Source organism: Christensenella sp. KGMB01412 (assembly GCF_055522415.1).
Genome location: NZ_JBVFVW010000001.1, coordinates 230685 through 684392, shown reverse-complemented (window position 1 = coordinate 684392; position 453708 = coordinate 230685). Strand labels below are relative to the sequence as shown.

Genomic DNA, 453708 nt, shown 5'->3' with positions numbered 1-453708 from the left:
ATCTCTTTACAATATTTCTACTATTTAGTTTTCAATGTGCTTTGTACATTAAAAATTTTATATTCCTCAGTAGCTCAGCGGTAGAGCATTCGGCTGTTAACCGAAGGGTCGTTGGTTCAAACCCAACCTGGGGAGCCATTATGAGGAAAAGACCTCATAAACAATTTCCGGTGGCGATAGCTAGAGGGATCCACCTGTTCCCATTCCGAACACAGAAGTTAAGCCTCTAAACGCCCAAAGTACTTGGCTGGTGACGGCCCGGGAGGATAGGTAGCTGCCGGATTCTATTTTAAAAAACCTGCAATGAAAATTGCAGGTTTTTTGTATTAATGATATAAGATTGCATCTGTATACGTGATTCCACTTATTATGAGGCTAATTGAGCCGGATTTATGTATTGGTTATGGAGGCTTGCTTTTGCTTGAGCAAACGATAATTTGGGTTTAATGATACTATGTGGCATTGAAGTTTGCAGATGAGATATTAGGGATGGTTGTTCATACCGTGAAAAGTATTCGCAGCATAAAAAAGGTTTCGCAATAACTACGAAACCTTTTTCAATGTTAACAACTGGCATTACTATTTTTCATGTTGCTTTTTATATTTGTATCTTAGGAGAACTACCGTTGTTGTGCCAGCTGCCAGGCATAATGCAATCCACAAGCCAAGGCTGCTGTTGTCGCCCGTTTGGGGGCGGCTTGTTGTGAGGGCATCGGGAGACAGCGGTGTATTTGTGACGGTTTGCTCCACGCTGATATGCTGGCCCTTTGCATCATACACAACAGAAAACAGGTGTTTTTCTTCATCCAGTATATATCCATCAGGCGCCTTCGTTTCTACAAAATAATATTCGCCCGGCAACAAACCGGTGACAACGGCCTTACCGGATTTATCTGTAGTAATATGATCTAATATCAAATTACCATTACTGCTGTACACACTGAACACCGCTTCCGCCAGCGGGGCGCCCTGCAGGTCGGTTTTGCTGATCTCCAGATTCCCTTTATACTGGTGGTTGATAAACTTCTGTAAGTCCAGTGTCGGAAATGCGCCTGCATAGCTATCCGTAATAGAGAAGAAGATAGGGCGTTCGTCCAAAACCAGTCCGTCAAGAGTTTTTGTTTCCACGAGCTTGTAGCTTCCTGGCGAGAGTCCGCCAAGGCCAATCCAGCCGGATGAATCGGTCGTGAGCTCGGCTATGAGGGATGGGGTATCGCCCATTTTGTAAAGCTCAAATACAACGCCTTCAAGCGGTTGCCCGGTATCGGATTCCTTTACCATACGAAAGCTGCCTTGATAGTCGATAAACGATCCAACCTTTATCACGTCGGGATTGGTGGTTACATCAAACTCCATTGGCGTGGTGTTGAGGATATACTCGTCTGCACGCCTGGTTTCTACAAACCGGTAATGACCGACAGAGAGTCCCTTCACCAATATTTGTCCGGCGCTGTCTGTCGTAAGGTTTTCACGAACGGTCTGCCATCCATCTGCAACCTGCTGCTCGATGGCAAATATCGCGCCCGAAACAGGCCAGCCAATTTCATTTTCCTTGACAAATTCCACCTGGGTAAGCCCGTTGGTAAAGGTAAAAATATTGTTATCCGGCGATAATGAGATCGGTACGCCGGAGGAGAGCACTGTAGTAAGCGTATATCCAGGCGGCACAGCTACTTCCTGGATGGTATAATCGCCTGAAACCAGATTTTCGTAGGTAATGATTCCCTGAGCGTCTGATGTGGTTATACCGCCGACAGGATCGCCGTTTTTGTCATAGAGCTGGAATTGAGCGCCGGCAAGGGGATTACCATCCATATCTACCTTTTGAATCGTAAGCTTCTGGAAAGCGCCGCGCAAGGTACCGCCACCCCTGTTTACATCTACGCCAAGCGGGGTAGTCACCGATCCTGAGTGAGATCCGCCGTTATTACCTGTGATCGTAGCAGTGTTCGTGATTTGCTGCGTTGCGCTGCCGTTTGAGGGATCGACATAAATAGCCGCCTTGTAGCTCATATAGTATGCGCGGTTGATTGTTGCATATTGCCCTTTCAGGGTAACGGTCAATGTCCATGTGCCGTTGACATTGGTGTAAGCGGCGTCATAATCCGTACCCTGTACGAGTGTAACGCCAAGGTCAGGCGTAAGCTTTCCGGATTGATCCACCTGCATGCCGTTGATTGTAAGCGAGCTCATCAGTATGGACTGGTTGGACGACGGCACGTCTACGACCTTGGTATCCGTGAGCGTAGACTGGCTTGGATTAATGGTAACATTCCAGTACGCATAGCCGTCGGCGCCCTGATAACCGTTTTTATAAGCAAGAGATCCTCCATTATTTACTGCGACTTTACTGGTAAGGGTTTCTTTTGGCGTAAAATCGTTGTAAAAATCCGCTTCGTTCGTATATTCTTTTTTGACTACAGTTCCTTCGACCGTAGTATCAAACTGAACAAGGAACAAAGGAGGAAGCTCGCTCGATGCAACAGGGACGCCCTTCACTGCGTCCGGCGCTGCATCAGGCAGGCGTACGGTTAACGTTTTGTCAGTACCGGACGGATTGGCCGGTTCCGATATCATAAAATAGCCATATTCCTCTGGTGTTAGTTCTCTTAGCTGCGTGTATCCGCCATCCGGGGCAACCGAATAGAAATAGATACGTGTAGAGCCGGGGACAAATACCTGATCGTCGGGGATTGGATCATCGATGCGGGCATTTTGCAGGCCTGTTTTTGCATAATTGGTATAGATGCTCCACGTGATTTGTTTGGTAACCGCATTATAGCTTCCGCTTTTACCACCGTTTTGCTGTGTTTGCTTATTAAGCGAAACCTGGGCTTCGGAAGTATAAATTCCAAGGCCGTCTTCAAAGAACGCCGTGTTTTTATATGTGGTCAGCGATGGATCCTGGCCCGTATATTTCAAAGGCGTTTTGAAGGTGATGGTAAAGCTGTGATCCGTTGGGAAAAGGGAAGCGTCAAGCTCCAGCTTAAAACCGGCTGGCAAATTGGTATAAGAATATTTATCGTTCCCGAGCAGCGTATTGCCATTGCCGTCGGAACCATTGTCCGCAACGGAACAGTCTGTAACCTGGCCATCGATAATGTAATTTGCCATATCGGTGAGGAGGCCTTTCGTAATCGTCTTGTGATCGTTGTTGAGTACGACCTGCCACGTTATCGTCTTGCCATTGACCGGTGAGGAATAGTCAACGTCCTTCACAGTTTTAATTGCTCCCTGCTGGCGCAATGTGAAAGTGGGCGTTGACGTAATCGGCGTCGAACCGCCCGGAGGCGTTCCCTGAGCGGCATTTGCGATCATCTGGTCAGTATTCACAATATTACCCGGGGCTTGCTCTGCTTTGGTTTCATATACAATATTGTATGCACCTGTGAGCTCGTTGGTAAATGTAATTTCGAATCTGTTTCCAGGATCGACATTTTCCGTAAGCGAATATTCACTGCTCGCAAGCGGCTGGTTACTCTGTACAGGATTCCCGTTCCCGTCGAATGTAACAGGATATATTTTCAATGTAGCCGGATCGAAAGACATGGGTACCGTGTTTCCAATATTGTTGTAAATATCGGCGATCATAGTACCCGCGGGGATCGTGTTACCCGCATAATTGTACTGGATCATCCATTTTACAGTTTGCGTTTGGGGAGAATATCCTGTTGACATTTTTTTGAGGTAGCTGTCGTAATTTGCCCTGAGAGTCGCCTGTGCGGACAGGGGAGTTGTATTTCCAGACCAGTCCAGCGTAGCATTGTTTTCAAAAAGTTTATTTTCACCGAGCGGTGCAACAACACTTTTATCGATTGGCGTAGTATAACGGATGCAGTATGCAGTTTTGATAGGCGCGTCAAAGGTAACCGTATCGTTTTTCGTGGTTGTATCACTCACTGTATAGCCTGAGGTGAGCGGTGCGCCATAAGACGTAATATTTCCATATACGTCAAGGTTAACGGGCAGGACCTCTACCGTCGTTGCAGAATAGATCAGTCCGGGGGGAAGCGTATCTGCAACCTTTGCATTGTCCAAAGAGTCCATATTTTTATTGATGATAACATCCCATGTTATGGAATCAGGGTTGCGCGTTTTATCAAATGAGCCTTTTTTTTCGATGGCGCTTCCAACAAGAGGCTTTAACGTCACGCTGGAAGATACGTTTGTTTCGCTTGGGATGCTGATATCGGTATCGCCAGGCTCTGTGACATTCAGGCTGTTGAAGGCTCCGTTAAAATTAATTTGACCTGTTACATCGCGCAACGTACTAATCGCGTCTGTAAAAGTGATGGTAACAGTGCCATCGGTATTGACCGAAAAATTGGCATATGTTTTGCCGCTTACAGGATCAATCATTGGCTGGTTGTAAAGGCCTGTTTTAATCTTTACGTTATCTGGCAGTTCTATCGTATAGTAATCGCCCGCTTTTATTTTGGGCGTCACATCGTTTGGAATTGCCAGGTCAAAATTAAATTTGATCTGTGAATTAATATTTGCTGTCCCGTCGGGCATGGGATTTCCTTGGGCATCGGTATAGCTCAGGTGCATTCCGGATATGATCGTAGCGGGCGTCGTTGTGAAATAATTTTTGATGTCGGTTCCTATTGGGGCCGCCATTGGAACGATAACAGGATAATCCTCCTGCGAGGCACTTTCCTCATTTGAAGTGTCGGCGATCAAAACAGGGACGGGAGCAAAATTTTCACCGCCAATGCTAATCTCAAATGGAGTACTCAATGCGATCTGATCCATATTAAAAGCGGCGTCAAAGGAGAAGGTTCCAACAACAGCAGTATTCTCGGCATGGGCAAAATAATCTCCAGCCGTTATCCTGACAGTACCATTCTGTAATATATCCGCGTTCCCTAAGCTAACGCCAGTCTGTGATTGCTGTATTGGAACCGTTTTGACGATGGGGCTGAGGGTATCCGGCAAGTGAAAACTATAATAATCACCGGATATGAGCTGTGTTGCTATTTCCGCAGGAATGGTTACGTCAAAAGTAAACCGCACGATTGAATCGGGCGATATATTTTCGCCTTCCAAAACAGTTTTCAGGTCTGCGGACAAAAATGAAACTTTCAGATCAGAAAGAACTGTATGAGTTGCAGGGTTGCTGTATGCTTCTATGCCCTGTGAAGCTAATTGCTCAAAAACAGTTTTTATATCCCGTGGCTGGCCGGAAGGCACTGTGCCGTTCGTTTCAGTTGGCGCTGGGGATTGTGATGCTTCCGGAGTTTCAGCCGCTCCGGCAGGATTGTTTTCCCCGTTGTTATCAGATGGTAAAATGGCATCGCCGATTGGAGTGGGACTGTCATTTGCGCCGCTCGAAGCACTTGCCGACGGTTCCGGCAAAACTTCGCCGGCAGCCGGTGTTTCCTGTCTTGGGGCATTCTCCATATTTTCGGCCAGGGCCAGCATTGGAACCGCAAAAAGTTGGAGCGTAAAAGCCATACACAAAACAAATATCAACCATTTATTGATATGCTTTTTGTGAAAATTATTTTGTTTCATCGTTTGTCCTCCCCGGTATTCGAACATAAAATACCTGTCGTTCTCAATATTATTGATTATATATAAACGAGCACTGAAGCATAAAACAATGTAAAGGCAAAATGCGCACAGAATCAGGATAGGGAAAATCGTAAATAATCTGCTTTATTTTCTGGCGAAGTACGAACGTTACGATCAAAAGTAAGCATTAATTTGCAAAAAACTCTTTTTTGGCAGGCAAATGTGGTATAATTACTTTGGAGGTTAGAGTATGGAATGTAAGCATTGCGGCTCGCAGATGTATGAGCGTAAATCGAAACAGGCATCAAATTCCACAAGGGTATATATTTGTCCAAAGTGTAATGCAGTCATATATGTCTGGCCTGATGGAGATGTAAAAGAGGAAAAGAAAGAAAATAAGTATTGATAGGAAGATATCCTGGAAAGCCGTTTAAAAAAGACGGCTTTTGTTATTTCAAAACCAATTTAGCTGATTGACAAAGCGGTAAATAAGATTTACAATTCATACATACTATTGGTATGTATTCGAAAGGGAATCAAAATGGCACGAAACAAATATCCGGAAGAAACCGTGCAGAAAATATTGGAAATTGCAGGCCGGTTGTTTCTTGAAAAAGGTTACGACCAAACATCCATTCAGGACATCGTAAGCGAGCTTGGAATGTCAAAGGGCGCGGTCTATCACCATTTTCAGAGCAAGGAAGAAATATTCAACCGGATATGCAGCGATTTTTATGACGATAACGAATGGTTTGAGCGCGTAAAGAAGGATAAAAGCCTGAACGGGCTGCAAAAACTCCAACGGGTGTTTTTTGATTCTCTTGGGAATAAGACAAAGCTGAAAATGGACAGGGCATTGCTGTTGCCAATGCTTGAAAATCCGCGTATTGTTGTCGCGCAGCTGCGTGAATCCTTATTTGAAACAGGGCCGATTGTCGCGCGGTTGATCGAAGAGGGAAACAAGGATGGTTCTATGGAGGTATCAAAACCTGCGGAAGCGGCTGAATTGCTCATGCTGCTTACGAATATATGGGCAAATCCGGCGCTGTTTAGCTGGAGCAGGGAAGAATTTATGAGCCGCGTGTCTTTCATAAAGGAGCTTACGGATAAGATAGGGCTGCCGGTGATAGATGAAGAAGTAGCCGTGGTTTGTGGGCATTATTATGATGCTGTTGTCCAAGGGAAAGACATAGAATAAACAGCATTTTTTTGCAAAAATACATACCGACGGTAGGTATGTAAAATATTTTCCAGAGGAAGGACAGAAAAGTTAAGATGGGATATAAATTGTTTAACAGGGATTTTACAATCATGATAGTGGGGCAGATAATGTCCTTATTTGGGAACGCGGTCATGCGCTTTGCGCTTTCGCTGTATGTACTGGATCAAACGGGCTCGTCGTCTGTTTTTGGGATGATACTTGCAATTTCAATGATACCAATGGTCGTGGGAGCGCCTTTTGGAGGCATTTTGGCAGACCGCGTAAGCCGCAAGTGGATTATGGTGGCGCTGGATTATATTACAGCCCTTACGATCGGAATCTTTGGAATTTTGATTCAGGCGGGAGGCATAACTGTGGTTGCGGTGCTGATGTTCGTACTAATGATTATACAATCATTTTACCAGCCTGCCGTACAAGCCAGCGTTCCATTGCTCGCACAGGGAGAAAATCTTGTCCGGGCCAATGGCATGGTCATTCAGGTCAATGCGCTTGCAAATCTGTTAGGGCCTATCATCGGAGGATTTTTATATGGTTTCTTCGGCTTGTGGCCAATCCTTATTGTTGGGTTTGGATGCTTTTTTGCATCGGCGACGATGGAATTATTTTTGCACATCCCTTTTGTACGGCGCGAAAGGAAGCAGGGAATTTTTAAAATGATCAAAAGCGACGCAGGTAGCGCAATGCGTTTTTTGCTGCACGAAAATCCGTCCATGCTCAAATTGTTACTGCTTACAGCGGCGCTCAACCTGTTTATGGCGGCAATGTTTACCGTAGGGCTGCCATATCTCGTCAGGATATTTCTGGGGCTTAGCAGCCAACTTTACGGTTTTGTGGAAGGGGCAATGGCCGTTGGATCCATCATGGGAGGCCTTCTTGCAGGCGCTGTGACGAAGAAGGTTCGATTCAGCGGTTCCAGTAAGTTTCTATTTGGCGCTACGCTGTGCCTGGCGCCGTTGGGGCTTGCGGTTATGGGGAATGGCACGCCGTTTGCTTCCTATGGCGTGATTCTTGTGACGGTGGTGGTTTGTCTGTGTTGCACAACACTTTTTACGGTGATCGCGCAGACATTTATTCAAAAAGTAACACCCAATGAGATGCTTGGAAAAGTAATGGCATTCGTGACAATGTTTTGTACCTGCGCTTATCCGCTTGGGCAGGCAATGTATGGATTCCTCTTTGGAATCGATGGACTTAACCCGGCGGTGGTCGTGGGGGTGGCGGGCATCGCAAGCCTGCTGATTGCGTTTGCCGCAAGGAGGACGCTAAAACGCTTTTCTGAAAAACAGCCGGTCATGCCGAAAGCAAAGGAGATTATGGATAGCTGAATATCGCTTGGTTGACATGGATTGTGAAATCTCTTACAATGAAATCAGGAGAGCAAAAGCATATGTATCAGGTGATTATCGTGGATAACGATCCGATGGTGTCCTACATCAATCGGGAATATGTGGAACGCGACGGACGCTTTCGTGTCGTCGGTGAATTCCAGTGCGGGCGTGACGCGCTTGATTTTCTGGCGGAAAAAGGAGCGGACCTCATGATCCTCGATATTTGCCTGCCTGAATATAATGGAATCGAGCTTTTGAAAGATATCCTAAGGAATAGAATACAGGTGGACGTTATTATGGTCACTGCTGCAAAAAAAACCGATGCGCTCGTTTCTTCGCTGCATCTTGGCGCAGTTGATTATCTGGTGAAGCCCTTTTCCTATAACCGGTTTCAGCAGGCTCTGGATAAATATATCGACTATAAGCAAACCGTAAGCGGCCTTCGTACGGTGGATCAGGAGACGATCGATCATTTGTTCCACGCCAAGGACGCGTCGCTGTCCTATTCGCAGGGCGGCGCTAAGAATGAAACGGAAAAGAAAATTATGGAGTGCTTTCGTGAGAAAGCGGGGCATGATTTCACAGTGAAGGAGTTTGCGCAGCGCCTGGGGCTTTCTACAGTAACGGTAAGACGTTACCTGAAACGGCTCACGGACGCGGGGCGCGTGATTGGCGATATCGACTATAATACCGGCGGACATCCCTGCATGGTGTACCGTCTGCCTTGAATTTTGGAAGGTTTTTATGAAAAACAGACTACCTGCTTATTATGAAAAAGGGGACCTGCTGAGCGATATCAGTAAAGCGCGCAGTGTGCTTGACGTAGTGATCGAAGGATCATATGATGGAATTTATATTACGGACGGAAATGCAAATACCATCATGGTGAACAAATCCTATGAGATATTGTCGGGGCTCAAACGCGAGCAGGTGCTGGGAAAAAACATGAGGGATCTTGTGAAGGACGATTTGATTAACCAGTCTGGAACGCTTGAGGCAATCAGGACGCGGGAGCCTGTGACGCTCGAGCAGGAATTCCAGACAGGAAAACGCGCAGTCATCACCAGCACGCCCACGCTTGACGAGAATAATGAAGTGATTATGGTAATCACCAACGTGCGCGATATTACAGAACTGCACGAGCTGAAAATGAAGCTGCGGGAAAATGAAGAACTGTCGGAGAAGAATGTATCTGAGCTGGAAGCAATAAGAAGGCAGCTGATCGGCGACGGCGAGCTTGTAGTTCGCGATAGGGCGATGCTGAATGTCCTTCAAATGATAGACCGGGTGCGTAAGCTCGACACTACGGTTTTGCTGACAGGTGAGACCGGAGTTGGGAAAGATAAGATTGCATCCTATATATTCCGTGGCAGCAACCGTTCGGCAGAGCGATTTATTAAAGTGAATTGCGGCGCAATTCCTTCCACGCTGATTGAAAGCGAGCTTTTTGGTTACGAAAGGGGCGCTTTTACCGGAGCAAACAAGGAAGGAAAAATGGGACTCTTTGAGGTGGCGGACAAAGGCACGATATTCCTTGACGAGGTGGGAGAGCTGCCTCCTGATATGCAGGTTAAGCTGCTGCGTGTGCTGCAGGAGCAGGAAATCGAACGGATTGGTTCCAATAAACCAATCAAAGTGGATGTGCGTGTGATTGCCGCTACAAACAGGAATCTATTGGAAATGATGCGTGAAAAAACCTTCCGGGCAGACCTGTTTTACCGCCTGAACGTTTTTCCCGTTACAATTCCGCCGTTGCGGGAACGAAAAGACGATATTATTCCGCTTGCAGAGCAGTTTCTTACCGATTTGAACCATAAATACGGAATGGAGAAAAGGCTTACCGACGCGGCAAAGGATGTGCTGCTGGAGTACCGGTGGCCAGGGAATGTCAGGGAACTGAAAAACGTAGTGGAACGCTCTATGATTATGAGCAATACAAATGAAGTCACCCTGGGGAACCTGTTTTTACATGTTGCATCCGCGGAGGGACAGCTTTTGCAAAGTGGGGAAGGAATCGATTTAAAGGCGCTCGTAGAGCGCATGGAGCTTGATTATATTAATCACGCATACGAGCAGTGGGGAAACGTCCGCAACGCCGCAAAAAGTCTTGGAATGGATGCAGCTACCTTTGTTCGCAAACGAAAAAAGTATCGTGATAAGCTTGGGGTGTTGCAAAAATGAAACACGTTGCAAAAATGAAACGAAATAGAAAAGTTTAAATTTTACCCTATTTCAAGAAGTAAATGAAAAAATTGTTAAAAAAGAGACAATCGCTGTTGTAATATTGCAACAAATCCAATTAAAATTGGTATTACAATTTTTATTGTGGTGGAATATCGATGTAAACTATGGTTTAATTTTTACAAAATAGCATTCTTATTTTGAGATTACACAGAAAAAGTGATTAAATTTCAAAAAAGAGTGCTTTTTTTTGAAAAATATGCTATATTTTTATATGGATGGCACGTTATTTGCATATATAAAATTGAAGGTATATAAAGGGGAGATCACTGTTTCGCGGTTAGAAAGCAGTGATTGGGAAAAACAAGCTCATAATTAGAAAGGAAAAGTATTATGGCACTTATGACTGGCGAAGAATACATTGAAAGTATTCGCAAAATCAAAATGGAAGTTTATATGTTTGGGGAGAAAATCGAGAATCCTGTGGATGATCCGATCCTTCGTCCTTCGCTCAATTCCGTTCGTATGACGTATGATCTGGCGCAAATGCCTGAGTACGAAGACCTCATGACGGTAACGCTTGAGGATGGACGTAAAATCAACCGCTTCACAAACATTCATCGTAATACAGACGATTTGATCAAAAAAGTAAAGATGCAGAGGCTCTTGGGACAGCAGACGGCTGCATGCTTCCAGCGCTGTGTTGGTATGGATGCGTTCAATGCCGTTTACAGCACGACTTATGAAACAGACAAGGCCTGTGGAACGAATTACCATGAAAACTTTGTTAAATTTATGAAATACTGCCAGGATAACGATCTGACGATCGACGGCGCGATGACTGATCCGAAGGGCGACCGCTCTTTGGCTCCCCATGCACAGCCTGATCCGGATATGTACCTGCGCGTGGTGGAAAGGCGTCCGGACGGAATTGTCGTGCGCGGCGCAAAAGCGCACCAGACAGGTATGCTTAACTCTCATGAGGTAATCGTAATGCCCACGGTTGCAATGAGACCGGAGGACAAGGATTATGCGGTGTCTTTTGCGGTTCCGCTTGACGCACCGGGCCTCTTCATGATCATCGGCCGCCAGTCCTGCGATACGCGCAAACTGGAAGGCACGGAGCTTGATGTAGGAAATGCTGAATTTGGTGGAGTGGAAGCGCTTACGATCTTTGACGACGTATTTGTTCCAAACGACCGCATCTTCCTCAATGGGGAAACAGAATTCGCAGGAATGCTGGTTGAGCGTTTTGCAGGATATCACCGCCAGAGCTATGGCGGCTGCAAGGTCGGCGTGGGCGACGTGCTGATTGGCGCGGCTGCGGTTGCGGCTGATTACAACGGAGCAGCAAAAGCTTCGCACATTAAAGACAAGCTGATTGAGATGACGCACCTCAATGAAACGCTGTATGCGTGCGGTATTGCCTGCTCGGCGGAAGGGCACCAGACGGAATCCGGCAATTATATCATCGACCTGCTGCTGGCAAACGTCTGCAAACAGAACGTAACGCGTTTTCCGTATGAAATCGTACGGCTTGCTGAAGATATTGCGGGCGGTATCATGGTTACGGCTCCGTCTGAAAAAGACTTCCGTGATCCGAAGCTCGGTAAATATGTTGAGAAATACCTGAAGGGTGTGGAGAGCGTTTCTACAGAGAACCGTCTGAGAATCCTGCGCCTGATTGAAAATCTTGCACTTGGCACGGCTGCCGTCGGCTACCGTACAGAGTCCATGCACGGTGCGGGAAGTCCGCAGGCACAGCGTATCATGATCGCGCGTCAGGGCAACCTGGGAATGAAGAAGGAACTCGCAAAGAAGATCGCGCACATCGAAGAGTAAGAAAAATAAAATCAGCCGCCGCAGGCGCACACAGTGCGTACCGGCGGCTGGATGCTTTACGGAAGAGAGTGGAAAGGGGCAGTTATGCACGAAGAATTGCAGGAAAGGATCGAACAGGTCCTGCGCGATAAGGTGCGGCCCGCAATGGGTGAGCACCAGGGCGATATTGAGGTAGTCGATATCAAAGACGGCGTGCTTAAGGTGCGTTTTCTGGGCAAGTGCAGCAACTGTCCTTCCGCTTCTTTCACATTGGAGTCTTTGGTAGGCAGTACAATTAAGGAAGAGATACCCGAAGTGAAGGATGTCGTGCTGGTGACGGGCGTCAGCGATGAAACCTGGAATATGGCGCGCAGCATCCTTGACAGAAAACGGGCGGAACGTAATACCAATGAGAATCGGAATTAAATATTGCGGCGGCTGCAATCCGCGTTACGACCGTACAGGGATTGTGCAAAAGCTGAAAAAGGATTTCCCGCAAAGCGAGATTGTGATTGCGGGTGCCGATACGCCTGTTGATTATGCGGTGATTATCTGCGGATGTCACAGCGCATGCGCGTTGCATGATAATCTGGAAGGGCGTTACGGTAAAATGATAATGGCCGAAAAAAATGATTATGCAAATCTCCGGGAGGCGCTCAGGCAAATACCGGAACAATAAAATTTTGATTGTGACAGGGGAGGAAACCAATGGATTGGAAACAAATATACAAATCGCGGCTTACAACTGCCAAGGAAGCGGTAAAGAAGATTAAATCAGGGGACACGGTGGTCATCGCGCATGCGACGGGAGAGCCGGTTCATGTGACGGACGCTATGGTTGCGAATGCGGATGCTTATGAAAATGTGGAAATCATCCACATGGTGTCTATGGGAAAATCATTATATTGCGCGCCGGAGATGGAAAAGCATTTCCGCCACAACGCATTTTTCCTGGGCGGGACGACGCGTGCAGCATGCGCAGAAGGCCGTGCGGACATCACGCCGGTTTATTTTTCCAAGGAGCCGGAGCTTTTACGTACAAACTGCAAGCCGGATGTTGCGCTTGTGACGGTGACGCCGCCGGACGAGCACGGATTTGTAAGCCTTGGAATTTCTGTGGACTATACGATGGAAGCGGTAAAACAAGCAGAAACCGTTATTGCCCAGGTCAATAAATATATGCCCCGCACGCATGGCGATTCGTTTGTCCATGTTGATGAAATCAGTGATTTTGTAGAATTTGACGAACCGATCCTCGAACTCCCCAATCCAAAGATTACGGAAGTGGAAGAAGCGATTGGACGGAACTGCGCGTCGCTTATCAAAGACGGCGACTGCCTGCAGCTTGGAATCGGCGCCATACCGGATGCGGTGCTGTTGTTCCTGAAGGACAAGAAAGACCTCGGAATTCACAGCGAAATGATTTCAGACGGCGTGGTAGAGCTTGTGGAAGCGGGCGTTATCACAAATAAGAAAAAGACGCTGCATCCGGGCAAGAGTATCCTCACATTTGCAATGGGCACGCGCCGCCTGTATGATTATCTTGACGATAACCCGGCAGTTGGCGTTTATCCGGTTGACTATGTAAACGATCCGATCGTGATCGCCCAAAACGACAATATGGTTTCTATTAATTCGTGTGTCCAGGTTGACCTTATGGGGCAGGTGGTTTCTACCTCTGTGGGCCATAAGCAAATCAGCGGCGTGGGCGGCCAGGTAGATTTTGTCCGCGGCGCATCCATGAGCAAAGGCGGCAGAAGCATTATGGCGATGCCTTCAACGGCGGCAAAGGGAAAGGTATCCAAAATTGTCAGCGTCATTGATGAAGGTGCTGCGGTTACGACCTCAAGGTATGACGTGCAGTACGTTATCACAGAGTATGGTATTGCAGACCTGCGCGGCATCACGCTCAGGGAGCGCGCGATCCGCCTGATCAGGATTGCACATCCTGATTTCAGGCCGCAGCTTATTGAGTTTTTCGAGAATAAATTTAAATGTAAATATAGCGAAGAGGACTAAGGAGAGGTATTATGAAACAACTTGCAATTAAACCGGTTATCCATGCGTTTGACACATGCAAAGAATTCTGTGAAGCGTTTGAGATTGGAGAGGGCGACCTTATCATTACAAACGAATATATTTTCAATCCGCTGTTTACGGACCTTGGAATCAAAGCGGACGTAATGTATCAGGAGAAATATGGCACGGGCGAGCCGTCCGACGAAATGGCGGAAGCGATGTATGCGGACATGAAAGCAGACTATAAGCGCATCATTGCCATCGGCGGCGGAACGATTATCGACATCTCCAAGATTTTTGCACTTAAAAATGTCAGCCCGATTCTGGATCTCTACGACGGAAAGGCTGAAATCATCAAAGATAAAGAGCTGGTACTCGTGCCCACAACCTGTGGGACGGGCAGCGAAGTGACGAATCTTTCTATTTTAGAACTCAAGAGCCGTCATACGAAGCTGGGTTTGGGCCTTGACGAAATGTATGCGGACAGCGCCGTTATGGTGCCGGAGCTTTTAAAGGGGCTGCCTTTCAAGTTCTTTGCGACAAGCTCGATCGACGCACTGATCCATGCTCTGGAATCCAGCCTTTCGCCTGAAGCGACTCCTTATACGGAGATGTTTGGTTACGAAGCGATCAAAATTATCCTCAACGGATATAAAGAGATCGCAAAGAACGGCGAGGATGCACGTATTCCGCTCCTGAAAGATTTCCTGATTGCGAGCAACTACGCAGGGATTGCGTTTGGCAACGCAGGCTGCGCGGCAGTTCACGCAATGAGCTATCCGCTGGGAGGCACCTACCACGTTCCTCATGGCGAAGCAAACTATTGCCTGCTGATCGGCGTATTCAAGGCATATATGGAACTCGATCCGAACGGTAAAATTAAAAAACTCAACAAATTTATCGCGGATATCCTCGGATGCGGGGAAGAAGTTGTATATGCAGAACTGGAAAAGCTTCTCAACAAAATTCTGCAGTGCAGGCCGCTGCATGAATACGGCGTAACAAAGGAAGACCTTGACGTATTTACGGATACGGTCATGACAAAGCAGGGCCGTCTGATGGCGCGTAACTATGCTACGCTTGACAGGGACAAAGTATACGAGATATACAGCAAGCTTTTCTAAATAAAATACGGGTTTCGCCTGCAGGGCTCCTGCAGGCGGAGGCCTGTTTTGAAACAAAGGAAGGCATACCTCCCCAAAAGACGATTTTTGCGGAGCATGCCGCCTGTATTTGACAAAATTTTAACAAAGAAAAACGCTATATATGACTGTTTGCACCGTGGTGTGCGGTCAGGGAATAACAATCGAGGTTTGATAAAATGTATCGGATGACGGTATTGAAGAGAGGATTCAGAGGGCTGAACAGCAATGCGACTGACATGATCAGGGACAATCGCTTCCAGATTGAGATGCTTTCCTTTAACGAAATGATCTCCTCGCAATATTTTGAGAGACACCCGGCAGATTTGCTTTTGGTAGACCTGTGCACGAACCCCGAAACAGGAGTTGAGCTGATACGCGAATTGCGTTTAAACAGCGTGCGTACGGAAGTGATCGCCTATGTTGCGAGAAACGACTGCGATACGCTTCGTGCAGTGATGCGCCTTGGCGTAGTGGATTGCCTTGTCGATCCGTTTGACACGAGCCGTTTTGAGCAGGCGATTGCGCGGTTTCTCCATCGCGTACAGCTTGTTGAGCAGCGGGGAACGCTGACGCAGGAAAAGGTGGACTGGCTCCTGAAGGGAGCCGAATGTGAGGTTCCGGAACTGCCGAAGGGGTTGCAGAAAAAGACGCTTAACTCTATCAGGGCGGTGTTCAACAGCCAGCCGGATGCTTGTTTTTCCTGTGACGATATTGTTGGGACAGTTAATTTGTCCCGCATTACGGTGCAGCGTTATTTGTCCTATTTGCGCCAGAATAACGAGTTGATCGAGAATACAAATTATCAGACCGGAGGACGTCCGTGCTCGATTTACCGCTACAATCCCGGATTGTTATTTGCATAACGTTTTGGTCAGGATAAACAGCTTGCTGGAAGTAGTTTTATAGTCAGGTGGCGGGCTTTGTTGATTCGTTATGCGCGAGGGCGTAAGGTTTTACAGATGCAAAAAGGTCATGGAACATTTGCTCCATGACCTTTTCTAATGCCTGTTTTATTTATCTGCGAAAACTTCCCTCAGAAGCTGTGGTGTCTGTTTGCATTCACACTCCATGCAGGAACGTTCCAGATAATCGAGAAGCTGCGGGCGGAAGTCCGGATGCGCGCAAACTTCGATAATCTTACGCGCACGGATTCTTGGCGGAAGTCCGCGCAGGTCTGCATAACCATATTCCGTAACAAGGAAATGGATATCGTGTTCTGTATGGTCTACATGCGTTACAAATGGAACAATGCACGAAAGCGTACCATTTTTTGCAGTAGAGGGTGTCATGAAGATGGAAAGGCCCGCGTTTTGCGCAAAGTCGCCGCTGCCGCCAATCCCGTTCATGATTCGCGTACCATTGATGTGCGATGAATTCGTGTTGCCGTAAATATCAACCTCAATCGCCGTATTCATAGCGATAATGCCAAGGCGGCGAATAACCTCCGGATGATTGCTGATCTCCTGGGGACGCAGCATGATCTTATCTTTATATTTCTCAAAATTTTTGTCGTAATGCTCCTGAAAATCCGGGGAGATTGTGAGCGACGTACCGGAAGCAAAAGCAATTTTCCCCGCGTCGATCAGGTCAAATACCGCATCCTGCAAAACCTCGGAGTAAACGTTGAGATTTGTAAAGGATGATTTTTTAAGCCCTGCAAGAACCGCGTTTGCCACGCCGCCCACGCCGGACTGCAACGGAGGAAGCGGTACGGGCAGGCGTCCTGCTTCCGTTTCCTTTGTGATCAGCTCAACAATATTATCCGCGATTTTTTGTGAAATATCATCAACCGGTTGGACCGCGCGACCTTTATCGGGAATGTCGGTCATAACGATTGCCGCGATTTTATCGAAATCACAGGGATAATATTCCGTACCGATGCGGTCGGCCGCACGTACGATAGGGATCGGCTTGCTGTTGGGAACACGTTCAACGGTGTATACGTCATGAATGCCTTTTAAAGATAACGGCTGTGTGGTATTTACTTCAAGAATAACCTTCTTTGCACAGTCAATATAAGTATTTGCCGCGCCGATTGAGGTCGAGGGAATGATATGCCCGTCCTCGTCTATACCGGAAACTTCGACGATTGCAAAATCGATGTCGCCGAAAAATCCATTTTTGGCCCAAACGGCAAGCTGGCTTAAGTGCATATCAAAATATTCGATCTCGCCGGCGTTAATCGCATTGCGCACGGTGGAATTGGTCTGGTAGGGAAGACGTTTTTTCATAGCGCCCGCGCGCGTAAGAGCACCGTCGATCTGATCTCCAACGGAAGCTCCGGTCATAATCGTAAGATCAAGTTTTTCGCCCGTTTCTTCCGCGCGTTTCGCAATCGCAAGCGGAACCGCCTTTGCATGGCCTGCCGGTGTAAACCCGCTCAGCCCAATCGTAGCACCCGGATAAATAAGCTTTGCGGCTTCATCTGCCGTCATTACCTTGGATAAATATTTTTCACATTTGATTCTTTCGTTCATAACGATAGTACCCTCCAATTTGCGCCGGAGTTCTTTTCATATCTAAAAACGACGCATTCTATAACAATTATATATTATACACTGTGGCAAACAACTTTGCATCAATTATTAGCCGATTTTTCCTGTTAACTAACTAAGGAACCGGAAAGGAAGGAAACACTCGTTTTTTTAGTTACAAAAGGTAGTGACTTGTCCTGTGAAAAATTTTGAAAAGCAACCTCTGGAAATTTTAACTTTTGACTGTTTGTTCCGGGGGTATATTAGTTAAAGACTGCAGAAGACGAAATCATTTCAAAGCTGCTTCAAACTTCGGTCTGAATAAAAGGCTATTATCATAATACACACAGAGAGGATGCTATTACAATGAATAAGAAAGCAATTATTTCCATATTTGTTTCCGTTTTATTGGTATTGAGTATTTTCAATTTTGCTTATGCAAATGAAGTAATGCCAAATCCAGCAAATGCAATGGAAGAGGAATCAATTTACTCTGAAATGGATACAGAGGCAGCAGAAGAAACGGAAACACCAGAGCCGGCTGCTTCACCTGCCCCCATACTTGAAGAAACGGGGCAACCTTATCAGGAGGAGCAGGCAGCACCGTTAGAAACGCCTCAGTCATTGGAAACTGATGAGGGATTAGAACAACCGGTCCTGGCGGCAAACTCGATCACACCGTTCGTTGCCAGCGACGATACAACGCTGCGCAATGAAATTGCCAGCGCCGCTCCCGGAGGGGTAGTAGAGATTTCAAATAATATTACGATTACGGGGACGCCGTTGACAGTCGACAAAAACCTGACGTTTCGTTCTGCCGGAGGCACGGTGCAGCTATTGGTTGCGGGGAACATACGCCATATTAATGCGTCGGCAGGCGTCATCCTGACCTTTGAAGGGGTGGAACTGGTTGGCAATGCCTCTGCAGATGGTGGAGGTATCAATGCGTTGGGCATGATTACACTCAATGGCGCGTCGATCAAAAATTGCCAGGCCGCGCAGGGCGGTGGTATCAATGCCGCAGGCGCAGCAACTATTAATAATTCGACATTGACTGGAAATAAGGCAACAGCGGGCAATGGCGGCGGAGCTTATGCCAGTGGCGCTGTTTTAATATCAGGAAGTACGATTAGCCAAAATACTGCGACAGGCGACGGCGGCGGGATTTATTCGGCAGGCAATTTTACATTTTCAAGTGGAACGGTTAGTGGAAACAGCGCGGAAAGAGGCGGCGGGATTTATACTCCTGCGCCCAACGCCTTCCTGAACGGAGGAACGATCAGTAATAATACGGCCGTCGATGGCGCCGGATTTTATGGGCAAACCGTTTATATGTTGCGTGGGACGGTCACCGGGAATCGCGCGACGGAAACCGGGGGCGGCCTGTTCGCGGTAAATATAACGGTGGAAAATGGACAGGTCAGCGGGAATAAGGCCGGTGATAATGGCGGCGGTATTCATACAGAACAGGATTTTGAAATCAACGGTGGTTTGATCGAAAATAACACAGCAGTGAACGGCGGTGGCGTTTATGTATCCGGCGAAGCCCAACTGAACAGTGGCGTGATTTCGGGTAACAATGCAACAACCGGAGGCGGAGCCTATGTGACCGGCAGTACACAATACATCGGCACGGAAATCAAGGGAAATACGGCGGCTAACAATGGCGGCGGACTCTACCAGAGAGGCAATATTGTCATATCCGGTGGAAGTCTGGCAGATAACGTTGCAACGTCCGGCCATGGTGGAGGTATTTATTCAGCAAGTAATTTTACGCTCCAGGATGGAACAGTCAGCGGCAATCAAGCCGGAATAAACGGCGGCGGTGTGTATATGATTGCGCCAAACACATTCCTGAGAGGAGGGACTATCTCGGGTAATACAGCGCAGCAAGACGGCGGCGGTGTGTATGGATCGGTTATATATATGCTGGAAGGCACGATTGACGGCAACCATGCGATGGAAGATGGCGGCGGTGTGTTTGCTGTCAACATCACTATGGAAAACGGACAGATCAATGGAAATGTTGCAGACGGCAGCGGCGGCGGAATTTATGCAGATAATTGGATTGAAATCAATAATGGAACGATCAGCGGCAACAGGGCCGAAAATGGAGGCGGAATAAGTACAATAGGAGACATTGACTTCAACCAGGGCTCTATTACAGGCAACACGGCCTTGCAGGACGGCGGCGGGATCTACGGGACGCTGGCAAATATTTTCGTTCAACCTGGCGCTGTGTTTGCGGATAACAGCGCATCACGCGGATATCTGATTAAGGAGGAGGACAAAGCCCTGTATGCTTCAAATGTCCACACGACGTATATTACGCAGCCGTTTACATACGCATATAACAATTTTGATATCAATTATACCGGTATCGAAATCGAGTATGTGGTGACCTTTGATTCACAGGGGGGCAGCGGGGTAGAGCCCGTTTTGGTTTCTGACGGATCAACGGTGGCAAAACCTGAGGATCCTGTAAGAAACGGCTATACCTTCACGGGTTGGTTCAGGGATGCGGCGGCAACGCAGCCGTGGGATTTTGCAACTGCAATCAACAGCAATATAACGCTGTATGCGGGTTGGCAGGAAACGCCTGTGCCGATCGTGACCTATACGGTAACGTTTGATTCGCGCGGGGGCAGCGCGGTTACAGCGATAACCAATATTTCGGCCGGGAGCCTGATCAGTGCTCCTGCAGATCCCACATACGAAGGATATACGTTTACGGGATGGTTTACCGATGCGGCAACAACGCAGAAATGGGATTTTGCATCGGATGCGGTAAATGGAAATATGACGCTGTATGCGGGATGGAAGGCAAACGACGTGGTAGTTGCCGTTCCAAAAACAGGAGATACGGCCGATCCGTGGTTTTATGTATGGATTGCCGTTGCGGGAGCTTCTATCCTTGCGGGCTTGCTGGTGAAAGTGAAATATCAGCAGAAGAGAAAATAATCTGAATATCGTCTCAGGACAGCGGATGACCGGAGCGTCTCAATGGCGCAGGTCATCCGTTTTTTAGATTAAGCAAAATGATCGGCAACCACGGTGTTTTTAAAGATAAAAACATACGTTAACGGAAAAAACACAAATCCGATTTTTTTAGTTACAAAAGATTGCGTTTTCCCTGAAAATTACTATAATAGTACAAGAAAACTTGTATGCTTTTATATTGGGGTTAAAGGCATTGTAAAAGTGAATTTGTATATAATTTTTAGGCGGATTATATATAATTTTATAATTTTCAGGAGGGTTTAGAAAATGGCTACAATAGCGGAAATATTCGAGAAGGCGCATGTTGCGCAGGCCGAATATGAGAAGAACGCCGACCAGGCAAAGGTAGACGCGGCTGTAAAAGCAATCGGCAAGGTTGTTTATGACCGTGCGGAAGAACTTGCAAAAATGGCGGTTGAGGAATCCGGCATGGGCGTTTACGAAGACAAAGTGGCGAAGTGCAAAGGAAAATCCAAATGTATCTGGAACAGCATGAAGGGCAAAAAGTCCTACGGCATCATTGATGAAAACAAAGAGACCGGAATTATTAAGGTAGCAAAGCCAAAGGGAGTCGTAGGGGCGATCACTCCGGTGACGAACCCTGTTGTTACGCCCATGTGCAACGCGATGTTTGCATTGAAGGGTAAAAACGCGATTGTAATCGCGCCGCATCCGCGCACAAGCAACCTGAACAAATATGTGGTGGATTTGTTCCGCGCAGAGCTGAAAAAACTCGGATTGCCCGAAGACCTTGTCCAGACGATTGAGCATCCGACGCTCGATATGACACAGGAAGTTATGAAGACTGCTGACGTTGTTGTTGCAACTGGCGGCGGCGGGATGGTGAAATCCGCTTATTCGAGCGGCAAGCCGGCCCTTGGCGTTGGCCCTGGAAATGTGCAGGTGATTGTTGACCGCGGCGTGGATTATGACGAAGCCGCATCCATGATTATTGCGGGCCGTAAGTTTGATAATGGAATCATCTGCTCTGGTGAACAGAGTATTATTGCTCCCAAAGATGATTTTGACAAGGTAATCGCTGCCTTTGAGAAAAATGGAGCTTACTATATTGACGATCCGGCAACGGTAGAAAAATTTGCAAAGACCATTTTCCCGGACGGCGTAATCAATAAAGACGTGGTAGGCCAGAGTGTGCAGAAGATCGCGTCCCTTGCAGGCGTAGACGTACCGGAAGGCACAAAGGTTGTCGTTCTGAAGGCGCGCGGCATCGGCAAAGCAGACCTGCTGTGTAAGGAAAAAATGTGCCCGTTCATGATTGCGATTCCATACGATACGTTTGATGAAGCAATGAATATCGCATATGAAAACCTTTGCTATGAGGGAAAAGGACATACCTGCGCGATCCATTCAAACGATATGGAGCACGTACGCATGGTCGGCGAATTCATGCCGGTAAGCCGTATCGTAGTGAACCAGCCTTCCTCCACAACGGCGGGCGGCGCGCTCACAAACGGATTTTCACCGACGACAACGCTTGGCTGCGGCAGTTGGGGAAATAACAGTATTTCTGAAAACCTCAACTATACGCATCTGATTAACGTTTCGCAGATCGGTCTTTACGATAAAGACAAAAAGATTCCGACAGACGAAGAAATCTGGGCGTAATGCAAAAATTGCCTGTATGCGAAGCCTTTGGGCTTCGCGGCAGGCTGATTTGATATAATTGGTAACTTAAATGCAGATTGGCATTGAACAAAAGCAGACGCAGTCACAGGTATTGGGGCAGCAACTGCAGCAGGCATTGTTTCTGCTGAAGATGAATGCGCTGGAGCTCAATGATTACCTGGGCGGGATGGTGGTTGAAAATCCTGTTTTGGAAATGACAGAGCCGGAAAACCTGTTTGGAAACGCGGGAGCTTTCCGTGTGCGTATGGGTACGGATGTGTCACAGGCCGGACAATCCGGCGGTATGCGCAGCAATGAAGGATTTTTCGAGATCGCGGACAGTGAAGGCCTCAAGGATGAGTTGTTGCAACAACTTGATATACGGGGGCTTGAACCAAAGGAGCTTCTGGCCGCAAAGACCATCATTGACAGCCTTGACGACAGAAGCTATTTTACGGAGCCACTGAGTGAAATTGAGCGCTTATGCGATGCTTCTGCAGAGCAAGTGCAAAAAGCACTTGAGGCGGTTCAGTCGCTTGATCCGGCGGGAGTCGGAGCAAGATCATTGCAGGAAAGCCTGAGATTGCAGCTTGAGCGCAGGCAGGTTCAGGATCCGTGTGTGTACAAAATTCTGGACGGGTTTCTGGAGGAACTTGCGCATGCAAAGTATGCGGCGATTGCAGCAAAGCTTCATATCTCGGTGCGGCGCGTCAAAGAATACGCGCAGCTTATAAAAAGTCTTTGGCCGGGCGTGAGCAACGACGCAAAGAGAGAAGAAATACAATATGTGTATCCGGAAATTACGATTGTGCGAAACGGGGACGACCTCGAGGTGCAGCTTGACGAAAGAAGGCTGCCAAAGCTTACGATCAATCCGGAGTACCGAAAAGCAGCGGAACAGGATAAAGCTGCGAAGGATTATTTAAAGGAACAATACATAAAAGCGAACAGGATTGTCAGTTCGCTGGAGTTGTGGAAAACGATGCTGCGACGTGTCGCAGAAAAGATCGTAACAGTCCAAAAGCCTTTCTTCCTTGAGGGAAAGCCGCTTGCGCCAATGCGCCTTGCGGACCTCGCCGAAGAGCTTGGCGTAAATGTTTCGACCGTGAGCAGGGCGGTGGCAGGGAAGTACCTGATTTGTGACAGGGGCGTGTTTTCACTGAAACACTTTTTTGTGCGAAGCCTGCCGACGTCACAGGAAAAGCCTGTGAGCAGCGATTATGTGCACGAAGCAATCAGGGAATTGCTTGAAAAGGATTCCTCCCTTTCAGACAGCGCAATGACAAGGCTGCTGAATGAACGGGGAATCAACATTGCACGCAGGACAGTCGCCAAGTACAGGATGAAAATGGGCATTGCTCCCGTTTATCGCAGAAAACAGAAAGTTTGAAATAGTAAGTAGCGTCCAAAGACGCTTGCTATAACATACGTTGTAAAACGAACGCTATTTTTAGGAGAGAGATATGGATTTCACATTAAGCAAAGAACATCAGATGCTGCAAACACTGTTTCGTGATTTTGCAGAACAAGAAGTGAAGCCGCTCGCTGAGGAACTGGATGAAGAAGAACGCTTCCCGGTTGAGACGGTAGAAAAGATGAAAAAGTACGGCTTTTTGGGCATACCCTTCCCCAAGGAGTATGGCGGACAGGGCTGTGATACGCTTGCGTATGTATTGTGCGTTGAGGAGCTTTCCAAGGTGTGCGGTACAACAGGAGTTATCGTTTCGGCGCATACGTCCCTCGGTTCAGATCCGATCAAAAAGTTTGGTACGGACGAGCAAAAACAGAAATACCTCGTTCCGCTTGCAAAGGGCGAACATATCGGTGCGTTTGGCCTGACGGAAGCAGGCGCGGGTACGGATGCTTCCGGGCAGCAGACAAAGGCTGTTCTCGAAGGCGACCACTATGTGCTCAATGGAAATAAGATTTTTATTACCAATGCGGGCTATGCCGATACGTATATCATTTTCGCAATGACCGATAAATCCAAGGGAAACCACGGGATTTCGGCGTTCATTGTCGAGAAGGATTTCCCGGGATTTTCCGTTGGAAAAAAAGAGCGCAAAATGGGTATCCGCGGCAGCGCCACGGCAGAGCTGATTATGGAAAACTGTATTGTTCCCAAAGAAAACCTTCTTGGGAAAGAGGGACAGGGCTTCAAAGTGGCAATGGCTACGCTTGACGGCGGAAGAATCGGCATCGCAGCGCAGGCGCTCGGCATTGCGGAAGGCGCTTTCAATGAAGCTGTTGCCTATGTAAAGGAAAGAAAGCAGTTTGGAAGACCGCTTTCCAAATTCCAGAATACGCAGTTTGTGCTTGCAGATCTCAAAGCGAGAATTGACGCGGCGCAGCTGCTCGTATACCGCGCGGCAGTCGCAAAGGATACAAAAGACCGTTTCTCCGTAGAATCGGCAGTTGCAAAGTTGTATGCTGCGGAAACCGCAATGGAAGTAACGACAAAATGCGTCCAGCTTCTGGGCGGATATGGTTATACAAGGGAATACCCGGTGGAGCGCATGATGCGCGACGCGAAGATCACAGAGATCTACGAGGGTACCAGCGAAGTTCAGCGTATGGTTATTTCCGGCGCTGCGCTGAAGTAAACGGGAGGTAATTACAGTGAATATAGTAGTTTGCATCAAACAGGTTCCGGATACAAATGAAGTTAAGCTGGACCCGGTCACAGGAACATTAATCCGTGAAGGGGTTCCGAGCATCATCAATCCGGACGATAAAGCAGGTCTTGAAGCAGCACTCAGGCTGAAAGATTCTATGGGCGCGAAGGTCAGCGTCATTTCGATGGGGCCGCCCCAGGCAGACCTTGCGCTTCGCGAGGCGCTCGCAATGGGCGCGGACGAAGCGATCCTTGTGACAGACAGGGCGTTTGGTGGTGCGGATACATGGGCGACTTCGTCTACGCTTGCATCGGCGATCAGAAAGCTGCCTTTTGACCTGATCATCACAGGCCGTCAGGCAATCGATGGAGATACGGCGCAGGTTGGCCCGCAGATTGCGGAGCACCTGAAGCTTCCCAACATCAGCTATGCGGAAGAAATCCAGGTAGAAGGCGACAACATCATTGTGAAGCGCCAGTACGAAGACCGTTATCATATGCTCAAGGCAAAAATGCCTTGCCTGATTACGGCGCTTGCAGAGCTGAACGATCCGCGGTACATGACGCCGATGGGAGTTTTTGACGCATATCGCGAGAAAGAAGTGGTGAAGTGGACCTTAGAGGACCTCGATGTGGACAGAAGCAACATCGGCCTGAAGGGTTCGCCCACACACGTGTTCAAATCCTTCACAAAACCTTTAAAGGCAGCGGGAACGGTCGTGAATACGGACGTGCAGGAATCGGTTGAATTTTTGATGGAAAAGCTCCGTGAAAAATTCATTATTTGACGGAAAGTGGTGAAAAGATGAATATACAGGATTATAAAGGCGTATTCGTATTCGCACAACAAGAAGATAATAAACTGACAGGCGTATCCATGGAGCTTGTCAGTAAGGCAAAAGAGCTTGCAGAGGCGCTCGATACGGAAGTAACGGCAGTGGTGCTTGGCTACGAGATCGGGGATATGGCCAATAAGCTTGGACGCTATGGCGCAGACAATGTGATTTTGGCGGACGCGCCGGAGCTTAAGGTTTATATGACGGAGCCTTATGCGCACGTGTTGACGTCGATCATTCAGGAGAAAAAGCCTGAGATCGTGCTGTATGGCGCAACTGCAATCGGAAGAGACCTTGCGCCGAGGGTTTCGGCCCGTGTGCATACAGGCCTTACAGCAGATTGCACAGGCCTCGAGGTCGATCCGGAAACAAAGAATCTTCGCATGACTCGTCCTGCGTTTGGCGGAAACATTATGGCGACGATCATCTGTCCGGATTACCGTCCGCAGATGGCGACGGTGCGTCCGGGTGTGATGCAGCGTATTTCTCCAATCGAGTCCCATGCAAAAGTTGAGAATTATAAGGTGGAGCTTCCAAAGGAAAGCATCAATGTCGAGATCATGGATATTGTCAAAAAGGTCAGCGACAAGATGGATATCCAGGATGCGAAAATCCTTGTATCCGGCGGACGCGGAATGGGCTGCCCGGAGAATTTCAAGCTTCTTGAGGATTTGGCGGAAGCGTTTGGCGGTACGGTGAGCTCGTCACGTGCGTGCGTTGACGCAGGCTGGGTGCCTAAGGACAGACAAGTCGGTCAGACTGGAAAAACGGTTCGCCCGGACCTCTATATCGCATGCGGCATTTCCGGCGCGATTCAGCATCTGGCGGGAATGGAGGACTCCGACGTGATCATTGCGATCAACAAGGATGAAACCGCTCCGATTTTCGAAGTTGCAGACTTTGGCGTTGTGGGAGATGTGATGAAGATATTGCCGGCGTTTACCGAGCAGGTCAAAAAAGCGATCGCTGAAAGAAGCGAAGCGTAACAAAGCAGCAGGCAAAAGGGATACCATTTTGGTATTCCTTTTTTGTTGCGTTCTATTTACCGGGATTTTTCGTATTGCGGTTTCAGGATAAAAGTCTTATAATAAAGCCACAGATAATTTTTTGCTGACAGTTTACATTTCGACATAATCGTTCCTGACATGAATTGAAAATTGAAAATCGTTTCTAAGGTTACATAAGTCGCTTGGCGTGACGCATCACATGCGCGCGGTATAGATAAGAATCGACAGGAGGAGACCGATGAAAAATTTGAAGCTTTTTATCAACAACGAGTGGGTGGATGCGCAGGATAATAAGACCTTTCTTTCCTATAATCCTGCGACGGGAGAGCCTGTTGCGCAGCTTGCGCAGGGATCAAAGACCGATGTAGATAAGGCGATTGCCGCTGCAAAGGCGGCTTTTGACAGCGGCGTTTGGTCTGAAATGGATCCGGAGGAACGCGGCGGCTTTTTGGCGCGCGCCGCACAGATCATGCAGCGCAGGGCGGAGGAGCTTGCGGTGTGCGAAACGCAGGATACAGGCAAGCCGATCAGGGAATCGCGCGATGTTGATATTCCATACGCAATTCGCGCAATGGAGTATTTTTCAAAGGTTATGACAACTTTCAAAGGGGATATTGTCAACATTCCGGGCAATTTTGCGTTTGATTATGTGACATATGAGCCGATGGGCGTTGTGGGAACGATTTCTCCGTGGAATTTTCCGCTTCATTTGTTTACGCGGGCGGTATGTCCTGCGCTTGCCGCCGGAAATACGGTTGTGGCTAAAGCGTCGTCCCTCACGCCGGTTACCTCGCAGCTCATGGGAGAAATTTTTCTGGAAGCGGGTTTCCCGGCAGGCGTTGTAAATATTATATCCGGCCCCGGGGCCGTTGTTGGAGAGGCAATCATGGCAAACGAGAATGTCAGCATGGTTTCCTTTACAGGATCGGAAGAGGTGGGAAGAAGCCTTTTGGAACAGACCTCGCGTTCCAGGGTTATTAAAAAACTCATTTTGGAACTGGGAGGAAAAGGACCGCTGATCGCGCACAAGGATTGTGACATCAGTGGCGCGGTAAACTCAACAATCCAGGGATTTTGCCTCAATCAGGGCGAGGTATGCTGCGCTTCTACGCGGCTGATCGTCCATGAAGATATTTACGACGAATTTATGGAGCTTATGGTAAACCGTTTGGAATCTTTGAAACCGGGCGATATCATGGATCCGTCCACTCAGATTGGCTCGCTGATCAACAAACACCAGTATGATATTGTTGACGGTTACGTGCAGGAGGCGGCAAAAAACGGCGCGACAATATTGTGCGGCGGCAAACGGTATATGGAAGGCAACTGTGCAAAGGGTTACTATTATCTGCCGACAGTGCTTACGGATGTGAAACCGGATATGGCTTGCGTGCAGGAAGAGATATTTGGGCCGGTTTTGTGCGTTTTCAAGTATAAAGATACAGACGAAGCGGTCAGGCTTGCCAACGATACGCTGTTCGGGCTGGGCGCGGCAGTGTGGAGTGAGGACGTCAGGACGCTTTACCATATAAGCAGGAGGCTTAATGCGGGTACCGTATGGCAAAACTGTAATGTCATGTCAAAGCTCGAGGCGCCGTACGGCGGAAATAAAAACAGTGGAATCGGAAGGGAAAACGGAACGCATGGCATCCTTGAATACATGAAAACCAAAAATAATATTCTCTATGTGGGAGAGGAATACGATAATTTCTTCGGATTTCAGGATTGACCGGATAACCAAAAGGCAGAGTGGCGTTATGAAAGCGTTGATGAAGGTTGCAAAAGGCAAAGGAAATCTGGAGATTTGTGATATTCTCAGGCCGAAAATCAAAAATGAAGACGACGTACTGATTGAGGTAACGGCGGCGGGCGTATGCGGAACTGATATCCACATCTGGCGTGATGAATTTCCGTATTATCCGCCGGTGGTTATGGGACATGAATTTGCTGGGATTGTGCGGAAGACGGGAAAAAGCGTTACGCGTTTTTCTACGGGCGACCTCGTGGTGGGAGAACCCCATACGCACTTTTGCGGAAAATGCGAAATGTGCCGTGCGGGGAAGATACAGCTATGTGCGCACAAACGGTCGCCGGGATGGGGGATCGACGGGGCATTTACGGATTATCTTGTGATGCCGGAGCTTTTTCTGCACCATGTACCGGAGGGAGTGGACAGCGTAACGGCAGCACTTTGCGAACCGCTCGCGATTGTGACGACCGGAGTTTTGGAGCATGGAAAGATTGGGCCGCAGGATACTGTTGCCATCGTGGGGGCGGGACCGATTGGGTTGCTGTCCGCCGTGGCCGCAAAATCAGGCGGTGCCGCAAAGGTTGTCGTATTGGGGACGGATGCGGACGAGGCCGTGCGGTTTCCTGCTGCAAGAAAGCTGGGCGCGGACCAGGTGATTAACGTGCAAAGGGAGAATGCAAAAAAGCTGGTCGACAGCCTGACAAGCGGCCGGGGTGTGGATGTAGTGGTTGAGGCCAGCGGCGCCGCGGAGGGGATCAATACGGCGGCTGATATTGTAAAACAGTGTGGGAAAATAACTGTAGTAGGGATGCCGGGAGAAGAAAAGCTAAGCATCAAATGGCTCGAGATGATCCATAAGGTGCTGGATGTTAATTTCAATTTCAGCTCCAGCGTTTCGTCATGGGAGCGCGCGCTTTCTATCATGAAAACGACTCCGTACGATCTTTCAGCGGTGATCACGCACAAAGTCAATATCAGTAACTGGGAACAGGCATTCGACGATATCGCCATTGGGAACGCAATTAAAGTGATGTTTATTCCGCGTCAGGACACATATGATATCGGATGACAGTGGGATGATTTATGAGCAAAATGGAAGAGCCGGCAGTAAAGCCGGCTTTTCTATCTGTATTTTTACATAAGAGACAAATTCCTGCAAAAATGTAAATTTATTATTGCAATTTGGTAAGAAACAGATCAAATTGTTGTAAAATAGAATTGAAAGAAAAATTGAATGGAAAAAGCAGCGATAGAAATTTATTGCAGAGAAAAAGCAGGGAGAAGGACGATGGAAAAATTGGAATGACCATTTTACCAATTTTACCACGAAAAAAGTGTTAGAAACGAGACGTTTTTGTCAGGTGTTTTTAAAACGTGTGAAATAAGCGACAATAGGAGAATTAAAAATTATTGCGATTTTCGCTGATTATATAGATAAGTATTTACAAACGTATTATTATTTGTTAAAATATACACAAAGTATAGCTTTTCATGATGGGCTGGTATGTGCGCCCGCCAAAAAGCAGAAAGAAAATGAGGAAAACGTCATAACCGGAACAATGGTTTTGCGGAAAATTAAATAGAGGATTGAAAAGGACAATTATGCTTGAAAGCAGCATGGAGTTTCATAATAAAGTATAAAATGTCTATTTTTGTGGAAAAAGAAATTACGGTTTGCAAGAAATGGATTTTAAAATTTCATTTTTATAATTGATGAGGGATCAGTTAGGCTTAATCATTTTTGAGGGGGAACGGTTTTATGAGCAGGAAAGTAACGGTAATTGGCGCTGGGAGCGTTGGGGCGACGATCACGTACACATTGGCGGTCACAGGGCTTGCTTCTGAGGTTGTGGTAATCGACATCAATACGGAAAAAGCGCTTGGCGAAGCGATGGATGTGCGGCAGGGAACGCCCTTTTGCGCACCGATTAAGATATATGCCGGCACGTATGAGGACGCGGCGGGTTCGGATATCGTAATTATTACGTCCGGGCTTCCGAGAAAAGCAGGGCAATCAAGGATTGATCTTGCGCAGACGAACGTCGATATCATCAAAGAAATTGCACCGGAAATCGTTAAGCATGCGCCGGATGCGGTCTATATTCTGGTAAGCAATCCTGTAGACGTGCTGACCTATACCTTCTGCAAGGTTTCAGGAATCCCGGAAAGCAGGGTGATTGGTTCGGGAACACTGCTTGATACGGCAAGGCTGCGCAGCCGCCTTGCGGAATATCTGGCGATCAGCCAGAAGAGCGTGCACGCCTATGTATTGGGCGAGCATGGGGACAGCTCATTTGTACCGTGGTCCGCAGCGCGCGTTGGCAGTGCAAACATCCTGCGTCATTATGGGGAATTCAACATTGAAGGAGCGGTTAAGGCGGAGCTTAACACAGAAGAAATTGAGCAATACATCAGGACGTCGGGCGGAAAGATCATCGCACGCAAGGGAGCGACCTTCTATGCAATCGCGATTTCCGTATGCCATATGGTAGACTGTGTTTTTGGAAGTACAAGCAGGGTGATGACGGTATCTTCCATGCTGCATGGCGAATATGGAATCGATGACGTGTGCCTGAGCATTCCGTTTGTACTTGGCTCAAAGGGAATCTGCGGGACGGTACTGCCGACGCTCACCGACGATGAGGTCGCAAAGCTAAAGCACAGTGCCGATGTGCTAAAAGATGTTATTAAACAGGTAAAACTATAAATCTGTTATAAAAAATAGTGGGAGGCAGTTGAAATGGAATATCGTATTGAACGTGACTCAATGGGAGAAATGAAGGTTCCGGCTGACAGATACTGGGCGGCACAAACACAGAGAAGTCTGCAGAACTTCGAGATTGGTGACGAGGTAATGCCTCGCGAAATCACGCACGCTTTTGGAATCCTGAAAAAAGCGGCGGCGATTGCAAACTGCAATCTTGGGAAACTCGATGAAGAAAAACGCTCTGCGATCGAACAGGCCTGCGATGAAGTAATTGCCGGTAAACTGAACGGGCATTTTCCGCTCGTGGTATGGCAGACCGGAAGCGGGACACAGTCCAATATGAATGCGAATGAAGTAATCGCGAACCGCGGGAACGAAATCGCCGGAAATAAGCTGCTGCATCCCAATGACCATGTCAATATGTCGCAAAGCTCCAACGACACCTTCCCAACGGCAATGCACATTGCGGCGGTGCTTGGAATAGAAGATAGGCTGATGCCTGAAATGGACCGTATGATTGAGACGCTCAAGCGTCTGGAAAAGGAAAATGAAGGGATCGTGAAGAGCGGGCGGACGCATTTGCAGGACGCTACGCCCATTGCTTTTTCGCAGGAAATCAGCGGATGGCGCAATATGATCGAAAAGACAAAGAAAATGCTTGAAGCTGCGCTTCCGGGATTAAAGGAGCTGGCGCTTGGCGGAACGGCGGTTGGTACCGGCCTCAACGCGCCAAAAGGCTTTGCGGAAGAAATTGCAAAGCAGGTCGGCAACCTGACGGGCAAGGAATTTGTGACTGCTGAGAATAAATTCCATGCGCTTACCTCAAAGGACGATCTTGTGTTCGCGCACGGCGCTTTGAAGGCGCTTGCCGCAAACATGATGAAGATTGCAAACGATGTGAGATGGCTGGCCAGCGGCCCGCGTTGCGGATTGGGAGAAATCTTTATTCCGGAAAACGAGCCGGGCAGCTCGATTATGCCGGGCAAGGTAAATCCTACCCAGTGTGAATCGATGACAATGATTGCCGTACAGGTTATGGCAAATGACGTGGCGGTAGGCATGGCTGCTTCTCAGGGGAATTTTGAACTGAATGTATTCATGCCGGTGTGTATCTATAACTTCCTGCAGTCGGTAAGGCTTCTGACGGACGGCCTCAAATCCTTTAACGACAACTGCGTGACAGGGATTAAGGCAGACAGGGAGAAAATGAGTCACAACCTGCACAACTCGCTTATGCTGGTGACGGCGCTCAATCCGTACATTGGCTATGACAATGCCGCGAAAACGGCGAAAAAAGCGCATAAGGATAATATTTCCTTAAAAGAAGCGTGCGTAGAACTTGGATTCCTTACGCCGGAGAAATTCGACGAGGTATTCCATCCGGAGGAAATGATCTGAATCTGGTAAAGCGACACAACCCATTTGCCGGACGGCGGAAAGCAGCCGCGGTCCATTTGAAGGAATACAGGGGAAAGGGGCGCCGCCCCTTTCCCAAAAAATAAGGGGAGTGCTAGAAGAAGGGAGGTTCCAATAGTTTCTATTGGAAATCAGTATGGTTTTTAGTTATTATCCGGGATGTACTTTAAAAACAAAGGCAAAACAACTGGATGAATATGGAAGAAAGTCTGCAGAAGCGCTGGGCATCAGCCTGGAGGAATTGCCGGAATGGCAGTGTTGCGGCGCGGTTTATCCGATGGCAAAGGATGAGATTGCCACAAAGCTTTCGGCGGTTAGGGCGCTTGACAGTGCAAAGGGGCTCGGAAACGAGCTTATTACGCTGTGCAGCGCATGCCATCATGTCTTAAAGCGTGTCAATAACGACATGGCGACAGATGATGATATTCGCATGAAGGTGAATAATTATCTCAAACTGGAAGAGGATTACGCGGGGGAAACTCCGGTCATCCATTATCTTGAAATGCTGCGTGATAAAGTAGGCTTTGATGAATTGAAAAAAAAGGTGGTAAATCCGCTGAAGGGCAGGAAGATAGGCGCATATTACGGTTGCCTGCTGCTGCGTCCCAGCGATGAGCTGCAGTTTGATAATCCGGAAAATCCTACGATCATAGAGGATTTTATCAGGGCGATTGGCGCAGAGCCTGTTATCTACCCATACCGCAACGAATGCTGCGGAGGATATGTGGTAATCGAGGATAAGGAAGCGCCAAAAAAAATGTGTGAGAATATTATTTCTTCCGCAGAAGGAAAAGGAGCGGAAGCGGTTGTAACCGCCTGTCCGCTTTGCAGGTACAACCTTGACGCAAACAGCGCAAAGCATGATTTGCAGGTATATTACTTTACAGAGCTTTTGGCTGAGGCGCTTGGAGTGAAGGAAGGAGGCGCATCGCAGTGAATGAAGCACAAAAAGACCAACTTGAAACTGTAGTCAGGATCAGCGGCGTCGATCCGAAAAAGTGTATGGTATGCGGGAAATGTTCGGGAACATGTCCGGCTTATGATGAAATGGAATATCACCCGCACCAGTTTGTCGCGATGGTTCGCAAAGGCCAGATAGACAAGCTTGCAAAGTCCGAATCAATCTGGAGATGCCTTTCCTGCTTTGCATGCGTCGAGCGGTGTCCGCGCAGCGTGGAACCGGCCAAGCTCATTGAGGCGGTGCGTCTTATGGTGATCCGCGAGCAGGGTGCAAACCATTTGAAAGTGACGAAGATTCCGGAGATACTGGATGATGAAATGCCACAGCAGGCGATCACCAGTGCATTGCGGAAGTATAATAAGTAGGTATTAGCATTTTAACCTGTTGCAGGAATTGGGCCAAGCTGTAAAAATGTGCGTTCGATGAGACCGCCGGGAACAAGCCGGCGTATAAGGATGGGGCTACGTGTCATTCAACAAACGTACAAGGCGTGGAAAGCGTTGTTTTTCCGCGAAAGGAGCATGGCGACTGCCACAGGCGAGAGGAGAAGTGATTTTCTTGCAGAGAATAGGAGTTTTTGTCTGTTGGTGTGGAAGCAACATTGCGGCGACAGTTGACGTGGAAGCGGTAGCGGAAGCGCTGAAAAATGAGCCGGGTGTCGTATACACTGCAGATTATCAGTATATGTGTTCGGAGGGCGGACAATCGAGAATCAAGGAGGCGGTCAAAGAACATGGCCTTACCGGGATTGTCGTTTGTTCCTGTTCCCCCAGAATGCACGAAGCAACGTTCCGTAAAACGGCCGTTGCCGCGGGGATCAACCCATACATGGTTGAGATCGCGAACATCCGCGAGCAGTGCTCGTGGATTCATAAGGATAAGGTAGAAGGAACAGAAAAGGCGATCATACTTGCCAAAGCCGCGGTAGCAAAGCTGAACCTGAACGCACCGCTTACGGCTGGCGAAAGTCCGGTTGTAAAGCGCGCGCTTGTGATCGGCGGAGGGATCGCCGGCATACAGACAGCGCTTGATATTGCGGACGCCGGATATGAGGTGGACATCGTTGAGAAGTCGCCTACCATAGGCGGTAAAATGGCGCAGCTCGATAAAACGTTTCCGACGCTGGACTGTGCGGCCTGCATTTTGACGCCCAAAATGGTGGATGCAGCATCGCATGAGAAAATCAACCTGTATACGTACAGCGAGGTGGAAAAAGTATCCGGATTCGTTGGCAATTTCACGGTTGATATCAGGAAAAAAGCGCGTAATGTAAACAGCGACCTTTGTACAGGCTGCGGCGCGTGTACGGAAAAGTGCCCGTCGCGCAAAGCAAAGAGCGAATTCAATATGGGACTTTCAAACCGCGGTGCAATCTATATTCCTTTTGCACAGGCGATTCCGAACGTTCCGGTCATCGACCATGACGCATGTATCCATTTCAAAACCGGAAAATGCGGGTTGTGCGAAAAGGTATGTACGGCAAAGGCGATTGATTTTGAACAGCAGGATGAGATTGTAACGAGGCAGTATGGCGCGATTATCGCTGCGACAGGCTTTAATCCGATCAAACTGGATAAGTTTGACGAATACCAGTATTCACAATGCCCGGATGTGGTAACGTCGCTTGAATTTGAGCGGCTGACCAATGCGGCAGGACCGACAAAAGGCGTTCTTTTGCGCCCGTCGGACGGGGAACATCCCAAGACGATCGTATTTGTGCAGTGCGTTGGTTCACGTGACACTTCCGGCTGCGGAAAACAGTATTGCTCGAAAATTTGCTGTATGTATACTGCAAAGCATGCCATGCTGGTGCGTGAAAAATATCCGGATACGGACGTTCATGTATTTTATATCGACGTGCGTACGCCCGGCAAGAACTTTGACGAGTTCCAGCGCCGCGCGGTAGAGCAGTACGATGTGGATTACATCAAGGGTATGGTTGGTAAAATTGCGGAAGAAAATGGCAAGCTAAAGGTGCAGGGATCGGACCTCATCAATGGGGAGCAGATTTTGATCGACGCGGATCTCGTGGTGCTTGCAACGGCAATCGAGCCGGACGACAGCGCACGAAGCCTTGCATCGATGCTGACGGCAAGTATGGATACGAACGACTTCTTTACGGAGGCGCATCCCAAGCTTCGGCCTGTGGAAAGTCCGACGGCGGGCGTATTCCTGTCAGGAGTGTGCCAGGGGCCCAAGGACATCCCGGAGACAGTCGCCCAGGCAGGCGCTGCCGCAGCCAAGGTGATCGGTTTGCTTGCAAAGGATAAACTGACCTGCAATCCATGTGTCGCGGGCAGCGATGAGCTGCTGTGCAATGGCTGCAGCGCCTGCAAGAACGTTTGTCCGTACGGGGCGATCGATTATGTGGAAAAAGAAATCAACGACCACGGAGTGCGCGAAGTGCGCAGGGTTGCATGTGTGAACGAGGCGGTCTGCCAGGGCTGCGGCGCGTGCACGGTTACCTGTCCTTCTGGCGCAATGGATTTGAAGGGCTTTACCAATAAACAGATTATGGCGGAGGTGGATGCGATATGCAAGAACTGAACGAAGAAAAGAAGAGCGAATTTAAACCGCTTATCGTAGCGTTCTGCTGTAACTGGTGCAGTTATGCAGGGGCGGACCTTGCGGGGACGAGCCGGCTTTCCTATCCGGCAAACGTTAAAATCATACGGGTTCCTTGCTCCTGCCGTGTAAATCCGATGTTTATTTTGCGGGCGTTCCAGCGTGGGGCGGACGGCGTGATCATCAACGGATGCCATCCGGGCGACTGCCATTACTCTACGGGAAACTACTACGCAAGAAGAAGAATGACGCTTCTGTTCAGTATGCTCGATTATCTGGGGATCGAAAAGGGCCGCACAAGAGTGGAATGGGTTTCCGCTGCCGAAGGCCAGAGATTCTCTAAGGTCATGAACGAATTCGTCCAGACCATCCATGAATTGGGTGAGAACAAGAGACTGGAGGATTTGAGATGCAAGCAATAGAGAAACAAATCAGGGAAAGGGCGAAGGCGCTTCTTGCCGATGGAATTGTTGACCGTGTGATCGGCTGGAAAAAAGGCGAGTACTTTTACGATAATACGCCGGCAGTTTTTGGCCCGGATGATATTGACGAGCTTATATACAACAGCTTTTGCGGTGCGAACCTCAGCAAATACCTGATTGCGGAAAGCAAAAAGGAAGGCAAGGTACTTGCGCTGTTAAAGCCGTGTGATACCTACAGCTTCAACCAGCTTTTGAAAGAGCACCGGATTAACCGTGAAAACGTATATGTGCTGGGAATTCCATGCCACGGCATGGCGGACATAGATAAGCTGCATGCAAAGGGAATCAAAGGGATCGAAGGCATCGAGCCAAACCGTAACATCAAAGGAGTCGAAGAGGCTGAGGATGACGCAAGCGAGCTCGAGCTTAAGGTTAAGACAATTTATGGCGATAAGACGTGTGCGCTTGGCGAGGTTTTACTTGAAAAATGCTGCGCATGCAAGGGTACGGAGCACGTCATTTTTGACGAGGTGATCGAGGACAGGCACCCAGTTCCACAGAGCTCGTTTGACCGCTTTGGCATGGTGAAAAAACTGGAGGCAATGACGCCGGACGAGAGGTTTAACTTCTGGCGCGCAGAGCTATCCAAGTGTATTCGCTGCAATGCCTGCCGGAACGTATGCCCGGCCTGCTCGTGCCTCAAATGTGTGTTTGATAATGACAATTCCGGCATCAGCAGCAAAGCGAATGTAGATACGTTTGAAGAAAACATGTTCCATATTATCCGCGCGTTCCATGTGGCGGGGCGTTGTACGGATTGCGGCGAATGCAGCCGCGTTTGTCCGCAGGGTATTCCGCTGCATCTGCTGAACCGTAAATTCATCAAGGATATCGATGAATTTTATGGAGAATACCAGGCCGGTAAGGACGATAATTCCCCGTGGCCTCTTGTGGAATACACAGAAGGCGACGTGGAGCCGGACGTTGTAAGCAAAGGAGGAGAAAAGTGATGCAAAAGTTGCCTATGAGCCGAATCGGCGAGCTTTTTTCCGCAATGAACGGGAACAGGGAATTATATGTGCCGGTTACGAAGGCCGGTAAGGTGAATTTCGATAAGTGGAGCGAAGCTGCGAATGTGAATCTGAGCGCGCTGCATACTGTAAAATCGCCAAAGGATATGTTTTTCCCGCAGAGCGAGGATCTCGTGGCCTTTAAAATGGAAGGCAAGAATATCGATGTACTGCCGCCGGAAGAGCCGGATACGCCCTTTGTGGTATTTGGCGTTCGCCCGTGCGACGCAAGAAGCATGGAAATACTTGACCTTGTGTTTTTAAGCGATCCGGTAGATACCTATTATGAAGCGCGCCGCAAAAATGGCGTGGTGGTATCACTGGCGTGTAACGAGCCGGAGGAAACGTGCTTTTGCGGCGCGTTTGGCATCGATGCGACGAAGCCGGCCGGGGACGTCGCAACATGGATCGTAAACGATAATCTTTACTGGAAGCCCCTTACCGAAAAGGGCGAAGAGTTGACAGTGCAGCTTTCCGGGTTACTGGAAGCAGCGGATGAAACGGAAATTGAAGACGCGACCAGGGCGGTAAAGGAAATCTTAAACAAGCTGCCTCTTCGTGATTTAAGCCTCGAAGGTTTTGGCGAAGACAACATGAACGAATTATTTGATTCGCCGCAGTGGGCGGAGCTTTCACGTGCGTGTATCGGTTGCGGCACTTGCACATTTGTGTGCCCGACCTGCCAGTGCTATGACATCCGCGATTTCAATACGAACGACGGCGTACAGCGTTACCGTTGCTGGGATTCGTGTATGTATTCCGACTTTACGAGAATGGCGCACGGCAACCCGCGTAAAACGCAGGTGGAGCGTTTCCGCCAGCGGTTTATGCACAAGCTGGTATATTTTCCCGCGAATAACGACGGGGTATATTCCTGCGTGGGATGCGGAAGGTGCGTAGCAAAATGCCCGATCTCCATGAATATCGTAAAGGTAATAAAAGCTTTGGGAGTGAATGAAGATGAGCGATAAGATCGATATGAGCAGAAAGGATTCGTTGATCCCAATGGTTGGGGTTATTACGGATATCAGAAAGGATACGCCCGATGTAAAGACGTTTCGTGCCAATGCACCGGGCGGCGGCGTATGCTTTGAGCATATGCCGGGCCAGTGCGCGATGCTTTCGATTCCCGGCGTGGGTGAGGCGATGTTTTCCATTACCTCTTCGCCGACCAATACGGAGTTTATGGAATTCAGCATCAAAAAATGTGGTTGCCTGACAGATTGGCTGCACCAGATGGATGTAGGCCAGCAGATTGCGATCCGCGGGCCTTATGGAAACGCTTTTCCGGTGGAAACCGAGCTGAAAGGCAAGGATTTGTTATTCATTGCAGGCGGTATCGGCCTTGCGCCGCTGCGCTCGGTGATCAATTACGTGCTTCATTACAGGGAAAATTATGGAAAGGTTGATATCCTTTACGGATCGCGTTCCATGGACGACCTTGTGGACTTTAATGAAATTAAAACAGAGTGGTCGAATGCGCAAAACGTGGATGTACATCTTACGATTGACCGCGAGCAGGATGGCTGGGACGGACACGTCGGTTTCGTTCCTGATTATGTCAAGGAGTTGCAGTTCAGTACCGATAAGACGGTACTGGTGTGCGGCCCGCCGATCATGATCAAGTTTACGCTTGCGGCGCTTGAAACGCTTGGTTTTGATAAAACACAGGTATATACGACAATGGAGCTTCGGATGAAGTGTGGAGTCGGCAAGTGCGGGCGCTGCAACATTGGTTCGAAGTATGTTTGTAAAGACGGTCCGGTTTTCCGCTGCGATGAGCTTGAAGAATTACCGGACGAATATTGATTGAGAGGAGAGACAGATAAATGGAAGAAATGGTAAATGTCTTTCTGATGGGAAAAAAATATAGTGTCCCGTCAGGCCTTACCATCATGGGGGCAATGGAATATGCGGGATACCAGCTGGTGCGCGGCTGCGGCTGTCGAAACGGATTTTGTGGGGCCTGCGCGACGATTTACAGGATCAAGGGAGATAATACGCTCAAGTTTTGCCTTGCATGCCAGACGACGGTAGAGGACAATATGTATGTAGCGATGCTGCCGTTTTTCCCAATCGTCAAACCAGTTTACGATATGGAAAAAACCAAGCCTACAGAGCAGATTATGATGCAGCTTTATCCTGAAATTTACAGCTGTATTGGCTGCAACGCCTGCACAAAGGCCTGCACTCAGGAGCTTAAGGTAATGCAGTATATTGCACACGCACAGCGTGGCGAATATGAGAAATGCGCGGAAAAATCTTTTGACTGCGTGATGTGCGGCGTGTGCTCGGCACGTTGCCCGGCAGAAATTTCCCATCCGCAGGTCGCTCTTCTCGCACGCCGGTTGACCGGAAAATATATCGCGCCCGAATCAAAGCACCTGACACAGCGCGTACACGATATCGAGAACGGCGATTTTACAAAGCTTCTCGAGGATGTTGCGGGAAAACCGATCGAAGAATTAAAAGAGCTCTATAACCATAGAGAGATCGAAGAATAAGGAGGCGGGAATTATGTTTACACCAGAAATGCTTGAATCCATCAAAAAGGTGGAGGCGACAAGGGCAGACAGAATCGGCGTAGAACCCAAAAGAATGACCGCCGAAGAAAAAGAAACGCTTTTGAGCAAGTTTCATCCAGACTATAAAACAGATAGCTTCGAAGCGCTCAAAATAGGCCCAAACAAGGGCGATAAGGTGCCGATTGAGCTTGCTGCGCTTTTGCAGGCCAACAGCAGGGTAAAGGGGCTTGACCTAGACCTTGAAAATGTGGCATATGATGTTGACGTACTCATCATTGGCGGCGGCGGCGCAGGCGCTTCTGCGGCGATTGAAGCGCATAACGCAGGGGCAAATGTTATGATCGTAACGAAGCTTCGCATGGGCGACGCCAACACAATGATGGCTGAGGGCGGCATACAGGCAGCCGATAAAGCGAACGATTCCCCGGCGATCCATTATCTGGATGCACTGGGCGGAGGCCATTACGCAAATAAACCTGAGCTTTTGAAAAAGCTGGTGTCCGAAGGGCCCGGCGCAGTAAAATGGCTCAACGAGTTTGGTGTGATGTTTGATAAAGCGCCGGACGGAACGATGATCACAACGCATGGCGGCGGTACGTCGCGCAAAAGGATGCACGCAGCAAGAGATTATTCTGGCGCAGAGATTATGCGCGTGTTGCGTGACGAAGTCATGAACCGTGAAATTCCGATTGTTGACTTTACAGCGGCGATTGAGCTGATTTTGGACGAAAATGGTAAAGCTGCTGGCGCAGTGCTGCAAAATATGGAAACGTGCGAATATCTGGTAGCGCGTGCAAAGACAGTTATCATTGCAACCGGTGGGGCAGGACGCCTGCATTATCAGGGGTTCCCGACCTCCAACCATTACGGCGCTACGGCAGACGGACTCATTCTTGCATATCGTGCAGGTGCACCGCTTTTGTATGCGGATACCCTGCAGTATCATCCTACGGGCGTTGCGTTCCCGGAGCAGATATTCGGCGCGCTTGTGACGGAAAAGGTGCGCTCTATGGGAGCAATGCTCATCAACTCCGAAGGGGAGGCTTTCATGCACCCGCTCGAAACGCGCGATGTGGCGGCGGCTTCGGTTATCCGCGAATGCAACGAACGCCATAAGGGTGTGGAGACTCCGGAAGGTTATGGCGTATGGCTTGATACTCCAATGATCGATATCATCCACGGCGAGGGAATGCTGGAAAAAAGACTTCCTGCGATGCTGCGGATGTATATGAAATATGACATCGATATGAGAAAAGTACCGATCCTGATTTATCCGACTCTTCATTATCAGAACGGCGGAATCGATATCAGCGTCGACGGCATGAGCCGTGTTGAAAACCTGTTTGTAGCGGGAGAGGCTGTTGGAGGAATCCACGGGCGGAACCGGCTGATGGGTAATTCATTGCTCGATGTAATCGTATTCGGCAGGAATGCAGGGCAGAATGCGGCTGCGAAGGCTTCCTCAGTGAAGGTTGGAAAGCTGACGCTCGATCATGTGGATAAATACGCAAAGGAAATGGAACAGGCGGGTATCAAGAGTGATAAAGTATCGCCGCTGCTGCTCCCCACATATACGCACGGCAGGGAAAAACGCCAGGCGGAATAAAGACGGGGCAGCGGAATCAGCAAGTTTATTTTGAAATACTGCAAAAGGTGTTATAGACAGCATACGTTCAGCCGTTTTGGCGGGGCGTATGCTGTTGTTTTTCAGGATGTGTGTATGACAGCAAAAAGAGTGCGTCAAAGTACGGAGCAGGACAGGAAAATCAAAAATACAAATTAAAAACAACACATGCAGCGTGCTTCTATGATATAATAAATATAATACAGGATAGTACAGGTTGGGTATCAAAGTGTTGCACGCAGTCGCAAAAGTTTTTCAGGGGATGTTGGATAAAATCGAAAATAGCAAGGTTTCCCGCGCGATACGCAAGGGGCTCATTACTGCTATCCCGATTCTTATGATCGGATCCATCGCGCTTATTTTATTGAGTTTGCCAATCGAGGCTTTTCAAAGCTTTCTTATTTCTTTTGGCGGTGGAATTTTACATCAGATTTTGAGCCTTGTCCACAGTGCGGCATTTGATTTTCTTGCGATAGTTTTTCTGATTACAATCAGCTATAGCTACGCGCAGATTTGCAGCAATAAAATGTCTATGCGGATTGGCGTTCCTGTGGTTGCATTGTGCTGTTTTATGATTATGTCTGGCGCGGGTACGGATAGTTTTTCCATGTCTAACTTTGGCGTCAACGGCCTTTTTATTGCAATTCTGACGGCTATTTTTTCCAGTATGCTTTTTATCAGGCTTGCATCCGTACCGAAACTGGCGCTGCATATCTATGCCGATGGCACCGATCATGATTTTAATACGGCCTTTTCCATGATATTACCCGGCGCGATCGTGCTGCTCGTTTTTGCCACTGTAAACTATGTCCTGATCAACGTTTTGGGAGTAAACAATTTATCTGATTTTCTGGCGGATCGAATGATTACCCTGTTTATGGGACTTGGAAAAGGGTTGCTTTCCGGTATTTTATTTGTTTTCTTCCTTGGCACATTTTGGTTTTTCGGTATCCACGGCGGAAATGTTATGGATCAGGTTTCCCAGCAATATTTTGCGGGAAATGTGGATATTAATATTGCAAACATTGCCGCTGGTTTACCACCCACGGAAATATTGAGCAAAACGTTTTTTGACGTATTTGTATTTATGGGAGGCTGCGGAACGATCCTCTGCCTCGTAATTGCCATTTTTTTATTTTCACGCAGGAGAAGCGTAAAGGATATTGCAAAAATGGGCGTCGGCCCTACCATATTCAACATCAACGAATTTGTAATTTTTGGTCTTCCGGTTGTTCTCAATCCCGTGTTTTTCATTCCGTTTGTTTTAACGCCGATTGTGATTACCGTGATTTCTTATTTCGCCGTCTATCTTGGAATCGTACCTTATGTGACGCAAACGGTAGAGTGGACAACCCCAGCCATACTGAGCGGCTTCGTGGCGACAGGCTCCGTTGCGGGCAGCCTCCTGCAAATCGTAAATATTGTGGTAGGCGTTTTGATTTACCGCCCGTTTATCAGGATATATGAGAAAAAGCAGCTTGTCAGTATGAAGAACGATATTTTAAAATTAACAAAAATCCTGAGCGAAGCGGAAAAGGAAAATGAGCAGCCCGGGCTATTGAACCGGAACGATCATTTGGGTTCAGTCGCGAAAATGCTGGCGACAGACCTTCGTCATGCAATCAAAGGCCATAAGCTGGTACTGTATTATCAGCCGCAGGTGAGGGGAACGGGCGAATGCTTCGGGGCGGAAGCGTTGCTCCGCTGGGAACATGAAATCGGAGGCTTTGTCGCTCCTCCGCTGATCATCGAGCTTGCACGGGAAGCGGGATTCCTGGGAGAGTTAGAGCAGGAAGTGCTTGATATGGCCTGTGCAGGACTTTTCAATTTCAATGAAAAGCTGGGAAAGGATTTTGAACTGTCGTTTAATATCACTCCGGAGTCACTCAGAGAGAAAAACTTTTTTGAACAGCTACAGAGGATTGTAAACAAAAATGCAGCCAATCCGCATAACCTGTGGATTGAAGTGACGGAGCAGGCTTTGCTCGCAGATACGCCGGAGATGGAAAAGACGATGGAACTGCTCCGCCAGACTGGCTATAAACTTTCCCTTGACGATTTTGGTATGGGGCATACGTCTCTGCTGTATTTGCAGAATAACCAGTTTGACCAGGTAAAACTGGATGGTTCCATCGTCCGGGATATGCTGCAAAATGAACGCTCGTGCGATATTATTTCTTCTATTCTCTTCCTGAGCAAATCACTCCACTTTTCAGTTCTGGCCGAATATGTAGAGGTGCCGGAGCAACGTGAAAAGCTTATGGAGCTTGGCTGCAATGAGTTTCAGGGATATCTGTACAGCAAACCGGTTCCTGAAAATGAATTTGTAAAGCTGGTTATGAAGTGGAGAAAGCTGGATAATAGCGAAGAGCTTTGAGCAGGACCGGCCAAAACGTAACCATTGTCAAAATCCGCATCTGAAAAGAAAAGCGGATTTTTTATGCACATAGTAAAAGGATACATATTTTCATGAAAAAAGCAAAGTTTTGGTATACTTTGCCAGAAGAATGAGGTAAGATATTAGTGAAAAACAATTCATAAAAGTGTCTTTTTAAATATACAGGAAATACAGATCAACAGGAGGTTTTTTGTATGCTTTCAAAAAAGGAAATGTATCGTTATGCCGGTGACCTTTCGCAGTTGTTTTATGCCAGGCAGTACCGTCTTGTCGGAGGACGTGCGGATGGAATGCGTGCTGTTGACGTAAATAATGGCGCGGGACTTGAATTTACCGTATATGTGGACAGGGCAATGGATATCGGAAGGTTTTCGATCCATGGCGATAACTGTGCTTATCTTTCCAAAGCAGGGATGGCTGCGCCAGCCTATTATGACGACAAAATGGGTGGATGGCTCAAGACGTTCAACGGCGGGCTTCTAACTACGTGTGGGCTTACCCAGGTAGGGCAGCCCTGCGTGGATGACGGCGAAGAGCTCGGGCTGCATGGAGATATCAGCGCGGCTCCTGCGGAAGACTTTTGCTGCGAGGTGGATATGGACGCTGAAATACCTGAAATTATTCTTCGTGGCAAAATGCGTACTGCTAAAATATTTGGAAAAAGTATTTGCATGACGCGTGAGATTCGTGTGAAATATGGCGATAACAAAGTATATCTTACTGACAAAGTGGAAAATCTTGCGGCAACCCGCCAGCCATATATGGTGCTTTATCATATGAATATGGGGTATCCGCTTCTTGATGCGGGCGTAAAGTTCGAGACGAGCGGCGAATATACAGGCCCGTATGCCGAATATCCGGAGGAGAATATTAAGAACCGTCTGATTTATCCGGACGTATCCGATTCGGGAGCGGAAGAGGTATACTATTATAAAAATAAGGCTGAAAAGGACGGAATGGGTTATGCCGGCATCTACAACGAGAAGCTGAAAAAAGGCATTCGCATCTGGACCAGGCCTGAGCAGCTTGATCGTTTTGCAAACTGGAAAAATCCGTATGCGGGAGATTATGTGATGGGTGTCGAGCCGAGTAACTGTTTTGTTGGCGGACGGGAAAAAGAACGCGAAACAGGACTGAAATACATTGAACCCTATGAAGTAAAAATGCAGGAACTAATCATAGAAGCTATCTAAGAAATAAAGCAATCAAAAGGCCGTGCATTTTGTACGGCCTTTTTTGTTGCCCTAAAATATCCGGCGACGGAAATACATTTTTTTGGTTTTATTGCACATCGACCAATATTAAAATATTGTAAATGCAATAAATATATATATTACTGGGGAAGGAAGGTTATAAATAATTAAGCAGTCAGACGATATGCCTCCTGAAATACTGGAAAGGGATTCGGCTGTAAACGATCTGCCACGAAAGGAAATGATAATATGAAACAGAGAAGAAAGATTGTTTTGACCACAATATTGACGGTTATCATGGTCTTGGCATTTGCCTCGGTTGCGATGGCAGCGGGGACAGCCGATACCGATACGTCGAATGCGTCCATTCAGTTTACGGCAGGCAATCTTGAATTGAAGGCTGTTCCGGCGTTGGACTTTGGACAACATGCAATCGATAATGCAACGGTTGATTTTGGAATGACCACAGATACGGCTACGCTTCAGGTTGCCGATGCGCGCGGGAGCGGGGCTGGGTGGAAGGTAACGGCACAACTTGGTGCATTTTCAGTTGCAAATGGAACAACGCCTATTGGAAGCGCGACGATCACGCTTACAAACGGTGCTCCTGCAGGCGTAGGAACCACAGATACAGCACCGGTTGTCTCAACACCGATCACGCTTGCGGCAAACGGCGCTTCAACGCAAGTAGTATCCGCTGCGCTTAACAGCGGACGTGGAACCTGGAATATGGTATGGCAGAAGGCGAATGCGTCGATCAATATACCGGTAGCTTCCCAGCAAATCGGCGAGCACACGGCGACATTAACATGGACGCTGGAAGATAGCCCGTAATCAGGTAAAGAAAGGCAGCGCGTATCCGGCATATATCCGGATGCGCAGGCAGAGAAAGACAAAATGAAAACAAAGGGCGAAAAAACTTTTTTTGCTGTCATGCTGATTTTATGTATGCTGATCCCCATGGCTACAGGCTATGCAGTGGATGCGACGGAAGGAGTCGGATTTTCAGTTCGTGCAGTTCTCCCGGAAAATCAGGTCAATTCGCAGGTTTCTTATTTTGACCTGCATATGGCTCCTGAACGAAAACAGGATCTTACAGTGGAGATTTATAATAAAGAAGCAAAGGAAATCAAAGCAAAGATTTCTGTGGTCAGTGCATCCACAAATGGCAATGGTATCATAGATTATAAAACTCCGGGAATCAAAGATAAGACATTAAAAATTCCGTTTTCTGAGATTGCAAAGGTGCAGGAGGAGATCGTTATGGTTCCTGCGGAGAAAACGGCGCATACGGTGATATCAGTCACAATGCCAAAGGAAGAATATGACGGTGTGGTACTTGGCGGCATTGTTGTAACGCAGATTAAAGACGAAGAAGAAGCAAAAAAAGACGAAATGCAGGCAGCGCAGGGTGTGACGATCAGAAATGAGTACAGTTATGTGCTGGGCGTAAAGCTGACGGAAACAGACAGCGAGGTATTGCCGGAGTTTGAACCGGTAATTGCGCAGCCGGAGCTGATTCAATACCGCGTAGGCGTGGTACATTACATAAGAAACAAAGAGGCTGCAATCGCAAAGAATGTCACACTGGGGATTAAAATCTATTCTGAGCGTGAAAATAAGATCATATTAACAGAGCCGGAGAAACGAATCGATATGGCTCCAAATTCTGTGATACCGTATGGAGTACTTTGGGGAAGGGACATTGCTCCCGGAAACTATATCAGCTATGTCAGTATGGAACAGGACGGCAGGACTTGGAACTTTGAGATGCCATTTGAGGTGACCGCGCAGCAATCGCTGGAAATCAGCCAAAACTCACTGGAAGAAAAACAGGGAATCCCATGGTGGGCGGTTTTACTGATCATATTAGTTATCATATTGATCATAATTATATTGATTTTACTTTTGATTGTCAAAAGAAAAAAAGGGAAAGAAACACTGACATCCGTGAATGATACATGTATGGGCAGGAGGAAGTAATACAAAAACAGGACAGAAGTGGAATTGCTTTTGCCCTGTATTGATATGGAGGCGAGGGCGTGAGGGGTACAAACCACAAAAAAAAGCACAAAGTATGGAATATTGCCGCCATGGTTTTGATTGCAGCGCTCGTTGTACTCACAGTACCTTCACCACAAGGACAAAACACCTACGCCCTTGCACAGCAAGAGGAGAATAGTGCAGAGACGGAGGCGTCCGCTGAAACGCCGGTACAGGGAGAACAAGACGGCGAAGGAACGGAGACGCAAATTCCTGAAGAAGATGCGGGAGAAGAAAAAGAGACGCCTGATGATGTGCAGTCCCCGGCAGAAAATGACACGCCTGTACTTCCTGAGGCATCGCAGATTCCGTTGCCCCCTTCCTCTGCTTCCACAATTCCGCAAGAAGGGGAGGAAGTATTGTTAGAGCAAACGGAAGAGCTTCTGGCGGAAGCTTTTTCAATCGTAACGGATGGTCTGGATACAAACGAAGCAATGGTGGATAACTTTGCAGACCTGAAAACCGTACTTGAAAACGATACCCTATACGCGGGAATCGACACAATATATCTCAATGGGACGATTACTTATGTTGCCGGAGGCATATTGATCGGAAGTAACCGCAAAAACGTGACAATCGTCGGGCATCCAAAGAGTGAGGATGGCGTGCGCAATCAAATAAACGATATTGCCGGCGGGATCGGAAACGTAATCAGGCCGCGTGTGGCTGGTACGAGCATAACGCTAAAAGACGCTGTAATCAACGGCAAAAATTACTACGGGCCGGTTATGGCGGAGGACGCGTATCCTTCCACGATCACATATGACAATGTAACATACAAAGGGCCGCAGATCGTCTTCAATCGGCGGGGATTGGTGCGTTTCCTGAATTCTGACGTTACGATTATGGCAACAGGCGGCGACGAGCCACAGGAAGTTGGGGAGATCGCCCAGCTTGAGATCGGTGGAGTGACGACGATCAAAAAGACGGATGGTACAAACTCAATGTTTTGGTTTGCTGGCAATAACGGTACAAACCAGTATATCAGGGTTTTGCCGGGAGCGGACGCCACGGTTCTCAACACGACAAGCGGCGGCAATAACGACTTCATCTATGTGGAGGGAGCCGGAAATACAACAAACCAGAAGCCGACGCTCACAGTGGGTGTGGGAGCATCGTTTTCGGTCACTACACGCGACGGCCTCCAACGGAGCGGCCATAAGTTAGAGGGAATTGTGGTCGAGGAAAACGGCAGGCTGAATGTGGTTCATACAGGCAGCAACAATGCGCCGACGATCAGGCTAAACACCTTGCTCCAGGTCGGAACCGGCGCAACGCTTAACGTACAAAGGGCGGCGAACAGCAATACGGAAGGCCTGGTTAAGTTTGCGTCTGCGGGCGGAAAGGTACAGATCAATCATCCAAACCGCATCCTGCTTTACAATCCATATGGCGGCCTGATCAAATTTACGACTTCAGGAACGATCACGGCAACCGTGGATGCAATCAATAACTGGACGGCAAATACAGGGGCATCGGACAGTATTGACAATATGCCCAATTATATATGGAATAAAAATGACAGTACTACAATGAATATGAGTGCAACCGCCTCGGGAACAGCTATCACCTCCGCTTCTATTTCCAATACAAGCGCAGATGATCCAAATACGGATGTGTTCAGCAACTCCACCTTTAATACCTATACGTCTTATATGATTGCGATGGGGAGTTATTATCTGGATATTGATGCCGTATATCAAAACAGCAGGCAGATTACGGGAAAGACGGAAGGCAGCGCAAATGTGAAAATTACATATAATGGCGATGCAGGAACGGCAAGGGAGCTTTTGGCAGATGCCAACGCGGATGGAAATTATGTTGCAGACGTGCCGGATTCAAACCTTATACTTGATGAAACGGTTCTTGCCCTCAGCCACTATGATTTTCTGAAAGCGCGGCACAAAACAACGGTGCTTGAAAATCCGGGAACTCTAAGCTTTTTGAATGTCCCTTCAAAGCTTGCCTTTGCAGATTCGGCAATATCAGCAGTACCTCAGCTTATCGGAAGGCAGGATCCGGGATGGGCACTGTCCGTATCCGATACACGTGGTGCCGGAAACGAATGGAGCGTGCAGGCAAGCATCGCACAACCGCTCACTGGAACCAGTAACGGACAAACATATACACTTCCCGGAGCGCTTGTATATATAGAAGGGGCTACCAGCAAGATGCTTGGAAAAGAGCCGCTGCAGGTCTACAGCGGGACAACGGGCAGTTCCAGCCAGACGGATATTACATGGGCGGCAAAAGAGGGAATACTGGTTTCACTTGATGGCGGGGAAGGATGTCCCAATGTGGAATACAACGCCACGATCGAGTGGACTCTGTTGGATGCGCCATAATAAAAGAGGTATCAGGCGGCGGTAAAATATCGGCGCTTTTTCTATGTACCCATGATTAAAAAGAAATGGAATGTGGTATCTATATTACAGCAATATCGAGACAGGGGCAAGCAATGTGAATTTTTACAGTTATGAATATTTTACGAGTCATGTAAAGCTAACGAACCAGTTTGAGTTGATCTTTATTCTGATATTGCTTGCCGTTGCCATTTTTTTGGTTGTGCAGATCATACGAAAAAAAATATCGGTACAGTATAAAGAGCTTGCGCTATTACTCTTTATATTGTTTTCGTTGATGGCGGGAGTTAAGGTGAGCGACGCGATTACTGCAAAAAATCAGCAGACGCGTTATCAAAGCAATATCAATTCGATTGATACGCTTTCAGGGAAACTGAAGGTGCCTCAGGATCAGATTTTTATCAGCACACCGGATATTACGGACCAAACCGTGTATAAGGTGCGCAACGATTATTATACCTTGTATTGGTCGGACGATAAGCAGTCTTTTATTGCTGTGAAGCTGGACGCGCTCGTAATCGATCCAATCAATATCATCAACGAGTAAGGGGGGAATGGCAGGTGCTTTCTTATGTTGATATTGCAATTAAGCTGACGATTGGTTTTATCTGCCTGATTATTATCATCAATCTGTCGGGAAAAGGACAGCTTGCGCCACTTTCGGCAATGGATCAGGTTGGCAACTATGTACTTGGCGGTATCATCGGCGGCGTGATTTACAATCCGGATATTACAGTACTGCAATTTGTAATCGTTCTGTTGATATGGGGACTTCTGATTTTTGTCACGCGGTTTATCAAAAACCATAATGCTGAAGCAAAAAGGATGATTGACGGGGAGCCGATCCAGATTATGCGCAATGGTGAGCTGCTGACGGATAATTTTAAGCGGATCAATCTCACAGCGCATGATTTTTCAACCCTGCTGCGTATGCAAAATGTGCATAAAATAAGCGAATTGAGCGACGCGCAATTTGAGCCAAACGGGCATTTGACGCTTGTGAAAAAAGGCGAAAAGCTTTTGTCGCTGATGATCATTGAGGATGGTCAGGTTAATCAAAATAATCTGGAGAATATTGGGAAGGATGAACAATGGCTCGAACAACAGCTGCGTGAAAAGGGAGTGGAGGATATTTCAAAGGTATTCTGTGCGGAGCTTTCCGGCGATCATCTGAATATTTATCTTTATTGAGCGGCTTGCAAGGAGCGGGCGATCTGATATACTGTTAGTATGGAAATACATGGAAATTTAAATGGAATCAGGGATTCTATAAAGGAAGAACTGAACGAATTATATGACTATAAGATGCAGACGCAGGAATTTGCGTCCGTTTCTTTGATTGAGGAAATGGCGCGGCTAACGGATATTCTTGGAAAAGAAATTTCCGTGTTCCTGTCGCGCGGCGGAAAAGTACTCGATGTTTCGGTTGGCGACGATAAAAGCGTAAAGATGCCTTACATGCGTATGCGGCGAGGCTTTGAGGGCGTTTCAGGCGTGCGGTCGTTGCATACGCATCCAAACGGGAGCCCGATGCTCTCAGAGGTGGATATTGGTACGCTTATTTCTACGCGGTTCGATGCGATGGCGGCAATTTCTGTCCGCAACGGAAAAGCGGCGATGATGTGCGTCGGCTTTTTGGGGGATGCACTTGACCAGGTAAAAATTGCAGGCCCGTTTCGTGCGGGGCGGATACCGCAGCAGGCGCTGATGCAGGAAATTGCCTTTGCGACGGAACGTGTGAGCAGGCTTGTCCGTATGCACGATACGCAGGGAGAGGCAGAGCGCGTGCTGCTGGTAGGTTTAAACGCGCCGGAAGAGAGCATGGAAGAGCTGCGGCGTCTGGCGCAAACCGCCGATGCGGAGGTAGTTGGCGTTGTAACGCAAAGCAGGGAGCGAGACCGGGCATACTATATCGGAAAGGGGAAAGCGCAGGAGCTTTCGTTGCAGCTTGCGGCGGCAGATGCCGACGCCGTTATTTTTAACGACGAGCTGACGCCCCTTGAAACGAAAAATCTTGAGGAGCTGCTGGGAGTGAAGGTGATTGACCGGACAATGCTGATCCTCGATATTTTTGCAAAGCGTGCGCGTACGCGGGAAGGTCGGCTTCAGGTAGAGCTTGCGCAGTTGCAGTATACATTGCCAAGGCTGCAAGGGGAAGGAACGGCGCTTTCGCGTCTGGGCGGCGGCATCGGCACGCGCGGCCCGGGTGAAAAAAAGATCGAAGTAGACCGCCGCAGGATTCGCCGAAGGATATTTGAGCTAACACAGGATATTGAAAAAGTAAAACAGCAACGTGACCTGCGCCGCAGCGCACGGCGTGAAAATGAAGTAAAGGAAGTTGCGCTTGTTGGGTATACCAACGCAGGAAAATCGAGCCTGCTGAATGCCCTTACGGATGCGGGCGTGCTTGCGGAGGACAAGCTTTTTGCAACGCTTGATCCGGTGACAAGGAAGGTAATGCTTCCTGACGTGGGAGAGACTGTCTTTACGGACACGGTAGGGTTTATTGAAAAGCTTCCGCACGACCTGGTGAGCGCTTTTCGCTCGACGCTTGAGGAAGTCACGCATGCAGACCTGCTTTTGTGCGTAACGGATGCGGCGAATCCAAATGCACAGAAACAGATGGACGTGGTTGATGGGCTGCTTGAATCGCTCGGCGCTGCTGAAAAGCCTAAAATAACAGTGATGAACAAGGCAGACCTGCTGGCGGTGGTTCCGCCGGATGAAGCTGACACCATATATATATCAACGCGCAGCGGTTATGGGATGGAAGCGCTCCTTGCGAAGGCGGCGGAAAAGCTCGCGCCGCAGATGATGTCTTACGAGGGAAGAATCGGGTACGACAAGGGTGATCTTCTGGCTCTGGTTAACCGTCACGGAAAAGAAATAGAGCTTGAATACCTTCCGGAAGGGATCGAAATAAAAGCAAAACTTCCGGTCGAAACGATCAAAAAACTGAAATCTTAAAAAAGCGCCTGCACTGCAATGCAGGCGTTTTTTGGCGCTGTTTTGCAAAGGAGAGGCAACGCTCTGCTCCTTGCGGAAAAAGTGTTTTTTTGATATGATATATCATAAGATAGTTTTGCTATTATCAGGTGGATGATTAAAAATTATGCAGCTTGAAAGAGGAAATGAGGGCAGGCATGTATCGGGAAGAACTGGCACATAAAAAAGTGGGCGCTGTAGCCGGAATTTTTATTACCGTCGGGATTGTACTTGCAATTCTGGCGGTGATGTTCATCATGTCCTTTCTGAGCTTTTGGACGGGAATTGGCTGGATCCAGTTTCTTGCGCTTATTATCGTGGCGCTTGGAGCATTTTTCTTCGTAAGGTATTTTTTGACGGATTATATCTATTTGGTGGAGGATGGAGAAATCCTTTTCGGAAGAAGGATTGGAAGGCGCGAAAAGGCGCTGTCTACCATACCGCTTCGCAATATCAAAAAAGCGGGAAGCTTTGAAGATATGGCGCAGGGGCTTTCGGGCCGGAAAAAGTATAAGTATACCTATAAGAAGAAAAAAGATGCGTTTGTAGTCGATTGCGGCGATATCGCAATTATTTTCTCGCCGACGGATGAGCTGGTGAAGAAAATCGGCAAGGGAGGACGTACGAGGTGAATACGCCTGTCGCGGATATGCTTACGCGTGTAGCGCAGGCTTCAAAATCCCGCTTTTGTATGCCGGGCCACAAAGGCAAGGGCGGTTTTTTGCCGATTGAGGTAAGCCGGCTGGATATAACAGAGCTTCCTGATGCGGATAACCTGTATGCGCCGCAGGGCGTGATCAGAGAGGCACAGGAGCTTCACGCGAAGCACATTGGCGCGCGGGAAAGCTATTTTCTGGTGAATGGGAGCTCGTGTGGCGTGCATGCAGCGGTATTATCCGTCCTCGAACCGAAGGATACGGTGATTGTTGCGCGGGATATCCACCTGAGCGCTGTAAACGCATTTTGCATGGCGGGGGTTCAGCCTGTATTTGTATGCCCGGAGACGGAGGCGGCAGGTGTGCCGGGCGTTGTAACGGCAAAGGAAATTGCGCGGGCGGTGGAAAATCATCCCCACGCAAAGGCAGTTTACCTGACTTATCCAAATTATTATGGCCTGTGTGCAGATATCAATGAGATATGTGCGATAGCCCACAAGGCGGGGATGAAGGTGATTTGCGATGCGGCCCATGCCGCGGCGTTTGATTTCTCGGAACTGCTGCCGGTTTCGCCGGCACAGGCAGGATGCGATATTTGGGTAACAAGCCTGCATAAAACACTGTGTGCGATGAACCAATGCGCGGTGCTTAACATCGGGGCAAATGCAGCGATACAGCCGGAGGTCGTGCGTTCAAGGCTCAATATGCTTCAAACCACAAGTCCTTCCTATTTGTTGCTTGCCTCGTGTGATTATTCGCTTGCAATGATGCGCGAGGAGGGGGAAGTCCGCTTGAGGGCGGCGGTAAACCTTGTGGAGGACAATATGCGCCGTATCGAAGCGATCGGCGGCTACCGGTGTGTTTTACAGGATATCCCAAAAGGCTCGGGCGCATTTGACAGAGATATTTTAAAACTGGTAATCGACGTGACGGATCGTGGGATCAGCGGTTTTGGGGCGGCAAAAGAGCTGCACAAATGCGGTATCGACGTGGAAACAGCGGATGTCTCAAATATTGTGCTGATCTGCACGATAGCAGATGGGATTGAGGATTTTGAAAACCTCAGGGACGCGCTGAAGCAAATCAGGGGCGCTAACTACCATATTGCAAATACGTTCGCGCAGGAGGAAATTAATGAGGTATACCGCACGCAGTTGGAACGATCGATGCGGGATGCTTTTTTTGCTGAAAGACGTATTGTAGCCGTGGAAGACAGCGTAGGCTGCATTGCGGTGGCGAGCGCGGGCGCGTATCCCCCGGGAGTTCCCGTCATTATGCCCGGGCAGAGGATTACGAAACAGATGATAGATTATCTGAGGCATTTACAGGGCAGCGGATATGGACTTTTTGGAATGCAGGACGGCGGGATTGAGATCGCCTGTTTATAAATACAGTTGAGGAAAGGACCAAAGGAAGTGAAGGGATTATTCATTACGTTCGAGGGTGTGGATGGCTGTGGCAAAAGCACTCAAATGCGTTTTTTATCAGAATATTTGATGGAAAACGGGATTACGCCCGTTTTGACAAGGGAGCCGGGAGGCACTGTAGTTTCAGAGAAGATCAGGGATTTGGTGCTCGATATCGAAAATACAGAGATGGGAGACCGGACGGAGGCGCTTCTTTACGCTGCGGCGCGTGCGCAGCACGTTGAGCAGGTGATCTCGCCCGCTGTTGAGCGGGGTGAAGTTGTTCTGTGCGACAGGTTTATTGATTCGTCGCTTGCCTATCAGGGCGTGGGACGCGGGCTTGGCGTGGAAGCCGTCATGAATATAAACCAGTTTGCAATGGGCAGTATGATGCCGGATAAGACCTTTTTCCTGGATTTCCCGCCGCATCTGGCGTTTGAACGCATGAGCAAAAAACGTGTGCACGACCGGCTGGAAACGCAGGAGGAAGAGTTTTATATCCTGCTTTATAACGGCTTTGTAAAGCTTTCTGAGATGTATCCGGAGCGGATTGTTCGTATCGATGCGTCCGGTGACAAATATACGACGCAGGATATTGTGCGTGCAAAAATGACTGAAATTCTAAAAGCGGGCGGCGTTTGGAATGAATGAAATTTTTGAGAACGCTGTAAAAACTGGCAATATTGCAGGTGCATACCTGATTTCAGGCGTATCGCCGGAAACGACAAGACGACAGATTGATGAATTTTTACTGCACGTTTTTTGCGATCAGGGAACTGCCTGCGGAAAATGTCCGGGTTGCTTGAAATACCTGCACAAAAGCCATGTAGATATTGTGACGGTGGAAGCGGCAAAAAGCACGATCAAAATCGACGATGTGCGGGAAATACCATCCCTTGTGTCGAAAAAACCTTATGAAGGCGGGTATAAGGCGGTAGTGATCGCACAGGCTGACGTAATGACGCCTCAGGCACAGAACGCTCTTTTAAAGGTGATTGAAGAACCGCCGGAAAATACTGTGTTTGTTATGGGGGCGCAGAACACCAAAAATATATTGCCTACCATACTTTCGCGGTGTATAATTTTAAAGACGTCTCTTTCCCGCGAACAGGCAGAGCAAGAGCTGTGCAGGGAACAAAAAATTCCTACGTTGCGCGCGCGTGTGCTGAGCAATGCGGCAAAGGGAGACTACCATCTGGCTGTTTCCTATCTGCAGGACGGCTTTTTTGAAATCAGGGACGATATGATCCTTGCTTTAAACCGGCTTTGGACTTCAAAAAATATGGCGACGAGCGCTACGCTGGCGTTGTTTTTGAAGCATGATGCAAAAATTGATTTGTGTCTTACGGTGGCGTTACAGTATATTGCGGATGTGTTGCTTTACAAACATACAGGCGAAGAGAGCGGATTGGTAAACGAGGATAAACTGCGGGAAATCAAAGAACACGCCAAGCTGCGGGATTATGTTCTCTGCAATACGCAGATACAATTATTTGAGTGCATGGTAAAGCGTGCGCAATGCGCCGGGTTAAACACAAAGTTGGCGCTGGAAAGTATGCTTTTTCATATATTGGAGGTTATTTTATGAATTCAATCATTGGGGTGAGGTTTTCGGAGATCGGAAAGATTTACTATTTTGATCCCGGCGATCTTGCAATACAATTAAACGATAAGGTTATTGTGGAAACAGCGCGCGGAGTCGAATTCGGCGAGGTTGTGCTCGCTCCACGGCAGGTTGAGGATAAGCAAATCGTAAAACCGCTGAAAAAGGTAATACGCAAGGCGGAGACGAAGGATTTCAAAAAAGTGGAATCCAACAAAAAGAAAGAAAAAGAAGCGTTTGGCGTTTGTGTGGAACGGATCGCCAAGCATAAAATGGATATGAAGCTGATCGATGTAGAGTATACGTTCGACAGCGGAAAAATTATTTTTTATTTTACAGCGGAGGGAAGGGTTGATTTCCGTGAACTGGTGAAGGACCTTGCATCCGTATTCAAAACGAGGATCGAGCTGCGGCAGATCGGCGTGCGCGACGAGGCAAAGAAGATTGGCGGCCTTGGGCCGTGCGGGAGACCTTGCTGTTGCAGCGCGTTTTTGGGGGATTTCCAGCCGGTGTCAATCAAGATGGCCAAGGAACAAAGTTTATCGCTTTCTCCAACCAAGATCAGCGGTTTGTGCGGAAGGCTGATGTGCTGTTTGAATTATGAGCATGAGCATTACCACGATATGCGCCGCAGGCTTCCAAGACATGGAAGTATTGTAAAAACACCGGACGGGGAAGCTGAGGTAATTGATACCAACGCATTGACTGAGATGGTAAAGGTCAGGATTACTTTAAAAGACGGGACCTTCGACATCGAGGAATATGACCTTAAGGAAATCACGGTAAAAAGCCGTAAAAAAGAGGCTCCTGTGAAGGAAGAAGAAATAATCGTGGACGACGAAATAAAATCCTTGTTAGATAACTAAAAAAAGGTTGCATTTTCGTCAATGAATGGTAGAATATAACTGTATTAAGTATGGAGGTGAACGAACATGGCATACAAAATTTCAGACGCTTGCATTTCTTGTGGTGCTTGTGCTGCAGATTGCCCTGTAGATGCAATTTCTGATGGCGGCGATCAGTATGTAATCGACGCTGATACGTGCATCGACTGCGGTTCCTGTGCATCAACGTGCCCCGTAGAAGCAATTTCTGAGGGTTAATCAGCAAGAAGTGTAAATTAACATGGTTTTTTAAAAGAAATCTGCATATGCAGGTTTCTTTTTTTTACCGTTATTTGTCATGTGGATATGGTATAATAAAGAACATATGGAACGGATAGACGATCTGCAATTAAAAGGGCTTAAAATTATACAGGATACGGATCTGTTTTGCTTTGGAACGGATGCGGTACTGCTGGCCGACTTTGTGAAACTGAAAAAGAACAGCAGGGTTGCGGACCTTGGAACGGGAATGGGAATCCTGCCGCTCTTACTTTTCGGGCGCAGGCAGGATATCACCGTAAAAGGGCTCGAGCTGCAAAAAGTATTGTATGACCTTGCGTGCCGGAGCGTAGAGCTCAATGGGCTTGAAGCAAATATAGAAATGATAAACGGCGATATTTGCAGTGCTGCAAAGCTTCTTGGGACGGGGTTTGATATTGTGGTGTCAAATCCTCCGTATGAAAAGAAAACGGCGGGAGTCGGGAGCGAATGCGAATCCCACCGTATTGCACGGTTTGAGGTTGCAGTTACGCTGCGCGGGCTGTGTGCAGCTGCGGGAAGCCTATTGCAGACCGGCGGACGGTTTTATATGATCCACCGCGCTTCGCGTCTTGCGGAGATTTTCGAAGAGCTGAAGGGATGCCGGTTGCAGCCAAAGGAGGTACGCTTTATTCACAGCTATGTGACAAGCGAGCCGGCGCGCGTTCTGCTTTCAGCAATGAAGGATGGAGGGGAAGGGCTGCGTATACTTCCGCCGCTCATCGTACACGAACGTGACGGCAGCGAGACGGAAGAAGTCCGGCGTATTTATTGCAGGGACGGGCAGCAGACGGGAGACGGAAATGGAACAGGGTAAGCTTTTTTTGGTAGCAACGCCAATCGGCAATTTAAAGGATATTACGCTGCGCGCGCTTGAAACGCTCCGTGAGGCCGATGTAATTGCGGCTGAGGATACAAGGCATACAATAAAACTGCTCAATCATTATGAAATCAAAGGAAAGCTCATGAGCTTTCATGAATACAGCAGGGAATCGCGTTTTGAAGAGCTGCTTGAAATTCTGCACGATGGAAAAAAAGTGGCGCTCGTATCGGATGCTGGCACACCGGTGATTTCTGATCCGGGATTTGCGCTTGTGGCGCGGTGCGTACAGGAGGGGATATGCGTGGAAAGCATTCCTGGTGCGTGTGCTGCAGTGACAGCAGTTACACTGTGTGCAATGGATTGTTCCCATTTTATTTTCTGGGGATTTTTAAGCCAGAAGCAGAACGCGCGCAGGAAGGAATTGGAGCGTATTGTGCAAATGCAAATGCCCTGCGTTGTATATGAAAGCCCGAACCGGATTGTGAAAATGCTGGAGGATGTCTGCACTGTGTGCGGAGAAGATACTCCTGTCTGCATTTGCAGGGAGCTGACGAAGCTTCATGAAGAAGTCCTGCGCGGCACGGCAAAGCAGGCGTTTGAGAGCTTTGCAGGGAGGGACGCAGTGAAAGGGGAGTTTGCAGTCGTTTTTTATCCGCAGGAGAAAACGCAGATAATGGACGAAGCGGAAATCGCGGCGGCGCTTAAACTGTATCTGGAAAAAGGCATGACAAAAAAATCGGCAGTGAGCCAGGTGGCGGAGCAGGCTGGTATCCCAAAGAACCGGGTTTATCAAATAATGCTACAGCTCGGGGAATGAAGAATTTCAATCTGGAATAGACAGGTATTGTTAAAAAAACCGTTATATAGCCATTTTCAAAGGTTGAATTTTGGCTCTGGATGTAGTAAAATAAGGAATCGAGTCAGTAAAAGCACAAAGAGGTAACATATGAAAATTATTAGTTCAGCAGTATTTTGCGATTTACCAAAAAACGAATTACAGGACAAGACAGCAATCATGGTAGACGCGCTACGTGCGTCGGCAACGATTATTACCGCAATCTCCAACGGGTGCGACAGGATCGTTCCCACAGGAGAGGCGAATGAAGCGGCAGCCATCAAAAAGATTTCCGAAGGAAATGTTCTTTTGTGTGGTGAAATGGCAGCAAAGAAGGTCAGCGGATTTGATCTGGGGAACTCCCCGCTTGAATATACGCAGGATATTGTGGAAGAGCGGATTATTATTTTTTCAACGACAAACGGTACGGTTGCGATCAAAACGCTTGCGCCGGCAGAAGATGTATTGATTGGCACGTTTATCAATGCAGAAGCGGTCGCAAAGAAGGCGATTTCGCTTGAGCGCGACGTTGTGATGGTTGGAGCAGGAACAAAAGGGAAATTTTCGACGGACGATATGATGGCGATTGGCTGTATTATAGACCGGATGCTTAAAATCGACGATGAGATTGAGCTTGACGATATGGGCAGGGTGGCATTGAAGCTGTACCATGACGCAAACCACGACATCTTAGGGGCGCTTGAGGGCAGCACGCATTTTGAATATCTGAGGCAGCTAAAGCTCTATGATGACTTGGAATATTGCACGCGTGAGGATATGTTTGACGTGGTGCCGGTCTATCAGGAAGGCGTTATTATCAAAGGATAGCCTGACAGGCAAAATGAAAACATTAAGACGCAGCGTTTGCTGTGTCTTTTCTTTTTTGATGGGGACGGTTCGTGCTATTGAAAAAACAGGTGCAAAACGGTATAATAAAAGTTATGCCAGATAAAAAGGAGCCTTGAAAAGATGAGCGAAAAATTCTATATTACAACACCAATCTACTACCCGAGTGATAAGCTTCACATTGGGCATGCTTACTGTACAACTGCGGCAGACAGCATTGCGAGATTTAAACGCCTGACAGGATACGACGTAATGTTTCTCACAGGGACGGACGAGCACGGACAGAAGATTGAAAAGGTTGCTATGGAAAAGGGCATGGAGCCTAAGGAGTATGTGGACGGAGTTGTGGCGCAGATCAAAGATTTGTGGAAACTGATGGACATCACAAACGATGATTTCATCCGCACCACAGATAAACGGCACGAGGAATGCGTACAAAAGATTTTTCAAAAGCTTTATGATCAGGGCGATATCTATAAAAGTGAATATGAAAGCTGGTATTGCACGCCGTGCGAAGCCTTCTGGACAGAGCGTCAGCTTGTGGACGGAAAGTGCCCGGACTGCGGACGCGAGGTGCATAAGGTAAAAGAAGAAAGCTACTTTTTCCGTGCGTCAAAATATGCCGACAGGCTTATCCAGTATATTGAAGACCATCCTGAATTTATCCAGCCGGAATCGCGCAAAAATGAAATGCTCAATAATTTTCTGCTTCCAGGTCTGGAAGATTTGTGCGTGTCGCGTTCATCCTTTAAATGGGGCATCCCTGTTCCATTTGACAAAGACCATGTGATGTATGTGTGGATCGACGCGCTTTCCAACTATATTTCAGCACTGGGATATCTATCAGATGACGACAGCAAATTCAGGCGTTATTGGCCTGCGGACCTGCATCTTGTCGGCAAAGAAATCATCAGGTTCCATACGATCACATGGCCGACGATCCTGATGGCATTAGGACTGCCATTGCCGAAGCGTGTATATGGCCATGGCTGGCTGACGTTGCAGGGCGGAAAAATGAGTAAAAGCCGTGGAAACGTCGTTGATCCGGTTGTGCTTGTCGGGCGTTATGGAGTTGATGCGATCCGCTATTTCCTGATGCGGGAAGCGCCGCTCGGAAGCGACCTGATGTTTTCAAACGAGTTATTGCTGAGCCGGATCAATGCGGATTTGGCAAACGATCTTGGCAACCTTTTGTCGCGGACAGTAGCAATGATCGGAAAATATTTTGACGGTGAAATTCCGGCGATGGGAGAGAAAAAACCTGAGGATAAAGAGCTGATTACCTTTGCGGAAAAGCTTCCGGCACATATGGATGCACTGATGAACGACTGGAAGGTCTCTGAGGCTTTGACGGAGATATGGCAGTATATCGGCATGCTTAATAAGTATATTGATGTGACGATGCCCTGGGCGCTTGCAAAGGATGAGGCGCAAAAAGAACGGCTTGGCAGTGTGATGTACCACCTTGCGGAAGGGCTGCGCTTTGTGAGTGTGCTGATTGAAGCTGTGATGCCGGAAACTGCGGTCAAAATCAGGACACAGCTCGGGATCGGTGGCCGCAGGGAGTTATGCAGCTGGGAAAGCATCGGTTCTTATGGAAAACTTGGTGAAGGAATCAGAGTCAGCAAGGGAGAAGCGATTTTCCCGCGCATTGATATTCCAAAAGAGCTCGACGCACTTGACCAGTTGATGAAAGCAGCGCAGGAACAGGCTGCCCAAAAGAGTGAAGAAAAGACAGAGCAAATAACAATCGACGATTTTAAAAAGGTACAGCTTAAAACTGCAAAGGTCACGGCCTGTGAGAATCTGGAAGGCTCGGATAAATTGCTGAAGCTGACAGTAAAATGCGGAGGCGAAACGCGCACGATTGTTTCCGGCATCAGGGAAAGCTTTACAGCGGAAGAAATGATAGGTAAAACGGTTATCATCGTAGCGAACCTGAAGCCCGCCAAATTGCGCGGCACGCTCTCTGAGGGCATGATACTGGCGGTAGGGGATAATCCGGATATTGCGCTTGTAACAGCCGATGCAAAGGATGGGATGATCGTTGGATAACCAAATGATGCTTTTTGACACGCACGCGCATTTATTGGACGAGCGTTTCGACGAAGATCGGGAGGAGCTCATCGGACGCTTGCCACTCGAGGGGGTGGAATATGTCGTGGAGGCTTCCTCAGATCTTGCGGACAGCATTCGCGCCGCGGCGCTTGCAAAAGAGCATAGGATGATCTACAGCGCGGTAGGCGTTCATCCCCATAGTGCGGGTGAATGGGACCAAAAGACTGCAGTTGCTCTGCGCTCGCTTGCAAAGGAAGAGAAAGTTGTGGCGATTGGTGAAATAGGACTCGATTACCATTACGATTTTTCTCCCCGCGAAACGCAAAAAAAAGCGTTCGAGCAACAGGTAGAGCTGGCACTTGAGGTGAATCTTCCCATTGTGGTGCACAGCAGGGAAGCGACTGCCGATACGTTGGAAATCCTGCGTAAATTTCCGCAGGTGCGAGGGGAACTGCATTGTTTTTCAGGCAGTGCTGAAACTGCGCGGGAGCTTGTGAAAATGGGCTTTTATATTGCCTTTGGCGGAGCACTCACCTTTAAGAATGCGAGAAAGACGTTGGAGGCTGCGCAGGCTGTGCCGATGGAACGGTTGCTGATTGAGACGGACTGCCCGTATATGACGCCGGTGCCTCTCCGCGGCAAACGGAACGAGCCCGCATATGTGCGCTATGTTGCACAGCGGCTCGCAGAAGTAAAGAATGTTGATGAGGCGGAAATTGCACGTGTTACCATGAAGAATGCAAAACGGTTTTTCGATATCGAATCCGGTTTAGAATAATAACAGCAAGGAAAATAAATTGTATGCCTGCGGGCATACGGGAAACGCAGGAAAGACGGTTTGAATACTTTTACTTACAAAATAGGAAACGATACTTATATCAACCTGACCAACAAATGCACGAATGATTGCGAATTTTGTGTCAGGAGAAACGGAAAAGGCGTTGCGGGTTACGACCTGTGGCTCGAAAGGGAGCCAAGCGCGGCTGAAATTATAGATGAATTGGAAAAAGATCCGACTGACGTTGTGTTTTGCGGGTTTGGGGAACCAACGATAAAGATAGACGAGCTTAAGGAGATTGCAGCCTATGTAAAGCGTTACGGCGGACATACGCGCATCAATACAAACGGGCATGCAAGCGCATTCCACGGTCGTGATATTGCGGCGGAACTTCAGGGAATCATTGACGAGGTGTCGATCAGCCTTAACGAAGCGGACGCGAAGAAATATGAAGCCGTAGTCCACAGCCGGTACGGCGAAGACGGATTTCGTTATATGCTCGACTTTGCGCGGGACTGCGTGAAATATGGAATCAAGGTGACGCTTTCTGTTGTAGACGTGATCAGCAAAGAAGATATTGAGACGTGCAGGAAGATAGCAGAGGATATTGGAGCGCACTTCCGGGTACGTACTTATATTTCCTGACAGATAGAATAAAAAAACGTATTGCCAAAGCAATACGGTTTTTTTAGTTTAATGTTTTTCCAGTCCGCAAATCAAATCGATCCTGTCAAGTTCTTCCTGTGTCAGCGGTGAACGGTTTACGATTTGAAGGTTGTCGGTAAGTTGTTCCGGTCTGGATGCCCCGACCAGTACGCTTGTGATGTCAGAATCCTTAAGCACCCAGCCGAGTGCGAGCTGTGCAAGCGACTCATTTCGCTGCGCAGCCAGATCGTTTAAGGCGTTGATTTGCGCAAGCCTGTCACGCGTAAGGTCATCTTCATGCAAAAAGCGTCCGTCTGTCTTGATGCGGCTGTCCTGCGGGATACCGCCAAGGTAACGGTTGGTGAGCATACCCTGCGCAAGCGGGCTGAAGGCAATAATCCCTTTTCCATGCCGTTTTGCAGCATTTTTCAAGCCGTTTTTTTCAATCGTCCGGTCAAAGATGGAATATCTGTTCTGATTGATGATGAAAGGGCAGCGCAGGCTGCTGAGGATTTCGGAAGCCTCCTCCATATGAGGCCCGTCATAATTTGAGATGCCTGCATATAAGGCCTTGCCGCTCTTTACAGCCTGGTCGAGCGCTAGCATCGTTTCTTCAAGCGGCGTTTCCGGATCCATGCGGTGATGGTAAAATATATCGACGTATTCAAGCCCCATACGCTTGAGGCCTTGATCGAGACTGGAAAGCAGGTATTTACGGCTGCCCCAGTTTCCATAAGGCCCTTCCCACATATCGTAACCGGCCTTGGTACTGATTATGAGCTCGTCGCGGTAACGTGATAATTCGTTTCTCAGGATACGGCCACAGTTCACTTCCGCGCTGCCGGGCGGAGGACCGTAATTGTTGGCAAGATCAAAATGCGTGATGCCGCCGTCAAAGGCAGTAAAGCACATGGCTTTCATATTTTCATAATTGCCATTGGCGCCGAAGTTATGCCAGAAGCCAAGCGAAATTTCAGGAAGCTTCAGCCCGCTGCTTCCGCAGCGGTTATAATTCATGGTTTTGTAACGTTCCGGAGATGCGGAATATTTGTACATACGGAAGGGCCTCCTTGTATTATAATCATTATTGCTATTATAGCACCGAATAACCATCCATGACGAAAAATCTGGAAAAAGGAGGGATACAATCGGTTTTATTATGAAAAAAAGGAAGGCGAAGCCTTCCTTTGTACTGCGCAGATTGAAAATCTAATGGAGCTTGATCTCTATACGGTGTGTCACGAGCCAACCCAGCAGTGCAAAAATCGCGGCAAGAATGAGCCATACACAAGCCGAATAGAGCAAACTGGCGGACATCCATGTATATAGAGCGAGAAAAGCCTGCTGCATGGGCCAAAATGCGGCGCCGGGTTCTGCCAAGACCGTATTGGCGATCAACAGGATCAGCAGGATAGGAACAAGCACAGATACAAGCGTTTTTGCAAGCTTGCCCATTTTGTAATAGCCGCTGCTGATAAAATATCCCAGTGTGGTAAGGAACAGAAAAAGAGCAAACCCGAATATAAATTCATCAAATAAAGAGCTGTGAATGAGCGCCATTTCCGCAGGCAGGGATGAATAGGTTATTGCATCTACAGCAGCACAAAATATGGAGGTAAGCGCACACAGCGCCAGTGAAGAAATCAAAAAGCTCACATAATGTGTGCGGCGGGAGACGCCGTTTGCAAGGGCAAAACGAAGGTTCTCAGAGAAGCTGGCAAGACCAAAAACCAACATAAAAATACTGGCGTAGGCGATTGAGGTCGTACTGAAGGTAACGCCGGAAGTAAGCGAGACCGTGATGGTTGCACAAGCGGTCAGTACGGTAACAATCAGATAAAAAAGTAAAAAGGCAAACCGGTTCGTCATAAGCTGCCATTGAATCATTTGTTTGATTTTCATTCGTGTTTCCTCGCTTTCTACGCGTTTGTCAGGTGTATAAACAGCTGCTGCAGGTCAAGGGGCGTTACCGTTAGCCCTGTGGGGATTTCATCTTTTTCTCCAAGCACAAACGCTATCTTAAGCCCGCCTAACTGCTGCACGCCTAAAATATTTTTGCCCGCACACCAACTGTCCACATCTTCCGATTTTCCGGATATGGTATAGCCCATACTGTGCATTTCTTCAGTGGGACGTTCCAATAAAAGCCGTCCTTCTTTTATGATTACAACATGCTCGATAAGCGAAGCAACTTCTTCGATCAGATGCGTTGAAAGCACAATCGTACATGGATAATCGCTGTAGCGGGCAATCAATTCTTCATAAAAAAGCTGCCTGTGATTTGCGTCAAGGCCCAAAACCGGTTCGTCGAACAGCAGATAGTCGGCGCCGGATGCGAGAGTCAGAATGAGCTTTAGAATAGACTGGTAGCCAGTTGAAAGTTGCCCGACCTTTTGCTTCATTGCCAGGCCAAACTTTTTACTCAGGGAATCGGCGTAATCCATATCAAACTTTGGATAAAAAAGACTCGTCCAGTAAAAAAGCTTGCTTAAGCGGACGGAAGGTTCATAGAGCATATTTTCGCTCATGTAAAAAATTTTTCCGAGCGCCACATCATTTTCAAAGCAGGGCCGGCCGTCTACAAGAACGGTTCCTGCAGTAGGGAAGATACGGTTTGTGATCAGGTTCAAAAGCGTGGATTTGCCTGCGCCGTTCCGTCCTAAAAGTCCATAAATATGCTTTTCCTGGAAAGTAAGGTTCATATGTTCGAGCGCAGTAATATTTTTAAACTGTTTGGTTACATTTTTTATTTCTATCATGACTGGTCTCCTTTCGTGATCATGCGAATGATGTCCTGCTCCTTGATATCCAGTTTTTTTGCTTCTGCCAAAAGTTTTACAATATAGTCCTCATAAAATGACTGCCTGTGCTTTTCACGTATTTTTTTGACAGCCCCTGCCTTTACAAACATGCCGACTCCGCGTTTTTTGTAAAGGATATCCTGGCTGGCAAGGATATTGACGCCTTTCAGGACTGTAGCGGGATTGATTTTGTATACGGTAGAGATTTCCGTAGTGGAAGGTATCTGCGTCTCCTCCGCGAATGCACCGGAAAGGATTGAATCCTCAATTTGGCTGGCGATCTGGATATAGATTGGGATATCGATATCAAAATCAATTTGCATAATGGAACTCCTTTTAAAAACTTAAGTGGTTAACTACTTATGTAACTAACTATAGAACGAGATGGAAAATTTGTCAATGTTTTTTTAAAAAGAACAAAAACAGGAGTGTATCTACACTCCTGCCAAAAATTGTAAAATAATTACTAAAGGATCATTACCAGCGTGCCCAGTGTGATTAAAATGCCACCCGCGATGGTTTTGGCAGTGACTGCTTCCTTGAGGATGATAAAGGCGAGCACCATACTGATTACAACGCTGAATTTATCAACGGGAACAACCTTTGAAGCGTCGCCGAGCTGGAGCGCTTTGAAATAGAACAACCATGAAAGGCCGGTGGCAATACCGGAAAGAATAAGGAAAATCCAGGATTTTACAGTAATATTTGGGATTTCAAACTGGGTTCCGGTCATAAAGACGATACCCCACGCCATGATCAGCACGACAACCGTGCGGATTGCCGTTGCAAGGTTTGAATTCATGTCCTGTATGCCGATTTTTGCAAGTATGGCGGTAGCGGCCGCAAATACAGCCGATAACAGCGCAAATACAACCCACATCCTTTTTCCTCCCCGAAGCGTTTTCATAAAGCCTCACTCCTTTGATGACAGGAAACGAAAAAGGCCGCAGAACCTGCGGCCAAATGATGTAAAGTTAAAGTTCCTTTTGCAGCATCAGGATTTCTTCACCGTTGAGTATCTCACTTTGCATACTGTCGCTGGCGACAAACCCAAGCTGCTCGCGATAAATCTTGAGTGCACGGTAATTGGCAGGGTCGACATTGACCTCGACGATTTTGATACCAAAGGTCCGCATATCCGCAAATGCAATATTCAACAGGGAAATTCCAAGGTTGGGATATGTCTGCGGATCAATGATATTGATGCTGTGAAGGAATACCTTGTCCGGATTGTCAAAATTCCGCATGAAATAAACAGCACCAAGGATTTCGTCGTATTCCACGGCAACATAAACACGTGCGTGACGAAGCATCGCAATGAGGTCAAAAACGTCAAGCGCGCCGCCTTCATAGGATGAATTTTCAATCTGGATCAGTTGTTCCACCAAATCAAAATCACGTTCTTTTATATGAAAATATTCAATAGCCATAATAAGTCCTCCAATATTTAGAAATACAGTAAACTTGTAATTCCAAAAAAATTATACCTAAAAATACTGGTTATTGCAAGTAAAAGCACTAAAATAGGACGGCGTCAAATGAGGGGAGGAAAGGAAAACAGCTTTGCTGCGTCCTGCATAACACGTCCGGAATATTGCGCGGCGCGCGCTTCCTTGGGTGTAAGCTTATTGTCCTCATCCTGCAAGAGCAGTCTCTCTGAAAAGCTGAACGCATCGTCCGTGCCAATGATGATATGGTCGAGAAAAGAAATTGATAGCGCGTGCATTGCATTGAATATATGCGATGTTGTTTCGATATCGCTGACGCTTGCAAGACAGCTGCCTCCCGGATGATTGTGGGCGACCATCACTTTTTCCGTGCCGGTACGAATCACAACTTCCGTGATATGCCGGATATAAACCGGCGCTTCTGTTGTGGTACCGCGGCTTAGCCGTTCGGTGTGCCTGACACGGAAATGCGCGTCAAGGCAAATAACATAAAATTCCTCCTGCAACTTTCCGCGAAACAAATGTTTGACATATTCGATTGCCGATTCAATCGATGTGATTTTTGTCCCTTCAGCGAGATCGTTGAGCCAGTACTTTCGCGACAACTCAGATTGCAATTTAATCAATGCGGCGGCGCTTTCGCCTATACCTTCCACAAGGGCAAGGTCTGCCGCGTTGGCATCGAAAACATGCTTCAGGCTACCAAATTTATGCAGCAGCCTATGTGCCAGCTCATTGGTATCCCTGCGTGGAATTGCATAAAACAAAAGAAGCTCAAGCGCTTCGTGTTCTTCAAAGGAATCAAGCCCGTCGCGCAGGAACCGTTTTTTGAGCCGCTGCCTGTGTCCGTCGTGTATTGAAATAATAGTCACCTTTACTTTCCGCAAACATTTACAGTTAATTAATTCGCCATATGCTGCAAGGAATCCTTTTCCTGCCAAAATGCTAAAAAAACAATGTATTTCAAGCTGAAATCTGATATAATAAGAACGATTTGTTCTGGAAAAATAAAGGAGAAAAGAAAATGTTGGATTTTTCGCTTGCCCCGCGTAAAGATGAAATGATTGACGCGCTGTGCAGGATATTAAAAATTGAAAGCGTAAAAAGCCCGGCGCAGGGAAATATGCCATACGGCAAGGGCGTATTCGACGCGTTGATTAAAACATTGGGGATTGCGGAAAAGCTTGACTTTGACAGTGTGAATTTTTATTCGCATTTGGGATATGTGGAATACGGCGACGGAGACGAGATGTTTGCGATTGTAACGCATCTTGACGTCGTACCTGCAGGAGATGGATGGACAGTCCCGCCCTTTGACGGCACGGTTAAGGATGGCAGAATTTACGGCAGGGGAGCGATTGATGATAAGGGGCCTGCGATTGCGGCGCTGTTTGCACTATCGGCAATCAAAGAAAACTGTATCAGTCTCAATAAGCGCGTGCGCCTTATTTTTGGTTGCGATGAAGAGAGCGGCTGGTCTGATATGGATTTTTATAAGAAAAACGGGGGAGAAATCCCGACAATGGCGATATCGCCCGACGCAGAATTTCCAATTATCAATGCGGAAAAGGGATTGTTGCATCTTGTCGCAAAAAAGAAAGCATACCCGATCGACGAGCAAAGCGGCGGTTTGATCGTGCGTTCTCTCTCGGCGGGAGAGCGTGTGAACGTCGTTCCGGCTGTATGCACCTGTGAAATTTCTGGAAACGCACAGGCGGTTATACAGATGATGGATATTTTTAACGAGGATTCTCCGGTCAAGGTTACTGCGGAAGAAATAAACGCTGGAGTCAGACTTACCGCGCATGGTTTTTCCGCGCATGGCTCGAAACCGGATGCGGGAAAAAATGCGTTGACGTATATGATGCAGTTCCTCAATATGCTGCCTTTGCGCAAAAATGCTATTAGTGATGCGATTTATGAATTGGCTGAGCAAATTGGCCTGCAAACGGACGGAACAAATCTGGGGATTGCGGCGCAGGACGAGTCCGGAGCACTGACGCTTAACCTTGGATATTTTAAAACGACGGAGGAAGGAGTGGAAGCGGGAATTGATATCCGCTATCCAATCCATAGCGATAAGGAAACGATCCTGTCAAAAATAAACGGCAGATTTAAAGAGCTTACCATTCGAGAGGAATTTTCCCGCGCGCCTCATTTTGTGCCGGAGGATTCCCCGCTGGTGCAGGGCCTGAAACAGGCGTATGAAGAAGTAACGGGAGATAAGGCCTATTGTATGACAATGGGCGGTGCAACTTTTGCGCGCGCATTTCCAAACTCGGTTGCGTTTGGGGCGTTGTTTCCGGGGCAGGAGGGAACGGAGCATCAGCCGGATGAATATATTGAAATCGATTCACTGGTCAAAGTAGCGGATATTATTGCAAACGCCATATTGGTGTTGTGTAAATAGGAAGAGAACAAAGGAGTTTGGAATGAAGAACTTAACGAGCGACGATTTAAGGCAAATGTATTTGGATTTTTTTAAAAGCAAGGGACATACGGTAATCAGGAGCGCATCCCTGATACCTGAAAACGATCCTACCGTGCTTTTTACGACTGCGGGTATGCACCCGTTGGTTCCTTATCTGCTGGGGGAAAAGCATCCGGCGGGAACGCGTCTGGTGGACGTACAAAAGTGTGTGCGTACCGGCGATATCGATGAAGTGGGCGACGAATCACATTGCACATTTTTTGAAATGCTCGGGAACTGGTCGCTTGGCGATTACTTTAAGAAGGAAGCAATCTCGTGGAGTTATGAATTTTTAACCGATGAAAAGTGGCTGGGAATCGATAAAGACAAGCTTTATTTTACCTGTTTTGCAGGCGACGAGCACGCACCGCGTGATATGATGGCTTTTGAGACCTGGCGTTCTATGGGCGTAGATGAAGATCACATTTTTTTCCTTCCCAAGGAGAATAACTGGTGGGGGCCGGCAGGGATTACCGGGCCGTGCGGGCCGGATACCGAGATGTTTATCGATACCGGAAAACCGGCTTGCGGGCCGGATTGCAGCCCTGCCTGCGATTGTGGGAAGTATCTTGAAATATGGAACGACGTATTCATGGAATACAACAAACAGGCGGATGGCTCTTTCTTGCCGCTGGAGCATAAAAACGTAGATACAGGAATGGGCCTTGACCGCACGATTGCGATTTTGCAGGGTAAAAGCTCCGTATATGAGACGGACGTATTTGCGCCGATCATTGCAAAGATTGAAGAGCTGTCCGGCAAAAAATATGAGGGTGCGGACGATGAAACGAAAAAAGCGTTCCGTATCGTAGCGGATCACATACGCTGTTCGACCTTCATGATTGGCGATGAAAAGGGTATTACTCCTTCCAATGTGGACCAGGGTTATGTTTTGCGCCGTTTATTACGCCGTGCGATTCGGTTTGCGGGCAAGCTGGGGATTGCGGAAGGGAACCTTTCAAAAATCTCAAAGGTTGTGATCGATAAATATGCGCACGCATATGATGAGCTTCATACGAATGAAAAGAAGATATTGGCAGAGATCGAAAAGGAAGAAGAACGTTTCCAGAAAACAATTTCACAGGGCCTGAAGGAATTTGAAAAGACTGTGGAAAAGATGCAGGGAGATATCATCGATGGGAAAAGTGCATTCCGTCTTTATGATACCTTCGGATTTCCGATTGAATTTACATTGGAGCTTGCGGAAGAACGTGGGCTGAAGGTTGATAAAGAGGGGTTTGATAAGGCTTTTGAGCATCATCAGGAGCTTTCGCACGCAGGAGCGGAGCAACGCTTTAAAGGCGGCCTTGCAGATACAAGCGAGCAGACGGCGAGGCTGCACACGGCGACGCATTTGCTGAATGCCGCACTCAGGAAGTACCTCGGAGAGGACATCACGCAAAAAGGTTCCAATATCACCGCGGAGCGCTTGCGGTTTGACTTTAATTTTGACCGTAAGGTTGAGCGTGATGAGCTTGACCAGTTAGAAGAATATGTAAATGAGGCGATTGCGGCAGGGCTTGACGTCGTGGAAGAAGAAATGAGCGTAGACGAAGCCAAAAAGCAGGGAGCAATGGGCGTATTTGATTCTAAGTACGGCGAGATCGTGAAGGTATATACGATTCCCGGATACTCCAAAGAAATTTGCGGTGGACCTCATGCAAAGAATACTGCGGAGCTTGGTCATTTTAAGATCAAAAAAGAGCAGAGCAGCAGTGCGGGTGTGCGCAGGATAAAGGCAGTGCTTGAAAACGACTGACAATAAAAGTAAAAAAGCTCCGGGGTTTTAAATCCCGGAGCTTTTTTGATTTGGTTTCATCAGCGGCCCTGAAAGCGGGAAAGCAGGGGAAGGAAATCTGAAATCACATGATCCACATAAGTGAGGTCGCCAAATGCACCCGGCGTTTTTTCGATTGCATATACTGTGCTCACCCCGGCCCTCTTTGCCGATTCCGCGCCATGGGGAGAATCTTCCACTACAATACAATTTTCCGCGGGGACGCCAATATTTTGAGCGGCCTTGATGTAAAGGTCGGGCTCAGGTTTGCCACGCATCGTACCATCGATGTATGTAATTTTATCTACGTCGAACCAATTTGCCAGATGAAATTCGCGGATGTAAAAATCCAGATTCGAACGTTCGGATGCTGTCGCGATGTTTCTGGGAATATCCTTTTCTTTCAGGAAATCAAGAAATTCGTTCAGGCCATCCACAAAGCAGAAGCTTTTGGGATCTTCCAGGCAAAGCTGCCGATAAATACTTTCCTTTTCTTCAGAAAGCTCAAAAATTTTTTCGGCTGGTAGTTCGTTGCCAAGAAAATGCTTGATAATGGCTTCATTGCTGCGGCCGTGCGGGTTATACTCCAGAAGCGTTTCCAGCGAAACGTCGCCTCGGCCGTATTTGGGCAGAAATATTTGCCACGCTTTGTCGTGTTTGTCAGAGTCAAAAAACATGGTGCCATTGAAGTCAAATAAAATTGCTTGCATCGTTGTTCCTCCAAATCTATTTACAAAAATATAATACCGGTGTATTGGCAAGAAAAAACGCGCCCGCCGGATAAGGCCGCGCGTTCTCATTACCGTTATTGAACCGAATGTATCTTATCAAGAGGCCAGATCACGGACATCGCATGACCGACAATCTGGTCTGTCGCAATCGGGCCGATATAATCCGTACGGCTGTCAAGCGAATGGGCGCGGTTGTCTCCCATGACAAAAACAGTATCCTCGGGAACGGTAACCGCCTCCATATCCATATATGGTTCAGTGCTGTTGATGTAAGACTCAGTAAGCGGCTGGCCATTGACATAAACAGTGCTGTCTTTTATCTCAATGGTATCCCCGGGCAGGCCAATCACACGTTTAACATAGGTACCTTCCATATTGGGGTAGTGCACGATGATAATATCGCCGCGTTCGGGAAGGCCAAAATATCTGCTGACCTTCTCAACGGCAAGCTTCTCATCGTTTTGCAGCGTAGGAACCATCGAGTCGCCGTCCACCATTATGATCTCAAACAGGAAGGAACGCACAAGCAGCGCGATTATGATTGCGGCTATGATTGAAAATATCCACCCCCATACAATACGCGATTTTGTGACAAGCTTCTCTTCCTTAATACGTTTCTTCTTTCGTTTGCGCCCAAACTCGTCATAGGTTATAAGGTCGTCATCCAGAGGTTCGATTTCATCGTCCTTTTCTTCACGCAGGGAACGCTGAACACGATAGGGGCGTTCGAGACTTCCGTCCGGCCTGGGATCGTTATTGGAATACGCCTCGTCAAACGGAATGGTATCCTCATAAAAAGTCTGCTCGGCATCGTATTCTTCCACGCCGTCATCATAAAAATCATCGCGGGGGGCTTCGTGAAACCGTTCGGTAATCAGCTCAGGCTCTTCACCAATCTGCATATCCTCAAGGTATGGATTACGCATATGGCGGGGGCGGGATAAATCTTCCGAAGGGTTCTTTACAGGCTCCTGAATATTTTCGTTTTCGTAAGGGTTTACGAGCCTGCGTCCGTAATGCTTTTTGTTCTCCTGCTGTCCGGAGTTCCGGGCGTTTTCATTTTCTATTCCAATCCGCCGCGGTCCTCTATATCTATTGTTGTTTTCTTCCATTCGTAATAACCTTTTTCATTCGTTTCATAAATGTCCCGTAATCGAGCATAACAATATGCCCGCATGTGAGACACTTTATCTTGATATCAGCTCCGGTACGCAGGATTTGCCACTCGTAGCCACCGCAGGGATGTTTTTTTTGCATAACGACAACATCGTTACATTCAAATTTCTGTGCCATTTTGCTACCGCCCCGGTAAGCCGAAAAATATCATCATAATGTTTTTATTATACTATATCCATGATAAAAATCCTAGCAGAAAATGAAGTGCTTGCATATCAATTTGAATGGGGCTATAATTATGATTGGACTTTTAACGGAGCGATTATTTCGGGAGGTGAAAAACACGTGGACGCAGACCCTAAACGAACGAGTGTAGGATTGATAAACGGCGGTGTGCGTGAGGTGTTTTCTATCTGCTGCGCCGCCTGCTTAATGGGAGTAGGTGATTTTAATGATAAGGATTTTCAGCTCCGCTGAGAATAATGTATTCAAAGAAATAGACAGAATAGAGCCGGGTGCGTGGGTTCATTTACTTGATCCTACGGAGGAGGAACTTGTTTTTGTGAGGGATACCCTGCACATTGAAGATGAGTTTATTCGTGCCGCGCTCGATGAAGAGGAAACAGTCCGTATCGATGCGGAGGAAGACCAGACGCTCGTTTTGGTGGATATCCCGATTGTCAGCGCGGAGAGAAGTTCCTTTATGTATACGACGCTGCCAATGGGAATCATCATAACGGCGGATAACATTATAACGGTGTGCCTCGAGGAAACATCTATTCTTGAGGATTTCTGGAACAAAAATGTTCGCGGTGGTTTTGATACCTGCAAAAAAACACGTTTTTTACTTCAGATTTTATATAAGAATGCAGGAAAATATCTGCAATATCTGCGTCAAATCGATAAAGCATCCACACAGGTGGAAAACGCACTGCATAAATCGATGAAAAACAGTGAGCTGATCCAGATGCTCAAGCTTGAAAAGTCATTGGTATATTTTTCGACCTCCCTCAAGTCAAACGAGGTGGTGCTGGAAAAAATGCTTAAGTCGAAAGTAATACAGAATTATCCGGATGATCTGGACCTGCTGGAGGACGTTATTATAGAAAATAAGCAGGCGATTGAAATGGGAACAATCTACCGGGACATTCTTTCTGGGACAATGGATGCGTTTGCAAGCGTGATATCAAATAATCTGAATATTGTCATGAAGGTTTTAACTTCCCTTACAATTATTCTGGCCATACCGACGGTATTTGCCAGCCTGTGGGGTATGAACGTAGGCGGGATTCCGTTTGCAGATAATCCAATCGGCTTTATGTGGGTTACCGTGATTGCCCTTGGAAGCACGGGCATTGCGGTTTGGTTTCTCTGGAAAAAGAAAATGTTTTAGCTGTGTTTTCAGAGGCTTAAAGTATTGATATAATATTGGCTGCGGCAATTACAAATTGCCGCTTTTCTGTTTTAATACCTTTTCTACAGTCAGGAAAATGTAATCCACTTGCTTCTCGTTTTTTTATGAGATATCATGAAAAAATCAAAACGAATCGATTTTGTACCGATTCATTCATTTTACAGAATGCAGATCAATATACGTTGCCATTTGTTAATATGCTGAATATCATTTTCCTTCTTTAGGATTTTTGTTGCAGAAAAAAACGCTGCCTGACCGTTATTGTTGAAGGGCAAAATAGTTTGCTTGAAAAAATAACTTGCAGATGTTACAATAAATTGAATAATAAAACTATAAGGAAGTATCCTGATAATATGTTAGAAAAAATTGTAATAAACGGCGGAATACCGCTTAAAGGCACCATAGAAGTTACGGGGGCCAAGAATGCGGCGGTAGCGATTTTGCCTGCGACGATTTTGGCGCGTGGAATATGCGTGATAGAGAACCTTCCAAGGATTGCCGATGTGCTGATCATCAAACGCATTCTGGCTGAAATCGGCGCGGAAGTGGAATTTGACGAGAACGGTACCATGACGGTGGATACCACCAATATTAATACAAGTAAAGTAACGATGAACCTCGTAAAAAGGATGCGTGCATCTTATTATATGCTGGGGGCGCTGCTTTCACGCTTCGGCGACGCAGAAATCAGCCTGCCGGGCGGCTGCACGATTGGTGAACGGCCCATAGACCTTCACATCAAAGGTATGGAAGCGCTTGGCGCTAATGTCAAGACGGAATACGGCAGGGTTGTAGCGACTGCGCCGGAAGGCCTGAAGGGCTGCGATATCTATATGGACAAGGTTTCGGTGGGCGCTACGATCAATATTATGCTTGCATCGGTATGCGCCAATGGGCAGACATCCATTATCAATGCGGCAAAAGAACCGCACGTTGTAGATGTAGCGAACTTTCTTGTGTGTATGGGTGCGAAAATCAAGGGGGCGGGCACGGATGTCATCCGTATCATTGGCGTGGAAAAGCTGCATGGCTGTAATTATTCGATCATTCCGGATCAGATTGAAACAGGGACGTTCATGATTGCCGCCGCTGCGACGCGTGGCGATGTGACGATCAAAAATGTAATCCCAACCCACATGGAAGCGCTTACTGCCAAAATGCAGGAAATGGGAGTTGAAATTCATGAGGGTGCGGATTTTATACGCGTTACCTGTGATAAACGTCCGAGATCGGTCAAGATCAATACGATGCCATATCCAGGATTTCCAACGGACCTTCAGCAGCCGGCGACGGTGCTTCTTTCCACGGCGGAGGGTACCAGTATGATTACAGAAACGATTTTTGAATCTCGTTTTAAGCATATCAAGGAAATTCGGCGTATGGGCGCGCAGATCACGACGGAAGACCGCGTGGCGGTTGTCGAAGGCGTTGACAGGCTAACGGGCGCGCCGGTAAGCGCAACAGACCTTAGGGCGGGCGCAGCGCTCATTGTCGCGGGATTGATGGCGGACGGAACGACTGAAATCCAAAATGTAAAGTATATTGATCGCGGTTATGATCACATTGAGGATAAACTGAAAAAGCTGGGAGCCGATATCCGGCGTGAAGAAGTGGTATACACTGAGGATGAAGATATTTTTTAAGGGAAGAAGCAGCAGGGCTGCGGCAGGGGAAGATGCCGCAGCTTTTTTATTGAATTACGTTGTATGTCCTTGCTAACGTATAAAGCAAGTGGAAGTTGTTATTTGCTTAAGTATATGGGATATAAAAGATCGTGATTCTATTTGTTAGAAAAAGTTTATTAAATAATGCAAAGAATATGCTATAATATCATGTAATATCTAATTGATTACCACAGGGAGGTATGAATTTGTGGAAATAGACCCATTGGTGTGGCAGCTTTTATTGCAGGTAGTTTTGATTGCAATCAATGCTTTTTTTGCCTCTACCGAAATTGCAGTCATTTCGCTGAATGCGAATAAGGTTCGTAAGCAGGCCGAAGAAGGGGACAAGAAAGCAAAGCAAATGCTCAAAATGGTAGAAATTCCGGCTGGCTTCTTATCAACAATCCAGATTGGGATTACGCTCGCCGGCTTTTTGGGTAGCGCCTTTGCGGCAGATAATTTCGCAAGCCGCCTTGTAGACTGGATGGTAAACGTGCAGGGAGTGACGTCGATCTCGCCCGATACGCTCAATACCATTGCCGTCATCATCATAACGCTGATCTTATCGTATTTTACGCTTGTATTTGGAGAACTCGTTCCAAAACGTATTGCAATGCAAAAACCCGATAGGGTTGCGCGCAAGTCGGCAGGTGTGATCACTGCGCTTTCTATTGTGATGAAGCCGATCGTCTGGTTGCTTTCCGTTTCCACAAACGGTATCCTGCGGCTTTTGCGGATGAATCCCAATGAAGAGGAGGAGGCCGTGACCGAGGAGGAGATTCGGCTGATGGTTGACGTCGGAGAAGAACGCGGCACCATCGAAGCAGCGGAACGGGAGATGATTGAGAACATTTTTGAGTTCAACAATACGACTGCGAAAGATGTAATGATGCACCGCACGAACGTGACGGCAATCTGGAAGGAAGATACGCCGGAGGAAATCCTGAAGGTAATCAGGGAAAGCGGGCTTTCGCGGTTTCCGGTATATGACGAGGATATTGACGATGTGGTTGGCGTGCTTAGTACGCGGGCATATTTGCTCAACGAAAAGAGCGCGCATCCAAAGCCGCTGATGGATATTATATATCCGGCCTATTGCGTTCCGGAATCAGTCCATACGGATGTGCTTTTCAGAGAAATGCAGCGGCAGAAAATTCATATTGCTATCGTGGTGGACGAGTACGGCGGAATGAGCGGTATCGTTACAATGGAGGATCTTCTCGAGGAGATCGTAGGAAATATTTACGACGAATTTGATCCGCAGGACGAACAGGAGATTATCGCGGTCAAAGATAACCTGTGGCGTATCTCAGGCTCGGCGGAAATCAGAAATATCGCGGAGGTGTTAGAAATAGAACTTCCGGAGGACGAGGATTTCGATACGCTTGGCGGCCTTGTGTTCAGCAGGTTGAATACGATCCCGGAAGACGGAAGCCATCCGAGTGTGGATGCCTTTGGGCTCCATATCCATGTTGAGAAGATCGAAGACCGGCGCGTCGAATGGGCGCTTGTATCCAAGCTCGATCAAATGAGCGGGAGCGAAGGGAAAGAGGAAAAGAAATAGAATAAAAATGCAGCCTTATGGCTGCATTTTTTATGAAAAAAGGAATGGAATCTTCCTTTTGATATTCAGAAAAATTCTACATAATTATCACACAGCAATCACAAACAGGGATTAAGATAAAACCATAGATTTTTTCTTCATAAATTCCTTCTCAGTGTTAGTACAAAAAACCTTTCCTCCTTCACAGGGAAAGGTTTTTTACTTTGGACATAGCTGCTCTGAAAGCGCGTCTGCAAGCATACGAAGTCCTTGTGTTACTGCCTTGCGCTGCGCGGTAGTCATGCTCTGGTAAGCCTTTATTTCAGCCTGCTCCAGTTTTGTGAGTACATCATCAGCATATGCTTTTCCTTCTTCAGTTAAAAACACGAGCTTATTACGCCTGTCGCCCGGATTTTCTTTACGGAATAAAAATCCCTGTTTTTCGAGCTTGTGAAGAATAAAAGAAATGGTTTGCTTAGGCAGGAGGAGCTTGCGGCACAGGCTCTGTTGCGTACAACCATCCTTGGCACTGGCAATTTCATAAAGCGACAATATCATATTTTCCGAAGTGCCGTGACTTTGCGCCCAGCTGGAATAAGCATAATTGATTTTGAACCAGTTTTCGTAATAAAGATCGATTTCCTTTCTGATTTCTTCATTTTGTTTCATAAGAATACTCCAATCGATTTATTTTATGAAAATGGCGATATTTCCTGAACAGAAACGCCACAATGACGACAAGTGCAAGCTGGGCTGCAGGCATCGCGAGCCATATTCCCGTCACGTCAAACAGCAGGGGAAGCGTAAACAGGAAAAGCGGCGTAAGGACAAGCGGATCGATATAGATAATAATTGCAGAAAACCGCGTATTCTGTGTTGCGTAGAAAAATGAGGAAGCAAGCCTTGTAATGCCAACCAGTGGAAAGGCGAAGGATGAAATAACGAGCGCCTGAGAGACAAGCGCCGCAGTTTCGCTGGAAGCGCCAAAGATTGCAGGGATTCCTGTACGGCATAGGATTCCTACGCAAAGAAGCGCACCACTCAAAATCAGTACCATGGCAAAGGCCCGTTTCAGGATGGAATCTACATGCTGCTGTTGTTTTGCACCGTTAAAATAACTGACAAGGGGCTGTATTCCTTCGCCAACGCCATATAAAAGCTGCTGCACTGAGGTCACAAAATACATCAGTACAGAATACGCCGCAACCACAACGCCGCCGCCATAAGCAAGACACTGCCAGTTTGCGAGAATAATAACGATCGAGGGCGCGAAGGAAATACCAAAGGGTGAAAATCCGATTTTAAGGAGTTTCCCAATGGTACGGATGTCAGGGCGCATCGTTTTGTATGAAAGACGGTTTTCCTTTTTGGAAAGCAGCATAATAAGGCTGACGGCAGCGACGATTGCCTGTGCAATTACGGTTGCGAGTGCTGCTCCGAACATTCCCCAGCCAAAGCCCATGATAAACAGGGCATCGAGCACAATATTGGTTCCAAGGCCGCTGATCATAGCGATCATGGCGGAAATCGTCTTTCCCTTGTTGCGCAGGAGAGGAACAATCCCCGTCCCTAAAATCTGGCAGGCGCTGCCTGCGGCAACAATCTGAGTATATTCGGCTGCCGCCTGTAATAACTCGCCCTCAGCTCCGAGGAAGCTTAAGATTGGGACATAGAATAATGAGAGGATTACCGTCATTGCGATGCTGAAGAAAATCAGCACAAAAAAGGTGTTCCCGTAAGCCCGGCGGGATTCCTCAAGACGGCCTTCGCCGAGACGTGTAGACATCACGACCGAGCCTCCCGCGCCAATTCCGGTGCCCGCAGCAAGAAGAAAAGCCGCGATAGGCCAGGAAAGATTGATTGCGGCAAGACCGGTATCGCCGATTGCATGGCCAACGAAAAATCCGTCTATGATCGCATAGAAACCCATAAGAAGCATGGTTAGCATGGATGGGATAACGTACCTGAAAAATTGTTTTTCGCTTGGTTGCGTTTGCATGGTTCACCTCATTCTATAAAATAGAGTAAATTAAAATTAGTACGATATTGGACATTTTACAGAATGGAAAACGATATGTCAAGCATTCGTCGAAATTTATTTTAAAACCATGCTGTCTGTAGTAAATGTGCCACTTCCGTAAGCTCGTCCGGTTGGTAACCGGAGTAACCAACCACTATGGCAGGAAAAACAGGTGATGCGTAGGAGTTATGATAGTAGGATGAAAGCCCGTAAACCCGTACTCCTTTTTTTTGTGCTGAAGAGACCAGTAACTGCTCGTCCATTCCGTTTTCTACCGTAAGCAAGAGATGAAGGCCGGAATCCTGGCCGCTGATTTTAATAAGTGATTTTGGTATGTTTTTTGTCAGGTGTGAAATAAAAGTATCGCGGCAGAACTTATAGCGGCCGCGCATGCGGCTCAGATGCCGTTCAAAATAACCGCGGCTGAGGAATTTATTCAGCGTTTCCTGTTCAAAGCTTGGTATGGTACAGGAGTAAAAGTATAATTCCTGATGGAAACGCCGTACAAGATGCGGAGGTAAAACCATATAGCTGATACGCAGGGAAGGGGCAAGCGTTTTTGCAAAGGTATTCATATAGATGACACGCTCATTTGTGTCAAGGCTTTGCAGCGCGGGTATTGGCCTTCCGGAAAAACGAAATTCGCTGTCATAATCGTCTTCAATGATGTAGCGTTTTTCTCCTTTGCCTGCCCAGTCCAGAAGGGATTGCCGGCGGCCAATGGGAGTAACGATGCCAAGAGGAAAATGGTGCGAGGGCGTTACATGAAGAACATTGACGGAGCAGGAAGAGAGCACGTCGATATCTATACCGTTGTGATCCAGGGGTATAAATACTGTCTTGAGGCCGTTTGCATTCAGGATACGGGCTGTTTTTGGGTACCCCGGGTTTTCCACTGCATACGTACTGTCGCGGCCCAGAAGCTGCGTAATGAGACCAAGGAGATACTCTGAACCCGCGCCCAAAACGATTTGGGACGGCTGGGCGTCAATTCCGCGAAAGTCGTGGAGATACCGTACGATTTCCTGGCGAAGTGATAAATTGCCCTGCGGAACGGCGGCACGCAGCAGCTCCTGGCTGTTTTCGTTGAGGCATTCACGCATCAGCTTTGCCCAAACCGAGAAGGGGAAGTGCTGTGTATCCACAGAATTGGTCCTGAGATCAAATTGAATGGACGGCGGCGTATGGGGAGGTTCAAAGCTTTCATGCGGAACAGACGGAGAAGAATTTATATGGTAACCGGAAAATTCGTTGACGAAATAACCGCGCTTGGGCAGAGAATAGATATAACCCTCAGCGCTAAGCTGTGCATACGCATTTTCGATTGTACTTTGGCTGATTTTCAAGTGCACGGAAAATTTACGCTTGGATGGGAGCCGTTGCCCTTTTATAAGGTTTCCGCATTCTATTTCACTGCGGATATAGCGGTATAATTGTTCGTAAACGGGTATTTTATCATGATGTTTTAAAATAGGCGTTAACATGGAAACCTCCAATCTGGCATGCTAAAAAAGAATAAAACTGGCGATTGAATACAGATCAGTTGTGGTTATAATCATAGTCGTAAACAATAACAATGTCAAGAAAGGAACTTGAAAAATGGCAGAGGAACGATATGAACTGAACAAGAATTTAGCACAGATGCTCAAAGGCGGCGTTATTATGGATGTAACGACGCCGCAGCAGGCAAAAATTGCGGAGGATGCGGGCGCGTGTGCAGTCATGGCCCTGGAACGCATACCTGCCGATATTCGCGCGGCAGGGGGCGTTTCCCGCATGAGCGATCCGGGTATGATCCGCGGGATACAGAAAGCTGTAAGCATTCCGGTCATGGCGAAGGTGAGGATAGGTCATTTCGCGGAAGCACAGATACTTCAGGCAATCCAGATCGATTATATCGATGAAAGCGAAGTGCTTTCTCCAGCGGATGATGTTTACCACATTGACAAAACACAATTTAAGGTACCGTTCGTATGCGGCGCAAAGGATCTGTCGGAGGCGCTTCGCAGAATTGCGGAAGGCGCCTCCATGATCCGAACAAAAGGCGAACCCGGAACGGGAGATATTGTTCAGGCGGTGCGGCATATGCGTATGCTGACAAGTGAAATGAGAAGAATTTCATCACTTGCGGAGGACGAATTATTTGAATCGGCAAAAAAATTGGGCGTACCATATGAGCTGTTGCGCTATGTGCATGGGAACGGAAAACTGCCGGTTGTAAATTTTGCGGCGGGCGGAATCGCAACTCCGGCTGACGCGGCATTGATGATGCAGCTTGGCGCGGAAGGCGTTTTTGTTGGCTCAGGTATCTTTAAGTCGGGAAATCCGGAAAAACGCGCCGCTGCAATCGTCGCGGCAGTAACGAATTATCACGATGCGGATATGCTCGCGCGGCTTTCCGAGGATCTTGGAGAAGCGATGGTTGGAATCAACGAACAGGAGATTGAGATCCTGATGGCGGAACGGGGAAAATAAGATGAACATAGGAGTATTGGCTCTTCAAGGCGCTTTTGCCGAGCACATTGGCATTTTGGAGAATGAGGGAATCACATGCTTTGAAATACGAAAAAAGAGCGACATACCGGGACAAAAAATGGATGGGCTGATTTTGCCGGGCGGGGAGAGTACTGTGATGAGAAAGCTTCTGGTAAGACTGGATTTGCTGGAACCGCTTCAGGAGATGATTCGAAACGGCCTGCCGGTGCTGGGGACGTGTGCGGGGCTGATTCTTCTTGCAAAAAGGATTACGGGCGGTGATCAGCCATGCTTTGCCTGCATGGATACGACAGTCAGGCGTAACGCATATGGCAGGCAGCTTGGCAGTTTTGAGGTGATAGAGGAATTTGTGGGGATTGGGCTGATCCCAATGACGTTTATCCGCGGACCATATATTGAATCGGCAGGGAAAAATGTGGATATTCTTGCAAGAGTAGATGAGAAGATTGTAGCGGCCAGGCAGGGAAATATGCTGGTAACCGCATTTCATCCGGAGCTGACTGATAACCGCAGCGTACATCGATATTTTTTGGATATTGTGCGAAACAATTACAGGGAGGCTCCGGCAGGAAGAAGCGCGTGAAAAGCGTCAACTAAAAAAGCAGGCATGGCGCCTGCTTTTTACGATCAATTTTATTTTCCGATAATTGGCGAGGGCGTTGAGTTATAAACAGTCGTGCCGGGATCGATTGAATGTGTAAGCCAGACATTACCGCCGATCACACAGTTTTCGCCAATCACCGTATCGCCGCCCAGAATGGTTGCTCCGGAATAAATAACGACGTTGTCCCTGATATCAGGATGACGTTTTACCCCTTTCACAGGATGACCTTTTTCGTCCAGTTCAAAGCTCTTTGCGCCAAGCGTTACGCCCTGATATATTTTCACATGTTTGCCAATGGTACAGGTTTCTCCAATAACAACGCCTGTGCCATGGTCAATAAAGAAATATTCGCCGATCGTTGCGCCGGGATGGATATCAATTCCGGTTTTGCTGTGGGCCTGTTCCGTCATAATACGAGGTAAGAGAGGTATATGCCGTCTCTGAAGCGCGTGGGCGAGCCTGTAAATGCTGACGGCCTCAAAGCCGGGATAAGCAAGGAGTATCTCTTCATTGGAAATTGCAGCCGGATCGCCGCAGTACGCCGCCTCGATATCGGTATTCAGCAAGCGGGCAATTTCAGGCAGCTGGTCCATAAAGTGCAGGGTAATGCGCCGCGCGTTTTTCCTGCATTTATCGCAATCCAGACGTTCGCGTTTTTGAAGGTGGCACTGGTTTACCATAACCTCCGCTACAATACAGTCAAGAAGGATTGCCGCTTCTTTCAGGCGGGAAGTAACATTTTTATGCAGGTCCGCCTCCTTTACAACTGCCGTATCATAAATATTTGGAAACATGGCGCTGCGGATCAAATTTATAAATGCGGCGACTTTTTGTTTCATTCCAAAGCCACTGATTGTATCGCCGTTGATATTATGCGCGTTGATGCCAATGATTTTATCTGCGATCTCAGGCGCGGTTTTTTTGGTCCATTCTTCCAGCATGATCGTCCTCCAAACGCTGCATTTTTATAAATAGCTCCAGATGCTTTTCGCGTAATGTGCGAGGTTGCCCGGACAAAAAGAGATTACTATTTTATAAAAAAGTGTACTTATATTATATAGTTATTGTATAATAGATGTCAAAGAAACTTTTATAGCGGAGTCATTGAAGAATAGGGGGGCATATCTTTCTGGAATTCTTTATTGACAGAGCATGCAGCGTGCGTGATTGTGGTATTTGTCATGGCAGGGCTGCAGAAAGGGGAATGCAAGTATGCCTATTAATATCAACAGCAAATTGCCGGCAGCAAAAGTATTGGCGCAGGAGGGCATATTTACGATGCCCTTTGAGCGTGCCGAGGAGCAGGATATCCGTCCGCTCCGAATTGCGATTCTCAACATCATGCCCACCAAGGAACAAACGGAGACACAGCTGATGCGGCTGCTGGCGAATTCGCCGTTGCAGGTGGAGATCGTTTTGCTGCACCCGGCGACTCATGTATCCAAAAATACGCCGATTGAACATCTGAATACGTTTTATAATACATTTGACGATGTAAAAAACCAGAAGTTTGACGGGCTGATTATTACAGGCGCGCCTGTGGAACAAATACCCTTCGAGCAGGTGACCTACTGGAAGGAGCTCGAGGAGATTATGGACTGGAGCCTGCAAAACGTTTATTCAACACTCCATATTTGCTGGGCGGCGCAGGCTGGGCTTTATTATCATTATGGGATTCCAAAGTACCCTTTGGAGCAAAAGCTTTCCGGCATATACCTTCATAAACGTACGGATGACAATAGTCCGTTGATGCGCGGGTTTGACGATGTTTTCTGGGCGCCGCACTCGCGGCACAGCTATATCAAAAAAGCGGATGTGGAAAAGAAAAGTCAGCTTCATATTCTGTGCGAGTTTGGCGAAGAGGGCCTTTATATGGTCAGTGCGAAACGCGGACGGCAGATATTTGTTACAGGTCATCCGGAATATGACGCAAATACGCTGAAAACAGAATATATAAGGGATCTTACAAAAGGGATGGAAGTGCCGATGCCTGTCAACTACTTTACGGATAACGATCCCAAAAAGCCGCCGCTCGTTCGTTGGCGCGGACATGCAAACCTGTTGTTTAATAACTGGCTCAATTATTATGTATATCAGGAAACGCCGTATGACTTACAGGCGATTAAAAATGAGGAGTGATTGGTATGAAACTTGCGAAAAAATTGACAGACCTGATCGGCGATACACCGCTGCTTCAGCTTAACAACATCAACCCTGCAATCTGGGCAAAGCTCGAATATTTTAATCCGCAGGGGAGCGTGAAAGACAGGGCGGCCTATTATATGATCAAAGACGGAATCGACCGCGGCCTTATTAAGGACGATACGGTAATTGTGGAATCGACAAGTGGAAATACGGGAATTGCGCTTGCCTATATCTGTACCTGCCTTGGTTTGCGTCTGGTGCTTACCATGCCGGAATCCATGAGTATCGAGCGCAGGAACCTTCTTGCAGCTCTTGGCGCGGAACTGGTGCTTACGCCGGCTGCAAAAGGAATGCGCGGCGCGATCGAGCAGGCGAAAGAAATTTGCGCCAAAGAAAACGGATATATGCCAAACCAGTTTGAAAGCCCGGCGAACGTGCAGGCCCACAAAGAAACAACCGCGCCTGAAATCCTGCGCGATCTGGTAGACGATGTGGATATTTTTGTCGCGGGCGTGGGAACGGGAGGAACGATCACAGGCTGCGGAGAAGTATTTAAGGAACGGCTTTCGGATGTGCAGATTGTGGCGGTTGAGCCCGCCGAGAGCCCGGTGCTGTCCGGAGGAAAAGCGGCTCCGCACAAAATACAGGGAATTGGTGCGGGCTTCGTACCAAAGATTTTAAACAGGGACGTGATTGACGAAGTGATGCAGATCAGCGCGGAAGAGGCGTATGAAATGGCCCGCACACTGGCGCACAAGGAAGGCGTATTGTGCGGTGTGTCGTCGGGAGCGGCGCTTGCTGCGGCTGTTAAGCTTGCAGAGAGGCCGGAAAACGCAGGTAAGAAAGTTGTCGTAGTACTGCCGGATACCGGAGAACGGTATTTGTCTACGGATCTATTCAGTAACAATCAATAATTGAAAAGGATAAGGGGTGTTTATTATGTTAAAGAATATACCATCTATTATTTCTCCTGAGCTGATGTATGCGCTCATGAATATGGGGCATGGAGACGAAATTTGTTTTGGAGACGCTAATTTTCCGGCGGATTCCATGGGGCAGAGAGTGATCCGTGCGGATGGGCACAAAATTACAGAGCTTCTGGAAGCGGTGCTCGAGCTGATGCCGCTGGATATTTTTGTGGATCAACCGGCAGTTCTTATGGACGCGCCTGCCGGAGATGAGCCGGGCGTATGGAAAAAGTATGATGAAATTATCAGGAATAAGGACTTTTCAGGCGGTTACAAGAACGGATTTGAAAAGATGGAGAGGTTTGCCTTTTATGACCGTGCACGCGAATGCTATGCAGTAGTCGCGACCGGGGAAAGCGAAGGCTATGCAAACATAATTTTAAAGAAAGGCGTTATTTTGTAACAGCGGTAAAGAGGGCATAAGAATGGAATTTACGTTTCAAATTCCCACTAAAATCATAGTGGGCGAAGATTGTGTGAAAAAAAATGCGTCGCTTCTTTCCTCATTTGGAAAACGTGCTGTGATCGTAAAATCGGGTTCCGCAGGTAAAAATGGCGCGCTCAGTGATCTGTGTGCGGCTCTTGAGCAGGAGGACGTTTGTTACCATGTATGTGAAAATGTGCCGCCGAATCCTTCGCCGGAAGATGTCGCAAAGTTATTGGGTTATGCGCCGAATTTTGATTTTATAGTCACTGTGGGCGGCGGAAGCGCGATGGACGCGGCTAAAGGCGTTGCGGTGCTTGCAACGAACGATATGCCGGCGGAAGGACTCTACGAAAAATCTTATCAAAACGCGCCGCTGCCAGTGATTGCCATACCAACGACATGCGGTACGGGCAGCGAAGTGACCGCTGTTTCTGTATTGACCGTCGGGGAGACAAAAAAATCGTTTGCGAAGCCGGAGCTTTTTCCCGCAGTTGCATTACTTGACGCAAAGTATCTTAAAACGCTGCCGGACCACGTGATGATCGACACGGCGCTTGACGCATTGGCGCATTGCGTAGAAGGATACCTGATCTTTGAATCGTGGGCGACGCAGATGCTCGCGGAGGAGGCGTTCCGTAATTTTGCTCAGTATAAGGAAGCGCTCAAAGCCTGTAAGTTTACGCCGGAACAGCTTCAATTAATGCTTTATACTTCCACCTTGGGAGGAATTGTGATCAGCATGGCGGGAACGTCCGCCGTACATACAATCGGTTATCCGCTTACCGTGCAAAAAGACATTCCACATGGACGTGCGTGCGCCCTGACGCTGGGCAGGTACGTTGAATTTGTATACGATGCAAATAAGGAAAAGGTCGATAAACTTTGCAGCCTGCTGCAGGTGGACGGCGTACAGGGATTCATTGGCATGATCGATGAAATTTTAGGGGAAAAACCACGTGTAACGAAGGAAGAACTGGAACGTTTCACAGAAATTTCTGCGGCTGACGCGATCCGGAAAAAGAATGCAAAACCGGTTACAAAGGCTGACATCATGAAAATTTATCTTGCATCGCTGCTTGGATAGGAGGAAGGCATGAATAAATCACTGGGAGAGGTATTCCGTTCTGCCTGGAATACGACAAGTCATAATTTCAAAACGCTTTTTACGGGGCTTCTTGCCTATACGGTGCCAACCTTGCTTCTTTCGATTTGCTCTTCGGCAATTTCGCAAAATCCGCGTATGGTATCATTGGGAGGGACGATTTCAATTTTATCGATCCTCTACATGGTATTTGCTTCACCGCTGTTTATGGCTTATATGGTCAGCATACTGCGTTCTTATCACCTGACGGGCGTTCCAGCGACCTTTGCAAACGCCTGGGGAGCGGCAAAGGCAAACTATGTCAGATACCTGACGACGCTACTGGCGGGGATTGTAATTACGTTTGCCGCAGTGATCATCATCATGCTTATTTATATGCTGGTAGCGGCAGGGACGATCGTTTCCTCGATCGGAATGTTTTCAGGTGTGAACAGTATAACCGACGTTATGGCTGTGATCGCCGTGATCCTTCCGGCGATTATCGTGCTTGTCGTATTACTGATGCTCTACATGTTCTGCATCAGCTTCGTACAGTTTATTCCGGGAATGGAGGCGACCAGCGGGTTTGGCGCTGTGTTTAAATCTTTCCGCTATATTTTCCGCGGCAATTTCTGGAAGAGTCTCGGACACGTCTTACTGATTGGCATTATTGTTTCAGTCATTGAAATGGCTGTCATGCTTCCGTGGCTGATACCGTATTTCTCAATGCTTTTTGCAATACCTTATGGGATTTCAACAGACATGCTTACTACAGCAAGCTCGACTCTCATGTTTTGGACGCCGCTTGCAACAGCAGTCAGCACGGTGATTGGGATTTTACTGCAAACGTTTACCACACCGTATATGTTTGAGGTATACCTGAATGCAAAGAGTGTGAGTGATGGAAAGGATTCGCAGGGCGTTATGAATACGGCGCCGTTTAATCCTTATACCAACCCGGCGGGGAACGGCGGGCAGACATGGCAGCAGCCACAGCAGCAAACGCAGCAAATACCTCCGGCCGCTGCTCCCACAACACCGCCGGAAGCGCAACAGCAGCAGAACGAAAACAACGGGAACGATCAGAACAATCAATAAAGAATATAAATGAAAAACCGTTCATCCAACTATGGGTGAACGGTTTTTCTATAAGTAAGGAATCGAATTAGAATTCTACATCTCTGCCATAGTACGCGCAATCGAGGATTTTCCTCATGGATGCAACGTCTGTTTCACGCGGATTGCTTCCCGTACACGGATCGGCAACCGCATTTTCTGCGATGAAATCCGCGACCTTGAGGTAGTTCTCCTCAGTTACGCCGTTTTCGCAATAACTTTGTTTGATGCCAAGCTTTTTATTAAGCTCCTTTATTGCGTCAACCAGCGAATTAACCAACTGCTTTGTCGTTGCGCCGGGAAGTCCCAGGGCACGTGCGATCTCCGCAAGCTGTTCGCTGCTTGTCTTTTCGTTGTATTCAATTACATAGGGCAACAAAATCGCGTTGCAACGGCCGTGAGGGATGTCAAACTGTGCGCCCGTTTTATGCGCCAGCGAATGGGCAATCCCCAGCAGGGCATTTGAGAACGCCATACCTGCCATACACTGCGCTACGTGCATTGCGCCTCTTGCTTCCACATTGCCTTCAACGGAAGCAACGAGGTTTTCATAGATCATTTGGATTGCCTTTAATGCAAGCGCGTCAGAGAAGGGGCTGCGCAGGGCTGCCACATATGCTTCAATCGCGTGTGTAAGGGCGTCCATTCCTGTATCTGCGGTTAGGGACTTTGGCATTGTCAGAGGAATATTATTGTCGAGTATCGCAATGTCCGGTGTGATTTCAAAATCTGCCAGCGGATACTTGATCAGCGTATTGTAATCTGTAATGACTGAAAAAGCGGTTACCTCGGTGGCTGTGCCGGATGTAGACGGGATAGCCACGAAAATTGCTTTCTGGCGTAATTTTGGCATAGTAAACGGATCCTTGATATCGTCAAAGGTCTTTTCCGGATATTCATAGAACACCCACATTGCCTTTGCCGCATCAATCGGCGAACCACCGCCGATTGCGACGATTACGTCCGGTTCAAAGTCGCGCATTGCCTGGGCGCCGCGGTAAACGGTCTCAACAGAAGGATCGGGCTCGACTCCTTCAAAAAGCTTCGTTTCAAGTCCGGCTTCATGAAGAACATTTTCCAGCTTTTCAAGGAAACCGAATTTCTGCATGGAGGAACCGCCGGTCACGATGATCGCGCGTTTATAACCTTTCAGGCAGGAAAGCTCATTGATTGCGTCAGGACCAAAATACAGGTCGCGGGGTAAAGTAAATCTTGCCATAATAAAAACTTCCTTTCATAATTTTTCTTACACTTTATTGATAACCAATTAAGTGATTCAGTACTCTTTATACTGCTCATTTTCACACATTGTTAAATATATATCAAACTATATTTTCTAAATCAAAAATGATATAACGACAAAAATTATTATTAATATGGTAATTTATAATGCCTGATAAAACGCCTGAAATGGGAATAAATAGAAAGCTATCACAAAACAGTGTGATTGTGCTAATATAGTAATGGTTAAATACAAGATAGGAAAAGCGTATGTGGAAATTAGCAAGGTATTTAAAAAACTACAAAAAAGAAGTCGTTTTGGGGCCGATCTTTAAGTTGATTGAAGCGATCCTCGAGTTGATTGCCCCCCTTATTATGGCGAATATCATTGATCTGGGAATCAAAAATGCCGACAGAGATTATATCTTCCGTATGGGGGGATTAATGATTCTTATTGCTGCGGTAGGCCTTTGCTGTGCGCTTGTTTGCCAGTATTTTGCCGCAAAAGCATCCCAGGGATTTGGAACCGACCTGCGCAATCAAATGTTTGCGCATATTGGGAGGCTTAGCCATGCGGAAATTGATGACATTGGTACGCCATCGCTGATCACGCGTATCACAAACGACGTAAACCAGCTCCAGGTGGCAGTGGCGATGCTCATACGCCTTGTGATCCGTGCACCGTTTCTGGTGATTGGCGCTACCGTAATGGCAATGATTATAGATTTGAAAATGTCGGTCATTTTTCTTGTCGCGGCTGTGGGAATTGCGGTTGTGCTTTACCTTATCATGACAAAATCAGTGCCGTTCTACCGTGCGATCCAAAAGATGCTGGACAGGATTTCGCTTGTGACGAGGGAGAATCTTTCAGGCGTGCGCGTCATCCGCGCATTTTCCAAACAGGAAAAAGAACAGGAGCGGTTTCAGGAAGCTACAGGAGAGTTGCAGGATGCGGCAATCCGCGTTGGGAAAATATCCGCGCTTTTGAATCCTCTTACCTATTTGATCGTGAACCTTGCGATTATTGCCATCATTTGGTTTGGCGGAAATGCCGTTAATATGGACGCTTTAGAGCAAGGGCAAATCGTGGCCCTGGTGCAGTATATGACGCAGATATTGCTTGCGCTTATCGTCGTCGCAAATCTTGTGGTTATTTTTACAAAAGCCTCGGCTTCGGCTGTCAGGGTTAATGAGGTATTGGAACAGCAGCCGGGCATTGAGGATAAAGGGAATGAGAATATCAAAGCGGACGGCTCAACAAGTACGCCAAAAATAGAGTTTGATAACGTTTCTTTTTCCTATGGAAGCGGAGACGATGCGCTGACGGACGTCTCGGTCAGGATCATGCGGGGGCAGACAATCGGTGTGATCGGAGGTACTGGTTCCGGAAAATCGACCTTTGTCAACCTGATTCCCAGGTTTTACGACGTGGAAAAGGGAAGGGTGCTTTTTGACGGGATCGATGTGAGAGAATATCGTTTTTCGGATTTGCGCGGACAGATTGGTATGGTTCCTCAAAAAGCGGTGCTTTTTACGGGCACTGTGCGCGAAAATATGCTTTGGCGTGATGAAAATGCGACGGATCAGGAAATTTGGGATGCGCTGCGGGTGGCGCAGGCAGATGAATTTGTGGGCCGGATGCCCCAAAAGCTGGATACCCAAATTTTACAGGGGGGTAAAAATCTATCAGGGGGCCAAAAGCAAAGGCTTACCATAGCACGCGCGCTTGTTGGCGGGCCTGATGTGCTGATTCTGGATGACAGCGCGTCCGCGCTTGATTTTGCCACGGACGCTGCGCTCAGACGGGCAATCAGGGAATACAGCAGGGATATCACGGTAATTATGGTTTCCCAGCGGGCGACGACGTTAAAAAATGCAGATAAGATCATTGTCTTTGACGACGGCAGGGTAATGGGTGTGGGAACGCATGACGAACTGTTTGAAACCAATGAAATATATCGCGAGATATGCCTTTCCCAGCTCAGCGAAAGCGAGGTGAAGGGCAATGCTTAAAAACAAGGATGTGATCAAAAGGCTCGTTGGTTTTCTGGCACGTTATAAAGGATATCTGGCGATTGCTTTGGTCAGTGCCGCTCTCAGCGTTGCGATGTCTTTATGGACACCCGTTTTAATCGGTAACGCGGTGGATTTGATTGTTGGGCCGGGCAACGTTGCCTTCGCAAAGATCGTCCCGATTTTATTGACTATTGGCGTTGCAATCGGTCTTTCGGCGCTTTTCCAATGGATTATGACAAGATGCACCAACCATGTGACATATCATGCAGTGCGCGATTTGCGTGTCGCGGTATTTGAGCGGCTGAAAAATATCCCGTTAAAGTACATCGACGGACATTCCCATGGAGACCTGATCAGCAGGGTTGTAAACGACATCGACCAGATTTCCGATGGACTGTTGCAGGGATTTGCACAGCTTTTTACCGGGGTTGTGACCATTGTGGGTACGCTACTCTTTATGTTGTCTATTAATATGACGATCACGCTTGTGGTGGTATTGATTACGCCTTTATCGCTTTTTGTTGCTGCCTTTATCGCAAAAAAATCATTCCATCTGTTTCGCGAGCAGGCTACGGTACGAGGGGAGCTCAGCGGATATATCGAGGAAATGGTCGGAAACCAGAAGATTGTAAAAGCCTTTGGCTATGAGCAGAGAGCGCAGGATGCTTTCGAAGAGATCAACGGCAGGTTATATACAAGTGGAGTTAAATCGCAGTTTGCCTCATCGCTTACCAATCCAAGTACGCGTTTTGTGAATGCGATTGTTTATGCAGTGGTTGGAATTGTCGGAGCGGTTTCCGCGGTGAACGGCGGTATTTCAATCGGACAACTATCCAGTTTTTTAATTTATGCAAATCAGTATACCAAGCCCTTTAACGAGATATCCGGCGTCGTAACAGAGCTGCAAACCGCCCTCGCTTCGGCGCGCAGGGTGTTTGAGGTGTTGGACGAGCCGCTTGAAGCGCCGGACAGTCCGGATGCTGTAGTCGTAGAGACAAGCAATGGAAACGTAAGCATGGAAAATGTGTCCTTCTCCTATGTTCCGGACAGGAAGCTGATCGAAGGACTTACCGTGCATACAAGGTCAGGCGAACGTGTGGCAATCGTAGGACCAACAGGAAGCGGAAAAACTACGATCATCAATTTGTTGATGCGTTTTTACGATGTAGACAGCGGCACAATCAGTATTGACGGTAGGCAGATCAAAGCGATGACGCGCAATTCCATGCGTGCGCTTTATGGCATGGTATTGCAGGAAACGTGGCTGTTTGCGGGCAGTGTGCGCGATAATATTGCTTACGGCAAACCGGATGCTACGGAGGAAGAGATCATAGATGCCGCAAAAGCGGCGCATGCGCATAGTTTTATTAAACGCCTGCCGGATGGTTATGACACGATTATTTCGGAAGACGGCGGAAACATATCCCAGGGGCAAAAGCAGCTTTTGTGCATTGCACGGGTGATGCTGGTTCAGCCGCCGATGCTGATTCTTGACGAAGCGACAAGCAGCATTGACACGCGCACGGAAATGCAAATACAGCGGGCCTTTGAAAAGCTGATGAAAGGGCGCACCAGCTTTGTTGTGGCACACAGGCTTTCCACCATACGCGAGGCGGATTGTATCCTTGTAATGAATGAGGGGAGCATCGTAGAGCAGGGAACACATCGTGAATTGATCGAAAAAGGCGGCTTTTATGCCGGACTTTACAACAGCCAGTTTGAACAGGCTGAATAAGAAAGCAAATAAAAAAGCTGTCCTGGAAACAAGACAGCTTTTTCCATATCAGTAGATATTGCCGCCGCCGTATTGCTCGATAAATTCTTCGTAGGTTCCCTGCTTGTCAAGCAAGCCGTCCGGGGTAAAGCGGATAATGCGGTTTGCAACCGTATCGATAAACTCGTGGTCATGCGATGCAAACAACACCGCGCCCTTAAAATCAACAAGACCGTTATTTACCGCTGTGATCGACTCAAGGTCCAGATGGTTGGTAGGCTGGTCCAGAACAAGGACATTCGAACCAAACATCATCATACGCGAAAGCATGCAACGGACTTTTTCGCCGCCGGAAAGCACGTTTACCTTTTTGAAAACATCCTCGCCGGAGAAAAGCATACGTCCGCAAAAACCACGCAGGTATGTTTCTGTCGTATCCTTTGAATATTGACGAAGCCAATCGAGAATATTCAGGTCGCACTCGTCAAAGAACGACGAATTATCTTTGGGGAAGTAAGACTGGGACGTTGTACCGCCCCATTTAAACGTTCCTTCGTCCGGCTCCATCTCTCCCATCAATATCTGGAAAAGCGTGGTCGCAGCGATTTCAGTATCTCCAAGGAAAGCAATCTTGTCTTCACGGCCCATCACAAAGCTTACATTGCTCAGTACCTTTTCGCCGTCAATCGTTTTGGAAAGGTTTTCAACGGTCAATACTTCCTTTCCGATCTCGCGGTCAGGCGTAAAACCGACAAACGGATACCGGCGCGAAGAGGCGGGCATTTCCTCAAACTCCAGCTTATCCAAAAGCTTTTTACGCGAGGTTGCCTGCCGTGACTTCGATTTGTTTGCGGAAAAGCGCTGGATAAACGCCTGCAATTCCTTTGCCTTTTCTTCATTCTTTTTGTTCTGGTCGCGCATCATCTTCTGTATCAGCTGGCTTGATTCGTACCAGAATTCGTAGTTGCCCACATACATTTTGATTTTGCTGTAATCGATGTCCACCATGTGCGTACATACTGTGTTGAGGAAGTGGCGGTCATGCGATACGATGATGAGGGTTCCTTCATAATCCATCAGGAAATCTTCCAGCCAGTGCACGCTTGCAACATCCAGATGGTTGGTCGGCTCGTCAAGCAGGATTATGTCCGGCTTGCCAAACAGCGCCTGTGCGAGCAATACCTTGATTTTTTCATTGTCCGGCAGGGAAGACATGGTTTGATAAAGGATGTCTTCAGAAAGCCCAAGCCCCTGTATCAGTTTGGATGCGTCGGATTCTGCTTCCCAGCCGTTGAGCTCCGCAAATTCGCCTTCCAGCTCGCCGGCACGAATGCCGTCCTCATCCGAAAAATCCGGTTTTGCATACAGCGCATCCTTTTCTTTTGTGATTTCCGCAAGACGCGGGTTGCCCATCATAATTGTTTCTAATACCGTATACTCATCAAATGCAAAGTGATCCTGCTTCAGTACGGACATACGAGTGTTTTCCTGAATGTGTACGTCTCCTGTGGTTGATTCCAGATCGCCGGACAGGATACGCAGGAAAGTCGATTTGCCCGCACCGTTTGCACCGATGATGCCATAACAGTTTCCGGGCGTGAATTTAAGGTTCACCCCCGAAAAAAGATTTGTTCCGCTAAAATTAAGACTCAAATTCGTTACTGTAATCATTTTTTACTCCATTTACTGTTTTTTACCCAAGTTTGTTCATTATACCATAAAACGGGGATTTGTGGTAAAATAGTCATATTATTTTAACAGGGGAAACGAATGAATCTGAAGGAAACAATTTCTTTATGGAATAAGCTCGAAGATACGGAAAAGCCGATCATGCTTTATGGAATGGGAAACGGCGCGGATAAAATTCTTGATGAGCTGGGACGCCGCAATATTTCAGCCGCAGGGGTGTTTGCAAGCGATGAATTTTGCAGGGGGCAGCAATTTCGCGGATTTCAGGTCGTAAACTATGCGCAGGCAAAGGAGCGGTTTGCGGAGATGGTTGTTCTGGTTGCGTTTGGAACGCAGCTTCCAGAGGTAATATCGCGTGTCAAACGTATTGCAGAAGAGCAGGAATTGTACGTTCCGGATGTGCCGGTGGTCGGCGGACGCGTGTTCGACAGCGATTTTCTGGATGAAAATATAAAACGATTTGAAGAAGCGTACGGGATGCTGGGAGATGATTTTTCACGAAGAACCTTCTGCGATATGGTTGATTACAAAATAAGCGGCAAGCCGGAGTATTTGTTTGATTGTGAATGCAGCGTTGATTCTGTGTACAGTGAGGTTTTGTCCTTAACTGAGCATGAGGCGTATGTGGACGTAGGCGCATACACAGGCGACACCGTAAGGGAATTTATCGGGTATGCAGGGGGATACGATTACATTTATGCGATTGAACCCGACCAAAAAAACTTTGCGAAGCTGCTGAAAAATACGCAGGCGTATGACCGCATAGACTGCTTTCATCTGGCCGCGCATGAAAAGCAGGGGAATCTTGGGTTTTCGCAGCGGGCAGGCCGCAATTCTGCTTGCTGCGGGGATTGCGGCGGGCAGGTAGAGGCAAACAGCCTGGACAGCTTGCTATCCGGGCAAAGGATCACTTATATTAAGCTGGACGTGGAAGGGCAGGAACTAGCGGTTCTAAAGGGAGCAGGTCAAATCATCCGGCAGCAAAAACCAAAGCTTCTTGTTTCCGCGTATCACAGAAACGAGGACCTTTTCGAGATTCCGCAGTTGCTGAAACGGCTGCGGGAGGATTACAGGGTTTATTTGCGTCATTACCCTTATATACCCGCGTGGGACACCAATTATTATTTTGTATGAAATAAAAAGACCGGAAAAATCCGGTCTTTTTATATAGCAGTTTTTATCATTAAAAAGCGATGGCGTTACTCTGTCCTGAGCGCTTCAATCGGGTGCATCTTCGCGGCCTTATTCGCCGGATTGATTCCGAAGATAATGCCAATCGCCATGGAAAACAGAACCGCGAGCAGTGCGACGTCGCCGGACATCACATAAGAAGTGCCGAGCGCCGCAGACAGAATTGCGAGCAGTCCCCACGAAGCGGCAAGGCCAATCAGCCCGCCAATCGTGCTCACAACCAGCGATTCAATCAGGAATTGAAGCAGGATGCGCTTTCTGCCCGCACCAATGGCTTTGCGAATACCAATCTCCCTCGTGCGTTCGGCAACAGACACGAGCATGATGTTCATGATGCCGATTCCGCCGACGAGAAGGGAAATACCTGCGATTCCGCCAAACATGAGCGACATCGTATCGGTGATGGAATCCATTGACTCGAGAATCGAGGATTGATTCATAACGGAAAACGCATCTTCATCCTTGAAACGTTGCATCAGGGCGGTGGTTACATCCGCTTCCGCCTGATCCACAAGCTCGCTGCTGCCCGCGGTGATCGTAAAGGAAGTTACGCCCGACACATAAAACATACGTTGCGCCGTTGTGTAGGGAATGATAATGTTGCTGTTCTCCGAACCGATGATCGACTCTCCCGCGTCCGCAAGCACACCAACGACAAGAAAGCTGCGCCCATCTACAGATATTGTCTCCCCGACAATATCTGTCCTGCCAAACAAGTCGTCCGCAATATCTGTTCCAACGACGGCTACTGCGGAATTGTTATCCACATCCGGCGATTTTATGAATCGACCGTATTGTACGGAGAGGTCGTTGATGTCCGCGTAAGAAGAAGTTGTCCCCACAACAGATGCGGTTGTTGAGGTGTCGCCTGCTTTTAGCGTTGCGCTTTGCGTCAGGGAAGGCGCGGCAAGGGATATGCTGTCATATTCCTCCGGTAGGGCGGCGACGTCGCTTAGTGTCATCGGCTGGTAACGCGTGTTGGTGATGGAAACAGACAATTTATCTGCGCCAAGCGTTTGAAGCGTATCGGTCACCGAGCTTGTGGTACTGCTCACGATTGATACCAGTACCACAACGGCCATAATTCCGATAATGATACCCAGCATCGTGAGGAAAGAGCGCATTTTGCTGGCCCATACGGATGAAAATGCCATGCGGAAGGATTCTAACAACATACGTCATGATCCTCCATTACTTTGCCGTCTAAGATGCGAATGCGCCGCTGCGCCTGCCGTGCGATTGCATCATCATGCGTAATCAGTACGATGGTATTTCCATTTGCATGCAGCTTCGAAAAAAGCTGCAGTATTTCCACACCGGTTTTGTGGTCCAGGTTTCCCGTCGGTTCATCCGCCAGGATGAGGGAAGGAGAAGTAACAAGCGCACGGGCGATTGCAACCCGCTGCTGTTGCCCGCCGGAAAGCTCCGTTGGCTTGTGGTAAATACGTTCTGAAAGGCCCATGCGGTCCAGTGCCTCTATTGCACGCCTTCTGGCCTCTTTTCGTGGTACTCCCTGGTAAAGTAGCGGAAGCTCGACGTTTTCAAGGGCGTTGTTTTTGGTCAACAGGTTAAAGTTCTGGAAAACAAATCCTATCTTAAAGTTGCGAATACGCGTCAGTTCGTCCTCCGTATAGTCGTCGATTGGCTGACCGTCCAGAATATATTCTCCGTCGTCCGCAACGTCAAGACAGCCGATGATGTTCATCAAAGTAGATTTTCCACTGCCTGATGGACCGATGATTGCTACAAATTCACCGTCGTTTATAGTAAGCGATGCCTTATCCAGGGCGTACAGCTCTTCATTTCCTATTGTATATATTTTTGAAACGTCTTTCATTTGAATCATACTGTCGTCTCCTTTCAGTTGCCGGGAGCGCTACCCGGGCCACCACCGTTGCCGCCGCTCGGCGGTTCTCCCATTGCGCTGCCCATATCCGAGCTGCCCCCGGGCATACCGCCGCCCATGCCTCCCTGGAACATGGTATTCACTGAAGATTCGGTGGAGGATGTGTCTGTATAAACGACCTGCTCTCCTTCCGAGAGGCCGGATGTAATTTCGACATTGGTACCGTCGGAAAGTCCCGTTTCTACAGTGCGGCGTTCTCCGAGGAGGCCTTCTTCACTGGTGCCGCCCGCGATGTAAACAAACTGTCCCTCTGCGGATTCCTGCAGTGCGTCAAGAGGAATCAGAAGCACGTTTTCGCTGGTAGCAATCGAAATCGTGGCAGTTGCGTTCATCCCGGCTTTGATTCCGGAAGCTCCCGTATCTGCCAGCGTGATAGTGACGGGGTAAGTAGTAACGCCGGATTGCGCCGTTCCCGCATCTGATATTTTGGTCACAGTACCCTCAAAAACCTGATCTGGAAGAGCATCCAGTACAACGGTTGCCGTCTGGCCATCCTCAATGCTCAGTATATCGAGTTCGTCGATATCGACGGAAAGCGTGTCTGCGGTTCCTGTCGATATCGTAAAGGCTGTTGAGGTGAGGGAATCATCACTGTCACTGGTGGAAGAGGACGTTGCAGCCGATGTTGCGGCAACCGACGAGGAAGAGCCTGAGCTGGAGGCCGACATTCCTGAGCTGCCGGTGTTACCGCCCGGCATAGATCCAGAACCGGATGTTTCCGTGCCAGAAGCAGCAGACGGAGCCTCGACGGAATTTTCTGTCTGGGTACCTTCTGCCGTAGCAGGGAATACCGCGTCAAATGTCAGTGTGTTTCCTTCCGATTCACCGCTGACCACAATATTTTGCACCTGCGCGCCGGAAACGTTTACCTGCGCGTCGTTCTCAAAGTGGTAGCCGGAGGTTGCCGTCAATGTTACGGTTGCCGTATAGGCTGTGCCGGATGAAAACTTTGGCTCAGAAGGCGTCCATGTGATTTTTCCGGTGTAGCCAACGCCCGGCATAATCGTCGTCTGCGGCGTATTTTGCTCAACCGGATTGTTGATAAAGATTTCTACGACGCCACTGATCGGCATTACAGACGTTACCTGTGTATCCGCGAGAAGCATAATACTATCGCTGCTATCTTCTGCTGCAGCCGAAAGAAGCGAAACATCATTCGTTTCATCCTGATCGGTCGAAAGGAGCGACGAGGTTTTCATCGCCTGTGCGCCGGTTGCGGCCGACTGTGAAGATGAACCGGAAGAGGAGGAATCGGTTGAAGTACTGCCGGAAATAGAGACCGCGCTTATGCTGCCGTCAATATCTGCAACAATGCTGTTTGTCGCGGAGTATTTGACCAACAGGCGAAGCAATTCTTCATATTGAACCCGTTCCGCCAGAAGGGATTCATATTCCGCAGATGCGGCGGCTTCCTGCAGCGTGATCAACGTATCGCCACTGCTGACGCTTTCATTCAGGGAAACGTCAACGCTGCTCACCACGCCGCTGCCTCCGAGGATTTCGAGTGGAGTGTTGATTTCAAGCGTTCCGCTGCCAAGTACCGTGCCGTCCTCGGACGAGATGCTGACGGTATCGCCAAGAGAAGGACCGTTATCGGTCAATGTGACCGTGCACGAAGAGCTGGAAAGCACAGAAACGGTTCCGGTTACTGTGCTGCCGTCAGACAGTGTAACTGTTACGCTGTCCCCATAGGAGACACCTTCTGTTGTGGCAGGGGTAAAGGTCGTCTTCATTTTCCCGTCGATTGAGAGCACGAGGAGCGATCCGTTTTGGGTAATGACGTCATAGGTGCTTGTGTTTTCAGATGCGTAAATTTGTTTGACGCGCCCGCTGACGGAAGAGGTAATATATTTCGATTCCGTATCGTCTTTTGTGCTGCTGATTTCAGAGTCGATGGAGGAAAGCTTTTCCTGCGCGCTTAAAACAGCACTTTGCAGGGAGGCTGGTTCAAGCGTTGCTAACGTATCGCCGGCCTTTACAGTGTCTCCGGCCTCAACCAATACAGAATCCACTGTGACACCCGCAGGAATTTTGACGTCGGTTGTAGTGCTTGATTCCAAATTGCCGGAGCCTACAACGGTGGTTTCGATCGTACCTGTAGATACGGTAGCGGTTTTCGTCAAAGCGCCCGCTGCCTGTGTGTTTCCACGCATAAATTGCGGCAGTAAAAAAACGGCAAGCAATACGACTGCTGCCGTAACCGCACTTATAATAATCCATTTTTTCTTTTTTGATTTTTGCCTTTTTTTGTTCATGAGTTCCTCCTGGATATTTGTTTGTCAATCAAAAAATAAATCTGGAGTCAGTGTAAGCCTTACGTGTGAAGTATACATGAACGCAGCGTGAAAGACAGCTTAAGCTTTTACAAAGAGGAGGCATTGTTTCATTGACTTTTTCTGCCGGTTATGCTATCATTTTTGAGTCGGTAATTTGAGCCGAAGTGGTGGAACTGGCAGACGCGCTGGACTCAAAATCCTGTGGTAGTGATACCGTGTGGGTTCGATTCCCACCTTCGGCACCACGTCGCGGCAAGTTCCGCGATTCCAAAGCCCTCGCAAAAGCGAGGGCTTTTTCATGCTCCGCTGCCGCTCCTTTTCCCCACGCGACCGCTTCGCTGGGCTCGCACGGGGCCCCGTTTTTAGCTGCATCTATTTTGTATCAGCGGCACCAAAAAGAAAAGTTCATGCGGCAGCATAGGCTTTTCTTTTTTTCTATCGTACGGGAATCGAACCCACCTTGGGTTCCTGCGATGCAAGCCCGCAAGGGCGCGACGAGCTTTCCCACCTTCGGTACCAATAGAAACATCCATCTGAAGATGGATGTTTTTCTTTTGTCAAATGCAATATGATTATTTCCTGAAAAAAGCAAGATTGTGATTTACGCATCGTGGAAGGCCTAGTATAATGGAAAGAAAAACGCGAGGTGCAGTACAGTGCTAAAAGATTTTTATAAGGAGCTCGACGAGCTCTATGTGCAGGGCGATCAGGAAAAGGTAGAACGCTTTTTGCTTCAAAATGCAAGCGCCACCTGTCCATGCTGCGGCAAATTCAATGAGACTTATCTTGCCTGCATGAGTGAGCTTGGGGCTTTTTATCGCGGAGCAAGTAAATATGAAGCGTCGATTGAAGCGTTTATGGCGGCTGAAAATATGATCATCACATATCTGGGAGAAAACACGCCGGAGTATGCCACAAATACAAATAATATGGCTGGCACTTACCGGCTCAAAGGCGACTATGAAAAGGCACTGAAGCTTTTTATGAAGGCAAAAACCATCTATGAGGGTACGATTGGAAAACAGAATTACGAGTATGCAAGCGTTCTGAATAACGTTTCATTGCTGTTCCAGTCCACAAAAGAATACGATAAAGCAATCGACTATTTACAGCAGGCGATTGAAGCGATGAAAGAGATTCCGGACGCCGTGGAAGAACTTGCCACAGGTTATTCCAACCTTGCGACACTGCTGCTGCAAAAGGGCGAACCGGATGAAGCGCGTTCTGCCATTGATGAATCGCTGCGTTTGATGCCCGAAGACAGTTTCCACTATCCGGCTGTGCTCAATACGATAGCGGCCCTTGAATACAGCGCAGGAAATTATAACGAGGCATTGAAATACTATCTGCAAACACTGGAGAAGGTGCAGGCGTTTTTCCAGAAAAATGTGGAATACGCCATTACCTGCGAAAATATCAAAAAGGTTTATGAAACGATTGGCGAATATGAAAAAGCGATGCCGTATATGCGCGAAGCGCATGACGTATATCTAAAGATATATGGAGAAGGACATGAGGTTGTACGACGTGCTGCTGAAGAGATGAACGCGCTTGGAAAAAAGACGGGGCAGAAAGAAAAATGAAGGGGCTTGAGCTTGCACAGAAGTATTATGAGACATATGGCGCAGAGATGATCCGCCAAAAATTTTCTGCATATGAAAACCGGATTGCCTGCGGACTCGTGGGAGAGGGTTCGGAGTGCTTCGGTTTTGATGACGAATATTCGCGGGATCACGATTGGGGGCCTTCTTTTTGTATGTGGCTCACGGATGAAGATTACGAGGAGACAGGCCTTGCGCTGGAGCGGGAATACCGTGCGCTCCCACAGTGCTTTGGGGGATTCGCAGGCAGGGTTGAAGAAAAATACGCAGAACATCGAATCGGTGCGCTGCGTACTTCTGTATTCTATTTTAACTATACGGGGTTAAAGAAGGCGCCGGAAACGATTGCAGAATGGCGAAGGATACCCGAGGAATTTTTAGCGGTTGCGACAAACGGACGTATTTTCAGGGATGACCTTGGGGAGTTTTCAAAACGCAGGGAGCTTTTACTTGATTATTATCCTGAGGATATCAGGCTGAAAAAAATTGCGGCGCGCGCCGCGGTGATGGCACAGTCAGGGCAGTATAATTATGCGCGCTGTATAAAACGCGGGGAAGCGGTTGCCGCGCAATGCGCGCTTTCAGAATTTATCAAAGCAGCATGTTCCATGGTCTATTTGCTGAATAAAAAATATGTTCCATACTATAAATGGGCCCATCGGGGGATGAGGGAGTTATCCATACTGAATTGCGTGTACGGCCTATTGTCAGAGTTGTGCGAAGAAGGGAAAAGCGCAACACAAAAAACAAATATTGTTGAGAATATATGCCGGGATGTCGCGGAAGAACTCCGAAAGCAGGGGCTATCGGACAGCAATGACGACTTTTTACTTGCGCAGGGGGAAAGCGTGCTTTGCCGAATTAAAGACGATATGCTCAGCAAGCTGCATATCATGGCGGAATAGGAGATACAATGGAGAAAAAAGCAGTGATCGAAAAAATTATTTCGATTGAATGGACTATGTTTGACGCGGTTGAGAATATTTCAGGAAGGGCTTCCTGTCAGGATGATTACGATACCTTCCGCATTATGCGGAAAAGCCAACTGGAAGCGTGGAATGCCGAAACACTGGAAAGTTACCTGAACGATCTTAAAACCGCGCAGGAAAACGGCAGGAATCTTCTGAGTGAAAAATACGCGTTTATGATGGAATATACGTCTCCTGATGAATTTGAACAAATCAGGGATCGGCTTCCAGACATAACGGAGGATAAAAAGAGATTGATTGAAGCGATCGTACCTGAGCATGTAAAGTGGCTGGAACAGCTCGCGCCGGAATATCCCATGCTCGTAGGCGGGGGCAGGCCCATCCACTCCAGTGAGGACGAAAAATATGATACCTCGTTCGAGACATACCTGCGCGGAGAGCTTTCTACTTACTCCATCGAGACGCTCAAAAAGTACCGGCGGTTTCAGGAACACCTGTTAGAGCAGGGAAAGAACATGAATCTGGATATTTTGAAAAATATGGCGAGGGAATATGGCTACGCTTCACTGGAACAGGCGGAAGAGCGAATGAGCAGGAATTGATGAAAGCGTGGAATCCGTGGCATGGATGCCATAAAATAAGTCCGGGATGTAAAAATTGCTATATGCACCGCAGGGATGAATCCATAGGGAAAGATCCCGATACTGTATATCGTACGACAATGTTTGACCTGCCCCTGAAAAAGAAAAGGGACGGCAATTTTCGTTTGCAGCAAAAGGGCGATGTATTCACCTGCGGCACTTCGGATTTTTTTCTGGAGGAGGCCGATGAATGGAGAACGGAAGCCTGGAGCATGATCAGGCAGAGACAGGATTTGAGCTTTTTGATCATTACTAAGCGCATTCACAGGTTTTATGAAAAGCTCCCGCCTGATTGGGGCGAGGGCTATCCTAACGTAAAAATAGGTTGTACTGTAGAGAATCAGGAACAGGCAAATTACCGTATTCCCATTTTTCTAAAAACGCCAATCCGTCACAAGATTATTATCTGCGAACCGATCCTGGAAAGAATAGATTTGACGCCGTTTTTGAGCGGGCAAATTGAGATGGTGGTTGCGGGAGGCGAATCCGGTTATTATGCGAGGATCTGTGAATTTGACTGGATTTTGGAGATAGAACGTGAATGCAGAAAGCGCAATATATCCTTTTGGTTTAAGCAGACGGGCACGCATTTCAAAAAAGACGGAAAAAGGTATGTCATTCGCAAACGGTTTCAGCACTCACAGGCGCGCAAGGCGGGAATCAATTACTCTGCAACAAAATAGTTTTGTTCCACTTAAATTATGATTAAAATATTCACGAAATGTTTATAATTAAAATTAGAGTTTATTCATAAAGATTATCAAAACTCAAAAGATATCATTTGAAAAGAGGAATAGGGATGCCAAAACAGTCTGTTACGCCGCTTGCATATTTAATGGATATGCTTTATATCCAGGGGACACAACTTGCAAAAATGGTACATGTTGACAGGACGATCATCAGCCGTTGGAAAAACGGACGTGCTGAATTGAACATGAAATCGGCATATTTTGAGGATGTTGTGGAGGCAATTCTTGATATCAATGAGGAGCAGGGAATCCAAACGCTGGAACGTTTTTTTTCATCAATCAACCATTCAAAGGTGGAAGAACGCGAGACACTGAAAAAGGGAGTATCGGCATGGCTTGTTTCCAAAGATTTTAAGAAAAAGTATGTCGAGGAAGACAACGGAAATTGTCTTTATAGCGCGGCCTATAAAATATATAAAGGGCCGTCCGGAAAGAAAGACGCGCTTCAGCATATTTTAAGTATCGCAAATTCTCTTCCGCCGGGTGATATCCTGTGGGGCTATGATGCCGATTCACACATTTTTTATACGAAATCCAAAGAGGCGCCTATGTCTCAGCGGCAGTTTATTAACGCTGCAAAGCGGGGCGACGAGATTATTACAATGTTGTATATGAACCGGCCTGCCGAGCAAATTGAAAATATGTTCGAGTATTGGCTGCCGGTTTTTCTGTCGCCGAAGTCTCAGGCATATTACACGTATGATACGGATATTCCTTTTTACGAATATGTTTATGGAATTAAGGGAAAATATGTTATGATCGGCGCAAATCATGATAATGTGAGAGCTAATTTATATAGCGCGGTTTATGACGATCCAATGACAGTAACGCAGTTTGACCATTTTTTGGAACAGCATCTCCAAAAATTCGAACCGCTGATGAGCCATATGCAGGATAAAGACCTGTGTGAAGATTTTAAAAAAGATGAAATAGCGGAATATCTTAAAAAAGACATGAACCAGTATGTTATTGTGGATTCTTCGCCATTTTTGACTTACAGTAAGGAAACGATTGAACAGGTTATTTTCAACTACGAGCTAAACTCGTCGGAAGAACGTAAAATCATGCGGTTTTACAAAAATTGTATGGCCAGCAATAAGCGTTTTTTAACAGAAAAAAGTATGACGCGCGTCATATTCAGTATGGACCATATTCAGGAACTGATCACAACCGATACGGTTGACGCGCCTGTATTCGCTTCTCTTCTTGGAAGACCGATACGGATTGACAGCAAATGTATCGCGCGGGACTTAAGGGCGTTTTTTCTTGCAGTCAAAGAAAATCCTAACGTGGAGATCGCGGTGCGCCCGTTTGGGAATACTTCCTTTATACCAAATCTGAATCTATGGACAAAGGAAAATACGGTTGCTTATTTCTATCCGTCGGACGACGCGAGCGTACGTGTGATGACAAATGAATTTTCCAGTGTCAATGCGTTCTATTCTATGGTGGATAAATATTGGAACCAGCTGCCGTACGAATGTAAGCAGAGAGACTGGGTATACGATCAGGTCAAACGGCTGGTAGAAAAAGTATAGTGCGTGCAATGTTATGTTTAAAAACCTGCTGCATTTGTCCGTGGGGCTCATAAGCTGCATGACAAAAATTAGTTGCAGTCGGTAGAAGATTAACAAAAAATAAAAAGCTGCGAATTTGTTCGCAGCTTTTTTGTAATCAACAAGGGGGTTCATGCTTTGCCGTCGCATCCGCAAACGAGGATACGGGCCTTCACAGCTTCCACCACATATTCGCGGCCGACCTTGCCGTACTTTTTGGGATCAAATACATCAGGCGTATCCCTGATAACCTGCTTTACGCCATTGCTGTAGGCAATGCGAAGCTCGGTAGCGAAGTTTACCTTGCAGATGCCGGCCTTCACGCATTCGATGATATCCTTGTCAAGCAAACCGGACGCGCCGTGCAGGACGAGCGGAATATCTACTACTTTTTCAATCGCCTTCAGGCGATCTACATCAAGGACGGGCGTTCCGGAGTAAATTCCATGCGCTGTTCCGATTGCCACGGCAAGGGAAGCGATGCCTGTGCGCTCTGCAAATTCCTTTGCCTCCATTGGATCCGTATATCCGCCGCTTCCGCCGTCAAGATCGTCTTCTTTTCCACCGACTTTGCCAAGCTCTGCTTCCACGGGGATATTTTTGAGCTTTGCCTGTTCGACAACGCTTTTGGTAAGCGCAATATTTTCTTCAAAGCCTTCGTGGGAACCGTCAATCATGACGGAAGTATAGCCCGCTTCAAGCGCACCTACGGCAAGATCGTAGCTGTCTCCGTGATCCAGATGAATTACAACCGGCACAGCGGCTTTTGCCGCAAGCGTAGCGACGATAGCGCGATACATATCAAGGCTTGCATAGCGTACGGTTGAGGGAGTAGTCTGCAAAATAACGGGAGCATGCAGCTCCTCGGCGGCAGCAACGATTGCCTGGCCCATTTCCATATTTTCAACATTAAACGCGCCTACGGCGTAACCGTTTTTTTGGGCGTCGAGCATTAATTCCTTTGATGTTACCAGTGGCATATTGTTCCTCTTTCCCGAAATAATGTATTCCGTAACTTAATTTGTCGTTGGGTTGGACTGGATCATATCGCGTACGGTCTCGATGGAGATATTTCCCTCCATAGGACCAAATGCGCTTGTATTAAGCGCCGCAGCAGCGGAAGCAACCTTTGCGCACTCAAGCAACGGCTTTCCTTCGAGCAGCGAGCATATAAATCCAGCGTCAAATGAATCTCCGGCGCCGGTCGGATCAACCGGCGAGATTTTATAAACGCCGAAATCAAATGGCGCTTCATCGCGTGAATATACGGTGCAGCCGCGTGATCCGCGTTTTAATGCAAGAATTTCCAGTTTTTCGTTTTCAAACATTTTTTTGACTGCCAGATCAAGATCTTGCTCCTGAGCTATAATCTGGAGCTCTTCTTCGCCGGGGAACAGGACAGAACAGTTATCTATGATCGGCTTAAGCACCGCGGAAGCTGCCCGGCTGCGCAGCATTTCAGGACGGATATTTGGATCAAGCGATAATTTTGCCCCGTTTTTCAGGAAAAGATCTACAGTTTTCAGCACCTCTTTGGTAAAATTCTCGTCATAGCTCACAGCGGTTCCCATCAAATGGAAATACTTTGGAGCCCCGCCCGGGATAGCCGAAGGCGCTTTCGTTTTTATAACGGGAGACAAATGATAAATAAACTGGCGTCCTCCGTCGCTGAAATTCGTGTTGAAGGCAACGGCGGTTGCCAATTCATCATCAACTCCAATCAGGTCGCAATTCACGTCGTGTGAACGCAATCTGTCTATAATGCACCTTCCAAAATCATCAGGGCCGACTTTGCTGATAATGCCGGTCGAGTGCCCAAGCCTTGCCGCCGTATCAATAAAGATTGCAGGCGCGCCGCTGGGATAAGGGCCCAAAAATTCAGCGGGATCATAAAAGTTCTGGTCAATTTCAGGACGCATGATCTCTACGAGAACCTCGCCCATTGTCCAAATTTCAGCCATTTGTAGTGTTCCTCCGTAAAATTTTTTTATTATTTGCAGAAAATAGTAATCTTCCGCAATCATAGATACATTTCAGATACAAGTGTATCATATAATACATTATGACAAAATAAAATGTCATAAACAATACAATTTAACAATAAATAAAATTGCGAAAAAAGTCAATGTTTGATGGAAAATTAGAGATTGTGAAAACAAATGTTAAATTTTTCTTAAAAAGGGGAGAGCAACCATATTTTTTGGGGGAAATGCAGTAAAATTAAATTGATCATATGCCGGGTATGTGATATCGTTAAACGCGTGTGAAAAATAGCTGTTTTACAAAAAATGGTTGGTTTTATCTTATGGACATCAGAAATTTTTACAAGGAAGGGCGGAGAGCTTCTTAAGTTGCATGAAACAAAAAAGCCTTATTATATGAAGAAATTATCGATTATTATACCAATTTATTTTAATGAAGAAAATCTGGACGCCATGTATGCGGAACTGAAAGAAAAAGTACTGGATCAACTGGCGCAGCGGGATTACGAGTATGAAATTATCATGGTGGACGACGGCTCTGGAGACGGATCTTATACCCTGATGGAAAAATTTGCCAGAGATAATCCACATATTATACTTGTTAAGTTATCCCGTAACTTTGGGGAGCACGCGGCGCTTCTGGCGGGGCTTAATGTGTGCAGCGGTGATTGTGCCGTCAAAAAGTCGGCAGATGCACAGGAGCCTGCGGAGCTGATTCTGGCAATGCTTGAAAAATACGGGGAAGGCGACGACGTTGTGCTTGCGGTAAGGCAGGACAGGAACGAGCCTGCTCTGCAGAAATTTTTATCGAAACGGTATGCCTGCATGATGCGCAAGGTTGCCCTGCATAATATGCCGGACGGAGGCTTTGACAGCTTTCTCATTGACCGGAAGGTGATCGATGTCCTTGTGTCTATGGACGAACTCAATACCTCGCTCATGGGCCAAATTTTGTGGAGTGGTTTTAAGACAGGGCAGGTTCCATATACACGGCTTGAACGGACGGCAGGCAAATCAATGTGGAGTTTTTCCAAAAAAACAAAACTTGCGGTGGATTCTTTGCTGGGCTTTTCTTCCTTTCCGATCAAGTTGGTTTGGATTACAGGAAGCATCTCATTCGCCGTATCGCTTGTGTGGCTTGTATGCTATCTGGTTTACAATGCGGTAACCGCCCAGCAGCCGGGGCAGTTTGCCATTATCATGCTTGTGCTCTTTTTATTGTTTGGAATTCTGATGATTACAGCCGGAATTCTCGGAGGTTACATTTGGCGCGCTTTTGAAGCGGCGAGAAAACGGCCTGTATTTATCATAGAAAAGGTTCGGAAAAATGACGAAAATAAAGACTGATAAAAGGTCGGTATGGGAGTTTGTGAAGCAGGAGCACATCCTGCTGATTCTTGTAATATTTATTTGTTATTATATATGGAGCCTTTTGTTGCCGCCGAATGTTGCGCCGGATGAAGGAATGCGGTATCAAATCCCCGCTTTTATTTATCAAAACGGTTACTTGCCCCATGGGGCAGATCCGGCGGTCAGAGATCCGCTGTGGGGAATATCGTATGGCTTTGCGCCGTATCTTGCGCAGATCATTGGCGCGGGTTTTATGAAGATTACGAGCGCTTTTACGATAGATGGATTTGCGCTTCTAATGGCGGCCAGAATGGTAAATGTATTAAGCGCGACAACTACGGTTTGGTTTGCGATTAAGATTTCGCAAAGAATATTCCGCGGCGTACACCGCTGGGTATTTGTAATACTGATTGCCGCGCTGCCGCAATTTATTTTTCTTGGGAGCTATGTGAATAACGATTGCTTCGCTATTTTTGCAAGCTCGATCATTTTTTATGCGTGGATTATTGGGCTGCAGGAAAACTGGCCGGTAAAAAGCTGTGTGATGCTTGGTATTGGAATGGGCCTGTGCGCGATGTCTTACTATAATGCCTACGCATGGCTTCTTACGAGTGTTATTTTGTTTTTCTTTTCAGCGCTCATCATCGACAGGGAGCATTGGCGGAACCGGAAATTTCGTATTAAAATATACGTGATTGCGGGCATCTTTGTTGCGATTGCCGCGTGGTGGTTTATCCGCAGTTATATTATTTACGACGGTGATTTTCTGGGGCTGAATATAACAGAACATTATAAAGAGCTGTATGCGGTCGACGATCTCAAGCCATCCAACGTACAGACGGTTCAACAACAGGGAATTTCTGTTCCTAGTATGCTGATCAGCATGAAATGGCTTCTGTTGACCTTTTGCAGCGCAATCGGCTGTTTTGGATCGATGGATATGTGGATTCCATATTGGATTTACGTTGTTTATGGAATTATTTTCGTTTTGGGATTTATTGGAATGCTCATGCGCTTCGTTGCGTTTGTCAGGAGTAAAGGAGAAAGAGATAAAGCTAAGAAATGGCTGCTTGGTATTTGTATGCTGCTGACAATGGCAATACCGGTTGCGCTGAGCATATACTATTCTTACACAAGCGATTTTCAGCCGCAGGGCAGATATGTCCTGTCTATGCTGCTACCATTTATGGCGTTCGTAACACTTGGACTGAAAACATTGAGCGAAAAAATAATACGAAAACAAAAAGCGCAAAGAAATGCAGCGGTTTGTTTTTGTGTGGGAATGATACTGATTACAGCATATGTGTTTGTTGGGACATACCTGCCTGCATATATATGATCAAAAGGAGTAAACATGATTGATTTTAATATTCCGCCATGCGGACCGAAAAGCATGAAATATATACAGAAGGCTATTGCAAACCACCAGATTTGCGGAGACGGCGAGTTTACGCAAAAGTGCAGTCAATGGCTGAAATTAAATTGTTCCATTTCAAACGCTTTCCTGACCACGTCATGCACGCATGCACTGGAAATGGCGGCGCTGCTCTGCAATATTGAACCGGGTGATGAAATTATCATGCCGTCCTATACTTTCGTATCCACGGCGGATGCGTTTGTCATGCGCGGCGCAAAGATCGTATTCGTGGATATACGGCCGGATACAATGAATATCGATGAAAATTTGATTGAGGACGCAATTACTGAGAAAACAAAGGCGATCGTTCCCGTTCATTATGCGGGCGTTTCGTGTGAAATGGATCAGATACTCGAAATTGCGAAAAAGTATGACCTGAAAGTAATTGAGGACGCAGCGCAGGGAATAAAATCCTTTTATCATGGAAAGGCGCTTGGTACACTGGGCCATTTTGGCTGCTTCAGTTTTCATGAGACAAAAAATTACAGCATGGGCGAAGGCGGGGCGCTCCTGTTCCACGGAGCCAGGTATACGGAACGCGCTGAAATCATTCGGGAAAAGGGAACGAACCGCAGTAAATTTTTTCGTGGACAGATCGATAAATACACATGGGTAGACTGCGGATCGTCTTACCTGCCAAGCGATCTGAACGCTGCGTATCTTTTGGGCCAGCTTAAAATTGCAGATCAGATTTTTGACGACAGGATGGCAAGCTGGGAACGTTACTACAGCGGGCTTTCAGACCTAAAGGAACAGGGCTTGCTAGAGCTTCCGGTTGTGCCGGAAGGGTGCGGCCATAACGCCCATATGTTCTATATTAAAGCAAGGAATCTCGAAGAGCGTACGGATATCGCTTCGTTTTTGAAAAGCCGCTATATTGAAACGGCGTTCCACTATATTCCGCTGCACACTTCTCCGGCAGGAAAGCGGTTTGGCAGGTTCCATGGTGAGGATCGCTATACAACGGCGGAAAGCGAACGGCTGCTCAGGTTACCGATGTACTACCAATTATCACGCAACGATATCGATTATGTAGTCTCAACGATTCACGAGTATTTCAGGCATAAAGAGGAAGCGCAGTGAAAAAAATTGTAATTATCGGAGCGGGGGAATTCCAGAACCCGCTGATCGAGAAGGCAAAGAAGCTTGGTTATGAAACGCATGTCTTCGCATGGAAATGCGGGGATATAGGAGAGCGCACAGCGGATTATTTTTATCCTGTGAGTATTACGGAGAAGGAAGTGATACTGCGGGAATGTGAACAGATCAAGCCGGATGCGGTTGTGTCGATCGCTTCAGATCTCGCCACCCTTACCGTAGGGTATATTGCGCAGCGCCTTGGACTGCCGCATAACAGCGAAGCCTGCATCCAGTGCTCCACCGATAAATTTAAGATGCGTAAGGCATTTCGCGCAGCAGGAATTTTAACGCCGGAGTTTGCACAGGTCAGCGGGCAACAGGGCGCTTTGAAATTGGAGGGGATGTCTTATCCGCTTATTGTTAAGCCTACAGACCGTTCCGGCAGCAGGGGAATCACAAAGGTGTGGGAAGAAAGCGAGGCTGCCGAAGCGGTGAAGCGTGCGATTGATTGTTCCTTTGCAAAGGCCGCGATTGTAGAAGAGTTTATTGAAGGCGATGAATACAGTTGTGAATGTATTTCACAGGATGGCGTACACCACCTTCTGGCACTGACGAAGAAATATACCACCAATGCCCCCCATTTTATTGAAACCGGGCACATTGAGCCTTCCGGTATTGAAGACAGTATGTTGCAAAAAATAAAAGAGACGGTTTTTGCGAGTTTGGATGCCCTTGGTGTCACAGTGGGAGCCAGCCATACAGAATTCCGGATATCACCCAAAAATGAACCGGTCATCATTGAAATTGGAGCGCGTATGGGCGGGGATTGTATCGGATCGCATTTAGTGCCGCTCTCAACAGGATACGATTTTACAAAAATGGTAGTTGAAGCCGCAGCAGGAATACCAATTTCCTTAGAACGCCATGCGCACTATAAAACGGCTGCGATACGTTTTTTACTTGAACCGGACGACATCCGGAACATGCAGTCGTTCGAAAGGGATTTTCCTGAAATTGTTGTGGAAAAAAGCCCTCTGCATGAGGAAAATTTGAACAAGGCGGCGGATAGCTCTACACGCGCAGGTTATTACATCATGGCCGGCAATGACCGTGAGGCAATGGAAAACATGTTGAAAAGCGACAGGAATTAGCAAAGCGCTTCCAATATAGGGAGCGTTTTTTATTTTATATTTTCGGCACAATTTGTATTATTTCGCCGGAAAGGTTGTTCTGGTAAAAGAACAGGTTTATAATCCGTATGTATGAAATTTTTTGCAGGATGGAAAGGACGGTTATGAAATACTTATTTCAGGCAGGAATCGTGTTTGGCGTTTGTCTGTTGGGCGAATTGCTTTCTAAAGTGATTCCAATTCCAACGAGCGTATTAAGCATGGTGTTATTGTTTGTTTTATTGCTTTTGAAATGGATCAAACCAAGGCATATCGAGCATTTTGGTAATTTTTTACTGAAAAACATGGCCTTTTTCTTTATACCGGCAGGAGTAGCAATCATGGAGCAGTTTGACCTGTTAAAAAATTACCTCGTCCCGTTTCTCCTGATTTGTTTTATTACGACGATTATTACGTTTCTGGTAACGGTCTATACGGTCAAGGGCGTTATGGCGATACAAAAAAAGGTTAAGGAGAAATATAAACATGAATGATTTTGTAGCTTCTCCATTTTTTGGCGTCGTGCTGTGTATTGGAACCTATGCGGTTGGGTGGTGGATTAACCAAAAAACCAAATCGCCGGTTGCCAACCCGCTTTTGATCTCTATGGCGCTTGTGATTGTCGTCTTGACGGTATTTCATATTCCGCTTGAGGATTTTAACCGGGGTGGAGATTTTATCGGCTTCTTTTTGATTCCTGCAACTGCAGCCCTTGCGCTTTCGATTTACCGGCAGCTATGGCTGCTGAAGCGTAATTTTCTGCCGATTATTATTGGGGCGGCGGTTGGCTCGCTTGCCTCTATGGGCAGTGTGTACGGCCTTTGCAGACTGTTTGGCGTAGATCAGGTGATGGTGAGCTCGCTTATTCCCAAATCAGTGACTACGCCGATTGCAATGGATGTTTCGATCAGGCTTGGGGGAGAACCGTCGATCACTGTAGCGGCTGTCATTATTACCGGCATCATCGGGGCTATTCTCGCTCCGGTCATGATCAAGCTCTTTCGTGTCAAAAATCCAATAGCGGCAGGCGTTGCCATTGGTACAAGCAGCCATGCCCTTGGAACGGCAAAGGCGATTGAGATTGGCGAGGTTGAGGGCGCGATGAGCGGACTTGCGATTGGAATTTCAGGAATCCTTACGGTATTGTTTGCACTCATTATTTCCTGAAATGGCCGATGGGGAATATGCAGGCTCCGGTTTGATTTTAGGCTGATATCATGGTAAAATGAATGACCGGATAAAATTGGTAAACAAACCGCTTGTCGCCGGTTTCAGGAGAAGGACGTATGGCGCAAGGCGCCGCGTTACAGGAGGACTTTATGGCAGAAAAATTGTTGGCTATCGATGGAAACAGTCTTGTTTTCAGAGCGTATTGGGCACTGCCCACAACCATGCAGGACAAGGACGGCAGGCCGACCAATGCTGTGTATGGCTTTTTTATAATGTTGTTTCGCGTGGTAGAGGAATATCAGCCAACACATATTGCCGTTGCGTTTGACCGGAAGGAAAAAACATTCCGGCATGAAAAATATGCTGAATATAAAGCAGGCAGGCGGAAAACGCCGGAAGAGCTTTTAGACCAGATACCAATGCTTCAGGATGCGCTTAGCGAGGTGGGGATACATTATGCCGAGCAGGCGGGATATGAAGCTGATGATATCATTGGCGCGCTTTCCAAAGAAGCTGAAAGCGCAAATATGGAAACATATATTTTTACAGCGGATAAGGACCAGCTGCAGCTCATTGACGGTCATGTAAATGTTGTGCTGACCAAAAAGGGCGTGAGCGAAACAAAGCTGATGACAAGGGAAACGCTGTTTGAAGAAATGGGCATTACGCCTGCACAAATCACTGATTTGAAGGCGCTCATGGGGGACGCTTCCGATAATATACCGGGGATTGCCGGGATTGGGGAAAAAACAGCGTTGAAGCTGTTGCACGATTATCCGACAATCGAGGAGCTGTATGAGCATATTGACGATTTGCCGAAAAATAAGCTTCACGAAAAGCTTGTGAACGGGAAAGAATCAGCCTTCCTTTCAAAGGATCTGGCGACAATCGAGGTGGATATGCCGCTTAAGGAAGATGTCGCTTCCTTTTCCTTTGCAGGCTTTGATATGGACGGGTTGCGCTCCATGAGCGAGAAATACCGTTTCAATTCCTTCCTGAAACGTTTTGATTTAAAAAAGGAAGAAGAAAAAACGGTTGTACAAAAAACAGTCGCTCCCACAGAGCTTGGGTTTCTTGACGATATTTTTGAGTTTGCGTTGCTTGTAGACGCAGGTGCAGGCGTGCGTCTTGCGGTAGATGGAGAAACGGAATACCTGATTCCTCTAAAGCTGACATTGCTTGACGAGGGATATGACTTAAACGACGTTTTAAAGGCACTCAAACCTTATATGCAGGATAAGAAGGTAATCGCGCATGATGTAAAAAAGCTGATGCACGAATGGGGCGGTGATTTTTTCAACGAGTTTTATGATGTGATGCTTGGCGCCTGGGTACTGTATCCGGCTCATGCAAAGTATGATATGGCAAGCATCATGAAACGTGCAGACTTGCAGGAAAACGCAGCGGACCTGTTCGTACTGTCCCAGCGTCAGCGTGATGAAATTGAGCGCAATGAGCTCGAAGAAGTGATGTACCACATCGAGGAACCGCTTTTGAGGGTGCTTTACGGCATGGAGCAGGAAGGAGTCCGGGTAAACGACGACGAGCTGAAAAGGCTTGGAGAGGAATATAATCAAAAAATCGAGGAGCTCTCTTCTAAAATTTACGGGCTTGCAGGAGAAGAATTTAATATCAGCTCCACCAAGCAGCTTGCCGAAATATTATTTGAAAAACTTAAATTGCCGGTTGTAAAAAAGACGAAGACTGGCTATTCTACAGACGTGGAAGTGCTGGAAAAGCTGGAACAAAAACATGAAATCATTCCGTATATTATGGAGTACAGATCGCTCACCAAGCTAAAGGGCACATATGTGGACGGACTTCGTGCGCTTATCCGCAACGGGATGATCCATACCACGTTTTTACAGACGGCGACTGCCACGGGCAGGCTGTCAAGCGTGGAACCAAACCTGCAGAATATCCCAATCAAGTCGGCAATGGCAAACGACATCCGCAGCGTGTTTGTAGCGCCGGAAGGATATCAGATTGTCTCTGCGGATTACTCGCAGATCGAACTGCGGATTTTGGCTGCCATAGCGGATGATAAACACCTCAGGGACGCGTTTTTAAAAGGACAGGATATTCACGCCAGGACTGCGGCAGAGGTTCTTGGAAAGGATATTGAAGATATTACGCCGGCTGAACGCGCCAGCGCCAAGGCAGTCAATTTCGGTATTGTTTATGGAATCAGCGATTACGGACTGGCGCGCAATCTTGGAATCAGCAGAAAACAGGCGGCGGATTATATTGCCAGATATTTTGAAGAATTCGGCGGCGTTCGAAAATATATGGATGAAATCATTGCACAGGCGCACGAGGACGGCTTTGTTCGTACGATTTGCGGGCGCATCCGCTATATTCCGGAGCTATCCTCAGGTAACTACAATATTCGTTCGTTTGGCGAACGGGCCGCGCTCAATACGCCGATACAGGGGAGCGCTGCGGATATAATCAAAATTGCAATGAACCGGGTGGCGGAGCAGCTTAAAGAGAAGCAGTATGACGCAAAGTTTATTTTGCAGGTGCACGATGAACTGATACTTTATGCAAAGGACGAGCAGTGTGGCGAGATAAAGGAAATGCTGCGCGAATGTATGGAAAACGCCGTAAAGCTTAGTGTACCGCTGCGTGTGAACGTGGCGCAGGGAAAGACGTGGGCGCAGGCAAAATGAAACGGATGATTGGACTGATGGGAAACAGCGGTGCGGGAAAGAGTACCGTTGCATCTTTTTTAATGGAGCTGGGCGCGGATGTAATCGACGCGGATAAAATATCACATGATATCTGTGAACCGGGAAACGCGGGTTATGACGCGGTCAGAAAAGGCTTTGGAGAACAGTTTTTTGGCGCTGACGGGAAGCTTGACAGGCGGAAGCTGGGAGCGTATGTATTTGCCAATCCGCAGGAATTAAAAAGGTTGGAGCAAATACTTCATCCCTTGGTTCTGGAGGAAATGGATAAAAGGGTTGCGGCTTCTGCAAGCGGCACAATAGTAGTGGATTGTGCTCTTTTGATTGATGCGGGGCTCGAATCGTGGGTGGACGAAATCTGGCTTGTAACAGCAGCACACGAAAATAAGAAGGAACGTATTAAAATGCGTGACGGAATTGATGAAGAACACGCAAAAAACAGGCTTGGAAGTCAGAGAAAGCAGGATGAGCTTCTGGGGTATGCGGATGTCGTGATCCATAATGACGCAAGCCTTTCGGAACTGAAAAAACAGGTGGGAGAAAGTTTCTATGGGACGAACAACGAGCCGCAGGAATAGCGGAAAGAAAAAAGTTATTATTATCATTGTCTGCGTCATTATCGTGGCAGTGGTTGGCATTGTAGGTTTCACGCAATTATCGGAGTCATGGGAGAAATCAAAATATCCGCTCGAATATCAGGATTTGATCGAAAAATATGCCGCACAGTATGATCTTGATCCCTATTTTATTGCGGCAGTGATCAATACGGAAAGCGGTTTTGACGCTTCAGCGGTTTCATCTGCGGGAGCACAGGGACTAATGCAGATCATGCCTGAAACAGCGGAATGGATTGCAGGAAAATTGGGTGACAAAGAACTTGATCCAAAAAATCTTACAGATCCGGAAACCAACATTGAGATGGGGTGCTGGTATCTGCAGTTTTTAAAGGAACGGTTCGATAACAACCTGCCGGTAATGATGGCGGCGTATAATGCCGGTCACAACAAGGTAAGGTCATGGCTCGACGATCCACAATATTCCGATGGGGAAAATTTGACAAACATTCCCTATCCGGAAACAGAGAATTATGTTAAAAAGGTAACGAAAGCATATGAAGAATATCAAAAACTATATCAGCTTGGGTAAAAAATTTGTCTGTATTTTACTTGCCGGAGCGGCCCTGCTTCTTTTGGGAGCATGTGGCGGCGATCAGGCCACACAGAGCGGGGATGTGACTGTAAAAAGCAGCGCCGATGCTTCTGCAGATGCAACGCAAACGGCGCAGGGCGACCTGCAAAAGCAGGGCGGGGATTTATTTATTGCGATGCCGGAAGGAATTACCTCTCTTGATCCGCTTGCAGCAACAAACGAGGATCTGATCAACCTTCTGACTCTTATTTACGATCCGGCGATCAGGATTGATGGGAGTGGAAAACCGCAGGCCTCTGTAATAGAATCATGGGAAGTGGACGAAAGCGGCTCGGTTTATACCTTTCACATCCGGCAGAACGTAGTTTTTGTTTCCGGTGATGAAACAATTCCGCTTACGGCTGACGATGTAATTTATAGTGCTCAAAAGGTTGGGGAGCTGACGGGAACCCAATTCCCGGTGACAGATGGAACAACGCCGGAACCCCAGCCCACTGATGTGCCTGAGGAGGGAGACAACGGAGAAAGCGGCGATACGCCTTCTGCAAGTCCAAGTCCAAGCAGTTCGGCGTCTGCAAGTGCAAGCCCGAGCTCCAGCGAAAGCGGATCTGCGGATCCCAGCGCCTCGGCTACAATCGATATTCCGCAAACAAATCGATATACACAGTATAATTCACTGGTAAGCGGATTTGAAAAAATTGACGATCATACGATAAAGCTTACAATGACAAAGCCGGGGATGGAGGCGCTTTATTTTATGGCGTTTCCCGTACAGTGTGAAGGACAAAACAATGTGGGGAGCGGCCCCTATAAAATAAGCAGTTTTGATGCGGAAACAGAAATGGAACTGAACGTTAATGAGAGCTGGTGGGGGACAAAACCGAATATTACGAGAATTGTTGCAAAGGCCACAACTGGTAATTCGGCAAAGCTGGATGCTGTTTCAACCAGTATCCTTGATTTTGTTACGACAGATGTATTGTATTCCGGTAAGTATAAGCTTGCAAATAAAACGCAGGTAATCGACTATATGACAAATTATTATGATTGCATCGTTCCCAACCTTGGCAATTCCAAGCTGGAGGACACAAATGTGCGTCAGGCCATATCCTATGCGATTGACAGGCGGGAAATAATTTCGACGGTTCTTTTGAATCATGCGGTGCCTGCCAATCTGCCGATTTCGCCTGATTTTTATGCTTATGATACGAAATATACGCAGGACGACGATCTGAAAACGGCACGGCAATTATTGCAGGAGGCTGGTTACCGGACGGACGAGGTGCAGGAGGGCAGCGAATTAAACCTTACTTTGATTGTGCCGAACGACAGGGATATGTCTTACCGGATGGAAGCCGCCAAAATGATCAGGAAACAGCTTGGCAGGGTAGGTATTGTTGCGACAATCGAGGAGCTTGAAGCGGTGGATTATTATTCCAGGTTGCAAAACAGGGATTTTGAGCTTGCATTCTGTAGTTTTTACCTTGACGATAATCCGTCTCTCGGCTTTTTATTCAATAGTGATGGCAGCGCCAACTACGGCGGCGTAAACAATCAGGAGATTACCGACGCGATCAATACAGCGGAAAATGCCTTTACGGAGGACGCGGTAGAAAGTGCATACAGCGAGCTGCAGCGTATCCTTGTAGAACGCGTCCCGCAGATAGGGCTCTATTTCAGAATGAATTCCGCTGTTTGCAATGAAACGCTTACAAACATAAACGGTATGCACCAAAATGATGTTTTTTATCACATCAACGAATGGTATTACGAAAAGGCATACTGACGAAAACAGAATAAAAACGGCCGTTTTGGTTTATTAATATCATGTCCAATTTTTACCGGACACGAGAAGGCGGGGGCTGGTAAAAGATATTAGCTGGAAAGGATGCTTTTATGGATGCGGACAAAAACGGCACGATGATGCAATATTTTGAATGGTACATGCCGTCCGGCATTTTGTGGAAACAGGCTGCCCAAAATGCAAAACAGCTGGCGGATGATGGGATTACGGCAGTATGGCTCCCACCGGCTTATAAGGGCAGCGATGGGAAAAACGATGTTGGGTATGCAGTATACGATCTCTATGATCTGGGAGAATTTGACCAGAGGGGCTCGATTGCAACCAAATATGGCACGAAAGAAGAATATTTACAGGCGATAGACGCTTTGCATAATGCTGGAATTCAAGTATATGCAGATATTGTGCTTGACCACAAAATGGGTGCGGATGAGCTGGAAATGGTCTCAGCACGGGAATTTGCACAGGAAAACCGGTGTGAACAGATAAGCGGGGAAGAAGAAATTGCCGCGTGGACAAAATTTACGTTTCCCGGAAGAAACGAAAAATATTCGGATTTTAAATGGAACAGTACACATTTTGCGGCGATTGACTGGGATGAAAAAAACCAGCGAAGTGCGATTTTTCAATTTAACGGAAAACGGTGGGAAGATCAGGTAGACAAAGAGTTTGGCAATTTTGATTACCTGATGGGAGCCTGTATCGACCTGTGCCATGAGGAAGTTGTTGACGAGTTGAAGCGGTGGGGCCTCTGGTATTTGCGTGAAGTGCCTGTAGATGGCTTTCGGATCGACGCGGTCAAGCATATGCGTTTTACTTTCTACAGTGATTGGCTGGACACGTTGCGCAGGGAAGCGCGTGAGGAACTTTTTGCAGTTGGCGAATACTGGAATGGCGATGTAAATGCGCTCAACAATTATATTGATACGACTAAGGGAGCATTATCGCTTTTTGATGTACCGCTCCATTTTCGATTTGTAGATGCGTCAAACGCAGGCAGCGCATTTGATATGCGGACGATTTTTGATCGAACGCTTGTACGGGAAAATCCTCTTAAAGCGGTTACTTTTATCGATAATCATGATACGCAACCGGGACAGTCGTTGGAATCGTGGGTGCAGAGATGGTTTAAACCGCTGGCCTATGCAATGATACTGTTGCGCCAGGAGGGTTATCCGTGCGTTTTTTATGGAGATTATTATGGAATTCCACATAACAACATAGCGCCTATGAAGGATACGCTTTTACCGCTCATCAAGGCGCGGGAGCTTTGCGCCTATGGCGGCCAAATTGACTATTTCGATCATCCAAACATCGTCGGATGGACTCGCATGGGCGATGATGCACATCCTGACTCCGGACTTGCAGTGCTCCTCACCAATGGTGATGGCGGTGTAAAGGTAATGCACGTCGGAGAGAAGTTTGCGGGAAATAGATTTTACGATATATTGGATGCAGGTAAAGAAGATGTTACAATCGGCGGCGACGGAAACGGCGAATTTTCTGTAGACGGCGGATCGGTCTCCGTATGGATAAAGCGGCAATAAACAAATAAAGCGCGGAAGCTCCAAGTTTCCGCGCTTTATTAAACTTCAATTTTATTTTCCTGATGCTTTCATGATAGCGAGAATATGCTCGTCATCTGAAAGTGAATTCACATCTGTTTTGCTATTGTTAAAGTAAAGGACCGTATATCCATTCATCCCGCTGCCGGTTGTATCCGCGCCGCCTGTGGGCATACCAAAAAGGGAAGCCGCATAAACACGTTCTCCAATGGTGACAAGCACAGGGCGGTGCTCCCAGGTATCAGCGCCGCCAAAGGCTTGCAGATACGCCTCGTGATCTGCGGCGGTGGGCGTCACAACCTGCGCGCTGTTCACACCGCCTGTACGCACAAGATTAAAGGTGAGGCCGCTGTTATAGTCCTGAACGGAAAATTCCGTGCCAACGGGAAGAAGTGGGTTGATTTCCTCCCAGGAAGAAAGCTCACCATGCGCGGTAACCTTGCCTGAATAACTTGGGCCGGCTACTTTTTTAATCTGAGGGTTTAGCGGTGCGCGTACGACATTTGTAGAAAAAAGGGCTGCAAATGTATCGTCGCCAACCTGCCCGTCGGGATCGATGCCGTTTTGCTGTTGGAATTTACGCACGGCTTCAACCGTGAGGTCGCTGAATTTACCGGTAGGCCGGTAATTGAGGTAACCAAGGTCGCGCAGGCGCGTCTGTACGACTGTGACGCGGTCGCCCATATCCTTCTGTTTGATTGTGGAATCTTCTGCGGATGCGCTCAGGATGGGAACCATGAGCAGCAGGCACAAAAGTATGATACTTACAATTCGTTTCATATCGCTTATTTTACAAAAAAAACAGAAAAAATGCAAATCGGTTTTCAATTTCCAAGGTTTCCAGTATAATAATAACATGGGAAAAATAACGGATATCAAAGAGGGCGTAAAAAATAAAGAGCGGTTGAATATTTTTGTAGACGGAGTGTTTTCGTTTGCCGTTTATATTGATACTGCGCTGATCCATCACCTGAAAATCGGCATAGAGCTCAGCGACGCTCAGATGGAAGAAATCAGGCGGCAGGACAGCGAGAAATATGCGGTTGCCATTGCAATGGATCAGTTGTCGCACAAAATGCGTACAGAGAAAGAACTGAGGGATAAGCTTCGTTCAAAGGAAATACCGGAAGGCAGCGTTGAAAGTGCGATTGAAAAGCTCAAGGAGCTGGGGTACATCGACGATACAAATTATGCGCAGCTGTTCGCGCAGGAGCTTTTGCAAAAATACGGGAGCCGGATGGCGATACAAAAGATGATGCTAAAGGGTGTTCCGCGGGAGCTGGCTGAGGAGACGGTGAAAGGAACTGCGCAGGATGATGATGTGATTGCAGGTTATGTAGCGCGCTTGAGGCAGAAATACAGAAATGAGGAGCCCTATAAAGCGAAGCAAAAAATGATTCGGGCGTTGATGGGCAAGGGCTTTGAGTATGATGACATCAGAAGAGCGATTGGTGGAGAAGAAGAATGAAAAAAGAGATTTTGGAATTATTGTTCCATGCAGGCGATTTTATGTCTGGAGAACAGATCAGCGACGCGCTGGGCGTTTCAAGGGCGGCAGTTTGGAAACATATCAAGGCGATCAAGGAAGAGGGCGGCAGTATCGAAGCGCAGACCAACAAGGGATATCGGCTTACCGCATTGCCGGATGTGCTGAAAAAGGAATATATCGATTTATGGACCAAAGAAGATCACGAAAGGATTCATTATCTGCAGGAAGTTGATTCTACAAACGAATACGCAAAAAAAATGGCGCGTAACGGCGCGCCGGATGAAAGCGTCTATATTGCGGAATTACAAACCAAAGGAAAAGGCCGGTTAAACCGTGGCTGGACTGCGGGGATAGGGGAAGCGATCCAGATGAGCGTTTTGCTCAGGCCGGGTTTTGAACCGGCAAAGGCTCCCGCGATTACCTTTGCAGCGGCTTTGGGCGTTATTTCAGCTATCAGGCAGGTCTGTGGGTTGGAGGCAAAAATAAAATGGCCCAACGACGTCGTATTCGGCGGAAAGAAACTGTGTGGAATTCTGACGGAAATGTCCTCGGATATGGACCAGGTTGAATATATTGTATGCGGTATGGGGCTGAATGTGAACCAGGAACGTTTTCCGCCGGAAATTGCAGACAAGGCTGTGTCGTTGCGTATGATTACCGGAAGGCGCATCGACCGTGTCAGATTATGTGCCGCGATGATCGACAGTGTAACCAGCTATTTCAGAAAGTATATTTTGCATGGGATTGATTCGATTTTTGATGAATATTGCAGTAATAGTGTTATAATAGGAAAAGAGATCAGGATCGTAGGCGGAGCAGAAACAATGACAGGCTTATGTGAAGGATTTTCAAAACAGGGTGCGCTTATTGTGCGGACTGCGGAAGGAATCAGGGAATTTTTAGCTGGAGAGGTTTCGGTTCGTGGAATGGAACAATATATTGAATCATAAATTTTTTATTGGGAGTATTTATGTATAGCGGAAGTATAACTGACATCAAGGGGCTATTGGTAGGCCATGCGCAGGATACGGCAGGAATGACCGGTATCAGCGTTGTTCTTGTGCCTGAAGGCGCTGTATGCGGCGTGGACGTTCGCGGCAGCGCGCCGGGTACGAGGGAAACGGATTTTATGGCGCAGGCGAAGACAGTACAGCAATGCCAGGCAGTATTGCTCGCAGGCGGAAGCGCTTTTGGTTTGGCGGCTGCCGACGGGGTTATGATCTATTGTGAGCAGCAGCAAATGGGGGTGCGTACAGCGGATGCGGTCGTACCGATTGTTCCTGCCGCTGTTATTTATGATCTGGGATTCGGCAGGAGCGATATCCGCCCAAACGCCGGGATGGGATATGCAGCCTGCATTAACGCAAGCACCACTGTTCCGCAAGGCAGCATCGGCGTTGGAATTGGTGCAACCGTAGGCAAACTGTTCGGGATGCAAAATGCACAAAAGGGCGGCGTAGGAACGGCAAGCATAAAGCTTGCAAACGAAATCGTGGTCGGTGCGCTGGTGGCGGTTAATGCGTTTGGCGATGTTGTGGAGGACGGAAGGATACTTGCCGGCACCCAGAAAAAAGGAGTACACATCGGAACTGCAAAATATATACTGGAGAATGGCGCGCATACGCAAACAATGCTGGGACAGAATACGACGATTGGAATCGTAGCTACAAACGCAATGCTTACAAAGGATGAAGCGGCAAAGCTTGCCCAGGTGGCACACGACGGCCTTGCAAAATCGATAGAGCCGGTTCATACAACCGTTGATGGAGATACGATGTTTGGGTTATCGTATGGAAATAAAAAGGCAAATATGGATGTTTTGATCACCGCGGCGGTAGAAGCGACGCGCAGGGCTGTAATCAATGCGGTCACTGCAAAGGCATAGAAATATGATTTTGGGAATTGGAACGGACAGCCTGCGGATAGAACGTATGAAAAAGGCGATGGTCAAGGAAGCTTTTTTGAAAAAGGTATTTACCGATAAAGAACGGAAATATCTTGAAGAAAAAGGAATCCCGGAGCAAAGCGCGGCTGGGATGTTTTGCGCGAAGGAAGCGGTTTTAAAGGCAATGGAGCTTGGAATCACGGATGTCTCGTTAAGGGACATTGAAGTGCTGCACAAAGAAAGCGGCGCTCCGTACGTAAAACTGTACGGAACACTTTTGGGGCGTGGAAAGCTGCATGTCAGCATTACACATACAGAGGACACGGCAAGTGCATTTGCCGTGCTGGAACAGGAGGACGAAAGATGAGAACAGCGTTAACACCTGCACAGATGGGTGCCGTAGACAGGTTTATGATGGACAGGATGAAAATACCTGGCCTTATATTGATGGAAAATGCCGCGCATGGCGTTTTTGAAGCCATACGCGAAGAAATACAGCCGTGTTCCGTACAGGTGTTTTGCGGTACCGGAAACAACGGAGGGGACGGATTTGCTGTCGCGCGTATCCTGATCGCAAATGGATACGACGTTCAGGTGATCGTTTTAGGGGATACGAAAAAGCTGCCGGCGGACGCGGCGACGAATTATTCGTTCTTTGAAGAGAATGGGGAGTATTGCCGTGTAATTCAGTCTGAAACCGATTTTGAGGAACTTGCACAGGCTGAGGTATATGTGGACGCACTGTTTGGAACAGGACTCACGCGTGACGTGAGCGGGATTTACGCAACGGCAATCGGACATATCAACGCACAGGATTCGCTTGTGGTAAGCGTAGATATTCCCTCAGGCATTCATGCGGAAAGCGGCGCGGTAATGGGCGTTGCTGTGGAAGCGGATATCACTGTAACCTTTCAATATCCCAAAATTGGACATTTCCTCTTTCCGGGCAGAGAATACGCAGGGGAATTGCAGGTCGTCAGGATTGGCGTAGATGAAGGCTGCGACGTTCCATTGCAGTCAAACGTATGCGTATATGAAAGCGACGACGAGGATATGTGTCTCGGTCAGCGTGATCTCAATACCAATAAAGGAAGCTATGGAAGGTTGCTGCTGGTTGCGGGAAGTTATGGCATGGCCGGTGCGGCAGTGCTGTCGGCAAGGGCTGCATCCCGCGCGGGAGCAGGTCTTGTGACGCTTGCTTCGTGTAAAGAAGTGGTGGATGTTTTACAGCAAAACGTTCCGGAAGCGACTTGCGTACCGCTCCCGGGAAAAAATGGCTCCATATCCGGTGAAGCCGCCGGTGAACTTGAACGCCTTTTAGAAGGGAAAACAGCAGTGGCAATGGGGCCGGGGCTTGGCTCAGGCGACAGTGTTGCAGTGGTGATTGGAGCGTTAATCACGAATTATGATATTACAAAGGTAATCGACGCAGATGCAATCAATGCTCTGGCTGGTCATATGGAGTTTTTGGATCATATGAAGGGCGAGGCAATTCTGACGCCGCATCCCAAGGAGTTTTCCAGGCTGTCCGGACTGGAACTGCAGGAGATTCTGCAAAATCCGCTTAAAGCGGCTGTTGATTTCGCGGTGGAATATGAGGTGACGCTTGTACTCAAAGGAAGCACAACGATAATCGCCGATCAATTCGGAAATGCGACGCTGGTATGTGTTGGTACGCCGGGAATGGCAAAAGGCGGTAGTGGGGACGTACTCACTGGCATTATTGCAGGATTTGCAGCGCAGGGTAAGGATCCGTACGAAGCGGCGCTTGCAGGCGTTTATATTGCCGGAATGGCAGGGGAACGGGCGGCGGAGCTGGAGGGCGAATATTCCATGACTCCAATGGATGCGGTCAATTCAATCGGTTATGCCATCGACCAGATAACTGTGGATTATATTACGGCTGACACCGTAAAAAAGCGCGAAAAATCTGTGAAACCATCTGATTTGCAGGAAGCTCTCCCAAAGGAAGAGAAACTGGAGAAAAGGAAGGAACAGGAAGAGGAACCAGCAGAGGAAATGCCGATAGAAGAACCGGAACTGCCCGAGCCGGAGGTGGAAGAGCCGCCGGAAGAGGAATTTTCAGAAGAGGTCGTAACAGAGGAAACAAAGGTTGTCAGGGAGCCTGTAAGGGAAAAAATTCCGGATTTCCTTGAAAAATATGCGGATGATCCGCAAGAACCGGTTTTCGAAGAACGCCCAACGCGGGTGCAGCAAAGGAAAGCAAAAGAAAGAAAGCCCCTTTTCCCACGCAGGGCAAAGGAGATAGTTGAGGAGCACAGTGTGGAGGAACCGGAGGCAACCCCGGAGGCTTTGCGGCGGGAGGTCATGAAAGAGCTCCCCAAGACGGACGGTGATAAACCGACGCGGCGCAGAATTGGTTAAGGAGGAATGAGAAATGGCAGAATGGAAAAAAATTGAGGCGGATCAGTTCAATGAGAGCCCGTTTCGCATGATTGGCAAAGAATGGATGCTTGTAACGGCGGAGAAAGACGGAAAAGTAAACGCCATGACCGCTTCGTGGGGTGGCATGGGCGTGATGTGGGGCAAAAATGTTGCGTTTGTCGTAATACGTCCGACAAGATATACAAAAGAGTTTATCGACGCCTCAGAAACTTTTTCACTTGCTTTTTTACCTGAGAAATACCGCAAACAGCTCAGCTATTTTGGAACTGTTTCAGGGCGTGACGAGGATAAAATCCAAAAAGTTCAGTTCAGCGTATCACATGAAGGGGCAACACCGTATTTTGACGAAGCAGACACGGTGATGATCTGTAAAAAGCTGTATGCGCAGAAATATGATCCCGCTTGCTTCATCGAGCAGGGGATTGATGAAAAATGGTATCCTGAAAAGGATTACCATACGCTCTATATCTGTGAAATTGAAACGATATTAAAAAAATAAACGAATTTACATAAGAAGGCCGGATTGTTCCGGCTTTTTTTGTTTCAAAGCTCGTCCTGTATCACAACACGATTTTTACCATTGGCTTTTCCAAGATAAAGCCTTTTATCCACACGCTTGATCAGATTTGAGAAATCTTCGCCATCGGTGCGCTCGCAAACACCAAAAGTAATTGTAACATGGAAAGGTTTTCCTTCGTAAATAAAGGTGAATCGATCAACGCCTTCACACAACTCAGATACTTTCAGGCATGCCTCGTCAAAGGACAGGGAGTGAAACAAAAACAAAAATTCTTCTCCACCCCAACGGCAAATATAGGAAAAGCCAATACAACAATTTTTCATGATGGAGGCGACTGTCTTCAAAACGTAATCTCCACAATGATGCCCATAAGTATCATTGATGATCTTAAAATCGTCAATATCACCCATTGCAAGAATAATGGTTTGATGTTTATAGTCGCCCAATTTATCAAGGAAACAATGGCGGCTCAAAAGCCCGGTGAGTTGGTCATAATTGGCAAGCGAGCTTAGGCTTTCGTTTTCATCCTCCAGCTTTTTCTTTGTAACGGAAGCGGATACGTTGGATGCAAATGCGGCAAATAGAATAATGATAAAGCTTGCGCAGATGTTGTAGACATTCAGCCCTGTCAGGACGGATTGGCTCAATGGGGGATAAATTCCACTACTGCTAAAATAGACCTTCAACAGGAGAAAAAGCAGCAACTCGCCGCAGGAAAATAAATAGGGAATCCATTTGTGGTCAAAGGGGCAAAAGTACACCAAGGACGATATTGCTATCAGATACAATTCAATTCCGGTATTACTTCCAAGCAATAGATAAGTGACTGAAACAAAAATACATACTTCAAGATGGACAAGAGATACCGCGACACGATAAAAACCATGCTTTACGATCTGGCTCATTGCGATATAAAAACATACGCTTATGATATTATAAATACAAAGCTCCCAAAAAGAGAGAAAGGCAAAAATAACGATAAATGAGAGATGAGCGGCCAGTGCAAGCAGAATAATCTGAAAATATGTTTTTCGAGCGTAGGTTTCTTCAGTATGGATTTGCGAAGTTCGAAAAATTTTCATTGCTTTTATCTGCCTTTTTATTTTTCCTGTAATGTATGTATATTATAGAAGATAACGATTAGAAAAGCCAGAAAAATCGCTCTATAAAGTCACGTTTTATTAAAAAACAAGTGTATAGTCATACCTTGCGGCCGTAACGAGCACACAATGATACAAATGAGACTCAACACAATTCTCAGAAGGTGGGATATACGAATTTTTCCGGGAAAAAAATGTAGTTTTCAGAGTTAGAAAATTCATCATTTATCAGGGATCAAGCCACGGCCGGTCCAAACAAAAAAGTCCCATGCTTTGCATGGAACTTTTTTGTTGGTGCGGTAGATGGGACTTGAACCCATACGTCATAGACACACGCCCCTCAAACGTGCCTGTCTGCCGATTCCAGCACTACCGCGCGACAAATGATATTATATTATATCAGATTCATGAAGTCAAGAAATTTGATGCAAACTTATCTGCCTTTTTTCTTTTTTTTCTGTCTGTTCCGCTCAACGCGCGAACCGACATGGGGAATACGCGCGCCGGAGGACGGTGTTTCCATGCGGCTTTCTTCCGTATGCAGGGAAGAAGGCGGCGTTTGCTCCTGGCCTGGAGCAATCGTTCGCTCATCTTGTTGCGGCACATATTTACTGATGTCGCCATATGGACGGTTTTGCATATCCCGCGACAGGCCGGGATTTTTTTGTTCGTTTTCAAGACGGCTGGAAACGTCGGACGTTTCCCCCGCAGCAGAGACAGGGGATGTGGATTCGGCAGCCTGATCTTTTTCTTCTGGGCGGCTTATATTCAGATTGCGCAGTGCCTTCTGCTTACGGCTCTTTAAAAGAATGATCAGAATAATGATGATGGCGACGATAACCATGATGCCAACCACATATAAAAAGAAATAAGGATCATTGTTGTAAGCGTTTTGAAGCTTTGCGCCAATGCTGCTAAAAAAGTTTTCTTCCGTTGGTGCAGGTTGGGACGCAGGCACTACGCTTGCTGTAGCCGTGGCGGTTACGGTCGGAAGGGCAGACGCCGTAGCAGTAGGCTCTGGCGTCGTTGCGGTTGCAGGAACGGCGTCTGAGAACTGCAGAGTATTCATAATGCCGGATACAGCTGTGCCATATGTATTTCCTGCATCATTTTTGTAGATGGCGGTAACTGTATACAGTTGATTATTGCTGATGATAAAGTAAATCTTTGTTGTAAGCGTATCGTCTCCGGTTAACCCTCCCTGTAAAGTCAGGGCCTGTTTACCATTTAATGATTCAGTCGAATAATTACTGAAGGAATAATCCGCGCCATATTCTGCTTTTTTTGTAGAGACAATCTGATCGAGCTGTCCCTGTGTGAGCTGAGAAATATCGGTGATTTCCGGAACAGGCGCTGAATCATTGGAAGGCGAAGCAAATTCTTCCGAAGCGGAAGTATCGCTTGCCACGTATGTTGAAAGCGGCTCGGCAATCATCTTAATCGAGTAAGCAAACGCATTGTCTGGCGTATAATAACAGATGCTGAATTGAACGTCCTTGTTATCAGGATTAACGGCATTGAGTAATTCTTCACCCATATTAGAACCGGCAGGCGTGTAATAATAAAGTCCGGCCTCCTCTGGAATATCAACAACGAAATAATTTGCGCCGTCGGTATAAGGAGCGGCAAAGGCAGTAAAGGGAAGAACAAATAATATGATTGAGATAATAGCAATCGTAAGTTTTTTCAAAACAAAACCTCCGTGTGATTTCCTTAAGGTCAAGATACGGTACTTAATTTTGTCCCATTATAAACTATTTTCACCTTATTTTCAATGAAGAGCAGCTTTTGTTATCATAAAAAATCCTTTCCATCATTTTACGGAAAGGATTTGTGGCAGGATTCAGATATGGTGCTTTTTTTGTTTTCGCATCAATTTTTCGCGCTTCAGGAACTTTTCATCGAAATCATTTGTCTGTTTCACAATTACGTTACTCAGTACAAGCAGACATATAAGATTGGGAATCGCCATCAGTCCATTAGCAGTGTCCGAAAAATCCCACACAATTTCAAGCGTGGTTATCGCGCCGATAAAAATAACAGCTGCAAAAATACAGCGGTAAACAACACGCGCTTTAGGGGAACGCGCCAGGTATTCAAGGCTCTTTTCACCGTAATAGCTCCAGCCCAGAATGGTTGAAAACGCAAACAGGATAAGGCCAACCGTTACGACATATCCGCCTACCGGGCCAAGCGTGTTCGTAAAAGCGGTAATCGTTAGGGAAGCCCCGGTAACAAGTTCGCCATTTGCATCCAGCGTGCCAAGCGCACCGGAACAGGCGATCGCAAGCCCGGTCAGCGTACATACGATGATCGTATCAAAAAAGGTTCCGGTCATGTTGATGTATCCCTGACGGCTTGGATGATCCGTTTTGGCCGCAGCAGCGGCAATGGGCGCGCTGCCCAGTCCGGCTTCGTTGGAAAAGACTCCGCGCGCAACGCCAAAACGCATGGCTGTTGCAAACGAAAAACCTGCAACGCCTCCCAGAATGGAATTTGGCGAAAATGCACTTTCCATAATCTGCGAAAGACCTGCGGACATATTGCCTGCGTTTATAATAATAATGATAAGGCAGCCAACTCCATAAAAAACTGCCATGACAGGAACAATTTTAGAAGATACTTTTCCAATCGACTGGATACCACCCAAAAGAACAATCCCTACGAGTACTGCAATCACAAGCCCGGTGATCCAGGTGGGAATCGAAAATGTGTTTTTTACTGCGTCGGCAATGGAATTGATCTGTGTCAGGTTTCCAATTCCAAAAGAAGCGATCACAGCAAAAACAGCAAAAGCTCCTGCAAGAATTGTACCAAGCCATTTGATTGTAAAACCGTTTTTGATGGAAAACATTGGCCCGCCGGACATTTCGCCGTTTTGGTTCTTCTCGCGGTAAAAAACGGCAAGGACGGATTCGCCGTATTTGGTAGCAAGGCCAAAAAGGGCGGAAATCCACATCCAGAACAAAGCGCCCGGGCCGCCGAGCGTCATAGCGGTCGCTACGCCGACGATGTTGCCGGTGCCGATTGTAGCTGCCAGGGCTGTCATAAGGGACTGGAACGGGGAAATATCTCCCGCGTCGGCATTGTCTCCTTTTCCAAGGCTGTGTCTTGAAAAAACCTGCCTTAGCGCATAGCCTAAATTACGTATCGGTTTGAACCGCAGGCGGATCATCAAAAAAATACCGGTTCCCACAAGGAGAACAAGCATGACCGGTCCCCACACGAAATCGTTGACTTTGCTTATTATGTCTGCGAAAGTCATAACTAAAAACTCCTGTTTGTTTATTTAAGGGATAAAGTTCGTTATTCATATTATACAAAAAGTGTTTCACTGTCAAATAAGCGGTGGTTGACAGAGCCTTTTAAAAGGAATATAATCATATTAAAAGTGAATAAATCTTCGGGGCAGGGTGTAAATCCCTACCGGCAGTATAGCCTGCGAACTCTTGAAAAAGAGCCGATACGGTGTGATTCCGTAGCCGACAGTTATAGTCTGGATGAGAGAAGAATAATATGGTCACATATGATTTCCGGGGATTATTTATTCACGGAAATTTTTTTGTGGAGGTATTACTTATGAATTCACTCGTAGAAAAACCCAAATTTACAACGCGCAACATTACCTCAATCGCGGTAATGGCGGCACTCTCAATCGTACTTGTGTATCTGGTCAGGATACCGATGTTCCTTCCTTTTCTGGAATACGATCCGGCAGACATTCCGATTTTTATTACGGCGTTTGCATTTGGGCCGGGCGTAGGTTTTATTTTAACGGTCATCGTATCGGTTTTACAGGGGCTTACAGTAAGCGCGTCTTCCGGTGTGATCGGAATATTGATGCACATCGTGGCGACGGGATCGTTTGTGCTGGTTGCAGGTAATATCTACAAACGCAATAAAACGAGAAAAAATGCGGTTGTCGCCCTTGCGGTAGGCGTGGCAGTATGGACGGTGATGATGGTCGTGTGGAATATTATTATTACGCCGATTTTTATGGGCGTTCCGCGCGAACAGGTACTGACCTTGATTGTACCGGCGATCCTGCCGTTCAACCTGATCAAAGCGGGTATCAACGCAGCCATCACGTTTGCATTGTATAAATCGGTTGGAAAGCTTTTCCGGATTCCGGAAACACCGCCAAAAAAGCAGTGCACTGCTGAAGAGTAACACAGGCAGCAGAGAAGATTACTGATGCGACTTGCATAATTGCCGTTTTTTCGCTAAAATATAACAGGCGATATATTTTATCAAAATTTGATTTTAGCGAACGTTGCCCAAAAGCAAAAGGAAACCGGACGTTTATGCAGGAATATTTCAGTGACAGTGAGCAAAATACAAAAGAAATTGCAAAAAAGCTGGCTTTCCATCTGGGTAAGGGCAGCTTTCTTGCCGTTTATGGAGATCTTGGCGTGGGCAAGACAGCATTTGTGAAAGGGCTTGCGGAAGGGCTCGGCGTATCAGAAAATATTGTAAGCCCTACATTTACAATTCTGAGGGCGTATGAAAGCGGGAAGCTGCCGCTCTATCACCTTGACGTGTACCGCATTGCAGACGAGGACGAATTATTCGAGATTGGCTTTGACGATTATGCTGAAGGGGATGGCATATGCGTATGTGAATGGGCGAATCTCATCCCGGACGCGCTCCCTGAAAAGCGGCTGGATATCACCATTGAACGGATCAGCGATCATGAGCGAAGAATCGTGGTTGAAGAGGTAGCGGCATGAGGGTTTTAGGAATCGATACAACGGGAAATACGCTTTCTACAGCTGTAAGCGAGGATGGTATATTGCTTTCCGAAGTGTATATCAATACGGGAAAAAAGCATTCAAGAACATTGATGACGGCTGTGAATAATGTGCTTGCCGATGCGGAATGCGAAGTAAATGATATAGACGTTTTTGCTGTTGCGGCAGGGCCCGGTTCATTCACGGGAATACGGATTGGCGTAGCTGCCTGCGCGGCAATGGCTCATGCCGCTGGAAAACCTGCGGTTGCGGTCAATACGCTTGAAGCGCTGATTAAAAACGCAGGACGTTTTGGCAGTATTGTATGCGCGGTGATGGACGCCCGCAGGGGCGAGGTATATACGCTTGCAAAACAGGGGGACAAGGTAGTTGTGCCGGAATGTGCGGTTTCGCTGCATAAGCTTTTGACGGAGCTTTTGCCGGATGAGCGTGTTGTATTTGCAGGCGACGCCGCCTTGAACTTTGACGAGATAATTCGCAGGGAGCATCCGGACAGCGTTTTTTTACCGCCGCAGTTTATTATGCAGCGCGCTTCTTCTGTATGCGAGATTGCTTATGAGGAAAGCTTGAAGGGAAACCTGCTTTTTTATGATGGACTAAAGCCCCATTACCTGAGAGAAAGTCAGGCGGAACGGTTAAGGAAGGAAAGAAATTGAGAGAACTGAAGGACATTGTCATTCGGCGCGCGCAAAGGGAAGACCTGGAAGACATCCATTATTGTGAGAACAGCAGCTTTGATTTGCCATGGTCTTACGCGATGCTGTACGACGATATTATTGAAAATGACAACACGGTTTACCTTGTCGTGGAAAAGGACGGCAGGATCATTGGTTATGGTGGAATGTGGATCATTTTTGACGAGGCGCATATCACAAACGTATGTATTTTGCCTGAGTATCGCGGAGCAGGTTATGGATACCGGCTGATGCAGGAATTGATCGAGGTATCCAAGGAGTTTGGGGCGGATGCTATGTCGCTCGAGGTGCGCGTCTCAAATAAAACGGCTATGAAGCTTTATAAAAAATGTGGTTTTTCTGTTCACGGTATCCGTAAGCGCTATTATTCCAACAATGGCGAGGACGCGTATGTAATGTGGACAGAGCGTGGGCCGGGGCTTGAAACCAGCGTAGGCCAGTAATTATAAGTATATCATGCGGAGACGCAAATAATAAATGACTGGAAGAGGAACAGGAGGAAGAAAATAGATGCAGAAAATCAAAATGCCCGTCCCCCTCGTGGAAATGGACGGAGACGAGATGACCAGAATTATATGGGATATGATCAAGCAGGATCTGATCCTTCCCTATATTGACCTGAATACAGAATACTATGATCTTGGACTTAAATACCGCGACGAAACGAACGATCAGGTAACCTATGATGCGGCGAATGCAATCAAGAAATATGGCGTGGGTGTGAAATGTGCAACAATTACGCCCAACGCACAGCGTGTTGAGGAATATGGATTGAAGGAAATGTACAAGAGTCCAAACGGGACGATCCGTGCGATTCTTGACGGAACAGTTTTCCGCGCGCCAATCGTAGTCGATGGTATTTCGCCTTCGGTAAAAACCTGGAAAAAACCAATCACTATTGCGCGTCATGCGTACGGGGACGTATACCGTAATACGGAATACCGCGTGCCTGCAAATACAAAATTTGAGATGATCTTTACAACGGATGGAAAAGAAACGCGTTTACCCGTTTTCGAATATGAAGGCGGCGGGGTAGCGCAGGGCATGTATAATACCGACAAATCAATCAGCAGTTTCGCACGCAGTTGTTTCAACTATGCGATCGATACCAGACAGGACTTGTGGTTTGCAACAAAGGATACGATATCAAAAATCTATGACCACACGTTTAAAGATATCTTTCAGGAAATATTTGATGAGGAATACAAAGAAAAGTTCGATGAACTGGGAATTGAATACTTCTATACGCTGATTGACGATGCGGTAGCCCGTGTGATCCGTTCTGAAGGCGGATATATCTGGGCATGTAAGAATTACGATGGCGATGTCATGAGCGATATGGTGGCGACTGCGTTTGGAAGCCTCGCAATGATGACGTCCGTGCTCGTTTCACCTGATGGAAATTATGAATACGAAGCTGCGCACGGCACTGTGACAAGGCATTATTACAAGCACCTTGACGGCGAAGAAACATCTACAAATTCAATGGCTACAATTTTCGCATGGTCCGGAGCGCTCAGAAAACGCGGCGAGATGGATCAAAACGATGCGCTTGTAAAATTTGCAGATGCGCTTGATAAAGCATCGATCCGTACGATTGAGGAAGGCGTTATGACAAAAGACCTTGCGCTTTTGTGGGAAAAGGGAAACAAAAAGGTTGTCAATACCCATGGTTTTATCAAAGAAGTTGCAACGCGACTTGATCAAGAGCTAAAGGAGATCATGTAATATGGCGTTATACGAACAATGGAAGCAGTTGGCGCAAATGGCGCAAACGCCTCAGCAACAGCAGGCATTCTGGGATGATTACTTTGCCGCCGAAGCAGACGTCTATGAAAAAATCCTGGATGATACCAGCATAATCTATGAAGGTACGGAAAAAGAAGTTGCCGGGCAATTCGAAATGGATCCGGTTGTATTTTGCGGTTTTATTGACGGGATCAACACCAGCCTGAAAAAAGAAATCGATATCGACAGTCTGGAGGAAGATACGCCAATCAAGCTGGATATCGATTTTGAAAAATTGTTTTTTAATATGAACGACGCCAAAGCAAAATGGCTGTATACGCTTCCTCAGTGGGATAAGGTTTTGACGAAAGACAAGCGTGATGAAATCACGCGCGAATGGCGCGCTTCCAAACAGGCCGTAAGTGAGAAAACGGTAGGAAGAAATGATCCTTGTCCGTGCGGCAGTGGGAAAAAGTATAAGAAATGCTGTGGAAAAGATAAATAGACCTTGTTTTTACAAGCAGATGTGGCAGCTGCAGCAAAGGCCGGCTTTCGAATGAAGGCCGGCCTTTTTTATATGATGAAACCATGTAAAACGAAATACAATAAAATTGCCTTCTGTGTAATGAAGGAGTATAATTATAGCATTATTGATAAGGGAAGATATTTGCGGGATTGGTTTGTTTATGGTAGCTGCAAAATCAGGAAACAGGTTTGAATTGTTCAAAAGGAATTTTTCACAGCAAAAATTGTTGTCGTGTGTTTATATGTTTGATTGTTGTATGTATTTTTTTTGCGGCCTTCCCAAAAGCGGTATATGCGAATAAAAACGAATACAATACAGTGCGGGTTGGGTATCCGATGCAGACGGGCCTGACCGAAATCGACGAAAATGGAAACTATTCAGGATACACCTACGAATATCTGCAGGAAATGGCGCAATATAACGGTTGGAATTTTGAATTTGTTACTGTGGAAGGCACACTGGATGAACAACTTACAAAATTGCTGGATATGCTTGGAAAAGGCGAGATTGACATCATGGGTGGAATTGTATATAGCGACGAGCTTGCGCAGGTGTATGATTATCCTGGCTACAGCTACGGAACGGCATATTCCACACTTAATGTTTTGCAGGAAAACACCAAAATTAATGAAGCAAATTACCAATCGATAAAAGATTTAAAAATTGCGCTCCTGTCAAAAGCGAAAAACAACAATGCAGCGCTCGAGCAATTCTGTGAAATGAATGGTATTTCACCACAGATTACTTATTGCGATGACGAGCAAAGCATGATGGAAATGCTTTCTAATGGTACTGTGGACGCCGTGCCGGGAGTAGACATGAGCCCGATGAACGGGACGCGTGCAATCGCAAAATATTCTCCCAAGCCTTATTACTTCATAACGACCAAAGGAAACTCACAGCTTGTCAATGAAATCAGTTCAGCTATTTTAAGGGTGAATGAAGCAGATCCATATTTTTCTACAACGTTGTATGAAAAGTATTTTGAAACAAAAAACGATACGTTGATATTCTCTGATGAAGAACAAGCATATATCGATCAGGCCGGTGTAATCTATGTCGGAGTTCCATTGGGGCGTGCGCCCATTCAGTATATGGAAGAGAATACGGGTGAGCTAAAGGGAATTTCAAAAAATATATTCGATCATATTGCGGAAAGCACTGGACTCAAATTCGAGTTTGTCCCAGTTGGCAGCTATGATGAATTGCAGCAGATGATGCAGGAAAAGAAAATAGATGTGATTGCGGGCGCAAACTATGATTACAATGCTGCGGAAGAGCAGGAACTGTCGCTTACACGTCCTTATCTTACTTCACAGATTATTATGGCGGTAAATAAAAACGTTGATTCCGATCATATCAAAGGCAAGAAGCTTGCTCTACCGGATGGTGTTGTCTATGAAGGAAAGTATGCAAGCGAAGTACAACGCTACCGGTCGCCGGAGGATTGCCTGAAGGCTGTCGCAAAAGGCGATGCAGACTATACATATGGTAACGGTCATATTTTTCAATATTACGCCAACCAATCGCAGTACGGAAACCTGTACCTTGTGCCGCAGTCTGATTTGGCAGAGAAGGTCTGTATTGGAGTGCTCAAGCCTGCGGATGTCAGTTTATTAACGATTATCAATAAAGCGGTACGCAATATTCCTGATGAGACGATGAACGAAATCATGAACAAGAATACCGTTATGCAGCCGGAAAAGATTACTCTGACGGCTTTTCTGGATTCCAATCCAAGGGAAGCGGTTTTGTCTGTCAGTATCTTTGCCGCAGTTATAATCGTTATTTTGATTGTATATTTCAATCGGCGGATGAAGCTTTCCAGAAAACTTATGATCGAAAACGAGCGGTATCTGCAGCTTGCGGAATTATCCAACGAGTATATTTTTGAGTATGACTACGCCAAAGATGTATTGAAGCTGTCTGAAAAATGTGCAAAATATTTTAACGTGGATCGGGTAACGGAGCATTACAGCAAAGCCATGGAGCATTTGCCTAAGGCGCAGGAAATGATGTGTGCGTTCGAAAATGAAAATAAAAATGAAATGGTCGAGGATATGGAAATGATGCTCCCTGACGGCAGGAAGCGGTGGATACGCGTTACAGCAAAAGTGATTTCTGACTTCAATGGAAAGCATGTGCTCACAGTTGGAAAAATATCGGATATCCAGAAGGAATGGGAAGAAAAGAAAGACCTTTTATTGAAGGCACAAAACGATAGCCTGACCAATATATATAATGGAGCGACCTGCAAAAAGCTGATCAATGAGCATTTGCAGCATTCGTCTGAAGAAACGCCGGGCGCGCTTTTTGTTATGGATATTGACAATTTCAAGAGAATTAATGATAAATATGGGCATTATACCGGAGATAAGGTATTGATCAATGTTGCGGATATTATCCAGAGGGTATTTCGTAAGGATGATATTGTCGGCCGCCTGGGCGGGGATGAGTTCCTTGCGTTCATGAAAAATGTCCGTAACAGGGATATGGTTGTAAACAAATGCGAAGCTTTACGCAGGGAAATAAAAAAAGATATTGTTTTGGGGCAGGGAGAAGCCGCAACGCTAAGCATGGGGGTTGCTTTTGCCCAAAAAGGGCAGGATTATATGATGCTTTATGAAAAGGCCGATACAGCTCTCTATGTTGTAAAAGAACATGGCCGCAATGGCTTTGAAATCGTCTGATTTGTTTTGCTGCAAGATAGCGCCGGGCTTCATAAAGCTACGGTGCTTTTTTTGCTTCCAGGGAATAAAAATGTTTGCGTGACCGTGGAAACGTCAATAAACATAGAAAGCATTATCGTATGAATTTTCATGAAATGCTATACTTTTAATGACAAAAAATATATAATGAAGGTGTAAATAAATCTATGGAGAAAAGCTTATGAAACGAGGAAATGGGATACTGTTACACATATCGTCCTTGCCGTCTCCATATGGTATTGGTACGCTTGGGAAAGCGGCGTATGATTTTGTAGACGCCCTGAAAGCCGCCAAACAATCCTATTGGCAGGTATTGCCATGTACTCCAACCGGCTATGCCGATAGTCCCTATCAGGGAACGAGCGCATTCGCCTACAACCCTTATTTCATTGATTTTGATATGCTGGCGGAGGATGGCCTCCTTCAAAAAAGTGATTATGACGGTCTCTCCTTTGGTGACGATGAATCCTGTGTTGATTACGACGCTCTTTTTCGTTTAAAGATCGATATTTTAAAAAAAGCCTGTAAAAAAGGGATTGAGAAATATACGCAGGAATTTTCGGCATTTCGAATTGAAAATTCAGGTTGGCTGTTTGATTATGCGATGTTTACCGTACTGAAAAAACACTTTCACTATCTTCCTTATCAACAATGGGATGAATGTGTGATCGAGCGGGATCCTGCCACAATCATGGAATTGACGCAAACTTATGAAAAAGAAATTGAATGCGTCGAATTTATGCAGTTTTTATATGAGCGGCAGTGGTTTGCACTCAAAGAATATACAAATGCAAACGGAATACAGCTGATTGGCGATATTCCGATTTATTTGTCCGGAGACTCCGCGGAAGCGTGGGCGCATCCAGAGCTTTTTGTAAAGGATGGCAGCGTGGCAGGCACGCCGCCGGATTATTTTTGTGATACTGGCCAGCTATGGGGAAATCCGCTTTACGACTGGGATTATATGCGCGAGCATGGCTACGAATGGTGGGTGCGGCGTATGGCGCGCAGCCTTACCCTGTATGATGTACTGCGTATTGATCATTTCAGGGGCTTTGAAGCATATTTCAAAATTCCAAAGGGTGGTACGCCCAAGGATGGGGAATGGGTAAAAGGGCCTGCGGGCGCGCTTTTTGATGCGATCAAAACTGCGCTTCCCATGCCGCCGATCATTGCTGAAGACCTGGGACAGATTGACGACAACGTCAAAGGCTTCCTTGATTACTGTGGTTTCCCGGGGCTGAAAGTACTTCAATTTGCGTTTGACGAACAGGACAGCACTTATTTGCCGCACAATTATCCGCGCAACAGTGTTGTTTATACTGGCACTCATGATAATGATACGACAAAAAGCTGGTTTTTACATCAGGATGAGGAAACCAAAGAATATCTTTTCTCCTATATTGGGAAAAGTACGGAAAACGACATTGTGGAAAAACTGATTCGGCTTGCGATGATGAGCGTTTCAGACATAGCGATTATTCCAATGCAGGACGTTTTGAATCTGGGCGGTGAGGCGCGCATGAATTATCCGTCAGTGGCGCTGGGGAACTGGAAATGGAGGCTTAAGAAGGGACAATTTTCACAAGAGCATATTAAATGGATGAGAAAGCTGACGGAAACGTATGGAAGGACAGAGGTTGAAAATCAATGCTGAAATCGAAAAAGGCACTTGGGGTTTTCCTGATCATTACGCTTATCTTAATTTTGGGCATACAGGTATCCTGCTTTGCGCAAAGTTCAGACGCGCAGTCAGGAGATGAAATTATTGGTGATACGCGGCAGATGCTGGAAGCAATCAGCCTCGGAGAGCAGGACAAAATTGCAGAAATGGTGACCGAAGACGTGAAATCAGGACTTAGCGCTGAGGTGGTCACACAGATGAGGGACTACCTTAAGGGAACCGTGCAGGATATTGCGGTCTCTGATGTTGCGTTTTCGACGCTGAATGCACAGGACGGAACGCCGCTTGAAACGAGAAGCGCAGACGTTGTGGTTACGACAGACCAGGATGAGTATCACATCAATGTAACGCAGATCAATCAGGACGGAAATTGGCAGTTTCACGTGTTTAACCTGATTAATTCAAGTGATTATGCCGCGGTTACGCAGGTAGAGAACGATCAGTCAAGGATGATGCAGGGCGTGATGGTTGCGGTGACGGTCATATTCTATGCTGTGATTGCGTGGGCGATTGTTGCCTGTATCCGTGCAAAAATCAAGATGAAATGGCTGTGGATTATTCTCATCATCCTGCTGTGCATCTGTATTACGGTTGCGTCGAATGGAGCGGGCGTTGTTCGGGCAACGGTATCCTTTAATATTTATATCGCGTCATTTTCAAGCGCTTATTACTTTATGAACGGTGGATATCAGCTTAATTTCATCCTTCCGGTTGGAGCGGTACTGTTCCTTGCACTGAAAAGAAAGCTTGAAAAAAACTATCGTGAAAAGCTTGCGGCAGAGCAGCATACGATGTCTGAGGCAGCGGCGTTCGGACGTGAAGAGGAAGAGAATGGACAAACAAAATAGTAATAAGCCCAACAGGGATTATAATAATTTTTAGTAATGAAAAACGGAGGGTAAAAGTATGAAAATTGATTTTAACCATATGTTGCAGGCAAGCATAGGAGAGCATGGTATCTCAGGACAGGAAATTGAAGTCATGGCAGCCAGGGTGCCGCAGGTACATAAAAATATGTGCGACAAAAAGGATGCGATGGCGTGGAGGAATCTCCCATATAACCAAAGCTCGGTTGTGGAGGAAATCAACAAAGAAGCAAAACGGATCAACGATCACTTTGAAAATTTTGTGGTGTTGGGAATTGGCGGAAGCGCGCTTGGATCAAAAGCCCTTTTTACGGGCGTGAAGCATCTGAAATATAACGAGCTTTCCCGTGAAAAACGCGGCGGCGTAAGGTTTTATGTCGTTGATAACGTAGATCCGGACGGAATCAATGCCCTGTTTGACGTTATTGATGTGAAGAAAACATGCTTCCATGTAATCACAAAGAGCGGAAACACAGTGGAAACAATGTCGCAGTTTATGATCGTTCTGGATAAGCTGCAAAAGGAGATGGGCGATCATTTTAAAGACAACATCGTCCTCACGACGGACAAGGAATCCGGCATTCTGAAAAAGATATCCAATCAATATGGCTTTAAAACATTTACCGTGCCGGACGGCGTTGGCGGGCGTTTTTCCGTATTGTGTCCGGTAGGTCTCCTCTCCGCCGCCGTGCTCAATATCGATATCAACGAGTTGTTTGCAGGGGCAAAGGAAATGGATGCGGCATGCACCAAAGAAAGCCTTTGGGAAAATCCGGCTTATATGTACGCTCTGCTTTATTGTACGGCAATGAATAAAGGAGTCAATATCTCTGTTATGATGCCATATGCAGACGGTCTGCTGAACATGGCTGAATGGTACGCCCAGCTTTGGGCAGAATCTCTTGGAAAACGCTATGGAAACGATGGAAGCATTGTAAATAAGGGGCAAACACCTGTTCGCGCGCTTGGCGTAACAGATCAGCACTCCCAGATACAGCTCTATGCGGAAGGCCCGTTTGATAAAATTATTTCTTTTATCGATGTGGAGAATTTCCATACGCAGCTCAAAATTCCGCAAGCGCCAATCGACATGCTGGACGCGGCATATCTGCAGGGGCAAACGGTTAATAAGCTGATTGCGTCTGAAATGCGCGCTACGGAATATGCGGTTACGCAGGCAGGCAAGATGAACATGCGTATTACATTGCCGGAAATGAACGCAAAGGAGATTGGCGCATTATTCTTCTTCCTTGAGATGGCGACGGCTGCGGCGGGAGAATTCCTCGACATCAACGCATTTGACCAGCCGGGCGTTGAAGCAGGAAAAATTGCGACCTTCGCATTGATGGGCAGGGAAGGCTATGAGGAGAAGGCGGCGGAGCTCAGCAAGGCTTCGGGAAAGGATGATCAATTCATCTACACGGTATAAAACGACTGAATCAGGATATTGAAAAGAGGCGATGATCAAGTGAAAGAAAAATTCTTGAAATATTTGCCGGAAAATGATATTTATTTATTTAATATTGGTCAGGCGCAGAAAGCGTATGAGTTTTTTGGATGTCACTATATCCATGAGCTTAAAATGCACCGGTTCTGCGTGTGGGCGCCAAATGCCAGGAACATTAGCCTCGTGGGAGATTTCAACAGCTGGAATGCTGCTGAAACCCCCATGGAGCTGTATAAAAACGGCGTATGGGTATGCTTTGTTCCCGGTCTTAAGGATGGGGAAAATTATAAGTATATGGTTCATGGCTATGACGGCAGCACTGTTTTGAAGGCGGATCCGTTCGCATTTCACAGCGAAGTGAGACCGCAGACAGCGTCTAAAGTGTGGGACCTTGGCGGCTATGAATGGCATGATGATAAATATGTCCAGCGCAGGATCAAAAAAAATGTGCTGGAAAATCCGGTTTCGATCTATGAGCTGCATATCGGTTCATGGCGCACAAAGGAAGGCTACCGCTTTCCGAGCTTTCGGGAGGTGGCGGACGAGCTTGCAGACTATGTAAACGATATGGGCTATACGCATATCGAGCTTATGCCGGTTGCAGAGCATCCGTTTGACGGATCGTGGGGCTATCAGGTAACTGGTTTTTATGCGGTTACATCACGATATGGTACCCCGCAGGATTTTATGTATTTTGTGGATAAGATGCACTCGCGCGGTATTGGCGTCATCATAGACTGGGTACCCGGGCATTTCCCAAAGGACGCACAGGGCCTTGCGAAATTTGACGGTACGCATCTTTATGAGCATGAGAATGTACTCCAGCGGGAACATCCGCAATGGGGAACGTTGATTTTTAATTACGGTCGTCCGGAAGTGGTCAGCTTTCTGGTTTCAAATGCAGTGTTCTTTATGGACCAGTTTCATATAGACGGGCTGCGCGTGGATGCCGTTACATCGATTCTCTATCTTGACTATGCCCGCGACGGGTATTTTGTACCCAATGAGGAAGGCGGCAATATTGATAACCACGCGGTTGAGATGCTCAGGCGGGTAAATAGCGTAGTCCTTACGAAATACGCGGGGACTATGACCATCGCAGAAGAAAGCACCGCTTATCCGATGATCACAAAACCGCCATATGACGGCGGTCTGGGATTTACTTTTAAATGGAATATGGGATTTATGCACGATACGCTTGCGTATATGAGTATGGATCACTATTTCCGCCAGTTTGACCACAATAAAATGACTTTCTCCATGTTTTATGCCTTTCGCGAAAATTATATTCTGGCTTATTCTCATGACGAAGTTGTTCATGGGAAGAAATCAATGGTCGACAAAATGTTTGGCGATTATTGGCAGAAGTTTGCATCGCTGAGGGCACTGTATTCCTTTATGTTTGCACACCCGGGCAAAAAACTGATGTTCATGGGAGATGAATTTGCACAGTTTATTGAATGGGATTATAAGAAACAGCTCGATTGGTTTTTACTGGAATACGAGTCGCATGCAGGGATGCAGAAATTTGTAAAAGAATTGAATGAAGTCTATACGGGAAACCCGGCCCTTTACAGGATCGACGACAGCTGGGAGGGGTTTACATGGCTCAACGTGGACGATGCGGAGCGCAGCACGTTTGCCTTTATGCGAAGCGCAGGGGAAGAACGCATAATCTGCGTCGTAAACTTTACGCCGGTGGTAAGGGAAAATTATTGGGTTGCGATCCCGCAGGAAGGAAAGCTGGAACTGCTTCTTAACAGCGACGAAAAGAAATACGGGGGCTCGGGCGTCGGGCCTGAGCAAATAATTAAAACACAAAAAAGGGGTATTAATAAGATGGATTATAGCGCAGCAATGACGCTGCCGCCGCTTGGAGCGGTTTATTATAAATTCACCTTAAAAAAGTAAGGGGATGACGAAAAATGTTTAAGAAAAGAAAATGTGTGGCAATGCTGCTCGCCGGCGGGCAGGGAAGCAGGCTTGGAGTACTCACAAAGCATCGCGCAAAACCTGCGGTGACATATGGGGGAAAATACCGCATTATTGATTTTCCACTTTCTAATTGCGTGCATTCCGGCATTGATACGGTTGGTGTGCTGACGCAGTACGAACCGTTGGAATTAAACGCATATATCGGTACGGGAGCGCCTTGGGATCTTGACGGAATTACCGGCGGGGCGTTCGTGTTGCCGCCATATGTGAAAGGAGAACGTGGCGAATGGTATACCGGTACCGCAAATGCGATCTACCAGAATATCTACTTTATCGAGCAGTATAACCCGGATTATATTCTGGTGCTTTCCGGCGACCATATTTATAAAATGGATTACAGCCAAATGATCAGTGCGCATGAAGCGAATAAAGCGGACGCGACGATTGCCGTAATTGAGGTTCCAATGGAGGAAGCCTCGCGTTTTGGTATCATGAATGCGGATGAAACGTTGAGGATCAATGAATTTGAGGAGAAACCCAAAAAACCAAAAAGCAACATGGCCTCTATGGGCGTGTATGTGTTCAGTTGGCAAAAAATACGTGAATACCTGGTTGCGGACTCCAAGGATGAGAAATCGAGCAATGATTTTGGAAAGAACATCATTCCCAAAATGCTGGATAACGGCGAACGGTTATTTGCATATCCCTATAAAGGCTACTGGAAGGATGTTGGTACCATCAATTCCCTTTGGGATGCAAATATGGAGCTTTTGCACGATAGCCCCGGTCTTAACCTCTACGACGACGCGTGGCGTATTTTCTCGCGAAATCCAAATAAGCCGCCGCACTTTGTGGATCAAAACGCAAAAATTAAAAATTGCCTGATTTCAGAGGGCTGCTATATCTATGGCGAGGTAGAGAACAGTATCCTTTCCGCAGGAGTCACGATTGAAAAGGATGCGTTTGTAAAAGACAGCATTATTATGCAGGATACTATGATCAAAAAGGGCGGCAGGGTGCTTAAAAGCATTGTGGACGAAGAAGCGGTCATTGAAGAGAATGCAGTTGTCGGCGGTGAGAAAGAGATCACGGTAATCGGCAGCAAGGCAGTGATCAAAAGCGGCGCGCAGGTTGGTGAGGGCGATAGCGTTCCTGCCAAGCGAACCATAAAAGCTGCGAAGGGAGGGGTCTGATCATGTTAAGGGATACGTTTGGTTTGATCTATGCAGGCGAACAGAATATAAACCTGAGGGAGCTCGTTTATTTAAGGACTGTAGGCGCTCTTCCGGTGGGCGGCAGGTACCGCGCAATCGATTTCATTCTTTCCAATATGGTTAATTCCGGGATACGGAATGTTGGAGTAATTGCACAGCGCTCGTACCATTCCCTGATGGACCATCTTGGTTCAGGGAAGGAATGGGATCTTTCCAGGAAAGAGGACGGATTGTTTATCCTTCCTCCGTTTTCAAGCGCGGACAACATGGGGACGTACCGTGGACTCATCGATGCGATCAAAGGAGTAATGGGATATATTACCCGCTCCAAGCAAAAGTATGTCATCTTGTCGGGCTCCTACACAATTTATAACCGCGTTTTTGACGACATGATCCAATACCATATCGATACAGGCGCAGATATCACGATGCTTTACAACCAGGAGGAAGCTGAATTTTTCCAGGGAGAGCGTTTTAAAGACGTACGTATTCATGTCAATGACGCCGGAAGGGTAATCGATCTTGAAATCAATGCGTCTACGAGTGATTCTTCAAAGGTTGGAATGGATACCTATGTTATGAGGAAAGACCTTCTGGAATATCTTGTTGAGGATTGCATGTCGCGCGGCAAGTACAATTTTGTCAGCGATTTACTCATGAACAACCTGGAACGCATTAAAATCATGGGTTACGAGCACAAAGGATATGTCGGCAGGCTGCATTCGGTCGCCTCGTACTACAAGCTGAATATGGATTTCCTCAATACAGATATACAGAAGAATCTTTTTTACAACGGAAATCAGGTTTACACCAAAATAAAAGACGAGGTTCCGGCAAAATATCTAAAGACAGCCAGCGTGAAAAATTCCCTGATCGCAAATGGCTGCATCATCGAAGGCGAAGTGGAAAACAGCATTTTATTCCGTGGAGTTTATGTAGGGAAGGGAACGAAGATCAAAAACAGTATTATTATGCAGAACAGTGAAATATACAACAATTCTGATCTGGAATACGTGATCCTCGATAAATCGGTCAATATCCGTCAGGGACGCAGGCTGATCGGGGATGAGGGATTCCCTGTAATCATTCGTAAGGGGGCAATCGTATGAAAAAGCACAGGGTTTTGATTGTCGGTGCAGAGGCCGCTCCCTTCGCAAAGACGGGCGGGCTTGCAGACGTTATTGGCGCCTTGTCCAAGACGCTCGTAGCGCAAGGCGTTGACGCGCGCGTTATGATGCCGGGGCATAGTGTGATCAAGGAGAAATATGCGGACCGTTTGCGGGTACTTGCGACGATGAACATCCAGATGGGCTGGCGTACGCTGTATCTGGGCATCGAGACGATGGACCTTGACGGCGTAACCTACTATTTCATCGACAACGAGTATTACTTTGGTTATTGTATCTACAAAGGCGGTCAGGACGAAATCGAACAATACGCATATTTTTGCCGTGCGGTTCTGGAGGCAATTCCGTTTCTTGATTTTGAACCGGAGATTATTCACGTCAACGACTGGCATACGGCGATGATTCCGTTCCTCCTGAAAACACAGTATCAGGACAGGCCGCAGGGAAAGGCTAAAACAGTTCTCACAATTCACAATCTCCAGTATCAGGGACAGACTTCTTTTGATTTTGCAAAAGACGTCCTGAGCGTAGATGAGCGTTATTTTACTTCGGAGTATATTGAGGCCTATGGCAGCGCGAATATGATGAAAGCCGGACTTGTGTTTGCGGACAAGATTACAACGGTAAGCCCAACCTATGCGCGTGAAATTTTGGATCCATATTATGGCCGCGGCATGGAAGGAATTTTGAATGCGCGTAAAGACGATCTTTATGGGATTGTGAATGGAATCGATACGGTTGAATTTGATCCGGAGACAGACAAAAACCTGAAATGCAACTATACGCCGGACGATCTTGCGGGAAAATATGTAGATAAGACGGAACTGTTTGGGGAGCTCGATATTTCTATCGCGCCAAGCGCGCCGCTGATTGGAATGGTCACGCGTATGACCGAGCAAAAGGGACTTGACCTTGTTCGCGCCGTACTGGAAGAACTGCTATATGAAAACGTGGCCTTTGTGCTGTTGGGGAGCGGAGACGAGCAATATGAGAGTTTCTTCAAATATATCGCCGGCAGGTATCCGCAAAAGACAGCGGTTTGCCTTGGATACAGCGATCCGCTTGCGCACCGGATTTATGCGGGATGTGATTTTTTCCTGATGCCTTCTATGTTTGAACCGTGCGGTATTTCGCAGATGATTTCGCAGCGGTATGGAACGCTGCCGATTGTGCGGGAAACAGGCGGGCTTGTCGATACGGTGAAGCCGTATAATATCTATACGCAGGAGGGGGACGGATTTTCGTTTACAAATTATAATGCGCACGATATGCTTAATGTGATCCGTTTTGCTCTGAACGTTTATCAGGACAAGGCGGCTCTTGCAAGCCTGATCCAGACTGCAATGGCGATTGACAACAGCTTTGATAAATCAGCGAAGGAATATAGAAAAATATACGATATGCTGGTTGCAAAATGAACCGGCAGCATTGACGAATGATAAAATAAAGGATAAAATAGCAATCACTTATTACTGAAATGAAAGGCGCGATCAATTTAACTATGCAGAAAAAGTCTAAGTTATTGAAAAAGGCTGCTTCCATTGATGAGCTTCCGATTGAAGAAAATCCGTTTTTTCTGGATGCCGCGGAGGACGACGGGCAGGAGGACGAAGAGCCGATACAGGAAATTGCACAGGAGCTTGACGGACAACTGGAATCTGAGGATACGGTTGAGCCGGTGCATATAGACGACTTCGTAATTCCGATGGCGCACGGGCAGGAAGCACGCGAACAGCCCGGAGAAGCATCTGAATACTGCGGAAGCCTGCTTGAAGAAGCAGAGCCTCCCGCTGAAGAAGAAATTTTCGCCGTTCTGGAAAACCAGATCGATGATGAAAAGGAATAATATGATGAAGCGGAAAACGGTACGTTCGATATGAAAAAGTGACAAAAACTGTTATACATTGTATTGCTGTAACAGTTTTTTTCATATGGGCGGGCAAGTGTAAAATTATTATGAACCCGCGTGCATGGCAGGCGGATATGCTATAATAAGAATAATTGATTTCATAAGGAGGTATTTATGGGATACGATCTTTCGAAAGAAGAAATAAAGGAAAAAATCCTGGGGAAGCTTAAGCGTAATTTTGGTAAAACGCTGGAAGAAGCAACACAGGATCAGATATATAAATCCTGCGCGCTCAGTATTCGCGATGTAATCGTGGAGAAATGGACGGACGCAAACAAACAAATGCTCAACCAGGGACTGAAACGGCTGTATTATTTGTCTGCTGAATTTCTGATGGGGCGGGCGCTTGTCAACAATATGATCAACCTGCATCTGTTAAAGGATTACCAGGAAGTACTCACAGACCTTGGGCTGAATCTTGAAAATATTGAGGAGCAGGAGCGCGACGCAGGACTTGGAAACGGTGGGCTCGGACGTTTGGCGGCCTGTTTTCTGGACTCTTTATCCACACTTGACTTCCCTGTAACGGGGTGCAGTATCCGATATGAATTCGGCCTTTTTAAACAACGTATTCTGGATGGGGAGCAGGTGGAAGTGGATGATAACTGGCTGGAAGCCGGAAACGTTTGGGAAATCGCGCGCCCGGAGGAACAGGTAGAGGTTAAATACGGCGGCGAGCTGGAGGAGGTCTGGACAGAGCGCGGGCTGAAAATCAATCACAAAAATTATTACAGCGTGCTTGCGATTCCTTATGACTATCCGGTAATGGGGTACATGAGCGAAATGCCCGCAACGCTGCGCCTTTGGAGCGCAAGAGCCAAAACAGAGCTTGATATGCACTATTTCAACCGCGGCGATTATTCCAAAGCAATGCAGGAGCGGGAGCTTGCAGAGGTTATTTCCAAGGTTTTATATCCGGAGGATAACCACGAGCAGGGCAGGCAACTGCGCTTAAAGCAGTTCTACTTCTTTACCTCCGCGACAATGCAGCATATCGTTCGTAAGCATAAGGCGAATTATGGAGACCTGCATACGCTGCCAAACTATTTTACAGTGCAGATCAATGACACGCATCCGACGCTTGCGATTCCTGAGCTGATGCGTATCCTGATGGATGAAGAAGGAATGGGCTGGGATGAAGCTTTTGATATTTGCAGCCGCATATTTAATTACACAAACCATACGATCATGGCGGAGGCGCTTGAGCGTTGGGAAGAGGATATGTTTAAGGCGCTTCTTCCGCGAATCTATGAGATCATTAAAGTAATCAACGATAAATTCTGTGACAGCCTGTGGAAAATCTATCCCGGTGAATGGGACAAAATCAGCAAAATGGCGATTATTTCCTATCATGAAATCAGGATGGCTAATTTGTGTATTGCAGTCTGCAATAAAGTAAACGGCGTTTCAAAGCTCCATGGAGAAATTATCAAGTCGCGTACCTTCCGGGATTTCTATATCGTATTTCCGGATAAGTTTTTGGGGATTACAAACGGGATTACTCCCAGAAGGTGGCTTGCCAAAGCAAATCAACCGCTTACAAAGCTGCTTTGCGATCATATTGGCGACGGTTTTCTCAAAGACTATAAAGAGATGGATCGGATTGAGGATTTGCTCGATAATCAAAAATTCCTTGATGATTTTATGGAGGTCAAGCACCAGAATAAAATTCACCTGCGCGATCATCTGAAAAAGACACAGGGAATCGAGATCAATGAAAATACGATTTTTGACGTACATGCGAAACGTTTGCATGAATATAAGCGGCAGCTTTTGAAAGTACTGCACATCCTGCATTTGTATAACCTGAAAAAGGAAAATCCGCAGGTGCATATCGAGCCGTGCACATTTTTATTTGCCGCAAAAGCATCGCCGGGTTATGTGCGCGCCAAAAATATCATCCGCCTGATTTTGGCGGTTGCGGATCTTGTAAACAACGATCCTGACACCAAAGATATCCTGAGAGTTGTATTCATTGAGAATTACAGCGTATCAGAGGCGGAGATTTTGATACCGGCGACAGATATCAGCGAGCAGATTTCCACAGCGGGGCTTGAAGCGTCAGGTACCGGAAATATGAAGTTCATGATGAACGGTGCGGTAACGCTTGGAACGATGGACGGGGCCAACGTCGAGATTTACGAAGCTGTGGGCGACGACAACATTTTTATTTTCGGCGCCACAGAACAGGAAATCAGCCGTATGGAACGTTTTGGAACCTACAAGCCGGGTTTATATTATGAGCAGAATACAGACCTGCGTCTTGCGCTCAACAGGCTTATCGACGGATCGCTGCACGTTGCGAACGACAGGCAGTTTTCTGATCTGTACCATTCGCTTTTGTTTGGTGAGATGCAGCGTGCGGACCAGTATTACCTGTTGTACGATTTTGCTTCCTATGCGCAGGCGTACGAGCAGATCGTAAGCGCATATGTAGACAAAGAACGCTGGAAGCGGATGGCAGCTATGAATACTGCAAAATCCGGGCGTTTTTCTTCGGACCGTACGATCAATGAGTATAATGAGCTCATTTGGCATTTGAGGAAAATGAGCGAACGAAAATAAAATGGTTTAGGGTGGAACAATGCAAACGATTGATTTTTCAAAACAAATCATGCACGACTCGGCAAAGGAGCAATACCGTGCGCCTTCCGGAGCGGTTCCGGCAGGCACAAAGGTTGTGCTGCGTCTTGCGCTGCGCGATGTTTTTTTCAAAAAAATATATCTGGTCGCCGTTGCCGGCGGCGTTGAAGAAAATATTGAGATGTATGAGGAAAATGGCTTTTGGTGTGCGGAATATACCACGCCAATGGAGCCGCAGGTTATTTGGTACTGGTTTTGTATCAGTCTTGATGAAAAAACAAATATTTACTATGGCGCTCGCATAGGGAGTACGAGCGGCGCGGGGGACGTATACTGGAATCCGCCGTCTCCTTTTCAGTTGACGGTCTATGATGAAGCATTCACAACACCAACGTGGATGAAAGAAGCCGTTATGTATCAAATTTTTCCGGATCGGTTTGCGAGAAGCGACGATGCAACCTTTGACAAGGGAGCCGCGTATCACCGTGAGCTGGGCAGGGAAGTATATGTCCACAAGAAGTGGGACGAGCCGGTAGTCTATGAGGCGCTCGAGGGAAGGGAATTTTATGAGCCGTGCGATTACTACGGCGGAACGCTTCTTGGCATTGTAGATTCCCTTGATTACTTAAGGGATATGGGAGTTACTGTTTTATACCTGAATCCCATTGTTGAAGCGGATTCCAATCATCGTTACAATACAGGCGATTATTTGAAAGTTGATCCCATGCTTGGAACGAACGAAGATTTTGAGCTGCTTGCAAAGGAAGCTGGATACCGCGGTATCAGGTTAATGCTTGACGGCGTTTATTCTCATACGGGCGACGACAGCGTGTATTTTAATAAATATGGCAGGTATGATTCCGTTGGCGCGTATCAAAGTAAGGAATCTCCTTACTATAACTGGTACCAGTTTGCAAATTATCCTGACGAATATAAAAGCTGGTGGGGCTTTCAAACGCTCCCGGAGGTAAATGAAACGGAAGCAGACTGGATCGACTTTGTGATTGAAGGCGAAAAAAGTGTGCTTGCGACATGGATCCTTCGAGGGGCCAACGGCTTTCGGCTCGATGTTGCGGATGAGCTGCCAGATGAAACGATCGAACAAATGCGCAGGAAGCTGAAGCATCTATCCCAGGACAACGCCTTGCTGGGGGAGGTATGGGAGGATGCGACCACAAAGCAAAGCTATGGAAAAAACAGGACCTACGCGCTTGGACGCGGACTTGACAGTGTGATGAACTATCCGTTTGCGCAGGCGGTTACTGATTTTTTGACGGGAAAGTCGAATGCGGAAGCATTGAAACGGTTTTTCGTCGGACAAAACCAGAATTATCCAAAGGATATGTATTATTCGTTGATGAATCTGCTTTCCAGTCATGATGTTGCACGCATCAGGACTGTGCTTGGAACGAAAATAGACGCGCACTCTCTTTCGCGTGAGCAGCAGGCGCATTTTGTTGTTTCGGAAGAACAGGATAAAGCGGGCGCACAGCTGCAAAGGCTCGCGGTGGGAATACAGTTTAGTATTCCTGGAATGCCCTGTATTTATTATGGGGATGAAACCGGCATGCACGGCTTGCTTGATCCGTTTAACCGCGCGCCGTTTGTGAAAAACGATGAACAGATGCAGGAATATTATCGAAAGCTTTCGCGGCTGAGGCGGGAAAGCGACGCGCTTAAAACGGGTAATTGCGTATTCTATGCACAGGGAGAGGATATGCTTGGAATTCTGCGTTTTTGTATTGACGGAAAGGATGCGTTTGGAAACCTGAAAAAGGATGGAATGTACCTGACGCTTGTCAACCGCTCAGAACAAAAGCACCAGGCGGTGATCGATCTGTTTGCGGGGGAAGAGCTGATGCCCGCAAAGGCGGTCAATGCACTCAAAGAGCTTGAATTTGTACGCGCTTCCTGTATTTTAACCGGGGAGGATTATTCCGTCGCGGAAGGGCTTGTTCAGGCAGAGCTGCCGCCCAAAAGCATAAAAATCTTGGAGATAGAGTGGATATGAAGTATAAGACAGTATTATTTGATTTTGATGGAACGCTCATGGATACCAGTATTGGAATCCTGCAATGTGCTACAAAGACACTGACAGACCTGGGTGTGGCGATACCGCCAGAAAATATATTTCGTAAATTTATTGGTCCGCCGTTGAAATTGTCTTTTGTTGATGTGTGCGGAATGTCGGACGAGGATGCCGAAAGGGCGGTGACGCTGTACCGGCAGAAATATGCCGAAGGGGGAATGTTTGAAGCGAAGGTCTATCCGGGAATGGTCGATTTGCTGAAAAAACTGGATAATGCCGGAGTGAAATGCGCGGTAGCTTCTGTTAAGATGGAGAAAATTGTACGCACGACAATGCTCAATTTTGAACTCACTGATTATTTTGACGCGATTTGCGGAGCGTCTGAGGATATGAACATCAAGAGTAAGGAAGCGATTGTGAAGGAGGCGCTTAAACGCACCAATTCTTTACCGGAGGAAAGCATCCTGATCGGAGACAGCGATTATGACGCAAATGGGGCAAAGCTTGCCGGTATGGATTTTTGTGCGGTTTTATGGGGATTTGGCTTTAATAAGATGGAGGACGTCGCAAACTATACTTGCCGGTATATAGCGGAAGATGTTCCTGCGCTTGAACGTTTTTTGCTTAAGTAACCGCGGGTAAAAAGCAACATGGAATGCGCGTTACGCAACTTACCCAAATTGCGTTGACGTGCATTTTTTATACCTTTATACTTAAATCAGGAAAAAGAAATCTTGAAATCTTGCGGTCTGCGCTGCATACAGGCAAAAGATTGGCGGGAAGGGAATGTATGATGAAGGTTACCTTGGATATCGATCCGAAATATGAGCAGGATGAAATCATCATCCGTTGTGCGGAAATGTCGGACGAGCTTTTAAAACTCGTGGCGCTTGCCGGCACGTCTCAGAAAAAGGTGATGGGAAATCTGGAGAAACAAACCTTTGTTTTGGAGCCGGAGGAAATCTATTATTTTGAAAGCGTGGACGATAGAGTGTATATCTACACCAAAACAGAGGTGTATGATTGTCCGTTGAAGCTGTATGAAATTGAGGAGAAATTCGGCAACGGCAGTTTTTTGCGCGTCAATAAATCTACGATCATCAATCTTTCTAAAGTGAGAGTATTGAATCCGATCCTGAACGGAAAGATAGAAGTGGAACTTGAAAATGGAGAAAAGCAAATCATATCGCGGCAATATGCGCCGGCGCTAAAAGAAAAATTAGGGATTCGGAGGTAATAAAATGAAGGCGAAGCAACTGGCCGCAATGGCTTTTACAGTATTTGCAATAGCATTTCTGATTGCACTTTTTATTTCAAGCTGCATCGTGGTTATAATCGGTAGCGATGCGCTGCCGCTTGTCGAACTTAGAAACGATCTGATTTTCGCGGTGTTCATTGCCTGCGTGCAGCTTATATGGGCGGAATCCGACAAAAACAATAAAACGTATATCATTCGTACGATTGTGCACTTTATCATTTTGATTACGGGTTGCACACTGCTGATGTTATGGTTTGGATGGCTTCCTCCGGGCAACTATATTTTTACTTACTATATAGGTTTCATTGCAGCCTATATTGTAATCTGGCTTATATTCTGGAGAATCAATAAAAGGAAATGGTCGGAAATGAACAGGAAACTAAAGGAATATCAAAAAGACAAATTAAATTAGCCGAAGCGGTACGCAAAAATTGCATATCAAAAAAGAGACCTTTTAAGGTCTCTTTTTTGTTGATTGCTTTTCTTTAGAACTGCATTAGGTTCAGACCGATCTCATCACTGTATTTTCTATCGATTACACCATCAAGTACGGTAATAAAAATCTCGCCTGTTGCGCTGATTTCCGCTTCATTCAAATGGCCCGCATAAACGTTGCCTTTTTCATCGCCAAATACAGCATGAATATGCAGGTAAACTTCACCATTCATTTGCGAAACGTTTCCGGTAAGCGAGGCCAGCTCCAGATTACCCTCATAATCATGAGGAATATATTCCTTACCGGGAAGATTGTACACACCGAGGGTAGCAGTGCGGCAAGCGCCAAGCCCTGAAATAGTGCCGGCCTTTACAGCCGTTACTCTCGTGCAAATGTCCTTGATACATTCCATAATTTTGTCGCCCTTTTCAAGCCGGAGGGCAATCGTTTCTCCAAATACTCTGTGTTTCATAGTGATAATGTTATCCTTTCAAATTTATTGTCTGTTATTGAGCCAGTCGGGTAATGGCGTTCCGGCCTGCCTGTAGGCTTCCCTGAACAGCTCGATCTGGCTGTCGATGCGCGGCGCCCCGGGAACAACAGGCAGTTTTTTGTATACGCCTTTGCCTACCTGGTGCCGTGCCTTTACGTTGTCACGAAGTTGTAATTCCATCAATGCACGAATTTCCTGTTTGAGGTCATCGTCCATGATTGGGGCGGCGACCTCCACACGGCGTTCCGTGTTTCGGGACATGAAGTCGGCCGAGGAAATATAGACCTTTTGCCGATCCGGCGTGCCAAAGATATAAACGCGTGAATGCTCCAGATAACGGCCAACAATACTGGAAATCTTAATATTGCGCGTCCTTCCCGTTTCTTCTACATTCAGGCAGCAAATGCCGCGGATCAGCATGCGGATTTTTACTCCTGCATCCGATGCCTCAATCAGCTTATGTATAATATCGATATCGTTGAGGGAATTGAGCTTAAAAATAAGCTCGGCGGGCGCGCCTGCCCTGGCGAGTAACATTTCCCTGTCTATGCCGCGTAAAACAGCAGGTTTCAAAGTCAGCGGTGAAACCATCAGGATATCGGAATTTTCCACCAGGCTCCCCATACAGAGATTTTTGAAAACATCCTGCGCGTTGATCGCAATATCCTCGTTTGCTGTTATGAGCGAAAGGTCTGTATATAGCTTTGATGTGTTTTCATTGTAGTTTCCGGTGCCAATCTGCGTGATGAACTGGACATCGGAATCATCTTTTTTCATGGTAATCAACAGCAGCTTGGAATGGACCTTATAATCCTCGATCCCATAGATCAGGGATGCGCCTGCGTCCTGCAGACGCTTGGACCAATCGATGTTGTTTTCTTCGTCAAACCGTGCGCGAAGCTCTACAACCGTGATGACCTCCTTGCCGTTTTCCGCAGCGCGGATCAGCGCGTCAATCACTTTGGAATTGCGCGCAACACGGTATAAAGTAATTTTAATGGAAATAACGTCCGGGCGATCGGCTGCCTCCTCGAGGAGACGCACAAAGGTACGCATATCCTGATAAGGGTATGAGAGCAGCAGATCCTTTTTTTGTATTTGAGGTATGATAGGCGCAGAAGCGTCTATTTTTCCAGTTGGTTGCGGCTTTAGCGGCGGATAGAACAAAGGACTGAATTTTTCATCCGTCAATGCGTCGCGCAAATCGGACACGAAGGAAAGCACGGTCGGCATTTCATTGAAAAAAACTTCATCGCTTGTCAGGTTCAGGTGCTTCATTAAGCGTTTTGTGATATCGTCGCTCTGATTACGCGTAATGTCAAGACGTACAGGTTCAAGCTTTTTACGCTTTTTAACGATGATCTCCATGATATCGCGATAGGACATATCATAGTCAAAGAAAGCCTCATCCGCATCAATATCCGCATTGCGCGTGATAGAGAAAATACTGCGCGCCTCTACCTTATGCTTGGGGAAAACCCGTGCGGCGAAATGATAGATCAGGTCTTCAATCAGCGTGAATTTGATGTATTTACTGGGCAGCAAAAGCAGGCGTTCAAAATAACCGCTTGCAGGAATAATGCCAAGCTGTGTATTTCCGTTTTTGGATTTCAGGAGCACAGCGATATATACCGTGTTGTTTTGTAAAAATGGGAACGGGTGGTGTTTATCGAGGATATGTGGAGAAAGCAAGGGAAGAACATTGCGCTCAAAATAACGCTGCATAAAGCGTTCTTCATATTTTGTCAAATGCTTGCCCGGTTTATAAAAAATCCCATAATCTTCCAACTCGTTTAAAATTTCAAGCAGCGCGCGGTTTTTGCGCGGCGTAAGCCTGCGGATTTCTTTGTTGATCGCGCGCAGCTGTTCCGTGGTGGTCATGCCGGACCGCGGATCGATCTCATCCTTCTTGAGAAGGAGCCTGTCGTGAAGGCTGCCAACGCGCACCATCAAAAATTCAGAGAGATTGCTGTGATAAATCGACACAAAATTAAGCCGCTCGAATAGAGGAGTGGAAGGATCTTCAGCTTCCTCCAATACGCGCTCGTTAAATTTCAACCAGCTTAAATCCCTGTTAATCAGATGTTTGTACTTATTTTCACCCATAGATACCTCAACACGTTTACGATAGTTTATATTCATTATAATACGAAATCGATTAGAAAAACATAGAATGCACGAAAATTTTACATTGCGTGGCGATCATCTTGATAATAAGGCGTATTGAGGATATAATATTACAATGAGACAATAATGAAATGGAGAGACCATGAGCTTTTTTGCCAATATTACGACGGTACAGGTTATAGGACTCATTTTGCTTGCGGCAGCCGCTGTTTTCAGCTTTTCTTCAAAAGCGGTTGCCGTGCATTTTCAGTATAAACATGCTGACCTTGTTTGTAAATTCATTGGCTTTGGAGTAGCAATAGCGGGGTTTCTTGTGTTTTTTATTTGATAATTTTCTGGAGGAAGAACGATGCAAAAAGAGCTGAGCACCACCTACGATCCAAAACAAACCGAGGAGAAGCTTTATCAAAAGTGGATTGATAAAGGCTATTTTCATGCGGAGGTCGATAAAAAGAAAAAACCGTTTACAATCGTAATTCCGCCGCCAAATATTACCGGACAGCTGCATATGGGACACGCCCTTGACAATATGCTTCAGGATGCAATCATCCGTACCAAGAGGATGCAGGGGTATTCCGCGCTTTGGATGCCGGGAACCGATCACGCCAGTATCGCTACAGAAGTCAAAATTGTAGATGCCCTGCGCGAAGAGGGGACGTCCAAGGAAGAACTGGGACGGGAAAAGTTTTTGGAGCGTGCGTGGGAATGGAAGGCAAAATATGGCGGGAGGATCGTAGAGCAGCTTAAAAAGCTCGGATCGTCGCTTGACTGGGACCGGGAACGTTTTACGATGGATGAAGGATGTAACCGGGCGGTTCGGGAGGTGTTCGTACGCCTTTATGAAAAGGGCCTGATTTATCAGGGAAACCGTATCATCAACTGGTGTCCGGATTGCATGACTGCGCTTTCGGATGCGGAAGTGGAATACGAGGAGCAGGCCTCACACCTCTGGCATATGCGTTACCGCGCCGAGGATGGCGGAGAAGGAATCGTAGTGGCTACGACGCGCCCGGAAACGATGCTTGGCGATACGGCAGTGGCTGTAAATCCAAAGGACAGCAGATATAAAGACCTTGTAGGCAAAAATGTTATATTGCCGCTTCTTGACAAACCGATCCCGGTAATCGCGGATGAATATGTCGACATGGAATTCGGTACAGGAGCGGTAAAAATTACGCCTGCCCATGATCCGAACGACTATGAAGTAGGTGAGCGCCATAGTCTTCCGATGGTTCGCGTGATGAACGACGACGGTACGATGGCTGAAAACGCCGGCAAATACGCCGGGCTTGACAGGGACGAAGCGCGCAGGCAGATCGTAGCGGATTTACAGGCTTGCGGCGCAATGGTCAAAATAGAAGACTATACGCATAATGTAGGGCATTGCTACCGTTGCCATACGGTAATTGAGCCGATCATTTCCAGGCAGTGGTTTGTTAAAATGAAGGAGCTTGCGCAGCCGGCAATCGAAGCAGTGGAAAGCGGGAAGGTAAAATTTGTACCTGAGCGCTTTTCAAAAATCTATTTCAACTGGCTGTATAACATCAGGGACTGGTGTATTTCCCGCCAGCTTTGGTGGGGGCACCGGATTCCCGCATATACCTGCAAAAACTGCGGAAAGTTAATCGTCGCGCTGGACGAGCCTTCCAAATGCCCGGATTGCGGTAATGAGGAGTTTGTACAGGATGAGGATGTGCTCGATACCTGGTTCTCATCAGGCCTGTGGCCTTTTTCGACGTTGGGATGGCCGGATAAAACGCCCGAGCTAAGCTATTTTTATCCTACGGATGTTTTGGTAACAGGGTACGATATCATTTTCTTCTGGGTGGCCAGGATGATCATCTTTGGCATTGAGATTATGGGAGATGTGCCGTTCCATACGGTAGATATTCACGGTATTGTGCGGGACAGCGAGGGCCGCAAGATGTCCAAGTCTTTAAATAACGGCATCGATCCCCTTGAGGTAATCGATAAGTACGGTGCGGACGCGCTGCGTTTTTCACTTGCGGTGGGCAATAGCCCCGGAAACGATATGCGTTTCTATTGGGAGAAGGTGGAGGCTGCGCGTAATTTTGCCAACAAAATATGGAACGCCTCACGCTTTGTAATGATGAATATCAAAGGAGACGTAAAACCGATCGACGAAAGCAGGCTTGATATTGCAGACGAATGGATTTTGCTGAAGCTCAACGATGCGATCAGGGAATGTACCGAAAACATTGAGAAATACGATCTTGGACTTGCGGCGCAGAAAATCTACGACTTTACGTGGAGCGAGCTGTGCGACTGGTATATCGAGATGGCAAAACCGCGGTTATACGGAGAGGATGAAGCGGTCAGGGAAGCTACGATCAGCGTGCTTGTGTATGTGCTGAAAAATACGCTGAAGCTCCTGCATCCGTTTATGCCCTTTATAACGGAGGACATTTACACGAGCCTGCCGGATGCGGACGAAACCATTATGCTTGGTCCATGGCCGGAAATAAGGTATGAGAGCGGAAGCGCTCAGGCCGAGATGATGAACGGCGTGATGGACCTGATTCGTTCGATTCGTAATGTGCGCGCGGAAATGAATGTGCCGCCGAGCGTTAAGGTAAAGCTTACTGTGCTCACAAAGCACGAGGCTGCAATCGAAGCATGTGCGGAATACCTGAAAAAGCTTGCTTATGCAAGCGACGTTGAAGTGGTAGAGGACAAGGCGCAGATCCCGGAAAACAGCGTTTCCGCCGTGTGCGCTGTTGGAGAGGCGTTTATGCCGCTCGCGGAGCTGATTGACGTTGCAAAGGAAATTGAGCGGCTGAAAAAGGAAGAGGAAAAAAATAACAAGGAAATCGGCAGGGCCGAAGGAAAGCTGAATAATAAAGGCTTTACAGACAAAGCTCCCGCCAAGGTTGTCGAGGAAGAACGTGCAAAGCTGGAAACGTATCTTGAGATGCGTACGAAGCTTAAGGAGAGGATTTCCTTCCTGGAGGGACTGAAAGGCTAATGCAATACGTGCATCTGGCAGGGACAAACGCAAAGGGTTCGACGGCGCAATATATTGCGGACATTATTTCCGTAAACCACTCGTGCGGATTGTTTACCTCGCCACACATTATTTCCCCACGGGAGCGGATGAAGATCAATGGGGAAGAGATCGGTCAAACAGAATACGAGACCTATATGGAACGCGTAAGAGGTGATGGGAATATGCACCTCTTTTGCGTTTGGACGCATGCGGCTCTTGCGTGGTTCCGGGATAAGGGCACTCATTATGCCGTGATGGAAACCGGGCTTGGTGGAAGATGCGATCCCACCAATATTGTCCCTTCGAAAATGCAGGTCATTACGCCAATCAGTTACGATCACATGGCAATTTTGGGGAATACGCTTACTGCCATCGCGCGGGAGAAGTGCGGTATCATCAAGGACGATTCGATTGTAATTTCACATCCACAGGAGGAAGAAGCCCTGCGTGTGATTCGGCAGACCTGCAGGGCAAAAAATGCAAGGCTCGTTTTGTTGAATGAAAAAGAGATTAAAATCAGGCAAAGCGGGACAGCAGGGCAACGTTTTGATTTTTCCTATGAAGGAAAACATTACAGGGACCTGCACATCTATGCCGTATCTCCCATGCAGGTGGATAATGCCTGCGTCGCGCTCATTGCCGCAGCGGAGCTGGGAATGGGGGAGCAGGCTATCCGCGAGGGCCTTTCGCATACGGTGATTCCCGCGCGTGTACAGGTCAGCGGAAATGTCATTATTGACGGCGCGCATAATCCTGCCGCGCTTGCCGAGCTGAAGAAAACCGTTCAAAAGTATTATGGTAACACAGACATAACGGTACTGACTGCAATTATGCGTGATAAGGATGTATTTGGCGCTGTATCTGAAATTGAACAATTTGCAGACAGGGTAATTTGTACCTGTGCAAGTAAAAAGCGGGGAATGCCCGCAAAAGAGCTGGCGGATTATTTTGCGAATGCTGCGTCGATAGAAAATCCGGATTTTGCTTTTGAAGAAGGCCGTTGCGTTGCGGACAAAAAAAAAGGCATACTTGTCGTATGCGGCTCTTTTTATCTGGCTTCCTTTGCCCTGAGGTTACTCGCCGAGGCGTAAGATAACATCCTTATAGATCGGAATTGCGTTCCTGGGCCAGTGGTCGACGATGCTTTGCGCTTCCGTTTTTGAATATACGATGCTATTGATTTCAAATATCGTGCGGTCGTGCTCGAGAACCTTTAAAATCACACGAAATTCATTATCGGATAATTTGATGAATTCGCCAATTAACTGTGATTCCATTTCAAGTGTGGTTTTGTTTTTTTGTAAATATTCGTCAATCGTATCGCGAAACGACAAGCGAAGGTCGTTCTGCAAAACCTCCAGCATGTTTGCACCGTTTTCCGTTATACCATATACGATTGTCTGGGACGTAGGCTTGGAATAGATATGCCCGTTTTGTTCCAGTTCGAACATACATTCCTTGAGGTCAAAATAGCCCATGAAAGAAAGCTCGCTCATAATGCGTACCATTTGAAGCTCGGAAAGCTCCAGGTTACCATTTTTGAGCAAGTACAAAAGAAGCAGTTTATTATGCGCCATACTTTGTTTTGGTTTTACTTCCACGACAATTTACCTCTTTTATAATTATACCATATACACGTATTTTTAGAAAGAAACACTTGAATTTTAAACAGAAATCTGTATAATTGTAAAGGCAGTATAGTTATCATTGCAGGACGGCAAATGATAAGGTATATAAATATGGGACTGTAGCTCAGATGGTTAGAGTATCTCGTTGACATCGAGGGGGTCGCTGGTTCGAGTCCAGTCAGTCCCACCAACATAGGAAGGTCAAAGCCAAGGGGTGGTTTTGGCCTTTTTTAATAGCAAAAAATCCTTTCTTTATTATATTAATCATGAGATAAAAAATTTGTCTTGATATTATTTTAAGATTTGAATGATTGAAAAAAATATTACGCTGAGATATACTTATTAAGCTGACATTATTGATGTATGTGCAACTGCAGGAAACGGAGTAAATATGTTTGAATTAATGGATGATATATCAGAGCTCGTATATGTTGCCGATCCGGAAAATTTTGATTTATTATATATAAATAATACAGGCCGGGAAAATTTTGGCCTGAAGGAGGATTTTGCGGGAATTAAATGCTATCAGGCATTGCAGGGCAGGACGGAGCCGTGCCCGTTTTGCACCAATTCAAAACTGAGCGCGGGTGAAATTTATACATGGGAATTTACAAATCCTCTTACCAAAAATCATTATCTTTTAAAGGATCGGTTGATTGACTGGGATGGAAAAATGGTCAGACTGGAGGTTGCGTTTGATATTACGGAAAAAGAGAACGAAAAGCTTGAACTGACCAATGCTCTGGGTGCTGAAAAAATGATCATGGAATGTGTACGCTATCTCTATCGTGAAGACGAGCTGGATAAGGCAATTCCGCGGGCGCTTAAGACATTGGGAGAATACCTTGCGGCAGACCGTGCATATATTTTTGAGATCAAGGATAGCACGATGTATAATACGTATGAATGGTGTTCGGTCGGCATAGAGCCGCAGATTCAAAATTTGCAGGGTATCGATATTTTACTGATTGATCGCTGGAAGCCTTATTTTAACCGTCATGAATGCGTGATTATTGAAAATCTGGAAAAGATCAGGAATGAATCGCCGGGAGAGTATGAAGTGCTTAATATGCAGGGCATTAAGAGCCTTGTTGCGGCTCCTCTTGAAATCGGCGGCAAACTGAGCGGGTATATTGGCGTAGACAATCCTCCTGTCGACAAGATTAAAAATATATCGTCGCTGTTGCAGACGCTTCGTTATTTCCTGATGATGACTATCAGCAGAATCAACGATCAAAAAATGCTTGTAAAGCTCAGTTACTACGACACGCTGACGCAGCTTCATAACCGTAACCGGTACGTGAAGGATATTGATCGGCTTTCAAAGGGAGATCAGCCAGTGGGCGTAGTGTATCTCGATATCAATGGATTAAAAGATATCAACGATCAGTACGGGCATGAATTTGGTGATGGAATTTTAGCTGAATGCGCCCAAAAGGCGAGAACAATTTTTGGACGGGAGCATTGCTATCGGATTGGTGGCGATGAATTTGTAATCATCAGGGAAGGCCTTACGGAAGAACAGTTTAAAGCGCGGACCATGGAACTGAAGCATGAATTTGAACGCGATCCGCGTTGCAGGGCCGCAATAGGTTATCAATGGACGGCGGAACCTGAGGACATCCAGCAGATCATTTCAACTGCGGACGCGCAAATGTATGAAGATAAAAAGCGTTTTTATCATCAAAACAGGGCTTCTAAACGCTATCGTCATAAAAATGACGACATATTGGACTTGGCAACGCCAGACAAGCTCAAGGAGGAGCTGGATGGAAATAAGTTCCTAGTTTACCTCCAGCCAAAGGTATCCACCGCAGACAGGTCTGTGATCGGTGCGGAAGCCCTGGTACGGTATCGTGGAAAGAAAAATGTTACTTTACCACCGGGACAATTTTTACCGCTGCTCGAGGATACAAGGCTGATCAGCGGAGTTGATTATTTCGTCTGTGACTTCGTCTGCGGCAAGCTGAAGGAATGGATTGATCAGGGAAATGATCCGTATCCTGTGTCTGTTAATTTTTCCAGGTATACGCTTGCGGAGCCGGGGTTTATTGAACGCCTTCTTCGCACCACTGAAAAATATGACCTGCCTAAACGTTATCTTGGCATTGAGATTACAGAAACGGTGGAGCTTTTGGATGAAGTGGATACAAAGGAGCTCATCAAAAAATTGCGTCAAGCAGGATTTAACGTGTATATTGATGATTTTGGTACGCATTACGCAAACCTGTCGCTTCTTTCCGGAATTGATTTCGATGTCCTTAAAATTGATAAAAGTCTTGTAGACGATATTGCGAATAACATTAAGACGCGTTCGTTGGTTGGATCGCTTGCAGAATTATGTAAAAAGATGAAGATCAATACGATTGCAGAGGGAATAGAGACGGAAGAACAGTTTAAACTGATCAAAGAGCTTGGCGTAAACGAAGCCCAGGGGTTTCTGTTCAGCAAACCCATACCGCTCGAGGACTTTGAAAAGATGTATTTAAAACTGTTTCAGGATAAATAAAAAAGCGCCATTGGCGCTTTTTTATTTAGTTTGAATTCAAATCCCGTATTTCCTGCATGCGTATTGTCTGATCGATTGGTATATTTTCAGGCATACCGATATAATATCCCTGCAGATAGTCGATGCCATAGGATATCAGCGTTTTCATTTCTGCGTAGGTCTCCACGCCTTCGGCAATTATTTTGATGTTTTTCTGTTTCAAATAGGTGCTCAGGTTTTCAAAAAGCAGCTGTCTGTTTGGATCCGCGTCAATATCATGTATAATCGACATATCAATTTTAACATAATCCGGATTGATCAGAAGAAGTATCGAATCGCTGCTATAGCCTGTACCATAGTCATCAAGCGCAATCTGCGAATTCCATTTTTTGAATAGCTCCAGCTTTCTGGCGGTAAAGTTTTCATCGAGCCGTTCGGTTTCCATGATCTCAAAGACCACGTCGTCCAAAACCGAATGGAACTTTCGTTCGAATGCGCTGAGCGCATCTCCGCTCAGCATTTGGCTGGGAAGCGTGTTGATAAACAACTTGCGCTTATGGACCTTATCAGGAAAGTTTAAATATGATTTAAGCGCTTTGAACATCGTTAAATTCTCAATCTGGTACAAATGGGACTGTGCCTGCGCAATCCGTAAAACATCAGCAGGCGAGCGCAGGGTAGGAGACTGGGGCCGCATCAGGGCCTCGTATGCAAAAATCTCTCCCGTACGTGCGTCTACGATAGGCTGGAAGGCATATGTAACAAGCTCGTTTTCAATCAACCGGTTCAGTTCTTCTTTACTGTGCAGCAGGAAAGAATCACGGCTGTACAGGCTCTTATCAAATTCGGCAATCTTGCCCTTTTCCGTATTTTTGACGGTGTACATTGCAAAATCGGCGTATTTAATCAATTCAGAATAATCCGTAGCGTCTGAAGGGAACCATGAGATACCAGCGGATGCACGTATTTTGATGCTGCCGGAATCCGGAAGATATAACGTGGCGGTATCCATTTTATTTTTGATCGGTTCAATGATTTGCCTGATTTCGTCTTTGGAATGGCATCCGTAAATAAACACGTAAAATTCATCGCCGGACATTCTGGCAACAATCGTATTTTTATTGGATGTAAACTGTTTCAGGATGTTTGCAGCTTTCTTAATATATTCATCACCGTAATCGTGTCCGTAGGTATCGTTGATATATTTGAGGTTATCGAGATCCCACATCATAAAAGCTGCGGTTTTTAGCTGCTCAGGCTTTTTAAATAAATCGTGGATAAGGGATTGGAAAGCGCGTCTGTTCAGCAGGTTGGTCAGAAGGTCGTAATCGCGTTCATATTCCAGCTTGCGTTTTTCAAGCATTTCCTGCGTAATATCTGTCAGTACGCCCATGCTGCGTGTTGTTTCGTTGCCCACTAACTTCAATCGAAGCCATACGCTATTACCGTTTTGACCAATAAGCCGGTAAACAGATTCATTTTCCTGTACATGGGGCTCCTTGAAAGAAGAAAATGTTTTTATCAGTTTTTGAAATTCATCACCGCTCATATGCGTGCGTTCTTCGAGTCCAAACTGGGAAAAGAAACGACCTGTTATAATTACCTGATCTGTAACCGCATTATATTCGTAAGCGCCGATTGCTATATTGGCAGCCTGTATGATCTGCGACAATTTGGATGCAGATTCTTCAATGTCGTTACTGAGAATTTCGACCGCATCAGCAAGACGGTCAATTTCCGCAATGTGCGTTTTTGCAAATTTGAGCGGCAACTCCGCACTGCTGCTCTGCAGGGTGTGAGCCAGCGATACGATAGGTTTCGTCAGCCTGCGCCCTGCAATCATAGCCGCGACCATACCAAACAAAATGGAAATCAAAGAAGAAATAATTGCCATCATCGTCACCTGGTATGAAGAGTCCAGCAAATATTTACTTTCAATCGCACCTAAAAGAACCCACTGATCTCCTTCAAACAATGTGTTGGAATTATACAAATGAATGGGCTGCATGCTTGTGTAAACAGTATCCGTAATCTTGCTGTTTTTCTGGAGCTGGTAAATATTTTCGTAAGAGTTGTCCTCAGCTAGCGGGGTAGTATCGGAAGTTCCAACCATCAGTTTTGCCATAGGGCCGCTGGTTGTGAGATTTTGAATATCCAATGATCCATTTTCAGAAATGCCAAGCAAATAAAATCCATTTTTATTAATATCTATTTCGTTATAGGGGAGGAGAGTGGAAATATAATCGGTAGAAACTCCCGTTCCCAGAACCCCAATAATGGTTCCATCCGACAGGCGCAAAGGAATGGTATAGGTAATAATAGGGCGCGCGGTATCAGCAGATACATCAAAAGGAGGAGACCAGTAAGCTAAGTCGCTGCTTCCCACCTCAGGATAATCTTGCGCCGCATTAAAAGGATTATAGTAAAAAGCAGAAGTAGAATCGGCAGGATCCAATGTAAATTTGGAATCCCAAGTACTGTCCAAAGAAATATTCAGCTTCTTTGTAATCGAAGCGGGAGCATTTTCTATCAGCAGGTCTGAATTATCCGCAGAATTCGTCGTAGGATCCGAATCCCTCAGGTAAAGGCCATATTTTACATTGTCATCGCGGTTGCCGTTCATAATAAGGAAAGCATCCGTTACAGAATTATCACGAAGCAATGAAATAATTTGTTCGGAAACAGAATCCAAAATTTGAATAGAGGCTTTATCGTCGATATCCTGTGCTGAAATATTATTGTCCGCCAAAAAGCTTTCGATCTGGTTCACAATAATGTCTTCATGGGGCTCAAGCGCCGACCAGTGCTGTATCATTTCGTTTTCCAGATCGTTTTTGCGGCTGATCGTACGCTCAGTCAGGATATCAAAAGAGTTGTCGTTTAAGTGGCGAATTGTTCCGCTGAATAAAAGAATACAGGCAAATAGGACGGTCTGAATCACCATGATGATCAAAATCGGCCCCATAAACTTTTTAATGATCGATTGCTCTTTTATTTTCACGGACATTCGCCGATCCCTCTATTATTTCTGTGTTTCTTCTAATTGTTTTTTCAGATCGGCCACCCATGCTGAAAAGTTTTCGTCATTGTCATATACCGCCACAGCTTCGCTTCGGCTTGTTCCTTCCGCCATAGCGGTAAGAACGGCTTCACGGTCAGCCGCAGCTTTATCGGAAAGGGAATACTCCAGAATGTTTCTTGCGTCAAATCCGTTTTTGAATGCTTTATTTGTATAGAGCTGGTCATTTTGTACCTGACCAATAGAAACGAGCACGGATTCCTCCAATGACGTTGATATGTCGGCTGAATTTTCAAAGGTCTTCTCAACAAGGGCAGTATCATTCGCCTCGTTTTTAACGGGGAGATAACCGGAGGTAACTGAAAAATCGATATTGCGCTGCGTATCGGTAAACCATTTTAAAAATTCTGCCGCCGCGTATTCTGTCTTTTCATCCGACTTCGTAACGACCATTCCCGCACCTTGCTGAATGCTGTAACGCTCCGCCCCTTCAAAGCAGGGGTTCTCAAGTACAACGCCTTCGATAGGATAACTTTCCGTATCGTTGATCGTCACTTCGCTTGGAAAATAGGTTGCACCCGTTGTGGAGCATACCAAGGCAATCAGATCGCCGGTTTTCGCATCATCGGAACGGAATTTGCCAAATGCGCCGAAATAACCGTTTATATAAGGTATATAATAATTATCCCATAACTTCCGGAGCGCGTTCTCGTCAAGGTTAAAGGTTACTTTTCCGTCGCTTGAGACATCAAAAAGTGTGATGCCCTGCTGCTTCATTCCGCTGATTAAATAATTCGCCATTACATCGCGGCCAAAAAAGGTTTTCCCATCATCCGCTTCTGGAGTAAGACTGTCGGTCCATTCGTAATACTTCCGGGCGGTTTCGGTAATCCCTTCGATGGTTGAAATATCTTCGTAGGTTGCGCCCGTCGCCTCCGCAAATTTGTCCCAATCGGTTTTATTGAGCATCATTACTTCCGTTGATTTTGCGGTTGGGAATATCTTCAGGGAATTTGACTGGTCAAAACGACCTTCTTCTATATATGAGGGAACATACTGCTCAAGCTCTTCCTGCGTGAAGTATGGATCGAGGTCTGCTACGACGCCAAGCTGGTCAAGTTCATATGCCGTATCGGCATAAGCGGCAAAGATGTCCGGGATATCGTCTGCGCCTACTTTTTTATTGGCTGCGTCGGATACCTTTGTAAGCAGGTCGCTCACGCTGCCCTGGTTAAAAGCTTCAACTACGATACCTTTTTCCTGGCCGATTGTTTCGTTGAATTCAGAAACCATATCATCAAAAGCAATCTTTTGCGGACCGTTATAATAATGCCAAACTTCTAAAGATACTGGATTTGACGAGTCTAGTTTCACGGCAGACTTATCCGTAGAACAGCCTGTTACGAGCATTACACAAACCGTAAGAAAGGCTGTAGCAATCCAAAGGACACGAGATTTTTTCATTTTGTTCCCCCAATAATATGAAATAGTAATACCTATCTTATCATATATTTCAATGTATGTGAAGCGTTTAGGCGAGAAGGGGAATATTTAAAAATTGAAATTAGGGTTTACAAAAATATATTCTTTATGATATGATATTAGACGAACAAAAGAGATTCAGTTTCCTGGGGTGTGCGTAACGCTTTGTGTTTTAAACCCACATTCTAAATTCGGGAATCAGATGTCTTTACAGCGGTGTGCAGGTCCGTTACGTGCGGAAAGCCTAAAGCTGTGAGCGGGATACCCACCTGCCGTGAGGCGGGTTTTAGAATCAAGGCGTACGGCACTTTGGGGCATATTTATAGAGATAGCGGAATTGTGTAATGGTAGCACAAACGACTCTGACTCGTTTAGTTAAGGTTCGAGCCCTTATTCCGCTGCCAGATTGGGATAAAGCTTGCTTTGTCCCTTTTTTATTATCTCATCGTTTTGAATGCCGCAGTGCATGTAATTCCAAGTGAGTTTATCGATTGAAAGCCATATACACATCCCATCCCAAAAAATCTTCTTAAAATTGGGCGTTAAGCTTCTCGTTTGCGTTTACTAATAGAAAACAGATAAATATTGAAAACAGGAGGATATCTCTATGAACAAACCGTATGAAATCGAATCGGTGCACGGAAGGGAAATCATTGATTCCAGAGGAAATCCTACGGTAGAAGCCGAGGTGATGCTCGCGTGCGGTGCAACAGGTACTGCCAGCGTGCCGTCGGGTGCATCCACAGGAATGTATGAGGCGCATGAATTGCGTGATGAAGATATGGATCGGTTTGGCGGAAAGGGTGTCCTTACTGCGGTTAAAAATATCGATGAAAAGATTTCCACTGCAATCCGTGGTATGGACGCGTCAAAGCAAATACTGCTTGACCAAACGCTGAACGAACTTGACGGAACGCCAAATAAGGCGGGCCTTGGCGCGAATGCAATTCTTGCAGTTTCGCTTGCAAATGCGCGGGCGGCTGCAAACGCGCAGCAGGTGCCGTTGTATCATTATCTTGGCGGAACGATGGCGCGCGTTTTACCCGTGCCGATGATGAATATCTTAAATGGCGGAAAACATGCGTCAAACAATATCGATGTACAGGAATTTATGATCGTGCCCCTAGGGGCGCCAAGCTTTCACGAGGCTCTTCGGTGGGGAGTTGAGGTCTATCATGCGCTCGGCTCGATTTTGAAGGGAAAGGGACTTTCTACCGCCGTGGGCGACGAAGGAGGCTTTGCACCTGATCTTGCCAGTGACGAGGAAGCCATTGAAACCATATTGGAAGCGATTCAGGCGGCAGGATATAAGACTGACGATATTGGTATCGCACTGGATGCCGCAAGCAGCGAATGGTATGCAGACGGTCAATATACGATGCTCAAAAAGCAACAACAGTTGAAGGAAGAAGAGCTGATCGCCCACTGGAAAAAATTGAGCGATAAATATCCGATTCTGTCGATTGAGGACGGTCTTTCAGACCGCGACTGGGAAGGATGGACGGAGATGACAAAACAAGTGCCCGTCCAGCTTGTGGGGGACGATCTGTTTGTCACCAATACCGAGCGGCTGCAAAAAGGAATTGAGACAGGCGCGGGTAATTCGATACTGATTAAAGTAAATCAGATTGGTACGCTTACGGAGACCTTCGAGGCGGTATATATGGCGGTAAATGCAGGATATACGGCAATTATTTCCCATCGTTCAGGCGAGACGGAAGATACGAGTATTGCAGATATTGCTGTGGCTACAGGCGCCGGGCAAATCAAAACAGGCGCTCCCAGTCGTACAGATCGCGTTGCAAAATACAACCGACTGCTTCGCATTGAAGAGGCCCTTGGAACAGCCGCCGTATATGCAGGGCGCGATGCTTTCAGGAAAAGAAAAAGTTTATAAACCATATCATTTAACAATCGTTTCAAAAAAGAACGCATACTGCGTTCTTTTTTTTCGGGAACTGGAGCAATAAAATCTTTTAGGCCTAATATTGCTAAAAGAGTATATTTTTGATAGAATGTAAAAGTTAAGTTTTAAGAATCTCAAGGAGGCACTCACAAATGTCTGCACTGATGGAAATAACGATCGGGGATTTATTGGAAAAGCAAGCGGCGCAGTATCCGGATCATGATGCTGTTATCTCGCCTTATTTGGATGTTCGCTATACTTATAAGGAATTCAACGAGCTGACAGATCGGGTTGCGCGCGGATTCATGGGAATGGGGATTCAGAAGGGCGATAAAGTCTCGATTTGGGCGAGCAATTATCCGCAATGGATCATCACTCAGTTTGCAACTGCTAAAATGGGGGCCGTTATGGTTACGGTCAACACAAATTATAAACAATTTGAGCTCGAATATTTGCTCAAGCAGAGCGACACGACAACGCTCATTATGATGGGCGGGGTTAAAGATAATTATTACGTCGACCATATCAACGGCCTTTGTCCGGAGCTTAAGGACAGTAAGCCCGGCGAACTCGTTTCAGAGAAGCTTCCATTCCTGAAAAATGTTATTTTTCTGGACGAGGAAAGGCATCCGGGTATGTTTTTGTGGGACGATATTTTTTCCTTTGCAGACCGCGTATCGCAGGACGAGCTTGAAGCAAGGAAGAAGGAACTCGACATCCACGATGTCATTAATATGCAGTATACGTCCGGAACAACCGGGTTCCCAAAGGGCGTTATGCTGACGCACTATAATTTGGTTAATAACGGCATGGCAATCGGGGATTGTATGAAGTTTACGCACAATGATATTTTGTGTATTCCGGTTCCGTTGTTCCATTGCTTTGGCTGCGTGCTTGGCGTAATGGCGTCTTATACCCATGCGGCAACAATGGTGCTGATCGACCACTTCAATCCGGTTAAGGTTATGAACGCGATTCAAATGGAAAAATGTACCGCAGTACACGGCGTGCCGACAATGTTTATTTCCATGCTGGATCATCCGGATTTTGATAAATATGATTTTTCTTCGCTCAGGACGGGCATTATGGCGGGTTCACCTTGCCCGATCGAATTTATGAAGCGCGCAATGAGCGACATGAATATGAGTGAAATTACGATTACTTATGGTCAGACGGAAGCTTCTCCCGCGATGACGATGACGACTACGGACGATCCGCTCGAGGTTCGCGTAGCGACCGTTGGAAAACAGATTCCGGGTGTGGAAGTCAAAATTGTGGATCCTGAAACAGGGGAAGACGCGCCGTTTGACGTACAGGGAGAGATCGTTGGCCGCGGTTATAATATCATGAAGGGCTATTACAAAATGCCTGAGGCAACGGCGCAGGCTGTCGATGAGGAAGGTTGGCTGCATACGGGCGATCTTGGTACAATGGATCAGAACGGCTATTTTAAAATAACAGGCCGTCTAAAGGATATGATCATTCGTGGCGGAGAGAATATTTATCCGCGCGAGATTGAGGAATTCCTGTATACAAATGAAAAAGTGCGCGATGTACAGGTAATCGGCGTGCCGGATAAGCGTTATGGCGAGGAAGTGCTTGCCTGCATTATTTTAAAGGAAGGCCAGAAAGCGACAGAGGAAGAAATGATCGAATTCGTCAAAAATGGTCTTTCGAGGTTTAAAGCGCCACGCTACGTGCGTTTTGTGGACAGCTTCCCGATGACGGCAAGCGGAAAGATACAGAAATATAAGATGCGCGAATGGGCGATCGAGGAACTGGACCTTAAAGATGCGGCTAAAATAGAAACCGCCTGAATAAAACTGGGGAAATGATGATATGAGTATGCCGGATAAAATAGCGATCCATAATTTATTTGGAGTAGAGGGACTGGATGTCGCGTGGTATGGAATTTTGATTGCGTGCGGCATTGTCCTTGGCGTTCTTGTTGCCATATACGAAGCAAAACGCAGGGGATATACTTCGGAGCTGCTGATCGATTTTATGATTTTGGCATTGCCACTGTCTATTGTTGGGGCGCGTATTTATTATGTGGCTTTTGAATGGGAATATTATTCGCAGCACCTCGATGAGATCGTTGCGGTCTGGAATGGTGGAATTGCGATTTATGGTGCGTTGATCGGCGGTATTATTGCGGCGGTCATTATTGCAAAATGGCGAAAATTTCCGCTCGGGAGGCTGCTTGATATATGTGCGCCGGGCCTGATTCTCGGTCAGGCGATCGGTCGGTGGGGAAATTTTGTCAATCAGGAGGCTTATGGCCTTGTGATCAACGATCCAAATTTGCAGTTTTTCCCATATGGCGTATTTGCACAGGCAGACGGGCAATGGCACCTTGCAACTTTTTTCTATGAAAGCATGTGGGACCTTGGCGTTTTGGCACTGCTGCTATGGTATTCGCGAAAGGCAAAGCACGATGGAAATGTATTTGCAATGTATTTGATCGGATATGGTATCGGAAGATTTTGGATCGAAGGGATCAGGATACAAACGCTCGAGCTCATGCCCGGCGTTCCCGTTTCCCAGTTCCTGTCTGCGGTTCTGGTTGCGATTGGCGTAATCTACCTGATTGTGATGCGTAAGCGTAATAAGCCAAATGCGCTTTATGAGGGACGGTACTGCAAAACAGAAAAAACAGAGCCTGAAGAGGCTTGATTTAGTGATAAAAAAAGCGGAAGATGATTCCGCTTTTCATTTTTTATACACAGCACCGGATGCCCTTGCGCGAGAAGGGATTTCGGATCATGAAGCAGGTCACAGCATTCGCGTGACTAAATATTTTAAACAAAATAAAATAGGTAGGTGTTATTCTTGAGAAATCTGACAATGCTGACCGATCTGTATCAGCTTACAATGATGTATGGGTACTACAAGGCCGGCAAACACGACGACACAGCGGTATATGATCTGTTTTTCAGACGGCAGGGGGATGAAACGAATTATGCAGTCTGTGCGGGACTGGAGCAGGTGATTGATTTGATCAACAATCTCCGGTTCGAAGAAGACGATATCAAATATCTTCGCTCCCTTGGCCTTTTTGACGAGGAATTCATGGATTACCTGCGGGAGCTTCGTTTTACCGGGGAAATTTATGCCATTCCGGAAGGAACAGTCGTTTTTCCAATGGAGCCGCTCGTAAGGGTTAGCGCGCCAATCAGCCAGGCACAGCTTATCGAAACGGCTTTGCTTAATATGGTGAATCACCAGACGCTGATTGCAACAAAGGCGAGCAGGGTTGTTTATGCCGCGCAAGGCGATGCGGTTCTGGAGTTTGGACTGCGCAGGGCACAGGGGCCTGATGCGGGAATTTACGGCGCACGGGCGGCTCTGATCGGTGGTTGCACGTCAACTTCAAATGTCCTGACAGCGCAGATGTTCGGCGCTACGGCTGCTGGAACGCATGCACATAGCTGGGTTATGAGCTTCCCGGACGAGCTGACGGCGTTCCGGGCCTATGCACAAACATTTCCATCTGGCTGTATGCTTCTCGTGGACACCTATGATACGCTGAAAAGCGGCATTCCCAATGCGATCACCGTATTTAAAGAGCTGCGGGAAAAGGGTTATGAGCCTGTGGGAATCAGGCTGGATTCCGGCGACCTGGCGTACCTTTCCAAGCGTGCGCGTAAAATGCTGGATGATGCAGGTTTTCAAAATGCAAGGATATTTGCATCGAGCGACCTTGACGAATATACGATTGCCGATTTGAAACAGCAGGGCGCTAAAATTGATGTATGGGGCGTTGGAACAAGGTTAATCACGGGCCATGACCATCCTGCGCTTGGAGGAGTATATAAGCTGAGCGCAAATATTGTGGATGGCGAAATGATTCCAAAGCTTAAAATCAGTGAAAATGTCTGGAAAATCACAAATCCGGGTATCAAGAAAATAAAACGAATTTACAGCAAAGCTGACGGCATGGCGATTGCGGACCTTATCATGCTGGAATCCGAGGAGATCGATGCAAATCTGCCCCTTACGATATTCGATCCGATTGAAACATGGAAGAAGATGACAATCGTTGATTATGAGCTGCGCGACCTGCTGGTTCCTGTTTTTGTGGATGGCAAGCAGGTTTATGAATCTCCCTGTCTGAAGGATATCCAGGAATATGCACGTAAGGATATGGCGACCTTCTGGGATGAATTCAGGCGCATCAAGCGTCCGCATCTTTATAAGGTGGATCTGTCGGATGGCCTTTACAACCTGAAAAAGAAGCTTCTGAACGAGAAAAAATAGAAGAATCAACAGCGTTTGGATTGGAAATCAAAATAGAATATGTTATAGTAGGTAAAACGGCATTCGTTTTCATATTAAGGAAAGAAATACGGGTGCCGTTTTGTTTTTAACGGATTTATCCATTGAAGATAAGATATGCGTTTTATCTTGAATATCTATTCATTTTTAGTGTATAATAAGTAAAATAAATGTTTTGGATGAGAGGTGCCCATGCTGAAATTCGGCCTTTATACAAATGCAGATAAGGATCCGGACCTGCTTGCGACCAAAGAAGTGATACGTATCTTTGAAGAAGAGGGCTGTGAAATTTGTTACGACGATGAAACCGCCGGGCTTCTTGACATTTCTGAATATACGGACGCTTCCGAAGCAGATGTGCTTTTCATATTGGGCGGAGACGGCACAATTCTTCGTGCGGCGCGAAAATATGTTTCCTTTGGTACGGCGCTTGTAGGAATCAATATCGGTCATTTGGGTTTTATGAGCGAGATCAATCTGCCTGATGTGAGAATGATGATCCGCTGCATCAAGGCGGGGGATTACGTATTTGACGAGCGAATGATGATGCAGGCAAAAATCACAGGGAAGGACCGTTCCTTTATTGCGCTCAACGATTTTATCATCACAAAGGAAAACCGAACCCGCATGGTGCGCGTAGACCTGTATGTGAACGGAAATCTTGCGGAGCTTTATAATGGAGACGGCCTCGTGATAGCAAGCCCTACAGGTTCTACGGCATATTCCCTGTCGGCGGGCGGCCCGATTATTGCGCCAAACGTGAATTGTTTCTTGATTACGCCGCTTTGCTCCCATTCGCTTTATGCACGCAGTATTGTAACGCGGTATAGCGATACGATCATGGTAAAGCCCCATGAGGGGGAGTCGGACGTCACGCTTTCGGCAGATGGGCAGGAAACGTATTTCCTGACGGATCAGGATGAGGTCACGATTCAAAAGTCGCAGTTGAAAGCGCGTTTTTTGCGAATCACAAACGATCACTTTTTCCCGCAGCTCAAGGACAAACTTGCGCAGTGGAGCATCACAAAAAAATAGGAGCAAATTCATGAAATCCAAAAGACAAAATAAAATTTTAGATCTCATTGAAAACAATGAAGTGGAAACACAGGAGGAGCTTGTAACGCTTTTGAACAAGGCTGATTACAGGGTGACGCAGGCGACGATCTCGCGTGATATCAAGGAGTTGCACCTCATTAAGGTACAGTCCTCCTCCGGAGCGTATAAATATGCAGTCAATAAAAAGAATAAAGCGAACGATATGGATATCATGATGCGTATTTTCAAGGATACTGTTATGTCGGTGGACAGCGCGGGAAACCTTGTAGTGATCAAGACGCTTTCAGGCAGCGCGAATGCTGCGGCAGAAGTGGTGGACAGTCTCCATTACAGCGGCGTGATGGGAACCCTTGCCGGCGATAATACGATTTTTGTAGCGACCGTATCAGAGCAGGCGGCGGAAGAAATAGCAGAACGTTTTATTAAAATGGTTAATAAGTAGGAGAAAGCAGTAAAGCATGATACACAGCCTGACAGTGAGAAACATCGCGCTGATCGATGAACTGAATATTGAATTTTCAGGTGGGCTTAATGTCCTTTCCGGCGAAACAGGCGCGGGAAAGTCTATTGTTGTGGATTCCATGAATTTGTTGCTTGGGGAACGCGCAGACCGCGAATTGATCCGTTCCGGGCAGGAAAGGGCGCATGTAGAAGCTGTGCTTTCTATCGAACCGGCTGCTTTTGAACGTTTTTTTGAAGAAAACGGTCTGGAACCGGACGAAGAATTGATTCTGTCGCGCGATCTGTCATCCAGCGGGAAAAATATATGCCGTATCAACGGCACGGTCGTGACTTTGGCGACGCTGAAAGAGCTGACCGATCAAATCATAGACCTTCACGGACAGCACGAGCATCAGTCCTTGCTTTACGCGAAAAACCATCTTGCTTTTGTTGATAATTATTCCAAAAAACAGACGGAGCCGATAAAAGCAAAAATTGCGGATTTATACGCACAGTTAAAGGGCTTTGAGGCACAACTGAAAGCCACTGGCGGGGATGAAAAAGAGCGGATGCGCACGATTGACCTTTTATCATTCCAGATTGGAGAGATTACCAAAGCTGAACTGAGCGAGGGGGAACGCGACGCATTAAAGGAAGAACGCGAAAAGCTGAGTAATGCACAGTCTATCGTACAGACGCTCAATATGGGATATATGCAATTATACCTTGGCGGGGAAGACGGCGGCAGCGCGCTTTCCCTCGTGCAAAGCGCGATTACCGGCTTAGAGCAGATAGCCTCCTATGACGGGCAGTATCAAAAGACGCTTGAACGGCTGCGCGAAGCGGCTTATGAGATGGAAGAATGCGCCCATGACATGAGAAGCTATTCAGAAAATGTTTTATTTGACGAGCAGAGGCAGACAGAGATAGAAGAGCGGATCGAGCAGATCAATACGCTTATGCGGAAATATGGGGGTACGGAAGAAGAAGTTCTTGCGTACTGCGCGGATGCACAGGAACAGCTTGAACGGCTGCAAAATGCGGAGCAGCTCGCGGCAAAGCTGACTGTGGACATAAAATTGATTCAGGAAAAGCTGTATGCCGAATATATCAAATTATCCGCGGAACGGAAAAAGGCGGCGCAAAAGCTGTCAAAAAATATACTTGCCGAGTTGAATGATCTTGGCATGGAGAACGCGAAATTCGAAGCGCGTTTTGCGGAACTTCCCGCTCTGGAGAATACCGTTTTTTCAGGCGGCGGGATCGATGAAATGGAGTTTTATATTTCAACCAACATGGGAGAACCCTTAAAGCCGCTTTCGAAAACTGCTTCGGGTGGTGAAATATCGCGCATTATGCTTGCGTTTAAAAATATATCTGCGGGTATTGATGATATATCGACCTTGATTTTTGATGAGATCGATACCGGAATCAGCGGAAAAATGGCGCTTGTTGTTTCAGAGAAAATGGCGTCAATCGCGAGGTCGCGTCAGGTGATTTGCGTTACCCATCTTCCCCAGATTGCGGCAATGGCAGATACGAACTTTTTGATTTCAAAGAGTTCAAAGGGGAACACGACGAATACTATGGTAAGAAAGCTCAATAGAGATGAAACCGTGCAGGAAGTTGCGCGTCTCTCAGGGGGTGTCGAGACGGAAAGCTCCAGGAAATATGCGGCGGAATTGATTGAGAATGCCGAGCAATTAAAAAATGCGTTTTAAACGGGCGGAGGATTGCGTTGACAAGATTCAGGCGCACATTAATAGTTGAGCAAAGTAATGAATATGTCAATCAGGTCCGGGATATACTACAGGATGTTTCGGATTCGTTTTATGGTACGACAAGCGGAGAAGAAGCCTTTGAACTCTATGACAGATATCATCCTGATCTGGTTCTTGTCGAGGCGATTTTACCAGGATACGACGGTTTTGCGCTGATGGAGCACATGCTTGCCGATAAGGATGTTGTAAAACTGGTTCTTACCTCCCTGAGTCAGGAGCTGATCATCAAAAAGGCGTTTGAGCTTGAAGCCAATTATATCTTTGTAAAACCATATGTAAAAAAGATATTTGTCGATCGACTGCTTGATGCGGCGGATTTGCATACGTACAACAGGTCGCTTAGCCTTCTGGATGGCGACCAGCTTTTGAGTGCGCGGATTTCAGTGGTACTGAAACGCCTTGGAGTTCCCGCCAATATTCAGGGCTATAAGCTTTTGAAGGGTGCGCTTTTGCTTGTATGCCGAAATCAGCAGAGTATTCGTCCGCTCAATAAAAACATATACCGTCCGCTGGCGCTGAAATATGGTTCCACTGAAAAATGTGTGGAACGCAATATCAGGCATGCGATTGAAACGGCTGCGGACAGGGGTGATCCGGATGCTTTTATCGAATACTTCGGCTATACGATCAGCGCAGAAAAGGGTAAGCCGACCAACGGAGAGTTTATTGCCGCATTGGCGGAAAAAATATTATTACAGTTTGAATCTGGAAAGGAAACAGAATGAGAGAGAGACTTACGATAGCAAAGAATTATATTGAATCCAAAACGGATTTTAAGCCGGAAGTTGTTATTGTTTTAGGTTCGGGGCTTGGCGATTATGGCGATACGGTCGATGAAGTCGTCGCAGAGTTCTGTTACGCAGATATCCCGGGCTTTCCGGTATCAACCGCACCGGGGCACGCCGGGAAGCTGACCTTCGGATGTAAAGAAGGGAAGAAGATTGCTCTTTTATCCGGACGTTTTCATTGCTATGAGGGCTATACCGCGTCAGAAACAGTCGTACCGCTGCGCACGCTTTTAATGCTTGGCGCAAAATATGTATTGCTGACCAACGCGGCCGGAGGCGTCAATCTGGATTTTTCCGCAGGAGATTTGATGGTTATCACAGACCATATCAATTTTTCTGCGAACAACGCGCTTACAGGACCAAATATCGACGAGCTTGGGCCGCGTTTTCCTGATATGTCCTTTGCTTATTCCGGAGAGCTGAACGATCTGCTTGACGAGGTGGCAGCGGAGGAAAAGATCGACTTGCAGCATGGCGTATATGGATACATGGTAGGGCCGTCTTACGAAACACCGGCAGAAATCCGTGCGCTCAGGGTGCTTGGCGCTGACGCGGTTGGAATGTCTACGGTGCATGAGGTAGTGGCTGCATCCCACGCCGACGTAAAAACCGTTGCAATTTCCTGTATCAGTAACCTTGCGGCAGGCGTTGCAAAGCATGCGCTTACAATGGAAGAGGTCATGGAGGCGGGCAAAATGGTCGCATCGAAAATGCGCGCTCTCGTTGATGGTTTCCTGAGAAAATTAGGTAGCGCAAAACTTTGATTATCATCGTAGAATATGTTAGAATTTACTAATACGTCTTTCATGGCGATGTGGTTGCGGTTTCTCAAATGGATGTGAAAGCAACCGTTGTGTGGAACTGCTATGCAGCATACATTCTAATGTGCGTACCGTGCACTGGCATTTGTTTATATGCTGTAAATTATGAAAATATGAGGTTTGTCAGATGATTTTTAGCAATTTTGCAAATCCAAACTATTGGATGGCGCTTTTGTATAGTATTCCGGCAGTGTTGCTGGCGCTTTCTATTCACGAGTATGCGCATGCGTACGCCGCTTATAAGTGCGGCGATTCAACTGCGCGCAACCTTGGAAGGATGACGCTTGATCCGGTGAAACATCTTGATCCGGTCGGGCTTATTTGCCTTCTGTTGTTCCGATTTGGCTGGGCGAAACCCGTGCCGATCAATTCACGTAATTTTAAGCATCCAAAGAGGGATAACATCATTGTATCGCTTTCGGGTATTATTGCTAACTTTATCACCTCGTTTATTGTCGCGGCGATTCTCTTTATCAGTATGGCGCTTGGATTTATCAACGAGATATACATTCATATTATGGTGCCGATCATGGTTCTAAGCATTACGCTTGGTATTTTCAACCTGATCCCCATTCCGCCGCTTGACGGGTTTCAGTTCCTGAGCAGCTTCCTGCCGTATAAAGCGACAAAGGTATTGAATGTGCTTTACCGCTATGGGTTTATTATCCTTTTGATTTTGATTATAACTGGCTTTACAGGCTGGCTTCTGGGAAGCTTCACGATCTGGCTGATCAATGTCTATGATTCTTTCTTCAGCCTGTTTGTACCTCAAATGAAAGGAATGCTTCTGGGTTCGTATGTGTTCGCATATTCCGCTTTTTAAGCTTGCCCGGTTTGAAGGGCCGCTGGATTTGCTGCTGCACCTTGTCAGCAAGGCGAAGATAGACCTGCAGGACATTTTTGTTTCGGAGATTACGGAGCAATATCTTTCCTATATGGAAGAAATCAAAGAGCTTGATATGGATCGCGCCAGTGAATTTTTGAATATGGCGGCAACGCTGCTATACATCAAATCACGTTCGCTTCTGCCTGCGCGGCGCGAAGAAACGGAAGATGAGAATTTTGTTGATCCAGAAACAGAGCTCATAGAACGCCTGCGCGCATACAAACTTTACAAGGAAGCAAGTGAAAGGCTTGCCCGGATGGAAAGCGGTGCAAGCGGCGTTTATTATAAGCTGCCGGAAGAGATTATCGACGCCGATCAGGAGATCGTTATTGAAGGTACAGATACGGACGCACTCTATCTTGCTTTCCTGTCGGTTCTGAAAAACAGGAAAAAAGAACCGGTTCAATACCGTAATGTTGAAATCAGGCAGGATATGTTCAGCATCAGGGTACAGAAGAAAAAAATTCTGGAGCGTCTGCAACGTGAAAAAAAGATATCCTTTTTTTCCCTGTTTGAGGAAAAGGCCACTCATATGGAGATAGCGGTTACCTTTATCGCCCTTCTTGAGTTATGGCACATCAGCAAGCTGATGATCAACCAGAAGGCAGCTTTTGGGGATATTATTCTGGAGCAGCAAAACGGAGGGATGGCAGATTGAACAAAAACGAAATATGCGGAGCGGTAATGGCTACGCTTTTTGTGGCGGGCGACGCAGTTGAAACTTCTGTATTTGCACAGCTTTTTGATATGGATGACGATGAACTTGACGTGATCCTGCAGGAAATCATCGAAGAAAAGAAAAACAGGGAGGAAGGGCTTCTCTTAACGCGAATTGGAGACAAGCTGCAATTATGCACAAATCCGGTGTATGGAGGCTATATTAAAGACCTGCTTGCTCCGGATGAGCATACGTCTCTTTCTACCTCTGTTTTGGAAACGCTCAGCATTATAGCCTATAAGCAGCCGGTCACGCGGGCGGAGATTGATGAAATAAGGGGCGTACGCTCAAATTATGCAATCTCTACATTGAGGGAAAAAGGGCTTATCGAAGTGATCGGACGAAAGGATGTGCTTGGCAGGCCGTCGCTTTTCGCAACGACGGATGAATTTTTAAGACACTTTGGAATTGCATCGCTTGAGGAGTTGCCGAAAATTGATTTTGAAGCGTTGGAGGAATCCTCACAGGCCGATGAAGACAGCTTTTAAATACCATAGGAGTGCCGAAACAAATTGGGTTCGCGCTCCTGTTTTTGTATGATAGTATCGGGTTAACATAAGATAAATAAGGAGAACGGATGAGATTACAAAAGTTTTTAGCGAACGCGGGGATTGCTTCCAGGAGAAAAGCGGAAGAACTGATTGCCGCGGGCAGGGTAGAAGTCAACGGACAAACTGTCAGGGAAATGGGATTTCTTGTCGATCCGGAAAAAGACGAAGTAAAGTATATGAACCGCGTTGTAAGGCCGGAAAAGAATAAAATCTATCTGATGCTGAATAAACCGGCAGGATGCGTTTCTACCTGTCATGATGAAAATGGCAGGAAAACTGTGATGCAATATGTAAAGGATGTGAAGGAACGCCTCTATCCGGTTGGACGGCTTGACTTTACGACCGAAGGCCTGCTTTTGATGACCAATGACGGATCGCTTACGAATGCCCTTACACACCCAAAGCATAACGTACAAAAAAAGTACCTTGCCGTCATTGATGCGGAAATTACGGAAGAAGAGCTTGAAAAACTATCCAAAGGAGTGGTTCTGGACGACGGCTATAAAACGGCGCCGTGCGTCATGAAACTTTTGAGCAGCTCCGGATTGAGGAGCGAAGTCCTTTGCGTTATTACGGAAGGGAAAAACAGGCAGGTGCGGCGGATGTTTGCGGCGATTGAAAAAAACGTATGCTATCTGAAGCGCGTCGCGGTAGGAGATATCAAGCTTGGGAACCTGAAAAAGGGTTCCTACCGGATGCTGACAAAAGAAGAAGTTGCGTACTTGAAAAAATTTGTCCTTTGATCATTTTTTTGCAGGGATACGAAGGGGAAATGTTGAATTGTTAAAATAGAGGGTAGTTTTTTGTTCAAACAAATACATTATTAATATGGAGGTAACGTAATGGGCAAACTGGAAGAGCTCAGAGAAAAGAATTTGGATGCTCTTGCCGGCGGCGGGCAACAGAAGGTTCAGGCTCAGCATGAAGCGGGTAAGAAAACAGCCCGCGAAAGAGTGGAGCGATTGCTCGATGCGGGCAGTTTCATCGAGATTGAAAAATTTGTAAAGCGAACCTTCTCCACTCCCGGTTTTGAGGCCGCAAGCGCGACGGGCGAGGGCGTGGTATGCGGTTATGGGACGATAGACGAAAGACCTGTTTTTCTATATGCACAGGATTACACAGTCCTTTCGGGTTCGTTATCTGCTGCACATGCCGCAAAAATCCTGAAGGTTATGGATATGGCGGCAAAGAATGGCGTTCCTGTTATTGGCGTTTTAGATTCCGGCGGAGCGAGAATATCGGAAGGAATTGCTGCGGTGGAAAGTACAGCCGCTATATTAAACAAACTGACGGAGCTTTCGGGCGTCATTCCAACGATTACAGTTGTTGCAGGCCCTTGCATTGGAACGGCGGCATATATTGCTGCGCTTTCTGATTTTACGCTTATGGTGGAGGAAATTTCCGCGGTTGCTCTGCACGGTCCGCAGATTTACGGTTCTGCGCTTGGCAAAAACATTCAGGCGACGCAAGAATTTGGAGCACGCAATCATAATGAAAATACAGGCATTTCGCAGTTCTTATGTGCAAACGAAGAGGAATGTGCTGATACGGTTAAAACACTTCTGTCCTTCCTTCCATCCAATAATCTTGACGAAGCGCCTTATGGGCTTGATACGGACGATTTAAACCGTCAACTTCCTTTTACAGGGGAAGAAGGCTACGATGCAAAAGCTGTTATTTCAGCGGTTGCCGATCATGGAATCATTCTGGAAAGCGGCGCACACTTTGCGCCCGGCGTAATCACAGCATTTGGCAGACTGGGGGGGAATGTCTGCGGCTTTGTGGCGAATGCGGATCAGGAGATGACCTGCAATGCAGCCAAAAAAGCGGCGCGGTTCATAGGATTGCTGGATGCGTTTAATATTCCGGTCATAACGCTCGCAAACTGTAACGGCTCGGGCGTAAATATTGAATGGGAACAAAAGGCATTGATTCCGAATGCGGCGCGCCTCATTGGCGCATATGCACAGGCGGGTATTCCGAAGCTGACAGTCGTAACGGGAAAAGCAGTCGGCGACGGTTTCGCGATGATGTGTCCGAAGGCCCTTGGCGCCGATATGGTGTATGCGTGGCCAAACGCTGAGATTTCATCCATGCCTGCGGAAGCGGGCGCCCTTATCCTATATGAAGATGAAATCAGCAAGGCGCAGGACGGCGTTGCTGCAAAGCAGCAAATGAAGGAACGGTATATTGAAGAGTATGCAAATCCATGGCAGGCGGCGGAGCAGGGCGTAGTAGACGATGTGATCGAACCGGCCCATACGCGGCAGATCCTTGTGTCGGCCCTGGAAATGACAATCTCAAAGCGTGAAAACAAGCTGCCGAAAAAGCACGGCGTGCTTCCGCTGTAAGAGAGGTGGGGCTTTATGAACAGTGGTCTTGATTTATCACAGGAACTGGCGATCGGCGGGCAGTCTATCGCGCTCGGACTATTGGTTGTCTTTGTATGTCTGGCTCTTATTATTGCCGTTATAACGGTTCTTTCTATTGTTTTGAAGGATCGGAAAAAGCCTGCGGAAGAATCCGGAGTCGAAAAGGCGGTTTCGGAACCATTGCCACAGTCGCCCGTCCTGCAGGTGCAGGATGACGAACTGCTTGCAGTGCTTACGGCAGCAGTCGCAGCGGCAATGGAGAGCGAACAGGCGTCAACACCATTTGTGATCAGATCCTATAGGAGAACAAATGGCCCTTCTGCATGGAATAAAGCAGGCAGAGACTCACAGATCACAAACTGGTAAAATTTTCGGAGGTAATCAAATATGCGTAGATTTGTAATTAATGTAAATGGAAATACTTATAATGTGGATGTGGAAGAAGTAACAGCTTCGCAGGCAACTCCACAGGAAACGCCAACACCCGCACCAGCGGCTCCGGCTGCCCCTGTTCAACAGGCGGCGCCAACACCCGCACCGGCACCTGCAGCAGCAGCGCCTGCCGCCGCTCCGGCGGGAGGCACACAGGTAAGCGCTCCAATGCCCGGTACAATCCTAAGCGTTAATGTAACAGTCGGCCAGAAGGTTGCGGAAGGCGACGTGCTTATGATTCTGGAAGCAATGAAAATGGAGAACGAGATTATGGCGCCCCATGCGGGAACCGTGACGGCAGTATCTGTAGCAAAAGGAGCAAGTGTAGAAACAGGAAGCCTTCTTGTGGTAATTGGTTAAATATGACTTATTCTCATAAAGGAGGTTGATTGATTTTGGGTAATTTTGGCGAAACACTGGTCAATTTTGTACAGACTACAGGTTTTTTTAATGGTACGAATTGGCAGCAGTGGGTTATGATAGGTATAGCGTGCGTACTGCTATACCTCGCGATCGTAAAGAAATTCGAGCCGCTTTTGCTGCTTCCGATTGCGTTTGGTATGCTGCTCACAAATCTGCCGATGGCGGAAATGTACCACACAGCACTTTTTGAGGGCGGCCATGTAGACTGGCAAAACTTCCAGTCAACGGCTGGTTTGCTCGACTACTTATACCTGGGGGTAAAGCTTGGAATCTATCCGCCGCTTATTTTCCTTGGCGTTGGAGCGATGACGGATTTTGGTCCGCTGATCGCAAATCCCAAAAGCTTACTGATGGGTGCGGCAGCGCAGCTTGGCATTTTTTTGGCGCTGATTCTTGCGTTGCTCGTTGGCTTTGCGCCGAACATTGCGGCTTCGATCGGTATTATTGGAGGTGCGGACGGACCAACGGCGATTTATGTCACGTCCAAGCTTGCACCAGAATATTTAGGCCCGATTGCGGTCGCGGCCTATACGTACATGGCTTTGGTTCCGGTTATACAACCGCCGATCATGAAGCTGTGTACGACAAAAGAAGAACGCTCGATCAAGATGGAGCAGCTTCGTCACGTATCGAAAAAGGAAAAAATCATTTTCCCGATTGCCGTAACGATTTTTGTATCGCTTTTGGTTCCGGCCGCAGCCCCGCTTGTGGGTATGCTCATGTTGGGTAACCTGATGCGGGAATCCGGAGTGGTAGACAGGCTTTCCAACACCGCGCAGAATGAACTGATGAATATCGTAACGATATTCCTCGGCGTATCCGTTGGCGCAACAACGCAGGGCGCCACGTTCCTGTCGCCGGATACTCTCCTGATTATCGCCCTGGGCGTTATTGCCTTTGGCTTTGGTACGTTTGGAGGCGTGATGCTTGGAAAACTGATGTGTAAATTATCAGGCGGAAAGATCAACCCGCTCATTGGATCTGCGGGCGTATCGGCGGTGCCGATGGCCGCACGTGTATCGCAAAAGGTCGGACAGGCTGAAAATCCATCCAACTTCCTGTTGATGCACGCGATGGGCCCAAATGTTGCCGGGGTTATTGGCAGTGCGGTAGCGGCAGGTGTGCTGCTTTCGATGTTCGCCTAATGAAGGAGGAATAGTATGGCAAAAGTAAATATTATGGATACCATCATGAGGGACGCGCACCAGTCGCAGGCTGCGACGCGTATGACGACGGAAGAAATGCTTCCGATTGCTCCTCTGATGGACAGTATAGGATACTGGTCGATTGAATGCTGGGGCGGCGCTACCTTTGACGCGTGCCTGCGCTTCTTAAACGAGGATCCGTGGGAACGGCTGCGCAAATTAAGAAAAGCAATGCCAAACACCAAGCTTCAGATGCTCCTGCGCGGGCAAAACCTGCTTGGATATAAGCATTACGCGGATGATGTAGTCGACTTTTTCGTGAAAAAGGCATGTGAAAACGGGATTGACGTGATTCGTATTTTTGACGCGCTCAACGATACAAGAAACCTGAGACAGTCGATCGAAAGCACAAACCGTTATGGCGGATGGCCTGAGGTTGCGCTTTCGTATACTACAAGCCCGGTGCATACGTTCGATTATTTTATCGAGCTGGCGCAGGAACTTGAAGGAATGGGCGCTAAATCGATCTGCATCAAAGATATGGCAAACCTGCTGCTTCCGTATGAGGCGTATAACCTTGTCAGCGCATTAAAAAAACATATCAAGGTTCCTATTCACCTGCACACGCATAACACAAGCGGTGTTGGCGATATGACATATCTGAAGGCAATCGAAGCAGGTGTGGATATCGTGGATACAGCATTGTCTCCGCTTGGAAACGGAACGTCGCAGCCTGCGACTGAGTCGCTTGTGGCGACGCTCGCCGGTACAGAATATGATACAGGGCTCGATCTTGGCAAGCTGACAGAAGCGGCGAAGTATTTTACAAAAGTTGCGGATCGTCTTAAAGCAGACGGATTCCTTGATCCCAAAGTATTGGGGATCGATATTAATACGCTCCTTTATCAGGTTCCGGGCGGTATGCTTTCCAACCTGATCAGCCAGCTGAAGCAATCCGGCGCAGAGGATAAACTTATGGATGTTTTGGCCGAGGTTCCGCGTGTTCGCGAAGACTTTGGTTATCCGCCTCTCGTTACGCCTTCCAGCCAGATCGTAGGTACGCAGGCGGTGCTCAATGTCCTTGCGGGTGAGAGATACAAGATGGTCACCAAGGAATCCAAGGCAATGCTGCGCGGGGAATATGGAAGGTTGCCCGCTCCGGTCAATGAAGAAGTACGTAAAAAGTGTATTGGAGACGACGAGGTTATCACAGTACGCCCGGCAGACCTTCTTCCGCCTGAAATGGAAAAATACAGGGAAGAAGTCAAGGGATGGATGGAGCAGGAGGAAGATATCGTAACCTATGCGATGTTCCCGCAGGTCGCCCCCAAATTCTTTGAATTCCGGCGTGCACACCAATACAAACTGGATTCGGAAATGCTTGATAAAGAGAACATGATACATCCGGTTTAAAACGAATAAAAATAATCACTAAAAATAAAAACGTATGAAAATGGCTTTATAAAGCGGTTTTCATACGTTTTTTCATTTATTCTTAAAAGAAATGAAAAAAATGGAAAGAAGATTTTACAAAAAATGACCTAATATTCCAAGACCATGCAAAATTACTTTACTATACTTTTATTAACGATTAAACTATCTATTAAACCAATCGTTAATCTTTCAATTAAGCTTTCAAAATAAAATTTAAATACCTGAATGTAAAACAAGATATTGCGGGGCGTGTTATGCGGTACCAAAAGATTAACAGCCAGAAAATGAAAGAGATAAACATCGAAAATGTTTTAAGCATCGTGCGTAAGTATGGTGTTATTTCCCGCAAGGATCTGGTAAAAAAAACGGAACTCACAACCGGAACGATTACAAACCTGATTACGGAGCTGCTTGAAAGAGGGCTGATTCAGGAAATCGGCAGTGGGGAATCGGCTGGGGGAAGAAAGCCAATTTTACTGCAGCTTAATCCAAATGCCGGTTATGCGATCGGCGTTGAGCTCAATACATCGCAAATCATATGTGTTATGAGCGATTTCCAGGGGAACGTTATCGATAAAATATATATGGACGCAGAAGTCCAGCGAGGTAAGGATTTTACAATCGACAAAATGGTGCTCATCATTGAGAGCATGATTTTAAAACATAATATCAAAAAACAAGACGTAATCGGAATTGGCCTTGCCGTTCCGGGCCCCTGTAACCATATCCAGGGAACAATGGTAAACCCGCCAAATCTTCCCGGATGGATCAATGTACCGATCAGGGATATCATTGCGGGCCGGACCGGAATTAAGACCTTCTTTGAAAAAGAGACGCCAGCAGCCGCGCTCGGTGAATACTGGTTTGGTAAAAGTAACGGTTATAAACGAATCTTCCAGACAAACGTGTATGGTGTTGGTATCGGCGGTGGAATGGTAATCGAAGGGAAAATCTTCCATGGCTATAATAATGGAAGTATGGAGATCGGACATACGACAGTTCAAATTGGCGGGCAGCCTTGTTCCTGCGGTGGCGCCGGATGCCTGGAGGCTCAGGCAGATGGAGCGGCGGCGGTACGATACGTGCGCGAAGCGCTTGCAAAGAATGAAAAAAGCATACTCAGCCTCGATCAGGAAATTACGTTCCAGGATGTTTCAAGCAGTGCAAAAAAAGGTGATGAAGTATGTGTGCAGGCCATTGATAAATGCGCTTATTACTTAAGCGTAGCGCTTGGAAATATTATTGGGCTATTGAGCCCGAACGTCATTTTTTTTGGCGGTGATTTTATGGAGAGCAGTGATCTTTTGTTCTATAAAACTGTCAAATACATCAATCAAAAGCCTTATCCGACTCATGTGAAGGATGTAAAGAAACTTCGCTCCTCATTTGGAACAGACGCAGGGGCGATTGGTGGGATAGCAGCAGTGTTTACAGGTATGACATCAATAGAGTAACAAACAATTTGCAGGGGGAAATTGGGTAATGAATTCAAGGCAAAGAATACAGGCTGTACTAAACGGCCAGACTCCGGATAAACTGCCGATCGATTTTGGCGGCATGCGTTCCACCGGTATCCAGGCAATCGCGTATGCGGAATTATTAAAATATTTAGGATTTAAAGACGAGAAGGTTCTTGTTTATGATATTTTTCAACAACTTGCGGAACCAAGCGAAAAGATCGTCGATTATATGGGGGGCGATGTGCTCCAGGTGCACAAACGGTGCCCGGCATTCGGAATCTCCATTGAGGAATATAAAGAATCCAAACTAATGAGCGGGGCTACAGGATATTTTCCCAAAGATTTTAATCCCGTTACAAATGAAAATGGTGACATTGACATACTTACCCTGGATGGAAAAGGCGTCATAGCACGTATGCCCAAAGGCGGATTGTATTTCGACCTGATTGACAGGAAATATGAGAATGCACATACCATTGAGGAGATAGACGCACTGCCCACAGAAGGCCTTGAAGATGCGGATATCGATTATATGGAAAACAGTGCAAAAAAGCTTTATGAGACGACGGATAAAGCGCTTTTGATGGAATTTGGCGGAAATGTTTTTGAAGCTGGCCAATCTGATTTTGGATATGAGAATTTTTATGTAAACATAGCGATAGAGCAGGATTTGATGCACCACTATTTTGAACGGATCACGGACAGGTATATCGAGGATCTCAAAAAATTGATGCCGCGTGTTCATCAGTATATCGACATCATACAATTTGGCGACGACCTCGGAACGCAGATCGCTCCGCAGATTTCTCCTGAAATGTACGTGGAAATGATCAAACCATACCATAAAAAGCTGTATCAGTTTATCCAAAAAAATTATCCTGATGTCAAGGTCTTCCTGCATAGCTGCGGAGCAATTTACAACCTGATTCCGGAGTTGATCGATGCGGGCGTACAGATATTGAATCCCGTGCAGATATCGGCCGAGGGGATGAGTCCGGAGAAGCTGAAAAAAGAATATGGGAAAGACCTCGTATTCTGGGGAGGCGGTTCCAATATGCAAAACACGGTTCCGAATTCCGACGTCGATACGATCCGGCAGGAGGTCAAACACCTGATTGACATTTTTGCAAAAGACGGGGGATATGTATTCAATCAGGTTCATAATATTCAAGCGGATGTTCCACCAGAAAAAGTGGTCGCGATTTACGAAGCGGCGAAGGAAAACAGAGAGTAATTCTATGAATTCAAAAGAGCTTGTATTAAAAACGTTGGAAGGCCGGAATACAAACGGACGTGCGCCGCGGCAGCTATGGACGCTGCCTTATGCAGAGCAACACTTTCCGGAGCAGCTTAAAAATATTACTTCAACGTTTCAAAACGATATCGTAGAAGTGCCGCCTGAAGCAAAACAGTATCGCACTAAACCGCAGATTACAGGGGATTTTTATGAGCTGGGAGAGTATATAGACGAATGGGGCTGCCAGTTCACAAATCTCCAAAAAGGGATTGTCGGCGAGGTAAAAAAGCCGATCATCGTAGATGAAGAATGGGGAGATGCGAAAGACGTGCACATCCCTGAGGAGCTGCTCACGATTGATACGGAAAAAATCAACGAATATTGTGCAGGCACGGACCAGTTTGTATTGGCAAGCGATATTGCGAGACCGTTTGAAAGACTGCAGTTTTTACGGGGAACCGAAAACCTGTTTATGGATTTTGCCTATCATCCGCTTGAATTGTATAGATTTTCGTTCGGCGGAAAAAAGCAAAAAAAAGAGCCCTTCACGGGCGAAAATAGCCTTAAAACGACTGGAACGAAAATCTATGCTTTTATCGAAAAAATGCACGATTTTTATAAACGTCTTCTCGAAGTATGGGCCGGGACAGACGTAGATGGATTGTTTTTCATGGACGACTGGGGTACGCAGCTCAACCTGCTTATTTCCCCGGACACATGGAAAGCTCTATTCATGCCGATGTATCGCGATTATTCCGACATCGCGAAGAAATATGGTAAAAAGATATTCTTCCATTCAGATGGAAATATAGAGAAAATCATCCCTTACCTGATCGATATCGGCATTGATGCAGTCAATTCGCAGGTGTTTTGTATGGGGCCTGAAAACCTTGCGCAGTATCAGGGAAAAATAACCTTTTGGGGTGAAGTTGACCGCCAGAACATCCTTCCTTACGGAAGCAAAGACGATGTGAAAGGGGCGGTAAAAAGACTATATGATGCGTTCTGGAAAAATGGCGGTGCAATCGCACAATGCGAATTTGGCATCGGTGCAGATCCCAATAATGTTTACACTGTATTTGAAACATGGGATCAACTGACTGGTAATTAAGTTTCCTCAAAATAAATTGGGGAGATATTAACTCACATAATAAGAGGAGGATTAAAATGAAAAAAGCACTATTACTCGTTCTTGCTGTCGTACTGACAGTATCCTTGGTCGCTTGCAGCACGCCTGCTGCTACGCCCAGTGCCGATGCGTCTACAGCACCGTCCGCGGATGCTTCCGTAAGCGCTGAAGCTTCTTCCGATGCAAATGCGTCAACTCCGGCTGCTTCCGGCAGCAAAAAAGTCGCAGGCGTCGTATTCCAGGAAGACCAGTTCATGAAACTACTGCAGCTTGGCTACAAAGACGCGGCTGAAAAAGCAGGATATGAATTCTTCCCGGGCAACACAAACAACGATGCTGCAAAGGAAGTTGAAATGCTTAATACTTACATTGACCAGGGTTACGCAGGCGTTGCAATCGCACCAATCAGTGAGACAGCATCTGTAGAGCCGCTGAAAAAGGCTGCGGCTGCCGGTCTTGCTGTTGGGCTTTCTAATTCGCCGCTCGATGGACAGGATTGGATGACGGCTTGCTATTCTTCCGACAACTATCAGCTTGGACAAATGACAGGCGAAGCTTGCGCGAAGTACATTGAAGAGAATATGGACGGAAAAGCCAAGATCGGTATCCTTCAGTTCAAATCGTTGCTTCCTGAGCAGTCCGGCGCAAGAAGCCAGGGCTTTATCGACGAAGTAACCAAGCTCCCGGGCGTAGAGATCGTATCTGACCAGGATGCCTGGCTGCAGGATAAGGCAATCACGGTTGCTGGCGATATGCTGACTGCAAACCCGGATATCAACCTTCTGTGGGGTGCGAATGAAGGCGGAACGATCGGCGCTACGATGGCAGTTAAGAATGCCGGCCTCGCAGGCAAAGTTGTAACCTTTGGTACGGATGCAAGCGAACAGACTGCTGCTATGCTGCAGGATGAAGCAAACATTCTCCAGGCGCTCACTGGACAGGATCCTTACACGATCGGTCAGAAGACAATGGAATCTGTTCTTATGACGGTTGAAGGAAAAGACAATCCGGATAAGGGCAAACTGGTTATCGTTCCCGGTCAGCTCCTGACGCGTGAAAAACCGGATGAAGTCACAGCTTTTGTTGCTGACTTGAAAACAAAAATGGGTGGCTGATCCGGCTGGCTGAAATGATTGGTTTCTGCGGGGGTTCCAAATGCCCCCGCAGAAATGTTATTTGAATTTTGAAGGGAAGTAACAGGTATGAGTATACTGAAAGTAGATCATGTTTCCAAAAGCTTTCCGGGGACTTTGGCGCTTGATGACGTCAGCGTGGAATTTCAGAGCGGGAAGGTAAACGCCCTGATTGGTAAAAATGGTTCCGGGAAATCTACATTGGTCAAGATTATTAATGGTGTTCAGCCTCCTACCAAGGGAGAAATTTATCTCGACGATCAAAAATTGGAGTTTGCAGATCCAAAGGATGCTTTTGATAAGGGAATTTCGACTGTTTATCAAGAACTTAGTCTTGTAATGGGAATGACAGTTGCGGAAAATATTTTTCTGGGAAGATTTCCAATGAAAGGCAAATTTATCGACTGGAAGAAAACCTACCAGATGACAGAGGATTTGCTCAAGGGCATGGGCATCGAAATTGATCCGAAAGAAATGATTTATAATCTGAGTATGTGGCAGTGCCAGATGATTGAAATTGCAAAAGCAATGAGCACAAATCCAAAAGTGATTTTGCTTGATGAGCCAACATCCTCTCTCGCATTGGCAGAGACGGAAATCCTGTTTAATTTGATTCGTGAATTAAAGAAAAAAGACGTTATTATTATCTATATTTCCCACAGGCTCCAGGAATTATGGGAAATTGCGGACACCTGCACGGTGCTGCGCGATGGTATTCTTACCGGGAAAACCGATATGAAGGATGCTTCGCATAAAGATATTTTAGATATGATGTTTGGTGACATTGAAGTACAAAACCGCCCAGACGACCTGACCTATTCCAACGAGGTTGTTTTAGAGGTTAAGGGGTTGTCACGTGGAAAGAAATTACAGGATGTTAATTTTAAGCTGCATAAGGGAGAAATCCTCGGAATTGCAGGAATGCTTGGTTCCGGTCGTACAGAATTAATGCGTTCGATTTTTGGAATTGATCCCTATACAAGCGGTGAAATCCTTGTAAACGGCGAACAGGTAAAACATATAGATCCGGTAAAAATGAAAGAATTGGGTTTCGGGCTTACGCCTGAAGACAGGAAAAATGAAGGCCTGATCCAGATTATGTCCGTTAAAAACAACCTGTGTGTGGCAAGCCTTAAGCGAATGTCGAAAGGCGCTTTTATCGATACGGCGGTCGAGCGCAGGCTTGTCGACGAGCAGATTGATCATCTGCAGATTAAAGTTCCCTCGGAAGATATGCCGGTTTCATCGCTCTCAGGCGGTAACCAGCAGAAAGTAGTCGTTGGAAACTGGCTTAATACACAGCCAAAAATCATGATGTTTGACGAACCTTCCCGTGGTATCGACGTCAATGCAAAGCAACAGATATTCAAGATTATCTGGGATCTTTCCCGGCAGGGAATATCAAGCATTGTCGTTTCTTCTGAATTGGAGGAATTGCTTGAGGTTTGCCACCGCATTTTGATCATGCGCTATGGAAAAATCACCGGGGAAGTATCGCCGGAAGATTTAAAGATCGATGGATTATATACGTTATGTATGGGGGGGACTATCTGATGAAACAAAATACAATGTCAGTCAAGAAATTCACCAAAAAGTATATGATGGAAATTATTCTGATTTGCATGATTATACTTTTGGCAATCTTTGCAGAAGGATTTTTCTCTGTAAATAATCTGCTAAGCATTTTTAGGAACATGGCCATTGTCGGCGTTATCGCATTTGGCATGACAATGGTGATCATCGGCGGTGAAATCGACCTTTCGGTCGGCTCGTCTATCGCGCTTTCCGCCGTATTGACGGCACTGATATCAAATAACCTGGCGGCCGGCGGCATGTCGCCCGACCTTGCGCTGGTGCTCAGCATTATCATCGCGCTTGTAATCGGTATTGGGATTGGTGCATTCAACGGTTTTATCCGTACGAAATTCAACATTCCGACCTTTATTATCACGCTTGCAATGCTTAACGTGCTCTATGGTATTGCGGCAGTCATCTCCAATGGTTTTCCGGTTACGATCACAACGTCATGGTACAGCTTCATCGGCGCGGGGCAGCTGTTTGCCGGTAACGGTTTCTCAGGAATCCCAGTTCCGGCAATCTGGCTCATTGCGGTGTTTGTGATCGTATTCATTGTCATGAACCGTACAAGGTTCGGACGCGAAGTATACGCGGTTGGCGGAAACCCGGAGGCGGCAAGATTATCGGGTATCAATGTTAAAAAAGTCAAGATCATCATCATGATCGCCGTACAGCTGCTGGCTGCATTTGCAGGAGTTATCCTTTCCTCGCAGGTTATGGCAGGATCGTCACAGTTTGGTAAAGGCTATGAGATGGACGTTATCTCAGCCGTTATTATCGGCGGCGCGTCGCTCAACGGCGGTATTGGTAAAACATGGGGAACCTTTATTGGTATCATCTTCCTGGGCGTAATCTTAAACGGTATGACGCTGCTCGGCGTGGACGACTTCGTAAAATACATTGTTCGTGGTTCGCTGATCCTTGTTGCAGTGCTGATCAACACGATTCAGCTGCAGCGCAGTGATGATGAAGCATAAAAAGCATTATTCTTTCCTCAAAGACAATATATAATCAAAAAACACAGGTGCGAATTATGTATCTGTGTTTTTTGATGCCTTCCTATGTTATAATAGTAAAAAACGCTAACGGAGATAATGATGAGACTTTTAATCACCAATGACGACGGTATTTATGCAACCGGGATTATATCGCTTGCAAAGAGGTGCTATGACGCTGGACATGAGGTTACGGTAATTGCACCGGACCGCGAACGCAGCGCCTGTGCACATTCAATGACAATGGATTTCCCGCTCAGCCTGAAGGCGGTTGAAATCGGCGACTATGAAGGAATGAGTGCATATTCACTCAATGGAACGCCTGCCGACTGTGTAAAAATCGCTGTTTCACATGTGCTTAACGAGAAGCCTGACGTTGTCCTTTCAGGCATCAACAACGGTTCGAACCTCGGTTCGGATATCGTATATTCCGGAACGGTCAATGCAGCGCTTGAAGCCTGCATGCTGGGCTGCCCTGCAATAGCCGTTTCGCAGGCATTTGGGATAGAGCGGATAGAATTTGCAGAAAAAAGAGCGCTGCGCTTTTGGGATTCCGCTGGCCTTGCCGTTCAATTTTTAGATCAGACAGACGTTTCAAAATTGAACGGGTTTATTTACAATATTAATTTTCCTTCTGCCCCTGTAAATGAAATAAAAGGAATCAAAATGTGCGTACAGGGAATATGCGATTATGACGAAGCCTTTGAAAAACGCATTGATCCATTTGGCAGGGAATATTATTGGGTAAGCGGAGCGCTTCAGCATAATTCCTTTAATGACGAGCAGCAGACTGACGTGAAATGGCTGCGGGAAAACTACGTTACAGTAACGCCGTTGCGGTGGAACCAGACGGAAAATGAAGTTTTGGAGCGCGAAAAATGCAAGATCGATTCAATGAAATTGCATTCCTGATGAACCAGTGTTATAATATAACAGGTGAAATGAATGTGGCGGCGTAAAGAAGCCCGGTTGGGCTACAAGATTGAAATCTCGCGCCAGACACTTGTTCGGAGGAAGCTATGATTAGCAACGTAATTGACAGGATCAATCATGAATATGCAAAAATGTCGAAGGGACAGAAACTGATAGCGGATTATATTCTGAAGGAATATGACAAAGCGGCATTTATGACAGCGGCCACGCTTAGTAAGCTCGTTGGCGTAAGCGAATCAACTGTAGTCCGGTTTGCTTACGCACTTGGTTACGACGGATATCCGAAGCTTCAGAAAGACCTGCAAGAGGTAATACAAACAAAGTTGACGACTGCGCAGCGCCTTAATATGATGGAAGGCCTTACATCAGATGAAGTTGTAAACGCCTCCTTTAAAACAGATATCAACAATTTGCGTGTAACGCGTGAGCACATCGATACGGAGAATCTGGAAAGAATTGTAGACAGCATTGACGGCGCGCGTAAGATATATATTCTTGGAACGCGTTCCAGTGGGCCTCTTGCTGAATTTTTACGCTATTATATGAATTATATGAATGAAAATATTAAACTGATCCGTTTTGACGGCAGCGATATTTTCAGCCAGATACTTACTGCGGACGAGCATGACGTAGCGATTGCGATTAGCTTTCCACGATACTCTATGAGAACGATAGAAGGAATGTCCTATCTTAAAAATTGTGGCTGCAAGGTAATTGCGATTACTGACAACGAAGCATCCCCACCGGCCCAGATTGCGGATTACAGCCTTACTGCAAAAAGTTACATGAATTCCTTTGTGGATTCCTTTGTTGCACCGCTCGCTGTGATCAATCTGCTCATTATTATGCTGGGGTTAAGGAAAAAGGATATTCTCTTCGCAAACTTCAACAGGCTGGAAGAGCTTTGGCAGACAAATGATGTTTATGCCACAAGGGAGCTTGATTCGCAGATCACAGACGAGGATATTTATGAATGATTTGATTATTATCGGCGCGGGCCCGGCGGGAATGTTGGCGGCTTATGCTGCGGCGTCGCGCGGTATTGATACGCTTCTTCTTGAGAAGAATGAGAAAATTGGTAAAAAGCTGTTTATTACAGGAAAGGGACGCTGCAATATTACAAATGATTGTGATATCAGCGACTTTTTTTCGCAAATTGTGAAGAACGGCAAATTTTTGATGAGTGCATTTTATACATTTACCAATGCCGACCTGATTGCGCTTCTCAAAAAAAACGGGCTGGAAACGAAGGTAGAGCGCGGAGGACGCGTATTCCCGGTCAGCGACCGGTCAAACGATGTAATTCGAACGCTTGAACGCATTATGAAAAATGCCGGAGCAGGACTCAGGCTAAACAGCATGGTTAAAAAAGCGACGAAAAAGGGCGGTGTTTTTCATGTTGAGCTCGACAATGGGGAAGTGCTTGCTTGCAAAGCGCTTATGATTGCAACCGGTGGAAAATCGTATCCCTTAACAGGATCGACAGGCGATGGTTATCGCTTTGCGCAGGAATTTGGGCACACGATCGTCGCGCCCCGACCGGCGCTCATCCCGCTGGAAGATATGCACCACATCTGTCCGAAGATGCAGGGCCTTACACTTAAGAATATTGGATTCTCGCTGTATCAGGATCAGAAAAAGCTATATGAAGAACAGGGCGAGCTATTGTTCACTCATTTTGGGCTGTCAGGCCCGGTCGTTCTCTCCGCGAGCAGCTTTATCAACCATACGAAGCAGCCCTTAGCCCTGCGCGCTGAAATCGACCTGAAGCCTGCGCTTGGCATGGACAAGCTTGATGCAAGGCTTGTGCGCGAGTTTGACGCGAACAAGAATAAACAACTCAAAAACGTAATGGATACGCTCATGCCGCAAAAGCTGATCTATCCTTTTCTGCGGGAAAACCATCTGGATGCGGAAAAGCCGGTAAACAGCGTTACAAAGCAGGAACGCGCATTGCTTTGCCATGCGCTTAAGCATTTTTCGATTTCTATTGCAGATACGCGCCCGATTGAAGAAGCGATCGTTACTTCCGGTGGAATAAAGGTAAAGGAAATCAATCCTTCTACGATGGAGAGCAAACTGGTTGAAAATCTTTATTTTGCAGGCGAAGTGGTGGATGTGGACGGATTAACCGGCGGCTTTAATTTGCAAATTGCATTTTCCACCGGATTTCTGGCTGGGACAAGCGTATTTAATTGACATTCCTACTAAATAAAGATACAATAATATTTGGTTATATTTGTTTTTATTACAAAAATCACCAATTAAAATTGATATGAAAGAATTTAAAAGAACAGGAGGTGAATTTGCTAAGTGGGTAATGTGCTTATTCCTATTTTGGTAGGCGTAGGCGGATTGATTGTTGGACTTATCATTGGTTATGTTTATAGACGTAATATTGCAGAGTCAAAAATTGGCCGCGCCGAAGATTCCGTAAAGAAGCTGATTGACGAAGCGCAGAAGCGCGCTGAGGTTATCAGGAAGGAAACGGTACTCGAAGCACAGGAAGAAGTTCATAAACTGCGTAGCGAATTTGACAAGGAATCAAGGGAAAGACGAAATGAAATAACGAAGATTGAAAAAAGACTGGTACAGAGAGAAGAACTGCTGGATAAGAAATTAGACAGTATTGATCAGAAAGAAGAACAGGTTAACAGGAAAAACAAAGAAATCACAAAAGCCAAGGAAAATCTGGATGCGATCCATGCAAAACAGCTCGAACAGCTTGAGCATATATCGGGTATGACGATTGACGAGGCAAAAGGATTGCTGCTTGAAAAGGTGGAGCATGAAGCGCGTCATGATATGGCCGTGATGCTGCGCGATATCGAGCAAAAAGCGAAAGATGAAGCTGATAAAAAAGCGAGAAATATTCTGTCGCTCGCAATACAAAAATGTGCAGCAGACCATGTTGCGGAAAGCACGGTTTCTGTTGTTAACCTGCCTAACGATGAAATGAAGGGCAGGATTATCGGCAGGGAAGGCCGTAACATAAGAACTCTGGAAACAGCTACGGGCATAGACCTCATTATTGACGATACGCCTGAAGCGGTCATCCTTTCCGGATTTGATCCGGTTAGGCGTGAAGTTGCCAGAATTGCGCTTGAAAAGTTGATTGTTGACGGACGGATTCATCCTGCACGCATTGAAGAAATGGTCAATAAAGCGCAAAAAGAAGTGGATAATCAAATCAAAGAAGCAGGCGAACAGGCTGTATTTGATGTGGGAATCCATTCGTTGCATCCTGAGCTTGTGAGGCTTTTGGGCAGGCTGAAATACCGTACCAGTTATGGTCAGAATGTGCTGAAACATTCAATCGAAGTAGCGCATCTGGCCTCCCTTATGGCAGCGGAAATCGGTGCAAATGCAAAATTTGCAAAACGCGCCGGATTGCTGCATGATATTGGTAAGGCGGTCGACCATGAAATCGAAGGACCGCATATTCAGATCGGCGCTGATCTGGCAAAGAAATATAAGGAAAATGCAGATATTATCAATGCGATTGCCGCGCATCATGGCGATGTAGAGCCCAAAACGGTGGAAGCTGTTTTGGTTCAGGCTGCGGATGCGATTTCGGCTGCGAGACCAGGCGCACGAAGAGAATCTTTGGAAAATTACATAAAACGTCTTGAAAACCTTGAAGGAATTGCAAATTCATTTGCAGGCGTCGATAAATCGTTTGCAATACAGGCTGGCAGAGAGGTAAGAATCATTGTGAAGCCTGATGAGATTGACGACGCGGGAACGACCTTGCTTGCGAGAGATATCGCAAAGAAGATCGAGTCTGAACTTGATTATCCCGGACAGATCAAAGTAAATGTGATCAGGGAAACAAGAACGACTGATTTTGCTAAATAAACGAAGAAGCGGTTTCAAACCGCTTCTTTTTTTTGTACTGTTTATTCTTTGTAAGCAGGGACAGACATATCTATTTTATCAGTATTATAAGCGTCATACGGTAAGAACTTCTATTCCGCATTGCTTCAATTCCATAAGTACTTCATCATTTATGCCGCTGTCTACAATCAACCTGTCAATTTCCTTGGTACTGCAAATCCGGCTGAACATGGATATGCCTATTTTACTGGAATCCATTACGATTGTGATTTCCGCAGCCATTTCCATCATGGCACGTTTGATTTCTGCTTCATATGGGCTCACTGTGAAAAAGCCGTCTTCAAAGAGCAAGCCGGATGCACCGATAAAAACCTTATCCACCCTGAATTGGCGGATGGCCCCGGTGGCAACGGGCCCAATGAGGGCATTTGTATCAGCGTTCAGCTCTCCACCGGTCAGTATGATTTTATTGTTTCCCACACCTGCCAGTTCTGAGGAAACAAGCGGTGAGTTTGTGACTACTACAAGCTCATTTTTTCCTTTCAACTGCTGTGCAATTTTATAGGTCGTGCTTCCGGCATCGATCATGATTGCTTCACTGTCATATACAAGAGAAGCGGCGGCAAGTGCGATCCGTTCCTTTTCCTCTTTGTTTTGTTCATCGCGGATATTGATCGCAACCTCTTTGTAAGCCCTGTCTGCCAAAATCGCGCCGCCGTGCGTTTTTTGGATCAAGCCGCTTTTTTCCATCGCGTTCAGGTCGCGGCGGATAGTCGCTTCGCCAATGTCAAAGCGCCGGGATAATTCCGATATGGTAACTCTCTTTTCCTTTTGAATAATGCTTTGTATCAGCTTACGCCGTTCTTCCATAAAATAGGGATTGTTTTGATCCATTCTGTTTTGCCTGCCTTTTGTTTGATATACATTTTATATAGTACCGTTATATCACAGATAGAAGAAAGAAGCAAATATAAAACGACATATAATTACACATATTAACATTATATACATTGACGATTGTGTAAAATAATGTTAATATGTGTACATGACAGGGAGAAAGGAAACATTGAAATGAAAGCAGTGGTTTATTATGCGGCAAATGATATCAGGGTGGAGGAGCGCCCGGCTCCGCAGCTTAATGATAACAATATGATAGCAAAAGTAAAATGTTGTGCATTGTGCGGTACAGACCTGAAAATATGGACGGCAGGGAATCCGCGCTGCCATCCTCCGAGGATACTCGGGCATGAAATGATTGCCGGGATCGAGCAGGTTGGTAAAAATGTAAAAGGGTTTTCACCAGGGGAAAAGATCACCTTTGCCACAACGATTGCATGTAACGACTGTGCGTATTGTGCAGCCGGATTACAAAATGTATGTCCAAACAGCAAACCGATCAGCTATGATTTTGACGGTGGCCTTGCAGAATATATTGAAGTGCCCGCAGAAGCTATTGCAGGCGGAAATGTGATCAAACTCGCTGAGGATATTGGCGAGGAAGCAGCATTGTGCGAGCCTTTAAGCTGCGCGATCAATTCACAGGAGATCGTCGGGGTAAAGGAGGGCGATTTTGTCCTGGTGACCGGCGGGGGACCGCTTGGCGCAATGCAGGCATTGCTTGCAAAAGCAAACGGTGCAAAGCGCGTCGCGCTTGTGGGAAGCAGTGCTGCAAGATTGAAGCTGCTGGATGGCCTTGAAGGTGTGGAGCTGATCGACGGATCAACCACAGATGTCGAAAAATGGATATTTGGCGAGACAAACGGACTGGGGGCCGATGTCGTTATCGTATGCGCGCCTGTAAAAAGCGCGATGGAAAACGCTTTGAATTATGCAAGGAAGGGCGGCGGAATCAGCTATTTTGCAAGCCTGCCTTCCGGAAAATCCGAACTCAACCTGGATAGCCGCCTGATCCACTATAAGGAATTACGCATCTGCGGCGCATCGGATTCCAGGCCGGAGCACGTACAAAAAGCGGCAGAGCTGATTGGCAGCGGAAAAATCGACTTAAAGCAGGTTATCTCGCATCGTCTTGACCTTGAAGAGATCATTACGGGACTAACGCTGATGAAGGATCGACAGTGCCTGAAGGTAGTATTGTATCCGGGAGGCATAACGAAATGAAACTGGAACAAAAAAATGCGGTTGTGACCGGCGCAGGCAGCGGTCTTGGGCTTGCCGTTGCAGAACGGTTCGCTCAGGAAGGCGCGGATGTTGCTATCCTTGACCTGAATATAGGGAAAGGGACACAGGAAGCAGAACGAATCGCCAAGGCAACAGGCCGTAAGGTTGTGGCGTATCAGGTGGACGTCGCGAACAAGGTTTCCGTCCAGAAAGCATTCGAAGCCGTAGAACGGGATTTTGGAGCAATTCATATTTTCCTGAATAGCGCCGGGATTTCTAAGATTGTGCCTTTTCTGGAATGCAGCGAGCAGCTTTGGGATCAAACGCTTGACATCAACCTGAAAGGAGCCTTTCTATGCTGCCAGGCAGCAGTCCGCTCCATGGTGAACCATCAGGTGGGAGGCTCTGTCATCAATATGTCCTCGCAGTCAGGGCGAGCAGGCACAAGCCAATATCAGGCTTACTGCGCGAGTAAGTTTGGCATTGTCGGGCTCACACAATCCATTGCGCAGGAATTTGCAAGGCAGGGCATCCGCGCAAATACGATATGCCCGGGTGTTGTATTTACGCCATTATGGGATCAACAGCTGGGAGATTATGCGCGCAAGCGGAACCTGCAGCCGGAAGAGGTAAAACCATATTTCGAAAATTCGATTCCAGCCGGAAGGCTCTGTACAGTGGAGGACGTTGCAAATGCGGCTGTATTCCTGGCTGAGGACGCATCCGCTTATATGACGGGGCAATCGCTCATGCTGTGCGGCGGAGCGCATATGCTGTAAAGTAAGCAGAAGCGCTTTTTCCATTATGGAGAGAGCGCTCTTTTTTTGCCTGAACTGCTTACAGAAATGACAATTTTTGGTATACTAAAGGTAAGAATTTCATTTGAAACCGGCGGTACGAAAATGAACGATAAGGAATTTCAGCTCATGATGAGCGCAGCAAAACAATATTATCAACTTGGAATCAGTCAGGATGAGATTGCAAAAAAGGCATTTGTATCAAAATCGACAATTTCAAGGTTGATCAAGCGTGCGGTTGAGCTGGGGTATGTTGAATTTAAAATATACGACGCGGGAGAAACCGTGTCGCTTTTGCAACAGGAAATGTTTGATGAATTCGGCGTAAGCTGCATTGTCCTTCCAAGCTATGTGGACGAATATCTGGTGCAGCTCAACGACGTTTGCGCTTATGCCGCGGCTGAGCTTGCAAATTTTATTGACGAGGACGAAGTGGTAGGCGTTACCTGGGGACTTACTACGGAATATCTGGCCAAAAACCTGAAAATTACAGGCAAAGAGAAACGGAATGTCAAAATTTGCATGTTGGCAGGGTTTGTGACGGGCACGATTGCATCCATGAAATCCACGCATATTATTGAGAAGTTTGCAGAGGTGTTTTCGGCGGAGGGCTTTGTAATGCCCGCGCCCCTTTTGGTGGACAATGAGCAGATCGCAAAAGTGTTGTATTCGGACTCCAATATCAGGTATGTAATGGATCTTTGCCGCAGCGCCCAAACTGTTATTCTGTCCATTGGCAGTGATAACCTTAAAGATACAGTGCTTACGGATCAGGAAACATATAATCTCAGCGTATACAACAGAATTGGGCTGACAGGTGGAGTTGGAGATATCGGCGGGCGTAATTTTGATATTCATGGAAATGAAATCAGAAGCAATATTACCAACCGTATTATTGGCCTGCCGCTTGCTGAAATGAAGACAAAGAAAAACCGGATTGGCATTGCTGTTGGCAGGCACAAAAGCCTGGGTGTTTTGGGTGCGTTGCGGGGTGGGCTTTTAAACAGGCTTTATACGGATGAAACAACAGCACGCGAGGTTTTGAAAGAAGCCCGAAAGTTGAAAAAACAGTAAATAAATATTGACAAACGCTTTTTTGCAATTCGTTGCAGGAAAGCGTTTTTTTTTGAAATTCTGTGCGGAATCATGCAAAAATCACATCCCGTTATTTAAGGTGTGATATACTGCAGCCGTAACAAAAATCTATGTAAATCAGGCGGAGGTAACAAGAACGGTGGAAATAGTAAATATGCCAAGATTAAGTCTGAACGAGGATTCCAGTGTAATTGGGGAATGGCTCGTAAAGGAAGGCGATAGGGTACAAAAAGGCGACGGACTCTTTTCTATTGAGACGGATAAGTCGTCCATGACCGTATATGCGGAATCATCGGGCGTTGTATTAAAGTGTTTTTATGGGGATTATGATGTTGTTCCCGTCATGACGCCGGTATGCGTGATCGGCGAACCGGGTGAAGACGTAAGCAAAGTAACGGCTGCGGATGGCGCGCAGGAGCCGACTGAAGCTGCGATTACGGCAAATGAAGAAAAAGCGGAACCGGCGGCAATGCCAGAAAAAAAAATTGCAGAGCCTGAGCAGGAAACGTTTCTATCCCCACGCGCAAAAAAGCTCGCTGCGGAAAATGGAGTTGATACTTCCCGAATCATTCCTTCCGGTGCTGAAGGACGCATATTGGAAGCGGACGTAATTTTAGCGATAGGGAAACCAGTGGCAGCGGATTCCAAACTATCTGTAGTACAGGAACCGGTTATTCCGCAGAATCAGTGTGAAATGAAGGATGGCGTAAGAGAGATAAAGCTATCAGGCATTCGCCGCGTCATTGCCAAAAACATGATGCACTCACTTGCGAGTACGGCGCAGCTTACCTCGCATATGAGCTATAACGCATCCAAAATCCAGAAATACCGCGAATGGCTGAAGCTGTCGCCCGGCCCGGAAAAGGGGATTACCATTACGGACATGATCCTTTACGCAGTGGCAAAAACATTAAAGGATTTTGACTATATGAATGCGCATATGGTAAGTGATGAAAAATTACTGTATTTTGAAGATGTAAACCTTGGGTGCGCCGTTGATACAGAACGCGGACTGATGGTTCCAACGATTAAAAAAGCACAGGATTTATCCCTGCCACAGTTATCCCAAAGGCTCAAGGAGCTCGCGGAAAAATGCAGGGACGGCAGCATCCTGCCGGATGAAATGTCCGCTGCGACGTTTACGGTTTCAAATCTTGGCAGCTTTGGCGTAACGGGCTTTACTCCGATACTGAATCCGCCGCAGGTAGGCATCATCGGTATCGATGCAATCGGCTATGCGGTCAAAAAGACGGATGAGGGATTGCTGTATTACCCGGAGGGGCGCTTATCGCTCACTTATGACCACAGGGCGGTGGACGGCGCGCCCTCGGCACGCTTTTTGCGCGCGGTATGCAAGAATCTCGAGCGGTTTGACGAGCTGGTATAGGAGGCAGGCATGAAACAATACGACGTTGCGGTAATCGGCGGAGGCCCGGCAGGTTATCTTGCCGCAGAGCGCGCAAGCGAAGCGGGGCTCAGCACATTGCTTGTTGAAAAAAGGGAGGTTGGCGGCGTTTGCCTGAACGAAGGGTGTATTCCAACCAAAACGCTGTTATATTCCGGAAAGCTATATGAATACGCATCCGGGGAAGGTAAAACGTTCGGCGTTACCTGCAGGGACGCCCAGCTTCATCATGAGGAAGTGGTAAAGCGGAAAGAAACCGTGATCAAAACGCTGGTTGGGGGCGTATCTGCCGCGCTGAAAAGAAAGAAAGCGGATGTGGTTTACGCGAAGGCTTCCATTCGAAAAGAAACGCAGGGATTTGTCATTTCCTGTGAAAGCAACGAATTTCTGGCAAAAACGGTGATACTGGCGACAGGTTCGGAGCCTGTTATCCCCGGCATTCCGGGCGTATCGGAAGGAATTTTAAATGGCAGCGTACTTACAAGCAGGGAAATTCTGGATTTAAAAGAGATTCCAAAGGAACTTGTAATTGTGGGAGCTGGTGTGATTGGTATTGAAATGGCGGCGTATTTCAATATTGCCGGCAGTAGGGTAACTGTTGTGGAAATGCTCGAACAGGCAGGAGGCCCAATCGATAAAGACGCAGCTGAAGTTCTGCAAAAAGAACTGGAGAAAAAAGGAATCAGGTTCCATATGAAAAGCCGCGTATGCGACGTTTCAAACAATACTGCGCTTGTCGGGCAGGACGGAAAACAGATAAAGCTGCCATACGATAAGCTTCTGATGTGCGTAGGCAGGAAGGCTGTTACAGATGTTCCTGGGCTAACAGAACTGGGAGTGTATACAGAACGCGGTGCGATTGTTACGGATGAACGGTGCCAAACCAATATCCCCGGACTTTACGCCGCCGGCGACGTCAATGGAAAATATATGCTGGCTCACGTTGCTTACCGCGAAGCGGAAGTTGCTGTCAACAATATAATCGGAATTGCCGACTGGATGGATTATTCCGCAATCCCCGGAGTGATCTATACCCAACCGGAGGTTTCTTTTGCAGGACTGACGGAGCAACAGGCGCGGGATACCGGCATGGATATCCAGATCAAAAAGGTGACAATCAATATGAGCGGAAGACACATTGCAGAGCATGGGATGAGCGAAGGATTCTGCAAGCTGGTGATAGACAGGAAAAAACAGATCATTGTTGGAGCGTCGCTGGTGAGTGCTTACGCATCTGAGATCATCTATGCAGTCACCCTGATGATTCAAAACAAAATACCATTGGAAAGCATACGGCGCTCCGTATTTCCTCATCCTACGGTGTGCGAAATTATACGCGAAGCGGTTTTCAGCTGAGCAGTTAAGAGGAATTTGAATGGCTATCTGTGCGGCTTGCCGCACATGAAACAGGAGGTTTATATTATGACGAAGGAATTGTATCTTGATCCGAATAAGCTACGGGCAAAAGGGGTTGCCAAATTTAAGGATATCCCGCTTAACCAGTATCAGAAGAGAATGAAAGACGTGCTGGAAGAGTATAGTAAGGAGCAGTTGAAAAATATATTTACCGATATGTTGACAATTCGCGAATTTGAAACGATGATGCAGGATTTGCGCCTGACCGGAAAATATAACGACGTTGCTTACGATTATTCAGGCCCTGCACACCTGGGAATCGGACAGGAAAGTGTTGCGGTAGGGCAGGCGTTTTTACTGGATCGCGACGACGCGGTATTTGGCACGCACAGGAGCCATGCGGAGCTTATTGCAAAAGGTTTTTCCGCGCTGCGTAAATTAAGCGACAAAGACCTGGAAGAAATCATGGAGGCGTCCTGTGAAGGCGCCCAGTATGACGTTGTAAAGGAACATTTTGACTTTGATTCTAAGGAAATGGCGAAACGTTTTTATCTTTATGGAATCATGGCGGAAATATTCGGCAGGAAAAACGGCTTTGCAAAAGGCCTTGGAAATTCCATGCACGCATTTTTCATTCCGTTTGGCGTTTATCCCAACAATGCAATCGTAGGCGGAAGCGCACCGATTGCAACAGGCGCCGCTCTGTATAAAAAGAATGCGAAGCAAAAGGGAATTATCGTGGCAAACGCAGGCGACGGATCGCTTGGCTGCGGTCCCGTATGGGAATCCATGACCTTTGCATCCATGGATCAATATCATACGCTTTGGGAGGAAGGATATAAAGGCGGCCTCCCAATCCTCTTTAACTTCAACAATAACGGTTATGGTATGGGCGGACAGACGCACGGAGAGACCATGGCGTATGATGTGCTTGCACGCATCGGCGCGGGGATCAATCCAGACCAGATGCACGCAGAGCGCGTAGACGGCTTCAATGTGTTTGCCGTGATAGACGCTATGCGCCGCAAGAAGCAGCTTTTGGAGGAAGGAAAAGGCCCTGCGCTCCTCGACGTTATTACATACCGCCTGTGCGGACATTCCACTTCGGACGCAAATCCGAACCGTACGCAGGAGGAAATTCACGCCTGGGAGGAACAGGACGCGATTGCAGATTACGAAAAACAGTTGATTTCAAATAAGATCGTGACCAAAAAGCAGGCACAGCAAATGAGGGACGATGTACGCGATATGATCCTTTCGGTGTTCAAGCTGGCAATCGACGAGCAGGTTTCCCCGCGTATGGATTTGCTCGCGCAGCCGGACAGTATTGAAAAGTATATGTATTCCAACGCACATATGCCAAAAATGCGGGAAGGCGAACCCGAAGTATGGGGTTCAAAGGAAGACAACCCGCGCGTACAGCGCCTGCAAAAGAAAAACAGGAACGGTGTAAAGGATGGCAAAAAACTGCCGTCTACCGCAGTGGTCCAAATCCGCGATGCGATTTTTGAATCGATTCTCGATAAATATTATGAAGATCCGACTTTGGTTTCCTTCGGCGAGGACCTGCGTATTTGGGGAAGCGCATATGGAACATATAAAGACCTTGATAAGTCAGTACCATATCACAGGCTGTTCAACTCGCCGATTTCTGAATCGGCAATCGTAGGCGCTTCCGTCGGCTATGCCATGATGGGCGGACGTGCGCTCCCGGAGCTTATGTATTGCGACTTTTTGGGCCGCGCGGGAGATGAAGTATTAAACCAGCTTGCGAAATGGCAGGGTATGACGGCAGGGCAGATCAAGATGCCTGTTGTGCTGCGGATGGGTGTTGGCGCAAAATACGGCGCACAGCATTCACAGGATTGGTCGAGCCTGTGCGCTCATGTTCCGGGGCTTAAGATCGTTTTCCCGGTCACTCCCTACGATGCAAAAGGACTTCTGAATTCCGCTCTTTCAGGTACGGATCCTGTTATCTACCTTGAAAGCCAGTCGCTTTATGGAATGGGAGAGCTTTTCCATGAGGGCGGGGTACCGGAAGGATATTATGAAATCCCGATTGGCGAACCGGATGTAAAGCGCAAGGGCTCGGACCTTACGATACTGACCATTGGAGGAACGTTGTATAAAGCGCTCGAAGCAGCCGATATCTTTGAAAAGGAATATGGCGTCAGCGTGGAAGTAATAGATGCAAGGAGTATCGTACCTTTCAACTTTGAAAAGGTAATGGCGTCTGTGAAGAAAACAGGAATGCTGATGATTGCAAGCGACGCATGTCAAAAGGGCTCTATTATAAACGACTTTGCCCAAAATGTGACGTCAGCCCTGTTTAACTACCTTGATGCGCCGCCGGTCGTACTTGGCGCGAGAAACTGGATTACGCCTGTTTATGAACTGGAAGATGCTTTTTTCCCGCAGGCAGACTGGTTCCTCGACGCATACCATCAAAAAATAAAACCGCTCGCGGGTTATACGCCGGGGCGCTCCTTCTCAACGGCTGAAATGGACCGCAGGAACAAGCTTGGAGTGTAATTAAAAACAGGAAGCTATTCAATGAAAAGGCCGCCCTTCGAAGGATATGAAGGGAGGCCTTTTCATTGAGAGAACCGGTATCCCGAAAGATTAAATTATCGTGCTTTTGGTTTATTGCAATTATTTCAGGACATTATTAAAATGCAATCAAGCTTAAAAAGGAGGATGATTTGTTATGAATACGATGAGTATGACGTCAAGAAGAGGGATAGACTGGAAAGCGTTGGGTGTCTGTTTGCTGATCAGCCTGGGGACGGGGATTGCCTCAGGGATAATCACAAGCAGCAGTATGGATATTTATGTAAACGAGCTTATAAAACCGCCGCTGTCGCCACCCGGGCTGGCATTCCCGATCGTTTGGACGATTCTGTTCGTACTGATGGGGATTTCTTCCTATATGATCTATGAGTCGGTTGCACCAACACGCAAGAGGGCCCTCACCCTTTTTGTCGTGCAGTTGGCCGTCAATTTTTTCTGGATGATTTTCTTCTTTAATTTGAGATTATATTTGTTCGCATTTTTCTGGTTGATTTTTGAGTGGATTCTCGTATTTTCTATGATTCGTTCCTTCAGGAAAATTAATATTATAGCGGGAAATATGCAAATACCATATCTTGTATGGCTTTCCTTTGCCGCATACCTCAACCTGGCAATTTATATTTTAAATTAAAAGATGACAGATCAATGCCAGTAAAAAACGATATCCCTGGAAGTCCTTTACAAAAGTATTTCCAGGGGTTTTTTATTTGCCGCTGTAAAGATATTCCACGGTTCCCGTGAAGGGTACGGTTTTTTGTTTCTTGAAAACAGCTTGTAAAACCGATACAATAGTATCGTATTAAATTAAAAATAAGGCGGTAGGAACCACATGAAAGATGTTTATGAAAATCCCCTGATTACAAGATATTCAAGCCGTGAAATGGCTCATGTTTTCTCGGATGATATGAAGTTTAAGACATGGCGCAGGCTCTGGATTGCGCTTGCGGAGGCAGAACATGAAATGGGATTGCCGATCTCGCGGGAGCAGATCGATGAATTGAAAGCCCATGCGGAGGATATCAATTACGACGTGGCCGAAAAGCGTGAACGCGAGGTGCGCCATGACGTAATGTCCCATGTATACGCCTACGGCGTGCAATGCCCTTCTGCCAAGGGGATTATCCATCTTGGAGCAACAAGCTGCTATGTTGGCGATAATACGGATATCATTGTGATGGACCAGGCGATTGATTTGATTGAAATCAAACTTGTGAACGTGATTGCCCGTTTAAAGGAATTTGCGCTTGAGTATAAGGATATGCCTACGCTTGGTTTTACGCATTACCAACCCGCGCAGCTCACGACGGTAGGCAAACGCGCGACGTTGTGGATGCAGGATCTCATTATGGATTACGAGCAGCTGCGCTATGTAAAATCCCAGGTAAAGCTGCGCGGTGTGAAGGGAACGACAGGCACGCAGGCAAGCTTCCTGACTTTGTTTGAAGGTGACGCAAAGAAGGTTAAGGAATTGGAGCGCAAGGTAGCGGGCAAGCTTGGCTACAACGAAGTATTTGCGGTGACAGGGCAGACCTACCCGCGTAAATTCGACAGTATTGTTGTTGATCTTTTGTCGTCAATCGCACAAAGCGCATATAAGTTTGCAAATGACCTGCGGTTACTCCAAAACCTGAAAGAAGTTGAGGAACCGTTCGAGAAAAAGCAGATCGGTTCTTCTGCAATGGCATATAAACGCAACCCCATGCGTTCTGAGCGCATTTGTTCGCTTGCGCGTTACATTATAAGCCTCGCGTCCAGCCCTGCGATAACGGCCTCTACGCAGTGGTTTGAACGCACGCTTGACGACAGCGCAAACAAGCGGCTTGTGATCCCGCAGGCATTCATGGCCCTTGACGCAGTGCTCAACATTTATTTAAACGTATCGAGCGGCATGGTGGTTTATCCAAAGGTGATTGCAAAACGTATTGGGGAAGAGCTGCCGTTTATGGCAACGGAAACGATTCTGATGGACGCGGTAAAGCGCGGCGGGGACAGGCAGGAGCTGCACGAAAAAATACGTGAATATTCCATGCAGGCCGGTGCGCGTGTCAAGGAGGAAGGCCTTAATAATAACCTTATCGACCTGATCAAGGGCGATAAGGCGTTCCGTATGGGGCCTGAGGAGATCGACGCGTTGATGGATCCAAAGAATTTTATCGGCCTTGCCGATGTGCAGGTATCGGATTTTATAGCTGAGGTAGCCGATCCGGTTCTGGACCTCTATGAAGGAAAGCTGTCGTTGCATGGTAATGTGAGCGTGTAAAACCTGTTTAGGAGCATTTTATGCGGTTATATTAAAATTAATGTAACTATTACATGAATTTATTTCAATAGAGGTGTATGTATCATGAAAGATTTGAAAGGCACAAAAACGGAAAAATGTTTGCAGGATGCGTTTGCAGGGGAATCTATGGCGCACATGAAGTATCTGTATTATGCTTCACAGGCGAAAAAAGACGGTTATGTTCAGATTTCCAATATTTTTTCCTGGACAGCTGACAATGAAAAGGAGCACGCAAAGCTTTGGTTCAAATGGCTGCATCCGGATAATAAAATCCCGGACACGATTGAAAACCTGAAAGATGCTGCGGCAGGCGAGCATTACGAAACGACAGAAATGTATCCTTCGTTTGCCAAGATTGCGGAAGAAGAGGGATTCACCGACATTGCAAGAGAGTTTCGAGGCGCGGCAGGCGTTGAGAAAGAGCATGAGAAGAGATATCTCGCACTTTCAGACAATATTACAGACGGAAAAGTTTTTGAGAGGGATACGGAAGTTCTCTGGCAGTGTATCAACTGCGGACACATCCAAAAATCAAAAGCTGCTCCGGAAAAATGCCCGGTATGCCAGCATCCGAAAGCCTATTTCCAGTTGATGGAAGACAATTATTGATAAAAATCTGATAAAAAAGAGCTTCGGCTCTTTTTTATTTTGCTCTTCTATTTTGCTTACAACCGTGATAAATTAGATAGGGAAAACAAATTCGGGAGACAAATATGGTCGATATTTTACTTGCAACATATAACGGAGAAGCGTATCTGCATGAGATGCTTCATTCGCTGCTGAACCAAAGTATACAGGATTTTCATATCTATATCAGGGACGACGGTTCAACGGATGCAACGCCAATTATTTTGGAGGGATTCCAGCAAAGCCATCCACAAAAAATAACAGTGGCAGACGATCAAAAAAGCATCGGGAATGCCCGTGATAACTTTTTTGAGCTGCTCCGTTATGCAAAGGACGATTATGTAATGTTTGCAGACCAGGACGATATTTGGCTGCCTGACAAGGTAAATCTTACGTTACAAACGCTGAAGGGAGCCGAGAGGGATTTTGGCGGGGCAATCCTTGCACATTCGGATCTCACCGTAGTGGATGATAAAGGCTCTGTTATCAATCCTTCGCTTTTTTCGATGCAAAAACTGAGCGCGGAGCGGCTGTATCTGAACCAGCTCTTACCCCAGAACAATATAACGGGCTGTACGATGATGATGAACCGTGAACTGGTGGATATGATCAGGCAAAGCGACCGGGCGTTGATGCACGACTGGTGGATTGGCCTTATCGCTTCTGCGTTTGGCCATATTGTGGTCGCCCCTAACCGCATCCATTACAGGCAGCATACGGCAAACGAGGTTGGCGCAAAGGATGTGAAGAGCGCTTCATATTTCAGGCAAAAGCTCTCCAATACACAGGGAATACGGGAATCTATCGAAAAAACCTACGCGCAGGCAGATGCTTTTTTACAGGCCTATGAAGACAAACTGTCGCCGGAGCAAAAAGAGTTGATCAATGTGTTTACAGGCCTTAAAACGTGCAGTGTGTGGAGACGTATACAGCTGCTCTCGAAATATCATCTGTATAAAAGTGGTGCGTACCGAAAGATCGGTCAAATAATTTATGGATAAGGAAGTAAGAAAAGATGAAAGCTGAAATTTTATGTGTTGGGACTGAACTGCTGCTTGGCGATATTGTCAACACCAACGCGGCATATATTGCAAAAGAACTTGCCAATATCGGGATTGACGTGTATTACCAATCCGTTGTCGGCGACAACAACGACAGGCTGAAGGAAAGCCTTGAGCTTGCGTTTTCACGCGCCGATATCGTTGTGATGACAGGCGGCCTTGGGCCAACCTATGACGATCTCACAAAGGAGACCGTTGCCGAATATTTCCACAAAAAAATGGCGCTCGATGAGGAATCCCTTAAGAGCATTACAGATTTTTTCGACAGGCTAAAGCGTCCCATGACGGAAAACAACAAAAAACAGGCAATGATGCCTGTTGGAGCTAAAATATTCCACAATGATAACGGTACTGCTCCGGGGCTTGCCATATCGGAAAACGATAAGACGGCGGTTCTGCTGCCGGGGCCTCCCGCGGAAATGCGTCCAATGTTCCGGCACGCGGTGATTCCATACCTGATGGGATTTTCGGATAAAGTGTTGGTTTCGCACAACATCAGGGTTTTCGGACTTGGGGAATCGCGTGTGGAGGATATGCTGTACAGCCTGATGAAAAACAGTACAAATCCTACGATTGCGCCTTATGCGAAACAGGGCGAGGTAACGCTGCGTGTGACGGCCGCTGCGGATACAAAGCAAAAGTGCGAAGAAATGATTGCACCGGTGATCAAAAATATTGAGGATATCGTCGGAAAATATATTTACGGTATTGACGTTGCAAACCTGCAGACCGCTGTCGTAGAGGAGTTGATCAGGAAAAATGTTACGATTGCGACTGCGGAAAGCTGTACAGGCGGCTTGATTTCGGAACGCATCACCCAAATCCCCGGTTCAAGCAAGGTTTTTGGTTGTGGGGTATGCTCGTATGCCAATGACATCAAACATCGCGTTCTGGGTGTTTCTGAGGAAACGTTATCACAATATGGCGCGGTTTCGGAGCAGACTGCAAAGGAAATGGCGCAGGGCGTCAGGCGGCTTGCGAAATCGGATATTGGAGTTTCCACGACTGGAATTGCAGGACCGGGTGGAGGTACGCCTGAAAAACCCGTGGGGCTTGTTTACATTGCCATCGATAGCGAACGTTTTCAGAAAGTGATTAAGCTGGAGCTCAACTACCATAAAGCCGATGAGCGTGAATATGTCCGCCATATGACCGCGCAGAATGTATTTAAACTGGTTCTCTCGGTTTTGAAGGAAAATTATTGAGATTAAGTCATATTTTGGCGCGGGGGTTTGAGCTATCCTCATTTTTTCTTCCGTCAATGTTCTGTGAACCGGAATTTATCTTAGCATACAAATAAATGGTGGTAACAATCCGCCATATTTTGAAACGAGGTAAGCACGATGGATCAAATCCGTGAATTGAAAGAAATGGTGAAAGACAGTAACAGGATCGTATTTTTTGGCGGGGCAGGCGTTTCTACAGAAAGTGGAATTCCGGATTTCCGCAGCGTGGACGGTCTTTACCATCAGACATACAGGTATCCGCCGGAGACGATTTTGAGTCACGATTTCTTTATGGCCAATACGAAAGAATTTTTCGAGTTTTACAGGGACAAAATGCTTCAGCCTGAGGCTAAGCCAAATTCCGCCCACAAAAAGCTTGCGTCATGGGAAAGGGAAGGGAAGCTCTCTGCTGTTGTTACACAAAATATTGACGGATTGCATCAGGCTGCGGGCTCAAAACATGTTCTGGAGCTGCACGGTTCGGTTCACCGAAATTATTGTATGGATTGCGGAAAGTTCTATGGTACAGAATATGTGCTTAATAGCAAAGGAATTGTGCGCTGCAGCTGTGGAGGAGTCGTAAAGCCTGATGTCGTGCTCTATGGCGAATCCCTGCGCAGCGATGTGCTGGAAGAATCTGTGTCCTGTATTGCAAGCGCAGATATGTTGATTGTCGGCGGGACATCGCTTGCTGTATATCCTGCTGCTGGACTCGTTGATTATTATATGGGAGCTAAGCTTGTATTGGTCAATAAGAGCGCAACGCCATTCGATCACAGGGCAGATTTGCTGGTTACTGATAAGATTGGCGACGTATTTTCGAAATTATAGGAATTAATGTTTCTTTGCACTTGATATTTACAAAAACTTGGGCCATAATATATATGTGGAAGTTTTCGAATATTTTTTGCAGAGAGGCAGACCGCATTCGTGACTACAATTCAAAAGCACCATAAATTGTTCATATACGCACTTGTTATTGCTTTTGTTTTTGTGTCGCTATTTTGCATTTGCGCGTCCTTTGCGGCGAATGACCAGGGAGAAAAACCGTTCCAGGGCAGGACGCAGGTTGCAGAAAGCATTTTTATCACAAGCGATATTTTAAATCCGTTTTTCAGTGCTTCACAATCGGAGCAGGATATTTCGAAGCTTTCTTTTCAAAAAAACATTCTCTCTTATTTTGACAGAGAAGAAGAGATGCAGCTTCAAAAGGCAATTAATATTTGGAACGTTATTGCAGTATTGTCCCTTGGGGTTATACTGTTTTCTTTTATTTCAATTTCGTATATCCACAAACAGAATGAAATTTCCGGGGATGTCGGTATATCTTTTTTGCATTGAGGGGCAAATTAGGTTTATTAAAATATCGTATTAATCTTATTAGGTGAGAGGGTAAAAAAATCATGAGGGAAAAAACAAAAGACAAGATCGTTGTAATTGGCTCTGGAAACGTGGGCGTTACTGTTGCTTACACGCTTATGCTTCGCAGGCTCAGCTCGGATATTGTGCTGATCGATCTCGACGAAGACAGGGCGCAGGGGAATGTACTGGACATGAATCACGGAATCGCGTTTTTCCGCCAGCTTTCGATCAAAATGGGAACGTACAAAGATTGCGACGATGCGTCGATCGTAATCGTTACGGCAGGAATTGCCCGTAAACCGGGCCAGACGCGCCTGGAGCTTGCCCAGACAAACGTGAAGGTAATGCGCGATATTGCGCGGCAGGCAACAAAAAACAATAAGGATATGATCATGCTGATCGTTTCCAATCCCGTTGACGTGCTGACCTATGTCGCACAAAAAGAATCAGGGCTGCCCGCCTCGCAGGTAATTGGCAGCGGCACTATTTTGGATACGTCCCGCTTCCGTTATTTACTTGGCAAGCATTTTGACGCGGATATCCGTGACATCAACGCTTACATCCTTGGGGAGCATGGCGATACGCAGGTGCCGATCTGGTCTACGATCACGATAGGCGGAGAACGCCTTGATGAATTCCTGACAGACAACAAAAAGGTTAAAATTAACCGCGAGGAAATATTCGAACAGACAAAGGGAGGCGGAGCGGAGGTTATTCAGCTGAAGGGCGCAACCTATTACGGGGTTGCAATGCTGACGTCGCGTATTGTTGCATCCATACTGGAGGATGAACATACCGTACTGCCTGTATCCCATGTGTTGAACGGAGAATACGGATTTAACGACGTGGCGATCAGCCTGCCATGTATCGTTACCTATGCGGGGATCAAACGGGTAATCGACCTGCACATCAATGACGATGAAATGGAGCATTTGAAATTATCGGCGAAAACCATGAAAACATTCTTGCATAAATCAATTTCTATACTAAATGACTAAAAAGGAGGACTTCACTATGGATTTTAAAGAAAAAGCATTGGAAATGCACAAAGCATGGGAAGGTAAGATTGAGGTAATCAGCCGCGTTCCCTTAAAAACAAAGGATGATCTGTCAATCGCCTATACTCCGGGCGTTGCGGAGCCCTGTCTCAAAATATCGGAAGATCCATCTCTTTCATACGTCTATACGCGCAGGCATAACCTGGTTGCCGTTGTGACGGATGGAACTGCGGTTCTTGGTCTTGGAGACATCGGCCCGGAGGCGGGTATGCCTGTTATGGAAGGAAAATGCGTCCTGTTTAAAACGTTTGGAAATGTAGACGCGTTCCCGCTGTGCATCCGCAGCAAAGAAGTTGACGACATTGTCAATACGGTAGCGCTCCTCGCGGGAAGCTTTGGCGGCATCAATCTGGAGGATATCAGTGCGCCGCGCTGTTTTGAAATTGAACGCAAGCTAAAAGAACGCTGTGATATTCCAATCTTCCACGACGACCAGCATGGTACTGCCGTGGTTACCCTTGCGGCGCTTATCAATGCGCTCAAGCTTGTGAAGAAGGATATCCATGACATCAGCGTGGTAACCTCCGGCGCAGGTGCTGCAGGAATTGCCATCATCAAGCTGCTTATGGCAATGGGGCTGGAAGATGTTGTGATGTGCGACAGGCACGGTGCGATCTATAAGGGAAGGGACGGCCTGAATGAAGAAAAAAAGGAAATGGCTGAAATTTCCAACAAAAAGATGAAAAAGGGAAGTATGGAGGAAGTGATAAAAGGCGCGGATGTATTCATCGGCGTTTCCGCTCCCGGAACCCTGACGGAAGACATGGTGAAATCCATGGCGGAAAACCCAATCCTGTTCCCAATGGCGAACCCCGTTCCGGAAATTATGCCTGACCTCGCGAAAGCAGCCGGTGCAGCCATCATCGGAACCGGACGCAGCGATTTTCCGAACCAGATCAACAATGTACTTGCATTCCCTGGTATTTTCCGGGGTGCGCTTGACGTACACGCCAGCGACATTAACGATGAGATGAAAATCGCCGCAGCCTATGCGATTGCAGGATTGATCACAGAATCGGAGCTTGAGCCTGATTATGTGATCCCCTCACCGTTTGACGAACGTGTTGCGCCGGCAGTTGCAAAAGCTGTTGCACAGGCGGCAAAAGATTCAGGCGTAAGCCGCATCTGATAAAACATGACAAAAAATGCCGGGGAAACCATCTTTTCTCCGGCATTTTTTTGTTTTGTTTTTAAAACGAATAAAAAAAGACGTTACACAGGCATTTTTTTATAGTATAATAACACTATATATATTTTTTTACAGTAGAATTTCGATTGTTTTACCGCGTAAGCTCTCCGCAGGCGCAATTTGCGGACAATCCAAGCTTATTGCAGGCCGCCCATAGATTCGAAAGTGGGTGCGGCTGGTTTTTTGCCATTATTATATATTAAAATTTTGAAACACGGGAGGAAAAATGAATGGAAAATAAAAACATCTCAGATATCACACCGGAAGTATTCGATTTAACGGAACGTATCTATCAGACGGGTGTCATCAATCCTGAACTTTATACAAAATATCAGGTTAAGCGCGGATTGCGGGATATCAGCGGGAAAGGCGTCCTTGCAGGACTTACCCGGATTTCGGATATCCAGTCTTTTATTGCGCAGGGAGATGAAATGGTACCCTGCGAAGGTAAGCTTTTTTACAGGGGAATCAATATCAAGGATATTGTAAAAGGCTTTATACAGGAAAAGAGATACGGCTTTGAAGAAGTCGCTTACCTGCTGCTCGTAGGTGAAATGCCCGACAAGAAAGAGCTTAAGGATTTCACACAGCTTTTGGCGCATTATAGAACGCTGCCAACGAGTTTTGTCAGGGATATCATTATGAAGGCCCCCAGCCAGGATATGATGAATACGCTTGCCAGAAGCGTGCTGACGCTTTATTCCTATGACGATAAGGCAAATGACATCTCCATTCCAAACGTATTACGGCAATCGTTACAGCTTATTGCGCTGTTCCCGCTGCTGTCGGTATATGGGTATCAGGCTTACCGCCATTATCATGACGGACAGAGCTTATTCATCCACGTGCCGGATCCTGAGCTTTCCACCGCACAAAATATTTTGCACCTTCTTCGCCCGGACAGCAAATATTCGGAGCTTGAGGCGCATATTCTCGACGTTTCACTCGTGCTGCACGCAGAGCATGGCGGCGGTAACAATTCTACGTTTACAACGCACGTAGTGTCGTCCTCCGGCACGGATACCTATTCCACGGTAGCCGCATCGCTGGGATCGCTGAAAGGACCGAAGCACGGCGGTGCAAACATAAAGGTCGTACAAATGGTTGAGGACATGAAGAAGAACCTCAGCGACTGGACGAGCGAAAGCGAGGTAAAGGATTACCTTACAAAGCTCCTGAACAAACAGGCGTTTGATAAAGCTGGCTTGATCTACGGGATGGGACATGCGGTTTACTCGCTGTCTGATCCGAGAGCGGATATCTTCAAGTCTTTTGTCCAGAATCTTTCGGAAGAAAAAGGGCTTTCCAAAGAATTCCAGTTGTACTCGCTCGTAGAGCGTCTTGCTCCTGAGGTAATTGCCAAGGAACGGAAAATTTACAAGGGAGTAAGCGCCAATGTGGACTTCTACAGCGGTTTTGTATACAGCATGCTGAAGCTTCCTACAGAGCTGTTTACGCCAATCTTTGCAATCGCCCGGATTGCGGGATGGAGCGCGCACCGTATTGAGGAGCTTTCCAACGCCGGTAAGATTATTCGTCCGGCTTATAAAAATGTCCAGGAGGAACGTCCGTATATTCCTTTGGATCAAAGGGGCTAAATAACAGTCCGGCTTTAGCAGACCGGGGATAATATGTATGCAGGATCGTTGAATGACAATTATAACATAATCATAAAACCCGTCCGCATAAAAATATGCGGACGGATATTACTTTCAAGAGAAAAAGGGGATATGTGAAATGAAATATGATGTAGTATGTGCAGGTCATATTTGTCTTGATATGACTCCAAAATTTCCAAAACATAATGAGGGAATCAAAAAAACTTTTGTACCAGGAAAACAAAACGACGTAGGAGATATGGTTTTTTCTACGGGCGGTAGTGTAGCAAATACCGGAATCGGGCTGATTAAGCTGGGTATGAATACGCCGTTGATGGCTAAGGTTGGAGATGATATCCTTGGGGGGATTATTGGCCAGCTTCTCGAGGAAAGTGGCGGGCCTAAGGAATTTTTGGCCGTCTCAAAAGGCGAGAGCTCTTCTTATTCGGTTGTGCTGTCTCTTCCGGGCAGTGACCGTATATTCCTGCATAATCCGGCAGTCAACGAAACATTTTGTGCATGCGATATCGATTTTTCGGTGGTAAAAGACGCGAAGATTATGCACCTTGGCTATCCTCCGCTCATGAGGAGCCTCTATCGCAATGGTGGGGAAGAGATGATTGCCATTCTCAAAAAAGCAAAAGAAACGGGCGTCACGACCTCTGTAGATACCGCTTATCCGGATCCCTCTTCTGAGGCTGCCTTGCAGGACTGGGAAGAAATATTTAAAAGTACGCTGCCCTATACCGATATCATCATGCCCAGTATAGAAGAAACTTTGATTATGCTGGACAGGCCGGAATTTGAAAGGCTCAAGCAGCTTGACGACGATGTTTTGGTTAACATCGAAGTGGATTATATTGCGGAACTGGGACAGAAACTGATGGACATGGGTGCTAAAATCGTTGTAATCAAATGCGGCACGCTTGGCTATTATGTCAAAACGGCAAACGCGGATCAGATTGCCGCAATGGGCAACGGCGCGCCTGCGGATGTTGACGCATGGGCGGACAAGGAGCTGTTCTCAGGTATTTATTACATAGAAGATATGAAATCTACCACTGGCGCAGGAGATACCAGTGTAGCAGGTTTTCTGGCTTCGCTCCTGAGAGGGTATTCGCCTTATGACGCCATCGACACTGCCTGTGCAACCGGAGCGATTTGTGTTACGGATTTCTCCGCAACCGGAGCAATTCCAAGGCTTGAAGAAGTACGCGCAAGAATTGACGCGGGATGGGAAAAACGTCCCGTAGACTATACCGGAAGCTTATTTACATATGATGAAGCGCGTAAACTTTACGTTAAATAATTTTTCATAAAAACAACACAAAGAAAGGGCAGTATGGAATGCTATTTTCATACTGCCCCTTTTTACTGAAAAGGTATATTTTAATAAAAACAGATTTCGAAATGTTAAATTAATTTTTTAATGAAATTATATATAAATGCAAAAAATCACATTTATAAAGCGTATTGCAAGCATACTCTCAATATATTTTCATGATAAAAATAATGCTTGACTTTGTGAGCATTTCATATTATGATAAAAATGTAAACAGACAGAGATGTTTATTTTATAAAAACACTATCACTTTTCAATCAATGACGATTATAATTAAATACAGAAACAAAATCTGCAGAACATCTTTTGTATTGCTTAGGTCAATTACTAAAATGAAATGCAGAAAAAGCAGAGAAGCAGGTAATGGTTATGTTGGATATGAGCAAACTGGAATTATCCGAAAAAGACAGAAATCAGTTACAGATTCTGGATGAACTGATTTCCCATGAAAAAGTTTCTGCATCTGATATCGTTTCAAAGATTGGAATCAGCGCAGCAACAATCAGCCGGGTTTTTCGGAATCTAAAAGACAAAGAACTGATTAAATATTTAGGCAAGGAAAAAACGGAAAAGGGCAGGAGCCCGGAGTTATTCAGTATCAATGATGAATATGGCTACATGATCCATTTTTATATGACTTCATCGGTAATTTATGGATATCTGATTAACATCAGGGGACACGTTGCGGGAAGGTATAGTATTAAATACAATCAACAGGGTACGCTCGAAGAGCTTCTTGCGATTATCGAAAAGGTAAAAAACGAGCTTATTGGTATGAACGCTCAAAGGTCGCTGCGTATTCTGGCGGCAGGGTTTTCGCTGCCGGGCGTTATCAATCCCAAGTCCAGGATGGTACATAAAATTCCGGATGTATATCTTTTAAGCGACACGCGGTTTTTCGATTATGCCGAGCGCATTCTGGGAGTGCCGGTTATCGTAAACAATGTATCGTGGCTGGCAACCGTAGGCGAAAAAGCTTCCGTATATCCTTTTGTAAAGGATATGGCATATATTACGATCACACAATCCACCGGAATCGGTATGGGCATCATGATCGATAACAATCTTGTAAAAGGCGGAAGAAACTATGCGGGAGAGGTAGGGCAAACCTATTTTGATAATAACTGTTCTTTCGAGGAATATGTGAAAGGTAAAGGCCAGCTTGAATCTGAAGCAAGCCTGCAAACGCTTTATAACCGTATAGAGGATGAGCTAAGGGCAGGTAAATGCGGGTTATTAAAACAGGTCATGGAGGAACAGGACACCGATACAATGACGCTTGAACTATTAGAGGAAGCGGCTGTAAAGGGAGATCAGGACGTAAAAAAGGTTTTTGATAAAACATTGAAAGCATGGGCTATGATCATCATTAATATCGATCTGATGATCAATCCGGAGCTGATCGTAATCGGCGGGAGCATATCGACGGGGAATCAATACATTTTGACTTCCCTCAATGAAATGTTCTCCAGACTGGGGCTTTTCAAGCCCGATATCAGGCTCAGCGTGCATGGAGAAAACGCGCAGCTGATTGGCGGTATACAGGCATTGAAGGAATATGCTTTCAACCAGGTGATTATCAAAGAAGTGATTAGCTAAATTAAGAAATCCAAAGGAGGCGTTGAAAATCGTTCATCAACAAACAGGTCTATTTTAACGGCATATCTGAAAAGTGTACAAATTTCTAACGAAATGGCGTTGCTTGGAAAAGATATCCCAATATAAGAGGCCATTTCAAAACCAATAATCGTATTCGTAAAAATTGATAGTTGTCTTTACTGTTCTCAAAAATGATATTCATTCTAGGAGGTTTATTTCATGTTGAATTTTTTTGACCTGACAGGAGAGGTTGCATTTGTAACCGGAGCAAGCAAGGGACTTGGCAAAATGTTTGCAAACACGCTCGCAGCAGCAGGAGCAAAGGTTTGCCTGTTGTCTTTTGAGAAGGAAGACCTTATACAGACAGAAAAGGAAATGACACAGGCCGGCTATGACGTAATGAGCTATTTTGCAGATATTACGAACGAGCAGGAAGTTGAAAAAGCAGTCGACGCGTGTGTTGAAAAATATGGAACGATTGATATTCTGGTAAATAACGCAGGCATAGGACGACTGAATAAAGCGCCGCAGGACACGAGCCTGAAAGAATGGGAAAAGGTGATTGACATCAATGTGAACGGCAGCTTTATTTGCGCGAAGGCAGTTGGGAAGGTCATGCTCAAGAACCGCAAGGGCAAAATCATCAATATGTCCTCCATATCCGGCAAAGTAATCAACAAAGGCGTGCATGGCGGATCTTACGACGTATCCAAACAGGCGATCGACGGACTCACAAGGGCGCTTGCAGCTGAATGGGCACAATACAACATTAACGTAAACGCGATTGCTCCAGGGTATTTTATGACCGATCCGAATAAAGAATTTTTTGCGGCAGATCCGGACTTTTATGACGTAGCGCTTGGTATGATCCCTGCTGGGAAGATGGCAAATCCGGAGGATTTGGCGGGTACGCTTATTTACCTTGCATCCGGCGCTTCCAATTATGTGCATGGCACGATTATTCAGGTAGACGGCGGATATATGGTATGGTAATCCACTGAGTTTGGCAACAGAATTTTATTGAGAGGTGAAAACAAGTGGCAAATGCGTTGTTACAGTTAAGCGATATCACAAAAGAATTTCCGGGAGTGCTGGCGCTTAATAAGGTACAGCTTGAAATCGGCGAGGGCGAAGTTTTGGCGCTGGTAGGCGAAAATGGAGCTGGCAAATCCACGTTGATCAAGATATTGACAGGCGCTCTGGGCGGATGGTCTGGGGAAATACTCTGGAAAGGGAAACCCCTTGACGTTCATCAGCCATGGGAGGCGCAGCAGGCTGGTATTTCTACCATTTATCAGGAGCTGACACTTTGCCCGGACCTGTCCGTTGCAGAAAACGTATTCTTGGGGCGTGAACCCAGGAAAAAAAATGGATTGATTGACTGGGCAAAGATGAATGAGCTGACAAAGGAAGTGCTCGCACAGCTCAAGGTGGATGTTGCTCCAACCGCGCAGGTCGCGTCGCTCACCGTAGCGACACAGCAGCTCATAGAAATTGCGCGGGCGCTCACCATGAACGCACAACTGATTATTATGGACGAACCGACTTCATCGCTTTCCGAACATGAAGTTGCGACACTGATGCAAATCGTTAAAGACCTTCGTGCGAAGGGAGTATCCATTCTTTATATATCGCACAAATTTGATGAAGTTTTTGAAATATCCGACCGAATCAGCATTCTGCGCGACGGGGAATACATAGGCTCTATGAAGACGTCTGAAGCGACGATCGACGAGGTGCTTTCCATGATGGTGGGCCGTACTGTGAACGTACGTTTCAAGGAACGCAGCAATGAAATAGGGGAAGTAATTTTCTCTGTAGACGGATTAACGGCAGCGGGAGTGTTCGAGGATATCAGCTTTGACCTGCACCGTGGTGAAATACTTGGAATTTCCGGGCTTGTCGGTGCGGGCCGGACGGAAATGGCACGGGCAATCTTTGGAATTGACCGTGCAGATTCAGGAGAAATGACAATTTACGGCGAACGTCACAAAATTCCGAAATCTCCAAAAGAAGCGCTACAGCTTGGCATCGGTTTTCTTCCGGAGGACAGGAAAGAGCAGGGGCTTGTGCTGTTGATGTCAATCGAGGCAAACGTTACAATGACTTCGCTCGCAAAAAACAAACATAACTTTGCAATCAAATTTAAGGAAGAGCGCGCCCTCGTTGGCGATTACGTTGAAAAGCTGCTCATTAAAACACCTTCTATCGAGCAGCTCGCACAGAATCTTTCCGGCGGTAACCAGCAAAAGGTTGTTATCGCAAAATGGCTGGCAAGCGAATCGAAGATATTGATTTTTGACGAGCCGACACGCGGAATCGACGTAGGCGCAAAAGCGGAGATATATGAGCTTATGAATGAATTGGTGGCGCAGGGGTACGGCATTATCATGATTTCTTCCGAGCTTCCCGAGGTAATGGGTATGAGCGACAGGATTATAGTGATGCACGAAGGAAAAATCGCCGGCATTTTCAACAAAAAAGAAGTAACACCGGAGGCTATCATGAGTTATGCAACCGGGATGAACAGCTAAAGTTTATGATCATATGAAACGGGAGGTACTTATATTGTGAAAAATGAGATAACAATGAAAGCCAAAAAGCAAGGCGGGAGCAAGCTTTTCAGCGCTTTTATGAATATCCCTGAACTGACGATCATTTTGTTCATTATTATTGTAGCCGTATTTATCGGCGTGCAGTCCAGTTCCTTTTTTACCGGGACGAATGCACTTAATATCACAAAACAGATCGCAGTAAATGGAATTATGTCGATTGGAATGATGCTCGCAATCATCTCAAAGGGCGTCGACCTTTCGATCGGATCTCTGCTTGGCCTTGTATGTGCAGTAGCAGGTTCGTTTATCAAGATAGGCGCGCCGGCGTGGGTAGTACTTCTGATCTGCCTGGCGGTAGGTGCGGCGTGCGGCTTTTTAAACGGATTTCTGATTGTAAAGCTCAAGGTAATGCCTATTATCGTAACGCTTGGTACAATGAACATTTTCCGCGGAATCGCTTATGTGTATTCGGGAGGAAAATGGACAACGAACCTGCCAAAGGATTTCCTTGTGATGGGCAACGACTTTGCGCCGGCGATTATTCTCGCGGCGGTGGTGATTCTCTTTGTGATCATCATGCGTTACACACGATTTGGACGATATGTTTACGCAATCGGGAGCAACGGAGATTCGGCAAGGCTTGCAGGTATCCATGTAGACCGTACCAAAGAAATGATTTATATGTGCTCTGGACTCCTTACCGGACTTGCGGCGATGATCTTTATCGGTAGGACCGGAGCAATCCAGCCAAGCGCGGGCGTAGGCTACGAAATGGATGCAATCGGAGCAGTTGTGCTTGGAGGCGTCAGCTTCCTTGGAGGAAAAGGCTCTGTTGTCGGAACCTTACTGGGGGCGATCCTGATGGGGCTTTTGATGAACGGAATGACGCTTCTCAAAATATCGGCTGATTTTCAGGGGCTTATCACAGGCGTAATCATCATACTGGCCCTGCTGCTCGATACTGCCAGAACGCTTTATAAGGAAAGGAGAAGACAGTAATGCAGAAATTGAAATCAAACAAAACAAGTGTTTTCTCAAAATTTGGATATGAAATCGCATTGCTGATTTTCCTCGGCGTGTGGTTTGTGATCATGGGGATTGCAAATTCAAGCTTCCTTACCATGGGCAACATCGTAACGGTTATTACGCGTATCAGCGAGGTTGCAATCGTTGCTGTTGGAATGACAGTCGTAATCATCGCCGGCGGCTTTGACCTGTCGGTTGGAACCGTGATGGCGCTTGTTCCCGCAATTATGGGAATTTGTTATGGGATGGGAATGAATTTTGCCCTTGCTATCATCATTGCAATTTTGGTTGCGGCTGTGATCGGCATCTTAAATGGCGTACTGATTGCCAAGGCAAGATTCCAGCCGATTATTGGAACACTGGCAACCATGACGGCGTTACGAAGCATCATTTATGTCATCACAGGCGGCAGCCCTATCAGCACCTTTCCCAAGGGCTATGACGGACTTGCACATGGTACCCTTCTTGGAATACCGATTCCGATCATACTGATGATTGCCATTGCTGCGTTGTTTATCTGGATCATGACCTCCACGAAATTCGGACGGTTTGTGTATGCGACCGGCGGTAATCCAAAGGCGGCAAATATTGCAGGGATCAATACGGACCGGATTACGATTCTGGTATATGTAGTGAGCGCGCTGCTGTCGGCACTTGCAGGAATCATATTTTCATCGCGGTTGATCTCTGCTTCCCCGGATGCGGGTACCAATACGGCCTTTGACGTTGTTACTGCGGTATTGCTGGGCGGTACGAGCATTGCCGGAGGGCAGGGGAATATTCAGGGCACCATCATCGGCGTATTGATTTTGAACTTTATCATCAACGGCTTTAACCTGATTGGAATCAACGCATACTGGCAGATGATCTTTATGGGATGCGTACTTCTTGCGGCAGTTGGATATGATTCCAAACGGCGCAACGGCGGATTTAAGATTGGGAAAAAGCAGAAAGCAGCAACAAACGCATAAAATATCAAAAATTTTTATATCGGAGGTGGTACGGGAGATATATTGGAAAAAAATCAGCCAAATATTCCTGCACATTGCGCGTGCGGAAAAGAATATGCGGTACTCAAAACAAATTGGAACTCTATTACTCAAAATCCAAGGAGGAAAGAAATGAAACAGTACAAATTTTTAGTAGCACTTGTTCTCGTGGCCATCATGGTAATTGGTGTGATCGGCTGCTCGGCTCCGGCAACGGAAAGCTCCGCACCGGCAGCATCAGGCGATGCTTCGGCATCCTCTGATGCGTCTCCTGCGGCAGACGCTTCCAAAGCGGCAAGCGGCGAACCCTACAAAATTGGCATCGTAGTAAAACAAATGGGCGCTCCGTATTTTGACTATGCGGCTGAAGGCGCTAAAAAAGCGGCTGCTGAAATGGGCGCGGAGGTTATTTCTTACACAGGTCCATCTTCTGAGGATGTGAACCAGGAAATTACTTTTATTGAAGACCTTGTAACGCAGGGCGCGGATGCGATCCTTGTTTCAACGGCAGACAGCACTGCGATTATCCCCACAATCAACAAAGCAATGGAAGCAGGCGTAGCGGTATTTACCTTTGATATCGACGCTCCTGACAGCGACAGGCTCTTCTGCATAACGGCAGGCGACGCAATCGAGAGTGGTACGGCAATCGGCGAAAGTCTTGCAAAACAGGTAGACGGAAAAGGGCAGGTTGCTCTCCTGACCGGCGGACTTGGTTCCGAAACGCTCAACCAGAGGCTTGACGCGATTAAAGCGGTACTGGATAAGTATCCTGACATCGAAATAGTGGCAACAGAAGCGTGCGACGATAATTTTGAAAAATGCGTATCCCAGGCGGAAAACCTGATCCAGACCTATCCTGACCTGAAAGCATTTGCTGGCGTTTCTTCCGTGAATCCTCCGGCCGCGGCTATGGCGATCCAGTCCGCTGGAAAAACAGGCGAGATCATTTCCCTTGGTATCGGCCTGCCGTCGCAGTGCTCCGAATATGTTGATGCAGGGATTATTCCTGAGCTGACACTGTGGGATCCGGGCGTAATGGGTTATGACGCGGTTGCAGCGGCAGTAAATTACCTCAAAGACGGAAGCCTTCCCAAGGATGGACAGGATTACGGCGAATATGGCGGAACGCTGATCGTTCCTGACGGCACAACCGTTGGATATATCCCCAGCATTATTTTCACAAAGGATAATGTTCACGATTACGAATTCTAAAACAGCTTAACAGTACCGGCTTTTTTCCCGGTTTGCTCCAAAACAGGGGCAACCGGGGAAGGCCGGAAACATCACAATCAGAAACAACGGAAGGTGGCAATAACATGAACGAACTTAGAATGGGCATCGTTGGCGCAGGCATCTGGGGAGAAACTCATGCCAGTATCTATAACGAGCATCCGTTTGCACAAACCGTCGCGATCTGCGACAAGGACAAAGCAAAAGCAGAGGCGCTTGCCGCCAAATTCGGTATTAAAGAAGTATATACCGATTACAAGGAAATGGCGGAGAAATCCAGCTGCGACGCGATTGCTATCGTTACGCCTGATTTTTTGCATGCGGATATCGCGATTGCGTGTGCAAACGCAAAAAAGGATTTGCTGATTGAGAAACCCCTTGCGACTACGCGCGACGACGTTTATAACATGATGGAAGCGTTCGAGAAAAACGGGGTGCGCGCGATGGTGGACCTGCACAATCGTTGGAATCCGACGGTGAATACTGCAAAACAATCCATTGACGCAGGAAACCTGGGTACGCCATACAGCGCATATGGCCGGTTAAATGACATCAAGTGGGTGGCTACCGATATGCTTTCCTGGGCGGCAAAATCCTCGATTTTGTGGTTTTTGGGGAGTCATTGCCTCGATACGCTGCGCTGGCTGATGGGCAGCGAAGTAGAGCGCGTGTACGCCGTATCCCGCGAGGGTGTTTTGAAGAAACTCGGCGTAGACGTACCTGATATGTATTTAACGACCATCGAATTCAAAAACGGCGGAATCGCCCAAATGGAAAACGGCTGGATTACGCCAAACGCCAACACTTGCATCAATGACATCAAATTTACTGTACTTGGTACGGATGGAATGATCAATATCGATTGCTCCAGCCACAATATGATACAGGAAGTAACAGACAAAAAGGTTACGACGCCTGACATTATTGTCAGAAACCGGGTGGACGGTAAGGTAAAAGGATTTGCATATGAAAGCATCCGCTCTTTCGTGGATCGTCTGATCGACGGAAAGCCCTTCCTTGTGAGCACGGAAGATGCTGCAAATACTTCTCTGGCCCTCCTTGCAGTTCTCGAATCTGCAGAAAAGAGAGAGCCTGTTGTCGTCAAATATTAGTAATTAACATTTTTCCTTCTCTGCGGACGGCGGTTATTGATAGTGTCCGCTTTCCGCAGCGGAAGGAGAATTCAGTAACGATGAAAACTACCATGATAACACGTCATTCGCGCGAAGATTGGATCAAATAAAATAATAAAACAACAATATAAATCAGAGGTGACTGAAATGGACTTATTATCGACAATCAAGAACTCAAATATGGAACATTTTCTGCCAAAGGGATGGGATCTCAAACGGCTGGACGATTGCTGCTCCCACGCGCCGGAGGAAATCTTTGAAAAACAAAGCTTTTGGCACGATGATTTCAAGCCTGTTTTGTGCGAAAACAATACAACCTTTGGCATGATGATGGGACACGAAATTGCGCTGACAATAAAGCAGGCAAAGGACGCTGGACATAAACTGGCAATGATCCTCCCCGTAGGCCCTATGGGAATGTACGAATGGGCGGTTTACTTCCTGAAGGAATGGAACGTTGACTGCAAGCATGTATATGGATTTAATATGGATGAATGGAGCGACGAGACAGGTACGACGCTTGATAAAGACAATAACGGTTCTTTCCAGCATGCTATGGAAGCAAGCTTTTATGGGCCGCTTGGTAAGCTCACCGTTCCAGAAAACCAACGCAATTTTGCAACCAAAGAAAACTTGCCTACCTATGCGGAAAAAATAGCGAAGCTCAAAGCTGAAGGCGCAAAACTTGTGACGGTATTTGGCATTGGAAGGGTATTCCACATTGCATTTTGGGAACCGCATTTTGCAGGCGAATACGATTCCTTTGAGGAGTGGAAATCACAGACATATAGACTGGGAGCCCATTTACATCCGCTGACCATCGAACAAAACGCATTGCATAGCTTCAAAAGCCGTACCACGCAGGTGCCGGCATTTGCAAATACGATCGGGCCGGGGTTGTTCCTGCAATCGGATAAAATTATCGGCGGCTGCGACGGTTGCTATGACAGGGGCATGATGTGGCAGGGTATGTCGCTTTGGACGGCGCTGCGCTACGGGCCTGACATGTGGGTTCCAGCAAGCTTTATGCCGACGCTTCCCGGGAAACTCTTCTTTATCAAGGAGCTGGCGGGCCCGCTTGTTGCGGAATGTAATTAACTCTCTTACGGGATACAGGTAAGGAGCGGTCATGAAAAATAAATTTGATTTGACGGGAAAGGTCGCCGTCGTAACAGGCGCGGGACAGGGACTTGGCGAAGCATTTGCACGATCCCTTTCCTCAGCGGGTGCGAAGGTGTATCTCATGGCGCGCAATGCGCGGCGTCTTGAAACCACCGCAAAAAAAATATCGGATGAGACGGGGAATGAAACCTATACGTGCGCGCTCGATATCACAGATGAGCAAAGCGTGATCAATGCGTGCAAAACAGTCGTTGATACACTGGGAAAGATCGACGTCCTCGTAAACAATGCTGCGGTAGGCAGAAGCAGCGAGCGCCTTGAAAACGAATCGCTTGAGGAATGGAACAGCATCATCGGCACGAACCTTACAGGAACCTTTCTTATGATGAAGCACGTCGGAAGGGTTATGATCGCGCAGAGAAGCGGGAAGATCATTAATCTTGCATCTATGACGGGAAAGGTTGCCATGCGAAATCCAACCATTGGCGCTTACGATGTTTCAAAATCAGGAATTGAATGCCTGACGCGACTGATGGCGGGGGTATGGTCGGAGTATGGAATTACAGTTAATTCGATCTGTCCGGGATATTACATGACCGATATCAACAAGGATTATGTAAAAGAGCACCCTGATTTCTATCAGGACTCCCTGGAGCAAATTCCTCTGAAAAAGTGGGGTGAACCCGCCGATATCGGTGATATGGCTGTATTTCTCGCTTCCTCCGCTTCCGACTACATGACGGGCGCAAATGTTGTGACGGACGGTGGATATACAATTTGGTAAAGGAGAACTGACATGAGATTATCTGGAAAAATAGCTGCGATTACCGGCGGCGGTGGCGGAATCGGCAAAGCGGCTGCACAAACGTTTGCAAAGGAAGGCGCAGTTGTACTGATCCTCGAAAAGGACGAAACGCTTGGGAAGGAAACCGAGGCTGAAATTATCGGCGCAGGCGGAAAAGCTGAATTCTTTGCCCTCGATATTTCAAACTGGGAACAGGTTCAAAAGGTATTTGCCGATATCGATAAAAAATATGGCGGGATTGATATCCTGTATAATAACGCTTCTGTCTTTTGGGGGACAAAGGATGCAGCGATTGATGTAATTGATGTGAAAGTCTTCGAGCAAATCATCCATATCAATCTTTTTGGCATGATGTACTGCTCGAAAGCGGCAATTCCCCTCCTGAAAAAACGTGGGGGTGGGGCGATCATCAACACCTCCTCCAGCTGCGGCGTAATCGGTATTCCAAATTGCGACGCCTACAGCGCCTCGAAGGGCGCGACGATTTCGCTGACAAGGTCGATGGCTGTTGAATTTGGTCCGGAAAAAATAAGGACAAATTGCATTGCCCCCGCGGCGATCCACACGCCAATGATCTATGAAAGCGACCTGAACAAGCCTACGTTCGACGAACAAAAATTCCTCACGCAGGGAACGCCGTTACGCAGGTGGGGAACTGCTCAGGACATCGCAAACATCGCTCTTTTCCTTGCAAGCGATGAAGGCAGCTATATGAATGGTGCAGTTCTTGTAGCGGACGGCGGAATTACGGTTTCATAAGCATGATATAAAAGAAACCTTCTATTATGTGCAAGTATGCCTGTGGGAGCGGGTTTATTCGCTCCCCTGAGCAGTTGAGGTAAACACATAGCATGAAAAAAATAGTAATAAGCAATGATGATGGCGGACTTTTGGCAGAGGTTCTCCCGGATTATGGCGGGATGCTGACGCGCCTTAACTATCATGGAAAAGACGTCATATTTTTTGACGAGGATATGCTTCATAAATCAAACGTTCTGGCAGGCGGTTGTCCTGTTCTTTTTCCATTCCCAAGCAGGACGAAAAACGATACATACACCCTGAATGGAAAGGCATACACCATGCCGTTCCACGGTCTTGTAAAGTGTTCGTCTTTCGGCGTTGTGGAAACGAAAAAAAACAGTACGACACTTTATATCACAAATAACGAGGCCTCCCAAAATGAAAATTATCCCTTTGATTTCAGGCTGGAGGTCACGTATACTTTAAAGAACGATACTGTAGAATTCCTTGCGGCTATCGCCAATCGTTCATCGGAACCAATGCCGCACTATTTTGGCTGGCATCATTATTTTACAGCGAGCGATAAGGCGGAGTTCCAGCTGGATACCGATATGAGGCGCTATGTAAATTACCTGGATGGAAAAGAGTACGAAAACAATATCCCGCTTGATCTTACAAGGGAAGGGGACTATGTATTCTATGAAAAAACAGAGAATAAAACTGAAATTATCAATAAGGCAGACGGCTATCATGCGACGATTGAAACGGACAATTCTTATGAATCGCTTGTGGTGTGTACGCTTTTTGACGGGCGTGTGACAGCAGAGCCGTGGCTTGGCCTGCCGGATTCGATCAATACTGGAAAATATGTAAAATGGATAAAGCCGGGGAGCAGGGAAACCTACAGCCTGAGGATTGAGTTATCTGATTTTTTATGATTGCGGAAAGGAAATAAGTGTTATGAATATTTTAGCGATTGGATGTCATCCGGACGATCTTGAAATTGCGTGTGCAGGGACGCTTGCCAAATATGCGGCGCGTGGCGACAGGGTTATTATGTGCCATGTAGCAAACGGGAATTTGGGACATGCTGTAATCATGCCGGAAGAGCTCCGGGAAATACGTATGAAAGAAGCTGAAAATGCAGCAAAAATAATCGGTGCGGAATCAATTAGTATAGACGTTGGCGATATGCACGTAGAAGCCTCCGAGCGCGAGACGATCAACAGGTTGATTGAAGTGGTGCGTTATGCAAAGCCCGACCTTATCATTACGCACAATCCTGACGACTACATGCGCGATCACCAGCAAACAAGCCAGCTTGCGTTCCATGCAAGCTTTGGTTCATCCATCCCGCATATTGAGACTGTTACGGAAGCATATGGTGAAATCGTTCCGTTGTTTTATATGGATACGCTTGCGGGAATCAACTTTGTACCCACGGAGTATGTTGACGTAACAGATACGATTGATACAAAACTCGAAGCGCTTGCGTGCCATGAAAGCCAGATCAAATGGATGCTGGAGCATGACAAGATCGATTTCATTGATTTTGTACGAACCTGCTCCAAGTATCGCGGATTGCAATGCAGCGTACCTTTTGCGGAGGGATTCCGCCAGTATGCAGGCTGGCCACGGTTTTCAACCAAAAGACTTTTGCCATAGGGATAAAGGACAGGAAAATATGCGATTTATCAGTAAAGCAAGTGAAAAGGAAATGAGCCTTCTGGCTGCACAAATGCTGGCTGCTGTTTTAAAAGAAAAACAGCGGCCTGTATTTGCTATGCCGACCGGCGGAACGCCTGTTGGAACATACAAGGCTCTCGTAAAACTGTATCAGGAGCAAAATCTTGATTTTTCCAAGGGAATTTTTTTTAATGTTGATGAATATGAAGGGCTTGGAGGGGAAAACCCGCAAGGATATTATTATTTTTTGCATGAACACCTATACCAATACGTGAATGTCGCACCAAAGCATACCTTTGCACCGGATGGAAAAGCAGGGGCTTTGGAACAGGAAGCTGCAGAATACGAGGCGAAGATAGACTCCTTCGGCGGCCTTGACGTTGCATTTCTTGGAATTGGCCGCAACGGTCATATTGGCTTTAATGAACCCGCAGACTTTTTTCGTTACGCAAGTTCCTCTGTTACGCTCAGCGAGGATACGCTCCGGGCAAACGCACGCTTTTTTAGCGACCAGAAGGCGGTTCCGCGCCGCGCGATCAGCATGGGAGCAGGAACGATCATGAGGGCAAAATCCATTATTCTAATAGCCGGGAGTGATAAAAAAGATGTGATCAAGCGCCTGAAAAGCTGCAAGGATATTAACCCGCAATTTCCCGCATCGGTTTTGTGGCTGCATCCTGATGCGACGATCATTTCAGCAGAAAAATGATTGACGAAGGATGTCTTTTCGGGTATAATTTAATACGTTGTATTGATCTAGGGGTGTAGTATAATGGTAGTGCATTGGTCTCCAAAACCAATTGTGGGAGTTCGATCCTCTCCACCCCTGCCACATCACAGCAGATTATGCTGAACGGAAAATCCCTCGCTTTTGCGGAGGGATTTTTATGTTGGATCATTCGAAATTACAGTTGCGTAAACGGTATTACGCATCTTATGGACGATTCAAGTTGTAATTGCCTGGTTATTTTAATATAATAGTATTATCTGAAAAGAATGAGGTGAATTTCATTGAATATAATCAAAACCGGTTTTATCGGTTGCGGAAATATGGCTTCTGCGATTATAAACGGCATTTTAAATAATAAAATACTGGATGGCGGGGATATCTTTGTATTTGATACCGATGTACAAAAAGCCAAATCAGTTGCAAACGGTATTACCGTCTGCCCATCTGTCGGTGAGCTGGCACAAAATGCAGATATTATTTTTTTGTGTGTGAAACCCAATATTATTCCTGCGGTTTTACCACAGATTAAGGAACAGGACAAAGCCTTTGTGTCGATTGCAGCCGGTGTCAAAACAGAAAAAATAGAAGAACTTTTGACGGTGCCCGCAAGAATTATGCGGATTATGCCCAACACCCCTCTAATGGTGGGGAAGGGTGCCAGCTGCCTTCAGACTCCAAGTACGCTTACACAGGATGAAGAGGCTTTCGTTGAACAGATTTTTTCTTCGCTTGGCATTGTAGAACATGTTCCCGCAGAACTGATGGACGCTGTAACAGGTGTTTCAGGCAGTGGTCCGGCTTATGTTTATATGTTTATAGACGCGCTTGCAAAGGCTGGCGTAAAAAATGGACTGCCTGAGGACGTATCTCTTCGCCTTGCGGTACAAACGTTTGAGGGCGCCTGTGAAATGCTAAAAAAGACGGGTGATACGCCATCCCAGCTCATACACAACGTATGTTCTCCAGGCGGAACGACGATTGAGGCGATGAAGGTTTTTGATATGAATGAAACGCGCGGCGTGGTTGAATGGGCAGTTGACGCATGCGTTGCAAAATCAAAGGAACTATCCAAATAGAAACAGGAGTAATATGCTGAAGGAAGTTATTTTATACTGCGATGGCGCCTGCAGTGGAAACCCGGGGCCCGGCGGTTGGGGCTGCGTGCTTGATTATAAAGGAAACAGGAAAGAGCTGTCCGGATATTTGCCCGATACGACAAACAACCGTATGGAGCTCATGGCGGCCATTCAGGGCCTTTTGGCATTAAAGGAACGTTGCAGCGTAAGGGTTTTTACAGACAGTGCTTATATACACAATGCGTTTGATAAGGGCTGGATTATTGCATGGCAAAATAACGGCTGGAAAACAGCTTCTAAAAAGCCTGTGGAAAATCAGGACCTGTGGAAACAGCTTTTGAACGAAACGAAAAACCATGTTGTAAAATGGTATAAAGTTAAGGGACACGCAGACGACGAATTAAACAATTTGTGTGATAAGCTTGCGCGCGACCAAATCAAAAAGAACGTTAAATCATAATAAGGTGTGCGCCATCGGAAAAAGATATGTCGTACGTCAAAGAAGCACCTGAATCTGTTCGAAATATAAACTCATGAAAAAACTCAAAAATGTCCGCTTTTTACAATATGCCCGCAAGGGGAAGTGGCTGATCGGTTCTTATTCCAAAATCAAACTATTCGCAAAACACAAGTTTTGCGAATAGTTATTGCATCTGAAAGCCCACTTATGCTATAATATACGTAAATCGCCCGGTTAAGCGGTTTTGTAACGATAAGGAGCCTTTTTTATTATGAGTGAGTCGACCAACTATCATCAAAATCTAAATCAAAAAATGACGTTGAAGCTTCGTGGGATCATGCGTGACCTGCCGTCGTTTACAACGAGCTTTTTTATTGCAATGGAAAATACATCTACGATTCTGACGCGTGTTAATTACGCTGCGGATCTCCGTATTTTTTTCCAGTTCCTCGTACGAGAGCTTCCTGCATTTTCTGGAAAAAGCACCACAGATATTACGCAGGATGACCTGAAAAAAATCACTGTGGATGACCTGTATCTTTTTATGGATTACCTGAACCTGTATACCGCTCCGGACGACGATGAAAAATTTATTGAAAATCACGAACGCGGCAAAGCACGCAAAATTGCCTGTCTGCGTTCTTTTTTTAAGCATTATTATCGTAAAGGCATTCTGGATAACAATATTTGTGAGCTTTTAGATACGCCTAAGCTGCATGATAAAGCAATCATACGCCTTGAGCCGGACGAAGTAGCCAATTTACTTGATATGGTAGAATCCGGTGAAAACCTGACAGATAAGCAAAAGCAATACCATAAAAAAAATGTGATGCGTGACGTGGCGATTTTAACTCTGTTTTTAACTACGGGTATCCGTGTGTCGGAGCTTGTTTCTTTAAATATAAACGATGTGGATTTTAAAAACGGCTGCTTTAAAGTAACGCGTAAGGGCGGCAACCAGGTGATGCTTTATTTCGACGACGAAACGGCAGGCGCACTCACGGCGTATCTTAACGAACGCAAGAACCGTGGAAATTACGACCTGTCCTCTCCCCTCTTTCTGTCGATGCAGGGCAAGCGCATCTCTGTGCGCAGTGTAGAAATGATGGTCAAAAAATATGCACGAATCGTAAGTCCGCTGAAAAAAATATCGCCCCATAAGCTACGCAGTACATATGGCACGATGCTATATCAGGAAACGGGTGATATCTACCTTGTCGCAGATGTTTTGGGCCATAAAGACGTAAATACGACGCGTAAGCACTATGCCGCAATGTCTGAGGACAACCGCAAACGCGCATCCAAAGCCATCAAATTAAGAAAATAATGATCATCCATCAGATCAAATCAAATATTAATCTTCATATCATTGAGGGCATATAAAATGCCTAATTTTGCATGTTCATAAGTAAGCGCGCCTTGCAAATAGGCCGCGTATGGTTCCCTGATGGGCGCGTCTGCCGTTAATTCAACGGATGCGCCCTGCACAAAGGTACCGGCAGCCATAATTACTTTATCATCATATCCGGGCATATCCCAGGCATATGGGACAACATTTCCATCAATGGCGGAGGCACGTTGTATGCCGCGTACAAAGTCCGTCAGGGGCTGTTCACTGCCAAAGATAATCGATTGGGTAATATCGCCGCGCTCGGCATTGTATGAAGGCTGGGACTGGAAACCAAGCTTTTCAAACACACGTGCCGCAAGGCAAACGCCCATGAGCGCCTGGCATACTGTGTGTGGAGCCATAAAAAAGCCCTGATAATACTGCTGGTAACCAAAGGCATAGGAACCAATTTCCGTTCCGATGCCCGGTGCGGAAAAACTTCCTGCAATCCTGTCGATCAAGCCGGATTTTCCTGCAATGTATCCTCCTGTCGGCGCGATACCACCGCCTGGATTTTTGATCAGCGATCCGGCCATTACATCCGCGCCAACTGCCACAGGCTCGTCCATATTAACGAATTCCCCGTAGCAATTATCTACCATAATGATCTTATCCGGAAATTTTTCCTTTACAAGGGCCATCACTTTTTGCAGATAACCGACCGTAAATGCAGGGCGGATTTCATATCCTGTAGACCGTTGAAAGTATATGACTTTCACGGAAGGATTGGCGTTTATTTTTTTGAACGATTGTTCAATATCAATCGTGCCATCCTTTTGGAGCTCTGCGCAATCAAAAGCAATCTGGAATTCCTGCAGGGATCCGCTTGCGCCATATAAGGTGGAAATAAGCGTATCATAGGGGTTTCCCGTCATGGAAAATAATGTGTCCCCCGGGCGCAGCAAACCAAATAATGCAGTAGAAATTGCATGGGTTCCACTCATAAGCATGGGCGAAACGATTGCATCCTCAGCGCCGAAAGCATCTGCAAACACACGGCAGAGCTTTTCGCGTCCTTCATCTCCATAACCATATCCGGTGGAAGCATAAAAATGGCGTGCGGAAATATTATTTTTCTGAAAAGCTTCAATCACTTTAAACTGGTTGACCTGGGCTACTTCCTCAAAACGATGGAAAACGTCCTTCACGTCATTTTCGCATTCATAAACAAAATCCACCAGCTTTTTTTCTATTTTAAAATGGTTGCTGATATATTCAGTTAAATTCATTTGGCTGTCCTATCCTTATTTAAAATATGATGTGCAAGCTCTGCTGCATTCGCATAAGACGAGATATCGTACCAACAAATCCGCTCGTCACGGCGAAACCACGTCAGCTGCCGCTTGGCATATCGACGGGTGTTTCTTTTCAACACGGCTACCGCTTCGTCAAGCGGCATATTTCCCTTGAAATATTCAATCAGCTCTTTATAGCCGATAGCCTGCATGGAAGTTGGCGTATCCCCATACTTATGATAGAGAGTTTCCGCTTCCTGCAGCAAGCCTTGCTGCATCATTAGATCTACGCGCCTGTTGATTCGCTCATAAAGCACCTTGCGCTCCGTGGTAAGGCCTGCCATAACAAAATCATATTCGTCATTCGGCCTGCGGAATTCATAACCGTTTTTTCCATCCCCGTTATTTAAAATCTCAAGCCTGCGGATGATGCGTTTTTTATCGTTCTCATGAATGCGTTCAGCGGCCTGGGGATCCTTTTCTGACAGAATCCGGTGAAGCTCCTGCGCATTGCGTTTTTCCAGTTTTTGCCGAAAAGCCAGATCGTAAGAGGTATCTGTAAAATCCAAACGGTATGTGATCGAATTCAAATACAACCCGGTTCCCCCGACCAGAACCGGGGTTTTACCGCGGGACAGAATGTCCCTGATCCAACCTGTTGCCGCCTGCTGGAACATCGCAACAGAATATGGTTCATCCGCCGCTGCCACATCGATCATATGGTGGACAATCCCCTGTCGTTCCTCCATATCCGGCTTCGCCGTCCCAATATCCATTTCGCGATAAACCTGCATGGAATCAGCAGATATGATTTCACCGTTTTTGAGCTTTGCAAGTTCTATGGCAGTTGCCGTCTTTCCAGAAGCTGTCGGCCCAAGAATAATATATACCTGTTCCTTCATACGATACGTTTAAATCCTTTTTGTAAATCGCTTTTTTTGATTACGATTGCGATTGGCCGTCCATGCGGGCAATTTGGGATTGCGTCAAGCTCTGTGATTTCCTGCATAAGTTCCTCAATCTGTGCGTCTGAAAGCTGATAGCCGGCTTTGATGCTATAGCGGCAGGAGGCACGGATTACCGTATCCCGTAGCAAAAGAACATCATTTCCGCGCACATTGCGCAATTCTTCAAGTAAATTGTCGATCATTTTTTCCGCGCCGCTGACCTCCGCCTGCACAGGGAGCGCGTTGAACTTTAAGGTTAGCGGCCCAAACTCCTCAAAGTCAAAGCCCAGACTTTCCAAAAATTCCGCATGCTTTTGAAGCAGTGCAAAATCTTCGGCAGGAAGCGTAGCGACGTAAGGTATCAAAAGGCTTTGCGATGCAACCGTTCCTTCAACGGCAGCCTTTTTCATCCGTTCAAAATTGATCCGCTCGTGCGCCGCATGCTGATCGATGAGGTACAGGCTTTCACTGCTTTCCACCATAACATATGTGTTCCACACCTGTCCGATGATACGGTAATCAATCAGTCGGCGCACATCCTCGATTTCGGCCTGCTCCTCTTCCGGAGGATTCTGGTATTTTTTTACAGATTCAATCAGTTCTCCAAAATCCTGATCGGGCTGGTATACGGATGGCTTCTCAGAAGTCCCGGCAACCGGGTAATCCATCAAAGCCCCGGGCGTCTGTGCCGCCCTGCTCCCGCTTTTTTGATAGAGGCGTTCGGCGGAACGAAATTCCGGAAAGTCCGGCTTCCCTTCCTTTCCCGCCGAGTACGGCAGCTCTTGATTTTGCTCCGCAGCCTGTGGAATTTCCAACACTGGCGGGACGTTTTGCTGATTGAGTGCTTCATGGACTGCCCTGTTAAGTGCGTCCAAAACCTCAGGCTCCTCATGCAGCATAACCTGGAGCTTATTCGGATGCACATTTACATCTGCCTGATCTGCTGGGAGAGTGAGGTGTAATACTGAAAACGGATAATGCCCCCTCAGCAGCCGCTCACCAAATCCGCGCATCACTGCGGCCTGCAGGTTTTTCGATTGGATATACCTGCCATTCAGGAAAAAACACATATAGTGCGTGCTTTTATATAAATGCGAAGGTTTTGAAATCAATCCATGTATTGTGAGGTCGGTTGTACTGAAATTTACCTCCGCAACCCGCGGCACAATCTCCTTACCATATACGGCGACTACCGCATCCCTGAGCGCTCCATTCCCCGGACTATGGTAAATTACCTTTCCATTGCTGATGTACTTGACCGCGATGTGCGGATTTGCAAAAATAAGCCTGGAAACAACCGATGTAACGTTTGTCGTTTCCCTTGCAGTATTTTTCAGAAATTTTAAGCGGGCAGGAATATTGTAAAATAAATTCTCCACCGTTACTGTCGTGCCCTCCGGCAGTCCTGCGGAAATAATCTCAGGCTGATGCTCGCCGCTTACTGTCAGGATCGTACCTTCTACACTATCCTGAGTACGCGTCTTAATTGTGAGCCTTGACACTGCCGCCATGCTGGACAGCGCCTCTCCACGAAAGCCAAGCGTTTCTATGCGTCCAAGGTCGTCAACATTGCTGATCTTGCTGGTGGCGTGCTTTTGTATGGCAAGCGGCACATCCTCCGGATAAATCCCCAAACCGTTATCCGTCACGCGGATCAGCTCCTTACCGCCCTGCGAAATCTCCACCGTGATTGCCGTTGCGCCCGCATCCATGGAATTTTCCATCAGTTCCTTCACGACAGCGGCCGGATTAACCACTACCTCGCCTGCAGCGATCCTCGCATAAACGGCCTCATCCAGTACACAAATCCTTTTACTCAGCATCGTTTAACTCCTTATTGAGCGAATAAACCAGATTGAGCGCCTCAATCGGAGTCAGTGTGTCAATATTCGTATTTTTGATTTTTTTGACACATTCAGGCAATTCCGCCTTGGGTTTTTCCTTTGGAATACCTGAATTGCTGTCTGTCAGCGATATCTCATAATTCTGCAAACGGTCCAGAAATACCCTTGCGCGCGCAATCACCTGTTGCGGAAGTCCTGCAAGCTTAGCCACATCGACGCCAAAGCTGCGGTCTGTCCCACCGTTTACGATTTTATGCAGGAATATGATCTCACTTCCCATCTCCTTAACGGCTACGGAATAATTTTTGATTCCTTCGAACATATTTTCAAGCTCTACCAATTCGTGGTAATGCGTTGCAAACAAGGTTTTCGCCTGAAGGTTTTGAATAATATATTCAACGCTGGCCCATGCAATCGATAGACCGTCCGTCGTGCTTGTTCCCCTGCCGATTTCATCTAAAATAAGAAGGCTTTTTGAGGTGGCATTATTGAGAATATTAGCAAGTTCATTCATTTCCACCATAAACGTACTCTGACCGGAAGCGAGGTCGTCCGATGCGCCCACGCGCGTAAAAATTCTGTCAACCATACAAATATGCGCACTCGATGCAGGGACAAAGCTTCCGATATGAGCCATCAGCACAATAAGCCCAACCTGGCGCATATATGTGCTTTTGCCCGCCATATTCGGTCCTGTGATCAAAAGCATATTATCCGTATCGCTGTTGAGCAATGCGTCGTTTGGAACAAACTCCTGCTTGCGGATATTTTCCACAACCGGATGCCGGCCATTTTTGATATCCAAAATGCCATCGTCAGCCATTTGTGGCCGCGTATACATATTTTCGTAGGCGACGCAGGCAAATGACTGCATTGCATCCAAAAGCGCTACATGGGCCGCACACGCCTGAATACGGGAAACATTATCTCCAAGCGTATCCCTGATTCGCAGGAACACCTCATATTCCTTCGCATTGCGCTTTTCCTCTGCGTCAAGAATCGTATCCTCCATTTCTTTGAGCTCTTCGGTGATATAACGCTCGCAGTTTGTAAGGGTTTGCTTGCGCAGGTATCGATAAGGAACCTGGGAAAGATATGATTTTGTGACTTCGATAAAATAGCCAAAGACTTTATTGTAACTGATTTTCAGGTTTTTGATCCCGGTCTCTTCCCGTTCGCGCGCTTCCAGTTCCGCAAGCCAGTTTTTTCCATTTTTGGATGCAAAGATCAACTGGTCGATTTCCGGATCGAATCCATGCTTTATGATATTACCTTCTGTAATTCCAACCGGCGCGTCTTCATTGATCGCATGGTCCAGAAGCTCAAAAAGATCCTGAAGATCGTCCATGTTTTCGTAAATACCTTTTAGCAAGGTGCTTTTTGAATTTTCCAAAAGCGCTTTGAGCGTAGGCAACGCAGCAATAGAACGCTTCAGTGACAGGCAATCCTTTGCATCGATTGTTCCATAGGAAATGCGGGAAATGATACGCTCCAGATCGTAAATACTGCCAAGATAATCCACCAGCGAATTACGCAGGTACATATCGTCCTTTATTTCGCCTACCGCGTCGAGACGTTCGTCAATCGCATCAATACTTTTTAACGGCTGGAGGATCAGCTTCTTTAAAAGCCGCGCGCCCATCGCAGTCTTAGTACGGTCAAGAAGCCATAACAGGGAACCTTTTTTCCCGTTTTCCATCAATGTCTGAGTCAGCTCAAGATTACGGCGCGTGCTTGGATCGAGCACCATATAAGAGCTGCCTGTCAGTGTTTTAATTGCAGTGATATGCAAAAGTGCATTTTTCTGGGTATCCACAAGATACTGCATCAGCGCGCCTGCCGCGCAAATGGCGTCGCTTAATTCCCCGCAGCCAAATCCGCTTAAGGATTTTACCTTAAAATGCCCGCACAGAGCTTTTTTCGCGGCTGTCTGCTCAAATGCCCAGTCAAAATACGGGTTTACAAAGGTATTTTTGAATCGTGTTTTTTCCGTTAATGTGAGCATCTTCTTTACGCATGAATCTGCAACCAATATCTCCCGCGGATTAATACGAGTCAACTCGTTCATAAGCTGCGTTTCGTCTGGCAGCTGCTCTACGCAGAATTCACCGGTAGATACGTCGCAATAGCATACGCCAACTGTTTGTTCGCCATAATGGATACAAAGGATGTAATTATTTTCCGCTTCATTTAAGATAGAGTTTTCAACAACCGTGCCCGGAGTCACAACACGCGTTATACCACGCTTTACAATACCCTTTGCGATGCTTGGATCTTCAAGCTGATCGCAAATTGCGACCTTATAACCGTTTTCAATCAGCCTGTTGATATAGTTATCTACCGAGTGATGAGGAACCCCGCACATCGGTGCGCGTTCCTCAAGGCCGCAGTTGCGCCCTGTCAGCGCTATTTCAAGCACCCTGGCCGCAAGCTCCGCGTCTTCAAAAAACATTTCATAAAAATCGCCCAAACGAAACATCAGGATACAGTCAGGATATTCCTGTTTCAACTCCAGATACTGCTTCATCATTGGTGTTAATTCTGCCATAATTCCCTCTTATTTCCGTACTGCCGTGCCAAACAGCGTCGTTTTTTTACCCTGCGTGATCAGGACCTCCTGAAAAGTCCCGATCATCGACGGATCTCCCTCAAAATTGACCATCTTGAACGAACCCGATTTACCGCAGACATGCTGTGTATTGCGCGCGCTCTGTCCCTCAACCAAAACGCATACGGTCTGCCCTTCGTATTCTTTGTTGCGTTGTTCAGTAATTTCATTTTGCAGGGCGACAAGCCTCACTATACGCTCTCTTTTTGTCGTTTCGTCCACCATGTCCGCCATTTTTGCCGCCGCCGTTCCGCTGCGCACAGAATACACAAACGTAAAGGCAGCGTCAAAACGCACCTCCCGCACAAGGGAAAGCGTATCTTCAAAATCCTGCTCCGTTTCGCCGGGAAAGCCGACAATAATGTCTGTTGTAATTGCAATCCCGGGAACTGCTCTGCGTATTTTATCCACAAGGGACAGATATTCCGATCTGGTATATTTACGGTTCATCCGTTCCAAAACCTTTGTGCTGCCCGATTGAACCGGTAAATGGATATGGCGGCAAATCTGCGGGTGCTTTGCAATGGTTTCGATCAGCTCGTCAGAGAGGTCTTTGGGGTGCGAGGTCATAAAACGGATACGCGGTATTTTGGTCTCCGCACAGATCTGGTTCAGGAGCTGTGAAAAATTGATACCTTTGCCATTATAGGAATTTACATTTTGACCAAGCAGCATAATTTCTTGGTAACCCTGAATTTCAAGCTCTTTCACTTCGCCCAAAACGTCATCGGCATCTCGTGACCGCTCGGCGCCCCTTACATAAGGAACGATACAATAAGAGCAGTAATTATTGCAGCCATACATAATATTGACAGACGCGGCAGGGCCTTGGCCCCTTTTAAGCGGTACTGCTTCATGTACCTGCCCGTCGCTTTGCTGCACACGCAAAACACGCTGCTTTTCGGACAGGCGTTCGAGCAGCATTCCAGAAAGCTCGTGGATGTTGTGTGTGCCGAAGATGATGTCCACAAATGGAAATGTTTTGGACAGCTTATGAGCGACTTCCTCCTGCTGCGTCATACATCCGCATACGGCGACAATCAAATTCTTATTTTCTTCCTTCAGTTTTTTGATTTTACCAACATTTCCAAATGTTTTCTGCTCTGCGTTTTCACGAACACAACAGGTGTTGAACAGTATAAAATCAGCCTCTTCCTTTTCCTGTGCCGGGCGGTAGCCAAGTTCCTCTAAAATTCCTGCAATCTTTTCGGATTCGTGCTCATTCATCTGGCATCCATATGTAATAATGTGGTATTTCAAGCCATTTTTCAGTATTTCATTTTTCCAGTAAACCATATCTTTCATATTCAATATTATAATGCAAACCGGCTGGAAAATCTACTGATAAATCGACCTCAAGCTGACTGTGGCAATAAAAAACGGTCTGCAGGTAAACCCTGCAGACCTTACATTCCATAAATTTATGTTTTACCACGGACGCCGTCCGCACACGAAATGACTTTGCCAATAAGAAGAATCATAGGTGCGTTTTACAACCTTGCCGTTCGAAGAGGATGCGTCTATCATCATACCGTCGCCGATCACAATTCCTACATGCCCAACCTTGCTGCGGGCGTTATTGGTATAGAAAATCAGATCGCCACGCTGTAAATTATCAAAAGATATCTTTTCCCAGGATGAATTTTGTGAAAACCCTGCGGCATTGAGCCTCCCTGTAGAAGAACCAGCCTGTCTCAGGCAATAGGTCACAAGCCCTGAACAGTCAAAGGTATTTGGACCGGACGCCCCCCAGACATATGGTTTTCCAAGCTGCTCTTCCGCTACCGATATAAAGCTGTCTATACTTCCTTTACGCTGTACTGCAACTTCCATTTCTGCGGTTGGTTTCGCGTCTGAGGAATAAATGCAATCCAGTGTCATCTCGCCGGTCTTTCCATCTACGCCAAGATCATTGCGCGTCTGGAAAGCTTTGACAGCATCTATCGTTTCCGTTCCATAATAACCTGTCACGCTTCCAATATAACCAAGTTCCTGCAAACGGCTTTGCAGGCTTTTAACGTCGTCTCCGTTTGTCCCTTCAAGCAGTGTGTACGGCTTTGCATCTTCGGAGTTGATAATCGCAAGCGTTTGCGGGCCGCATACCCCGTCTTGCTCCAGGCCATGCTGACGCTGGAAATAACCGACGGCTCCGGCTGTAGCAGGCCCGTAATACTCGGTTGTTTCATCAATCGCAAGATATCCAAGATCCATCAGGCGTTGCTGCAGCGCCGATATTTCCGGGCCTTCCATTCCTTCCTTCAGAGTCGGATCAGGCGTTGGCGTTGGCGCGGGAGTAGGCTCGGGCGTTGACTGTGCAAGCGCCTGCAAGGCGTCGGGTTCCGTTTGTGCCGGCAATGCCTGTAAATCACTTTCCGCCGCGCTTGCATTCACACTGAAAAACGGCGTGTTCCCAAAGGTACCCAAACCAAGCAAAACGACAAGAGCAACCGCAACGGTACCAATACCGCCTGTCAAAATCCATTTGTTCCTTTTTGAGAGACGTACCATGCGGTCTTTGATATTTCTGAAAAATTGTTGTACCCGGAACGAAAAGGAATAATATTTCAGCTTCTTAATATATTTCCTTCGCATAAAAACAAGACTCCTTTTTAAGCATATCAATAGAGGTTGCTTTCAAAATAATGTACATATAACATTACTATTATATATGATTTTTTCTTTTTTTGCACTATATTTATTACAAAAGTATTAAATATCAGGTAAATATAAAAGCCCTCGCTTACGCGAAGGCTTAATTTTACGTTATTCTCTGCCATCCCAACAGTAAGTACATAGCTTACATGGATCGATGCCGATAGACGCCTGCACATCATCCAGACGATGATAACGAAGCGAAGTGAACTCCAATTCCCTGCACACCTCTTCGGTAAGCTGCACATGGCGTGCGCTGTCCGGATCGGCATATTCCTGCAAGACCTCCATTGAGGCGTCGCCCTCATGCTGAGCAATCAGCTTACGTGCTATAAGGTCCAGATCCGACGTAGAGCGTGAGAAATTCAGGTATTTGCATCCAAACAAGATAGGCGGACACGCTGAACGGACGTGTACTTCCTGCGCCCCGCTGCGATACAGGAATTCGGTAGTCTCGCGCATCTGCGTACCCCTGACGATGGAATCGTCAATCATGAGCAATTTTTTCCCCTTGATCAATCCTTCTACCGGTATAAGTTTCATGTGTGCGATGAGGTTTCGCAAATCCTGCTTTTGCGGCATGAACGACCGCGGCCACGTGGGCGTATATTTGATAAACGGACGCGCAAACGGAATCCCTGAATGGTTCGCATAGCCTATCGCATATGCGGTACCGGAATCCGGCACGCCTGCCACAAGGTCAGGATGTACGTTATCGCGTGATGCAAGGATACGTCCCCCCTCATAACGCATTTGCTCTACATTTACGCCTTCATAATAAGTCGTGGGATAACCGTAATATGTCCACAGGAAAGCGCAAATTTTCATCTGGTTCTTCGGAGGCAATATCTGCTCCACCCCATCCGGCGTGATCAGCACGACCTCTGCAGGCCCAAGCTCCCGAAGATCGTGATATCCTAAATTTAAAAAAGAAAAACTTTCCGACGCTACGCAATAACCGTCTTCCTTTTCCCCTAAAACCAGTGAAGTGCGTCCTACATTATCCCGCGCGGCATAGATCCCGTCCTTCGTGAGCACTAACATGGTCATAGAGCCGTCGATCAGTTCCTGCGCATAACGTATTCCTTCGGCAATCGTAGCCTGGCTCCCTACCAGCGCCGCAACCAGTTCCGTAGGATTCAGCTTGCCATTGCCCATTTCAGAAAACTGAGCAAAATGATTTTGGAAACAGCGGCTGATAATTTCATCGGAGTTGTTGATGCGCCCTACCGTAGCAACGGCATAAGTGCCAAGGTGAGAATGTACGGTAAGCGGCTGAGGAGCTGTATCCGAAATACTTCCAATACCCATCGGCCCTGTTAAATCTTCTACGTCCTTTTCGAACTTCGTGCGAAAAGGTGAATTCTGAATCCCATGGATTGCCCGCAGGAACCGCCCGTCTGAATATACTGTCATTCCACCCCGATAGGTTCCTAAATGTGAATGATAATCTGTTCCAAAAAACAAATCATATGCACAATTCCCTTTTTTTGCCGCACCGAATATTCCGCCCAATTCACTATCCTCCGTTGGTTGCTTTGTTTACATAATTGATTATATCATTTTGTGTAATCCGGTACTACCAAAAAAGAACAATTTCCTTCTTAAATATTTTACGTTCCAGTAAATCCAGAAGTACAGGATATAAAAAACCGTTCTGCATACCCTTGTATGAAGAACGGTTTTGGTGCGGATAACAGGAGTTGAACCTGCATGAAGTCGCCTTCACACGGACCTGAACCGTGCGCGTCTGCCAATTCCGCCATATCCGCAATTTTTAAAAAAGCGCTTTTATATGCGCTTTTTTAGTTGGTGGAGAGAGATGGATTCGAACCATCGAAGGCGTCGCCGGCAGATTTACAGTCTGCTCCCTTTAGCCACTCGGGAATCTCTCCATATTGAAACCTATAATAGGTTCTGAACCAGCAACCTGCTGGTCAAAATTCAAATGCTTCCCTTACCCGGTCAGCGATATTTATTATAGCATAGCGGTTTGTAGAGGTCAATAAAAAAATTACAAACTGCAAAAAAAGTATGGACGGCGTAAATATACGCTTTCAAAAAACGATCTGTTGTTTCATCCGGGAAATTCACTGGAGCATCACCTCCTTTCGCCGCTCAGGTTGCTGAAGCGCATGACGCTATCGCTTATTTTTATTTCCATCGATCTGGGAGACCAGATAAAGCATCCAGCCAACCATAGGCATATCATACTCGTTATCCAGCCCGTAGGACTCTTCAACGAAGCTTTCCTCTGTGATTCCGGTGAATACCGCACCCGGTATTTGAGGAACCGGAGGAAAAAATTCCCCAAAAATACCCCTGTGCGGCTGGTTATATCCAACTCCCTCCACATTGCTTGCGTCAAACCGGTTTGCACCGAGTATCCAGTCGAGCTGCCGCTGAGCAGTCTGTGTATATTCGGGCTCTCCAAAATGCTTTGCCGCTTTTGTGAGGAATACGCCAGCCGCAATCAAATCAAGGTTATAGCAAAAACTGTATTCCTTGTAAAACACTTCAAAATCTTCGTTCCCTTTGCTTGCGATACCGCCCTTTGTTTCATCACGGCTTGCGTCATGTTCTGTGCTGTAGCTGAAAATAACAGGCGTCTCAAACCTGTCGTGCCCGGCTGTATGCCATGTTGCGGGTACGCGTCCAAAAGGATTTTCCCGGTGTTTTTGGTTATGCTGTTCTGCAATCAATCTGGCGCAGCCCTGCCATATGGCCGCGTCCGGATCGTCTGGCCACGTTTCCGCAGCTTCGAGCAATACGATTGGTACTGAGGTGGAAAAAAAGTAATAATAGTTATTCGCCAAAAAGTCGGAATGTTCCCCTTCCCAAAAGCATGCCGCCGCAGGATTTTGGGATACGTCGCCCCCAACCTGAAGTTTTGACAGTTGCCGTAGGGCCAAAACCGCTTCGTCATGGTATTCCATACAGGGTTCAGCATCAAATAGCTTGATTGCCGCACCCGCCAGCTCCGCGCAACGTAAGGCCGAACCCTGATAATATCCCCGGTACTGCCTTGCCATACCATCATGCCCCAAAGGCGGATAAGCCGGCAAATCGTAATTTTGCATTTCGCTGCCGGGGCCAAGCATATACCGCCAGACAGCCTTCGCTCCCGCCAGGCACTCTTCTGATTTACCCGCATCGCTCTCTTTGAAGTATCGTGAAGCGAGCGCCAAAAATTTGATCGTCTGCCAGTGTGAGGGCTCATTATTCGGGCTTTCATAGTATTGCCTGTTTTTCCAGCTGAACCGGTAATCACCGTAGCCCTTTCCCGCCAGCTTTGTATCGTATCCTTCCGGAATCCATGTGCAGTCGATAAGCCACCCTTCCTCTGTAATGAGGGAAAGAAGGTATTTTGCCCCATGCCAAAGATTTTCCCCGATTATTTTCTGGTCCCGGGCAGGCTCCGCTTCCAGTGCATATTCAGCGAGCGCCGAAAGTCCCAAGGTTGTGCCAAAAACCCATTTTCGCAAATCGCTGGACTGGTGGAAGCCCCCGGTAAGGCTTCGCATCTGCGACGAACGCAACAAAATATGGTCGCCTGTATGGCACGCGCCGTTCCAGCCCTGTTCGTCACCGCACCTCTGCCAGACAAAAAAATTCAAAAGGATACGCGCCAGAGGATCGTATGCGTTTTCCCATATGATGAAGCAACGGCTGTTGCCATCCTCTGTATGGATGCGGTAAATCCCCTCCTCACAAAGCCCGGAAAAATCTCCCACGCCGTAAGAACCATATTGCACGCGCCATTCAAACGAGCCCTCAAAGACCGGCGTAAGCTTTAAATCCTGTAAGCGGCATACCGTAAAAGAGTCCGCATTGCCATCATAAACAAATTTTTTGGACGCTTCCGGCAGGAATCCCGTATGATTGATCAAAAACCGATTTTTATGATTCATTTTTTTCTGAGACCTCCATCAATGTTTTTTTGCTTTCCGGATCGAAAACATGAAGCTTGGCCGTATCGAGGTATAGATTGACAGAAGCGCCAACACCTGCGGCATATCCGGAAGAAAGCCTGGCGTTAAGTTGCTCCTGTCCGCTTTTTCCGCCGGGCGGCAGCACGATCAGGAACATATCCGCGCCGGTCTGCTCTTCTACCTCTATCTTCATTTCGATAGGCGTTTCCCCTTTTGTTTTGATATCCTCCGGGCGTATACCAAAGACGACCTCCTTCCCAAACGCCTCCTTTTTTATTTGGACGGCCCGTTCCCGGTCAATTTCTATTTCCTTTCCCCACATACAGGCAAAGGCTTTTCCGTTTTTCCTGCTGAGTCTTCCCTTCCATACGCTCATCTGCGGGCTGCCGATAAACTGCGCCACAAAAAGATTTGCCGGATGCTCGTACAGGTTCATCGGTGTATCGATCTGCTGGATGTACCCATCCTTCATCACGACGATTCTGGTTCCCATGGTCATGGCCTCTGTCTGGTCGTGCGTAACATAAACGAAGGTCGTTTTCAGGCGCCTGTGAAGTTTGAGTATCTCTGAACGCATTGCGACGCGCAGTTTCGCGTCGAGGTTCGAAAGAGGCTCGTCCATCAGGAATACAGATGGGTTGCGTACGATTGCACGCCCAAGTGCTACACGTTGGCGCTGTCCGCCGGAAAGTGCCTTTGGTTTTCGATTCAGGTATTCGGTAATGTCGAGTATTTCAGCAGCTTCTTTCACCCGTTTGTCGATTTCTTCTTTGGGTGTTTTGCGTAGCTTTAAACCGAACGCCATATTATCGTAAACTGTCATATGCGGATACAGGGCGTAATTCTGGAAAACCATAGCCATGTCGCGGTCTTTTGGTTCCACTCCGTTTACGATACGCTCCCCGATAGAAAGCTCTCCCTCCGTGATATCCTCAAGGCCAGCGATCATACGCAGCGTCGTCGATTTCCCGCACCCGGAAGGCCCTACCAGCACAACGAATTCTTCGTCTTCAATTTTCATGGACACGTCTTTCACAGCATAAACGTCACCCTGTTTATATTTTTTCCCTATGTTTTTGAACGTAATTGCAGCCATATTTTTTCCTCCCTCAGCCTTTGACCGCTCCACCAGTCAGGCCCTGCACGAAATATTTTTGAACAAAGCAGAAGAAGACAACGAGCGGGATCAGTATGATACAAATTGCAGCGCACATCGGTCCCCAATTCGTGCCAAACTGTGCCGAAAACGAAACCATGCCGATCGGTATTGTTTTCATGGACGAGGAGGCCAGCGCTACCGTCGCCCATAAAAGTTCCCCCCACCATGCGACAAAGATCAGAATCGCGTTGGTAGCGATTGCCGGAAGCATAAGCGGTATCGCAACTTTTGTGAAAGTCTGTACCTCCGTGCAGCCGTCGATACGCGCAGCCTCGAGCAGTTCGTTTGGTATGGTATCGAAAAAATTCCGAAAAATATAGATCGTCATGGGGAGCCCCCATGCGATATATGGGATGATAAGCGACATCCGCGATCCGATCAGCCCGATTTTTGATGTAATCAGATACAGTGGCATAATGACCGATTCGGAAGGCAGCATCGTACATGCCAGAATCGCAAGCATAATAATCTCCGCGTGTTTGATGCGGAATCTGGACAAGGCATATCCTGCCAGTGCGCCGACAATGAGCGATACGATAAGCACGATGGACACGATGATCACGCTGTTGAGCATATATTGACCGATTTTCGCATCATTCCATGCCGTAGCGTAATTTTCCCACGCAACATGCTGGGGCAGTCCCCAAACGTTCGTATAAAATTCCGACGTTGATTTGAAAGAAGTCATTACAACGAAAATAATTGGAAATGCGATTACCGCACAATAGAGAATCAGTAATGTGCGGCTGAATCCCCGCGCCTTGCCATCGCCCTTCATGTGCACCCTGACAGTTTTCTGGTTGATATTCATACGTTTAGTATTCATATTTTTCTCCTTTGAACACCCGGTTCATCAATACCACGATCAGGATGACGATCACCGTGATAATCACCCCCTGTGCAGCTGCATAGCCAAAATCTCCAAAGTTAAACGCTGTTTTTACCATGTTGATGGGTACAACGTAAGAGGTGGTGCCCGGCCCCCCTCCCGTCATGACGGAAACAATATCGTAGGATTTGAAATTCACCGTCAGCGTATAGACGGCCGTCATCAGGACAGTAGGCCGGATCAATGGCAGGATCAGGCTGAAAAACTGGCGCGGATAGCTCGCTCCTTCCAGTTTGCTTGATTCAAAGATAGAGGCTGGCAGCATTTGCATCGCCGCAAAACTGAGCATCATCGTCAGACCGCTCATTTTCCATATATTGACGAGTGCGATGCACCACATTACGGTCGATTTATTCTCCAGCCACGCCGTTGTCAGGTTATCCAAACCGATTGACCGGAGTAAATTGTTAAGCAGGCCCATGTCTGAATTATAAAAAAACGTAAACAATAAGCCGACCACTGCCGCAGGCAGCATTACCGGCATAAACGCCATCAAGCGATAAAAAGCGCCCTCCTTCCTGTATACCTTAAATACAAGCGCCGCCAAAAACAGTCCCAGAAGAACCGATCCTGCAGTGGATACCAGCCCCAGAAACACAGAATTTTGCAAGCTGAGACGGGATGTGTCGTTTGTGAAGGCTTTTGCATAATTATCCGCGCCAACCCATTGTGGAGCACTGAATCCATCCCACTGTTGGAACGACATAACTCCATTCCATACAAACGGGACATACAGCGCATAAACAAGAAATGCAAATGCAGGAACCAAAAACAGCAGACAAAGCAGGCGACGCTTTGTCTTACTTTTTCGAATTGCAGTTTCCATATTTTTCCCTCCCCATAAAAATAAAACTTTGTGGAATCATTCGACGTTCATTGAATTGTATTTGGTGATGACTTTATTATAGGCAAAATCGTTGAGCTCAAGAAGGGTGCACACTACGAAACTATCCAAAATTCTACGAAGTGGACTTCCGCTTTCAAAAGGTGATATCTGCCTGCGTTAGCAAATTACCAGCCGCACGCAACAAAAGAAAGGGATCATCCTGCTTAAATGGATAATCTCTTTCTTTTGTTACGATTTCAGAGTGTGGACGTTTCTGCGAAAATTCGCGCTAAAATTGCAATAGCAATCACTGCTCCATTTTTTTACGGTATGCGGAGGGCGAGCATCCGACGATCCGCTTGAAAACAGTTGAGAAATATTTATAATCGTAGAAACCAACTTTATCTGCAATTTCATAAGTCATCATCGAGGTTGTACGCAGCATTCGCCGCGCATGTTCGATTCGAACCCGCGCAAGGTAATCTACAAAACTGGTACCAGTTGATCGTTTAAAGCAGGAGCTAAAGTAATTATTCGATTTCCCAAGGTGCCTGGCTACGTCTTCCACGGTAATACGATCTGCATAACGTTCGTTGATATATGCAAACGCGCGTACAAGCAAAGGGCTAAAGCTGTTTTCGCTGAGGCTCAGTGCGGGATCTCTGCCGAAAATGATCTGGTGCATTTCCAGGCCGAACGAGCCCTCCTCGCCAAGCGCCATCGCCGCATTTTTCACAGAAATAATCTGGGCGACCAGTTTTTGTATCAGCTCTTTTAAGGCCTGAATATTGACCGGCTTCAATAAGTAATCAACGGCGCCAAGCTTGATTGCATCGTGTGCATAATCAAAGTCTGCAAACCCGCTCATAATGACAATTCTTAGTGGCTCATAGTTAAGCCTCCTGCCAAGCTCCAGTCCATCAAGGCCCGGCATACGGATATCTGTCAGTACCAGCTCTATTTTATACTCCATACACAGGCGATATGCCTCCTGTCCATCGCGCGCAGCAAATACACGGTCGATCCCCAGTTCTTGCCAGTCAATGCCTGTCTGGAGGCCGAGGCGGATGTTTGTTTCATCATCTGCTATGAGTAACTTAATTTCATTCTTCATCTGTTTTGTACAGTATGGGAAGCAGTAACCGGACAACTGAGCCTTTGTTTTTGCTGCCCTGTATACTGAGCCCATATTCCTTCCCGTATTCGAGCTGAATCCTGTCATGGATATTTTTAAGCGCAAACGATCTGCCTGCATCCCATTCCCCGTTGATATATTTGTTAATCGCTTCCGCATCAATACCAATCCCGTCGTCGGTAACGCGACAGCGCATTTTTCCTTCCCACCTGTCGATCAGTATCCTGATATGCCCTTTCCCCAGTTTGGGCTCAATTCCGTGCACGATCGCATTTTCGACAAGCGGCTGGATGACCAATTTGATGATCCTGCATGGAAGTAAATCTTCCTCCACCCTGATTTCAAAAAAGATGCTGTCTTCAAACCGCGCGCGCTGTAGCAGGATATAGGACTCAAGGCTTTTGATCTCTTCTTCGAGCGTTGTATATTTGTTGCCGCTGTTCAGGCTGTGCCGGAAAAGGTTGCAGAGCGCCTCGATATTGTCTGCGATTTTCTGCTGGTTTTCCATGACGGCCATCCAACGAATGTTATCCAATGTGTTGTACAAAAAATGTGGATTAATTTGGCTTTGCAGGTATTCCAGTTCCATCTCCCGTTCCGAAAGTTTGCTTTTGTATTCCTGCTCGATCAGATTCCTGATATATTCGTTCATTTCACGCAGCGAGCGGTTGAGCTGCCCGATTTCGTCGTTACTCCTCGACTGCGTCGTAATCCTGAAATTCCCTTCCCTGTAATTCTGCGCATCCTTTGAAAGCAGCGATACCGGGCGGATGATGCTGCGGTTCTGTACCAGCAGGAACGCGATTCCAAAGAACACCACGACAAGGATATTAAAAAATGTCAGCAGCGTTACTTCCTTCTGCCCGCTCAGGAAGACGCTTTTGGGCTCTTCCATCACAAGGCTCCAATCCGGGCTATCCTGCACCGTATGGAGCACAACATTCCCATCCTGTTCAAAATATCCGCTGTTTCCGAACAGCTCCGCAAACCGTCCGCCGCCTGACAGGTTGCTTCCCAGCATGGATTTATCGGTGGATGACACGACTTCCCCGTCCCGGTTGACGATATACATACGCCCATCGCCAATCATAATACCGGAATAGAGGGCCTCGATGTACGCTTCATCAAAGGTAATTCGTTCGATCCCCAGCATTGTTTTATAATTTCCAAGATCATTGATTCCGCGCAGCAGCGATACGACGTATTCACCGTCAAGGTAACGGTAATAGTAGTCGCCCGGATAAACCTGCTTATAGGCCGCCGTCCAAAACGGCCTTCCCTCCGCTTCCTTTACCGCTTCGACGTACTGCATATCCTCCGCTTCAATACGCAGGCCATACTGGTAGATGATTCCCTCGTCGTCATACAGGCTGATGGCTTCGACATAATTCCTTGATTCAAGGAGCGGCTGAACGGAAAAACCTACCGTCAGCGTTTGCCTGCCAACCGCGTCGATCGTGGGATCACGGTAGTCTTTAAGGAGGGACTGCGTTTTTGCATCCGATAAAATATTCAGGGAGACATACTTCGCGTCATTCGTAAAATTTTCCAGGTTACCGCTCACCTGCTCCAAAAGCGCAAAGCGCGCGTCGCAGGTCTGCCTGTAGTTGTTAACGCTGATATAGTGACTGACCAGAATGGAAACGACAATAATAGGCGCAAGCAAAAGCAGCAAAAGCGTTACGCTGAATTTTTGTGATAAGTTTAGATTTGAAAACAGACGCATGGTTTCCTCGACGTAGCCAGTCATAGAATATGTTTAAATATAATATATCATAACATATTTTGACGAATTCCGGATTAAAACAATTTAGAAGCGGCATCCCCCACGAACGCCGCTTCTAATTCATTTTTGTTCGTTTTCGTTTATCCGACAATCTGCTGGCGGATATCTTCCATCGCCTGCATGACGGAATCAACGCCACCCCCTAATATAAGTTCTGGCAGTGCCTGATTGACGCAATAATCCGACATGACGGGATCAAGGTTTTTAATTTCCTTTGCAACGACTGCAAATGTGAAATCCGAGAGCTTTTTGACGGTGGGATCGTCAGAGGTCGTTCCCTTTACCGCCACAACAAAACCGTTATCGGCATTAATCTGCTGGACAGGAACGCTCGTATAGGTTTTCAGGACTTCCACTGCGGCATCAGGATCCTTGACATTGGCTGGAATAAACAAACCGTCAGCACCGCCGGTTATAGCCGTTTCACTTGCCATAGACGGCCATGGAACGATGACGGCTTCAAACGGGAGGGAATCTATCACCGCACCGATGCCTGCTGCAACTTCCGCACAAAGAGCCGTTTTACCCTGAGAGAACGCAGCGCGTCCTTCGTCTGTCGTAAGCGTTACAGCGCCCTCGCCCGGATACATATATTCCTTGTCGTAGAGTTCCTTTGTATTGGCGAACGCATTTTTAAAAATATCGTCCGTACATGCCACTTTTCCTTCCGCTACTTCATCTACCTTATTGGCGTCTTTCGTATAGCCAATAACACCATTACCCCATACCCAGTTTCCTTTTTGATTATCAGTCGGCGCCGACATCGGGAAAATATCTTTTTCCTTGAAGGTTTCACAGGCTTTGAGGAAATCATCCCAGCTCCAGTAGGTGCCGTCCGGAACCGGTACGCCCGCCTGTTCAAATAATTCCTTATTGGCAATCAGGCAGGAGAAGTTTGGCGTAGTAGGTATGTCGTAGACTTTCCCGTCGATTTCTCCCAGCGTCAACAGGTTTTCGTCAAAGCTATCGCGCCACGCACCGCCATCGGCGTCAAGGTATGGCGTAAGATCGAGCGCCATATCCGATTTTGTGAATGTGCTTATATACTGCGGCCAATAATTATAAACGTCGCAGGGATCACCCGAAGCGATGCCTGTACGGATGACCTGTTCGAGGTTCCCCCAGTCTACCTGGAGTGATTCGATATTATACTGATCCGAAAGCAGCTCTTCGAGTTTTTCGCACGTTGCTTCGCCTGATGTATATTCTACAATTTTACCATAGAATTTAATGTCCTTTTTTGCAGAAGCTGTTGTAGCGGTTGCGTCCTGCGTTTCTTTTGCTTCGGAAGGCGCGCTCGCTTCCGTCGTCGATTCGCCAGTGGAAGAAGCCACCGGGGCGGATGCGCACGCAGCCATAAGCAGGCAGAGTACGATCACAATAGATACTACCATCAATGCTTTCTTTTTCATAATTTCCTCCTTATTTTCAGGCCCTTACGGGACAATTAGAAATTTTGACAAAGAGTTATCCTTTTTTCTCGGCAAATAGTGTCAGTATTTTAAATGTTACTGGTTCAATAAAATAAATATAGTAAGATTATGTTTGAAATTCTTCTTGCGTTAATCCTATGATAAAAAAAACATCCTGCTAATAGAATGGTATTATCTACGAAACTATCGAAATTTCTACGCAATGTCACCTTTTCAGTAAAAAGTAGTTTTTGTTCAGACGCTTTACGTTCTCAACTGGCGGAGCTGTTAAGAATGAAAGAAAAATGAACCTTTATGACAATCAGAATTTTTGATGCTAAAGATAATTACAAACAATAAAAAAGTTTAACAAAGGATTTTTGAAGATCACGAACATTCAGAAAAATAAAAAAACCGCATAAAAACGCGGTTTAAAGTTTGGAGCTGGTGATGGGACTTGAACCCGCAACCTGCTGATTACAAATCAGCTGCTCTGCCAATTGAGCTACACCAGCAGGATAATTATGTCAGCGTTTAATATTTTACCAGAATCGCAGCAAAAATCAAGTATTTTTTGTAAAATAGTTTTTACAATTTTAGTTGCTGCCAAAGGATCAACCGGTTTTGGCCAATCTATTGATGATTATATAAAAAATCAAAAAACACTTGAAACGTTTCTTCCCAATCGAGAATCCGGTACTGGCCATTGCCTTCCTCAATGCCCTGTATTTCCGGCTTTTTTGGTATTTGTCTTTGAGGATAACGTTTTTTATATTGTGAAGGAGTACACTGATACTCTTTTGCAAGCGCTTTGCAGAAATACCGGTAATCCGAGAATCCGCTTTCCAGGCAAATATCGATATTTTTTTTGTCGGAATTTGCCAAAAGCTCCGTTGCTTTGGTAAGGCGTAATTTGTTCAGGTATTGCTGAAAAGACATCCCAAGATATTTCTTGATAAAATGGGAAAGGTAATACATATCAAGCGCCTCTGTCTCCGCTAGGACAGAAAGCGATACTTTGTCTGCAAAATTTTCCTGCATAAAGCTGATGATCCTATTCAGACGGTTCATATTGCGCGTTTCCTTGATCTGCTTTTCTTTGTTGATAATTTCATATTTTCCATAACGGACCAGATAATAAAAAATTCCGTTGATTACGTTCATTGCTTTAAAGGGATAACCCACCATTTTTTCGTGTAGCACGGTCATCAGTTCGGTAATATTTTGATAAATGCAGTCATAATAAATCTGAGTATTTCCTTTTGGCTTAATGGAATTGTCTATAAAACGTATTTTTTTCATTTCCGGATAATAGCTTTCACAGAAATTTGGCGGAAGTTGTATTGCCAGCACTGAATTCATATCACTCATCCGCTGCAGGCAATGCGCCTCATTTGAATTCAGAAAAAAGATGTCGCCGGTTTCAAGCTGGTAACGCGTACTCTCCGTATAAATCGTAATGGGCCCGTTGATTACGAGTAACAATTCTATTTCACGGTGCCAATGGAATTTTGAGCTATTGAGGCTCAATAACCTCGATACAAATACCTTGATATTTAAATCGTTGCCATATTGTACAAACTCAAATACTTTTTTGTTTTCGTCATCGTGTTTCATAAATTCTATCCACCGATCCTTATCCGTCAACGCTTACCGCAACACCCTTTTTTTCAAAAATTTCGGCAAATTCATCTATTTCTGCGGGAGACGGTTTGTCCCCTCCAAAGGTATATTCCCTCCTGAGTTGCATGTATTTGTTTTCACCAAAGGTATGGTAAGGCAAAAGGTCGACCTGACCGATTTTATGATCCGCAGCCATCCGGGCAGTTACCTCTATATTCTCCTTCGTCGCATTAAATCCCTTGATTAAGGGAATTCGCATTACCAATGGATAACCGTTTTTTGCCGTCTGATAAAGATTCTCCAGAATTTGTTCATTGGGTACGCCCGTATATTCACGGTGTAATAATGAATCCATATGCTTAACATCATAAAGAATCAGGTCAGTTTTCTGAAAAATTTTTTCTGCGATTTCCCAGGATGCAAATCCTGTGGTTTCAAGCGCAATATGATGCCCGTCACGTTTTGCAGCATCAATCAGCGACTCCAAAAACGTAAATTGCATCAATGGTTCCCCACCTGATATCGTAATTCCGCCGCCCGAGTTTTGGTAAAAGGAATTATCTCTCCCCGCTTCCTCCAAAATTTCTTCGACCGACATGTTTTTCCCTTTGATTTCAAGCGCCTGGGCCGGACAGGCATTTGCACATCGGCCGCATAAGATACAGTTCGTGTCAATCCCCTGCATTCCAACCAAGATATTATTCGGGCACGCCTGCTCGCATTTTTTGCAGCCAATACACTTCTTTTCGGTGAAAAGAATATTGATCCCCGTTTCCTGGGACTCTGGATTGGAACACCATCTGCATTTCAAAGGACATCCCTTTAGGAAAATAACCGTCCTGATCCCCGGACCGTCATGCGTGCTGAAACGCTGTATATCAAACACCCTGCCAAGTTCTATAGTCATCATATTTTCCTTCCTCTTCTGATATGAAAACATGAATATTACAAAAAAATGTAATATCCATGCTTTCACAGACAGATTTTATGTGCTTATGGTAATTGCAATTACAGGTTGTGCTCCGTTCTTGCGATAATATCCTCCTGGACTTCCGGACGCAGATCAACAAAATATCCGCTGTAGCCTGCCACACGTACGATGAGGTCCGAATAATTATCAGGTTTTTCCTTTGCATCCATCAATGTTTCCGTGGATACGACATTAAACTGGAGCTGCATGGCCTTCTTCTCAAATGCACCTTTGATGAGCGATACCCAGTTATCAAGCCCTTTGTCGGAATCAACTGCGGAAGGCGTAATCTTCACATTAAACAGCTGTCCCCCTGGCATCAGTACATTTGGAAGCTTGGCATAGGAATTGAGGAGCGCCGTCGGGCCTTTCCTTTCCGTGTCGCGAAAAGCGGACGTCCCTTCTGTGATTGGCGTTCCTTCTTTCCTTCCGTCGGCCGTCGCACCTACGACCTGTCCCGTGAGGACGTGAGACGCCACTGTTGCGGTTGATGGAATAAATACCCCGCCGATCGGGCCTTTCCCATACCGCGTATTTTTGTAGGTCATCTCCCTGTCCGACCAATACTTCATGATTTCCGCTGCAATTTCGTCCGGCTCATCATTATCGTTGCCGAATTTGCTGTCCGCTTTCAGTAATATCTGGCGAATCTCTTCACCACTGGGATCGGTTGTCATATCTTCAAAATTTGTAGCAAGTGCGTGCATCAGCTGTTCACGCGTAACACGCTTTTCTTCGAATACTACCTTTTTGATCGTAGCAAGCGCATTGGCTGCGGAAATCACTCCAACACACTGACCACCGGTAAAGTCGTATTTTGCACCGCCCTTTTTGATTTCCCTTCCACGCTGTATACAGTCTTCAATGACAGAGGAAAGGAATGGATTTGGCGTCAATTCTTCCCACGAATAATCGACCACATTCCCGGCAATCACGTGTTGCCGCAGGAAAAATTCGAGCTGCTGCCTGAATGCGTCCATAAGGTCCCCAAAGGTTTCGAATGTGGACAGATCTCCTTTCTGTGGACAAAGCGTGTAACCGGTCCGCGGATCCCTGCCGCCATTGACCGCAAGCTCAACCCACTTCGCAAAATTCGGGAAGCCGGCTCCGTATCGTCCGCCTATTTGCCCGTGAGGAGCGGGCTCTACACAACCGACCATACCGTAATTGCTCGCGTCTTCATAGGAATAACCGATATTGAGCATGGACGGAATAATTACCTCGTCATTAAAAAATGCAGGAAGGCTTCCAACTGTCCGGATTACCTTAACAGCTTCTTTCATGAATATGTCCGGCGTTCCTTTATACCACCTGACAGTAAGTGAAGGCTGTGTCATTTTCAGCTTTTTGGTGCAGCCAAGCGCAAGGTAAGACAATTCGTTGACGGCATCCTGCCCATTTAAAGTCTGTCCGCCAATCGTCAGGTTCTGAAATAGCGGATTTCCAACAAATGCAACCGTATTGGGCCAATCACGAAGCTTTGCAAATTCCGTCACCTTCAGCCACAGGCAACTCATAATCTCAAAAGTCTTTTCAATCGTCAGGCGATTTTCTTCTATGTCTTTCAAAAAGAAAGGATAAAGATACTGGTCCACACGTCCAAAAGAAATCGAATGACCGTTGTTTTCAAGCTGGATTGGAATATTGACGAACAGCATCGCCTGCGCCGCCTCCTGAAAAGTCCTCGCGGGCTTTGCCGGAATACGGCGGCATATTTCTGAAAGTTCTGTGAGCTCGGTTTTACGCTTTGGATTCGCTTCTTTTTGTGCCAATTCCCAAAGCTTATCCGCATAACGCGCTGCAAATTTCAACACAGCTTTTTGTGTGATAATTACAGATTGTAAAAATGGGAGCTGGGCGAGCTGGTCCGGTTCGCCAATGTCAAGCGAAGCGATCTTATCCTCCGCTTCCTTGATGATACGCTCCATCCCAACCTGAATTACTTTTACATAATCAGGGATTGTATGTCCATCGCCGCTGGTCATAATCCAGTCTTCTTCCGTCCCCTTCACTTCCTTGCAGGCAAGGCGCGTTTCCTCCGGGAGAAGCGCGTTCACCCTGTCCTCGTGTGTCTTTCCCCGCCAATAAGGGATTACGTCGTTTAACAGGATTTCTCTTGCCTCGTCAGAAACCTGATACGCGTCACCGGGCCTTTCGCCAAATGCGTACGGGACGCCATTTAGTTCGCTTTCAATCCAGTCTACGGAAAATTCCGGAAAGATTGGCGCCGCACGTGGAACGGATGCCATGTTTCCGACCAGAAGATCGCCGTCCTTAATATAAATTGTCATTTCAGACAAGACGTGCTCGAGCGCTTTTGCCCTGCGAAGGATCATCGGCTCCCCTTCTGTTTGCCGGAAGGATTCCGTCCACAGTTTTGCACGTTCCGGGCAAATCGAAAGATTTCCTTCAAAAAAGATTTCCCTCAGATTTTGAAGCCTTGGTGTCAATGGTACGTTTTCGTCTAGATAATTGATACATTCCTGAATCATACTTTTCATTTTTCTTACCTCCTGATTTGAGTTCCATACTTGCCATTCTTATGCCGGACGCTTCCTGTCCAGCAATACGGCAACCAAAATAATGATGCCCTTGACAACCTGCTGATAATAAGACGATACGTTCAAAAGCTCCAGCCCATTTGTCAAAAATCCGATGATCAGAACGCCTACTACAGTTCCAATAATGCTGCCAACGCCTCCCGCGAGACTTGAACCCCCTACGACAACCGCCGCAATGGAATCAAGTTCATATCCGGATCCGGCGTTTGGCTGACCGGTCATTACCCGCGAGGATAAAACAATCCCGCCGATCGCCGCGCAAACGCCTGTGATTGCATAACAGGCAAATTTCACACCGGTTACGCTGATTCCGGACACTTTGGCAGCCTGCTCATTTCCGCCGATTGCGAAAACGTAACGTCCAAACTTTGAAAAATTAAGGAGGAAAATCCCAATGAGGATCACAACAAGGAAAATGATGATTGGGATCGGGATTACGCCGACAGATCCCCCTCCGATATTGGTATATTCCTCCGTAATGTTGATCACGGGGCGGCCGTCGGTATAAACGAGAGCAAGGCCGCGCGCCATTGTCATAGTAGCGAGCGTTGCGATAAAGGGCGCCACACGTAGTTTGGCAATAAACAGCCCGTTAAAAGCTCCGCATGCCAAGCCGACCAACGTCCCCATCAATATCGCAACCCAAAGCGGGAATATGGCAAGTGTCGTCGCATAGCTTGTAGCAATGCAGGCGCTAAGCGCAAGGACTGAACCGACTGAAAGGTCAATCCCACCGGATATGACGACAAAGGTCATCCCAACTGCTATTACGCCGATCGTCGTATACTGTCGCAAAACATTAAGCATATTCTGTGATGTAAAAAAAGTCGGCGATGCAATCGCGAGAATGATGATCAGTGCGATAAACGCGAAATACAGACCATATTTGCTGAATATCTTTTTTACACCGCCGGAATGCGGTGCGCTCAATTTAATTGCTTCATTTTTCATCTTTCTGTCCTCCTTTGTTTCCAATCGCACATTCCAATAAGATTTCCTGATTGCATTCCTCACATTTGAATTCCCCTTTGACCTTTCCTGCATGCACAACGATAATCCTGTCGCTCATGCCAATCAGCTCCGGCATTTCGGACGATATCATAATAATCGATTTTCCCCTTCTGACCAGTTGATCCATAATTTTATAGATTTCTGACTTCGCGCCGACGTCTATCCCGCGTGTAGGCTCATCCATAATGATGATGTCTGGTTCCCCCATCAGCCATTTTGCGATCACTACCTTTTGCTGATTACCGCCGGAAAGTGAATTGACCGGCGTTTCCCTCGTCGGGGTTTTGATCTTAAGCGCATCGATATAGTTGTCCACCACCCTTACTTCTTCTTTGGAATTCACGACAAAGTTACCGCGCAAAATCTTTTTGAGATACGCAATGGAGCAATTTGTTTTGACGGAGCCCACAAGATTGAGCCCATATTGCTTCCTGTCTTCTGTAATAAAAGCGATTCCATTTTTGATGGCTGTCTTTGGTGATTTTACATCGATCTCTTTCCCATGTATCCTGATCCTGCCACCTGTGACCTTACGCAATCCGAAGATACTTTCCATGATTTCAGTTCGTCCCGCGCCCATCAGGCCAGATACGCCGAGAATTTCTCCCCGTTTCAGACGAAAACTTACATCCTCAAACACTCCCTCGCAGCACAATCCTTCTACCTCTAAAACAGTTTCGCAAAGGGCTGGTTCCCCTTTTGCATAAGCATCCTTTACATACATATCCTTTAGCTCGCGCCCCACCATAAGAGATATGAGCGACTGTTCGTCAATCGCTTTAATTGGTCTGGAATCGATCAGTTTTCCGTCACGCAGGACGGTTACATGGTCGCATATGTGGAATATTTCATCCATTTTATGCGATATATATATAATTGCTTTGTTTTTCTTTTTTAGTAGCGCAATGATTTCAAATAGCTTTTCTACCTCAGCATCCGTAATTGCCGAGGTCGGCTCATCCATGATGATAATATCTGCATTACAGGATGTTGCCTTCATGATCTCAATCATCTGCATTTGTGCCACGCTCAGGTTCTTAACTTTTTCATGTGGATTCAGGTTGATGCCAAGTGCAGCTATTTCGTCAAGGGCGTCGTGGTACAGCTCTCTTTTTTTTACAACGCCAAACGACGCTGTTTTCTCCCGGCCAATGAAAAGGTTTTCTTCAACGGTCATATCAGGAATCATGTTTAGCTCCTGATGGATCATCGATATTCCTTTTTCCAGCGCATCCTTTGGGTTCCTCGGAAAGAACGGCTGGTTGTCGTATAGGATTTCGCCGCCATCTAAGGGAAGCAACCCGGCAAGAATTTTCATTATTGTAGATTTCCCCGCTCCGTTTTCTCCCATCAGGCCATGCACTTCTCCCCTTCGTACATAGAGCGAAACATCATCCAGTGCAACAACGCCCGGAAATTCTTTTCGGCAATTCGTCATTTGCAATATGTTTTCGTTTGTATTCACTCACTTCACCTTCCTAGCTGATTCCAATATGTTTGCGGACGGCCCGGGGGTACAATGTTTCCCGGGCCATTCGCATTTTTTTAGCTCAGATAATCGTCAATATTTTCAGATGTTACCAATTCAAACGGAATGTCATACAATTTTTCTACCTTTTCGCCATTAGCCAGTTTTTGTGCGACCTCAAAAGCGGTTTCCGCCTGTGATGTGGAGTTTTGGAAGACGGTAGCATTAAGCCCTCCCGCTTTCACGGAATTGAGCGAATCCGGGATACCGTCGATGCCGATTACCGGAACCTGCTCCGCCTTGTTTGCCGCTTCAAGCGCCTTAAATGCGCCAAGGGCCATTTCATCGTTATGCGCTACAACAGCGCTGATCTCTTCACCGGTTTGCAACCAGTTTTCCATCAGGTTCATTGCTTTTGCGCGATCCCAGTCGGCTGGTTGGGAATAAATAATTTTGATATCCGGATATTTTTCAAGTATATTGTTGATGCCTTCCTGACGCTCGGCTGCTGCCGATATGCCGGTAGGGCCTTCAATTACACAGATATTTCCCTTTCCGCCGATCGCATCTGCAATTCTCTGCATTTCGAGTTCCCCGGCTGTCACGTCACTCGAACCCACATAAGAATCAATCATACTCTCATCTGTAAGGTGCGCCACAAGGACAACGATTGGAATTCCTGCCTCCGCCGCTTTTTGGGCCGCAGGGACACAACCGTCTTTATCGTAAGGGTTTAGAATAATAGCATCTGCACCCTGTGAAATAAAGTTTTCTATGGCAGATACCTGCGTTGCCGCGTCGCCTTCCCCATCGCTTACAAGCAATTTCACATTTGCCTTGCCGGCTTTTGCTTCGATGACGTCCGCCAACTGCTTGATATACTCGTTCTGCAGGTTCTGGAAAGATGCTCCAATTACGATCTGCTCCGCACCGCTATCGTCGTTCGCAGCTGTTGTCTCTCCATCAGCCACTGCATCATCACTCTCAGAAGCGCCAGAACCACCACTCTCGCTTGCCTGCATTGCCGGATTGCACCCTGTAAGCAGCATTGCTGCAACCAGAAGCATACACAAAGCCAAGATAATCATCTTTTTCATTTCTAAGTCCTCCTATATTTTCTATATTTTGATATGTAACGCTAACATAAAGTCAGCCGTTTACCAAAAGAGTGTGCATGCAGTGATAATTTGAAAAAACTTTTGATTATGTCATGAAATTTACTTGATTAGTATTGGATAAATCTGTGAATACCATTTTTAGATTGCAGTATTTTTGTTTAATCTAAAAATAACAGATTGGTCTTTGAGTAACTTTGATTTATTTGTTTTATTTGTTGGATGATTTTGCGAATTTCATTTGAGTTTTAAAAAATCGGTAAATACTTGATATTCTATGATGTTTTTGTATCCGGGAAGCTACGCTTGGCAGACCATGGAAGCAATTTGTAAATGCAATTTGTTCTACTTTCTTGCGGGAAACGCAAAAGTGTCTAATATTTACATAAATCACAAAGTTGTCATAGGCAAAACGCAAGATGATACAAGAGGCTTATGGTGGCTGCACTATAATGAATGGTATGACGATTCTAATGGAGGAGAAAGGTATGAAAAACGGAATATGTATCATTGGTACGGCCCATTGCGATATTGTGTATCCGATCGTATGCTATCCAAATAAAAATGAACTGACTACGATTACGGATAAAATAACTTACTCCATCGGTGGCAGCCTTTATCATATGGTTAGTGCATTGTCAGCACTCGATATCAAGCTTAGTCTTCAAGCCTGCGCGACGATAGGCGATGATATGGATGGCGATTTTATCGAACAAAAACTCGCGGATTTTGATCAATTATCCCTTGCGGGCCTCAAGCGTGCCAACAGGACATCCTTTATCATGACAATGCGTGATCAGGAATCGGATACGATATTCCAGTATCGATGCAGGTCATCCAAATTGTCGGCAGCTGACTTCGACTTTCAGAAAATAGATGTAAAAATGGTGCACATCGAGGCGCCGATTGAATTATTGGAGCCGGATCCCCAATACGGAACCAAATTAAGCGCATTACTTTCCGCCACACAAAGTGCGGGAACGTTGACATCAGTTTGTATGCCGGAGAGTACAGAAGCAGATTCCCTGTTACAAATATTACGATATGCGGATTATGGTATGATCAGCCTGCAAAATCTTCAGGCAATATCAGGCAGCAAAATTGAAAATAACAGTAAAGTAGATTTGCCGGAAAACCTAAGGCAGGTTTTTTATAAGCTGCGGCAAAAAAAATCATCCATAAAATGGTTGCTTGTATGTTCAGAAAATGAAGTCTATGGCATTGATTGTGAAATGTGCACTCCGCGTGCTTTATATTCCAATGGATTGATCTGTGCCGAACCCAATATGCACAGGTTTTATTCCGGCGTATTATATGGCGCTTATCAAGGAAAAATGCTTACGGAAGCAATGGAGATTGGTAAAACGATGCTGGGCTCGTGACCACTTATATTCAGGTATAAAAAAAGCCTTTTTAAAAGGCTTTTTTTGACTTATTACGCCGGTCTTATAAAGACGCGGCATATTTCATGGTGCCTCCGGGCGGAATCGAACCACCGACACGGGGATTTTCAGTCCCCTGCTCTACCGACTGAGCTACAGAGGCAAATGTGGCGACCTGGAAGAGACTCGAACTCTCGACCTCTAGCGTGACAGGCTAGCGTTCTAACCAACTGAACTACCAGGCCACATTACTGTAAATATTATCATGTAAAGGTACATAATTCCTTTACTCAATTGGTGGGCCCTCAGGGACTCGAACCCCGGACCAATCGGTTATGAGCCGACCGCTCTGACCAACTGAGCTAAGGGCCCGCAAGCAAATAAGAGTAAAACTTGCTCAAAAAACAAATGGTGACCCCACCGGGAATCGAACCCGGGTTACCGCCGTGAAAGGGCGATGTCTTGACCGCTTGACCATGGGGCCTCGTACAAAAGCTAAGATGTATTTTTTGGTCGGGGTGGAGGGACTCGAACCCCCGGCCCCATGCTCCCAAAGCACGTGCGCTACCAAACTGCGCTACACCCCGAAGCATACTCTTTTTATTTGCGACGCTTTATAATATACTTTAATTTGGTTGAAAAGTCAATAGTTTTGACTCTTTTTTTTATGCTTTTTTTAGAGACACAAAATTGCGTAAAAAAAGCCGCGTGGTGCGGCTTTTTTATGCAATTCTAATAACTATTCTTCGTCCTGATCATCCATTTTTGGGAAGAAATCTGCAAGTGAAGAGGTAGCCTCTTCTACCGGCGGAATTTCATAATGGAATTTCTCTTCACGCTGTCTGGAATCGTCTTCACGCTTTGCAGGCTTTTCCGGTTCATCCATTAGTGCGCGAATACTCAGGCTGATGCGTTTTTTTGCAGGGTTCACTTCCATAATCTTGGCAGTTACCTTATCGCCAATCCTAAGCTCTTCCTCAACCTTCTCAAGACGCCTGTTGGTCACCTGGGAAATGTGGATCAATCCGTCAATGGTAGGCTCAAGGGAAACAAACGCACCAAACGGCATAATGCGTACAACCGTGCCTTCCACTGTGTCTCCAACGAGATACTTCTCAGGAACAAGATCCCATGGCTTGGGTGAAAGCTGCTTCAATCCGAGGGAAATCCTCTTCTTTTCAGGATCAACATTCATAATGAGGACTTCAATTTCATCCCCCACGTTTAACACATCCGAAGGATGTTTGATTTTAACCCAGGAAATATCTGTAATATGGAGAAGCCCATCTACACCACCGATATCGATGAACGCGCCAAAATCAGTCAGGCGCTTTACTTTTCCAGTTACTTTATCACCTTTTTTGAAGGTTTCATATAGCTTCTTTTCCTGTTCTTCCGCCTGAACCTTCAGGATATTCTTATGAGACAGTACAAAACGCCTCTGGCGCTTATCTGCCTCGATGATGTTGACTTCAAGCTCTTTGCCTACAAACTCGTTGAGATCCTCAACGTACTTCAAAGAAAGCTGGGATGCAGGAATAAATGCGTCATATCCTTCCAGTTTGGCAAGTACGCCGCCCTTTACGACTTTATCCACCTTAACAGTATAAACTGCGGTTTCATCAAGAGATTCCACCAGTTCTTTCCATTTCAGCTTGGATTCGATAGACCTTCTGGAGAGCACAACATTGCCTTCCCCGTCGTTCAACGTAACGACTTCTGCTTCGATCTCATCTCCAACCTTGAACAAATCCTGTGGATTTGCATCACCGGATGCGGTAAGGTTCTCTTTTTTGATGATACCGTCAGATTTATAGCCTATATTGACACATATTTCACTGTCGGAAATCTGAACAACCGTTCCGGTTACTATCTGTCCTCTCTTAATATATACAAACGATTTTTCGATTTCAGCCATGAAATCCTCGTTTGCCTGTGATTGTTCTTGTTCTGTTGTGGATACTTCCGTCTCCTCTGCAACTTCTGCGTCCACTACTTTTTCGACATCGCTCATAAGTGTCTTTACCTCCCTAATTAACCGATCCGGTGTCGAAGCACCGGCGACAATACTTATTATATCATGATTCGTCACATTTTCAAGTGGAAGTTCTGCAATATTGTCTATGTAATACGTTTTTTGACAATTATTTTTACACAATTTGTACAATTTTTCCGTATTTGACGAGTGCTTCCCTCCCACCACTAGGACGATATCAGACTTTTTCGCAAGTTCTACCGCTTCCTTCTGTCGTTTTTGCGTCGTATCGCAAATAGAATTGAAAAGTTCGAGATTTACAATCCTTTCACGCAGTACAGTCACAATTTCATCCCACAAATCGTGTGTAATTGTTGTTTGCGCGACCACGAGCGCTTCGTCAAGGGAAGGAATCGTTGCCGCGTCTTCTGCGGTATTTACCACATAAACCGGTCCCTGCGCCCAGCCTTTGATTCCCGTTACCTCAGGATGATCCTCTGCGCCGATAATAACGACAGGCATATCCCCCGCCTCAATGACACGGTTATGGATACGTGCGACAAACGGACAGGTGAGGTCTAAAAGCTCAAAGCCCCTGTTTTCTATTTTTTGGTATACAGCTTTGGGAACACCATGCGAACGAATGATGATAACCGTGCTTTCTTCCTGTGGGACGCTGTCAATATCCTCTGTGATCCTGACGCCCTTTTTTTCCAGCTCTACGATTACGTCCTTGTTATGGATTAATTCCCCGTAGGTATAGATGTGCCTGTATTTACCGATGGTTTCGTTCACCGAATCCACCGCGCGCGCAACGCCAAAGCAAAATCCGGCGTTTTGGGCTACCACTATTTTTGACACGCCTTTTCCCTCATTTCAATCATAATCCCGCGCAGGTATTCCGTCGCCTTTTCTACCGCCGCGCTGTTTGTTTTCTCTCCAACAATCTCCTTCAGGTCTATCGGCGGATGCGTATACAGCTTCACCTGATGAAAGAGCTTGTAACTTGCATGGATATAGACCGGTACCACCGGTACGCCCGCCCGCATTGCCATAAGCGCCGCCCCTGGCTCGAACGGCAGGATCTCACCCGTTTCACTTCGCGTCCCCTCCGGAAAAATTCCAAGTATCTTTCCGTTTTTAAGCGTCGTAAGGGCTGTTTTAACCGCTTTTAAATCACTTTTCCCGCGGGCCACCGGGATGGCGTGAAGCCGCCGTAAAAACCAGTTGGCTATTTTGTTTTGAAAAAGCTCCTCTTTGGCCATATAGCATACTGGTTGCGTCTTGATACTATGCCCCAAAATGATCGGATCCCAATTAGACTGATGATTGCAGATGACTACTGCTCCGCTTTTGATCTTCAGGTTTTTCTTATCGATTACCTTTATAAAAAAAATCGGCATCAGGACGATATAAGCAAATACCCGCGCAAGAAAATAAACCATGTTATTTCTCCCCCGAAACCCGCTCGGCTACCAGCTTAATTACCTGCTCCCTGCTCATCTCTGTGGTATCTACCAGAAGCGCGTCCGGCGCCTGGCACAGCGGTGCAAATTTCCGTGTGGAATCCGTTTTATCCCGTGCGATAATTTCTCGTTCGATCTCGTCAAGATCGGCGTTTGGATCGGTATCTTTCATTTCCAGATACCTGCGCTTTGCGCGTTCCCTTGGTGAAGCCGTAATAAAAAATTTGAAATCTGCATCCGGCAGCACATAAGTCCCTATATCGCGGCCATCCATTACAACGTCGTATTCGTCCGCTACCTCGCGCTGCAGCTCTACGAGCTTAAGACGAAGCTCAGGAATAACAGCGATATCGCTCGCCCCCCTGGAAATACGCGGCGTACGGATAAACGGCGTTACATCCTTTCCGCCGATCAGGACCTTTTGCATACCGGTTTCATAAATAACCTTCATATCCATTTCAGGCAAAGCCTGCACGACCTCCTGTGAACGGTCCGGCTCAATCCCCTTCTCAAGCATCGCGTAAGCAGCCGCGCGGTACATCGCCCCAGTATCGAGATAATTGATATGCAGTTTTTCTGCAACCGCCCTGGCAACGGTGCTCTTTCCCGCACCCGCAGGTCCGTCAATCGCTATTTTCATGCTCGAATCCTTCTCCCTCAACTACTTTTCCCGTTTCAGAATAAAACGCGCAAGCTCTGCAAGCTCTTCGCCACGCGTACCGAATACCTTCAAGGCGGTTACAGCCTCGTCGGTTTTCTCTTCGGCAATCTTCATAGACTTCTCTACGCCGTACAAAGTAGGAAATGTAAACTTTTTGGATTTATTGTCCTTGCCCAGTGTTTTACCCATTTTTTCCTGATCTCCCACAATATCGAGCACATCGTCCACAATCTGGAACGTAAGGCCGATATTATTTCCATATACCGTCAGCGCGTCAATATATTCCTGCCGGGGATTACACAGCAAAAGACCGGACAACAGCGCAGATTTGATCATTGCGCCCGTTTTATGTTCATGCACATATTTCAATTCTACTTCCGTTAAAATCTGTCCTTCGTTTTCAAGATCGCCGCATTGGCCTGTGATCATACCATAAACGCCCGCTCCCGTGGCCACTTCAAGCATCGCCTTGATATGCGAGTCCATATTGGAAGCATAGCGGAGCGCGTTTTTAAGCATCACCTCATAAGCAAAATTGAGCAGCGCGTCTCCGCATAAAACGGCAAACGCCTCGCCAAACATCACATGGCTGGTTGGCTTACCGCGTCTCAGGTCATCGTCGTCCATTGCAGGAAGATCATCGTGAACCAGGGAATAGGTGTGAATCATCTCAATCGCACACGCAATATCCAGAGTCTCTTTCATATTCCCTGACAAAAGAGCGTTTGCCATAATGTTCAAAGTAGGACGCAACCGTTTTCCGCCTGCATTGACGCTGTAGTTCATCGCATCTTTGATTACAGCATTCGTATTGCTGATATCAAGCAATTCCCCCAGCCGCCGGTTGATAATGTCGGTATATTGATTCAAAATATCAGGCATGATCATTCCTCGCTTTCATCATGAACAATTTCTAATTCGTTTTCATATTTTTCCAGAATCTTAGACGCTTTATCGGCTGCCGTCATTCCTTTTTTGTACAATGAAACGGCTTCCGCAAGCTTGATATTCTCATCCGAAATTTTTTGGGATATTTGTTTCAAATCTTCAAGATAGGCTTCCAAGTCCTTTTCAGGCATATTATTTACTCCTCTTTACCGGTAATTCCCGCAATCAGCGTCCCGTCTTTTAAAATAATTTTAACTACGTCGCCCGCAGATACGTCCTTAACGCTTTTTACTTCGTTGTCCTGATAAGTCGTGACAGAATACCCACGGTCAAACGCGCTCATCGGGCTCAGGTTTTCAATCGCCGACCTATAGGTATTATACTGCATTTTACGCGTGTGATAAAGGTGTTGCACATCGTTTTTGATCCGGGTTATGCTGTGCGTAATAAACGCACGTGCATTCTCGGCCCGCATGGAGAGCAAATCCTTTTGCAGCGCCTGCCTGCCCTGCAAAAGCTGCGTCTTCTTTGCAAATAATATCTGCGTCAGCTTCTGCTCTATGGTTTCACGGTAAACGGACAGTTTTGCCATAATATCTTCGCGCGCAGGGATCGCAAGCTCCGCCGCTGCAGACGGAGTTGGCGCCCGAAGGTCGGCAGCCATGTCGCACAGTGAAAAATCCGTTTCATGTCCTACTGCGCTGATAACAGGTATCCTTGAGCGGTATACGCTTAGCACCACTTCTTCCTCGTTGAATGCAAAGAGGTCTTCCGCGCTGCCGCCTCCCCTGCCTACGATCAGCACGTCCGCATCCGTATGCTCATTCAGGTAAGTAATACCACGCACGATTTCTCCCGGCGCATCCGCCCCCTGCACCTTGACCGGATACAGCACAAGTTTTACATAAGGATTCCTGCGCAGGGCAATATTCCTGATGTCCTGTATCACAGCGCCCGAGGGCGATGTAACGATTCCAATCTTTTTTGGATATCTGGGAATTTCGCGTTTGCGCTCTTCGTCGAATACGCCAAGCTTCGCAAGCTTTTCCCTGATGCGTTGAAAGCGCGCATAAAGCTCGCCAAGGCCAACAAGCTGGACTTCCTTCACGATGATCCTGTAATTCCCGTTTTTCCAGTAAAGGGAAATATCCCCGCGCACGAGTATCGTCTGTCCCTCGATGACTGAATCTGTATATTCAACCGCTTCGTCGCAGTCAAAAAGCATACAGCTGACAGAAGCGGTGTCATCCTTCAAAACAAAATACAGGGTATTGTGCTTCAAATTTACATCAGTAACCTCGCCGCGCACCCAGATTTCCTCCAGAAAAGGATCGCTTGAAAGTTTATCCGCAACGTAATAATTCAGTTCATGGACAGAAAGAACAAGTTCATCCATAAAGCTCCCCGGCATCCACAGTGTTCTCCATCAGCATTGTGATCGTCATTGGGCCAACGCCTCCCGGAACAGGCGTGATATAGCCTGCAACCTCGCTTACTTCATCAAACTTCACGTCGCCTTTGAGCTTTCCGTCCACACGCGATGTTCCCACATCGATTACTACAGCCCCCGGCTTTACAAATTCCTTTGTCACGAACTCCGGCCTGCCAATCGCCGCAACCAGTACATCGGCCTGCGCGCATACTTCCGGCAGATTTTTTGTTTTGGAATGGCAGATCGTTACGGTTGCGTTTTCGTTGAGCAGCAGAACCGCGACAGGCTTCCCTACGATATTGCTCCTGCCGATCACAACTGCATTTTTACCGGTGAGATCGATACCTGACTTTTTGATGAGTTTGATAATACCTTTTGGCGTGCATGCCACAAGCCCGGGAAGTCCGGTAAACAGGCTGCCCGCATTCTGCACATGGAAGCCGTCCACATCCTTATGCGGGTTAATATTTTTTAATATCTCCGTTTCATCGATGTGTGACGGGAGAGGCAGTTGAACCAGCAAGCCATGGATTTCAGGATTGTTATTATACTGGTCAACCATTGCGAGCAGCTCCTCCTGCGTAGTTTCTTCCGGCAGGCGGTTGACCTCCGAATAGATACCTACTTCAGCACAGGCTTTTTCCTTATTATTGACATAAATTGTAGAGCCGCCGTCGTCCCCCACCTGTATTACCGCAAGGCCGGGCGTGATGCCTTTGGCTTCCTTCAGCTCTTTTACCCGCTGCTTCAGCTGTTCCCTGATTTCAGCGGAAAGCTCTTTTCCACTCAGAATTTGTGCGCTCATTTTGTTCCCCCTTTTTTCTGTGCTGCCAAAACTGCAAGTCCAGCCGCATTATCGGCAGAATATTCCACGTTAGCAAATTGTACTTCTTCTATTTTAGACGAAATGTGCTCTCTAATCAACAGGTTACTCATCACTCCGCCAAATAACAGGCAATTTTTTACGCCGGTTTTTTCTCGAGCGGCCAGAAGCGTTTTCTCAAGGGTTTTGGCGATCGATAAAAGCGCCGAGCGGCATATATCCGGGGCCGCTTCCCTTTCTACCGCTTTCATTACCTGTGCCTCAACGCCGGAAAAATTCATATCGCAGCCATCTGCGCTGCATTTAAACTGTAAATCATTGCTGCTTTTCCACGCACATTCCTCCACATGCCTTCCACCCGGGAACGGAAACCCCAATTTCTGCGCGAGCCGGTCTATAACCTGTCCGGCCGCGATATCTTTTGTCGCTCCAATTATTTCGATGGCAAAGCCATCCTTTTTGCGGACGACGTCAAGAAGTTCTGTTGTCCCGCCTGAAACGTGGGCTGCCAGAAAACGCTCCGGCGCCTTCTTTCCGATCAGCGCCGCGGCAAGATGCCCTTCCTGGTGCGTGGCATAAAGGACGTCGGCTCCCATTGTGCTTCCGGCAATCGTTCCGGCAAGCGTGCTGGCCAGAAACACCGGCATATAGGATCCTTCCTGTGGACGCGGTTTCTCACTGACGCAGATTCCAGCGATATTTCCATAGGATGAAAAATGATTCTCCTTAAAAATTTCAGTCAAATTCCTGACATGAAGAAATAAAGCCTGAGACTGCTGCAGGCCTTTTTTCCCCTGCGCAACCTCAAGCGGTATTTTGATATTACATATAATTTTTTGCGTTTCATCCGCAAGTGCCACGGATGTTGTATAACAGCTCGTATCAATTCCAAGAAATATGTTCATTTTGGCGCTCCATTTTTCAGGTAACCACCCAGAAGCCCATTGACATATTTATAGGATTTCTCTGCGGAGTACTTTTTGGCAAGTTCCACCGCTTCGTTGATTGTGACCTTTTTGGGGATCTCCTCCATGTATAGCAACTCAAAAATAGCAAGCCGCAGGATTGCAAGGTCCACCTTGGCGATTCTGTCAATTTTCCATGCGTGTGAATTCTGTGATATTATCTCGTCTATTTCCTCCTGCTTTTGCGGGAAGCCATCAATCACCTGATCAATGTAATGTAAGTTCTCTTCATCCAACTGCTCGAAATCAAGCACATCCGGGGCGTCATGCAGTGAATCCTTGCTTAACGCCCCGGTAATGCTGTATTCATAAAGTAGCTTCATTGCAGTTTCGCGTGCGCTTTTCCTGCTCATGCCAAAACAATTCCTCCATCAATCTCAATTCTTTTTCGTAAACAATCCGTAAAACCATTCCCTGATCATCAGGCGAATATCGGGCCTTCCGCCTAAGAATGCGCCTACACCAACGCATAAAGCGATCAGAAGCGTTGCCCAGAAGCCAATGGTTAAAAACAGGATTGCCACGGCAAGGCCGATTACCATACCCCAGAATAATCCGCCATGCTCACCGTACCATTCGAAAAACTTTTCTTTCATGATTTCTGCCCCTCCGATTCGTCAGGCAGGCCTTACCGTGCTTTCCCTGATCCCACTCACAACGATTTTGACCTGGCTTACCACGATACCCGTATGCTGCTGGATGTGCGCGGACAGCCCCTGCTGAAGGTCTTTCGTGACCTGGGGAATATCCGCCTCCGGCAATACGCTGACATCGAGGTTAATATCCAATGAATCCTGATTTGAAATCACATTTGTCTTAAGGCCTTTTATGTTTTTGTCCTGGTGCACAAAGCGTTCCACCAGCTCTTCAACAGCTTTCACCGTAATGACGATGCTTCCGCTTTCAAACGTAGCAACCTGTGCCGTTTTGGGAGCAGGTGCTTTTCCAAGGCCAAAAAACATTAACATAAAGCTTACGATAATGACCACAATACCAATTACAGCATACAGGATTTTAAACCAGATATCCCCATTGGCTGCCGTATACGCAAAATCCGTCAGGTTGCTTGCAGGCAGAAGGCCCGCAATAATCGCCAGCACAAAACCACATAATACGATTACCGCAATCAGATAAATCGTCAGGACTACGCGTGTTCCCACTTTCATTTTCATATGATAGATCCTCCCTAAAAAACAAATCCGTTTTCATGAAGCGTGACAGGCTATTGAAATACCCGGCCGTAGACATAAACAGACCGGGCATTTCTATATACTCACGCTATTTTATCCGAATTTACTTTACTCTGCTGGTTTCTTTCTCTGGTTTTTCTTCCTTTTGCTCTTTACGGGAAGTCTCTTTGAACTTAATTCCCTGAATGCTGATGTTTACTTCTACAACCTTAAGACCGGTCATTGTTTCAACAGCCTTCATGACGGCCATCTGAATGTTCTGGGCAATTTCCGGAACAGGCGTGCCATAATCAACAATGATTGCAATATCTACCGCGACCTCTTCCGATCCCACCTCAACTCTGATGCCTTTGGAAAGGTTTTTCCTTCCGAGTAGCTCTGTGACTCCGTCCACGAATCCGCCGCTCATGCCTGCAACGCCGGGAATATCAACTGCAGCAAGTCCTGCAATCGTTGCAATCACCTCATTTGCAAAGGTAATCGTGCCGTTGCTTTCTTTTTTAATTGCTGTATCCTGCGTGGTTAATTTTGTATCTGCCATTAGAATGTACCTCCGGTTTCTTTTTTATATATTGCATTTATACCCCATCTGAAATACAAATAACATTTTTATTAAAAAAGACCTATACCCTCTCCATATATTCGCCCGTGCGGGTATCAATACGGATTTTATCCCCTGTATCTATAAACAGCGGGACCATAATTTTTGCACCGGTTTCCATAATTGCAGGTTTATTGCCCGCGGTTGCCGTATCTCCCTTAAAGCCCGGCTCCGTCTCCGTAATCGTCAATTCTACAAAATTCGGAGGCTCTACCGAAAAGGCTTCGCCTTTGAAGAACTTGATCGTTACGTTCATATTCTCTGTGATATATGGGAGCGCATCCTCTACCTTATCAAAGTTAAGCGGCAGCTGCTCGTAAGTTTCCGTATCCATAAAATGATACAACTCACCATCCGTATAGAGGTATTGCATTTCCTTTCTTTCCACATGTGCCTTGGGAAATTTCTCTGTCGGGTTGAATGTGCGCTCAAGGACATTTCCTGTCACCACATTTTTTATTTTCGTACGGACAAACGCAGCACCCTTTCCGGGTTTTACGTGCTGGAAGTCTACAACTACCCAAACCTGCCCGTCTATTTCGATTGTCATTCCTTTTCTAAATTCTCCGGCTGAAACCATGAATACCTTACCTCCTGTTTATTGTGAAACTCTTATACCGCCTCCCGGCGTATGTTACAATGTAATCAAATCCCTGCTGAAGGAATATACGCTTCCCTCGCCGCCGATGTGCATATCCTCAATGCGCACCCCGCCTACGCCGGGCACATAGATGCCAGGCTCTACAGTAAAAACCATATCCTTTTCAAGAAGCATACTGGAACGTGGATTCAGAACCGGAAGCTCGTGGATAAACCTTCCAACGCCGTGCCCTGTTCCGTGATCATAAAACGCGCCAAAACCATTCTCTGAAATAATGTCGCGCGCTACCTTATCGACAAATACGGTATCCGCACCAATCACCGCCGCGTCTGCAGCGCTTTTTTGTGCATTCTTAACTATATCATATATTTTTTTTTGCTCTGCGTCAATATTTCCAATTGCAAAAGTCCTTGTCATATCTGAACAATAGCCCTGATATTTGCATCCGAAATCAATCGTCAACAGATCGCCGTTTTTCAGGCGGTATGAAGAGGGCGTTGCGTGCGGCTGGGCTGAGTTCTCCCCCGCTGCAACGATCGTGGGAAACGCAAGGTCCATGCCCTGACGCTGCATCCTGTATTCAAGCTCCGCTCTTACGTCAAGCTCGCTGATTCCGGGCTTTATGACGTTGAGCATTTCTTCGAGCGCAATCTCGTTTGCACGCGCGGCTTTTTTGATCTTTTCAAGCTCGCTTTGCGTTTTAATCATACGCATTGTAAGTAAATCGTCAAAAATATCGACGTAAGTATATGGTTCAAAGGTTGCCTCATATCCTTCAAAAACCTTGACCGTCACATTGTTTTTTTCGATACCCAATGTTTTGACGCCGCACCCCCTTAAGTATTCATTCATCTTTGTAATGCGGTCTCCGCCTCCGGTCATGACGACCTGCGCATTTTTCACTTCGATGCGCGCCTGTTCCACATAGCGAAAATCCGTAAAAAACAACGCCTCGTCTTTTGTAATCAAAAGCTGCGAGCAATCGCCCGTAAAATCGGTTAGATAAGCCACGTTTTCAACAGAAGAAACCAGATACGCATCCGCCTTAGCCAATTCCCTTACTTTCTGTATCAGATTGTTCATTTTGCCTCCTCATATAGCTGCTTCATTTTTAACGCATCGTATGCCTGGGTGCCGCTCGACTCGCAAATGATCACAGGCTCCATTTCCGTTCGTTCCGCAAGCACCTCTGCAAGCGGCTCAAAAAAAGGCCCCCACTCTTTATCTTCAAAGGTCAGATGAAGCTTCTCTCCCTTATCCGTATATTGGATATGTGAGAAATGCACGTGCATTTTTCTTGTTTTTTCTTCTCCTGCACTCTTTTTCAAGGAGTCCAGAACTGCAATGTAGTCTTTCTTGCTTCTGAGTCCTCCCAACGTGCGCGCATTCAGGTGTCCGAAATCAATCGCCGGATATACACAATCCGAAATTTGCGTCAAAAGCCCAATTTCTTCAAGATCGCCAATTTGATTGATTTTACCCATTGTTTCCGCGCAATAAATAAAATCATGGAAGCCTTCCTTCCAAAGGGCGTCCACAATTAATTTTAAATTTTTTTGGACGTTGGAAAATGCAAGCTTGCGATCCATTTTGGCGCATGAACCGGGATGGAAAACAACGCGCTGCGCGCCCAGATACCCGGCGGCAATCGTTGATTCCCGAAAATAACTCAGGTTTTTTCCAAACTTTTCAGGCGCGTCGTTTGCAAGATTAATGTAGTATGGCGCGTGTACGCTCATTGCAACGCCGTATTTTTCCGCCTGCTCCCTGATTTTCGCACCGGTCTCTTCCTTCAATTTTACACCCCTTCCGAAGGAATATTCAAAGGCGTTGAGCCCCAGGGAATGTACCCACTGCGGCGCTTCATAGGTATGTTTATGCCCTTCGCTATAAAATGCTTCCGAATTTCCTGCCGGGCCGAATCTGATCATATTTTCTCCTTCAATCATGCCTGCGCAAAAGATCGCCCTCATGCAGCGTGTACGGGCAGTTTATCCTGATCATCTGCTGCGGGTGCGGGGCGCTGTCCTGCATATTTCCGTCCATGTCCATAATCTGTGTAACCGTGAAAAAAGCATTTTCCACAGATGGGGACAAAATTTCAAGTTTTTCGCCAATACTGAACTTATTACGCTGCTCTACTTTTAGATACCCTTCCGGTAAATTTTCATGCACTTTGCCAACAAACGTGTATCTACGCAAGTCTACGTCACGCGTAACATCCTGGGCGGCCTCGTGCGGATTCCCAAAGAAAAAGCCTGTTGTGAAACCGCGTGTTGCGGATTTTATAAGCTCTTCTTTCAGGCTCTCATCAAATACGTAGTTATCCTTTTGGGCATAATAGGCATCCAACGCCCGCCTGTATGCGTGAACGACCGATGCGACATAATAAGCCGATTTCATACGTCCTTCGATTTTAAACGAAGTAATTCCCGCCTCCGCAAGCTGCGGAATATATTCAATCATCATCAGATCGCGCGAATTCATGATATAGGTGCCGCGATCATCCTCCATAATTGGAAAATATTGTCCGTCATACCCTTTTTCATACAAGTAATATTCCCAGCGGCAAGGCTGTGCGCACGCACCCTTATTCCCGCTCCTGCCCGTCATGACAGAGCTTAAAAGACACCGTCCTGAGTGCGCGACGCACATGGAGCCGTGCACAAACGCTTCGAGCTCCAACCCTTCCAGCGTATTTTGCCGGATCGTTTGAATATCATCAAGCGACACCTCGCGCGACAGTACAATACGCTTAACCCCTTGCCGATGCCAAAAAGAAGCAGACAAATAATTGGTCGTATTTGCCTGCGTGCTCAGGTGAATGGGTATGCTGAGCTGTTCGCGCTGCACAAGCTCAATTACCGCCGGATCGGAAACAATCACACCGTCGGCTCCTATCTCGCTCAAATAGCGCAGATAACCGCCAAGCCCGTCGAGGTCCCGGTTCCACATAACCGAATTCACCGTAATATATATTTTTTTATTTCCGTTATGCGTCAGCTGTACGGCTTCTGATAGCTGCTCATCTGAAAAATTATCGGCAAACGCCCGCAAGCCATAGCTTTGTCCCGCCATATAGACTGCGTCGGCGCCAAAATACAGGGCTGTTTTCAGGCACTCCATATTTCCCGCCGGCGCAAGCAATTCTATTTTTTCGTCATTCATATCTCGATTCACTGTACTCCCGCAGCAGCGTCTGCCGCATCCCACAAAGGCCTGTATTTTGCAACTGCCTCATTATGCTCTTCCAAAGTCTTATTGAACTCCAGCACGCCTGTCGCAGGATCAGTCAGCGTGAAGTACATGTACTCGTCGCCTTCCTGCATATATTCTTCAAAGGGATACAAGGCCGCTTCAATCGCCGCCTTACTCGGATTGCCGATCGGTCCCGGTGGCAATCCTTTGTTCTGGCGCGTATTATAGGCGGAAGGCGTATTTACCTTATCGCCGATATTATAAACGTTTTTCAGGCCCAGGGCATACATGATTGTGGCGTCGGAACCAAGCGTTTCATCCTTATTCAGCCTGTTATGGAAAACGGCGGAAACCTTGGAAAAATCATCCGGCTTCGCTTCCTTTTCGATGATAGACGCAAGCGTCACGACATCGTCGACCGTCATACCAAGCTCCTCGGCACGCGCTTTATATTCATCGCTGAAAATCTCGTTGAAACGGTTGAGCTGCTTCTTGATAATTTCCTCTTCCGAAGCGTCCGTATAGTATTCATAGGTGTCAGGGAACAGGTAACCTTCCAATACGTACTTTCGTTTTTGATCGGGTTCCTTTTCCGCTTCCTTTGCAATGACGTCCGCAATCACAGGATAATCCTGCGCGAAAGCCTCGCCGCTGGTTGCGATTTCCTGATATCTGGTCGTGTTCTTCAGGATTCCGCTCTCAATCAAAACTTCGCTGAAATCATCGATCGTAAGGCCTTCCAGGAATTTTACCTTTGCAACATTGGAATCGCTCTTTCCCTCCTGCAACGCATAAATCAGGTCGTCAAAATCCATGTTTTTGGATAATTCATAGGTTCCTGCCTTCAGCTTTGAGGACATGTCGGAAAAATCCACATACAGTTTAAACACCTGCTTATTACGGATCAAATCGTTGTCATACAAAATATCTGAAATTTTATTGAGTGACGCGCCTTTGGGAATCGTTACCTCAACCGCAGTGCTGTCGGCACTGTCTACCGGATCGAAATATTCCTTGCGCACGTAGGAAACCACGCCATACACAATGGCGGCCACAATCGCAAGGCTAATCAGGAACATCACAAGCGTACGCATCCTGCTCCACCCGGAACGCGTCTTTTTTTGCGGTTTTTTTCCATTGCCGGGTTTTTGCGGCTCAAGATCGATATAGTTGTTTTCGTCGGGATACAGATGATTCAGCTTTTTTGCCAACGTACCAGTCTCCTGTTTTTATTCTTCAAACATATTTGCGCCAACGTCACACGCATCTCCGATGATCTTATAGATATCGGAGACAAGTGTATTAAACTTATACTCAGCGGAAAAAAACTCGGTGATTTTGGGATTGAACTGCAAAACCTCACCCATTTTCTGGATTTTATTCATCAACTCCGCCTCCGGCTCCTGCCCTGTGAGGTAGGCAGCCTGCGCTTCAAACTGCAGTTTTTTATAATCCTTGATCATGCGCTGGTTCTGCTCGTCTTCGTACACCTCATCCTTGATCTTCGTATATTCCTCATATTCTTCACTTTGCTTGATCAAAGACGCAAGCTCGTTTGCTTTATCATAAACATTTACCATCACAAATCTGCTCCTTTATACTTCAATAATAATCGGCAGTATCATCGGGCTGCGCTGCGTCATGTCGTACAGGTAATTGGATAATTCTTTTTTAATCAGTCCCTTGAGCGTAGACCAGTCGCTCGAGCCGCTCTTGAAGCACGAATCCACAATGTTAATCACAAGGTCTTTTGCGTGATCGAGAAGGTCTTCCGATTCCTTCATATATACGAACCCGCGTGAAACAATATCCGGGGCCGATAGAAGTTCGCCGGTCTCTGCAGACGTTGTTACAACAACGATAAACAATCCGTCGGACGACAGCTGTTTCCTGTCGCGCAAAACGACGTTTCCAACATCGCCCACGCCAAGACCGTCGATCAGGACGCTCCCTGACGCAACCGTCTCTTTTTGTACGCCCATCTTCCGGTTTAATTCTATGACGGAACCGATCTCAGGAATAAAGATATTCTTCTTTTTAATCCCCATTTTCTCCGCCAGCGCGGCATGCTTGTAAAGATGCCTGTATTCGCCGTGTACCGGAATAAAATACTTTGGTTTCACGAGCGAAAGCATCAGCTTCAGCTCTTCCTCGCACGCATGCCCTGAAACATGGACCATATCCACAGCGTCGTTGATTACGCTCGCTCCCTTTCGGTAGAGCATATTAATAACATCCGACACATAGCGCTCGTTCCCCGGGATCGGCGATGCCGATATAATCACAAGATCGCCTTCCTTAATGCTCAGCTTCGGGTGTTGCCCCGTTGCCATACGCACAAGGCCGGACATCGTCTCGCCCTGGCTGCCGGTTGTGAGGATCACAACCTGGTTGTCCCGCAGCTTTTTCAGTTCGTCGAAGCCCACGAGCATTTCGTCATCCACGTTAAGGTATCCCAGCTCGCGCGTAACTCCTACGATTTTCAGCATGCTCCTACCGGAAAGGCAGATTTTTTTGTTGAAAATCTTCGCGACGTCGATCACCTGCTGTATCCTGTGCACGTTTGAGGCAAACGACGCAACGATAATACGCCCCTTCGCCTGCCTGAAATAATTGACAAAGGTCTCTCCAACCTGGCTTTCAGACATCGTAAACCCGGAACGCTCTGCGTTTGTGCTGTCCGACATCAGGGCCAGTACGCCCTTTTTGCCAAGGTCTGCAAACCGGCTCAGTTCCATCACCTCGCCGCACGCAGGCGTAAGGTCTATCTTGAAATCGCCCGTATGGACCAATACGCCGATTGGCGTTGTAATCGCAAGCCCCATCGCGTCGTCAATCGAATGGCTGACATTGATAAATTCAACCGTAAATACGCCCGCTTTGATCTTATCCCCGCTTTTTATCACATTGATCTGCGGTTCTACGCCCGGATGCTCCGTAAGCTTTGCTTCGATCAGCGCCATCGTAAGGCCTGATCCGTAAAGCGGTACGTTAACCGACCTTAAAATATAAGGCACGCCGCCAATGTGGTCTTCATGACCATGCGTAAAGAAAATCCCCTTTATTTTATTCAGGTTTTTCTGCAAATAGGTCGTATCGGCAATCACATAGTCAACGCCCAGCATTTCCTCCCGCGGAAACATCATTCCTGCATCGATCACGATGATATCATTTCCAAATTCGATAACAGTCATGTTTTTGCCGATTTCACCGATCCCGCCAAGCGGAATAATTTTCACCGAAGGCACGGGCGTTGTATTGTTTTGCTTCCTTGGCCCGCTTTTCCTTGTATTTTGTGTATTCTGTTTTGTCTTTTCCAAAATCTTTTCTCTTTTCTTCTTTTCACTTATTCTATTTTTTTATTCCTGCGTGCATACCGAACGCACATACAGGAAATAATCTCTGACTCATTATATCATAGATACGGCACTCCTGCCGAAAGTCGTTACAGGATGAACTTCTGCAGATTCGTATACTGTTCTTCCTGCTTCAAATGTTCGCTTACATAATTTGCGTCCACTACAACATCCACTGCCGGTTCAATTCCACTGGCATTATAGGAAATGTCATCCAGCAAATTCTCCATAATCGTATGCAGGCGGCGCGCGCCAATGTTTTCTGTGCTTTCATTTACGATCTGCGCCACTTCCGCAATTTTAGCGAGTGCGTCAGGCGTAAACTTGAGGTTGACGCCATCAGCGGCAAGCAATGCCTCATATTGCTTTGTAATCGCGTTCTTAGGCTGCGTCAAAATTTGCTCGAATTCCTTTTTTGTCAGGTTTTCAAGCTCGACCTTAATCGGGAAACGCCCCTGCAGCTCAGGAATCAAATCCGATATTTTGGAAACATGAAACGCGCCCGCGGCAATAAACAACATATAATCAGTTTTCACCGGGCCGTATTTGGTCACAACGGTGCTCCCTTCGACAATCGGCAGGATATCCCTCTGTACGCCCTCGCGCGATACGTCCGGGCCGTTACCCGCGCCTTTTCCGGCAATTTTATCGATCTCATCAAGAAAGATAATACCGTTTTGTTCAGCATTGTCGATTGCAGTTTGGGTTACCTCATCCATATCGATGAGCTTCTCCGCCTCTTCCTGCTCGAGGATTTTCCTTGCCTCTGTAATACTAACCTTGCGTTTTTTCGTTTTTGTGGGTAAAATCCCGGACAAAAGATCGCCCATACTCTCCCCGCCCATGCCGGGTATTTCCATCCCCATGCCAGAGCTCACCTCAACCTCAATTTCGATCATCAGGTTTTCGAGCTTTCCATTCCGCAGATTCTGGCGAATCTCATCCCTGCGGGACATTCGTTTTTGCTTTTCTTCGTCTGTTTCGGAAGGCGCGGCTTCGATCTGCGGCGCTCCGAAAAGGGCCCCCAGAGGATTGCTGTTCTGGCGTGCCTGCTTATTTGGAACAAGGATATCTACAAGGCGGTCCTCCGTGTTCGCCGCCGCACGGTCTTTCACGGTTTCAAAACGCTGCTGCTTCACCATACGGATCGACGCTTCCACAAGGTCGCGCACCATGGATTCCACATCACGTCCTACATAACCTACCTCAGTGAACTTTGTCGCCTCCACCTTGACGAACGGAGCCTCCATCAGCTTTGCAAGCCTGCGCGCGATCTCCGTTTTGCCAACGCCGGTCGGCCCTATCATGATAATATTTTTCGGCGTGATTTCCTCGCGCATCTCCGCGTCAAGCTGGCTTCTCCTGTAGCGGTTCCGCAGTGCGATTGCAACGGCTTTTTTTGCCTTATCCTGTCCAATGATATATTTGTCGAGTTCTGTTACGATTTCCTTTGGCGTTAAAAATGACATATATTTTCACCTACACTTCTTCTACTCTGATATTGTCGTTTGTATATACGCATATTTCGCTTGCGATTTTAAGCCCCTGGTATGCGATCTCTTTTGCAGTCATATCCGTATTTTGGATAAGCGCCCTTGCGGCTGCAAGCGCATACGATCCGCCGGAGCCAATCGCGCACACGCCATCATCCGGCTCTATCACCTCGCCAGTACCGGAAATAATCAAAAGATTTTCCGCATCCGCCGCAATCAGCATCGCTTCCAGCTGGCGCATCGCTTTATCCATACGCCATTCCTGTGCAAGCTCAACCGCCGCACGTTGCAGGCTGCCGCCAAACTCTTCCAGTTTCGCTTCAAATTTTTCGGAAAGTGCGAACGCGTCCGCAACGCTCCCCGCAAACCCAATGACTACTTTATCTCCATAAATCCGGCGAACCTTTGTCGCCCCGTTTTTCATGATTACGCTTTCGCCAAGCGTTACCTGCCCGTCGCCCGCGATTGCACAATTCCCGTCTTTCCTGACTGCCAGTATCGTTGTTGCCTTCATCATAATAAGACTGTCCTCCTTCTTTGCCGGATCAGATTCCGGCTTCTTCGATGTTGCGCAGCGCCCGTTGCGCGATCTGCGTATTTTTTTCTTCCTTGTTCCTTATCTTTTTGCCCAACGGCTGCATAATGCCAAAATTAATATTCATCGGCTGGAAATTAGAAGTAACCGCTCCCGAAACATGTGCGGCAAGAGCTCCTGACGCAGTGTCATCGCCTAACTGCGGCAGCGGTTTCCCCTGTAATTCGTACGCAGTAAAAATCCCTGCCATCATTCCGCTTGAAGCACTTTCAATATACCCCTCAACTCCGGTGATCTGCCCCGCAAACCGGATAGCAGGGTTCTTCTTCAGCCTGTAATACCGGTCAAGCAGCCTTGGAGAATTTAAAAACGTATTGCGGTGCATCACGCCATACCGCAAAAATTCTGCATTTTCAAGTGCCGGTATCATACCAAACACCCGTTTTTGCTCATGGAATTTCAAATGAGTCTGAAAACCGACAATATTATACATACTGCCTTTTTCATCTTCCCTGCGCAGCTGCACGACCGCAAAGGGTTCTTTGCCTGTCTGCGGATCATAAAGTCCTTTTGGCTTTAGCGGCCCAAACAGCATGGTATCATGCCCGCGTCCCGCCATCGTTTCAATGGGCATACACCCTTCAAATACACTATTCTGCTCAAATTCCCTGAGTTGCGCACATTCCGCGCCCACCAGCGCCGTATAAAACGCCTCGTATTCCTCACGCGTCATCGGACAGTTCACATAATCGTTTCCGCCGTGTTCATACCGTGAAGCAAAGAATGCACGTTCCATATTGATGCTGTCAGCAGATATAATCGGCGCGGCCGCATCAAAGAAATGGAGCTGTTCCTCGCCCGTAATCCTGCTGATATCACAAAATAACGCTTCCGACGTGAGAGGTCCGCTCGCAACAATCACGATCTCATCCCCAAACATAGAAAGATCCGTCACTTCCTCATGCACAACCTCAATAAGCTCACACGAGGTAATCTCTTCCGTGATATCTTTGGAAAAATCCTTCCGGTTTACTGCGAGCGCTCCACCTGCCGCCACGCTGTTTTTATCGGCAATTCGCATAATAAGGCTGTCCATCAGCCTCATCTCCTGCTTTAACAGCCCTACCGCATTACAAATCCTGTCTGATCGCAGGGAATTGCTGCACACAAGCTCTGCGAAGCTGTCCGACTGGTGCGCGGGCGATTTCTTTTTCGGCTTCATCTCGTAAAGCCGCACATGAATCCCCCGCTTCGCGAGCTGCCATGCACATTCGCATCCCGCAAGCCCGGCTCCTATTACGTTAACTTTCTTTTTTTGCATTCGTTTTCTTTTTCTCGTTTGTCACGCATTCCGGATTCGAACATTTTTTATATGGTTTCCCGCCATAACGGAATTTTGCCTCCACCATATATGCTCCGCATTCCGGACATTTTTCCTCAAGAGGCTTATCCCACGATACAAAATCACAATTCGGATAATTTTCACAGCCATAAAAGCTCTTTCCGGATTTTCCACCGCGCTTGATTACAACCTTGCCGCCGCACTTTGGACACGGCACATCAATCTGTTTTACAATCGGCTTTGTATTTTTGCATTCCGGATAATTCGGACACGCAAGGAATTCGCCAAACCGGCCCGTCTTATAAACCATATTGGCGCCGCACTTTTCACAGATCACATCCGAAACCTTTTCCGGAAGTTGAATCCGTTCGATATTCTTTTCGCCGTTTTCAAGGTCCTTTTCAAAGGGACCGTAGAAATCCCCGATTACCTTCTTCCAGTCGTTTCCTTCCTGCTCAACGCCGTCAAGCTTTTCTTCCATATCCGCAGTAAAAGTAATATCCACGATATCGGAAAAATTCTTTGCCATCAGGTCCGTAACAATTTCACCGAGCTCTGTGGGCACAAAGGATTTTGCTTCCTTCTGCACATAAGCCCTGTCCTGTATGGTAGAAATGATGGGAGCGTAGGTGCTCGGTCTGCCGATTCCACGTTCCTCAAGGAATTTGATCAGCGCAGCCTCCGTATATCTTGCGGGCGGCTGCGTAAAGTTTTGCTTTGGCGTTACGCCCAAGCATTCCAGAGTCTCCCCTTCTTCTGCCTTTGGCAACATTTTCTGGTCGTCGTCATCCGTCTTGGAGTCGTACACGGCAAGATGGCCCTTGAACAGTATCCTGGAGCCGCTTGCCTTGAAAATATGATCGTTCGCACCGATCTCATAGCTCAGCGTTTCGAATAGCGCAGGCATCATCTGGCTGGCCAGAAAACGCGTGTAAATCAATTTATACAGCTTATATTGATCATTTGTAAGATATTGCTTTACGCTGTCCGGCGTATTTTCAATGTAAGTAGGACGAATTGCTTCGTGCGCGTCCTGCGCGTTTTTTCTTCCGCGATATACGTTCGGCTTTTCCGGCGCGTATTCGTCGCCATATGTCTGCTTCACATAATCGAGCGCCGCAGCCTGTGCTTCGCCTGAAATACGCGTAGAGTCCGTTCTCATATAGGTGATAAGTCCAACCGTATTTCCGCCTTTCAGCGGCACGCCCTCATAAAGCATCTGTGCAAGCATCATCGTCTTTTTCGCGGTAAATCCAAGCTTGCCGGACGCAGCCTGCTGCAAAAAGCTTGTGGTAAAGGGCGGCAGTGCATTTTTCTTACGCGTTCCGCTTTTTACCTTATCGATAATAAAATCAGCGCCCTTCACCGCGTCGAGCACCGCCTGTGCGTCGGCTTCGGTTTTAAGATCCGCCTTTTTCCCTTTTACACCGTAATATTTTGCTTCAAATTCCTGCTTGTCTTTTTTCAGCAGCGCGCTGATCGTCCAGAATTCTTCCGGTTTAAAATTACGGATTTCGTTCTCACGGTCAACGATCACCTTAACGGCAACGCTCTGAACCCTTCCCGCAGAAAGACCTTTTTTTACCTTCTTCCACAGAAGCGGGCTCAATTTATAACCCACCAAACGGTCCAGCACACGCCGCGCCTGCTGCGCGTCTACCCGATCCATATCAATGTTCCTTGGGTTTTTGATCGCACTTGTTACTGCATCCTTCGTAATTTCATTAAACTCAATACGGCTGACCTCAGCCGGATCAAGCCCCAGGATATTTGCAATATGCCACGAGATTGCTTCCCCCTCGCGGTCAGGGTCGGTTGCGAGGTATACCTTTTTCGACTTTTTCGCCTCGTCCTTGAGCGCTTTAATCAGCTGCGCTTTTCCCCTGATCGTCGTATACTGTGGTTCAAAGTTATTGTCAACGTCCACCCCGATTTTGCTTTTGGGCAGGTCCCTTAAATGTCCGTTGGATGCGCGAACCGCATATCCCTTGCCCAGAAATTTCTCAATCGTCTTTGCTTTGGCCGGGGACTCCACAATCACAAGATTGTTCTTTGCTGCCGCAGTCGTCTTCTTTGCCGTCGTTTTCCCTGTCTTTTTTGCGGCAGGCTTCTTTTTTGCAACGCTCGTTGCTTCCTTTGCCATTCCGTTCCTCCAAATATATTATCTATATTATACTATAATGTTAGCACTTTTGTGTAAACTAACTGTTAACTCTAAATTTATCCCCCGGAATCCCCTCGATCAAACCTCTTAATTCCATTAATGTAAGAAGTGTGTTGATTTCCCTCATGGGACGCCCCGTTTCTGCTGAAATTTCCTCTGGAGCTAAATCTTCCTTTAAAAGCAGATTATATATCTGCGTTTCCAATAAATCAAGCTTAATCGTATTATTTCCATCTTTTTCTTTCAAACAGTCAAGATTGATTTCCCATCCAAGGTCGCTCATTACCTCAGTTGCCTTTTGCACTGCGGGCGCGCCGGATTCCATCAGATACAGCGGAAGCTTTGCAACCGGCGAACTCAAATTACAGGCAAGCGTATATACTTCGCGTCCCTGCTTCAAAGCAAAATCCACAGTAATACGCGCCCCGCTCTTTTCGCCGCCTTCTCCTGAAATAAGGGCTTTGGACAATCCTGCCACAATTCTGTTTCTTTGCGGAAAATTAGAGGCCTTAGGCTCCATGCCCGGCAAAAACTCAGAGATCACGGCTCCCGATTCAACGATCTGGTCGTATAGCTTTCTGTTTTCGGCAGGATACACGACGTCCACGCCGCTTCCAAGGACAGCGACTGTTTTACCACCGCCTTCAAGCGCTCCCGTATGCGCCGCTGTATCAATCCCTCTCGCCATGCCGGAAACAATAACGACTCCCTGCGCCGCAAGTTCCATAGAAATATTTTTCGCCGCCTGAAAACCATTTTTCGTCGGCTTGCGCGAACCCACTACCGCACAGGACATATCGTCAAAATCAGGGAGCGTCCCTTTATAGTAAAGTACCGTCGGCGGATTTTCGATCTCCGCAAGCGTTTTTGGATAATCCTGATTAAGACGAGTCAGCACATTGATGTTTTTATGTGCAAGAAACTTCAAAAAACGTTCGATGAAGGCATCATTGGCACGTTCGCATAATTTAGCGCCCATTTTTTCATTGATGCCTTTCACACAGCGCGTAATTTCCGTGCAGTTTTCCCACGCGCTCTTAATATCCGTGAATGTATTCAGTACGTGATAAAACCGAACCGGGCCGATTCCTTCTACAGACGCCAGCCACAGCCAGTATTTTTCTTCTTCCGCAATATCCTGCATAAGCCCCACCGCTTTGCTTTTATAATTCCTGTTTTACAGCGGTTTAGCATAAAGCAGGTTGTGCAAAATATACGATAAACCGCTTGCATTGGCAACTGATGCCAAAAGCCTGCAACAGCCTTTTGACAAATCGCTATAATCAACTACAATATAGTATCATCTTTTTTACAAAAATGAAACAAGCCGTTTTATTCAAACAAACGGTCTTCCGGATTCAGTCGCACATTCCACCCCAGTATTTCCGGTCGAGCGTGCGATACTGAATTGCCTCTGCAACATGGGCAGGCCCCACATTTTTGCTTCCATCAAGATCGGCGATTGTCCGCGCGACCGATAGCACGCGCGTATAGGACCTTGCGCTCAGATTCAGTTTTTCAAAAGCGCTTTTCAGCAGGGCCTGTGTGTCGTTATCCACTGCGCAGTACTCGCCAAGCTGTGCAGAGGAAAGCTGGGCGTTACAATATTTCCCAACATCCTGATACCGTTTTACCTGCCGTTCACGCGCACTGTTCACCCTGCCGCGCACAGTTTCAGAAGATTCCTGTACCCTATGATCCCGTATCTGGTCGTAACGCACCCTTCCCATCTCCACATGGAGGTCGATCCTGTCGAGCAGCGGGCCGGATATCTTTGACAAGTAGCGCGAAATTTGGTTTGTAGTACACCTGCACTCCACGTCGGAACCAAAATTTCCACATGGGCACGAATTCATGGAAGCAACAAACATAAAATCCGCCGGATAACGTACTTTCATATTTGCCCGCGAAATAGAGATTGTCCCATCTTCAAGCGGCTGGCGCAAAGCCTCCAGAATATCCCGCCGAAACTCCGGAAGCTCGTCGAAATAAAGAACGCCCCTGTGAGCAAGGCTAATTTCTCCCGGCCGGCTTTTTGATCCGCCTCCCGTAATCGAAATCGCTGACGCCGTATGATGGGGGCTGCGAAATGGCCGCGTTGCAAGTATCTGTTTTTCGTTGTTTTGCAGTTCGCCCGCAATCGAATGAATCTTTGTTACTTCCAGCGCTTCATCAAACGTAAAATCAGGCAGGATGCCCGGTATCGCTTTTGCGAGCATGCTCTTACCGGAACCGGGTGAACCGATCAATAGTATATTATGTCCTCCGGCAGCGGCGATTTCTACCGCGCGTTTCGCTTTTTCCTGTCCCCTGATATCTGCAAAATCAACGTCCGGCTTCGTCCCGCGCTCCGGCGGGCGCCACTGCGAGCCCGGATAAAATTCCGGCGTTTCTTCTTTGTCCAGTATTTGCGCAAGCTGCTTTAAGTGCTTCACCGGTAATATCCTGATATCCTTAATATAGCTTGCTTCCTGAGCGTTTTCCTGCGGCACCACCATCAAATTGAATCCACGTTTGCGCGCTTCAATCACCATTGGCAAAATACCATTAACAGCACGCACATCGCCGTTCAGAGATAATTCTCCAAACAGCACCATATACTTCAAAAGCTCGCTCTTCACCTGACCGCTGGCGGCAAGAAGCCCCACTGCGATTGCAAGGTCGTACATCGGGCCTTCCTTTTTGAGGTCCGCGGGTGCGAGATTAATTGTAATTTTCTTTGCCGGATATTCAAAACCGGAGTTTTTGATCGCGCTGCGCACACGTTCCTTGGACTCTTTGATGGCTGTATCCGGCAACCCCACCAGTTCGTAGCTTGGCAGGCCGTTATATACATCCGTTTCCACCAGCACCGGATATCCGTCAATCCCCTTGAGGCCAAAGCTCAATACCTTTGCAAGCAACTTTGCTTACCCCCTCAAAAATCAGCCGTAGAAAGGCCATGACTGCAGCCAGCGCAGGCCGGTGACATATTCCGCATTGAATGGTATCCCCGTGATGACCGGATAGAAGATAATAAACATCGCAATACATGCCGTCACAAAAATCCAGCCGAATTCTTTTCCATACTTAAAATCACGTTCCACGTTTCGTAACCAGAATACGATCAATATAATGAGGAACGGCACCGTCGCAAAATAGTGGTAAATAAATACCTCGCGGGCAATAAACCACCACGGCACAAACTGTGAAAGCGCAGCGATTGCAGTAAAGGTAACGCCGTAGTTGCGATGTTTACCGCGCGCAGAATCGATGATCAGCCAAATACATGCGACAACGCCCGTCCACCAAATAAGCGAATTTCCCATTGTAGACAGTGTGGAAATTGTTCCATTCGCCGTGTTGTGTCCATTGAAGAACAATACCGGGCGCACATCCATTGGCCAGCTGTACCACATGGAAGCAAACGGATGCACCTTGTCCGGATCAAGCAGAGAGTGGTAGTTGAGCATATACGACTGGTTTTCCAGTATCCTTGAAAAATCATAGGCATTCCCCTGCGTGACGATCGTATATGGATAATAGGATGCAAAATAGATAATCAGCGGAACAACGATAAAGAACAGCACGCACCATGCAAGCATAATGAGTACATTCCATTTAAAGCTTTGTACAATGGGTTTATAATCCGGCAGTTTTGACTCCTTCGCAAACTGGTATTCCTTGTAGCGCTTGTAGAGCGTCATAAAGAATATGACAGCGAGTCCCGCACCCGCATACATACACAGCCATTTTGTCGCCGCGCCGATGCCGAAAAACAGGCCGGACAGCGCAAGAGGAACCAAGGATTTTGACAGCTTCTCCTTATTGAAGTTACTTTGTGTAAACAGATACATAAACAGGTACATCAGCATAATCCACAGGATGCTGTAGCTGTCTATCGTACCGATCCTCGTTTGCGCAAAGTGCATAAAGTCCGCTGCAAATAAAATCGTCGCAAATGCTGCATATTTTGTTTTTTTCAGCAGCATTTTCGCAAAGATATACATCACCGGCAGCATCAGAACGCCTGTAAGCGTCCCCATAAAGCGCCATCCAAACGGATTCATTCCAAACATTTCGATCCCGCAAGCAAGAATAATTTTTCCAAGCGGCGGATGCGTAATCTCGTAAGGCTCGATCTGATGAATATTTTCGTAGGCTGTGCGCACATGATAGATTTCGTCAAAATAGAAATCCGTCATATAAGTCGGTTCGTCCGGTACAAGCTCCTGTTCGTCAAATAACGGCGCAGCCTCCGGCGGCGTTACGCTCTGTGGCGTAACAAGGTTTCCGTCTTTGTCCTTGAACGCCATTTCAAGCATATCAAGGTCTCCGCCATATGGGCGGACCGCAATGTATTTCGCATTGATATCAGTCGTATATATTTGCCATTTATAGAGGTCTTTGAGCTCGTGTTTGACCTCTGTTACGCTTTCCGCGCTTCCCTTCGTAAGGTCAACAGGGGTATACGAGTTGCCATCCTTTGAGGAAAGCACCATAAAATCAGCTTTTCCATATCCGGCATAATATTCGATTGTGGCAATCTGCTCTTCCTGCGCAAACTCAACGATAATCTGCGTGTTGTCAAGATGGACGGGCGTTTCAGGCACTTTGAACGCACCAAGGTTCGTAAACGCCACAACGGCATAAATCGCCGATATCACGATCATCAGCAATCCATCCTTTTTGGTTAAGGTCTTTTTCCGTTCAAAGCTGTCAAGCCGCATCTGCGCGGGTGGCTTATCAAACACTTCAAACTCCGCATCCGGATACAGCTTTTTTTGGAATTCCACCCTTGAAGTTTCAGGTGCCTCCGTTTCCCCATTGCCGGCTTCTTCAACAAGCGTTTCTTCTTGTACGGCCGCTTCAGTCCCAACAAGCGGCACGCCGTCTTCCTCCCAGTCGAACGCTCCCATTGGAGCGCTTGACGCAAGAATATCCGTATCCCCTGCCTTTTCGCGCACGGGGCCAAAAGCAAGCCTTGTAATCACATAACCCGTGTAGATAAAGATTGCCATATTGACAGCCGATACTGCCACAGTCCACGCCATCGGCATCATCACCTGATAATAGTAAAGCGACAGGCTTTGGTTCAGCAGCAGCGATATAAACGTAAGCACCGTACACCATATAAGCCGCTTGTCTTTCATAAAGATAAAAGCAAACAACAGCAAAACCGGTACCGGGAACAGGTAGCGCTCATGCATGCCATGTCCAAGCGCGAAAACGCCCATCAGCAAAAAAGCCGTGAGTGCAAACAGAAATTCTTTTTTTGAATTTTTGATATACAGGAAGAGCGTATACACGCACACCAGCGCAATCATGATAAATCCCCAGACATTACCCGGCAATCCTAAGAACACAACCATACTCGCTGGCGTAAAGTTCTCGCCAAGCATTGCAAAAATATTGAGCGCGTTAAGCGTTACCTGGTCATATTGCCCTATTGTGCTAAGATATTGTTTCGCCAGCCACAGCGGTTCCTGATTTGCTCCAAAAGGCAACGGAATCAGGAAAAACAAGCCTATCATGATGCCAAGCGATATCAAAAATGTGAACCAGGCTTTCTTTTTATCCTTGCTGACTATAATATTGCGAATAAATACAAATCCAAGGATTGGCAGGATCATAATTGCCTGCGGCTTAATCAAAAACGCAACAATAAAGGCAACAGACGCCCATATGAGTTTATCCTTGACCAGCAAATAGATCGTCAAAACGAGCATCAGCGTAAGAATGATGTCCATCTGCCCCCAAACGCTCGAATTAAACATAACCGCAGGATTGAGCAGCAACAACGTGCTCAGCATCAGAGCGACCGGCGCCCTGAATTTTTGTTTGGCAAGCCTGTAGACGACGTACGCTCCTGCAACGTCACAGATAATCGCAGGGAGATGCAGCAGCATACCATACATTGGGCTTGCAAGCCCCAAATCGAACACATTGCGAATAAACCCAAAGAAATAGAGGATGTAAATATAGATCGGGGGGTAATCGGCAAAAAAATCTCCGGTATAGAAATTCTCTATGCCGCCGGTATAAACATTGTTCGCCCATGCCCGGAAACAGTCCATATCCGTACCATAGCCCGGCAGGTTATAAGCCATTGCAAGACGCATAACTACCGCAAATATGGCAAAAATAACAAACAACCGGCCTGTCGGCATCGGTTTTTCAAAAGGATTATACCGTTTTTTTCCATAATACAGATAAGCGATCAAAAATAAAAAAATAACGCCAAGTACTGTAAACCATACGATCAGTTCGTTTTGTTCCTTCATTGCCTCACCTATTGTTATGATTGATATTCCTTATATTCCAAACGCATTTTCGATGTAATTCATGTGCATTCCACCGGTACGTACATAGACCTCCGCGACATCGAATCTGGCATTCATATCAAACAGCTTGTTTTGCGCAAGATACCACCGCGCAGTCTGTACGATCATTTGCTGCTTGTGATAGGTAACCGCTTCACCCGGCGTTCCATAAGCGGAGCCGGATCGCGTCTTGACTTCCACAAAAGCGACCGTATCGCCGTCGCGTACAATGATATCGATCTCGCCTTTTTTTGCGCGATAATTCCTGCAAAGAATTTTTTTTCCGTTTTTTACAAGATATGCGCAGGTGAAATCCTCGCCCTGCTTTCCTACAGCCATCTTGTCCATTATTCACCTAATATCTTTTTTAAAAACGTCTTCCGGTGGATATCGAGTATCCCATACTCACGAATCGCATCGTAATGCGCTTTTGTTCCATATCCCTTGTGTTTTGCAAACAGGTATTGCGGATAAGTTTTATCAATTTCACGCATGATACGATCCCTCGTTACCTTCGCCAAAATCGAGGCCGCCGCAATCGTATAAACCTTGGCATCTCCCTTGATCAACGAGGTGTACGGAAGAGTCGTTTTGATATCCATTGCGTCTGTATATACGTGATCCGGTACTGTTTTCAGCCCACTAAGCGCCTTTTCAAACGCCATACGCGCGGCATTTAAAATATTGATTTCATCTATGATCTTATTATCCACTACGCTGACAGAATAATCAATCGCTTTTTCAATAATTATATCATAGAGCGCTTCCCTGCGTTTTTCAGATATTTTTTTTGAATCGTCGATGCCAAGAATCAGGTCGTCTTTTGGCATAATTACGCAAGCGGCTACCACAGGGCCGGCAAGAGGGCCCCTGCCTGCTTCATCAAGGCCCGCAATCAGGAATTGTCCGTTTGCCCAATGCGCGCGTTCATATTCCGTCATGATATGAAGCTTTTCTTTTTGTGCTTCTTCCCGTTTTCCCATATCAGCAACGCTCCGGCTTTTCCAGCGATATTCTTCCAAGCTTTCCATTTTTAAATTCGTCGAGAATTGTTTTCGCACCGCGCTCCGTATCATATACGCCGCCCTTTAGCAGAAAACCGCGCGCTTTACAAATATCTTCCAGAATCTCAAAATCATTCCGGTCAAGGTTGCTGAGCTGATAGCGCTCGGCAAGAAGCCGCGGCGCCGTCTCCTTCAAAAGCCCGATCAGGTAAAAAGCGAGTGATTCTTCGTCGAGGATATCGAGCTTCACGCTGCCAATAAGCGCAACGACAGCGCCTGTCTTCTGATCCTTGAATTTTGGCCAGAGAAGGCCGGGCGTATCCATGATTTCCAGATACTGGTCTATCTTCGCCCATTGCAGGGACCTTGTCACCCCCGGTTTGTTGCCTTCTTTCAGTTTTTTTTCGCCGGACAGGCGGTTTAAAATCGCAGATTTACCTACATTTGGAATACCCGCTACCATGCAGCGCAGCGTTTTATTCATCCCTTTATCCCTGTATCTTTGCAGAATGCCGTCCGCGCAGTCAATGATACTCTTTTTCAACTGCTGCGTATTTCCCCTGAGTGCGGAAAAGGAAACCGCGCTGATCCCTTTTTCCCTGAAATACGAAATCCAGTTTTTGGTGATATTTTCGTCAGCAAGGTCTGCCTTGTTCAGGATATAAAAACGTGTCTTGTTTGAAAATACGTCGTCAAAATCCGGATTCAGCGAGCTTTTGGGCGCACGTGCATCCAGCACCTCGATCACCAGATCGACCATTTTCAATTTATCCTTCAGCTGCCTGCGCGCTTTTGTCATGTGCCCGGGATACCACTGAATATCCATTCCAACCGTCCTTCCTGTACGGCGCTGCTGGAACGTTCGCCTGCAAGCAGGCAAAGCCCGCGCCATATATAAAAAAAGGGGGCGCTTGCCGCCCCCCGCATCTTATGACTTTTATGCTTCTCTGATTTTAGCTGCCTTACCGACTCTGTCACGCAGATAAAACAATTTCGCTCTGCGAACCCTGCCGTGACGAAGAACTTCGATCTTATCAACACGTGGTGAATGGATCGGAAATGTTCTTTCCACTCCAATGCCATAGGATACACGGCGAACCGTGATCGTCTCAGACAACCCGCCGCCTTTTTTCGCGATCAAATATCCTTCAAATGCCTGTAATCTTTCTCTGGTACCCTCGACAACCTTTACGTACACCTTAACAGTGTCGCCAACTTTCAGCTTAGGTACATCAGATTTCAGCTGTTCTGCTTCTACCGCTTTAATGATATCGTTCATTTTGAATAGCCTCCTTCCACTACAGACGTTCTTACCCGCATATTCGGGCAGCGGACCATCCTAATTCAAAACACTAAAATTCTATCACAACCTGACTTAAATATCAAGATTGTTTTTTAATTTAGAAAGCAACTTTTTATCCTGCTTTGTAAGCTCGGCTTTTTCCAGCAGGTCCGGCCTGCGCTCAAAAGTCTTTTTCAAGGCCTCTTCCCTGTTCCATGCGGCAATATTCTTATGATGCCCTGAAAGCAGGACTTCCGGCACGTCCATGCCGCGAAAGGACGACGGCCGCGTATATTGCGGATACTCGAGCAGCCCTTCGCTAAAGCTTTCCTCACTGACAGATTCGTCGTTGGAAAGCACTCCCGGTACATAACGCATCACACAATCCATCAGTACCATTGCAGGAAGCTCTCCACCGGTCAATACATAATCCCCGATGGAAATTTCTTCATCTATCAGGTGATCAAGCACGCGCTGGTCTACGCCTTCGTAGTGCCCGCATAAAATATTAACCACCTCAAACCCGGATAGTTCCTCTGCTTTTTGTTGCGTAAGCGTCTGTCCTGCGGGGCTCATATAAATATTACGCGTTCTTTTCTGCGCATATTTTGTCTCAAGCGCTTCGAAACAACTGAAAAGCGGCTGGGGCATCAAAAGCATTCCCGCGCCTCCGCCAAACGGATAGTCGTCCACACGGTTATGCTTATCTTCCGTAAAGTCACGGAAATTGACCGTATTCACCTCAATCAGCTGTTTTGATATTGCTTTTTCGCACAGGCTGGTTCCGCGAAACCCCAAAAACATCTCGGGAAAGATTGTCAGGCAATTAAATATCATATACCGCAACCTCTTCAAGCCTTTGCGCGTCTACGCGTATCACACCCGTATCTACGTCCTTTTCCACTACGACGCCCGGAATTGCCGGAAACATACAAACACCGCGTTCTTCCGTATACACTACATACACATCAGCCGCGCCGTTTTGCAGAATATCCTTCAAGGTGCCAAGCACTTGACCGTCCGTAAGCAACACGCTAAGGCCAATCAGGTCGCAGATATAATAAGCCCCTTCGGGCAGCTTTGCCGCATTTGCACGGTCGACGTACAAAACGCTTCCACGAAGCGCTTCCACCGCATCCCTGTCATCGTAGCCTTTCAGCTTCAGGTAAGCATAGCGCGCATCTACGCGTGCGCTTTCCACCTCTACTGGCTTATAGTCTCCTTCCGACAGGAAAAAGACATGAGACAGGTATGAAAACCGTGACAGGTCGTCCGTAAAGGCATCCAGCTTAATTTCTCCCCTCAGGCCCTGCGGCTTCAGGATGCGGCCAAGTTCGAAATAGTCTGTCATATGATTTCTACAATATACTTTTTGGACGCTTTGGTCGTAGCGGCTTTCACAACGGTACGGATGGCTTTTGCGATCCTTCCCTGCTTACCGATCACCTTTCCCATATCGTCCGGCGCAACCGTCAGCTCAAGGATATAAGCGTTTTCTTCTTCACGCTCGCTAACCTTTACCGCATCCGGCTCGTCTACCAGATTCCTGGCAATATATTCCACTAATTCACGCATTGCAAATCACCCTTTTTTAGTTGATTGCGCCGCTTTTTTTCAGTAATGCGCGCGCAGTATCCGTAGGCTGTGCACCATTGCCGATCCAGCTTTGCGCCTTTTCATTATCGAGTTTCAGGTCCTTTGTAAGCGGGTTGTAATAGCCGATCTCTTCAATGTATCTGCCGTCGCGCGGCGCTCTTTCATCTGCTACAACCATTCTGTAAAACGGTCTTTTCTTGGAACCCATTCTCTTTAATCTGATTTTTACTGACATAGTATAACCTCCAAAATAAATTCAACTTAATATTTGATTACCGATCAAACGGCGACTCACTTTCCCACTGCCGTTAAAACGGCATTTTGAACATTCCCTTGCGCTTACCGCCTTTTCCGGAGAACTGGCGCAGCATCTTTTTCATCTGGTCAAACTGGTTGAGCAGGCGGTTTACTTCCTGCACCGTGGTACCGCTGCCAGCGCAGATGCGTTTGCGGCGCGAACCATTTATAATCTGTGGATTCTGGCGCTCTTCTCTGGTCATGGAACGCACGATTGCCTTGGTGCGTTCAAGCTGTTTTTCGTCAAGCGTCATGCCTTTGAGCTTATTACCTCCCGGCATCATCGCGAGGATATCGCTCATGGAGCCCATATCCTGAAGCTGCTCCATCTGGTCAAGGAAATCCTCAAGGTTCAGCTGATCCTTTGATATCTTTTTCTGGAGCTCCGCAGCCTTCTTCTCTTCAAACGACGCTTCCGCCTTCTCAATCAGCGTCATAACATCGCCCATGCCAAGGATACGCGACGCCATACGCTCCGGATAAAACGGCTCGATGTCCGTCAGCTTTTCTCCCACGCCCACAAATTTGATCGGCTTTCCTGTTACCGCACGCACGGACATTGCCGCACCGCCTCGGGTATCGCCGTCGATTTTTGTAAGGATTACTCCGTCGATTCCAATATTATCGTTAAAGGTCGTCGCCGCGTTTACCGCGTCCTGGCCTGTCATTGCGTCAAGCACAAGCAGCGTTTCCGTCGGATTTGCCGTCTGCTTCAAATCCTTAAGCTCGCTCATCATCTCATCGTCAATATGCAGCCGTCCCGCCGTATCGACAATCACAATATCACAACCAAGCTTTGTCGCCTGTTTCAGCGCTTCCTTATAAATCCTGGAAGCGTTATCCTGTCCCATATCAAACACATCTACGCCTACCTGCTCGCCTACCACGTGCAGCTGCTTGATCGCCGCAGGGCGATAAATGTCACAGGCCACAAGAAGCGGTTTCTTGTTCTGCTTTTTGTAATACCCTGCAAGCTTTGCGCAAAATGTCGTCTTACCCGCGCCCTGCAAGCCCATCATCAGGATTACCGTAGGGGGTGAACCCGCAAGCTTGATCTCCGCCTGTCTGCCACCCAGAAGCTCCGTAAGTTCGTCGCGCACGAGTTTGATTACCTGTTGTCCGGGCGTAAGGCTTTCCAGAATCTGCGAACCGACAGCCTTTTCGGAAAGCTCCTTAATAAACTTCTTCACAACAAGGAAGTTAACGTCCGCCTCCAGCAATACGAGCTTTACCTCCCGCATTGCAGCTTTGATATCGCTTTCAGAAAGCTTGCCGCGCGATGTCAGCTTTTTAAATACATTTTGTAATTTTTCCGCAATTCCTTCAAATGCCATTTATTTCTCCCCAGAGAGCTGCTTTTCTACCAGTCCAAGTTTTTCTTCCATATCCATAAGCTTTGCCTGCGCGCGCTTTAAGGTATCAAGCACGCCCTGACGGGATATTCCAAATTCCTGCGCAATTTCCGCAAGCGAGTAATCGTCATTATAATATAAGGCAAATATCTTCGCCTGTTTTTCGGTCAGGAAGCTGCCATAAAAATCATAATATAAACTGAGACTCAAATCTTTTTCATGCTTCATCTTATTCCCGCCGATACAGATGCACATTTTCCTTCCAGTACATCTTATGTCCTGATTCAAAAAACAGGTGTCAAGTATGTAACCTTTACACCTGTTTTATTATACATGATTTTTCCCTTCTGTCAAGCCGTTTTCCTGATTTTTACAGCCTGTCCAGCTTTTCCATCGAGATTGCCGCCCCATGCCCCGGATAAAAAAGCTTCGCCTCGCAAGACTTCAGGCGCAAAAGGCTTTTATCCGCCCGCCCGTAATCCTCCGCAATACGCGCGCCGCTTACACCGAACAAATTCATCATCGTATCGCCAACAATACACGCCTGCGCGCCGCCGCACAAAAATCCCACAGAGCCTGCGGTATGGCCAGGCAGCGCAATCACCTGCACATGCACGCCGTATTCAGATAAATCCTGCCCATCCTCCAGAAAAAAATCCGGCTCAAACAGATCGAGCTTTATTTTATGGATTGTCCGCAGTGACGAGCTTTTGATAAAACCGCCAATTATCCCCCGCGATTCAAAGCTGCGGAGGCGGTTATCCTGAGAAAGCCTGTAATCTTCCTTGTGGATCGCAATGGGAACATTTAGTTTTTCAGCCAGGAATGCCGCGTTTGCACTGTGGTCAAAATGTCCGTGCGTCAAAGCAATCAACCTGATATTCCAGCCGCTGATTCTTGCAAGCAGTCTTTCACGGATCGGCTCCGGTCCGGTATCCACAAGGATTGCCGATCCATCTTCTATGATTCCAAAACAATTCACCGTCCCAAACCGGAGCGGTACAATCTCCTGCATTTTATGTTCTCCGATTCGCTTTATTCCAGAATTGCCCTGGCAAACTCTTTTGCATCAAATGGCTGCAAATCATCCACGCCCTCGCCAACACCGATAAAGCGCACAGGCACGCCGGTCATATCCTTGACCGCGCACACAACTCCGCCCTTTGCGGTTCCGTCAAGTTTTGTCAGGATAATCCCCGTCAGCTTCACGCTCTCATTGAAAACCTCCGTCTGGGAGATAGCATTCTGCCCTGTCGTCGCATCCACCACAAGAAATGTCTCCCTGTTCGCCTGCGCATATTCCTTGTCGATCACGCGATTGATCTTTTCAAGCTCGCTCATCAGATTTTTTTTGTTGTGCAGCCGCCCTGCCGTATCGATAATCAGCAGATCAATATCGGCATGCTTTCCCGCGTCGATCGCATCATAAACCACAGCCGCCGGATCCGCACCCTCCGCATATTTGATTACGCGCGTATTCGTACGTTCTCCCCAAATAGAGAGCTGTTCCGCCGCGGCTGCACGAAAGGTGTCTGCGGCAGCTAAAAGCACTTTTTTACCTTGGGTGTTATAATAATTGGACAGCTTTCCGATCGCCGTCGTTTTGCCGACGCCGTTAACGCCCACAATCAGCATCACGGTTGGCTTTTTAACCTCTAACGGCGGCGCGTCCATATAATCCGCAAGAATCTCTACCAGCATATCCTTGATCTGCTCCGAATCCGCCACCTTATTTTCTTTGACGCGGTCTCGCAGGGTTTCTACGATCTTTTCCGTGGTAGCATAACCGATGTCTGACAAAATCAACGCTTCTTCAAGTTCTTCGAAAAATTCTTCGTCAACCTTCCTGAAATTCTTGATTACATTATTTATTTTTGCTGAAAAATTTTCCCTTGTCTTATTGACTCGTTCCTTTAGCTTGTCAAAAAATCCCATTTTCCTGCCTCATTTCTGTTAAAGTTGTACGGATACAATGTCTGAAACGCCCTTTTCCTGCATTGCAATCCCATATAAAGTATCACAGATCGCCATAGAGGGCTTTCTGTGCGTAATGACAATAAACTGTAAATCCTCAGATAATGTTTGCAGATATTCTGAGAACCGTATTACATTCGCATCATCCAGCGGCGCGTCGATCTCATCCAGCAGACAGATCGGCGAAGGATTGATATTGAGCATCGCAAAAAGCAAAGCAATCGCCGTAAGAGCCTTTTCTCCGCCTGACAAAAGCTGAATATTCTGGAGCTTTTTGCCCGGCGGCTCCGCAATGATCTCTACGCCGCACTCCATGATATCCCCATCCTCCAGAACAAGCTCCGCATGGCCGCCTCCAAACAGGTCCCTGAACGTATTGGTGAAATTTTCGTTGATCAGTGCAAATTTCGCGCGGAAGCTTTCCTTCATACCGGACAACAGGTTGTCGATCACCACCTGCAAATCTCCGCCTGCTTTTACAAGGTCTTCGCGCTGCACAAGCAAACTGTCGTAACGTTCGCGCACGCGCGTATAGTCCTCGATTGCATTCGGATTCACCGCGCCCATGTCGCGGATTTGCTCCCTGATGCCATCTATCTCCTTCATAGATGCCTGATAAGGAAATTCCTTTTTCCACTCAAGCGCATTTGCATAGGTAAGGCCGTAATCATCCCACAGCTTTGTCTGGTATGTCTCGCGTGCAAGCTCCAGCTTCTCGCGGTTGGCGATATACTTGTACTTCAGCTCAATTAACTGCTCCTTGCCGCCAGTGAGCTCTTCACCCTTTTGCTCCGCCTGTGCAATCTGCCCGTTAAGCGCATTGCGCATTTCCAGCTTCTCTTTTGACTCGTCGCCCGCACGCCGCACCCGATCCAATACTTCGTCAAGCTGCCCGCGAAGCTCCGCCTTCTGGTGCGTAAGCTGCTTCATCTCAACCATAAGCGTTTCATTTTGGTTTTGCATCGCTTCTAAGCTTTGCTTTGCCTGCGCGGCTGCAAAACGCACGTGCTCCGCCTCGCTCAGCAATATATTTTTCTGGTTGTTAAGCTCGGTTTGCTCCAGCTCTTTTGCAGACAGCAAATCCTTTGTTTCAGAGGTTTGTGCCGCATTCTTTGCCGCGCGTTGCTCTGCCTCGGCCTGCTTTGCAAGCAGCGCTTCAAAATCCTCCCCCGCTTTTTGCACATCATCAAGGAGCGTTTTGATCTGCATGTTGATTGCTTCCAATTCGCTTTGCGTGTTTTTCAGCTCATCCTGCAGCTTTGCCGATATGGTATCCTGATCTGCAAGCGCTTCCTTTGCCGATGCGAGGCGCTGCTTTATTTCCGCTGACCTGATTTCCTGTGCGCGAAGCTCGTTTAACGCTTCCTGCTGTCTCTTTTGCGCCTGCTCGGCCGATTGTTGGCAAGCTTTTAACTCACGCCCGACCTTCTCAAAGCGTTTCTGGTTCTCCGCTATATTTTCCTCAAGCTCCTGCGCCATACGTTTCCTGGAAAGAAGCCCTGTTTTCGTGTTTTTCAGGCTGCCGCCTGTAATCACGCCACCCGGCTTGATAAAATCCCCGTCCATTGTGACCGCACGGAACGCATAATCCGATTTTTTCATCAGCCTGATTGCGCTGTCCATATCGCGGACGATCACCGTCCTGCCGAGCAAAAAATCCACCGCGGGCCGTATTTCTTCTGCGCAATCGATGGCCTCGCTGGCAACGCACTCCACGCCATCCATCGCCAAAAATTCTTTTTCATTTTTTTGCAGGTGACGTACTTTCAGAGCCTTTGTCGGCAAAAACGTAACGCGTCCAAGGTTATTTTTCCTGAGGAAGGCGATAATATCCTTTGCGTCCGTGTCCTCTTCCACAACAACATTTTGAAGGGCGTTTCCCAAAATCACTTCAATCGGCGTCTCGTATTTTTTGGGAACGTCAATCACTTCTGCCAGTACGCCTTTTATTTTACGCCTGATTTCCGGTGCATTTTTTGCCTGCTTAAACAAGGATTTTACACTGTCAAAATATCCTTCGTATTCCGCGCGTATATCGCTCAGAAGCTTAAAACGCGACTCATCCTCGCTGATACGCCTGGAAACCGCGGCAGCCTGCGCTCCAAGCTCTTTTTCCTGTGCGCGCGACGCAGCCATTTCCTGCGCTGCCTCGTTCATCGTTTCACGAAGCCTGGCAGCCTCATCGTCATAGCGTTTCGTCTCAGCAAGCAGCGTCTGCACCTGCTCCGCCTGCTTTTTGACATATTCCTTATGTTTCTTGGTCTCTTCTTCTGTGGCTTTGCTTTTTTGTGTCAGCATTTCGCTGCGCAGTTCTTTTTCGCTTTGCTCGAGCTTCATCGACTGCAATACGCTGCGGGCGCTTTCCACCTCGCGTTTGATATCGTCAATCGCATCTGCCGCGTCGCCCGACTCGCCCGTAACAGCCTCTATTCTTTTTCTCAGTTCCAGAATTTCAGCATATTTTTGGTCGATCGCATTGTTTTTTTCATTGACCTGTTTTCCCAAATCCTCGGCCTTTTTTTGATTTTCCGAGATAACCTCTTCATATTCGTCTCGTTTTCGCGAATTTTCATGAAGAATAGCGAGATGCGTGCTTTCCTTTTCCTCGAGTACATTCAGCAGCCCCTTTAGGCGTTCCTGCTCGCTCATCTGCTCCGCTAACATTGCATTTTGCTGCTCAATCTCCTGCTGCAGAGCCTGAAGACTTCTTTTGCATTCAGAAACACGCGCTGCCTCTGCGTTTATCTGCGCGGTAATATCATGATATTCCTGCTCGTTTTCTTTAATCTGCTCTTCATTTTTGGCGATTCTCTCCCCTGCGCGGTCATACTGGTACAGGTAAAGATTGATTTCGAGCTCCTTTAGCCTGTCCCGCAGGTTCAGGTAATCCTTCGCCTCGTTCATCTGCTTCTCAAGGGGCTCTATCTGTGCGGAAAGCTCGGAAATAATATCGTCGATACGCGTAATATTCTCGTTTGTTTTTTGCAGATTCCTCTCCGCTTCCTCCTTGCGCACCCTGTATTTCATGATGCCTGCCGCCTCTTCAAACACCTTGCGGCGCGCGGTCGCCTTGCTGTTCAAAATCTCATCGATCTTGCCCTGTCCGATGATGGAATAACCTTCTTTGCCGATTCCGGTATCACGAAACAATTCCAGAATATCCTTTAACCGGCAACCTGTATTATTAATCGAATATTCGCTTTCGCCCGAACGGTACATTTTCCGTTTTACAGAAATTTCCGTATATTCTGATTTGATCCGCATATCAGAGTTATCAAAAATAAGCGCAACCTCGCAGTATCCCTTTTTACTGCGCGTTTGCGTTCCATTGAAAATCACATCCTGCATACTGGTTCCACGCAGGTTCTTTGAGCTTTGCTCGCCCAAAACCCACCGCAGCGCATCCGCAATATTGCTTTTACCGCTGCCATTTGGTCCCACGACGCCCGTGATTCCCTTATTAATAATAATCTCTTTTTTGTTGCAAAAAGATTTGAAGCCGTTTAGTTCGATTCTTTTTAGAAACAAAGGGATTTACTCGCTTTCTTCCACAATTTTTGTCATGGTGTATACATTCGCAAACTTCTTCTTGAAGTAAGGATTCAAAAGCCTGAGCACTACAAACGCAACCGCAGCAAATACAATTCCAAGGATTGCCGCAAAAGCGTCCTTTACCGGGAAAATATCCTGTGGGATCACATAGCCAAGCCATACGCCGATAAACAGCATGATCAGCGGGAAAATATAAGCAATCGCCGAAGATTGCAGTGCATTTTTAGTTGTAAATTGGACCTCTACACGTTCCCCCTCACGCGCATGAAGCGCATTTTCCATCGTGACGGTGATATCGTTCTGGCCTGATATCATCCCGCAGGCGCCGCACTTCGCACATGCCGAAGTCCGCTCAAACAACACGTACGCCGTATTGCCATCTATTTTTGTAACGAGTCCCGATTCCTTCATTGCTCTACCCCGATAATCCGCCTGACCACATAACCGGCCATCAATAGCCCGCATACGGGCGGTACAAACGATATACTGGCGGGCACGTGCTTTCCATCCTCAGCGAGCTGCGTTTTCTGGGGAAGCTCATCGGAGCAAACCACGGGCAGCTTATCGATTCCCGCATCCCGAAGCCTTTTGCGTAATATTTTTGCAATCGGATCACACTTTGTCACAAACAAATCCACAATGCAAAAACGCTCCGGGTATAGTTTATTTCCCGCGCCCATAGACGAAATGATTTCAATTCCCCGCCTGCTGCACTCCAAAATCAAAAGCTCTTTGGAGCGCAGGCTGTCGATCGCGTCCACCACAAAATCGATCGGGCCCGACAGCAGTTCATCCGATGTTTGCCCGTCATAGAACGCATCATACGCCACCACGTTTGCCTGCGGGTTGATGTCCAGGATACGCTCCTTCATCACGCCCACTTTCTTCTTGCCGATTGTAGACGAAAGCGCAACCAGCTGCCTGTTGCAGTTCGAAGGCTTTACAACGTCATTATCGACCAAAATAAGCGTTCCCACGCCCGCTCTGGCAAGCGCTTCCGCAGCGAAGGAACCTACACCGCCTACGCCAAACACAGCGACAGCTGAATCCTTCAATTTCGCCGCCGCATTCGCTCCGAGCAGCGCAACCGTTCTGGAATCGTCCATCTTAGTCTTCATCCACCTTGATATGCAACTCCCGCAGCTGTTTTTTATCAACCTCCGTAGGTGCCTTTGACATCAAATCCGACGCATTCTGCACTTTTGGGAATGCGATTACGTCACGGATAGAATCCACGCCTGCCATCAGCATTGCAAGGCGGTCAAGGCCGTATGCGAGCCCGCCATGCGGAGGCGTTCCGTATTTAAGCGCTTCAAGCAGGAACCCAAACCGGTTCCATGCGTCCTCTTTCGAGAAGCCCAGCGCTTCGAACATTTTTTCCTGCAGCTCTGAGCTGTGGATTCTGATGCTTCCCCCGCCGATCTCGTTGCCGTTCAATACGATATCATACGCCTTTGCCCGTGCATTTGCCGGATCGCTTACCACCTTATCGATATCTTCATCCATGGGCGACGTGAAGGGGTGGTGCTTCGCGACATATCGTTTTTCTTCCTCGCTATACTCAAACAGCGGAAATTCCGTTACCCACAAAAGATCCCATGTATTCTCTTTGACCAGCTCAAGCTTTTCAGCAAGCTTTAGACGCAGAGCGCCAAGCGAATCATACACGACAGAATTCTTATCACCCACAAAGAACAGGATATCTCCTACCTGTCCGTCTGTGCGCTGCATGATTGCGTCGATTTCCTCCTGCGTCATAAACTTTGTGATTGGCGAATTCAGGCCGTCCTCGCGGATAGATATCCACGCCATACCCTTTGCGCCATAAATTTTAACAAAATCAACCAACGCGTCTATCTCGCGACGCGCGAGGATGTTTGCACATCCCTTTGCATTGATCGCCCGTACGCTCCCGCCATTTTTCACAACGGAGCTGAACACCTTGAACTCGCTGCCTGCCACAATATCGCTGACATCCCTTAGCTCCATGCCAAAACGCGTGTCCGGCTTATCGCTGCCAAAACGGTCCATTGCCTCCTGATAAGGAATGCGGCGCAGCGGCAGCTTGATATCGATATCCATCACGTCTTTAAATACTTTTTGAATCAGCCCTTCGTGTATTGTCATCACATCGTCCGCGTCCACAAAAGACATTTCCGTATCAATCTGCGTGAATTCCGGCTGACGGTCGGCACGCAGGTCTTCGTCGCGGAAGCATTTTGTGATCTGGAAATATCTGTCATAGCCGGAAACCATCAATATTTGTTTGAAAAGCTGCGGAGACTGCGGCAACGCATAAAACGCGCCCGGATGAATACGGGACGGTACAAGATAGTCCCTTGCGCCTTCCGGCGTACTCTTTTGCAGCATAGGCGTTTCTATATCAAGGAATCCGTTATCTGAAAGATAAGCACGCGCTGAGTTGGCTATTTTGTTACGCAGGATAAGATTCTTTTGCATATCCGGCCTGCGCAGGTCAAGAAAGCGGTATTTAAGCCGCAGCTCTTCACGGACCTTGGAGCCGTCTTCGATCTCAAACGGGGGCGTTTCCGCCTTGCTGAGTATCTTCATTTCGCGAACCTTTACTTCAATAAGGCCCGTAGGGATTTTCGGATTGACCGTATCCTCGGACCGCTCCATGATTTTACCCTTTACGGCAAGAACAAATTCGCTGCGGATGCTCCCTACTTTATCAAAATCGCCCTCAAACACCGATTCGTCAAATACAACCTGCATAATTCCCGAACGGTCACGCAGGTCAACGAATACAAGCCCGCCAAGGTCCCGGCGCGTATCCGCCCAACCCATAAGCGTAACTTCCCTGCCAACGTCGTCTTTTGTAAACTCTGCGCACAGCGCGGTTCTTTTCCAATCGCCTAATAATTCTCCCATTTCACTCTTCTCCCGATGATATAAAATTGATTTATAAATATAACTTGATATCCTTTTGATGTACAACGCGTTCCTCGCCTGTTTCCATTGTTTTGAGGACAACCGTTGCGTTTTCCATTTCGCTTTCGCCGATCACGCCTACTGTTTTCGCGCCGATTTTATCCGCATATTTAAACTGCGCTTTGATACTGCGCGCGCAGTGATCCATATCGGCCTTGATTCCGGCATTGCGCAAATCGCGCACCAATACTGCCGCTGTAAGCCTCGCCTGTTCCCCGTGCGTAACAATAAACACATCCGTAAGCGCTGGTTTTGGAATCTCTATTCCTTCGCTTTCCATTACAAGTAAAAGCCGCTCAATCCCAAGTCCGAAGCCAATACCCGCCATATCCGGGCCGCCAACCTGCTTAATCAGTTTGTCATAACGTCCTCCTCCGCACACCGTTCCCTGCGCGCCGATGCTGTCCGATATGATCTCAAATACTGTTTTTGTGTAATAATCCAATCCCCGTACGATGAGCGGGTTGACCTTATATTCGATTCCAAGTACGCTAAGATACTTTTTCAATTCTTCAAAATGCGCGCTGCATTCATCGCATAGGTGGTCGATCATCAGCGGCGCTTTTTCGATCACGCCCCTGCAGCCTTCCTCTTTGCAATCGAGTACGCGCAACGGATTGCGCTCCACGCGGTCTTTACAGGTTTCGCAGAGCGAATCGATATTGCTGTTCAGATAGTCCTTCAAAAGCGCGTTATACTGCGGCCTGCACTGATCGCAGCCGATACTGTTTATATTAAGCTTAAGCTGTTTAAGGCCTGCCTCACCCAAAAGCGTGAGCGCAATATTGATCACTTCCGCGTCTATGCTCGCGTCCGGCGCGCCAAACACTTCCACACCAAACTGGTGGTGCTCCCGCAGCCTTCCGGACTGCGGCTTTTCGTAGCGGAACACCGGCGTGGAAAGATAATACATTTTAGTAGGCTGTGGGTTGGACGGAAGGCCTCCTTCAATAAAAGCACGCACAACACCAGCCGTCCCCTCCGGCTTCAGCGTAACAGAGCGGTTTCCTTTATCCGTGAAGGTATACATCTCCTTCTGGACAATATCCGTCGTATCTCCTACGCCGCGCAAAAACAGCTCCGTATGCTCAAAAACCGGCGTCCGTATCTCCCGGTATCCTGCAAGCGACGTAATCTGCCGTACCAGCTGCTCAATATAATGCCATTTATAGCTCTCCTGTGGAAGAACATCCTTTGTGCCTTTTGGAGCTTTTATTGCCACTTCCTTCTACCTCCGATAATTCTTTTCAAATAAAAAAACGTCGTCCTGAACAAGGGACGAAGTTTCAAAAAATCCGCGGTACCACCCACTTTGAGAAAATAAATTCTCCACTCTCGCCCATAACGCCGGCCCGCGCCCGATACTACCGGCTTTACGCTTTCGCACCGGAAACTCCATGGTGTTCTTCGCCGTATCTTAAACGCACAGCCGCTTCCAGCCGCGACGGCCGCTCTCTTTTGCGTAAGGCATACGGTTACTCTCCATATCATCGTATTTCCATTAGGTTTATTATACCCATGAAACGTTTGCCTGTCAACAAACGCAGCGGTTAATTTCCTTGCCCAAACAGTTCCTTTTTCCGCGCGACCATTTCATCCGTCCGCTCGGTATAATGCTTCAAATCCTTCACATTTGCTGCCCGCTCAATACGGTTTTGCGCGCCAAACACCCGTTTGGATATCCCGCCCGCTCCAAATGCCATGTTACTCACGGTTTCTTCCATGATATCGATATTATAAACGCATTCCCTCCCGGGCTTTGCAAAACCAACATTTTCGAGGTTTCCGTTCATATATTTTTGCCGGTAAAGATAATATGGCTCGTATCCATGCGCCAGCAAAAACTCTTGTGCAAAATCCACCATTTCTTCCGCTTCCTGTGCGGAAGGCAGGTCCGATTGCCGTTCGAGCGCAAACTCTGAGGATCTTTTCAGCGCAAGCGTATGCACCGTCACATTTCCCGGTTCAAAACGCATCACGTCGCAAAGCGTATGTTCGAGGTCATGGATATCCTCCTTCGGCAAGCCCAGAATAATATCCGTATTAATGCTTTTGAAGCCGGCTTCCTTTGCATATTCAAACGCATGAAAAAAATCGGCAGTCGTATGCCTGCGGCCGATCAGCTCCAGGGTTTCGTCTTTTGTCGTCTGCGGATTGATACTGATGCGTTCTACGCCCGCCTCCTGTAAAAGCGCAAGCTTTTCCGGCGTAATCGTATCCGGCCTTCCTGCTTCCACCGTAAATTCACGCTTCTGCGGAAACAATGTATTTACCCTGTAAAGCAATGCTTCCAGTTCCCTTTCACCGAGCGCCGTCGGCGTGCCGCCGCCGATATAAACAGTACGCACGCTGTAGCTGCCCAGCGTCCCGCGCATCTTCTCCATTTCATAAAAAAGCTTTTGCAAATACACGTCCCGCAGCTGCTCGCTTTGCCTTACGTCCCGCGAAATAAAGGAACAGTATTTGCACCGGGACACGCAAAATGGAATTCCCACATAAATATCCACGTCGTTTTCCGCCACATCTGCAAAAAAAGGCTCCTGCACTTTTGTGATCCTCGCAGCCAGATCGGTTTTTTCCGGCGACACATGATAGGTGTCGAGAAATACCCTGCGCGCCTGCTCCAAGCCGTCCGCAGCCGCAAGCTCGCGCAGGAGTTTTGTGGGACGTATCCCCGTGAGCGAACCCCAGGGCATATGCCGCTCGTAATATTCCTGCAAAAGCTCATAAACCGCCAGCTTCACATGATGCTTTCTCATCTTTTTTGACAGAAGCGTATTGCGTTTGATGTCAATGTCCTGTCCTGTTTTTTTGTCTGCAAATACAGGGTTTGCTTCCTTTTCCCGCACCAATACGCCATCGATATAATATTCCAGTCTTGTATGCCAGCCCGCTTCGTCATGCCAAAAAAAATGCCGAAGCATTTTGCCGGCATCCATTTCATTTTTGTCATCCAACTGCCGGATATGCCTCTCCGGCAAAAACAAGCGGATCTCATCGCAGATATCCTGAAAAAATTCAGGTGTGTCCGTATAAAGTGAAAACATGTTTTTTATTCCCTCATAAAAGGATTGTAAGCTTTCTCCCGTTGCAATGTGGTTGCTGCGCCGTGCCCGGGATATACTGTATAATCTCCTTCAAGTCCTGCAAGCCTTGCAAGGGATTCCTGCATCGCCTGTGGACTGCTGTCCGGAAAATCCGTCCTGCCAATCGACTGTGCAAAGAGCGTATCACCAGAAAAAATAACATCGCCAGCTATATAGCATACGCTGCCCTGGGAATGTCCCGGCGTATGCAGTACCAAAAAGTGCATGGAATCCACATCGACCGTTTCGCCGTCCTTTAACACCACATCCGCCGCAGATAAACTGACCGGGCTACCCATAAAATAGGACAGGTTTTTCATGGGAACCCTGAGCATTTCTGCATCGTCTTCATGGATTGCAACCTTACAGTTGAGCGCTTCCTTCAATTCATCCACACCGCCAATGTGATCGGCATGCCCGTGCGTCAGGAGAATATATTGAACCTGCAACCCCAAAGCGCGTACTTTTTCCAATATTACAGCGCTGTCGTCTCCGGGATCAATGATGACTGCGTTATTCGTAGCCTCGTCATACGCAATATAAGCATTTTCCTGTAACCCACCGGTTACTATCGTTATAATTTTCATTGCTACCGTCCTAAAATTCTTTTCTGCTGTCAAGCAGGATCGTAACAGGCCCGTCGTTTACAAGCGCAACGTCCATATCAGCCTGAAACGTCCCGGTCTGCAGCCTGTCGCACCGTTCGCGGAATATATAAATGCACTGTTCAAAAAGATCCCGCGCATCCTCAGGCGGCGCGGCTTTGATATAGCTTGGGCGCCTTCCCTTTCGCGCGTCCCCATAAAGCGTAAACTGTGATACAAGCAACAGCTCCGCGCCGATATCCTTAAGAGAAAGGTTCATTACGTCCTGTCCATCCTCAAATATCCGTAGATTGACACACTTGTCCGCAATATATTCCATATCCTTTACCGTATCGTCCTGCGCGATGCCAAGAAGCACCACAATACCTGCATCTATTTTTGCGACAATGTCGCCGTCCACCGATACGGACGCATTTTTCACACGCTGCACAACCGCTCTCATCTACAGCCCCTCAATAATTCACACGCGATACTTCATGCACGCCTTTCAGGCTCTTCAACTTGTTTATCAGATCGCCTAAGTCCTGCACAGACGTAATATTCGAACGCAACGAGATCGTCGCACTGCCATTTTTTGCCGAATGTGCGTTGATTGCCGTAATATCCCTGCCGGTATTATACATAGCCTGCGATATTTCTACCATAAGGCCCGGCCTGTCGTCCGCGACAATCTGTACTTCGACATTATATGAGGTCGTCTGGTCTCCGGCCCATGCAACGTCGATCAGGCGTTCCTTATCAACATCATGTAAATTTTTACATTCTTTTGTGTGTACGCACACACCCCGCCCACGCGTGATATATCCAATGATATCATCCCCCGGCACCGGATTACAGCACTTTGCAAAGCGCACGGCAAGCCCTGTGCTGCCTTTTACTTTGATATCATCCTCCGAACCTTTGCCCGTGCGTTTGACAATTTTCAGTTCTTCCGTTCCCGTGTCGATATTATTCGCGATCTTATATTGTTCGATCAGCTTTAAAAGAATCTGGTTGACCGAAATCGCGCCGTAACCGACTGCGGCAAACATATCATCCTGCGAATTGAGCGTAAACCGTTTGTATAAAACAGAGAGCCAATCCGGCTTGAGCAGGTCATGGAGCGCATAACCCTGCCGCTTTGCTTCTTTTTCAAGCATTTCGCGGCCTTTTACAATATTTTCTTCCTTCAGCTGCTTTTTAAACCATTGTTTGATCTTGCTGCGCGCCTGCGCTGTTTTTACAAATTTGAGCCAGTCCCTGCTTGGCGTAGCCGAATTAGAGGTAATGATATCGACGATATCGCCCGTCTGCAGCTGATAATCAAGCGGTACAATCTTTCCGTTTACCTTCGCGCCAACGCATTTGTTTCCGATCGCACTATGGATGCTGTACGCAAAATCAAGCGGCGTAGCGCCATTCACAAAATCTTTTACGTCGCCCTTTGGAGTAAACACAAAAACAGTATCGGCAAAAATGTTCACCTTCAGGGTTTCCATGAATTCCTTGGAATCCTTAAGGTCGTTCTGCCACTCCATCAGTTCCCTGAGCCACGCCAGCTTGGAATCCATCTGGTCGCCCTTGCCGCCTTCTTTATATTTCCAGTGTGCGGCGATACCGTATTCTGCCGTACGGTGCATATTGTAGGTGCGAATCTGTACCTCAAAGGGTTTTCCGTCCTCACCCAGCAACGTCGTATGCAGCGACTGATACATATTCTGCTTGGGTACTGCAATATAATCTTTAAAACGCAGGGGAATCGGTTTCCACATCGTGTGGACCGTTCCCAAAACTCCGTAACAATCCTTGATGCTGGATACGATGATCCTGATTGCAATCAGGTCGTAAACCTCCTCAAAGACCTTGTGCTTTTCCTTCATCTTTTTATAGATGCTGTAAATATGTTTGGGGCGGCCTTCGATCTCCGCTTTGATTTTCATTTCCGAGAGCTTATCCTCAAGCTTTACAATAACGGAATTGATTTGCTTTTCACGCTCTGCGCGCGTCGAGGCAATCTTATTGGCAATCTCAAAATATTCGTCCGGATGCAGGAATTTCAAAGATAAATCTTCTAACTCCCACTTAATCGTGCTGATTCCAAGCCGGTGTGCAAGCGGCGCATATATTTCCAGCGTTTCCGTTGCTTTTTCAATCTGTTTGTTTTCCGACTGGTATTTGAGCGTACGCATATTGTGCAGCCTGTCGGCAAGCTTGATAATGACCACGCGAATATCCGACGCCATGGCAAGGAACATTTTGCGTAAGCTCTCCCATTGCTGTTCCTCGCGCGTCTTAAAATCATAATTTTTGAGCTTTGTCACGCCGTCAACGAGCTTTACAATCTCAGGATTGAACTCGCGCGCAATGTCCTCGTTGGTGATAACGGTATCCTCAACCGAATCATGCAGGATGCCCGCAATAATCGTGGTGTTGTCGAGGCCCAGATCCGCAATAATATCCGCGACCGCAAGAGGATGCGTAAAAAAGGGCTCGCCGGAATGACGCAGCTGGCCTTCATGCGCCTTCTCCGCCATCTGGAACGCTTTTTCCACCATAGGATCATATTCTAATTTATGCCGCCTGATAAAATCCTTATAAAAGTCCGACACCCAATTCTCCCCTGCCTGTCCCGCTTAATATTCCAACAAAGAAAAAAGCTGATAACCTTCGAGTTTTTCCCGTCCGCGTAAATCCTTCAGTTCAATTACAAAATTAAGGGACGCAACCTGCGCTCCCGCCTTTTCCACAAGCTCGCACGCAGCCTTTGCAGTGCCGCCTGTAGCCAGCAAATCGTCAAAAATAGCAACGCGCATTCCTTTTTCCAATGCGTCTTTGTGCATTTCGAGACTACCTGTGCCATACTCAAGCGCGTATTCCACCTGATAAGTTTCCGCCGGAAGTTTATCCTTCTTACGCACAGGTACAACGCCCTTTTTCAGTAGATACGCAACCGGCGCTCCAAACAGGAATCCGCGCGCATCAAGCACCACAATCATATCGATATCCTGTCCGCTTACCTGTTCCGCCATTGTTTCCGTCACATACGCGAATGCTTCCGCATCCTTGATGAGTGTTGTGATGTCCCGAAATATAACGCCTTTTTCCGGAAAATCGTTGATATTTCTGATTTTAGATTTCAGGTCCATTATGAGCTCTCCCTAAAAGAAACTTTTGATACGTTCCGCTTTCGCTTAAATCACGCTTTCCAGAGCGTATCATAATGTGTATTCTATCATTTTTTTTGATATCTAGCAAACTTATTTCCTCAAAAACAAGCAAGGCAAAACAAATATTGGGGATTGTGATACCCTGCACATACTTTTGCAGAAAAGCAGTCATCGCTCCTTCGTCCGCAAAAGAAATTTTCTGGTCGCTGATTCCTTTTAAAACCACATAGACCTGAAGCAGCCTGTCTCGTTCCATAAAGTATGTATCAATATCCTGCTGTTTCGCCTTTTTTATGCCCAGCAGGTGCTTTTTCATCGTCCTGACGAGCTCGCCTGCTGTCTCCTGATAAGAAAACGTATTCACGATCATCTGTGGTTTATTGTCGTATGTATTGATGTTAAGCGTTCCCACCGCGTCAGCACATTCCGGCACATCCACCGCCTGCGTTCCAAAAATAACGCCGTTCACACTTTTGCCACCTTTTCCAAGCAAAAATTTCGCGTGCTTATCCTCGCCGATCGAACGGATATCACTGACTCTGGCATTTCGAATCAGCACCTCCACCTGCTCGTTCTTGAAACCAAACGGCCTTAAACAATCAAATTCCCGAATGAGTGAGTTTGAAATATCTGCCGGAACAATTTCGAGATCGTAAGTCTTTAAAGGCCGGAAAACCTCTTCGTTATAGTGCTCCTTCATATATTCATTCAGCCGATGGCGCAAAACCGGTAAATTTTCTTCTTTAAGCGTAAGCCCCGCCGCGCCGGCATGGCCGCCAAATTTTTCAAATAGTTTTCCCTGCGAGCTCATGGCTTCATATATATTCACCCCAGGGATACTGCGTGCAGAACCGGTATAGACTCCCGGTTCGGATTCGCCAAGCAAAATCGTTGGCCTCGTGTATCTTTCCGATACCTTGGACGCCGCAAGTCCTACGATTCCAATATCCCAGTCCTTTTGATACAGAAGAATCAACCAGTCCTGTTCGTCGCCTTCTTCCTCCTGCATGCCGAGCGCCTCACTCACAACCTTTTCCTGGCGCTGCTGCCGATCCGCATTCAGGCTGCAAAGCTCTTCAGCAAGCCGATCAAGCGTATTCCCGTCTTTTTCCGTTAATAACTCAAAGGCAATCCTTGCCGTTGATATCCGCCCTGCAGCATTGATACGCGGTGCTAAAACAAACGACACAGTCTGTGCGTCCACTTCACCCGCGCGCTTCGCACACGCCTGTTTTATCAGTGCGGCAATCCCCGGATTCGGCTCTTCGTTGATACGTTTTAGCCCCAGCGATGCAATCACACGATTTTCACCGACAAGCGGTACGATATCCGCGATTGTAGCAAGCGCTGCGATATCGATCATACCAAGCGCATCATCGCCGATCAGCGCCTGAGACAACTTAAACGCAACTCCCGCGCCGCACAACGAATCAAAAGGATACTTTTCCTTCGGATTTTTAGGGTTGATGATGTAATCAGCCCTTGGCAGCACATGCGGGCACTCGTGATGGTCGGTAACGATTGTCTTCATTCCCATTTCGTGCGCGAGGGCGATCTCTTCCACATTGGTGATGCCGCAATCCACCGTGATCAGCAGTGAAATATCCGTAAGGTTTTTAATGTTTTCCGTCGATAGTCCGTATCCATGCTCCATCCTGTTGGGAAGGAACACCTCTACGTTCGCGCCCATTTGAATCAACGTCTGGTATAAAATCGCGCTTGCTGAAATACCATCCGCGTCGTAATCTCCATAAACGCATATTCTGCCGCCAGTTGCAATCATATGCTTAATTGTACTGACCGCATCGCGCATATCGTGAAACAAATATGGATCGTTCAACTGGCTGATGTCCGGATTTAAAAATTCGCGCGCCTGCCCGACATCACAAATACCGCGCGCACACAAAAGCCTTGCTGTAATCTTCGAAATTTTGAGCGCACCGCACAACTCTTTCACAGCATTCTCCTGCGTATTCAGTTGTTCCTTTTGTTTCAGGATATATCGCATACGTTTTCCTTTTAAAAAAGACCTCCTTTTGAGAGAAGGTCTTTTTGTTATCCAATTACGTTTACTTGTTGATATACAAGCAAATCCGCAGAATCATGCTTTCGCAGGCTTTTTCTGCGCCTTTTTCTTTTTCTTGTTTCCGCTTGCCTTTGCCTGATTTTGTTTTTTATCAAAACGGTCTGCCATAAGCGCCCACATCGGAGCCGCGAGGAATACGGACGAATAAACGCCTGCCAACAGTCCGACGATGATCGGGAAGGAAAATTCCTTGATGGCCGGTACGCCAAAAATATAAAGGCATACGATCATAATCAGCGTCGTTATGGAGGTGTTCATTGTCCTCGTGAGCGTCTCCTTGATGCTGATGTCCGCTATCTCCGGCCTTGGCAGCTTTTTTACACCTGCTATTGTCAGATTATCACGCACTCTGTCAAAAATAACAATCGTATTGTTAATCGAATAGCCGACGATTGTAAGGCACGCCGCAATAAACGCACTGTTGATCTGTATTTGCATAATGCACATGATCGCAATCATGATTCCCACGTCATGAATCAGCATAATAACTGCGCTGATACCATTATAAAGCTGGAACCTGATCCAAATATAAATCAGCATCAATCCACATGCTACTGCAACCGCAAGAAATGCGTTTCGTACAAGTTCGCTGCTTGCCACGCCGCCCACCTTATCTACCGTTACGATTTCCGCGTCAGGATAAGTGGTTTGCAGATCCGCAAGGATTGCGTCGTTTGTCGTGGACTGGAGCTCTTCATCGTTTAAGTCACGCATACGGATTTCCGCCTGCGTATAGCCGTCGCCGGCTTTTACAATCGGCGAATCTCCCATTCCGTTATTTTTAAGCGCATCCTCAACCACATTGGTATCGAATTCGCCCTTCATGTCAATGGTGATTATACTGCCGCCCGTAAAGTCAATACCGAGGTTAAGGCCTCCATTCACAAAGCCAAACACGATACCCAGTACAATGATCGCAATCGGAAGGATCAGGAATTTTTTGAAATGTTTCGTGATTTTCATTACGCATTTCCCCCTTCCCTGGCAGCCTTTGCCGCTTCCCTGATTTGCTTTGCTTTCGCCATAAACACATTTGGATTTTTGATGTTAAGGTTGATAAACATCTTAAGTATTCCTTTGGTAATCAAGAGCGCCGATATCATCGATACGATGATACTGATAATCAGCGTGTAAGCGAAGCTCTTAAGCGTACCCGTTCCAAATACGGCAAGCACAATCGCGCAGATGAGCGTCGTAACGTTCGAATCGAGGATTGTCACAAACGCTTTTTGGAAACCCGCGTTAAACGAAGTCCTCAAGGTCTTGCCTGTCCGGAATTCTTCTTTAAAGCGCTCGAATATAATGACGTTCGCATCGACCGCCATACCGATACCAAGTATGATACCCGCAATGCCCGGGAGCGTAAGCTGCACGCCCGGAACGCTTGCCAAAAGCAGCATTACAAAGCAAATATATACCAAAAGCGCCATACATGCCGTAAGTCCCGGCAACCTGTAATAGATCAATATAAACGCAAACAGTATGATCAGACCGATGATACCCGCATAAATGCTGTTTTGCAGCGCGCCATATCCAAGCGTTGCACTGATGGAACGCACCTCGATTTCATTCATTTCAAGAGGCAACGCGCCACTTTCAATTTGCATCGCAAGGTTTTGCGCTTCTTCCAGGGTAAAGTTGCCTGAAATCTGGCCCTTCCCGCCTGCAATGATGGACTGCACGGTTGCCGTGGAAATCGTTTCTCCATCAACCGTAATCGAAATATTCTGCCCTAAAAATGTTGTGGTTGCATCCGCAAAAAGCTTCGCGCCTTCTTCGTCCAGTTCAAAGCTGACGATATATTTCTGGGTTTGCGAGTCCTGTCCGGCCTGTGCGCTTTTGATCTTGCTTCCATCAAAAATCGTATCGCCGTTCGGATCTACAAACTCCAGCTTTGCCGGTGTACCAATAAATGCGGCCACCTCATTCGGATCCTGCATCTCACTTGTGGCGTTGATCGGGATTTCCACACGAATCTTATCGTTTCCCTGTTTGGTTACGGTCGCCTCCGTAAATCCCTTCGCATCAAGGCGGTCCCTGAAAATAAGCATCGCACCATCCATCTTGCTGTCAAAATCATCTACAGACGTATCCTGCGCCTGATAGACGGTATAAACTCCGCCGGTTAAGTCCAGTCCCTGTTGGATACCATTCAGTGGCCTGATTTCATAAATCCCAACATCGAAACCGTTGATGACAACAAAACACAACAAAGCGATCAGTATGAACGTAACGATAATTCCAACTAAGCTTCGTTTCTTCATCAATTGTTCCCTCCTATTTTGATTGTCAGACAAAAATCAAGCCTTTGCCCGCAGTGAAAATTCAGCTACACGCACGCCTTTTGCGCACAGGCAGCTGAATGCTTACGCAATAATAAAAAACAACGTTTCCCCTCTATTGCAGCTAAAAACTCACTTATATATTATATAGCCGCATCGGCGAATAGTCAATTACAACTGTTTTATTCGATTAAAAATCAAACAAACTCAGCTGGTTGGTCTGCGATAATCCGGTAAGCGTTCCCATTTTCTGCATTTCTTCGATGACGGAGGACGAAAGCTTTGCGCGTTTGCGAAGGTCTTCTATCGATAAAAATGCGCCCCGCTCGCGTTCTTCCACAACCTTCGCGGCAGCGTTACCGCCAAGCTTTGGAATGGAAAGGAACGGAAGCCGCAGCCCCCCTTCTTCAATCAAAAATTTCTCCGCGTCGGATTTTTCGAGATCTACCGGCAAAAAGTGAATGCCCCTCAGATACATCTCGCACGCTACTTCAAGCATGGTCGCCATATTCTTTTCATTCGCGGTCGCATTTCCATTGCTTTCCAGCATCTGCCAGTTTTTCTTAATATCATCGAGCCCGCCGGCGACGTAAGACGCGTCAAAATCGCCTGAACGAACTGTGAAATAAGAGGAATAGAAGGCTTGCGGATAATGTACCTTACAATATGCGATGCGATAAGCCATAATGACATAAGCAACCGCATGCGCTTTTGGGAACATGTATTTGATCTTTTTACACGATTCCACAAACCAGTCTGCGATATGCGCGTCGTCAAGCGCTTTTTGCATATCCTCCGAAAAACCGTTCTTTGCGATCTTTCCTTTTCTGGTCGCCTCCATAATGAAAAATGCCATGCGCTTTTCCACGCCCCTGTCCACCAGATAGTTCATAATATCATCGCGGGTACAAATGGCTTCCTTCAGGGTGCATGTGCCCGCCTTAATCAGGTCCTGCGCGTTTCCCAGCCATACGTCCGTACCATGGGAGAGCCCGCTGATACGAACGATTTCCGACATTGTCGTTGGCTTGGTATCCATCAGCATTTGCCGTACGAACTTTGTGCCAAATTCCGGAATGCCCAGCGTACCCGTCTGGATCCCAAGCAAATCCTTTGATTTGAGGCCAAGCGGCTCCAGCCCGGAGAAAAGCTTCATCGTGGGCTGGTCGTCAAGCGGTATTGTCAGCGGATCGATACCGGTGGCGTCCTGCAACAGCCTTATGATGGTAGGAACATCATGGCCGAGGATATCCAGCTTGATCAGGATGTCGTGCATGGAGTTGAAATCAAAATGCGTCGTAACCCACTCGGCATCCGCAGAATCCGCAGGCTTTTGCACCGGCGTAAAATCATATACTTCCATTTCTTTGGGGACAATAACAATGCCTCCCGGATGCTGCCCTGTGGTCTTTTTCACACCGGAAACGCCTTGCACCAAGCGGTTTATTTCCGCTTCATTCGCATAGGTGCCCGTTTGCTCCAGAAATTTTTTGACGTAGCCATAGGCAATTTTATCTTTGACCGCGCTGATCGTTCCTGCCCGGAAGACGTGGCCTTTTCCAAACAAAACCTCCGTGTATTTATGCGCGACAGGCTGATATTCACCGGAAAAGTTCAGGTCAATATCAGGCACCTTGTCTGCGTCGATTCCAAGGAATACCTCAAACGGGATATCATATCCGTCTTTCAAATACTGCGTCCCGCACTTCGGGCACTTCGCATCCGGCAAATCAACGCCTGAAGGATACTTTTCCTTATCGACATTGAAATCCGAATGCTTGCAGTTCGGGCATACATAATGCGGCGGCAATGGATTTACCTCCGTAATACCCGTCATGGTTGCCGCAAGGCTGGAACCAACCGATCCCCTTGAACCAACCAGATAACCGTCTTCGTTCGATTTTTTTACAAGCCTGTGGGCGCTGTAATAAAGGACGGAAAATCCATGTCCAACGATTGAGTCCAGTTCGCGTTTTAGCCTTGCCTCAATCATCTCCGGGAGAGGATCTCCATATTTTTCCTTTGCCGTTTTAAACGCAAGCTCCGTTATTTTTTCAGATGCGCCTTCAATGCTCGGCATTGCCGTCTCCGACTGAAAAAGTTCGATTTCTTCCGTCATGTCCGCAATCTTATTGGAGTTCTCTACAACAACTTCAAAGGCCGTTTCTTCTCCCAGATAGGCAAACTCCTTGAGCATTTCATCTGTCGTACGCAAATAAAGCGGGGCCTGCTGTGTATCGTCATAGCCCTGTATCTGGAAAATAATACGGCGAAAATATTCTTCGTGCGGATCCAGAAAGTGAACGTCGCAGGTCGCCACAACAAGCTTGCCAAGCTTTTTCCCCAGCTCCACAATCCGCTTATTGCACTGGCGTATGTCCTGCGTGCTTGCAAGGATTCCCTGCTTAACCATAAACTCGTTGTTTGCGACGGGTTGTATTTCCAAATAATCATAAAAGGACGCGATTTGCTCGAGCTTCTTCTCGCCCGCCCCCGCAAGAAGCGCCTGGTAAAGCTCGCCAGCCTCACAGGCAGAGCCGATTATAAGGCCCTCCCTGTGCTCTTCAATCAGGCTTTTTGGCATTCGGGGTTTGCGGTAAAAATAATCCAGATGCGCATGGGATATCAATTTATAGAGATTGCGCAGTCCCCGCTTATTTTTACACAATATAATCGTGTGGTAAGTCTTGGCACTTTTGCCATTGCTGTTCTCCAAAAAGAGGTTGTTTACCCCCTGCATATCCTCCGCGCCGAGCTTACGGAATTCATCAAAGCATTCCAGCATTATTTTTGCCGTACAAATTGCGTCGTTTACAGCCCTGTGATGCTCAAGCGGAATACGAAGATGTGCCGCTACCGTATTGAGTTTATGGTTTTTCAGCCGTGGAAAAGCAAGCCTGCACAACGCAAGCGAATCCACTACCTTGTTCTGATAGGTTATCCCAAACGCCTTTGATTTATGGAATATGAACTTCGTATCAAAATCAGAATTGTGCGCCACCAATACGGAGTCGTCCCCGCAAAATTCTTTCAATTCGGCCAGAGCCTGCTCGGGAAGCGGCGCGTCCTTTACCATATCGTCCGTGATTCCCGTCAATGAAACGATTTTAGGCGGAATCGGCTTTGACGGTTTTACAAACGTCTGGAAACGGTCCGTAATTTCGCCGTTTTGCACACGCACAGCACCGATTTCAGTGATATCGCAGTTAATATGGGAAAGTCCGGTCGTCTCAATATCAAATACAACGTACTCGTCTTCAAATTTTTTTGCCTGGTTGGAGTCATATATTTTTTTCGTATCGTCGATCATATACGCTTCTACGCCATATATGAGATGTATTCCATTCGCCTTTGCTGCGTTGGCAGCGTCCGGAAAAGCCTGCACCACGCCGTGATCCGTAATTGCGATTGCTTTGTGCCCCCATTGCGCCGCACGCGCTACAATCTTTTTCACGTCCGAAACACCATCCTGCGCAGACATCTGCGTATGCGTATGGAGCTCAACGCGCTTCACCTCGGCATTATCCTGCCTGTCCTTGTGGTTGGATTTTTCGATTTTTTGTGCTTTGACCGTTTTTTCATGTTCGAAGGTGTCATCCGCACAAAGTCCTGTAACAACAACCCACTGGCCTTTTTGGGGTGCGGTAAGCTTGGTTCTGTATTTGCTGCTTTCAAGGAAAAAACAGGTAATGCTTGATGTATAATCGCTCAATACAAATTTATGTTTTATAAGCTCGCCGTTTTTGAGTTCCTTGTCCTCAGTAAAAACGACCTCGCCCTCAATCGTGCTGCGGGTATCCACCTGTAAATCGCAAATCTTTGTAAGCGCAGCAGTTCCTGCGCTTCGCTCCATGCGTGCGGCAGGCCTCGCCGTACTTTCCGGAATGCCGCCTGTCGCATCCGCTTCTGTCTCCGGTGGCGCCTCGTCCGGCGGCGGCGCGGAAAACATAACAGACCGTTTTGCATGCCTGCTCTCAGACGCTACGGGAGTTGCAATCGCGTCCTGCACTTCGCCGGACGGCTCATACTCACTCTTTGCTTCCCCTGACACCGTCGTCCGGGCAGCAACCTGAATTCCGTAGGTATCACAAAGAAACCTTTCCGCCAATCGTCCCAGATTCATCACACCGAAAATATTCTCGCCCATTTCTGTCTCAAAAACAATTTCAAGAAGGTTATCCTTAAGCGTAATCTGCGCGCCCTTTACAAAGGGCATGACCGTTGGCTCTGAAAGGATCAAAAAGTCCTTCAAATGCTGCTCGAGAGACACGCTGTTTTCACGCAGCTCCTGCGCATATCCAGACTGGTCAAGGGATATTTTTACTTTTTTGTTGCATTCTTTTGAAAGCTCTTCCCTTATTTTTATAAACTCAACGGGGGAAAGATGTTTTGAGGTTTTGAAAAATGCTTCCAAGGCTCCCTCGTCTGAAAGTAATTCAACCCGGTCAAATTCAATCAAATCCTGAAAACGATTGTTTTTTTTGATTTTGTCCAGCACTTTTGTCAAATCGTTTATGAGAGCGTTCACTTTTCGTTTTTCCTTTCGTCAACCAGTTCCAGAATCATACGCCTCAGCTCTGGAAGTATGTCGAATTCATCTACTTTTTTGATAACCTTTCCGTGCGAAAACAGGAGCCCTTCCCCTCTTCCGCCAGCGATGCCAATGTCTGCCTCGCGCGCCTCGCCCGGGCCGTTCACAGCGCACCCCATTACTGCAATTTTAATGGGGATATCTATATTTTGCGTAAAACGTTCCACATTTGCGGCAATTTTTTCAATATCTATCGTGCATCTTCCGCAGGTCGGGCATGATATAATCTCCACGCCTGTTTCCCGCAGTCCGCAGCTTTTCAAAATATCCTTTGCAGCATAAACTTCCTGCACTGGATCGCCTGTGATCGATACCCTGATCGTATCCCCAATTCCATCCAGAATCAACGCGCCAAGCGCAATCGACGATTTAATAACCGCCATTTTATAGGTTCCGGCTTCCGTTACTCCAAGATGCAGCGGATAGTTCACTTTTCTTGAAATACTGCGATAGGCCTCCACGCATACCGGAACATTCGATGATTTTATAGAAACCACAATGTCCTCAAAATGCGCCCGCTCCAAAATGCGGATATTGTTAATCGCACTTTCCACAAGCGCCTGCGCGGTAGGGCCTCCAAAGCGCTCCAGCATTTCTTTTGAGAGCGAGCCTGCATTCGCTCCTACCCTGATCGGAATATGATGCGCTTTTGCAGCGTCCACGACAAGCGCAATTTTATCTGCTCCTCCAATATTGCCCGGGTTGATACGGATTTTGTCGACGCCATTCTCAATCGCTGCGACTGCCACCATAGCATCAAAATGTACATCTGCTACCAGCGGAATAGAAATCTGCTCTCTGACCTCTCTGAGCGCAGCCGCGCACTCTTCGTCGTATACGGCGCACCGTACGATCTCACATCCTGCTTTTTCGAGTTCCTTAATCTGCGCTATCGTCGCGCGGGCGTCCTTTGTGTCCGTATTTGTCATGGATTGGATCGCAATCGGATTTTTCCCGCCGATACAAACGCCGCCGACATTGACTTCCCTTGTTTTCATCGTCTCATTCCTTTCACCAGCTAAACCAGCATTCGGTGTATATCCTGAAACACCAGGAAAATTGCAAGTCCAAATATCAGGACCATTCCAATCATATTCAGTGCGCCTTCCACCTTTGGAGAAGCAGGCTTTTTCCGAACTCCTTCCACAGCGTAAAGCACGATCTTTCCTCCATCGAGCGCAGGAATCGGCAAAAGATTGACGATTGCAAGATTCACGCTCAAAAGGGCAGATAACGACAGCACGCTGTAAAAACCGCCTGATATGGCGACGGTTCCCACCATTTGTGTCACTCCGACGATACCCGCCATGTTTTCAATCCCCTGCCCCATGAAGAACAACTGGCCCAGGGACTGCAGCATCTCCCTCGTCACCATGAAAAGCCACTTAAAACTGAGACCTATCGCTTCAAAAAAATTGAAGGTTTTAATTGGTCCATAAGGATTCACCTCAATCCCGATGAGCTTCTGTCCATCTTCATTTTGCATGTATGGAACATTGAGCGACATTTCCTTTCCATCCCGCTCGATAACAAGCGGCAGGCTGTCGCCCGTTTTTTGTTTTCCAATCGCATCCTGCCAATCGTACTGTAATTGGATATCCACGCCATTGTAGCTTTTTACGATATCGCCTTCCTGTATTCCCGCCTGCGCCGCAGGAGAATCTGCGCTCACGCTGTGAACGGCAATCTGGTTCGTCCCGGCAGCCATCAGTACAACAACCGACAGGATAACCGCTACAATTACATTCATTGCCGGCCCCGCGATGATTGTCAGGAAACGGCTCTTCAGCGAAGCCGCACGAAAATCTCCCGGAACAGGATCCTTTTCCTCATCATCTGCAAACCGGTTAAATCCTCCGATAAAAAAAGGTCGAATCGAAAACTCTGTTTCATTCCGGCGCCATTTAATTAGTTTGGGCCCAAAGCCAATCGCAAATTCTGCGACCTTAATTCCACGTTTTTTCGCAACAATATAGTGTCCGAACTCATGCGCTACAACAAGCCCCGTCAGCACCAATAATGTTACGACAATGCTGATTACAATCTGCAACTATTTTCCTCCCGAATCGTCCGAAAGCATACTTTGCGCATACTTTCGGACGTCTGTATCAAGCTCCATGATTTCCGCAACGCTTTGCGGCCGGATACCGCAAAATTTCTGCATACTCTCGTGGATAATCTCATAAATCCTGTAAAATTCCATGCGTCCCCGCAGGAAATAATCCACTGCCACTTCATTTGCCGTATTATAAACTGCCGTCGTCGACGTTTCGATTGCGTCGTATGCAAGCCTTAAACACGGAAACTGCTCAAAATCCGGCTTGATAAACTCCAGCTTGCTGATTTCGTAAAAATCAAGAGGCTCGATGGTTGGATTTTCAAACATCTGCGGGTACAAAAGCGCTTTTTGGATAGGCATACGCATATCCACCGGTCCAAGCTGCGCCGTCACAGAACCGTCTTTCCATTCAACCATGGAATGTATCAGGCTTTGCGGATGTACAAGCACCTTGATTCGATCCACAGGCATCCGGTACATAAAATGCGCTTCAATCACTTCCAGCCCTTTATTTGCAAGGGACGCGGAATCAATCGTTATTTTCTGCCCCATCGACCACTTGGGATGCCTGAGGGCTTTTTCAAGCGGCGCATGATCTATTTGTTCCTTTGTCCAATTCAAAAACGGCCCGCCAGACGCCGTAATCCATAGCTTACTTACCTCAGAGACATCATAACAATTATTCAGACATTGAAAAATTGCCGAATGCTCGCTATCCACAGGCAATACGAGCGTTCCCGTACGGTCGATCATATCCCTTACGACCTGCCCGCCGCAAACAAGCGATTCCTTGTTGGAAAGCGCCACCGGTATCTTCTTTTTCAGGCACTCTTCAAATGCCGGCAGCCCTGCAATCCCAAGCACGGAAAGAGCCACCATGTCAGGCTCCCCTGCTGTGCAGGCATCCACAAGCGCAGTTTTCCCACTAAGCACCTTCGCGTCATAGCACAGCATTGCCTCAAGCTCAGCGGTGCCAGCATCCGTTCCGGTGATCGCCACATACTCCGGCTGCAGCTCGTTTGCTATCCTTGCAAGCTGCTCTATATCCCTGTGTGCAGAGATACAAACAACTTTCATTTCATCCTGATATTGCCTCACCGTGTCCACAGTCTGCTGTCCCACAGAACCGGTCACGCCGAGTATCGATAATTTCTTCAACCTATAAACTCCTAAAGTCAGATAAACATCATCGTTGAAATCAAAAATACGACGGGAATGCAAAACAATACGCTATCCATCCTGTCTACTATACCACCGTGCCCCGGCAAAATCTTGCCAAAATCCTTAATATTCAGTGAACGCTTTATGAACGAAGCGGAAAGATCACCAAACTGGGAAATAATCGCAAGCACCGCGCCGGAGATTGCATAATTGATAAACGGTTGCAGTTCAATATAATGCCCCGCAATATAGACCATATTATCAAAAATCAGCCAGATCAGCACCGCTGCAATTACCCCGCCAACAATTCCCGCGACGCACCCGGCCACAGTTTTTTTCGGACTGATAGACGGACAAAGCTTTGTCTTCCCAAAAGCTTTCCCAATAAAATATGCAACCGTATCCGAAAACATTGCCGGAAGGAACACCATCAGCAAAAGGATTAATGTGCGAATATACCGGTCTGTCAGCATCACCCCCGGAAACCATTCCGCTCCCGTTTGCTGGGCAGGGACATTCAGAATCAAAAAATAGAATAAAATAAAAAACATTTGCGGATACACAAACGTAAAAATCGTATTCGATACGCTTTCTATCGTGTGCTTTTTGGAAAACATTGCCACAATGAAAGTCGCCATAATAAGGATCACGAACAAAGCAATTACAACCGTCGGCGTCAGCCATGTAAAGCTGTAATATTCAAAATTCTGCTGATAAGTCAGCAGGAAAAGCAACGCCAAAATGCCCGTAAAAATGAAACTCATTGTTTTAACGACAGGCTTTCCATTCGAGTCCATTGCCCGTACGATTTCATACTGGCACATACATGCAAGAGCCGCCACAAAAACGGCAAGCACCCACCCCTGTAAAAAAACGGCGAGGGCAACAATGATTACGATTGGGATTGCAACAAGTATCCTTTTTCCCATATATTCTCCTTACAGTCCGCCATAACGGCGCTGTCTGTTTTGATATTCGATCAAAGCGGTTTCATATTCTTTTTCATCGAAGTCCGGCCAATAAACCGGCGTAAAATAAAACTCTGCATAAGCCAGCTGGTAAAGCAGATAATTGGATAGCCGCTCTTCGCCGCTCGTGCGGATCATAAAGTCCGGATCCGGCTGTCCTGAGGTTTCCAGATGATCAGAAATCATTTGCTCATCAATCTCATCAACAGCAATTTTTCCGTCCTTTGTTTCCTGCGCTATGCTTCTCACTGCCTGTGCTATTTCTGTGCGCGAACCATAATTCAGCGCAATATTAAGCGTAAGCCCGGTATTGTTTTTCGTCTTTTTTTTCGCGTTTTCAAGCACTTCGATCACCGGCTGCGGAAGTTTGGTGATATCGCCAATCGTATTAAAAATAACGTTTCGTTCGTGCATCTCGTCAAGCTCGCGCTGTAAATACTCGATCAACAGCCCCATAAGAGCGCCGACTTCCTCCTTGGGCCGCTTCCAGTTCTCTGTAGAAAACGCATAAAGCGTTAAATATTTGATTCCGATATCGCTGCTCATGCGGATGATTGTTTTAACCTTGCTCATGCCCGCGCGATGCCCGGCTACCCTCGGCATCATGCGCTTTTTTGCCCACCTGCCATTCCCATCCATGATGACGGCAACATGCCTTGGCAGCTTATGTAAATCAAGCTCTGTCAATTCAGCCGAACGTTTTTTCGAAAACAACCCCAATGTAATTTCTCCTCAAAATCTCTTTTTAAAAATTGCGTCCCAAGGCATCAGCCCTGAGACGTCTTATTCACCTTTGTCTTAAATTCACTCACAACAAGCTCATAAACCCCGCCTGTTTCCTTCACACGGATAACCCGCCGAGAATCCACATCATCCGAAGGCTTATAGGAATAATACATTTTGACATCATATGGCTGATGTTTCCTTTCCAATATGGATACCGCCTCATTGAGCGGCAGGCCAAGAAGCTCCGTCATATTTCTGTGATTTCCTTTTCCTTCGCCGCGAGTATTTCATCCGCTTCCTTGATTTTCTTATCCGTCAGCGTCTGTATTTCTTTCTCCAGAATATCAAAATCATCCTCGGTTACAACACTGGCCTTTTTGTCTTTTTTAAACGCTTCATTTGCGTCACGGCGAATGGAACGGATCGCTATTTTGGCTTCCTCCGCCCGTTTCTTTGCCAGTTTGACAAGCTCCTGGCGTTTTTCGCCTGTAATCTCCGGGAAAGCAAGACGGATGATCTTTCCGTCATTGGCCGGATTGATTCCAAGGTCAGAAGCCTGGATTGCTTTTTCAACCTCGTGAAGCATGCTCGCATCCCAAAGCGAAATTGTCAAAAGCCTTGGCTCTGGCGCAGCAATATTTCCGACCTGGTTGATCGGTGTCGGCGTACCGTAATAATCGACCATAATTCCGTCGAGAAGCTGTGCGTTCGCCCTCCCCGCACGGATACTAACCAACTCTTTTCTTAAAACGCCCAGCGTTTTATCCATCTTTGTTTCGGCCACTTCCAAAGCCTCATGTTTAATTTGCATAACCACTCATTCCTTTCATCATTTTCAGATTTTTATAAAAATGGCTGCATTCTTAATCTACCATATATTGTATAGCAAAATACTTCAAAACTCAATCCTTACTTCGCCTTATTTTGACGAACTATTTGATCAGCGTGCCGATTTCCTCACCGTTTACAACGCGCCTGATACTGTTTTGTTCATTTACGCCAAATACGATGATCGGTATCTTATTATCCATGCAAAGTGTAATCGCAGTGTTGTCCATAACGCTCAGCCCTTTGTTAATTACGTCCATGTAGCTGATATACTCAAACCGCTTTGCATTCGGATTCACCTTCGGATCACTGTCATACACGGCATCCACATTCTTTGCAAGCATAATGAGGTCCACTTCCATCTCTGCCGCGCGCAGTGCCGCCGCCGTATCTGTGGAGAAGTAAGGGTTTCCCGTACCACATGCAAAAATAACAACCCTTCCCTTTTCCAGATGCTTCATTGCTTTCCTTCGAATATACGGCTCCGCAATCTGGCGCATTTCAATCGCTGTCTGCACGCGCGTTTGCAGCCCCTTTTCTTCCAGAGAATCCTGCAGGGCAAGGGCGTTGATTACCGTTGCCATCATACCCATATAGTCCGCTGTCGTCCGATCCATGTGCTTGCCAACGCGCGCACCGCGCCAGATGTTGCCGCCGCCTACGATAATACCAACCTCGACGCCCTGCTGCGCTACCTCGATGATCTGCTCCGTCACATTGCTGATAATGTCAAAATCAAGCGGCCTGTTTTCCGGGGAGCAAAGCGCTTCCCCACTGATTTTCATAATGACACGTTTATATTTCGGTTCCATGTTATTCCTCCATATGGTTTATTTACCTAAAAAAAAGAGAACACGAATGTGTTCCCTCCATGTGCAAATCTAGTCATCCACAGAATTGAGGCGAATAAATCCAATCATCCTGCATTGAATCCATATCATTCTGTCAGTCATAAAATCACCTGCTCCTCTGCCTAATAAAGAATATTGGATGCTTTCTGACAAGCAAAGCCTTCTTTCAGATATCTGCTAGAAACTCCTGACAGATTAAACAGATTATTCTACCTGATTCACTGTAAGACTGCTTTGTTTGCTTTTAAAATTATACCAAATAAAGAATCGTTCTTCAACACTTTTATGTTCTGCGATTCCTGATAAGCAACTTTTAAAATTGTACTATAAAATCCGGCAATCGCGATCAGATAATTTCTTATTTGTTATGTAAATGCCAATAATTTCTTCTGATTTAACTTATTTTATACAAATTACGTCTAAATCACTATCTAAGAAGAAAAAATTTAATAATTACCCCCCAAATATCTACATGGCTAGGTTATATAAGTAAATACGTAATTTAAGATTATTTATGAAAGGGCGTGATTCCATTGGACAAATTAAGTAATCCCAACCACGCTAGTGCAGTTGCCAAAATGATAGAAATAATGCAGGTACATAATCAGTGTATAAAACAAAACAAAAAACTAACTTTGAAAAAGGAGAAACAAAATGAAAAAAGCGTTATCAGTAATATTAGCTATCGCTGTCATTTTCTCTTTAGGAACTACAACTTTTGCGGCGGAAGCAAATTTTGAAAATGAATTTAACCCTGACGATTTTTTTAGTAAAGCTCGATTAGTAAGTTACGATGGAACGACTGTTGAGTTTAAAGCTGTTGAGGTATCAAATACCCAGGAAACAACTTCTACACTGGTTACCATTGTTGCAACGACACCTGAAGAAACCACTTCACTTAGAAAAACATTGGCAAAAAGAGGAAGTAATTATCGTGAAATATGGGACGGTAATAAATATGCCAAGCTTTATATGACAGTGGTGTTTGAAGATGGCTCCGCATCTAAGGGGGCCACACGCAGAATCACTCGTTGTTATGGTGGAGTTCAAGGCGGAGGAAGTGGGACTTCCCTTGGAAGTAATGTATACATGACAAAACAGCGATTGACCTATGGGGCTGATGGCCCCGGCCCTACCGGCTCGGTTGTATCTAGTACGGATAAATACCCCTCTCCCGGTGCAAGAACCTTTAGTTATTCAACCGTAACTCCTTGGGTTTATACAAGTTCATACAAAAACTTAGGAGCCAATTTCACCGTATATTTCAAAAGGGGAACCGGCACTTGGCCTATTACACTTGATAATAATATTTGAGTTTCTTTATTATGCCCCTGCTCAAACTAATTTTGAGCAGGGGCATATCTTCACATATTCTTTTAAAATTATGGAGGTATAGAATGAAAAAAATTGTTGTCATATTATTATTATGTTTTACTTTATTGCTTACATTCTCTTGCACAAAAGAAGACGATGGGAACATAAGTCCAATAAGTAATATATCACAGGAAATGAATGATAAGTTTGCGAAATATGGTTTGGCAGAAAGTACAATGAATGTTGGAATGCGATATCTATTCAAATACGAATGGGCGCAACCTACAAAAGAGATATCGGTTTGGATTGAAGAATATAGAAAAGGAACGCTCGTTGAAAAACCAGTTGAAATCTGCTCCACTGATAATACTGGTCAAAAAGGCATAATCGCAGCATTTATTGATGAGAGCGACAAACCAAAAGGAACGCTACTTTTGTCAAACGAAGGAAATACTGAATCCAGCGCTTTTCTTAGAGACAATACTTTAGATATCAGCTATGATGAATTACTTAATATATCTGAAATAAGAGCTGAGGATTTAACTGGTGTAGAACGAAGACAGGATATCCCATTGTTGTTATTGATTGACGGAATTACTATAGACGTACCAGATACTTTAGTTCCAAATTTTGATTATAAACAAATAGTTGAACAAAGTAATTATGCACTGCTCTTAAAATGCAAATTTTCATAAGGAGTATTTATTCTTCTTAATCTGTAGATTCTGGCGCCCCTCTGCTGCAAATGCCAATACAAGTTATTGACATACAAAGCACAACTGCCAAGATCATCAATACAACTTTTTTACAGCTTTCTCTAAATATTTTTTCCAGTATCGCATTTTGTCTCTTGGAATACCATATTTCTTGCATATTTGTCTCATAGAAGTCCCATGAAATATTAGTTCCTTGAAATACGGAATCAATTCTTGTGGTATATCTTTCAGTTGCTCCTCAACTATAATTGTGAAAACGGAATCTTCTTCTACATTCTTAATCGATACGTTATCGAGCACATACTGCTGTTCCCGGACCATATCCTTTTCCCGCTTTATCACAAATGTAATTGCCGTATTTTTACAAACGGTAATAAACCAACGCTTCATATCCTCGTTTTTTATTTTCTGTTTATCAGTTATATAGGCTTTGAGAAATGCAGTTTGTAATATATCTTCAGCATCTGTTATATTTTGGGCAATACTAAATACAATAACAAAATAGTATTTGTAATTATTCTCAAAAAGATTGATTAAATCATCATTTGTCATAAAAATACCATCCAATCAATCAAGAGAACTTTAATAATTTTAATTTGATTTTAACACAGAAAAACATATTAGTCTCACTTATTTATCTCGTATATCAGATATTTGATGATAGCATCCGAATGAAATCCCCTCCATTTTTGTTCCCTGCAAAGTTATATAGGTAAATTGGCATTATCGAAAAATAAAAAATCTTTAGAGACGAGTGATACCGATGGGAAATTAATACTTTCGCTAATAATTCGATTAGAAATGCCAGTCATTTAGATACTACCCCGCACGTTCATAAAGACAAATGATTGCGTAAATTACTCATTGAAATAAATCAATATTTTCGCTTTATTATACCGTTTTTTAGTCATCCAGCCACTTAACTAATACAAAAAAAGAGTGCTTAAATGCTTTTGCAAATAAACACTCTTTGACTAACTTTTTTGAGCGATTTTAACGAATCAAAGGCCAGCCTGTTCCATAACTTCCTTCTGGAAATCGTCTTCCCTCTTCTGGAGGCCTTCGCCCATTTCATATCTCGTAAATCTGCGAATCGAAATCTTTTCGCCAATCGTGCCAACCTGATCGTTCACAAGGTCTGCAACCGTCTTGTCCGGATCCTTTACAAAAGGCTGGTCAAGCAGGCAAATCTCTTTTTTGAACTTCTTGATCCTGCCTTCGACCATTTTTTCCACGACGTTCGCAGGCTTTCCTTCATTCAACGCCTGCGCCATCAGGATTTCACGCTCTTTTTCCAGTACAGCGGGATCTACTTCCTCTTCGGAAACATACAGCGGATTTGCAGCTGCAATGTGCATTGCAATATCCTTAACAAAGGCCTGGAAAGCGTCTGTCTTTGCTACAAAGTCTGTCTCGCAGTTCACTTCCACCAAAACGCCGATTTTTCCACCCATGTGGATATAGGAACCAACGACGCCTTCCGCAGCAATTCTGCCGGCTTTTTTCACAGCGGCAGCAAGGCCTTTTTCTCTCAAAAGCTCGCTTGCCTTCTCAATATTTCCATCCGCTTCCTGAAGCGCTTTTTTACAATCCATCATCCCCGCGCCGGAACGTTCGCGCAGGGCTTTTACATCACTTGCTGAAACCATGAATTCTTACCTCCGAATGATTTAATTTTCTTCTACAGCAGCAACAACTTCCACTGTTTCGCCCGGCATCATTTCTTTTGCGATATCTTCCGCAATTTCTTCCGCCGCAGCTACTTCAACTTCCGCCTCAGTGAGCTCAGCAACAGCTTCTTCTGCCGCTTCTTCCATCTGCTCACCCTGTTTTCCTTCAAGAACCGCATCCGCCATTTTGGATGTGATCAGCTTCACGGCACGAATCGCGTCGTCATTGCCCGGAATCGGGTATTCCACTTCGTCGGGATCGCAGTTGGTATCTACGATTGCAACAACCGGAATGCCAAGGTTCCTTGCTTCGGCGATTGCAATTCTTTCTTTTCTGGGATCAACGATAAAGAGCGCTCCCGGCAGGTCTTTCATCTCGCGGATGCCGCCAAGGTTCTTCAACAGCTTCTCTTTCTCGTGCATGAGCTGGATTACTTCCTTCTTGGGCAATAAATCCATATCGCCGTTCTGCTCCATATCTTCAATTTTATTCAGGCGCGCAACACGGCTCCTGATCGTCTTAAAGTTTGTGAGCATACCGCCAAGCCATCTGTTGGATACATAATACATTCCACAGCGTTTTGCTTCTGCCTCGATGGAATCCTGCGCCTGTTTTTTTGTACCGACAAAAAGCACCGTTTTGTTATCCATAGCGATGTCGCGGATGAAATAATATGCTTTTTCTACTTCTTTGACTGTTTTCTGAAGATCGATAATGTAGATGCCGTTTCTCTCCGTGAAGATAAAACGCTTCATCTTCGGATTCCAACGGCGTGTTTGGTGTCCGAAATGAACACCTGCTTCTAAAAGTTGTTTCATTGAAATAACTGACATAGTAAATATACCTCCTCGTTATATGCCTCCCCGCGCTTCTTACTTTTGACAGAACCCAAATTTGGGCACGAGTATCAAAATCTGCGCGAGTGCGTTATCGGTTGATATTATAGCACATCCCCACTGCCGATGCAAGAATATTCTTTGACTTATCTCCTGCTTTGAAGCTCTGTAAAAAGCTCTGTCAGGCTCAGGCCCTTTTCGTTCATAAGAACCAACAGATGGTAAATGAGATCGGCAGCTTCGTAGCGCAGTTCATCCGTACCTGGATTCTTTGACGCAATGATCACCTCTGCGTTCTCTTCGCCAACCTTTTTGAGTATTTTGTCAATCCCTTTCTCAAACAGATAGTTTGTGTAAGAACCTTCCTTCGGATTTATTTTCCGGTCGGCAATTACATCGTACAGCTCATAAAGCAGGGATGAATTTGCAATACGTTCCTTTTCCTGTACCGTATTAAAAAAGCAGGAGTATTCTCCCGTATGGCATGCTACGCCTGTCTGCTCTACCTGCAAAAGAACGCTGTCCCCGTCGCAGTCCAGGCTCACGCTTACAATCTTTTGCACATTCCCGGAGGTTTCCCCTTTTTTCCACAGCTTCTGGCGCGAACGGGAGTAATAATGCGCATATCCCGTTTCGAGGGTTAAATCATATGCTTCCTTGTTCATGTAGGCCTGCATCAGCACTTTTCCTGTGCGCGCATCCTGCGCGATCGCGGGCACAAGCCCGTGGCTGTTAAATTTCACTTCCATTTTTTTATTTACTCCTTACCGCAATTCCATTTTCTTTCAGATAATCCTTTACCTGTTTTATCGTCAATTCCTTATAGTGGAACAAAGACGCCACCAGCACGGCGCTCGCATCCGCTTCCCGGATGACTTCCACAAAATGTTCCAGTCTTCCCGCGCCTCCTGATGCGATCACCGGAACATTTACGCTTTCTGACACAAGCTTCGTAAGCTCAATATTATATCCTGCCTTCGTTCCATCCGCATCCATGCTCGTGAGCAATATTTCGCCTGCTCCGCGCTTCACTGCTTCCCTGGCCCATGCTACCGCATCGATCCCTGTATTGACGCGTCCCCCGTTCAGGTAAACGTCATACCTGCCCTCCGGATTTTTTTTCGCGTCGATCGCTACCACGACGCATTGGCTTCCGAATCTTACCGCCGCGTCGCTGATCAGCTTCGGATTTTGAAGCGCTGACGAATTGACCGATATTTTATCCGCCCCCGCCTTGAGGATACGCCGAAAATCTTCCACCGTGCGAATGCCGCCGCCTACTGTGAGTGGAATAAACACCTGCTCAGCCGTACGCGCAACGACCTCCTCCATAATTCCCCTGCCATCCGAGGAGGCTGTAATGTCGAGGAACGTCAATTCATCCGCACCCTGTTCGTTGTATGCTTTTGCAATTTCAACGGGATCGCCCGCGTCCTTCAAATCGACAAAATTAACCCCCTTTACCACGCGTCCGGCATGGACATCCAGACAGGGGATGATTCTTCTTGTCAACATTATTTTGCCGCCTTCATCGCATCCTGAAGCGTAAACGCGCCGTCATAGATCGCCCTTCCGACAATGCAGCCGCACGCGCCTGTCGCGCGAACCTTTTTGATATCGTCTACGCTGCTGATGCCGCCGGAAGCAATCAGGTTCATCCATGTTTCCTTCACGATGTGCTCTGTAATATCAAGATTTGGTCCTTCCATCATGCCATCTTTGGAAATATCCGTATAGATGATATTCGCAACACCCATTTTGTGCATTTTGTGTGCCAGCTCCACCGGATCGATATCCGTATTGTCGGCCCATCCCTTAATCGCTACTTTGCCGTTTTTCGCATCGATGCCAACTGCAATGCGGTCTTTATATCTGGATACGGCCCATTTCACAAGATCCGGATCTTCGACTGCCGCCGTTCCAAGAATCACACGGGAAATACCAACATCGTCAAGACGCACGCTGATGTCTTCCCTGGTTCTCACGCCGCCGCCCATTTGTACTGGAATCTTGATCGATTGAACGAGCCTCGCAATGACATCCTTGTTGACAAACTCACCGGAAAAGGCCGCGTCAAGGTCTACGATATGTAAATAATGAGCCCCTTCCGCCTCCCAGCGCTTTGCCATTTCAATCGGATCTCCAAAATCTGTAGAACGCTGCAGCTCTCCCTGCATTAAGCGTACACACCTACCATCCCTGATATCAATCGCAGGATAAATCTTCATAGTTTCAAACCTCCAAAAGATTGCAGCATTGCAAGTCCTGTTTCCCCGCTCTTTTCGGGATGAAACTGCAAGCCGTATATATTTTCCTTCTGAACCGCGGAAACAAAATCATATCCATAATTTGTTTTCGCGATAATGTATTCCTCCGGTACGTTGTCGGCGTGATAGGAATGTACAAAATACACGTATTTCTCTTTTCCAGCATCTACAAACAACCGGTTATCATTGACAATAAGTGAATTCCACCCCATATGCGGAACGCGCATATCTGCAAGTTCAAACGGCTTTACCTCGCCCGGTATCAGTCCAAGAGCGTCATATTCACCGTTTTCATAGCTCTTATCAAACAAAAGCTGCATGCCAAGGCAAATCCCCAAAAAAGGTTTTCCTGATGCGGCCTGTTTTTGTATTTCTTCAACGAATCCACGTTCTTCAAGGTGCCTTACCGCATCGGCAATCGCGCCAACGCCCGGCAGTACAATATGGCTTGCATCACGTAATATCTGTTTATCGGCAGTTACCCGCGCGTCAAATCCGAGGAACGTAAACGCCTTTTCTACGCTGCGCAGATTGCCCATGCCATAATCGACCACTGCAATCATAGCACGCCCTTTGTGGACATCACGCCCGTAAGCTCCGGATCGATCGAAGCCGCTTCCCGCAACGCTTGTCCAAACGCTTTAAAGCACGCTTCAATGATGTGGTGCGTATTTTTACCATACTGCATGTTCAGATGCAGCGTAAGCCCCGCGTTCACTGTAACCGCACGAAAAAATTCCTCGCATAACTCCGCGTCAAAATTACCCGTCCTGCCTTGTACGAATTCAACGTTATAAACAAAGTACGGCCGTCCGCTGATATCAAGATTTGCCATTACGAGCGCTTCGTCCATCGGCACAAATTTTGTGGAGTACCGCCTGATTTTTTCTTTCTTGCCAAGCGCAATCCTGATTGCCTCGCCAAGCGCAATCCCGCAATCCTCAACGCTGTGGTGAGCATCTACATAAGTATCCCCTTCACAGGACAGCGTCAGGTCTATCATTGCATGTTTGGCAAACAAATCAAGCATGTGGTCAAAAAAACCAACGCCTGTTTCAATCTTATAGGCGCCTTTTCCGTCAAGGTTTAACTGCAGTTTGATATCTGTTTCATTTGTTTTTCGTGCAACTGTGCTTTTACGCATCTTTTTACCCCTTTAATCTTCAAAACGGATCGTCGCAGACCGCGCATGGGCAGTAAGCCCTTCCGCCGCCGCGAATGATTCCACCTTTTTGTAGACCTTTTCAAATTCTTCCTTGGAATAGTATATCACACTGGATTTCTTTTGAAAATCGTCAACATTGAGCGGTGACGAAAACCGCGCCGTACCATTTGTTGGCAGCACGTGGTTCGTCCCTGCAAAATAATCGCCCAAGGGCTCCGGGGAATATTCTCCCAAAAAGATCGAACCCGCATTACGGATTTCAGGCAATACCTTTTCCGCATCCCGCACACATATTTCAAGATGCTCAGGAGCAATCATGTTTGAGATGCGAACCGCTTCCCGCATATCCTCCGCCAAAATGATCGTCCCATAATTCTCGAGCGATTTCTGAACGATATTTTTCTTGGGCAGCAACTCAGCCTGCCGCAAAATCTCCGCTCTTACCGCTTCCGCCATTTTCCTGCTCGTAGTCACCAGCATACAGGCCGCCATTTCGTCGTGCTCCGCCTGTGAAAGAAAATCCGCCGCAATAAATCGTTCATTTGCCGTTTCATCAGCGATCACAAGCACCTCGGAAGGTCCTGCGATCATGTCGATTCCCACTTGACCATACACGCTCTTTTTGGCAAGCGCCACATAAATATTTCCCGGGCCGGTAATTTTGTCCATTTTAGGCACTGTCTGCGTACCGTATGCAAAAGCGGCGATTGCCTGTGCTCCGCCCATTTTATATATATTGTGCGCTCCTGCAATTTTTGCCGCTGCAATCGTTACCGGGTTAACCGCGCCGCCCTGCGCCGGAGTTGCCACCGAAATATCAGGCACTCCCGCACATTTCGCTGGAATGATGTTCATCAGTACGCTTGAAGGATAGGCCGCCTTTCCGCCCGGTACATATACTCCCGCATGCTCTACCGGCAAATACAGCTGTCCCAGATATTTCCCACCGCTTTCCATAAACCAGTTTTCACGCTTCTGGTGATTGTGGAACGCTTCTATATTTTCCGCAGCCTCACGCATCACCGAAAGCAATCCTTCGTCAACCGATGAAAACGCTTCCTCGATTTCCTGTTCCGTCACAAGCAGGTTTTGTGCATTCGCAGGATATCCGTCAAACCTCGCTATGTAAGAAAAAAGCGCTTCATCCTTTTTCTCACGGACGCTTTTTATGATCTCATCCACAGTCTTTTGCTGCTTGGTGTAGTCGGTATCCGCGCGCTCTAAAAGCCGCTTCTTGATCGTTTCTGTTTCCTTTGAAGATAAAATTGGAAGTAACATCTACATCTCCTCCAGAGCAAGCTTCATTTTTTCGATCAACGGCTGAATTTTCTCCGCTTTTGTTTTCAGGCTGACCTGGTTTACAACAAGGCGCGCGCTGATATCACAAATTTCTTCCAGTACCGTAAGCCCGTTTTCACGGATCGTCGCACCGCTCTCCACAATATCCACGATCACATCCGAAAGATCGAGAATCGGCGCAAGCTCTATACTTCCATGCAGCTTGATGATTTCTATTCCCTCGCCCTTTTCATCGTAATACATCTTTGCAACGCGCGGATATTTTGTCGCAACGCGCGTTATATTGGACGTGATGCGTTCCTTTGGCTTTTCATAGCCCGCTACGCATATTTTACATTTTCCGCATCTGAGGTCCAGCATTTCATAAAGCGGCAGCCCTTCCTCGAGCAGCGTATCTTTGCCGGCAATTCCAATATCCGCAACGCCGCGGTATACGTATACGGGAACATCGGAGGGCTTTACCAGCACAAACCGCAGTTCATTCTTTTTGTCGTATACTACAAGCTTTCGCGTATCTTCTTTCAGCTCGGATACGTCAATCCCGCATTTTGAAAATAATTCTATGGCAAATTTCGCAAGCCGCCCTTTTGCAAGCGCTATCGTAAGTTCCATTATACGTTCATCCCTTCGTCAAATTCCACAACGTCATATCTTGCGCGGTCGTAACCCCGGTAGCCATTCAGCTCGAGAATCACTTTATTCCCTGATTTCCGCAGCTTTTCGGCATAAGCGAACGCATTTGCCCTGCCTGCCGGGCTGCAACAGATGACGGTTGCCTTTTCACCGGAAACGGGCAGCTTCTGTAGCTGCTCCAGAACCACCAAAAGCTCTTTTATTCCAATCGCAAACCCTGTTGCCGGCGTATCTGAGCCAAACTCACGCAACAGCTCGTCATACCTCCCGCCGGAAAGGATCGCAGTACCAATTCCGTCTGAAATTCCGCGGAATATAATTCCTGAATAGTAATTAAAATTGTTCAGGATACCAAAATCGATCGAAAGATACTTTTCATATCCAAAATCACAAAGAATATCATACACCTCGCGGATATTGTCTACCGCAGCCGCGCAAAGCTCATTCTGCGCCATTTCGCTTGCCCTTACAAGCGTTTCGCGCCCGCCAAACAGAGTTCCGAGGGCAAGGAGCGCTTCCTTTGTATCGTCATCCATATTAAGGCGGGATAACTCATATTCAAGCTCTACATTATTTTTGGTATCGATCAGCAGCCTTATTTTTTCAACCTGCTCTTCTGTGAGGTCCATGCTGCCAATCAGCCCTTTGAAGTACGCCACCTGCCCAAGATCGATCTTAAAGCCGGTCAGGCCAATTTCAAGCAATGATCGTATCGCAAGGGCAATTACCTCTGCGTCCGCATCCGCTCCCCGCTTGCCGATCAATTCTACGCCAGCCTGCGTAAATTCTGTTTTTCCTGCAATTCCCCGCTCCAGGAAGCCAAACGCATTCTGGATATAGCAAAGCCGCAGTACGCTTTCGCCGGAAAGCAGCTTCGTCGCCGCCGCTCTCGCAATCGGTCCGGTGAGGTCCGGCCTCAAAGCCAGTATCCTTCCCTTCTGGTCAAAAAATTTCATCATGTTTTCCTGCACGTACGGCACGGAATCGTGCATAAAAACTTCGTAATATTCAAACGACGGCGTTTCAATTTCCAGATAGCCGTTTTTGGTAAAACATTTTCTGATTTCTTCTTCGATCTTTCTTTTTGCCGCGCATTCCTCCGGCAAATAATCCCATGCGCCGGCGGGAACCTGTAATTTTAATTTTTCCATTTCAGTACTCACTCAAAAAATAATTTAGCGTAGTAAATCGCTATCACATTACCATAATAATACACATGTTTGCTTCTTGTCAAGCATTCTGTTTTAATTAAGCGCTATTTCAATCAATTTTTCCTTCAGGTTTTCTTCAGCAATCCGCGTAATGGAAGCGTATTCCAAAGCAAACCGCTCTGTTTGCTTCATTGCCTGCAATACATCTCTCGTCGCTATGAGCAGCTCCATGTCCGCAATCAGGTTCGCAACCTTTAACGTGCCCATTCCGTGCTGCCTTGTACCAAGCATATCGCCCGTTCCGCGAAGCTGCATATCCTTTTCTGCGATTACAAATCCGTCGTTCGTCTTTACAAGCTCGCGCAGGCGTTCGTAGGCGTTCTGGTTATCTGAAACAAGGAAACAGTACGCTTGCTCCCTGCCGCGCCCCACACGGCCCCTGAGCTGGTGAAGCTGGGCAAGCCCAAAACGCTCTGCGTTCATCACCGCCATCACCGTCGTATTCGGAACATTGATGCCCACCTCGATTACCGTCGTCGAAACCAGAATATGAATCTTTCCCTCGGCAAAGCCCTCCATGACCGCCTGCTTTTCAGCATTTTTCATCTTGCCATGAATCAGCGCCATCTCGAAGCCCGGATAGCATTCTTTGAGCTCCTCAAACATCTGCTTTGCAGATTTTGCATCCATTCCCTCGCTGTCCTCAATCAGCGGACAAACGATATAAGCCTGCCTTCCCTTACGCAGCTCGTTTTGGATAAAGCCGATCATATCCTTATATTTATTGTCATGGATCAGGTAAGTCTTTACCGGCTTGCGCCCTGCCGGAAGCTCGTCGACAATCGAAATATCCGTCTGCCCAAAAAGCACAAGCGAAAGCGATCTTGGGATCGGCGTTGCCGACATAATCAGCGTATGCACATCGTTTCCCGCTCCCGAAAGGGCAGCTCGCTGCTTCACGCCAAAGCGGTGCTGCTCATCCGTAATAATAAGGCCCAGGTTTTGGCAGGCGATATCTCCATATAACAGCGCATGCGTGCCAATGATAATGCGGGCTTTTCCGCTTTCGATTAATTCACGCTGTTGCGCCTTTTTTTTGGCTGTACCCGCTCCCGTAAGGCATACGATTTCTTCTTCGTCAAAAAGTTCCCGCGCCGTCTCGTAATGCTGCTTTGCCAATATCTCTGTCGGCGCCATCAAAATGCTTTGATATCCATTTTCGCGCATACAATTCATCGCATAAAACGCGATCACAGTTTTTCCGCTTCCCACATCCCCCTGCACCAAACGGTTCATATAAACTGTTCCCTGCAAATCATCCCTGATTTCGCGCATAACCCGTTCCTGCGCGCGTGTCGGCGTAAAGCCCAGCTTCCGGGTAAAAAAACAATCGCTCTCCCCCGGTTTAATGATCACCCTGCTTTCCTGCCGCTGCTCTTGTCCAAGCAAATCCAGCATACGGTTAAATACCAGAAGCTCATCAAATACCACGCGTTTACGTGCCTTTTCCACCACTGACAGCTCCGAAGGAAAATGAACTGCCTGAAGCGCGCTTTTCAGGTCATACAGCTTAAACTCACGCAAAAAAGCATCGGAATACGGCTCGTTCACTTCCATATGGCGCAATGCTTCTTTGGAAAATTTACGCATCATATTCTGATTGAGGCCCGCCGTTAGCGGATAGATCGGCAAAAAATTGTCCTCCGGCTTTTTGAAATAAATTTCAGGTGAAGAGAGCTTCATCTTTCCATATTTAAATTCCAGCTTTCCATAAAGATACAAAGTCTTTCCCTGTACGATATTATTTTTGATATAAACCTGATTGAATATATCGACTGTAACGATACCCGTTGCATCTGTTACCTGAAATGAAGTAATTTCAAGCCCCCTGCGTATCCTCTTTACCTGTGGCGGTGTAAAAACCTTAACCTCAAAAAAAGCGGTCTCGCCAAACTTAACGTCCCCTATTTTCTTACAAACCGAAAAATCCTTATATGCGCGCGGCAAATAATAGACCAGATCGCGAATCGTGCCTATTTCCACCTTTTTTAATGTTTTCGCCGTTTTCTCCCCAATGCCTGTGAGGCTCGTAACCGGCTCCGATAATTTCATATAATACTCCTGGTCAATATGATCCCAAACCTTTTTTGACCGCCGCATAAGCGAATGCCGCGTATGAAAAAGCCGACACGTTTTTCATGCCGGCTTTTGTCGCGATTTTGATTATTCCACCGATAAAATATACGGATAAACCGGTTGGCCTCCATAGTGCATTTCTACATCGCACCCGTCAAACAGTTCTTCCGCTTTTTCCGCAAGCCCCTGTGCCTGTCCTTCATCCGTGCCATCGCCATAATAGAGCGTGATAAGCTCAGAATCCTCATCCGTCATTTTTTGTAACAGCTGCTCAAATACCTTAGGAAGCTCTTTGCCGTTCGCTACGATATCGCTTTCATAAATACCAATCAAATCATCCTTTTTGATGCTGTTTCCGTTCATTTTGGTATCGCGTACAGCATTTGTAATCAGACCGGTTTTAACCTGTCCCGTCACGCGCTCCATCTTTTTTACGTTGACGTCTATATCGGCGTCCGGATCATAAGCGACAGCTGCTGCAATACCCTGCGGGATTGATTTCGTTTTAATAACCTTTACATTTTTGTCGCTCATTTCAGCCGCTTGATCCGCAGCCAGAATAATATTTTTATTATTTGGCAAAACGATTACATTGCGGGACGGCGCATTTTTAATTGCATGCAGAATATCGTCCGTCGACGGATTCATCGACTGTCCGCCCTCTACAAACGCTTCAATTTGCCAATCGCTGAAAATCGTCCTGATGCCATCGCCCGCTACAACGGCTACTACAGCCACATCCCGTTCCGGTATATCCGCAGGGATCGCCACCGCCTCTGCGGCCGCCTGCGGATCGATTTCCGAAAGTTCCCTGTGCTGCTCGCGCATATTATCGATCTTAATATGACTGAGTTCTCCCAAAATCTGCGCATATTGAAGCGCAAGCCCGGGTTCATTGGTATGCACGTGCGTTTTCACCAGGGAAAGATCGCCCACCACAAGTACGCAATCCCCAATTTTTGCGAGATTAGCCCTGTACGCGTCGATATCACGTTCCTTCACATCAGGGTAAAGGTTTTTAATAAAAAATTCAGTGCAATATCCAAATTGTATATCGTCCTTTGAGTTGTCAAGATTTGAAAAATCCACGACAACCTTTTGTTCGTCAAGGATTGCACCGCTATCGATCACATTCCCGTCCAGGACAGCCTTCAGTCCAACCATAATGACAAGGAACCCTGCGCCGCCAGCATCTACCACCCCTGCTTCCTTCAGCACGGGAAGCTGCTCAGGCGTTTCCTTAAGCGCTTTTTCGCCCTCCTGAATCACATAGTCGATCTGCTTGTACAAATCGTCGGATTTGGTGGCAATGAGCTCCGCCGCGTCTGCCATCTTGGTTGCAACGGTGAGAATCGTACCCTCCTTGGGTTTCATCACGGCTTTATACGCATAATCCACGCCATTTCGCAAAGCACCTGCAAAAATAACCGTGTCTATATGGTCTGCCTTTGCCATCGCATCCGCAAAACCGGCAAATATCTGCGACAGGATAACGCCGGAATTACCCCGCGCACCCTTAAGTGCCCCAAGACTCAGCGCCTTCACAACAGAGTTGATACTGTCGTCCTGCACAGCCGCCACTTCTTTTGCGGCAGTGATCATCGTAAGAGACATATTTGTTCCCGTATCCCCATCAGGAACGGGAAATACGTTGAGCGCATCAAGTGCGTCCTTGTTTTTTTCGAGTGTCGCGGCAGCGCCGAGGATCATCTCCTTCAGCCGCTGACCGTCAAGCGCTTCAATCAATCACTAAACCCCCTTAGATCTGAATGCCCTGCACAATAATGTCTACGCTCTGCACATTCAGTCCGGTTTCTTTTTCAATAGAATATTTTACTTTATCAATGATGTTTTCCGCTACCGCAGCAAGGGAAACGCCATATTTTACAGTAATGTACAGCTCAACGATCACATTTTCCGAGCCGTCTGTCTTTATTTTCACGCCCTTTTTGAGATTGTCGCCTTTAAAAAGGTTCGAGATCATTTCCGTTATATTTTTTTGCGACATTCCAACCAGTCCATAACACTCTAATGCGCTGTATCCCGCGATTGACGCAATATAGGGTTCGTTATACTCGATTTTTCCTAAATCAGTTTTTAAAGTTGCACTCATGGAATGAACCTCCTAATGGTTTATTATAAGTATTATATAACATATTTATTACAATATCAAACGAATATCCATGTCCGGCCTCATAAAAAATACTTACAGGCAATCTGAATTGTTTCAAAAAAACTCTTGCGCGCGGTTCCCTTTCATGGTAAAATAAATGCTGTTTGAACGTATACACCAAGAGGGAGGTGTTTTAGATGGCAAGATATTGTGAAATTTGTTCCAAAGGCGTTTCTTCCGGCAACAAGGTCAGTCACTCACACAGAACGTCAAAGAGAATTTGGGCTCCAAACGTACAGCGCGTCAGAGTCATTGAAAATGGTACTCCTACCAGAAAATATGTTTGTACACGTTGCTTGCGTTCTGGAAAAGTAGAGCGTTACGTATAATTTTGAAAACAAAAGGACAGATTTTGTATCTGTCCTATTTTTTTATCTCTTTATCCCTCATGATAAATACAAAATCGCTGCTCTGTATCTGTGCGCGCGGTCTTGTAAAAATATTACTCACGCCCCTTGGTTTATCATTGCGAAGCTCGAGCTCATCCAACGGATAATAAAGCCCGCTTGCATTTACGACGGCTTTTTCATTCACCGGAATGATTGATACGGTTTGTCCCACCTGCCCGCATATTTCAAAACGGCCTGTATAAAGTTCTATTTCCTGCAGATCGTCCTCAATCGTAAGCGGCACACTTTTTTCATAAGCACGCTTAAGCAGCATCAGATTGGAAAGCAAATGATCAATTCTGCCTCCTGTCGCGCCCAGAAATATAATTTCCGATGCGCCACGCCCGATTGCCTCATCAAGAGCAAGCATTGCGTCTGTTTCGTTTTTCTCCTCCTGTGCGGTCAGGAACTCACACTCCATACGCCGGTATTGGAAAACCAGCTCCTGATCAACCGAATCCAGGTCTCCTACAATAAGCTGCGGCAGAATTCCTGCGTCATGAAGCGCATGGAGCCCTCCGTCGATTGCGACCACATAGTCTGTTTCCGCAGCCCTTTTAAGCAATAAGCCGCGCCCGGGCCGCTGCCCGGACGCAACCATCAATACCTTCATTACTATTTGCTCTCCCGCAATCTTTTTACGGCCAACGCCGGATCCGGATCATTAAATACGCTGCTGCCCGCAACAAGCACATTTGCGCCCGCCTCGATAAGCTTTGGAGCATTTTCAAAGTTTACCCCGCCGTCGATTTCAATATCAATCTCCTTGCCATGCGCGTCGATCATCGCTTTCAGGTCTCTTACCTTCTGCAGAACGACAGGAATAAAGCCCTGTCCGCCATAACCAGGGTTCACGGACATCAAAAGAACCATATCCACATCGTCAAGCACATATTGAATCATGTCAAGAGGAGTCGCCGGATTCAGAACCACGGCCGGTTTCCTGCCGCATTGTTCAATTTGTTTCAGCACTCTTTGCAGGTGCTTTGTTGCCTCTGCATGCACGGTAATGATATCCGATCCCGCCTGCGCAAACCGCTCGATATAACGCTCTGGCTGGGTAATCATCAGATGAACGTCAAGCGGGATATCCGTAATCTTTTTGAGTCCTTCAATCATCTGGAAGCCAAACGAATAATTTGGTACAAATACGCCGTCCATGACGTCGCAGTGCAAATAATCCGCGCCCGCCTCTTCCATTTTCCGTACGCCTTTTTCCATGTTACAGAAATCGGCTGCCAATAACGATGGTGCTACTTTGATCATGTCTCTTATCTCTCCTTCAGTGAATGTATAATCCGTAAATAACGGTCATATCTCTCTTTGTTTATTTCTCCCGCCTCTACCGCATCCTTTACGGCGCAATCCGGCTCCCTGTCGTGCAGGCAGGAAGTGAAGCGGCAATTTCCGGCAAACTTTTGAAGCTCCGGATAATGTGCGGATATTTCATTTTTCTGCATCCCTTCGATTTCATACATCGAGAAACCCGGGGTGTCGACCACATATCCATGAATTGCAGGAACATACAAAAGCTCAGCCTGGCGGGTTGTATGCTTTCCCCTGTCTGTTTTTTTACTGAGTCCGCCGGTCTCCTGTTCAAAATCCGGATCAATCGCATTGATAATCGATGATTTCCCCACGGCAGACTGGCCTGCAAAGCATACGCATAATCCGGAAATCATTTTCTTGAGCGCTTCAATGCCCGCTCCCGTGCGTGCCGATACCACGAACGTATCATAATAACCACAGTATTGATTTGCCAGCCGATCGATTCCCGCTGTATTCTCATCCGATTTATTGATCACCACTACAGGTTTAATTCCGGCGCAACCGGCCTGAATCAACAGCTTATCGCACAAAAAAAGGTCCGGCGCGGGTTTTCCCGCAGAAATCACCAGCAGCATACTGTCTACATTCGCTACTGCGGGACGGAGTAAAAAATTGCGGCGTGGTAAAATCTGTTCAATCGAGCTATAACCTTCAAGCTCGACAAACTCCACAATGTCGCCCACCATCGGCGTCATCTTTTCCTTTCGGAATTTTCCGCGTGCTTTACATTCATGTACGCGCCCATCCTGATCGCTTACATAATAAAAGCCGCCAATTCCTTTTACGATCCTGCCCTGAATGTTCTTAACCTCCCCTGGTAAATTCAACGGTTTCCGATTTCAGTTGAATATCGTTCAAAAATATAATCAGCTCAGTTTCCACCGATTCTTCATCCGAATCGATTACAATCTGCGTCGCCTTTTTCAGGTCTATCTCCTGCTCGCCTGATTGTACAATCGTATCATAAATAATATAATAAACCGGAATCCCGTCAATTTCTCCCTTTACGCCGACCTTTAATTTCGTCCCATCCTTGGGGATAACAAGGTCCAGCGCTTCTCCGTTGTAGGAATAACGCGTTCCGCTGCTTCTTGAAACGGTCAGTGTCATGGGTTTGTTCACTGCAAGTTCAATGTTTTCCTGTGGAGATTGTGAAATCACAGTACCCTTTTTTTCGTCAGAGCTCTTTTCGTAAAGGAAAAACGTTGTAAGCCCCTGTGCCTTAAGGCTTTCAAGCGCAGTGGAAACATCGTCGCCCTGCACATTCGCCACCTTTACCTTTTCAACATTTGGCGACGCCTTCACCGTAAGCCATACGCTTCCGCTTGCGGAAATCGATTCCCCCGGAAGCGGATATTGGCTGATTACATAGTTGATAGGCTGCTCACCGTTGATATCATCTACAATCTGGTTGACCTCAATGCCATTTTCTGCAAGAATTTTCTGTGCCTGCGTAATATCAATATTCGTCACATCCGGCATTGTATCCGTACCCGTTCCATTGCTCACAACAATACTCAGCGGATCGCCCGGTTTGACCTGCACGCCCGGTTCTGGTTCCTGACCTATTACAATTCCCTGCTCTGCCTGCGAGGAATACTCGTATGTGACCGTAGTCGTGGGCGTTATGTCCTTAACCGCCTCCTGCGCGCTTTTTTGCGTCATCCCAACAAGGTTTGGCATAGAGATCGGCTTTTCCGCATTGTAATTGATCACAGCGCTTGCGACCGCAATAATCGCAAAAACGATCACGGCAGCAATCCCAAACATGATAAACAGCCGTTTCAGGCTCCTTTTGGAGCGTTTGGCCTGTTGCTCCTCCATGTGCTGCTGCACGCGCTTGCTTTCCGTATATCTGATATATTCCCCATCCGGCTCCGAAAGGCAACGCTGCAGATCTTCGTACATATTGAATGCCGATTTGTACCTGAAATGCTTATCCTTTTGCGTCGCTTTCTGAATGATTTTATTGATACTCTCAGGAATATCCGGCATTTCATCCCGCACGTCAGGCATGAGCTCATTGATATGCTTTAATGCAATCGCAACGGAAGTGTCCGCGTCGAAGGGAACGTGTCCCGTCAGCATTTCATAAATCAGTATCCCCAGTGAATAAATATCCGAACGCTTATCTACGCGCTCTCCCCGCGCCTGCTCCGGTGAAAAATAGTGCACCGAGCCCATCACGTTGTTATCTTCCACTGTAATTGTATTCTGTGCGATATTGCGCGCAATCCCAAAATCCGCGATAAACGGCTCGCCTGTCATGTCGATCATAACATTATGCGGCTTGATATCCCTGTGGACAAAACCTTTAACGTGCGCGTATTCAAGCGCCAGACAAAGTTTTTTGGCCACATTGACCACATACTTTAATGGCAGCGGCCCATTGATATTGATCAAATGCTTGAGCGTTTTACCATGGATCAGATCCATCACAATGTAATAGGTCCCGTCGTCCAGACCGGCGTCATATGCCCGGATGATATTGGCATGACGAAGCTTCAGCGAGGCCTGCACTTCCTTTTTAAAGCGTTGGACAAACTCCTCGTTTTGAGTCAGCTCCGGCTTTAATATTTTGACGGCAACCTCCTGCTTGGTGCGCTCGTCAATCGCTTTATATATGTATGCAGATCCGCCGGCGTCAATCTGTTCAATCAGGCGGTACCTGCCCGCGAGTAAACGGTTGGGCTCAATCATCCGGCAGCCCTCCATCCCCTGAATACTGTGCGAGAATCACTGAAATATTATCCTTGCCCCCGCCCGAAAGCGCAATCTCCACAAGCTCTTTCGCCTTATCTTCAAGGCTTATCTCTTTGGAAAGCACACGGTTGAGCAAATCCTCGTCTGTATAGTTTGAGAGTCCGTCTGAGCACAGCAGGATAATATCGTCTTTTTCCCATTTTTCAGTAAAAAAATCCACACTGATTTCTTTCATTCCAACGGCGCGCGTAATAATGTTTTTAAAAGGATAATCTTCAGCAGCTCCCTTTTTGATTACGCCGCTGTCAATCAGGTGCTGGACATACGTATGATCCTTGGTCACCTTCCTGATCGATCCGTTTTGTTTATGGTATGCACGGGAATCCCCTACCTGTGCAAAAGTAATCACATCGCCGCAAAAAGCCGCGAGCGTCAGGGTTGTTCCCATCCCCTCCAGCTCAGAGTTTTTCTCCATTTCGTCACGCAATCTCTTGTTGGCAAATTCAACCGCCTTGCGAATCTGTTCTTCATTGAGTTCGTTAACGCCAAGCCCGTCAATATACTCTTGGATTGCGCTGCACGCCGTCCCGCTTGCAACCTCCCCCGCCGCGTGGCCGCCCATTCCATCTGCAACCAGCATATAGACCGGAGCACTTTTTTCGTGCACCAGTACAGAATCCTCATTGACTGTCCTGACTTTGCCCACATGGCTCAACGCCGCAACTTTCATCTTTTCACCTTCACAGTAGCTTGTTTTTGTTTTTACGCAGCATTTCTGTTTTTTTGATACAACGCCGCGCGTCCTGCAAAACGGTTATTTGCTCACATTCCACAAACCTGTCTTGCGTGATGCAAATTTATTATACAATATTTACAGAATAAAAAGTAGGTGCTATCCATATTCAGATACAAATTTTTTTATATCTTTTATATCGTAATATGCGAGCAGGCGCAATTCCAGGATGTTTCCCGGCATTTGCAGCAGGTTTTAATTATGATCAAAATGCACTTTACTTCCCGGGTTTTGCTTGTACCTTTTTCCGGTTCGTGATAATCTATAAATATACTTTTTTATTGGCATTCTGCCTTGTTGTGTTGGATTTTCGTTCAATGAAAAAACAAAAAGAGCCATGCGGGTAAAAATACTCCTGAAACGGCTGGAACGAAAGTCTTAAGATTTTTAAGATACCGGAGAACTATAATGCTGAAATTACAGATTCTGATGAATAATTATAGCGCTGTTTCCTTGCTATGCGATATGATCTCCCGTTGCGGTCTTCCAATCGACATTGTAGGCGCAGAATATAACGGAGCTCTTGGCCTGGAACAGTTAAAACTGTACAAGCCACAAATTATTATTCTGGACCGTTCCCTTCCCGTTATTGGCGTTGAACGGTATCTGACGCTGATTGGCGAAATCTACAATCATTCCAATGAATTTGTTGTCCTTCTTGTCGAGCCTGACGCTCGCTGCCTTCCCATGCAATACCGGTATGTATTTAATACGGTTTGTTTCAACGACATCTCACAGGAATATCTGAAAAGCACTTTTTCCGATATCCTCGGCATCCTGCAAAGGCAATCGGCACCATCCCCGTCGAAGGATGACGCTGATTATAAACTCAGCGCACAGCTTTTGGGCGACGGCTCTTTTTCCCCTGCTGCGCTGGACTATCTGCGCGGGAAATACGGATTTCATTCCGAATCCAAAATCAGCCTGCTTCTCCCACGTCCTTTCCGGCCTTTTTTGCAGTTTGATACGTCCTTTAAAAAATCTCTGCTCTGGCAAATTGAAGATATTTTAAAACAATATGGTAGAGGCGCGGCGTTTTTTATAAACGACGGCCCACTCTGCATCATGCTCGACCATGCAGAGCAAATCGATCAAGCATCCAGAGAAAAGCTTTTATTCGAGATTAAATATCTTCTGGAGGGTAAAAGCAACGTGTCATTCACTTTTTTCCTGAGCAATCCTTCAGCGCCAAATGTCTTAGGCAGTAAATACCGCCAAATTATGAAACAATACCGGTATGGCTATTTTGTCGGCAATCTGGACCTTATTACGGAAGCCGACCTTGTGGTAAAATGCTCTGATTCCATTTCTTCAACCGATGGTTTGCTTGCAGAGCAATTTCACGCCATTCGCATCTTACGCCTTTTTCCTGCTGATGTAGATTCTGCCGCACAGTTGCTAAACGAGCTTTATATCTGGAATTTAAAGCCTTCCCGCAGTTTTTCAGAGCTCTTTTATATCAGGCACAAGCTAGAGCTGATATCATCCACAATCCTCTTTCTATATCATTTGGAGGAGGTTGAAGGCAGCAGTCCCTTCATTCTTGATTTTGAAACGATCGAGGATGAATGCTCCGCAATCAAAAGCTGGTTTTATGCTTTGGGAGAAAAATGCTCCGGTTACCACCACACGGTTAATGAGCTGATCCTGAAAGCTTCAGCAGAAATTATAGACAATTTTTTATCTTCCGTCTCCCTGACACAAATAGCATCCGGCGTTCATGTTACCGATACTTACCTGAGCCATCTTTTCAAAAAAGAAACGGGGACCACCTTCACCGGTTATCTTACGCTTCTTAAAATTTGCAGTGCAAAGAGCTACATCCGCAATACGGAAAAAAAGATCGCAGATGTCGCATCAGCCCTTGGTTTTTCAGATTACCGCTATTTCAGCCAGATTTTCAAGAAAATCGTCGGTATGACGCCAACAGAATATAAAGGTTACTGCCACTCCATCAAATAAAAGAGGAATAATAATGAAACAAGTCTCTATTACACATAGCCGAAAAGTCGAACTACTTGAAAAGCCGGAGCCGGAAATCCAGGCTCCCGACGATGTAAAGATCAAGGTATCCTACGCAGGTGTTTGTTTTGACGATCTTCCATTTTTTGAGCGCAGTGATGAAATGCTGGCCTGGGGGCCTATCCTTTATCCAACCGGGCATGAAATGTCCGGCACAGTCGTCGAATGCGGAACAGAAGCGAAAGCACTTGGTTTTTCTGAAGGAGACAGAGTCAGCGGTTACGCATGGCAGCCATGTGGTCATTGTTTTTACTGCCTGAGCGGAAAGGAAGCGCATTGTTTGAACTTGCGTATGACAGAGGGCGCGATGTCCGAATATATCGTCTGGAAGGCTCGACAACTGATTCATCTTCCAAAATCAGTCCCAATGAAAGCAGGTTGCCTTACAGATCCTATCGGCTACGCACTTCATGGTATGGACCGCGCAAGTATTAAAATGGGCGACAAAGCGATGGTAATCGGCGCAACAGTACCCGGCCTGCTAATCCTCCAGTTGGTAAAAATGCAAGGCGCTACCTGCATCACAGTAATCGATTCAACCGAGGCAAACCGTGACCTTGCGCGAAGATTCGGCGCCGAATACACAATCGATCCTTCAAAGCAGAATATCGCCGCCGAGGCAAACGGGATTACAAACTATCTTGGCTACGACGTTATTTTCGAAACCTCGGGCAACATCAAAATGCTCAGGCTTTCTTCAAAGCTATTGGCACGTGAAGGAACAATCGCGTTTTCGAGTGTTTACGGGCTAAATACGGATATTCCGATTACCACCTCCGAGCTTTACCTGAAGGAGGCAACTCTCAAACCCTTTTATATGGCTCCTTATATGCTTCCGCGTATCCGTGAGATTATGCCGAGGCTCGACCTGGAGCCAATTATATCAAAGATTTTTTCGCTCAACGACGCTCAGGAGGCATTCGAAGCAACCGAAACGGGCTTTTACCCAAAGGTGCTGATTGAATTTGCCGGAGAATAGTGACATTTCAATCATGTGTATGTAAAGATCATAACAAAACAGGCCGTGAGTTTCACGGTCTGTTTTGCAAAATGCGGTACTGGCAAACATTTTCAGGACATAGGAGTTTAAGTGTCGATATTAATACTATGGATTTTCGCCTGCCGTACCGCACGCTCCAGAAAGCTCAGCCAAGATCCTGGGGCGCCTCCATAAGAGCCACAAAATCCTGGAGCATGCGTGCTCCGCTTGCACCGTCTGTTACCCTGTGGTCGATGCTTAATGATACGCTCATCACTTTTCCCGCTTCAAGCTTTCCATCTGCTACGACGGGCGTATCGGCAATTTTGGAAACTGCCAAAATCGCAGCCTGTGGAGCGTTAACAATCGCCTGAAAGGAACGTATGTTAAACATTCCCAGATTGCTGAGCGTAAAGGTTCCCCCGGAAAGCGCGTCCATTTTAAACTTGCCCTCCTTTGAGGCTTCCTTGATTTCTTCCATTTCCTGATGAATTTCCTGCAGCGTCTTATTGGACGCGTTGCGGATTACCGGCACAAGAAGGCCTCGCGGCGTATCGACCGCTACACCCATATTGACCTCATCATGTTCGACGATATGGTCTCCCGCCCATGCGGAATTCAGCTTCGGATGGTTTTGGAGCGTATCCGCCATCGCCTTCACCATAATCGTCGTAAATGAAGGCTTATATGGAACCAGCCTGCGGAACGCCATGATCGCCCCACAGTTGATTTCTGCGACCAACTGAAATTGCGGAACCTCAGTCCAGCTCGCGAGCATTTGCCTGCTCATTGCCTTTTGCAGCGGCGTCAGCTTCAATTCACGGTCATTCATCGGTCTCTACCCATCCGATTGTCTTGGTGATTTCTACCGTATCGCCATCCCCGGCAACAATCTCCACAAGTGTTCCGCTGACCGCGGCTTCTACTTCCGTTACAGCCTTATCCGTCTCGATTTCCAGAATAGACTCGCCTGCCTCCATGTGGTCGCCCACTTTTTTTAGCCACTTATTGATTGTTCCCTCTTCCATATCGAGGCCAATCTTAGGCATAATAATTTCTTTTTTCATGATGATATCTCCTTTGTTATTAATATTCCATATCCCATACATCCCATAATCTTCTGCAAAGCTCCGTATACACCGCATAAATACGGTCATACTTTTCGCATGCCTCTTCGTTTGGTTCAAAGGTGCGCTTGACCTTAACCATCTCGCGGATTCCTTCGCTCACATCCGAAAAAAATCCAACGCCTACTCCGGCTGCAATGGCCGCTCCTCTTGCGCCCACTTCGTTTCCGTAGATCGTTTCAACGGGGCGTTTTGCACAGTCTGCAAATATCTGGCACCAGATATCGCTGGCGCTTCCCCCGCCAGAAAGCCTAATACTGGTCGGTTTCTCCGGGAAGTGCTCATAACAGTCTTTCATGGAAAGCGCAACCCCTTCATATACCGCGCGCAGCATATGATCTATGCTGTGATGCGCTTTCATTCCGTAGAACTGGGCGGATGCAGTTGATTTCACGAACGGAGCCCGTTCTCCTCCCTCCGCAAGGAAGGGCAGGAATATAATCCCGTCCGAACCTGCCGCTATTTTTTTGATACGGCGTTCCGCGTCTTCAAATGAAAGCTCCCCATGAAACATCTCGCGCATGAACCAGTCAACGTTCGGCGCGCCCATCATCGTACCATACGCAAGCAGCCACCGCTCCTTTGCTGCATGGCAAATGATGGAAGGCGGGGCATCCCCCGCATCCTCCATCAGGTCAAGGGAATCTGTTGCCATTTCACTGTATACTGTCGTACCCACAATCGATACCGCGGTGTCCCTCTCATAAACTCCGCTGCCTACGGCTGTGCAAACCACATCAATCGCGCCGTTTACAACCGGGATACGCGCCTCAAGTCCCGTTGCTTCAGCCGCCGCCTCCGATACATAGCCAATTACATCCGTGCTCCCTGCAATGGGCGGCAGCAGCTCCAAAAGCTGCTCTGCATGGAACTTTCCAAGCAGCTCTCCATTGTACTTCCCCTCGCTCGCACGAATTAACGACGCGTCTGAAAGATCGGTTGGATCTGTTACGATTTTTCCTGTGAGGCAATATTTGATCCAGTCCTTACAAAAAAGTACATGTTTTGCCTTCTTCATCGTATCCGGCTCGTTGTCATAATGCCATACGGAATAAGGAAGCGTCGATCCGGCAAATACAACTCTGCCCGAAGCATTCAGGATACCCTCGCGGTTCCATCTGTCGATATACGAGGTCGCCCGTCCGTCCAGCCACAGCACCGCCGGGTGAAAAGGTTTTTTATCCTTATCAAGCATCCAGAGTCCGTCTCCCTGCGCGGTAATCCCTATCGCCTTGATTTCCCCAAACTGTTTGCTGTCCTGCGTGACCTCGCGAATCGTTTCAACCACCATGTTCCATACTTCGTTCATGTCAGCAAGCACATTTCCGAAATCATTATAGACCGGCGCCATTTGCCTTCGGGCGAATTTCAATTCGTTCCCTTTCTGATCAAACAGCACCGTTTTTATTTTTGTCGTACCGGCGTCGATTCCTAAAAAGAGCGCATCCATTCCCATTCCACCTATCTTAAGTCGTTTTGTTTTGTAAACCGGCGTTCAATCCTTGTATACGTCAGGATTATACACCTTCTCAGGACGTTCCCCTGCCAGGAACCTCTGCGCATCCACCGCGAGCTTTTTGTAAGACCTTACATAGGGATCGAGGCTGCATCCCGCAATGTGGGGTGTAAGAACCACGTTATCCATCGCCACCAGAGGATGGTTATCCGGAAGCGGCTCGATCGGATAAACATCCAGGGCTGCGCCTGCAATTTCATTCTTTTGCAGCATATCGATCAGCTTGTCATAATCGAGAACCGCAGCACGCGCATTGTTAATGAGGTATGCGTTCGGCTTCATGAGCGACAGCATCTCAGCAGATACAAGCCCCCTTGTGGATGGCGTAACCGGTACGTGGATCGAAACAAAATCCGCCTGTCGCATCACGTCTTCAAGCTCCATCAGCTTGATGCCATACTTTATATTTTCCGGCTTCAGGTATGGATCAAATGCAATCACTTCCATGTCAAAAGCCACGGCACGCTTTGCTACCTCCATGCCAATCGCCCCGCATCCCACAAGGCCAAGCGTCTTTCCTGCAAGCGTCGGCCCTTTGTATTGCAGATATGCAAACTTTTCAGGAGTCGAGCCAACCCAGTTAATATCGTTTTTGCAGAACCCGTTTTCAAAATGCTGTTTTTCGTCGGTCATCACTTTGTTTTTGATCAGGTGGTTTCCCTGTGCAAGCCCCCTTGAAACAGCAATCATCATACCAATCGTGAAATCCGCTACCGTATCGCCATTGCGCCCGGGAACGTTTGTAATTGGAATCCCCATCTCTGTCGCTGCTTCTACATCGATATTTGCGTGCGCGCCCCCACGGACCGAAAGGATGATTTTAAGATCCTTTGCCTGTTCAAGGACTTTGCGGGAAAGCGGATCAAATTCAATGACAACCGCGTCCATTCCCTGCAGCGCCTCCGCAAGCTCGTCCTCCGTAAGAAGCCGTCCAAGTTCCATCATCCCTTTATAATGGACCTCATCGAACATTTTCTCGAATACCTCTTTGTATTCGTCTACCATATATGTCGTAACCAAAAGTTTCATGTCTTGTCTCCTTGTTATTATTGATTCAAGCATTCCTTTACGGCCCCGATGATATTTTCATCATTCGGAACAAATAGCTTTTCGAGTACCGGCGCAAATGGAACCGGCACGTTTGGCGCGCCAACGCGCAATACGGGAGCCTTTAAACTTTCCCATGCCGCTTCCTGTATCTGCGACGCAATCTCGGCTCCAAATCCGCCTTTCCTGCATGCCTCGTGCACCACGACCGCCCGGCCAGTTTTCTGTACGGATTTTACAATCGTTTCCGTATCAAGCGGCTCTAAAGAGCGTACGTCCACGATTTCCACATCGATATTTTCCTGTGCCAGCTGTTCTGCGGCCTTAAGCGCCTGATTTACCATTGCCGAATATGCCACAATCGTAATATCTTTTCCTTCGCGTTTAATGTCGCAGGTATAGTCGCATTCGTATGCCTCCTCCGGCACCTCGCACTTCACCTTATAAAGTGCTTTGTGCTCAATAAACACAACCGGGTTGTTGTCCCTGATTGCCCGCAGCAGCAAGCCTTTCGCATCATATGCGTTGGAAGGCATGAGCACGCGTATTCCGGGAATATGGCTTAAAATCGCTTCCAGCGACTGCGAATGCTGCGCCCCGTTACCAAGGCCCGCTCCGCCTTCCGTCCTGATTACAAGCGGAATATTTACCGCTCCGCCATACATATAGCGTATCTTTGCCGCCTGGTTCATAATCTGGTCAAAACAGGTGCCGATAAAGTCAATATACGACAGCTCCACAATCGGCCTCAGGCCAATCAGCGCAGCGCCTACTCCCGCGCCCACGATTCCCGTTTCCGAGATGGGCGTATCCCGTACGCGCTCCGCGCCAAAATGGTCGAGCAGGTCGTAAGAGCACCTGAGCTGTCCGCCGTATACCGCGATATCTTCACCGATTGTAAAAATCCGCTCGTCACTGTTGAACGCGATATGCAGCGCTTCGTTTACTGCTTGTCTCATAGAGATTTTTCTCATAAAAACGCCTCGTCTTTCTTTTTTGCTGTTTTATCAGGAAACCGGCTGAAACGGAACCCATTCTATCGTTTCAAAATCGGGATCGTAAAGGTCCTCCGTCAGGTCCGTCGCACCGGGTTCCGGCTCCAGCTTTGCTTCTTCGGAAGCCTTCATGACTCTTTCATGCTCTTCCTTGCGAATCTGGTCGAGCTGCTCATCCGTCATTGCATATTCCGATTTCAGGACTTCCCTTACCCGCACAATAGGATCCTTTTTCTTCCATTGGGCGACCTCTTCTTTGGTACGGTAGTTTTCATTATCCCCATAATAGTGCCCGCTCAGACGGTAGGTATCCATTTCAAGGAGTACCGGGCCATTCCCTGCGCGTACATATTCCGCTACCTCGGCAAAGGTGTTATATACCTCTATAAGGTCGTTCCCGTCGATCGTCATTCCCTTAATTCCATATCCCTTCGCCCTGTCTGAAACATGCGTTACATTCATGGACTTTGAAATATGCGTGGAAATTCCATATTTATTGTTTTCACAGATAAATACCACCGGCAGTTTCCATACGCTTGCAAGGTTGAGCGATTCGTGGAACGAGCCTTCATTGGACGCGCCGTCTCCAAAGAAGCAAACCGCGATATTATCGCCGTGCTGCAGGTCGATACCAAGCGCCGCGCCTGTTGCAATCGGTATTCCGCCGCCTACGATACCATTTGCGCCCAGCATACCGATTGCGAGGTCTGCAATGTGCATAGATCCGCCCTTTCCCTTACAGTAGCCGGACTCACGTGCCATAAGCTCCGCAAACATCTTTTTGAGATCCGCGCCCTTGGCGACGCAGTGCCCGTGTCCCCTGTGTGTTGAGGTAATATAATCCTGATCGGTCAGGTGAGCGCACACACCTGTTGCAATCGCTTCTTCACCGTTATAGGTATGGACTGCCGCACGCGTCAGGTTTTGCTTCGCAAGCTCGATGGCCTCGTTCTCAAATTCACGGATACGAACCATCGTATGAAGCATTTCCAGCAGCTTTTCCTTTGTCAGTTTTGTTTTTGCCATTGTTTTTCTCCTATTTGCACCAGAATTTTAATGCCGCATCAAGCTCCTCATGTTCCTTTGCCGCTTCTGCAAGGTCAACGCCTGCTTTATAAGCCTTCATTGCCTGCAGGATTGCCTTTGCGCCTGCCGTTGCGCCCATCGGATGGCCATAAATTCCGCCGCCTGCCATCAGAATGGTATCCTCACCGAGCAGGTCCATCAGATAAGGTATTGTTCCCGGATGTACGCCGCCGGCAACCGTATCAAAGGATTTTTTGATCACACCCATATCTGCCGAAAGCGCATTGTGCGTTTCCACTAGCTCGTTTGTGGAAATACCAAAACGTCCGCTGTCCGGATATACAAGCGACATATCCATACCAATCAGTCTTGGAAGCTTGCCGCATGCAAGCGATGTAGACATTCCGTTTGTTTTGGAAGTATAATATGCTCCCATTCCAGCACAATGGCCAAAGATCGGTATTTTGATTCCTTCACGTTTCAAATGACGTACAAGGTCCTCTACATCACCCCAGCCAAGCGCCTGATAGTTGACCATGATAGAGTTTGCACCCGCGTCAATCGCCATATGCGCGCGGTCTATCAGGTTTTCGCCTGTGATATTAACCGCATACAGGCAGCTCTTATCCTTTCCGATATCCTTCAAATATTTCATCACTGTGGATACGCGTTCCACCATTGGCGAATATGCCGGATCCGCAAGCAGTTCGTCATCCTTGATCACATCTGCGCCGCCGGCTGCCGCTTTTGCAGCACCGCTTGCCGAAAGCTCCGGCTCAACGCCGATGCAGGGCTTCAATATTGCGCCGACAAGCGGCCTGTCATAAACGTTCAAAAGGCCGCGAATACCGTCGATTCCCATCAGCGGCCCGGGCAGTTGCTCCAAAACCGGATCGGGCAGTTCAATGTCCACAAGACGCACGCCGGATTGTCCCAACACATTTCCTGCAACCGTGCTCAGGATCATGGGCATATAAATCTGGAAATTCGCTACCGGAAAAGCAATCCTTGCGATGCAGGCGTGCTCCTGCGCCATTGGATAGATACCAATGATCTTTGCGCCGTATTTTTCAATAATTTCCGGCGTTTCGCCTTCCACGTGCGTCCATGTGCCTGCGCTCTGATCCGCCGCAATCAGTTTTACCCAGCTGTATAGATCCGGCTCTTTTTCAGAGTTCAAATAGTATGTTGCGATCAAATAGTCGTCCTTGATGTGCTCCGATAGTGTCATAGTTTCGATTTTCATGTTACCCTCCTGAATAGTTATAATTGTTTTGCCCCGTCCTCGTCCGGACGGTATTTCACCTGTTTATTTGCGGTTTTTTCCCTTTTTTTGGCAACAGGAAACCAGGCCCCCGTAAAACGGGGCCAAATTCCCTCTATTCATACCGCTTATGAAACCTGTATCAATTTATGCCATGCGGGCATTTACCCGCTGTGGCCTATGCTTTTTTGATCTTTTTCTGCTCGCGCAGCCTCCGTGCAATGTCGAGGTATACGGCGAACAGAATAATAATTCCCTTCACAACGTCCTGCCAGTAGGAATTGACTCCCAGAAGGTTTAACCCGTTGTTGATTACGCCGATAATCAGCGCACCGATTAGCGTACCCCCAAGCGTCCCCGAGCCGCCTGTCATCATGGTGCCGCCAAGTACAACCGCGGCGATTGCGTCCATTTCCGCCCCATTGCCCATGGTAGGTTGTCCGGAATAAAGCTTGGCTGCTGTCATAACGCCCGCAATGCCGGCAAGCGTGCCCTGGATCATGTATGCGATCCACGATACTTTTACAACATTGATACCGGAAAATCTTGCGGCCTCTTTGTTGCCGCCCGTGGCATACAGGTGTTTCCCATACCTTGTATAATTCAGCACGATGAACAAAATCACGAATATGATCAGCATATAAATGACCTGAAGCGGGAACACATTGCCAATCCTCCCGTTTCCAATATAATTAAGACGTTCATCTGTGACATATACTGGTTTACCACTCGTAACAACAAGCGCAAGGCCGCGTATGATCATCATGGTTGATAACGTAACGATGAATGCGGGCATATTGCATTTTGTTACAAAAAATCCGTTTACAATTCCCACTGCAAGCCCAATCGCCACCGCAACCAGTATTGCAGGCAAAAGGTCAAATCCGGATTTTGACATAAGTGCCACGAGAGCAATGCCGGATAACGCCACGACCGATCCGACCGAAAGGTCGATGCCGCCGAGCAGGATGACATACGTCATACCAAAGGCAATTACCGCATTGGTCGATATCTGCAATAAAACATTTGATATGTTTACCGTCGTAAAAAACGATCCTGTTACAACGCCCAATACGACACAAAGTACAATCAGGCTCATTAAAATGCCGAAATTCTCTTTAAAGGGCTTCGCCCATTTTTTATCCAAAAAAGATTGTTTTGTCATTTCCTGTTTCATTATGAATTTCCCCCCATGGTAGCATGTTTGATAATTACTTCCTCATCGAGCTGTTCCTTTGGAATCCTTGCGACGGTTTCTCCGCGGCGCATCACATATACCGTATCGCTCACGCGCATAATTTCAGGCAATTCTGAGGAAATAATGATTACCGCCATGCCTTTCTTCGCGAGCTTATCGATCAGGTCATAAATTTCCGCTTTTGCGCCTACGTCAATTCCGCGCGTAGGTTCATCCAGCAATAATATTTTGGGGTTTGTCGCAAGCGCTTTTCCAATAACCACCTTCTGCTGGTTCCCACCGGAAAGCTTTTGCGTCGTCATCTCGCCGGATGTGACCTTAATATTCAGTTCTTCGATCATGCCGTCGCAAATCTGACGTTGCTTTTTACTGTTTATTCCAACTACGCCGATAAATTCTTTGAGGACGCAGAGGCTCAAATTAAAATCCACCGTCTGCGACAAAACCAATCCTTGTTTTTTTCTGTCTTCTGGCACGAGAATGATCCCATGCTTCATTGCTTCGACCGGATTATGAATCCTGATCGGCTTTCCTTCCAACGTGATCTTTCCCTTGTAATCCGTATCGATTCCGGCTAACACGCGTGCGAATTCACTCCTGCCCGCGCCCACAATGCCGGAAATGCCAATTACCTCTCCCTTATGAAGCTCGAGATCGACATTTTTTACCATATCCCCACAAGATATATTCTCAACTTTAAGAATTACTTCGTCCGAGGGCTGATGCGTCGTATAGTGCTCTGCTATCGTCCGTCCAACCATCATGGATACAAGGTCGTCCTCCGTAATATCCTTAATTTCCCTTGTTCCGACATATTCCCCGTCGCGCAGCACCGTTACCCTGTCGCACAACCGGAACAGTTCTTCCATCCTGTGGGATACATAAATGACCGATATCCCCATTTCCTTGAGCTTGTCAACCGTTTTGTACAGGTTCTCCACTTCCTTTAGGGATAACGAAGCCGACGGTTCGTCCATTACAACAATTTTTGCGTTATTGGATAGCGCTTTGGCTATTTCAACTACCTGCTGGCGCGAGATACTGAGCGCATTCATTTTTTTGTCCGGATCGATATCGGAGCCAAATTCGCGCAGGATTTTTTCGGAGTCGCGATATACTTTTTTGGAATCAACGAGACCGAATTTTCCCTTCGGTTCTTTTCCCATAAAAATATTTTCTCCCACCGTCATATCCGGCGCAAAGGACAGCTCCTGATGAACGATGCTGACACCATATTTATCCGCGTCGTGCACGCCTTCGATCTCAGCTTTTTCACCATCGATGAAAATCTCTCCCTCTTCGGCTTTGTGGATTCCTCCCAAAACCTTGATCAACGTAGATTTTCCGGAGCCGTTCTCGCCAAGCAGGGCATGTACTTCGCCCCTTTTCAGGTCGAAATCAACTTGGTCTAATGCTTTTACACCCGGGAAAATCTTTGTGATGCCTTTCATTTCTAATATCGTATCGCTGTTCATATTCCCTATTCTCCCTTGTAACAAGGCCGATTAACCATTGATGGCTGCAGGCAGGATTTTCCTGCCCGCACCATCGTCTGTGAAATCAAATACTACTCGACATATTTGATGTTCGGATCCCCTTCATAGTAATACTCTGCAGCTTCATCTGCGTTTTCAGAAGTGATGATCTTGTATGTGGTATATTTCACCGCGTCGCCAACAGGCTCGCCCTTCATTGCTTTGTAAAGGTCAAGCGCAGACTGTTTGGCCATTGCATACGGCTGCTGTCCAAGGGACGCCGTTTCTTTACCCTGCTTTACAAAATCGAGCGCTTCAGGAGCTCCGTCAAATCCATAGCATTTTACCTGGTCTGCAATACCGGCTGTTTCAGCCGCTGTATGTGCGCCGATCGCCTGTTCGTCGTTCGAGCAGATAACCGCGCTGATATCCGTATTCGCCTGGAACTGGTCCTGCATCACAGAATTTGCTTTCTCGACCTCGCCGCCGCCGTCTCCGTCATATACAAGTTCAAGTCCTTCATATTTCTCGATAACCGAACGGAATCCATCCGCCCTCGCCTGCGGGCCTGTACCCGGATTTGCGAGGATGACGATTTTCCCTTCATAATTAAGGTCTTCCGCCATTTTTTCAGCAAGCGCCGCGCCCGCTTCTTCATTCGGCGTCATAACCTGCGAGCAAATCAGGTTTTCATAACCTTCCGCAAACGGAAAGTCTGCCGATACGACCATTACTCCCTGATTTACAGCATTCTGCGTTACAGAAATGAGCGCCTGCCCGTCGATTGTCTCGCATACGATACCCACGCATCCCTGTGCCACAAAGTCGTCGATATTGTTTGCCTGTACCGCCGCGTCAAAACCGGGGTCAAGTACTACCGGAATGTCCCCATTGGCTTCGATCACTTCCGAGGCTCCGTTTACGAATGCCTGGCAATGCGGGATGGTATTATCGATAACCGTGATGCCGATCTTGTTTCCGCCGCCTTCCTTGTAAAGGGTGCTTGGCGCGCCATAAATTGAGTCTGCCGCAGCCGCTCCGGAAGCAGCCGAGCTCTCTTCGGATGCAGCAGATGCGTCTGCAGATGCAGAACCCGCTGCCGAAGATGACGATCCGGTTTCAGCTGCCGGCTGAGCGCAGCCAAACATTGTAAACGCAACCATAAGTACAACAACCATCAATACCAATAATCTTTTTTTCATTTTTTTCCTCCTTGGTTTTTTCATTCTTCAGGGTTCTCTTCCCTGAAACCGCAAACATATAAACTTATAAAAAAACATTACTTTAAGACACCGACGAATCGGTTTGTTTTTGTTTCATCTTTTTTTGTTCTGTGAATACAATCTATCAGTTCTGTCTGGTTTTGATTTGTCTGGTCGATTATCGAATTTCTTTCACCGTTGATCTCATTATACAGTTAATCAAAATAAAGTGTGATAGGATTTCTTGTTATAATTTTTGTTATGGGGGAGTTTATTTTTTTCTATTCCATGCCCCGTGCAGCAAAAATTTATACATTGTGTTGATTTTTTGTTTTTAAAATTTTTTTTCAAACAAAAAAGGACTGCGATTTTTTATTTCGCAGTCCTTTCTGTTTGTTTTATATAAAATTGTCGGTTATTTTGTGAAAATCAGGGAAAATATTTCTATATCAGGGACCGGTTCACTTTATGTTTCCGCCATCCAAATGCTGTTGCCGCAGCTGACCGCAGGCTCCTGCAATATCGCTTCCCATGGATTTCCTGACCGTTGCAGACAGTCCTTCTTCTGCAAGCATATCGCAAAAAGCGTATACTCTTCGCTTTTCCGGCGCTTTCAGGGCAAGCCCGTCGTTTTGATTCAGCGGTATCAGGTTGATATGGCAATTCATCCCCTGCAGCGCTTCTTTTAAAAGCAGTACATCTTCCCTGCCATCGTTAAAACCATCGATCACAGCATACTCGATAATAATGCGCCGTCCGGTTGCCAGAAAATATCCGTTCGCCGCATCCAAAATATCTGCAATTTTATACTGCTTTGCGGAAGGCATAATTTTAACACGTTTTCCGTCCGATGCGGCATGCAGCGAAATCGAGAGTGTCACGGGTAAATTCTCCCCCGCAAACTGCCGTATGCGCTCCGTAAGCCCACAAGTGGAAAGCGAAATATTACGCATCCCAATATGCAGTCCCGCCTCGCTGTTTACAAGCCGCAGAAACTTCACAACCTGATCATAATTATCAAAAGGCTCGCCCATCCCCATCAGTACGATATTCGTAATGTTTCTTCCTTCACCCTGGTCTGCATTCACCGCTGTTACCTGCGCAAGTATTTCGCCCGCCGAAAGATTTCGTTTCAGCCCCTCGGCGCAGGAAGCGCAAAACTCACAGCCCATACGGCATCCAACCTGCGTAGAAACGCAAATTGTATTACCATAATTTTTTTGCATGAATACGCTCTCCACGGTGCTGCCGTCTTCAAATTCAAACAGGTACTTTTTTGTACCGTCCACAGACTGCGCGACCGTTACTGTCCTTGCGTATCCTTCCGAATACCCTTCCCTTAATTTTCTCCGCAATTCCTTTGAGAGGTCCGTCATTTCTTCAAACGGTTTTCCCATCGAAAGCCACTTCATAATCTGCCCGGCCCGGAACGGCTTTTCACCCATACCGGCAAGCAGGTCTTTTAATTCATCAATATTGTAATCCAGTAAACCGTTCATATTCTTTTGAGCCTCGCAATAAAAAATCCGTCGATTCCGTCTATATGCGGGAAAAGCTGCAGCATCCCACCGTGCAGCCTTTTCGAAAGCTTTTCCGGAAGATACTTGCCAGGTTCATCCATCACAAACTCCGGGTGCCCTTTCAAAAACCATTCCATATTATCCTCGTTCTCCGCGCGGTCAATCGTGCATGTGGAATAAAGAAGCGTTCCCCCCTTTTTTACGTAAGAAGCACAAGCCTCAAGGATAGCTCTCTGTGTCTTCACAAGCGGCGGTATGTCCTCTTTCTGTTTCAGAATCTTAATATCCGGCTTACGGTATAAAAGCCCCAATGCAGAGCACGGCGCATCCACCATCACTACGTCAAAGCCGTCATGATAGTCACAAATATCCTTACTTGCATCCTGCACCAGTATCTGCGCATTTGCTACGCCCAATCGTTCAAAGGTCTCTTCAATCAGCTTTGCCCTGTGTGGATAAAGCTCCATCGATACGATTTGCCCACCAGATGCAAATTGTGACGCATATGCGCTTTTTCCACCCGGCGCAGCACACGCATCGAGGACACGGTCCTGTTTTCCAATCCCTGCGGCGTGCACGCACAGCATAGAAGCTTCTCCCTGAACAGCGATCCCCCCGCCGGTAAAAAGCGGCATTTTTTCAATCGAAGACGCATTTTTGATATAAAAGGCATCCTCTAAATATTTCCCTGCCGAAAAGTTCTCCGGCAACCGCATATCCCTGAGCAGGTTTTTCCGTACACAGGTCAGGGAATGGTCGTTCGAAAAACTCAGCATCTGTTCGGTTTGCTGCTCGCCATATTCGGCAAGGTACTTTTCGCACAGCCATTTGGGATAGCTGTAAAAAATATGCAAAAATTCTGCGAGATCTGTTTCCCTGTCCGGGTAACTGATCTTCCCAAGGTTTTTGGAAAGATTTCTCAGCGTCGCGTTAACAAACCCTTTCAGTTGGCGTTTCCCAACCTTTTCAACGAGCTTGACGCTTTCGTTCACAGCTGCGGATGCCGGCACCGATTCGAAAAACAACAGCTGGCAGGCCCCGATCCGTAATATGTTCATAATCACCGCATGCACGCGTTTTGCCGTAATAAATTGCTTTAGCACGTAATCGATGCGAAATAGATTTTCTATCGTCGTATTTGCAAGCGCAGTAATAAAGCGCTTATCCTCCGCACTCCAGTTTGCAGATAATACGCGCTTGCTTTCAAGATTCAGATAGCTTTTATTTTTCAGCACATTGGATACGATTTCCAGTGCCGCCTGCCTTGCATTCAAAATAATCTATTCTCCATGTTTGTTGGTAAAAATGTAACCTTCTTCAACCTTTTTTCCGCGCAGGCTGTCTTTTGCCGCCATACGGCGCGCCCCCTGCCGCTGCATTTCCTCGATCACAATTATTCCGTCCTTTGCGCTGATGCCAAGCCCCTGCTTATCATTTGCAAAAAGTACGCTGCCACAGGGCTTTCCTGTCTCCCCATTTTGTATACTGACATGAAAAACCTTGATCTTTTCTTCCCCATACATCATGTAAGCACCCGGCGCAGGGTTCGTTCCGCGCACAAAGTCATAAATTTTCTCACAGGTCATTTCAAAATCAATTTCTCCAAAGCCTTTTTTAAACATTGGAAAATATGTTGCATCTTCTTCCCTTTGCGGCGTACGCACGAGCGTACCTGCTTCAAGCTTTTGCAGCGTGCGTTCGAGCACCTCCGCCCCAAGCGCGCTCAGCTCCCTGTAGAGCTCTCCCGCAGTCATGTCGTTTGGGATCGAAATACCCTGCTGCTCCAGAATATCGCCTGCGTCAAGCGCAAGCACCGTATACATTGTGGTAACGCCCGTTTCTTTTTCCCCATTGATGATCGCCCACTGGATCGGCGCAGCTCCACGCAGCTTTGGAAGCAGCGAAGCGTGCACATTAATACAACCATATTGCGGTATCGCAAGAATCTCTTCGGTCAGAATATGTCCGAATGCCGCCGTTACCAGAAGGTCTGGTTTTAAATCCCTGATTGCCTGTACGCCCTCCGGCACGCGCACCTTCTCAAACTGGTATACCGGAATACCCTGCTCCTGTGCCAGCACCTTTACAGGAGGAGGCGTCATCTTATGCCCGCGTCCGGCTTTCCTGTCCGGCTGCGTAAATACGCCTACGACATTATATTGCTGCTCAACCAGCATCTTTAAAGCGGGAACGGCAAAATCCGGCGTCCCCATAAAAACAATCCTAGAGTTCCGGTTCATCTTCCCTGTTATCCTCATTCACTTCCACGCGTTCAACCATTTTGTCGGTAAACAATATTCCATCGAGATGATCGATCTCATGCGCGAAAGCGCGCGCAAGAAGCTCTTCCCCCACATATTCGCGTTCTTCTCCATTGCGGTCAAGCGCCCTGACCGTCACCTTTGCAGGCCGAATCACATAGCCTGCGTCATCCGGCAGGGAAAGACAGCCTTCCTCTTCACGTTGTTGGCCTTCCGTATGCACAATTACCGGGTTAATCAGTTCTATCAGCCCCTCGCCCACATCGATTACCACCACGCGCCGCAAAACGCCTACCTGTGGAGCCGCAAGCCCAACGCCCCGCGCTTCATACATCGTTTGCGCCATATCATCCAGCAAATCGAGGATGCGCTTATTGATCGCAGTCACCTCGCGCGAATGTTTTCTCAATCTCGGATTATCGTTTAGTAAAATTGTTCTTGTTGCCATAGCAGCCTCCGTTACGCCATGTTTGCCGGATTGATATCGATTCCGGTCAATACACCTTCATATTTCATACGATTAAACGTCTTAAAAATTTCGTCAATCATCTTTTTGTCGTCGTTTTTCAAATGGATCAATATCTGGTAACGTTCCATATTCTTGATGCGTTTGATCGCCGATTCCGACGCCCTGATACTTATTATATCATTTTTATGCGGCAATAACACAGTTTTTAATTGACGGATAAAATCTTTCACCGCACTGATTACAAGCGTTTCCTTCTCCCCTGAAAACTGTATTTGCAGGTAGATGGAGAAAGGCGGCAGCTTGGCCATTTCCCTCATTGCAATTTCTTCCCGGTAAAAGCCCTCGTAATCATGATATTTGGCGTATTGGATCGCATAGTGCATGGGATTATAGGTTTGTAAAATCACAGTCCCCGGTTCCTTTCGCCCCGCACGCCCTGCAATCTGCGTGATGTGGCAAAAGGTACGTTCCGCACTGCGGAAGTCCGGGATATTGAGCATCGTATCCGCAGCGAGTACTGCCGAAAGCGTCACATCCTTAAAGTCAAAACCCTTTGTAATCATCTGCGTACCAAGCAGAATATCCGCCTCGTGCGCCGCAAACTTCTCAAACAAACGCAGATGCGCGTCCTTTGTCGCCATTGTGTCAAGGTCCATACGCAATATACGCGCCTGCGGGAAAAGCTGCTTTACCTGCTCTTCAATTTGCTGCGTCCCGGTACCAAAATACTTCAGATGCGGCTTGCCGCACTCCGGGCAAGTCGTCTCCGGCGTTTTTGTCCTGCCGCAATAATGACATTTCAAAATATCCTGTGACTTATGATAAGTCATTGTGACATCGCAGCTGTCGCATTTCACCACATATCCGCAGGAACGGCACATCACAAATGTGGAATACCCCCTGCGGTTTAAAAACAACATGGCCTGCTTTCCAACCTGCAGCGTACGTTCGAGTTCATCGTAAAGCCTGCCGCTGATTGCCGTACGGTTTCCCTGCTTCAGCTCATCGCACATATCCACGATCTCAACAGCCGGGAGCTGCAAATCAAAGAGCCTGTTGGGCATCTTTAAAATTTTATATTCCCCCTGCTGCGCCCTGTAATAGGTATCTACCTGTGGAGTAGCGCTGCCCAAAATCAAGATTGCGTCCTGGAGCTCGCAACGCTTCCGTGCAATTTCATGCGCGGTATATTTGGGATAATTATCCGCTTTATAGCTGGTTTCGTGCTCCTCGTCAATGATGATTGCACCGATATCTTCGAGCGGTGCAAATACAGCGGAACGCGCTCCAAGCACGATTCTGGCCTGTCCCCGCTTAACCTTCATCCATTCATCGAAACGTTCTCCTGCCGAAAGCCCGGAATGAAACACCGCAATTTCCTCATCGAACCGGCGCTTCAAAAACTGATAGGTCTGCGGTGTAAGCGATATTTCCGGCACCAGCAAGATCGCTGTTTTTCCTTTTGCAAGGCAATCCCTTATTACCCGAATATAGATTTCTGTTTTTCCGCTGCCCGTTACCCCGTGCAACAAAAAACGCTTATTCTCATTTTCCAGTATTTCATCCAGCACCTGTTTTTGCTTTTCCGTCAGCTCAAAATCAGGCGTACGCTCCACCTGCTTTTCAAACGGCCGGCGCGAAACCTCAACGCCAACTACTTTGACCACGCCCTTTTTTTCGAGGGACTTTACAGCCGACGCATTCAGGTTTGAAAGAGGCGTATCTCCATATTTTTTCAGGTGTTCAATTACCTCAAGCTGCCGTGGGAACTTCACGGCGCCGTCCTTTTTTTTAAGCGCTCCCTCAGCCTCTGATAAAGCGTTTCCTCCAAGCTCAAGCTTCACCTGGTTCTGCATTTTTGCCGCAATCCTGCCGCCTCTCACCTGTGCGGGCAGCATAAAACGCAACGCACTCGCAAGGGTTACGTTATACTTTTCTTTGATAAATTCCGCAAGGGTAATCTGCTCCTGCGTCAGCGCGCAAAAATCATCAAGCGGGCGTAATACATGCTTAATCTTTTCCGGCGGATATTCCGCAGTTTCCGTAAGGCCAATTACGACGCCCTCCGTCTCTCCCATTTTTCCAAACGGCACGGCTACCCGCATTCCCGGCATGATATTCATTTGTTCCGGTATCCGATATTCAAACACCTTGTCCACTTGTGTGTGTGAGATATCGACAATCACGTTTGCGTACAATAAAACCTCCACGTCCTAAAAAAGCGTACCAGGTACGCTCTTTCGTCTCGTGTTTATAACTGAAACTCCCTACTGCCGGTTATCACTGATAATCTCCATTATAATTTTATCCGCCAAATTACGTTTGCTGTCGCGCTCAAAATGAATCGCTCCTCCGCTTCGCTTATAAATCGAGACGGCATTGTACTCGCTGTCAAACCCTGCATCCAAGCCGGATACATCGTTTGCAATAATCATATCGAGATTCTTGCGGGACAGTTTGTCTTTTGCGTATCCTTCCAGATTCTGCGTTTCCGCTGCAAAGCCCGCAAGATAAGCGCTCTTATTCTTTCCAAGCTCGGACAGGATGTCCTTTGTTTTCTCCAGCTCAATCGTAAGGCTGTTCTGCTTTTTCATCTTATGCTCCGCACATTTTACAGGCGCATAATCCGCAACGGCAGCGCACATAATGATAATATCCGCTTTTTGCCGCAGCTCCATCACCTGCTCATACATTTGCGCTGCACTCTGTACCGGATATAAGGACACATCCCGCGGCACGGGTATTGCAACCGGACCGGAAACAAGATGTACTTCCGCCCCATGCCGCATCGCGCTTTCCGCAAGCGCATAGCCCATCTTTCCGGAAGAACGGTTCGTCAAATACCGTACCGGATCAATCGCTTCACGTGTCGGCCCCGCGGTGATCAATACCTTTTTTCCGGCAAGCTCACTCTTTTTTTTTAATACTTCTTCAACCGCGGCAAGAATTTCCTGCGGTTCGCGCATTCGTCCCTGTCCTGTGTCCCCACAGGCAAGCTCTCCCGCCTCTGGTGCGATAATAAAAAATCCCCTGTCACGCAGTATCTGCAAATTCACCTGCGTTGCAATATTCTCATACATTGCCGTGTTCATCGCCGGTGCGACAAAAACCGGGCACTTGCATGCAAGCAGTGTCGTCGTCAGCATATTATCCGCAATGCCGCACGCAAGCTTTGCAATCGTGTTTGCCGAAGCAGGCGCAACAATGGCAAGCTCCGCTTTCTTTGCAAGCGTAATATGCTCCACTTCCCACGGTTTTTCCCGCGAGAATAAATCTGTCGTCACCGCATTTTTACTGAGCGTTTCAAAAGTAAGCGGCGTAACAAAACGGGCGGCAGCCTCTGTCATAACAACATCCACTTTCGCTCCCGCTTTTTTCAGCATGCTTGTAAGATTTGCGCTCTTGTAGGCTGCGATTCCGCCTGTCACGCCCAAAAGGACGTTTTTTCCTTTTAACATTTCTATTTGATTCCGTCTGTTACCCTGATGTAAGTTACCTTATCCTTCAACACTTCGTCAACAGCCTGCGATACCGGATTCTTATCTGCCGGCTCCGTGAGAGGCTGCGCCCCGTCAATCAACTGACGCGCACGTTTTGCCGTTTCCACTACCAGCGTGTATCTGCAGTCCACCTTGGAAAGCAAGTCGTTCAACTCCAAATGTATCATAAAATAAAACCTCCGTTTTTCTCTTCCTTAACTATTCTGTATGATGCTGCGGATTTCCTCCACAGCGGTCATTAAATCATCGTTTACCACTTTATATCCATAACGGTCTGCATAAGCCATTTCAGCCTTTGCCTTTCCAAACCGTTTTGCGATCTGCTCTTCCGTTTCCGTCCCCCGTCCACGAAGGCGTTCCAGCAATATTTCCTCCGACGGCGGAAGAATAAATATCATCATTGCCTGCGGATAATTTTCCTTCACCTGCACCGCTCCCTGCACGTCGATTTCCAGAATAACGTTTTTGCCCTGGCTCAATTTGTTGAGCACATATTCCTTTGGCGTGCCATAGCAGCATCCAAATACGTCCGCATATTCCAGAAATGCGTTCTCATCGATCATTTTACGGAATTGCTCAGGCGTTTTAAAAAAATAATTTACGCCTTCGCGCTCCTGCCCGCGCGGTTTCCTGGTGGTGCACGAAATCGAAAGCTCGTAGGAACCATCCTTCAAAAGCTGCTCCACAATCGTTCCTTTTCCCGCACCGGAAGGGCCGGAAATAATAATCAGTTTCCCTGTTTTTTGCTCACTCATTCTTCGCCTGTCCTCAATCGTCAGAATCGTCGTTGTCTTTCGTAATGATCCTGTTGGCGACTGTCTCCGGCTGAACTGCCGATAAGATCACATGATCGCTGTCCATGATCACGACTGCGCGCGTACGCCTTCCATAAGTGGCGTCAATGAGCCTGCCCTTTGCGCGTGCTTCCGAGATGATCCTTTTGATCGGCGCCGACTCCGGACTCACAATCGCGACCAGTCTGCTTGCCGAAGCAATGTTGCCAAATCCTATATTGATAAGCTTGATAGCCATATGATCTTTCTCCTCACTCGATATTTTGTATTTGTTCCCTTATTTTCTCAATCTCGCCTTTGCCGGCGATCACCCGTTTTAATATTTCATTATCCTGCGTTTTGGAACCAATCGTGTTAAATTCCCTGTTGAGCTCCTGCACAATGAAATCCATATTCCTGCCCTGCGACGTATTTTCCTCCGCCGCCGCTTTGAACTGTTTTACATGGCTTTTGATACGCACAAGCTCTTCTGTAATATTACAACGGTCGGCGTAAAACGCCACCTCCTGCGCAAGCCTTTGCTCGTCAACGTCTGCTCCGTCGAGTATTTCCTGTAACCGCTCTTTCAGCTTGGCTTTATACTCCGTGACGACAACATCTTCTTTTGACTCGATTTCCCTTGCATAGGCCAGAATCGTATCAAGCCGTGCTATGATATCCCCCTTAAGCTGTGCCCCCTCCTTTTCCCTGGAGGCGGTAAGCTCTGCAAGTGCCGCGTCAAGGTTGGTATACAACAGGGTTTTCAAAGCCTGCTCGTCTGAATTTTCGTCCTCATAGGTAACCGCATCCGGCAGCCGCATCAGCTGCGAAACCGTTACATCGTTTTCGATACCGGTGCCTTCGGTGATCTCCCGCGCCGCCTGCAAATATGCTGTAACAAGAGGCATATCCACAATGACCTTTTTCGCGTCGATCCGCTCCGAAGAATAATAGATAAAGACATCCACCCTGCCGCGCGACAGGTGCTTCTTTAAATATTTACGGACTTCATCCTCTAAAAACATCATAAACCGCGGCTCACGGATACTGATATCCAAAAAGCGGTGATTTACCGTTTTGATTTCCACCCGCAGTTTCCTGCCGTCTATCGCGATCTCGCTTTTACCAAAGCCAGTCATGCTTTTCAATGCGCGCATACCTCGTTTTCAAAATCATTGCATATTATTATATCATACAATATCAGCGTTATAAAGCATCTCTTTCCAGGACTTTGTACAGTTCGTCCGCCTGATAAGGCGTAAGCGGTTTTTTCCCGCCGGAAGAGATATCGTATACGCCCCGCTCTGTCACTTTTCCAATCACCGTAGCCATAATCCCGTTCTTTATAAGACGCTCCGCCACGCGTTGTCCGTCTTTCGCGGATATCATCATACTACCGCTTGAAATAAGTCCATAAATATCCAGACCGTATTTTTCACAGATTTTCTTTGTGACGGATAGCACCGGCACCTTTGAAAAATCGATCGACGCGCCTGTCCCTGAAGCTTCGCTCATCTCGCATACCGCCCCAAGCACGCCGCCCTCGGTAATGTCGTGCATCGCGCTTACGCCGTCGATCCCTGCCGCAAAGGTACCGTCCCGTACAACGCTCAGCGATTCTTTTATCATTTTCAGTTCGTCTTCATCTTCCCCTGTGAGCATTCCCCGAAGCTCTTCCCTGTATTCGCTCGCGATGATCGCCGTACCTTCCAGCCCGGCATATTTTGTCATAATGAGGTCGTCCCCCACCTTCATGTCAGCAGTTTTAAACATTTTACCGGGAATCACCGGCTTTCCGATCATCGCAACAGAAACCACCAGACGTGAAACGCTGTCCGTAACCTCCGTATGACCGCCAATGATATCGATTCCAAGGCTTCCCGCTGTTTCCGTAAGCTGCGCCATAATCTTTTTGATCTGCTCTTCCACCGCACACGGCGGAATCAGTAGAGTCGTCAGCGCAGCGATTGGAACTGCGCCCGCCGCTGCAATATCGTTTGCGTTGATGTGGATTGCAAGCGTGCCCGTCTGCTCGCCGCCCGCGGTGATCGGATCCGTAGAAACCACGCAAAGGTCGCTGCCCACGCGCACAGCGCAACAATCCTCTCCCACGCCCGCGCCTACGACGGTTTCAGAATTTTTTGGCGTAATTTTATTGATAACAAGCTCCTGCAACTTTGCGTTTGTCAGCTTTCCCTGTTTCATGCCTTGTCAAGCTCCGCCTTTACAAGTTCGTTTACCGTTTTTGGATTTGCTTTTCCTTTTGTGGCTTTCATTACCTGGCCGACAAAAAAAGTCATTGCCTTTGCATTACCGCCTTTGTAATCTGCAACCGGCTTTGGATTGTCTTTTATAATCTGCTGAACCATCGTAAGGATTTCATCCGCGTTATCAATCTGTTTGAGTCCATTATCTTCCACAATTTGCGCAGGTTTTTTACCCGTCTTGAACATTTCCTCAAACACCTGTTTTCCCACGCTGGAATTGATCACACCATCCGCCACAAGCTTTAACAGATCGGTAAAATCCTGCGGCGAAACCGGGATGTTCTCCGGCTCAATGTTATTTTCCTTCATAAGCCGCGCAAGGTCTACCATAATATAATTGCTGATTGCCTTGGGCTCGTTATAGAGCGCCACACTTTCCTCGAACAGCTTTGCGGTATACTTGGACATCGTAAGAATCCCCGCGTCGTATTCCGGCAAGCCAAACTCCGATACATAGCGCTCACGCTTTGCAGCCGGAAGCTCAGGCAGCGAAGCTTTGATTTCCGCAATATGCTCATCCGTCAAATAGACCGGCACGAGGTCAGGATCCGGGAAATACCTGTAGTCATGCGCTTCCTCTTTATCACGCATTGAAAACGTCTTTCCTTTTGCGTCGTCCCAGCGGCGTGTTTCCTGCACAATGCTTCCACCGTCCTCGATTACCTCAATATGGCGCTTCGCCTCATATTCGATTGCACGCTGCGCCGCCGATATACTGTTGATGTTTTTCAGTTCAGTACGCGTGCCAAACGTCGTTTCGCCCTCCGGCCTTACTGAAATATTTACGTCGCAGCGCATCGATCCTTCTTCCATCTTGCAGTCCGATACGCCAATATATTCCATATTTGCCTTTACCGTATCAAGAAACGCCTTTACCTGCGCCGCATTCCGAAAATCCGGTTCCGTGACGATCTCCATCAGCGGCACGCCGCCGCGGTTATAGTCCACAAGGCTTTCCGTTCCCTGGTGCACAAGCTTTCCCGCATCCTCCTCGATATGGATGCGCGTAATACCTATCGTATGCTTTTCCCCATCCACATCCAGCTCAACCTCCCCGCGCGAACAAAGCGGAAAATCGAACTGGGAAATCTGGTATGCCTTTGCAAGGTCCGGATAAAAATATCCCTTCCTGTCAAGCTTGGAATAATTTGGTATCTCACAATTTAAGGATAACCCGGCGCGTACGCCGTATTCCACCGCCTGCATGTTCAAAACCGGCAGCGTTCCCGGCATGGAAAGGCATACCGGACAAACGTTCGTATTCGGTTCCGAGCCGAATTTATTTTTGCAGGCGCAGAAAATTTTTGTTTCCGTAGCCATCTCAACATGAACTTCAAGCCCAATCACTGTTTCGTATTTCATTGCATTCTCTCCATCATAATGTCGGTTTCCGGTCAAATTTCACTGCCTGCTCAAAATGATAGGCTGCACGGAACATCGTGTTTTCGTCAAACGCCTTCGCAATGATCTGCACCGAAACGGGCAAACCTTCCTTTGTAACGCCTGACGGCAGCGAAATAGCTGTTACGCCCGCAATATTCACCGGCACCGTAAACAAATCGTTCAGATACATTTCAAGCGGATTGGATTTCGCGCCTACCTGAAACGCCGGCGAGGGTGCGGTTGGCGAAATCAGAACGTCGTATTTTTCGAACAGACGTTCAAAATCGTTTTTGATCAATGTTTTTACCTTGAGCGCTTTCAGGTAATAAGCATCGTAATAACCCGAGCTCAAAACATAATTGCCCAGCATAATCCGGCGCTTTGTCTCGTCTCCAAACCCCTCGGAACGTGTGTTTTTATACATCTGTTTCAAATCGTCGTATTGCTCTGTGCGGTACCCATAGCGTATCCCGTCAAAACGCGAAAGATTCGACGCGACCTCCGCAGAAGCAATGACATAGTATGCGGAAAGCGCATAATCAAAGGTAGGAAGCGATGTTTCCTCAACAACCGCACCCATATCCTCAAAAAGTTTGATCGCATCAAGGTAGGATTGCTTCACCTCAGGATCAATCTCCTGCTGTAAATATTCTTTTGGAATACCTACTCTCAGGCCTTTAACGTCCTGCTTCATACCTTCGCCATAATGCGGATATTCCATAATTGCAGAGGTGGAGTCCTTTTTATCGTTGCCCGCAATGATATCCATCACAAAGGCGGAATCCTCAACATTTTTGGTCAATGGCCCGATCTGGTCGAGAGATGAGGCAAACGCCATCAGCCCAAACCGCGATACAGTCCCATAGGTGGGCTTTAGTCCAACCACACCGCAAAATGCCGCAGGCTGCCGGACCGAGCCGCCCGTATCTGATCCAAGCGCGAATATCGCTTCATCCGCCGCAACGCAAGCCGCACTGCCGCCCGAAGAGCCGCCCGGCACGCGTGTCGTATCCCACGGATTCTTTGTCACACCGTAATAAGAAGTTTCTGTAGAAGAGCCCATTGCAAATTCATCCATATTTGCCTTTGCAAGCATTACATAGTCTTCGGCCTTCAGTTTTTCAATTACAGTTGCGTCATATACCGGCTTATAATTATAAAGCATCTTGGAGGATGCCGTCGATAGCACCCCCTTTGTGCACATATTATCCTTAATTATGGTTGGAATCCCCGCAAGCCTGCCAAGTTTTTCTCCCCTTGCGCGTTTTTCATCCACACGTTTCGCTGTTTCCAGCGCTTGCTCCGCGCACACTGTCACGAGTGCATTTATCTGCGGCTCCACCGCCTCAATTCTGTCGATACAGGCCTGCGTCAGCTCTGCAGACGATATTTCCTTTTTGTCAAGCAGCTCCGCAGCCTGCTTTATGTTCAGTTCCCTGAGTTCCATAGCCCCTCCTAGTCCACTACCTTTGGCACGACAAAGCATCCGTCTTCCCGTTCCGGTGCATTTTTGAGCATATCATCCCGCTCCCAAACTTTCCCGGGTATGTCTTCGCGTACGACGTTTTGCTGTTTTAAAATATAGCTCGTCGGTTCCACGCCTTCCGTATCCAGCTCATTGAGCTTTTCAGCGTGCGCGAGGATTTCATCCAGGTTTTTTTGCAGCATTTGTTTTTTTTCATCTGTAAGGCTGAGCATCGAAAGCGATGCGATTTTTTCTACTTCTTCTATTGTGACGCGCATATTCTTTCCATCCTTTTCCCAAATTCATATAATCATATATTATATCATAAATCTGTTTTGCCGTGAACAATATTGCAAGTAAAAAAGGAATGATCAACGCCATTCCCTTTGCCATTATTTTTCCATGATCGGCTCCAGTATTTCAGCCGCACCCTCCACAGCTTTCCAGCACCGCGTTTCTTTGGAAAATTGATTCTTGCGTACCTCTTTACATAAAGTGTGCCCAAAACGTTCCTCAAATCCCTTCATCATTTCCCTGCATTTCGGGCCAAGCGTTTCGCTTTCATGTGCAATCGTTTTTACTTCCTTTGCGCTGATTGCGCCCATAGCCCCGCTAACAGCGCCGCAAACGCTCCCGCACTGCATTCCCGCTCCAAAGCATCCATAGGATTTCAAACCGGCTTCATTGATACCAAGGTCATACACGTCGTTTGCCGCGCGAATGATTGCCTCAGCACAGTTGTAATCCTTGTCATTGTAGTATTCCTTTGCTTTTTCCTTTAACATACCCGTTCCTCCATTTATGATACCGTTATGCCTGTGCCATCCGGCTGAATTCATCCTCGCTGACAACCGTAACGCCAAGCGCCTGCGCCTTTTCAAGCTTGCTTCCCGCACTCTCGCCCGCCACGACATAATCTGTTTTTTTACTGACCGATGAACTCGTTTTTCCCCCCAGACTTTCAATCAATTCCTGCGCCTGCTTGCGCGTAAACTGCGTAAGCGTTCCGGTAAGGACAAACGTTTTGCCTTCAAACAGGCCTCCCTGCCTGATTCCCTCATCCTCCTGCGGAACGATTCCCGCGTCGAATAATTCCTGCACTACACGCATATAATTTTCGTTTGCAAAAAAGTCGATCAGGTCGTTTGCCACAACGTCACCTATATCGTTTATGGCGATCAATTCGTCGTACGTCGCATTCTTAATACCTTCGTAGGTATGGAACGTCCTCGCGAGATCCTTTGCCGTCTTTTTCCCAACGTTTGAAATCCCAAGCGCATAAATAAAGTTTGCAAGCGGCGGATGTTTACTCGCCTCAATCGCGGAAATAATGTTACCTGCACGCTTATCCTTAAATCCTTCCTGCTCCAAAAGCTGCTCTCTTGTTACAGAGTAAATCGCCGCAATATCCTTAATGTCCATTTTTTCAAATAGAAGGCCTATCGTTTTTTCGCTCAGGTTTTCAATATCCATCGCATCACGCGAAACAAAATGCACCATACGCGACGTAAGCTGCGGCTTGCAGTTCAGGGAGTTTGGGCAATAAAGATTCGGTCCGATTTCTTCAAGCTTCGTACCGCAGGCCGGGCAAAACTCCGGCTTTTCGATTGGAACCAGCCCGCCGTCCTGCACGGGCGTTGCGCCAAGGATTTCAGGAATCACGTCGTTGGAACGGCGGATGAATACCTTCGCCCCCACAGCTGCCCTCTTGCGAAGGATATCCTCATAATTGTTGAGTGTCGCCCTCCTGATCGTAGCGCCCGAAAGCTCCACAGGTTCAAGATGCGCAAGCGGGGTAAGTTTTCCTGTGCGTCCCACATCCCAGGTCACATCAAGTATCTTTGTGGTCATTTCTTCTGCGGCAAACTTATAGGCGATCGCCCATCTTGGAAATTTCTGCGTATACCCAAGCGCCTCGCGCGTTCTGAAATCCGTCAGCTTGATTACCATCCCGTCGATCAGAAAATCAAGCCCTCCACGTGTTTCCTCAACATCGTCCACTGCTTTTTTGATGTCCGCAACGTCAGAAAATATCTTTTCGTATGTGCTTACATTGAATTTGTTTTCCCGCAGGAAATCGAGCATTTCACTGTGGTTCTGAAATTCCTTTCCTTCGATATAGCCGACATTGTAAATAAACGCATCCAGATGCCGTTTCGCAGTTTGCGCCGGATCGAGGTTACGAATAGCCCCCGCAGCCGCATTACGCGCGTTCTTTAACGGTTCCTCTGCGGTTTTGTTATATTCCTCCAAAACAGAGAGGCGCATGATCGCCTCCCCCTGAACCTCCATTTTGCCCTTAAAATCAATTTTAAGTGGGATAGACTGTATCGTTTTGACCTGTGCAGTCACATCTTCCCCCACTATTCCATTTCCACGCGTCGCCGCACCCGCAAGGAATCCATCCTCATAGGTAAGGTTGATCGTCAGTCCGTCAAACTTATATTCCAGCGAATAGCTTGCCTTTGGCAGGCCAAGCTGCTCGATCTGTTTGTTGGTTCGTTCCTGCCACAGTATAACGTCCTGAACGCTTTGTGCCTTATCCAGGCTCCACAAGGGCGCGAGATGCACGTGCTTACGAAAGCCCTCCAGCAGCTTGCCGCCCACGCGCTGCGTGGGAGAATCGCTTTCTGTTACGCCCGTTTCCTTTTCAAGCATAACAAGCTCATCATACAGGCGGTCATACTCCACATCCGCCACAGCCGGATCGTCCAGTACATAATACCGGTAGGCGTAGTCATTCAGTTTGTCGATGAGTTCTCTCATGCGTTCCATCGCGCATCCTGCCTATTTCAAAATTTTCAGCGAAGCAAATGCCAAAAACATCTTCTTTTCGCCAACCTCATAAAAGTCGACGACCGCGACGCGCGAATCGCCTTCTCCCATGATTGTCTTTACCTTGCCACGTCCGAATGTCTTATGCTCAACCACAGTTCCAATCTGATAATCCCCGCTCACCTTCTGTGGCTTGCTCTTTTCCAGATTGAAACCGCCTCCGGAAAAGAAAGTTGGCTTTGACTGCGTCTGCTGCGCCGCAATCACCGGTTTTTGCTTTTTGCCGATGCGGTTGAGCATATCTTCGTCAATCTCATCTAAAAAACGTGACTGTACGGACGGCTGCATCCGTCCATAAAGCGTCCTGACATTTGAATGCAGCAGGTACAGCCTTTCCTTTGCACGCGTCACCGCCACATAACAGAGCCTGCGTTCTTCCTCCACATTATCCTCGTCAATCGCCCTTTGGCTTGGAAAGATATTCTCATCCATCCCTGCCACAAACACTGCGTCAAACTCCAACCCCTTTGCCGCGTGCATGGTCATCAGCGTCACACCGCCCTGGTCGTCCATGCTGTCAAGGTCCGTAATAAGCGCAATATTCTGTAAAAAGCCCTCCAGGGAAGCATCCTCGTCAGCATCATAGGTATATGCGGAGTTAATCAGCTCCGCAACGTTCTCCATACGAGCTTCCGCCTCCGGTGTCTGCTCTGCCTCCAGCATCGCTTTATATCCCGAAACCTCATAGACTTGCTCCAATATCTCATGTACTGCCTTTTCTTCCCTGCCTTCGGTCATTTTTTCATAAAGCGCGGCAAATTCGTTCGCCTTCTTTATAAGCGCTTTATCCGTAAGCAAAACATTTGCGTTTTGCATCACATCAAGGATTGGGATATCGTTATAAGCCGCCGCTTCTGTCAGCATCGTGATTTTTGCCCCGCCAATCGCGCGCTTGGGCGTATTGATGATACGTAACAACTGCAGGTCTGCCGCAGGATTGGCAATAATATTGAGGTAAGCCACCATGTCCTTGATTTCTTTGCGTTCGTAAAAGCTGATCCCCCCGTAAATCCTGTAAGGAATCGCATAAAGGCGCAGCTTTTCCTCGAGAATCCTCGAAAGCGTATGGATGCGGTACAAAATCGCCATATCGGAATAGCGCATTCCCTCATCTGAAAGCCGCTGTATTTCCCTTGCTATGGTTTCAGCTTCCTCAAACTCGCTGTTCGCCGTATAAAGGACAGGTTTATCTCCCTTATCGATATCGCTCCAAAGCGTCTTCCCCTTACGCCCTTCATTGTTTTTGATCACACAGTTTGCAACGTTCAGAATTTTTTTATCCGACCTGTAATTCTGCTCCAGCCGGATCACAGTCGCCCCCGGAAAATCCTTTTCAAATTCAAGGATATTCCTGATATTCGCGCCTCGAAACGCATAAATAGACTGATCGTCGTCACCCACCACAAAGATATTTCCATATCCTTCGGAAAGTATTTTGATCAGCTTATACTGAACCATATTGGTGTCCTGATATTCGTCTACCAGGATATACCTGAATTTCCTCTGGTAATAATCGCGCGCTTCCTCATCCGTTTCCAAAAGCCTCAGGGTGTTGAGAAGCAGGTCGTCGAAATCCATGGCGTTCTGCCGGCGCAATTCCTGCGTGTATTCTTCAAAGATCGCTTCTGCGTGATCCGCGACAAAAGGATTTTTTTCTTCCGCATATTGATCGAAATCAAGCGTCGTACTGTCATTTTTATACTTGCTGATGAGGTTTTTCATATATCGGTCCGAATATGACTTATTCTCCTTAAGCCCCATCTTTTCCAGTATTTTTTTCATCAGGCGCAGCGTATCGTCCGTGTCATAAATCAGGAAATTTCTGGTATACCCTATTTTCTGCGCATACCGCCGCAGCATCCGCACACACATTGCGTGAAAGGTGCTGATCCACATATCCCGCATATCCACGTCCACAACGCCTGAAATACGTTCGCGCATTTCCTGCGCCGCTTTGTTGGTAAATGTAATTGCGAGTATTTGCCACGGCGCAACTCTTTTTTCGTTGATCAGGTAGGCCACACGCTCTGTAAGAACGCGTGTTTTACCGCTTCCCGCGCCCGCAAGAACAAGTACGGCTCCCGTGATCGTCTCCACCGCTTTCTGCTGTCTTTCATTTAATCCGTGCAACGTCATTCTCCCTGCTGTTTTTTATTTCGTTTGAGCACCATCTGGTATCCGCCTGTACCATAATTAAGGCACTTGTTTACACGCGAGATTGTGGCGGTAGAGGCTCCTGTTTTATCTGCAATGGCATGGCAGGTCGTTTTATCTGCCAGCATTTGTGCAACCTTATAGCGCTGCCCAATCGCAGACAACTCCGCAACCGTGCACAGGTCCTCAAAAAACAGGTAACATTCCTCTTCGTTTTTAAGCGAAAGGATCGCCTCAAACAGCGCGTCAAGTTCTTTGGATTTCAATTTCGATTCGAACAATTTAAAACACCTCTCAATGCAAAAATGCAGGTATTGTCATACACCTACATTTTAACACATTACTACGCGAAAAAAAACTACAACTCTTTCTCAAGTAGCTGAAAAAGCAAAATCAATTATTATTCAAAAATATTTTTATAAAGCTTCACGACGTCATTTCCCATAAGCGCCAGTACCACCTGTTCTCCCTTTGTGTTTCTGGCATCCACAGGAACGTCATCCGTTTTGATTTTATGCAATTCGCCTGATTTCTGGACGCTTGTTACCATGCAGATTTTCTCTATAAGCAGCGCGCCCACAACATCTTTTCCAGTCGCCTCCGTAAGCTGATAGGATTTCAATCCCTTTCCATTCCTTCCCTGTTCGTCAAACTCAGCGATTGGCGTGAGCTTAGCATAGCCCTTTTCCGTCATCAACAAAACGTTTCCATCCTGACCGTTCTGAATCTGTTCCGCAAAAACGACACGCGAATGCTTTCCAAGCTTGATTGCGCCAACTCCCTTGCCGCTTCTTCCCATAACAGAAACCTCGCTCTTGCGGATGTTGATCGACATGCCGTCCGAAGTGATGAAAAGCATATTATCCTGCTCTGCCTCCGAAGGCTTTGCATAAATCAATTCGTCGCCGTCCTTTAAGCCGCACGCCATGATTTTGGATTTTTTGACGTCGAACTCTTCCATCTGCGTCGCTTTGACAAGGCCTCCCCGCGTTGCAAAATACATCAGTCCCTTTGCAAAATCGTTTTTGGTTATAATATTTAATATCTCTTCTCCCTGGTCAAGTCCGCTCACAAGAGCATTCAGGGATTTTCCTGCTTCCTTCATCCGTGCCTCCGGGATAGATGAAACAGGGAGCATAAGCATATTGCCTTTATTGGTAAAGACGTAAATCTTACTTGCCGTATCGGTGGGCACAAGGAATACAGGCTGCAGCTTTTCTTCGAGTTCTTCAGCTTCCATCCCTTTCTGCAACGCCTTTTGTGACATTCGTTTCAGATTTCCGGCACGCGTCATGAGTATTGTGCATTCCTCGACGACAACAAATTCGCTCTCGTCCACTTCAATCTGCGCATGCTCTTCCTTCATCAGCTGGGTACGGCGCTTGTCTGCATATTTATCTTTGATAGCCGTCAGTTCTTCTTTAATAACCTCAAGCAGCTTCGTTTCCGATCCAAGGATGGAGCGCAGGTATTTGATCAACGCAACGACTTCCTTATATTCATTTTCCAGCAGTTCTACTTCGAGATTGGTCAGCCGTGCAAGACGCATATCGAGTATCGCCTGCGCCTGAACGCCGGTCAGGTTGAATTCCTTCATCAGGCTGCGCTTAGCTTCCTCTGTATTTTTTGAAGCACGGATGATCTTGATCACGCGGTCAATATTTTTGACGGCAATAATAAGCCCAAGCAGAATATGTTCACGTTTCTCCGCCCGCTCAAGGTCGAATTGGGTTCTACGCGTAATTACATTTTTCTGGTGCTTGATGTAATAGTCAATAATCTTCAAAAGCCCGAGCTGCTTGGGCGCTCCGTCTGCAATCACCATCATATTGATGCCAAATGTTGTCTGCAGATCCGTATATTTATAAAGAAGATTTAATATTTTTTCCGGATCGTGCCCTTTACGAACCTCGATTACGGCGCGTACGCCTTCCCTGTCAGATTCATCGCGAATATCCGCGATCCCCGCGAAAATTTCTTTTTTATTTTCGCTGACCGACAGAATCTTTTCGAGCATTGCCGATTTCTTAACCTCGTAAGGAATTTCCGTCACTACGATCAGGTTTTTTCCGGAGGTCGTTTTCTCTATATGTGCCTTCGCACGAATATAAATCTTGCCCTTGCCTGTTTCGTAGGCCTGCTTCAGCCCGTCGCCCTCGAGCAGATATCCGCCCGTCGGGAAGTCCGGAGCTTTGATGTGCTTCATCACATCCTCCAAAGAGCAATCCGGATGTTCGATGCGCTCTGTAACGCCGCCGATCACCTCGCCAAGGTTGTGCGGCGGCACGTTTGTTGCAAGACCTACAGCGATCCCGGAAGATCCATTCACAAGCAGATTTGGGTAACGTGACGGAAGCATGTCCGGTTCACGTTCCGTATCGTCAAAGTTTGGACGGAACGATACCGTATCCTTATTCAAATCCCGCAGCATTTCAAGCGCCAGCGGCGAAAGCCTCGCCTCTGTGTAACGCATTGCAGCCGCGCTGTCGCCGTCCATAGAGCCAAAATTGCCGTGTCCATCCACAAGCGGCATTCGCATTGCATACGGCTGTGCGAGGCGTACCATTGCGTCGTAAACGCTGGTATCGCCATGCGGATGGTATTTGCCAAGCGCTTCCCCGACAATCCTTGCCGATTTCTTAAATGGCTTGTCCGGAAGGATGCCAAGGTCGTACATCGTATACAAAATACGGCGCTGCACCGGCTTAAGCCCGTCCTCCACGCGTGGCAGGGCCCGTTCAAGCGTTACATATTCGGCATACGTCATAAAAGAGGTGTGCATAACCTCGCCCAGCGCCGCATCTATGATCTCTTCGTTAAAATCAATTTGCTTCGTTTTCATGCTGCACCACCTCAAAATTATCCTGTTTGTTGAAATTTGCGTGTTCCGCGATATACTGCTTGCGCGGTTCCACATTATCGCCCATCAGCGTAGATACTATTTGCTCCACATCCGCGAGATCCTCGATTGTCACGCGGATCAGCGAACGTTTTTCCGGGTTCATGGTCGTTTCCCAAAGCTGCTCCGGATTCATTTCTCCCAATCCCTTATATCGCTGCACCGTATAACCCCGTCCGATCTCGCTTTTTGCTTTTTCCAGCTGCTCGTCATTGTAGGCATATAACGTCTTGTTTCCCTTGGCAATTTTAAAGAGCGGCGGACGGCCAATGTAAAGATGCCCGTCCGTAATCAGATCCTTGAAATACCGATAGAAAAAGGTAATCAAAATGGTACGGATATGCCCGCCGTCCTGGTCCGCGTCCGCAAGGATAATTACCTTGTTATACTTAATATTTTCGAGCTGAAAGCTATCGTCAAAGCCAGCGCCAAGCGCCGTAATAATCGAACGAAACTCTTCGTTGGCAAGCACCTGGTCAATTCGTTTTTTCTCCACGTTGAGTGGCTTGCCCCGCAACGGCAGAATAGCCTGGAACCGCCTGTCGCGTCCCTGCTTCGCGCTTCCTCCGGCACTGTCGCCCTCAACGATAAATAGTTCATTGAGCTCAGCTTTACGCCCCGTACAGGCGGAAAGCTTGCCGACAAGCGGCGAATTCTCAAGCTTGTTCTTTGCCCGCTCCATTTTCTTCGCTTTACGCGCCGCGTCGCGCACCCGCGCCGCGCCGATTGCCTTTTCCAGTATTTTGGTACATATCTGGGTATTGTTGAGGTCGGACATAAAAGCGGAAAGTTTTTCCGTTACAACCGCTTCCACCGCTACGCGCGCTTCCGCATTGCCAAGCTTTGTCTTCGTCTGCCCTTCAAACTGTACGTTCTTCATCTTAATATTCACAACCGCGCAAAGCCCTTCGCGGAAGTCGTCGCCTGTAAGATTGGCTTCCTTTTCTTTCAGCAGGTTATTGCTGCGCGCATAATCGTTCATTACCTTTGTGATCGCGGTCTTAAAGCCAGTTTCGTGCATTCCGCCCTCGGTGGTCGGAATATTATTGACATAAGAGAAAATACTCTCCGTATAGCTTGAATTATATTGCATCGCAATACTCACAATAATTCCATTTCTCTGTCCTTCAAGCAAAATCGGAGCCGCATGGAGCGGCGTCTTATCCTTATTCAGGTACAGGACAAAATCAACGATTCCCCCCGTATATTCAAATGTTTCCTTTTTCGGCCTGCCGCCCGCAAGCTGGCGTTCGTCGATGAGCGTAATATGCAGCCCTTTGGTCAGAAATGCAAGCTCCCTGAGCCTTCTTCTGATTACGTCGTATTGGAAATCAATATTATCAAAAATCGAATCGTCCGCAAGGAAGGTGATCTTCGAACCTTTTTTCTTTGTCTCGCCAATCTCCTTCAGCGCCCCAACAGGCTTCCCAACCTGCATTTTGCCCTTTGCATCCGTTTCAGATACATATTTCTGGTAAAAAACCTTTCCGTTTTGATAAACCTCCACCGTAAGCCATCTCGAAAGAGCGTTCACCACCGACGCGCCTACGCCATGCAACCCACCGGAATAAGCATAGTTTTCATTGTTAAATTTTCCGCCTGCGTGTAATTGTGTGAAAACAACCTCGACACCGGATACCTTCAGCTCCGGATGAAGCCCCGTTGGGATTCCCCTTCCGTTGTCCTCCACCGATATGGAATTATCCGGATGAATCGTCACCGTAAGCTTATCCGCAAAACCGTTTGCCGCTTCGTCGATTCCATTGTCCACAATCTCCCATAACAGATGATGCAATCCCTTTGAACTTGTTGTGCCGATATACATTCCCGGGCGCCGCCTGACCGCGTCAAGTCCTTCCAGCACCTGTATATCGCCTGCCGTATATGTCTTTGACATTATGTTTCCTCCACAATATTATGTATACATACTGTATTATTATATAACACACCACTAAATATGGCAATCAAAAAAGGACGGTGATTTTACTCCCCGTCCTTTTGTCCTTTTCCTTATGAAGCGGTTTCTTCCTTTTTATTCAGCTTGGCTTTTACGGTGTTTTCACCCATTACAAGCATCGGCTTTTTGGAATCGATCGTTTCCTTTGTGATGACGCACTTCAGCACATCGTCACGCGACGGAATATCATACATAATATCCATCATAGAGGATTCAATAATGCTCCTAAGGCCCCTTGCTCCCGTTTTTTGTTCAATCGCGAGCTTCGCAACAGCCTTAAGCGCATCGTCTTCAAACTCAAGCTCTACGCCGTCGATCTCAAACAGCTTTCTGAACTGCTTTGTGAGCGCATTCTTAGGCTTTTTGAGTATTTCCACCAACGCCTGCTCGTCGAGCATCTGCAGATTCACAACCACCGGCAGCCTTCCCACAAATTCCGGGATCAGACCGAATTTCAGCAAATCCTCCGGCTGAATCTGCGCCAGCAGCGCACTTACATCCTTTTCCTGCTTGCTCTTTACATCCGCTCCAAAGCCCATTGATTTTTGCCCTGTACGGCTCTCGACAATCGAATCAAGTCCGTCAAACGCGCCGCCACAGATGAACAGGATGTTTGTCGTATCAATCTGCAGGAAATCCTGATGCGGATGCTTCCTGCCGCCCTGTGGGGGCACGCTTGCAACCGTTCCTTCCAGAATTTTGAGAAGCGCCTGCTGCACTCCTTCTCCCGATACATCGCGCGTAATCGACGGATTATCCGTCTTGCGCGCAATTTTATCGATCTCGTCGATATAGATGATCCCCTTCTGGGCACGCTCAATATCAAAGTCAGCCGCCTGGATCAGTTTCAGCAGGATATTTTCAACATCCTCGCCGACATATCCGGCTTCGGTAAGCGACGTTGCATCTGCGATTGCAAAAGGAACGTTCAGCACCCGTGCAAGTGTCTGCGCAAGCAGCGTTTTTCCGCTTCCGGTAGGTCCAAGCATCAGGATATTGCTCTTCTGAATCTCTGTGTCGTCCTCAGCGGACTCTGCATTGATCCTCTTATAATGATTGTACACCGCAACTGCGAGGTATTTTTTTGCCTTATCCTGTCCGATCACATAATCGTCAAGCGTTTTAACGATTTCTGAAGGCTTTGGAATTTCCTTCAAGTCAAACTTTGCAGCTTCCTTGAATTCTTCATCGATGATCTCCCGGCAGAGCTCTACGCATTCATCACAAATATATACGCCCGGGCCGGCAACCAGACGACGTACCTCATCCTGCGTTTTACCACAAAATGTGCACTTGATCTGGTTTTCACCATCATTAAACTCATTATACATATTCTAATTTCACCTCTAACGCTTACTGCTTGGCTGGGATGATCTCGTCGATAATACCATAGCTAAGCGCTTCGTCCGCTGTCATAAAGTAATCGCGTTCCACATCCTTCTGAACCTTTTTCAGCGTCTGTCCTGTTCTTTCACTCAAAATCCTGTTCATCTTATCTTTGATGTCAATGATCCTCTGCGCGTGGATTGCAATATCTGTCGCCTGTCCCTGCGCGCCGCCCAACGGCTGATGGATCATAATTTCACTGTTGGGAAGCGCCTTTCTCTTCCCCTTCTGACCAGCCGCCATCAGGAATGCTCCCATGGAAGCCGCCATACCGATACAAATCGTGCTGACATCGCACTTAATATACTGCATCGTATCAAAAATCGCCATTCCGGCCGTAATCGAACCGCCCGGGCTGTTGATATATAAGTAAATATCCTTATCCGGATCCTCAGCCTCAAGGAAGATCAGCTGCGCCACGACCAGGTTGGCCACAACGTCGTCTATCTCACCCGATAAGAAGATGATCCTGTCCTTTAACAGTCTGGAGAAGATATCATAAGAACGCTCTCCCCTGTTTGTTTGTTCTACCACAATCGGTACTAAACTCATAAATTAACCTCCTTAATACGCCCTTGCCTTATCGGCACGGCGCATAGAAACTACTTTACTTTTCCTTAGCAGCTTCCTTTTTCGCGGCAGGTTTCTTTGCCGCAGGCTTGGCTGCCTTCTTCTCGGAATCTTTTTTCGCAGATTCCTTTTTTGCAGACTCGCTCTTTGTGGTCTGCTTCTTTGCAGGCGCTTTCGCAGCGGCTTTCTTCTCCGCTTCTGCCTTTTTCGCGGCTTCCTTAGCGTCAACCTCTTCGATCTCCGCCTTGGACACCAGATAATCAAACAGCGCTTCCATCGCAACGCGTTCCTTGAAGTAATCAATTTCCTCGGTGCTCATGCTGTCTTTATATTCCTGCACGGTTTTGTTCGCTTCTTTGGCGAGCTCTTCATACTTTTTCGCCAGATCCTCTTCTGTCGGATCTATCTTGAGCTCCTTCAAAAGCGCCTCTACCGCCAGGCGCATACGAACCTGCTCTGCAGCACTCTCTTTATAATCGTTTCTCAAATCATCAAGAGTTTTACCCATATAGCCAAGGTAATCCTCAAGCTTCATCCCCTGATACATCAGCTGATAGGACATCTGCTGAATCTGGTAATCGATCTGGTTATTCACCATCTCATCCGGAATATCTGCCTCAATTTCCTTTGCGACAGCGCTCAGCAGCTGGTTTTCCATTTCCGCTTTCGCCCGCAGGTCAGCACGATCCTGCAGCTTCTTTTTGATGTCTTTTTTATATTCTGCAAGCGTATCAAACTCCGATACATCCTGCGCGAAATCATCATCAATCTCAGGCAGCTCTTTTTCTTTGACTGTCTTGAGAGTGATCGCAAACACAGCGTCTTTCCCTGCAAACTCAGGCGTATAATCCTCCGGGAATTTAACGTCAATATCCTTTTCTTCCCCAGCCTTCATTCCGACGATCTTCTCTTCAAAGCCCGGAATAAAGCGTCCGTCGCCAAGCACAAGGGACTGGTTTTCTGCAGCGCCGCCTTCAAACTTCACGCCGTCGATGCTTCCGACAAAATCGATCACAACCGTATCGCCATTTTTGGATTCACGATCCACATCAACCCATCTTGCATTCTGTTCGCGCGTTTTCTCGACCTCTGCGTCAACATCCTTTGCCGTAATCTTTTCAACAGGCTTGGTGATTTTAATACCTTCATATTTGCCAAGCTTCACTTCCGGTTTTAATACCACCTGCGCTGTAAATACAACGCCGTCTTTTGCGTCAATACTTAAAACATCATATTCAGGTCTTGAAACAACTTCGAGTTCGTGCTCTTTTGCCGCCTCTAAAAAAGCATCGGGAATAATTTCATCCAGCGCGTCTTCGTAGAACACCTGCGGGCCATAATAATTCTCCACGATCTTTCTTGGTACCTTGCCCTTACGGAATCCCGGGACATTGAATTTCCCCTTTAACTTCTGATACGCTTTGCTGATTCCTTCTTCAAATTTTTCCGGCGAAACCGCTATCTCCAGTTTCGCTTTGTTGCCTTCCAGCTTTTCTAATTTAGCAGCCATTACTAATCCTCCTAGATTGCTTCAAAACTATAAAATTCATAGAACAATACAGAGAATAGTATACTATATTTATAACCCGTACGCAATACGAATTAACATATAATATTTATTCCCGCACCAGCTTCTTTTTGCCGTTTCCAATGAGGTCATCACGCTCTGCCTTTCGAAGCGCCTTCTTCACAACAGCCCTGTTTTTCGGGTTTTTGTAATGGATGAGCGCCCGCTGCATTTCCTTTTCCTCCCTGCTCTTTGGGACATATATTTTCTTTCCCGTCTCCGGGTTGATCCCAGTATAAAACATACAGGTCGCAAGCGTCCCCGGCGTGGGATAAAAATCCTGTGCCTGCTCCGGCATAAAACCCGAATCCCTGATATATTCGGCAAGTCTTACAGCATCCGCGAGCGTGCTGCCAGGATGGGACGACATAAAATACGGCAACACATATTGTTTCTTTCCGGCTTTTCCCGACGCCGCGTCAAATTTCTGGCAAAACCGCCTGTACTTCTCGATGTCCGGCTTTCCCATCAATTTTAATACGTCCGGGCTTACATGCTCTGGCGCAAGCTTAAGCTGCCCGCTCACATGATGCGCCGCCAGTTCCCTTACAAATTCACCGCTTTTGTCAAGCAGCGCGTAATCGTACCGTATTCCGGAGCGAATAAATACCTTCTTGACGCCGTCAAGCTCTCTCAGCTTGCGCAGCAGCTTCAAATATCCGGTATGGTCTTCTTTCAGGAACCTGCACTTTTCAGGCGTAAGGCATCTGCGCGCAGTACACCTGCCTTTAGGATTCGTGCATTTCACGCCGTAAAAGTTTGCGGTAGGGCCTCCAACATCATGGATATACCCTTTAAACGCCCCGTCGTGCAGAAATTCCTTTGCTTCCCCCAAAACGCTCTTCTGGCTGCGCCATACAACATCCTTGCCCTGGTGGTAATAAAGCGCGCAGAAAGCGCACGCGCCGATACAGCCGCGCGTTGCGGTAATGCTGTATTTTACTTCCTCAAGCGCAGGAACCGGTTGCTGGTACATGGGATGCGCCGCGCGCATAAAAGGCAGTCCATACACAAAGTCAAGCTCGCTTTGTGAGAGCGTTTCAGCAGGCAGATTTTGTATCACATATCCATTCTTCTGCGCCTGCACAAGTACGTTTTTTTTATCGTGCATTTGCGTCATAAACGCTTTGGCATAGGTGGTTTTATCCCGTTTCACCTCGCCATAGGACGGTATCTCCTGATATTCGTAGACGCGTTCCAGATTTTTCGCACGGTAAACCGTGCCTTCGATATATGTAATATCCCTTGCGGCAAGACCGCCGTCAAGCGCTTCTGCAATCCCTGTGATCGCGCGTTCTCCCATGCCATACACAAGGATATCCGCGCCGCTCTCCGTCAGGATCGATTCTTTCACGTCATTATCCCAGTAGTCGTAATGGGCAAAACGCCTGAGGCTTGCCTCAATCCCACCGATTACCACTGCAATGTCCCCATACGCTTCGCGGATTCTCCCGGTATAGACGATCGTTGCGCGTGCAGGCCTCTTTCCCGTCTTCCCACCCGGCGAATAAAGATCCCTGGCCCTGCGATGCTTTGTCACAGAATAGAGGTTCACCATGCTGTCCATATTGCCCGCGCTGATCAGGAATCCAAGCCGCGGCCTTCCGAGGCGCTTGAAATCATCCGCAGTTTTCCACCCCGGCTGCGCAATTATGCCAACCGAATAACCATGTGCCACAAGATAGCGCGAAATGATGGCATGCGCAAACGACGGATGGTCCACATATGCGTCCCCCGTTACCATAATAAAGTCGAGCTGTTCGATTCCCTGCTTTTCCATATCTGCCTTGGAAACAGGTAAAAATCCATCCATAAATGCCTTTCTGTAAATAGCAAAAAAACAGCTTTTGCTGTTTTTGCCTGGGTAAACATCGCGTTAATTTTTTTATATTGAGACAGACCTGTAAGCCGGGTTCTGTTTTGATGGTCATCTATCTAGGCCGTACGTTACCGCACGGCTCATGCGATTACAAAGGACGTGACGGGCCGCCATTAAATGTCCCTATACCAATCTTGCACCAAGCGGGGTTTACATTGCGCGTTAAGTCGCCATAACGCCGGTGAGCTCTTACCTCGCCGTTCCACCCTTACATCTAAAAAGATGCGGTATATTTCTGTTGCACTTTCCTTGGAGTCGCCTCCACCGGGTGTTACCCGGCGCTCTGCCCTGCGGAGCCCGGACTTTCCTCACGCTTACGCGCGCAACCATCCGGTCTGCTCAATCATTTTTCTTTTATTCATCCTTCACATACAGGATTCTGCCGCAATTTTCGCATTCTACAACATTGCCGTCAATTTTCAGGTTCTGCAGCACCCCGGAAGGCAGCTGCATCTTACATCCCTCGCAGCGGTCTCCCACCAACTTTGCCATGGGGTTCGGCCTGTGCTGCTTAATTGACTTGTAACGCTCCATCAGCTTCGGATCAATTCCTGCCGCCGCTTTTGTTACATTGGCGCGAAGCTTATCCAGATCGCCTTTCCCTGCGTCGATCTCCTTGGCATGCTGCTCCTTTAAATGATCAAACTGCTTTTTTGCATTGCTCATTTTAACAAGCGTTTCCCTGATTTCTGTCTCCGATTTTTCAATGCGGTGCATGATATCCACAAGTTTGCGCTTATCCACCTCAATCGAATTTTTATTGTTCTCGCACTCCTTGATCATTTCCCGCACATCGTCAAGAAACATATCCTCAAGGTCGTATCCGGACACCTCGGAAATTTCTTCCCGCTTTTCCGTCATCTGCTTTTGTACCACGTCCATCTGACTGGCGATTTCATTCATTTTATTTTGCAGCAAAATCGATTCCTGCTCGAGTTGTTTCAGCTTCTGCTGGTTACTCTGGAAAATCTGCTGCTGATGCACCAATTTTTTCCGCGTCTCTGTATTTTTGAGCGAACGCTCATATGTCTCCAACTCATTTTCCGCTGCCTGATAATCCCATAAAGCATCTAAATTATTCAACGACAATCCTCCTCAATAATTTACGTATGGTCTCCGTAAATTTTCCACATAAATCGCTATGTTATAGTTTACATCATTTAACAGATTTTGTAAACCTTGTGCGTATCCCTCGCAAAAGCATTTTTCCGTATCAAAATGTCCCGTTTCCACCAATATGATACCATTACGGGCCGCATAGAAATTATGCTTAATCTCGCCTGTGATATACATTTGCGCACCTTTTTTCTTCGCTGCGTCTGCAAATTCTCCGGCCGCGCCGCCGCATACGGCGATCCGGCCCACCTCAGATTCAAGATCGCCGGCAACCCTTACGCTATCTGTATGAAGCGCCTTTTTCAAAATATCAAGCGCTTTTTTTGCGGTCATCTTCGCCGGCAAATCTCCGACCACGCCAAGTCCGGCCTCTATCCCAACGGGCTCTTCCGTCGTTAGCACGCTGATCGCGGGTTCCTCATAAGGATGCGCAGACCTGATTGCGGCGATTACTCCCACGAGCCTGCTCTTCTTACAGATCGAGGATATCCTGATTTCCTTCACCGTTTCCATTTGATTGGCAGTGCCAATGAAAGGATGTGCATTTGCATCAGGACGGAATGTGCCATTTCCTTCAATACTATAGGTGCAATCACTGTAATCGCCCAGTCTTCCCGCACCCGCCGCTGTCATCGCGTCACGCACCTGCGCCGCCTGCTCCTGCGGGACATGGACTGCCACCTCATAATACGGTTCCCTTATCTCGTCGCTGAGATAACGCCTGTTCCCAAGATTAAAAATATCCGCCAGCCATGAATTAATCCCCTTTGGCGCACGGTCAATACTCGTATGCGCGCAATACAGGGAAATTCCTTCCCGCATCAAAAGCTGTATACATTTTCCTTCATATTCTGCATTGTCCAGACGTTTCACCGCACGAAACAGCAACGGATGATGAGAGATAATCAAATTGCATTTTTTATCCGCCGCATCCCTGATTGCTTCCTGTGTTACGTCAAGGCAAATATAGATTCCTGTTATGTCCCGGTTATGAAGATTCAGGTTGAAACCCGTATTGTCCCAATCCTCAGCAAACTTCTGCGGCGCCATTTTCTCAATCAACGCGCCCACCTGTTCCAGCGTTACAGACATTGCAGTACCTCCTGTATCCTTCTGTGCAGTTCTTGCTTTTCTTTGATGTATGAATCCGTATTTTTCCCCCGATGCGCTTTTTCCATAATCATTTCCGTCTCCAGCAGCTTACGCTGCAAAAATTCCTTTTGCAACTGCTCCTTGCGCTTTGCCGGATAGTATCCGTACCGCAGGTAAATCTCTTCCGGGCAAATCCCCCTGCCTTCTCTGGCAACAATCACCTGATAATATTTGCCTTCATCATATACAATCGCTTCATCATATATCATAAAGTCGTTCTCATACAAAAACGTACGCAGCTCGTATTCATTGCCCTGAGGCGCCAACACCAGCTTCTGCGCTCTTTTTGCCGTTTTGATATCTCTTTCCAGAATGTCCCGGATCAAAAGGCCTCCCATTCCTGCAATAATCACACAATCCGGGGACTTATCTGTCAGCGCGCTCAGTCCATCTGCAACATAAAAGTCAACAGATTGCACTAAATTATGTTCGCAAACAAGCTTTTTCGCCTTTTGCAGCGATTTTTCACTGATGTCGCACGCAATGACTTGCTTCGCGCCATAATCCTCGATCAGCGCTGCCGTTACAAATCCGTGGTCACATCCTATATCCGCCACAATATCCGCTTCTTTTGCAAATGTTGCGATTGCACGCATCCTGAGTGATAATTCCATAAAATTCTTCTGTCCTGTTTTCTGCCGCGTATAAACAAGGCGGCTTAACGCCGCCTTTATATCCCTATTCCAGGAAATCCCTTAATTTTTTGCTTCTGCTCGGATGCCGCAGTTTCCGCAAAGCCTTTGCTTCAATCTGCCGAATCCTCTCCCTTGTCACCTGAAATTCCTTGCCTACCTCTTCAAGCGTCCTTGCCCGTCCATCTTCCAGTCCAAAACGCAGCTTGAGCACTTTTTCTTCCCTCGGCGTAAGCGTATCAAGCACATCCATCAACTGCTCCTTTAGGAGCGTGAATGCAGCTGCTTCCGCCGGAGCCGGCGCATCATCGTCCGGAATAAAATCTCCAAGATGACTGTCCTCCTCCTCGCCAATCGGCGTTTCAAGGGAAACAGGCTCCTGAGCTATTTTCAGTATCTCCCGCACCTTTTCTTCCGGAATATCCATTTCCTTCGCAAGCTCTTCCGGCAACGGATCCCTCCCGTATTGCTGTAACAGCTGACGTGAAATACGGATCAGCTTGTTAATCGTTTCCACCATGTGCACGGGAATACGGATCGTACGCGCCTGATCTGCGATAGCGCGCGTAATCGCCTGCCGAATCCACCATGTAGCATATGTGCTGAACTTATATCCCTTTTGATAGTCGAATTTTTCAACAGCCTTAATCAGCCCAAGGTTTCCTTCCTGAATCAAATCCAGAAAGAGCATACCACGGCCTACATAGCGCTTGGCGATGCTGACGACAAGCCGCAGGTTTGCCTCGGCAAGCTTGCGTTTCGCCTCCTGATCGCCTTCTCCCATACGCTTTGCAAGCTCCACTTCCTCTGAAGCGGAAAGCAGCGGCACTTTGCCGATCTCTTTGAGGTACATCCTTACCGGATCGTCGATATTGATGTTTTCCGGCATGGATATTTCAAAATCAGCCGTTTCAGTATCTTCTTCCGCTTTGGGCACTTCTTTTTCGATCTCGTCGTCGATCACATCGATGCTGTGCTCTTCGAGTGCTTCGTAAAGTTTATCGATCTGATCGGGAACCGCATGCGTATCGTCCACATATTCCGATATCTCAGCATACTTCAATACACCTTTTGTCTTTCCGATCTCCACGATTTTCGCAATGCGCTCATCCGTAAGCTTGGACTGCTCCTTTTTATCGGCAGGTTTCGTTTCCTTACCAGCGCTTTGCTTGACGTCCATTTCAGCCGCCGTTTCTTCCATGTTTTGTTCTGTTGTTTTTTTCTCAGTCAATCAATTTCACCTACTATAAAATTTTAAAAACTTGTTTTCAGCCTATGTATTTTTTTTGCCAGCGTCCCTACCTGCTCAAGCAACTCCCTTCTTTTCTCAGGATCAGCCTGCGCCTCGCACTTCACCAGCAATAGCTTTCTTTGTCCTTCCAAACGGCTCAATTCGATCTGCTTTACGCAGTCCTCAAAAAAGTCGTCAAAATTTTTCTGAACACCATTGGAACCGTCTTCGCTCAATAATTCCGTAGCGTGTTTCAGTTCATCCTCCTTTTGCAGTGCTAATAATATTTCGGCACTGGTAGGAGAAAACCCTTTTTTTACGCACTGTAAAGTATAGGAAAAAATTTTTTGATTCGTCTCGTTTTTGAAATCCTTTTCTGAAATCCGGTTCTCCAGCTTTAAAACCGACTGCGGATTTGTACACAATAACCGTATCAGGCAATTTTCAGCCTTTTCCTCTACATCCGTATTTTTCTTTTCCACCTTCGGCGGAGTCCACTTTATTTCCTTCTGGTCTGTCCCCCCTGCATCCTGGGCAATCGAATTTATTGAAAACCCGGTCATCTCTGACAGCTTTTTCATATATTTTTCTTTTATGATGGCGCTGTCCACACCCTTCAGCATAGCGATACACTCCTGCGCAAACTTCTCTTTTTGGTAGCTGTCGTTCAGGTCATATTTTTTCGCCGCCACACTGAACTTGTAATCCATCATGGGAAGCGATGCCTTCATCAGCCCAATATATCCCGCTTTGCCATGTTCTTTCAAGTACTCGTCCGGGTCCTGTCCTCCGGGAATACTGACCACACGCGTTTCGATCCCTTCCTGCGCGAGGATGCCAAGAGCACGCAACGTCGCTTTTTTTCCCGCCTCATCTCCGTCATAGGAAACATATACATGGTCGGTATAACGCTTTATAAGCCTTGCCTGGTCCTGGGTAAGAGCGGTTCCAAGCGTGGCGACACATTCAGGTATTCCATATGTGGACAAAGCAATCACATCCATATATCCTTCAACCAGAATCAAGTGTGACAAATTTTTCTGTTTGCGGATCAAATTCAGGTTATATAAATTCCGGCTTTTGTTGAAGGCCGCTGTTTCCGGTGAATTGAGATACTTTGGCATTCCATCGTCCATCACGCGGCCACCGAAGCCAATGATATTGGAAAATGTATTAATGATCGGAATCATTACGCGGTTCCTGAACATATCATAACTTTTCCCATCATTCAGCTTGATCAGTCCCGCCGCCTGCATATCCTGCTTGGTATAACCCTTTTCACTCAAAAGTTTCAGCAAATGGTCCCAGCCAGGGGGTGCAAATCCCATTCCAAACGTCTTGACCACACGATCACCGATCCCCCTGCCATGCAGATAATCCAAAGCAGCCTTGCCCTTCTGGGAATACAGGTTCGCATGAAAAAACTGAGCGGCAATTTTATTCATTTCAAATATTTTCTCGCGCTGCTGCTTGCGTTTCTCATACCCGGTCCTGTCCGTATTTTCCGGAACCGGAAGTTTCACCTTTTCTGCAAGGTACTGGCATGCCTCTGGAAAGGTCATTTTCTCCTGTTCCATTACAAACTGGATCGCATTGCCTCCCTTGCCGCAGCCAAAGCAGTGGTAAAACCCCTTTTCCGGGTTAACGGAAAAACTGGGCGTCTTTTCATTGTGAAACGGGCAGCAAGCCCAAAAACGCCCTGATTTATTTTGCAGTGTCACATATTCGCCTATCAAGTCGACAAGATTTACTTTTGCAAGCAACTCCTGTATCCACTCTTCAGAAAAAAACGGCATTCTCTATCCTTTCAAGTCCGGTAATCCATGTCCCATACCGGGATAACGGATATTACTTCCTGAAACTTCCCTGTATATATTATAATAATATATTACACACAGAAAACGTTAAATCCTTTAAATCGGGATTAAAAAAACGGCTGCTACCAAAGCAGCCGTTTTTCTCCGATTGGATTTATGATTGTTTATACTTCGGTTTCGCCTCATAGAACGTATGAAGTAATTCATGCGCCTTATGGCTGTTTGGTTCGCCAAGGAACTCGTTATAGAGCTTCTGGATATCCGGATTTTCATGGGATTTCCGTAATGGCTTATCACAGTCCTCGTCATAAAGGCCCTGAGCGCGAACCACTCTCGGATCAAGCACATTCTTGACTCTTGCCGAAACAATCGGCTGTCCGCCGCCGTTTACGCAACCGCCCGGGCAGGCCATAATCTCGATGAAATGGTATTCCTTCTCGCCTGCGCGAACCGCTTCCAGAAGCTTTTTCGCATTCCCTGTTCCGCTTACGACAGCAACCTTGACCGGCATATCGCCAACCATGATTTCCGCTTCCTTGATTCCCGTAATACCGCGAACGTCACAGAAATCGATGTTTTCCAGTTCTTTTCCGGTGAGCACCTCTGCAACCGTCCTAAGCGCCGCTTCCATTACGCCGCCCGTTGCTCCGAAGATAACGCCTGCTCCGGTCGATGTGCCAAGCACCTCGTCAAAGTCTTCATCCGGAAGGTTCACAAAGTCGATTCCCGCTTCCTTGATCATCTGCGCTATTTCCCTTGTGGTAAGTACCGCGTCTACATCCTGATAATCCGTTCCGGCTTCGCCCGCACGGTCTTTCTCGTATTTTTTAGCGGTACACGGCATAACCGAAACCGTAAAAATTTTCGCCGGATCAATTCCATTTTCCTGTGCATAATAGGATTTGATGATCGCACCCAGCATCTGGTGAGGCGATTTGCACGTGGAAAGGTTATCCAGCATATCCGGGAAGAAATACTCTGCGAATTTGATCCAGCCTGGCGAGCAGGATGTGATCATCGGGAGTTTTCCGCCGTTTTGAACCCTGTTAATAAACTCGTAGCCCTCTTCCATAATGGTAAGGTCAGCGCCAAAATCAGTGTCAAATACTTTATCGAAGCCAAGCTTACGCAGTGCCGCTGCAAGCTTGCCCGTAACGCGCGTACCCATCGGCATGCCAAATTCCTCGCCCAAAGCGACACGAACGGCCGGGGCCGGCTGCACTACAACGTGCATATTGGGGTTGTGCAGCGCATCCCAAACATTGTCTATCTCACTCTTTTCAGAAAGCGCGCCAACCGGGCAGGAAACAATACACTGTCCGCAGTTAATACAGGGTACGTCCACAAGCGATTTGCCGAACACAGGCTCGATCGTCGTTTTGAATCCGCGGTTTGTCGCGCCGATCACACCGACTCCCTGCTGCTTTGCGCACGCCGCAACACAGCGTTTGCAAATCACGCACTTGTTCTGGTTACGAACAACGGATACGGATTCATCGTCAGCCTCATGCTCGATTCTTTCGCCCTGGTATTTGATTTCACGAATGTTAAACTCGTCTGCCAGAGTCTGGAGCTCGCAATTTTTGTTCCTCACGCACGTCAGGCATTCCCTGTCGTGATTGGAAAGCAGCAGGTCAAGGCTGACCTTCCTTGCTTTCAGGACCTTTTCAGACTTCGTGAATACTTCCATACCGTCTGTTACCGGCAGCACGCACGCAGCCTGCAGCGCAGCATTGTTTTTCACTTCCACAAGACAAATCCTGCACGCGCCAATGGCGTTTACGCCTCTTAAATAGCAGAGCGTGGGAATGTCAATATTTGCTTTTCTTGCAGCGTCAAGTACCGTGGAATTATCCGGCACGTCTACTTTAACGCCATCTATTGTAATTGATACCATATCACATAATCCTCCTTCTTATCTCTTGATTGCGTCAAATTTGCATTTTTCAACGCAAGCGCCACATTTGATGCACTTATCCGGATCGATATGATGTGGTTTTTTCACTTCTCCGGTAATTGCGTCCGCCGGGCATACACGTTTACACATTCCGCATCCAATACACTTGGACGGGATGATCTCGTAAACGAGCAACTGCTGACAATGTCCAGCCGGGCAGCGTTTATCGTAAATATGCGCTTCGTATTCGTCCCTGAAATACTTGATCGTAGAAAGAACCGGGTTCGGCGCCGTTTTACCAAGTCCGCAAAGCGCTCCAACCTTAATGCTCTCTCCAAGCTCGATCAGCTTCTCGATATCTCCGGGCTTACCGTTGCCATCCGTGATGCGCTCAAGTATCTCGAGCATACGCTTGGTGCCGATACGGCAGGGCGGGCATTTCCCGCAGGATTCGTCAACCGTAAAGTCAAGGAAAAATTTCGCTACGTCAACCATACAGTTGTCTTCATCCATTACGATCAGGCCGCCTGAGCCCATCATAGAACCGATTGAGGTAAGCGTATCATAATCGATCTTCAAATCAAGATGCTCAGCCGGGATACATCCGCCCGAAGGTCCGCCCGTCTGTGCCGCCTTGAATTTCTTTCCGTCCGGAATACCGCCGCCGATTTCATAAATTACTTCACGAAGCGTCGTCCCCATCGGAATTTCCACAAGACCTGTATTGTTAATTTTTCCGCCGAGCGCAAATACCTTTGTACCCTTGGATTTCTCTGTTCCCATAGAACCGAACCAATCGGCGCCCTTCAGGATGATCTGCGGGATATTCGCCAACGTTTCAACGTTGTTGATAATTGTCGGCTTTCCAAACAGTCCTTTGTTTGCCGGGAACGGCGGCTTTGGCCTTGGCTCTCCGCGGCGGCCTTCGATCGATTCCATCAATGCAGTCTCCTCGCCGCATACGAATGCGCCCGCACCGAGACGAATCTCAATATCAAATTCAAAATCTGTTCCAAAAATTCCTTTGCCAAGCAATCCGTATTCCTTGGCCTGGTCAATCGCGATCTGCAATCTTTTAACCGCGATCGGATATTCCGCACGAACATAAACGTAACCCATGTTCGCTCCAATGGCATAACCTGCGATTGCCATTGCTTCGATCACGCTGTGCGGATCTCCCTCCAGTACGGAGCGGTCCATAAACGCACCCGGATCTCCTTCGTCCGCGTTACAGATTACATATTTCTGGTCTCCCTTTGCATCGTGGCCAAACTGCCATTTCATTCCTGTCGGAAATCCGCCGCCGCCACGGCCCCTGAGTCCTGACTTTTTGATGATGTCGATTACATCCTCAGGTGTTTTTTCAGTCAGGCAGGTTCCAAGAGCCTTATAACCGTCAAAAGCGATGTACTCGTCGATCACTTCCGGATCGATCACACCGCAATTTCGAAGGGCTACACGATTCTGTTTTTTATAAAACTCGATGTCGTCAAGCGTCGTCGCAACGTCTTCTACGTTATCTTCCTTATGCAGCAAACGCTCTACGATACGTCCTTTGAGAAGGTGTTCTTCCACGATCTCAGCAACGTCGTCCACCTTGACTCTGCTGTAAAAAGCCCCTTCCGGATATACGATGACGATAGGGCCCGCCTCGCAAAGGCCAAAGCATCCGGTCCTGACAACCTTTACTTCCTTATCCAGTCCCTTTTCCGCGAGTTCACTTTCAAACTTTGAAATGATCTCCCCTGATCCGGAGGATGTACAGCCTGTACCTCCGCATACCAATACGTGTGCACGATAAAAATCCATCTATCCTAAACCTCCATAAAAATGTACAAATTAAGCGTTGTTCTTCTCATAGTAACCGATTGTATACTCTGTCACAATGTTTCCATTCACCAGATGCTCTGCAACGACTCTTTTGGCCTTTTCCGCATCCATTTTAACGTATGTGACTTTTTCCTGGCCCGGTATAAATACCTCGGCAATCGGTTCTAAACGGCAAACGCCGATGCAGCCTGTCTGGGAGACGACAACGTCGTTCATATTTCTCGTTGCCACTTCGTCCACAAATGCCTGCAATACCGGACGTGCACCCGCAGCGATTCCACACGTGGCCATTCCAACAACAACGCGTTTTTCCGCATCATTTTTACGAATGTCAATCTTCCCTTGCATCTTGTTTCTGATTGCTTCCAACTCTTGCAGTGACTTCATTTTTTTACTCCCCATGCTTCTAAACATTATGTTGCCGGCTAATGCAGCAATGTTTATTTCCGCTTTTCCGGCAAGCGGTCGGCCGAAATTATTTGTTTGTATTTTGCGGCCCAAAGCCGGCAAAAATTCAATTTCTAAAAATCAACGTACTCCTGCGGAAAAATCTCTGTGAGGCTTTCGCCGATCCATCCGGATATATCCGGCAAATCAAGCGGAACATCTTCGCCAAGCACCTGGCGTATCTCACGCGTATCCAATACCTCGCGTCTTCCGTCAATTTCGACGGCGACTGCAAAATCGATATCAGGATTACAGATGATAAGCGTTTTGGCTGTTCCTGCAAAATCCCCAATCGGCGGCCTGTCGATATTATCGAGCACATACGATGCTGTTAGCTCTGTTCCTGCGCCTTCTTCCGATGTAATCGTAAAACTCCCTCCGGAGCCTTCCGCGCCTGCTTTAAAAAGCGATATTCCAAGTCCTACACGGCGTGTTGTACGCGTTGTTACAAAAGGACTCGTTACATTCGCAAGCATTTCTTTGCTCATTCCCTTCCCATTATCTTTAATCGTAATGGAAATCACATCTTTTTTTCTGTCGATTACGAGTGATATCTCGATAAGCTTCGCGTTCGCCGTAATCGAATTCTGGACAATGTCCATAATATGCAAAGAAATCTCTTTCATAAGCGTGCCGTTGTTATTGTTTATTCTTATAGAGACCAAGAATCCCTGAGATATCCTCTGGTTTCAGTCTTCCATATACCTGGTCGTCAATCATGATAACCGGAGCCAGCCCGCAGCAGCCAAGGCAGCGCGTAGCTTCCAGTGTAAAAAGTCCGTCCGGCGTCGTCGCCCCCGGTTCAGCCTGCAATTCCTCTTCAAGCTGGTTGAGAATCCCTTCCGCTTTCTTTACGTAGCAGGCCGTTCCCATACAAACGCCGATTACGTGCTTGCCTTTGGGTTCCAGTGCAAACTGGGAATAAAACGTCGCAACCCCATATACGTCCGTCATCGGGATGTTCATTTCTTCCGCTATGAATTTTTGCACTTCAAACGGAAGCGATCCAAAGATCTCCTGAGCCTTCTGCATCACCGGCATAAGGGGACCCGGCTTCTGCTTCATTTCATAAATTACCCCTTTTAATTCGTCGAATTTTGCTTGTACTTCTGCGGTGTTTCCCATGGAAAAGTGCCTCCTTAAAAAATCTACCATTTTGTTTTTATTGTTTGGGATTTTGTTAACAATATTATTTTACCATATAATAATTGGATTTGCACGACTTTTTGTGAAATTACTCACACAATTTTTTCAGTATTGTTTTGAGCTCTCTGTCCGGCGTTTCAAGCTGCTCGGATTTCTCTGAAATCTGCCACAAATTATGCGCGTCAGAAGAATGTATCTGCTCAAATCGCGATACATCGTTTTCGATTGCCAGCCCGCGTACTACCTCGATTGTCTTGAAGTGTATCTGCGGCGGAAAAAACCCGAGGTTCGCCAGCATGGAATTTGCTCCCTTATTGATATGCGCCGGCACAACATATCCTCCGTGCTCCCTTGCCAGGGCACAGCTTTCATCTATATCGTACGGCAACGCCGAAATGAGGAGCTTTTCAAGCGTGCCCTTCACCTCGTCGTTTTCGTCCATTACGAGCTGGTTCCCAAAAAAGTCAGGTTTATTTTTGATATCCGGCAACGCGTCGTATAATAGGTCTCCAAAGTCCTCCGCCTGCAACGCATCGGCAAAAAAAACAAGCAGATGTACTTCCTCCGCCGTGGTCATCTCAATTCCAGGCAGCAGGAGTACCCCTTCGTCTTCCGCTACTTTGGCTGCGGCCCTGACATTTTTTGCACAATTATGATCGCTTACCGTTATGAGGTCCAGCCCTTTCAGCTTCGCCATATTCACAATGTTGTTGGGCGTCATATCGTCATCCGCGCAAGGTGAAAGCGCCGAATGGATATGCAGGTCGTAGTACAGGCGCATATCAGCTTCCGATGCCAAGCCTGCATAAATCACAGCACAGGGCATACGCTGTTTTTGGCGACGAATAAATCAGTACGCCCTCTTCCTTTGCCTTATCGAGCGTCGTCTGCGGCACGTCGATATTCTCAGGAACGATCACGCACGCAAAGTCATGCAGGCAGGCAACCGCGACTACGTTCAGGTGCGTCTGCACCGTAATCCACGCCATTCCCGCTTCCCCGCGCGCCATCACCCAGCTAAGCAGGTCGCACACGCAGCCGTCGGTAACCTCCGCTTCTTCAGCAAGGCCGTCCGTTAAAAGCTTTAATTCCATTTTTTCAGCTATTTCCGCTGCCCTCATTATCTGTCCTCCTCATCCTCTTTATTATCTTTACTTGCGAGATCAACCATTTCCTCCGCAAGAAATTTGACCTTTTCTTTGAGCATAAACACACAGTCCATTTCCGTTGCATGCCCCCTGACGATATCCTCTGCAAGCGCACGGCAGCTTGGCGCGCCGCAGCTCCCGCAATCCATCCCTGGCAGCTTTTCCATCAATTCCTCGATGCGTTGTATTTTTTTAAGCGCCTCCATACGGTCGTCGTCAAGCTTCATGACGTCCACCGGTTCTATTTCCTTTTTGATCGAGGCGACTCCATCCTTCATATAGGTTTCCGCATCCTGTTCGATGGTCTCGTCCAGTCCTACCTCGTCGCAAATTTTCTGCACGCGCGATTGCGCCACAAATGAGCTTTCAAATACAAGCGGGCCGCCCACGCATCCTCCCACGCACGCAAGTCCTTCAAAATAGTCAAGATCCTTTAGCTTATCGTTTTCAATATCTTCAAGAGCCCGCGCCACGTTTCCAATCCCATCCACCGCAAGCGCATTCTTTTCGCCGATCGCGTAGATTTCTCCTCCGCTGTTTGCCCAGCCGATTCCCTTTGCCGATGCCTTTACCCCGGAAAACCGCTTTGCCTCCGCAGCCTTAAGCTGCCCGGTCAGCAGTCCGTATACCTCCAATATAGAAATCGCGCCATCCACATCGCTCTTCTCTTTCGCAAGCGGCGCTTTGATACTCGTCATCTTCGCCGGGCACGGCGTAATAAAATATGCGCCGATTTCGGAAATGTCGACATTGTTTTTCTTTGCAAACTCCATCTTTGCAACCTTTGCAGCCACCTCTACCGGCGCATCCACCTTGACTACATTATCCAAAAGCTCTGGAAAACGCACCTGTATCAGCCGTACCACCGCAGGGCACGCAGAGGAAATAAGCGGCTTTATATGCGACTTTTTCAGCTCCTCCGCAATGGCTTTCGAGCATATTTCCGCGCCTTTTGCCACTTCGAAAACATCGTCAAACCCCATCGCCTTCAGGCCGGAAAGAACCCTGTCCACCTTGTCTTCATGCCCCAGCATCTTGAACTGTGCATAAAGCGCCGGCGCAGGAAGCGCAATTTTATATTTGAAATCGCTAATGCTGGAAAGCGGATCTGTTACCGCTTTTTTTGCATGATAAGGACACACGCGAATGCACTCCCCACAATCGATGCACCGCTCCTTCAGAATTTTCGCTTTTCCTTTTTGAACCCTGATCGCCTCGGTTGGACATCTTTTGATACAGTTTGTGCAGCCTGAACATTTTTCCTTTTCAAGGCGCACTGAATGAAAGTATTTTTCCATTGTTCTATCAATCCTAATTTTTGTTATGACATCTCAAATCTCATCGTAACCGTCGTCCCTGCCGGACTGGATTCGATCTGCATATTGTCGCTGTTTTTGTTGATATTCGGAAGCCCCATGCCTGCGCCAAAACCCATTTCGCGCACCGTATCGGAGGCTGTGGAATACCCTTCCTGCATTGCAAGGCCGATATCCGGAATTCCCGGGCCGACATCCGCGCATACAATCGTAATGCGTCCGTCGTCCTCGATGTCCAGCTTCATCTGCCCGCCAAGACTATGAATAATCATGTTAATTTCCGCTTCATAAGAAGCGATTGCAATCTTCCTGATCAACGCGGCGTCCACGCCAATCTGCTTCAATTTATTTTTGATCTGCGAGGAAGCCTCCCCCGCAGCCACAAAGTCATCTTTTTTTATTTCGTATTCACAGGTGTAGACCATATCCTTACGCCTCCCGCATGCCGCCTTTGATTCCTTCTTGATAAAGCATCCCGCATGTGGTAAACATCGGTTTATCGGTTGCAAGCAATATCATATCGCGTTCGTTTGCCATATCGATGATATCCTGCGCCGGACGCTTTCCGCGCACAAACAACACGCAGGGAATATCCATCATCTCGGCTGTACGGATCACATGATTGTTCACGAGCCCCGTCATCAGGATCGCATCATGCTTTGTAAAAGCAAGCACGTCGCTCATCATGTCCGCGCCGCACGCGCAAAGTATCTCCATATCCCTCTGCTCCTCTCCGCAAAGATATTCGGCTTCGAGCAGTTTTGCAATTTCACTTACCTTCATAAAAATTTACTCCCCTTGTTCTGTACTATTTATATTGTTCAATCTGGATTTCAACGGAATCGAAAATCTTTTTCGCAAAATCGTCAGGATACGGATGCTTGTATACCACACGGATAATTCCCGCGTTTACGATCATCTTCGCGCAGATCGCACACGGCTGGTGCGTACAGTACATCGTCGCTCCGTCAATCGCCACGCCAAGCTTTGCAGCCTGTATGATCGCGTTTTGCTCCGCGTGGATTGCATAACAAAGCTCCTGTCTCTCCCCAGATGAGATGCCGAGGTTTACCCGCATACACTCTCCCCGTTCCTTGCAGCTGTCCATTCCGGCAGGAGCACCGTTATAGCCCGTCGTCACAATACGTTTGTTTTTCACGATAATAGCGCCAATACTCCTGTTAGGCTTATAACAGCTTGTCCAATGAGAAATCTCTTCCGCAAGGTCCATGAACCTTTTGTCCCATTTATCCATATGCTTCCCCTTTGTATTTAAAAATCGATTCGTGTATCTCAGAAATGCTTCAATAATATAGTATCTATATTTTACAATGTTTTAAACGGTAAGTCGAGACAAAATATATATAAAATTCGAATTTAATAAGAGCATTCGGGAGATAAACGGCTGTATCTTCTTTTAAAATTAAAATTTTGGTATTTTTCCAGATTCTTGTTATTTGATTTATTAATCGATTATATATATCATAGGTTTTAGAAATATTAGCACTCACTCAAATCGAGTGCTAACACATTTAAGAAAGTAAATTATTTTACAGGAGGTTATTGAATATGACTATTAAGCCTTTGGGTGACAGGGTTGTCATCAAATCAGTAGAAGCGGAAGAAACGACAAAGAGCGGCATTGTCCTGCCCGGTTCAGCTCAGGAAAAACCCCAGGTTGCTGAGGTTGTAGAAGTTGGCCCCGGCGGCACAGTGGACGGAAAAGAAGTTAAAATGGAAGTAAAGAAGGGCGACAGGGTTCTTTATTCCAAGTATGCAGGCACAGAAGTAAAGCTGGATGGAGACGAGTTCATTATCGTTCGCCAGTCTGACATTCTGGCAGTTGTGAAATAAGAAGGAGGCAAATAATTATGGCAAAACAGTTGAAATTTGGCGAAGAAGCACGCCGCGCACTTGAGAGTGGCGTGAATCAGTTGGCAGATACCGTAAAAGTAACGCTTGGACCGAAGGGCAGAAATGTTGTTCTCGATAAAAAATTCGGTTCCCCGCTTATCACCAACGACGGTGTAACAATCGCAAAAGAGATCGAGCTTGAAGATCCCTTCGAAAACATGGGCGCACAGCTCGTTAAGGAAGTTGCTACGAAGACGAACGACGTGGCGGGCGACGGTACGACAACCGCTACTCTGCTTGCTCAGGCAATCATTCGCGAAGGGCTTAAGAACGTAGCTGCTGGCGCAAATCCGATGGGCGTAAAAAGAGGTATCCTCAACGCTTCCGAAGTTGCCGTTGAAGCATTGAAGGGCATGTCCAAACCGATTGCGGACAGCAAGGCAATCTCCCAGGTTGCGAGCATTTCAGCCGCAGACGACCGTGTTGGCCAGCTTATCTCCACGGCAATGGAAAAGGTTGGAAACGACGGCGTTATCACAGTGGAAGAATCCAAAACGATGCAGACCGAGCTCGACGTTGTAGAAGGTATGCAGTTTGACCGTGGTTATGCTTCGGCATACATGGTAACGGATACCGACAAAATGGAAGCGGTGCTCGACGATGCGCTCATTTTGATTACTGATAAAAAGATCACCAATATCCAGGACCTTCTCCCCATTCTCGAGCAGATTGTTCAGCAGGGTAAAAAGCTTCTTATCATCGCTGAGGATGTTGAAGGCGAAGCGCTTGCGACACTGGTTGTCAACAAACTGCGCGGGACGTTCAACTGCGTTGCGGTTAAGGCTCCGGGCTTTGGCGACAGAAGAAAAGCAATGTTGCAGGATATCGCCGTCCTTACAGGCGGTACCGTAATTTCAGAGGAAGTTGGCATCGAGCTCAAGGATGCTACGATGGATATGCTCGGCCATGCAAAACAGGTTAAGGTCGATAAAGAAAACACTGTCATCGTGGAAGGCATGGGCAAAAAGGAAGACATTCAGGCTCGGATCAAATCGATCAAAGCACAGATCGAAGAAACGACTTCCGATTATGATAAGGAAAAACTTCAGGAAAGACTTGCCAAGCTGGCTGGCGGCGTTGCCGTTATCCGCGTAGGCGCAGCAACTGAAACGGAAATGAAGGAAGCAAAGCTGCGGATCGAGGACGCACTCGCAGCAACGCGCGCTGCTGTTGAGGAAGGTATTGTTCCTGGCGGCGGTACCGCTCCCCTCAAAGCTTCCGAGGATATTAAGGCACTGATCGAAAAGCTTTCCGGCGATGAAAAGACAGGCGCAAAAATTGTTCTGCGCGCACTGGAAGAGCCAGTAAGGCAGATCGCTGCAAACGCAGGTCTTGAAGGCAGCATCATCGTGGAAAAAATCCTTGCGGACAACTCCAAAACATTTGGCTACGATGCTGCTAAAAACGAATATGTGGATATGATCAAGGAAGGCATCATCGATCCGACAAAGGTTACGCGCAGCGCAATCCAGAACGCATGCTCCGTTGCGGCTATGCTGCTCACAACGGAAAGCGTCGTAACGGATCTTCCTGCTCCGGAAGCTCCCGCTATGCCGGCTGCTCCTGGTGGAATGCCCGGAATGTACTGATCTCCCACGTGATCAGAAAACAGCAAAACAAACCCCCGGTACAAAGTACCGGGGGTTTTATGTTACCCGACTGCATTTCTATTTTTCTGCCGGCCATGCCTTATCGCATACAATATCCTGCTACCATTTGAGTTCCTCTCCAGGAATATGATTGCTCATCATAAAATCCATATCAGCTGCCGAAATGCTTTTGCATGCAAGCCGCATCTGGTTCATTTTCGGATGCTTATAAAAATTACGCCGCAGCCGTTCAGAAACAACGTCACAATTTTCCAGTTTTATTTCCATCAACATCAAAAGGAACTGGGAAGGGCTGTACCTTGTATACGCATCCCCTCTTCTGAGCGACGCTTTCACAGAATCATGGAAATGTTCTATGATCTTTTGCGTTCTATCGCCGCTTTCCGGCGGCGCCCCATCCAGTTCAGTAATGGTGCACAGCATCAAAAACACCGATTGCCCGCTGCGTTCCATGTGACGCACAACAAACCGGTAAATATTTGAAAAGACCTCTAAATTGCAAAAATATGCACCCTTCTCATATTCGTTCTCTCCTATTTTGCTGCGTACATCCGCAACCGAAATCGCTACCTCCTGCATTCCCCCGGTCATTTTCTGATAAAGTTTTTGCATCCGCTCAGACGGTCCTATTCCAAGATCGTTAAAAAGCATTGTAATCGTTGATTCGTAAACCTCCATTGCTTCTTTAACACGTTTGGTTTCGTAAAGGCAATAGATATACATCAGCGATAAATCTTCTTCATACGGATACAAAGACGCCGCCTTTTGCAACCGCGAAACGAGATTATCCTGCTTTCCTGTTTTTTCGGCAATTTCATACGCCGTCCGGAAACACTCGCTGTACATTTCCTGAAATTGTACGGAATGCCCCATCACCCAGGGTTCACCTGATGTCTTTGGCAAAAAGGCGCCTTTATATAAGTCTACAGCGTTCAGGCAAAGTTCAAACGTCTCTTCCTCTGTACCTTCTCCGGAACGTATCCGTTTAACAAGCGCCGTAAACTCCTCTTCGTCAATTATGCAGGATATGGTATCGCAAAATCCGTACGCTCCTTTTTTATACTGGATGAGTTCTCCGGATACTCCGGAAGATTCCAATAGCTTACGCAATCTGTATACGAGATTTTTAAGGGTTCCTACAGGGTTCTCACATTCTTCGTTGCCAATTATAACGCCAATCAGCTCGTCCTGCGAAACCATGCGCCCATGATTACACACCAAGTACTGCATAAGCTGCAATACCTTGCTGTTTCTGCTTTCCTTTGTAATAATTGGCTCGGCATCCAAAAACACCTGAAATCCGCCGAACATTTCAATATATAACGTTTTTCCGTCCAATGATGCGTTTGTCCTTTCCTTTACCTATGCAACTTCCTGCGCAACAAATCAGGTGAAACACTGTGCATCAGAGCTTCCTCTTCGGTAATCATTCCCTTTTCATACATTTTTTGCAGGCTTGTATCCATGCCCACCATTCCTTCGGCCGCTGATGAAAAAATAGCCGTATCGATCTGATGTGTTTTCGATTCGCGGATCATATTCCTGATTGCCGCATTACAAAGCATAATTTCGAAAACCGGACTAACGTTTCCTTCTACATTTGTCACAAGTTGCTGGGACACAACAGCCTGCAGCACCATCGAAAGCTGTACGCGAATCTGCCCCTGCTGGTTCGGCGGGAACGCGTCAATGATCCTGTCAATCGTATTTACGGCTCCCATCGTATGAAGTGTCGATATTACAAGATGCCCTGTCTCTGCCGCAGTCATTGCGATACTGATTGTCTCATAGTCGCGCATCTCCCCAAGAAGGATGACGTCCGGCGCCTGCCTTAGCGCGGCGCGCAATGCCACCGAATAGCTTTTTGTATCCGTGGAAATCTCTCTTTGGCTTATGATACTCTTTTTGTGGCGATGCAGGTATTCAATCGGATCCTCCAGAGTCACAACATGGCTATTGCGGTTTTCATTAATCACGTCAATAATGCACGCCAGCGTTGTTGATTTCCCGCTTCCGGCCGGCCCTGTCACAAGCACAAGTCCTTTTGGCTTTCTTCCAAGATCCAGAACCGTATCCGGTATCCCAAGCTGTCTGGCGTCCGGCAGGCTAAATGCGATCACACGTACCACAGCAGCGATTGAACTGCGCTGGCGGTATACGCTGACGCGGTAACGCGAAATCCCTGTCATGGAAAACGAAAAATCGTCGTCACCTTCTGTCAGCATCTTTTCCTGATTGCGCTGGCCAAGCTGATAGATTTCACGGATGATACGTTCTGTATCCTCCGGCATCAGCTTTTCATCGCCGTGCCTGTGTATCTGATTGCTGATTTTCAACGACAACGGTAAGCCTGCCACAATAAAAATATCGGAAGCCTGCCTTTCTGCCGCGATTCTTAAAATTTCTTCTGCATCCATCCTGAAGCCCTCCATTTACTGTAGTAAATTGAGTGTTTCCGTTCCATCATCGTCGCTTTCCACGAGTTGCGTTTCCCAGCAACGACGCGCCCATTCACCATTCAGCTTCCCTACTGCGTCCAAACCGAGCTCAATTTCCACGTATAAATTCTTGTGTTGATTTATCTGTATAGTATAACTCAAAATTGCGCTTTTGTCTTTGATCTCTTTTATTTCAATACCGTTTCCAGCAACTGCATCAATATCTCCGCCCGCTTCAACCGCCGACGTCAATACAGCAAGCTGCCGCTCCGCCTGTGCGTCTGCAGCGTAATATTCCTGCGCTGCTTCAGCCGTTTTCTTTGCGAGGCCATAATCGGCCTGTGCGGAAACAAGGGAAAGGGATGCAAGCGTCACCAGGCACAGCACCACAAAAATTGCCAATATAGAGGTCCCTCCGACTCCAATTCCAGTATTTAATGTATTTTGGCCCTGCTTTTTATCCATAATCAGTTTCCCTTTATTGCAGTTTTTCAAATATTACGCAAGCAGCATTTGTCAGGACTGCTAACCAACAGGCGATCCTCCTGCCCTTTCCGGCAAATCCCCCCGTACAACTTACATGATTCTATCTGCGCTATGCGGCACATTTAATTACTCGTTGAAACCCCCGTCAAATTGCGTCGTTGTAAGGCTGTAGATTATGTCGTCCTCCTTTTCAACGGTAATATTTGAAGTTAACTCCCTGTTTTCCTCAAGAAATACAATCTTCATTTCATACGTCGCATCCTGCTCAACCGAAACTTCATTCCATTCCTGATCGTAGTAAACACAAAGCCCATCCTGTGATGGTATGGCTCCGATCATAGCAAAAAGCTCGTCCGCATCCTTCCCGGTGCTCTTGATTGTTTCCGCGGCAGCCTGTGCCTGCAGTGTAGCCTGGGTTAAATCAGTGCTTTGCTGGCTCAAAAGCTTTGCCTTCACAAATAAATTCATGCAAACGGCGCCTGCAAATGCAAAGAACAGTAAAATGATGACCATTTCCAGTAAAAACAGCTTTGTTTTCGATGTCCGCATATTCCCCATGTTTATTTCATCCCTATTACAGCGCTCTTGGTGTGCAGCATCGTCTCAAACGTATTACCATCCAAATCAATCGCCCTGATTTTCAATAAACGATCATCCAGACGCTCCAGCTCAAACTCCGCAAGCTCAGTGATCATCTGCCCGTCTCCCAGGGAGACCTGCGTCCCCGCTGTGACCGCAACTTCATAAAGCGCTCCATCCGCGACATAAATCCACGTCTCATATTCCCTGCCCTGCGCATTCTCTGTCAATATAAGAGCAGTCTCCCCACTCAGCGTGCCAATTTCCACGCTGCTTGCCGAGTCATTTTGCCGTATCTTTTCCGTCAGGTAGGTAAGCGAGCTCCTGGCGTTATAATTCGCAGTCATATCCTTTGATATGCCTTTGTAAACGCTGGCGCCCATAACCACGATAAAAAGCGACAATATAGCAAATACACAAAACAAGCATAATACAAATACGATATCAACGATATGCTGTTTCTTTTGTTCCATACATTTCTCCAGGCAATTTATTTTGCTTCAAAGACAGAAATATCAGGCATCAGGTTTGTACCAAACACCTGGTAGTGATATACATATTTTTCCTTGTCCAGAATCAGTCCGTAATTATCAGCCAAATAAGCAATATCCCTTGGATACCTGCCTTCAATCGCGTAACACTGTACGGCTGCACGCCTTACAGCCTGTTCCATCGTTTTCAGTCTCTCGGACTGTGCCGATGCCGATACATTCTGTACGCCAAGCACCACAAAAAGCACAATCGCTATAAAAAAAGCAACTGGTATCAGAACTTTAACAACATGGGGCAACTGTTTCTTTTTTTTCACAAACGCTTTGTTCATAAAACGTTACTCCTTAGCCGATTGCAGACATAACGCCCATAAGCGGCAGCATAACGGAAAGCAGGATCATTCCCACAATCACAGAAAGGATTGCTACCAGCGTAGGTTCAAGCGCCGCTATGATGCCGGAAAGTTTCCTGTCGATTTCTTCCTCATAGTGCTGTGCAACTTTCTTCATCACGCCATCAAGAGTTCCTGTTTTAAATCCCACGGTGATCATCTTTCCATAAAGGCCGCCAAACATTCCGGTCTCAACAATCGCCTCCGCAAAGCCGATCCCGTTATTCATTTTTTCTTTGATCTGCTGTATCTTTTTACGCGCTGTATCACTTTCCATAAGTTCTGCGGCCATTGTAAGCGATTCGTCCACATCCATACCACTGCTGAGCATCAGTGCCATTGCGGAGGCAAACCTGCCGGAAGAAATTGTTGCGGACATTCTCCTGAAGAGGCGCTCGGAAATGGCAGAAAGGCCGCGCCTGCCCGCAGCTGTATTCCGCAGGATCAGGGCAATAATAATGATCGCCGCAATAATCCCTATAATAAGCCAGGCATATTCCTGCACCCCTGCTCCAAAATTCATGATCCCCTGCACAAAAGGAGATACCTCGCTCCCCAACTGCAGGAATACCTCCTGGAATACAGGAAGCACTTCAATAATAATGACAAGGATTACAGCAACCATAATCGCAATCATGACAACCGGATATGTGACCGAACTCCTGATGTTTCTTGAAACCGCTTCGTTCCGCTCATAGTAGGTGCAGAGGGATTCAAGCACCTCTTCAAGGCGGCCCGAGTTTTCACCAATCTCCACCATATTAACCATATATTTTGGAAATTCTTCTGAAAGCCCCAGCGCATACGCAAGCGAGCTGCCGCTTTCCACAGACTCCAGCAGTCCTTGCGTTATTTTTGCTTCCGCATCATTTTTTGCGTCCTCGCTCATCAGCATAAGGCCTTCCTGCAAAGATATTCCCGCCTTTATAATGTATGCAAGCTGCTCGCAAAATCCGGCGATTTCACTGTCTGAAAGCCTTTTCTGTTTTTTTGCCATTCTATTTTCCCCCAGATCAATAAATGTAAAGATCGTGATAGTTGCTGCCATCCCCTACAAATTCCTTGGCGCTGTCGCCCGCGGCCGCAAGCGTAGGATCCATTCGCGACCATTCTTTTCCGTCAAAATAGATGATATTGTCAATCCATCCCACGTCCTTGATATAAACGCTGATCCACGCATGATAAAGCTCCCCTGCATAGCCGATCACAAGCCGTGTCGGGATTCCCTGCGTACGGAGCATGGCAGTCATCAGCGCAGCATAATCAAAGCATATTCCCGTTTTTTCCTGAAGCGTTTCATCCACATTGGGAAGATATCCGCTTGAAATGGTTCCGTCCTCGATCTGCTTTGCTTTATCATAATCATAGGTAATATTCTGGATCACATAGTTGTAAATATTTGCCACTGCCTCAAGATCATCATTTGCAGTTGCAGCCAATTCAGCGCCCATCTTTACCGCAGCGCTTTCCGGCGTGAACTCTATATATTGGTTCGGATACAAAAACGGCAGGAATTCATCGCGCAGCGTCACTTCCACCTGACCGCTGAACGCCTGGCTGTATTCATCGTCTCCTCCGCCCTCTTTGTGCTCGTAAACAGTCAATTTATAAGTACCGTCACCCTGGTTCAGCGGGAAAACATCCTTTACCCCCTGTTCCAGATTATAGGTGTACGGATCTCCTCCGTCATGTGATATCTGCAATTTCACCTTGCTGATATCGCCCAGGTATTGCACATGGACATAACCTTCAGAAACATTTGAAATATCGATTGTCGCCATTTCGTTTCCAATTACAGATGTTCCCGGGGATTCAGGCACCAAAACCGCCGGCTCCGACCTTCCCGCACTGCTTACGCTATTAACTTGCGTATCCGAAGTGCTGCCGTTTCCACATCCGTTTAAAAAAACACAAAAAAACAGAACGAAACAAATCGTCAATGCCGTTATTCTGATTGGAGACCTGCCTTCTCTCATGTATCGTTTCTGCCTCTTATTATGTATATCATCCTAGTATATCCTTCTTAATCATACTTGTAAAGCTATGTATTCAAATAAATTTCCTTTCATAGCGCGGATTCATTAAACCCGACCAGTCAGGTTTAACGACAAAAAAAACCGGCTTGCGCAAGCAAAACCGGATTTGTTTCCTCCAAACACTTTTCACTCTATTGATCCTCAAATTTATCCTCCATCAACAACGCGAGCGCATCAACATATCCCTGCTCGCCACGGCCGCAAATCTGCGCGATGCAGACTTCTTTGATCACAGAAACATGCCTGAATTCCTCCCGCGCATGAATATCAGACAGATGTACCTCCACACATGGAATACTGATCGAAGAAATTGCGTCGCGCAACGCGTAGCTGTAATGCGTATACGCTCCCGCGTTCAGGATAATTCCGTCTTTTTTCCCAAATGCTTCGTGCAGCTTGTCTATCATTGCTCCTTCGTGGTTGGATTGGTAAAATTCCAACTCTACATCCCAGTCTTTTGCCTTCTCTGTAATAAAAGCATTGATATCTCCCAGCGTTTTTGTCCCATATACGCCCTTTTCCCTGATTCCCAGCATATTCAGGTTCGGGCCGTTCATTACCAGTATTTTTTTCATATCAGTTTCTCCATTATATTCTTAATTGCAGTTTCTCAAAGCGTTACGAAAAAGCATTTGCACGAAACCGCCATCCCCCCAAGGGCGCTCTCCCGTCCCCATATCAACTTCCCTTATACAGCATACATTTTTATACGCAGACCGTGATTTGTTACCATGCTGTAAGATATGATATACTAAGTTCTGGAATCCTTACGGCATTATTGTATCATAGACAAAAGGAGTTTTACATATGGTTACGCGGAAAAAATATTGCGTCATCGGATCGCCTATCAGCCACAGCCTGTCCCCGGCGATTCATAATACCCTTTATGAAATTTATGGCCTGGATTGTTTATATGACAAACGCCAGGTCACACCCACGACACTTTCTTCATTCCTGCAATCCCTTTCGCAGGAAAATATCAATGGCTTTAATATCACAATGCCGCTTAAACAGGAAATTATTCCGCATCTGTCCTTTCTTTCTCCCGAGGCGACGGACGGGGTAAATACCGTTGTCGTAAAAGATGACAAGCTATATGGTTATTCAACAGACGCGCAGGGTTTTCACGCTTCGCTGCAGCAAATCGGCGCAGATTACAAGGGCGCGGATATCGTCATGATCGGCGCGGGTGCGGTTACGAAGCTATTGTGTGATGATGCGGTGAAAAAAGGAGCTGAAAGCATCGTTCTTCTAAACCGGACAATCGAAAAGGCAAAAAAAATAGCGATGGAGTGTCACGCCGGCTTTGATTCCCTTTCTAATATCGAACATTATATGGACCGCTGCACTTTGCTGATTAACACCACGCCGCTTGGAATGTCCGGCACAACAGAAAATTTTCCCAATTTCAATTTTATCAGCCTGCTTCCGGAGAATGCCTGCGTATGCGACCTTATTTATTCTCCCCCGCTTACGGAACTTCTGTCCCATGCGGACGCACGCGGGCTTAAAACAATGAACGGCCTTGGAATGCTCATTTGGCAGGCGTTCTTTGCGTTTGAAAAATGGTTTGGTATCCTGCCGACAGAAAAAGATTACCAGACCGTACTAAATCGTCTCTAGCGCTCTTATGATTTTTTCCACAGCTTCTTCCATTCCTGCATTGTTGCTGATCTGCACATGGCTTGTCACTTCATAGCGTTCTTTGCGTTGCCCATATATCTTCTCAACGTTCTCTGCATCATTTTTCAGCAGCGGACGTTTTTTCGTATCCAAAGTCCCAATAATATTTTCCACGCTGCGCCGGATCAGGACAACTCGCCCCGTTCTTCTCATAATGTCCACGTTCTCGTCCTTCAGGACAATCCCGCCTCCGCACGAAACAACCAGAGCTTCCTTCCGCCTCGAAACTTCGGTCAATACCTCCGTTTCAATCCTACGGAAAAGCGCTTCGCCGCCTTCTTCAAAAATATCAGTAATCCGTTTTCCCTCACGCTGCTCAATCAGTGCATCCAGGTCAACAAATTTTCTTTCCAATTTTGATGCAAGCTTCCGGCCAATCGCGGATTTCCCACAGCCCATCATTCCCGTCAGGTAAATTTTCTCCATCTCAATATCCATTTTCGTAGATGCCCAGAAGCTTCATCTGTGAGCAATAGGCCTTAATTTCCTGTACCGCCGGTTCAATAAGGTCCGCAAGTCCTTCCCCGGCAAAGTCAACATAAAACCGATATTCAAAATTTCTATGCCGCAACGGCCGCGATTCTATTTTGACCATGTTGAGCGACTGCTTTGCAAATACGTCCAGCACATGGGCAAGCGCGCCGGGTTTATGCTCGAGCACAAAGCTCAGGCTCGCTTTATTCGCCTTGTTGTTTTTTGCATATTTATCTGAAATCACAATAAACCTGGTGGTGTTTTCTCCGCTTGAGTTGATCGCCCGCCTTAAAATCTCCAACCCATAAACTTCCGCGGCATATTCGCTTGCAATCGCAGCTTTTCGCACATCGCCGCTCTCCGCGACAAATTTTGCGCTGATTGCAGTATTATAATAGGGAATTTGCTTCCATTGCGGATAGCCGTCTAAAAAACCGGCGCATTGCAAAAGTCCCTGGTCGTGCGAATACACTTCCTCAATCTGCCCAATATCTGCTCCCGGTATCCCGAGCAGCTCATGCTCGATATGGATCAGCTGTTCTCCAACAATATAAACATCGTACTGGTTTAAGAGGTCATAAACCTCCTCTACGCTTCCCGCATAGGAATTTTCAATGGGGACTATACCATACTGAGCGTCACCCGTCTGTACCGCGTCAAAAACCCTTTCAAATGTGTCAAAGCTCAATGCCCCTTTGCTGCTTTCACCGAAGTATTCGTAACGCGCCATATCGGCGTATGCCCCCTGAACGCCCGCATAAGCAACCTTGACGGCCTGCGCCGCACCCGCTGGCTTTTTTTCCGCTTTCATCAGTTTCTGTTGGTGGGCCCTGCTGATACTCATCAAAAGCTCGTACACGCGGTCAATGTCGCGCTTTAGCTGCCGGTCGCTTAGCATTTGCTCCCTGCTTTTCAGCAAAGCCGCCTCCCTGGTCCTGTCGAGCACCGGAAGCCCCTTCTCAATTTTACAGCGTGCAACCTCTTCTGCAATTTTGATGCGTTTTTCAAACGCCCTTACGATTTCCTCATCCACTTCGTCTATCTGCCTGCGCAGATCATCCAATTCAGCCATGATGCTCCTCCAGCCATAAATCCGCCATTACGAACGCTGCCGCACTTTTCACAACCTCAACCGCGCGGGGCACAATACAGGAGTCGTGCCTTCCGTGAATTTGTAGCGTTTCCTCTTGCATCGTTTTGATATTTACGGTTCGTTGTTCTTTGAAAATTGAAGCAGTTGGCTTGATTGCAACACGAAAAACCACAGGCATCCCATTCGTGATCCCGCCGTTGATCCCGCCGTTGTTATTCTTTTCAAAGGTTATCTTCCCATTTTCGATCACCGGCGAATCGTTGGCTTCGCTGCCCTTCATCTCTGTGATCGAAAACCCTGCCCCAAACTCAATCCCCTTGACCGCAGGAATTGAAAACATCATGTGTGCGAGCCTGCTTTCCACACTGTCAAAGAACGGCTCTCCAAGCCCTGCCGGGAGACCGTATATGGCGCATTCAATCACGCCTCCCACAGAATCGCCTTCCTTTTGCGCCTGCGCGATGCGTACCTGCATTTTCCTCATGGCTTCGCCATTAATAACGGCAAGTCCCTTTTGCTCTGCCTGCAGAAGCGCTTCTTTGTCATATTCACTGCATACGCTGTCATCAATACCGGCAATACTGCTGATGTGCGCGCCAATCTCGATCCCCTGCTGATCGAGCAGCTGCCGCGCAATACTGCCCGCAAAGACAAGCGGCGCCGTCAGCCGGCCGGAAAAGTGGCCGCCGCCGCGGTAGTCGTTCGCACTGCGGTATTTTATGATGCCGGTATAATCCGCATGGCCCGGCCTCAATAACTGCGCTGTCCGTTCATAATCCTGCGAACGCGTATCCTGATTACGGATTAAAGCGCAAAGCGGCGTTCCTGTCGCCCTGCCGTTAAAATAGCCGCTCAAAAATTCTGCCTTGTCCGGCTCCCTGCGCTTGGTAGACGCGGCAGACGCATTTGGCGCACGCCGTTTCATTGCGCTTTCAATTCCTTGTTCATCGATCTGCATTCCCGCCGGAATACCGTCGATCACCACTCCAATTCCCGCGGAATGCGATTCACCGAAAATCGTCATCTTCAAATTTTTACCAAAGGTAGCGCTCAATTTACCGTTCCTCCCAAGCTGGAAAATTCCTCATAAAACAGCGGCGCGGATTTTGCAACCACTCCATGGTTATGGATAATGATATCCTCGCGCGCGATACAGGAGGCCACCGCAAGAGCCATTGCAATCCTGTGATCACCGTGGCTGTCCACTTCGCCTCCGTGCAGCATCCCTTTCCCGTTGATCACAAGGCTGTCCTCATATTCTATGATGTCAGCGCCCAGCTTCTCAAGCTCGCTTGCCATGGCGTTGAGCCTGTCGCTTTCCTTCAGCCGCAGCCTCCCTGCATTATAAATCTTCATCTTTCCCTTAACGGCGCAGCCCAAAACCGCCAAAACCGGAACAAGGTCCGGAATTTGCCCAACATCCACTTCAATCGGTTTCAATTCCGCTTTTTTCACCACAATAGAATCTTCGCCATATTCAACCTCCGCGCCCATACATTTCAGCACGCCAAGTATCTCTTTATCACCCTGTCTTGAATCCTGACGAAGCCCTTTCAGCTCCACCTCTCCCGATAACGCCGCGGCAGCGGCAAAAAAGGCGGCGTGTGAATAATCCCCTTCAATTTCCATAATGCGCGGCGAATATCCCTGCCGTCCGAAAACATCGATAATATTCCCACGCCACGCGCTGTGTACGCCAAACAGCTCCTGCACTTCGCGCGTCAGCTCGATATAAGGCTTCGATTCAATTTCCGTCGTCAGGTGAATACCTGAATCATCCATGAGGAGCGGAAGAGCATATAATAACCCGCTTATAAATTGGGAAGATATGTTCCCCGGCAAAGCGTACTCCCCGCTTTGCAGTTCTCCCTGAAACGTGAGGGAATCTTTTGCAAGCTTTATACTGACCTGATTGCGGATAAACATTTTATCATATCCGCCCATTGGCCGCTGAAACAAACGTCCCTGACCGATAAACGTCCTTTTTTTTCCATCGAGGGCAAGCGGAATCAGGAATCGGAGCGTGGAACCGGATTCTCCGCAGTCGATCACTTCTTTGCTTTCCTCGTGCAGGCCTCCATATACAGTGCATACTCCATCGTCAAAGTCATAACGGCACAGTCCCATATCCCGCAGCGCATTTGCTGTTGCTGCAACATCCTCCGAAAACGCAATATTTTCCAGAATCGAAGTGCCCTTTGCAAGCGCGGCACAAATCAGCGCCCGGTGAGACATACTCTTCGAGGGTATGATCCGAATGCTGCCGTCTATGGCTGATGGTGAAATAATTTTCATAAATACAATTCCTTTATCTTTTTTTGTATTACCTCTACTTCTAATGATTTTATAACAGCATGACCGATGCGGTCAATCAATATAAACGCAATTTTTCTTCCTTCCGCCTTTTTATCGGCCAGCAGAATCCCAAGCGCTTCCATCAGGAGCTTATTGTCCACACAGAACGGAAGGCCGTACTGTTCCAGCAACTGCCTCGTATCTTCTGCCAATCCTGACGGCGATATTCCAAGCGCTTCCCCAAGTTGCGCGGCAATCTCCATTCCGATTGCGACAGCTTCACCATGCAAAAACGTTCCATATCCTGCAACCGTCTCTATCGCGTGGCCGATGGTATGACCGTAATTAAGCTGCATCCGCGCTCCGGTATCATAAGGATCACGCGCCACATAATCAGCTTTGATTTCACAGCAGCGGGCAATGATTTCTTCAATCGGCATATCTCCCCGCTTAAGCCTTTGATGCAGGTCATGATCAAAAATATACGCATATTTGATCACTTCTGCCATCCCCGCAGCAAACTGACGCTGATCAAGCGTTTCAAGCGTGCCCGTATCGGCAAGGACAACATCAGGCTGATAGAAAGCGCCCACCATATTTTTCCCGGCAGGCAGGTTTACAGCTACCTTGCCTCCTACGGAACTGTCTACCTGTGCAAGCAGGGTTGTCGGGAACTGGACAAAAGCGACGCCGCGCTTAAAGGTAGCCGCGGCAAAGCCTGTAATATCTCCCACCACGCCTCCACCGAGTGCCGCCAGCGCGCCCTTGCGGTCAATTCCATATTCCATCAGCTTACCATAAATCATTTCCAGATTCGACATGCTCTTCGCCGTCTCCCCTTCCGGCAGGACAATCCATTTTGCATCCGGAAAATGCTGATGGTATATGGGATATACCTTATCGTCCGTTACAATCGCATAGTCCGTATATTGTTTCAGGCAATCCTCTGATAGCAGGCCTTTTCCGATCAGAATATCATAAGCTCCGTTCTGTGCGCTGACAAATACCTTTTTCATGTTATCCTCCATCAGGACATTACGCCCTTGAGCGCGCTTAGCTTGTGCATTACCGAATCAAACTCCGTTGGAGTTAAAGACTGTGCGCCGTCGCACAGGGCGTGCTTGGGATCGTTATGCACCTCGATAATCACGCCGTCCGCTCCCGCCGCCACTGCCGCAAGCGCAAGCGGCTCAACCATGTATGAAAGTCCCGCGGTATGGCTGGGATCGACCACCACCGGAAGATGCGACAATTTTTTGATCGCCGGGATCGCACTCACGTCAAGCGTATTGCGCGTATAGGTTTCAAAGGTCCGTATTCCGCGCTCGCACAAAATTACATTTTCGTTTCCACCGGACATAATGTATTCCGCACTCATAAGCAGTTCTTCAATCGTACTGGAAAGCCCGCGTTTTAGCAGAATCGGCTTTTTTGTCTGTCCGACTTCCTTAAGCAAATCAAAATTCTGCATATTACGAGCGCCGATTTGAATGATGTCCGCTTTTTCCGAAAACAACTCCACATACTTCGGAGACATAATTTCCGTTACGATCGGCATATCCATTTTGCTCTTCACCGATACGAGGATATCGAGTCCTTCCTCGCCCAGCCCCTGAAATGCGTAGGGCGATGTGCGGGGCTTGAATGCGCCGCCGCGCAGGATTTGAGCTCCGGATTCTTTGATTTTCCCTGCGATTTCCGTCAGCTGTCCGTCTGACTCTACCGAACACGGGCCTGCCATAACCGTCAGTGTGCCCCCGCCGATTTTCACACCCTTTACATCCACAACGCTATCCTCCGGATGGAACTTACGGTTTGCCTTCTTATACGGCTCCTGCACGGAAACCACCTTATCCACTCCATTCATCAGTCCAACCTGTTCTTTGTCCACCATATAAGTATCGCCAAGAACGCCGAGCACCGTACAGTCAACGCCCTGATTATTCTGAACCTGCATTCCCTTTTTTACCAAAGCATCCGTCACCCGGGCAATCTCATCCTCTGAAGCATGGTTTTTCATTACTACAATCATAATCTTACCTCTTTCTTATAAACTCTAAAAGTTATTAACCGCACATATCAGGCAGTTTTGGTTGCGTGAAATAAAAAAGCTGCAAGCACTTGTCGGTGCTTGCAGCATATTTTACAAATAAAACTCAGTTTATACGCGCACACTCGACAAAATCAACAAGCAAACAAGCCCCAACGATAAAAACCGTTAAAGCCGAATGTGCTAAAAAATCGTGTCGATACATACGTCATAACCAAAGTTCTCCTATTGCGTTTATTATATTCGATACCCGGAAATATAGCAAGAATTTTTTCTTAAAAAAAATTTCATAATTTTATTACAATAATATTACAAAAAAGACTTTACAAGTGTATTTTCTTATGTTAATCTATAAGCAGAGTTAAAGATTTTTTTCAATATAATGTTCCTCCAGTACCATAATTTTCGAGAAGAATCGCGGGTTCGCCCGCGGTTCTTTTTTACGTAAAATGTTTGTAAGATTTGATTCATAATATTGTCTTTGCGTTATTTTATTACTTATTATATAATGAAAACCGTATAGCGAGGTAAAAAATTATGATTATTATTGTGAAACAAAATACCCCAAAAGAAAAAGTAAGCGAGCTGATCGGTTCCCTGCAGGCGCAAAATTTCAAAACACATCTGAGCGAGGGTGAAAGCACGACGATCATCGGCCTTGTGGGCGATACTTCTGTCGTAGACATAGACAGTTTAAAGGCCAGAGACATCGTCGAGGACGTACGCCGGGTTTCCGAACCATATAAAAAAGCGAACCGCAAATTCCATACCGACGATACGATTATTAACGTCGGTGGAAATAAAATCGGCGGAGGTCATTTTGCTGTTATGGCAGGTCCCTGCTCTGTAGAGAGCAAAGAACAAATCCTTGAAGTCAGCAAGGATATCCTTGCAAGCGGCGCAAATTTTTTACGTGGCGGCGCATTTAAACCCCGCACATCACCCTATGCGTTTCAGGGACTTGAAGAAAACGGGATCGAGCTGCTTCTGGAATGTAAAAAGAAATATGGAATTCCGATTGTAACTGAAATTATGGGGATTTCCGATATTCCCCTGTTTGAGGATGTGGATGTCATACAGGTTGGCGCGCGCAACATGCAGAATTTCAGGCTTTTAAAGGAACTTGGCCATTTGAAGCAGCCAATCCTTTTAAAACGCGGCCTTGCCAATACAATCGAAGAATTTTTGATGAGTGCAGAATATATCATGGCGGGCGGAAATGAGAATATTATACTTTGCGAACGCGGAATCCGAACCTTTGAGACGTTTACAAGAAATACATTTGACGTAAGCGCCATCCCTGTCTTAAAGCGGCTTACCCACCTGCCTGTGATTGCCGATCCCAGTCATGCAGCAGGCCTTGACTGGCTGGTCGAGCCTCTTGCAAAGGCTGCCGTAGCCGCCGGAGCTGACGGACTCATGATTGAAGTACATAACGATCCTTCACACGCCCTGTCTGATGGCAAGCAATCGCTGACGCCTGATGGCTTTGACTCTGTGATGCAAAAGCTGAAAACATATATTGAGCTGGAAGGAAAAGAAATCAGCTGAGTTAATTGAATCCGGTTATCCCTTTTTGGATAACTGGATTTTTAGCGTTTTATTTCGGATTCACTATTAATCGAAAGGAATTTTCAGTATTTGCGAGGTTTTTCTCCGTAAATCCAATTTTTAATGTTATTTCACCATTTAAGTGTTTAATTAGAAATTGTTAAATTGTTAAGAAATTGTTACAATTATTACACTTGAATAAATTGCAAAGATTTGGAGAAATTATGATTAAGAAGATTGTTGCAAGTGTTACAGTTTGTTTGGTTATTATGGCCTTCATGCCATTTTCGGCGTTAGCGGTATCGCGTTATGAGGTATTGCAGATCGGCGACCGTGACCAGGAAAAGGAAAGCTGGGTGGAAGACCTGCAGCAGAAATTATATGACGCCGGCTACCTAAAAGTGAAGCCCACCGGTTATTTTGGGACGGATACGCAAAATGCCGTGGTTCAGTTCCAGACGGAAAACGGCGGACTTGTTGTGGACGGCAAAGCAGGCCCCATGACAAGAAAGGCAGTACTTGGCGATTCGTATGCTGATATTGACAGCAGCCGCCAGGTTGCCTCTTCCGGTGCTTCCACGCCTGCCGATGGTTCCGCGGCTCAGCCTTCAACCTCTGTTTCCGGCGATGCCCTGAATCCTGGTGATAAGGGCGACAGCGTTTCCAGCCTGCAGCAGCGCCTGAAGGATCTCGAATATTATGAATATTCCAGTATCACAGGATATTACGGCCCCGTTACGACGGAAGCTGTTAATAAATTCCAGCGGACAAACAATTTGAATGTTACAGGCATTATGGACGCTGCCAGCCTGCAGCTTTTGAATTCTGACAAAGCAAAGTACTATACGATGTACCCCGGCGACAGCGGAGACGACATCAAAGCAATGCAAGACCGTTTGAATCAGCTTGGATATTTTGATACGACCTCTACCGGTTATTTTGGAAGCATTACTGCAAGCGCTGTAAAAAGTTTCCAGGATGCCAACGGGCTTTCCGTAGATGGCGTTGTTGGCAAAAACACGCGTGGCGTGCTCTATTCCGACGACGCGAAAAAAGGTTCCTCCCCTTCATCGGGCGACAGCAGCAGTTCCTCTTCTTCGTCGAGTAGTTCTTCATCCGGAAATTCCAATGTTGACAGGATGATTGAAGTTGGCAACACACAGCTTGGGAAACCTTATTCCTACGGTTCCAGCGGACCAAACTCATATGACTGTTCCGGGTTTGTATATTACTGCCTCAAAAATACGGGCGTTGCGACGAGTCGTTTGAGCTCTGCCGGTTATTCCAAAGTTTCCAGTTGGGAAACAATCAAGGACGTTAATTCCCTGCAGCCGGGCGATCTGGTTTACTTTAAATCAGACACCAGTTCTTCTGTCAGCCACATCGGGATTTACCTTGGCGGCGGCAGTATGCTCCACTGTGCTCCTTCAACAAACGGCGTGGGTACAAGCAGTATGTCATCCGGTTATTACGCGAGAAACTTCCTTGGAGCAAAGCGCGTTTTCTAAATCCAGTATCTTTCAAAAACCGCTGTATAAAACACAGCGGTTTTTTTCATATTTATCTTGTATTTTATTTATAACTTTGATAGAATATATATCGCACGGAACAAACGACATCTGTTGCGGGGATATGGCTCAGTTGGTAGAGCGTCGCGTTCGCAATGCGAAGGTCAGGGGTTCGAATCCCCTTATCTCCACCACAAAAGGACTGCATTTTCAGGGCTGAAAATGCAGTGTTTTTTTATAGCCAAACGAATATGTGAAAAGAATGAGGTGAAAATCATGATTTATCGGCCTATCGGAAAAACAGGAATGTCTGCCAGTATTATTGGCCTTGGAGCAGAGCATCTGGATGGCAAGCCCTTCCCTGTTGTCCAGAGCACAATTCACGCCGCAATCGACCATGGTATTAATATTATGGATGTGTTTATGCCCGGTGAAGAGGTTCGCCGCAACATTGGTAAAGCGTTGAAGGGACGGCGCGACAAAGTCCTTTTGCAGGGCCATATCGGCTCTGTTGACCTGAGGGAGCAATATGATATCAGCCGTGATCTTCCCACGTGCAAAAAGTATTTTGAAGACCTGTTGCGCTATCTTGATACCGATTATATCGATTTTGGAATGCTCTTCTTTATCGATAGTAAAAATGACCTTGAACGGGTTGTTTCAAACGGTATCCTGGAGTATGCTCAGGATTTAAAACAAAAAGGCGTAATCCGCGCGATTGGTGCAAGCTCTCATAACCCGGTGACGGCAAGCGAACTGATCAAAATGGGCGTAGTCGACCTGTTGATGTTCAGTATTAACGCAGCATTTGATATGGCGCCTGCGACCAGCAACGTGCTTGACGCGCTGGATGGCGATTCCTTTGCATCGCAGGTTTACACCGGAATCGATCCGACACGTGCGTCGCTGTACCGGCTTTGCGAGCAAAACGATGTAAGTATCACAGTTATGAAGTCCCTTGGCGCAGGCAAACTGCTTTCGGCAGAGCACACGCCTTTTGAAAAGCCTATGACGGTTGGCCAGTGCCTTCATTATGCTTTAACGCGTCCTGCGGTTGTCAGTGCGCTTGTAGGCTGTCAGTCGCCCGGGCAGGTCGCAGATGCTTTACACTACCTTGAGCTTACGGAAGAAGAAAAAGATTACACGCCAATCATCAGTCATTACAAGAACAATATGCGCGGTGCATGTGTTTATTGCAGTCACTGCCTTCCCTGTCCTTCTGAAATTGAGATTGCGTCCGTAAACAAATACCTCGATATCGCGCTGCTGGATACACAGAATATACCGCCAAGCATTCGCCAGCACTATGATTCGCTTTCCTCCCATGGTTCTGACTGTATTGCCTGCGGCAGCTGTGAAAGCCGTTGCCCCTTCTCTGTCCCAATCATTGAGAATATGGCCAGGGCAAACGAGTTGTTCGGTAAATAACAATTTACAAAGGAAATCGTATGGATACACAAAAATTAACAACAGCCGACGGACAGGAAGTCATTCGTATTTCTGAAGACGGCCTGCAGATTGTGAATGCGCAATCCGCGCTTGACCTGATTATGACCGTCCAATATGAAACTGGCTGCAGCAAGCTGATCTTGCCTAAAAAGATATTTACTGAAGCATTCTTTTCATTGAAAACCGGCCTTGCCGGCGAGATACTGCAAAAATTTGTCAACTATCAGTTCAGAGTCGCAATCATTGGGGACTTTTCCGGATACCACAGCAAAAGTCTCGCTGATTTTATCTATGAAAGCAACAAAGGCAGGCAGGTTTCATTCCTGCCTGACGAAGAATCTGCTCTCCTGTGGTTTCAGGCGAACTGATAACCGCTTTCTTGTAAAGCTATGATTGCTTTTTCGAGTTGTGCCCTACGCACCAACACATAATCAGTATTGTATGTAGAAATACAGAAAATACTGATTTTTTGTTGTGCCAGAACGCCGCTGATATCAGCCAGAATACCAATCAGTGAAAAATCCAACTGCCCCTCGATCCGAAGCATCGAAAAGCCAGTTTCAAGCTCCAACGCTCCTTGCGGGACAGCGTATTCAGCACACACCAACGATATCTCTGCATCCGTAATGGTCAGCGAATAAAACCCTTCCCCCACCGATTCCGGTACCTTTTTAAGTTTACAGACGGCATAAACGCCATCAATTACTTTTATTTTCATTTAAAAATACATACAATCTACATACTTTTCCATAAAGTATGGATTACTTCCCAGCTCTACATGTTTTCCAACCGCACGCAACTGCTCCATCTCTTTCCTGCATTTAGCATCGAATAACGCCATAATCGCGCCTGCGCCCGCAGCGTTTCCAACTGTGATAATCTCTTTGAACTCACTGGAAAGAAGCCCGATCTCCTGTGCGCTTTGCTGATCCATGTAGTTTCCAAAGCCGCCTGCAAGATATACGCGCGAAATATTTGAAATCTCCATATCAGCTTCCCTGACAAGAGAAAGCACACCTGCGGCGATTGCCGCCTTCGCTGTTTGCAGTTCGCGGATATCCTTTTGGCTGATAAAAATATCATCCGTTATGGTGATCACAAATTCACCGTCCCGCTCCTCGACAAACCGGCTGCCTGTTTCATCCGCGATCCTTCCCGTTTCATCGATCACTCCTGCTCTTCTCATAAGCGCGACCGCATCAAGCAACCCTGAGCCGCATAGTCCCAAAGGCTTCCCCCCGCCGATTATGCTCATACTGAGTTTTCCCTGCAGGGCCGACACGGCATTAATCGCTCCCTTTACGCCCGCCATACCGCAGCTGATATGCGCACCTTCAAATGCCGGCCCAGCTGCAGTAGAGGTGCTCAGGATAAAATCCCTGTTTCCAATCGCCACTTCCCCGTTGGTACCGATATCCATCAGCAGGCATATCTCGCCGCTCTGCGCAAATCCCGTTGCAAGAAGTGCAGACGTAATATCTCCGCCTACAAAAGCGGACATACACGGCGTTAAATAGCATTCAGCCTCTTCCAAAACAAGTCCCAGCGTTTTTCCGGGCATTACCTTGCCAAATGTAGAAAGCGGCTTAAACGGAAGCACGCCCATCGATACCGGCGAGAGATTCGCAAGCAGGTGAAGCATCGTCGTATTTCCGGTAATGACACATTCCCCAACTTCTGCCGGCGCAAGACCTGCTTCTTTCAGCGCGTCCGTAACAAGCTCATTGAGTTCTTTTACGATGGCTGTATTCATTTTTTTAAGCCCATCGGGCTGATCCCTGCAAAACTGGATACGCGAGATCACATCAACGCCCAGCGAAGCCTGTGCGTTGATCCTGCTTTTTATATTCAGGCATTTTGCAGACGCAAGGTCGTACAGGTACACAACTACCGTTGTGGTGCCAATATCCACAGCAACTCCAAAACCGCTTTTCCCGGGTTTTAGTCCGGGCATTACACCGCGCGTCAGTATGTTCATTTCCGCCCGCAGATCAGATGCCTCAACATTTTGCTGCGAAAATTTGATGCAGTGCTCGTGCGGGCATTTTCCAAACAGGCATTCGCCCCTGCAAACCTTTTCACTTGACATAATTATTCTCCTGAAATATTCTCTTCTTATTCTAACAAAAAAGACTGCCGGAAGCGACAGCCTTTTCTATTTTATTACTTTACTGGCAAATCTGCAATGCAACGTCGCTTGCGCTGGAAGCATCGGCAGTGTAATAATCTGCGCCAATCTTGTTTTTGAAATCTTCCGTTACGGGAGCTCCGCCCACCATAACCTTTACTTTGCCCTTAAGACCTTTTGCATTCACCTCGTCGACTACTTCCTTCATGACAGCCATTGTGGTCGTCAAAAGTGCCGAACAAGCAATTACCTGCGCGTTTTCATCGATTGCCGTCTGCACAAACTTCTCTGCGGAAACATCCACGCCAAGATCGATCACCTCGAGGCCTTTGCTCTCAAGCATAATCCTGACAAGGTTTTTGCCGATGTCGTGCAGGTCTCCTTTTACCGTACCAAGGACTACCTTGCCCTTTGACTCCATGTTTTCAGAAGCAAGCGCGCTTGCCAATCCGTCAATTCCGGCCTGCATTGCGCGCGCCGCAATTAAAACCTCCGGCACGTATACCTGATTGTTTTTAAATTTTTCGCCAATGATGGACATTCCAACCAAAAGGCCGTCTTGCAGTAAATCCTTTGGATTGGTTCCTTTTTCGAGCTCCGCGGCAATGATGTCCTTTACATTGTTCGCACGTCCCTGCTGTACCAGGGTGCTCAGTTCTTCATAAACGCTCATTTTTAAATCCTCCCCAAGATATAAATGATATGTAATTTTACATATATATAGTTTACTTTATATTTGCATATAATTCATTATATTATTTTCTCTTTTTTTGAATTTCTATTTACAAAACCCATATTCATGAACTATTCATAATTCATTCATACGCATTTCATATTTCTGTTATATGATGGTATCAAGCAAACAAGAGTACCACAACTTTTCATAAATCTTCTTTCTCAAAAAGGCCCCCGGGCCTTTTGTATAAACCGCCGGTTACGGCGTTGAACATATATGATACTTCCGAAAAAATCCACCTTAATAGGTGGATTTTTTTTTCGCGCGATATCCTGAAAGCCGCAGTGAATTCAGGACGACGCAAACGGATGAAAAAGCCATTGCCAGTCCTGCGAACATCGGAGTCAGCGTCGGGCCCCCAAAAGCGTACCAAACCCCTGCCGCAATCGGTATGCCAATCACGTTGTAAATAAACGCCCAAAACAGATTTTGCTTGATGGTGCGCATGATCCTTTTTGAGAGCAGGATACTCTGCGCGATGCTCTGAGTGTCGTCACGCATCAGGATGATTCCAGATGAATCCGCAGCAACATCCGTACCGCCGAATACGGAAATGCCGACATCCGCAGTCGCAAGCGCCGGCGCATCGTTGATTCCGTCTCCGACAAATGCAACCGTAGCCCCGTTTTTCTTAAAGTTCAACACCTCGTTCGCTTTGCCCTCAGGCATTACTCCAGCAATAAAGCGCTCGATACCGGCCTGCTGTGCTATCAGCTTTGCAGCCTCCTCATTATCTCCTGTGATCATCACAGAGTTGATCCCCGCTTCTTTTAATGTCCTGACTGTTTGCTCCGCATCTTTTTTGATTTCGTCAGCAAGCGCAATAACTCCCCTCAAAACCTTGTTGAACGCGACATAGACACGCGTCGTACCGGGCGTACGGCTTTCCTCCGTCGCGATTCCTTCAAGCTCCATAAACTCTTTGGTACCTATTGTAATTTCGCCTTTGCGCGTTGAAGCAATTACGCCCCTGCCCGCAACATTTTTCACGGAATCTGGCCGTCTGGGTTCAATATCCATATATTTGGCATAATCGAGGATTGCCTTTGCGATGGGGTGCGTTGCCCCGTACTCGGCAATCGCGGCAAGCTCCGTCACCTCGTCTTCCGTCTCCTCTTGCTCCGCCACAACGCTCAGCACGTGCAGCTTTCCCTTTGTGATCGTTCCAGTCTTATCAAACAGCACAGTGGTTACCCTGCCTGCCGTTTCTACAACATCGCCGCCACGGTATAAAATTCCAAGCTGCGCGCCGCGCCCCGTTCCAACCATAACCGCAATCGGCGTTGCAAGACCAAGCGCGCACGGACACGCCACCACCAATACCGATACGAAAATATTAACGACAAAATTTGCATCCTTGCCAACGATTGCCCATATCACTGCGGCAATCACCGCAATCAGCGTAACTGTGGGAACAAACACGGCCGATATCTTATCCGCAAGCCGGGAAATTTTCGCCTTCTTTTGCTGTGCCTGTACGACAAGTTTAACCACTTGCGATATCGCTGTATTTTTTCCAACTCCCGTTGCTCTGATATGCAATACGCCGTCCGTGACAAGTGTTCCACCGGAGACCTTTATTCCAGTTTCCTTAAAAACCGGAAGGCTCTCGCCTGTCAACGTTGATTCGTCTACGCTGGCCTGCCCGCTTTCCACAATTCCATCCACAGGAATCCTTTGCCCTGCTCCTGTAAGAACAATATCGCCTTCCTTAACATCGGCCGCCCTGATTCTTTCTTCCTTGCCCCCACGCAGTACAACCGCATCCTGGGGCACCAGGCTTGCCAGGCTGGAAATCGCGCTCTTGGCTCTGTTTTTACTGTTTTCCTCAAGGTATTTTCCCAAAAGCACAAGCGCAACCACCACCGCAGCGCTTTCAAAATACAGGCTATGAACCGCGTGCATATCCGTGGGGATAAAGCAGGTCATCACAATGCTGTAAATAAGCGCACTGCCCGTTCCAAGCATTACAAGAGTATCCATGGTCGGATGCTTTTTTAAAAGCGCTTTCATTCCATTCGTAAAAAAGCTTCTGCCCGCATAGATTACCGGAATGGTAATAATCAGCTGGATCAGAGCATAGTTAAGCGGATTTGTATCCGGTGAGATAAACGCGGGCAGAGGCCAGTTCCAATGCGCTCCCATGCCAATATACATTACAATAACGCCGCATATCAGGGCAAGAAGAAGCTCCCTTTTTTTGAACCGGTGTTCATCCTGCGTGATCATTTGGCCGTCTTTTGCTATGGTCGCGCCAAACCCTATTTTTTCGACTGCTTCAACCAGCGTTTGCTCTGATACTTTATCTTCCGCAACAACAACGGCGCTGTTCGCCGCCAGATTTACACCGGCATAGACCACGCCGTCAACCTTTGAAAGCGCGCCCTCCACGGATGCGGAGCACGCAGCGCAGTTCATCCCCTTGATGTTTAACAAAATTTCCTTTTGCATATTACTCTACGCCTTTCTTTCCGCTTCATGCGGTAAATCCGGATTGATGTGTACAATTACATCGTCGACATCCGTATGGAATCTGAGCAGTTCCAGCTCGATCTTTTTTGCGATTTCATGGCTTTTGATCACAGTCATATCCCGGTCAACAGAGACCTTAACAATCAGGATTGATTTTGCTCCTACGGGTTTTGTATTTACGCTGTCCACATGGGCAATTCCGCCGATCCCCATAATTTCTTTTTTATATTCTTCAATCGTCGCGCTGCCCGCGGTTTGGTCCATCAGTACGCGCGCCGAATCCATAACGATACTGATTCCACTGTATACGATCCATGCAGAAATAGCGATGCCGATCACACCATCCATAAAATGCCAGCCAATCACGCTCAAAAAGATCGCCGCAAGCGTTCCGGACGTGACAAATACGTCGTTCCTGTGATCCTGTGCATTTGCTTTGATCAGGATACTGTTATATTGCCTGCTCTTTCTGATACAATAAGCGTACAGGCAGGCTTTTGCAAAAATAGTTACAACAGCGACTCCGACAAGCCACCATGAAAAGTCCAGAATTTCGTTTTTTGCAAGCGATTCTACTGAGCCGGACGCCGTATAAACAGCCATAACGACCATCGAAAAACCAATGATAAGCGAGGCGATATATTCTGCCTTTCCGTGCCCCCACGCATGATCCGCATCCTTTGGCTTCGCAGCATAAAGACTTCCAAACAGCGTAACGGTAGACGCGAATACGTCTCCCATGCTGTTGAAACCATCGGCTATCATTGCCTGACTGGACGAAACGTAGCCTGCCCAAAGCTTGATCAGCAATAATATAATATTGACTCCGATTCCAAGGAGCGCAACCTTTTTTCCAGATGAAAACCGATCTTCCAATTCCGTAATACCCCTTATTTAATATAAACGTTGTGGAAAGTCCATAACAACTATATGCCGTTTTGTTCTATTATACAGGAACATCGCCGCTTTTGCATTGGTATATTTACGTTTATCCATTGCATTTAAACGCAATATCGAAAAACAAAAAAGGCTGTTTCCGTGGAAACAGCCTTTTGCTTATTTTTCCTTAATTGTTGCCACCGAACAGGTTTACAAAGAAATCTCCTATGCTTTTAAAGAAATCTCCAACGCTGGTAAAAAAGCCCTCTACACCCTGTTTTGCCTGGAACAGGTTCAGGAACGTATCCGGATCAAGGTTCAGTTCGTTGAATTTCTTAACCAACTGCAAAATCTGCTGTATCTGGTCGTCGGTTAATGTGACTTCATATTTCGCGGCGGTATCCTTAATGAGCTGGATAATCTCATCGTCGCTCATATTTTTGGTTTCCGCAAGCTTGCCTTTCAGGTCGTTGATAATGTCAGATGACACATCGCCAAGGGCGTCCTGAAGTTCGCCCGTTACAATCAGCTCTTCCACAGCCGTATCTTTTGCAGCCTCGCTGAGCGTCGTTCCGGTCATATCCTCATATGCTTTATAGATACCCGCAAGCGCGCCTGTACCGGAGACCGGTTTATAGGCCGCAATCTTCACCTTTGCGTCCGTAATACCTGCCGTGGCAAGCGCCGACTTATACATCTTTTCCGTTACCCAGTTGATATTGTTGATCTCAAGATCAAGACCACCGCCGTCATTGGGCTCAATATAGACGCAGGAAAGCGCCACATTGCCTATTTTTTCATCCGGTACAAGACCTTCGAGATATTTCCGTTCTTCCTGGTTGGTCACCTGCATCTCTGTTACGTCTCCCCGGTTGATGCCAAAGAAGCCGTACACAGCACCGATCTGTTCGTCGTTGTTATCTGCCCCGATCACCACGCGCGCCTCTTGTGAAGCCGCCATTGCAGGTGAAACCACAAATGCAAGAACCATTACCAATGTCAAAACAACTAAGGTTATTTTTTTAAACATGATAAATACCTTCCTATCAGTTAGTATACCTGATTATAGCATGGGCTTTTTTAAAATTCAAACGAATACACAGGCTTTGCGGTATTGTTAATAGTTTATTAAGAAATACGATTGAGCCTCAAAATCACAGCGCGCGCAGGTATTCCTTCTTATAAGCAACATTTCCTTCCAATGCTGCTTTCAGCTTTTGTATCATTTCTTCCCTGTCTGCATTGAGCGTTCCGCGCAGCGAAATGTAATTAGAGGCGTGATTGCTCCTGAATACGCTTCCGTCGCTGTCCATATTTTCCAGCATCACGAGCGTCTCGATCGCAACCTCCTCCGGTCCGGGCAGCGTAAAGTTTCCTTCCTGATACTCCTTCCAAAGCGGCGTACCTTCCTCCATCATCAATGTAAGAAGACCGATATAGTCCGGTTTCATTGCGCTGAATGCTTTTCCTGTTGCAACAGCATGCTCGCGCCACAATGTTTTTCCTCCAATCCCGCTGATCGCCGTCACGGAAAGCGGAATCCCCGCTTCCTTCACACGCAGTCCCGCACGTATAATTTCATCTGCGGTCTCTCCCTTATTGATCTTTTTCAGGATTTTATCGCTGCCTGATTCCAGCCCAAGATAAACGATTCCAAGGCCAAGCCCGTGAAGCTCCTTTAGCTCCTTTGCAGATTTCAATAAAATACTGCGCGGCGAACCATAAACAGCAACGCGCTCGCACATTTTAAAGTTTGAGCGGATATACGTCAATATCTTTTTCAGTTCCTCTGTCTTTATGATCAGCGCATCCCCATCCGCAAGAAAAATTCGTTTTACAGAAGGGTATGCTGCAGCCATCTCTCCCAGATCATCAAGAATCTCTTGGGTTTTCCTGATGCGAAACTGTTTCGCTTTATACATACTGCAAAATGTACATTTGTTATGTGAACAACCTACTGTAGCCTGGACAATAAGGCTGTGCGCCTCGCTTGGCGGCCTGTAGATATCGCCTTCGTACTGCATTGCTATCCTCCCCTGGTTTCCTTTGCTGTTTGATACCTATTATACGATATTTTTATGTGTCTGTCATTACGGGCAGCATAGACGACCGGCGTGATTACATTTATGTTTGCTCGTAGCAAGCCGGCTCTTCAAATTCCCTGACTTTCTTTTTTCCACCTGTTGATTTATACTCATGGGCGACCAAAATGATTGTCAGGATAAAGGAAAGCATATCTGCCAGAGGCGCAGCCCAAAGCATTCCTGTAATTCCGAATAGGCTGCTCAAAATTAAAATCCCCGGTACGAAAAAAACAACATCCCGTGAAAGTGAAAGGATTGTTGCCTTCGCAGGCTTTCCAATCGACTGCAGAAAAATGCTGCTGGCCTTCTGAATGCAGCAAAACAGAATTCCTCCCAGGAAAATGCGAAAACACAGATCCGCAAATTCATTGTAAAGGTCGCTCTCGTTCCCAAACAGTCGAATAATGGCCTGTGGGCAAAGTTCAAATAGCAGCATTGAAACCACTCCAACGACAATATTGGCGATAATCACCAGCCGATAGGTTGAAAATACCCGTTTGAAATTTTTTGCGCCGTAATTGTATCCGATTATGGGCTGCCCCCCAACTGCAATACCCACTGAAAACGCGATCACTATTCCAAATACTTTCATTACAATCCCAACTACAGAAAGAGGAATATCCGCCCCATATTTTGATTGCGGGCCATAAATTCCGATCATATTATTTGCGACGCTGATAATGATCACAATCGCGAGCTGCGTGATAAAGCTTGAAACTCCAAGCTGACATATTTTTTTGGCAAGCTCAGGTTTTACCCTGAAGCTGTCTTTATGGAGGCGCAGGACTTTGGGTTTTCGAAAATACAAGACGGTCACGATACAGGATACGACCTGACCGATTACCGTAGCAATCGCGGCTCCTTTTACGCCCCAACCCAGAACAAAAATCGCAATCGGATCCAAAACAAGGTTAATAACTGCGCCTATTACAACTGCAATCATTGAATAACTAGGCGAACCGTCTGCCCGGATGGCGGCGTTCATTCCTGACGAAAAGATGTAAAACGGAATCCCGATTAATATAATGCTCATATAATCCCAGGCATAATCGTAGCTTGCCTGCGTTACACCGAATAGCTTCAATACAGGATCAATGAATAGTATCCCAACAACCATAAGAACAATTCCAATCACAGAAATGACTATGATCCCATTTCCGACACACCTGTTTGCCGTTTGCTTATCCCCTTTTCCCATAGACAGGCTATACAAAGCCGCAGTCCCGTCCCCAATGAGCAATGCAAGTGCGAGCGCTACCACCGTAAACGGATATACCACGTTCGTTGCCGCATTTCCCAGGTATCCAATGCTTTGCCCAATAAAAATTTGATCCACAATGTTATACAAAGCGCTTACGAGCATTGAAAGCACGCATGGTACAGAGAATTTAAGCAGCAGCCTTCCAATCGGCCTTGTTGCAAGATAAGCGTTTGTATTCTTTTCTGTTTCCATCATTTTCCCCTTTCAGATCAAAATAAATAGCGTATAATCCCCAAGCGGCCAGGCCGCCGATAGACTACACGCTATATAGCTGGACTTACATCTATATTAGATTTACGCCAGACCAGTCAGTTGATCATTGAAATTTCGACCGGTCTTTTTCTTTCCTTATCAGTATAGCTGAAAAATTCTTTCTATGTAAGAATTTTTTTGCGATCAATTTTTCCGTTCCTGCCCTGTAAAGCACAAATCCCGCCTTTTATGCACTCAGGCCGGTCTAACCTCCATCCGCCGTTCATGCCTGCCCGGCAGAACTGTTTTTCCTGATTTCATTGCTGATGAATTCAGGCACGTCTTCCTTTTGAATGCCAAGCGCTATTGCAAGTTCTCCATGCAAAACGTCCTCTGCCTCGCGCATCATATTCCGATCTGTTTCCCCTATCTTTTTGTTACTGAGCGCCGCCCGTTCGCGTTTTGAATACACCATCTGAATCAGGCGAATCAGGTCTTCGCATTCATGGGTTTTCAGCAGCGACTTATAGTAATCCGGAAGCGCTTTGCTATCCATCTCTGCTTCTGCGTCCAGCGCTTCCTCAAGGAAGGGAATCTGCCTGATCAAACGCAGCGCCTCTTCGCGCGTAATGACTGATCTCATAAAAACCTGCGTATCCACAGGCGTATAAATAGTCCCGACCGCAAAAACAGGCTCCAAAATATAATATTGGCGCGAATCACCTTCTCCAAGAAAATCCGGCCTGCCGACATCCTTTACCATGCAAACGCCGCTTTTTCCATAAATCACATAATCGCCAACCTGATACATATTAAGCCTCCCGCATCATACTGCTACGGCATTCCAGCCGCACTACATTCACATTTTGCCTTATATTCCTTCATTCTTATTGTAACATATTAAAATTTTAAAATGTAAGATTAAAAAAATATTCCGGCAGGCTTATCTGATACCGAATTTTTATTCCATATATTGACAGATCCTGATAAGATCATTACAATTACAGATACCCCTTATGGTATATGGAGGTTTCTAAATGAAACAGTGTATGGATGCGGAAAATTTACACCGCAGATTGAAAAAAATTATTGGACAGGTGCAGGCGATAGACAGAATGGTAGATGAAGACATTCCCTGCGAGGACGTCCTCGCCCAAATCAACGCCGCAAAATCCGCTCTTCACAAGGTCGGTCAGGTAGTGCTTGAAGGACACATCAACCACTGCGTTCGCGACGGCATCGAGCATGGCGATGCGGATAAGACCATCGAAAGCTTTACAAAAGCCGTCGAACGCTTTGCCAATATGACATAACCTATTTTTTGAAAGCAGCCGAAAGGCTGTTTTTTTTATACGTCCCTTGACAACCAATACCCCCATAGGTATATAATTACATATACCCCTATAGGTATTATAAGGAGGCGACAATGAAAAAATTTGCAGCAAGGTTAGAGCAGTTTCTTGAACTGGGCGGAACAAAAAAGAAAATTATATTTCTCGTTATCTCTGGTATTGCACTTTTAATCAGTATCTTTGACCTGATTCCCCTGCCGTTCAATGCAGCATGGATAGCAATCGTGTTATGTGGCGTTCCTATCATTTTAGAGGCGGTAATCGGTCTGATTACTTCATTTGATATTAAGGCCGATGTGCTTGTCTCCCTGGCCCTGATTGCCTCGATCTGCATAGGCGAATCTTTTGCTGCCGGAGAAGTTGCTTTTATTATGCAGTTAGGCGCTTTGCTCGAGGATCTCACAGTTGCAAAAGCAAGGGCTGGAATCGAAAAGCTTGTCCACCTCACCCCGCAGACTGCCAGAATCATAGAAGGAGACAAGGAAAAAATAATTCCAGCTGAAATGGTGAAGGTAAATGATATTCTTCGTGTACTTCCCGGCGAAAGCATCCCTGTTGACGGCGTCATCCTCTCCGGGCAGACCTCAATAAACCAAGCCGTTATGACAGGCGAATCCCTTCCTGTGGATAAGGCAGCAGGAGATATGGTTTCCAGTGGAACCGTGAACCAGTTTGGTTCCTTTGATATGAAGGCCACCAAAGTTGGCGAGGACAGCTCTATTCAAAGAATGATCCGCCTGGTACAGTCTGCGGATGCGGGCAAGGCAAAAATCGTTGGCATTGCAGACAGATGGGCCACCTGGATCGTCATAATCGCCTTATCGGCGGCGGCATTGACCTGGATCATTTCAGGTGAAATAATCCGTGCAGTCACGATTCTGGTTGTTTTCTGCCCTTGTGCTCTGGTATTGGCTACACCAACCGCAATTATGGCGGCAATCGGCAATTCAACCAAACATGGTTTTCTTGTACGCGAGGGCGACGCGCTGGAGCGCCTGTCCACAGTATCAAAAATTGCGTTTGACAAGACCGGGACATTGACCTATGGAAAACTTGAGGTGACCGAAATCAGAAGTATTCTATCCGAGTATCCTGAAGACTCGCTTTATTCCCTGACTGCAGGGGCAGAACAATTTTCCGAGCATCCTCTGGGAAAAGCGATCACGCATTCCTACCAGCAAAAAACAAACGCCAGCCTTCCAAACGCCGAACAGTTCCAAATGGCTCCCGGCCGCGGCGTTTGGGCCAGAGTCGAAGGAAAAGAAATACTTGCCGGGAATAATCAGATGCTTGCAGAAAACGACATCACGATTTTTGATTCAATTCTCGATGAGACAGAGTGTTACCTTAACAACGGGTGCACGATCATCTACATCGCCATCAATAAAAAACTTGCGGGCTATATCGTATTATCGGATACGATACGTTCTGAAAGCGCGGAAATGATTGACAAAATCAAGATGCTGGGAATAGATCCGGTTCTTTTGACTGGCGATCATAAAAATGCTGCCAATGCAATCGCCAGCCAACTCCACATAAGCGACGTTCATGCAAACTGCCTTCCCAAAGACAAATTAAAGTGGATCGACCATTATCAGAATGAAGGCCAGCCTGTTTGTATGGTCGGCGACGGAATCAACGACGCTCCCGCCCTGAAAAAAGCGAACGTGGGTATTGCGATGGGCGGAATAGGAAGCGACATTGCGGTTGATGCCGCGGATATTGCCCTGGTGGACGACGAAGTAAAGGAACTTCCCCACCTCCTGGCACTTTCCAAGCGGATGATGACAACAATAAAATGTAATCTTTCTTTCTCAATGATACTAAATTTTATTGCAACTATTCTGGCTGTAATAGGCATTCTCAATCCAGTGGTAGGCGCATTGGTGCATAATGCCGGCTCTGTAATTGTCATTATAAATTCAGCATTTTTGTTGAAATGGAGGAAAAAAACATTCTAAGGTTTGTCTTCGTTTCTATGAATTAACCCGGCGCGTTCTGGATGAACTTGATGACACCTACCACGATGCCCCACGGGCATCATGAGACAACCATAGTTCTTCCCGGCAGGTGGGTTATGATAGCATAAAGAAAGGATATGGCTCCGCCGCTGTATTTTTTATTGATTTGGACAGAAATCTGTCTGCAGGAGTATTTGCGCTGAACTGCAATCGATAGATATATCGAAAGGAATAAAAAAGACGGCATATGTAAATATGCCGTCTTTCTTGGTCGGGGTGACAGGATTTGAACCTGCGACCTCTTCGTCCCGAACGAAGCGCGCTACCAAGCTGCGCTACACCCCGATTTGGAGCCAATGAGCGGACTCGAACCGCTGACCTGCGCATTACGAATGCGCTGCTCTACCAACTGAGCCACATTGGCATCTCAAATCATGCTGACTTATAATATTTTATCAGATTTCCTGTAAAAATCAACCACTTTTTTTAAATTGAAGACAATAAATTACTTTTTCCTGAAATACTGGTAATAAGTGCACTTAATACTGCCATTGTACAGTTTGCGGCGCTTATCTGCTTTTGCCCCATATTTTGCTTCAAAACGATCGTCTGCCGTGATCACGAATACGAGCGTATCATTTAAGGGTAAAAATGCTTTTCCCATTTCGTGGTATAGGTCCGCTACTTCCTTTTCTTCCCCCATGCGCATTGCATACGGAGGATTGGTTATGACAGACGCAGGACGTTCAGGCTGTGAAAAATTCCGCACGTCTTTCTGTGCAAAACGGATATAATGCGCGAGATCCATATTATGCGCGTGCTCCCTAGCAAGATCAAGCGTCTTACGGTTAATGTCGCTTGCATAAATCTGCATTTCCGGCTCTCTGATGAGCGTTTTTGCGTATTCCTTCATTTCAGAGAACACTTTGCGGAAGTTATTGTCATAGCCCTGCGCGTCAAAACGCCTTTTAATGCCGGGAGCCATATTGCTTGCCATCATTGCAGCTTCAATCGCGATTGTTCCGCTGCCGCAAAGCGGATCATAAAACTCCCTCGTACGCCACCGCGATATCATGATGAGCGCTGCCGCAAGCGTTTCCTTGAGTGGAGCTTGTGCGTTTTTCAGGCGGTAGCCCCGCCTGTTAAGGCCCGCACCGCTCGTATTAAGCGCAATGGTGGCAATATCCTTAAAAATATTCACATAAATATTGAACATACTGCCATTTTCTTCAAATCGTTCCTGCGAATACACCCGCTGCATCGCGCGAACTACAGCCTTCTTTGTAATCGCCTGTACGTCTGAAACGCTTCCCAGTGCTGATTTTACAGCATTTCCATCAACAGGAAAGCGGGCGTCCGACGGCATTATATCCCCAAACGGAATCGCCGCAACGCCCTCAAAAAGCTCGTCAAAGGTCACTGCCTTAAATTCTTTGAGCACAATATATACCCGGTCTGCCGTGCGCAGAAAAATATTGGCTTTTGCCACGCCCGTCTCATCTGCATCAAAGTAAACGCGTGCATCCTGCGCCATAACGTTTTCAAAGCCCATGTCCTTCAGTTCGTTCGCGAGGATTCCTTCTATTCCAAACGCACATGATGCGTAACACCTGTAATTCAATACGAATTTCCCCCTTATGGTTTCAGTTCAGTATAACATACATTACTCGGTATTTACAGATTGGCTTACAAAGAATCGAACCAGCTATTTTTCAGAGCAAAATATTTCCCTCTCATTTTGGGATATCAACTGCTTTTGAAACACCTCTTTCATAATTCATTGCATAAAGGCAGCAAAACCCTCTCATCTTTCAAGCAGATAATCTTCTCAGCATACGGAATTCCCGCCATTACGGATCGTAGACCATTAATTTCAGACTGCTTCGGTTTTTTCCTATAATTTTCTTATTGAATCACAGATCGATATACCGTACTTCTTTGATCTCGCAAAATTTTTGAATGACCGGCTTGTAATCACCATAACCCACCATCCAGTGATGCCCAATCCCATGATTCATTATTTTTTGGTTGATTTGTGTAATCGGCGTTCTATGCCGAACTTTGACAGGATTGCCCGGGAATTCCATTCCGCAGCGCACTGCCTCCCCCCCAATCGTAGAAATCCGGAATTTATCGCCATGCCCGACAAAATTAAGCAGAGTAACTTCTCCCGGGAGTGCGGTAAACAGACAACAGCAACCTCTTTTTGCCAAACGCACGGGCGCAATGTTTATTTCTCCGTCCGCAATCGAAAAACCGGAAGATCCACAATGGGAATAAAGTATCGTATTATCACGCTCATCAAGTGAAAGAAGATCTGTATTATTCACCGGCCGGCCACTCAATTCATACAACATTTGCATAGCAAGCGAATTGGTCACATCTCCCTCACAAGCACACATTACGCCTTCCCCAGCCAATAAGGAATATCCCAGGCAGACTTTTCCCATATATTTTGTATAGCACTTTACCGCCATACAATTAAGGTCATACTTATCCACGAGTTCCCTGAGCCCTAGATAATACTTTGCCGATTCTACCAAATCCTGTTCCGTTGAACTCAACTGATATCCCCGCTTTTGCAGCATCCCGACGACCTCTCGCGCGGCAGAATCATCTGCCTCACATACTGCGTCGGTCATCTCCTGTTCGTCGATGTTAATGACTCGTGCTCCTAATTTTTGTTTGATTGCAAATTCGTCATAGGCAATTTCCGTCATTCCTTTCACTCGGCCGCCAATAGCTCCCGTCTTCATCCTGCCCATTTTGTTTGCAAGCGCATAGGCCGTCGCAATCTGTTTTACCTTCTGTGCAGATTCTCTGCATTCCGCCGCCCCATAAACAAATTCGTACCGCTTTCCGATTTCCGTAAAAACCGCGCCAATCTGATGTGCACAGCATAATGATCCTGTTTCACAATGAGGCAGTGCGCGGATGATCATCGGCAGATCACGGAACGCAAGCAAATCCAACAAATGATGGTCCTCGCTCCATGTCGCAACACAAACCAAAACCACATCGAAATCCAGCAGATTAAGCTGCTTTTCCGCACACATCACTGTTTCATAGTCGCTCAAAACAATCCCCGTCCTGATGCACCGGACTCCCGTCTTTTCGATTGCTTCCGCTGTTTGTTCAAGCCATTCCCCGGCGTGTTCAAAGCCTACTTCAAACGGATGAGCCAAGCCTATTGCCGCTATCTTAACTTCCATATTATTCCTCTTCCTTCCAGATGTTCCATTTTTCGCAATGCGTTGCCGTATTGCCTCCGGCTAAACGGTATACCGGCGATAATGTTTCCATTTCAAGCATATGGTCACATATGAACGTTTCGTAACACATTCCCCCGTCAGGATATTGTTTCCCGGGTATCCGGGCCGCAGTCTTTGCAAAAACAATTCCCCGGTTCCTGTACTCATATCGTGCCCCAGAATCGGATAAACCGATTTTATATTTTCTCTTCCCCTTACATTGCCGCAGTTCTATACAGTCATTGTGATACGTTACGCGTGGGTCTCCTAAATTTGTATAGTCCCATGCCGTGATGCCCAGCCTTGGCCCCCACGGCACAGGGCCCTGCGGCAATCGAATTTTTTCGGTTCCGCCTGCCGCCATACAGCTGATCGCCCAAAGGGATAGTTCCTGCGTCTGCCGTGAATCATTTGTAATTTTGTGTGTTACCTCTACCTCCGCATCATCAGAAAAGCGCAAGGATATTTCTTTTTTTATCTCCAGCCACGGGTCCGTCCCCTGGCTTATATCAACCTCTTTTTCTGCAACCTCAATCTTAACCGGCTGATTATCCGGATAATAATCTCGTTCACTTTCCGGACTGATCCATAAACGGTGTCCCCCATAGATTCTCCATCCGGTTTCCGTTGTCAGCTCTGCCATGTCTTCCGGTTGCTCAAAAAACACATTACCCCCGTCACAAAGTGCGTATGATAAAATTCGTATTCCAAACCCGCAGGCCGCAATGATTTCAACCTTGCTGTTCGTAACGAACAGACACTCCCCAAAATGCTTATATGGAGCTCTTTTGGCACGAATCATGGTAACAACCGCTCGGCTCTTACGCGGAACGCATCATTTGCTGCCACGAATCCTTCGGCATATTTTACACCGCACTGGATTCCACGGTAGCGTGAGCTAATCACAAAGTTCTCAAAAAAATCCACATCCTCTTTTCCCAACGCTTCCGTATAATTATCCTTCATCCACTGATGCTGGCTCTTGTGCTCATAGCACATTGCCATTTTGACATCCATAACTTCTGTGATATCCACATATTCTGTTGGTATAAAGCCCATTCCATTGACCGGCTCCCAGTAAAAGATCGTTGGAATCCTGTCATAGGGCGGATGTTCGGTCTTAATTTTTCCTACCGGTATCATGACTGCGATATCATTAATTATTTTACTGGTAAGCTCGTGGTCCGGATTGTAATCTACCGGATTATGTGTTAATATCACGTCTGCTTTACAGCGCCTTACTAAATTGATAAATGCAAGACGTGCCGACCTGTCCTCAAAAAACATTTCATCATCGTAATCGAGACAAATATATTCCGCGCCAATATGTGCCGCTGAATTCGAAGCTTCCTGTTTTCTGATTTTTGCTATTTCTTCCATAGAAAGCGTTGCGGAACCAACGTTCCCATTGGTAGCCGTGGCCATGAATACCTTATGTCCTGCTCTGCTATATTTTGCCAGCGTTCCCGCCGCATAGCTTTCAATATCGTCGGGATGCGCGCCGATCGCCAATATATTCATTTCTTTCCTCCTGTTACTTCTTGCAGGGGGCGGTATCAGACGCCCCCATATGCCAAACCTCATTCAGCCAATTTTCCACCTTTGAATAACCGCTGTCACACGTCCCCCCTCTTCGTTGATTATTTCATAATCCCCAAAAGCAGCAGGAATAACGAGCGTTTGAAAACGGTCACACTCCGCAGACAAACCTTTATCCTCTTTCGAAACTACCCTGACCTTCTCTCCCACGGTCAAAGTAAACATATGCATAAATTTACCTTGCGTGGAATATTCGCCTTTGGTCCAAAGATGTATCCTTTCCACATGGTAAGGCATAGACGGAATTGTGGAATATCTGTCAATATAATAATCTTTCGTCCACTCTATAACCGACGGACGGGCAAGCAAATGATCTTTTACCCATGATTCCCGCCGGTTTTTCTCCATATTCACAGCATGATCCAGGTGCATTTTCAGGGGATTCCCTGTCATCTCCTTTTTGTCGTCATCCCATGAATTGCGCGCAAAGTCGTATTCAAAGAAGGAATACTCCGTGCCATTAATACTGGGATTCGTATCCATTTCAAGTACCATTTGATTTCCACCATGTCCGTGCATCGTTCCCGGTGGAATCAGATATAAATCTCCTTCACGACTTTGCCAGTTTGAGATGAATTCTTTCCAATCCTCAATCACTTCGATATTGTCAGATTCCTTGCATTTCCTTTCCCATGCCTCAATATCTGCCTCATCGTCAAATCCCATCCATGTATTCGCGCCCTCGTAAGCTTCCGCGATATAATAGGTTTCATACCTTCCCAGCGGTTCGTCAAAGTGTTCTTCAACATACTTGCTGCTCGGATGGATATGTAGCGGCATACTGATGCGTTCTGCAGGCTGTGGCGTCGGGTGATATCCATCATCCAGCCAAATATCAAGGGGAAATAAGCCCGGATACCGTTTGTCAATATATTCTCCAACCAGCTTTTCTCCCTGGCTCATCAGGTTGAGTACCGGCATTGAAATGCTCCGTTCGCCGCCAAAGTCGATCAATATCCTC

394 protein-coding genes, 17 tRNA genes, 1 rRNA gene, 2 other RNA genes, 1 pseudogene, 1 riboswitch and 1 other annotated feature (1 of these 417 cut by a window edge) are annotated in these 453708 nt (G+C 46.9%); of the genes and pseudogenes, 192 read left to right on the top strand and 223 right to left on the bottom strand.

Annotation, left to right across the window (positions count from 1 at the left end; translation table 11 throughout):
• Positions 1–63 precede the first annotated feature (63 nt).
• Both ACS5WU_RS03190 and rrf read left to right on the top strand, forming a co-directional pair.
• Positions 64–138 (top strand) — tRNA-Asn (locus tag ACS5WU_RS03190).
• Between the two features lie 28 nt (positions 139–166).
• Positions 167–283, top strand: a 5S ribosomal RNA gene (gene rrf, locus ACS5WU_RS03185).
• A 296-nt stretch (positions 284–579) separates the two neighbouring features.
• Here rrf and ACS5WU_RS03180 read toward each other — a convergent pair.
• Positions 580–5517, bottom strand: a complete 4938-nt coding sequence (locus ACS5WU_RS03180; protein ID WP_465088935.1) for a SpaA isopeptide-forming pilin-related protein — start codon at positions 5515–5517, stop codon at positions 580–582.
• A gap of 541 nt (positions 5518–6058) precedes the next feature.
• Here ACS5WU_RS03180 and ACS5WU_RS03175 point away from each other — a divergent pair.
• From ACS5WU_RS03175 to ACS5WU_RS03130, 10 genes are all read left to right on the top strand, one after another.
• Positions 6059–6715, top strand: coding sequence for a TetR/AcrR family transcriptional regulator (locus ACS5WU_RS03175; protein ID WP_302762318.1), 657 nt, complete (start codon positions 6059–6061; stop codon positions 6713–6715).
• A gap of 77 nt (positions 6716–6792) precedes the next feature.
• Positions 6793–8064, top strand: a complete 1272-nt coding sequence (locus tag ACS5WU_RS03170; RefSeq protein ID WP_046444963.1) for an MFS transporter — start codon at positions 6793–6795, stop codon at positions 8062–8064.
• 62 nt (positions 8065–8126) lie between these two features.
• Entirely contained in the window at positions 8127–8795 is a 669-nt protein-coding gene (locus ACS5WU_RS03165) for a response regulator (protein ID WP_046444962.1), read from the top strand.
• A 16-nt stretch (positions 8796–8811) separates the two neighbouring features.
• Entirely contained in the window at positions 8812–10248 is a 1437-nt protein-coding gene (locus tag ACS5WU_RS03160) for a sigma-54 interaction domain-containing protein (protein WP_302760477.1), read from the top strand.
• Between the two features lie 393 nt (positions 10249–10641).
• On the top strand, positions 10642–12090 hold the full coding sequence (locus ACS5WU_RS03155; protein ID WP_046444960.1) for a 4-hydroxyphenylacetate 3-hydroxylase family protein: 1449 nt from the start codon (positions 10642–10644) through the stop codon (positions 12088–12090).
• A 51-nt stretch (positions 12091–12141) separates the two neighbouring features.
• Complete coding sequence (locus tag ACS5WU_RS03150) at positions 12142–12495, top strand: NifU family protein (protein ID WP_131925074.1); 354 nt, start codon at positions 12142–12144, stop codon at positions 12493–12495.
• Entirely contained in the window at positions 12479–12748 is a 270-nt protein-coding gene (locus tag ACS5WU_RS03145) for a hypothetical protein (RefSeq protein ID WP_052740654.1), read from the top strand. Before ACS5WU_RS03150 ends, ACS5WU_RS03145 begins: the two co-directional genes overlap by 17 nt.
• A gap of 29 nt (positions 12749–12777) precedes the next feature.
• Positions 12778–14088, top strand: a complete 1311-nt coding sequence (locus tag ACS5WU_RS03140) for an acetyl-CoA hydrolase/transferase family protein (RefSeq protein ID WP_059109134.1) — start codon at positions 12778–12780, stop codon at positions 14086–14088.
• A gap of 11 nt (positions 14089–14099) precedes the next feature.
• Entirely contained in the window at positions 14100–15212 is a 1113-nt protein-coding gene (locus ACS5WU_RS03135; protein WP_046444958.1) for a 4-hydroxybutyrate dehydrogenase, read from the top strand.
• Between the two features lie 206 nt (positions 15213–15418).
• The gene (locus ACS5WU_RS03130) at positions 15419–16096 is read left to right on the top strand and encodes a response regulator (RefSeq protein ID WP_465088934.1); all 678 of its coding nucleotides are present in this window, start codon (positions 15419–15421) and stop codon (positions 16094–16096) included.
• Between the two features lie 147 nt (positions 16097–16243).
• On the opposite strand, the gene ACS5WU_RS03125 is transcribed toward ACS5WU_RS03130, so the two are convergent.
• Entirely contained in the window at positions 16244–17710 is a 1467-nt protein-coding gene (locus tag ACS5WU_RS03125) for a succinate CoA transferase (protein ID WP_046444956.1), read from the bottom strand.
• Positions 17711–18073: 363 nt separating this feature from the next.
• On the opposite strand from ACS5WU_RS03125, the gene ACS5WU_RS03120 reads away from it, so the two are divergent.
• The 39 genes from ACS5WU_RS03120 to ACS5WU_RS02930 all read left to right on the top strand — a co-directional run bounded on the left by ACS5WU_RS03120 (position 18074) and on the right by ACS5WU_RS02930 (position 63604).
• Positions 18074–20668 carry an InlB B-repeat-containing protein gene (locus tag ACS5WU_RS03120; protein WP_465088933.1) on the top strand — a complete coding sequence of 865 codons (2595 nt, stop codon included), beginning with the start codon at positions 18074–18076 and terminating at the stop codon, positions 20666–20668.
• A gap of 306 nt (positions 20669–20974) precedes the next feature.
• Complete coding sequence (locus ACS5WU_RS03115; RefSeq protein WP_046444953.1) at positions 20975–22333, top strand: aldehyde dehydrogenase family protein; 1359 nt, start codon at positions 20975–20977, stop codon at positions 22331–22333.
• Between the two features lie 70 nt (positions 22334–22403).
• The gene (gene rpoN, locus ACS5WU_RS03110) at positions 22404–23723 is read left to right on the top strand and encodes an RNA polymerase factor sigma-54 (protein WP_059109137.1); all 1320 of its coding nucleotides are present in this window, start codon (positions 22404–22406) and stop codon (positions 23721–23723) included.
• A 73-nt stretch (positions 23724–23796) separates the two neighbouring features.
• A complete protein-coding gene (locus tag ACS5WU_RS03105; RefSeq protein ID WP_046444951.1) occupies positions 23797–24936 on the top strand; it encodes an acyl-CoA dehydrogenase in 1140 nt (379 codons plus the stop codon).
• Positions 24937–24952: 16 nt separating this feature from the next.
• Positions 24953–25735, top strand: a complete 783-nt coding sequence (locus tag ACS5WU_RS03100; protein ID WP_302760474.1) for an electron transfer flavoprotein subunit beta/FixA family protein — start codon at positions 24953–24955, stop codon at positions 25733–25735.
• A gap of 17 nt (positions 25736–25752) precedes the next feature.
• A complete protein-coding gene (locus ACS5WU_RS03095; protein ID WP_046444949.1) occupies positions 25753–26769 on the top strand; it encodes an electron transfer flavoprotein subunit alpha/FixB family protein in 1017 nt (338 codons plus the stop codon).
• A 259-nt stretch (positions 26770–27028) separates the two neighbouring features.
• Positions 27029–28519, top strand: coding sequence for an aldehyde dehydrogenase family protein (locus ACS5WU_RS03090; protein WP_046444948.1), 1491 nt, complete (start codon positions 27029–27031; stop codon positions 28517–28519).
• Between the two features lie 28 nt (positions 28520–28547).
• A complete protein-coding gene (locus ACS5WU_RS03085) occupies positions 28548–29609 on the top strand; it encodes a zinc-dependent alcohol dehydrogenase (protein ID WP_052740653.1) in 1062 nt (353 codons plus the stop codon).
• A 690-nt stretch (positions 29610–30299) separates the two neighbouring features.
• Positions 30300–31247, top strand: a complete 948-nt coding sequence (locus ACS5WU_RS03080) for an L-lactate dehydrogenase (protein ID WP_046444947.1) — start codon at positions 30300–30302, stop codon at positions 31245–31247.
• A 33-nt stretch (positions 31248–31280) separates the two neighbouring features.
• Entirely contained in the window at positions 31281–32645 is a 1365-nt protein-coding gene (gene fumC, locus ACS5WU_RS03075) for a class II fumarate hydratase (protein WP_046444946.1), read from the top strand.
• 154 nt (positions 32646–32799) lie between these two features.
• Entirely contained in the window at positions 32800–33600 is an 801-nt protein-coding gene (locus tag ACS5WU_RS03070; RefSeq protein ID WP_046444968.1) for a CoB--CoM heterodisulfide reductase iron-sulfur subunit B family protein, read from the top strand.
• Complete coding sequence (locus ACS5WU_RS03065; RefSeq protein ID WP_046444945.1) at positions 33597–33989, top strand: 4Fe-4S dicluster domain-containing protein; 393 nt, start codon at positions 33597–33599, stop codon at positions 33987–33989. Before ACS5WU_RS03070 ends, ACS5WU_RS03065 begins: the two co-directional genes overlap by 4 nt.
• A gap of 193 nt (positions 33990–34182) precedes the next feature.
• Positions 34183–36171, top strand: coding sequence for a CoB--CoM heterodisulfide reductase iron-sulfur subunit A family protein (locus tag ACS5WU_RS03060; protein WP_046444944.1), 1989 nt, complete (start codon positions 34183–34185; stop codon positions 36169–36171).
• The gene (locus tag ACS5WU_RS03055; RefSeq protein ID WP_131925078.1) at positions 36159–36611 is read left to right on the top strand and encodes a hydrogenase iron-sulfur subunit; all 453 of its coding nucleotides are present in this window, start codon (positions 36159–36161) and stop codon (positions 36609–36611) included. The genes ACS5WU_RS03060 and ACS5WU_RS03055 overlap by 13 nt, the downstream gene beginning before the upstream one ends.
• Positions 36599–37621, top strand: coding sequence for a 4Fe-4S dicluster domain-containing protein (locus tag ACS5WU_RS03050; protein ID WP_046444943.1), 1023 nt, complete (start codon positions 36599–36601; stop codon positions 37619–37621). Before ACS5WU_RS03055 ends, ACS5WU_RS03050 begins: the two co-directional genes overlap by 13 nt.
• Complete coding sequence (locus ACS5WU_RS03045) at positions 37621–38652, top strand: 4Fe-4S dicluster domain-containing protein (protein WP_302760472.1); 1032 nt, start codon at positions 37621–37623, stop codon at positions 38650–38652. Before ACS5WU_RS03050 ends, ACS5WU_RS03045 begins: the two co-directional genes overlap by 1 nt.
• Positions 38642–39490 carry an FAD/NAD(P)-binding protein gene (locus ACS5WU_RS03040; protein ID WP_046444941.1) on the top strand — a complete coding sequence of 283 codons (849 nt, stop codon included), beginning with the start codon at positions 38642–38644 and terminating at the stop codon, positions 39488–39490. Before ACS5WU_RS03045 ends, ACS5WU_RS03040 begins: the two co-directional genes overlap by 11 nt.
• A gap of 20 nt (positions 39491–39510) precedes the next feature.
• Complete coding sequence (locus tag ACS5WU_RS03035; protein ID WP_046444940.1) at positions 39511–40185, top strand: 4Fe-4S dicluster domain-containing protein; 675 nt, start codon at positions 39511–39513, stop codon at positions 40183–40185.
• 13 nt (positions 40186–40198) lie between these two features.
• Positions 40199–41812: an FAD-dependent oxidoreductase gene (locus ACS5WU_RS03030; RefSeq protein WP_059108595.1), complete on the top strand. Its 1614-nt coding sequence runs from the start codon at positions 40199–40201 to the stop codon at positions 41810–41812.
• 280 nt (positions 41813–42092) lie between these two features.
• On the top strand, positions 42093–44207 hold the full coding sequence (locus ACS5WU_RS03025; protein ID WP_465088932.1) for a PTS sugar transporter subunit IIC/EAL domain-containing protein: 2115 nt from the start codon (positions 42093–42095) through the stop codon (positions 44205–44207).
• Positions 44208–44422: 215 nt separating this feature from the next.
• Positions 44423–45421: an aldose 1-epimerase family protein gene (locus ACS5WU_RS03020; protein WP_465088931.1), complete on the top strand. Its 999-nt coding sequence runs from the start codon at positions 44423–44425 to the stop codon at positions 45419–45421.
• 249 nt (positions 45422–45670) lie between these two features.
• Complete coding sequence (locus ACS5WU_RS03015; protein WP_059108592.1) at positions 45671–46255, top strand: WxL domain-containing protein; 585 nt, start codon at positions 45671–45673, stop codon at positions 46253–46255.
• Between the two features lie 63 nt (positions 46256–46318).
• Positions 46319–47404, top strand: coding sequence for a DUF916 and DUF3324 domain-containing protein (locus tag ACS5WU_RS03010; RefSeq protein WP_465088930.1), 1086 nt, complete (start codon positions 46319–46321; stop codon positions 47402–47404).
• Between the two features lie 59 nt (positions 47405–47463).
• Positions 47464–49809, top strand: coding sequence for a hypothetical protein (locus ACS5WU_RS03005; protein ID WP_465088929.1), 2346 nt, complete (start codon positions 47464–47466; stop codon positions 49807–49809).
• 70 nt (positions 49810–49879) lie between these two features.
• Complete coding sequence (locus ACS5WU_RS03000; RefSeq protein WP_046442266.1) at positions 49880–50374, top strand: DUF3290 family protein; 495 nt, start codon at positions 49880–49882, stop codon at positions 50372–50374.
• A gap of 14 nt (positions 50375–50388) precedes the next feature.
• Entirely contained in the window at positions 50389–51018 is a 630-nt protein-coding gene (locus ACS5WU_RS02995) for a YetF domain-containing protein (RefSeq protein ID WP_046442265.1), read from the top strand.
• A gap of 39 nt (positions 51019–51057) precedes the next feature.
• A complete protein-coding gene (hflX, locus tag ACS5WU_RS02990; protein ID WP_046442264.1) occupies positions 51058–52794 on the top strand; it encodes a GTPase HflX in 1737 nt (578 codons plus the stop codon).
• Positions 52795–52958: 164 nt separating this feature from the next.
• The gene (locus ACS5WU_RS02985) at positions 52959–53444 is read left to right on the top strand and encodes a hypothetical protein (protein ID WP_465088928.1); all 486 of its coding nucleotides are present in this window, start codon (positions 52959–52961) and stop codon (positions 53442–53444) included.
• Positions 53441–54856: an aminotransferase class I/II-fold pyridoxal phosphate-dependent enzyme gene (locus tag ACS5WU_RS02980; RefSeq protein ID WP_465088927.1), complete on the top strand. Its 1416-nt coding sequence runs from the start codon at positions 53441–53443 to the stop codon at positions 54854–54856. The genes ACS5WU_RS02985 and ACS5WU_RS02980 overlap by 4 nt, the downstream gene beginning before the upstream one ends.
• Before the next feature lie 27 nt (positions 54857–54883).
• A complete protein-coding gene (tmk, locus tag ACS5WU_RS02975) occupies positions 54884–55525 on the top strand; it encodes a dTMP kinase (RefSeq protein ID WP_465088926.1) in 642 nt (213 codons plus the stop codon).
• The gene (locus tag ACS5WU_RS02970) at positions 55518–56462 is read left to right on the top strand and encodes a DNA polymerase III subunit (protein ID WP_302761343.1); all 945 of its coding nucleotides are present in this window, start codon (positions 55518–55520) and stop codon (positions 56460–56462) included. The genes tmk and ACS5WU_RS02970 overlap by 8 nt, the downstream gene beginning before the upstream one ends.
• Positions 56459–57343, top strand: a complete 885-nt coding sequence (locus tag ACS5WU_RS02965; RefSeq protein ID WP_059108586.1) for a PSP1 domain-containing protein — start codon at positions 56459–56461, stop codon at positions 57341–57343. Before ACS5WU_RS02970 ends, ACS5WU_RS02965 begins: the two co-directional genes overlap by 4 nt.
• Before the next feature lie 66 nt (positions 57344–57409).
• Entirely contained in the window at positions 57410–57580 is a 171-nt protein-coding gene (locus ACS5WU_RS02960) for a DUF362 domain-containing protein (protein WP_046442258.1), read from the top strand.
• 79 nt (positions 57581–57659) lie between these two features.
• Positions 57660–58436, top strand: coding sequence for a tRNA1(Val) (adenine(37)-N6)-methyltransferase (locus ACS5WU_RS02955; protein WP_465088925.1), 777 nt, complete (start codon positions 57660–57662; stop codon positions 58434–58436).
• Positions 58423–59259, top strand: a complete 837-nt coding sequence (rsmI, locus tag ACS5WU_RS02950) for a 16S rRNA (cytidine(1402)-2'-O)-methyltransferase (RefSeq protein WP_046442256.1) — start codon at positions 58423–58425, stop codon at positions 59257–59259. Before ACS5WU_RS02955 ends, rsmI begins: the two co-directional genes overlap by 14 nt.
• A gap of 129 nt (positions 59260–59388) precedes the next feature.
• Positions 59389–60105, top strand: coding sequence for a 2-phosphosulfolactate phosphatase (locus tag ACS5WU_RS02945; protein WP_046442255.1), 717 nt, complete (start codon positions 59389–59391; stop codon positions 60103–60105).
• A gap of 120 nt (positions 60106–60225) precedes the next feature.
• Positions 60226–62178 (top strand): methionine--tRNA ligase, encoded by a 1953-nt coding sequence (metG, locus tag ACS5WU_RS02940; protein ID WP_302761347.1) that lies wholly within the window; start codon positions 60226–60228, stop codon positions 62176–62178.
• Between the two features lie 4 nt (positions 62179–62182).
• The gene (locus ACS5WU_RS02935; RefSeq protein ID WP_320606716.1) at positions 62183–62959 is read left to right on the top strand and encodes a TatD family hydrolase; all 777 of its coding nucleotides are present in this window, start codon (positions 62183–62185) and stop codon (positions 62957–62959) included.
• Between the two features lie 60 nt (positions 62960–63019).
• On the top strand, positions 63020–63604 hold the full coding sequence (locus ACS5WU_RS02930; RefSeq protein ID WP_046442253.1) for a TatD family nuclease-associated radical SAM protein: 585 nt from the start codon (positions 63020–63022) through the stop codon (positions 63602–63604).
• Positions 63605–63652: 48 nt separating this feature from the next.
• Here ACS5WU_RS02930 and ACS5WU_RS02925 read toward each other — a convergent pair whose 3' ends face one another.
• The 7 genes from ACS5WU_RS02925 to ACS5WU_RS02895 all read right to left on the bottom strand — a co-directional run bounded on the left by ACS5WU_RS02925 (position 63653) and on the right by ACS5WU_RS02895 (position 68725).
• Positions 63653–64660, bottom strand: coding sequence for an aldo/keto reductase (locus ACS5WU_RS02925; protein WP_302761334.1), 1008 nt, complete (start codon positions 64658–64660; stop codon positions 63653–63655).
• Between the two features lie 153 nt (positions 64661–64813).
• Positions 64814–65506 (bottom strand): hypothetical protein, encoded by a 693-nt coding sequence (locus ACS5WU_RS02920; protein WP_465088924.1) that lies wholly within the window; start codon positions 65504–65506, stop codon positions 64814–64816.
• Between the two features lie 17 nt (positions 65507–65523).
• Positions 65524–66363, bottom strand: a complete 840-nt coding sequence (locus ACS5WU_RS02915; protein ID WP_046442249.1) for an ABC transporter ATP-binding protein — start codon at positions 66361–66363, stop codon at positions 65524–65526.
• Positions 66360–66728, bottom strand: coding sequence for a GntR family transcriptional regulator (locus ACS5WU_RS02910; protein WP_046442248.1), 369 nt, complete (start codon positions 66726–66728; stop codon positions 66360–66362). Before ACS5WU_RS02910 ends, ACS5WU_RS02915 begins: the two co-directional genes overlap by 4 nt.
• Positions 66729–66871: 143 nt before the next feature.
• The gene (locus tag ACS5WU_RS02905; protein WP_320607073.1) at positions 66872–67285 is read right to left on the bottom strand and encodes an EamA family transporter; all 414 of its coding nucleotides are present in this window, start codon (positions 67283–67285) and stop codon (positions 66872–66874) included.
• A gap of 94 nt (positions 67286–67379) precedes the next feature.
• Complete coding sequence (locus ACS5WU_RS02900; RefSeq protein WP_046442247.1) at positions 67380–67835, bottom strand: GNAT family N-acetyltransferase; 456 nt, start codon at positions 67833–67835, stop codon at positions 67380–67382.
• 104 nt (positions 67836–67939) lie between these two features.
• The gene (locus ACS5WU_RS02895) at positions 67940–68725 is read right to left on the bottom strand and encodes a JAB domain-containing protein (protein WP_302761903.1); all 786 of its coding nucleotides are present in this window, start codon (positions 68723–68725) and stop codon (positions 67940–67942) included.
• A gap of 152 nt (positions 68726–68877) precedes the next feature.
• Between ACS5WU_RS02895 and pepV the strand changes: the two genes are divergently transcribed.
• Positions 68878–70263, top strand: a complete 1386-nt coding sequence (gene pepV, locus ACS5WU_RS02890; protein WP_302761901.1) for a dipeptidase PepV — start codon at positions 68878–68880, stop codon at positions 70261–70263.
• 22 nt (positions 70264–70285) lie between these two features.
• Positions 70286–72082, top strand: coding sequence for an alanine--tRNA ligase (locus ACS5WU_RS02885; RefSeq protein WP_302761899.1), 1797 nt, complete (start codon positions 70286–70288; stop codon positions 72080–72082).
• A 59-nt stretch (positions 72083–72141) separates the two neighbouring features.
• Here the strand turns inward: ACS5WU_RS02885 and ACS5WU_RS02880 are convergent, their stop codons facing one another.
• The 3 genes from ACS5WU_RS02880 to ACS5WU_RS02870 form a co-directional block, all read right to left on the bottom strand.
• Positions 72142–72810 carry an HAD family hydrolase gene (locus ACS5WU_RS02880; protein WP_046442242.1) on the bottom strand — a complete coding sequence of 223 codons (669 nt, stop codon included), beginning with the start codon at positions 72808–72810 and terminating at the stop codon, positions 72142–72144.
• A 95-nt stretch (positions 72811–72905) separates the two neighbouring features.
• Positions 72906–73943 carry a signal peptidase I gene (gene lepB, locus ACS5WU_RS02875; protein WP_302761897.1) on the bottom strand — a complete coding sequence of 346 codons (1038 nt, stop codon included), beginning with the start codon at positions 73941–73943 and terminating at the stop codon, positions 72906–72908.
• Positions 73924–74124, bottom strand: a complete 201-nt coding sequence (locus ACS5WU_RS02870; protein WP_046442241.1) for a DUF951 domain-containing protein — start codon at positions 74122–74124, stop codon at positions 73924–73926. Before ACS5WU_RS02870 ends, lepB begins: the two co-directional genes overlap by 20 nt.
• 274 nt (positions 74125–74398) lie before the next feature.
• Between ACS5WU_RS02870 and ACS5WU_RS02865 the strand changes: the two genes are divergently transcribed.
• From ACS5WU_RS02865 to ACS5WU_RS02855, 3 genes are all read left to right on the top strand, one after another.
• On the top strand, positions 74399–75340 hold the full coding sequence (locus ACS5WU_RS02865) for a magnesium transporter CorA family protein (protein ID WP_046442240.1): 942 nt from the start codon (positions 74399–74401) through the stop codon (positions 75338–75340).
• Positions 75341–75714: 374 nt separating this feature from the next.
• A complete protein-coding gene (locus ACS5WU_RS02860) occupies positions 75715–77004 on the top strand; it encodes a UDP-N-acetylglucosamine 1-carboxyvinyltransferase (RefSeq protein WP_046442238.1) in 1290 nt (429 codons plus the stop codon).
• Positions 77005–77233: 229 nt separating this feature from the next.
• Complete coding sequence (locus tag ACS5WU_RS02855) at positions 77234–78589, top strand: hemolysin family protein (protein WP_200896512.1); 1356 nt, start codon at positions 77234–77236, stop codon at positions 78587–78589.
• Between the two features lie 198 nt (positions 78590–78787).
• On the opposite strand, the gene ACS5WU_RS02850 is transcribed toward ACS5WU_RS02855, so the two are convergent.
• From ACS5WU_RS02850 to pdxR, 3 genes are all read right to left on the bottom strand, one after another.
• Entirely contained in the window at positions 78788–79237 is a 450-nt protein-coding gene (locus ACS5WU_RS02850) for a MarR family winged helix-turn-helix transcriptional regulator (RefSeq protein ID WP_046442236.1), read from the bottom strand.
• Positions 79224–80567: an MATE family efflux transporter gene (locus ACS5WU_RS02845; protein ID WP_465088923.1), complete on the bottom strand. Its 1344-nt coding sequence runs from the start codon at positions 80565–80567 to the stop codon at positions 79224–79226. Before ACS5WU_RS02845 ends, ACS5WU_RS02850 begins: the two co-directional genes overlap by 14 nt.
• A 101-nt stretch (positions 80568–80668) precedes the next feature.
• Positions 80669–82072 (bottom strand): MocR-like pyridoxine biosynthesis transcription factor PdxR, encoded by a 1404-nt coding sequence (pdxR, locus tag ACS5WU_RS02840; protein ID WP_302761591.1) that lies wholly within the window; start codon positions 82070–82072, stop codon positions 80669–80671.
• A 115-nt stretch (positions 82073–82187) separates the two neighbouring features.
• On the opposite strand from pdxR, the gene pdxS reads away from it, so the two are divergent.
• Positions 82188–83063 carry a pyridoxal 5'-phosphate synthase lyase subunit PdxS gene (gene pdxS / locus ACS5WU_RS02835; RefSeq protein WP_302761593.1) on the top strand — a complete coding sequence of 292 codons (876 nt, stop codon included), beginning with the start codon at positions 82188–82190 and terminating at the stop codon, positions 83061–83063.
• A gap of 1 nt (position 83064) precedes the next feature.
• The gene (gene pdxT / locus ACS5WU_RS02830; protein WP_465088922.1) at positions 83065–83667 is read left to right on the top strand and encodes a pyridoxal 5'-phosphate synthase glutaminase subunit PdxT; all 603 of its coding nucleotides are present in this window, start codon (positions 83065–83067) and stop codon (positions 83665–83667) included.
• Between the two features lie 50 nt (positions 83668–83717).
• Here the strand turns inward: pdxT and ACS5WU_RS02825 are convergent, their stop codons facing one another.
• Positions 83718–84629: a serine O-acetyltransferase gene (locus tag ACS5WU_RS02825; protein ID WP_046442231.1), complete on the bottom strand. Its 912-nt coding sequence runs from the start codon at positions 84627–84629 to the stop codon at positions 83718–83720.
• 271 nt (positions 84630–84900) lie between these two features.
• On the opposite strand from ACS5WU_RS02825, the gene metA reads away from it, so the two are divergent.
• From metA to ACS5WU_RS02800, 5 genes are read left to right on the top strand one after another with little or no spacing between them, the layout of a single operon-like run.
• Complete coding sequence (gene metA, locus ACS5WU_RS02820; RefSeq protein ID WP_046442230.1) at positions 84901–85827, top strand: homoserine O-acetyltransferase MetA; 927 nt, start codon at positions 84901–84903, stop codon at positions 85825–85827.
• A 5-nt stretch (positions 85828–85832) separates the two neighbouring features.
• Positions 85833–86747 carry a cysteine synthase A gene (gene cysK / locus ACS5WU_RS02815; protein ID WP_059108889.1) on the top strand — a complete coding sequence of 305 codons (915 nt, stop codon included), beginning with the start codon at positions 85833–85835 and terminating at the stop codon, positions 86745–86747.
• A 25-nt stretch (positions 86748–86772) separates the two neighbouring features.
• On the top strand, positions 86773–87204 hold the full coding sequence (locus ACS5WU_RS02810; protein ID WP_046442227.1) for an RbsD/FucU family protein: 432 nt from the start codon (positions 86773–86775) through the stop codon (positions 87202–87204).
• A gap of 22 nt (positions 87205–87226) precedes the next feature.
• Positions 87227–88312, top strand: a complete 1086-nt coding sequence (locus ACS5WU_RS02805; protein ID WP_046442226.1) for an iron-containing alcohol dehydrogenase family protein — start codon at positions 87227–87229, stop codon at positions 88310–88312.
• 9 nt (positions 88313–88321) lie between these two features.
• On the top strand, positions 88322–89407 hold the full coding sequence (locus ACS5WU_RS02800; RefSeq protein ID WP_046442225.1) for a hypothetical protein: 1086 nt from the start codon (positions 88322–88324) through the stop codon (positions 89405–89407).
• Positions 89408–89474: 67 nt separating this feature from the next.
• Here ACS5WU_RS02800 and ACS5WU_RS02795 read toward each other — a convergent pair whose 3' ends face one another.
• The gene (locus ACS5WU_RS02795) at positions 89475–90644 is read right to left on the bottom strand and encodes an iron-containing alcohol dehydrogenase (RefSeq protein WP_059108890.1); all 1170 of its coding nucleotides are present in this window, start codon (positions 90642–90644) and stop codon (positions 89475–89477) included.
• A gap of 272 nt (positions 90645–90916) precedes the next feature.
• Here ACS5WU_RS02795 and ACS5WU_RS02790 point away from each other — a divergent pair, with 272 nt between their 5' ends.
• Positions 90917–92659, top strand: coding sequence for an ABC transporter ATP-binding protein (locus ACS5WU_RS02790; protein WP_302762028.1), 1743 nt, complete (start codon positions 90917–90919; stop codon positions 92657–92659).
• Entirely contained in the window at positions 92652–94397 is a 1746-nt protein-coding gene (locus ACS5WU_RS02785) for an ABC transporter ATP-binding protein (RefSeq protein ID WP_059108892.1), read from the top strand. Before ACS5WU_RS02790 ends, ACS5WU_RS02785 begins: the two co-directional genes overlap by 8 nt.
• 48 nt (positions 94398–94445) lie before the next feature.
• On the opposite strand, the gene ACS5WU_RS02780 is transcribed toward ACS5WU_RS02785, so the two are convergent.
• Entirely contained in the window at positions 94446–96047 is a 1602-nt protein-coding gene (locus tag ACS5WU_RS02780; protein WP_046442219.1) for an ABC-F family ATP-binding cassette domain-containing protein, read from the bottom strand.
• Between the two features lie 99 nt (positions 96048–96146).
• Between ACS5WU_RS02780 and ACS5WU_RS02775 the strand changes: the two genes are divergently transcribed.
• The gene (locus ACS5WU_RS02775) at positions 96147–97199 is read left to right on the top strand and encodes an FkbM family methyltransferase (RefSeq protein WP_302760998.1); all 1053 of its coding nucleotides are present in this window, start codon (positions 96147–96149) and stop codon (positions 97197–97199) included.
• A 65-nt stretch (positions 97200–97264) separates the two neighbouring features.
• On the opposite strand, the gene ACS5WU_RS02770 is transcribed toward ACS5WU_RS02775, so the two are convergent.
• The 3 genes from ACS5WU_RS02770 to ACS5WU_RS02760 are packed head-to-tail and all read right to left on the bottom strand — an operon-like array spanning position 97265 to position 101417.
• The gene (locus tag ACS5WU_RS02770; RefSeq protein WP_046442216.1) at positions 97265–98431 is read right to left on the bottom strand and encodes an ABC transporter permease; all 1167 of its coding nucleotides are present in this window, start codon (positions 98429–98431) and stop codon (positions 97265–97267) included.
• Positions 98422–99102 carry an ABC transporter ATP-binding protein gene (locus ACS5WU_RS02765; protein WP_059108894.1) on the bottom strand — a complete coding sequence of 227 codons (681 nt, stop codon included), beginning with the start codon at positions 99100–99102 and terminating at the stop codon, positions 98422–98424. Before ACS5WU_RS02765 ends, ACS5WU_RS02770 begins: the two co-directional genes overlap by 10 nt.
• Positions 99103–99116: 14 nt before the next feature.
• A complete protein-coding gene (locus ACS5WU_RS02760; protein ID WP_302761002.1) occupies positions 99117–101417 on the bottom strand; it encodes a permuted SH3 domain-containing protein in 2301 nt (766 codons plus the stop codon).
• 179 nt (positions 101418–101596) lie between these two features.
• Between ACS5WU_RS02760 and ACS5WU_RS02755 the strand changes: the two genes are divergently transcribed.
• From ACS5WU_RS02755 to ACS5WU_RS02730, 6 genes are all read left to right on the top strand, one after another.
• Positions 101597–101683, top strand: a tRNA-Leu gene (locus ACS5WU_RS02755).
• A 411-nt stretch (positions 101684–102094) separates the two neighbouring features.
• A complete protein-coding gene (locus tag ACS5WU_RS02750) occupies positions 102095–103021 on the top strand; it encodes a tetratricopeptide repeat protein (protein WP_302761004.1) in 927 nt (308 codons plus the stop codon).
• A complete protein-coding gene (locus ACS5WU_RS02745; RefSeq protein ID WP_302761006.1) occupies positions 103018–103944 on the top strand; it encodes a DUF4037 domain-containing protein in 927 nt (308 codons plus the stop codon). The genes ACS5WU_RS02750 and ACS5WU_RS02745 overlap by 4 nt, the downstream gene beginning before the upstream one ends.
• 8 nt (positions 103945–103952) lie before the next feature.
• Positions 103953–104570, top strand: a complete 618-nt coding sequence (locus tag ACS5WU_RS02740; protein ID WP_046442209.1) for a DUF4125 family protein — start codon at positions 103953–103955, stop codon at positions 104568–104570.
• Complete coding sequence (locus ACS5WU_RS02735; RefSeq protein WP_302761009.1) at positions 104570–105292, top strand: DUF5131 family protein; 723 nt, start codon at positions 104570–104572, stop codon at positions 105290–105292. The genes ACS5WU_RS02740 and ACS5WU_RS02735 overlap by 1 nt, the downstream gene beginning before the upstream one ends.
• Positions 105293–105408: 116 nt before the next feature.
• A complete protein-coding gene (locus ACS5WU_RS02730) occupies positions 105409–106896 on the top strand; it encodes a hypothetical protein (protein WP_046442206.1) in 1488 nt (495 codons plus the stop codon).
• Positions 106897–107045: 149 nt separating this feature from the next.
• On the opposite strand, the gene ACS5WU_RS02725 is transcribed toward ACS5WU_RS02730, so the two are convergent.
• Positions 107046–107894 (bottom strand): class II fructose-bisphosphate aldolase, encoded by an 849-nt coding sequence (locus tag ACS5WU_RS02725; protein ID WP_046442205.1) that lies wholly within the window; start codon positions 107892–107894, stop codon positions 107046–107048.
• 36 nt (positions 107895–107930) lie between these two features.
• Positions 107931–108875, bottom strand: a complete 945-nt coding sequence (locus ACS5WU_RS02720) for a sugar kinase (protein WP_046442297.1) — start codon at positions 108873–108875, stop codon at positions 107931–107933.
• A gap of 417 nt (positions 108876–109292) precedes the next feature.
• Here ACS5WU_RS02720 and ACS5WU_RS02715 point away from each other — a divergent pair, with 417 nt between their 5' ends.
• The 11 genes from ACS5WU_RS02715 to ACS5WU_RS02665 all read left to right on the top strand — a co-directional run bounded on the left by ACS5WU_RS02715 (position 109293) and on the right by ACS5WU_RS02665 (position 122269).
• The gene (locus tag ACS5WU_RS02715) at positions 109293–110243 is read left to right on the top strand and encodes a glycosyltransferase family 2 protein (protein ID WP_046442296.1); all 951 of its coding nucleotides are present in this window, start codon (positions 109293–109295) and stop codon (positions 110241–110243) included.
• On the top strand, positions 110224–111585 hold the full coding sequence (locus ACS5WU_RS02710) for an ArnT family glycosyltransferase (RefSeq protein ID WP_302762223.1): 1362 nt from the start codon (positions 110224–110226) through the stop codon (positions 111583–111585). The genes ACS5WU_RS02715 and ACS5WU_RS02710 overlap by 20 nt, the downstream gene beginning before the upstream one ends.
• A 15-nt stretch (positions 111586–111600) precedes the next feature.
• Complete coding sequence (gene rffA, locus ACS5WU_RS02705; protein ID WP_302762225.1) at positions 111601–112746, top strand: dTDP-4-amino-4,6-dideoxygalactose transaminase; 1146 nt, start codon at positions 111601–111603, stop codon at positions 112744–112746.
• Positions 112743–113894 carry an ATP-grasp domain-containing protein gene (locus ACS5WU_RS02700; RefSeq protein ID WP_465088921.1) on the top strand — a complete coding sequence of 384 codons (1152 nt, stop codon included), beginning with the start codon at positions 112743–112745 and terminating at the stop codon, positions 113892–113894. The genes rffA and ACS5WU_RS02700 overlap by 4 nt, the downstream gene beginning before the upstream one ends.
• 143 nt (positions 113895–114037) lie before the next feature.
• Complete coding sequence (locus ACS5WU_RS02695; protein WP_465088920.1) at positions 114038–114406, top strand: CidA/LrgA family protein; 369 nt, start codon at positions 114038–114040, stop codon at positions 114404–114406.
• The gene (locus tag ACS5WU_RS02690; RefSeq protein WP_320606875.1) at positions 114399–115079 is read left to right on the top strand and encodes an LrgB family protein; all 681 of its coding nucleotides are present in this window, start codon (positions 114399–114401) and stop codon (positions 115077–115079) included. Before ACS5WU_RS02695 ends, ACS5WU_RS02690 begins: the two co-directional genes overlap by 8 nt.
• A 152-nt stretch (positions 115080–115231) precedes the next feature.
• Positions 115232–117754 carry a DNA polymerase I gene (polA, locus tag ACS5WU_RS02685; protein ID WP_465088919.1) on the top strand — a complete coding sequence of 841 codons (2523 nt, stop codon included), beginning with the start codon at positions 115232–115234 and terminating at the stop codon, positions 117752–117754.
• The gene (coaE, locus tag ACS5WU_RS02680) at positions 117751–118350 is read left to right on the top strand and encodes a dephospho-CoA kinase (protein WP_302761426.1); all 600 of its coding nucleotides are present in this window, start codon (positions 117751–117753) and stop codon (positions 118348–118350) included. Before polA ends, coaE begins: the two co-directional genes overlap by 4 nt.
• Complete coding sequence (locus ACS5WU_RS02675) at positions 118322–118918, top strand: lytic transglycosylase domain-containing protein (protein WP_046442198.1); 597 nt, start codon at positions 118322–118324, stop codon at positions 118916–118918. The genes coaE and ACS5WU_RS02675 overlap by 29 nt, the downstream gene beginning before the upstream one ends.
• On the top strand, positions 118884–120707 hold the full coding sequence (locus ACS5WU_RS02670) for an ABC transporter substrate-binding protein (RefSeq protein WP_302761428.1): 1824 nt from the start codon (positions 118884–118886) through the stop codon (positions 120705–120707). The genes ACS5WU_RS02675 and ACS5WU_RS02670 overlap by 35 nt, the downstream gene beginning before the upstream one ends.
• Positions 120708–120817: 110 nt before the next feature.
• On the top strand, positions 120818–122269 hold the full coding sequence (locus ACS5WU_RS02665) for an alpha-amylase (protein WP_465088918.1): 1452 nt from the start codon (positions 120818–120820) through the stop codon (positions 122267–122269).
• A 51-nt stretch (positions 122270–122320) separates the two neighbouring features.
• On the opposite strand, the gene ACS5WU_RS02660 is transcribed toward ACS5WU_RS02665, so the two are convergent.
• Positions 122321–123067, bottom strand: coding sequence for a peptidoglycan-binding domain-containing protein (locus ACS5WU_RS02660; RefSeq protein ID WP_160295566.1), 747 nt, complete (start codon positions 123065–123067; stop codon positions 122321–122323).
• 76 nt (positions 123068–123143) lie between these two features.
• Here ACS5WU_RS02660 and ACS5WU_RS02655 point away from each other — a divergent pair, with 76 nt between their 5' ends.
• From ACS5WU_RS02655 to ACS5WU_RS02630, 6 genes are read left to right on the top strand one after another with little or no spacing between them, the layout of a single operon-like run.
• Positions 123144–123755 carry a RecX family transcriptional regulator gene (locus tag ACS5WU_RS02655; protein ID WP_465088917.1) on the top strand — a complete coding sequence of 204 codons (612 nt, stop codon included), beginning with the start codon at positions 123144–123146 and terminating at the stop codon, positions 123753–123755.
• On the top strand, positions 123752–124726 hold the full coding sequence (locus ACS5WU_RS02650; protein ID WP_465088916.1) for a biotin--[acetyl-CoA-carboxylase] ligase: 975 nt from the start codon (positions 123752–123754) through the stop codon (positions 124724–124726). Before ACS5WU_RS02655 ends, ACS5WU_RS02650 begins: the two co-directional genes overlap by 4 nt.
• A 20-nt stretch (positions 124727–124746) precedes the next feature.
• Positions 124747–125661, top strand: a complete 915-nt coding sequence (locus tag ACS5WU_RS02645; RefSeq protein ID WP_465088915.1) for a P1 family peptidase — start codon at positions 124747–124749, stop codon at positions 125659–125661.
• A 4-nt stretch (positions 125662–125665) separates the two neighbouring features.
• Entirely contained in the window at positions 125666–126028 is a 363-nt protein-coding gene (gene acpS, locus ACS5WU_RS02640) for a holo-ACP synthase (protein WP_059109300.1), read from the top strand.
• Positions 126025–128046 (top strand): NAD(P)H-hydrate dehydratase, encoded by a 2022-nt coding sequence (locus tag ACS5WU_RS02635; protein ID WP_465088914.1) that lies wholly within the window; start codon positions 126025–126027, stop codon positions 128044–128046. The genes acpS and ACS5WU_RS02635 overlap by 4 nt, the downstream gene beginning before the upstream one ends.
• A 13-nt stretch (positions 128047–128059) precedes the next feature.
• Complete coding sequence (locus ACS5WU_RS02630) at positions 128060–128566, top strand: flavin reductase family protein (RefSeq protein WP_046442191.1); 507 nt, start codon at positions 128060–128062, stop codon at positions 128564–128566.
• A gap of 44 nt (positions 128567–128610) precedes the next feature.
• Here ACS5WU_RS02630 and ACS5WU_RS02625 read toward each other — a convergent pair whose 3' ends face one another.
• The 4 genes from ACS5WU_RS02625 to ACS5WU_RS02610 all read right to left on the bottom strand — a co-directional run bounded on the left by ACS5WU_RS02625 (position 128611) and on the right by ACS5WU_RS02610 (position 132952).
• Complete coding sequence (locus tag ACS5WU_RS02625) at positions 128611–129492, bottom strand: GGDEF domain-containing protein (RefSeq protein WP_465088913.1); 882 nt, start codon at positions 129490–129492, stop codon at positions 128611–128613.
• 487 nt (positions 129493–129979) lie between these two features.
• Positions 129980–130063, bottom strand: a tRNA-Leu gene (locus ACS5WU_RS02620).
• A gap of 57 nt (positions 130064–130120) precedes the next feature.
• Positions 130121–131377 (bottom strand): hypothetical protein, encoded by a 1257-nt coding sequence (locus ACS5WU_RS02615; protein WP_302762153.1) that lies wholly within the window; start codon positions 131375–131377, stop codon positions 130121–130123.
• 153 nt (positions 131378–131530) lie between these two features.
• Entirely contained in the window at positions 131531–132952 is a 1422-nt protein-coding gene (locus ACS5WU_RS02610; RefSeq protein ID WP_302762154.1) for an alanine/glycine:cation symporter family protein, read from the bottom strand.
• Positions 132953–133082: 130 nt separating this feature from the next.
• Positions 133083–133203: riboswitch (FMN riboswitch) on the top strand.
• 63 nt (positions 133204–133266) lie between these two features.
• Between ACS5WU_RS02610 and ACS5WU_RS02605 the strand changes: the two genes are divergently transcribed.
• The 20 genes from ACS5WU_RS02605 (at position 133267) to ACS5WU_RS02510 (ending at position 156559) form a co-directional block, all read left to right on the top strand.
• The gene (locus tag ACS5WU_RS02605) at positions 133267–133857 is read left to right on the top strand and encodes an ECF transporter S component (RefSeq protein ID WP_046442282.1); all 591 of its coding nucleotides are present in this window, start codon (positions 133267–133269) and stop codon (positions 133855–133857) included.
• Between the two features lie 134 nt (positions 133858–133991).
• Entirely contained in the window at positions 133992–134417 is a 426-nt protein-coding gene (tsaE, locus tag ACS5WU_RS02600; protein WP_046442187.1) for a tRNA (adenosine(37)-N6)-threonylcarbamoyltransferase complex ATPase subunit type 1 TsaE, read from the top strand.
• The gene (gene tsaB / locus ACS5WU_RS02595; RefSeq protein WP_046442186.1) at positions 134414–135094 is read left to right on the top strand and encodes a tRNA (adenosine(37)-N6)-threonylcarbamoyltransferase complex dimerization subunit type 1 TsaB; all 681 of its coding nucleotides are present in this window, start codon (positions 134414–134416) and stop codon (positions 135092–135094) included. The genes tsaE and tsaB overlap by 4 nt, the downstream gene beginning before the upstream one ends.
• Positions 135091–135576 (top strand): ribosomal protein S18-alanine N-acetyltransferase, encoded by a 486-nt coding sequence (gene rimI, locus ACS5WU_RS02590; RefSeq protein ID WP_197408924.1) that lies wholly within the window; start codon positions 135091–135093, stop codon positions 135574–135576. Before tsaB ends, rimI begins: the two co-directional genes overlap by 4 nt.
• Before the next feature lie 67 nt (positions 135577–135643).
• Positions 135644–136861 (top strand): NADP-dependent isocitrate dehydrogenase, encoded by a 1218-nt coding sequence (locus tag ACS5WU_RS02585; RefSeq protein WP_046442185.1) that lies wholly within the window; start codon positions 135644–135646, stop codon positions 136859–136861.
• 1 nt (position 136862) lies between these two features.
• Positions 136863–137366, top strand: a complete 504-nt coding sequence (locus ACS5WU_RS02580; protein ID WP_046442184.1) for an SEC-C metal-binding domain-containing protein — start codon at positions 136863–136865, stop codon at positions 137364–137366.
• Between the two features lie 266 nt (positions 137367–137632).
• Entirely contained in the window at positions 137633–140077 is a 2445-nt protein-coding gene (locus tag ACS5WU_RS02575; RefSeq protein WP_302761781.1) for a transporter substrate-binding domain-containing diguanylate cyclase, read from the top strand.
• A gap of 199 nt (positions 140078–140276) precedes the next feature.
• Positions 140277–141752, top strand: a complete 1476-nt coding sequence (gene malQ / locus ACS5WU_RS02570; RefSeq protein ID WP_046442183.1) for a 4-alpha-glucanotransferase — start codon at positions 140277–140279, stop codon at positions 141750–141752.
• On the top strand, positions 141746–142627 hold the full coding sequence (locus tag ACS5WU_RS02565; RefSeq protein ID WP_320607254.1) for a hypothetical protein: 882 nt from the start codon (positions 141746–141748) through the stop codon (positions 142625–142627). Before malQ ends, ACS5WU_RS02565 begins: the two co-directional genes overlap by 7 nt.
• A gap of 58 nt (positions 142628–142685) precedes the next feature.
• On the top strand, positions 142686–144074 hold the full coding sequence (locus ACS5WU_RS02560; RefSeq protein WP_302762156.1) for a glucose-6-phosphate isomerase: 1389 nt from the start codon (positions 142686–142688) through the stop codon (positions 144072–144074).
• A 39-nt stretch (positions 144075–144113) separates the two neighbouring features.
• Positions 144114–146003 carry a 1,4-alpha-glucan branching protein GlgB gene (glgB, locus tag ACS5WU_RS02555; RefSeq protein WP_302762157.1) on the top strand — a complete coding sequence of 630 codons (1890 nt, stop codon included), beginning with the start codon at positions 144114–144116 and terminating at the stop codon, positions 146001–146003.
• A gap of 14 nt (positions 146004–146017) precedes the next feature.
• Positions 146018–147220: a glucose-1-phosphate adenylyltransferase gene (locus ACS5WU_RS02550; protein ID WP_320607253.1), complete on the top strand. Its 1203-nt coding sequence runs from the start codon at positions 146018–146020 to the stop codon at positions 147218–147220.
• 2 nt (positions 147221–147222) lie between these two features.
• The gene (gene glgD, locus ACS5WU_RS02545) at positions 147223–148350 is read left to right on the top strand and encodes a glucose-1-phosphate adenylyltransferase subunit GlgD (protein ID WP_046442177.1); all 1128 of its coding nucleotides are present in this window, start codon (positions 147223–147225) and stop codon (positions 148348–148350) included.
• Positions 148347–149786, top strand: coding sequence for a glycogen synthase GlgA (gene glgA / locus ACS5WU_RS02540; protein WP_302762112.1), 1440 nt, complete (start codon positions 148347–148349; stop codon positions 149784–149786). The genes glgD and glgA overlap by 4 nt, the downstream gene beginning before the upstream one ends.
• A gap of 83 nt (positions 149787–149869) precedes the next feature.
• Positions 149870–150214, top strand: coding sequence for a hypothetical protein (locus ACS5WU_RS02535; protein WP_131924889.1), 345 nt, complete (start codon positions 149870–149872; stop codon positions 150212–150214).
• Positions 150215–150391: 177 nt separating this feature from the next.
• Positions 150392–152842, top strand: a complete 2451-nt coding sequence (locus ACS5WU_RS02530) for a glycogen/starch/alpha-glucan phosphorylase (protein ID WP_059109272.1) — start codon at positions 150392–150394, stop codon at positions 152840–152842.
• 19 nt (positions 152843–152861) lie between these two features.
• Positions 152862–154871, top strand: a complete 2010-nt coding sequence (locus ACS5WU_RS02525) for a glycoside hydrolase family 13 protein (protein WP_302762180.1) — start codon at positions 152862–152864, stop codon at positions 154869–154871.
• On the top strand, positions 154868–155521 hold the full coding sequence (locus ACS5WU_RS02520; RefSeq protein ID WP_052740127.1) for an HAD hydrolase-like protein: 654 nt from the start codon (positions 154868–154870) through the stop codon (positions 155519–155521). The genes ACS5WU_RS02525 and ACS5WU_RS02520 overlap by 4 nt, the downstream gene beginning before the upstream one ends.
• A gap of 158 nt (positions 155522–155679) precedes the next feature.
• A complete protein-coding gene (locus ACS5WU_RS02515; protein WP_160295562.1) occupies positions 155680–156126 on the top strand; it encodes a LytTR family DNA-binding domain-containing protein in 447 nt (148 codons plus the stop codon).
• Positions 156127–156130: 4 nt separating this feature from the next.
• Positions 156131–156559, top strand: a complete 429-nt coding sequence (locus tag ACS5WU_RS02510; protein WP_046442170.1) for a DUF3021 domain-containing protein — start codon at positions 156131–156133, stop codon at positions 156557–156559.
• A gap of 73 nt (positions 156560–156632) precedes the next feature.
• Here the strand turns inward: ACS5WU_RS02510 and ACS5WU_RS02505 are convergent, their stop codons facing one another.
• On the bottom strand, positions 156633–157055 hold the full coding sequence (locus ACS5WU_RS02505) for a PPC domain-containing DNA-binding protein (RefSeq protein WP_465088912.1): 423 nt from the start codon (positions 157053–157055) through the stop codon (positions 156633–156635).
• A gap of 24 nt (positions 157056–157079) precedes the next feature.
• Positions 157080–159218, bottom strand: coding sequence for a polyphosphate kinase 1 (gene ppk1, locus ACS5WU_RS02500; protein ID WP_082103332.1), 2139 nt, complete (start codon positions 159216–159218; stop codon positions 157080–157082).
• 334 nt (positions 159219–159552) lie between these two features.
• Between ppk1 and ACS5WU_RS02495 the strand changes: the two genes are divergently transcribed.
• Both ACS5WU_RS02495 and ACS5WU_RS02490 read left to right on the top strand, forming a co-directional pair.
• Positions 159553–162189, top strand: a complete 2637-nt coding sequence (locus tag ACS5WU_RS02495) for a valine--tRNA ligase (RefSeq protein ID WP_302760420.1) — start codon at positions 159553–159555, stop codon at positions 162187–162189.
• On the top strand, positions 162189–163301 hold the full coding sequence (locus ACS5WU_RS02490; RefSeq protein WP_320606931.1) for a bifunctional folylpolyglutamate synthase/dihydrofolate synthase: 1113 nt from the start codon (positions 162189–162191) through the stop codon (positions 163299–163301). Before ACS5WU_RS02495 ends, ACS5WU_RS02490 begins: the two co-directional genes overlap by 1 nt.
• Here the strand turns inward: ACS5WU_RS02490 and ACS5WU_RS02485 are convergent.
• Complete coding sequence (locus tag ACS5WU_RS02485) at positions 163284–163811, bottom strand: DUF4364 family protein (protein WP_131924886.1); 528 nt, start codon at positions 163809–163811, stop codon at positions 163284–163286. The two genes, ACS5WU_RS02490 and ACS5WU_RS02485, sit on opposite strands and share 18 nt — an antisense overlap.
• Before the next feature lie 140 nt (positions 163812–163951).
• Here ACS5WU_RS02485 and ACS5WU_RS02480 point away from each other — a divergent pair.
• Positions 163952–164028 (top strand) — tRNA-Val (locus ACS5WU_RS02480).
• 201 nt (positions 164029–164229) lie between these two features.
• Complete coding sequence (locus ACS5WU_RS02475; protein WP_302760422.1) at positions 164230–166347, top strand: sensor domain-containing phosphodiesterase; 2118 nt, start codon at positions 164230–164232, stop codon at positions 166345–166347.
• 25 nt (positions 166348–166372) lie between these two features.
• Here the strand turns inward: ACS5WU_RS02475 and ACS5WU_RS02470 are convergent, their stop codons facing one another.
• Entirely contained in the window at positions 166373–169333 is a 2961-nt protein-coding gene (locus tag ACS5WU_RS02470; RefSeq protein ID WP_302760423.1) for an EAL domain-containing protein, read from the bottom strand.
• A gap of 15 nt (positions 169334–169348) precedes the next feature.
• Positions 169349–170809: an extracellular solute-binding protein gene (locus ACS5WU_RS02465; protein ID WP_302760424.1), complete on the bottom strand. Its 1461-nt coding sequence runs from the start codon at positions 170807–170809 to the stop codon at positions 169349–169351.
• 158 nt (positions 170810–170967) lie between these two features.
• On the opposite strand from ACS5WU_RS02465, the gene ssrS reads away from it, so the two are divergent.
• The 30 genes from ssrS (at position 170968) to rny (ending at position 202182) form a co-directional block, all read left to right on the top strand.
• A non-coding RNA gene (ssrS, locus tag ACS5WU_RS02460) (6S RNA) lies at positions 170968–171147 on the top strand.
• A gap of 10 nt (positions 171148–171157) precedes the next feature.
• Positions 171158–171231: transfer RNA gene (locus tag ACS5WU_RS02455), tRNA-Gln, on the top strand.
• Positions 171232–171434: 203 nt separating this feature from the next.
• Positions 171435–172724 (top strand): phosphopyruvate hydratase, encoded by a 1290-nt coding sequence (gene eno / locus ACS5WU_RS02450; protein ID WP_046444392.1) that lies wholly within the window; start codon positions 171435–171437, stop codon positions 172722–172724.
• A gap of 161 nt (positions 172725–172885) precedes the next feature.
• Positions 172886–174550 (top strand): AMP-binding protein, encoded by a 1665-nt coding sequence (locus ACS5WU_RS02445; protein ID WP_302760425.1) that lies wholly within the window; start codon positions 172886–172888, stop codon positions 174548–174550.
• 22 nt (positions 174551–174572) lie between these two features.
• On the top strand, positions 174573–175409 hold the full coding sequence (lgt, locus tag ACS5WU_RS02440; protein WP_235811579.1) for a prolipoprotein diacylglyceryl transferase: 837 nt from the start codon (positions 174573–174575) through the stop codon (positions 175407–175409).
• 171 nt (positions 175410–175580) lie between these two features.
• A complete protein-coding gene (locus ACS5WU_RS02435; RefSeq protein WP_302760426.1) occupies positions 175581–176993 on the top strand; it encodes a nicotinate phosphoribosyltransferase in 1413 nt (470 codons plus the stop codon).
• 210 nt (positions 176994–177203) lie between these two features.
• Positions 177204–178046 (top strand): NAD(+)/NADH kinase, encoded by an 843-nt coding sequence (locus tag ACS5WU_RS02430; RefSeq protein ID WP_046444389.1) that lies wholly within the window; start codon positions 177204–177206, stop codon positions 178044–178046.
• Between the two features lie 10 nt (positions 178047–178056).
• Entirely contained in the window at positions 178057–178509 is a 453-nt protein-coding gene (locus tag ACS5WU_RS02425) for an arginine repressor (protein ID WP_046444388.1), read from the top strand.
• 16 nt (positions 178510–178525) lie between these two features.
• Positions 178526–180229: a DNA repair protein RecN gene (gene recN / locus ACS5WU_RS02420; RefSeq protein WP_302761651.1), complete on the top strand. Its 1704-nt coding sequence runs from the start codon at positions 178526–178528 to the stop codon at positions 180227–180229.
• 17 nt (positions 180230–180246) lie between these two features.
• On the top strand, positions 180247–181014 hold the full coding sequence (locus ACS5WU_RS02415) for a sporulation initiation factor Spo0A C-terminal domain-containing protein (RefSeq protein ID WP_046444386.1): 768 nt from the start codon (positions 180247–180249) through the stop codon (positions 181012–181014).
• On the top strand, positions 181011–181841 hold the full coding sequence (locus ACS5WU_RS02410; protein ID WP_465088911.1) for a purine-nucleoside phosphorylase: 831 nt from the start codon (positions 181011–181013) through the stop codon (positions 181839–181841). The genes ACS5WU_RS02415 and ACS5WU_RS02410 overlap by 4 nt, the downstream gene beginning before the upstream one ends.
• Positions 181842–182025: 184 nt before the next feature.
• Positions 182026–182721: a site-2 protease family protein gene (locus ACS5WU_RS02405; protein ID WP_052740570.1), complete on the top strand. Its 696-nt coding sequence runs from the start codon at positions 182026–182028 to the stop codon at positions 182719–182721.
• Positions 182696–183442 (top strand): segregation and condensation protein A, encoded by a 747-nt coding sequence (locus ACS5WU_RS02400; RefSeq protein ID WP_302761656.1) that lies wholly within the window; start codon positions 182696–182698, stop codon positions 183440–183442. The genes ACS5WU_RS02405 and ACS5WU_RS02400 overlap by 26 nt, the downstream gene beginning before the upstream one ends.
• Positions 183439–183990, top strand: coding sequence for an SMC-Scp complex subunit ScpB (gene scpB, locus ACS5WU_RS02395; RefSeq protein ID WP_059109290.1), 552 nt, complete (start codon positions 183439–183441; stop codon positions 183988–183990). Before ACS5WU_RS02400 ends, scpB begins: the two co-directional genes overlap by 4 nt.
• Before the next feature lie 89 nt (positions 183991–184079).
• On the top strand, positions 184080–184796 hold the full coding sequence (locus tag ACS5WU_RS02390; RefSeq protein ID WP_302761659.1) for a pseudouridine synthase: 717 nt from the start codon (positions 184080–184082) through the stop codon (positions 184794–184796).
• Positions 184797–184895: 99 nt separating this feature from the next.
• The gene (locus ACS5WU_RS02385; RefSeq protein ID WP_302761661.1) at positions 184896–186404 is read left to right on the top strand and encodes an acyl-CoA carboxylase subunit beta; all 1509 of its coding nucleotides are present in this window, start codon (positions 184896–184898) and stop codon (positions 186402–186404) included.
• A 15-nt stretch (positions 186405–186419) separates the two neighbouring features.
• Positions 186420–186791 carry an OadG family protein gene (locus ACS5WU_RS02380; RefSeq protein WP_059109293.1) on the top strand — a complete coding sequence of 124 codons (372 nt, stop codon included), beginning with the start codon at positions 186420–186422 and terminating at the stop codon, positions 186789–186791.
• Between the two features lie 21 nt (positions 186792–186812).
• A complete protein-coding gene (locus ACS5WU_RS02375; protein ID WP_302761664.1) occupies positions 186813–187217 on the top strand; it encodes a biotin/lipoyl-containing protein in 405 nt (134 codons plus the stop codon).
• Between the two features lie 32 nt (positions 187218–187249).
• A complete protein-coding gene (locus tag ACS5WU_RS02370; RefSeq protein ID WP_414734464.1) occupies positions 187250–188425 on the top strand; it encodes a sodium ion-translocating decarboxylase subunit beta in 1176 nt (391 codons plus the stop codon).
• A 15-nt stretch (positions 188426–188440) separates the two neighbouring features.
• Positions 188441–189838, top strand: a complete 1398-nt coding sequence (locus tag ACS5WU_RS02365) for an oxaloacetate decarboxylase subunit alpha (RefSeq protein ID WP_302760923.1) — start codon at positions 188441–188443, stop codon at positions 189836–189838.
• 305 nt (positions 189839–190143) lie between these two features.
• Complete coding sequence (locus ACS5WU_RS02360; protein WP_160295658.1) at positions 190144–191313, top strand: ROK family transcriptional regulator; 1170 nt, start codon at positions 190144–190146, stop codon at positions 191311–191313.
• A gap of 28 nt (positions 191314–191341) precedes the next feature.
• Positions 191342–192553 carry a uroporphyrinogen decarboxylase family protein gene (locus ACS5WU_RS02355; protein WP_465088910.1) on the top strand — a complete coding sequence of 404 codons (1212 nt, stop codon included), beginning with the start codon at positions 191342–191344 and terminating at the stop codon, positions 192551–192553.
• Positions 192554–192557: 4 nt separating this feature from the next.
• Complete coding sequence (locus tag ACS5WU_RS02350; protein ID WP_131924937.1) at positions 192558–193667, top strand: uroporphyrinogen decarboxylase family protein; 1110 nt, start codon at positions 192558–192560, stop codon at positions 193665–193667.
• A gap of 56 nt (positions 193668–193723) precedes the next feature.
• Positions 193724–194800: a substrate-binding domain-containing protein gene (locus ACS5WU_RS02345; RefSeq protein ID WP_052740569.1), complete on the top strand. Its 1077-nt coding sequence runs from the start codon at positions 193724–193726 to the stop codon at positions 194798–194800.
• 87 nt (positions 194801–194887) lie between these two features.
• Positions 194888–196372, top strand: coding sequence for a sugar ABC transporter ATP-binding protein (locus tag ACS5WU_RS02340; protein WP_302760930.1), 1485 nt, complete (start codon positions 194888–194890; stop codon positions 196370–196372).
• Positions 196372–197373, top strand: a complete 1002-nt coding sequence (locus ACS5WU_RS02335) for an ABC transporter permease (RefSeq protein ID WP_046444374.1) — start codon at positions 196372–196374, stop codon at positions 197371–197373. Before ACS5WU_RS02340 ends, ACS5WU_RS02335 begins: the two co-directional genes overlap by 1 nt.
• Positions 197374–197493: 120 nt before the next feature.
• The gene (surE, locus tag ACS5WU_RS02330; protein WP_302760932.1) at positions 197494–198303 is read left to right on the top strand and encodes a 5'/3'-nucleotidase SurE; all 810 of its coding nucleotides are present in this window, start codon (positions 197494–197496) and stop codon (positions 198301–198303) included.
• Between the two features lie 107 nt (positions 198304–198410).
• Positions 198411–199301, top strand: coding sequence for a MurR/RpiR family transcriptional regulator (locus ACS5WU_RS02325; RefSeq protein WP_046444372.1), 891 nt, complete (start codon positions 198411–198413; stop codon positions 199299–199301).
• Entirely contained in the window at positions 199294–200523 is a 1230-nt protein-coding gene (locus tag ACS5WU_RS02320; RefSeq protein WP_302760934.1) for a BaiN/RdsA family NAD(P)/FAD-dependent oxidoreductase, read from the top strand. The genes ACS5WU_RS02325 and ACS5WU_RS02320 overlap by 8 nt, the downstream gene beginning before the upstream one ends.
• Positions 200524–200637: 114 nt before the next feature.
• The gene (rny, locus tag ACS5WU_RS02315) at positions 200638–202182 is read left to right on the top strand and encodes a ribonuclease Y (RefSeq protein WP_046444370.1); all 1545 of its coding nucleotides are present in this window, start codon (positions 200638–200640) and stop codon (positions 202180–202182) included.
• A 93-nt stretch (positions 202183–202275) separates the two neighbouring features.
• On the opposite strand, the gene ACS5WU_RS02310 is transcribed toward rny, so the two are convergent.
• A complete protein-coding gene (locus ACS5WU_RS02310) occupies positions 202276–203055 on the bottom strand; it encodes a DeoR/GlpR family DNA-binding transcription regulator (RefSeq protein ID WP_465088909.1) in 780 nt (259 codons plus the stop codon).
• A gap of 177 nt (positions 203056–203232) precedes the next feature.
• Here ACS5WU_RS02310 and ACS5WU_RS02305 point away from each other — a divergent pair, with 177 nt between their 5' ends.
• The 33 genes from ACS5WU_RS02305 to ACS5WU_RS02145 all read left to right on the top strand — a co-directional run bounded on the left by ACS5WU_RS02305 (position 203233) and on the right by ACS5WU_RS02145 (position 239732).
• Entirely contained in the window at positions 203233–204282 is a 1050-nt protein-coding gene (locus ACS5WU_RS02305; protein WP_302760660.1) for an alcohol dehydrogenase catalytic domain-containing protein, read from the top strand.
• The gene (locus tag ACS5WU_RS02300; RefSeq protein WP_302760662.1) at positions 204279–205061 is read left to right on the top strand and encodes an SDR family NAD(P)-dependent oxidoreductase; all 783 of its coding nucleotides are present in this window, start codon (positions 204279–204281) and stop codon (positions 205059–205061) included. The genes ACS5WU_RS02305 and ACS5WU_RS02300 overlap by 4 nt, the downstream gene beginning before the upstream one ends.
• A 123-nt stretch (positions 205062–205184) precedes the next feature.
• A complete protein-coding gene (locus ACS5WU_RS02295) occupies positions 205185–206153 on the top strand; it encodes a sugar-binding transcriptional regulator (protein ID WP_165903523.1) in 969 nt (322 codons plus the stop codon).
• 175 nt (positions 206154–206328) lie between these two features.
• Positions 206329–207561 (top strand): dihydrolipoamide acetyltransferase family protein, encoded by a 1233-nt coding sequence (locus ACS5WU_RS02290; protein WP_302760665.1) that lies wholly within the window; start codon positions 206329–206331, stop codon positions 207559–207561.
• Between the two features lie 9 nt (positions 207562–207570).
• Positions 207571–208935 carry a dihydrolipoyl dehydrogenase gene (gene lpdA / locus ACS5WU_RS02285; RefSeq protein WP_302760667.1) on the top strand — a complete coding sequence of 455 codons (1365 nt, stop codon included), beginning with the start codon at positions 207571–207573 and terminating at the stop codon, positions 208933–208935.
• 66 nt (positions 208936–209001) lie between these two features.
• A complete protein-coding gene (locus tag ACS5WU_RS02280; protein ID WP_302760669.1) occupies positions 209002–211467 on the top strand; it encodes an alpha-ketoacid dehydrogenase subunit alpha/beta in 2466 nt (821 codons plus the stop codon).
• A gap of 175 nt (positions 211468–211642) precedes the next feature.
• Complete coding sequence (locus ACS5WU_RS02275; RefSeq protein WP_235811549.1) at positions 211643–212137, top strand: TspO/MBR family protein; 495 nt, start codon at positions 211643–211645, stop codon at positions 212135–212137.
• Between the two features lie 198 nt (positions 212138–212335).
• Positions 212336–213766: an adenylosuccinate lyase gene (gene purB / locus ACS5WU_RS02270; RefSeq protein ID WP_046444361.1), complete on the top strand. Its 1431-nt coding sequence runs from the start codon at positions 212336–212338 to the stop codon at positions 213764–213766.
• Between the two features lie 84 nt (positions 213767–213850).
• Positions 213851–214396, top strand: a complete 546-nt coding sequence (gene rbr / locus ACS5WU_RS02265) for a rubrerythrin (RefSeq protein ID WP_046444360.1) — start codon at positions 213851–213853, stop codon at positions 214394–214396.
• 104 nt (positions 214397–214500) lie between these two features.
• Positions 214501–215415 carry a glycosyltransferase family 2 protein gene (locus tag ACS5WU_RS02260; protein ID WP_046444359.1) on the top strand — a complete coding sequence of 305 codons (915 nt, stop codon included), beginning with the start codon at positions 214501–214503 and terminating at the stop codon, positions 215413–215415.
• Between the two features lie 14 nt (positions 215416–215429).
• Positions 215430–216680 carry a competence/damage-inducible protein A gene (locus ACS5WU_RS02255; protein WP_302760675.1) on the top strand — a complete coding sequence of 417 codons (1251 nt, stop codon included), beginning with the start codon at positions 215430–215432 and terminating at the stop codon, positions 216678–216680.
• A gap of 138 nt (positions 216681–216818) precedes the next feature.
• On the top strand, positions 216819–217532 hold the full coding sequence (locus ACS5WU_RS02250; RefSeq protein WP_302760677.1) for an NAD-dependent protein deacylase: 714 nt from the start codon (positions 216819–216821) through the stop codon (positions 217530–217532).
• A 572-nt stretch (positions 217533–218104) separates the two neighbouring features.
• A complete protein-coding gene (locus ACS5WU_RS02245; RefSeq protein WP_046444355.1) occupies positions 218105–219061 on the top strand; it encodes an L-lactate dehydrogenase in 957 nt (318 codons plus the stop codon).
• A gap of 16 nt (positions 219062–219077) precedes the next feature.
• Positions 219078–220250 carry an NAD(P)-dependent malic enzyme gene (locus ACS5WU_RS02240; RefSeq protein ID WP_059108536.1) on the top strand — a complete coding sequence of 391 codons (1173 nt, stop codon included), beginning with the start codon at positions 219078–219080 and terminating at the stop codon, positions 220248–220250.
• 290 nt (positions 220251–220540) lie between these two features.
• A complete protein-coding gene (locus tag ACS5WU_RS02235; RefSeq protein WP_046444353.1) occupies positions 220541–221908 on the top strand; it encodes a citrate/2-methylcitrate synthase in 1368 nt (455 codons plus the stop codon).
• A gap of 139 nt (positions 221909–222047) precedes the next feature.
• Positions 222048–223217, top strand: coding sequence for a carbohydrate kinase family protein (locus ACS5WU_RS02230; RefSeq protein ID WP_046444352.1), 1170 nt, complete (start codon positions 222048–222050; stop codon positions 223215–223217).
• 411 nt (positions 223218–223628) lie between these two features.
• Entirely contained in the window at positions 223629–224849 is a 1221-nt protein-coding gene (locus tag ACS5WU_RS02225) for an ROK family transcriptional regulator (protein WP_160295655.1), read from the top strand.
• Positions 224850–225068: 219 nt separating this feature from the next.
• Entirely contained in the window at positions 225069–225842 is a 774-nt protein-coding gene (locus tag ACS5WU_RS02220; RefSeq protein WP_046444350.1) for an SDR family NAD(P)-dependent oxidoreductase, read from the top strand.
• Between the two features lie 44 nt (positions 225843–225886).
• Positions 225887–227383 (top strand): sugar ABC transporter ATP-binding protein, encoded by a 1497-nt coding sequence (locus tag ACS5WU_RS02215; protein WP_059108537.1) that lies wholly within the window; start codon positions 225887–225889, stop codon positions 227381–227383.
• A 36-nt stretch (positions 227384–227419) separates the two neighbouring features.
• On the top strand, positions 227420–228403 hold the full coding sequence (locus tag ACS5WU_RS02210; protein WP_052740568.1) for an ABC transporter permease: 984 nt from the start codon (positions 227420–227422) through the stop codon (positions 228401–228403).
• Entirely contained in the window at positions 228403–229401 is a 999-nt protein-coding gene (locus tag ACS5WU_RS02205) for an ABC transporter permease (protein ID WP_052740567.1), read from the top strand. The genes ACS5WU_RS02210 and ACS5WU_RS02205 overlap by 1 nt, the downstream gene beginning before the upstream one ends.
• A gap of 150 nt (positions 229402–229551) precedes the next feature.
• Positions 229552–230634 carry an autoinducer 2 ABC transporter substrate-binding protein gene (locus tag ACS5WU_RS02200; RefSeq protein WP_046444347.1) on the top strand — a complete coding sequence of 361 codons (1083 nt, stop codon included), beginning with the start codon at positions 229552–229554 and terminating at the stop codon, positions 230632–230634.
• Between the two features lie 104 nt (positions 230635–230738).
• Positions 230739–231764, top strand: coding sequence for a Gfo/Idh/MocA family protein (locus ACS5WU_RS02195; protein WP_046444346.1), 1026 nt, complete (start codon positions 230739–230741; stop codon positions 231762–231764).
• A gap of 168 nt (positions 231765–231932) precedes the next feature.
• Positions 231933–232883: a 6-phosphogluconolactonase gene (locus tag ACS5WU_RS02190; RefSeq protein ID WP_059108539.1), complete on the top strand. Its 951-nt coding sequence runs from the start codon at positions 231933–231935 to the stop codon at positions 232881–232883.
• A 31-nt stretch (positions 232884–232914) separates the two neighbouring features.
• A complete protein-coding gene (locus ACS5WU_RS02185) occupies positions 232915–233691 on the top strand; it encodes an SDR family NAD(P)-dependent oxidoreductase (RefSeq protein ID WP_046444344.1) in 777 nt (258 codons plus the stop codon).
• Positions 233692–233703: 12 nt separating this feature from the next.
• Positions 233704–234471, top strand: a complete 768-nt coding sequence (locus ACS5WU_RS02180) for an SDR family NAD(P)-dependent oxidoreductase (protein ID WP_059108540.1) — start codon at positions 233704–233706, stop codon at positions 234469–234471.
• Positions 234472–234563: 92 nt separating this feature from the next.
• Positions 234564–235391 carry an aldose epimerase family protein gene (locus ACS5WU_RS02175; RefSeq protein ID WP_302761562.1) on the top strand — a complete coding sequence of 276 codons (828 nt, stop codon included), beginning with the start codon at positions 234564–234566 and terminating at the stop codon, positions 235389–235391.
• 22 nt (positions 235392–235413) lie between these two features.
• On the top strand, positions 235414–236118 hold the full coding sequence (locus ACS5WU_RS02170) for a PIG-L deacetylase family protein (RefSeq protein WP_046444341.1): 705 nt from the start codon (positions 235414–235416) through the stop codon (positions 236116–236118).
• 19 nt (positions 236119–236137) lie between these two features.
• Positions 236138–236848, top strand: a complete 711-nt coding sequence (locus tag ACS5WU_RS02165) for a glucosamine-6-phosphate deaminase (RefSeq protein WP_302761565.1) — start codon at positions 236138–236140, stop codon at positions 236846–236848.
• A gap of 49 nt (positions 236849–236897) precedes the next feature.
• Positions 236898–236971, top strand: a tRNA-Trp gene (locus tag ACS5WU_RS02160).
• Between the two features lie 179 nt (positions 236972–237150).
• Complete coding sequence (proC, locus tag ACS5WU_RS02155) at positions 237151–237945, top strand: pyrroline-5-carboxylate reductase (RefSeq protein ID WP_302761567.1); 795 nt, start codon at positions 237151–237153, stop codon at positions 237943–237945.
• A 13-nt stretch (positions 237946–237958) separates the two neighbouring features.
• Positions 237959–238405 (top strand): ribonuclease HI, encoded by a 447-nt coding sequence (gene rnhA, locus ACS5WU_RS02150; RefSeq protein WP_046444339.1) that lies wholly within the window; start codon positions 237959–237961, stop codon positions 238403–238405.
• Positions 238406–238676: 271 nt separating this feature from the next.
• A complete protein-coding gene (locus tag ACS5WU_RS02145; protein WP_302761569.1) occupies positions 238677–239732 on the top strand; it encodes a tyrosine-type recombinase/integrase in 1056 nt (351 codons plus the stop codon).
• 20 nt (positions 239733–239752) lie between these two features.
• Here the strand turns inward: ACS5WU_RS02145 and ACS5WU_RS02140 are convergent, their stop codons facing one another.
• The 23 genes from ACS5WU_RS02140 to ACS5WU_RS02030 form a co-directional block, all read right to left on the bottom strand.
• Entirely contained in the window at positions 239753–241024 is a 1272-nt protein-coding gene (locus ACS5WU_RS02140) for a methionine gamma-lyase family protein (protein WP_302761571.1), read from the bottom strand.
• Positions 241021–241932: a tRNA (adenosine(37)-N6)-dimethylallyltransferase MiaA gene (miaA, locus tag ACS5WU_RS02135; RefSeq protein WP_059108546.1), complete on the bottom strand. Its 912-nt coding sequence runs from the start codon at positions 241930–241932 to the stop codon at positions 241021–241023. Before miaA ends, ACS5WU_RS02140 begins: the two co-directional genes overlap by 4 nt.
• Entirely contained in the window at positions 241929–243800 is a 1872-nt protein-coding gene (mutL, locus tag ACS5WU_RS02130; RefSeq protein ID WP_302760479.1) for a DNA mismatch repair endonuclease MutL, read from the bottom strand. Before mutL ends, miaA begins: the two co-directional genes overlap by 4 nt.
• Complete coding sequence (mutS, locus tag ACS5WU_RS02125; protein WP_465088908.1) at positions 243790–246369, bottom strand: DNA mismatch repair protein MutS; 2580 nt, start codon at positions 246367–246369, stop codon at positions 243790–243792. Before mutS ends, mutL begins: the two co-directional genes overlap by 11 nt.
• 9 nt (positions 246370–246378) lie before the next feature.
• Positions 246379–247734, bottom strand: a complete 1356-nt coding sequence (miaB, locus tag ACS5WU_RS02120) for a tRNA (N6-isopentenyl adenosine(37)-C2)-methylthiotransferase MiaB (protein ID WP_046444333.1) — start codon at positions 247732–247734, stop codon at positions 246379–246381.
• Positions 247735–247857: 123 nt separating this feature from the next.
• The gene (locus ACS5WU_RS02115; RefSeq protein ID WP_046444332.1) at positions 247858–249021 is read right to left on the bottom strand and encodes a C40 family peptidase; all 1164 of its coding nucleotides are present in this window, start codon (positions 249019–249021) and stop codon (positions 247858–247860) included.
• 171 nt (positions 249022–249192) lie between these two features.
• On the bottom strand, positions 249193–250596 hold the full coding sequence (locus tag ACS5WU_RS02110) for an amidophosphoribosyltransferase (RefSeq protein ID WP_046444331.1): 1404 nt from the start codon (positions 250594–250596) through the stop codon (positions 249193–249195).
• 170 nt (positions 250597–250766) lie between these two features.
• Positions 250767–250853: transfer RNA gene (locus ACS5WU_RS02105), tRNA-Leu, on the bottom strand.
• A gap of 38 nt (positions 250854–250891) precedes the next feature.
• Positions 250892–250976 (bottom strand) — tRNA-Tyr (locus tag ACS5WU_RS02100).
• A gap of 246 nt (positions 250977–251222) precedes the next feature.
• A complete protein-coding gene (locus tag ACS5WU_RS02095; protein WP_302760481.1) occupies positions 251223–252992 on the bottom strand; it encodes a glycoside hydrolase family 9 protein in 1770 nt (589 codons plus the stop codon).
• The gene (locus ACS5WU_RS02090; protein ID WP_302760482.1) at positions 252982–254109 is read right to left on the bottom strand and encodes an ABC transporter ATP-binding protein; all 1128 of its coding nucleotides are present in this window, start codon (positions 254107–254109) and stop codon (positions 252982–252984) included. The genes ACS5WU_RS02095 and ACS5WU_RS02090 overlap by 11 nt, the downstream gene beginning before the upstream one ends.
• Before the next feature lie 13 nt (positions 254110–254122).
• A complete protein-coding gene (locus ACS5WU_RS02085; RefSeq protein ID WP_302760483.1) occupies positions 254123–254998 on the bottom strand; it encodes a carbohydrate ABC transporter permease in 876 nt (291 codons plus the stop codon).
• On the bottom strand, positions 254988–255887 hold the full coding sequence (locus tag ACS5WU_RS02080) for a carbohydrate ABC transporter permease (protein ID WP_302760484.1): 900 nt from the start codon (positions 255885–255887) through the stop codon (positions 254988–254990). Before ACS5WU_RS02080 ends, ACS5WU_RS02085 begins: the two co-directional genes overlap by 11 nt.
• Before the next feature lie 307 nt (positions 255888–256194).
• Positions 256195–257001: a response regulator transcription factor gene (locus ACS5WU_RS02075; RefSeq protein ID WP_302760485.1), complete on the bottom strand. Its 807-nt coding sequence runs from the start codon at positions 256999–257001 to the stop codon at positions 256195–256197.
• Positions 256991–258772 (bottom strand): sensor histidine kinase, encoded by a 1782-nt coding sequence (locus ACS5WU_RS02070; RefSeq protein WP_302760486.1) that lies wholly within the window; start codon positions 258770–258772, stop codon positions 256991–256993. The genes ACS5WU_RS02075 and ACS5WU_RS02070 overlap by 11 nt, the downstream gene beginning before the upstream one ends.
• A gap of 116 nt (positions 258773–258888) precedes the next feature.
• Positions 258889–260220 (bottom strand): ABC transporter substrate-binding protein, encoded by a 1332-nt coding sequence (locus tag ACS5WU_RS02065; RefSeq protein ID WP_302760487.1) that lies wholly within the window; start codon positions 260218–260220, stop codon positions 258889–258891.
• Between the two features lie 439 nt (positions 260221–260659).
• Positions 260660–260735: transfer RNA gene (locus tag ACS5WU_RS02060), tRNA-Thr, on the bottom strand.
• 118 nt (positions 260736–260853) lie between these two features.
• Complete coding sequence (locus ACS5WU_RS02055) at positions 260854–261837, bottom strand: AraC family transcriptional regulator (RefSeq protein ID WP_320607356.1); 984 nt, start codon at positions 261835–261837, stop codon at positions 260854–260856.
• A gap of 19 nt (positions 261838–261856) precedes the next feature.
• Positions 261857–262753 carry a glycyl-radical enzyme activating protein gene (locus tag ACS5WU_RS02050; RefSeq protein ID WP_302761545.1) on the bottom strand — a complete coding sequence of 299 codons (897 nt, stop codon included), beginning with the start codon at positions 262751–262753 and terminating at the stop codon, positions 261857–261859.
• 98 nt (positions 262754–262851) lie between these two features.
• Positions 262852–265314 (bottom strand): glycyl radical protein, encoded by a 2463-nt coding sequence (locus ACS5WU_RS02045; protein ID WP_302761547.1) that lies wholly within the window; start codon positions 265312–265314, stop codon positions 262852–262854.
• Positions 265315–265353: 39 nt separating this feature from the next.
• Positions 265354–266325 (bottom strand): ABC transporter permease, encoded by a 972-nt coding sequence (locus ACS5WU_RS02040; protein ID WP_302761549.1) that lies wholly within the window; start codon positions 266323–266325, stop codon positions 265354–265356.
• Entirely contained in the window at positions 266315–267823 is a 1509-nt protein-coding gene (locus ACS5WU_RS02035) for a sugar ABC transporter ATP-binding protein (RefSeq protein ID WP_413815494.1), read from the bottom strand. The genes ACS5WU_RS02040 and ACS5WU_RS02035 overlap by 11 nt, the downstream gene beginning before the upstream one ends.
• 107 nt (positions 267824–267930) lie before the next feature.
• The gene (locus tag ACS5WU_RS02030) at positions 267931–268950 is read right to left on the bottom strand and encodes a substrate-binding domain-containing protein (protein WP_302761553.1); all 1020 of its coding nucleotides are present in this window, start codon (positions 268948–268950) and stop codon (positions 267931–267933) included.
• A 506-nt stretch (positions 268951–269456) separates the two neighbouring features.
• Here ACS5WU_RS02030 and ACS5WU_RS02025 point away from each other — a divergent pair.
• Positions 269457–270350: a hypothetical protein gene (locus ACS5WU_RS02025; protein WP_302761555.1), complete on the top strand. Its 894-nt coding sequence runs from the start codon at positions 269457–269459 to the stop codon at positions 270348–270350.
• An 87-nt stretch (positions 270351–270437) separates the two neighbouring features.
• Here ACS5WU_RS02025 and ACS5WU_RS02020 read toward each other — a convergent pair.
• From ACS5WU_RS02020 to pyrH, 65 genes and pseudogenes are all read right to left on the bottom strand, one after another.
• Positions 270438–270513, bottom strand: a tRNA-Phe gene (locus tag ACS5WU_RS02020).
• Between the two features lie 5 nt (positions 270514–270518).
• Positions 270519–270595: transfer RNA gene (locus ACS5WU_RS02015), tRNA-Asp, on the bottom strand.
• Positions 270596–270645: 50 nt separating this feature from the next.
• A tRNA-Ile gene (locus tag ACS5WU_RS02010) sits at positions 270646–270722 on the bottom strand.
• A 37-nt stretch (positions 270723–270759) separates the two neighbouring features.
• Positions 270760–270834 (bottom strand) — tRNA-Glu (locus ACS5WU_RS02005).
• Between the two features lie 26 nt (positions 270835–270860).
• Positions 270861–270937: transfer RNA gene (locus ACS5WU_RS02000), tRNA-Pro, on the bottom strand.
• A 152-nt stretch (positions 270938–271089) separates the two neighbouring features.
• Entirely contained in the window at positions 271090–273186 is a 2097-nt protein-coding gene (locus ACS5WU_RS01995; RefSeq protein ID WP_059108624.1) for a bifunctional 4-hydroxy-3-methylbut-2-enyl diphosphate reductase/30S ribosomal protein S1, read from the bottom strand.
• Positions 273174–273770 (bottom strand): lysophospholipid acyltransferase family protein, encoded by a 597-nt coding sequence (locus tag ACS5WU_RS01990; RefSeq protein ID WP_302760181.1) that lies wholly within the window; start codon positions 273768–273770, stop codon positions 273174–273176. The genes ACS5WU_RS01995 and ACS5WU_RS01990 overlap by 13 nt, the downstream gene beginning before the upstream one ends.
• Before the next feature lies 1 nt (position 273771).
• Positions 273772–274431 carry a (d)CMP kinase gene (cmk, locus tag ACS5WU_RS01985; protein WP_302760182.1) on the bottom strand — a complete coding sequence of 220 codons (660 nt, stop codon included), beginning with the start codon at positions 274429–274431 and terminating at the stop codon, positions 273772–273774.
• A 21-nt stretch (positions 274432–274452) separates the two neighbouring features.
• Positions 274453–275334, bottom strand: coding sequence for a polyprenyl synthetase family protein (locus ACS5WU_RS01980; protein ID WP_160295689.1), 882 nt, complete (start codon positions 275332–275334; stop codon positions 274453–274455).
• A gap of 2 nt (positions 275335–275336) precedes the next feature.
• A complete protein-coding gene (xseB, locus tag ACS5WU_RS01975) occupies positions 275337–275531 on the bottom strand; it encodes an exodeoxyribonuclease VII small subunit (protein WP_046444688.1) in 195 nt (64 codons plus the stop codon).
• A 5-nt stretch (positions 275532–275536) separates the two neighbouring features.
• Entirely contained in the window at positions 275537–276736 is a 1200-nt protein-coding gene (xseA, locus tag ACS5WU_RS01970) for an exodeoxyribonuclease VII large subunit (RefSeq protein ID WP_302760183.1), read from the bottom strand.
• Positions 276729–277577, bottom strand: a complete 849-nt coding sequence (gene folD, locus ACS5WU_RS01965; RefSeq protein ID WP_302760184.1) for a bifunctional methylenetetrahydrofolate dehydrogenase/methenyltetrahydrofolate cyclohydrolase FolD — start codon at positions 277575–277577, stop codon at positions 276729–276731. The genes xseA and folD overlap by 8 nt, the downstream gene beginning before the upstream one ends.
• Positions 277574–278500: a Kae1-like domain-containing protein gene (locus ACS5WU_RS01960; RefSeq protein ID WP_302760185.1), complete on the bottom strand. Its 927-nt coding sequence runs from the start codon at positions 278498–278500 to the stop codon at positions 277574–277576. Before ACS5WU_RS01960 ends, folD begins: the two co-directional genes overlap by 4 nt.
• On the bottom strand, positions 278497–278913 hold the full coding sequence (nusB, locus tag ACS5WU_RS01955; protein WP_046444685.1) for a transcription antitermination factor NusB: 417 nt from the start codon (positions 278911–278913) through the stop codon (positions 278497–278499). The genes ACS5WU_RS01960 and nusB overlap by 4 nt, the downstream gene beginning before the upstream one ends.
• A 24-nt stretch (positions 278914–278937) precedes the next feature.
• Positions 278938–279156 carry a DUF2273 domain-containing protein gene (locus ACS5WU_RS01950; RefSeq protein WP_046444684.1) on the bottom strand — a complete coding sequence of 73 codons (219 nt, stop codon included), beginning with the start codon at positions 279154–279156 and terminating at the stop codon, positions 278938–278940.
• 21 nt (positions 279157–279177) lie between these two features.
• Positions 279178–279732, bottom strand: coding sequence for an alkaline shock response membrane anchor protein AmaP (gene amaP / locus ACS5WU_RS01945; protein ID WP_046444683.1), 555 nt, complete (start codon positions 279730–279732; stop codon positions 279178–279180).
• A gap of 121 nt (positions 279733–279853) precedes the next feature.
• Positions 279854–280291: an Asp23/Gls24 family envelope stress response protein gene (locus tag ACS5WU_RS01940; protein WP_046444682.1), complete on the bottom strand. Its 438-nt coding sequence runs from the start codon at positions 280289–280291 to the stop codon at positions 279854–279856.
• A gap of 82 nt (positions 280292–280373) precedes the next feature.
• Positions 280374–280931, bottom strand: coding sequence for an elongation factor P (gene efp, locus ACS5WU_RS01935; RefSeq protein WP_046444681.1), 558 nt, complete (start codon positions 280929–280931; stop codon positions 280374–280376).
• A gap of 54 nt (positions 280932–280985) precedes the next feature.
• Positions 280986–282035 carry a M24 family metallopeptidase gene (locus ACS5WU_RS01930; protein ID WP_302760186.1) on the bottom strand — a complete coding sequence of 350 codons (1050 nt, stop codon included), beginning with the start codon at positions 282033–282035 and terminating at the stop codon, positions 280986–280988.
• On the bottom strand, positions 282032–282883 hold the full coding sequence (locus ACS5WU_RS01925; protein ID WP_302760187.1) for a TIM barrel protein: 852 nt from the start codon (positions 282881–282883) through the stop codon (positions 282032–282034). The genes ACS5WU_RS01930 and ACS5WU_RS01925 overlap by 4 nt, the downstream gene beginning before the upstream one ends.
• Positions 282884–282893: 10 nt before the next feature.
• A complete protein-coding gene (locus ACS5WU_RS01920; RefSeq protein ID WP_302760188.1) occupies positions 282894–284120 on the bottom strand; it encodes a peptidase U32 family protein in 1227 nt (408 codons plus the stop codon).
• Between the two features lie 8 nt (positions 284121–284128).
• Entirely contained in the window at positions 284129–285361 is a 1233-nt protein-coding gene (mltG, locus tag ACS5WU_RS01915) for an endolytic transglycosylase MltG (RefSeq protein WP_302760189.1), read from the bottom strand.
• A gap of 18 nt (positions 285362–285379) precedes the next feature.
• The gene (locus ACS5WU_RS01910) at positions 285380–285730 is read right to left on the bottom strand and encodes a YlbF/YmcA family competence regulator (RefSeq protein WP_046444677.1); all 351 of its coding nucleotides are present in this window, start codon (positions 285728–285730) and stop codon (positions 285380–285382) included.
• Between the two features lie 15 nt (positions 285731–285745).
• Positions 285746–287398 carry a ribonuclease J gene (locus ACS5WU_RS01905; protein ID WP_046444719.1) on the bottom strand — a complete coding sequence of 551 codons (1653 nt, stop codon included), beginning with the start codon at positions 287396–287398 and terminating at the stop codon, positions 285746–285748.
• A gap of 197 nt (positions 287399–287595) precedes the next feature.
• Positions 287596–288975 (bottom strand): ATP-dependent protease ATPase subunit HslU, encoded by a 1380-nt coding sequence (gene hslU / locus ACS5WU_RS01900; RefSeq protein WP_046444676.1) that lies wholly within the window; start codon positions 288973–288975, stop codon positions 287596–287598.
• A 10-nt stretch (positions 288976–288985) separates the two neighbouring features.
• Positions 288986–289516: an ATP-dependent protease subunit HslV gene (gene hslV / locus ACS5WU_RS01895; protein ID WP_046444675.1), complete on the bottom strand. Its 531-nt coding sequence runs from the start codon at positions 289514–289516 to the stop codon at positions 288986–288988.
• 28 nt (positions 289517–289544) lie between these two features.
• Positions 289545–290855, bottom strand: coding sequence for a methylenetetrahydrofolate--tRNA-(uracil(54)-C(5))-methyltransferase (FADH(2)-oxidizing) TrmFO (gene trmFO / locus ACS5WU_RS01890; RefSeq protein WP_302760190.1), 1311 nt, complete (start codon positions 290853–290855; stop codon positions 289545–289547).
• A complete protein-coding gene (gene topA, locus ACS5WU_RS01885) occupies positions 290836–293019 on the bottom strand; it encodes a type I DNA topoisomerase (RefSeq protein WP_302760191.1) in 2184 nt (727 codons plus the stop codon). The genes trmFO and topA overlap by 20 nt, the downstream gene beginning before the upstream one ends.
• Positions 293020–293077: 58 nt before the next feature.
• Positions 293078–294184 (bottom strand): DNA-processing protein DprA, encoded by a 1107-nt coding sequence (gene dprA / locus ACS5WU_RS01880; RefSeq protein ID WP_302760192.1) that lies wholly within the window; start codon positions 294182–294184, stop codon positions 293078–293080.
• A gap of 214 nt (positions 294185–294398) precedes the next feature.
• Positions 294399–295943, bottom strand: coding sequence for a YifB family Mg chelatase-like AAA ATPase (locus tag ACS5WU_RS01875; RefSeq protein WP_302760193.1), 1545 nt, complete (start codon positions 295941–295943; stop codon positions 294399–294401).
• 21 nt (positions 295944–295964) lie between these two features.
• A complete protein-coding gene (locus ACS5WU_RS01870; RefSeq protein ID WP_465088907.1) occupies positions 295965–299303 on the bottom strand; it encodes a glycosyltransferase family 39 protein in 3339 nt (1112 codons plus the stop codon).
• A gap of 30 nt (positions 299304–299333) precedes the next feature.
• Complete coding sequence (locus ACS5WU_RS01865) at positions 299334–299681, bottom strand: YraN family protein (RefSeq protein ID WP_465088906.1); 348 nt, start codon at positions 299679–299681, stop codon at positions 299334–299336.
• An 8-nt stretch (positions 299682–299689) separates the two neighbouring features.
• On the bottom strand, positions 299690–300325 hold the full coding sequence (locus tag ACS5WU_RS01860) for a ribonuclease HII (protein ID WP_059108613.1): 636 nt from the start codon (positions 300323–300325) through the stop codon (positions 299690–299692).
• A gap of 1 nt (position 300326) precedes the next feature.
• A complete protein-coding gene (ylqF, locus tag ACS5WU_RS01855) occupies positions 300327–301172 on the bottom strand; it encodes a ribosome biogenesis GTPase YlqF (RefSeq protein ID WP_302762056.1) in 846 nt (281 codons plus the stop codon).
• Positions 301173–301283: 111 nt separating this feature from the next.
• Positions 301284–301625 (bottom strand): 50S ribosomal protein L19, encoded by a 342-nt coding sequence (rplS, locus tag ACS5WU_RS01850; RefSeq protein WP_046444667.1) that lies wholly within the window; start codon positions 301623–301625, stop codon positions 301284–301286.
• Between the two features lie 96 nt (positions 301626–301721).
• Positions 301722–302465, bottom strand: coding sequence for a tRNA (guanosine(37)-N1)-methyltransferase TrmD (gene trmD / locus ACS5WU_RS01845; RefSeq protein WP_046444666.1), 744 nt, complete (start codon positions 302463–302465; stop codon positions 301722–301724).
• Positions 302455–302979 carry a ribosome maturation factor RimM gene (gene rimM, locus ACS5WU_RS01840; protein ID WP_302762052.1) on the bottom strand — a complete coding sequence of 175 codons (525 nt, stop codon included), beginning with the start codon at positions 302977–302979 and terminating at the stop codon, positions 302455–302457. The genes trmD and rimM overlap by 11 nt, the downstream gene beginning before the upstream one ends.
• The gene (locus ACS5WU_RS01835; RefSeq protein ID WP_046444664.1) at positions 302976–303203 is read right to left on the bottom strand and encodes a KH domain-containing protein; all 228 of its coding nucleotides are present in this window, start codon (positions 303201–303203) and stop codon (positions 302976–302978) included. The genes rimM and ACS5WU_RS01835 overlap by 4 nt, the downstream gene beginning before the upstream one ends.
• Positions 303204–303219: 16 nt before the next feature.
• On the bottom strand, positions 303220–303459 hold the full coding sequence (rpsP, locus tag ACS5WU_RS01830) for a 30S ribosomal protein S16 (protein ID WP_046444663.1): 240 nt from the start codon (positions 303457–303459) through the stop codon (positions 303220–303222).
• 73 nt (positions 303460–303532) lie between these two features.
• Positions 303533–304855 (bottom strand): signal recognition particle protein, encoded by a 1323-nt coding sequence (gene ffh / locus ACS5WU_RS01825; RefSeq protein ID WP_302762049.1) that lies wholly within the window; start codon positions 304853–304855, stop codon positions 303533–303535.
• Between the two features lie 21 nt (positions 304856–304876).
• Positions 304877–305101, bottom strand: a pseudogene (gene ylxM / locus ACS5WU_RS01820) (YlxM family DNA-binding protein); the annotation flags it as partial.
• A 142-nt stretch (positions 305102–305243) separates the two neighbouring features.
• Positions 305244–305888: an MBL fold metallo-hydrolase gene (locus ACS5WU_RS01815; RefSeq protein WP_465088905.1), complete on the bottom strand. Its 645-nt coding sequence runs from the start codon at positions 305886–305888 to the stop codon at positions 305244–305246.
• A 20-nt stretch (positions 305889–305908) separates the two neighbouring features.
• A complete protein-coding gene (gene ftsY, locus ACS5WU_RS01810; RefSeq protein WP_046444661.1) occupies positions 305909–306808 on the bottom strand; it encodes a signal recognition particle-docking protein FtsY in 900 nt (299 codons plus the stop codon).
• Between the two features lie 18 nt (positions 306809–306826).
• Positions 306827–310375, bottom strand: coding sequence for a chromosome segregation protein SMC (smc, locus tag ACS5WU_RS01805; protein WP_465088904.1), 3549 nt, complete (start codon positions 310373–310375; stop codon positions 306827–306829).
• 6 nt (positions 310376–310381) lie between these two features.
• Positions 310382–310810, bottom strand: coding sequence for a SoxR reducing system RseC family protein (locus ACS5WU_RS01800; protein WP_059108608.1), 429 nt, complete (start codon positions 310808–310810; stop codon positions 310382–310384).
• Entirely contained in the window at positions 310807–311517 is a 711-nt protein-coding gene (locus ACS5WU_RS01795) for a tRNA threonylcarbamoyladenosine dehydratase (RefSeq protein ID WP_465088903.1), read from the bottom strand. The genes ACS5WU_RS01800 and ACS5WU_RS01795 overlap by 4 nt, the downstream gene beginning before the upstream one ends.
• A complete protein-coding gene (aspS, locus tag ACS5WU_RS01790) occupies positions 311507–313291 on the bottom strand; it encodes an aspartate--tRNA ligase (protein WP_046444657.1) in 1785 nt (594 codons plus the stop codon). Before aspS ends, ACS5WU_RS01795 begins: the two co-directional genes overlap by 11 nt.
• Before the next feature lie 31 nt (positions 313292–313322).
• Positions 313323–314573: a histidine--tRNA ligase gene (gene hisS, locus ACS5WU_RS01785; RefSeq protein ID WP_046444656.1), complete on the bottom strand. Its 1251-nt coding sequence runs from the start codon at positions 314571–314573 to the stop codon at positions 313323–313325.
• 49 nt (positions 314574–314622) lie between these two features.
• Positions 314623–314851, bottom strand: a binding site (T-box leader).
• A 50-nt stretch (positions 314852–314901) separates the two neighbouring features.
• Entirely contained in the window at positions 314902–316308 is a 1407-nt protein-coding gene (hemZ, locus tag ACS5WU_RS01780) for a coproporphyrinogen dehydrogenase HemZ (RefSeq protein WP_465088902.1), read from the bottom strand.
• A gap of 95 nt (positions 316309–316403) precedes the next feature.
• Positions 316404–317024: an MBL fold metallo-hydrolase gene (locus tag ACS5WU_RS01775; protein ID WP_302761091.1), complete on the bottom strand. Its 621-nt coding sequence runs from the start codon at positions 317022–317024 to the stop codon at positions 316404–316406.
• Positions 317025–317034: 10 nt separating this feature from the next.
• A complete protein-coding gene (gene dtd / locus ACS5WU_RS01770) occupies positions 317035–317484 on the bottom strand; it encodes a D-aminoacyl-tRNA deacylase (protein ID WP_046444653.1) in 450 nt (149 codons plus the stop codon).
• Positions 317485–317494: 10 nt separating this feature from the next.
• Complete coding sequence (locus tag ACS5WU_RS01765; protein ID WP_330379283.1) at positions 317495–319630, bottom strand: RelA/SpoT family protein; 2136 nt, start codon at positions 319628–319630, stop codon at positions 317495–317497.
• A gap of 24 nt (positions 319631–319654) precedes the next feature.
• Positions 319655–320167 carry an adenine phosphoribosyltransferase gene (locus ACS5WU_RS01760; protein WP_320607180.1) on the bottom strand — a complete coding sequence of 171 codons (513 nt, stop codon included), beginning with the start codon at positions 320165–320167 and terminating at the stop codon, positions 319655–319657.
• Positions 320151–322196: a single-stranded-DNA-specific exonuclease RecJ gene (gene recJ, locus ACS5WU_RS01755; RefSeq protein ID WP_302761016.1), complete on the bottom strand. Its 2046-nt coding sequence runs from the start codon at positions 322194–322196 to the stop codon at positions 320151–320153. The genes ACS5WU_RS01760 and recJ overlap by 17 nt, the downstream gene beginning before the upstream one ends.
• 93 nt (positions 322197–322289) lie before the next feature.
• Complete coding sequence (gene secF, locus ACS5WU_RS01750) at positions 322290–323237, bottom strand: protein translocase subunit SecF (protein ID WP_046444651.1); 948 nt, start codon at positions 323235–323237, stop codon at positions 322290–322292.
• Positions 323237–324538 carry a protein translocase subunit SecD gene (gene secD, locus ACS5WU_RS01745; protein ID WP_046444650.1) on the bottom strand — a complete coding sequence of 434 codons (1302 nt, stop codon included), beginning with the start codon at positions 324536–324538 and terminating at the stop codon, positions 323237–323239. Before secD ends, secF begins: the two co-directional genes overlap by 1 nt.
• 208 nt (positions 324539–324746) lie before the next feature.
• Positions 324747–329084, bottom strand: a complete 4338-nt coding sequence (locus tag ACS5WU_RS01740; RefSeq protein ID WP_465088901.1) for a PolC-type DNA polymerase III — start codon at positions 329082–329084, stop codon at positions 324747–324749.
• Complete coding sequence (ispG, locus tag ACS5WU_RS01735; protein WP_302761021.1) at positions 329081–330145, bottom strand: flavodoxin-dependent (E)-4-hydroxy-3-methylbut-2-enyl-diphosphate synthase; 1065 nt, start codon at positions 330143–330145, stop codon at positions 329081–329083. The genes ACS5WU_RS01740 and ispG overlap by 4 nt, the downstream gene beginning before the upstream one ends.
• Positions 330146–330165: 20 nt before the next feature.
• Complete coding sequence (locus ACS5WU_RS01730) at positions 330166–331197, bottom strand: M50 family metallopeptidase (RefSeq protein ID WP_046444648.1); 1032 nt, start codon at positions 331195–331197, stop codon at positions 330166–330168.
• Positions 331198–332364, bottom strand: a complete 1167-nt coding sequence (gene dxr / locus ACS5WU_RS01725; RefSeq protein ID WP_302761023.1) for a 1-deoxy-D-xylulose-5-phosphate reductoisomerase — start codon at positions 332362–332364, stop codon at positions 331198–331200.
• A gap of 17 nt (positions 332365–332381) precedes the next feature.
• A complete protein-coding gene (locus tag ACS5WU_RS01720; RefSeq protein ID WP_052740613.1) occupies positions 332382–333296 on the bottom strand; it encodes a phosphatidate cytidylyltransferase in 915 nt (304 codons plus the stop codon).
• Between the two features lie 9 nt (positions 333297–333305).
• A complete protein-coding gene (locus ACS5WU_RS01715) occupies positions 333306–334055 on the bottom strand; it encodes an isoprenyl transferase (RefSeq protein ID WP_059108599.1) in 750 nt (249 codons plus the stop codon).
• Positions 334056–334102: 47 nt separating this feature from the next.
• Positions 334103–334312 carry a hypothetical protein gene (locus ACS5WU_RS01710; protein WP_046444645.1) on the bottom strand — a complete coding sequence of 70 codons (210 nt, stop codon included), beginning with the start codon at positions 334310–334312 and terminating at the stop codon, positions 334103–334105.
• The gene (frr, locus tag ACS5WU_RS01705) at positions 334309–334872 is read right to left on the bottom strand and encodes a ribosome recycling factor (RefSeq protein WP_046444644.1); all 564 of its coding nucleotides are present in this window, start codon (positions 334870–334872) and stop codon (positions 334309–334311) included. The genes ACS5WU_RS01710 and frr overlap by 4 nt, the downstream gene beginning before the upstream one ends.
• A gap of 121 nt (positions 334873–334993) precedes the next feature.
• Positions 334994–335701, bottom strand: coding sequence for a UMP kinase (gene pyrH, locus ACS5WU_RS01700; protein WP_046444643.1), 708 nt, complete (start codon positions 335699–335701; stop codon positions 334994–334996).
• A 693-nt stretch (positions 335702–336394) separates the two neighbouring features.
• Here pyrH and ACS5WU_RS01695 point away from each other — a divergent pair.
• Together ACS5WU_RS01695 and ACS5WU_RS01690 are read left to right on the top strand one after the other, a co-directional pair.
• Complete coding sequence (locus ACS5WU_RS01695) at positions 336395–337054, top strand: hypothetical protein (protein ID WP_302760938.1); 660 nt, start codon at positions 336395–336397, stop codon at positions 337052–337054.
• Between the two features lie 83 nt (positions 337055–337137).
• Positions 337138–337749: a hypothetical protein gene (locus tag ACS5WU_RS01690; protein WP_302760940.1), complete on the top strand. Its 612-nt coding sequence runs from the start codon at positions 337138–337140 to the stop codon at positions 337747–337749.
• A gap of 96 nt (positions 337750–337845) precedes the next feature.
• On the opposite strand, the gene ACS5WU_RS01685 is transcribed toward ACS5WU_RS01690, so the two are convergent.
• From ACS5WU_RS01685 to ACS5WU_RS01620, 14 genes are all read right to left on the bottom strand, one after another.
• Positions 337846–338322, bottom strand: coding sequence for a sigma-70 family RNA polymerase sigma factor (locus ACS5WU_RS01685; protein ID WP_302760942.1), 477 nt, complete (start codon positions 338320–338322; stop codon positions 337846–337848).
• Positions 338323–338771: 449 nt separating this feature from the next.
• Positions 338772–339419: a translation elongation factor Ts gene (gene tsf, locus ACS5WU_RS01680; RefSeq protein WP_046444639.1), complete on the bottom strand. Its 648-nt coding sequence runs from the start codon at positions 339417–339419 to the stop codon at positions 338772–338774.
• Positions 339420–339440: 21 nt separating this feature from the next.
• Positions 339441–340274 carry a 30S ribosomal protein S2 gene (rpsB, locus tag ACS5WU_RS01675; RefSeq protein WP_046444638.1) on the bottom strand — a complete coding sequence of 278 codons (834 nt, stop codon included), beginning with the start codon at positions 340272–340274 and terminating at the stop codon, positions 339441–339443.
• A 149-nt stretch (positions 340275–340423) separates the two neighbouring features.
• Positions 340424–341026 carry a bifunctional phosphoribosyl-AMP cyclohydrolase/phosphoribosyl-ATP diphosphatase HisIE gene (hisIE, locus tag ACS5WU_RS01670; RefSeq protein WP_046444637.1) on the bottom strand — a complete coding sequence of 201 codons (603 nt, stop codon included), beginning with the start codon at positions 341024–341026 and terminating at the stop codon, positions 340424–340426.
• A 4-nt stretch (positions 341027–341030) separates the two neighbouring features.
• A complete protein-coding gene (gene hisF / locus ACS5WU_RS01665) occupies positions 341031–341792 on the bottom strand; it encodes an imidazole glycerol phosphate synthase subunit HisF (protein ID WP_046444636.1) in 762 nt (253 codons plus the stop codon).
• On the bottom strand, positions 341792–342505 hold the full coding sequence (gene hisA, locus ACS5WU_RS01660) for a 1-(5-phosphoribosyl)-5-[(5-phosphoribosylamino)methylideneamino]imidazole-4-carboxamide isomerase (RefSeq protein ID WP_046444635.1): 714 nt from the start codon (positions 342503–342505) through the stop codon (positions 341792–341794). The genes hisF and hisA overlap by 1 nt, the downstream gene beginning before the upstream one ends.
• A complete protein-coding gene (gene hisH, locus ACS5WU_RS01655; RefSeq protein WP_302760947.1) occupies positions 342502–343107 on the bottom strand; it encodes an imidazole glycerol phosphate synthase subunit HisH in 606 nt (201 codons plus the stop codon). Before hisH ends, hisA begins: the two co-directional genes overlap by 4 nt.
• Positions 343104–343688: an imidazoleglycerol-phosphate dehydratase HisB gene (hisB, locus tag ACS5WU_RS01650; protein ID WP_059109403.1), complete on the bottom strand. Its 585-nt coding sequence runs from the start codon at positions 343686–343688 to the stop codon at positions 343104–343106. The genes hisH and hisB overlap by 4 nt, the downstream gene beginning before the upstream one ends.
• Before the next feature lie 12 nt (positions 343689–343700).
• Positions 343701–344987: a histidinol dehydrogenase gene (gene hisD / locus ACS5WU_RS01645; RefSeq protein WP_302760950.1), complete on the bottom strand. Its 1287-nt coding sequence runs from the start codon at positions 344985–344987 to the stop codon at positions 343701–343703.
• Entirely contained in the window at positions 344988–345623 is a 636-nt protein-coding gene (hisG, locus tag ACS5WU_RS01640) for an ATP phosphoribosyltransferase (RefSeq protein ID WP_131924964.1), read from the bottom strand.
• Positions 345620–346792: an ATP phosphoribosyltransferase regulatory subunit gene (gene hisZ, locus ACS5WU_RS01635; protein ID WP_046444630.1), complete on the bottom strand. Its 1173-nt coding sequence runs from the start codon at positions 346790–346792 to the stop codon at positions 345620–345622. Before hisZ ends, hisG begins: the two co-directional genes overlap by 4 nt.
• A 93-nt stretch (positions 346793–346885) precedes the next feature.
• Entirely contained in the window at positions 346886–348904 is a 2019-nt protein-coding gene (recG, locus tag ACS5WU_RS01630) for an ATP-dependent DNA helicase RecG (RefSeq protein ID WP_302760953.1), read from the bottom strand.
• A gap of 111 nt (positions 348905–349015) precedes the next feature.
• Positions 349016–350674 carry a DAK2 domain-containing protein gene (locus ACS5WU_RS01625; RefSeq protein WP_465088900.1) on the bottom strand — a complete coding sequence of 553 codons (1659 nt, stop codon included), beginning with the start codon at positions 350672–350674 and terminating at the stop codon, positions 349016–349018.
• Between the two features lie 13 nt (positions 350675–350687).
• The gene (locus tag ACS5WU_RS01620; RefSeq protein WP_046444628.1) at positions 350688–351041 is read right to left on the bottom strand and encodes an Asp23/Gls24 family envelope stress response protein; all 354 of its coding nucleotides are present in this window, start codon (positions 351039–351041) and stop codon (positions 350688–350690) included.
• Positions 351042–351238: 197 nt separating this feature from the next.
• Here ACS5WU_RS01620 and rpmB point away from each other — a divergent pair, with 197 nt between their 5' ends.
• A complete protein-coding gene (gene rpmB, locus ACS5WU_RS01615) occupies positions 351239–351430 on the top strand; it encodes a 50S ribosomal protein L28 (protein WP_082103577.1) in 192 nt (63 codons plus the stop codon).
• Positions 351431–351464: 34 nt separating this feature from the next.
• Here rpmB and ACS5WU_RS01610 read toward each other — a convergent pair whose 3' ends face one another.
• From ACS5WU_RS01610 to ACS5WU_RS01590, 5 genes are read right to left on the bottom strand one after another with little or no spacing between them, the layout of a single operon-like run.
• Positions 351465–352103: a thiamine diphosphokinase gene (locus ACS5WU_RS01610; RefSeq protein ID WP_046444627.1), complete on the bottom strand. Its 639-nt coding sequence runs from the start codon at positions 352101–352103 to the stop codon at positions 351465–351467.
• A 2-nt stretch (positions 352104–352105) separates the two neighbouring features.
• Positions 352106–352756: a ribulose-phosphate 3-epimerase gene (gene rpe / locus ACS5WU_RS01605; RefSeq protein ID WP_046444626.1), complete on the bottom strand. Its 651-nt coding sequence runs from the start codon at positions 352754–352756 to the stop codon at positions 352106–352108.
• 5 nt (positions 352757–352761) lie between these two features.
• Complete coding sequence (gene rsgA / locus ACS5WU_RS01600; RefSeq protein WP_059109397.1) at positions 352762–353646, bottom strand: ribosome small subunit-dependent GTPase A; 885 nt, start codon at positions 353644–353646, stop codon at positions 352762–352764.
• On the bottom strand, positions 353624–355519 hold the full coding sequence (gene pknB / locus ACS5WU_RS01595; RefSeq protein WP_320607381.1) for a Stk1 family PASTA domain-containing Ser/Thr kinase: 1896 nt from the start codon (positions 355517–355519) through the stop codon (positions 353624–353626). The genes rsgA and pknB overlap by 23 nt, the downstream gene beginning before the upstream one ends.
• Positions 355512–356252, bottom strand: coding sequence for a Stp1/IreP family PP2C-type Ser/Thr phosphatase (locus ACS5WU_RS01590; protein WP_465088899.1), 741 nt, complete (start codon positions 356250–356252; stop codon positions 355512–355514). Before ACS5WU_RS01590 ends, pknB begins: the two co-directional genes overlap by 8 nt.
• Before the next feature lie 471 nt (positions 356253–356723).
• On the opposite strand from ACS5WU_RS01590, the gene ACS5WU_RS01585 reads away from it, so the two are divergent.
• A complete protein-coding gene (locus tag ACS5WU_RS01585) occupies positions 356724–358277 on the top strand; it encodes a response regulator transcription factor (RefSeq protein ID WP_302762077.1) in 1554 nt (517 codons plus the stop codon).
• Between the two features lie 13 nt (positions 358278–358290).
• Entirely contained in the window at positions 358291–359316 is a 1026-nt protein-coding gene (locus ACS5WU_RS01580) for a zinc-dependent alcohol dehydrogenase (protein WP_059108561.1), read from the top strand.
• Positions 359317–359482: 166 nt separating this feature from the next.
• Here ACS5WU_RS01580 and ACS5WU_RS01575 read toward each other — a convergent pair whose 3' ends face one another.
• The 51 genes from ACS5WU_RS01575 to ACS5WU_RS01325 all read right to left on the bottom strand — a co-directional run bounded on the left by ACS5WU_RS01575 (position 359483) and on the right by ACS5WU_RS01325 (position 414038).
• Positions 359483–360148, bottom strand: a complete 666-nt coding sequence (locus ACS5WU_RS01575; RefSeq protein WP_302762079.1) for a dihydrolipoamide acetyltransferase family protein — start codon at positions 360146–360148, stop codon at positions 359483–359485.
• Positions 360141–360383, bottom strand: a complete 243-nt coding sequence (locus ACS5WU_RS01570; RefSeq protein WP_046444621.1) for a biotin/lipoyl-containing protein — start codon at positions 360381–360383, stop codon at positions 360141–360143. The genes ACS5WU_RS01575 and ACS5WU_RS01570 overlap by 8 nt, the downstream gene beginning before the upstream one ends.
• Before the next feature lie 19 nt (positions 360384–360402).
• On the bottom strand, positions 360403–361893 hold the full coding sequence (locus ACS5WU_RS01565; RefSeq protein ID WP_046444620.1) for an FGGY-family carbohydrate kinase: 1491 nt from the start codon (positions 361891–361893) through the stop codon (positions 360403–360405).
• Between the two features lie 45 nt (positions 361894–361938).
• Entirely contained in the window at positions 361939–362988 is a 1050-nt protein-coding gene (locus tag ACS5WU_RS01560; protein ID WP_320606819.1) for a 2-hydroxyacid dehydrogenase, read from the bottom strand.
• A 17-nt stretch (positions 362989–363005) separates the two neighbouring features.
• Positions 363006–363980: an alpha-ketoacid dehydrogenase subunit beta gene (locus ACS5WU_RS01555; RefSeq protein ID WP_059108563.1), complete on the bottom strand. Its 975-nt coding sequence runs from the start codon at positions 363978–363980 to the stop codon at positions 363006–363008.
• Positions 363981–364013: 33 nt separating this feature from the next.
• Entirely contained in the window at positions 364014–365027 is a 1014-nt protein-coding gene (locus ACS5WU_RS01550; protein ID WP_046444617.1) for a thiamine pyrophosphate-dependent dehydrogenase E1 component subunit alpha, read from the bottom strand.
• 10 nt (positions 365028–365037) lie between these two features.
• Positions 365038–366273, bottom strand: a complete 1236-nt coding sequence (locus tag ACS5WU_RS01545; RefSeq protein ID WP_302761810.1) for a RuBisCO large subunit C-terminal-like domain-containing protein — start codon at positions 366271–366273, stop codon at positions 365038–365040.
• Positions 366274–366469: 196 nt separating this feature from the next.
• Positions 366470–367468, bottom strand: a complete 999-nt coding sequence (locus tag ACS5WU_RS01540) for an ABC transporter permease (protein ID WP_235811552.1) — start codon at positions 367466–367468, stop codon at positions 366470–366472.
• Entirely contained in the window at positions 367468–368964 is a 1497-nt protein-coding gene (locus ACS5WU_RS01535; RefSeq protein WP_046444615.1) for a sugar ABC transporter ATP-binding protein, read from the bottom strand. Before ACS5WU_RS01535 ends, ACS5WU_RS01540 begins: the two co-directional genes overlap by 1 nt.
• Before the next feature lie 92 nt (positions 368965–369056).
• On the bottom strand, positions 369057–370166 hold the full coding sequence (locus tag ACS5WU_RS01530; protein ID WP_046444614.1) for a sugar ABC transporter substrate-binding protein: 1110 nt from the start codon (positions 370164–370166) through the stop codon (positions 369057–369059).
• 461 nt (positions 370167–370627) lie between these two features.
• Positions 370628–371665, bottom strand: a complete 1038-nt coding sequence (gene rlmN / locus ACS5WU_RS01525; protein WP_046442960.1) for a dual-specificity RNA methyltransferase RlmN — start codon at positions 371663–371665, stop codon at positions 370628–370630.
• Positions 371662–372960, bottom strand: a complete 1299-nt coding sequence (gene rsmB, locus ACS5WU_RS01520; RefSeq protein WP_320606820.1) for a 16S rRNA (cytosine(967)-C(5))-methyltransferase RsmB — start codon at positions 372958–372960, stop codon at positions 371662–371664. The genes rlmN and rsmB overlap by 4 nt, the downstream gene beginning before the upstream one ends.
• Before the next feature lie 6 nt (positions 372961–372966).
• Positions 372967–373926, bottom strand: coding sequence for a methionyl-tRNA formyltransferase (gene fmt / locus ACS5WU_RS01515; RefSeq protein ID WP_302760204.1), 960 nt, complete (start codon positions 373924–373926; stop codon positions 372967–372969).
• Positions 373910–374395, bottom strand: coding sequence for a peptide deformylase (def, locus tag ACS5WU_RS01510; RefSeq protein WP_046442963.1), 486 nt, complete (start codon positions 374393–374395; stop codon positions 373910–373912). Before def ends, fmt begins: the two co-directional genes overlap by 17 nt.
• Before the next feature lie 11 nt (positions 374396–374406).
• Positions 374407–376626, bottom strand: a complete 2220-nt coding sequence (priA, locus tag ACS5WU_RS01505; RefSeq protein WP_465088898.1) for a replication restart helicase PriA — start codon at positions 376624–376626, stop codon at positions 374407–374409.
• A 57-nt stretch (positions 376627–376683) separates the two neighbouring features.
• Positions 376684–377874, bottom strand: a complete 1191-nt coding sequence (gene coaBC, locus ACS5WU_RS01500) for a bifunctional phosphopantothenoylcysteine decarboxylase/phosphopantothenate--cysteine ligase CoaBC (RefSeq protein ID WP_302760206.1) — start codon at positions 377872–377874, stop codon at positions 376684–376686.
• Between the two features lie 2 nt (positions 377875–377876).
• Positions 377877–378083, bottom strand: a complete 207-nt coding sequence (gene rpoZ / locus ACS5WU_RS01495; protein ID WP_046442966.1) for a DNA-directed RNA polymerase subunit omega — start codon at positions 378081–378083, stop codon at positions 377877–377879.
• 27 nt (positions 378084–378110) lie between these two features.
• The gene (gene gmk, locus ACS5WU_RS01490) at positions 378111–378671 is read right to left on the bottom strand and encodes a guanylate kinase (RefSeq protein WP_156415061.1); all 561 of its coding nucleotides are present in this window, start codon (positions 378669–378671) and stop codon (positions 378111–378113) included.
• Positions 378672–378684: 13 nt separating this feature from the next.
• Complete coding sequence (gene remA / locus ACS5WU_RS01485; RefSeq protein WP_046442968.1) at positions 378685–378948, bottom strand: extracellular matrix/biofilm regulator RemA; 264 nt, start codon at positions 378946–378948, stop codon at positions 378685–378687.
• A 13-nt stretch (positions 378949–378961) separates the two neighbouring features.
• Positions 378962–379828 carry a YicC/YloC family endoribonuclease gene (locus ACS5WU_RS01480; RefSeq protein ID WP_160295594.1) on the bottom strand — a complete coding sequence of 289 codons (867 nt, stop codon included), beginning with the start codon at positions 379826–379828 and terminating at the stop codon, positions 378962–378964.
• Between the two features lie 67 nt (positions 379829–379895).
• Positions 379896–380894: an AIR synthase family protein gene (locus ACS5WU_RS01475; protein WP_302760207.1), complete on the bottom strand. Its 999-nt coding sequence runs from the start codon at positions 380892–380894 to the stop codon at positions 379896–379898.
• Complete coding sequence (gene gatB, locus ACS5WU_RS01470; protein ID WP_302760208.1) at positions 380891–382318, bottom strand: Asp-tRNA(Asn)/Glu-tRNA(Gln) amidotransferase subunit GatB; 1428 nt, start codon at positions 382316–382318, stop codon at positions 380891–380893. Before gatB ends, ACS5WU_RS01475 begins: the two co-directional genes overlap by 4 nt.
• A 13-nt stretch (positions 382319–382331) precedes the next feature.
• Complete coding sequence (gatA, locus tag ACS5WU_RS01465) at positions 382332–383786, bottom strand: Asp-tRNA(Asn)/Glu-tRNA(Gln) amidotransferase subunit GatA (RefSeq protein ID WP_046442972.1); 1455 nt, start codon at positions 383784–383786, stop codon at positions 382332–382334.
• Between the two features lie 8 nt (positions 383787–383794).
• On the bottom strand, positions 383795–384082 hold the full coding sequence (gene gatC / locus ACS5WU_RS01460) for an Asp-tRNA(Asn)/Glu-tRNA(Gln) amidotransferase subunit GatC (RefSeq protein ID WP_046442973.1): 288 nt from the start codon (positions 384080–384082) through the stop codon (positions 383795–383797).
• A 114-nt stretch (positions 384083–384196) separates the two neighbouring features.
• Positions 384197–384589 carry a C-GCAxxG-C-C family (seleno)protein gene (locus ACS5WU_RS01455; RefSeq protein WP_046442974.1) on the bottom strand — a complete coding sequence of 131 codons (393 nt, stop codon included), beginning with the start codon at positions 384587–384589 and terminating at the stop codon, positions 384197–384199.
• A 25-nt stretch (positions 384590–384614) separates the two neighbouring features.
• Entirely contained in the window at positions 384615–386579 is a 1965-nt protein-coding gene (gene ligA, locus ACS5WU_RS01450; RefSeq protein ID WP_465088897.1) for an NAD-dependent DNA ligase LigA, read from the bottom strand.
• A 12-nt stretch (positions 386580–386591) separates the two neighbouring features.
• The gene (locus ACS5WU_RS01445; RefSeq protein ID WP_302760210.1) at positions 386592–388775 is read right to left on the bottom strand and encodes an ATP-dependent helicase; all 2184 of its coding nucleotides are present in this window, start codon (positions 388773–388775) and stop codon (positions 386592–386594) included.
• Positions 388772–389074: a YerC/YecD family TrpR-related protein gene (locus ACS5WU_RS01440; protein WP_046442977.1), complete on the bottom strand. Its 303-nt coding sequence runs from the start codon at positions 389072–389074 to the stop codon at positions 388772–388774. Before ACS5WU_RS01440 ends, ACS5WU_RS01445 begins: the two co-directional genes overlap by 4 nt.
• Before the next feature lie 119 nt (positions 389075–389193).
• Positions 389194–391635 (bottom strand): DNA gyrase subunit A, encoded by a 2442-nt coding sequence (gene gyrA / locus ACS5WU_RS01435; RefSeq protein WP_302760211.1) that lies wholly within the window; start codon positions 391633–391635, stop codon positions 389194–389196.
• Positions 391616–393589, bottom strand: a complete 1974-nt coding sequence (locus ACS5WU_RS01430) for a DNA gyrase/topoisomerase IV subunit B (RefSeq protein ID WP_046442978.1) — start codon at positions 393587–393589, stop codon at positions 391616–391618. Before ACS5WU_RS01430 ends, gyrA begins: the two co-directional genes overlap by 20 nt.
• Positions 393590–393702: 113 nt before the next feature.
• Positions 393703–394980, bottom strand: a complete 1278-nt coding sequence (gene clpX / locus ACS5WU_RS01425) for an ATP-dependent Clp protease ATP-binding subunit ClpX (protein WP_046442979.1) — start codon at positions 394978–394980, stop codon at positions 393703–393705.
• 22 nt (positions 394981–395002) lie between these two features.
• Complete coding sequence (gene clpP, locus ACS5WU_RS01420) at positions 395003–395587, bottom strand: ATP-dependent Clp endopeptidase proteolytic subunit ClpP (RefSeq protein ID WP_046442980.1); 585 nt, start codon at positions 395585–395587, stop codon at positions 395003–395005.
• Between the two features lie 55 nt (positions 395588–395642).
• Entirely contained in the window at positions 395643–397115 is a 1473-nt protein-coding gene (gene tig, locus ACS5WU_RS01415; RefSeq protein ID WP_320607259.1) for a trigger factor, read from the bottom strand.
• A gap of 106 nt (positions 397116–397221) precedes the next feature.
• Positions 397222–398985: a YgiQ family radical SAM protein gene (locus tag ACS5WU_RS01410; RefSeq protein ID WP_465088896.1), complete on the bottom strand. Its 1764-nt coding sequence runs from the start codon at positions 398983–398985 to the stop codon at positions 397222–397224.
• Positions 398986–399059: 74 nt separating this feature from the next.
• An RNA gene (rnpB, locus tag ACS5WU_RS01405) (RNase P RNA component class A) lies at positions 399060–399393 on the bottom strand.
• A gap of 12 nt (positions 399394–399405) precedes the next feature.
• Positions 399406–400134 (bottom strand): zinc ribbon domain-containing protein, encoded by a 729-nt coding sequence (locus ACS5WU_RS01400; RefSeq protein ID WP_046442982.1) that lies wholly within the window; start codon positions 400132–400134, stop codon positions 399406–399408.
• A 12-nt stretch (positions 400135–400146) separates the two neighbouring features.
• Complete coding sequence (locus tag ACS5WU_RS01395) at positions 400147–401259, bottom strand: Nif3-like dinuclear metal center hexameric protein (protein ID WP_302762171.1); 1113 nt, start codon at positions 401257–401259, stop codon at positions 400147–400149.
• The gene (locus ACS5WU_RS01390) at positions 401250–401933 is read right to left on the bottom strand and encodes a tRNA (adenine(22)-N(1))-methyltransferase (protein WP_302762170.1); all 684 of its coding nucleotides are present in this window, start codon (positions 401931–401933) and stop codon (positions 401250–401252) included. Before ACS5WU_RS01390 ends, ACS5WU_RS01395 begins: the two co-directional genes overlap by 10 nt.
• 64 nt (positions 401934–401997) lie before the next feature.
• The gene (rpoD, locus tag ACS5WU_RS01385) at positions 401998–403182 is read right to left on the bottom strand and encodes an RNA polymerase sigma factor RpoD (RefSeq protein ID WP_330379189.1); all 1185 of its coding nucleotides are present in this window, start codon (positions 403180–403182) and stop codon (positions 401998–402000) included.
• Positions 403183–403205: 23 nt separating this feature from the next.
• Positions 403206–404978 (bottom strand): DNA primase, encoded by a 1773-nt coding sequence (gene dnaG / locus ACS5WU_RS01380; RefSeq protein ID WP_465088895.1) that lies wholly within the window; start codon positions 404976–404978, stop codon positions 403206–403208.
• A 175-nt stretch (positions 404979–405153) separates the two neighbouring features.
• Entirely contained in the window at positions 405154–406896 is a 1743-nt protein-coding gene (locus ACS5WU_RS01375; protein ID WP_046442983.1) for an NADH-dependent [FeFe] hydrogenase, group A6, read from the bottom strand.
• A gap of 18 nt (positions 406897–406914) precedes the next feature.
• Positions 406915–408705 carry an NADH-quinone oxidoreductase subunit NuoF gene (gene nuoF / locus ACS5WU_RS01370; protein WP_046442984.1) on the bottom strand — a complete coding sequence of 597 codons (1791 nt, stop codon included), beginning with the start codon at positions 408703–408705 and terminating at the stop codon, positions 406915–406917.
• A 30-nt stretch (positions 408706–408735) separates the two neighbouring features.
• Positions 408736–409113: a (2Fe-2S) ferredoxin domain-containing protein gene (locus ACS5WU_RS01365; RefSeq protein WP_046443133.1), complete on the bottom strand. Its 378-nt coding sequence runs from the start codon at positions 409111–409113 to the stop codon at positions 408736–408738.
• A 134-nt stretch (positions 409114–409247) separates the two neighbouring features.
• Positions 409248–409799, bottom strand: coding sequence for an ATP-binding protein (locus ACS5WU_RS01360; RefSeq protein ID WP_046442985.1), 552 nt, complete (start codon positions 409797–409799; stop codon positions 409248–409250).
• A gap of 13 nt (positions 409800–409812) precedes the next feature.
• Positions 409813–410298, bottom strand: a complete 486-nt coding sequence (gene nuoE, locus ACS5WU_RS01355) for an NADH-quinone oxidoreductase subunit NuoE (RefSeq protein WP_302761529.1) — start codon at positions 410296–410298, stop codon at positions 409813–409815.
• Positions 410299–410407: 109 nt separating this feature from the next.
• Positions 410408–411118 carry a PHP domain-containing protein gene (locus tag ACS5WU_RS01350; protein WP_165903525.1) on the bottom strand — a complete coding sequence of 237 codons (711 nt, stop codon included), beginning with the start codon at positions 411116–411118 and terminating at the stop codon, positions 410408–410410.
• Complete coding sequence (locus ACS5WU_RS01345) at positions 411102–411440, bottom strand: hypothetical protein (protein ID WP_046442988.1); 339 nt, start codon at positions 411438–411440, stop codon at positions 411102–411104. Before ACS5WU_RS01345 ends, ACS5WU_RS01350 begins: the two co-directional genes overlap by 17 nt.
• Positions 411440–412765, bottom strand: coding sequence for a [Fe-Fe] hydrogenase large subunit C-terminal domain-containing protein (locus ACS5WU_RS01340; protein WP_046442989.1), 1326 nt, complete (start codon positions 412763–412765; stop codon positions 411440–411442). Before ACS5WU_RS01340 ends, ACS5WU_RS01345 begins: the two co-directional genes overlap by 1 nt.
• Before the next feature lie 23 nt (positions 412766–412788).
• The gene (locus ACS5WU_RS01335; RefSeq protein ID WP_046442990.1) at positions 412789–413208 is read right to left on the bottom strand and encodes an ATP-binding protein; all 420 of its coding nucleotides are present in this window, start codon (positions 413206–413208) and stop codon (positions 412789–412791) included.
• 4 nt (positions 413209–413212) lie between these two features.
• Complete coding sequence (locus tag ACS5WU_RS01330; protein WP_046442991.1) at positions 413213–413566, bottom strand: DRTGG domain-containing protein; 354 nt, start codon at positions 413564–413566, stop codon at positions 413213–413215.
• A gap of 25 nt (positions 413567–413591) precedes the next feature.
• Positions 413592–414038 (bottom strand): deoxycytidylate deaminase, encoded by a 447-nt coding sequence (locus ACS5WU_RS01325; RefSeq protein WP_046442992.1) that lies wholly within the window; start codon positions 414036–414038, stop codon positions 413592–413594.
• A gap of 314 nt (positions 414039–414352) precedes the next feature.
• On the opposite strand from ACS5WU_RS01325, the gene groES reads away from it, so the two are divergent.
• Complete coding sequence (gene groES / locus ACS5WU_RS01320) at positions 414353–414637, top strand: co-chaperone GroES (RefSeq protein WP_046442993.1); 285 nt, start codon at positions 414353–414355, stop codon at positions 414635–414637.
• 17 nt (positions 414638–414654) lie between these two features.
• A complete protein-coding gene (gene groL / locus ACS5WU_RS01315; RefSeq protein ID WP_046442994.1) occupies positions 414655–416286 on the top strand; it encodes a chaperonin GroEL in 1632 nt (543 codons plus the stop codon).
• Between the two features lie 120 nt (positions 416287–416406).
• Here groL and ACS5WU_RS01310 read toward each other — a convergent pair whose 3' ends face one another.
• From ACS5WU_RS01310 to aroQ, 9 genes are all read right to left on the bottom strand, one after another.
• Positions 416407–417645, bottom strand: a complete 1239-nt coding sequence (locus ACS5WU_RS01310; protein WP_465088894.1) for an AfsR/SARP family transcriptional regulator — start codon at positions 417643–417645, stop codon at positions 416407–416409.
• A gap of 20 nt (positions 417646–417665) precedes the next feature.
• A complete protein-coding gene (locus ACS5WU_RS01305; protein ID WP_046442996.1) occupies positions 417666–418724 on the bottom strand; it encodes a type IV pilus twitching motility protein PilT in 1059 nt (352 codons plus the stop codon).
• A gap of 15 nt (positions 418725–418739) precedes the next feature.
• Entirely contained in the window at positions 418740–419210 is a 471-nt protein-coding gene (locus tag ACS5WU_RS01300; RefSeq protein ID WP_052740363.1) for a hypothetical protein, read from the bottom strand.
• 147 nt (positions 419211–419357) lie between these two features.
• Positions 419358–419780, bottom strand: a complete 423-nt coding sequence (locus ACS5WU_RS01295; protein ID WP_465088893.1) for a hypothetical protein — start codon at positions 419778–419780, stop codon at positions 419358–419360.
• An 11-nt stretch (positions 419781–419791) separates the two neighbouring features.
• Complete coding sequence (locus ACS5WU_RS01290) at positions 419792–420283, bottom strand: DUF4860 domain-containing protein (protein WP_052740368.1); 492 nt, start codon at positions 420281–420283, stop codon at positions 419792–419794.
• Between the two features lie 17 nt (positions 420284–420300).
• The gene (locus tag ACS5WU_RS01285) at positions 420301–420633 is read right to left on the bottom strand and encodes a hypothetical protein (RefSeq protein WP_046442997.1); all 333 of its coding nucleotides are present in this window, start codon (positions 420631–420633) and stop codon (positions 420301–420303) included.
• A 13-nt stretch (positions 420634–420646) separates the two neighbouring features.
• Entirely contained in the window at positions 420647–421690 is a 1044-nt protein-coding gene (locus tag ACS5WU_RS01280; RefSeq protein WP_046442998.1) for a type II secretion system F family protein, read from the bottom strand.
• Between the two features lie 16 nt (positions 421691–421706).
• A complete protein-coding gene (locus tag ACS5WU_RS01275) occupies positions 421707–422669 on the bottom strand; it encodes a transglutaminase-like domain-containing protein (protein WP_046442999.1) in 963 nt (320 codons plus the stop codon).
• A gap of 191 nt (positions 422670–422860) precedes the next feature.
• The gene (gene aroQ, locus ACS5WU_RS01270) at positions 422861–423304 is read right to left on the bottom strand and encodes a type II 3-dehydroquinate dehydratase (protein ID WP_046443000.1); all 444 of its coding nucleotides are present in this window, start codon (positions 423302–423304) and stop codon (positions 422861–422863) included.
• A 232-nt stretch (positions 423305–423536) separates the two neighbouring features.
• Here aroQ and aroE point away from each other — a divergent pair, with 232 nt between their 5' ends.
• Positions 423537–424352, top strand: coding sequence for a shikimate dehydrogenase (gene aroE, locus ACS5WU_RS01265; RefSeq protein ID WP_302762188.1), 816 nt, complete (start codon positions 423537–423539; stop codon positions 424350–424352).
• On the opposite strand, the gene ACS5WU_RS01260 is transcribed toward aroE, so the two are convergent.
• The 6 genes from ACS5WU_RS01260 to aroF (ACS5WU_RS01235) are packed head-to-tail and all read right to left on the bottom strand — an operon-like array spanning position 424338 to position 430306.
• Positions 424338–424850, bottom strand: coding sequence for a shikimate kinase (locus ACS5WU_RS01260; protein WP_046443002.1), 513 nt, complete (start codon positions 424848–424850; stop codon positions 424338–424340). The two genes, aroE and ACS5WU_RS01260, sit on opposite strands and share 15 nt — an antisense overlap.
• Entirely contained in the window at positions 424840–425958 is a 1119-nt protein-coding gene (pheA, locus tag ACS5WU_RS01255) for a prephenate dehydratase (protein ID WP_465088892.1), read from the bottom strand. The genes ACS5WU_RS01260 and pheA overlap by 11 nt, the downstream gene beginning before the upstream one ends.
• Positions 425951–427033 (bottom strand): chorismate synthase, encoded by a 1083-nt coding sequence (gene aroC / locus ACS5WU_RS01250; RefSeq protein WP_046443004.1) that lies wholly within the window; start codon positions 427031–427033, stop codon positions 425951–425953. The genes pheA and aroC overlap by 8 nt, the downstream gene beginning before the upstream one ends.
• Entirely contained in the window at positions 427030–428274 is a 1245-nt protein-coding gene (aroA, locus tag ACS5WU_RS01245; protein ID WP_465088891.1) for a 3-phosphoshikimate 1-carboxyvinyltransferase, read from the bottom strand. The genes aroC and aroA overlap by 4 nt, the downstream gene beginning before the upstream one ends.
• Positions 428271–429290, bottom strand: coding sequence for a 3-dehydroquinate synthase (gene aroB / locus ACS5WU_RS01240; RefSeq protein WP_465088890.1), 1020 nt, complete (start codon positions 429288–429290; stop codon positions 428271–428273). The genes aroA and aroB overlap by 4 nt, the downstream gene beginning before the upstream one ends.
• An 11-nt stretch (positions 429291–429301) precedes the next feature.
• On the bottom strand, positions 429302–430306 hold the full coding sequence (aroF, locus tag ACS5WU_RS01235; RefSeq protein ID WP_465088889.1) for a 3-deoxy-7-phosphoheptulonate synthase: 1005 nt from the start codon (positions 430304–430306) through the stop codon (positions 429302–429304).
• 555 nt (positions 430307–430861) lie between these two features.
• On the opposite strand from aroF (ACS5WU_RS01235), the gene aroF (ACS5WU_RS01230) reads away from it, so the two are divergent.
• From aroF (ACS5WU_RS01230) to ACS5WU_RS01210, 5 genes are all read left to right on the top strand, one after another.
• Entirely contained in the window at positions 430862–431875 is a 1014-nt protein-coding gene (aroF, locus tag ACS5WU_RS01230) for a 3-deoxy-7-phosphoheptulonate synthase (RefSeq protein ID WP_046443008.1), read from the top strand.
• A gap of 224 nt (positions 431876–432099) precedes the next feature.
• Entirely contained in the window at positions 432100–433383 is a 1284-nt protein-coding gene (locus tag ACS5WU_RS01225) for a C40 family peptidase (protein ID WP_059109668.1), read from the top strand.
• Between the two features lie 118 nt (positions 433384–433501).
• Positions 433502–433577: transfer RNA gene (locus tag ACS5WU_RS01220), tRNA-Ala, on the top strand.
• 82 nt (positions 433578–433659) lie between these two features.
• Positions 433660–434811: an aldo/keto reductase gene (locus tag ACS5WU_RS01215; protein WP_046443010.1), complete on the top strand. Its 1152-nt coding sequence runs from the start codon at positions 433660–433662 to the stop codon at positions 434809–434811.
• A 20-nt stretch (positions 434812–434831) separates the two neighbouring features.
• Entirely contained in the window at positions 434832–435200 is a 369-nt protein-coding gene (locus ACS5WU_RS01210; RefSeq protein WP_465088888.1) for a DUF4180 domain-containing protein, read from the top strand.
• Here ACS5WU_RS01210 and ACS5WU_RS01205 read toward each other — a convergent pair.
• The 9 genes from ACS5WU_RS01205 to ACS5WU_RS01165 form a co-directional block, all read right to left on the bottom strand.
• A complete protein-coding gene (locus ACS5WU_RS01205; RefSeq protein WP_046443012.1) occupies positions 435188–435550 on the bottom strand; it encodes an ACT domain-containing protein in 363 nt (120 codons plus the stop codon). The genes ACS5WU_RS01210 and ACS5WU_RS01205 overlap by 13 nt on opposite strands.
• A complete protein-coding gene (locus tag ACS5WU_RS01200; protein ID WP_465088887.1) occupies positions 435551–436921 on the bottom strand; it encodes an ASKHA domain-containing protein in 1371 nt (456 codons plus the stop codon).
• A gap of 79 nt (positions 436922–437000) precedes the next feature.
• Positions 437001–437633: a cobalamin B12-binding domain-containing protein gene (locus tag ACS5WU_RS01195; RefSeq protein ID WP_046443013.1), complete on the bottom strand. Its 633-nt coding sequence runs from the start codon at positions 437631–437633 to the stop codon at positions 437001–437003.
• Positions 437634–437936: 303 nt separating this feature from the next.
• Complete coding sequence (locus tag ACS5WU_RS01190) at positions 437937–440147, bottom strand: heavy metal translocating P-type ATPase (protein ID WP_465088886.1); 2211 nt, start codon at positions 440145–440147, stop codon at positions 437937–437939.
• A 6-nt stretch (positions 440148–440153) separates the two neighbouring features.
• Positions 440154–441044, bottom strand: coding sequence for a cation diffusion facilitator family transporter (locus ACS5WU_RS01185; RefSeq protein ID WP_046443014.1), 891 nt, complete (start codon positions 441042–441044; stop codon positions 440154–440156).
• A 190-nt stretch (positions 441045–441234) separates the two neighbouring features.
• Entirely contained in the window at positions 441235–442077 is an 843-nt protein-coding gene (locus tag ACS5WU_RS01180) for a DUF1002 domain-containing protein (protein ID WP_052740377.1), read from the bottom strand.
• A gap of 124 nt (positions 442078–442201) precedes the next feature.
• Positions 442202–443071, bottom strand: coding sequence for a radical SAM protein (locus ACS5WU_RS01175; RefSeq protein WP_302760630.1), 870 nt, complete (start codon positions 443069–443071; stop codon positions 442202–442204).
• A gap of 100 nt (positions 443072–443171) precedes the next feature.
• A complete protein-coding gene (locus tag ACS5WU_RS01170) occupies positions 443172–444584 on the bottom strand; it encodes an MATE family efflux transporter (RefSeq protein ID WP_302760628.1) in 1413 nt (470 codons plus the stop codon).
• Between the two features lie 283 nt (positions 444585–444867).
• On the bottom strand, positions 444868–445395 hold the full coding sequence (locus ACS5WU_RS01165; RefSeq protein WP_046443017.1) for a CarD family transcriptional regulator: 528 nt from the start codon (positions 445393–445395) through the stop codon (positions 444868–444870).
• A gap of 226 nt (positions 445396–445621) precedes the next feature.
• On the opposite strand from ACS5WU_RS01165, the gene ACS5WU_RS01160 reads away from it, so the two are divergent.
• Together ACS5WU_RS01160 and ACS5WU_RS01155 are read left to right on the top strand one after the other, a co-directional pair.
• The gene (locus ACS5WU_RS01160) at positions 445622–445897 is read left to right on the top strand and encodes a metal-sensing transcriptional repressor (protein WP_046443018.1); all 276 of its coding nucleotides are present in this window, start codon (positions 445622–445624) and stop codon (positions 445895–445897) included.
• Between the two features lie 113 nt (positions 445898–446010).
• Positions 446011–447897 (top strand): heavy metal translocating P-type ATPase, encoded by a 1887-nt coding sequence (locus ACS5WU_RS01155; protein WP_302760625.1) that lies wholly within the window; start codon positions 446011–446013, stop codon positions 447895–447897.
• A 268-nt stretch (positions 447898–448165) separates the two neighbouring features.
• On the opposite strand, the gene ACS5WU_RS01150 is transcribed toward ACS5WU_RS01155, so the two are convergent.
• From ACS5WU_RS01150 to ACS5WU_RS01120, 7 genes are all read right to left on the bottom strand, one after another.
• Positions 448166–448242 (bottom strand) — tRNA-Pro (locus ACS5WU_RS01150).
• 3 nt (positions 448243–448245) lie between these two features.
• Positions 448246–448321: transfer RNA gene (locus ACS5WU_RS01145), tRNA-Thr, on the bottom strand.
• A gap of 81 nt (positions 448322–448402) precedes the next feature.
• Positions 448403–449518, bottom strand: coding sequence for a THUMP domain-containing class I SAM-dependent RNA methyltransferase (locus ACS5WU_RS01140; RefSeq protein WP_302760623.1), 1116 nt, complete (start codon positions 449516–449518; stop codon positions 448403–448405).
• Positions 449519–449810: 292 nt separating this feature from the next.
• Complete coding sequence (locus ACS5WU_RS01135; RefSeq protein ID WP_302760621.1) at positions 449811–451109, bottom strand: hypothetical protein; 1299 nt, start codon at positions 451107–451109, stop codon at positions 449811–449813.
• 1 nt (position 451110) lies between these two features.
• Positions 451111–451950 carry a hypothetical protein gene (locus ACS5WU_RS01130; RefSeq protein WP_302760619.1) on the bottom strand — a complete coding sequence of 280 codons (840 nt, stop codon included), beginning with the start codon at positions 451948–451950 and terminating at the stop codon, positions 451111–451113.
• Positions 451947–452669 carry a PIG-L deacetylase family protein gene (locus ACS5WU_RS01125; RefSeq protein WP_046443030.1) on the bottom strand — a complete coding sequence of 241 codons (723 nt, stop codon included), beginning with the start codon at positions 452667–452669 and terminating at the stop codon, positions 451947–451949. Before ACS5WU_RS01125 ends, ACS5WU_RS01130 begins: the two co-directional genes overlap by 4 nt.
• A 63-nt stretch (positions 452670–452732) precedes the next feature.
• Positions 452733–453708: the 3' portion of a hypothetical protein gene (locus tag ACS5WU_RS01120; RefSeq protein WP_302760616.1), read on the bottom strand. 833 nt of this gene lie beyond the right edge of the window; the window shows 976 of its 1809 coding nt (coding positions 834–1809); its start codon lies off the right edge, out of view — the gene reads right to left on this strand; it ends in the stop codon at positions 452733–452735.

Excerpts from the sequence above, each read along its gene's own strand:
- ACS5WU_RS03180 (WP_465088935.1), bottom strand. The coding sequence starts at position 5,517 with ATGAAACAAAATAATTTTCACAAAAAGCATATCAATAAATGGTTGATA.
- ACS5WU_RS03175 (WP_302762318.1), top strand. The coding sequence starts at position 6,059 with ATGGCACGAAACAAATATCCGGAAGAAACCGTGCAGAAAATATTGGAA.
- ACS5WU_RS03170 (WP_046444963.1), top strand. The coding sequence starts at position 6,793 with ATGGGATATAAATTGTTTAACAGGGATTTTACAATCATGATAGTGGGG.
- ACS5WU_RS03165 (WP_046444962.1), top strand. The coding sequence starts at position 8,127 with ATGTATCAGGTGATTATCGTGGATAACGATCCGATGGTGTCCTACATC.
- ACS5WU_RS03160 (WP_302760477.1), top strand. The coding sequence starts at position 8,812 with ATGAAAAACAGACTACCTGCTTATTATGAAAAAGGGGACCTGCTGAGC.
- ACS5WU_RS03155 (WP_046444960.1), top strand. The coding sequence starts at position 10,642 with ATGGCACTTATGACTGGCGAAGAATACATTGAAAGTATTCGCAAAATC.
- ACS5WU_RS03150 (WP_131925074.1), top strand. The coding sequence starts at position 12,142 with ATGCTTTACGGAAGAGAGTGGAAAGGGGCAGTTATGCACGAAGAATTG.
- ACS5WU_RS03145 (WP_052740654.1), top strand. The coding sequence starts at position 12,479 with ATGAGAATCGGAATTAAATATTGCGGCGGCTGCAATCCGCGTTACGAC.
- ACS5WU_RS03140 (WP_059109134.1), top strand. The coding sequence starts at position 12,778 with ATGGATTGGAAACAAATATACAAATCGCGGCTTACAACTGCCAAGGAA.
- ACS5WU_RS03135 (WP_046444958.1), top strand. The coding sequence starts at position 14,100 with ATGAAACAACTTGCAATTAAACCGGTTATCCATGCGTTTGACACATGC.
- ACS5WU_RS03130 (WP_465088934.1), top strand. The coding sequence starts at position 15,419 with ATGACGGTATTGAAGAGAGGATTCAGAGGGCTGAACAGCAATGCGACT.
- ACS5WU_RS03125 (WP_046444956.1), bottom strand. The coding sequence starts at position 17,710 with ATGAACGAAAGAATCAAATGTGAAAAATATTTATCCAAGGTAATGACG.
- ACS5WU_RS03120 (WP_465088933.1), top strand. The coding sequence starts at position 18,074 with ATGAATAAGAAAGCAATTATTTCCATATTTGTTTCCGTTTTATTGGTA.
- ACS5WU_RS03115 (WP_046444953.1), top strand. The coding sequence starts at position 20,975 with ATGGCTACAATAGCGGAAATATTCGAGAAGGCGCATGTTGCGCAGGCC.
- rpoN (WP_059109137.1), top strand. The coding sequence starts at position 22,404 with ATGCAGATTGGCATTGAACAAAAGCAGACGCAGTCACAGGTATTGGGG.
- ACS5WU_RS03105 (WP_046444951.1), top strand. The coding sequence starts at position 23,797 with ATGGATTTCACATTAAGCAAAGAACATCAGATGCTGCAAACACTGTTT.
- ACS5WU_RS03095 (WP_046444949.1), top strand. The coding sequence starts at position 25,753 with ATGAATATACAGGATTATAAAGGCGTATTCGTATTCGCACAACAAGAA.
- ACS5WU_RS03090 (WP_046444948.1), top strand. The coding sequence starts at position 27,029 with ATGAAAAATTTGAAGCTTTTTATCAACAACGAGTGGGTGGATGCGCAG.
- ACS5WU_RS03085 (WP_052740653.1), top strand. The coding sequence starts at position 28,548 with ATGAAAGCGTTGATGAAGGTTGCAAAAGGCAAAGGAAATCTGGAGATT.
- ACS5WU_RS03080 (WP_046444947.1), top strand. The coding sequence starts at position 30,300 with ATGAGCAGGAAAGTAACGGTAATTGGCGCTGGGAGCGTTGGGGCGACG.
- fumC (WP_046444946.1), top strand. The coding sequence starts at position 31,281 with ATGGAATATCGTATTGAACGTGACTCAATGGGAGAAATGAAGGTTCCG.
- ACS5WU_RS03070 (WP_046444968.1), top strand. The coding sequence starts at position 32,800 with ATGGTTTTTAGTTATTATCCGGGATGTACTTTAAAAACAAAGGCAAAA.
- ACS5WU_RS03055 (WP_131925078.1), top strand. The coding sequence starts at position 36,159 with ATGCAAGAACTGAACGAAGAAAAGAAGAGCGAATTTAAACCGCTTATC.
- ACS5WU_RS03050 (WP_046444943.1), top strand. The coding sequence starts at position 36,599 with ATGCAAGCAATAGAGAAACAAATCAGGGAAAGGGCGAAGGCGCTTCTT.
- ACS5WU_RS03045 (WP_302760472.1), top strand. The coding sequence starts at position 37,621 with ATGCAAAAGTTGCCTATGAGCCGAATCGGCGAGCTTTTTTCCGCAATG.
- ACS5WU_RS03040 (WP_046444941.1), top strand. The coding sequence starts at position 38,642 with ATGAGCGATAAGATCGATATGAGCAGAAAGGATTCGTTGATCCCAATG.
- ACS5WU_RS03035 (WP_046444940.1), top strand. The coding sequence starts at position 39,511 with ATGGAAGAAATGGTAAATGTCTTTCTGATGGGAAAAAAATATAGTGTC.
- ACS5WU_RS03030 (WP_059108595.1), top strand. The coding sequence starts at position 40,199 with ATGTTTACACCAGAAATGCTTGAATCCATCAAAAAGGTGGAGGCGACA.
- ACS5WU_RS03025 (WP_465088932.1), top strand. The coding sequence starts at position 42,093 with ATGTTGGATAAAATCGAAAATAGCAAGGTTTCCCGCGCGATACGCAAG.
- ACS5WU_RS03020 (WP_465088931.1), top strand. The coding sequence starts at position 44,423 with ATGCTTTCAAAAAAGGAAATGTATCGTTATGCCGGTGACCTTTCGCAG.
- ACS5WU_RS03015 (WP_059108592.1), top strand. The coding sequence starts at position 45,671 with ATGAAACAGAGAAGAAAGATTGTTTTGACCACAATATTGACGGTTATC.
- ACS5WU_RS03010 (WP_465088930.1), top strand. The coding sequence starts at position 46,319 with ATGAAAACAAAGGGCGAAAAAACTTTTTTTGCTGTCATGCTGATTTTA.
- ACS5WU_RS03000 (WP_046442266.1), top strand. The coding sequence starts at position 49,880 with ATGTGGTATCTATATTACAGCAATATCGAGACAGGGGCAAGCAATGTG.
- hflX (WP_046442264.1), top strand. The coding sequence starts at position 51,058 with ATGGAAATACATGGAAATTTAAATGGAATCAGGGATTCTATAAAGGAA.
- ACS5WU_RS02985 (WP_465088928.1), top strand. The coding sequence starts at position 52,959 with ATGAGGGCAGGCATGTATCGGGAAGAACTGGCACATAAAAAAGTGGGC.
- ACS5WU_RS02970 (WP_302761343.1), top strand. The coding sequence starts at position 55,518 with ATGAATGAAATTTTTGAGAACGCTGTAAAAACTGGCAATATTGCAGGT.
- ACS5WU_RS02965 (WP_059108586.1), top strand. The coding sequence starts at position 56,459 with ATGAATTCAATCATTGGGGTGAGGTTTTCGGAGATCGGAAAGATTTAC.
- ACS5WU_RS02960 (WP_046442258.1), top strand. The coding sequence starts at position 57,410 with ATGGCATACAAAATTTCAGACGCTTGCATTTCTTGTGGTGCTTGTGCT.
- ACS5WU_RS02955 (WP_465088925.1), top strand. The coding sequence starts at position 57,660 with ATGTGGATATGGTATAATAAAGAACATATGGAACGGATAGACGATCTG.
- rsmI (WP_046442256.1), top strand. The coding sequence starts at position 58,423 with ATGGAACAGGGTAAGCTTTTTTTGGTAGCAACGCCAATCGGCAATTTA.
- ACS5WU_RS02945 (WP_046442255.1), top strand. The coding sequence starts at position 59,389 with ATGAAAATTATTAGTTCAGCAGTATTTTGCGATTTACCAAAAAACGAA.
- ACS5WU_RS02935 (WP_320606716.1), top strand. The coding sequence starts at position 62,183 with ATGATGCTTTTTGACACGCACGCGCATTTATTGGACGAGCGTTTCGAC.
- ACS5WU_RS02925 (WP_302761334.1), bottom strand. The coding sequence starts at position 64,660 with ATGTACAAATATTCCGCATCTCCGGAACGTTACAAAACCATGAATTAT.
- ACS5WU_RS02920 (WP_465088924.1), bottom strand. The coding sequence starts at position 65,506 with ATGAAAATCAAACAAATGATTCAATGGCAGCTTATGACGAACCGGTTT.
- ACS5WU_RS02915 (WP_046442249.1), bottom strand. The coding sequence starts at position 66,363 with ATGATAGAAATAAAAAATGTAACCAAACAGTTTAAAAATATTACTGCG.
- ACS5WU_RS02910 (WP_046442248.1), bottom strand. The coding sequence starts at position 66,728 with ATGCAAATTGATTTTGATATCGATATCCCAATCTATATCCAGATCGCC.
- ACS5WU_RS02905 (WP_320607073.1), bottom strand. The coding sequence starts at position 67,285 with ATGTGGGTTGTATTTGCGCTGTTATCGGCTGTATTTGCGGCCGCTACC.
- ACS5WU_RS02900 (WP_046442247.1), bottom strand. The coding sequence starts at position 67,835 with ATGGCTATTGAATATTTTCATATAAAAGAACGTGATTTTGATTTGGTG.
- pepV (WP_302761901.1), top strand. The coding sequence starts at position 68,878 with ATGTTGGATTTTTCGCTTGCCCCGCGTAAAGATGAAATGATTGACGCG.
- ACS5WU_RS02885 (WP_302761899.1), top strand. The coding sequence starts at position 70,286 with ATGAAGAACTTAACGAGCGACGATTTAAGGCAAATGTATTTGGATTTT.
- ACS5WU_RS02880 (WP_046442242.1), bottom strand. The coding sequence starts at position 72,810 with ATGCAAGCAATTTTATTTGACTTCAATGGCACCATGTTTTTTGACTCT.
- lepB (WP_302761897.1), bottom strand. The coding sequence starts at position 73,943 with ATGGAAGAAAACAACAATAGATATAGAGGACCGCGGCGGATTGGAATA.
- ACS5WU_RS02870 (WP_046442241.1), bottom strand. The coding sequence starts at position 74,124 with ATGGCACAGAAATTTGAATGTAACGATGTTGTCGTTATGCAAAAAAAA.
- ACS5WU_RS02865 (WP_046442240.1), top strand. The coding sequence starts at position 74,399 with ATGATAAGGATTTTCAGCTCCGCTGAGAATAATGTATTCAAAGAAATA.
- ACS5WU_RS02860 (WP_046442238.1), top strand. The coding sequence starts at position 75,715 with ATGTTAGAAAAAATTGTAATAAACGGCGGAATACCGCTTAAAGGCACC.
- ACS5WU_RS02850 (WP_046442236.1), bottom strand. The coding sequence starts at position 79,237 with ATGAAACAAAATGAAGAAATCAGAAAGGAAATCGATCTTTATTACGAA.
- ACS5WU_RS02845 (WP_465088923.1), bottom strand. The coding sequence starts at position 80,567 with ATGCAAACGCAACCAAGCGAAAAACAATTTTTCAGGTACGTTATCCCA.
- pdxR (WP_302761591.1), bottom strand. The coding sequence starts at position 82,072 with ATGTTAACGCCTATTTTAAAACATCATGATAAAATACCCGTTTACGAA.
- pdxS (WP_302761593.1), top strand. The coding sequence starts at position 82,188 with ATGGCAGAGGAACGATATGAACTGAACAAGAATTTAGCACAGATGCTC.
- pdxT (WP_465088922.1), top strand. The coding sequence starts at position 83,065 with ATGAACATAGGAGTATTGGCTCTTCAAGGCGCTTTTGCCGAGCACATT.
- ACS5WU_RS02825 (WP_046442231.1), bottom strand. The coding sequence starts at position 84,629 with ATGCTGGAAGAATGGACCAAAAAAACCGCGCCTGAGATCGCAGATAAA.
- metA (WP_046442230.1), top strand. The coding sequence starts at position 84,901 with ATGCCTATTAATATCAACAGCAAATTGCCGGCAGCAAAAGTATTGGCG.
- cysK (WP_059108889.1), top strand. The coding sequence starts at position 85,833 with ATGAAACTTGCGAAAAAATTGACAGACCTGATCGGCGATACACCGCTG.
- ACS5WU_RS02810 (WP_046442227.1), top strand. The coding sequence starts at position 86,773 with ATGTTAAAGAATATACCATCTATTATTTCTCCTGAGCTGATGTATGCG.
- ACS5WU_RS02805 (WP_046442226.1), top strand. The coding sequence starts at position 87,227 with ATGGAATTTACGTTTCAAATTCCCACTAAAATCATAGTGGGCGAAGAT.
- ACS5WU_RS02800 (WP_046442225.1), top strand. The coding sequence starts at position 88,322 with ATGAATAAATCACTGGGAGAGGTATTCCGTTCTGCCTGGAATACGACA.
- ACS5WU_RS02795 (WP_059108890.1), bottom strand. The coding sequence starts at position 90,644 with ATGGCAAGATTTACTTTACCCCGCGACCTGTATTTTGGTCCTGACGCA.
- ACS5WU_RS02790 (WP_302762028.1), top strand. The coding sequence starts at position 90,917 with ATGTGGAAATTAGCAAGGTATTTAAAAAACTACAAAAAAGAAGTCGTT.
- ACS5WU_RS02785 (WP_059108892.1), top strand. The coding sequence starts at position 92,652 with ATGCTTAAAAACAAGGATGTGATCAAAAGGCTCGTTGGTTTTCTGGCA.
- ACS5WU_RS02780 (WP_046442219.1), bottom strand. The coding sequence starts at position 96,047 with ATGATTACAGTAACGAATTTGAGTCTTAATTTTAGCGGAACAAATCTT.
- ACS5WU_RS02775 (WP_302760998.1), top strand. The coding sequence starts at position 96,147 with ATGAATCTGAAGGAAACAATTTCTTTATGGAATAAGCTCGAAGATACG.
- ACS5WU_RS02770 (WP_046442216.1), bottom strand. The coding sequence starts at position 98,431 with ATGTTGTTAGAATCCTTCCGCATGGCATTTTCATCCGTATGGGCCAGC.
- ACS5WU_RS02765 (WP_059108894.1), bottom strand. The coding sequence starts at position 99,102 with ATGATTCAAATGAAAGACGTTTCAAAAATATATACAATAGGAAATGAA.
- ACS5WU_RS02760 (WP_302761002.1), bottom strand. The coding sequence starts at position 101,417 with ATGAACAAAAAAAGGCAAAAATCAAAAAAGAAAAAATGGATTATTATA.
- ACS5WU_RS02745 (WP_302761006.1), top strand. The coding sequence starts at position 103,018 with ATGAAGGGGCTTGAGCTTGCACAGAAGTATTATGAGACATATGGCGCA.
- ACS5WU_RS02740 (WP_046442209.1), top strand. The coding sequence starts at position 103,953 with ATGGAGAAAAAAGCAGTGATCGAAAAAATTATTTCGATTGAATGGACT.
- ACS5WU_RS02735 (WP_302761009.1), top strand. The coding sequence starts at position 104,570 with ATGAAAGCGTGGAATCCGTGGCATGGATGCCATAAAATAAGTCCGGGA.
- ACS5WU_RS02730 (WP_046442206.1), top strand. The coding sequence starts at position 105,409 with ATGCCAAAACAGTCTGTTACGCCGCTTGCATATTTAATGGATATGCTT.
- ACS5WU_RS02725 (WP_046442205.1), bottom strand. The coding sequence starts at position 107,894 with ATGCCACTGGTAACATCAAAGGAATTAATGCTCGACGCCCAAAAAAAC.
- ACS5WU_RS02720 (WP_046442297.1), bottom strand. The coding sequence starts at position 108,875 with ATGGCTGAAATTTGGACAATGGGCGAGGTTCTCGTAGAGATCATGCGT.
- ACS5WU_RS02715 (WP_046442296.1), top strand. The coding sequence starts at position 109,293 with ATGAAGAAATTATCGATTATTATACCAATTTATTTTAATGAAGAAAAT.
- ACS5WU_RS02710 (WP_302762223.1), top strand. The coding sequence starts at position 110,224 with ATGACGAAAATAAAGACTGATAAAAGGTCGGTATGGGAGTTTGTGAAG.
- rffA (WP_302762225.1), top strand. The coding sequence starts at position 111,601 with ATGATTGATTTTAATATTCCGCCATGCGGACCGAAAAGCATGAAATAT.
- ACS5WU_RS02695 (WP_465088920.1), top strand. The coding sequence starts at position 114,038 with ATGAAATACTTATTTCAGGCAGGAATCGTGTTTGGCGTTTGTCTGTTG.
- ACS5WU_RS02690 (WP_320606875.1), top strand. The coding sequence starts at position 114,399 with ATGAATGATTTTGTAGCTTCTCCATTTTTTGGCGTCGTGCTGTGTATT.
- polA (WP_465088919.1), top strand. The coding sequence starts at position 115,232 with ATGGCAGAAAAATTGTTGGCTATCGATGGAAACAGTCTTGTTTTCAGA.
- coaE (WP_302761426.1), top strand. The coding sequence starts at position 117,751 with ATGAAACGGATGATTGGACTGATGGGAAACAGCGGTGCGGGAAAGAGT.
- ACS5WU_RS02675 (WP_046442198.1), top strand. The coding sequence starts at position 118,322 with ATGGGACGAACAACGAGCCGCAGGAATAGCGGAAAGAAAAAAGTTATT.
- ACS5WU_RS02670 (WP_302761428.1), top strand. The coding sequence starts at position 118,884 with ATGAAGAATATCAAAAACTATATCAGCTTGGGTAAAAAATTTGTCTGT.
- ACS5WU_RS02665 (WP_465088918.1), top strand. The coding sequence starts at position 120,818 with ATGGATGCGGACAAAAACGGCACGATGATGCAATATTTTGAATGGTAC.
- ACS5WU_RS02660 (WP_160295566.1), bottom strand. The coding sequence starts at position 123,067 with ATGAAACGAATTGTAAGTATCATACTTTTGTGCCTGCTGCTCATGGTT.
- ACS5WU_RS02655 (WP_465088917.1), top strand. The coding sequence starts at position 123,144 with ATGGGAAAAATAACGGATATCAAAGAGGGCGTAAAAAATAAAGAGCGG.
- ACS5WU_RS02650 (WP_465088916.1), top strand. The coding sequence starts at position 123,752 with ATGAAAAAAGAGATTTTGGAATTATTGTTCCATGCAGGCGATTTTATG.
- ACS5WU_RS02645 (WP_465088915.1), top strand. The coding sequence starts at position 124,747 with ATGTATAGCGGAAGTATAACTGACATCAAGGGGCTATTGGTAGGCCAT.
- acpS (WP_059109300.1), top strand. The coding sequence starts at position 125,666 with ATGATTTTGGGAATTGGAACGGACAGCCTGCGGATAGAACGTATGAAA.
- ACS5WU_RS02635 (WP_465088914.1), top strand. The coding sequence starts at position 126,025 with ATGAGAACAGCGTTAACACCTGCACAGATGGGTGCCGTAGACAGGTTT.
- ACS5WU_RS02630 (WP_046442191.1), top strand. The coding sequence starts at position 128,060 with ATGGCAGAATGGAAAAAAATTGAGGCGGATCAGTTCAATGAGAGCCCG.
- ACS5WU_RS02625 (WP_465088913.1), bottom strand. The coding sequence starts at position 129,492 with ATGAGCCAGATCGTAAAGCATGGTTTTTATCGTGTCGCGGTATCTCTT.
- ACS5WU_RS02610 (WP_302762154.1), bottom strand. The coding sequence starts at position 132,952 with ATGACTTTCGCAGACATAATAAGCAAAGTCAACGATTTCGTGTGGGGA.
- ACS5WU_RS02605 (WP_046442282.1), top strand. The coding sequence starts at position 133,267 with ATGAATTCACTCGTAGAAAAACCCAAATTTACAACGCGCAACATTACC.
- tsaE (WP_046442187.1), top strand. The coding sequence starts at position 133,992 with ATGCAGGAATATTTCAGTGACAGTGAGCAAAATACAAAAGAAATTGCA.
- tsaB (WP_046442186.1), top strand. The coding sequence starts at position 134,414 with ATGAGGGTTTTAGGAATCGATACAACGGGAAATACGCTTTCTACAGCT.
- ACS5WU_RS02585 (WP_046442185.1), top strand. The coding sequence starts at position 135,644 with ATGCAGAAAATCAAAATGCCCGTCCCCCTCGTGGAAATGGACGGAGAC.
- ACS5WU_RS02580 (WP_046442184.1), top strand. The coding sequence starts at position 136,863 with ATGGCGTTATACGAACAATGGAAGCAGTTGGCGCAAATGGCGCAAACG.
- malQ (WP_046442183.1), top strand. The coding sequence starts at position 140,277 with ATGAAACGAGGAAATGGGATACTGTTACACATATCGTCCTTGCCGTCT.
- ACS5WU_RS02565 (WP_320607254.1), top strand. The coding sequence starts at position 141,746 with ATGCTGAAATCGAAAAAGGCACTTGGGGTTTTCCTGATCATTACGCTT.
- ACS5WU_RS02560 (WP_302762156.1), top strand. The coding sequence starts at position 142,686 with ATGAAAATTGATTTTAACCATATGTTGCAGGCAAGCATAGGAGAGCAT.
- ACS5WU_RS02550 (WP_320607253.1), top strand. The coding sequence starts at position 146,018 with ATGTTTAAGAAAAGAAAATGTGTGGCAATGCTGCTCGCCGGCGGGCAG.
- glgD (WP_046442177.1), top strand. The coding sequence starts at position 147,223 with ATGTTAAGGGATACGTTTGGTTTGATCTATGCAGGCGAACAGAATATA.
- glgA (WP_302762112.1), top strand. The coding sequence starts at position 148,347 with ATGAAAAAGCACAGGGTTTTGATTGTCGGTGCAGAGGCCGCTCCCTTC.
- ACS5WU_RS02535 (WP_131924889.1), top strand. The coding sequence starts at position 149,870 with ATGCAGAAAAAGTCTAAGTTATTGAAAAAGGCTGCTTCCATTGATGAG.
- ACS5WU_RS02530 (WP_059109272.1), top strand. The coding sequence starts at position 150,392 with ATGGGATACGATCTTTCGAAAGAAGAAATAAAGGAAAAAATCCTGGGG.
- ACS5WU_RS02525 (WP_302762180.1), top strand. The coding sequence starts at position 152,862 with ATGCAAACGATTGATTTTTCAAAACAAATCATGCACGACTCGGCAAAG.
- ACS5WU_RS02520 (WP_052740127.1), top strand. The coding sequence starts at position 154,868 with ATGAAGTATAAGACAGTATTATTTGATTTTGATGGAACGCTCATGGAT.
- ACS5WU_RS02515 (WP_160295562.1), top strand. The coding sequence starts at position 155,680 with ATGATGAAGGTTACCTTGGATATCGATCCGAAATATGAGCAGGATGAA.
- ACS5WU_RS02510 (WP_046442170.1), top strand. The coding sequence starts at position 156,131 with ATGAAGGCGAAGCAACTGGCCGCAATGGCTTTTACAGTATTTGCAATA.
- ACS5WU_RS02505 (WP_465088912.1), bottom strand. The coding sequence starts at position 157,055 with ATGAAACACAGAGTATTTGGAGAAACGATTGCCCTCCGGCTTGAAAAG.
- ppk1 (WP_082103332.1), bottom strand. The coding sequence starts at position 159,218 with ATGAATATAAACTATCGTAAACGTGTTGAGGTATCTATGGGTGAAAAT.
- ACS5WU_RS02495 (WP_302760420.1), top strand. The coding sequence starts at position 159,553 with ATGCAAAAAGAGCTGAGCACCACCTACGATCCAAAACAAACCGAGGAG.
- ACS5WU_RS02490 (WP_320606931.1), top strand. The coding sequence starts at position 162,189 with ATGCAATACGTGCATCTGGCAGGGACAAACGCAAAGGGTTCGACGGCG.
- ACS5WU_RS02475 (WP_302760422.1), top strand. The coding sequence starts at position 164,230 with ATGTTTGAATTAATGGATGATATATCAGAGCTCGTATATGTTGCCGAT.
- ACS5WU_RS02470 (WP_302760423.1), bottom strand. The coding sequence starts at position 169,333 with ATGTCCGTGAAAATAAAAGAGCAATCGATCATTAAAAAGTTTATGGGG.
- ACS5WU_RS02465 (WP_302760424.1), bottom strand. The coding sequence starts at position 170,809 with ATGAAAAAATCTCGTGTCCTTTGGATTGCTACAGCCTTTCTTACGGTT.
- eno (WP_046444392.1), top strand. The coding sequence starts at position 171,435 with ATGAACAAACCGTATGAAATCGAATCGGTGCACGGAAGGGAAATCATT.
- ACS5WU_RS02445 (WP_302760425.1), top strand. The coding sequence starts at position 172,886 with ATGTCTGCACTGATGGAAATAACGATCGGGGATTTATTGGAAAAGCAA.
- lgt (WP_235811579.1), top strand. The coding sequence starts at position 174,573 with ATGAGTATGCCGGATAAAATAGCGATCCATAATTTATTTGGAGTAGAG.
- ACS5WU_RS02435 (WP_302760426.1), top strand. The coding sequence starts at position 175,581 with ATGCTGACCGATCTGTATCAGCTTACAATGATGTATGGGTACTACAAG.
- ACS5WU_RS02430 (WP_046444389.1), top strand. The coding sequence starts at position 177,204 with ATGCTGAAATTCGGCCTTTATACAAATGCAGATAAGGATCCGGACCTG.
- ACS5WU_RS02425 (WP_046444388.1), top strand. The coding sequence starts at position 178,057 with ATGAAATCCAAAAGACAAAATAAAATTTTAGATCTCATTGAAAACAAT.
- recN (WP_302761651.1), top strand. The coding sequence starts at position 178,526 with ATGATACACAGCCTGACAGTGAGAAACATCGCGCTGATCGATGAACTG.
- ACS5WU_RS02410 (WP_465088911.1), top strand. The coding sequence starts at position 181,011 with ATGAGAGAGAGACTTACGATAGCAAAGAATTATATTGAATCCAAAACG.
- ACS5WU_RS02405 (WP_052740570.1), top strand. The coding sequence starts at position 182,026 with ATGATTTTTAGCAATTTTGCAAATCCAAACTATTGGATGGCGCTTTTG.
- ACS5WU_RS02400 (WP_302761656.1), top strand. The coding sequence starts at position 182,696 with ATGTGTTCGCATATTCCGCTTTTTAAGCTTGCCCGGTTTGAAGGGCCG.
- ACS5WU_RS02390 (WP_302761659.1), top strand. The coding sequence starts at position 184,080 with ATGAGATTACAAAAGTTTTTAGCGAACGCGGGGATTGCTTCCAGGAGA.
- ACS5WU_RS02385 (WP_302761661.1), top strand. The coding sequence starts at position 184,896 with ATGGGCAAACTGGAAGAGCTCAGAGAAAAGAATTTGGATGCTCTTGCC.
- ACS5WU_RS02380 (WP_059109293.1), top strand. The coding sequence starts at position 186,420 with ATGAACAGTGGTCTTGATTTATCACAGGAACTGGCGATCGGCGGGCAG.
- ACS5WU_RS02375 (WP_302761664.1), top strand. The coding sequence starts at position 186,813 with ATGCGTAGATTTGTAATTAATGTAAATGGAAATACTTATAATGTGGAT.
- ACS5WU_RS02365 (WP_302760923.1), top strand. The coding sequence starts at position 188,441 with ATGGCAAAAGTAAATATTATGGATACCATCATGAGGGACGCGCACCAG.
- ACS5WU_RS02360 (WP_160295658.1), top strand. The coding sequence starts at position 190,144 with ATGAAAGAGATAAACATCGAAAATGTTTTAAGCATCGTGCGTAAGTAT.
- ACS5WU_RS02355 (WP_465088910.1), top strand. The coding sequence starts at position 191,342 with ATGAATTCAAGGCAAAGAATACAGGCTGTACTAAACGGCCAGACTCCG.
- ACS5WU_RS02350 (WP_131924937.1), top strand. The coding sequence starts at position 192,558 with ATGAATTCAAAAGAGCTTGTATTAAAAACGTTGGAAGGCCGGAATACA.
- ACS5WU_RS02345 (WP_052740569.1), top strand. The coding sequence starts at position 193,724 with ATGAAAAAAGCACTATTACTCGTTCTTGCTGTCGTACTGACAGTATCC.
- ACS5WU_RS02340 (WP_302760930.1), top strand. The coding sequence starts at position 194,888 with ATGAGTATACTGAAAGTAGATCATGTTTCCAAAAGCTTTCCGGGGACT.
- ACS5WU_RS02335 (WP_046444374.1), top strand. The coding sequence starts at position 196,372 with ATGAAACAAAATACAATGTCAGTCAAGAAATTCACCAAAAAGTATATG.
- surE (WP_302760932.1), top strand. The coding sequence starts at position 197,494 with ATGAGACTTTTAATCACCAATGACGACGGTATTTATGCAACCGGGATT.
- ACS5WU_RS02325 (WP_046444372.1), top strand. The coding sequence starts at position 198,411 with ATGATTAGCAACGTAATTGACAGGATCAATCATGAATATGCAAAAATG.
- ACS5WU_RS02320 (WP_302760934.1), top strand. The coding sequence starts at position 199,294 with ATGAATGATTTGATTATTATCGGCGCGGGCCCGGCGGGAATGTTGGCG.
- ACS5WU_RS02310 (WP_465088909.1), bottom strand. The coding sequence starts at position 203,055 with ATGGATCAAAACAATCCCTATTTTATGGAAGAACGGCGTAAGCTGATA.
- ACS5WU_RS02305 (WP_302760660.1), top strand. The coding sequence starts at position 203,233 with ATGAAAGCAGTGGTTTATTATGCGGCAAATGATATCAGGGTGGAGGAG.
- ACS5WU_RS02300 (WP_302760662.1), top strand. The coding sequence starts at position 204,279 with ATGAAACTGGAACAAAAAAATGCGGTTGTGACCGGCGCAGGCAGCGGT.
- ACS5WU_RS02295 (WP_165903523.1), top strand. The coding sequence starts at position 205,185 with ATGAACGATAAGGAATTTCAGCTCATGATGAGCGCAGCAAAACAATAT.
- ACS5WU_RS02290 (WP_302760665.1), top strand. The coding sequence starts at position 206,329 with ATGCCAAGATTAAGTCTGAACGAGGATTCCAGTGTAATTGGGGAATGG.
- lpdA (WP_302760667.1), top strand. The coding sequence starts at position 207,571 with ATGAAACAATACGACGTTGCGGTAATCGGCGGAGGCCCGGCAGGTTAT.
- ACS5WU_RS02280 (WP_302760669.1), top strand. The coding sequence starts at position 209,002 with ATGACGAAGGAATTGTATCTTGATCCGAATAAGCTACGGGCAAAAGGG.
- ACS5WU_RS02275 (WP_235811549.1), top strand. The coding sequence starts at position 211,643 with ATGAATACGATGAGTATGACGTCAAGAAGAGGGATAGACTGGAAAGCG.
- purB (WP_046444361.1), top strand. The coding sequence starts at position 212,336 with ATGAAAGATGTTTATGAAAATCCCCTGATTACAAGATATTCAAGCCGT.
- rbr (WP_046444360.1), top strand. The coding sequence starts at position 213,851 with ATGAAAGATTTGAAAGGCACAAAAACGGAAAAATGTTTGCAGGATGCG.
- ACS5WU_RS02260 (WP_046444359.1), top strand. The coding sequence starts at position 214,501 with ATGGTCGATATTTTACTTGCAACATATAACGGAGAAGCGTATCTGCAT.
- ACS5WU_RS02255 (WP_302760675.1), top strand. The coding sequence starts at position 215,430 with ATGAAAGCTGAAATTTTATGTGTTGGGACTGAACTGCTGCTTGGCGAT.
- ACS5WU_RS02250 (WP_302760677.1), top strand. The coding sequence starts at position 216,819 with ATGGATCAAATCCGTGAATTGAAAGAAATGGTGAAAGACAGTAACAGG.
- ACS5WU_RS02245 (WP_046444355.1), top strand. The coding sequence starts at position 218,105 with ATGAGGGAAAAAACAAAAGACAAGATCGTTGTAATTGGCTCTGGAAAC.
- ACS5WU_RS02240 (WP_059108536.1), top strand. The coding sequence starts at position 219,078 with ATGGATTTTAAAGAAAAAGCATTGGAAATGCACAAAGCATGGGAAGGT.
- ACS5WU_RS02235 (WP_046444353.1), top strand. The coding sequence starts at position 220,541 with ATGGAAAATAAAAACATCTCAGATATCACACCGGAAGTATTCGATTTA.
- ACS5WU_RS02230 (WP_046444352.1), top strand. The coding sequence starts at position 222,048 with ATGAAATATGATGTAGTATGTGCAGGTCATATTTGTCTTGATATGACT.
- ACS5WU_RS02225 (WP_160295655.1), top strand. The coding sequence starts at position 223,629 with ATGAGCAAACTGGAATTATCCGAAAAAGACAGAAATCAGTTACAGATT.
- ACS5WU_RS02220 (WP_046444350.1), top strand. The coding sequence starts at position 225,069 with ATGTTGAATTTTTTTGACCTGACAGGAGAGGTTGCATTTGTAACCGGA.
- ACS5WU_RS02205 (WP_052740567.1), top strand. The coding sequence starts at position 228,403 with ATGCAGAAATTGAAATCAAACAAAACAAGTGTTTTCTCAAAATTTGGA.
- ACS5WU_RS02200 (WP_046444347.1), top strand. The coding sequence starts at position 229,552 with ATGAAACAGTACAAATTTTTAGTAGCACTTGTTCTCGTGGCCATCATG.
- ACS5WU_RS02195 (WP_046444346.1), top strand. The coding sequence starts at position 230,739 with ATGAACGAACTTAGAATGGGCATCGTTGGCGCAGGCATCTGGGGAGAA.
- ACS5WU_RS02190 (WP_059108539.1), top strand. The coding sequence starts at position 231,933 with ATGGACTTATTATCGACAATCAAGAACTCAAATATGGAACATTTTCTG.
- ACS5WU_RS02185 (WP_046444344.1), top strand. The coding sequence starts at position 232,915 with ATGAAAAATAAATTTGATTTGACGGGAAAGGTCGCCGTCGTAACAGGC.
- ACS5WU_RS02180 (WP_059108540.1), top strand. The coding sequence starts at position 233,704 with ATGAGATTATCTGGAAAAATAGCTGCGATTACCGGCGGCGGTGGCGGA.
- ACS5WU_RS02175 (WP_302761562.1), top strand. The coding sequence starts at position 234,564 with ATGAAAAAAATAGTAATAAGCAATGATGATGGCGGACTTTTGGCAGAG.
- ACS5WU_RS02170 (WP_046444341.1), top strand. The coding sequence starts at position 235,414 with ATGAATATTTTAGCGATTGGATGTCATCCGGACGATCTTGAAATTGCG.
- ACS5WU_RS02165 (WP_302761565.1), top strand. The coding sequence starts at position 236,138 with ATGCGATTTATCAGTAAAGCAAGTGAAAAGGAAATGAGCCTTCTGGCT.
- rnhA (WP_046444339.1), top strand. The coding sequence starts at position 237,959 with ATGCTGAAGGAAGTTATTTTATACTGCGATGGCGCCTGCAGTGGAAAC.
- ACS5WU_RS02145 (WP_302761569.1), top strand. The coding sequence starts at position 238,677 with ATGAGTGAGTCGACCAACTATCATCAAAATCTAAATCAAAAAATGACG.
- ACS5WU_RS02140 (WP_302761571.1), bottom strand. The coding sequence starts at position 241,024 with ATGAATTTAACTGAATATATCAGCAACCATTTTAAAATAGAAAAAAAG.
- miaA (WP_059108546.1), bottom strand. The coding sequence starts at position 241,932 with ATGAAGGAACAGGTATATATTATTCTTGGGCCGACAGCTTCTGGAAAG.
- mutL (WP_302760479.1), bottom strand. The coding sequence starts at position 243,800 with ATGCTGAGTAAAAGGATTTGTGTACTGGATGAGGCCGTTTATGCGAGG.
- mutS (WP_465088908.1), bottom strand. The coding sequence starts at position 246,369 with ATGGCAGAATTAACACCAATGATGAAGCAGTATCTGGAGTTGAAACAG.
- miaB (WP_046444333.1), bottom strand. The coding sequence starts at position 247,734 with ATGAAAGATATGGTTTACTGGAAAAATGAAATACTGAAAAATGGCTTG.
- ACS5WU_RS02115 (WP_046444332.1), bottom strand. The coding sequence starts at position 249,021 with ATGCGAAGGAAATATATTAAGAAGCTGAAATATTATTCCTTTTCGTTC.
- ACS5WU_RS02095 (WP_302760481.1), bottom strand. The coding sequence starts at position 252,992 with ATGAATCATAAAAATCGGTTTTTGATCAATCATACGGGATTCCTGCCG.
- ACS5WU_RS02090 (WP_302760482.1), bottom strand. The coding sequence starts at position 254,109 with ATGGCTGCAATTACGTTCAAAAACATAGGGAAAAAATATAAACAGGGT.
- ACS5WU_RS02085 (WP_302760483.1), bottom strand. The coding sequence starts at position 254,998 with ATGAATACTAAACGTATGAATATCAACCAGAAAACTGTCAGGGTGCAC.
- ACS5WU_RS02080 (WP_302760484.1), bottom strand. The coding sequence starts at position 255,887 with ATGGAAACTGCAATTCGAAAAAGTAAGACAAAGCGTCGCCTGCTTTGT.
- ACS5WU_RS02075 (WP_302760485.1), bottom strand. The coding sequence starts at position 257,001 with ATGAAGAATGAAATTAAGTTACTCATAGCAGATGATGAAACAAACATC.
- ACS5WU_RS02070 (WP_302760486.1), bottom strand. The coding sequence starts at position 258,772 with ATGACTGGCTACGTCGAGGAAACCATGCGTCTGTTTTCAAATCTAAAC.
- ACS5WU_RS02065 (WP_302760487.1), bottom strand. The coding sequence starts at position 260,220 with ATGAAAAAGAAAGCATTGATGGTAGTATCTATTGTGATCGTACTCTGC.
- ACS5WU_RS02055 (WP_320607356.1), bottom strand. The coding sequence starts at position 261,837 with ATGAAACACGATGACGAAAACAAAAAAGTATTTGAGTTTGTACAATAT.
- ACS5WU_RS02050 (WP_302761545.1), bottom strand. The coding sequence starts at position 262,753 with ATGATGACTATAGAACTTGGCAGGGTGTTTGATATACAGCGTTTCAGC.
- ACS5WU_RS02045 (WP_302761547.1), bottom strand. The coding sequence starts at position 265,314 with ATGAAAAGTATGATTCAGGAATGTATCAATTATCTAGACGAAAACGTA.
- ACS5WU_RS02040 (WP_302761549.1), bottom strand. The coding sequence starts at position 266,325 with ATGAAAAATGAAGCAATTAAATTGAGCGCACCGCATTCCGGCGGTGTA.
- ACS5WU_RS02035 (WP_413815494.1), bottom strand. The coding sequence starts at position 267,823 with ATGACGAATTGCCGAAAAGAATTTCCGGGCGTTGTTGCACTGGATGAT.
- ACS5WU_RS02030 (WP_302761553.1), bottom strand. The coding sequence starts at position 268,950 with ATGAAAAAGATGATTATCTTGGCTTTGTGTATGCTTCTGGTTGCAGCA.
- ACS5WU_RS02025 (WP_302761555.1), top strand. The coding sequence starts at position 269,457 with ATGAAAAACGGAATATGTATCATTGGTACGGCCCATTGCGATATTGTG.
- ACS5WU_RS01990 (WP_302760181.1), bottom strand. The coding sequence starts at position 273,770 with ATGGTTTATTTTCTTGCGCGGGTATTTGCTTATATCGTCCTGATGCCG.
- cmk (WP_302760182.1), bottom strand. The coding sequence starts at position 274,431 with ATGAAAATAGCGATTGACGGACCTGCGGGTGCGGGAAAGAGCACCGTT.
- ACS5WU_RS01980 (WP_160295689.1), bottom strand. The coding sequence starts at position 275,334 with ATGCCTGATATTTTGAATCAATATACCGACATTATCAACCGGCGGCTG.
- xseB (WP_046444688.1), bottom strand. The coding sequence starts at position 275,531 with ATGCCTGAAAAGGACTTGGAAGCCTATCTTGAAGATTTGAAACAAATA.
- xseA (WP_302760183.1), bottom strand. The coding sequence starts at position 276,736 with ATGGATGAACTTGTTCTTTCTGTCCATGAACTGAATTATTACGTTGCG.
- folD (WP_302760184.1), bottom strand. The coding sequence starts at position 277,577 with ATGAGCGCACAAATTCTGAGTGGAAAAGAGCTTTCCGCTGAAATCAGG.
- ACS5WU_RS01960 (WP_302760185.1), bottom strand. The coding sequence starts at position 278,500 with ATGAACATATTTCTTGGAATTGATACGAGCTGTTATACAACATCCGTG.
- nusB (WP_046444685.1), bottom strand. The coding sequence starts at position 278,913 with ATGAGCAGGAAAAGCGCACGCGAAACTGCAATGAAGCTACTTTATGAA.
- ACS5WU_RS01950 (WP_046444684.1), bottom strand. The coding sequence starts at position 279,156 with ATGAAAGAAAAGTTTTTCGAATGGTACGGTGAGCATGGCGGATTATTC.
- amaP (WP_046444683.1), bottom strand. The coding sequence starts at position 279,732 with ATGAAAATGAAAGTGGGAACACGCGTAGTCCTGACGATTTATCTGATT.
- ACS5WU_RS01940 (WP_046444682.1), bottom strand. The coding sequence starts at position 280,291 with ATGGCAGATACAAAATTAACCACGCAGGATACAGCAATTAAAAAAGAA.
- efp (WP_046444681.1), bottom strand. The coding sequence starts at position 280,931 with ATGGTTTCAGCCGGAGAATTTAGAAAAGGAATGACAATCGAAATAGAC.
- ACS5WU_RS01930 (WP_302760186.1), bottom strand. The coding sequence starts at position 282,035 with ATGAACAATCTGATACAGAAAGTAAGGGAATTGGCTAAGGCGGATGCG.
- ACS5WU_RS01925 (WP_302760187.1), bottom strand. The coding sequence starts at position 282,883 with ATGATCAGATTCGGCCCGGCAGGAAATTCGGAAGCATTTTATAGCGAA.
- ACS5WU_RS01920 (WP_302760188.1), bottom strand. The coding sequence starts at position 284,120 with ATGAATGACGAAAAAATAGAATTGCTTGCGCCGGCGGGAAATATGGAG.
- ACS5WU_RS01910 (WP_046444677.1), bottom strand. The coding sequence starts at position 285,730 with ATGGTAAATGTTTATGATAAAGCAAACGAGCTTGCGTCTTTGATCAAG.
- hslU (WP_046444676.1), bottom strand. The coding sequence starts at position 288,975 with ATGTCATTTTTAACGCCAAAGGAAATCGTAACAGAACTCGACAAATAT.
- hslV (WP_046444675.1), bottom strand. The coding sequence starts at position 289,516 with ATGATGAAGGCAACAACGATACTGGCAGTCAGGAAAGACGGGAATTGT.
- trmFO (WP_302760190.1), bottom strand. The coding sequence starts at position 290,855 with ATGCAAAAAAAGAAAGTTAACGTAATAGGAGCCGGGCTTGCGGGATGC.
- topA (WP_302760191.1), bottom strand. The coding sequence starts at position 293,019 with ATGGCAAAGGAAGCAACGAGCGTTGCAAAAAAGAAGCCTGCCGCAAAA.
- dprA (WP_302760192.1), bottom strand. The coding sequence starts at position 294,184 with ATGCAGGATATTGCGGAAGAAGAAAAATACTGGCTGTGGCTGGCGTCT.
- ACS5WU_RS01870 (WP_465088907.1), bottom strand. The coding sequence starts at position 299,303 with ATGAAGGAACAAAACGAACTGATCGTATGGTTTACAGTACTTGGCGTT.
- ACS5WU_RS01865 (WP_465088906.1), bottom strand. The coding sequence starts at position 299,681 with ATGGCTGTAGGAAAGCAGGGCGAGGATTTCACCTGCGCATATCTTGTA.
- ACS5WU_RS01860 (WP_059108613.1), bottom strand. The coding sequence starts at position 300,325 with ATGGGAAAACGGGAAGAAGCACAAAAAGAAAAGCTTCATATCATGACG.
- ylqF (WP_302762056.1), bottom strand. The coding sequence starts at position 301,172 with ATGGATATTCAGTGGTATCCCGGGCACATGACAAAAGCGCGCAGGCAG.
- rplS (WP_046444667.1), bottom strand. The coding sequence starts at position 301,625 with ATGAACGATATCATTAAAGCGGTAGAAGCAGAACAGCTGAAATCTGAT.
- trmD (WP_046444666.1), bottom strand. The coding sequence starts at position 302,465 with ATGATATTTAATTGCCTGACAATCTTTCCCGAGATGTTTTTGGGGTTT.
- rimM (WP_302762052.1), bottom strand. The coding sequence starts at position 302,979 with ATGACAGACTATTTCGAACTTGGCCGCATCCTGAAGCCGCAGGGCCTG.
- ACS5WU_RS01835 (WP_046444664.1), bottom strand. The coding sequence starts at position 303,203 with ATGCGTGAATTAGTGGAATATATTGCCAGGAATCTGGTAGACGAGCCG.
- rpsP (WP_046444663.1), bottom strand. The coding sequence starts at position 303,459 with ATGTCAGTAAAAATCAGATTAAAGAGAATGGGTTCCAAGAAAAGACCG.
- ffh (WP_302762049.1), bottom strand. The coding sequence starts at position 304,855 with ATGGCATTTGAAGGAATTGCGGAAAAATTACAAAATGTATTTAAAAAG.
- ACS5WU_RS01815 (WP_465088905.1), bottom strand. The coding sequence starts at position 305,888 with ATGCAGGAGATTGTACCGCTCCGGTTTGGGACGGTGAATTGTTTTGGA.
- ftsY (WP_046444661.1), bottom strand. The coding sequence starts at position 306,808 with ATGGGATTTTTTGACAAGCTAAAGGAACGAGTCAATAAGACAAGGGAA.
- ACS5WU_RS01800 (WP_059108608.1), bottom strand. The coding sequence starts at position 310,810 with ATGAAGGAATCGGGACTCGTTACAAAAATAGATGGCAATACGGCGTAC.
- ACS5WU_RS01795 (WP_465088903.1), bottom strand. The coding sequence starts at position 311,517 with ATGAAGACTAAGATGGACGATTCCAGAACGGTTGCGCTGCTCGGAGCG.
- aspS (WP_046444657.1), bottom strand. The coding sequence starts at position 313,291 with ATGGGAGAATTATTAGGCGATTGGAAAAGAACCGCGCTGTGCGCAGAG.
- ACS5WU_RS01775 (WP_302761091.1), bottom strand. The coding sequence starts at position 317,024 with ATGAAAATTATAACGATAGTAACCGGTGGGTTACAGGAAAATGCTTAT.
- dtd (WP_046444653.1), bottom strand. The coding sequence starts at position 317,484 with ATGAGAGCGGTTGTGCAGCGTGTGAAAAATGCGTCCGTATCGGTGGAC.
- ACS5WU_RS01760 (WP_320607180.1), bottom strand. The coding sequence starts at position 320,167 with ATGGACCTGAAATCTAAAATCAGAAATATCAACGATTTTCCGGAAAAA.
- recJ (WP_302761016.1), bottom strand. The coding sequence starts at position 322,196 with ATGCGATATATCCTGAAACAAAAGGAACAACTGAATACGCAGGAGAAT.
- secF (WP_046444651.1), bottom strand. The coding sequence starts at position 323,237 with ATGAAAATCACGAAACATTTCAAAAAATTCCTGATCCTTCCGATTGCG.
- secD (WP_046444650.1), bottom strand. The coding sequence starts at position 324,538 with ATGAAGAAACGAAGCTTAGTTGGAATTATCGTTACGTTCATACTGATC.
- ispG (WP_302761021.1), bottom strand. The coding sequence starts at position 330,145 with ATGAAAACAAGGGAAGTCAATGTCGGCGGCGTTTGTATCGGCGGGAAA.
- ACS5WU_RS01720 (WP_052740613.1), bottom strand. The coding sequence starts at position 333,296 with ATGGGAAAAAGGATACTTGTTGCAATCCCAATCGTAATCATTGTTGCC.
- ACS5WU_RS01710 (WP_046444645.1), bottom strand. The coding sequence starts at position 334,312 with ATGACGGAGCTTCTTGGCCTGCCGCTCAATGAGGCGGTATCCATATTG.
- frr (WP_046444644.1), bottom strand. The coding sequence starts at position 334,872 with ATGCAAATTAAACATGAGGCTTTGGAAGTGGCCGAAACAAAGATGGAT.
- pyrH (WP_046444643.1), bottom strand. The coding sequence starts at position 335,701 with ATGGAACCGAAATATAAACGTGTCATTATGAAAATCAGTGGGGAAGCG.
- ACS5WU_RS01695 (WP_302760938.1), top strand. The coding sequence starts at position 336,395 with ATGAAAAAAGCGTTATCAGTAATATTAGCTATCGCTGTCATTTTCTCT.
- ACS5WU_RS01690 (WP_302760940.1), top strand. The coding sequence starts at position 337,138 with ATGAAAAAAATTGTTGTCATATTATTATTATGTTTTACTTTATTGCTT.
- ACS5WU_RS01685 (WP_302760942.1), bottom strand. The coding sequence starts at position 338,322 with ATGACAAATGATGATTTAATCAATCTTTTTGAGAATAATTACAAATAC.
- tsf (WP_046444639.1), bottom strand. The coding sequence starts at position 339,419 with ATGGTTTCAGCAAGTGATGTAAAAGCCCTGCGCGAACGTTCCGGCGCG.
- rpsB (WP_046444638.1), bottom strand. The coding sequence starts at position 340,274 with ATGTCAGTTATTTCAATGAAACAACTTTTAGAAGCAGGTGTTCATTTC.
- hisIE (WP_046444637.1), bottom strand. The coding sequence starts at position 341,026 with ATGGAAGTGAAATTTAACAGCCACGGGCTTGTGCCCGCGATCGCGCAG.
- hisF (WP_046444636.1), bottom strand. The coding sequence starts at position 341,792 with ATGTTGACAAGAAGAATCATCCCCTGTCTGGATGTCCATGCCGGACGC.
- hisA (WP_046444635.1), bottom strand. The coding sequence starts at position 342,505 with ATGAAGATTTATCCTGCGATTGATATCAGGGATGGTAGGTGTGTACGC.
- hisH (WP_302760947.1), bottom strand. The coding sequence starts at position 343,107 with ATGATTGCAGTGGTCGATTATGGCATGGGCAATCTGCGCAGCGTAGAA.
- hisB (WP_059109403.1), bottom strand. The coding sequence starts at position 343,688 with ATGCGTAAAAGCACAGTTGCACGAAAAACAAATGAAACAGATATCAAA.
- hisD (WP_302760950.1), bottom strand. The coding sequence starts at position 344,987 with ATGTTACTTCCAATTTTATCTTCAAAGGAAACAGAAACGATCAAGAAG.
- hisZ (WP_046444630.1), bottom strand. The coding sequence starts at position 346,792 with ATGGAAAAATTAAAATTACAGGTTCCCGCCGGCGCATGGGATTATTTG.
- recG (WP_302760953.1), bottom strand. The coding sequence starts at position 348,904 with ATGAAATTATCGGAGCCGGTTACGAGCCTCACAGGCATTGGGGAGAAA.
- ACS5WU_RS01620 (WP_046444628.1), bottom strand. The coding sequence starts at position 351,041 with ATGAGTGCAACTTTAAAAACTGATTTAGGAAAAATCGAGTATAACGAA.
- rpmB (WP_082103577.1), top strand. The coding sequence starts at position 351,239 with ATGGCAAGATATTGTGAAATTTGTTCCAAAGGCGTTTCTTCCGGCAAC.
- ACS5WU_RS01610 (WP_046444627.1), bottom strand. The coding sequence starts at position 352,103 with ATGAAGGTATTGATGGTTGCGTCCGGGCAGCGGCCCGGGCGCGGCTTA.
- rpe (WP_046444626.1), bottom strand. The coding sequence starts at position 352,756 with ATGATCAAAGTAGCACCATCGTTATTGGCAGCCGATTTCTGTAACATG.
- pknB (WP_320607381.1), bottom strand. The coding sequence starts at position 355,519 with ATGATTGAGCCCAACCGTTTACTCGCGGGCAGGTACCGCCTGATTGAA.
- ACS5WU_RS01590 (WP_465088899.1), bottom strand. The coding sequence starts at position 356,252 with ATGAAAGTTGCGGCGTTGAGCCATGTGGGCAAAGTCAGGACAGTCAAT.
- ACS5WU_RS01585 (WP_302762077.1), top strand. The coding sequence starts at position 356,724 with ATGCTGAAATTACAGATTCTGATGAATAATTATAGCGCTGTTTCCTTG.
- ACS5WU_RS01580 (WP_059108561.1), top strand. The coding sequence starts at position 358,291 with ATGAAACAAGTCTCTATTACACATAGCCGAAAAGTCGAACTACTTGAA.
- ACS5WU_RS01575 (WP_302762079.1), bottom strand. The coding sequence starts at position 360,148 with ATGAATGACCGTGAATTGAAGCTGACGCCGCTGCAAAAGGCAATGAGC.
- ACS5WU_RS01570 (WP_046444621.1), bottom strand. The coding sequence starts at position 360,383 with ATGAAAAAAGAAATTATTATGCCTAAGATTGGCCTCGATATGGAAGAG.
- ACS5WU_RS01565 (WP_046444620.1), bottom strand. The coding sequence starts at position 361,893 with ATGGATGCGCTCTTTTTAGGAATCGACGCCGGTACGACAAAAATAAAA.
- ACS5WU_RS01560 (WP_320606819.1), bottom strand. The coding sequence starts at position 362,988 with ATGAAACTTTTGGTTACGACATATATGGTAGACGAATACAAAGAGGTA.
- ACS5WU_RS01555 (WP_059108563.1), bottom strand. The coding sequence starts at position 363,980 with ATGAGAAAAATCTCTATGAGACAAGCAGTAAACGAAGCGCTGCATATC.
- ACS5WU_RS01550 (WP_046444617.1), bottom strand. The coding sequence starts at position 365,027 with ATGGCAAAAACAAAACTGACAAAGGAAAAGCTGCTGGAAATGCTTCAT.
- ACS5WU_RS01545 (WP_302761810.1), bottom strand. The coding sequence starts at position 366,273 with ATGAAAATCGAAACTATGACACTATCGGAGCACATCAAGGACGACTAT.
- ACS5WU_RS01540 (WP_235811552.1), bottom strand. The coding sequence starts at position 367,468 with ATGAAACAGGAAATGACAAAACAATCTTTTTTGGATAAAAAATGGGCG.
- ACS5WU_RS01535 (WP_046444615.1), bottom strand. The coding sequence starts at position 368,964 with ATGAACAGCGATACGATATTAGAAATGAAAGGCATCACAAAGATTTTC.
- ACS5WU_RS01530 (WP_046444614.1), bottom strand. The coding sequence starts at position 370,166 with ATGAAAAAAAGATTATTGGTATTGATGGTTGTTGTACTTATGGTTGCG.
- rlmN (WP_046442960.1), bottom strand. The coding sequence starts at position 371,665 with ATGAACGGTTTACTGGATTACAATATTGATGAATTAAAAGACCTGCTT.
- fmt (WP_302760204.1), bottom strand. The coding sequence starts at position 373,926 with ATGAACCGGAACTCTAGGATTGTTTTTATGGGGACGCCGGATTTTGCC.
- def (WP_046442963.1), bottom strand. The coding sequence starts at position 374,395 with ATGGCAACAAGAACAATTTTACTAAACGATAATCCGAGATTGAGAAAA.
- coaBC (WP_302760206.1), bottom strand. The coding sequence starts at position 377,874 with ATGTTAAAAGGAAAAAACGTCCTTTTGGGCGTGACAGGCGGAATCGCA.
- rpoZ (WP_046442966.1), bottom strand. The coding sequence starts at position 378,083 with ATGATACATTTGGAGTTGAACGACTTGCTTTCCAAGGTGGACTGCAGA.
- gmk (WP_156415061.1), bottom strand. The coding sequence starts at position 378,671 with ATGAGTGAGCAAAAAACAGGGAAACTGATTATTATTTCCGGCCCTTCC.
- remA (WP_046442968.1), bottom strand. The coding sequence starts at position 378,948 with ATGGCTATCAAGCTTATCAATATAGGATTTGGCAACATTGCTTCGGCA.
- ACS5WU_RS01480 (WP_160295594.1), bottom strand. The coding sequence starts at position 379,828 with ATGACTGGCTTTGGTAAAAGCGAGATCGCGATAGACGGCAGGAAACTG.
- ACS5WU_RS01475 (WP_302760207.1), bottom strand. The coding sequence starts at position 380,894 with ATGAAACAGGGAAAGCTGACAAACGCAAAGTTGCAGGAGCTTGTTATC.
- gatB (WP_302760208.1), bottom strand. The coding sequence starts at position 382,318 with ATGAAATACGAAACAGTGATTGGGCTTGAAGTTCATGTTGAGATGGCT.
- gatA (WP_046442972.1), bottom strand. The coding sequence starts at position 383,786 with ATGGAACTCAGGGAACTGAACATAAAGCAGGCTGCGGAGCTGCTTGAC.
- gatC (WP_046442973.1), bottom strand. The coding sequence starts at position 384,082 with ATGCGCGTCACAATAGAAGAAGTAGAAAAAATCGCATCGCTTTCGATG.
- ACS5WU_RS01455 (WP_046442974.1), bottom strand. The coding sequence starts at position 384,589 with ATGTTAAAGGAAAAAGCAAAGGAATACTACAATGACAAGGATTACAAC.
- ligA (WP_465088897.1), bottom strand. The coding sequence starts at position 386,579 with ATGGAACGCATGAGAGAACTCATCGACAAACTGAATGACTACGCCTAC.
- ACS5WU_RS01445 (WP_302760210.1), bottom strand. The coding sequence starts at position 388,775 with ATGACGTTGCACGGATTAAATGAAAGACAGCAGAAAGCGGTGGAGACG.
- gyrA (WP_302760211.1), bottom strand. The coding sequence starts at position 391,635 with ATGAAAACGAAGCAAATTGATTTTAACGAAGAGATCATAGATGCGGCG.
- ACS5WU_RS01430 (WP_046442978.1), bottom strand. The coding sequence starts at position 393,589 with ATGTCAAAGACATATACGGCAGGCGATATACAGGTGCTGGAAGGACTT.
- clpX (WP_046442979.1), bottom strand. The coding sequence starts at position 394,980 with ATGTATAATGAGTTTAATGATGGTGAAAACCAGATCAAGTGCACATTT.
- clpP (WP_046442980.1), bottom strand. The coding sequence starts at position 395,587 with ATGAGTTTAGTACCGATTGTGGTAGAACAAACAAACAGGGGAGAGCGT.
- tig (WP_320607259.1), bottom strand. The coding sequence starts at position 397,115 with ATGGCTGCTAAATTAGAAAAGCTGGAAGGCAACAAAGCGAAACTGGAG.
- ACS5WU_RS01410 (WP_465088896.1), bottom strand. The coding sequence starts at position 398,985 with ATGGATGGATTTTTACCTGTTTCCAAGGCAGATATGGAAAAGCAGGGA.
- ACS5WU_RS01395 (WP_302762171.1), bottom strand. The coding sequence starts at position 401,259 with ATGTCTGTAACGCTGGAACAGGTGGGCGCGTTGATTGAGAAAATGGCG.
- ACS5WU_RS01390 (WP_302762170.1), bottom strand. The coding sequence starts at position 401,933 with ATGGAATTATCACTCAGGATGCGTGCAATCGCAACATTTGCAAAAGAA.
- dnaG (WP_465088895.1), bottom strand. The coding sequence starts at position 404,978 with ATGCCGTTTTTTTCTGAAGAGTGGATACAGGAGTTGCTTGCAAAAGTA.
- ACS5WU_RS01375 (WP_046442983.1), bottom strand. The coding sequence starts at position 406,896 with ATGGTATCAATTACAATAGATGGCGTTAAAGTAGACGTGCCGGATAAT.
- nuoF (WP_046442984.1), bottom strand. The coding sequence starts at position 408,705 with ATGGATTTTTATCGTGCACACGTATTGGTATGCGGAGGTACAGGCTGT.
- ACS5WU_RS01365 (WP_046443133.1), bottom strand. The coding sequence starts at position 409,113 with ATGAAGTCACTGCAAGAGTTGGAAGCAATCAGAAACAAGATGCAAGGG.
- ACS5WU_RS01360 (WP_046442985.1), bottom strand. The coding sequence starts at position 409,799 with ATGAAAGAGATTTCTTTGCATATTATGGACATTGTCCAGAATTCGATT.
- nuoE (WP_302761529.1), bottom strand. The coding sequence starts at position 410,298 with ATGGGAAACACCGCAGAAGTACAAGCAAAATTCGACGAATTAAAAGGG.
- ACS5WU_RS01345 (WP_046442988.1), bottom strand. The coding sequence starts at position 411,440 with ATGAGGGCAGCGGAAATAGCTGAAAAAATGGAATTAAAGCTTTTAACG.
- ACS5WU_RS01340 (WP_046442989.1), bottom strand. The coding sequence starts at position 412,765 with ATGGAAAAATACTTTCATTCAGTGCGCCTTGAAAAGGAAAAATGTTCA.
- ACS5WU_RS01335 (WP_046442990.1), bottom strand. The coding sequence starts at position 413,208 with ATGGTCTACACCTGTGAATACGAAATAAAAAAAGATGACTTTGTGGCT.
- ACS5WU_RS01330 (WP_046442991.1), bottom strand. The coding sequence starts at position 413,566 with ATGAAGGTAAGTGAAATTGCAAAACTGCTCGAAGCCGAATATCTTTGC.
- ACS5WU_RS01325 (WP_046442992.1), bottom strand. The coding sequence starts at position 414,038 with ATGGATAAATGGGACAAAAGGTTCATGGACCTTGCGGAAGAGATTTCT.
- groES (WP_046442993.1), top strand. The coding sequence starts at position 414,353 with ATGACTATTAAGCCTTTGGGTGACAGGGTTGTCATCAAATCAGTAGAA.
- groL (WP_046442994.1), top strand. The coding sequence starts at position 414,655 with ATGGCAAAACAGTTGAAATTTGGCGAAGAAGCACGCCGCGCACTTGAG.
- ACS5WU_RS01305 (WP_046442996.1), bottom strand. The coding sequence starts at position 418,724 with ATGGATGCAGAAGAAATTTTAAGAATCGCGGCAGAAAGGCAGGCTTCC.
- ACS5WU_RS01300 (WP_052740363.1), bottom strand. The coding sequence starts at position 419,210 with ATGGATAAAAAGCAGGGCCAAAATACATTAAATACTGGAATTGGAGTC.
- ACS5WU_RS01295 (WP_465088893.1), bottom strand. The coding sequence starts at position 419,780 with ATGCGGACATCGAAAACAAAGCTGTTTTTACTGGAAATGGTCATCATT.
- ACS5WU_RS01290 (WP_052740368.1), bottom strand. The coding sequence starts at position 420,283 with ATGGAACAAAAGAAACAGCATATCGTTGATATCGTATTTGTATTATGC.
- ACS5WU_RS01285 (WP_046442997.1), bottom strand. The coding sequence starts at position 420,633 with ATGAACAAAGCGTTTGTGAAAAAAAAGAAACAGTTGCCCCATGTTGTT.
- ACS5WU_RS01280 (WP_046442998.1), bottom strand. The coding sequence starts at position 421,690 with ATGGCAAAAAAACAGAAAAGGCTTTCAGACAGTGAAATCGCCGGATTT.
- ACS5WU_RS01275 (WP_046442999.1), bottom strand. The coding sequence starts at position 422,669 with ATGAGAGAAGGCAGGTCTCCAATCAGAATAACGGCATTGACGATTTGT.
- aroQ (WP_046443000.1), bottom strand. The coding sequence starts at position 423,304 with ATGAAAAAAATACTGGTAATGAACGGCCCGAACCTGAATATGCTGGGA.
- aroE (WP_302762188.1), top strand. The coding sequence starts at position 423,537 with ATGGTTACGCGGAAAAAATATTGCGTCATCGGATCGCCTATCAGCCAC.
- ACS5WU_RS01260 (WP_046443002.1), bottom strand. The coding sequence starts at position 424,850 with ATGGATATTGAGATGGAGAAAATTTACCTGACGGGAATGATGGGCTGT.
- pheA (WP_465088892.1), bottom strand. The coding sequence starts at position 425,958 with ATGGCTGAATTGGATGATCTGCGCAGGCAGATAGACGAAGTGGATGAG.
- aroA (WP_465088891.1), bottom strand. The coding sequence starts at position 428,274 with ATGAAAATTATTTCACCATCAGCCATAGACGGCAGCATTCGGATCATA.
- aroB (WP_465088890.1), bottom strand. The coding sequence starts at position 429,290 with ATGAAAAAGGTATTTGTCAGCGCACAGAACGGAGCTTATGATATTCTG.
- aroF (WP_465088889.1), bottom strand. The coding sequence starts at position 430,306 with ATGATTGTAGTAATGAAAAACCATGCTTCAGAGGATGAGATTGCCCGG.
- aroF (WP_046443008.1), top strand. The coding sequence starts at position 430,862 with ATGATTATTATTGTGAAACAAAATACCCCAAAAGAAAAAGTAAGCGAG.
- ACS5WU_RS01225 (WP_059109668.1), top strand. The coding sequence starts at position 432,100 with ATGATTAAGAAGATTGTTGCAAGTGTTACAGTTTGTTTGGTTATTATG.
- ACS5WU_RS01215 (WP_046443010.1), top strand. The coding sequence starts at position 433,660 with ATGATTTATCGGCCTATCGGAAAAACAGGAATGTCTGCCAGTATTATT.
- ACS5WU_RS01210 (WP_465088888.1), top strand. The coding sequence starts at position 434,832 with ATGGATACACAAAAATTAACAACAGCCGACGGACAGGAAGTCATTCGT.
- ACS5WU_RS01205 (WP_046443012.1), bottom strand. The coding sequence starts at position 435,550 with ATGAAAATAAAAGTAATTGATGGCGTTTATGCCGTCTGTAAACTTAAA.
- ACS5WU_RS01200 (WP_465088887.1), bottom strand. The coding sequence starts at position 436,921 with ATGTCAAGTGAAAAGGTTTGCAGGGGCGAATGCCTGTTTGGAAAATGC.
- ACS5WU_RS01195 (WP_046443013.1), bottom strand. The coding sequence starts at position 437,633 with ATGAGCGTTTATGAAGAACTGAGCACCCTGGTACAGCAGGGACGTGCG.
- ACS5WU_RS01190 (WP_465088886.1), bottom strand. The coding sequence starts at position 440,147 with ATGCAAAAGGAAATTTTGTTAAACATCAAGGGGATGAACTGCGCTGCG.
- ACS5WU_RS01180 (WP_052740377.1), bottom strand. The coding sequence starts at position 442,077 with ATGTTTAAAAAAATAACCTTAGTTGTTTTGACATTGGTAATGGTTCTT.
- ACS5WU_RS01175 (WP_302760630.1), bottom strand. The coding sequence starts at position 443,071 with ATGCAGTACGAAGGCGATATCTACAGGCCGCCAAGCGAGGCGCACAGC.
- ACS5WU_RS01170 (WP_302760628.1), bottom strand. The coding sequence starts at position 444,584 with ATGGAAACAGAAAAGAATACAAACGCTTATCTTGCAACAAGGCCGATT.
- ACS5WU_RS01165 (WP_046443017.1), bottom strand. The coding sequence starts at position 445,395 with ATGTATCAGGTTGGCGATTATGTGATTTATGGAAAAAGCGGCGTTTGC.
- ACS5WU_RS01160 (WP_046443018.1), top strand. The coding sequence starts at position 445,622 with ATGAAACAGTGTATGGATGCGGAAAATTTACACCGCAGATTGAAAAAA.
- ACS5WU_RS01155 (WP_302760625.1), top strand. The coding sequence starts at position 446,011 with ATGAAAAAATTTGCAGCAAGGTTAGAGCAGTTTCTTGAACTGGGCGGA.
- ACS5WU_RS01135 (WP_302760621.1), bottom strand. The coding sequence starts at position 451,109 with ATGGAAGTTAAGATAGCGGCAATAGGCTTGGCTCATCCGTTTGAAGTA.
- ACS5WU_RS01130 (WP_302760619.1), bottom strand. The coding sequence starts at position 451,950 with ATGATTCGTGCCAAAAGAGCTCCATATAAGCATTTTGGGGAGTGTCTG.
- ACS5WU_RS01125 (WP_046443030.1), bottom strand. The coding sequence starts at position 452,669 with ATGAATATATTGGCGATCGGCGCGCATCCCGACGATATTGAAAGCTAT.